Below are 453,894 nucleotides of genomic sequence, written 5' to 3' on the forward strand. Positions count from 1 at the left end.
TTTCGATGAGATTGGGGGTCTCGCAGGGGATCGTGAAATGCACGAGCGCCACCTGCGGCTTGCCGCGCAGGTTGAGCCAGGACAGTTCGAACGCCGTCCACAGGTCGGCGCCGAAGAAGGGCATCTGGCTGCCCTGAATGCCGATTTCCTCGCGCTTGGGCGCGCGGGGCAGGGGGAACAGCAGCGAGGGGGCGTACTGGTCGACGTAGGCAGAGCTTTTGCCCAGCTGGGATTGTTCGGGAGTGTTCATGGAAAAAGGGCCGGCCGTGCCGGCGCTGGTCAGGCCTGGACGGTCCGCGCGGAGCGCGTGGACCCAGGCTTTGAAGCTAACTGAATTTCCATGCCCGCAGGCATGGGCGGCCATATAAGGTCAATAAGGGTTGGTGCGCCCGGGTTCGATGGTGCTCAGTGGAATTCGCGTTCGCGCAGCCATTTGGTGGCGATCCATTTTTCGCCGGCCAGCACGGGCGCGCCGCCGTGCAGGGTGCGCGTGGAGGGGTCGGGGCGTTCGTAGCTGAAGAAGACGGCGTTGCCCCGGCGCGGCACCACTTGCAGCGGCACTTCTGGGAAGATGGTTGCGCCGCCTCGCTCGGGCTCGTTCAGGTAGATGACCAGCGTGCCCACGCGCTGGCCGCCGCGCTTGAGGATGGTGGGCGTGCCGGGTTCGCCGGGCGCGAAGTAGTCGTGGTGGGGCTTGTACTCGGCGCCCGGGCCGTAGTGCAGCACCTGCAGGCCTTCGCCGTGGTCCAGCGGCCAGCGCAGCAGGCGGGCGATGCGTTCTTCCAGCTGGCGGACGATGCCGGTTTCCCCGCGCTGGAAGAACATGCCGTTGCTGGTGCGGTCGTCATTGATCTCTTCACCGCCGCTTTGCGTGGCCACGGTGAGCGAGCGCGCCATGCGCGGACGCGCGGCGGCGATGATGGCGTCGCACTCCTCATGCGAGAGCAGGTTGCCGAAGACCACGATGCGCGGGTTGCGCATGCTGACCAGTACCTGGACCTTGCGGTCGCCGACATCGATGCTGGTGGGGTCCTGGGAGAGGTCCGGCTCGGGCAGCGAGGAGGCCGAGACGACGACGGCCGGTGGCGCCGCTTCGCCTTGGTGGGGCAGGTCCAACGCCCGCCGGGCCAGTTCTTCGCTCCAGCCCACGTCGCGCATGGAGCGCAGCAGGGCCGCAGGCCCTATGCCCGATGCGCGCTGTTCACGCACCCATTGCATGAGTTCAGGCGTGAGACCCGCCAGCAGGTCCTGCGCGGTGCTCGGGGAATCTGGTGAGGATTTGAGGCTCATGGCGTGCAGTGCGGCCCTTGCCGCAGTGAATGGACTCCAAAGGCATCGAGGCCGGGGCCGGCCGGTGGCCGGCGAGGCTCAGTCAGCGGTCTTGCGGCGGAACACCAGGCGCGCAGGCGTCGAGGAAGCTGGCGCCAGTGCGTAGCCTTCCAGATCGAAGGCTTCGAGTTCAGCCGCGCTGCGAGCGCGTTGCTGTATGGCAAATCGTGCCATCAGCCCGCGCGCGCGTTTGGCATGGAAGCTGATGATCTTGTAGGCGCCGTTCTTGTAATCCTCGAACGCGCATTCCACCACCGGGGGCTTGAGGTGCTTCAAGTCTACCGATTTGAAGTATTCCTGCGAAGCCAGGTTGACGACGACGCGCTCGCCCGCCGGCTGCCGGGCCGCGCGCTGGTTCAGGTACTCGGCAATGCGGCTGCCCCAGAACTGGTAGAGGTTGCTGCCATGCGCGGTCTCCAGCCGGGTGCCCATTTCCAGGCGGTAGGGCTGCATGCGGTCCAGCGGACGCAGCACGCCGTACAGGCCGCTGAGGATGGCGATGTGCTGCTGCGCCCAGTCCAGGTCTTCGGCGTCCAGGCTGCGCGCCTGCAGGCCTTCATAGACATCACCGTTGAAGGCCAGCAGCGCCTGGCGGGCATTGGTGGCCGTGAAGCGAGGGCTGAAGGCCTCGTAGCGCGCCACGTTGAGCGCAGCCAGCTTGTCGCTGATGCCCATGAGTTCCGACAGTTGCTGCGGCGATTGGCGGCGCAGCACTTCGATCAGCTCCAGCGGCTGTTCGGAGAAGACGGGAAGCGTGTGTGGCAGCTTCGGCGGCAGCGGTGTGTCGTAGTCCAGCGATTTGGCGGGGGAGAGCAGCAACAGCATGGCGGGACGCAAGCTCCAGGATAGAGAGGGAGGAAAGACAGATGGACGGGGGTGGCGGCAGAAACAAACAGGGGCCGCGAGGGCCCCTGTGTCGTCACTGTCTGTGGTCAGACATGGGCCACGCCCTGCGGTTGCTGCTCGAATGGCAGCTGCAGGTCGCTCAGGTCCTTGCGTGTTTCCACGAGGATCAGAGGACCGTCATCCAGCACGACCATGGGCGGGCGCTCGCGCACGACGCGCTCGGGCTGCGGTTCGGCCGCGATGGCTGCCTGCGCAGCGGCCACCTTGTCGGCATCGGAGCCCACCCATTGCAGGCCCGAGGCGGCGGCCAGCGCCTGCAGCTCGGACACGGGCAACTGGTAGGCCTGGACCTTGGGCAGGCCGCGTTCTGCGGTTGCCTCAGCGGCCTTGGCTGCAGCGGGCTCGGCTGCGGCAGAAGCAGCAGAAGCGGCAGGTGCAGCAGGTGCAGCAGGTGCTGGCACGTCTGCCGTCACGGCAGGGGCCGCCACGGGGGCCGGTGCGACCGGCGCGAAGGCCGCGCTCTGCTGCTCGGGCACCGCGACGGGTTGCTGCACTTCCACAACTGCCGCAGGCTGTGCGGCCACTGGGGCTTCGGCCACGGCTTCGGGGGCCTGGACTTCGGCAGCAGAGTTGGCGGCGTTGAAGTAGCTGCGACGGGCTGGCTGCTGATCCTGCTCGGGCACGGAGGCCTCGAAGGACTGCACGGCTTCGCCTTCGGCTTCACGCGGCGCGCGCTCTGCACGGTCACCGCGATCGCCACGCTCGCGGCGGTCACGGCCGTAGCGGTCGCGCGAACGACGCTGGCGCGGCTGCTCTTCGCCGGAGGCGGGAGCAGCGTTGTCCAGGGACTGGTCCTGCTGCTGGGCCTGGTTGTCCAGCTTTTCTTCGGACTCGGGCGCGACTTCGAACTGACGGGGCTGGCGCTCGCTGCGTTCACCGCGTTCGGCGCGATCTCCACGCTCGCCTCGTTCACCGCGCTCGCGGCGGCCTTCGCCGCGTTCCTGGCGGTCGCCACGCGGCGCGCGCTCGGGACGCTGCTCGAGGGTGCTGCCATCTGCCGCCAGGGCTGCGGAGGCGTTCACGGCCTCCAGCGGCTGGCGGTTTTCGCCGTCGCGGCTGCGCTCGCCACGGCCGCGGCGTTCGCCGCGGTCGGTGCGTTCACCGCGCTCGCCACGATCCGGGCGCTCACCACGTTCACCGCGTTCCGTGCGCTCGCCACGCTCGGCATTGCGGCGGTTGCGATCGCCACCGCCAGCCTGGCGCTCGGCGTTGGGGGCGCCGGCGCGCTCACCGCTGCGCTCGGTGCGCTCACCACCACGCTCGCCATTGCGTTCGTTGCGGCGGCCACGGCTGTCGTTGCGGCCGTCACGGCGACCTTCGCGTGCGGGGGCTTCGGCAGCCGGCACGGGCGCTGCGACCGGCGCAGGTGCCGCGCCAAAGCCGAACAGGCTCTTGAGCCAGGCAAAGAAGCCTTGTTCGCGGACCACGACGGGGGCGGCGGCCGGTGCGGGCGCTGCCGCCGTGGCTGCAGGCTTGGCGTCGCGCTGCTGGCCGTTGGCCGGGCGGTTGCGGCTGCCTTCGGGACGGGGCTCGGCAATGGGAGCCGGCATGTCCGGCAGCACACCCTTGATCATGGGTGTCTGCTTGTTGGTGGGCTCCTGCGAGCGGCGTGTCACCGTGGTTTCGGTGTCCAGCTCTTCGGCCAGCTTGTAGCTGGCTTCCATGCTTTCCAGGCGCGCATCGTCGTGCTTGAGGCGCTCGAGCTTGTAGTGCGGCGTGTCCATGGACTTGTTGGGGACCATGATCACGTTGACGCGCTGCTTGAGTTCGATCTTGGTGATCTCGCCGCGCTTTTCGTTGAGCAGGAAGCTGGCCACTTCCACGGGCACCTGGCAGTGCACGGCGGCCGTGTTGTCCTTCATGGACTCTTCCTGGATGATGCGCAGGATCTGCAGCGCAGAGCTTTCCGTATCGCGGATATGGCCGGAGCCGCCGCAGCGCGGGCAGTTGATGTGCGCGCCTTCGGACAGGGCGGGCTTGAGGCGCTGGCGGCTCATTTCCATGAGGCCAAACTTGCTGATGGTGCCGAACTGCACGCGCGCACGGTCCTGGCGCAGCGCGTCGCGCAGGCGATTCTCGACTTCGCGGCGGTTCTTGCTCTCCTCCATGTCGATGAAGTCGATGACGATCAGGCCGCCCAGGTCGCGCAGGCGCATCTGGCGCGCGACTTCGTCGGCGGCTTCCAGATTGGTGCGGGTGGCGGTTTCCTCGATGTCGCCGCCCTTGATGGCGCGGGCCGAGTTCACGTCGATGGAGACCAGAGCCTCGGTGTGATCGATGACGATGGCGCCGCCCGAGGGCAGGGTCACGGTGCGCGCGTAGGCCGATTCGATCTGGTGCTCGATCTGGAAACGGCTGAACAGGGGGGCATCGTCACGGTAGCGTTTGACGCGGGCGGCATGCTCGGGCATGACGTGCTGCATGAACTGCTGCGCCTGCTCGTAGATGTCGTCGGTGTCGATGAGGATGTCGCCGATGTCGCCGTTGAAGTAGTCGCGGATGGCGCGGATCACCAGGCTCGATTCCTGGTAGATCAGGAAGGCGCCCTTGGCCGACTTGGCTGCGCCGTCGATGGCGTTCCACAGCTTGAGCAGGTAGTTCAGGTCCCACTGCAGCTCGGGCGCGGTGCGGCCGATGCCGGCGGTGCGCGCAATGATGGACATGCCCTTGGGGTACTCGAGCTGGTCCATCGCCTCCTTGAGTTCGGCACGGTCCTCGCCCTCGATGCGGCGCGAGACGCCACCGCCGCGCGGGTTGTTGGGCATCAGCACCACATAGCGGCCGGCCAGCGAGATGAAGGTGGTCAGGGCCGCGCCCTTGTTGCCGCGCTCTTCCTTCTCGACCTGGACGATCAGTTCCTGGCCTTCACGGATGACTTCGTTGATGCGGGCCTGGCTGGGCGAGACGCCTTCGGCGAAATACTGCTTGGAGATTTCCTTGAAGGGCAGAAAGCCGTGGCGGTCTTCGCCGTAGTCGACGAAGCAGGCCTCAAGGCTGGGCTCCACGCGCGTGACCACGGCCTTGTAGATGTTGCCCTTGCGCTGCTCGCGTCCTTCGATCTCGATCTCGTAGTCGAGGAGCTTTTGTCCATCGACGATGGCAAGGCGCCGCTCTTCCGACTGCGTGGCGTTGATGAGCATCCGTTTCATGATGCGTTTCCTTTATTCGTTTTCTCTGGGGCGCGCCGGGGTGCAGCCTCTGCTGCCAGACCGTCACGCCTTTGACTTGTAATCAAAGACAGGCTCGCGAGGGAGCCGAGATGCCGGACTGACGCATTGAAACGAAAGGAATCGCCGAATGCCTTGCTTCTTGAGACCTGGCTCAAGTCAGCAATGGGGGCAAGGGCAGGGGGACGAGAGCGATGAGAGAGGCACGCCGTCCAGCTTCAAGCGAAGCTGCTGCACGTGCAGGGCAGGCGGGAGGCTTGGGGGCGGCAATGATCCTGGGCGCAGGCGTTTTCCTGCTCCACAGCGTGACCATCCATGCCCAAAAGATCCACATGCTCGCTTTTGATCCGCTGGCAGCGGCGGACGCCGGGTCCGACCCCTTCTGCCAGCTTGAGATTCCGTATCAGTGTTTCAATTCGTCAGCCACAACCGATGCAACGACGAACTTCGCAGGCCATCTTTTCCTGCTGTTTCGCGTGCATGACACCGGATGGCATCGACCTGCCTGTGCGGGGAAATGGTTGTTTGGACTAAACTCCATGAGAATCAACCACTTATAAATAGTTCGGCACAGGTGAAACACATTATAGAGGGCAAACCGGCAGACGACCGTTCCCTGAACGCAGCCACTGCCGCAGTGCGGCTGATCGAAGTCGATGACGATTCGGCCGGACAGCGGTTGGACAACTTTCTCATACGCCATCTCAAGGGCGTTCCCAAAACCCATGTCTATCGCATCATCCGCAGTGGAGAAGTGCGCATCAACAAGGGGCGCGTCAGTGCGGAAACCCGCGTCTCGACCGGCGATGTCGTTCGCGTGCCGCCCGTGCGCATTTCCGAAAAAGTCGCCGAAAAGGCCGAGCGGCCTGCGCCCGCCAGGGATTTCCCCAGTCTGCTGGAAGACGAGCATCTGATTGCCATCGACAAGCCTGCCGGTGTGGCCGTGCACGGTGGCTCGGGCGTGAGTTTTGGCGTCATCGAGCAATTGCGCCAGGCGCGGCCGCAAAGCCGCTTTCTGGAGTTGGTGCATCGGCTCGACCGCGAGACATCCGGCATCTTGCTGGTGGCCAAGAAGCGCTCGGCGCTGACGCATCTGCAGGACCAGTTCCGCGAGCGCGAAACCGGCAAGACCTATCTGGCGCTGGTCCAGGGCACCTGGCCTGCCAACCGCAAGGTGATTGATCTGCCGCTGCACAAATACCTGCAGGCCGACGGCGAGCGCCGCGTGCGGGTGACCACGGCCGATGATCCTGACGGCATGCGCTCCGTCACGCTGGTGCGCGTTCGCAGCACGCTGGCGCCCCAGCCCCTGCTGGGTCTGCCGGCCATGAGCCTGCTGGAGGTGACCATCAAGACCGGGCGCACGCACCAGATCCGCGTGCACCTGTCCAGCCAGGGGCACCCGATTGCGGGGGATGACAAGTACGGGGACTTCGACCTGAACCGCCGGTTGCAGAAACAGGGGCTCAAACGCATGTTCCTGCACGCATGGCGGCTACAGTTCACACACCCGTCCAGTGGTGAGCGGGTGGAATTGCGCGCCGAGCTTCCCGAGGAGCTGGCCCGTTTCGCCGGCTGACGCCGGATTTGACTCCTTGCAGACATGACAACTCCTGGTTCTTCCGAGATCTACCGTGCGCGCCGCTTCGACCTCATCGCCTTCGACTGGGATGGGACGCTGTCGGATTCCACCGCGGTGATCGTCAAGTGCATTCAGGCGGCCGTGGCCGATGTGGGAGGCACGCCCCCCAGCAATGAGGCGGCCTCCTATGTGATCGGCATGGCGCTGATGCCGGCATTGGCGCGTGCGGCGCCCGATGTGTCGCCCGAGAAATACCCCGAGCTGGGCAACCGCTATCGCCACCATTTCATCAAGCACCAGGACGACATCAGCCTGTTCGCCGGCGTGCTGCCCATGCTGGCGGCGCTGCGCGAGCGCGGCCACCTGCTGGCCGTGGCCACGGGCAAAAGCCGGCGCGGTCTGAACGATGCGCTGCAGGACCCGCAACTGCGCGGCATGTTCGACAGCTCGCGCACGGCGGACGAAACCGCCGGCAAGCCCAACCCGCTGATGCTGCAGGAGCTGATGGCCGAATTCGGCGTGGAGCCTGGCCGCGTGCTGATGATCGGCGACACCACGCACGATCTGGAACTGGCCCGCAATGCTGGCTGTGCCAGCGTGGGCGTGGGCTATGGCGCGCATCCCACCGACGGCTTTGGCGTGCTGCAGCCGTTGCATGTGGCGCAGAGTGTTGCGGATTTGCATCAGTGGCTGCTGGCCCATGGTTGAGTCGTCATGCCCGCGTCAGCGCGGGAATCCATGCTTGTGAGGTGCGCTGGTGACCGTTGATCGCATCGTTTTGTGTGCCAGCGAGGCCTTGCAGGAAGGTGCGAATGCCGTGCCTTTCGACGTGGTCTACGCGGGGCATGCCTGCCGCGCATTCGCCATCCGCTTCGAGGGACAGGCGCATGCCTATCTGAACCGCTGCACGCACGTGGCCATGGAGATGGACTACCAGCCAGACCGCTTTTTCGATGATTCCGGGCGTTGGTTGCTGTGCGCAACCCATGGTGCGGTCTATGCGCCGGACAGCGGCGCCTGCGCTGGCGGCCCCTGCCGTGGCGGCCTGGTGAAAATCTCCCTGAGCGAAAGCGCGGGGGTGGTGCACTGGCATACTGCCGATAACCTGAAACCCGTCGAGTTCTGACATGACTTCCCCCATACCCCCGGAAAATCCTGGCTCCGCATCGCACCCTTCCCCGGGTGCGGACCTGTGGGCCCGGGCCACGCCCGCCGCGGCGGCTGCCGATGCGCGAACGGCGGCATCGAGCGGCTGGGAGCGGGACGTGCTGGAAAAGCTGGTCTTCGCCACCATCCACGAGCAGCGCGCCTCGCGCCGCTGGCGACTCTTCGGCCGCCTGCTGTGGACGGCACTCATCCTGGTGGTCCTGTGGGTGCTGTTTGCCAAGGACACGGCGACCACGACCAGCTCCTCTCCGCATACCGCAGTGGTCGAGGTCAAGGGCGAGATCGCTGCAGGCGCCGACGCCAGCGCGGAATTCGTGGTGGCCGCCATGCGCAGCGCCTTCGAGGACTCGGGCTCGCGTGCCGTCGTGCTGCTGATCAACTCGCCAGGCGGCAGCCCGGTGCAGGCCGGCATCATCAATGACGAAATCGTGCGGCTCAAGGGCAAGTACGACAAGCCCCTGTATGCCGTGGTGGAGGAAACCTGCGCTTCGGCTGCTTATTACATTGCTGCGGCGGCCGACGAGATCTTTGTCGACAAGGCCAGCATCGTGGGCAGCATCGGCGTGCTCATGGATGGCTTCGGCTTCACGGGCGCCATGGAAAAGCTGGGCGTGGAGCGCCGCCTGCTGACGGCTGGCGAGAACAAGGGCTTCCTGGACCCGTTCAGTCCCATGTCCGAAGCACAGCGCGCCCATGCCCATCAGATGCTGGGCCAGATCCACTCGCAGTTCATCAATGTGGTCAAGGCCGGCCGTGGCGATCGCCTGCACGAGACGCCCGAGACGTTCAGCGGCCTGTTCTGGACGGGTCAGCAGGCCGTGGAGATGGGCCTGGCCGACAAGCTGGGCAGTCTTGACTACGTGGCCCGTGAAGTGGTCAAGGCGGAAGAGGTGGTGGATTACACGCGCCGCGACAACGTGGCCGAGCGCCTGGCCAAGCGTTTTGGCGCGGCCTTCGGTGGAGGTGCCGTTCAGGCGCTGCGCTCCAGCCTTCCGTCTCTGCGCTGATTTCTCTGGCGTTTGCCAAGATGCAAAAAGCCCGCCTTCTTGTGGAAGGCGGGCTTTTTTTGCTCATCGAGGAAGACAGTCTCAGCGACCGATGGAAAACACCACCGGCGTGCGGTTGTCTGGCACTTCCTTGTGCTGGCGCCATTCGCGCACCAGACGGCTTTCGATGCGGGCGCTCTCCAGTGTCAGGCCGCAGGCCAGCGCCAGGCGTGTATGGGGTTGGAGCGTCTGCAGCAAGGCCTGCCACAGCGCGGCGTTGCGGTAGGGCGTCTCTATGAACTGCTGGGTCTGGCCTTGGCGCAATGCCAGGGCTTCAAGCTCCTTGATGCGCTGAACCCGCCCGCCAGCGTCCTGCGGCAGGTACCCCACAAAAGCATAGTTCTGTCCGTTGAGTCCGCTGGCGGCCAGAGCCAGCAGCAACGACACCGGACCGATCAGGGGCACGACCCGTATGCCCAGATCATGCGCGGCGCGCACGATGGAGCTGCCGGGGTCGGCCACGGCAGGCATTCCGGCCTCGCTGACCAGTCCCATGTCGTGGCCCAGCAGCAAGGGGGCGAGCAGTGGCTTGGCATCGAAGACCGCTGCGCCCTTGTCGCCGTGGTCGCCCTTCTTGTGGGCCTCGCGCGGCAGTTCTGTGATCTGCTGGGCTTGCAAGGGCTGGGCCAGGGCGTGCAGTGCGTCAATGCGCTTCAGGTAGGCGCGCGTGCTTTTGGCGTTTTCGCAGATCCAGTGGGTCAGGCGTGCAGCGGTGCGCAGTGTTCCATCGGGCAGGACCTGCGTCAGCGGCATTTGCTCGTCGCAGCCGAAGTCCAGCGGCGCGGGCACCAGATAGAGCGTTCCTTTGGTGGGTTGGGTTGCAGCATCGTTCATGGCAGCACGGCTCCTGCGGCGCGCAGCAGCTGGCAGGTGCGGATCAGCGGCAGGCCGATCAGCGCCGTGGGGTCGTCGCTGACGATGGCATCCAGCAGCGCGATGCCCAGTCCTTCGCTCTTGGCGCTGCCTGCGCAGTCATAGGGCTGTTCGGCGCGCAGGTAGCGTTCGATCTCCGCGTCGTTGAGATCACGAAACCGGACCTGGACGGTGACCACATCGGTCTCGGCAAAGCCGCTTTCCCGGCAGACCACGCTCACGGCGGTGTGGAAATTCATCTGGCGCCCGCTCATCTGGCGCAGTTGTTCGGTGGCGCGCTCGTGGGTGCCGGGCTTGGACAGCGGCATGCCATCCAACTCGGGTACCTGGTCGGAGCCGATGACGACGGCGCCCGGGTGCAGCGCCGCCACGGCCTGTGCCTTGGCCAGGGCCAGTCGCAACGAAAGTGCATGCGGTGTTTCGCCGGTCAGCGGTGTCTCATCGACTTCCGGGGACACGGCCTGGAATGGTAGTTGCAGCCGCTCCAGAAGTTCGCGGCGGTAGCGTGAGGTGGAACCAAGGATCAGGGGGCGTGCCAGGCCGGGAGCCTGGGCTAAGGCGAGGTGGGAAGCTTGCATGCCCGGATTCTCTTACACTGCCCGCATGAGCAAGGAATTTTCTGCGGTCCGTCTCGATGTTCGCGCTTTTGCGCAATCGGCGGGCCATCTCCAGGGTCAGTCGGCGCTTTCGGCCTTTCCTCGTCTGGCCGAGGATGCGCAGCCGGATGCCGCTGATGGGCACGGCGAGGTGCACTGGCAGGCTGACGGCGAACTGGTCGAGCAAACCGGCGGTTCGGGCCAGGTCTGGCTGCATCTGCAGGCCGATGCTGTCGTTCCGATGGTGTGCCAACGCTGCCTCACTGTGGCGCCCATCTCCCTCCAGGTCGATAGGTCTTTCCGCTTTGTTGCGGACGAGACCACGGCCGAGTCCGAGGATGACGAGAGCGACGAGGACCTGCTGGTGCTCAGCCGCGAATTCAACCTGCTTGAACTCATAGAGGATGAGCTGCTCATGGAGTTGCCCGTGGTGCCACGCCACGACAGCTGCCCCGAGCCGGTGAGCATGCAGTCCAGCGACGCAGACTTCGAGCAGGCCAGCGAGGACAAGCCCAATCCATTTGCCGTGCTGCGCGGGCTGGATGTGGGCAAGTCAGCCGACTGATTGCGATGTCCGGAAAAAAGGCCGAGGCCGGGAAAAGCGATTGCGCTATAATCAAGGGCTTCGCGCGAAACCCCCTCGTGTCTTTAATGGGCTGATCGCGTTTTTTACCAACCCTTTTCAGATACACAGGAGCCATCATGGCTGTTCAGCAGAACAAGAAGTCCCCCTCCAAGCGCGGTATGCACCGTTCGCACAACGCACTGAATGTGCCTGGCATTGCCGTGGAACCCACCACCGGTGAAACCCATCTGCGTCACCACATCAGCCCCAACGGCGTGTACCGCGGCCGTCAAGTGCTGAAGAACAAGTCCGAAGCCTGATCTTCGACCGTTCCCGCAGGGCCCGCGGCTACAGTTTTCGTAGCGCGGGCTTTTGTTTTTTCTGATGGTTGCTCCTATCTTTCCAGGCCTTGCAACAGGCTTGCCAGTCGCACATGATCACTTTGGCCGTTGACTGCATGGGGGGTGATCACGGCCCCCGCGTCACGCTTGCGGCGTGCCGCCAGTTCCTCGATTCCCACCCCGATGCCCGGCTGCTGCTGGTTGGTCAGCCCGAGGCGCTGGCTGGCTTTGCGCATGAGCGCGCCAGTGTGGTGCCGGCCTCGGAAGTGGTCGGCATGGATGATCCGATCGAGATGGCGCTGCGCAGGAAGAAGGATTCCTCCATGCGCATCGCCATCCAGCAAGTCAAGGATGGCGCGGCTGCCGCTGCTGTGTCGGCTGGAAACACGGGTGCGCTGATGGCCATCTCGCGCTACCTGCTCAAGACACTCGATGGCATTGATCGCCCTGCCATCGCGCCCCAGTTGCCCAATGCCAAGGGCGAGGCCACCACGGTGCTGGACCTGGGTGCCAATGTGGACTGCTCGGCCGAGCATCTGCTGCAGTTCGCCGTCATGGGCTCGGCCCTGGTGTCTGCCCTGAACAACGAAGAGGCACCCTCGGTGGGTTTGCTCAACATTGGCGAAGAGCAGATCAAGGGCAGCGAGGTCATCAAGCGCGCTGGCGAACTGCTGCGCGCGGCCGGCAAGGCCGGTCATCTGAATTTCTACGGCAACGTCGAAGGCAACGACATCTTCAAGGGCACGACCCAGGTCGTGGTCTGTGATGGCTTTGTGGGCAACGTGGCTCTCAAGTCTTCCGAGGGCGTGGCGTCCATGATCTCCAATGCCCTCAAGCAGGAGTTCAAGCGCAACATCTTCACCAAAATGGCAGCCATCGTTGCCTATCCGGTGCTAACTGCTTTGATGAGGCGCGTGGATCATCGCCGCTACAACGGCGCGGCGCTGCTGGGCCTTCGCGGGTTGGTCTTCAAAAGCCATGGATCGGCCGATGCCTTGGCTTTCGAGCACGCGCTGAAGCGCGCGTATGATGCGGCCCGCAACAACCTGCTCGACCGTGTCCGTACCCGTATCTCCGCAGCCCTGCCTCTGTTGCTGGCTGCGCAGTCGGAATCGGGACCGTCGGCGCCCTAATACAGATGAGACGCTACGCACGCATCACCGGCACGGGCAGTTACCTGCCACCCCGCCGACTCACCAATCACGATCTGGCAGCCGAACTGGCCCAGCGCGGCATCGAGACCTCGGACGAGTGGATCGTCGAGCGCACCGGCATCCATGCCCGACACTTTGCCGCGCCAGAAGTGGCCAGCAGCGATCTGGCCTTGGAGGCATCGAAGAAGGCGCTGGAAGCCGCCGGCTGCCAGCCGCAGGATATCGATCTGATCATCGTCGCCACATCGACGCCGGACATGGTCTTCCCGTCCACGGCATGCATCCTGCAAAACAAGCTCGGCGCCAATGGCTGTGCGGCCTTTGATGTGCAAGCCGTATGCAGCGGCTTTGTCTACGCCCTCACCGTGGCCGACGCCATGATCCAGTCCGGCGCTGCGAGCCGCGCGCTGGTGGTGGGCTCCGAAGTATTCAGCCGCATCCTGGACTTCAACGACCGGACGACCTGCGTGCTGTTCGGTGACGGTGCCGGAGCCGTGGTGCTGGAGGCGTCCGAGCAGCCAGGCATCCTGGCTTCCGACCTGCATGCCGACGGCAAGCATGTCGGCATCCTGTGCGTGCCAGGCAATGTCTCCGGTGGCCAGATCCTCGGTGATCCGCTGCTGAAGATGGATGGGCAGGCCGTGTTCAAGCTGGCGGTCGGCGTGCTGGAGAAGGCTGCTCGCGCCACGCTGGACAAGGCAGGGCTCACCGATGCCGACATCGACTGGCTGATCCCCCACCAGGCCAATATCCGCATCATGCAAAGCACGGCGCGCAAGCTCAAGCTGTCCATGGACAAGGTGGTGGTGACGGTGGACCAGCATGGCAACACGTCGGCTGCCTCGATCCCCCTGGCGCTGGACCACGGCGTGCGCAGTGGCCAGGTCAAGCCCGGTCAGACCGTGCTGCTGGAAGGTGTTGGCGGCGGCTTCACCTGGGGCGCGGTACTTCTCAAGATGTGATGCGGGATGCCTGCCTGAGGGCAGGCGCCCATGGCGCGGCCTTTTTTTTTGAAAATCATGAAGAAGTTTGCATTCGTCTTTCCTGGTCAGGGTTCGCAATCGGTGGGCATGCTCGACGGATGGGGTGACCATCCCGTCGTGGCCCAGACCTTGGTCGAAGCCTCCGATGCCCTCGGCGAAAACATCGGCCAGCTGATCCAGCAGGGGCCGAAGGAAGCTCTGGCGCTCACCACCAATACCCAGCCCGTGATGCTGGTGGCCGGTGTGGCTGCTTGGCGCGTCTGGCTGGCCGAAGGCGGCGCGCTGCCCGACGTTGTGGCGGGCCACTCGCTGGGTGAGTACTCGGCCCTGGTCGCGTCAGGTGTGCTGACCCTGGCCCAGGCTGCGCCGCTGGTGCGGCTGCGCGCGGCTGCCATGCAGGAGGCCGTTCCCGTGGGAACCGGTGCCATGGCTGCCATCCTGGGGCTGGATGCCGACAAGGTGCGCGCAGGCTGCGCAGAAGTCACGGCGGCATTGGGTGGTGCGGAAGTCGTAGAGGCCGTGAATTTCAACGACCCCTCGCAGACCGTGATTGCCGGCAGCAAGGCGGCTGTCGAGAAGGCCTGCGAGGCCCTCAAGGCCGCAGGCGCCAAGCGCGCGCTGCCGCTGCCGGTGTCGGCGCCTTTCCATTCCAGCCTGATGAAGCCTGCGGCCGAAAAGCTCAAGGCGGCGCTGGCTGCCACCGTGCTGGCTGCACCGCGCATCCCAGTGCTCAACAACATCGACGTGACTGTGCAGCAGGACGCCGACGCCATTCGCGATGCGCTGTATCGCCAGGCCTTCGGCCCGGTGCGCTGGGTGGAATGCGTTCAGGCCATGAAGGCTCGCGGCGTCGTCCACCTCGTCGAGTGCGGTCCCGGCAAGGTGCTGATGGGCCTGACCAAGCGGATTGACGCGGACCTGACGGCCGCTGCCCTCTATGACCCGGCCACGCTGGCCGACGTGAAAGAATCCCTCGCATGACTGACAACCAGAACAAGCCCCAGGTTGCCCTGGTGACGGGTGCCTCGCGCGGCATCGGTGCCGCCATTGCCCAGGAGCTGGCAGCACGCGGCTACCGCGTGATCGGCACGGCCACCACCGATGGTGGTGCCGAGAAGATCAGCCAGGCCCTGTTGGCCCATGAAGGCTGCCGTGGCGTGAACCTCAATGTCACGGACGTGACCGCCGTCGATGCCCTGATCGACAGCATCGTCAAGAATGACGGTGGCCTGCATGTGCTGGTCAACAATGCCGGCATCACACGCGACACCCTGGCCATGCGCATGAAGGACGATGACTGGGATGCGGTGATCGACACCAATCTCAAGGCGGTTTTCCGAGTCAGCCGTACGGCCATTCGGCCCATGATGAAGCAGCGCTTCGGACGCATCATCAACATCACCAGCGTCGTTGGTGCCTCCGGAAACCCCGGTCAAGCCAACTATGCAGCTGCCAAGGCCGGCGTTGCCGGCATGACGCGTGCGCTGGCCCGTGAGCTGGGCAGCCGCGGCATCACGGTCAATTGCGTGGCTCCGGGCTTCATCGCCACCGACATGACGGCGGAGCTGCCTGAAGAGCAGAAAAATGCCCTGAAATCGCAGATCGCCATGGGTGATCTGGGCCAGCCCAGCGACATCGCCCATGCCGTGGCCTATCTCGCATCGGCGGGCGCAGGCTACGTCACCGGCCAGGAATTGCACGTCAACGGCGGCATGTACATGTAAGCGCTGCGGCGGCTGCGGGCAGATCCCTGCCAGAAGCCGCCGTTGCTTGCAACCGAAGAGGCCGTTTCCTCGCGACGGCCGGCTGAAGAGGGCGTAAGGTCCGAAACGGCTAGAATCGCGGGTTCATTCACAACCCCCAGAGGGAAACCATGAGCGATATCGAAGCACGTGTCAAAAAAATCATTGCCGAACAACTCGGCGTTGAAGAGTCTCAAGTCACCAACGAAAAGGCCTTCGTGGCTGATCTGGGTGCTGACTCCCTGGACACGGTGGAGCTGGTGATGGCCCTGGAAGATGAATTCGGCATCGAGATCCCCGACGAAGACGCGGAAAAGATCACGACGGTGCAAAACGCCATCGACTACGCCAACACCCACCAGAAGGCCTGACAGGGCCCTGACCCGAGCGATCAGCAGAAGGTTTTACGCATGAGCCGTCGTCGCGTTGTCGTGACCGGCCTGGGTTGCATCTCCCCCGTGGGTAACACGGTGGGCGACGCCTGGGCCAATCTTTTGGCCGGCCAGTCCGGCATTGACCTCATCACCAAGTTCGATGCCTCGAACTTTGCCTGCAAGATTGCGGGCGAGGTCAAGGGATTCGATGTGGAGTCGTACATGAGCGCCAAGGATGCGCGCTCCATGGACACCTTCATCCATTACGGCATCGCTGCTGCGGCGCAAGCCGTGCAGGACTCAGGTCTGCCCACGGGCGAGGCCTTGTCGGATGATCTGGCTACGCGCATCGGCTGTGTGATCGGTTCGGGCATCGGCGGCTTGCCGCTGATCGAGAACACCCACGCAGAACTGGCTGCGCGCGGACCGCGCCGCATCACGCCGTTCTTCGTGCCTGCCTCCATCATCAACATGGTGGCTGGCCATGTGTCCATGCGGTTTGGCTTCAAGGGGCCGAATCTCGCCGTGGTGACTGCCTGCACGACCGGGCTGCACTGCATAGGCGAAGCAGGACGCATGATCGAATACGGCGATGCCGATGTGGTGGTGGCTGGTGGCACGGAAGCCACGGTCTCCCCGCTGGGCGTCGGCGGCTTTGCCGCCATGCGCGCACTGTCCACGCGCAATGATGATCCCAAGGCCGCCTCGCGTCCCTGGGACAAGGACCGCGACGGCTTTGTGCTGGGTGAAGGTGCAGGCGTGCTGGTGCTGGAAGAGTACGAGCATGCCAAGGCCCGCGGTGCCAAGATCTATGCTGAACTGTGCGGCTACGGCATGAGTGCCGATGCCGGCCACATGACGGCGCCCAACATGGACGGCCCGCGCCGCGCCATGCTGTCAGCTTTGCGCAACGCCGGCATCAACGCCGACCAGATCGATTATCTGAATGCGCACGGCACATCCACGCCGCTGGGCGACCTCAACGAGACCAATGCCATCAAGGCGGCTCTGGGCGATCACGCCAAGAAAATCGTTGTCAGCTCGACCAAGTCCATGACCGGTCACCTGCTGGGTGGCGCTGGCGGCATCGAGAGCGTCTTCACCGTGCTGGCACTGCACGAGCAGAAGATTCCCCCGACCATCAATCTGGACAACCAGGATCCCGAGTGCGATCTCGACTACTGCGCCAACACGGCACGGGATGCGAAGATCGAAGTGGCAGTGAAAAACAACTTCGGGTTCGGCGGCACCAACGGAACGCTGGTGTTCAAGCGAATCTGAGGCCTGCACACCTCACCATGAAAAGCCCGCCCCGCAAGGGAGCGGGCTTTTTTATTTCTCCCATGGGTCAGGGCGCGTCCGGCTGGGGTGGGATGCATGTCAGACATGCTGCGGTTTTGCGACACTGCAGGCATGACCTCACGCCATGCCCCGCCCGCAGTCCGCCATCCGCTGAATCCACCGCGTGGGTCGGTCGCATGCCTGTGCGCGCTTTGGCTGCTGGCGGCCATGCTTTTGCTGGCGTGGGCGCTTGATCTACAGTCCGGATGGGGGCCTGCCGTCGTGGCTGTCACGGGTTCTCTGGTTGCAGCTGCAGGCATGTGGCATGGATGGCGCGCCCTGGGCAGAGGCTTTGTTGCATGGGATGGCGCGCAGTGGTGGCTTGGTGAGGCAGCCGCTGCCTACGATGCGCAGCCGGTGCTGCTGCAGGTGCGCGCTGACGGTGGTCAATGGCTATGGGCGCAGGCCAGACCCGTTTCGACGGGGTCTTTGCGCTGGCGAAGCTCCCGCTGGCTGCTGCTGTCTTACAGGCAGAGTCCTGAAACCTGGGGTGATTTGCGGCGTGCTGTATATTTCCCGCCCAGACCTACAGAACGCGCGCAGTGACTGCGCCAGGGCCGCCACGGCCCGTCTTCACCGATTTCATGACGCCTCCCGAATTCCCGCCTTCTTCTGCCGACAGCGACCTGGCTCTGGTCGAGCGCACCAACGCAGGAGACATGCGGGCCTTCGAGCTGCTGGTCATCAAGTACCAGCGCCGCATCGAGCGCCTCATTGGCCGCATGGTGCGCGACGTGGACCTGGTGCCTGACATTGCGCAGGAAACCTTCATCCGGGCCTATCGGGCGCTGCACCAGTTCCGGGGTGATGCCCAGTTCTACACCTGGCTGTATCGCATCGCCGTGAATACCGCCAAGAAGGCGCTGCTGGACATGAAGCGCTCGCCGCTGATCACCGAAAGCGCGTTACACAACGGGGATGACGATGATGAAACTTCCCGGCTCAGCCAGGAACTAACCACCGAAGAAACACCCGAAACGATCCTGGCGGCCCAGGAAATTGCCCAGGCAGTCAACGCCGCCATGGAGGCCTTGCCCGAAGATCTCCGTCAAGCCGTCACGTTGCGGGAAATCGAAGGCCTGAGCTACGAGGAAATCTCGAACGCCATGGGTTGTCCCATAGGCACCGTGCGTTCACGTATCTTCCGTGCACGCGAAGCGATTTCAGCGAGAGTCAAGCCTTTGCTGGAGCGCCAGTCTGGCAAGCGGTGGTAGCAACGGGTGATGGCCATCGGGTGGCGCATTTTTTGGGTACAGGGTCTCAGAGCAGACAGGCAGGTGATTGATCATGAATGACGATCTGACGAAGCGCGAACAATTGTCGGCATTGGCTGATGGCGAACTCTCTGCCGCGGAGCTGCAGGCCGCGCTGGCCTATGCGCAAAGCGATGCAGGCCAGCAGGAATGGCGCATGTACCACCTGGTGGGCGATGTGCTGCGCTCCCCTGAGCTGGCGCACCACAGCCGGCACGATCTGCTTTCCGGAATCCGCTCCCAGTTGGCCAATGAGCCGCGCCGCCCCCTGGTTCCCGTCGCCGTAGACGAGCTGGAGCAGGTCGCGCGCCCGGCGCACGGCAGGGCCGTCGTCAATGGCGCGCCGCTGCACGACGCAGCCAATGCGTCGGTATTCCGCTGGAAGATGGCTGCGGGTTTTGCTTCCGTGGCGGCCGTGGCTGCCATTGGCTGGAGCGTGATGCTCGGCGCGCCTGCAGGCCCCGGCGCGGCGCCGGGCCGGGCATTGGCCGCCCTTGAAACGGGGGCGCCTGCAGCGGCTGCTGTCGCTGGAAATGCCCAGGACTTCCCTCTCGGAGATACGGCCCAATCCTCTTCGGTGGTGGCTGTGGCAGGCCCTTACGGCCAAAGCGTCATGCTGCGTGATCCGCGCCTGGATGCGCTGCTGGCCTCCCATCCGCAATACAGTGGTCCGGCCACGTTGCAGATGCCGGCCAGCTTCCTGCGCAATGCCAACTTCGCCTCGGCACCGCGCGCGAACCAGCGCTGAATCCCGCAGGAGAGCATGACTCTCCTGCCTTCTTTTGCACCCGCGTCCAGCCGTTCGGCATTGAAATGGACGCGGGTGCAGTCATTTGTGGCCCATGCACGGCGGTTCGCGCCGCATGCATGCTGCCGATTCGGGAACTAACAGCGTCTTTCAGGCTTCTGAGCCATCGTCTGGCCGGTGCATGCCGGGACTGCGCCAGAATGTGGCGTTCGTCCGAGATGCAAGTCGGCACCGCGTATCTGAACAGGCCGCCCGGGCGCAATGGGCACGGGGGCAACACAATGATTGAGAAGGAAAGGATCACCATGACCACAGTTCGATGGAAGACGCTGCAGTCCTGCACACTGGCAGGCGTTCTGGCGCTGGCTGCTGGCAGCGCCTCAATGCTGGTGCCGGTGAGTGCCGCTCATGCGCAAAGCGGTGCCGTGGTGCGGGGTCTGCCGGACTTCACCGACCTGGTCGAGCAGGTAGGGCCTTCCGTGGTCAACATCCGCACGTTGGAGAAGGCGTCGGCCAACTCTGCCGAGGCGCTGGGCATGGATGAGGACATGCTCGAGTTCTTCCGCCGCTTCGGCCTGCCCGTGCCCAATGTGCCGCGCCAACGCCCCCAGCCGCGTTCACAGCCTGACGAGGAACAGCCGCGTGGCGTGGGGTCGGGCTTCATCCTGACGGCGGACGGCTTTGTGATGACCAATGCCCACGTGGTCGAAGGTGCTGACGAGGTCATCGTCACGCTGACCGACAAGCGTGAGTTCAAGGCCAAGATCGTGGGCAGCGACAAGCGCACCGACGTGGCTGTGGTCAAGATCGATGCCACCGGACTGCCCGCCGTGAAGATCGGCGACGTGAACCGTCTCAAGGTCGGTGAGTGGGTGATGGCCATCGGATCGCCCTTCGGCCTCGACAACTCGGTCACCGCAGGCATCGTCAGCGCCAAGCAGCGCGACACGGGAGACTATCTGCCCTTCATCCAGACCGATGTGGCCATCAATCCCGGCAACTCGGGCGGCCCGTTGCTGAACATGCGCGGCGAGGTCGTGGGCATCAACAGCCAGATCTATTCGCGTTCCGGCGGTTTCATGGGGATCAGCTTCGCGATTCCGATCGACGAGGCCGTGCGCGTCAGCGACCAGCTGCGCGCCACCGGCAAGGTCACGCGAGGGCGCATCGGCGTGCAAATCGGGCAGGTCACCAAGGACATTGCTGAATCCATCGGCCTGGGCAAGGCTCAGGGTGCGCTGGTCTCTGCCGTGGAACCCGATTCCCCAGCCGCCAAGGCCGGCGTCGAGGCGGGTGACGTGATCATCAAGTTCGATGGGAAGGCCATTGAGAAGGTCGCCGACCTGCCGCGTCTGGTGGGCAATACCAAGCCCGGAACGCGCAGCACCATCACCGTATTCCGCCGTGGAGCCGCCAAGGATCTGACCATGGTGATCGCCGAAGTCGAGCCCGATGGCGCTCCCCAGGCAAAGGCTGCAGGCAAGGGCAGCACCCTGGTCTCCCAGTCGCTGGGCCTGACGCTGGCCGAACTCACGGATGCCCAGAAAAGGGAATTGGGCATCAAGGGCGGTGTCCGCGTGACGGCCGCTGTCGAGGCAGCAGCACGCGCAGGCCTGCGCGAAGGTGATGTGATCCTGCAACTGGCCAATGTCGAGATCACGGGGCTCAAGAGCTTCGAGGCCACGCTGGCCAAGGTGGACAAGAGCAAGCCGGTGAACCTTCTGGTGCGCCGCGGCGAATGGGCTCAGTACGTGCTTATCCGTCCTGCCCGCTGAGGGGCTGGGGCAGGCCGGTTTTTCGGGGTCCTGGGGAATACCCTCGGAATCCGGACCAAGGCCTGCCCATGCCCCTTGGGGCATTGGGTAAAATGCCCCACCAAAGCGTGACGGCTCAAGGCGTCAGAAACCTGTTTTCAAAGAGGATTGTTGCGGTGCAAAAGCACCGCACTATCCGGTGATCGACGGGCTAGAAATGGCTTGTTGGGTCTGTTGATAAACTGTTGATAAATAATTGTGACAGATCAAGCCCGGAGCTTTGCAGGCCTTGTCAGGGCTTGGTTTCCAGCCCTTTTTGCCTACAATAAAGTCCCAACTATCGCAGTTGCCAGAGATTGTTGGTTCGGGGCGCGTCGTTCATGGACGCGCCCTTTTTTCTTGCGCGCCGACCCTGTCGTTTTCCACTTTCACTAGCAGTCCTTCTCGTTGATGAACCACATCAGAAATTTTTCCATCATTGCGCACATCGACCATGGCAAGTCGACGCTGGCCGACCGCCTGATCCAGCGTTGCGGAGGCCTGGCTGACCGTGACATGGAAGCCCAGGTGCTGGACTCGATGGATATCGAGAAAGAGCGCGGCATCACCATCAAGGCGCAGACGGCTGCCCTGCAGTACAAGGCCAAGGATGGTCAGGTCTACAACCTCAACCTCATCGACACGCCCGGCCACGTGGACTTCTCGTACGAAGTCTCGCGTTCCCTGTCGGCCTGCGAGGGAGCGCTGCTGGTGGTGGACGCCTCTCAGGGCGTAGAGGCACAGACCGTGGCCAACTGCTATACCGCGCTGGATCTCGGCGTGGAAGTGACGGCCGTTCTCAACAAGATGGATCTGCCGCAGGCCGACCCCAACAACGCCAAGGCCGAGATCGAGGACGTCATCGGCATCGATGCCAGCGATGCCATTCCCTGCTCGGCCAAGACCGGCATGGGCATCGACGAGATCCTGGAGGCCGTGGTTGCCAAGGTGCCGCCGCCCAAGGGCAATCCCAATGGCCAACTGCGCGCCATGATCATCGACAGCTGGTTCGACACTTACGTGGGCGTCGTGATGCTGGTGCGCGTGGTCGATGGTGAACTCAAGCGTGGCGAGCGCTTCAAGATGATGGCTTCGGGCGCTGCCTACGAAGCCAACAACCTGGGCGTGTTCACTCCGGCCGACGTGCCGCGCGACGCGCTGCGCGCCGGCGAGGTGGGTTACATCATCGCCGGCATCAAGGAACTCAAGGCAGCCAAGGTGGGCGACACCATCACGCTGGAAAAGAAGCTTCCCAACAATCTGGGCCCTGCCACCGAGGCCCTGCCCGGCTTCAAGGAAATCAAGCCCCAGGTGTTCGCGGGTCTGTACCCCACCGAAGCCAGCGAATATGACCAGCTGCGCGATGCGCTGGAAAAGCTGCAGCTCAACGATTCGTCCCTGCAGTTCGAGCCTGAAGTCTCGCAGGCGCTGGGCTTCGGCTTTCGCTGCGGCTTCCTGGGCCTGCTGCACATGGAAATCGTGCAGGAGCGCCTGGAGCGCGAATTCGACCAGGATCTGATCACCACCGCGCCCAGCGTGGTCTACGAAGTGGTCAAGGGCGATGGCGAGGTCATCCAGGTCGAGAACCCGTCCAAGATGCCCGATGCCGGCCGTATCGAGGAGGTGCGCGAGCCCATCGTGACCGTGCACCTGTACATGCCGCAGGACTATGTGGGTCCGGTGATGACGCTGGCCAACCAGAAGCGCGGCGTGCAGATCAACATGCAGTACCACGGTCGCCAGGTGATGCTCACCTATGAGATGCCGCTGGGCGAGATCGTGCTGGACTTCTTCGACAAGCTCAAGTCGGTCTCGCGCGGCTATGCCTCCATGGACTACGAGTTCAAGGAGTACCGCGCCTCCGACGTGGTCAAGGTGGACATCCTGCTCAACGGCGAGAAGGTCGATGCGCTGTCCATCATCGTGCACCGCTCCCAGGCCACGTACCGCGGCCGGGCCGTGGTGGCCAAGATGCGCGAGATCATCAGCCGCCAGATGTTCGACGTGGCCATCCAGGCCGCCATCGGCGCCAACATCATTGCTCGGGAAACCGTCAAGGCCATGCGCAAGAACGTGCTGGCCAAGTGCTATGGCGGCGACATCACCCGCAAGCGCAAGCTGCTGGAGAAGCAAAAGGCCGGCAAGAAGCGCATGAAGCAGATCGGTTCGGTGGAAGTGCCTCAGGAGGCCTTCCTGGCCATCTTGCAAGTGGAGGATTGATGCAAGCCATGCAATGGATTACGGCCGTCGTGCTGGCGGCTTTCGTGGGCTATATCGGCGCCTGGTACACGGGCTTCATCGAGGGCAACTTCGCGTTGCTGCTGTTCCTGGCCACCGTGGTCACTGGCCTGTACTGGGTGGCCGAACGGCTGTATTTCCTGCCCCGCCGCCGCCGCGCCGCCGTGGCCATCGAGGAGGCTGCTGTGGCGCGCCGCGCAGAACTCGACCGCATGGGCATCGCCAAGACCGACATCGAGGTGTCGGAAGAGGCCAAGGGCCGCATCCTCATGCAGCCCTGGTGGCTTGACTGGACCGCGGGCCTGTTCCCCGTGATCGCCATCGTCTTTGTCCTGCGCTCGTTCCTGTTCGAGCCGTTCAAGATTCCCTCGGGCTCCATGATTCCCACGCTGCTCGTGGGCGACCTGATCCTGGTGAACAAGTTCACCTACGGCGTGCGCCTGCCGGTGATCAACACCAAGATCACCCAGGGCCAGCCGCTGCAGCGCGGCGATGTGGTGGTGTTCCGCTATCCTCCGCAACCCAGCCTGGACTACATCAAGCGCGTGGTGGGCCTGCCGGGTGACGAGATCTCCTATCTGAACAAGCGGCTGACGGTCAATGGCAAGGAAGTCCCGGTCAGCGAACTGCCGGACTTCTTCGACAAGGACGCGATGCGCTACTTCAAGCAGTACGAGGAGTCGCTGGGCGACAAGCCGCACCGCATGATCGTGAACCAGGACGTGCCCGCATTCATCCAGGGTGCCAGCGGCTTCGAGTTCCGCGAGAACTGCCGCTACAGCGTCGAAGGCATCACCTGCAAGGTGCCCGAGGGCCAGTACTTCATGATGGGAGACAACCGCGACAATTCGCTGGATTCCCGATACTGGGGCTTTGTGCCCGACAAGAACATCGTTGGCCGGGCCTTCTTCGTCTGGATGAACTTCGGGGATTTCAAGCGCATCGGCGGCTTCCATTGATCACATGCATGCCTGAGGGCCGGATACCCCCAGGCATGCGCGAGGGATTCACATCGGAGGAGGAAAAAGCATGTTGACATCGAACAACCGGCGTTCGCGCCAGCGCGGTCTGTCCTTTCTGGGACTGGTGTTTGTGATTGCCCTGGGCGTGGGTGTGGTGGCCGTGGGCGCACAATCCGTGCCGGTCTTCCTGGAGTACCAGGCCATCGTCAAGGCCGCCAACAAGGCGGCCCGCGAAGGCAATTCCGTGGCTGAAGTGAGGGCCAGCTTTGAGCGTTCCGCCGCCATCGATGACTTCACTTCCGTGAAGCCGGCTGACCTCGAAGTGACCAAAATCAACGACCGTGTGGTCGTTGGGTTCGAGTACTCACGCGAGATACATCTCGTGGGGCCCGCCTACCTGACCTATCGTTTTAAGAAGTAGACCCAATAGGTGCCACCCTTACTGAATGCGCTGCAGCTGAGGCTGCAGCATCAATTTGCCGAGCCTGCATTGCTGCAGCGTGCCGTCACGCACCGCAGTTTCTCGGCAGACAACAACGAGCGCCTGGAATTCCTCGGTGACTCGGTGCTGAATCTTGCCATTTCCAGCCTGCTCTACCAGCGGCTCAGTTCCATGCCCGAGGGCGATCTGTCCCGCGTGCGCGCCAACCTGGTCAAGGAAGGCACGCTGCACCAGATCGCGCTGAGGCTGCAGTTGCCCGATCTGCTGCGCCTGGGCGAAGGCGAATCCAAGTCGGGCGGCAAGCAACGCCCCTCCATCCTGGCCGATGCGGTCGAGGCCCTGATCGGCGCAGTGTATCTGGACGCCGGCTACGCTGCGGGCGAGAAGGTGGTACACCATCTCTTCGAGGGCGTGGACATCAACCCCCACATGCGCGCAGCCGAAAAGGATGCGAAGACGGCCCTGCAGGAATGGCTGCAGGGGCGGCGCATGAAGCTGCCGCAGTACGAAGTGGTTGCCACCACGGGCGCCGCCCATCGCCAGACCTTCGAGGTGGCCTGCGCGATTGCCGAGTTGCAACTGCAGGCCAGGGGAACGGGTGCCTCGCGCAGGGCCGCCGAGCAGACGGCTGCCACAGCCATGCTGGAACTATTGAAAGCAAGACACGCATGAACCAAGACAAACCCCCGGCGCCGGCACAGACCGCCGCCGAACTCGACGCCCTGCTGGCTGCGGCCAAGCCCGGCGCTGGCGCAGCTCGCACGGCATCCGCTGCTGATGACACCCCGACACCCGAGGTGCCGACCGGCCCGCAGCGCTGCGGCCTGATCGCCATCGTCGGCAAGCCCAATGTGGGCAAGTCCACGCTGATGAATGCGCTGGTGGGCCAGAAGATCAGCATCACCTCGCGCAAGGCGCAGACCACGCGCCACCGCATCACGGGCATTCGCACGCGCGCCGCGACGCAGTTCATCTTTGTCGATACGCCGGGTTTCCAGACCAAGCACAGCACGGCACTGAACAAGTCGCTCAACAAGACCGTGATGGGCGCCATCGGCGACGTGGACCTGATCCTGTTCGTCGTGGAAGCCGGCCAGTTCACGCTGGCCGATGCCAAGGTGCTGTCGCTGTTCAAGCCTGGCATCCCCACGCTGCTGATTGCCAACAAGCTGGACACCGTGGGCCGCCGTGCCGAGATCGCCCCCTGGCTCAAGGGCATGCAGGAGCGCCATCCGTTCGCCGAGTTCGTGCCCATGTCGGCCAAGAACAAGGGAGACATCGAGCGCCTGTTCGGCATCTGCGAGAAGTACCTGCCCGAGCAGGACTGGATGTACGCCGCCGACGAGCTGACCGACCGCAGCGAGAAGTTCCTCGCCTCGGAGACCGTGCGCGAGAAGCTGTTCCGATTCACGGGCGACGAGCTGCCCTACACCTCCACGGTGGTCATCGACAAGTTCGAGGAAGAGGCCAGCAAGCAGCACAAGCGTTTCATCCGCGTGGCGGCCACCATCGTGGTCGAGCGCGACGGCCACAAGGCCATGATCATCGGAGAGAAGGGCGAGCGCCTCAAGCGCATCAGCACCGAGGCGCGCCAGGAGCTGGAAAAGCTCATGGATGCCAAGGTCTTCCTCGAAGTCTGGGTCAAGGTCCGCTCCGGCTGGGCCGACGACGAAGCCCGCGTGCGTTCGTTCGGCTACGAGTGAGCACCCTTACCGCAAGGCCCTGCGTCCATGGCTAGCGCCAAGCGTGTCTCGGACGAGCCGGCCTTCGTCCTGCACAGCTACGACTGGAGCGAGTCCAGCCTGATCCTTGAGGTCTTCACGCGTCACCGGGGTCGCGTGGCGCTGGCGGCCAAGGGCGTCAAGCGGCCGACCTCGAACTTTCGCCCCGTGCTGCTGCCGCTGCAGCCGCTGAGCCTGAGCTACAGCCTGGGCGGCGAGGGCAATGGCGAGATCCATACCCTCAAGGGCGCAGAGTGGGTGGGCGGGCATGTCATGCCCCAGGGTGACGCCCTGCTGTCGGGCCTGTACCTCAACGAGCTGCTGATGCGCCTGCTGGCGCGCGACGATCCCTACGCGGCGCTGTTCGACATCTATGCCGGCGTGGTGCGCGTGCTGGCAGGCCAGCATGGCGATGCCATCGAGCCCGTGCTGCGCACCTTCGAGCTGCTGCTGCTGCGCGAACTGGGCCATCTGCCTGCCTTGAATGAGGAAAGCGCCACGCTGGCGCCGCTGGCCGAGGGGCGTCGCTATGCGCTGGTGGCCGAAGGCGGCCTGCGCCCGGCGCTGCAGGGCGAGCGCGCCGTGCTGGGCGCTGCGCAGTGGCAGGCCATTGAAAGCGCGCTGCAGGCACGGCAGGCCTTCAACGCCACACTGCATGTGGTGGCCCAGCCCGAGGCGGCGCTGGCCCTCAAGCCCCAACTGAGGGCCTTGCTGCAATACCATTGCGGCAGTCCCATGCTGCGCACCCGCCAGCTGATGATGGATCTGCAATCGCTATGAATCTTTCCCACGCTTCGCAGCGCACGGCGCTGTCGGTCAATGTCAACAAGGTTGCGCTGCTGCGCAACACGCGCCATCTGGGCATTCCCAGCGTGACGCGCGCCGCGCGCATCTGCCTGGAGGCCGGTGCCCAGGGCATCACCATCCATCCGCGTCCCGACCAGCGCCATATCCGCAGCGAAGATGTCTATGAACTGCATGCGCTGATGAAGCATTGGCCGCAGGCGGAGTTCAACATCGAGGGCAACCCGACGCAGAACCTGATGGACTTCATCCGGGCCACGCGCCCGCACCAGGCCACCTTCGTGCCCGACAGCGAGGACCAGTTCACCAGCGACCATGGCTGGAACTTCCCGCAGGATGCCGAGCGCCTGAAGCCGCTGATCGCCGAATGCCGCCAACTCGGCGTGCGCGTCAGCCTGTTCATGGACCCGGTTCCCGCACAGATGGCCGCTGCGCGGGCCGTGGGCGCCGACCGGGTCGAGCTGTACACCGAGCCCTATGCGGCCGCCTGGGGCACGGCAGACCAGGAAGTTCAACTGCAGGCCTACGCGGCGGCGGCCCAGGCTGCGCTGGACGCCGGGCTGGGCATCAATGCCGGCCATGACCTCAGCCGCGACAACCTGGCCGCCTTCGTGGCGCGCGTGCCGGGCCTGCTCGAAGTCTCCATCGGCCATGCGCTGATCGCCGACGCGCTGGAGCTGGGCTACGCCCAAACCGTGCGCGCCTACCAGCAGTGCATAGACCAGGGCATGGCGGCGCGCGCCTGAAGCTTTCGCGGAGCGAATCCATGATCTACGGCATCGGTACCGACATCTGCGACGTGCGCCGCATCCGCGCCAGCCTGGAGCGCCATGGCGACCGTTTCGCCGAGAAGGTGCTGGCCGAAGGCGAACTGTCCACCTGGCGAGCCCGCCGCGCGCGCTGGCCCGAGCGCGGCATCCGCTTCGTCGCCACGCGCTTTTCCGCCAAGGAGGCCTTTTCCAAGGCCATAGGCATGGGCATGGTCATGCCCATGACCTGGCGCAGCTGCGAGGTCGTCAAGCTGCCCAGTGGCCAGCCAGCCATCGTGCTGCACGGCGCGCTCAAGGAATGGTTCGAGGCACGGAACCTGCAGGTGCACCTGTCCGTGACCGACGAGAGCGACTACGCGGCCAGCTTCTGCGTGGTCGAGCGCCGCGCCTGACACCCGGCCGGCGCAGCGCTGGCTTTTTTGACTCCACAGGATTCATAGCATGACCGAGCACGCACCCCTGATCATCGACATCGCCGGCAAGGCGCTCACCGACGCGGACCGCCGGCGCCTGGCGCATCCGCTGGTCGGCGGCATCATCCTCTTCGCCCGCAACTGGGAAAGCCGCGAGCAACTGGTGCAGCTGTGCGCCGATATCAAGGGCGTCAAAGCCGACCTGCTGATCTGCGTGGACCACGAGGGCGGGCGCGTGCAGCGTTTTCGTGCCGACGGATTCACGCATCTGCCGCCCATGCGCGCCTTCGGCCAGATGTGGATGGACGACGGCAAGGGCAGCAAGCAGCGCGAAGGCAGCGGCGCCCTGGCTGCCATGAACGCCGCCACGGCGGCCGGCTACGTGCTGGGCACCGAACTGCGCGCCTGCGGCGTGGATTTCAGCTTCACCCCGGTGCTGGACCTTGACTACGGTGCCAGCAGCGTCATCGGCGACCGCAGCTTCCACCGCGACCCGCGCGTGGTGGCGGCGCTGGCCCGCAGCCTCATGCACGGCCTGCTGCAGGCCGGCATGGGCAACTGCGGCAAACACTTTCCCGGCCACGGCTTCGTCAAGGCCGACTCGCATGTGGACATTCCGGTCGATGGCCGCAGCCTCACCGCCATCCTGGGCGAGGACGCCGCGCCCTATCCCTGGCTGTCCAGCGTGCTCACGGCCGTGATGCCGGCCCATGTGATCTACCCCAAGGTCGACAGGCGCCCGGCCGGTTTTTCCGCCAAGTGGCTCAAGGACATCCTGCGCAGCCGCCTGCGCTACGACGGCGCCATCTTCAGCGATGACCTGAGCATGGAGGGCGCGCGCCGCATCGACGGGCAACTCATCGGCTACACCGACGCAGCCCTGGCCGCGCTGGAGGCCGGCTGCGACATGGTGCTGCTGTGCAACCAGAGCCTGGGCCTGGGCGAGCATGTGGACGAGCTGCTGGCCGGCATGGAGGCCGCGCAGCGCAGTGGCCGCTGGCAGCCCGATGCCGACAGCGAATCGCGCCGCCTGGCCCTGCTGCCGGAGACCGTGCCCCAGCCCTGGGACGACCTCATGCGCCAGCCGGCCTACCTCCAGGCGCTGGACCTGCTGCCTTGATGGATTGACGAGCGCAGCGGCTGGCCGGCTGAGGCCTGGCGGGCTTTGCAAAGGCTGTGCGGGCCATGGAGGACGCGCACGCCAAGTGTTTTCACAGGAGAGTTTTCCCATGCGCGTTGGCGTGCTGACCGGAGGTGGCGACTGCCCCGGCCTGAATGCGGTGATCCGTGCGGTCACCAAGTCCCTGATCAACCACGGCCAGTGCGAGGTGCTGGGCATTGCCGACGGCTTCGAGGGCCTGATGCTCGACCCGCCCGGCGTCAAGCCCCTGGGCTGGGACGAGGTCTCGGGCATCCTGCATGTGGGCGGCACCATCCTGGGCACCAGCAACAGCGCCAATCCCCTGCGCGATGAGGCCACGCTGGAGCATGTGGGCCGAAATGTCCGGGCGCTGGGACTGGACGTGGTGGTGGCCATCGGCGGCGACGGCACCATGAGCCTGGCGCATGGCCTGGCCGAACAGGTGGGGCTGACCTGCGTGGGCGTGCCCAAGACCATCGACAACGACATTGCCAACTGCGAGCGCAGCTTTGGTTTCGACACCGCCGTGGCCACGGCCACCGAGGCGCTGCGCCGCATCGAGAGCACAGCCAACAGCCACCACCGCGTGATGATCGTCGAGACCATGGGGCGCCATGCCGGATGGCTGGCGCTGGAGGCCGGCATTGCCGGTGCGGCCGACGTCATCCTGCTGCCCGAGATCGACTACGACCTGCAGGCCATCGTGGATTTTTGCCGCATGCGCGAGCAGCGCCAGCGCTACACCATCATCTGCATCGGCGAGGGCGCCAAGGAAAGCGGCGCCAGCCTCACGGTGCGTGAGCGCATAGAGCAAAGCCCGGACCCCGTACGCCTGGGCGGCGTCGGCCATGTGCTGCGCGAGCGCCTGCAGCCCCATCTCAGGAGCGAGGTGCGCACCACGGTGCTGGGCCATGTGCAACGCGGCGGCGACCCCACTCCCTTTGACCGCGTGCTGGCCACCCAGTACGGCCACCATGCGGCGCAACTGGTGCTGTCGGGGCGCTTCGGCCGCATGGTCACGCTGCAGGGTGGCGAAATCGGCAGCGTGGAAATCTCCCGCGTGGCCAACACCCAGCGCACCGTGCCCCTGGACCACGGCCTGCTCACCATGGCGCGCGACATAGGCATTTGCCTGGGCGAGCTCCGCAAGCCTGCTGCGTCGCCGGCCGCCGCTGGCCGCCACTGAGCCCGCCATGCGGCAACAGGGGCGCATCACCGGCTGGAAGGACGAGCAGGGCTTCGGCTTCATCGAGCCCGATGGCGGCGGGGCGCCGGTCTTTGTGCACATCAAGTCCTTCACCGACCGCCGCCGCAGGCCCGAGGGCGGCGAGCGCGTCAGCTACGTACCCGGCCGCAACGCCCAGGGGAAATGGCGCGCCCAGGATGTCGCCTTCATTGGCGAGTCCAGTAGCAGCCATCCGCAGCCTGCGCGGCGACGCCGTGCCGGCATGTCCTCGCGGCCTCAGTCAACTGTGCGAGGCCAGGTGGCAGTGGGGCTGGCCGCTGCCTTCTTCTGCGTGCTGATGGCCGTTGCCTGGATTGGCCGCATGCCCTGGGCACTGGTCGGCCTGTATGCGGCGGCAAGCCTTGTGACCTTCATGGTCTACGGATTCGACAAGTCCGCCGCCGTGCACGACCGCTGGCGTACCAGCGAAGGCCGCCTGCACCTGCTGGCGCTGCTGGGCGGCTGGCCTGGCGCGCTGCTCGCGCAAGGGCTGCTGCGGCACAAGTCCAGCAAGGCCTCGTTCCAGTTGGTATTCTGGATCACCGTGGGGATCAACTGCGGCCTGCTGGCCTGGCTGCTGTCACCGGCGGGTGCGCCGTTGCGGGCTCTGGCACCCGGCATCTTCTGAAGACCCAAGGAGCAGGCGATGACCCAGGCTGGACCAGGGGCCGAAATGCCCAGCGCAAACGATGCATCGCTGCAGACCTGGCAGGCATCTTGGCAGCATGCCTGGTCCGCACTGGGCGCCAGCGCGCCGCAGCCTGTGCTGGCCGAGCTGCTGCAAAGCTACAGCGAGCCCCAGCGCCACTACCACACGCTGCAGCATCTGGGCGAGGCCATGGGCCTGCTGCAGCCGGCGCTGGGCCTGGCCGCGCACCCCGGCGAGGTGGCGCTGGCGCTGTGGTTCCATGATGCCGTCTACGAAACCCAGGCCAAGGACAACGAGGCGCGCAGCGCCGACTGGGCCGTGGCCGTGGTGCGCGGGCAGGGCCTGCCGGCGGAGGTGGCCGGGCGCGTGCACGGCCTGATCATGGCGACCTGTCACGCTGCACAGCCGTCCGGGATCGACGCCCAACTGCTGGTGGATGCCGACCTGGGCATTCTCGCGGCCGACCCTCTGCGGTTTGCCGAGTACGAGGTACAGGTGCGGGCCGAGTACGAATGGGTGCCCTTGCCGCTGTACCGCGCCAGGCGCCGCGAGGTGTTGCTGGGCTTCATGCAGCGCGAGGCCATCTACTGCACCGACTGGTTCCGGCAACGGCTGGAGGCACGGGCGCGGTGCAACCTCGCGCAGGCGCTGGGTTTGTAGGCGGCGCCTGTGTCGGCATCCTATGATCGGGGGCTGCTGCGGGCCGTGCAGGCCTGCCTCCCTCTCTTTCTTATCTTGCCCAGGCTCTGCCTGGCTCACCGGACGCGCAGATGACCACCCTTGGAACCCCTTACTCCCCCCATGCCACCAAAGTCATGCTGCTGGGCAGCGGCGAACTCGGCAAGGAAGTGCTGATCGCGCTGCAGCGCCTGGGCGTGGAAACCATTGCCGTGGACCGTTACGAGAACGCGCCCGGTCAGCAGGTGGCCCACCACGCACGCACCATCACCATGAGCGATCCGGCCCAGCTCAAGGCCTTGATCGAGGCCGAGAAACCCGGCCTGGTCGTGCCCGAGATCGAGGCCATTGCCACGCCCATGCTCGAAGAGCTGGAAGCGGCAGGCGTGGTCACCGTGATCCCCACGGCCCGCGCCGCGCGCCTGACCATGGACCGCGAAGGCATTCGCCGCCTGGCCGCCGAGACGCTGGGCCTGGCCACCAGCCCTTACCGCTTCTGTGATTCGCAGCAGGAACTGCAGGCTGCCATCGACGGCACGGATGGCCAGCCCGCCATCGGCTTTCCCTGCGTGGTCAAGCCCGTGATGAGCAGCTCGGGCAAGGGCCAGAGCAAGCTGGACGGCCCGGACGACGTGGCCAAGGCCTGGGACTACGCCATGGCCGGCGGCCGCGTGAGCCATGGCCGTGTGATCGTCGAAGGCTTCATCGACTTCGACTACGAAATCACCCAGCTCACGGTGCGCGCCAAGGGTGCGGACGGCCAGGTGCAGACGCATTTCTGCGATCCCATCGGCCACATCCAGCAGTCCGGCGACTATGTGGAAAGCTGGCAGCCCCATCCCATGCACCCGGCGGCGCTGCAGAAGTCGCGCGACATCGCCAAGGCGGTGACCGACGACCTGGGCGGCCTGGGCCTGTTTGGCGTGGAGCTGTTCGTCAAGGGCGAGCAGGTCTGGTTCAGCGAAGTCTCGCCACGCCCGCACGACACGGGGCTGGTCACGCTGGCCACGCAGTGGCAAAGCGAGTTCGAGCTGCATGCGCGCGCCATCCTGGGCCTGCCCGTGGATGCCTCGCTGCGCAATCCCGGCGCCAGCGCCGTGATCTATGGCGGGCAGGATGCCGAAGGCCTGGTGTTCGACGGCGTGGACGAGGCCCTGGCCGTGCCGGGCACGGACCTGCGCCTGTTTGGCAAGCCAGAGAGCTTCGTCAAGCGCCGCATGGGCGTGGCCCTGGCGCGCGCCCAGGATGTGGAGCAGGCGCGCACCAACGCCAAGCTGGCCGCCAGCAAGGTCCGGCCGCGCAAGCCCTGAGGCGCTGCCCAATGACAAAGCCGCCGTCCCTTTGCCGGGCGGCGGCTTTTTTCATGGGGTGCCGGCCTTAGTTGGTCGTGTGCATGGGAGGCTGCGAGGGCTGGGCATCATGCGGCGTGGTCAGCCGGATGGCGCGCTCCTCCTCGCCATGGCTGGCATGCTCGCCATCCGCGCCCAGGCCCCCCTTCCAGCGCCGGACCACGCGCTGGAAGATCAGCGAGTTGGGGATCTGCAGCAGATTGGGTGAGCCATCGGGCGCATGGGCATCCTGCAAGGTGGTGTAGAGCATGTTGATGTCGATCACGCGGCCCTTGGCACCGGGCTTTTCGGCCGTGTCCAGCACCTCGATGTAGTCGCCCAGGCGAAAGGGCCCGACGATGACGATGAGCAGGGCGCAGAACAGGTTGGACAGCACGCTCCAGGCCGCAAAGAAGGCCACGGCGCCCACGGTGGCAAAGCCGGTGAAGGCTGTCCACAGCACGGTGGCCGAGACGCCCAGGCGCTCCAGTACCAGCGGCACGGTGGCGGCAATCAGAATCCAGCGGAACACGCCGCGCAGCGGCACCAGCAGCTCCGGCGGCAGGCCGTAGTGCCTGCCCGCGCGTGCGATCAGCCGGCGAACCAGGCGATTGAGCAGCCAGGCCGCACCGATGATCAGCAGGATCTGGGCGCCGGGGATGATGAACTCCAGCCAATCCTGCATCCAGGCGGGCAGGTGCGCTTGAAAACGACGCATAACTTCAAACATTCAGGAAACAGCAAGACCCGGATGCGCGGCTTGCGCGCGCCCGGCATTGAGCTGCGATCGTAAGCGCAGGCGCAAGGCCCGGCAGTCAGGTGCGGCGCTGCTCCACCGTGTCCATCTGCATCTCGAAGCTGAAGAAGCGGTCGCGCCCCTGCGCCTTGGCCGCGTACAGGGCCTGGTCGGCGCGCATGAGCATGGCTTCGGCGCTGGTGTATTCGTCGGGGACGCAGGTGGTGATGCCGCCCGACAGCGTGAGGCCCGATTCATGGGGTGAGTCGGGGTGGCGTATGCGCAGCACGCGCAGCATCTGGCCCACGGCACGCGCGAACGTCATGGCCCCCGAGCGTGGCGTGCGCGGCAGGATGAGCGCGAATTCCTCGCCGCCATAGCGCGCCGCCACGTCACGCGGGCGCACGCAGACCTCGCGCAGCAGGCGGCCTATCTGTTTCAGGCATTCATCGCCATGCACATGGCCATAGGTGTCGTTGTAGCGCTTGAAATGGTCCAGGTCGCAGAGCATCAGCGTCAGCGGCTGGCCCTCGCGGCGGGCCGAGGCGATCTCGGCATGCAGGATGCGGTCGAAGCCTCGGCGGTTGACCAGGCCCGTGAGCTGGTCGAGCTCGACCATTTCGTTGAGCTTCTGGTTGGCCTCATGCAGCTCGGCCGACAGCGATACCAGGCGCCGGCGCATGTCCAGCAGGCGGCGCATGGCGCGCAGCTTGGCCACGAGCACGATGGGCTTGACGGGCTTGACCAGGTAGTCGTCGCCTCCGGCCTCGATGCCGCGCCACACGTCCAGGTCATTGTCCAGTCCGGACAGGAAGATGACGGGCGTCCACTCGCCGGGCTCGGCCTCGCGCAGCTGGCGGGCCACCCAGTAGCCGTCCTCGCCCGGCAGACGGATGTCGAGCAGCACGAGGTCGGGGCGCTGCTCGCGGAACAGTGCCAGGGCGCTGGGGCCATCGGCAGCCTCCAGCACGCGGGTCACGCCCGCATGCAGCAGCTCGCTGACCAGACTGGTGCGTACCGAGGCCTGGTCTTCCACGACCAGCACGCAAAACGGCGATGCCTCGTCCGTCGGCTTGGCGAAGCGCGCTCCGGTGGGCTCGATGGCGGGAGAGTCGGTGCTGTCGGTGGGCGAAGGTGGTGGGGCAGCGGGCATGGCCTTCAGGGTTGTGAGACCAGAAATGGGTCAGGGGGCTGCGCAGTACGCGGCATGGGGGTGGCGCCAGTGTAAGTCGGTCGTTGTATTCGTGTGCGATTGTGGATGCCCGGCTTTCTTCAGGCCAGGGGCAGGTCCGTGCGGGCCCGGCTGGCTTCGTCGTGCCATTGCACGAAGGCGTCGGCGGCCGCACACAGGCGTGGGTTGCCCAGTTGCTGCAGCAGCCTGCAAGCTGCAAAGCCCTGGGCTTTTTCGTCATAGGCAAGCGCCCACTGGCGGCGCTCTTGCCGCGTCTGCTCGGGCTGGGGCCAGCGGCGCAGCGAGGTGGACAGTCCGGTCAGGCCCATGCGCCAGGGCTTGCCCGATACGCGGGCGCGAAAGCACTGCTGGCGCTCGCACAGCAGGGCATAGAGCGGGTCCACCTGCAAGGCGTCGAACAACTGCGCGACGGCAGGGTCGTCGGGTGCGAAATCGGTATGCGTGACGATGACACGCAGGCCCTTGGGCGTTTCATAGACGCGCAGCCCCCAGTCGGCATGGCTTTGGTGGAAGGCCTGTACGCGCTCCATGGCGCGTGCGGACGGCGAGTCCGTGGCCGCGCGCCGGCGCGCCTGCCGCGCCTCCCACCAGCGCTGCACGCGCCGCATGGCCAGGAACAGCAGCAGCACGACCAGCGCCGTGGCCACCATCCTCGAATTGTTCTTGTGCGGTGCCAGCCGGGCCAGCCAGGTGGCGGCCGAAGCCAACAAAAGCAGGGTCACGACGGGAAAGCGCACAGCGCTGGGCGGCTCGGGCAGGTCGATATCGGCGATGGCCACGCGCTCGGTGTTCAGGCAGTGGGCGCCGTAGCTGTTGCGCGTCATCACCGTGCCGTCGCGGCGCTGCAGGACTTCTTCGCGTATGGGGGTGCTGAAGCCGTCGAGCGCGTACTCGTTCTTCCATTCCATGCGCGGCTCGCCCGGGGGCAGCGCCGCATTGCGGGCGTCTTGCAGGGCCTTGGCGGCACGCTCCTGGGCGTGGGCCTGGGCAGCCTCCTGGCTGGTGTCGGACCATCCCCAGCGCTGGACGGTGATGCCGTGGGTGGGGCGGCTTTCATGCCGCAGGCGCGCCTGCGCCCAGTAGGTGGGGATGTGCATGGCGAGCCAGTATAGGGAAAAGCCGCCTGGCTCCCAAGGGAACGCAGGCGGCTTCAGTTGGCCATGCGCGCAGGCGCTGGATGCCGGGGGTTTACTGTTCGCGGCGCAGGGCGGGGAACAGGATCACGTCGCGGATGCTGGCGCTGTCGGTCAGCAGCATCATCAGGCGGTCGATGCCGATGCCGCAGCCGCCCGTGGGGGGCATGCCGTACTCGAGGGCACGCACGAAGTCGTGGTCGAAGTACATGGCTTCGTCGTCGCCACCGTCCTTGGCCTGGACCTGGGCGTTGAAGCGCGCGGCCTGGTCCTCGGCGTCGTTGAGTTCGGAGAAGCCGTTGCCGAATTCACGGCCCGTGATGTACAGCTCGAAGCGCTCGGTGACTTCGGGGCGCTCGTCATTGGCGCGTGCCAGCGGCGAGATCTCGGTGGGGTGCTCCATGATGAAGGTGGGCTGCCAGAGCTTTTCCTCGACCACTTCCTCGAAGTACAGCACCTGCAGGCTGGCCAGGGTACGGGTGGACAGGCGGTCCTTTTCTTCCGTCATGCCCAGCTTGCGCAGGGCATTGGTCAGCCATTCGCGGTCGGCCACCTTGTCACCGGCTTCGGTGAACTTGACGATGGCCTCGGGAATGGTCAGGCGCTGGAAGGGCTGGGACAGGTCCACGGGCTTGCCGCCGTAGGTCAGCTGCAGCGTGCCCACGGCCTTTTGCGCGGCGTCGCGCACCAGTGCCTCGGTGTAGTCCATCAGGTCGCGGTAGTTCCAGTAGGCCGCGTAGAACTCCATCATGGTGAACTCGGGGTTGTGGCGCACCGAGATGCCTTCGTTGCGGAAGTTGCGATTGATCTCGAACACGCGCTCGAAGCCGCCGACCACCAGGCGCTTGAGGTACAGCTCGGGCGCGATGCGCAGGTACATCTCCTGGTCCAGCGCGTTGTGGTGGGTGACGAAGGGCTTGGCGTTGGCGCCGCCGGGAATGGGATGCAGCATGGGCGTCTCCACTTCCAGGAAGCCATGCTCCACCATGAATTCGCGGATGCCCGAGACGGCCTTGCTGCGCGCGATGAAGCGGCGGCGGGCCTGCTCGTCCATCATCAGGTCCACGTAGCGCTGGCGCACCTTCTGCTCCAGATCGGCCATGCCGTGGAACTTGTCGGGCATGGGGCGCAGGCTCTTGGTGAGCAGGCGCAGCGTCTGCACCTTGACCGACAGCTCGCCGGTCTTGGTCTTCATCAGCGTGCCTTCGGCGCCCAGGATGTCGCCCAGGTCCCACCGCTTGAAGGCCGCATAGACCTCCTCGCCCACGGTGTCGCGCGTGATGTACAGCTGGATGCGGCCGTGCGTGGGGCCCAGCGATCCGTCCTGGATGGTGGCGAAGCTGGCCTTGCCCATGACGCGCTTGAGCATCATGCGGCCGCCCAGGCTGACCTGCACGGATTCGGCGTCGAGCTGCTCGGCGCTCTTGTCGGCATGGGCCTGCTGCAGGGCCTCGGCGCGGTCGGCCGGCTTGAAGTCGTTGGGGAAGGCCACGCCGCCCTGTTCACGCACCTGTTCGCGCAGGGCCTTGAGTTTTTCGCGGCGCTCGGCGATGAGTTGGTTTTCGTCCTGGGGAGCGGTCTGGTCCGCTGCAGATGGTGTGTTGTGTTCGGTCATGACAATGAGCGCCAGCGCAAAACGCCGAGGGGCCGGAAAAAAGCCGGAGGGGGAAATCGGGGAAAGCCGAAAAAAAGCCAGGCGGGAAGGGCTGGAAAATGCAGCGGCAGCAGCAAATGCCACCGGCAGGCCCCGCAGCTGGCGGGCTGAATCCGCGATTTTAAGTTTTTTGTCGCGCTTTCGGTGCGTGGTGCCGTCAATGTGCCGGACCTTGCTGCGGTATGACGCCGCAGGACCGCCAATTCGTCAGTGCGCAGCGGGCGGGGAGCCGGGGGCCGTCCCCTGTGAATTGCCTATGCCGCTGCGTTCCAGCACATCCGCCACCAGCTCCAGCCGCACCAGCGGGCTGTCCAAGGCCATCAGTTGCTGCTTGATGGACACGGGCAGGGGCAGCAGCTCGGTCCAGCGGTTGGCCACCCAGCCGCAGTCGCCCATCTGTTCGGCGCTGGGCAGCCGGGCATGGTCGGCGTCGGTGGATCGTGCGTGCAGCTGCATCAGCACCTGGGCCAGGGCCTGGGCCGTGGCGAGCAGGTGATCGGGGACGGGGACGGCGGCGTCGGCAGGCAGCATCTGCACATCGGCCACCCACAGGCCGTGGGGCAGCTGCCGGTGATCCTGCATGCGAAAGCGCTGCGTGCCCTCGCACTGCAGGTGAAGCAGGCCGGGCTGGGGCTGCTGCAGCTGGACGATGCGTGCCAGCGTGCCCACGGCATGCAGCTGCTCGGCGGCAGCACCGGCCTTGCGCACTTCGCTGCCGGCCTGCAATGCCACCACGCCGAAGGGGGCTCCCGTGCGCTCGCACTTGCGGATCATGTCGAGGTAGCGGACCTCGAAGACGCGAAGGCTCAGCAGGCCTTGGGGAAAAAGGACGCTGCCCAGGGGGAAAAGCGGCAGGGAGTGCAGTGCGGTATGGGCGGTCATGTGATGGGCGGGATGCGGCAGCTATCATCCCATGCTGTGCCAAGGCCGGCTGGCCGTGGTCCGATCTTCCTCTCGCAGTCCTACAACGCCATGCTTTTTCAGATCGTTTCCTTTTTGCTCGACGTGGTCGTTGGCCTGCTGACCGGCGTCTGCCTGTTGCGCATGTACATGCAGGCCCAGCGCATTCCCTTCGGCAACCCGGTCGGCCAACTGGTGTTTGCGCTGTCCGACTGGATCGTGATGCCGCTGCGCCGCGTCATCAAGCCGGCCGGGCGCTGGGACATGTCCAGCCTGATCGCGGCCTTCCTGCTGCAGATGCTGCAGTTCGTGCTGCTGTGGCTGCTGATGGGCGGGCAGTCCAATGTGCTCGCCTTGCCGTGGCTGGCCCTGTGCGGCCTGGCGCGCGTGGCGCTGTCGGGCATGGTGGGCGTGCTGCTGATCTATGTCATCTTGTCGTGGGTGCAGCCGCAGTCGCCGATGTACGGCGTGCTGCAGCGCCTGTCCGAGCCCATGCTGCGGCCCATTCGCCGCATCGTGCCCCTGATCGGCGGTATCGATCTGTCGGCACTGGTGGCCCTGGTGCTGCTGCAGATTGCGCTGATGGTGCTGGGCTATATCCAGGGCTCGGGCCTGATGCTGCTGGCCTGATTTCCCCAGTTTCCCGGACGTGAAAAAGCCGCCGCAGGCACCCACCTGCGGCGGCTTTTTTGTGTCTGCGCGAGGCTTTACTGAACAGCGTCGGCCGGCAGGCGCTGCAGCATGGCAAGCGATGCGGCGATGCGGTCGCGCAGCTCGCGGCGGTCCACGATCATGTCCACGGCGCCCTTGTCCTGCAGGAACTCGGCGCGCTGGAAGCCTTCGGGCAGCTTCACGCGCACCGTGGTCTCGATCACGCGCGGGCCGGCGAAGCCGACCAGGGTCTTGGGCTCGGCAATGACGATGTCTCCCACGAAGGCGAAGCTGGCGGAGACGCCGCCGAAGGTGGGGTCGGTCAGCACCGAGACGTAGGGCAGGCCCTTCTTGGCCAGGCGTGTGAGCGCGGCGTTGGCCTTGGCCATCTGCATCAGGCTCAGCAGGCCTTCCTGCATGCGCGCGCCGCCGGTGGCGGTGAAGCAGATGAAGGGGACCTTCTGCTCGATGGCGGTCTCGACGCCACGCACGAAGCGCTCGCCGACCACGGAGCCCATGGAGCCGCCCATGAATTCGAACTCGAAGCAGGCTGCGACCACGTTGACGCTCTTGATGGCGCCGCCCATGACGACCAGGGCATCGGTCTCGCCGGTGTTCTCCAGCGCTTCCTTGAGGCGCTCGGGGTACTTGCGGCTGTCCTTGAACTTCAGGGCGTCGACAGGAATGACTTCCTGGCCGATCTCATAGCGGCCTTCGGCATCCAGGAAATGGTTCAGGCGGGCGCGCGCGCCGATGCGGTGATGGTGGCTGCAGCTGGGGCAGACGTTCTGGTTTTTCTCCAGATCGGCCTTGTAGAGCACGGTCTCGCAGCTCGGGCACTTGATCCACAGACCTTCGGGGATCTGCTGGAGGCGATCCGTAGGGTTGGTTTGCTGGATTTTGGCAGGCAGGAGTTTTTCAAGCCAGGACATGGTGTTTCCTTTTCAGGCGCAGGGCATGCGGCACCGGGCCGCATGCAAGGGCTGCATTATGCGACCTACGCGTCGAGTGCCTTGCGCACGCCGCGCAGGAAGTCGATGGTCAGGGGGACGATCTTTTCGTGGGGCTGGCCGTCCAGCATCTCGATGATGCGGCTGCCGATCACCACCGCATCGGCCACGCGGCCGATGGCCTGTGCCGTGGCCGCGTCGCGGATGCCGAAGCCCACGCCCACGGGAATGCTCACATGCTCGCGGATGCGCGGCAGCATGGCTTCCACGGCTGCCGTGTCGAGCGCGCCCGAGCCGGTCACGCCCTTGAGCGAGACGTAGTAGACATAGCCGCTGGCCACGCGCGCCACCTGCTGCATGCGCTCGGTGGTGGACGTGGGTGCCAGCAGGAAGATGAGGTCCATGTCGCGCGCACGCAGTTGCGCGGCGAATGCCTCGCACTCCTCGGGCGGGTAGTCCACGATGAGCAGGCCGTCGACGCCGGCTTCGGCCGCATCGTCCACGAAGCGGTCCTTGCCGTGGATCTGGTCGTAGCGCTCCACCGGGTTGGCATAGCCCATCAGCACCACGGGCGTGGTCTGGTTCTTCTGGCGGAACTCGCGCACATAGGCCAGCACCTGCACCAGGCCCACGCCGTTGGCGATGGCACGGTCGCCAGCCTTCTGGATGGTGGGGCCGTCGGCCATGGGGTCCGAGAAGGGCACGCCCAGCTCGATCACATCGGCGCCAGCCTCCACCATGCCGTGCATCAGCGACGGCGTGATGGCCGCGAACGGGAAGCCCGCGGTGATGTAGGGGATCAGGGCCTTGCGGCCATCTTCCTGAAGTTTGGTGAAAGTCGTGGTGATGCGGCTCATTGAGCTGCTCCTCCCTTGACCGTGAGCCCGCGCATGGAGGGACGGTCGTAATAGTCGGCGCCCGAGAGATCGGCCACGGTGCCGATGTCCTTGTCGCCGCGACCGGACAGGTTCACGAGGATGGACTGGTCGGCGCGCATGGTCTTGGCCAGTTGCATGGCATAGGCCACGGCATGGCTGGACTCCAGGGCGGGAATGATGCCTTCGGTGCGGCACAGGTAGTGGAAGGCGTCCAAGGCCTCCTGGTCCGTGATGCCCACGTATTGGGCGCGGCCCAGTTCCTGCAGCCAGGCGTGCTCGGGGCCGACGCCGGGATAGTCAAGGCCGGCGCTGATGCTGTGCGTCTCGGTGATCTGGCCGTTCTCGTCCTGCAGGATGAAGGTGCGGTTGCCGTGCAGCACGCCGCTGCTGCCGCGCTGCAGCGAGGCCGAGTGCTTGCCGCTGTCCAGGCCCTCGCCCGCAGCCTCGACGCCGATCAGGCGCGTGTTCTCGAACGGGATATAGGGGTGGAAGATGCCCATGGCATTGCTGCCGCCGCCTACGCAGGCGACCACGGCGTCGGGCTGGCGGTCGGCGCCCAGGAACTCGGGCATCTGCGTGAGGCATTCCTCGCCGATGACCTTCTGGAAGTCGCGCACCATCGCGGGATAGGGGTGGGGGCCGGCCACGGTGCCGATGATGTAGAAGGTGTTGTCCACGTTGGCCACCCAGTCGCGCATGGCCTCGTTGAGCGCATCCTTGAGCGTGCGGCTGCCCGATTCCACCGGCACCACGGTGGCGCCCAGCAGGCGCATGCGGTAGACGTTGGGGCTTTGGCGCTTCACGTCCTCGGAGCCCATGTAGACGATGCACTCGAGGCCGTAGCGCGCGCAGATGGTGGCCGTGGCCACGCCGTGCTGGCCGGCGCCCGTCTCGGCAATGATGCGGGGCTTGCCCATGCGCCGGGCGAGCATGGCCTGGCCGATCACGTTGTTGATCTTGTGCGCGCCCGTGTGGTTGAGGTCTTCGCGCTTGAGGTAGATCTGCGCGCCGCCCATCTCGCGCGACATGCGTGCCGCGTGGTAGACGGGCGAGGGGCGGCCGACGAAGTGGGCCAGCTCGGACTGGAATTCGGCAACGAATTCCGGGTCGTTCTGGTACTTGGCGTAGGCGTCGCGCAGCTCGGTCAGAGCGTGTGTCAGGGTTTCGCTGGCAAAGCTGCCGCCGAAGCGGCCAAAGTGGCCAGATGCGTCAGGGTACTGGTATTCGAACATGGCTTGTCTGCAAAAGTTGGTCATCGGCCGCGCGCACGGCGGCGATGAATCGGTGTATCTTGCCGGCGTCCTTGATGCCCCTGAGGGGCTTGCCGTCGGGACCATCGGCCTCGACGCCGGAACTGACATCAACGGCCAGCGAGAGTCCTCGCGGGCGCACTTGCAAGATGCCATCGGTCACGTTTGCAGGCGTGAGTCCACCAGACAAAACGAGGTGAGAGGCGACGTTTGGTGGAAGGAGTGACCAATTGAATGCTTTTCCGCCACCACCATAGCCGTCGACATGGGCGTCGAGCAGTATGGCCTGGGCTTTCGAGTAACGCTGGGCATATTCTACGAGGTCGAAGCGCGCGGCATCGGGACCAAGGGGAATGCGCGCGGCGCGCAGGAAGGCGCGGGTGCCGCCCGATGTGGCGGCAAGGCAGTCCTCGGGCGACTCGTCGCCGTGGAACTGCACGCAGGCGCCCGGGATGGCGGTGCAGGCGGCCATCACGTTGGCGGCGCTTTCATTGACGAACAGCAGCACCGGTGTCACGAAGGGCGGCAGGCGCCGCGCCAGCTCGGCGGCACGCTGCACCGTCACGGCGCGCGGGCTGGGGGCGTAGAGGACAAAGCCCACGGCGTCGGCGCCGGCGGCCACGGCTGCGTCCACATCCTGTTCGCGGGTGAGTCCGCAGATCTTGATTCGGGTGCGCTGCATGGGGGCTGAAGAATGGGGGAAGGCCTGCTCGTTCACGGGAGCCAATCATAGGCCGGGCTGCGCGAAGGAAGGCCCCATGAAGGATCGTATACGGGACCCAGGAAGTACAGGCCGTCCGGCGAGAAGGTGGGCGCGGCGGCATCGCGGGAGCGCGCCTCCAGCACCTGTTGCATCCACTGCGGCGCGTGTGTGCCCTGGCCTACGGCGAGCAGGCAGCCCATGATGTTGCGCACCATGTGGTGAAGGAACGCGCTGCCCTCGAACTCGAATCGCCAGTAGCAGCATTCCATGGCTGCATCCCCGGGACGCATGGAGCTGGCCGCGGCCATCTGGGCGCCGTCGCCTGCCATGCGGCGGGTGATGGACAGGCGGTGCAGTGTCTTGACGGGGGATTTGGCCTGGCAACCCGAAGCGCGGAACGAGCTGAAATCGTGCTCTCCCAGCAGGTGCTGGGCGGCGGCCTGCATGGCGTCACCGTTGAGTGCATGGAACACCCAGCCCACACGCCCGGCCTCCACGCTGGGCCGCACGGGCGACTGCAGCAGCACATAGGCATAGCGCCTGGCTGTGGCGCAGGCCCGTGAATGGAAGGAGTCGGGCACGGGCTGGGCCCATTGCACGGCGATGTCCGGCGGCAGGAAGGTGTTGGTGCCACGGACCCAGGAGAACGGGGCCCTGTCCAGCGGCGTGTCGAAGTGGACGACCTGCATGAGGCCGTGCACTCCGGCATCGGTGCGGCCCGCACAGAGGGTGTGGACCTCCTGAGCGGCAAAGCGGCCCAGGGCCGCTTCGAGATGGTCTTGAATGGTGTTGCCAGACAGCTGGCTTTGCCAGCCGCTGTAGCGCTGGCCGTTGTAGGCGACGCCGAGGGCTACGCGCATGGCGAGGCCTCCGGCATGGGTTGGGTGTGCATCAAGTTGTCAGTTTTCCATGGTGGCATGTACCACCCTGTCACGCGAAACCGGCACGCGGCGCCTGGGCAGGCGCCGTCGGGCTTCAGTCTATCTCGGCAAGGAGGCGCTGGGCTTTGGCCTTGAGATCGCCGTGGGCCTCGGAGATCACTTCCTCGATGAGTGTACGGGCTCCGTCGCTGTCGCCGATGGCATTGAATTCCTGGGCCAGGGCGAGCTTGGTGGCCAGCGGGTCCTCGGGCGCCGAAGGCGGCGTTGCGGCCGTGGGAGTGTCATTGCCCAGGTCCAGGGACAGGCTGCCCAGGTCGAATTCCAGCGATTCGGCCGGTTCAGGCTTGGCCTTGGCCGCCGTTTCCAGCACGCCGCCCGAATGCGCTGCTGCCGGCGCTTGGGCTGGCGCCTCGGTGCCCAGGTCTTCCAGGTTGAACTCCATGGCGTCCAGCGACAGCAGATCGGTACTGGCGTGGCTGTCGTCCGTGGTGGAACCGGTCAGGGGCGAGGGTTCGGTGGCCGGGAAGCTGTCCGTGACCTGCCGTGTGACGGGCATGTCCAGCGGCAGCATCTCGGTCGGCTGCATGTCGCTCATGGCACTGCTGTGGTTCAGGGCATCCGTCAGCGAGGCATGGGCCGTGGGCTGGAAGCCGGGCATGTCCAGCGATGCAGCAGGCGGCTCCACGCGGGGATCCATGCGAGGCGCCTCGCTTGCTGCGGGCTGCATGGGCTCCAGTGGTGCGCGCAGCGTGGGCTCCAGCGCAGCGAAGTCCTGTTCGCTGGGCATGGGGGCCGGTGCGGGCAGCGGGCTGGCGTGCTGCGCGGGCAGGCTGGCGTCGGCCAGGCCGCCGGGCAGGTCCATGTTGAGGTCCATGTCCAGGTCCATGGGCAGGGTGGCAGGGCCTTCGCGGTGCGCCTCCATGTCCAGGGGGCGGCTGGCCAGCGAGGCGGCCGCCAGTCCGGCAGCTGCCGCTGCGGCGCCGCCGGCAACGGCGGCAGCAGACAGGGGCGCGGCGCCGGCAGGCTGGTAGAGGGCGTTTTCCGGGTCCAGGATGCGGCCCTGGTCGGCCAGGCGCTGCCAGTCCACGCCCTTGCCCTGGGTCAGGCCGTGCAGGGTCTGCGCGACGGCCTCGAAGGCCTTGCGGTCATGGCGCTTGGCGTAGATGTCGGCCAGCTTCTGGTGCAGTGCGGTGCGGCTGGGATCGGTGCGCAGGGCTTCCTTGAGGATTTCCTCTGCCTGCAGGTCGCGGCCATAGGCCAGGTAGACATCGGCCTCGGCCACGGGGTCCACATCGCCGGCATCGAGCTGACTGGGCGAGTAGTGCATGGAGGTGCCCGACAGCTGGCTCGATGTGCCGGTATCCACGCGTTGGCCGCCACTGGCTCCAAAGAAGGAATCGGCCGCGAGCTGGCTGTCGCCAAAGGCGCTTTCGCTGGAGGCTGCGGCAGCGCGGCGGCGCTGCATGACGCGGTAGCCACCATAGCCCAGCAGCAGGGCCAGCAAGGCGGCGCCGGCCAGCGGGATGGTGGGATCTTCCATCAGCGTATCGATGAAGCTGGGCTCGGCGATCGGTGCGACGGGGGCGGGTGCCGGCTTGGGCTTCGGCGGCTCGGCAGGAGCGGGCGTGGCGGGCACGGCTTCTGCCGCGGGCGCTGCCGGGCCTGCAGCATTGGCTGCGGCGTCTGGAGCAGCAGCGGTGGCGGCAGCGGCCGCAGCGGCTGCGTCGGCAGTCGCCGCCGGGGCCGGGGGCGTTGTCTGGGGTGCTGCAGCTTCAGGCGCTGCAGGCACGGTCGGCGCACCCGGCACAGCCACGCCGTTTGCCGTGCCGCTGGCTGCCGAGGCAGGTGCTGCAGCAGCACCTTCGGCGGGCTTGGTGGCGGCGGCGATCTGGCTCAACTCGGACATGTTGCGCTGCAGTTCGGCCGTGCGCGATGCCTGGTCGTCGGACTGCTTTTGCTTGGCCAGGCGCTCGTCTGCCTCCACGCCCTTGACAGCACCTTTGGACAGGGTGAGCTTGTCGGGTGCGGCGGTGGAGGGCTTGCGGTCTTCGACCTGGGCCTGGACGCTGCCCGATGCTTCACGATTGGCCGATGCCACGGGCGCGGCCGGTGCGGCGCTGGCCAGCTGGCGGCGGAACTGGTTGAAATCCCGGGACTGGGCTGCAACGATCTGGCGCGCCTCGCGCGGCGAGGTGGCCTGTGCCGTGGCCTCGTCAGGCACGGTGAGCACGGCGCCGGAGCGCATGCGGTTCACATTGCCGTTGATGAAGGCCTTGGGGTTGGAGCGCAGCATGGCCACCAGCATCTGGTCCAGCGAAACGCCTGCGGGCAGGTGAGCGGCGGCAATGCGGCCAGCCGTGTCTCCGGTCTTGATGCGGACCTCGGATGCTTCGGACGGCGCCGGCGCTGCAGCAGCGCGCTCGCGGGCTGATGCGGTGCTCCGGCGCGGGGCTGCCGGAGCAGGGGCTGGACGGCTTTCCTCGGTGTTGCCTGCGGCAGCTGGCGAGGGGGCCGGTGCGGCGCGGCGCGGTGCGGCGCCCGGTTCGGGGGCGGAGGCCTGGGCCGCAGCCGTCACGGCAGGCGGCAGCTTTTGCAGGGTGGGCGGATCCAGCAGCAGGGTGTAGTTGCGCTGCAGGTTGCCCGAGGCCCAGCTGGCGTCGATCACCAGATCGACAAAGGGCTCGTTGACGGGCTGGGTGCTTGTGAGTCGCAGCACGGCCGATCCGTCCGCGCGACGCTGCACGCTGACGCGCACCTGGCTGGCCGTGGCGTTGTACTCCATGCCCTGGGTGCGGAAGACGCCGGGAGAGGCCACGCCCACGCGCAGGCCTTCGGCTTCAGCCGCCGTGATCTGGGGGATTTCGACTTCGGCACGCAGGGGCTCGCCCAGGGCCGATTGCACGTTCACCCGGCCCAGAGCCAGTGCCCAGGCCTCGGAGGCGGGCAGTGCGACCGAGACGACGGCCGCAGCGGCCAGCACAGAGAGTTTCCAACGATGCATAAAGCGTCAAACCTGTGTGGATGCAATTGGGCAGGCACTATTGTTATTGTGGGGATGCCCGCGTTTGCACATGTAATTGAAATTTACCCGGGGATAGATGGCACGCCATATACCAAGGTGCTTGGGTCGCATTGTCGGCCACGCTATAGGATCGCAAGCGTCTGGTTGCCGGTGAACGCTGCCAGTTGTTGTCGAACGGCAACGAGAAGAAACACAATGTATCTTCGGTGATTGTAGGCAACCGCCTACAGTCAGGGGACAAGAGACTTGGGCATTGTGCCCAATCGCACAGGGTTTAAAGCCGAAAAAAGCGCCATGTCCCGGGCCAGGACATGGCGCTTTTTGTGTTGGCTCAAGCCGGCGGTGCTCAGGCGGCCAGCAGGATGCGCAGCATGCGGCGCAGCGGCTCGGCGGCGCCCCACAGCAGTTGGTCGCCGATCACGAAGGCCGACAGGTATTCGGGGCCCATGTTCAGCTTGCGCACGCGGCCCACGCCGACTTCCAGGCCGCCGGTGATGGCGGCTGGCGTCAGTTCCTTGACGGTGATGGCGCGTTCATTGGGCACCCACTTCACCCAGGGGTTGCCGGACTTGATGATGGCTTCCAGCTCCTGCAGGGGCAGGTCCTTCTTGAGCTTGAGGGTCAGCGCCAGGCTGTGGCAGCGCATGGCGCCGATGCGCACGCACAGGCCGTCGACGGGAATGGTCTGCTCCGTGCCCAGGATCTTGTTGACCTCGGCCTGGCCCTTCCACTCTTCCTTGGACTGGCCGTTGTCCAGCTGTGCGTCGATCCAGGGGATCAGGCCGCCAGCCAGAGGCGCGCCGAAGAATTCGGTGGGCACATCGGTGCGGATGGTCTGGGCCACCTTGCGGTCGATATCCAGGATGGCGGAGGCGGGCGTGGCCAGCTCGTCGGCCACGGCCGCATGCACCACGCCCATGCCCTTGAGCAGTTCGCGCATGTGGTTGGCGCCGCCACCGGAGGCTGCCTGGTAGGTCATGGAGCTGACCCATTCCACGAGACCGGCCTTGAACAGGCCGCCCAGCCCCATCAGCAGGATGGAGTTGGTGCAGTTGCCGCCAATCCAGTTCTTGCCGCCCGCGGCGAGCTTGGACTGGATCAGGCCTTCATTGACGGGGTCGAGCACGATGACGGCATCGCCTTCCATGCGCAGCGACGATGCGGCATCGATCCAGTGGCCGTTCCAGCCCGAGGCGCGCAGCTGGGGGAAGACTTCCTTGGTGTAGTCACCGCCCTGGCAGGTGATGATGATGTCGCACTTGGACAGCTCGGCAATGTCGTTGGCATTGCGCAGCTCCGTGTGGGTCTTCGCCATGGCCGGGGCCTTGCCGCCGGCGTTGGAGGTGGAGAAGAAAACGGGCTCGATCAGGTCGAAATCGCCCTCTGCCTGCATGCGGTCCATCAGCACGGAGCCGACCATGCCGCGCCAGCCCACCAGGCCTACCAATTGCTTGCTCATTTTTGAAACGCCCTTTCAGTGTGAAAACAGTGCTGGTTCAAGACTGTTGTCGCCCGGCTCGTCTGGGCCAGGTGAGGGCGCACGACGAACCGGGCTGGGTCAGCCTTTGATTGTCGTAATGGTTGTGGATGTGATTGCGCGCACGGCCACACCAGCCTGGGCGGCGGGTGCAATGTTCAGCAGGAGGAACGGGCGGGCGGCAAACATAAGAGCAGTCATTCTAGCGAATACGCCAGGAAAGAGAATGTCTGTTTGATGAATATCTTCGTCGAAATGGCGAAAAGCAGACGTCTGTTTTGACGCTTTGCCAAGTTCTGGAAAATCCTGGCCAGGCCAGGCAGCCGCAAGCCCGGAGGCTCGCGGCTGTCGTGGACGTCAGGCCAGCGCGGCCACCACGGCATCGCCCATCTCGCGGGTGGAGACCTTGGTCGTGCCTTCGCTGTGGATGTCGGCCGTGCGCAGGCCCTGGGCCAGGACCTTTTGCACGGCGGCTTCGATACGCTGTGCAGCAGCCTCCTGATTCAGTGAGAAGCGCAGCATCATCGCAGCCGACAGGATGGTGGCCAGCGGATTGGCAATGCCCTTGCCCGCAATGTCGGGGGCCGAGCCATGGCTGGGCTCGTACAGACCCTGGCCCTTGGCGTTGAGCGAGGCGGAGGGCAGCATGCCGATGGAGCCGGTGAGCATGGAGGCTTCATCGGACAGGATGTCGCCAAACATATTGCCCGTGACCACCACGTCGAAGCGCTTGGGCTCCTTGACCAGTTGCATGGCGGCGTTGTCCACGTACATGTGGTCCAGTTGCACGTCGGGGTACTGCTGGCCCACCTCGGTGACCACGTCCTTCCAGAACTGGAAGGTTTCCAGCACGTTGGCCTTGTCCACGCTGGTCACGCGCTTGCTGCGCTTTTGCGCGGCCTGGAAGGCCACGTGGGCGATGCGCTCGATTTCGGGCTTGGAGTAGCGCATGGTGTCGAAGGCTTCCTCGGCGCCGGGGAAGTGGCCGTCAGTGGCCACGCGGCGGCCGCGCGGCTGGCCGAAGTAGATGTCGCCGGTCAGCTCGCGGATGATGAGGATGTCCAGGCCTGCGACCAGTTCGGGCTTGAGGCTGGAGGCATGGGTCAGCTCCGCATAGCAGATGGCCGGGCGGAAGTTGGCAAACAGACCCATGTGCTTGCGCAGGCCCAGGATGGCCTGCTCGGGGCGCAGCGGGCGGTCCAGCGTGTCGTACTTCCAGTCGCCCACGGCGCCGAACAGCACGGCGTCGGACTCCATGGCCAGCTTCAGCGTGGATTCGGGCAGCGGGTGGCCGGCAGCTTCGTAGGCAGCGCCGCCCACGGGGGCGGTCTGCATGTCGAAGTCCAGGCCCAGGGCGCCCAGCACCTTCACGGCTTCCGCAACGATTTCGGGGCCGATGCCATCACCGGGCAAGACTGCGATTTTCATGGTGTTCCTTTTGAGAGACTGTTCGGATGGTGGAAGGACGCCGGCGGCTGGTTCAGCAACGCCTGCGGCCCATTGATGCGCGCAAGTGGAGATCGATCAGCGCTGCACCAGCGTGTGCGCCAGCCAGGGCTTGGTGGCCAGGCGCTCGGCCTCGTAGGCGCGGATCTTGTCGGCATGGCGCAGGGTCAGGCCGATGTCGTCAAAACCGTTGAGCAGGCAGTACTTGCGGAAGGCAATGACGTCGAAGGGGATCTCCTCGCCCTGCGGGCGCACGATCACCTGGCGGTCCAGGTCGATGGTCAGCTCGTAGCCGGGGAAGGCGGCGATCTCGTTGAACAGCATGTCGATCGTGGCTTCGGGCAGCACGATGGGCAGCAGGCCGTTCTTGAAGCAGTTGTTGAAGAAGATGTCGGCGAAGCTGGGTGCCAGGATGGCGCGAAAGCCGTACTGGTCCAGGGCCCAGGGCGCGTGCTCGCGGCTGGAGCCGCAGCCGAAGTTCTTGCGTGCGACCAGGATGGAGGCGCCCGCATAGCGCGGCTGATTGAGCACGAAGTCGGGGTTGGGCTTGCGCGAGGCCGGGTCCTGGCCGGGTTCGCCATGGTCCAGGTAGCGCCACTCGTCGAACAGGTTCACACCGAAGCCGGTCTTCTTGATCGACTTGAGGAACTGCTTGGGAATGATGGCGTCGGTGTCGACGTTTTCGCGGTCCATGGGGGCGACAAGGCCCTTGTGCACGGTGAATTGTTGCATGGCTGTATCGGATTCAGGGTTCAGCGGGCGGCGCGTTCGATGGCGCTGCCCGCGCTTTGCACGTCCTGGCCAATGCCCTTGACGGTATTGCAGGCGGCCAGGGTGAAGGCCAGGCCGATCAGGAGGATCGAGAAGGAAGGCTTCATGGTGTGCTGGCGGGGCAGTTGCGGGTTCAGGAGAATCTGCGGATGTCCACGAAGTGGCCGTGGATGGCCGCGGCAGCGGCCATGGCGGGGCTCACCAGGTGGGTGCGTCCGCCCGCGCCCTGGCGGCCTTCGAAGTTGCGGTTGCTGGTGGAGGCGCAGCGCTCGCCGGGCTCCAGGCGGTCGGCGTTCATGGCCAGGCACATGGAGCAGCCGGGCTCGCGCCATTCAAAGCCTGCCGCCTTGAAGATCTGGTCCAGGCCTTCGCGCTCGGCCTGCTCCTTGACCAGGCCCGATCCGGGCACCACCATGGCCAGCTTGATGTTGCGTGCCACCTTCTGGCCCAGCTTCTTGACCACGGCGGCGGCTTCGCGCATGTCTTCGATGCGGCTGTTGGTGCACGAGCCGATGAAGACCTTGTCCACAAAGATGTCGTCGATGGCCTTGCCGGGTTCCAGCGCCATGTAGGTCAGCGCGCGCTCGATGGCTCCGCGCTTGCTGGCATCCTTTTCCTTGTCGGGATCGGGCACGCGGGCATCCACGCCCAGTACCATTTCGGGCGAGGTGCCCCAGGTGACCTGCGGCACGATCTCGCTGGCCTGCAGCTCGACCACGCGGTCGAACTTTGCGTCGGCATCGGAGTGCAGCGTCTTCCAGTAGGCGACGGCGGCGTCCCATTCGGCGCCCGTGGGCGCCAGCGGGCGGCCCTTGACGTAGGCGATGGTCTTGTCGTCCACGGCCACCAGGCCGGCGCGTGCGCCGCCTTCGATGGCCATGTTGCAGACCGTCATGCGGCCTTCCATGCTCAGGTCGCGGATGGCCTCGCCTGCGAACTCGATGGTGTAGCCCGTGCCGCCGGCCGTGCCGATCTTGCCGATGATGGCCAGCACGATGTCCTTGGCCGTGATGCCGGGCGCCGCCTTGCCGCTGACGTTGATCAGCATGTTCTTGGCCTTCTTGGCCAGCAGGGTCTGGGTGGCCATCACGTGCTCGACTTCGGAGGTGCCGATGCCGTGGGCCAGTGCGCCGAAGGCGCCATGCGTGGACGTGTGGCTGTCGCCGCAGACCACGGTCATGCCGGGCAGGGTGGCGCCTTGCTCGGGACCCATGACGTGGACGATGCCCTGGCCCTTGTCCATGAAGGGAAAGAAGGCCGCAGAGCCGAACTCGCCGATGTTGGTGTTCAGCGTGGTGATCTGTTCCTTGCTGATGGGGTCGGCAATGCCGTCATAGCCGCGCTCCCAGCCGTCGGTGGGTGTGTTGTGGTCGGCCGTGGCCACCACGGAGCTGATGCGCCACAGCTTGCGGCCGGCCATGCGCAGGCCTTCGAAGGCCTGGGGGCTGGTGACTTCGTGCACCAGGTGGCGGTCGATGTAGAGGACGGCGGTGCCGTCATCCTCGGTGTGGATGACATGCTCGTCGAAGATCTTGTCGTAGAGGGTGCGTCCCATGGCGTTCTCGAATGGTTGGTGTCGTGGGGAAATTCTTGGATGTGCATCCGGGGGCCAAGGGGCCTTCAGGATGCGCTGGCCGGCGGGCTCAGGTGCTCGACCAGCAGGCGGGCCGTAACGGGTAGCGCGTCGAAGTCGCGCGCCACGATGCTCAGCTCGCGCCGTGCCCAGTCGTCGCTGAGCTCCAGGGCGCGCAGATGGCCCACGCCGTGCATGAGCTCGAAGGCGCGGTCGGGGATCAGTCCCACGCCCAGGCCGTTGTCGATCATGCGGCACATGGCATCCAGGCTGGTGACCTGGATGCGCTGGTGCAGCGCATGCCCGGCCTGGGCCGCAGCCGCACGCATGGCCAGGCTGATGGAGGAGCCGGCCTGCAGGCTGACGATGTCCCATTCGAGCACATCGGCAAAGGCCACGCTGTCGCTGTGCGCCAGCGCGTGCTGCTCGGGCACCACGACGACCAGCCGGTCCTCGCGGTAGGGGCGGTGCTGCAGCGCGGGAGTGGCCTGGCCATTGCCCAGCGGCATGTATGCCATGGAGCAGATGCCGATGTCGGCCGTGCCTTCCTGCACCGCCGCCAGCACGGCGGGGCTGAGCTGCTCCTGCAGGTCGATCTTGACCTGGCCATGCTTGCGCGCGAAGACGCCCAGGTCTTCCGGCAGGAACTGCACGATGGCCGACATATTGGCGTGGATGCGTACATGGCCGCGCACGCCATCGGCGTACTCGGACAGCTCGCCCTGCATGCGCTCCAGGCCATACAGCACGTTGCGCGCGTGGTGCAGCAGGCTTTCGCCGGCAGGAGTGAGTGTCACGCCACGGCTGTGGCGATACAGCAGGGCCGTGTCCACGGTGGCCTCGAGGTCGGACAGGCGCTTGCTCACCGCCGAAGCGGCGATGAACTCGCGCTCTGCCGCTCGTCCGATGCTGCCAAGTTCGCAGACAGCCACGAACAGCTGCAAGGAGGTAAGGTCTATGCGCCGTGCAAAACTGCGCTCTGAATTCTTCATGTGGTGGGGTTCAGGCTTCTCATTAGGAGAAGTTGAATGGATTTTCTCGCACAAGTCATCGATCTGTCATCTTCAAGCGCGATGTCTTTGGTGATGTCGTGCGATTTCATGGAGATGGGGGTCATGCCTCGTGGCGATGGCTGCGGGCAACCATGCCCGCCGGAACGCCGGTTGCATACTGAAAGAATTTGTCAATCTTTGCGCCAGTCGCCTGCATGGATTGCTGCAAAAATAAGAGCATATGAACGATCGATACCCGACGGGCCTGCGAGCCCTGCCTGCAGGCCTGTCATTGCTGCTGGCCGCAGCCCTGTCCTGCATGGCCGTCCCGGCGTCTGCCAAGCCGCAGCCACCGGCGAAGAACACGGCCAAGAGCGGCGCGAAGGCCGCCGCCAAGCCTGCGGCCAAGGCAGCTGCGAGGCCGACAGGCAAGACCGCCGTCAAATCCAAGGGCAAGCCGGTACCTGCCACCACCCGCAGCGCACCTGCCAAGGCGGCCGCCGCTGCAGGCGTGGTGGGCGGCGCTGCCGCAGCGGGGGCTGCAGCTGCAGCCGCAGGTGGCGGCGCGTCCAAGGGTGAGTCCGGCCTGAGCGCTGCCGAGCTTGCAGCGCTGCAGCAGCATGCCGAGCAGGGCGAGGCCAGCGCCCAGTACGCGCTGGGCTCGCTGTACAAGCGCGGCCAGGGCGTTGCCCTGGATGCGGAGACTGCCGCCCGGTGGTATGAGAAATCGGCCCAGCAAGGCTATGCGCCGGCTCAGTCCGACCTGGGTTTGATGTACGCCAATGGCCGTGGCGTGGTGCGCGACGATGCGCAGGCCGTGCAGTGGTATCGCAAGGCGGCCGAGCAGGGTGATGCCGTGGCACAGAACAACCTGGGCCTGATGCTGGCCGAAGGGCGCGGAGCCGCCAAGGATCCCGTCCAGGCCGTGCAATGGTTCCAGCGCTCGGCCGAACAGGGGGAGGCGGCCGGCCAGTACAGCCTGGGCGTGATGTATGCCACGGGCCGGGGCGTGGCCGAGGATGTGGCGCAGGCGCTGCGCTGGTTCGTGGCGGCGGCAGGCCAGGGCCATGTCGATGCGCAATTCAACGCCGGCATGCTCTATGCCGAGGGTGGCGTGGTCGATCGCGACATGGCGCAGGCCGCACACTGGCTGGAGAAGGCGGCCGAGCAGGGCAGTGCCGCAGCCCAGTCCAACCTGGGCGTTCTGTATGCCAATGGCCAGGGCGTGCCTGCCAGCGACAAGCAGGCCGCGCGCTGGCTGGAGCGTGCCGCCCAGCAGGGCGACGCGCTGGCGCAGTCCAATCTGGCCAGCCTCTATTCCTCGGGCAAGGGCGTGGAGCGCAGCCCGTCGCAGGCCTATTTCTGGATGCTGCTGGCAGCGGGCAAGGACAGCTCTCTGGCGGCCAAGCGCGACAGCATGGCCCAGCCGCTGAGCGCGGCAGAGCGCGCACGTGCCGAGCGGCAGGCGGCGGCCTGGAAGGCCAAACCCGCTCCCTGAGCCCTGTTGAGGATGCACCAATGAAAAACGCCTCGGAAGAGGCGTTTTTGTTGGGGGCTCAGTGCTGCATCAACTGAAGAAGCTCTTGAGCCTGTCGGTCCAGCTCTCGCCGCTGGGCGAATGCTTGGCGCCGCCCTTCTTGAGCGATTCCTCCAGCTCGCGCAGCAGCTTGCGCTGGTACTCGGTCAGCTTGACGGGCGTCTCGACCACGATGTGGCAGTACAGGTCACCGGGGTAGCTGGAGCGCACGCCCTTGATGCCCTTGCCGCGCAGGCGGAACTGCTTGCCGGCCTGGGTGCCTTCGGGGATGTCGATGGCCGCCTTGCCCGAGAGGGTGGGCACCTCGATCTCGCCACCCAGCGCTGCCGTGATGAAGCTCACGGGCACGTTGCAGTGCAGATCGTCGCCATCGCGCTCGAAGATGTCGTGGTCCTTGATGCGGATCTCGATGTAGAGATCGCCTGCAGGCCCGCCATTGGTGCCGGGTTCGCCATTGCCCGAGGAGCGGATGCGCATGCCGTCGTCGATGCCTGCGGGAATCTTCACTTCCAGCGTCTTCTGGCGCTTGACCTTGCCCTGGCCGCCGCAGCTGGTGCAGGGCTCGGGAATGATCTTGCCCGTGCCTCGGCAGTGCGGGCAGGTCTGCTGCACGCTGAAGAAGCCCTGGCGCATCTGCACGCTGCCCATGCCGTTGCAGGTGGTGCAGGTCTTGGCGCTGGTGCCGGGCTTGGCGCCGCTGCCGTGGCAGGTGTCGCAGCTGTCCCAGCTGGGGATGCGTATCTGCGCATCCTTGCCGTGGGCGGCTTCCTCCAGCGTGATCTCCATGGCATAGCTGAGGTCGTTGCCACGGTAGACCTGGCGGCCGCCACCTGCGCCGCCGCGCCGCCCGCCCTGGTTGAACATGTCGCCGAAGATGTCGCCAAAGGCCTCGGCAAAGCCGCCAAAGCCTTCTGCGCCGCCGCCCATGCCGCGGTTGGGGTCCACGCCTGCGTGGCCGTACTGATCGTAGGCCGCGCGTTTGTTGCTGTCGGAGAGCATCTCGTAGGCCTCCTTGGCCTCCTTGAATTTCTCTTCCGCCTCGCGTGCGGCATCCCCCTGGTTGCGGTCAGGGTGGTACTTCATCGCCAGCTTGCGATAAGCCTTCTTGATGTCGTCGTCCGAGGCGTTCTTGGCAACGCCGAGGACCTCGTAAAAATCGCGTTTGGACATGGTGTTTGCTAGCCAGTCAGTGAGAACAGGAACGCCGCGTCAGCCCCTTGGCAGGGCCGAGCGCGGCGGCAAGCGGTCGTCAAGGGACCACGCGCTGGGTTCAGTCCTTCTTGACTTCCTTGACTTCGGCGTCGACGACGTTGTCGTCAGCGGCTGCAGCACCGGCCGAGGCGCCTGCAGCACCGGCGGCTGCTGCGGCGGCGGCTGCCTCGGGGGCGCCCGCTGCCTGTGCATCGGCGTACATCTTCTCGCCGAGCTTCTGGCTGACCGTCATCAGCGCCGTGGTCTTGGCGTCGATGGCGTCCTTGTCCTCGCCCTTGAGCGCTTCTTCCAGGTCCTTGACGGCGCTCTCGATGGCGGTCTTCTCGCCAGCGTCGAGCTTGTCGCCATGCTCGCCCAGGCTCTTCTTGACGCTGTGCACGGCAGCTTCGCCCTGGTTGCGGGCCTGGACCAGTTCCAGCTTCTTCTTGTCGTCGGCGGCGTTCAGCTCGGCGTCCTTGACCATCTTCTGGATCTCTTCCTCGGACAGGCCGGAGTTCGCCTTGATGGTGATCTTGTTTTCCTTGCCCGATGCCTTGTCCTTGGCGGACACGTTCAGGATGCCGTTGGCGTCGATGTCAAAGGCCACTTCGATCTGGGGCACGCCACGCGCGGCCGGCGGGATGCCTTCGAGGTTGAACTCGCCCAGCATCTTGTTGCCCGAAGCCATTTCGCGCTCGCCCTGGAACACCTTGATCGTCACGGCAGGCTGGTTGTCGTCGGCCGTCGAGAAGGTCTGTGCGAACTTCGTCGGGATGGTGGTGTTCTTGGTGATCATCTTGGTCATCACGCCACCCAGCGTCTCGATGCCCAGCGACAGCGGTGTCACGTCCAGCAGCAGCACGTCCTTGCGGTCACCCGACAGAACCTGGCCCTGCACGGCGGCGCCCACGGCCACGGCTTCGTCGGGGTTCACGTCCTTGCGGGGATCCTTGCCGAAGAATTCCTTGACCTTTTCCTGCACCTTGGGCATGCGGGTCATGCCGCCGACCAGGATGACGTCATCGATGTCGGACACGGACACGCCTGCGTCCTTGATGGCCGTGCGGCAGGGCGCAATGGTGCGCTCGATCAGGTCCTCGACCAGGCTTTCCAGCTTGGCGCGGGTCAGCTTGATGTTCAGGTGCTTGGGACCCGAGGCATCGGCCGTGATGTAGGGCAGGTTGATGTCGGTCTGGGCCGAGTTCGACAGCTCGATCTTGGCCTTCTCGGCGGCTTCCTTCAGGCGCTGCAGCGCCAGCACGTCCTTGGACAGATCGACGCCCTGTTCCTTCTTGAACTCGGTGATGATGTAGTCGATGATGCGCTGGTCGAAGTCTTCGCCGCCCAGGAAGGTGTCGCCGTTGGTCGACAGCACTTCGAACTGCTTTTCGCCGTCCACATCGGCGATTTCGATGATGGACACGTCGAAGGTGCCGCCGCCCAGGTCATACACGGCGATCTTGCGGTCGCCCTTGTCGGTCTTGTCCAGGCCGAAGGCCAGGGCCGCCGCCGTGGGTTCGTTGATGATGCGCTTGACTTCCAGGCCGGCGATGCGGCCGGCGTCCTTGGTGGCCTGGCGCTGGGCGTCGTTGAAGTAAGCGGGCACGGTGATCACGGCCTCGGTCACGGGCTCGCCCAGGTAGTCCTCGGCGGTCTTCTTCATCTTGCGCAGCACTTCGGCGGAAATCTGCGGCGGGGCCAGCTTCTGGCCGCGCACTTCCACCCAGGCGTCGCCGTTGTCGGCGCGCGAGATGGTGTAGGGCATCAGGTCGATGTCCTTTTGCACTTCCTTCTCGTCGAACTTGCGGCCGATCAGGCGCTTGGCGGCATAGATGGTGTTGCGGGGGTTGGTGACCGCCTGGCGCTTGGCCGAGGCGCCGACGAGGATCTCGCCGTCTTCCTGGTACGCAATGATCGACGGCGTGGTGCGCGCACCTTCGCTGTTCTCGATCACGCGCGTGGTGTTGCCGTCCATGATGGCCACGCAGCTATTGGTGGTGCCCAGGTCAATACCGATGATTTTTCCCATTTTGAGTTCTCTCCGCGTTCTGTGAAATGTTTGAATGACTGCTAACTTGTGGCCGGCTCGCGCAGCTTCAAGGGGCTTGTCCCCTTTTTTGTCAGTGCTGCCGTGAGTGCCCGCTTACTGGGGCTGGGCCACGGTCACGAGGGCCGGGCGCAGGATGCGGTCGGCGATCAGGTAGCCCTTTTGCAGCACCGATACCACGGTGTTGGCTTCCTGCTGTGCAGGCACCATGCTGATCGCCTGGTGCAGGTTGGGGTCGAATTTCTCGCCGGCAGCCGGATTGATGGTCACGACCTTGTTGCGCTCAAGGGCCGAGGTCAGCTGGCGCAGCGTGGCGTCGGCGCCTTCGCGCAGCTGTTCCGGCGTGGCCTGTTGAATGGCCAGGGCGGCATCCAGGCTGTCGCAGACAGGCAGAAGGCTTTCGGCAAAGCTCTCGATGCCGAATTTGCGCGCCTTGGAGACTTCGTCTTCTGCGCGGCGGCGCACATTCTCGGCCTCGGCCTTGGCGCGCAGGAACTGGTCTGCCAGCTCGGCGCTCTTGGCCTTGAGTTCGGCCAGCTCGGCCTGCAGGCGCTGCAGCTCGTCGGCTGCATTGGCCGCCATGGCGGCTTCGATTTCTTCCGGGGCTGCGTCTTGCAAGGGGTTGGAGTTTTGTTCAGACATGGATAGAGACTTCAGCTACAAAACAAAGCGGTCGCCAGACTGGAGGCCAGGCGATTGCACGATCTTGAATCGAGATGCGAGCGGATCGGTGTATTTTCAAGGGCTTTGTGCATGTGCATCCGCGCGGCAGAGGTACACGGTGAGGGCAAAAGCCGGGCGACGGGGCAAAAGCCCCACACAGATCCGGGGTCTCGGGCAGTGCGAAGTGTACAGATGGAAGAGGGCTGCGCTAGAATCCAATGCTTTGCCTTGCCGCACCGCTACAAGACGCAGTGGGCGGCGTTTTCCCAAAAGGAGTCGATATGCGTCATTACGAAATCGTTTTGTTGATCCACCCGGATCAGAGCGAGCAGGTTCCCGCCATGCTGGAACGCTACAAGGGCATGATCACCGCTGGCGGTGGCAAGGTCCATCGCGAAGAAGACTGGGGCCGTCGCCAACTGGCTTACATGATCAACAAGCTCGCCAAGGCCCACTACCTGTGCCTGAACATCGAAGCCGACCAGGCTGTGATGGCTGAGCTGGAGCATGCCTTCAAGTTCAACGATGCCGTGCTGCGTCACCTGACGGTTCAGAAGAAGAAGGCCGATACGGCTCCTTCCTCGATGATGAAGACCGTCGAGCGTGAAGAGGCCCGCAAGGCCAGCCAGACCGAACAGGCCTGAGCCCAGCCCTGTCAGAACCTGAAGGAGTGGAGAACCACGTTGTACTGACGGCCGCCATCGCAGAGCTTCAAGCACTGCGCTACACGCCGGCAGGGCTGCCAGCCCTTGAACTGCGACTCGAGCATGCGTCGCGGCAGAAAGAGGCGGGAAGCGAGCGCAGCGTGACGGCATCTGTCAAGGCGGTGGCCTTTGGCGCGCTGGCTGAAAAGCTGGCCCGCCAGGCGCTCGGCAGCCAGTGGAAGTTCCAAGGCTTCCTGGCAACGCCCCGCAACGGCAAATTGCTGGTTCTTCACATCCAGGACATTCAACAAAACTAATTTTCAAGAGGTCCAGAAATGGCCACGTTCAAGAAATTCAACAAGGACAAGCGCCCCAAGCGCAACACGCAGTCGCTGCTGTTCAAGCGCAAGCGCTTCTGCCGCTTCACCGTCGCCGGCGTCGAAGAAATCGACTACAAGGATGTGGACACCCTGCGTGACTTCATCGGTGAAAACGGCAAGATCGTCCCCGCTCGCCTGACCGGCACGCGCGCCATCTACCAGCGTCAGTTGAACACTGCCATCAAGCGCGCCCGCTTCCTGGCTCTGGTTCCTTACTCTGACCAGCACAAGATCTAAGGAATACAACCCATGCAAGTCATTCTGCTCGACAAGGTTGTGAACCTCGGTGGCCTCGGCGATATCGTCAAGGTCAAGGACGGCTACGCCCGCAACTTCCTGATCCCCACGGGCGCTGCCCGTCGCGCCACGGCTTCCGCCAAGGCCGAGTTCGAAGCCAAGCGCGCCGAACTGGAAAAGCAAGCGGCTGAAAAGCTGGCTGCTGCCCAGCAACTGGGCGAAAAGCTCAACGGCGTGAACGTCAAGCTGACCCAGAAGGCTGGCGTTGACGGCCGCCTGTTCGGTTCGGTGACCAATGCCGACATCGCCGAAGAACTGACCAAGGCCGGTTTCGCCGTTGCCAAGTCGCAAGTTCGCCTGGTCAACGGTCCCATCAAGACCGTGGGCGACGCCACCGTGGTCGTGGCACTGCACACCGACGTCAGCGTCGAAGTGTCGGTGTCGGTCTACGGCGACCACTCCTGATCCGGGGCTTGTTCCGTATCACCAAAAAGCCGCCTTCGGGCGGCTTTTTGCTTTGCCGCGCCCGGGTGATGACGCCGGGTGGCGCGGCCTTTTGCCAGCCGCTACGATGGCGGGCTCATCTCCAGGAATTCCATGTCGTCCGTAATGCCCCCGCTCGATCTCGATGATGCGTTCGCACCGCTGCTGCCCGCTGGCGACCAGCAGGTCGCGCAGTTGCGCGTGCCGCCGCATTCGATGGAGTCCGAGTCCAGCGTGCTGGGTGGCCTGCTTCTGGACAACAGTGCCTGGGACCGCGTGGGCGATCTGCTGGTGGATGGTGATTTCTACCGCCATGAGCACAAGCTGATTTACGAGGCCATCGGCAAGCTGATCAATGCCAGCAAGCCGGCCGACGTGATCACGGTGTACGAGCATTTGCAGGGCATGGGCAAGGCCGAGGAAATTGGCGGCCTGCTGTACCTGAACCAGCTGGCGCAGTACGTGCCCAGTGCCACCAACATCCGGCGCTACGCGGAGATCGTGCGCGAGCGCTCCATCCTGCGCAAGCTGGTGACGGCCAGTGATGACATCGCCACCAATGCCTTCAATCCGCAGGGCAAGACGGTGGACCGCATCCTTGACGAGGCCGAGCAGAAGATCCTGGCCATCGGCGAGGAGGGGGCGCGCAACAAGCAGGGCTTCCAGTCGCTCGACACGCTGGTGGTGGACCTGCTGGACCGTGTCCAGGAGATGGCCGACAACCCCATGGATGTGACCGGCGTGCCAACGGGCTTTGTCGATCTTGACCGCATGACCAGTGGCCTGCAGGCTGGCGACCTGGTGGTGCTGGCCGCACGCCCCTCGATGGGCAAGACCTCGTTTGCGGTGAATATCGCCGAGCACGTGGCGCTCAACGAAGGCCTGCCGGTCGCCATTTTCTCCATGGAAATGGGCGCGGCCCAGCTGGCGGTGCGTATCGTCGGCTCTATCGGCCGCGTCAACCAGGGCAATCTGCGCACGGGCAAGCTCAACGATGACGAGTGGCCGCGCCTGACGGAAGCCATCGAGCGGCTGCGCACGGTGTCCCTGCACATCGACGAGACGCCCGGCCTGTCGCCTACGGAGCTGCGCGCCAATGCGCGGCGCCTGGCGCGTACCTGCGGCAAGCTGGGCCTGATCGTGGTCGACTATCTGCAGCTGATGAGCGGCTCGGGTTCGGCCGCCAGTTCCGACAACCGTGCGACCGAGCTGGGCGAGATTTCGCGGGGCTTGAAGATGCTGGCCAAGGAGTTGCAGTGCCCGGTGATTGCCCTGTCCCAGCTCAACCGTTCGGTGGAGCAGCGCACCGACAAGCGCCCCATGATGTCCGACCTGCGCGAATCGGGCGCCATCGAGCAGGATGCCGACATCATCATGTTCATCTACCGCGATGACTACTACAACAAGGACAGCAAGGAGCCCAACATCGCCGAAGTCATCATCGGCAAGCAGCGTAACGGCCCGACCGGCACGGTCAAGCTGTTCTTTCAGAAAAACCAGACGCGCTTCGAGAACCTGGCCGTGGGCTACGGTGGTGGCGACGAGTACTGATTGCAGCACTTGGCTTTCAGGCTTTCCATGAAAAACGGCCCCGAGGGGCCGTTTGTTTTTTTGCAGTGGGCGGTCTATGTACGCCAGGCATGGATCAGCAGACCTGCCACGCAGGCGCCGAGGATGGCGCAGGCCCAGGCCAGCCGCTGGGCGCCCGTGCGCAGCGCACCCACGGTGGCCACGATCTGGGCATTCTGCTCGGCCAGCTTCTCGATCAGTTCCAGCGACTGGCGCTGTGACTGCTCCAGCTGCGTGATGCGGGCTTCCTGGGCCTGGATCAGCAGCAGAGCCTGTTCGCCAGCCGAGCGCGGAGCTGCCAGCGGCTCGCCGGCCGCAGCCGGCTGCGCGACGACCGCCTGCTCCGCATCCTTTTTGCGCAGCAGGCTCTTGGCTGCCTTGACGACCTGGGGGGTGGCCTCGATGACATCGCCCCAGGGCACCAGCTTCAGCGCCGTGATCCAGCTGATCGCCATGGCTTACAGCACCTCGCTGGCGAAGTCGGCCAGGCGCGAGCGCTCGCCGCGCGCCAGCGTGATGTGGCCGCTGTGGGGCCAGCCCTTGAAGCGGTCCACGGCGTAGGTCAGTCCCGACGATCCCTCGGTCAGGTAGGGCGTGTCGATCTGCGCCAGATTGCCCATGCAGATGATCTTGGTGCCGGGGCCGGCGCGCGTGATCAGGGTCTTCATCTGCTTGGGCGTCAGGTTCTGGGCCTCGTCGATGATGACGTACTTGTTCAGGAAGGTGCGGCCGCGCATGAAGTTCATGCTCTTGATCTTGATGCGGCTGCGGATCAGCTCGTTGGTGGCGGCGCGGCCCCATTCGCCGGCATTGCCGCCATCGCCCTTGGCCAGGAATTCGAGGTTGTCGTCGAGGGCGCCCATCCAGGGGCCCATCTTCTCTTCCTCGGTGCCGGGCAGGAAGCCGATGTCCTCACCCACGCTGACCGTGGCGCGCGTCATGATGATCTCGGTGTAGCGGCGGTCGTCCAGCACCTGGGACAGGCCGGCGGCCAGGGCCAGCAGGGTCTTGCCCGTGCCGGCCGTGCCGGTCAGCGTGACCAGGTCGATGTCCGGGTTCATAAGCAGATTCATCGCGAAGTTCTGTTCGCGGTTGCGCGCCGTGACGCCCCAGACGGCGTACTTGGGATTGCCGAAGTCCTTGAGCGTCTTGAGCACGGCCGTCTTGTCGCGGATCTCGGTCACGCGCATGAACAGGCTGGGCTCGCCCGGTGCCTCGTGGTAGACGAACTGGTTGATCATCAGCTGGTCGACGATGGCGCCGCTGATGCGGTAGTAGGTGATGGCGCCTTCCTGCCAGCTTTCGACGTTCTTGCCGGCCTTGGCCCAGAAGTCCTGGGGCAGGGCCAGGGCGCCTGCGTACAGCAGGTCGCCGTCGTCCAGTACCTTGTCGTTCTGGTAGTCCTCGGCCGCAAGGCCCAGGGCGCGTGCCTTGACGCGCATGTTGATGTCCTTGGACACCAGCACGACTTCACGCTCGCTGAACTTCTTGCGCAGCGCGGCGACAACACCCAGGATCTGGTTGTCCGCCTTGCCCTGGGGCAGGCTGTCGGGCAGCGAGGTCTCCAGCGGTTCTGTCTGGAAATACAGCATTCCCGTGGCGCTGCGCTGGCCCGTGGCATTCAGCGGCAGGCCCTTGTCCAGCGTTTCGGAGGGCTGGGAGGCGACCAGTGAATCCAGCGTGCGGCTGACCTGGCGGCCGTTGCGCGCCACTTCGGTCATTCCCTTCTTGTGGCCGTCGAGCTCTTCCAGCACCACCATGGGCAGGAAGATGTCGTGCTCCTCGAAGCGGAACAGGCTGGTCGGGTCGTGCAGCAGCACGTTGGTGTCGAGCACGAACAGCGTCTTCGGGCCTGTGCGCGTGCGGCGTGGGCGAACCGGCGCTGCCAGCAGTGCTGCCGGCTTGGCTTCCGTGGCCGACCTGTTGGCCGACCGGGTGCTGGACGGCGCTGCCGTTGCGTTGGAATTGTCGGTTGCACGGCGCTGCCGATGGGCCGGGGCTGCAGTCGCGGCCGCAGTAGCCGGTGCCGGTGATGCGGGCTTGGCGTTGCGGCCGCGCGCCGGTGCGGGCTTTGCGGCTGTGACGGTGGTGTTGGAGGCGGAGGCCGGGGCCGGCTTGCGCTTGCGTGGCGCGGCGGCAGCTACGGCCTTGACTGCATCGGGAAGATCGTCAGCGGGCAGGGGGTCTGCGTGCTGGGCACCGCGCACGGGAAGAAAGGCTTCGGGGGAGAGCTTGGCGGCACGGCGGCCGGGTGCGGGGGGCAGGGGCATGGTGGACGAACCGTTCCTCAACAAGGATCAAAAAGCACAAAGCCGCCTGGAAACCGAGGCGGCTTTGGAGGGGTGACAGGGAAAAGCGTCTTTGCTAAGAGGCATTGCCCCATTATGCATAGGCGGACGGCCTGAATATGTCGGCCGGCACTCTGTCACCTGTCGGATTGTTGCTATCAGGCAGCCTGCTTCAATGCCTTCAGGGTCTTGACAGCCTTGAGCACCTCGTCAACGTGGCCGGGAACCTTCAGGCCGCGCCATTCCTGCACCAGCAGGCCATCGGCTCCGACCAGGAAGGTGGAGCGCTCGATGCCTTTCACCTTCTTGCCGTACATGATCTTGTTCTTGACCACGCCGAACATGTGGCACATCTTCTCTTCCGTATCGGCGATCAGCTCGAACGGCAGTTCCAGCTTTTCCTTGAAGTCGTCGTGCGACTTCATGTTGTCGCGCGAGACGCCAAACACGGTGGCGCCAGCTTTCACGAAGTCCTTGTACTTGTCGCGGAACTGCATGGCTTCGGTGGTGCAGCCAGGCGTATTGTCCTTGGGGTAGAAATACAGGATCAGAATCTGGCCCGTGTGGGAGGTGTTGGTCACCTTGATCCCGCCGGTAGCGTTGGCTTCAAATTCGGGAAGGGGTTTGTTGACAACGATCGCCATGCGCTTATATCTCTCGGGTGTAGTCGTTGAAATGCCGAGGGCCGTGTTTGTGTTTTTGCTTTTATCGGAAATGCCCCCAACCGCAACCTGCAATTTTACCCTGAAAACGGAATTTCTCCCAATCAGGGGGGCAGGAGTCTACTCCAAGAGTAGGGCCGCGACGACGTTACGGCCTTCGCTGGCAAGGATGTTGTAGGTGCGACACGCGGCCTGCGTATCCATGCTTTCCAGGCCGATGCGTCGGGCCATGAGCGGGCGCAGCCAGGCCGCTGGCGGGAAGCGGTTGCGCTGGCCGCTGCCCAGGATGATGACCTCTGCATCCAGCTGGGACAGGGCCTCGAAATGCTCAGGCGTCAGGTCTTCGAAGCAGGCACAGTCCCAGGCCTGGCGCAGGCCTTTGGCACCGACAAGCAGGCTGTGTTCGAACTTTTCCCGGTCCACGGCGACCCAGCCGGGGCCATAGCCCGTGATGCTCTGTGCTTCGGATTTGTCGGCGTGGAATTTCATGGATGAGGGTGGCGCGGTCTGCGCGATGGGGGTGGCCGCCACATGGGTCGGGGCCAGGGCGATGCTGCATTGCGGAACTGTGGTCAAATTATAGGTTTCACCAGGGTGCATGGGGCACTTTGGCGTGCATGAAGGCCGCAAGCCCGCGCCGGCCACTTTCATATTCTCAGCATGAAAACCGTTCTCAAATCCGCAAAACTAGCCAACGTCTGTTATGACATCCGCGGGCCCATCATGGACGCGGCCAAGAAGATGGAAGAGGACGGCCAGAAGATCATCAAGCTCAATATCGGCAATCTGGCCGTGTTCGGCTTCGACGCTCCTGAGGAAGTGCAGCAGGACATGATCCGCAACCTGCCCAATTCGGCAGGCTACTCGGACAGCAAGGGCATCTTCGCGGCGCGCAAGGCCGTGATGCACGAAACCCAGCGCCAGGGCATCCTGGGCGTGACGCTGGACGATATCTACCTGGGCAATGGCGCATCCGAGTTGATCAGCCTGGCCACGAACGCGCTGCTGGACGACGGCGACGAGATGCTGCTGCCGGCGCCCGACTATCCGCTGTGGACCGCCGTGACCAGCCTGTCCGGCGGCACGCCCGTGCACTATATGTGCGACGAGTCCAACGGCTGGATGCCCGACCTGGACGACATCCGCGCCAAGATCACGCCGCGCACCAAGGGCATCGTCGTCATCAACCCCAACAATCCGACAGGTGCCCTGTACAGCAAGCAGCTGCTGCAAAGCATCGTGGCGCTGGCCCGCGAGCATGGCCTGGTGATCTTCGCCGACGAGGTCTATGACAAGGTGCTCTACGACGACGTCGTGCATACGCCGCTGGCCAGCCTGTCCACCGATGTGCTGACGCTGACCTTCAACTCGCTGTCCAAGGCCTATCGCAGCTGCGGCTACCGCGCCGGCTGGATGGTGGTCTCGGGCGACAAGAAGGCGGCCAAGGACTATATCGAGGGCCTGAACATGCTCTCCAACATGCGCCTGTGCGCCAATGTGCCTGGCCAATGGGCCGTGCAGACGGCGCTGGGCGGACACCAGAGCATCGACGAGTTGGTGCAGGAAGGCGGCCGGCTGCGCGTGCAGCGCGACCTGGCCTACCAACTGATCACCGAAATCCCCGGCGTGAGCTGCGTCAAGCCGCAGGCCGCGCTGTACATGTTCCCGCGCCTGGACCCCGAGATCTACCCGATCAAGGATGACCAGGCGTTCTTCCTGGAAGTGCTGCAGGAGACCAAGGTCATGCTGGTGCAGGGAACAGGCTTCAACTGGCCGCACCCCGACCATTTCCGCATCGTCTTCCTGCCGCACGACACCGACCTGCGCGAGGCCATCCGCCGCCTGGCCGTGTTCCTCGAGAAATACCGCAAGCGCCACGGCACGGACCGCGGCTGAACTGTGCGGGGGCCGGCGGGGGAGAGGGCCTTGCGCCGACCATCGCTTTTTACCGGCTGCCGGCGCGCACCGTCTGGGCGCCGCAGCATTTTTTGACTGGCAAGTAGTTTATGAAACCGATCCAAGTAGGCCTTCTGGGCATTGGCACCGTGGGCAGCGGCACCTTCAACGTGCTGCAGCGCAACCAGGAAGAGATCCGCCGCCGCGCGGGCCGCGGTATTGAGATTGCCATGGTGGCCGACCTGGATACGGAACGCGCACGCTCCGTCGTGGGCGACACGGCCAAGGTGGTCGGCGATGCGCGCGAGATCATCGCCAACCCCGAGATCGACGTGGTGATCGAGCTGATCGGCGGCTACGGCATTGCCAAGGCCCTGGTGCTGGAGGCCATTGCCGCTGGCAAGCATGTGGTCACGGCCAACAAGGCCCTGCTGGCCGTGCATGGCAGCGAAATCTTCAAGGCCGCCGCCGAGAAGGGCGTGATGGTGGCCTACGAAGCGGCGGTGGCCGGTGGCATCCCCATCATCAAGGCGCTGCGCGAAGGCCTGACGGCCAACCAGATCCAGTGGGTGGCCGGCATCATCAACGGCACGACCAACTTCATCCTGTCCGAGATGCGCGACAAGGGCCTGGACTTCGACGTGGTGCTCAAGGAGGCCCAGCGCCTGGGCTATGCCGAAGCCGATCCGACCTTCGACATCGAAGGCGTGGACGCCGCCCACAAGGTCACGCTGATGAGCGCCATCGCCTTCGGCATTCCCGTGCAGTTCGACAAGGCGCATGTGGAAGGCATCACCAAGCTGTCTGCGGCCGACATCAAGTACGCCGAGCAACTGGGCTACCGCATCAAGCTGCTGGGCATCACCAAGCGCACGGACAAGGGCATCGAGCTGCGCGTGCACCCCAGCCTGGTGCCGACCAAGCGCCTGATCGCCAACGTGGAAGGCGCGATGAACGCCGTCGTCGTCCATGGCGACGCCGTGGGCACGACGCTGTACTACGGCAAGGGCGCGGGCTCCGAGCCCACGGCCAGCGCCGTGATTGCCGACCTGGTGGACATTGCCCGCCTGCACACGGCCGACCCCGAGCACCGCGTGCCCCCGCTGGCCTTCCAGTCGAACACGCTGGTCGCCGCAGGTGGCGAGCTGCCCGTGCTGCCCATGAGCGAGGTGGTCACCAGCTACTACCTGCGCATCCGCGTGGCCGACGAAGCCGGCGTGCTGGCCAAGATCACCAGCATCCTCGCCGGTGCCGGCATCAGCATCGATGCCTTGCTGCAGCGCGAGGCTGGCGAGGTGAGCGGCGACAGCGAAGGCAGCCAGGGCGTGCCGCAGACCGACCTGATCATCCTGACCCACGCCACGCGCGAAGGCGACATGGATGCTGCCCTGGCGCAGATCCAGCAGTTGCCCACGGTGCTGGCCCCTATCAACCGCATCCGCAAGGAAGAGTTGAACTAAGACACCCCCTGAGCGGCTGCGCCGCTTCCCCCTCTCTCGCACGCGGGAGGGGGACGACGCCCTCGCTGCGGGGCGGCCCTTGCTCGGCATCCCTGGCATCGGCCGCGCCCCGTCTCACAGAATACTGACGAGGAAGCGACATGCTTTATCTTTCCACGCGCGGCCACGCGGACCGCAAGCGCTTTTGCGACATCCTGCTCGAGGGCCTGGCGCCCGATGGCGGGCTGTACCTGCCCGAGCACTATCCGCAGATCGATGCCGCCCGCCTGGGCGAGCTGCGCAGCATCTACAAGGAGCAGGGCTACGCGGCGCTGGCCTTCGAGATCCTGAGCCTGTACATCGACGACATCCCGGCCGAGGATCTGCGCGCCCTGTGCGCCAAGACCTATACGCAGCAGGTGTTCGGCACGGCCGAGATCACGCCGCTGCGCCCGCTGGAAGACGGCCTGTGGCTCGAAGCCCTGTCCAACGGCCCCACGCTGGCCTTCAAGGACATGGCCATGCAGCTGTTGGGCAACCTGTTCGAGTACGAACTGGGCCGCCGTGGCGAGGAGCTGAACATCCTGGGCGCCACCAGCGGCGACACCGGCAGCGCCGCCGAGTACGCCATGCGCGGCAAAAAAGGCGTGCGCGTGTTCATGACCAGCCCGCGCGGCCGCATGAGCCCCTTCCAGCAGGCCCAGATGTTCAGCCTGCAGGATGCCAACATCCACAACATCGCCATCGAAGGCGTGTTCGACGACTGCCAGGACATCGTCAAGGCCGTCTCCAACGACCACGCCTTCAAGGCGAAGTACAAGATCGGCACGGTCAACTCGATCAACTGGGCCCGCCTGCTGGCCCAGGTCGTCTACTACTTTGCCGGCTACCTGCAGGCCACGCAGAGCAATGACCAGAAGGTCAGCTTCACGGTGCCCAGCGGCAACTTCGGCAACATCTGCGCCGGCCATGTGGCGCGCCAGATGGGCCTGCCGATCGAACGCCTGGTGGTGGCGACCAACGAGAACGACGTGCTCGACGAGTTCTTCCGCACGGGCGCCTACGTGGTGCGCGGCAGCGAGCACACCTACGAGACATCGAGCCCCTCGATGGACATCTCCAAGGCCAGCAACTTCGAACGCTTCGTGTTCGACCTGCTGGGCCGTGATGGCCAAGCCACGCGCGAATTGTTCGCCGAGGGCGTGGCACGCCAGGGCCGCTTCGACCTGGGCGGCAACCCGCTGTTCCAGGAAGCTGCTGCCCGCTACGGCTTCGTCAGCGGCAAGAGCACGCATGCCGACCGCCTGGCCACCATCCGCGATACCTTCGAGCGCTTCGGCACCATGATCGACACGCACACGGCCGACGGCGTCAAGGTGGCGCGCGAGCAGCTGCAGGCCGGCGTGCCCATGATCGTGCTGGAGACGGCACTGCCCATCAAGTTCGCCGCCACCATCGAGGAGGCCCTGGGCCGCCTGCCCGATCGCCCGGCCAAGTTCGAAGGCATCGAGGACCTGCCCAAGCGCGTGACCGACTTGCCGGCCGACGCCGAGCAGGTCAAGGCCTACATCGCCCGGCATTGCGACTGATGCCACGGCCGGGCTGTCCGCAGGTCCGCAGCTGGAGTGCATGGCGATGAAGGTCATCGGCTTCGCCGGCTACTCCGGCTCGGGCAAGACCAGCCTGGTGGAGCCCCTGATCACGCTGATGCGTGCGCAGGGGCTCAGCGTTTCGGTGGTCAAGCATGCCCACCACCATTTCGATGTCGATCACGAGGGCAAGGACAGCTGGCGCCACCGCAAGGCGGGTGCCTATGAGGTGGTGCTGGCTTCTGATCGCCGTCTGGCGCTGATGCGCGAATTCCCCAGGCCCACGGAGCTGTCGGTGCACGACATGCTGGCCGAGCTGGACCCCCTCGTGGACTGGGTGCTGGTAGAGGGTTTCAAGCACGCCGATCTTCCCAAGATAGAAATCTGGCGCGAGCAGCCCGAGCGCACCAGCGCCGGCAAGACCCAGGCGCCTTTGTTCCCGCACGATCCCCATGTGCTGGCCGTGGCAACCGATGCGCCGGCCCGCCTGCCCGAGCCGCCGCGCCAGCCCGTGCTGGACCTCAACGCGCCAGCGCAGATACTGCAATGGCTGCTGGATCAGGGGGAGCGCCTGCGCTACCGTGCACCTGACAGCGGCCAAGACTAGGAGAAAAACCATGCGAGCCCCGCTCAAGCCCCTCGATGAAGCGCTGGCCGAACTGCTGGCCCAGGCACTGCCGCTGGCTGGCGATGACACCGTGGACTGCTTTGACGCCGATGGCCGCGTGCTGCGGGCCGACGCCGTCTCGCCGCTGCAGGTGCCGCCCCAGGACAACAGCGCCATGGACGGCTACGCCGTGCGCAGCGCCGAATGCACGCAGGGCAATGCCGAGCTGCCCGTCTCGCAGCGCATCCCCGCAGGCGCCGTGGGCCAGCCGCTGGCCGTGGGCACGGTGGCGCGCATCTTCACGGGGGCTCCGGTGCCCGAAGGTGCCGATGCCATCGTCATGCAGGAAGACTGCGAAGTCCTGGAAGACGGCCGCGTGCGCATCAAGGCGCGGCCCGAGGCCGGGCAATGGATACGCCGCTCGGGCGAGGACATCCGGCGCGGCGCCACCGTCATCGCGGCCGGCACGCGCCTGTCGCCGGCCGAGCTGGGCCTGGCCGCCAGCATCGGCCTGGCCTCTTTGCGCGTGGCACGCAAGCCGCGCGTGGCCCTGTTCTCCACGGGCGACGAGCTGGTCATGCCGGGCACGGTCGCGCCCGAGCAGATGCCGCCCGGCAGCATCTACAACAGCAACCGATTCTTCCTTCGCGCCCTGCTGCAGCGCATGGGCTGCGAGGTCACCGACTTCGGCATCGTCCCCGACCGGCGCGAGGCCACTGTGGATGCTTTGCGCGAGGCGGCCCGCGCGCATGACCTGATCCTGACCAGCGGCGGGGTGTCGGTCGGCGAGGAAGACCATGTCAAGCCCGCCGTGCAGGCGCTGGGCCAGCTCGACCTCTGGCAGATCGCCGTCAAGCCCGGCAAGCCCTTTGCCTATGGCCGCGTGAACCGCGAGGGCGAAGGCTTTGCCCACTTCATCGGCCTGCCCGGCAACCCGGTCTCCAGCTTCGTCACCTTCCTTTTGCTGGTGCGCCCCTTCGTGCTGCGCCTGCAGGGCGTGCAGCAGGCGCTGCCGCGCTCGGTCGAGGTGCGCGCCGACTTCCATTGGCCGCGCGGGGACAAGCGCCGCGAATTCCTGCGCGTGCGCTACAACGAGGGCGGTGGCCTGGAGCTGTTCCGCAACCAGAGTTCGGGCGTGCTGACCTCGGCAGCCTGGGGAGATGGCGTGGTGGACAACCCGCCAGGCCAGGCCATTGCGCCGGGCGACCGGGTGCGCTTCATCGCCTTTTCGGAGCTGCTGTCATGAGCCAGGCCGTCCCCATCGCCATCACCATCACCGTGCGCTATTTCGCCTCCATCCGCGAAGCCCTGGGCACGGGCAGCGAAACCCTGTCCACCGAGGCCGCCACCGTGGGCGCGCTGCGTGAGGAACTGATTGCGCGTGGCGGTGCCGCCGCCGAAGCGCTGGCCCCTGGCAAGGCCGTGCGCATGGCGCTGAACCAGGTCCTGTGCGATGCCGGCGCCGCCATTCGGCAGGGGGACGAGGTGGCTTTCTTCCCCCCCGTGACCGGAGGTTGACCCAAATGACCACCGACAAGCCCGTGGACCAGGCCATCAGCGCACGCACGCGCAAGGCCCTGTCCGAAGCCAAGGCGCGCGGCGTGCAACTGGGCCGCGCAGGCGCAGACAACCTGCGCGCCACCGTGGAAAAGCGCAAATCCACGGCCGATGCCTTCGCCCAGCAGCATGAGGCGCTGTTCGCCGAACTGCAGGCGCGCGGCCTGACGCACCGCGCCATGGCCGCCGAACTCAATGCGCGCGGCATTGCCGCGGCCCGGGGTGGCGAGTGGACGCACGGTCAGGTGCAGCGCATCCTGAACCGCTACGCGGACCTGCGTTCGGCAACACTGTCTGCGGACGGCAGCAGCGGCAGCTGAATCCCGGCCAGCCGCTGCGCCAGCGCGGCCGATGCCGGCTGCATGGGCGCCCGCAGCGTTGCCCGCATTCGGCCCTGCTGCGCCAGCAAGGCCTTGATGGGGGCGGGGTTGGGCTCGGCAAAGCAGGCGGCGATGTGCGGCTGCAGCGGCTGCCACAGCGCACGGGCAGCGGGCAGGTCGCCGCGCTCCAGGCATTGCATCAGCTCGACGAAGTGCCCTGTATGCGCGTGCGCGCTGGCAGCAATCGCTCCCGCGCCGCCCAGGGCCAGCGTGGAAAAGATCTGCGCGTCTTCGCCGGCCAGCACCTGCAGTTGCCCATCGGCGATCAGTGCCTGGGTCTTGGCGGCATCGCCCCCGCAATCCTTGATTGCCACGATGCGCTCATGGGCGGCCAGCGCACGCAGCGTGGCCAGCTCCAGCACCACGCCGGTGCGGTAGGGAATGTCGTAGACGATGACCGGATGGGCGCTGCGCTCGGCAATCGCCGTGAACCACTGCAGCAGGCCTGCCTGCGACGGGCGTATGTAATGCGGCGCGGGCACCAGAATGCCGGCCAGCGGCAGGGCGTTCAGTGCCTGAACGCGGGCCAGCGCATGCCCCAGGTGGCAGTCCGAAACGCCCATGACCACGGGCATGCCCTGGGCCGCTGAGAGGATGGTGGACAGGGCGGCATCGTGCTCCGCTTCGCTCAGCGCGGCGGCCTCGGCGGTCGAGCCGCAGGCCACGTAGCCGGCGATGCCGCTGGCGTTGTAGTGCTGCACCAGGGCGCGCAGCGCCCCGTGGTCCACCGCCGCCTCATCTCCAGGAAGAAAGGGCGTGACCAGCGGAAGCCACAGCCCCTGGAATCGGGCTTGCGGCGAGGTGGTGGAAGGCAAAGACATGGAAGATCCCTTCGGGTGATTCAAACAATGAACGACCGGACGCAGCCACCGGCCAGACCGAGGGCGGAAAGGCAGGCGCCTGAAGGGATGCGGGAAGGGGAGATGGAGGCTGCCGGGCCGGTTCCGTCGCTCATCTGGACGGAACCTCAGCTCCGGTCAGACGAGCTGGGGTTTGCAGGCTTTGCCCAGGCACAGGCACACGGCATCGCCGTGGCATGTGGGGAAGGCAAAGATTGCAGGCATGGCGCGCAGTGTAGCGCGCCTGAGCGCCTCGGTGGTGACCTTCAGGCTGCGCCTTCGGCGCCGGGAGGGGTTGATGCATCGGGCAGCAGCGGTGCCTGCCACTCCAGCAGCTCGGCCAGGCGCTGCACGATCCAGCGCGCCTCACCAGGGCTGACGATGGAGCCATCGGCCGCAAGGCCCGCGTGCATGCCCAGCAGCACGCCTTGCTCCGAGGAGTTGCCGGAGTGGTAAAGCGTCTGCGCCTGCTCGACCAGGTGGCTGGCCAGGTCCTCGCACAGTTCATAGCGCCCGACCACGTCTGCAATCGATGACTTGAGCCGGCCGTGCCGGTCGGCATACAGGGCGGCAAAGCTCGGCGGCGGCTGTATCTGGCTGGTCTCGTCCATGGCGCGCCTCAATCGGGTTCGAACAGGCGTTCGAAGCGTGCGATGTCTTCGGCCAGCTCGCAGCTCACCAGCTGGCCCATCTTGCCGTCGCCCAGCCGGTGGGCTGCAAACAGCGTGGCCTTGCCGCGAAAGCCGTAGTCGGGCAGGTGGATGATGGTGTAGGGATGGGGCACGAACAGCTGGTGCTCGTAGACCACGCGCTGCTCGTTGCGCGGCGAGGGGTAGAGCATGTATTCGGGGGTGGTGATCGTGAGTGTGGCCATGCGTGGCCCGCCGCAGCAAAAAAGCGCTGGGGGCGGGGGAGGGCAATGCTACCGCGTTCATCGCCTTCTGGCGCGCCGCCGCCCTGCGACAATGCGGGCATGCAAGCAGCCCGTGTATCCATCCAGACCGAGGATTTCGACGTATCGGCCGAACTCGCCGCCCTGCGCTCCGGCGACGCCCGCGTGGGGGCGGTCTGCAGCTTCATAGGCACCGTGCGCGACCGCAACGAGGGCGCCACCGTGGCCAGCATGGAGCTGGAGCACTACCCGGGCATGACCGAGAAATCCATCGAGGCCATCATCGACGAGGCCGTGCAGCGCTTCGGCATCCATGGCGCGCGCGTCATCCACCGCATCGGCCCGCTGCAGCCCATGGACCAGATCGTGCTCGTGGCCGTCACCGCATCGCACCGGGGCATGGCTTTCCAGGCCTGCGAATACATCATGGACTACCTCAAGTCGCTGGCGCCTTTCTGGAAAAAGGAACAGACGCCCGAGGGCGCGCGCTGGGTGGATGCGCGCGTCAGCGACGAAGAGGCGCTGGCGCGCTGGCGCCAGTGAGCTGACGCTTCAGGCCCTGCGCAGTGCGGCACCCCGCAACCATTGCGGCGGCCGGAACACCAGCAGGTTGCCGAACATCACCAGCAGCAGGCCACCCACGGCCAGCGGCGTCCACACATAGCCTTCGAAAAGGGCCGAGATACTGAGCGCAACGATGGGGAACAGCACCGTCGCATAGGCCGCCTTCTCCGGGCCCAGCCGACCCACCAGGGTCAGGTAGGCCGTGAACGCGATCACCGAGCCTGGAATGGCCAGGTACAGCCAGGAGCCCACATAGGTCCAGCTGGCATCGAAGCGCCAGGGCAGGCCCGCCACCAGCGCATAGCCGGTCAGCAGCAGCGTGCCGGCCAGCATGCCCCAGGCATTGGTCTGGGCCGGCCGCCAGCCCATGGACTGCAGCGAGGCCGACAGCATGTTCCCGCAGGAAAAGCACAGCGTGCCCAGCACGGCCCAGGCCAGGCCGGGCAGGCTGGCATGCCGGCCTGCGCGCAGCTCGGGCCAGAACAGCGCCACCAGGCCTGCAAGGCCGAAGAGGCTGCCGGCCAGCACATGGCGCGCCAGCCTGCGGCCGTGGATGATGCGCGCCAGCAGCGCGTTCCAGAGATTGGCGCTGGAGAACACCACGGCGGCCAGGCCGCTGGCCAGCGTCTCGCTGGCATGCATGAAGCACACGAAGTTGAAGCTGAACAGGCACAGGCCCTGGGCCAGCACGCGCGGCAGCGCCGGGCCGCGGGGCACGCGCAGCTGGCGCGACCAGGCCAGCCAGGCGAACATCAGCACGGCGGCCAGCGCAAAGCGGTAGGCAATGGACAGCTCCACGGGCACGGCGCCCAGCTGCAGCTTCAGGGCGATCCAGGTCGAACCCCAGATCAGCACGACCAGGGCATAGAGGGTGGCAGTCATGGCCGGTGATGATGGCGCCGCAGGCTGGGCGGGCATGGCAGATTCCTGCGGTTTGATGGCCTGGCGCCATGCGTCGGTATGGCTGCGGGACCACAATCGCTGCCATGACGCCCACGCCGCTGCCCGAGCTGCCCTCCAGCCACCTGTGCCAGGTGCTGTCACGCTCCAAGGCCCGGCTGCAGCGGCGCGTGCGCCTGAGCGAGGGGGTGGAGCTGGCCGTCTGGGCCAATGTGGACGACGAGGTGCGCTACTGCCAGCCAGGCCACCACACGCTGTCGGTCTACCTGGCCGGCGGCGAGGGCTCGCAGCTCAAGGCGCGGCCCGAGGCCATGGGGGCGCCGGGGCGCATCTGCATCTTCACGCCAGAGGACGAATCGCACTGGCTGGTGCGCTCGCCCGTGCAGTTCCTGCACCTGTATGTGTCCGACCTGGCCTGGGCGGGGCGCGTGGTCCGAATGCTGGATGCCGAGCCCCGCTCACGCACCTTGCGTGCGCAGATCTACGGGGACGATCAGGCCTTCCACGCCGGTGCCCGTGCGCTGATGCAGCTGGACTGGCAGGACCCGCAGCAGCAACTGGCGGCCGATGCCATTGGCCAGCAGCTGGTGGACCGGCTGGTGCTGCAGTCCGCCACGCCGCGCCAGCTGCAGGCGATGCAGCGGCCGCTGGGCGGGCTCTCTGCGGCCGTGCGGCGCAGGGTGCTTGCCCATATCGAGGCGCATCTGCATGACTCCAAGGCCGTGTCGCTGCCGGCACTGGCGAGACAGGCCTGCCTTTCGGAATTCCATTTCGCACGCATGTTCCGCCAGAGCATGGGCTGCACGGTGCACGAATGGGTGCTGCAGCAGCGCCTGGCCCGGGCACGGCGCGCCCTGTCTGCGCGCAACGTGCCGCCGCTGGCCGAGCTGGCGCTGGATTGCGGCTTTTCCAGCGCCAGCCACCTGGTGCGCAGCTTCCGGGCGCATTTGGGCGTTACGCCTACGCAGTTCTCGATCTTTCAGCGCAATGCTTGAGAAGGATGGCCGGCCTCGCCGGCCTTGATCTGGCGCAAGCGTCTGTCCTTGCGGGCCGGGCATGGCTTGAAATTTGCCCTGCCGGTATCAGATAAATCGCAATGACCCTGTTTCAGGAGCGAAAAGAAACACCATGCGAATCGACAAACTGACAACCAAGTTCCAGGAAGCCCTGGCCGACGCGCAAACGCTGGCCCTGGGCGGTGACCAATCCAACATCGAACCCCTGCACCTGCTCGTGGCACTGCTGCGCCAGGACGACGGTCCGCGCTCGCTCTTGCAGCGTGCCGGCGCCAACGTGGGGCAGCTGCAGGCCGCAGCCGAGAAGGCTCTGGCAGACCTGCCGCGCGTGCAGCATCAGGACCAGGTGCAGGTCGGCTCCGAGCTGGGCCGCCTGCTGCAGGTGACCGAGAAGGAAGCCCTCAAGCGGGGCGACCAGTTCATTGCCAGCGAGCTGTTCCTGCTGGCGCTGACCGATAGCAGCGGCGCCTCCACGCGTGCGGGCCAATTGCTCAAGGAAAGCGGCGTGACGCGCTCCAGCCTGGAGTCGGCCATCAACGCCGTGCGCGGCGGCCAGACCATGGACAGCGCCGAAGGCGAAGGCCAGCGCGAGGCCCTCAAGAAATACACCCTGGACCTGACCGAGCGCGCGCGCATCGGCAAGCTCGATCCGGTGATCGGCCGCGACGACGAAATCCGCCGCTCCATCCAGGTGCTGCAGCGCCGCAGCAAGAACAACCCCGTGCTCATCGGCGAGCCCGGCGTGGGCAAGACCGCCATTGTCGAGGGCCTGGCCCAGCGCATCGTGGCCGGCGAGGTGCCCGAAAGCCTCAAGAACAAGCGCGTGCTGTCGCTGGACATGGCGGGCCTGCTGGCCGGCGCCAAGTACCGCGGCGACTTCGAGGAACGCCTGAAGTCCGTGCTCAAGGAAGTGGCCCAGGAAGAGGGGCGCATCATCCTGTTCATCGACGAGATCCACACCATGGTCGGCGCCGGCAAGGCCGATGGCGCCATGGATGCGGGCAACATGCTCAAGCCCGCGCTGGCGCGCGGCGAGCTGCACTGCATCGGCGCGACCACGCTCGATGAATACCGCAAGTACATCGAAAAGGATGCGGCGCTGGAGCGGCGCTTCCAGAAGGTGCTGGTCGAGGAGCCCTCGGTCGAGGACACCATCGCCATCCTGCGCGGCCTGCAGGTGCGCTACGAGGCCCACCACGGCGTGGACATCACCGACCCGGCCATTGTGGCCGCGGCCGAGCTGAGCCACCGCTACATCACCGACCGCTTCCTGCCCGACAAGGCCATCGACCTGATCGACGAGGCTGCTGCCAAGATCAAGATCGAGATCGACTCCAAGCCCGAGGTCATGGACAAGCTCGAGCGCCGCATGATCCAGCTCAAGATCGAGCGCGAGGCCATGAAGAAGGAAAAGGACGAGGCCTCGCAAAAGCGCCTGCAACTGATCGAGGAGGAACTCGGCAGCCTGGAGCGCGAGTACGCCGACCTCGAAGACGTGTGGAAGAGCGAGAAGGCCAGCGCCCAGGGCTCCGAGCAGATCCGCAAGGAGATCGACCAGATCCGTATCCAGATCGAGGAGCTCAAGCGCAAGGGCGACTTCAACAAGGTGGCCGAGCTGCAGTACGGCAAGCTGCCCTCGCTGGAAAAGCAGCTCAATGAAGCCCAGGCCAGCGAGCAAGGGCAGGGCGGTGCGCCCGCCCACAGATTGCTGCGCACCCATGTGGGCGCCGAAGAGATTGCCGAGGTGGTCAGCCGTGCCACGGGCATTCCCGTGGCCAAGATGATGCAGGGCGAGAAGGACAAGCTGCTGCGCATGGAAGACCGGCTGCATGACCGCGTCGTCGGCCAGGACGAGGCCATCTCGGCCGTGGCCAACGCCATCCGCCGTTCGCGCTCGGGCCTGTCCGATCCCAACCGGCCCACCGGTTCCTTCCTGTTCCTGGGCCCCACGGGCGTTGGCAAGACGGAACTGTGCAAGGCGCTGGCCGGCTTCCTGTTCGACAGCGAAGACCATCTGGTGCGCATCGACATGAGCGAGTTCATGGAAAAGCATTCCGTGGCCCGCCTGATCGGCGCGCCGCCCGGCTATGTGGGCTACGAGGAAGGCGGCTACCTGACCGAGGCCGTTCGCCGCAAGCCCTACAGCGTGCTGCTGCTCGACGAGGTGGAGAAGGCCCATCCCGACGTCTTCAACGTGCTGCTGCAGGTACTGGACGACGGCCGGCTGACCGACGGCCAGGGCCGCACCGTGGACTTCAAGAATACGGTCATCGTGATGACGAGCAACATAGGCTCTTTGCTGATCCAGGCCATGGTCGGCGAGGATTACGATGATGTGAAAGACGCGGTCTGGGGGGAACTCAAGAACCATTTCCGACCCGAATTCCTCAACCGTATCGACGAGACCGTGGTGTTCCACGCGCTCGACGCGAAGAATATCGAGTCGATCGCAAGGATTCAGCTCAAGCTGCTGGAGCGGCGTTTGGAGAAAATGGACCTTGCGCTGCAGGTGTCCGACCAGGCACTGGCCGAACTGGCCAAGGTGGGCTTCGATCCCGTTTTCGGGGCCCGGCCGCTCAAGCGCGCGATACAGCAGCGGATCGAGAATCCGTTGTCGAAACTGCTGCTTGAAGGGCGCTTCCCGCCCAAGAGCACGATTGCGGTGCATGTGGACCCGGTACAGGAACCGGGCGTATTCCGGTTCGATGCGGCAGACTCCGCCTGACGCACCGGGCCAGCCAAGAAAGGCTTTGCTTTGAACGATTTCGTCGCCACCCTGACCCGCTGGGCCGTTCGCATCCTGCTGATGCTTGTGGGCCTGGTCTTCTTTGTCAGCCTGCTCACCGCAGCAGCGCTGCTGGCCCTGGTCTGGGCCGTGCGGGCGCTGTGGGCCAGGCTCACCGGCCAGCCGGTCATGCCCTGGGCCATGCGCATGAGCCCGCGGGCTGGCTGGCAGACCGTCTACCGCTCCGGCTCCGAGTGGATGGCCCAGCGCCCGCAGCGCGCCTACGGCGCGGCTGAAGGCGGTGGCCGTCGCGCAGGTGCAGGCGCAGGCGTGCTGCCGGGAGCGGGCGAGGTGACCGACGTTCAGCCCCGTGAAGTGCGCGAGCCCTGAAGCGTCTTGCTGCAGCCTTTACGCGGCCTGCGCATCTTCGCGCCCAGGCCGCGCATATCGGCCCGTATAGTCTGTAACCCTCGGGAGCCCGTGCAAGGCTCCCTTTTTTTTCTCCGAGCCGTTCTGGCTGCTTGCCGCCGTATCCAGCCAACCCGCAGGCGGCCTGTGCAGCACGAGAGCGTCTGCCGCGTCTTCTTACCATTGAGCCCTATGACCCAGATGGATCTTCATCGCGTCTTCGAACTTCAGTACCAGGCCAGCCGGGCGCAGGTGGACGTGCCGCTGCTGGTGCGCCGCGAGAGGCTGCTGCGCATGCAAAAGCTGCTGGACGAGCACGGCCCCGTGCTGGCTGCCGCAGTGCAGGCCGACTTCGGCATGCGCTCGCCACGGTTGACCGAGATGGTGGAGCTGTTCGTGCTGCGGAACCTGCTCAAGCACACGCTGCGCCATCTGGCGCGCTGGTCGGGGCGCCAGCGGGTGCGCACGCCGCTGATGCTCATGCCGGGCCGTGGGTGGATAGAGCGCCAGCCGCTGGGCGTGGTGGGGGTGATCTCTCCGTGGAACTATCCGGTGCAGCTGGCGCTGGGGCCTGCCATCACGGCCCTGGCAGCGGGCAACCGCGTCATGCTCAAGCCCAGCGAACTCACGCCGCACACGTCGGCGCAACTGGCCGCGCTGGTGGGGCAGTTCTTTGCGCCCGAGGAGTTCGCCGTGATCGAGGGCGATGTGAGCGTGGCCACGCAGTTTTCGGGCCTGCACTTCGACCATCTGCTGTTCACCGGATCGACGGCCGTGGGCCGGCGCGTGGCCCAGGCGGCCGCAGCGCACCTGACGCCGACCACGCTGGAGCTGGGCGGCAAGTCGCCCTGCATCGTCTCCACCGACTGCGACCTGAAGGAGGCGGCGCTCAAGATCGCACATGGCAAGCTCGTCAACGCAGGCCAGACCTGCATTGCCCCCGACTACGTGCTGCTGCCGCGTGGACAGGAGGCCGAATTCGCCGAGGCCTTTCGCGCCGCCGCGCAGCGGCTGTTCCCGCGCTTTGCCGGCAACCCGGACTATGCCGCCATCCTCACCAAGCGCCACCTGGCCCGCCTGCGGCAGATGCTGCGCCAGGCCCAGGGCATGGGCGCCCATGTCGAATGGATGGAGGACGGTGGCGCCAGCCAGGAGGGGGCGGACATGGCCTGGGGTGATGCCGTGGAGCGCCAGATGGCACCGGCCCTGGTCTTCAATGCCACCAGCCAGATGCAGCTCATGCAGGAGGAGATCTTCGGCCCCATCCTGCCCGTGATCAGCTACGACAGGCTGGACGACGTGGTCTCGGCCATCAATGCCGGGCCCAGGCCGCTGGCGCTGTACTGGTTCGGCCGCGATGAGAGGGTGCGTGATGCGGTGCTGTCACGCACCATCAGCGGCGGGGTGACGGTCAATGACACCCTGCTGCACTTCGCGCACGAGAACCTGCCCTTCGGTGGCGTGGGCGACAGCGGTTGGGGTGCCTATCATTCGGAGCAGGGCTTTGCGCGGCTGAGCCATCAGAAGGCGGTGTTCGTGCAGTCGCGCTGGTCAGGGGCCGCCATGCTGTATCCGCCCTATGGTGCGAAGTTCGATCGCATCATGGAACTGATGCGCCGCTGGCTGTGAGCAAGGGCTCGATCGGGCGTGCGGCCGGGCATGCCTGCATCGTGAGGAATTGTCAACTGATTCCTTGGCGAGCCTTGTGTTGCATGCACTAGCTGCTCTTTTTTGAAGAGCACATAGCACATCCGATTGCCGAGGGCAAGAAAACGAGCACAGCCGTACTTGCGTGCATGGCTAAGGGGCTCGATGCACGCAAAAAGCGCGATTCCGGTGAAAATCACGCCCTTCTATTTTCACCTGTTTTCGTTTCGGTTTTTCCATGTCTAGTATCCAGGTTCGTCCAGCCACTCTCCGCGATGCAAAAGCGATTGCCCAGATCCATACTGCTTCCGCCATGGAGGCTTACCGAGGTCTGGTTCCCGATGACCAGCTCAAGAGCATGTCGTCGGTAGAAAAACGCCAGGCCTATTGGCGCGAAGCCATTGAATTTTGCGAGCCCCAGGTTCAGGTCGCCATCGATGGCGACAAGATCGTCGGCTTCGTCGGCTTCGACCGCTCGCGCGATGAGAAGTCGCGCCAGACCACCGGTGAAATCTGGGCCATCTATGCTGCACCTACCCACTGGAATCAGGGTGTGGGCGTGGCCCTGTGGGACGCCGCACGCGACGGCCTGCTTGAAGAAGGCTGCACCAATGTCACGTCGTGGGTGCCGCTGCGCAATGAACGCGCGCTGCGCTTTCACGAGCTCGCCGGCTTCAAGCGCGAAATGTCCACCGCCAAGACGGCCCAGGTGGGCGGTCTCAAGATCGAGGAAGTGCGGCTCAAGCGCGCACTGAACTGATCGGGTCTCCGACCCGCCTTCCCCCTAAATCACTCACGGAGCAGCAGGCCTTGTCCTCTTCCCAGAACTGGTCCCTGCTGCAATGGCAGGAGAACGAGGCCACGCAGGCAGCGCTGTGGCGCGCGGACAGCACCATGACCGCACCGCGCCGCATCGTCATCGCCGACGACAGCCTGTCTGCCGACAGCGCCTACCGCCTGGCCTGCGAAGGCCAGGCGATGCTGTGGCGTGGCGATTTCCAGAATGCCAGGCAATTGCTGTCGGCGCTGGGCCGCCGCCTGGACAAGCCTGCACGTGAGACGTCCGCCAAGGCTCGCCATCGGCGGGCCGGCAAGGAAGACGCCCAGCCTGTCTTTCCCCATGCCTTCCACCTGCACCGCCAGGCGCTGGCGCAGCGGGCACGCATTCTGTCCAGCGTGATGATCGAGCTCGATGCCAGCTGGCATTGCGCCCTGCGCCGCGCCCCGGACTGGAGCGAGGCCTGCCGTGAGGCCTGGGGCGACATTCCCGCCGATCAGGGTGCGCGCAGCGTCATCGTTCCCTTGCGTGAACTGCTGGGCGCGCTGGGCGCGCATGAGTGGCGCAAGAAGGGCGTGGCCCTGGCTGTGCCGGGCATGCCGGAGTTCAGCATTCATCCGCACTACGGCGTGTTCTCCCCGGTGCGCGGCGAGTACCTGGATCTGGTGGCGCAGGCGCCCCTGCCGGCCGCAGCCCAGCAGGCCGATGCCGCGGTCTGGGATATCGGCACGGGCACGGGTGTGCTTTCCGCTCTCTTGCTGCACCGTGGCGTGCGGCAGGTGGTGGCCACCGATCTGAGCGACCGGGCCCTGGCCTGTGCGCAGGACAACCTGCAGCGACTGGGATTGGCGCAGCGCGTGAGCCTGCTCAAGGCAGACCTGTTCCCCGAAGGCCGGGCCGCCCTGGTGGTCTGCAATCCACCGTGGTTGCCGGGCAAGGCCAGCTCCCTGCTGGAGCAGGCCGTCTACGACGAAGGCAGCCGCATGCTGCGCGGCTTTGTGCAAGGCCTTGCAGCGCATCTGCTGCCGGGCGGCGAAGGCTGGCTGATCCTGTCGGATCTGGCCGAGCATCTGCAACTGCGCTCGCGCGAGCAATTGCTGGAGTGGATCGAGGCCGCTGGCCTGCAGGTCCTGGGCCGAGAGGACATCCGCCCGCGCCATGGGAAGGCTGCGGACGCTGCCGATCCGCTGCACGCCGCACGCGCTGCCGAAGTCACCTCGCTGTGGCGCCTGGCGCCTCGCTGATCGCCGGCACCCACGCTTTCATCCCGGTCAGGCGCCTTGCGCTGCCATTGACTCGTTTGCCTGCTGGGGCAGCAGATGCTGCAGCCGCTCGCGCAGCGCATCCGCGCGCTCGTTGCCGGCATGCTCCTGCACGGTCTGCAGCAGCTGCAAGGCGGCGGCCTGCAGAGCCGCCAGGTCGCGCGCTTCGCGCAGCAGATGGCGCAGCACCTGGGCCTTGTCCTCATGGCGGTTGGCGAACATGCGCTCGCACAGGTCGAACAGATACATGCGTGTGCCGGCCAGATTCAGCGTGGCGGCAGGGCCTGGTGAAGAGGGTTCCCTGGCAGCGGCTGGCGCCATCGCGGGGCCCTGCGGCTGGGGCGATGTTTCGATGGCATTGCCGGCCAGGCGCTGAAGATGGCCGCTGTCTATCAGCTGCTGTACCAGCTCCCTGGCCTGGGCACCCAGCACCTGCTGCAGCTGCTCCTCGGTGCGGCCATCGGCCATCAGCAGCACCGAGCGCTCGCGCAGCGGCAGGCTGCGCCGGCCGGGCTGCAGCTCTTCAAGGGCCTTGGCGGTTTTTTGCAGCAGCATGGTTGGGGCAGGGGAGTCCGACAAGCCCCGATTGCACGTTACATGAATGACCGTGGCGTGAAAAAGCCATGACAACTGGTCCGGTGCAACTTGCTGCGGCAAGGGCACAATCGCCTGCCGCCGCCTTGATGAGGGGCGATTCGAAGGGGCAGGCGGCCAATACGGGCCGCAGGAATATTGTTTGATCTGTAACAGGAAGACGGGGCTGCAGGCCCCGGAACACAGCTGATGAGACTGTTGCTGGCGCCCATGGAGGGCTTGCTTGATTTCGTGCTGCGCGATGTGCTCACGCGCGTGGGCGGTGCGGACCGCTGCGTCTCTGAGTTCATCCGCGTCACGGGGACGCTGCTGCCCGACAAGGTATTCCTGCGCACCATGCCGGAATTGAACAATGGCAGCCGGACGCTGGCGGGGGTGCCCGTGCGGGCCCAGTTGCTGGGATCGGACCCGGACAGCATGGCGGCCAACGCGGCCAATCTGGCGCGCCTGGGGCCGGAGGGCATCGACCTGAACTTCGGCTGCCCGGCCAAGGTGGTCAACCGCCACGGCGGCGGCGCTGCGCTGCTGCAGGACCCGGAACAGATTGCGCGCGTGGTGGGCGCCGTGCGTGCCGCCGTGCCAGCGGCCATGCCCGTGTCGGCCAAGATGCGGCTGGGCTTCAACGACACCGCCCTGATGACCGAATGCGCCCAGGCCATGCAGGCCGGCGGTGCCTGCGAAATCGTCGTTCATGCCCGCACCAAGCTCGATGGCTACCGCCCGCCCGCCTACTGGGAGATGATCCCGCGCATCCGCGAATCCGTGACCGTGCCCGTGGTGGCCAACGGCGAGATATGGACGGTGCAGGAGGCGCTGCGCTGCCGCGAGCAATCGGGTTGCAGCGACCTGATGCTGGGGCGGGGAATCGTTGCCGACCCGGGCCTGGCGCTGGCCATTCGCGCCGCCGTTGAAGGTGAGCAGACCCCGGCCGCCGAGGTGTGCTGGAGCGACCTCGTGCCCCAGGTTCAGCGCTTCTGGGACATGGTCTGCGAGGACTTGGAGCCGCGCCAGCGCGCAGGCCGTCTCAAGCAATGGCTGAACCTGCTGCGCCGCCGCTTTCCCGAGGCCGAGCAGGCCTATCAGGAGGTGCGCACCCAGACCGATCAGCGCGAGATCACCCTCTGGGTCCAGGCGCTGGCTCGGCGCCAGGAGTGGGCGGGGTTGTGGCGCTGTCGCCCGCCTACAGCAGGTGGTCCGGCGCCAGCGGGCCCAGGAGCTTGAGCATCAGGCGCAGGCCCCAGCTGGCATCGGGCTCGCTGTGCTCGTCGGCGCGGTCGCTGTCTTCCGAGGCCCGCCAGACCAGTCCTCCATCCTTGTCGATCTCCACGCGCCAGCTGCCGTCCTGCAGGCCCTCGTCAATACTTTGCGTGGCCAGCCTGCCGAACTCGCGGCTGGCGATGAGCAGGGCGATCTCGGTGTTCTGCAGTTGCGAGCGCAGGTCCAGATTCATCGAGCCGACTGCCACCAGGTGACCATCCACCACCAGCAGCTTGGAGTGCAGCATGGCGCGCGAGGCACCCGTGGCGCCTGAAGGACCGCCACCGCCACTGCTGCCCGAGCCAAACGCAGAGCGGACACTGGCCGCCGTGCTGCGCATCTCGTAGAGTTCAACGCCCATCTCCAGCAGCGCCTTGCGGTGGCGCGCATAGCCGGCATGGGCCAGGGGCGCGTCATTGGAGGCCAGTGAATTGGTCAGGATGCGCACGCGCACCCCGCGTTGCCGCGCGCCGCGAAACGCCTCCATCATGTCCGGACCGGGCACGAAATAGGGCGAGACCACCAGCAGATCGCGCCGCGTCTTGCGGACCAGGGCCAGCAGGCCGTCCACTACCGAATCGGCCTCCAGCACTGGGCGCGCCGCCTGGCGCAAGGCCGGAGTTGGCTGGCCCATGGGCAGCGTGCCAGCAGGCTTGGCCTGCGGGCTGTTCGGGGCGGGTGTGGCTGGCGCAGACGCGTCCGCACTGGTGCTCGGGCTGTCATCCCTGTCCAGCGGGATCTTGGCCGGCTGGTCCACCAGCACGGCGGCCGAGGCCCAGGTCCATGGCGCCTTGCGCAAATCCATGGGCTGCTGGTCCCAGATGATGCGGCTGTGTTCGGCGGCCTGCTCAGCCGTCTTTGCCTCTTTGGCGGCAACGGCAGGCGTAGGGTCCTCGTCCTGCGCCTGATCGCCATCATCGGCAAAGCGCTCGCGCAGCTGCTTGAGCTCCTTGAGACTGATGAGCGACTGAACCGGATAGGCGCGCGGGTTGTTCCAATAGCTGTCGAAGCTGCGTGACAGATCGCCGACCACCGGCCCCGCAGCCAGCACGTCGAGGTCCACGAAATTGCTGGCGCTGTCCGCGTCGAAATACGCATCGCCCAGATTGCGCCCCCCGATCACGCCCATGGCGTTGTCGGCAATGAAGAGCTTGTTGTGCATGCGCTGCTGCGCCCGCTGGAAATCCGTCAACAGCGTATAGGCCCGCCCCAGCACGGAACTGCGTGCGCCCGCCAGCGGGTTGAACATGCGCATCTCTATGCCCGGCACAAAGGCCAGCCGCATGACCTGCGCATTCGCACCCGTGCTGTGGAAGTCGTCCAGCAACACCCGTACCCGCACGCCACGCCGCGCCGCCTCCACCACGCCGCGCAGCAGGCGCTGCGTGCTCTCGTCGGCATGGATGGCGTAGTACTGCAGGTCCAGCGTCTGCTGCGCACCCTCGACCAGGGCCAGCCGTGCGCCGTAGGCGGCCTGGGCGCCGGACAGGAGGGTGAAGGCGGAGGTGGACTGTTTTGCGCCCGTTTCGGCACGTTGCAGCTCCAGCAAGCGGCCTAAAGGCGTTGACTGAGGGGGCGCGACCAGCGCATGGGTCACGGGTCTTTCCACGTCGTTCGGCAGCCCCGCGCATCCTGTGGATGCCAGAAGTGCAAGCAATGCCATGCCCATGAGCGACTTGCGCAACCGGTTCAAGGGTAAGGACGAGTCGCTCATGGTGATGAAGGCTGGGGAATAGTCTGTAAGGGGACGGCGCCTGTGGATTTTTGCATGTTTCATCTGTTGCAGATGTGGCCGAAAACGCGTCAAGCCTGCCAGACCAGTCTGGCGCCAAGACAGGCGGTGGCCTGTGCCCGCTGAACGGTCCGCTGCGCTGCGAAGTGGAAAGTAATAATCAAAATATGTCTTTTTGCAAGCTTCTGTTACCGCCGCCAACGCAGGCAAAAGGCTTCACCTTGATCGAGTTGATGGTGACGCTAAGCATTGCCGCTGTGCTGGCGATGCTGGCAGCACCTTCCATTGGCGACTACATCGTCAAAAGCAAGATGAACGGCGTGGGTGGAGAGTTCTCGGGGAGCATCCTTCGGGCCAGGAATGAATCTGTAAGCCGCAACACCTGCGTCACCATGTGCATGAGCAGCAAGGCGGGCGATGCGGCACCTGTCTGCACGACTACGGGCAGTGACTGGCAGGTCGGCTGGATTGCCTTTTTGAATACCAGTTGCGATGCCTCTGCTACCAAGCCTGCTGTGGATGGTGATTTGATCTTCGCGCGGGTGGCCAACGGCAGCGACGTACTTCTTTCTGCCGCAGGCACTAAGCCGCTCAGAACCATCATGTTCAACTCATCCGGCTCTCCGTCCTTGCCGAGCTCTTCCCAGTTTGGCTTGTTCTATCAGGACAAAGACAGTGCCTACACCAAGAGATACGGCTCCAATATCTGCATAGATGCCCAGGGGCGTTCCAGGAGCATCCCGGGCAACAAGTCCTGCTGAGGGCCAAGAATGAAATTTGCTCATTCAATGACGCGCCGCACCGATGAAGGCGTGACTCTGATCGAGATGATGGTCGCGCTGATCATTCTGTCTATTGGCCTGCTGGGCTTGGCGGGGCTGCAGGCTGCCACGACGAAGTACCGAATCACCACCATGTCCCGCACAGCAGGGACCGGTCTTGTGTTCGATCTGTCCGAACGCATTCGCATCAACGCCGATGCCGCAGGCCCGAGCTTCATGCAGGAGGGCAGTAGCACGACCTCTCTGTACACGATTACCGCGGACTGGGCCACGCAGCAAAAGAACAGCAACTTTACCGTGACCAAGAATTGCAATTCCGCGGCCTGCAGTTCCAGTGAACGTGCCACCTTTGATCTACTGAGTTGGCGTCAGAAAGTTCGCGAAAGCATGCCGCAGGGATCCGCCATGCTTTCGGGCAACAAGCGTGACGGTATTGCCGTGACCCTCATGTGGTTCGACAAGGAGTTCACCGACGGCAGCTCGGATGCCACATTGCAGAAGGCACCCACCTGCAATGCCGACCAGAGCGGCATGGCTCGGCAGACCTGTTGTCCGGCAGAGGCCAAGGCGGTCGAAGGGGTGCGCTGCTCCCGTTTTTCTTTCGTGCCCTGAGCTATGAAAACGCACATCCAGCCACAGCGTGGCATGACTCTTGTGGAGCTGATGGTGGCACTGGCCATCAGCATGGTCATCATTCTTGCCGCCGTTTTTGTGTACATGGCATCAGTGGATTCCCAGCGCGCCCAGGACCGCAGTACTGTCAGCACCGAGACGGGGGCATTTGCCATGCAGATGATGGGGCGCGCAATTATGAATGCCGGCTTTTATCCGGCGCCAGCGTTGCCCATCCCGGTGGATGTAAGCCAGACCGGTATGTATGACACCTATCCGCCCATCCCTGCTGCTTCGCGGGTGTCTACCGATTGGGCGGATCCGGCCAGCGGCTGGCCTCCCACCGCCTTTCAGACCGGGATCTATGGCTGCGATGGTGCAAAGCTTGACGTTGCCACCAGCCTCTGCGGGACGGAGACCGCCAATGACCCTGATACCCTCGTGATCAACTACTTCACCAGCGATTCGATGGGAGGTGCAACGGGTTCGCGTTTCGATTGCACGGGTCGGGACGTGGCTTCCGACCCCAGCAACAGCGAGCGCAACAAGGACGCCGAGGGCGTGACCATCGCTGATGGAAAGCCTCCACGCCTGCCCCTGTTCGGCTCCAACCGCTATGCGCTCAGCGCAGGCACTGTATACGTGGGACAGACCGAAGTGAACACCAAGAGCCTGGTTTGCAGCGGCAATGGCAAAAGTCCGCATGGCACCGCTGACAGCACCGCCTATCAGCCGCTGCTGGCGGGCATCGAGGACCTGCAATTCACCTATGGCGTGTATTCGTCGGAGCAGACGCTTTCCCCGGACCGCTTCTATACGGCTGCACAGGTCAATGGCCTGTCGAATGCCAGCATCAATGGTGTCACCATGACGGGCTGGCAGCGTGTTGTCTCCATCCGGGTCTGCATTCTTACCAAGACGCTCAATGGAAAAACCCGAATCGCGGACAAGTCTGGCAGTGAACGGAAGTATGTGGATTGCCAGGAAGTGGAAAAAAGCCAGCCGACAGGAGAGACCTATACCCGGCTTGTCCAGGTTTTCGGCGCCCGCAATGGCCTGAAGCAAAGTTACTAGGTCGCGTGATCATGTCGTCGCAACAAAAAATCAATCATCAACGTGGCGTGGCGCTGGTTGTCGTGATGCTGCTGCTGGTTGCCATCACGGGCATCACACTGTGGATGGTCAAGCAATCGACCCTGTCCGAGGGGTTGGCACGCAATCAGCAGGATCAGGAGGCTGCACGCCAGGCGGCCGAATCGGCATTGCGGGACGCGGAGCGGGACATCCTGAATGTCGAGACCGCGTTGCGCACCAATGCCTCCTGCTCTCGTGGAGTTCAGGAGCTCAATCCCAACGACTTTTCTTCCACCTGCAAGGGCGGGCTTTGCTACATGGCTGATGCCAGCTATACGACCACGGACTGGGCTGCCGCCGCCAAGGACAACGCCACAGTTGCCGAGCCCTGGTGGCCTACCGGAAAAGGGGGGCTGTGGAATGACGATTTTGACTCCAAGCCCAGTCGAACACCGGTCAAGGCAACCAACTGCAATTTTACGGGAGGCGTGCCGCTTGGAACATATACAGGCGTTGCAGCCATTACGGGTGTGGCCGTGCAGCCCGAGTACCTGATAGAGATTTTCCGCAGAAAGCATGTACGGATGAATCTTGATGAAACCCTGGTCACATCGCGGGGCGAGAACGCAAATCAGTGGTCGTATATGTACAGGATTACAGCCCGTGGCTTTGGCTACTCGCAACGCACGCAGGTGGTGCTCCAGACCATCTACTTTCCTTGAGGTGAGGGAAAAATGAATACAAGAAAATCATTGTTGGCCTTTGTGGGTGGCTTGGTGGCTGCGTTCGCCTGCACTGCCGTTGGCGCGAGTCCGCTGGAAGTGTCCAGGCCACGTCAAGGCGTTCCGCCGAACATCGTCACATCGGCCAACAAGCCGATGATCATGCTGACGGCTTCGAAGGACCACACCTTGTTCGGGCCGGTTTACACGGACTTTGAAGACCTCGATGGCGATGGAGTGATCGACACCACATTCAAGCCCGACTTCAAGTACTACGGCTATTTCGATGCCACGAAGTGCTATGCCTATGAAAGCGGCATCTTCGTGCCCAAGGTGCTTGCAACCAAAACAGAGGTCACCACCGGGTCCGTCAAATCCACCAAGTTCAGTTGCCCGGCAACGCAGTCGTACTGGAGCGGCAATTTCCTCAACTGGGCGACGATGACGCGCCTGGATACCGTGCGCAAGATGCTTTATGGAGGTTTTCGCAGCGAGGACAAGAACGAATCCACGGTGCTGATGGGCTCCAGGCTGGTGCAGGATGCGCACTCCTTCGTCAAATACTACCGTGGCACGGATATCCGTGACTACACGCCATTCTCGACCACTGATCTGATAAAAACGACGGGCGCCAATGCCAATGTTTATGCAGGCCTGAGCATGTGTGTCACGGGCAGCAGTGAAAATCCTGCCTTGTCGGAACCCAATATCCGGCTGGTCAAGGGCAATGTCAGATTCTGGTCCACCGTGGAGGTCAAGCTCTGCCGCTGGAGAGATGACACGGACAACTACAACCTGGGCACCTTTGGCCCCAAGCTGGCGCGCTTTTATTCCGATACAGACAAGGGCAACGGTGGGGTCAAGCATGAAGAGAAGATTCCTTCGAAGACTGCGGACGGAGCCACCTATTCCGGCGTAGGCCCTGACCTGACGGTGAAGGTGAAGGCCTGTGTTCCCAGCCTGCTGGGCGATGAGCGTTGCCAGGCCTATCCGGCGGACTCCACATCCAACTACAAGCCTTATGGCCTGTTGCAGGAGTTCGGCTATCCGAGCACCAGCAACGCTGCGGCGCGCGTGGAATTCGGCCTGATCACGGGCAGCTACGACAACAACCATACGGCGGGTGCATTGCGCAAGAACATCCGCGATCTGGACGACGAGATCAACCGCACCACCGGTGTCTTCTGCCACAGCGAATCCTCGAAATGTGCAAAGAAGCTGGACGACCTTCGAGAAACGGGCAAGGGTGCCATAAAGACCTTCGACTCCATCATCCTGTTCGGACGCAATGGCACCTCGTATGGAAACGGCAAGACGCCCAGCAATTCTCCCGACGGGGATTTGCCGGCCTGGGGCAACCCCATAGGCGAGATGGTGGTGCAGGCCCTGCAGTACTACGCCTACAACGGCAGCAGTCCTACGCCCAACAATCCGTCATCCAGCAACAACGACACGACGGCGGGCATGCCCGTGGCGACATGGGCCGACCCGCTGGCCACGACGGATGCGCGTGCAAAATATGGCAATGCCATCTGCAGGCCCCTCAATATCCTTGCGTTCTCGTCCAATGCGCTGAGTTTTGACGGCCAGGCAGGAACGGCCTTTGGCACCTTGTCGAATACCACTGGAAATCTGGATTCCTACGTCAACAAGATCGGGGATGCCGAAGGGCTGACAGGCACATCGCGCTCCGTAGGCTCGGTGGGCGGCAAGGGGCTGACAGCGGCGGACGACAAGAATGCCTGCTCAGCCAAGACCGTGGGCACGCTGTCGGACGTCAATGGCATCTGTCCCGAAGCGCCCGCTATGGGCGGAACCTACCAGGTGGCAGGCGCCGCGCTCTATGGCAACACCGCCAAGATTCGCACTATCTCCAATCCGCCCTCGGATCTGGGCACGGTGGAGAACGCACTCAAGGTCCGGACCATGGCCGCCTCGCTGACCGGTGGCTCTCCGCGAATCGACGTACTGATCCCTGGCAGCAATCCCAAGAAATATGTCTATATCACGCCTGAGAGCGTGCAGGACGGCGGAAATGTCAGTGCGCCGTTGACCTTTGCCTCCATCAGTTCCGGCGAGTTCTATGGTTCCTTCATCGTCACCTGGAATGACATTCTGATGGGCGGCGACTACGACATGGATATCACCGGCTTCCTGCGCTACGACTTGATTGCAAATGCCAGTTCGCCTTCTGGCTGGGATATCAAAATCACCACCGACATCCCGGGTGTCTGCGGGGGCAGTCCGGGAACCCATGGCTTCAGTATCATTGGGGTGCAAACGGGCGGCAAATCCGCCAATGGGCGATACCTGACCCACCAGCACTACAGCAGTGGCAAGCTCAAGGGCATGCCCGATACCTCCCAGTATCTCTGCGGTGATGACAGCTACCGCAAGCGGCTGATTGGCACCAAGACGTATGACGGCACGGTCTGCAATGTCACCGGCAATGGCACGGTCTCGTTCAGCGACGGCAGCAGCAGCAAATTCTCCGCCTACTGCACGGTCAAGAACGAGGACTATCTGGTGCCCATGACCTTCAACATGGTTGGCGAGACGGATGCACTGATCAAGGACCCGCTGTGGTACGCAGCGAAATACGGCTACTTCCGCTCCAGCGAAAAGCTGTCAAACGGCACCTACAGCACACTGACCATGCCGCCCAACCAGGCCAGTTGGGACAGCCTGAGCAGCGATGGAAACTCTGGCTCGGATGGTGTTCCGGACGGCTACTTTCTCGCACGCCGTCCTGAAATTCTCGAGGCCCAGTTGCGCCGGGTGCTGGATGCCGTGGCGAAGGACTCGAATGCGGCTCCAGCCATTTCGTCCTCTCAGTTCGTGTCAGGCAGCTACAAGTACGTGGCCAAATTCGACAACGCGACCTATTCGGGCGCGCTGGAGGCCTACAAGATCGATGCGGACGGCAATGTCGGCGCCAATTACTCGTGGGAAGCCGGGCTGATGCTCAAGACCGCTGCGGCGGGTGGCACGCGCGCCATCATCACCAACAGCGGCAATGGCAGCAATGCGGGTATCGCCTTGCGCTGGGACTCCCTGACCGACGCATATAAAGAGCAGATGACCACGGCTTCAGCCAACAAGCTCAGCGTGGACAACGCCAAGCTGGCCTTGAACTATGTGCGCGGCGACCAATCTCTGGAGGGCGCCTCCGCTCTGCGCCAGCGTGGCAATAGTCTGCTGGGCTCCATCGTGAACGGCACACCCTGGATACAGGATCGCCCTCAGGCGCTGATTCAGGGCAATGCCGACTACACCAAGTTCTATGGCGACAACCGTAGCCGCAAGAAGCTGCTGTGGGTGGCTGCCAATGACGGCATGCTGCACGCCTTCGATGCGGAAAATGGCAATGAGCTGCTGGCCTATGTGCCGGGGGTGCTGGCCAATCGCCTGCCCGAGCTGCCGCTGCAGCGCGACACCTCCAGTCGCACCAAACTCAACAACGCCAATTTCACACTGGATTCCACCGAGACCTTGCCGCAGGGCACGATCTGGCCCTATGTGGACGGCAATCCTTTTACGGCGGACGTCTTGGTGACATCGGGCTCCAAGTCGGTGTGGCGGTCTTATGTCTTCGCATCGCTGGGTCGCGGTGGACGCGCCGTGTTTGCTCTCGATGCGACCGACCCTTCGAGCTTCTCGGAGTCCAATGCGTCCAGCATCTTCAAATGGCAATTCACGTCGGACGATGATGCGGATCTCGGCTATATCACCGGCGATGTGGGTATCCATACCACCAGCAATCAGGCCACACCCGTGGCGAAGATGAACAACGGCCAGTATGCGCTGCTGCTGGGCAACGGCAACAGGTCTCCCGGTGGCAAGGCGGTGCTCTATATCCTCTACATGGATGGCCCTTCGAGCGGCAGTTGGAGCGGGCGCTATACCAAGATCGTCGCCGATGCTGGCACCGGCAATGGCATGGCCATGCCACGCTGGGAGGACTACAACGGCGACGGTACGGCCGATGTGATCTACGCAGGGGATCTCAAGGGCAATCTGTGGAAGTTCGATGTGTCCAGCACGACGGCAGACAACTGGGGCGTAGCCTACAAATCCACGTCGTCCGCCAACCTTCCCTTGTTCCGAGCCCAGTACACCACGGGCACCGGAGCCTCGGCTGTCACGACGCAACTGCCCATCACAACAGCGCCGCAGACCTTGTTCATGGGGCGTGGCGGCATGCTGGTCACCTTTGGTACTGGCAATGCATTTGAAACCGGGGACTTCCCTGCGACGGGCACCACGCAACGCGTCTATGGCATCTGGGATCGCCCTGGTATGCCCACGTCAAGGGCGTTACCGGCCTGGTCGGGCAGCACGCTGGTGTCCCGTGCATATACGCGCGATAGTGCGGGCAATGTCTACCTATCTTCCGATGGAACGGCGCTGGACTGGTCACAGCACGATGGCTGGTACATCGCCCTGCCTGGCTCGGCCGAGGCCGTGCTCGCCGATCCTTCGCTGGATGCGGGCGTGCTTTCTCTGGTGGGGGTCCGGCCCAAATCGGATTCCAACCAGTGCTCGGATACGCCCAACACGACCCTTTACACTATCGATCCTATTTCCGGACGTGCCGAGCGCAATGTGCAAGGCACGATGGTGGTGAACTCCAAGACGGTCATCATCGCCGGCAAGGACATTGGCGGTGACCAGCGCGTACGCGTGGTGAATGACCGCTCCAAGAAGCCCTTCACCAAAAACTGCAAGGCGGGCGAACCTGGATGTACTTGCACGGGCAGTACCTGCGAGAAGGCCTCACCCACCTGCGGCCCTGGCATGGGTGCCAAGCGTGTGGTGGGCCGCAATGCGGACGCCATCATGTGCTTCAGTTCTTCTCCCCGCATGCAGTGGCGTGATGTCCCCGGCCTGAGGACCAATCAATGAAAAGAGATTCTCGATTGATGGCGGGTTTCACGCTGATCGAACTGATGATTACCGTGGCCATCGTCGCCATCTTGGCCTCTGTGGCCTACCCCTCCTACAAGGAATATGTGGCCAAGAGCCGCAGGTCCGAGGCCAGAACCGTTCTTTCGTCTGCTCAGCAGTGGATGGAACGGTTCTATTCGGAGAATTTCCGCTATGACAAGAACAGCGCTGGAACCGCCGTGACCAATTCTGCGCTGTTCCCTGCATATTTCTCGGTATCTCCCCCCAAGGGGCAGGGCACAGCGGTCTATGACATTTCGGTTGTGGTGACTGAGGATGTGCGGGATGCCTACTCCATCAAGGCCGTGCGAAAGGCATCTGCCGGCATGGCCTCGGATCGCTGCGGCGATTACTACCTGGACCAATATGGCCGCAAGGACTTGAAAGAGTACAGTGACAAGTATTTCGCCAACAAGCAGGCGGCCATGGACTACTGCTGGCGATAGTTGGCAGAGGGCCTAGGCTACCGCTGACCTCCTGAAATGGTCTCCAAATTGTCCTCGCAATGGATGGCTCAGGCCATCGAGCTTGCCACGCAAGCGCTGTTCAGAACCTCCCCCAATCCTCGGGTCGGCTGCGTCATCGTCGACTCCCGGGGGGTGTTGCTGGGTCAAGGCGCCACCCAGTGCGCGGGAGGTCCGCATGCCGAAGTCATGGCCTTGCGCGATGCCCAGTCCCGAGGGCACTCCGTGCGAGGCGCCACTGCCTATGTGACCCTGGAGCCCTGCGCTCACCATGGCCGCACAGGGCCGTGCTGCGATGCGCTGGTGGAGGCCGGCATCGGCAAGGTCGTGGCGTCGTTGACGGATCCCAATCCCCGCGTGGGTGGCCAGGGCTTTGAGAGGCTGCGCGCCGCAGGGGTCGAGGTTGAGATTGGTGATGGCGCAGATCAGGCGTGGGAGCTGAATCTGGGTTTTTTCAGCCGCATGCTTCGTGCCAGGCCCTGGGTGCGCGCCAAAGTGGCGGCTTCTCTGGATGGCATCACTGCATTGAGCAATGGGCAGAGTCAGTGGATCACCTCTGCCGAAGCCCGGCATGATGGCCATGCCTGGCGCGCCCGTTCCTGTGCGATCCTGACGGGCATAGGCACGGTGCTTGCCGACAATCCTCGCCTGGATGTCAGAGAGGTAGAAACGTCCCGGCAGCCCATGCTCATCGTGGTGGATAGCCAGCTCCAGACACCTCCTGATGCACTCTTGTTTGCTGCGCAACGCAAGGTCGTCATCTACACGGCAGTCAGTGATTTGGCATCAAACCGCGCGCTTGCGCTGCTGGAGCGTGGAGCGCAGTTGCAGTATGTGCCTGATGGTCTGGGGCGTGTGGATGTGCCCGCCATGATCCATGATCTGGCCAGGCTGGAAGTGAATGAGCTGCACGTCGAGGCCGGCCATCGGCTCAATGCTGCGCTTGCCGAAGCAGGGCTGGTAGACGAATGGTTGGCCTATCTGGCGCCCAAGCTTCTATGGAACGGAGCCGGTTGGGCCGATATGCCCTCTTTGAGCAGACTGGCCGATGCTCAGGCCATGTCATTCCATTCAGTCTCAAGTGTGGGAGGCGACCTGCGGGTGCTTCTCCGCAAGGTAGGGGCGGATCGGCTTGGGTTGAGCTGCGCAACCTGAGGCGTCATGCGCAGCCGCAGCTACTGCTACCGCCCCCAGCACTCCACCGCAGTGGTATTCACACCCAGGCCGAGCGCATCACGCTCGCCCGTATGGGTCAGCGTGAAATCGCCACATCGGTCACCGAACTGGGAGCCGCGGCGTGTGGCGATCAGGGTGTAGGTGTCGTCGTCGTGGCCGCTGGTTGACAGGAAGTCGATGGTGTAGCGCTTGCTGGAGTCGTGGGCCCAGGTCAGGTCTGCAGGCAGCTCGGTGGGGTAGGTGCCGTTGGCGGTGGCGGCGCGCTCCAGCCATTGCTGGGCCTGGAGCAGGCCGGCGCGGGCGTCGGCGCGGTGGACTGCGCGGATGTACTCGTTGTAGCTGGGGACGGCGACCGTGCCGAGGATGACGATGACGGCCACGACGATCATGAGTTCGATGAGCGTGAATCCTGGGGATCGAGGGCGGCGCATGTGGTGCCTCATTTCATTTGGCGCCAGCTGGGGCGCAGGGATTGCTCCGGCATGCGGGCGAGTACATTGCGACGGCCTTCGGCGTCGTAGCCGATGGCGTGATGGCCCTTGTGGAGCAGGGCCTGGGATCCCCTGGCGACGCTTGCGCGCGAGACCTCCTCATCTGCCGTGCCGTAGACCCCATCGCCGTTGCTGTCCATCAACGGAACGCCGGGTCGCTTGCCATCCATGATGTTCATGAATGTCAGGAATTGGCGCTCCTCGCTCGCATTGCAGGCGTCGGGCGGGCTTGCGCTTTCGCCGGGGCGCCTGGGGGATCCGGCAGGTATCTGGCTGTAGATCGCGAGGATGTTGCTGCCGTCGTGGAAGCCCATTGGCTTGAGCAGGCGCTCGCCCGGCAGGGGCAGGTCCATGTACCAGCCTTTGTGCCGCGTCCAGTCGAGGTCGGTCGTGGAGTCAACGCGCCAGAAGCCTTGGCCGGCCGCCCCTGCCGGCTGATGGTTCACCGAGCGCCTGGCCAGTTCTCCGATGCCTGAAACGGGTGCCGCTCGCTGTCCGTCAGGCTGCCTGCAGTCCGAATCCTTGCCATCGAGGCAAGCTTGCACTCTGCCGTCCGCGAGCAACCTGTAGCGGGTGCTGTCGAGGATGGAATAGATGCTCTGGACCGCTGTGTTGCCAGAATCCTGCCGCGTGATGTGGCGTCCGGTACCGAATGCCACCAGCATGCCGCCTGCCGTCAAGCGCTCGCGCCCTTCTTTGGCATTTTTGCTGGCCCTGCGCCGGTCATTGGCGCGTACGGAAGGAGGGGCGGTGATGGCTTGACGCAGGTTGCGAGTGGCCGATGGAGAACTGCCACCCCAGGCTGTGTACAGCGGCCGGCCGTCGAAGGCCACGCCCCAGCGGGAGGAGGCACCGCTGGCGATGAGAAATTTCCACAGATTGCCCTGGATGTCACCTGCGTAGACCACATCGGGCCGGCCGTCTCCATTGATGTCCACAAGGCGCGGGGCGGAGAGTCCGTTGCGGGTAGTCTCGGGGGTGGTGCCGGTTGGGGTATTGCCCGTGGCAACGAGGCGCAACAGCTCCTGGTTGCCATCGAGATACTGGATCAGCAACACGGGCCGCTGGTTGGTGCTGTGGTAGCCGTTGCCCGTCACCAGTGCCCAGCGGTTGTTGTTCAACTGCGTGATCTGAGTGCTGCGTTGCGGGTTGGCATCGTCCAGCACGGGGGCCGCAAAAATATGGCCCAGGTCCTTGTTTTCCTGGCAAGTGGCGCGCTGGCGCATGTCATCCAGGCTGGCGCAGTCGCCGGGATCGCTGTTGCGTGTCTGGGTTCGGTCGAGCAGGACCAGCGAGCTGGCGCCGGACTCGCTGAAAGCCTCCGGATGGGTGATGTCCAGCACGAAGTAGCCCTTGGCTCCGGCGCCCGCCATGCCAGCCAGCACAGTGCGCCACTGCGAGGACGCAACGCTGCCCGGGGGGATGTCGCCGCTCATGGCGGAGCCGTCCACAAAGTAGCGATGCCGGGCGTCATAGTCGGGGTCGGAAAGTCTTGCCAGTCCGGAGATCACGCCTCGTGGGATGTAGGCGATCTTTTCCCTGCCGTCGGTGGCCGAAAAGCCATGCAGCATGCCGTCATTGCCGCCTGCATAGATCATGGGCTGGCGGTTCTGCTGGGCGAGGGTATAGGCGGCATAGCCCGGCAGGGGCCAGTTGTCCACGGGATGGCCGGTATGCCAGATCTGGGAGTTGACGATGTCGCCCTGGCGCGAGCTGCGCTGGCGAAAAGGACGGGTGGGGCCAACGCGCGGCGGTTGTCCCGGAGCTTCCATGCGGCGGTCGCCGCGTATGAAGTTGAGCCTGTGCTTGCCCAGGTTGTCTGCTCTTCCTTCGGCATCGATGCCCAGGGAGGCTTTCTGCCGGTGGTCGAGTTCATTCCACTTGAAGGACACGCCTCTTTGCAGTCTGTCGCTCCAGGTCAGGATCAGACGGTCATTGATTGCCTGTTCGTCGCTGAGTGCATCCAGGTGGCCGGCCGTGGTTTTGCCTTGCCAGCCGGCTGTTGCGGTGAGGCTGCCATCGGCCTGGACGGTTTCTGCGCTGATCCAGCCGTTCCAGGCCGCTTTTGCGCTGTAGCGGGCGCTGAATATGTCCACGCCGGCCCGCGTAATCACGCTGCCGCTGGAGACCATGGAGCTGCTGCGGCCCTTGGCATCTGTCTGTTGTCCGGCCGGGCAGTCTTCAATGGGCGCGGCGAATTCGGTGCCATCTGCCTGAACCCTGGCAACTGGAGTGTCTGCCTCCGAGACCTGCTGGACCTGGATGGGCGCCGGCAGGCCAGGCTTTATCGTGACCTTGACTCGGGGCCCAAGCGACGACTGGGTCATATCCATTGCCTGGCTGTTTTGCGCGGCCAGGACTGCAGCGACCATGGCTGCGGCTGTCGGCGCTGGCAGCAGGATGCGCCGGAGCCAGGGTTGGCAGAGGTGGGGCATGTCAGGTGTCCTGAGTCAGTCGCGGCGTTTCTGCCGGGCGTAGGTCTGCTGCATCACCACCTGGGTGTTGCTCTTGCGGCCATGGGCAATGGCCGTGATGCGATAGATCACCTGGGGCTGCATGTAAAGGGCCAGTCGGGGTGAGCCGTTGGCGATGACGCCCGAGTTCCCTGCGTTGACGTCATAGGGCAGGATCTCTATCCAGTACCAGCCTCCCTTTCCTGCCTCACGATTTGCCAGGATGGAGTCGCTCTTTCCGCCAGCGATGGCGCCCGTGAACTGGCCGTAGCGTGCGCCGACGTCAGCGGCCGTCATCTGGCCCAGCGTGATCCCTTGGCCTTCGTCCGCGTTGTTCCAGAAGTCCTGAGGTCCCGTGCGCTTGGTGCACAGGCCATCGCGGCATCCAGTGGGTGTGGCCTCAGCGAGGCTGGCCAGCAGCAGGCCGACTTCCCCGGTTTCCCGGGGGAACTGTGCGATGCCTGCACCGCTGCGGCAGACGGATGGCTGGCTGCTGCTGGCGGCGCAGGCGGCGCCGCTGGCCTGTTCGCCCCGAATATCCAGTTCGGCATCCTGCAGCAAGGCCTGTGCAGCCTCCAGGGCACGCTGGTAGTCGGCATCGTTGCCCACGAACATTTCGTTGAACAGTGCGCTGCGCGACGCCCACAGGGCGAGCAGCATGGACAGCATGACCAGGACCACCACGATGAACAGGGCGATGCCTTTTTGGCGCTGAGCTGCGCAGGTGTGGGCATGTCGCATGCCTGCAGCCTTGTGCGTCATCCGGCCAACCCCTGGCTGCGCAACTGGTACACGCTGCGAAAGACCATGTGCAGGCGCCGCGTCCTGGGCGCAGGCAGCGTGGCCATGTGGATGGATTCGGCCGTACCGTCGCTGTCGTCGCAGTCGGTATAGCTGCTGTTGGCGGGCATGTCGATGGCCTCGTTGCCGAATAGCACCAGGCAGACCTCGGCGCCGACGACGCGAGGCCAGTCCTGGCCTACGGCGGCTGCGTTGACATACTGGATGCGGGCGGCGCCCCCCGGCGCCTGGATCAGGTAGCGCACCTGGAAGTTGGCGACGTTCCTGGCAAGGGGCTGGGCACCCGCGGAGGGCGCTCCGGCGCAGCGCAGGGTGTTTTTACTGGCGTCCAGGACAAAGCGGCTCAGGATGAGGCTGTCGCTGTTGGTCTGCCCCAGGCAATTGCGCTGCAGTGAGGTCTCGATGGCCGATGTGTGCAGCGGCTGCGTGTAGTTGCTGTAGCCCACGGCGAGCTTGTATTGGGAGCGCCCGGGTGCATCGAGGCCCTGGATGGTGTCGTGCGTGGGGTTGAAGTCCAGTGCGCCCGCCTCGAATGCAACGGGGTCTGCCACGTCAATGGCTTCTGTTGCCCTCTTGTGTGATGCAAGAAGCAGCCGCAGGGACCCCGCCTGCCGGATCTGCCGGCCCATGACACGGAAGAGATGGGAAGCCTGCTGTTGCAACTGACTGGCATCGCTGACGGTGGCGGACACGGCGCGTGACGCCATGAGTGCGCCCATGGCCACGCCGATGATCAGCAGTCCCAGGAAAAGTCCGACCAGCAGTTCGACGAGGCTCAGGCCGCGTTGGCGCGGTCTGGCCGCAATGGCGGTGGCGATGCGATGGGGATTCATGGGCCTGCGCAGAAGAGCTGGACTGCGTTGTTTGCAAGGTAGGGAGCGCAGCGAGCGCTGAGTGCGATGTATTGCAGGTGGCAGGTTCTGCCTGCAGGACAGGCCGTGGCCTGATCGCCGTGCATGCGATCGCCATCGCCATCAAGCCCGACGGGGTCCTTGTAGTCGGCCTTGCCGGACTTTTCGTTCTCGCGCCAACTGATCATGATCCCCAGCTGGCGCCCGTTGCCGGCGCTGGCGGCTGCCTCGTTTCCTGCGAGGAAGACCTTGGCGGCCCCGCCTGGCAGCAGTTGGCGAACGGATGCCTTCCATCGTGCGAGGTGGTAGCTGGCCATTGCGTCCGGGCCGCATGCGGCGGCACTGCAGTCGGCGACGGATTCGGGGGCGTGATTCCAGTCGGAAACGTAGCGGCCGATCTGTCCGAGGGAGTTGGGGTTGGCGTGCGTGCGCTCGCTGAGGTCCTCGATCAGCCGGATGGCCTGGGCGCGGCGCACGCCGCTTTGGTTGTCGGCCAGGGTGCGCATCTGCAGTCCCAGGATTCCCAGAACACCCAGGGCCGTGATGACGGTGGCGACCAGGGTTTCGATCAGGGTAAAGCCATTGGGATGCCGATTGCGGGTACGTGTCAGGCGCATGGAATACCCTCCTGGCCGACCACCCGGATGCGTCCGCCGGACGAGACGCAAATGCCTTGGGTTGCGGCGGAAGTGATTCCGGCCGGAGATGGCGCAATGGCGAAACCCATGGCGGTGAGTCCGCCCAACTGACCCCAGCGGTCCACACTGATGATGGAGGCAGACCGGGAGCGGGTGACGAGGGTGCGGGCGGGCGTGTCGAAGCGCTGCAGCTCCTCCTTGGGATCCCAGTGCCTGTTGCCATTGCGGTCGACGAACACCACCCAGCCGCAGCCCCAGTCGGCGTGCTGCGCCGCCAGGGTGCAGCCCTTGGTGCCTTGGGGCAGTTTCTGGATGAAAACGCCGCCACCGCGACGCACGGCTTCGGAGCGCGCGTACTGCAGCGTCGATTGCAGGGCCTCGACGGTCTGGCGAACACGCCAGCGCTCGATGATGAGGTTGAAGCTGGGAGCTGCCAGCGTGGTGAGCACGGCGAGGATGGCGACGACCACCATCAACTCGATGGCAGTGAAGCCTTTGGCGCCCGGGCGAGCCTGAGGCCTGGTCGATGACATCTCTTGAATCCCTCCCCGTCGATTGGCTTGCGCAACGCTGGTTGTTGCTGCTTGTTTCGTGCGCCGCTCAATCTATTGGGGTTGTTCGTGCATGTCTTTCAGACCAATCTGTTTCTTTGGTCAAAAAATAGGAGTTGTGCCGTGAATGGGGCTGAATTCAGGCGTGCAGAGGTGCGAAAAAATCCAATGATGGCAAGGCTTTGCCGGATTTTTTGGTATTGGAGGCTGGCCTAGGACTGTTTCTGGGAGCGTGTCAGCGCTGGCGCCTGCCCGGCGGCTGCCCGGTGTATCCGGCGCATGCTCCGGCGTTGTGCCTGCCCTGGCATTCGCGGTAAAGCCGCTTGTCGCGTTGCTCGGGCGACTCGTCTGAGCTGCTGCGCTGCGTCGGCACCCGGACCCGCTGCCCGCCCTTTTTGCGCTTGGAGCCTTGCGCAGCCGATGCGTCGGCGCGGTGGGACGCAGCCTGGGCAGGCAGGGCCAGGCCCAGGGCCGCGACCAGGCAGAGCAGGGCGCATTGCCGCCGCTGCGCTTGTCGGGTCGATGGAATGAATGAAAAACGCACTGCCATGGCGTGGCCCTCCCTTGGTGTATGGAATGCCTGCGCACCACATATCCGTGCTTCGTGACGGCATGCCTGTGGCGCGGGCTTTGCGGGATTCTGGGCGGGCAGCAGGCCGAAGTGGCAAAGGGCCGCAAATCAGGTGTGGATGCCGGTCCGGGCGTGCTTGTTATAATCCCAGGGTTTTGCATGGTGCAAGACGCACGTCGGGGCCTTTCCAGTCCCGGCGCAAGTAACCAAGGCTGCCTCCTTGCTTTTGTCTTTGAGGCGCCAATTTCCAAGGAAAAAAATGATCGCATCTTCCGTGAAGGCTGAAGTCGTCAAGTCCAACGCACGCTCTGCCAACGACACTGGTAGCCCAGAAGTGCAAGTGGCCCTGCTGACCGCACGCATCAACGAGCTGACCCCTCACTTCAAGCAACACGCCAAGGACCACCACGGTCGCCGTGGCCTGCTGCGCATGGTGAGCCGCCGTCGCAAGCTGCTGGACTACCTCAAGTCCAAGGACGCTGATCGCTACACCGCACTGATCGCCAAGCTGGGCCTGCGCAAGTAAGCACGGTGGGAGATCGAAACGCCTGAGTTAGCCTGTCTAGCTCAGGCGTTTTTTACTTCGGAGAAAGCAAGACAGAGCGAAGCTGTGTCATTCCATTGCTGCGGATTTGATAGCAAGAAATCCAGCAATGGAATGGCATCGTGTTCTGAATTGCTCTCCATCATGGCCGGATGAGTGCATCTGGCCAACATTCCCTAGGAGCAACAATGTCCATCTTCAACAAAGTCACCAAGACCTTCCAGTGGGGCCAGCACACGGTCACCATGGAAACCGGCGAGATCGCCCGCCAGGCTTCCGGCGCCGTGCTGGTCAACATCGATGACACCGTGGTGCTGGCCACCGTGGTGGCGTCCAAGCAGGCCAAGTCCGGCCAGGACTTCTTCCCGCTGACCGTCGATTACATCGAGAAGACCTACGCCGCAGGCAAGATCCCCGGCAGCTTCTTCAAGCGCGAAGCCAAGCCCAGCGAACTCGAAACCCTGACCAGCCGCCTGATCGACCGCCCGATCCGCCCGCTGTTCCCCGAAGGCTTCTACAACGACGTGCATGTGGTCATCCACACCGTGTCGCTGAACCCCGAAGTCGATGCCGACATCGCCGCCCTGATCGCCACGTCGGCCGCCCTGTCCGTGTCGGGCATTCCGTTCAACGGGCCCATCGGTGCAGCCCGCGTGGGCTACATCAATGGCGAGTACGTGCTCAACCCCGGCCAGACCCAGCGCAAGGATTCGCAGATGGATCTGGTCGTGGCCGGTACTGAAGCTGCCGTGCTGATGGTGGAGTCCGAGGCGCAGCAACTGCCTGAAGACGTGATGCTGGGCGCTGTGGTCTTCGGCCACGAGCAAGGCCGCATCGCCATTGACGCCATCCATGAACTGGTGCGCGAAGCCGGCAAGCCCGTCTGGGACTGGGTCGCTCCCGCCAAGGATGAAGAGCTGATCGCCAAGGTGGCGGCACTGGGTGACGAAGCCCTGCGCGCGGCCTACCAGATCCGCAACAAGCAAAGCCGCACGCAGGCCTGCCGCGAAGCCTACGCCGCCGTGAAGGCCGGCCTGACGGCCCAGGGCGTGGAGTTCGACGGCGTCAAGGTCGAAGGCATGCTGTTCGACATCGAGGCACGCATCGTTCGCAGCCAGATCCTGGCCGGCGAGCCGCGCATCGATGGCCGTGACACGCGCACCGTGCGCCCCATCGAAATTCGCAACTCCGTGCTGCCCCGCACGCACGGCTCGGCCCTGTTCACGCGTGGCGAGACGCAGGCCCTGGTCGTGTCCACGCTGGGCACCGAGCGCGACGCGCAGCGCATCGACGCGCTGGCCGGCGAGTTCGAGGACCGCTTCCTGTTCCACTACAACATGCCTCCCTTTGCCACTGGCGAAGTGGGCCGCATGGGCTCGACCAAGCGCCGCGAAATCGGCCACGGCCGCCTGGCCAAGCGCGCCCTGGCGGCCTGCCTGCCCAGCAAGGAAGAGTTCCCCTACACCATTCGCGTGGTGTCGGAAATCACCGAGTCCAACGGCTCCTCGTCCATGGCCTCGGTTTGCGGCGGCTGCCTGTCGATGATGGATGCGGGCGTTCCGATGAAGGCCCACGTGGCCGGCATCGCCATGGGCCTGATCAAGGAAGACAACCGCTTTGCCGTGCTGACCGACATCCTGGGTGACGAAGATCATCTGGGCGACATGGACTTCAAGGTGGCCGGCACGACCAGCGGCATCACCGCGCTGCAGATGGACATCAAGATCCAGGGCATCACCAAGGAAATCATGCAGGTCGCCCTGGCCCAGGCCAAGGAAGCGCGCATGCACATCCTGGGCAAGATGCAGGAAGCCATGGGTGAAGCCAAGGCCGAGATCTCGTCCTTCGCTCCCAAGCTGTACACGATGAAGATCAACCCCGAGAAGATCCGTGACGTGATCGGCAAGGGCGGCTCCACCATCCGTGCGCTGACCGAAGAGACCGGCACGCAGATCGACATCGGCGAAGACGGCACCATCACCATCGCTTCCAGCGATGCCGCCAAGGCCGACGAAGCCAAGCGCCGCATCGAAGAGATCACGGCCGAAGTCGAAATCGGCAAGATCTACGAAGGCCCGGTCACCAAGATCCTGGACTTCGGTGCTCTCGTGAACCTGCTGCCCGGCAAGGACGGTCTGCTGCACATCAGCCAGATTGCCCACGAGCGCGTGGAGCGCGTCGCCGACTACCTGCAGGAAGGCCAGATCATCAAGGTCAAGGTCATGGAGACCGACGAAAAGGGTCGTGTCAAGCTGTCGCTGAAGGCGTTGACCGAGCGTCCTGCCGGCATGGAGCGCAGCGAGCGCCCCGCGCCTGCCGAGCGTGAGTTCCGCCAGCCGCGTGAGCCCCGCCAGCAACGCGAGTACCGCGAGCCGCGTGAACCTCGCGAGCCCCGTGAAGGCGGTCGTCCGGCTGCCGAGGGCGAGCAGCAACAGCAACAGCAGCAGTAATGCCCGGCAAGGCCGTTCCCCAAAAAGGGGGGGCCTTGCAGGTGCATGCGGTGACTGGAAAAAGCGCTGACCTGTTCAGCGCTTGTGGCATTTTTGACAGGGATTGCGAGGTCGAAAAATGGAAAAGCAAATCATGCGTGCCGTGGAACTCACGGACTTTGGTGGTCCCGAGGTCTTGCGCCTGGGCGAGCGTCCGCTGCCCGTGGCCGGCGCGCAGGAGTTGCTGATCCAGGTCTCGGCCAGCGGTGTCAATCGCCCTGATGTGTTGCAGCGCAAGGGGCACTACGCCCCGCCGCCCGGTGCCTCGGATCTGCCCGGGCTGGAAGTGGCCGGGGTGATCGTGTCGGGTGACGACGACGCCATGCGGCTGGCAGGCCTGCGCGTGGGCGACCGCGTGTGCGCGCTGCTGGCCGGTGGTGGCTATGCGGAGTACTGCGTTGCGCCAGTGGCCCAGTGCCTGCCCATCCCGGCGGGGCTCAGCGAGGTGGAGGCTTCGGCATTGCCTGAAACCTTCTTCACCGTCTGGAGCAATGTGTTCGATCGCGGCGCCTTGCAGGCGGGCGAAACCCTGCTGGTGCAGGGCGGCAGCAGCGGCATTGGCGTGACGGCCATCCAGTTGGCCAAGGCGCGTGGCGCCACGGTCATCGTGACGGCTGGCTCCGATGCCAAATGCGCCGACTGCCTGAAGCTGGGCGCCGACCATGCCATCAACTACCGTACCCAGGACTTTGCCGCGGAGGTGCAGCGCATCACCGACGGCAAGGGCGTGGACGTGATCCTGGACATGGTGGCGGGCAGCTATGTGGCGCGCGAAGTGCAGAGCCTGGCCGAGGATGGCCGTCTGGTCATCATTGCGGTGCAGGGCGGCATCAAGGCGGAGTTCGATGCGGGCCTGGTCTTGCGCCGTCGCCTGCTGGTGACGGGCTCCACGCTGCGTCCGCGTCCTGTCGCCTTCAAGGCGGCCATCGCCCAGGCGCTGCGGCGCGAGGTCTGGCCGCTCATCGAGGCAGGCGGTATCCGCCCTGTGATTCACAGCACCTTTGCTGCCGCTGATGCCGACAAGGCGCACGCGCTGATGGAGTCAAGTCAGCACACCGGCAAAATCGTTTTGACGTGGTAACCATGAAGAAGAAACTCATCGTCGGCAACTGGAAGATGAATGGCAGCCTGGCTGCCAATGCCGTGTTGCTCAAGGCCCTCAAGCAGGGGCTGCCCGAAGGTGGAAATGCGGGTGTGGCGGTGGCCGTGCCGGCCGCCTATCTGGCCCAGGCCCAGGCCGAGCTTGCAGGTTCGTCCATTGGCGTGGCTGCGCAGGATGTGTCGCAGCATGACTCGGGCGCCTACACGGGCGAGCTTTCGGCTGCCATGCTCCAGGATTTTGACGTGCGCTACACCTTGGTGGGGCACTCGGAGCGTCGCCAATACCATGGCGAAACCGATGCCGTGGTGGCCTTGAAGGCGCAGGCTGCGCTGGCCAAGGGCGTCACGCCCATCGTCTGTGTGGGCGAAACGCTGGCAGAGCGCGAGGCGGGGCAGACCGAGGAAGTCGTCAAGCGCCAGCTGGCAGCCGTGATCCATCAGGTGGGTCAGTGCATCAGTGAGCTGGTCGTGGCCTACGAGCCTGTCTGGGCCATCGGCACCGGCAGGACCGCAACACCCGAGCAGGCGCAGCAGGTGCATGCCGTGCTGCGCGCCCAGCTGGCGGCTGCCAGCCGGCAGGCTGACCGCATCCCCTTGCTCTACGGCGGCAGCATGAATGCCTCCAATGCAGCCCAGCTTCTGGCCCAGGCCGACATTGACGGTGGTCTTGTGGGTGGGGCGTCGCTCAAGGCGCCGGATTTCCTGACCATCATCGCTGCGGCCCAGTGAGCCGGAGCAGTTTCTCCATTCGCTTTTTTAGCTCTCGCGTTACTAGCAGGTACAACCAATGAATGCATTCGCAAGCGTGATCCTCGCCGTCCAGATGCTGTCGGCACTCGGCATGATCGGCCTGATCCTGATCCAGCACGGAAAGGGCGCCGACATGGGCGCCTCGTTCGGCAGCGGCAGCTCCGGCAGCCTGTTCGGTGCCTCGGGCAGCGCGAACTTTCTGTCGCGCTCCACGGCAGGCCTGGCCACGGTGTTCTTCGTGACCACGCTGGCGCTGGCCTATCTGAGCAATGCGCGCCCCGTCAGCTCGGGCAGCGTGCTGGAAGGCGCGGCCCCCATCACGGCACCGGCTCCCGCAGTCCCTGGCGCTGCTGGCGAAGTGCCTGCTCCTGCGGCAGGTCAGGCGCCTGCTGCCGGTGCTGAAGGTGCGGCCCAGATCCCCACGAAATAATTTCGAACAAAGCCCTCGGTCCTCCTGGTCCGAGGGTTTTTCAGAGTAGAATCTAGAGATTGTTCGGTAGGCGGAATCTTTGCAACGAAGATAAAGAGCCAGCCGAAATCGAGACGTAGCCGTCGTGGTGAAATTGGTAGACACGCTATCTTGAGGGGGTAGTGGCGAAAGCTGTGCGAGTTCGAGTCTCGCCGACGGCACCAAGATATAACTAAGAGCCTGCCCTGCTGATCAGGCTGATCGGTGCGGGCATGCCTTTCAAGGTAGCCGCACACGATGAACATCGACCAGTATCTTCCCGTTCTCTTGTTCATTCTCGTCGGCATGGGTGTCGGCGTAGTCCCCCTGGTACTGGGGTATGTGCTGGGTCCGAACCGGCCCGATGCCGCCAAGAACTCTCCCTACGAATGTGGCTTCGAGGCCTTCGAAGACGCGCGCATGAAATTCGATGTGCGCTACTACCTCGTCGCCATCCTGTTCATCCTATTTGATTTGGAAATCGCCTTTCTGCTGCCCTGGGCCGTTGCGCTTCGGGACGTGGGTGGGGCTGGTTTCGCCGCTGTCCTGATTTTCCTGACCGTTCTCGTCGTGGGCTTTGTCTACGAATGGAAGAAGGGTGCGTTGGACTGGGACTGATGCGGGTTCACTAAGGAAACACGATGATCGAAGGCGTGATGAAGGAAGGCTTCATCACCACGAGTTACGACTCGGTGGTGAATTGGGCCAAGACGGGCTCGCTGTGGCCCATGACATTTGGTCTGGCCTGCTGCGCGGTCGAGATGATGCACGCTGCGGCGGCGCGTTACGACATTGGCCGCTTTGGCTCGGAGGTCTTCCGTGCCAGCCCCCGCCAGTCGGACCTGATGATTGTGGCCGGCACCCTGTGCAACAAGATGGCGCCCGCCATGCGCAAGGTCTATGACCAGATGTCCGAGCCGCGCTGGGTCATCTCCATGGGCTCGTGCGCCAATGGCGGCGGCTACTACCACTACAGCTATTCCGTGGTGCGTGGCTGCGACCGCATCGTGCCGGTCGATGTCTATGTGCCTGGCTGCCCCCCCACGGCGGAAGCCCTGATCTACGGCATCATCCAGCTGCAGCAGAAGATCCGCCGCACCCATACCATCGCTCGCGTCTAAGGGCTAGATGATGACTGCTATTGCGATTCACCCCGAAGTGCTTCGGGATGTGGTGGCTGCTGCCTTGGGCGACAAGGCGCGCAGCGTGACCGTGGCCCTGGGCGAGGTGACGGTCGAAGTGTCCGCTGCCAACTATCTGGAGGCCATGCAGGTTCTGCACAGCGCCCCGGATTGCCGGTTCGAGGTTCTGGTGGACCTGTGTGGCGTGGACTATTCCACCTATGCGGAAGTCGGCCGCGAAGGGCCGCGCTTTGCCGTGGTGTCCCACCTGCTGTCGATCAGCCTGAACCAGCGCCTGCGCGTTCGCGTCTTCTGTACCGACGACGATTTTCCGGTGGTGGCTTCGGTCACTCCCATCTGGGCCGGCGCCAACTGGTTCGAGCGCGAGGCGTTCGACCTGTTCGGCATTGTCTTCGATGGCCATGACGACCTGCGCCGCATCCTGACCGACTACGGCTTCATCGGCCATCCCTTCCGCAAGGACTTCCCGCTGTCGGGCCATGTGGAGATGCGCTATGACCCCGAACAGCAGCGCGTGGTGTACCAGCCGGTCACCATCGAGCCCCGCGAGATCACGCCGCGGATCATCCGCGAAGACAACTACGGGGGCCTGCACTGAAGGCGCTGCAGGCGCCTTTTTGATGGACGACCATGGCTGAAATCAAGAACTATTCCCTGAACTTTGGTCCGCAGCACCCGGCAGCGCACGGCGTGCTGCGCCTGGTGCTGGAGCTCGACGGTGAAGTGGTGCAGCGTGCAGACCCGCACATCGGTCTGCTGCACCGCGCGACGGAAAAACTGGCAGAGAGCAAGACCTACATCCAGTCGCTGCCCTATATGGACCGGCTGGACTACGTGTCCATGATGTGCAACGAGCACGCCTACTGCCTGGCCATCGAGAAGCTGCTGGGCATCGAAGTGCCCATTCGCGCCCAGTACATCCGCGTGATGTATTCGGAGATCACCCGCATCATGAATCACCTGATGTGGCTGGGCTCCAGCGGCAACGATGCAGGCAGCTCCACGACGCTGATCTATACCTTCCGTGAGCGCGAAGACCTCATGGACATGTACGAGGCGGTCTCCGGCGCGCGCATGCACGCGGCCTATTTCCGTCCGGGCGGCGTCTACCGCGACCTGCCCGACACTATGCCGCAGTACAAGGCCAGCAAGGTGCGCAATGCGCGCTCGGTCGAGGTCATGAACCGCAACCGCCAGGGCTCGCTGCTGGACTTCATCGACGACTTCACGCAGCGCTTCCCCAAGTGCGCCGACGAGTACGAGACCCTGCTGACCGACAACCGCATCTGGAAGCAGCGCAACGTGGACATCGGCGTGGTGACGGCTGAGCGTGCCATGAACCTGGGCCTGACCGGCCCCATGCTGCGTGCCTCCGGCGTGGCCTGGGACATGCGCAAGTCGCAGCCCTACGAGGTCTATGACCGCATGGACTTCGACGTGCCCGTGGGCAAGACCGGCGACTGCTACGACCGCTATCTGGTGCGCGTGGCCGAAATGCGCCAGTCCAACCGCATCATCAAGCAGTGCGTGGACTGGCTGCGTGCCAACCCGGGCCCGGTGATCGTGGACAACCACAAGATCGCCCCGCCGCCGCGCGAAGGCATGAAGTCCAACATGGAAGAGCTGATCCACCACTTCAAGCTCTTCACCGAAGGTTTCCGCGTGCCCGAAGGCGAGGCTTACGCGGCCATCGAACACCCCAAGGGGGAGTTCGGCATCTACATCGTGAGCGACGGGGCCAACAAGCCCTACCGCCTGAAGATCCGTCCGCCGGGATTCGCCAATCTGTCCGCCATGGACGAACTGTGCCGAGGCCACATGCTGGCCGACGCCGTGATGGTGCTGAGTACCCTGGACATCGTGTTTGGAGACGTTGACCGATGATTACCGAAGCGACCAAGGAGCGCTTTGCGCGCGAGGTGGCCAAGTACCCGGCCGACCAGAAGCAGTCGGCCGTGATGGCCTGCCTGTCCATCGTGCAGCAGGAGCAGGGCTGGGTCAGTCCCGAGAGCGAGGCCGTGATCGCCGAGTTCCTGGGCATGGCCGAGATCGCGGTGCACGAAGTCACCACGTTCTACAACATGTACAACCAGCGGCCGGTGGGCAAGTTCAAGCTGAACGTCTGCACCAACCTGCCCTGCCAGCTGCGCGACGGCTACAAGGCGCTGCACCATCTGGAATCCCGCCTGGGCATCAAGATGGGCGAGACCACGCCCGACGGCATGTTCACGCTGCAGCAGTCCGAGTGCCTGGGTGCCTGCGCGGATTCGCCGGTGATGCTGGTGAACGACCGCTGCATGTGCAGCTTCATGAGCAACGAAAAGCTCGACGAACTGATCGACGGCCTGCGCGCCGCGGAGGGCAAGGCATGAACGCCGCCGCACAATCGGTCCTGGCCAGGTTTGCCGCCTCGGGCAGCGAGACCTGCTTCCACGACCGCCACATCAATCCCCAGATCTATGCCGATCTGACCGGCGCCAACTGGTCCATCAAGGACTACGAGGCACGCGGCGGCTACCAGGCGCTGCGCAAGATCCTGGGCAAGGACGGCAGCGAAGGCCTGACGCAGGATCAGGTGATCGCCACCGTCAAGGAGTCGGGGCTGCGCGGCCGCGGAGGCGCAGGTTTCCCCACGGGCCTGAAGTGGAGCTTCATGCCCCGCCAGTTCCCGGGCCAGAAGCATCTGGTGTGCAACTCGGACGAAGGCGAGCCGGGCACCTGCAAGGACCGGGACATCCTGGTGCACAACCCCCACATCGTGATCGAGGGCATGATCATCGCGGCCTACGCGATGGGCATCTCCCTGGGCTACAACTACATCCACGGCGAAATCTTCGAGGCCTATGAGCGCTTCGAGGCCGCGCTGGAGGAAGCCCGCGCTGCCGGCTACCTGGGCGACAACATCATGGGCAGCAGCTTCAGCTTCCAGCTGCACGCGCACCATGGCTTCGGCGCCTACATCTGCGGCGAAGAGACTGCGCTGCTGGAGTCGCTGGAAGGCAAGAAGGGCCAGCCGCGCTTCAAGCCGCCGTTCCCGGCCAGCTTCGGCCTGTACGGCAAGCCCACCACCATCAATAACACCGAAACCTTTGCGGCCGTTCCCTGGATCATCCGCAACGGCGGTGCTGCGTACCTGGAGTGCGGCAAGCCCAACAATGGCGGCACCAAGATCTTCTCGGTCAGCGGCGACGTCAACCTGCCCGGCAACTACGAAGTGCCGCTGGGCACGCCCTTCAGCAAGCTGCTGGAGCTGGCCGGTGGCGTGCGCACGGGCCGCAAGCTCAAGGCCGTGATCCCCGGCGGATCGTCCTCGCCCGTGCTGCCGGCCGACATCATCATGGAATGCACGATGGACTACGACTCCATCGCCAAGGCCGGCTCCATGCTGGGCTCGGGCGCCGTGATCGTGATGGACGACTCGCGCGACATGGTCGAGAGCCTGCTGCGCCTGTCCTACTTCTACCAGCACGAGTCCTGCGGCCAGTGCACTCCCTGCCGCGAAGGCACGGGCTGGCTGTGGCGCGTGGTCAACCGAATCGAGCACGGCGAAGGCCGTCCTGAAGACATCGAGCTGTTGGACTCGGTGTCCGTGAACATCATGGGGCGCACGATCTGTGCGCTGGGCGATGCGGCAGCGATGCCGGTGCGCGCCATGATCAAGCACTTCCGCCACGAGTTTGAAGCGAAGATCCAGAACGCTTCCAAGCAGACGGTCCACGCCGCCTGATCGCGAGAAAAGCATATGGTTGAAATTGAACTGGACGGAAAGAAGGTGGAGGTCGCCGAGGGCTGCATGGTCATGCATGCAGCCGAGAAGGCAGGCACCTACATCCCGCATTTCTGCTACCACAAGAAACTTTCCATCGCCGCCAACTGCCGCATGTGCCTGGTGGACGTGGAAAAGGCCCCCAAGCCCATGCCCGCCTGCGCCACGCCCGTGACGCAGGGCATGATCGTGCGCACCAAGAGCGAGAAGGCGATCAAGGCACAGCAATCGGTGATGGAGTTCCTGCTCATCAATCACCCGCTGGACTGCCCGATCTGCGATCAGGGCGGCGAATGTCAGCTGCAGGATCTGGCCGTGGGCTACGGCAGCTCCGCCTCGCGCTACGAGGAAGAAAAGCGCGTGGTCTTCCACAAGGACGTGGGCCCGCTGATCTCCATGCAGGAGATGAGCCGCTGCATCCACTGCACCCGCTGCGTGCGCTTCGGACAGGAAGTGTCCGGCGTGATGGAGCTGGGCATGATCAACCGCGGCGAGCACTCCGAGATCACCACGGTGGTGGGCGATACGGTGGACTCCGAGCTGTCGGGCAACATGATCGACATCTGCCCCGTGGGCGCGCTGACCAGCAAGCCCTTCCGCTACAGCGCCCGCACCTGGGAGCTGTCGCGCCGCAAGTCGGTCTCGCCCCATGATTCCACGGGTGCCAACCTCATCGTCCAGGTCAAGAACCACAAGGTCCTGCGCGTCGTGCCCTTCGAGAACGAAGAGGTCAACGAGTGCTGGATCGCCGACCGCGACCGCTTCTCCTACGAAGCCCTGAACAGTGACGAACGCCTGACCCGCCCCATGCTCAAGCAGGGCGGTGAGTGGAAGGAAGTCGACTGGCAGACGGCCCTCGAATACGTGGCCAACGGCCTGCGCCAGATCAATAACGACCATGGCGCCTCCGCCATCGGTGCGCTGGTCAGCCCGCACAGCACGCTGGAAGAGCTGTTCCTGGCAGGCAAGCTGGTGCGCGGCCTGGGCAGCGAGAACATCGACCATCGCCTGCGCAATGCCGAGTTCACCGCCGCCCAGGGCGTGCAGTGGCTGGGCACGCCCATCGCCTCGCTTTCCAAGCTGCAAGGCGTCCTGGTGCTCGGCTCCAACCTGCGCAAGGACCATCCGCTGTTCGCGCAGCGCATCCGCCAGGCGGCCAAGCAGGGCTGCACCGTGCTCGCCATCAATGAGCGTGTCTACGACTGGGCCATGCCGGTGACGGCGTCCATCGTGGCAGCCCCGGACTGGGCCCAGGCGCTGGCCGATGTGGCCGCCGCCGTGGCGCAGGAAAAGGGTGTTGCCGCTCCCGTGGCCGCCGCCGACGTGCATGCCGAGGCCCAGGCCATTGCCACCGCGCTGCTGCGCGGCGAGCGCAAGGCCATCTTGCTGGGCAATGCCGCTGCGCACCACGCACAGGCATCGACCCTGCTGTCGCTGGCCAACTGGATTGCCGAGCAGACCGGCGCCTCGGTCGGCTACCTGACCGAAGCCGCCAACACGGTGGGCGCGCAGTGGGTGGGCGCACAGCCTGCCGCTTCGGGCCTGAACGCAGGCCAGATGCTGGCCGGCGGCCTCAAGGCCGTGCTGCTGCTGAACAACGAACCCGTGTTCGACTCCGCTGCCGGCGCCCGCGCCGCAGAGGCATTGGGCAAGGCCGAGATGGTCGTGACCCTGAGCCCGTTCAAGGCCAACATGGAATTCAGCGACGTGCTGCTGCCCATCGCCCCGTTCACGGAAACCTCGGGCAGCTTCGTCAACGCCGAAGGCCGCCTGCAAAGCTTCCATGCCGTGGTCAAGCCGCTGGCCGAAGCCCGTCCGGGCTGGAAGGTGCTGCGCGTTCTGGCCAACCTGCTGGGCGTGCAGGGCGTGGACTACGAGACGTCGCAGGACGTGCTCGCAGCCGCCACCGCCGGCGCCACCAGCGTGCCGGCCAACCTGCTGGGCAATGGTGCGCCTGCCGTGAATTCCATCGCCAACGGCGCCGGCCATGCCGCGCCCGTGGTGGCCAGCATTTATCAGCTCGACAGCATCGTGCGCCGCGCGACGTCGCTGCAACTGACGGCAGATGCACGTCAGGCTCGTGAGGGAGGCGCCGCATGATTGACGCACTCAAGACGGCCGGTGCCGGCCTGATCGCCGCCCCCTGGTGGACCGACGTGGCCTGGCCCGTGCTCTGGATCCTGCTGGGCATCGTCGCCATCGTCGCCCCGCTGATGGGCGCCGTGGCCTACCTGACGCTGTGGGAGCGCAAGCTGCTGGGCTTCATGCAGGTTCGCATGGGTCCCAACCGCGTGGGTCCCTTCGGCCTGCTGCAGCCCCTGGCCGATGGCCTGAAGCTGCTGACCAAGGAACTGATCCAGCCCACGGCTGCCGCCAAGGGCCTGTTCTACGTGGGTCCCGTGATGGCCATCATGCCCGCCCTGGCGGCATGGGTGGCGATCCCCTTCGGTCCCGAAGTGGCGCTGGCCAACGTCAACGCCGGCCTGCTGCTGATCATGGCCATCACGTCCATCGAAGTCTATGGCGTGATCATTGCCGGCTGGGCCTCCAACTCCAAGTACGCCTTCCTGGGCGCGCTGCGCGCCTCGGCGCAGATGGTCAGCTACGAGATCGCGCTGGGCTTCTGCTTCCTGGTGGTGATCATGGTCACGGGCAGCATGAATCTGACGCAGATCGTGCTGAGCCAGGGCCAGGGCCAGTTCGCCAGCATGGGTGCCAGCGTCCTGTCGTGGAACTGGCTGCCGCTGCTGCCGATCTTCGTGGTGTACCTGATCTCGGCCGTGGCCGAGACCAACCGCCACCCCTTCGACGTGGTCGAAGGCGAAGCCGAAATCGTGGCCGGCCACATGGTCGAGTACTCGGGCATGGGCTTTGCCATCTTCTTCCTGGCCGAGTACGCCAGCATGTGGCTGGTGTCCATCCTGGCCGTGATCATGTTCCTGGGCGGCTGGCTGCCTCCGTTCGACTTCCTGTCGTTCATCCCCGGATGGATCTGGCTGGCGGCGAAGACTTTCCTGGTCGTGTCCATGTTCATCTGGATCCGTGCCACCTTCCCGCGCTTTCGCTATGACCAGATCATGCGTCTGGGCTGGAAGATCTTCATTCCCGTCACCCTGGTGTGGCTGGTCATCGTGGGTGGCTGGATGCACTCGCCTTGGAACATCTGGAACTGAGCGGAGCAAGAATGTCTGCGGTTGCTGCTACCCCATTTTCGATCAAAGATTTCTTCAAGAGCTTCATGCTCTGGGAACTGGCCAAGGGCATGGCCCTGACTGGCCGCTACACCTTCCGCCGCAAGGTCACGGTGCAGTTCCCCGAAGAAAAGACACCTCTGTCGCCGCGTTTTCGCGGACTGCACGCCCTGCGCCGTTATGACAACGGCGAAGAGCGCTGCATCGCCTGCAAGCTGTGCGAAGCGGTCTGCCCGGCCATGGCCATCACCATCGAGTCCGATGTGCGTGACGACGGCTCGCGCCGCACCACGCGCTACGACATCGACCTGACCAAGTGCATCTTCTGCGGCTTCTGCGAGGAAAGCTGCCCGGTGGATTCCATCGTCGAGACGCATATCTTCGAATACCACGGAGAAAAGCGCGGCGACCTGTACTTCACCAAGGACATGCTGCTGGCCGTTGGCGATCGCTACGAACCCGAGATTGCCGCCGCCAAGGCTGCGGACGCCAAGTACCGCTGAAGCGGCTCCTTGATCACTTGAAAAGATTCGATCCATGGACGCCAAAACTGGTTTCTTCTATCTGTTCTCGGTCGTGCTGCTGTTTGCAGCCTTCCGGGTCGTCACGGCGCGCAACCCCGTGCACGCCGTGCTCAACCTGATCCTGGCCTTCTCGCAGGCTGCCGGCATCTGGCTTTTGCTCAAGGCCGAGTTCCTGGGCGTGACCCTGGTGCTGGTCTACCTGGGCGCCGTGATGGTGCTGTTCCTGTTCGTGGTGATGATGCTGGACATCCGCATCGACGCCGTGCGCCAGGGCTTCTGGAAGCATTTCCCCTTCGCTGCCCTGATCGGCGCACTGATCGCCTTTGAAATGGGCATGGTGCTGATGGGCGGCTTCAGCGGTGTCGAGGAGCCCAAGGCCATTGCGGCCACGGTCAACGCTGCCGGCCAGACCGTGCAGTACTCCAATACCCAGGCCCTGGGCAAGCTGCTGTACACCGAATACCTGTACCCCGTCGAGATCGCTGCCGTGATCCTGCTGGTGGCCATGATCGCCGCCATCGCCCTGACCCTGCGCAAGCGCAAGGACAGCAAGGCAGTGAACCCGGCCCAGCAGATCCGCGTGCGCGCAAAGGATCGCCTCGAGCTGGTCAAGGTGCCGGTCACCCAGGCGCCGCAGGCACCGGCCGCCGAGGCAACCCCCGCCGTGGAGACAAAAGCATGACGCTGACTTTGGGCCATTACTTGACGCTGGGCGCCATGCTGTTCGCGCTCTCCGTCGTTGGCATTTTTCTGAACCGCAAGAACCTGATCGTGCTGCTGATGGCCATCGAGCTGATGCTCCTGGCCGTCAACATGAACTTCGTGGCCTTCTCCAGCTATCTGGGTGACATGCACGGACAGGTGTTCGTGTTCTTCATCCTGACAGTGGCAGCGGCCGAGTCGGCCATCGGTCTGGCGATCCTGGTGCTTCTGTTCCGCAACAAGACCAGCATCAATGCGGAAGATCTCAACTCCCTCAAGGGTTGAGTCCGCCGTAACTTGCAAGGTTCTTAAGAATGAGTCAAACACTCTCTGCATCCATGCTCCTGGCGGTGCCGCTGGCACCGCTGGCGGGTTCCGCGCTCGCGGGTATCTGGGGCACGGCCTTCGGCGGCAACAAGATCGGTCGCGGCGGCAGCCATTCCCTCACGATTTTGGGCGTGCTGATCGCCTTCATCCTGTCGGCCATCACCTTCAACAGCGTGATCTTCGACGGGGCGCGCTTCGACCAGTCCATCTACACCTGGATGGAAATCGGCGGGCTGAAGATGGAAGTCGGTTTCCTGATCGACAGCATCACGGCCATGATGATGTGCGTGGTGACCTTCGTGTCGCTGATGGTGCACATCTACACCATCGGCTACATGCAGGAAGATGACGGCTACAACCGTTTCTTCTCCTACATCTCGCTGTTCACCTTCTCCATGTTGATGCTCGTCATGAGCAACAACCTGCTGCAGCTGTTCTTCGGCTGGGAAGCCGTGGGCCTGGTGTCGTACCTGCTGATCGGCTTCTACTACAACAAGCCCTCGGCCATCTTCGCCAACATGAAGGCCTTCCTGGTCAACCGCGTGGGCGACTTCGGCTTCATCCTGGGCATCGGCCTGATCGCTGCCTACACGGGCACCATGAACTACGGCGAGATCTTCGCCAAGCTGCCCGAGATCCAGAACACCCTGCTGCCGGGCACCGGCTGGCTGCTGGTGACGGTGACGGCCATCTGCCTGTTCATCGGCGCCATGGGCAAGTCGGCCCAGTTCCCGCTGCATGCCTGGCTGCCCGATTCGATGGAAGGCCCGACCCCCATCTCGGCACTGATCCACGCCGCCACCATGGTGACGGCCGGCATCTTCATGGTCTCGCGCATGTCGCCGCTGTACGAGCTGTCGGACACGGCACTGAGCTTCATCCTGGTGATCGGCTCCATCACGGCGCTGTTCATGGGCGTGCTGGGCATCATCCAGAACGACATCAAGCGCGTGATCGCGTACTCCACGCTGTCGCAGCTGGGCTACATGACCGTGGCCCTGGGCGCCTCGGCCTACTCGGTGGCCGTGTTCCACCTGATGACCCACGCCTTCTTCAAGGCCCTGCTGTTCCTTGGCGCCGGCTCGGTGATCATGGGCATGCACCACAACCAGGACATCCGCTGGATGGGCGGCGTGCGCAAGTACATGCCCATCACCTGGATCACGTTCCTGCTGGGCAACCTGGCGCTGATCGGCACGCCGTTCTTCTCGGGCTTCTACTCGAAGGACGCCATCATCGAGGCCGTGCATGCCACCAACCTGCCGGGTGCTGGCTTCGCCAATTTCGCGGTGCTGGCCGGCGTGTTCATCACGGCCTTCTACTCCTTCCGCCTGTACTTCATCGTCTTCCACGGCAAGGAGCGCTACGACCAGAATCCCGATGCGCACCACCATGGCCACGATGACCACCACGCCCATGACGACCACCACGGCCATGGCCACGATGCCAAGCCGCATGAGTCGCCGCTGGTCGTGACCGGCCCGCTGATGCTGCTGGCCATCCCCTCCGTGGTGATCGGTGCCCTGGCACTGATGCCCATGCTGTTCGGTGATTTCTTCAAGGGCGTGATCCACGTCGATGGCAGCAAGCACGGCGCCATGGCCGAGCTGGCCGAGAAGATCCACGGCTGGGTGCCCATGGCGCTGCACGGCTTCACGGCCGCGCCGTTCTGGCTGGCACTGGCAGGCGTCGTCGTCTCCTACCTGTTCTACATGGTCAAGCCCGAAGTGCCTGCCGCCATCAAGTCGTCCATGCAGAAGATCGGTGTCTACCAGGCACTGGAGGGCAAGTACGGCGTGGACTGGGTCTACGAGAACATCTTCGCCCGCGGCGCACGCGCCTTCGGCAGCTTCTTCTGGAAGGTCGGCGACCAGGCCATCATCGATGGCGGCATCGTCAACGGCTCGTGGAAGCTCATCGGCCGCATCGGCCAGTGGGTGCGCAAGCTGCAGTCGGGCTATCTCTATCACTACGCGTTGGTCATGCTGCTGGGCGTGTTCGCTCTCATGACGTATTTCGTGTGGCTCAACAAGTAGTAGGGGAAGAACAAAAATGCATTGGTTGAGTCTTTCAATCTGGGTGCCGATCGCCTTCGGCGCCCTCCTGCTGGCCCTGGGCCGCGAGGATCAGGTCAAGGCAGTGCGCTGGCTGGCCCTGGTCGGCGCGCTGGCAGGCCTGGCCGTCACGCTGCCGCTGATACAGCAGTTCGACAACAGCACGGCTGCCATGCAGTTCGTGGAGAAGGCGCTGTGGATCGAGCGCTTCAACATCCACTACCACCTGGGCGTGGATGGCATCTCGTTCTGGTTCGTGCCGCTGACCGCCTTCATCACCGTGATCGTCGTGATCGCGTCGTGGGAGAACATCACCGAGCGCGTGAACCAGTACATGGGCGCCTTCCTGATCCTGTCCGGCCTGATGGTCGGCGTGTTCAGCGCGCTGGACGGCCTGCTGTTCTACGTGTTCTTCGAGGCCACGCTGATCCCGATGTACCTGATCATCGGCATCTGGGGCGGTCCCAACCGCATCTATGCGGCCTTCAAGTTCTTCCTGTACACGCTGATGGGTTCGCTGCTGACCCTGGTCGCCGTGATCTACCTGTACACCCAGTCGGGTGGCAGCTTCGAGATCCTCGACTGGCACAAGCTGCCGCTGTCCATGACGGCCCAGACGCTGATCTTCTTCGCCTTCTTCGCGGCCTTTGCCGTGAAGGTGCCGATGTGGCCGGTCCACACCTGGCTGCCCGACGTGCACGTGGAAGCGCCCACCGGCGGCTCCGCCGTGCTGGCCGCCATCATGCTGAAGCTGGGCGCCTACGGTTTCCTGCGCTTTTCCATGCCCATCGCACCCGATGCCTCGCACAAGTGGGCCTGGCTGGTCATCGCCCTGTCGCTGATCGCCGTGATCTACGTGGGCGTGGTCGCCCTGGTGCAAAAGGACATGAAGAAGCTGGTGGCCTACTCGTCCGTGGCCCACATGGGCTTCGTGACCCTGGGCTTCTTCATCTTCAATCCGCTGGGCATTGCTGGCGGCATCGTGCAGATGATTGCCCACGGCTTCGTGTCGGGCGCCATGTTCCTGTGCATCGGCGTGCTCTACGACCGCGTGCACTCGCGTGAAATCGCTTCCTACGGCGGCGTGGTCAACACCATGCCCAAGTTCGCGGCCTTCGCGCTGCTGTTCGCCATGGCCAACTGCGGCCTGCCCGCGACGGCCGGCTTCGTCGGCGAGTGGATGGTGATCCTGGGCGCCGTGCAATACAACTTCTGGATCGGCCTGGGCGCTGCCACGGCGCTGATCTTCGGCGCGGCCTACACGCTGTGGATGTACAAGCGCGTCTACCTGGGTCCTGTCACCAATGACAATGTGCGCGGCCTGACCGACATCGGCAACCGCGAGTTCCTGGTGCTGGGTCTGCTGGCCATCGCCGTGCTGTACATGGGCCTGTATCCCAAGCCCTTCACTGACGTGATGGATGTGTCCGTGGCCGAGCTGCTCAAGCATGTGGCCATGAGCAAGCTGCAGTGACCAGACTGAAACGAGAGAATCGAGATGATTGACAACATCAGCTGGCTGGCCATCTATCCGGAGATCCTTCTCCTGGTCATGGCCTGCGTGATCGCCCTGGTGGACCTGGGCGTCAAAAGCCCGCGCCGCACGGGCACCTATGTTCTGACACTGCTGACCCTGGGCGTGGTGGCCGTGCTGCAAGGCATGTATGCCTCCAGTGGCAACACGTTCTATGGCTGGGGCAACATGGTCGTCTCCGACGCCATGGGCAACTGGCTCAAGTGTTTCGCCACCGTGGCCATGATGGTCACCCTGGTCTACGGCCGACCCTATGCCGCTGACCGCGACATGCTGCGCGGCGGCGAGCTCTTCACGTTGGCCATGCTCGCGCTGCTGGGCATGTTCATCATGATCTCGGGCAACAACTTCCTGGTCATCTACCTGGGCCTGGAGCTGCTGACGCTGTCCAGCTACGCCCTGGTGGCGCTGCGCCGCGACCACACGGCTTCGGTCGAGGCCGCGATGAAGTACTTCGTGCTTGGCGCCATGGCCAGCGGCTTCCTGCTGTACGGCATGTCCATGCTCTACGGCGCGACCGGCTCGCTGGACATCGGCCAGGTGTTCAAGGCCATCAACTCGGGCGAAATCAAGCACCAGGTGCTGGTGTTCGGCCTGGTCTTCGTGGTCTCCGGCCTGGCCTTCAAGCTGGGCGTGGTTCCCTTCCACATGTGGGTCCCCGACGTGTACCAGGGCGCTCCCACGGCCATCACCACCATGATCGGTGGCGCGCCCAAGCTGGCGGCCTTCGCCATCGTCATCCGCCTGCTGGTGGACGGCCTGCTGCCGCTGGCCATCGACTGGCAGCAGATGCTGGCCGTGCTTGCCATTGCCTCTCTGCTGATCGGCAACCTGGCCGGCCTGCAGCAGACCAACCTCAAGCGCATGCTGGCCTACTCGACCATCTCGCAGATGGGCTTCGTGCTGCTGGGCCTGATGTCGGGTGTGGTCGACGGCAAGGTCGATCCGGCCACCGTCGAGAACGCCTACAGCTCGGCCATGTTCTACGTGGTGACCTATGTGCTGACCACGCTGGCCGCCTTCGGCGTGATCCAGCTGCTGGCCCGCGAAGGCTTCGAGAGCGAAGAGGTCGCCGACTTTGCCGGCCTGAACCAGCGCAGCCCGCTGTATGCCGGCGTGATGGCGATCTGCCTGTTCTCCATGGCCGGCATTCCGCCCCTGGTCGGCTTCTACGCCAAGCTGTCGGTGCTGCAGGCGCTGGTGGCTTCGGGCCACAGCCTGTACATCGCCCTGGCCGTGTTCGCCGTGGTCATGTCGCTGATCGGCGCCTTCTACTACCTGCGCGTCGTCAAGGTCATGTACTTCGATGAGCCCATCACCGCCACCAGCGTTTCCGCTTCGCTGGACGTGCGCGTGGTGCTGACCCTCAATGGCGCCCTGGTGCTGGGTCTGGGCATCCTGCCCGGCGGCCTGATGGCCCTGTGCGCCGACGCCGTCGTGCGCGCCCTGGCTTCCTGATCCACTTTCCCTGTGCAGGGCCTTGCGCGCAAGGCCCTGCGGTGAGGACATCGGCTTGTCGCAAACCGCTTCGATCTGGCTCGTGATATTGGCTGCCCTTGTGGCAGCCAATTTGCCTTTCTTCAACCCCCGCTGGCTGCAGCTGGGGCCGCTGCGCACCCAGCGCAAGCCGCTGGCCCTATGCCTGCTGGAGATGGTGCTGCTGTACTTCATCGTCGGCGGCGTGGCGCTGCTGCTGGAGCGCCGCGTGGGGCAGATTGCACCCCAGGGCTGGGAGTTCTATGCCATCACGGGGGCGTTGTTCCTGACACTGGCATTCCCGGGTTTCGTCTATCGTTTCCTGATTCACCGCCGCGGCTGAGGCCGCGGTGCCGGTTGCTTCATGGATGAGGGTGCGCGATGAAAGTGCTCGACCTCCATTGCCCGCAGGGCCATCTCTTCGAGGGCTGGTTCGCCTCGGAAGAGGATTTCCAGAGCCAGCTGCAGCGCCAGCTGGTGCTGTGCCCCGTCTGCGGCCACAGCGACATCACCAAGCGCCTGAGCGCCCCCCGCATCAATCTTGGCGCCAAGCCTGCAAGCTTGCCCCCGGCTGCGGCGGCAGAGCCTGCTGCAGCCGCCTCGGCCGCCAGCGCGGCAGCCGCTGCTTCAACGGCCATGCCGCCCCAGGCGCGTGAGCAATTGCAGGCCATGCAGGCCGCCTGGCTGCAGTGGTCGCGCAAGGTCGCGCAGCAGACCGAGGACGTGGGCGAACGCTTTGCCGATGAAGCCCGCCGCATGCACTATGGCGAGACCGAAGAGCGCGCCATCCGCGGCAAGGCGAGTCCCGAGCAGGCCATGCAATTGCTGGACGAAGGCATTGCCGTGGTTCCATTGGCCTTGCCGCAAGGCAGCAAGGAAACGCTGCAGTAACTTGCTCCGGGCACATGCTGTCTTGGCGGCGACAATTGCGCTCATGGCGATCGATCGCCAATTCCCATGCCAGGCAATCACCTGGTGCTATTAATTGAATAGCGCTTTGAGTCGCTTTGTCGCCATTCAATTGATGGGGCGACAAACCCAAGCATATCCGCGGCTTTTCGCATAGTGACTGAGCAGGCCACAGGGAGATTGCCCCCCTGGGTGTTTCCCGTAAGGCAGCAGACATTGGTCGCTGTCTGCCAAGCCGCAAAAAGGGTAGTTTGCTATCTCTTTGGAAGCGCTCTGGCCTTCCGCGTGGGCGTCGCCGGGCCGAGGTGATGGAGAACCCTAGGGCCCGCCTGCAGCCGCGGCGCCTTGCAGCCCCGTGACTGCTTGATTATTTCAAGTGTGAGTGGTTGCTTCTTGTTTTTGCGGCGACTCGTCTTGATGCGCCATGCTGCAGTGCGGGGCAGGGCCTGTGCTTAGGAGCACCTACGTAGGCGTTTTCCCGCTGCGGTGCACAACGTCGGCAAGCCTACGATGCGTCCGACCCTGCACAACGCCCACCAGAGCCTCTGGCGACGCGTTGGCGGCTGGCAGCATCAACGGAGCAGGCGAAGCGCACATGAGCGACGTTATTCTCGAAACCCGGAACCTGACCAAAGAGTTCAAGGGATTTACGGCGGTGAGCAAGGTGGACCTTTCGGTGCGCCGCGGCTCCATCCATGCCTTGATCGGCCCCAATGGCGCAGGCAAGACCACCTGCTTCAATCTGCTGACCAAGTTCCTGGAGCCCACCTCCGGCACCATCCGTTTCAACGGCGAGGACATCACGCAGGAGGCGCCGGCGCAGATCGCGCGCCGTGGCGTGATCCGGTCCTTCCAGATCTCGGCCGTCTTCCCGCATTGCACGCTGCTGGAGAACGTGCGCATCGGCCTGCAGCGCAAGCTGGGCACCGAGTTCCATTTCTGGCGCAGCGAAAAAAGCCTGTCCATGCTCAATGACCGCGCCATGCAGCTGCTGTCCGAAGTCGGCCTGCAGGACCTGGCCGACGAGGTCACCGTCAACCTGCCCTATGGCCGCAAGCGCGCGCTGGAGATCGCCACCACTCTGGCCATGGAGCCCGAGCTGATGCTGCTGGACGAGCCCACCCAGGGCATGGGCCACGAAGACGTGGACCGCGTGACCCAGCTGATCAAGAAGGTCTCGGCAGGCCGCACGATTCTCATGGTGGAGCACAACATGAAGGTGATCTCCACCATCGCCGACCGCATCACGGTGCTGCAGCGCGGCGCCGTGCTGGCCGAGGGGCCATACGAGGAAGTTTCGCGCAACCCGCAAGTGATGGAAGCGTATATGGGCACCACCGACGGCCAGTTGCAGGGAGCGCATTGAGATGACTGCACCGGCATTGGAAATCAAGGGCCTGCAGGCCTGGTACGGCGAATCCCATGTGCTGCACGGCATGGACCTGGTGGTCCAGCCCGGCGAGGTGGTCACGCTGCTGGGACGCAACGGCGCGGGCCGCACGTCCACGCTGCGCGCCATCATGGGGCTGACGGGCGCACGCAAGGGCTCGATCAGGATCAATGGCGTGGAGGCCATCCACCTGCCCACGCACCGCATTGCCCACCTGGGCGTGGGCTACTGCCCGGAAGAGCGCGGCATCTTCTCCAGCCTCTCGTGCGAGGAGAACCTGATGCTGCCGCCACCGCTCAAGACCGGCCAGCAGGGCATGAGCGTGGACGAGATCTACGCCATGTTCCCCAACCTGGCCGAGCGCCGCCACAGCCAGGGCACGCGCCTGTCGGGCGGCGAGCAGCAGATGCTGGCGGTGGCGCGCATTTTGCGTACCGGCGCGCGGCTGCTGCTGCTCGACGAGATCTCCGAAGGCCTGGCCCCCGTCATCGTGCAGGCGCTGGCCCGCATGATCACCATGCTGCGCACCAAGGGCTACACCGTGGTGATGGTGGAGCAGAACTTCCACTTCGCGGCGCCGCTGGCCGACCGCTTCTACGTGGTCGAGCACGGCCATGTGGTCGAGCGTTTCGGCGCGGCCGAGCTGCAGGCCAAGATGCCCGTGCTCAACGAACTGCTCGGAGTCTGACCTGGATATCCATCGTGGCTGGCGCCTGGGGCTCGCCGGCTGCATTCCTGCCATGGCCCTGTGACAAAAAACCCAAGACATCAACGCGAAGGAGACACCAATGAAAGCAAAACTGACCGCACTGTCGTGCATGCTGGCCGCCGCCGGCCTGGCCAGCCCGCTTGCCATGGCACAGGAGAAGGTGAAGATCGGCTTCGTGACCGACATGTCCAGCCTCTATGCGGACGTGGAAGGCAAGAATGCCGTCACCGCCATGCAGATGGCCATCGATGACTTCGGCGGCAAGGTGCTGGGCCAGCCCATCGAGCTGCTGAGCGCCGACCACCAGAACAAGGCCGACATCGCCGCCTCCAAGGTGCGCGAGTGGGTGGACACGCAGGGTATCTCGCTGGTGTTCAGCGGCACCAACTCCGGCACGGCCCTGGCGGTGTCGCAGGTGGCCAATGAGAAAAAGCGCGTGCACTTCAACAGCGGCGCAGGCTCGTCGGCGCTGACCAACGAGCAGTGCAATCCCTACACCGTGCACTACGCCTATGACACCGTGGCCCTAGCCAAGGGCACGGGCACGGCCGTGGTGGAGCGCGGCGGCAAGGACTGGTTCTTCCTGACGGCAGACTACGCCTTCGGCCACGCGCTGGAGAACGACACCACGGCGGTGATCAAGGCCAAGGGCGGCAAGGTGGTGGGCGGCGTCAAGCATCCGCTCAACGCCTCGGACTTCTCGTCCTTCCTGCTGCAGGCGCAGGCCTCCAAGGCCCAGATCCTGGGCCTGGCCAATGCCGGTGGCGACACCATCAACGCCATCAAGGCGGCCAAGGAATTCGGCATCAACAAGAGCATGAAGACCGTGGGCCTGCTGGTGTTCCTGACCGACATCCACAGCCTGGGCCTGAAGAACACCGAAGGCATGCAGTTCACCACCAGCTGGTACTGGGACCAGAACGACGCGGCGCGCAAGTTCGCCGAGCGCTTCTTTGCCAAGACCAAGCGCATGCCCACCTCCATCCAGGCCGCCGACTACTCGGCCGTGACCAGCTACCTCAAGGCCGTGCAGGCCGTGAAGTCCACGGATGCCGACAAGGTCATGGCCCATCTCAAGAGCACGCCCATCGACGATTTCTACGGCAAGGGCTCGATCCGTCCCGACGGCACCTTTGCCCACGACATGTACCTGGTCGAGGTCAAGAAGCCCGCCGAGTCCAAGAAGCCCTGGGACTACCTGAAGGTCGTGGCCACGCTGCCCGCCGACCAGGTCTGGACCACCAAGGCCGAGACCAAGTGCGCGCTGTGGAAGTAACGCCGCGCCGCCACTGACCCCCAACCGCCACCCGGCCAACCACGACAGCTGCATCCCATGGAAATCTTTGGTGTTTCCCTGCCAGGCCTGATGAGCCAGCTCCTTCTGGGGCTGGTCAACGGCTCGTTCTACGCCATCCTCAGCCTGGGGCTGGCGGTGATCTTCGGCCTGCTCAACGTGATCAACTTCGCCCACGGCGCGTTGTTCATGCTGGGCGCCATGGTCACCTGGATGGCCATGAGCTACTTCAACATCAACTACTGGGTGATGCTGGTGCTGTCGCCGCTGCTGGTGGGCCTGCTGGGGGTGCTGATCGAGCGCTTCCTGTTGCGCTGGATCTACAAGCTCGACCATCTCTACGGCCTGTTGCTGACGCTGGGCCTGTCGCTGCTGATCGAGGGCCTGTTCCGCTCGGTCTACGGCGTCTCGGGGCTGGGCTATGACACGCCCGAGCTGCTGGAGGGCGCGACCAACCTGGGCTTCATGATCCTGCCCAACTACCGCGCATGGGTGGTGCTCGCCTCCATCGTGGTCTGCGTGGCCACCTGGTTCATGATCGAGAAGACGCGCATTGGCGCCTACCTGCGGGCCGGCACCGAGAACCCGCGCCTGGTCGAGGCCTTCGGCGTCAACGTGCCCGTGATGATCACGCTGACCTATGCCTTCGGCGCGGCCCTGGCCGCCTTTGCCGGCGTGCTGGCGGCGCCCGTCTACCAGGTCACGCCGCTGATGGGGCAGAACCTCATCATCGTGGTCTTCGCCGTGGTGGTGATCGGAGGCATGGGCTCCATCATGGGCTCCATCCTCACCGGCCTGGGCCTGGGGGTGATCGAGGGCCTGACCAAGGTCTTCTGGCCCGAGGCATCGTCCACCGTGGTGTTCTTCATCATGGTCATCGTTTTGCTCATCCGCCCCGCCGGCCTGTTCGGCAAAGAGAAATAACAAGAACGAGGACAAGGGGCCGACCACATGAAATCCAAGACTCTCGTTCAACGCATTGCCCCCTGGGGCTATGGCCTGCTGCTGCTGGGCCTGCTGGCGGCGCCCCTGCTGGGCGCGTATCCGGTGTTCGTGATGAAGCTCATGTGCTTCGCACTGTTCGCCTCGGCCTTCAACCTGCTGCTGGGCTACACGGGCCTGCTGTCCTTCGGCCACGCGGCCTTCCTGGGCGGCGCGGCCTATGTGACGGGCTACGCCATCAAGGGCTGGGGCTTCACGCCCGAGCTGGCCATGCTGGCCGGCACGGCCGGCGGCGCGCTGCTGGGGCTGATCTTCGGCTGGCTGGCCATCCGCCGCCAGGGCATCTACTTTTCCATGATCACGCTGGCGCTGGCCCAGATGCTGTTCTTCGTGTGCCTGCAGGCGCCCTTCACGGGCGGCGAGGACGGGCTGCAGGGCGTGCCGCGCGGCAAGCTGTTCGGCCTCATCGACCTGGCCAGCGACATGACCATGTACTACGTCACGCTGGTCATCGTGGTCCTGGCCTTCCTGCTGATCGTGCGCACCATCCACTCGCCCTTCGGCCAGGTGCTCAAGGCCATCAAGGAGAACGAGCCGCGCGCGACCTCGCTGGGCTACGACGTGGCGCGCTTCAAGCTGCTGGCCTTCGTGATCTCGGCCGCGCTCACGGGCCTGGCCGGTTCGCTCAAGACCGTGGTGCTGGGCTTTGCCACGCTGTCGGATGTGCACTGGACCACCTCCGGCCACGTGATCCTGATGACGCTGATGGGCGGCCTGGGCACGCTGTCCGGCCCCATCCTGGGATCGGCCGTGGTGGTCATGCTGGAGAACAAGATCGGCGAGTTCGGCCTCTTCCTGCAGCGCCTCACGGGCGTGGAGTGGTTCTCCACGCTGGGCGAGTCGGTGACCATTGTCACGGGCCTGATCTTCGTGGTCTGCGTGCTGCTGTTCCGCAAGGGCATCATGGGCGAGCTGATCGTCCGGCTGCAGAAAAAGCGTATCCCTTGAGAGCCGGGTTGGGACGGTTTCAAGGGGGTGGGCTACGTGCCCATGCTGTTGACTGCCATAGCTACAACTGCAGCGGCCGGGCGTAGCCCGTCATCTCCAGGTATCCCTGACCGGCTCGCGCCTCCTGGCCCGGGCCGGTGGGCTTTTGCAGGCTGCACAGGCCCTCCCAGTAGATGGCGCCGGTGGAGGCGCTGCTGTCCAGCTCCTGGTCATCGACCAGGGCGTTCACGATGAAGCGGCCTGCGGGCGTGTCCACCTGCCATTGCACGGGGTAGCGCGCTCCGCTGGCAGGGCTGCTCCAGTGGCGCAGCGGCGTGAACTGCACTGCATCGTGGGCGAAGACCTGCAGCGTGCCATCCACACCGCGCAGCGAGCCGCCGGCCCACAACGCGCTGCCATCCGCCCGTCGCACGCGAAAGGCCGTGAGCGCGCCGCCGTCGAACAGGTTCATGCCTATCCAGTCCCAGCCCACGGCCTCGGGGTGCAGCAGGGCCTGGCTCCATTCATGGTCCAGCCAGGCGCGGTTGTCGCCGGGTTCGCGTGCGGCTTCTATCGCCATGCGCTGGCCTGCCAGTTCCAGCGTGCCGCTCACCTGCAGCTGCGGGCGGCTGTAGTAGTAGCTGGCCTGATCGGGTTCGGGACCCTTGCGCGACAGGCCGGCGCGGCCCTGCAGCAAGGGGGGCAGGCGGGTGTCAAAGTGCAGGTCCAGGGCGAATGTGCTGCTGCGCAGGCGCGTGGTATAGCGCTCGGCAGCGCCTTCATCGGTGCGGGCCAGCGACCAGTCCTGCAGCCGCACGTCGGCATCGGTCTCGCTGGCCTGGGCAATGCCGAAGCCCGCGCGCGCAATGCGCTGGTCGTGGTGCAGGCGAGCGCCCTGCACATCGCACAGCGCCGCATGGGCAAACAGCAACTGGCGCGCTGCAAAGGCGGAGCGCAGCTCCTGCGTGGCCTGTACGCGCGACCGGAAGAAGGTGATCTGGAAACCCCAGGCCCGGCCCGCTGCGCGTGCCTGGCCGGTGATGTACCACCACTCGGTGCGCAGCCCGGGGTGGCTGCCGTGGTCGCGCGGGAAGACCAGCGTGCGTGGCGGCAGTGCCTGGGCGGGCAGTCCTGCCGCCGCCAGGCCCAGGCCGGCAGCCAGGCCCAGAAGATGGCGGCGGGGCAGGGGCATCATGGATCAGCCTTGCAGCTGAGCGATGCGCGCCTGGGCCGGCCCGCAGTCGCCGATGCGCTGCATCACCCAGTCCGCATCATGGTAGGTGGGCAGGTAGCGCTCGCCCGCATCGCACAGCAGCGAAAGAATGGAGCCCTGCTCGCCGCGCTGGCGCATCTCGCTGGCCAGCCTGAGCATGGCCACGTAGTTGGTGCCGGTGGACGGCCCCACGCGCCGGCCCAGCAGTGCGGACAGGCTGCGCATGGCGGCCAGGGAATCGCAGTCCGCCACTTCCTCCATGCGGTCCACCAGCGTGCGCACGAAGCTGGGCTCCACGCGCGGGCGGCCTATGCCCTCGATGCGCGAGCCCGGCGCGGTGAGGGTGGCATCGCCCGTGCGGTGGTAGGCGGCGAACACCGAGCCCTCGGGGTCGGCCACGCAGATGCCCGTGGCATGGCGCTGGAAACGCACGTAGCGGCCGATGGTGGCACTGGTGCCGCCCGTGCCCGCGCCCACCACGATCCAGCGCGGCACGGCATGGCGCTCGCGCCGCATCTGGGTGAACATGCTCTCCGCAATATTGTTGTTGCCACGCCAGTCGGTGGCGCGCTCGGCATAGGTGAACTGGTCCATGTAGTGGCCGCCGGCCTGCGCGGCCACGGCGCGTGCCTCGTCATAGACCTGGGCGGCGCTGTCCACCAGATGGCAGCGGCCGCCGTAGAACTCGATCAGTGCAATCTTCTCCACCGAGGTGCTGCGCGGCATCACGGCCACGAAGGGCAGGCCCAGCAGGCGCGCGAAATAGGCCTCGCTCACGGCCGTGGAGCCGCTCGATGCCTCGACGATGGTCGATCCCTCGTGCACCCAGCCATTGCACAGCGCATAGAGAAACAGCGAGCGCGCCAGCCGGTGCTTGAGGCTGCCCGTGGGATGGGTGGATTCGTCCTTGAGGTAGAGATCGATCCCCAGGCCGGCAAAGCCGGGCAGGGGCAGCGGTATCAGGTGCGTGTCGGCACTGCGCTGGTAGTCGGCCTCGATGCGGTTGATGGCTTCATGCAGCCAGGGGGAAGTGGTGTGCGGCATGGCGGCCATTGTCGCAGGCCGCCCGGCCCAGGCGGCTACAGGCCATAGAAGGGGCGATTGGCCTCGATGCGTGCCTGCTCGCTGGCAGGGTAGCGGCGTTCGGCCAGCAACTGCTGCAGCGCGGCGCGGCCCAGGTCGCGCAGCGGGGTGTAGAAGGCGCTGACGGCCAGCTCGTCCAGTGCGCGCCAGGCATAGACCTGGGCGTCGATGAACAGGATGTCCTCGGCCGGGCGCGGCAGCGCGGCGGCCTGGTGCGCATAGAGGCAGGCCAGGGCGAACTCGGACCGCTCGCGGTGGTAGCGCGCCAGCTCGCACAGGGGCTCGGCCCGCTGCGGTCGCGCGGCATAGGCGGTGAGATAGGCCTCGCGCACGGCGGCCGGCTCGGCGCCCGAGCGCTCCAGCAGCACGCCGATCTGGAACAGCGCAAACCACTGCTCCTCGGCCCAGCCGCCCATGGCGGCGCGCTGCCGGTACCACTGCAGGCTGGACTCGATCTGGCCTGCGTCGCGGTGGCTTTGCGCCAGATAGAACACGTTGCGCGTGTTGCCGGGCTGCTCGCGCACGGCCTTTTCGAGCACGGCGATGTCGCGCAGGTAGGTCTGCGGGTCCCGCGCCCGCGCGCCGTCGTGCGAGACATCGATGTACGGCCCCGCCAGCATCTGCCAGGCCTGGTGCGCCGGGGCGGTCAGGTACTCGTGCAGCACGCCTTCCCAGCGCCAGTCCACGCGCGTGGCGATCAGCGCATTGCGCTGGTATTCGGTACCCGCCATGTGGCAGGACAGCATGCAGCCGTCCGCCTCCAGCGCCGGCCATGCAAAGCCTTCGGGCACGCGCAGCTGCTCGTCGGCATCAATGAACAGCAGGTAGTCACCGTGCGGCCGCGCCAGCTCCAGCGCCTCGTTGCGGTTGTGGGCGAAGTCCACCCAGGGCCGCTCGTGCAGGCTGCCGGGTATGCCCTCCATGCACTGGCGCACCAGGTCCTGCGTGCCATCGCTGGAGCCCGTGTCCACGATCACCCAATGGTCCACCCACGGCTTGACCGAGGCCAGGCAACGCGCGATCACCGGGGCCTCGTTCTTGACGATCATGTTCAGGCAGATATGGACGCGGCGCGCAGGTCGCATAGCGAGCTCACTGGCAGGAGGCCACCACGATCAAACCGGTAACCGCCGTATTGAAGGCCTGGGTGCCAACCAACTGCACAGTCATGGTGTCGCCTGGCGCGTACGTGGCGGGGCCGGACACATCACATGTGGGGTTGGCATTGGAAAGCGTACAGATCGGCACGCCCGACACATTGGAGAAGTTCTCGTTCACGCCTCGACGCAGCTGCAGCGTCAGGCTCAACGCCCTGTTCTCTGTCAGCATGGCGCGCAATGAAGCATTGGTGCATGAGGTGTGTACCATGCGCTGCGCATCGGTCTCGAATGTGTTACCGCCGCCGTTGGCAAACAAATAAATTGTGCCGTTGCCAGCGCTGTTGCCGCGGGCAGGAGTTGTATACGTCTGGAAAAACCCACCCGAGCCTGCAGGCCCCGGGACTCCTGCAGGGCCTGTGGGGCCTTGAAGTCCAGCTCCTGTGGCACCCGTCACGCCCTGGATGCCCTGGATTCCCTGAATGCCTTGCGCGCCCTGGGGCCCTGTGGGACCTGTGTCACCCTGGGCCCCTGTCACGCCCGTAGCCCCTGTCATGCCGGTCGGGCCCGTCGGGCCGGTTGCACCCGTGGCCCCTGTAGGTCCGGTGGGTCCGGTCGCGCCAGTGGCACCCGTCGAACCCGTGGCACCTGGGGTGCCCGCACCGGTGGCCCCAGTTGGACCTGTGACTCCCGTTGCGCCTGACGGACCAGCCACCCCTGTGGCGCCTGTCGCGCCTACAGGACCTGTTGCCCCTGTGGCGCCAGCCGCCCCTGTGGCTCCCGTAGCGCCAGTTGCCCCGCCGCCCACACCCGGCGCGCAATGCACCAATTGCCCCGTGGCGCCGTCAACGCACAGCAGCTGGTTGCCAGTGGCTGCATCGGCAGGCAGGGCTGGTACCAGCACCTCCCCTGTGTTCTGTACCCGCAAGCGTTCGGCCCCCGCAGAATTCTTGATCACGAAATTGCCACCGGCCGGCATAGTGATGCTCACGTCGGCGGCATGGGCTGCCGGGCTGAAGATTCCCGCGCTGATGCACAGCGACCAGAGAAGGCGGGGAGGGATGGGGAAGTTGCGACGGTCCATGGTTCAGATGCTGCTTGGATGAATACGCGCGGAAAGCCGGCACCCGCGTGGCGGGCGCCAGGATGGAAGAAGAATGGGCCGGCCCAGGGGCCGGATGCCGGGGCGCCCGGCCTGCTCAGAGGCGTGTTGCGCGGCGCTGGCGGTGCAGGGCCATGCCGCCGAGCAGCAGGCTCATCAGCATCAGCCCGTAGGTGCTGAGCGTGGGGATGCTGGCTGGAGCCGTCACCACAGTCGCTCCGATCTGCACGTTGCCAGGCACCACGCTGCCGCTGCTGTTGACCAGGGTCGCCGACGGCCCCATGGTCACCACGGCGGTGCCAGGGCCGGAAGAGGTCAGCACCACCGGCTTGCCGGGAGAGCCCAGCGTGAGCGTGCCCAGCACGGTGAGGTTGGTACCTGCGGGAAGAACGATGGTCGGGGGTGTCGGGCCGGTGCTGATCAGTGTCAGATCCTTCACGACGATATTGCCGCTGAGTGTCAGGGTCGTTCCGGGTGCACAGGTGTCTGAAAGCACAACGCTGCTGGTGCCGAGATTCAGTGCCGCCGCGCTCGTCAGGTCGCCGCCGATGTTGAGCTGGCCGCCCGTGCCGGTCACCGTGGAGCCCGCGTCAAAGGCAAAGGACCCCGAATCGAAGGTGCCCGTGCCCAGGGCCAGTTCCCCGCCCATCGAAACGGGGACGCAAAACGAATTGAACGAACCGCCAGCCAGATCGATGCTGGAGCCTGGAGGAAAGACAATCTGCCCCCAGGCCGAGCCGCACATTGCCGCGCCCAGGGCCAGCGACGCAGCCCAACGTTTTCCGAAACCTGCCATGAGTCCGATCTCCCGCGTACAGACGGCAATGCGCCTGTCTGATTTTTGTAGAGGCAGGCACCCCCCGTGGATAGGGCGCAGCACTGCCGAAGTCGGGCGAATGATCAGATAGAAAATGATTCTCTTGTAAGAAAAATTAACAATTGATTATGCGTTTTCATTTTTTGCAGGCTATCTGTTTGCGCGGAGGGATGGGGTTTACCAATCCTCCTTGACCGCCAGCACCGCCTCGCGCCCTGCAGCCGCACGCCCGGCCAGCCAGGCCGTCAGCGTGCCTGCTGCGATCACGCTGGCAGCCAGCGCCAAAAGGCGGGACCACGGCAGGGACAGCTCCATGGTCCAGTGAAAGCTTTGCGGATTCACCACGTGCACCAGGATCGCGGCCACGCCCAGGCCCAGCAGGCTGCCGGCGATGGCGCCCGCCGTGGTCCAGGCCATGCCTTCGCCGGCCACCACGGCCAGGATGTCGCGCCGCGTCAGGCCCAGGTGGGCGAGCAGGCCGAATTCCTTGCGCCGTGCCAGCACCTGGGCGCTGAAGCTGGCCGCGATGCCGAACAGGCCGATGCCGATGGCCACGGCCTGCAGCCAGTAGGTCACGGCAAAGCTGCGGTCGAAGATGCGCATGGAGCGCTCGCGCAGCGCGCCGCTGCTGGCGAACTCCAGTGCTTGCGCGGCGCCCGGCCCGGTCATCAGCGACTGGATACGCGCCTGCAGCTGCTGCTCCGTGGCCGTGTCGTCGCCGTCCGGCCAGATGGCGATTTCGGTGGGGCCTGCCGTGGTGGCGCTGCCGTCGGCAAGCCGTTGGTAGTCATCCCAGTCCATGGCGATGGCGCCGAACTGGCGCACATAGTCGCGCCAGATGCCGGCCACAAACACGCGGGAATCTTCCGACGGCAGGGCCTGGGCCAGCAGCGGCCACTCCTGGCCCGGCCGCACGCCATAGAGTTGGGCCACGGCTTCACTGACATAGACGGGCGTGCTGCCAGCGGGCGCTTGCACGGGGCCTTGTATCCACGGCAACTGCTGGCCCTGGGGGCCATGCAGCGGGCGCAGCAGCAGGCTGACGGCGGGGCGATCCGGGCTGAGCCACAGGCTGGTGCTGCGCATGGGCTGGGCGCGCTGTACGCCAGGCAGGGCGGCAATGCGCGCGGCCAGATCGGCGGGCAGGGGCGCGGCATCGGCACGGCCTGCGCTGCCGGCCGTGCGCAGGTACAGCGGGGCGGGCAGCACGGCATCCAGCCAGGCGATCATGCTGTCCCTGAAGCTGGCCACCATCACGGTCAGCGCCACGGCCAGGCTCAGGCTGGCCACCACGCCGCCCACGGCCACCGTGGTGCTGCGGCGCATGCGCCGTGCGCGTTCCACGGGCAGCAGGGCCAGCGGCTGGCGCAGCAGCGATTGCGGCACCAGGCGCAACAGCTGGCCCAACAGCCAGGGCAGGGCGGCCATGCCGCCCAGAAGCAGCAGGGCCACGGCGGCATAGGCGGCCAGGGGAATGCCGGCCACGGGCGGCACAAAGGCCAGGGCCACGCTGGCTGCCATCAGCAGCAGGGCCGGCAGGCCGCGCGCCGCGCGTTCGGAGCCCGCGCCCTGGCCCTTGAGCGTGGCCGCAGGCGGCAACTCCATCGCCTGGCGCGCCGGCCACCAGCCGCCAGCCACGGTGGCGGCCACGCCCAGCAGGCCAAAGGTCAGCGCGGCGCTGGCGCTCCACTGCAGCGCGGGCTGCACGCCGGCAAAGTAGCCGCCGCCCAGGTCACCGCCCAGCAGGTGCAGGGCCAGCCAGGCCAGTCCCGCGCCCAGGGCAATGCCGGCCGCGCTGCCCACCATGCCCAGCAGCAGCGATTCCAGCAGCACCAGGCCCAGGCGCTGGCGCGGTGTCAATCCCAGCACGGCCAGCAGGGCGAACTGCGGCGCGCGCTGGGCCACGCTGAGCGCCAGCACCGAGAACACCAGGAACGCCCCCGTGAACAGCGCCACCAGGGCCAGCACCGTGAGGTTGACGCGGTAGGCGCGCGACATCTCGGCTATGCGCTGCTGGTCGTCGCCGGGGCGGCTGGCCAGGGCCTGGGCGGGCCAGTCGGGCAGGCGGCGCAGTTCGGCCAGCAGGGACTCGCGCGTGGCGCCTTCGGCCAGCAGCACATCGATGCGGTCCACCTGGCCCCAGCGCTGCAGGCTGTCCTGCAGCGCACCGATGTCCATCACGGCCAGCGGCGGGCCGGATGCGGCCACCGTGCCCGCGATGCGCAGGGTCTGCGCGCGCCCGCCCAGTTGCCATGGCAGGGGCGTGTGCCGCGCCTGCTCCGGCGTCAGGCCCAGGGCTTCGAGTGCCGTTGCATTGAGGAAGACCGCATCGGGCGCGAACAGGTCCAGCCGCCCGCCGCCATCGAACAGCCGGGGCATGAGCGCAGGCGCCACGGGCGCCAGCCGCAGCGCATCGCCGCCCAGCACGCGCAACTGCACCGGCGTGGCGGTGCCGGCCAGGGCCGTGGCTTCGATCCAGGGTGCGGCCAGGCTGACCTGGGGCTGCTGCGCAACACGGCCATACAGCGATTCGGGCAAGCCGCCCTGCATGGCACGCAGCTCCAGGTCCGGCTGGCCGCTGACCGTGCGCACGGCGCGCGAGAACTCATCGAGCGCGGACTGGTTGATCACGTGCACGGCAAAGCCCAGGGCCACGCCCAGCATGATGGCCACCAGGGCGGTGGCCGTGCGCCAGGGATGCTGGCGCAGCTCCTGCCAGGAAAAGGTGCGAAGCAGGGCGAGCATGGGCGGATGGTCTCTGGCGCTAGGCGGGCTGCATGCCCTGTGCGGTCAGGCGCAGCAGGCGGTCGGCACGGCGCGCGGCCTCGATGGAGTGCGTGACCAGCACCAGGGCGGCCTGGTGCTCGCGGGTCTGCTGCAGCAGCAGCTCCATGACCTGTGCGGCCGTGCCGGGGTCCAGGTTGCCCGTGGGCTCGTCGGCCAGCAGCAGGGCCGGGCCGTGGACCAGGGCACGCGCAATCGCCACGCGCTGCAGCTGGCCGCCGCTGAGCTGCCAGGGCAGGCGCTGCTCCAGCCCCTGCAGCCCGACGGCCTGCAGCAGTTGCTGAACGCGCTGGCGGCCCGCCGCATCCAGCCGCTGCAGCAGCATCAGCGGCAGGGCCACGTTGTGCCAGACATCCAGGTGCGGCAGCACATGGAAGGCCTGGAACACGAAGCCGACATGGCTGCGCCGCCACAGCGCACGGCCGGTTTCATCCACGGCCGACAGGTCCTGGCCTTCGTGCAGCACGCGGCCCTGCTGCCACTCATCAAGCCCGGCCAGGCAGTTGAGAAAGGTGGACTTGCCCACGCCCGAGTCACCCACGATGGCCACGAACTCGCCGCGCGCCACGCTGCAGTCCACGTTCTCGAAGACGGCGGTTTCCGTGCCGCCGTCGTTGCGGTAGCGCCGCGCCAGGCCCTGGACCTGAAGCAGCGGCGGCTGAGTCAGTGGCGTGTTGTCCCGGGGCGCGTCAGTCATGAAGGCGGTTTCCTGTTCAGCCGTTGCGGGCCTGGGTTGCTGCGGCCACCACGGCCATCGCTGCCTGCAGCAGTTGCGACTGGGCATCGGGCGCATCGCAGGCAATGGCATGGCGGGCGGGCATGCTGCGCAGCCAGGTGATCTGGCGCTTGGCCAGCTGGCGCGTGGCGGCAATGCCGCGCTCGCGCAGCGAGTCCATGGGGTACAGGCCGTCCAGCGATTCCCAGGCCTGGCGGTAGCCCACGCAGCGGATGGAGGGCAGGTCCAGGTGCAGGTCGCCGCGCGCGCGCAGTTGCTGCACTTCGTCGATGAAACCGGCGTCCAGCATGGCGTCGAAGCGCTGGGCGATGCGCGCATGCAGCCAGGCGCGGTCCTGCGGCTCCAGCGAGAAGAAGCCGCCGGGGCTGACCAGTCCCTGTTCGGCATTCTTGCCACTGCGCGTATGAAAGCTGGACAGCGGCTTGCCCGACACCTGCCAGACCTCCAGCGCGCGCTGTATGCGCTGGCTGTCGGCCGGCGCCAGGCGTGCGGCCGTGGCGGGATCGACCTGGGCCAGCAGCGCATGCATGGCGGGCCAGCCGATCTCGGTGGCCTGGGCGTCCAGCCGCTCGCGCACGGCGGGGTCGGCGGCCGGCATGTCGTCAATGCCATCCTGCAGGGCCTTGAAATACAGCATGGTGCCGCCCACCAGCAGCGGCATGGCGCCGCGCGCGTGGATCTCGGCCACCAGGCGCTGCGTGTCCTGCACGAATTCGGCCGCGCTGTAGGCCTGTAGCGGGTCGCGGATATCGATCAGGTGATGGGGGCAGGCAGCCAGTTCTTCGGGCGTGGGCTTGGCCGTGCCGATGTCCATGCCGCGATAGACCAGGGCCGAGTCCACGCTGATGATTTCTGCGGCCTGGCCGCGTTCGGCCAGCAGCCTGGCCAGGGCCAGGGCGGCAGCGGTCTTGCCGGAAGCGGTGGGGCCGGCGATGGCCAGGCAGGGGAGCGTGGAAGCGGTGGACATTCAAAAAACGCAAACGCAGGAAATGAAAATCAGCGGTGGCCATCGACCCCGCCGTGGCGGCGCACCAGCCCCCAGGCGACCAGGGCCGTGCACACGCCCCAGAACCAGATGCCGAAGGCCATGGGCCGGGTGGACTGGCCGTCCAGGTGCAGGCCCAGCCAGTGTCCCATGGCAAAGGCGATGAGCATCATGGTGAAGCCGTTCAGCGCCGAGGCCGTGCCCGCCGACTGCGGAAAGGGCGCGATGGCATTGCTCTGGCCGCAGGGCATGTGCACGCCATGGGCGATCTGGAAGATATAGAAGGGCAGGGCATAGGCCCAGAGGCTGCGCGCATCGGCCAGCGCCGCAATGCCGATGGCCGTGGCCGACAGCAGGCTGGCCAGCCCGGCAATCTGCACGGCGCGCCGCACATCCATGCGCTGCAGCAGCCAGCGGCACAGGAAGGTGCCCGCGATGTAGCACAGCGCATTGCTGCCCATCAGCAGGCCGTAGCCCGTGCGGCTCACGCCCAGCACATGGATATAGGTGAAGGAAGATGCGGCCAGGTTGGTGAACAGGGCCGCATAGGTGCAGCAGGTCAGCAACTGATAGGACTGGAATCCCGGGTGGCGCACGATGGTGATCCAGTTGCGCGCCAGGGCCAGCGGCTGCAGCGCCGTGGGATTGGTGCGGGCCAGTGTCTCCGTGAAGCGCAGGGCCACCAGCAGGAGGGCCAGCGCACCCATCACCGCCTGGGCCAGCATGGTGGCGCGCCAGCCCAGCGAATCCACCAGCAGGCTGCCGCTGACGGGGCTCAGGAAGGCGATCACGCCCAGCCCGGTCAGCGCCTTGGACATGACCTGGGCACCCAGGTGCGGCGCGAACAGGTCGCGCACCATGGCGCGCGCACACATCACGCCGGCGCCCAGCGATGCCCCCTGCAGCGCGCGCCAGGCAATCAGCGATTCCATGGTCTCGGCGCTGGCGCTGCCCAGCGCGGCCAGCACATAGATGGACATGCCGGCCAGCAGGATGGGCCGGCGCCCGAAGCGGTCGGACAGCGGCCCCCAGGCCAGCTGCGAGCAGCCGAAGGCCAGCAGGAAGGCCGTCAGCGTGAGCTGCACCTGGGACACCTGGGTGGAGAAGGCCGCCTGTATCGAGGGCAGGGCGGGCAGGTACAGGTCGGTGGCCAGCGGCTGCAGTCCCAGCAGCAGGCCGAGCAGGACGACGACCAGGACGGGGGACATGGCCGGCTGCGCTTGCGCGACGGCGGGAGACAGGGGCGCTGACATAGGCGCCCGAGGGTAGCAGAGAACCCGGGGTGCCGCTGTCCATGCCTTGGCGGCGCATATCCATCTGCGGATTGCGCAGTTGGGAACCGGCCCGCCCCTGCCTACATTGCATTGCAGAGCAACCCGACCCCAACCGAGCAATCAACGCAACTGCAAACAAAGGACCGTGATGGCAACGCCGACCGCTTTCTCCACCATCCCCGCCACCCTGCGCCAGGGTGCCTGCACCGTGCTGTACGTCGCGGCCCTGATCGGCGGCACGGCCCATGCCAATGCGCCCGTTCCCGAAGGTCCGCTGGTCAGCACCGAATGGCTGGCGGCCAACCTCAATCGCGCCGACGTGCGCATCGTCGAAGTCAGCGTCAACCCCGGCCTGTACGAGCGCTCCCATGTGCCGGGCGCGGTCAATTTCTCGTGGCACAACGATCTCAACGACAAGGTGCGCCGCGACATCGTGGGCAAGGAGCAGTTCGAGAAACTGCTGTCGCAGGCCGGCGTGAAGGACGGCACCACGGTCGTGCTGTACGGCGATACCAACAACTGGTTCGCGGCCTGGGGGGCCTGGGTCTTCGACATCTATGGCGTGCAGAACGTCAAGCTGCTGGACGGCGGCCGCAAGAAGTGGGAGGCCGAAAACCGCCCCCTCAACAACCGCGCTCCGGAATATGCGGCCACCACCTACCGCGTGGGCAAGGTCAACACCGCGCTGCGCGCGCGCCTGACCGATGCGCTGGCCTCGGCCGAAGGTCGCAGCGACGCCAGGCTCGTCGACATCCGCTCGGCCGACGAATACCAGGGCAAGGTCTTCGCCCCGGCCGGCGTGCCGGAGCTGGCCATCCGCGCCGGCCACATCCCCGGCGCCGTCAACGTGCCTTGGGGCCAGGCAGTGCGCGAGGACGGCAGCTTCAAGTCCGCCGAAGAACTCAAGAAGCTCTATGCGGGCGTGGGCATCGACGGCAGCAAGCCCGTCATCACTTACTGCCGCATCGGCGAGCGCTCCAGCCACACCTGGTTTGCGCTGTCCAAGATCCTCGGCTACCAGGTGCGCAACTACGACGGTTCGTGGACCGAATACGGCAACTCCGTGGGCGTGCCCATCAACAACCCGGCCGGCACGGTCTGGGCCGCGAAATGATCCCACCGTCGATCAACCTGTCTTGAAGGCGGGGGCCGGGCGAGGGGTGTCGGTGCTCTTGGTTTGACGGATCAGGGGTGGTGACGAGTGGCTTTGGCAAAAGCTCGGCTCCTTTGGGGTCCGCAGACTGCGGGCCCCTTTTTTTATGCGTGGATGGCAACAAAGGGGGCAGGAATGACAAGCGTGACCGGTGAGCACACGCAGAACGTGAATGGCAGGCACAGGGCAAGGGACTGGACCAGATGGCTGCCCCTGGCCGCCGTGCTGGCCGCAGCCTGGCCTGTGGCGGCGCAGCTGCAGCTGCAAGGCGGCGGGCGCACCCTGGTCTTTGCGCTGGCGCTGGGCCTGCTGCTGGGGCTGGTGCTGCAGCGCTCGCGCTTTTGCTTTTACTGCCATGCGCGCGACTGGTTCGAGTTCGGCGATCCGCGCGGCGTGCTCTCCATCCTGCTGGCGCTGGCCGTGGGCTCGGCGGGCATGACCGTGGTGCTGGGCAGCTGGGTGGCCGTGCCCCAGCCCGGCCAGCTGCCGCCCGACATGCACATAGGCCCCGTGAGCTGGGTGCTGGTCCTTGCGGGCCTGGCCTTTGGCGCGGGCATGTCGGTCTCGGGCTCGTGCATCAGCGCCCACTGGTATCGGCTGGGCGAGGGCTCGCCCGTGGCGCCCTTTGCCCTGGTCGGCACGGGCCTGGGCTTCGTGCTGGGGTTTCGCAGCTGGAACCCGCTGTACAGCCTGGCCATTGCCGATGCGCCCGTCATCTGGCTGCCGGCCCATCTGGGCTATGGCGGCGCGCTGGCGCTGCAACTGGCCGTGCTGGGCCTGCTGGCGGCCTGGGTCTGGCGCATTCATGGGCGCTCGGGCCGCGCACGGCCCCGGCCTGCGGCAGAACCGGCGCAGCCACCGGGCCTGTGCCAGCTGTGGCTGTCACTGTGGCAAGACCGCTGGAACGCCGCGCTGGGCGGCCTGGCCGTGGGCCTGATCGCGGCCGCCGCCATCGTGCGCATGAGGCCGCTGGGCGTGACCACCACGCTGGGCAGCACCGTGCGTGGCTGGGCCCAGGCAGGCGGCTGGGTGCCCGAGCGCCTGCACGGCCTGGACACCCTGGGCGGATGCGCCACGGCCGTGCTCAACAGCCTGCTCACGCCCCATGCCGTGCTGCTGCTGGGCCTGGTGGCCGGCGCCTGGGGCGCCGCCGTGGCCAGCCGCCAGTGGACGCCGCGCCGCCCCACCTGGCGCGATGCGGCTCGCGGCCTGGCCGGTGGCGCCTTGCTGGGCTGGGGCGCCATGACGGGGCTGGGCTGCACCATCGGCACGCTGCTGTCGGGCAGCATGGCGGGCGCGCTGTCGGGCTGGGTCTTTGGCGCGGCCGTGTTCACGGCGCTGTGGCTGGGATTTGCGTTGCGGCGCTGGCTGCACGAGCGTGCGGGAGCGCAGGGGCTTTGACCTGCAGCAGGAGATGATGGCCGAGTGACAGGCGAGCGCGGCACCTGAAACAGGCTTTCTGGCCATTGCTTGTCCTAGGCTTTTTTCTGCCAGTTTTCAGAGGAGACCGCTGCCAATTGCGGGCAGCTCAGTCCTGGAAATCTCTGAAAAATAGGATTTACGTGCCCAATTCATTGCTCCTATTATTTTCCTTTCAGAAGGAAGGGAGCGCCTTTCACAGGCGAAGGAGCCAATGACATTCAGGATAGACATCCATGCGCCATTGAGCCGCGCAGGGCGTTTCCACGAGTTGAATGGGGCAGTGGAGCGGCCACCGGCCATCCGCTCGGATACATGAGCTGCGGGCAACTGGTTCCCGCCTTCATTGCCCTCAATCGCCTGAAGCGGTCCAGGGACCTGTGCAAGGCTGTCGTGCTTGTTGGCTTCAACAAGGTATGCGGCACCCGGGACTTCGACAACGAACTGGACCGCAGGGCGCTGTGCGAGCTGTTTTGCTGCTGCATGACCGGCGGCCTGGGCCAGCGCTGCGTGGCCGGCGTGGTCATGCAGGCCGATGGGTTTGAAGGCTACCGGGGCTACTACAAGCAGGAAGTGCCTTACCTGAACAGAGCACCTGTCATGTCGCGCAACGAGCCCGTGCGCCCCACGCGCAGCCGGCCTGCGGGCTCGCGCATTCCGGATGTGGTCGTGGTGAAGAACGCGCGCCTTCCGCCTGTGCTGGACAACGTGCAGCGGGTCTATGAGATGAAGTTTCCGGGGGATGGCTTTTCTTCAGAATTTGGGCCCGATGGCATGAATCAGTTCCAGGCATATCAAGAAATTTTTGGAGAGAAATTTCTTAAGAAGGCTTTAGACGCCGGAAGCTGTGCTTGCGACAGCGATGGAAGAAACGTGAACGAAAGTGTGTTGAACCAAGCAACGCTATGGCAGGCCAACAGGGAAAAGGCCATCTCTTTGGCGGAGCGGGTGAATGCGGATACGGCATCAGCGGTCGGGGCTGCGGCCGGTGCATCCGCACTGGGGAGGGCACTGCGAGGTGTTGGTGCGGTAGGGAGCGCACTGGCGAGAGTTCTCGGGTTGTCCTTTTGAGGCGACGGCTTCGGTACGGTGAAATATGGAGGATAGATATGGCAAAAGACTTCAACAAACCTTTGAGCACCAGAGAACTGCAAAAAGCCACCGTGGCGACGATGGATATTCTCAAGGCACTGGTATTGCGTAATCAATTTGGCAATATTTGCGCAAGAGCTGGCTGGACCATCGAGATGGTATTCCATGAAGGGGATTCATTGGCTGTGCGCGAGCGCGCTTGGAAGGTGATAGATCTATTCATTGAAGCCGTTGGTGCTGAGAAGCTTGCAATATGGTGGGGGATGGCTCCTGTGGCTATGGCCAGCGAGAAAGGGAAAGCGAGAATGGAAAAGCACAAGCCCAATACGCTCAATAATCCGAATGGCTTTGCAATGATGTTTGATCTGGCCTCGGGAAGTCCAAAACCTCCAGATGATTGGGTGGAAAATGCACAAGAATTTCGACTTTATTGCCGAATAAAAAACAATGAAGGCATCTGGCTGCATGATCGCCATACAACACCTGGCATAGGCCCTTCCATGTCTTTCATTCGCATGGCATTTCCAGCATGGTGGATTCTGGACCAACCGCCAGGGCGCAATGTGGGCAGCCTCACCACCCAGATGGTGGAGTTGATGCAGCCCTTCTGGGCCATTGCAGGCTGGGGTGTCGTGCCGGCAGTGGAAGAACGCAATATCGATCCCGATGGCAAAGGCCAGCAGGTGCTGTACCCCTATCTGCAGCGGTTCCCGGGATTGAATGCGCTGGGCAGTATTGCCTTGATGAGCCATGACTTCAATAAAGCCATGTACAGCATCAACTGGCTGAGTTTTGTCAGCGATGCATTGCTGGAGAAACTGGGTGGGCGGGAGGCCGTGCGAAAGCAGGTGCAGGCCAGTCAATACCTTTCCGCCGGGGATGTGGGCAACTGCCTGGGGATTCGGGCCGGAGACTTTCCGGGGCTGGGGGATATGGACCAGGGACTGACACTGCCCGCCTTTGGCGAGGCGGCGCGGCTGCTCAAGCCGATTCGTGCCAAATCCCGGCTCAACAACTTCATCGGACCGCCGCCTTCTGGCTCCAATGATGAGCATGCATGGCTGCTGGCATGCGATGCCTATATGAGCCGGTTTGATTTGTTCTGATTTCTGGTGTGTTGAAGTAATGGAGAAGATGGCGATGGCTGCGGAACATGATTTCAACTGGCCTTGCGGCAATGAGAAAGCGAATGTTGCCACCGCGGCGACGATGGATATTCTCAAGGCGCTGGTATTACAGAATCAATTTGGACGTATTTGTGCAAGAGCAGGCTGGACGATCGAGATGGTGTTCCATGACGGGGATTCATTGGCCGTGCGTGAGCGTGCATGGGAAGTGGTGGAACTTTTTTGTGAGGCTGTAGGGAAGGAGAAACTGGTTTATTGGTACGACGGAATGCCTGCCATGCTGACCAGCGCGATAGCACAAAGAAAGTTGGCTGCAAAGAAGCAGAAAAGCTTTGATAACCCAAAAGGTTATGCCCTGATATTTCATATGGCTTCGGGTAAGCCAAATCCTCCTGAGGTGTGGGAGAATAATGCGCAAGACTTTCGCCTTTATTGCCGTATTGAGAATGATGAAGGTATTTGGTATCGTGAGAGATATGGGTCGATAAAAAAGGGCCCGGCCATGTCTTTCATTCGCATGGCATTTCCCGCGTGGTGGATTATGGATCAACCGCCAGAGCGCAATGTGGGCCGCCTCACCACCCAGATTGTGGAGTTGATGCAGCCCTATTGGGCCATTGCAGGTTGGGGCGTCATGCCCGCAGTGGAAGAACGCAATATCGGACCCGACGGCAAAGGGCCGCAAATACTGTATCCCTACCTGCAGCGTTTCCCGGGTTTGAATGCCCTGGGCAGTCTTGCGCTGATGAGCCATGACTTCAACAACGCCATGTACAGCATCAACTGGCTGAGTTTTGTGAGTGATGCCTTGCTGGAAAAGCTGGGTGGTCGGGATGCGGTGCGCAAGCAGGTTCAGGCCAGCCAGTATCTTTCGGCTGGGGATGTAGGCAACTGTCTGGGGATACGGGCAGGAGATTTCCCAGGACTGGGGGATATGGACCAGGGGCTGACGCTGCCCGCCTTTGGCGAGGCGGCACGCCTGCTCAAGCCTTTGCGCGCCAGATCCCGGCTCAACAACTTCATCGGCCCGCCGCCTTCGGGGTCCAATGATGAACATGCGTGGCTGCTGGCATGCGATGCCTACATGAGCCGGTTTGATCTGTTCTGACCCATGCAGGCACTGCAGCTGAATCCTGCCGGGCCAGCCGGCAGGACGGGTTTTCGGGTCGGGCGGACCTAGTCCGCGTCAACCCCTAGCAGCAAATCCGTGATCTCGTCCGGATACCGCTGCCGGTTGCCGTCGATGAGCACGCAGCCGGGTACTTCGGGGTCGGGCCGGGCCATGGGCATACCGTGGTCCAGCAGGGCCTGGGCGCAGCCCAGCCAGTCGCCGCCGCCGGGTTCCGTGGATTCGGGCCGGTTCAGCGATGCCCAGCACAGGGTGCCTGCGCAGTTGTCGCCATAGGCGTGGCGTTCGGTCCACTGTGCGCCGTGCTCCAGCAGGAAGCGCGCCATGGCGGCATCGCCACGGAAAACGGCCTGGTTCAGTGCGGATGCATCCCAGTCGCCGCCGCGCGCAGCGATGGGCCAGCCCAGTTCCACCATGCAGCGCACGGCCTCCAAGCGGCCCAGGGCTGCCAGTTCGGGCAGCATGCGCAGCTGCTCGTGAGACAGTCCTTGCAGCAGACCCGGGTGGGACGCGAGAAGCCCTCCGGCCCGGGCCCGGTCGCCCATGGCGCAGGCGGCAACGAACTGTTCTTCGGGCGTGGCGGGTTCAGCGCCCGTGGCCTGTTCCAGCAGGACGGCCACGTCGGCCAGGCCAAAGCGCCGTGCCAGGCGGGCGGCGCCCAGGCCTTGCGGTGTGCGGGTGGCCGGGTCGGCTCCTGCATCCAGCAAGGCCTGCACGTGGGCGGGCGAGCGCAGCCGGCGTATGGCCCACAGCAGCGGGCGGCCCCATTCGCCCTGGCCGTTGTCCTCGTTCGGATCGGCGCCGTGGTCCAGCAGCAGGCGCAGGGCCTGCTCATCGTCCAGGTCCAGCACGCGGAACAGGGCATTGCTGCCCTCCACGCGCGCGCCCGCCTGCAGCAGCAGCCGCGTGCATTCGCGGCTGGCCGGCGTGCCTTCCAGAGAGTGGTAGAGCGATTCGCCGTCGTTGGGGTCGGCCCCGGCCTGCAGCAGCATCTGCGTCAGTTGCGCATCATGGTTCTGGCCTGCTGCGCCATAGAGTGCTGACAGCCGCTCGGTCTCGGAGGGCGCCTGCAGCGAGGCCGGCGGCCAGCGATTGCCCACGGTCTGCAGCGGGTCGGCGCCCGCGTCCAGCAGCCAGCGCGCGCAGGCGCGCAGCGGCTCGGCGAACTCGGGCAGGCGCAGCAGGCACGAGTGCGTGACGGCCACCAGCGGCGGCAGTCCCAGCGGCCCGCCTGCGCGCTGCAGCCAGCCGGGATCGCTGTGCGTGGCTTCGCGCAGCGCGGCCAGGTTGCCGATGGCGCAGGCCATCCAGGGATCATTGCCCGGCAGCTCCGGCCGCTCGTCCAGCAGGCGCCGGGCCAGCGCGGGCTGCGCGCGGTGCGTGCCGCCCGCCACATCGCCGGCATAGACCAGGGCCAGCCAGTGCAGCCGGGATGTCTCTGGGTCCGCCGCCAGGCGCTGGCATGCCTCGACGTAGCCTGACAGCTCGCTCCATGAGGCGAAACCGTGCTCGCGCGCCACGGTGGACTGGGCGTCGTGCAGCCGCAGGTCCATGGCGGCCAGTGCTTCATCCGTGCGGCCCCGGGCAGCGGGCAGGTGGGCGCGCAATTGCTCCATGGCCTGGGCCGAGCCTGCGCGATAGGCGGCCAGCAGTTGCTTGGCCTGTTTCTTGAGATGGCCCATGTCGGGCCGGGCGGGGATGCGTTTCACAGGGATACCTCCGTGCACGAAGGCCAATGACCTGCAGCTTGGCGCACAAAGGCATGTGGCAAGAGAAAAACGCCGAGAGGCGCATACAGGTGGGTTCAACCCTTCCCGCAGGTCCGGGTGCGGCCTGCACCGCAAGCGCGGATGTTAGCGCAAGGCGACAGTCATCTGGGTGACAGCCGGCAGCCCCTGCTTGCGGGTTCCTACCCGCATGGCGGGCCAGTTGTCTGGCATAGGCTGCGTCGGCACTCCCCCTTGAAACGGATTTTTTGCGCGCGTTCCCCTTCAAACCTTCATCCCAAGGAGACAGTCTTATGCGAGCCCTGCGTTGGAATCGTTGGAAGTATCTCGGTCTGCTGGCGGCCACGGGCCTTGCGGCCTGCGGCGGGGGGGACGGTGATGCGCCCGAGGAAACCCGGGCCCAGGACAGCCGCAGCTTTGCGCCGGCCAATCCTTCTGCCACCACGTTCGATGCGCTGGCGGCTGCCGCTGGCGACACGGTGGACAACGCCAGCACCAGCCGCTGGGCCGGAGTGCTGGAAGGCGCGGCCTACCGCATCGAGGTGCCGGCCAACTGGAATGGCCGCCTGGTGATGTATGCCCACGGCTATGCGGGCGAGGGCAGTGCGCTCAACGTCACCAATCCGTCCATACGCCGGTACCTGATCCAGAACGGCTATGCCTGGGCGGCGTCCAGCTACAGCAAGAACTACTACGACGTGCGCGCCGGCGTGGAGGACACGAATGCGCTGGCGCTGGCCTTCAACCGCCTGGCCGCATCCCACGGCCGGCCGCTGGCGCAGCCGCAGCGCCTGTACATCACCGGCCATTCCATGGGCGGCCATGTCACGGCGGCGGCCATCGAGGCCGAAGCCCAGTCAACGGCCCGCAACAAGGTGCGCTACCAGGGCGCCGTGCCCATGTGCGGCGTGATGGGCGATACCCAACTGTTCGACTACTTCTCGGCGGCCCAGGTCACTGCCCAGGCCCTGGCGGGCGAGGCCCGGCATGCCGTCACCGACTGGGCGGCCATCCAGGGCAAGGTGACATCGGCCCTGTTCACGACCTTCCCGTCTGCACCTACCGCGACGGGCCGCGCCTATCTGTCGGTGATCCAGAATCTCACGGGCGGTCCGCGCCCGCTGTTCGACCTGGGGGTGGCCGTGGGTGGCTCGTTCGCTCCGGTCTGGGGCGTGTTCGGCAGCGACGGCTCGGTCAACGGCATCCTGAACCGCAACGTGACCGATACCAACCGCTTCACCTACCGCATCGATGGGGATGCAGCGGCCTCGGCCGCGCTCAATGCCGCCGCGCAAAAGCGCACGGCTGCGCCTGATGCCAACCGGCTGCGCCGCGACGGCCTGCGCTGGATTCCCGTGAGCCCAGGCGACATCGGCATTCCCGTGGTGACGCTGCACACGCTGGGCGACCTGTATGTGCCGTTCAGCATGCAGCAGATCTACCAGCGACGCGTGGCTGACAAGGGCAAGGACCGTTGGCTGGTGCAGCGCGCCATCCGCGGCGCATCGCACTGCGACTTCACCGTGGCCGAGCAGGTGGAGGCCTTCGATGCCATGGTGCAGTGGGAGCAGGGCGGCGCCAAGCCGGGCGGTGACGATGTGCAGACGGCCGCCACGGTGGCCGCGCCGACCTATGGCTGCCGCTACACGCGCAACACCCTGGGCCCGGATGACAGCACCACCACGCGGCAGTTGCGTGCCGTGATCTCGCAGAACGCGGCAAGCTGCCCGTAGCGTGGAAGGCGGCGCAGGCTGCGCCGCTCAGCGCGGGCTTGCAGGCGCTGTGGACGCTTGTGCGAGCAGGCGCAGGCCGAACAGCTCGCCCAGCGCCTGCCGGTACTGGTCCATGGCGCGCGACTGGGTGTTGTGGTGGTTGCCGCCTTCGATGAGCACGAAGCGCTTGGGCTCGCTGGCCGCGTCGAACAGCTGGCGGCCCAGCGTGGCGGGGATCAGCGGATCGGCGCTGCCGTGCACGACCAGCAGCGGCGAGCCTATGCCGGCCACCTTGTCGATGGAGGCAAAGCGCTGCGTGATCAGCGGCCCCACGGGCAGCCAGCCCCAGCGGAAGCTGCGGACCACGTCGGGAATGCTGGTGAAGGTGGCCTCGACCATGACGCCGGCCTCATCCTGGACGCTGCGCGCCAGGTCGATGGCGATGGCGCCGCCCAGCGAATGGCCGAAGATGAAGCGCGGCCGGTCCGGAGCGTGCCGGCCCAGCCAGTCCCAGCCGGCGCGTGCGTCCTCGGCGGCCGATTCCTCGGACGGCAGGCCGGCGCTGCTCTTGCCAAAGCCCCGGTAGTCGATGGCCAGCACCGAAAAGCCCAGCTCGTGCAGCCGCCGGATGCGCGGCGAGGAGCCGGCAACGTTCCAGCGCGCGCCATGCAGGTACAGCAGCACGGGGGCGTTGCCGGCCGTGGCCGGCTGGGGCAGCCACAGCGCATGCAGGCGGGCGCCGTCCTGCGTTGGCATGTCGATCCAGACATCTTCCATGCCGGCCGTGTTGGCGCCGGGCCAGCTGCGGTCGCTGGGCTGGAAGATCCATTCGCGCTGCTTGGTGTCCAGCACGGAGCAGCCGCTGGCCGCCAGCAGCGCGGCCACGCCCAGCGCTGCCGTGAGCCGGTGCAGGCGCCGTCGGGGCCACAGGTGGGAAAGCAGTGAGGGCATGACGCAACAATGGATGCACGGGCCGGCCAAAAGTTCAGCGCCGCCGCCGTGCCGGCCGGCGCTGTCATGGATTGGCGCTATTCTTGCCGCTGGTCCGCAGGCTGTCCTGGCTGCACGGGCCTCTCCCCACTGTTGATGAGTGAACCTGTATGCCGATACGCCTGGGCCTGGCCGCCAACCGAATCCACCACCAAACCGAGGATGCCGCACTGTTCGGCTGGCTGCGCGCCTGCGAGTCCGGCATCCGCGAGCTGCAGCTGGGCCTGCATGCCGTGGGCCGCACCTTCGATGCCATCCAGGCGGCCGGCATGCTGGCGTCCTACCGGGGCCTGCGCCGCTATCCCTATGGCCGCGAAGGCGGGCTGATGAAACTGGTGGCCGAGGTGGTGGGCGTGGAAGGTGACGAGCGCACCATCGACGGGGCCATCTATTTCACCGACCCGGTGGATCCGTCCTCCATCTTCCCCGAGGCCGTGGCGCTCAAGCGCCAGTGCGTGATCCATGGCAAGCCCTTCCTGTCCACCGTGGCCTCGGCGCGGGACTGGATCGAGATGGAGCGCATCCAGGCAGGTCTGCCCAAGGATGCCGGTGCGCAGCGCTTTCACGACTACGCACAGCAGACGCTGGCGCTGATCGCCCACGATGCGCTCAAGCCCACCATGCTGGATTTCGCGGCACGCAACTTCGAGCTGCTGTCGCGCTTTGGCCGGCGCGTGGGCACGGGCACCACGGGCCAGCGCCTCAACGAAATGGCCTGGAGCCGTGGCTGGCCCGAGGACCGGCCCTGGGTGGACCGCTACAACAGCGGCCCGCTGGGCGGCGATGCGCAGATCGCCGACCTGGTGCTGGACCGCCGCTGCCAGCGCGTGATCTTCTTCGAGGACCCGCATGTGGCGCGCCAGCACGAGGCCGACATCCAGCTGCTGGAGCGCGCCGTGGCCACGGTGACGCACGACACGGTCTGCACCACTTCTCCGGCCGTGGCGCAGCGCTGGTGCGATGCGGCCTTGATGCGCCGCTGAATGCCCCACTAAAACCTTCGTCGCGCAGACGACAGCCTTGCGGCCTGCGGGTGGGTGAACACCCGTGACCGGCCGAGGGCTTTCTGCAAGACTGGCCGTTTCCAAAAACCAAGGAGACAACGATGGTCAGTCCGCTCTTTCGGCGTTCCCGGCATGCCATGGCCCTGCTGGTGCTACTGCCCGGCTGGGTGGCGGCCCAGGCACAGGCCCCCGCAGCGCCCGCGCTGCCGCCGCCCGACAGCGTGCGCCTGGAGCAACTGGGGCTGATGCAGGGCTTTCCGCCGGCCGCCGACAAGCGCGTGGACGTGTCCAACGGCTACCGCTATCCACAGCTGCGCTGGGTGGTGCAGCACCTGCGCGAAATCCAGCCCACGCAGAACATCCGGCGCGGCGCGGCGGCGCCCTCGGCACTGCCCGAAGCGCCCATGGCCCTGGGCGGCCTGCGCTTTGACGACGACAAGGGCCAGCCCGTCACCGTGGACCAGTGGCTGGACCGCACCTATACCGACGCCATCGTGGTGCTGCACAAGGGACGGGTGGTCTTCGAGCGCTACCAGAACCAGATGCAGGCCAGCTCGCCCCACCTGCTGTTCTCGGTCACCAAATCGTTCACCGGCCTGATGGCCGCGCAACTGGCCCACGATGGGCGCATCGATCCCCAGGCCCTGGTCACTAAGACTGGCTAACACCACCGATCCACGAAGCGTGCACAGATGATCGCCGCTGCCAGTTTTAGCAGCGCTTCGTGGATATCCAGTCGTCTTTCAAAGCGGATTCGCAACTTGCCAAAGCCTGCAAACCATCCATGGGTCCGCTCCACCACCCAGCGATGCTTGCCCAGTCGCTCGCTACTCTCAACGCCTCGCCTGGCAATGCGGCTGGCGATGCCCCGTTGTCTCAAGTGCGCACGGCAACGCTTGTAGTCATAGCCCTTGTCGGCATGCAACTTCGATGGTCTTTTGCGGGGGCGCNAGACTGGCTAACACCACCGATCCACGAAGCGTGCACAGATGATCGCCGCTGCCAGTTTTAGCAGCGCTTCGTGGATATCCAGTCGTCTTTCAAAGCGGATTCGCAACTTGCCAAAGCCTGCAAACCATCCATGGGTCCGCTCCACCACCCAGCGATGCTTGCCCAGTCGCTCGCTACTCTCAACGCCTCGCCTGGCAATGCGGCTGGCGATGCCCCGTTGTCTCAAGTGCGCACGGCAACGCTTGTAGTCATAGCCCTTGTCGGCATGCAACTTCGATGGTCTTTTGCGGGGGCGCCCTCCCAAGCCTGCAATCGCAGGAATCGCGTCCACGCACCTCTCGAACATCTTGGAGTCGTGCCGGTTCGCGCCGCTGACCAAGATCACCAGCGGGATGCCTCTGGCATCTACGACGATGTGCCGCTTGGAGCCGAGCTTGCCTCTGTCCGTGGGGTTGGGGCCCGTTTCCTGGCCCCCCGGGGGCTTGGTACCGAGGAGCCATCAATGCTAGCCCGGCTCCAATCAATCTGGTCATGTTCACGCAAGCGAGTCAACATGGCCTGGTGCAGCTGCTCCCAGACACCAGCAGCGTTCCAGTCGCGCAGGCGGCGCCAGCAAGTCATGCCGCTGCCGTACCCAAGGGATTGGGGAAGGTCTTCCCACGGAATGCCTGTTTGCAACACAAACAGGATGCCGTTGAGGGCGGCTTCATCGCTGACTGCGAGCTTGCGCGCACCGCCTTTGGAGGAAGGTACGAAGGCTGGGATGAGAGGTTGTAGCTGTCGCCACAGTTCTTTGCTTACGGGTCGTCGTGCCATGAGGGCAGCGAGCATAACGCTCTGCGGGGGGCTTCTGACCAAGTGGTGTTAGCCGCTCTNGACACCAGCAGCGTTCCAGTCGCGCAGGCGGCGCCAGCAAGTCATGCCGCTGCCGTACCCAAGGGATTGGGGAAGGTCTTCCCACGGAATGCCTGTTTGCAACACAAACAGGATGCCGTTGAGGGCGGCTTCATCGCTGACTGCGAGCTTGCGCGCACCGCCTTTGGAGGAAGGTACGAAGGCTGGGATGAGAGGTTGTAGCTGTCGCCACAGTTCTTTGCTTACGGGTCGTCGTGCCATGAGGGCAGCGAGCATAACGCTCTGCGGGGGGCTTCTGACCAAGTGGTGTTAGCCGCTCTTAGTGATTGCTTTTTTCAGTTCTTCCTGGAATTCCTCACCATTCCGAAGGCGAAGATATTCCTGATGTGCCAACCGATAGGCTTCTGATTCCATACCGTACGAAGTCGACAGTACTTCATAGCGGTCGACTCCGGCACGACGCCAGAGTGCCAGATCGGCCATGACCTCCGCGCGAGAAGTACTATTTACTTCCTTTTTATTTGCTGCGCTGCTCTCTTGAGAATTGGCTGCATAGCAAGTAGAAATAGCTATTGTGAAGAATGCGAATTTTAGAGTGCGCAATGCACTTACCCTGATCAAGGGCGAGGCTATTTTTGACATGGTTTAAATGACAGATGACTATGAGGCTACCGGCAAGTATGTTATGCGGCAGTGTTGACCGAATGTATCAAAGACGCAATATTAAATATTGAGCCACTCCTTTCCTAAAGAAAATTGATGACTACCAGATATATTCATCAATCAATATTCAGAATAAGTTTCCAATCAGCTTTTCTTTTTCAATACAAAAATAATTGAAAATTCAAAACACTTTGCTGATCTTTACCCAAAGTCTTGCTCAGGGAATATCCACACGCAGCAGACCAGTGCACGAATGCTGCAAAAACCAAATAGATGGTGAAATTCAAGTGAGGTAACGAGTAGCGGGCTTGGAGTTTGAGAAGCCCTGGGCCAAATATCCGCGCGCTTGCTCAAATGCGTCCCATGCCGCTGCCTCAGGCACTGGTGGAATGGTCACAAGCTCTCTGCGATCAAAACCCACCAGCTGCATCAACGAGGTCGTCAACCTCCATCCATGACATCGCCACCAGAGCGCTCATAGATCTCGGTGCGTGTGGCGGCCGGCAAAACCGCTGGTATGTAGACGCCCCTGGGCCCTGCCTCAGCTGCAAGGCTCTGCAAGAAGGCCAACATGTAGGACTTCGTTGCTGCGCAAATACCTTGTGAAGACTCAGGCAGCAATGCATTGAGCCGGTCGGTGGTACGGGCCACCCATACGAGATCGTGGCCACGAGCCGCAAAGCGGCGTGCGTAAACAGCACCAATGCCACTGGAGGCGCCAGCAATAAGAGAGCTAGTCATTTCAACTTCCCCAATTGATATCCACCATTTTTATGACAGCCTGGTTAATAAGACAAGTCAGCGCAGAGAGACGCTGCTGCGGAGAAAGATGCGTTCAGCTGCGGGAAGTCAAGCTGGCCATCGTGTAGTGCTCATAGTGGCCAATCCCATTCTTCACGATGGGATCTTCGGATGTAAACGAACCGATCTCTTGGTTGTCGGCGATCTGGTAAAGAGACACGCCGTAGCCATCACCATCGTCAATCACAGGCCCGTGCGCTACGATCACACCTTGCTCGAGAAGACCGTTCATATATTCGCCATGCTGCATCATCCATGTTTTTTCTTCGCCGGACATGGTGCCCAGGAAATTCGCGCGAGGCGGGACAAATTTGCACAGGTAGTATTTCATTTCGGCTCCTCTCAAAGATAAATGATGCTGAGATTCAAGCTGTTTTCACACTCTTCAATATTGCCCCCTCGAACATCTTGGGCGCATAGCTCTGCAGGAACAGGATCATTCCGGTCATCTTTCCAACGGGATTACTGAACTTTGGCTTCTTGGTATCGATCAGCTTGGTAATCGTTTTGACGACGGCGTCGGGCGCCTCCGCCTCATCGATCCCCTTCTGTGTCGCAGCATCTGCTTGCTTGCGGTAGGCGTTGTAATCAGCAATACGCCCGCTTGATTGAGACACGGAGTTATGAGCGAGGTTGGTCTTGAACCACACTGGCTCCACCATGCTGACTTGGATGTTGAACGGATCCAGCTCGAAGCGCAGAGATTTGAAATACCCCTGGACTGCGTGCTTTGAAGCCGTGTAGTACGAGAGATTCGGCGGGCCGATCAAGCCGACGATGGAGCTGATTGTGATGATCTGCCCATGCTTTTGCGCCCGCAGCCGGGGCAGCAAGGCATTCGTCACTTTGATCGTGCCCCAGAAGTTGGTTTCGAACTGCTGACGTCCCAATTCGACGGGAGTCTCTTCTGCCAGCCCCGTCACCATGTAGCCGGCATTGTTCACCAATACATCCAGCTGCCTGACGCTGCGGAACAGCTCTTCAGCGAACGCGTTGATGGAGTTGTCGTCGCTGATGTCCAGACGCAGCAGCTTGAAGGGAACCTTCCCTTCGTGCTTTTCAGGTTCACGGCTGGTACCGATGACTTCGAAGCCCTGGTTGTGCAGGCTGTTGGCGAGCAGCAGGCCGAAGCCCGAGGATGCGCCGGTGATTAGGACTGTCTTCTTCATGGGTAGCTTCTCCGTAGATGATGGAAATTCTTGAAAACTTTGCCCGGCTGAACGTGCGTGCAGAAGGGCTTTGGGCTATTTGCTATCGGGGTTGGCAGCGCGACCATGAACAAGCCTTCATCAGCCAAGGCATGGCTCACAACCGTTACCTCTCAAGATGAGGCCGGGCTCTCTGCGCGCATGACTCCTTTCGGGCGTGGGTGCTGGACTGAACGATGAGCGCATGTTAGTATCGTTTTAGTACTTAGTCAATACTGAAATGATATGGACTCGAAAAAAACTTCTGAAAGCACTTGCCCCATCGCGCGCAGCCTGGCCTTCCTGGGCGATGCGTGGACTATGTTGATCCTGCGGGATGCGAACGCTGGGCTGACGCGCTTCGATCAGTTCAGGAAAAGCCTTGGCATCGCTCCCACGATGCTGACGAAGCGTTTGGCGACGCTCACGGATGAGCAACTGCTGGAAAAGCGGCAGTATTCGGAGCGGCCACCTCGCGAGGAATACGTCCTGACCGAAGCTGGGAGGGACTACTTGCCCGTTCTCTTCATGATTGCTGCCTGGGGCCGAAAGCACCGTGGCGAAGGCAAGCTGGTTCGGTTTCTGGATGCCGAGACGGGCAACGATCTGAAGCCGATTGCGATCGACGCAGAGACCGGCGCAGAGATCGGGACTCGCGAAATCCGCATGGTGATGCCGGAATGAAGCCAAGCAGTCGGGCTCCAGTGCCGGCGGAAAATCAAGCAGGCACAGCGAACCGTGGCGTAGTTCTTCTGTTGGCTGCGCTCGCGGCGATAGGCGCTTTGTCAACCAACATCATCCTGCCGTCGTTTCCGGCGATGTCTAAAACCCTGGGTGCGTCAGATGCCCAGCTCGGCCTGACACTCAGTGTCTTCTTCGTAGTTTTCGCGGCGGGGCAACTCTTCGTGGGACCTCTGTCTGATCGCTTCGGGCGTCGCAAACTGGTCATAGGGGGCTTGCTGGTCTTCGCGGCTGGCGGGGTGGTGTGTGCCCAGGCGGCGGCTCCAGCCGAACTGATTGTCGGCCGAGCAATACAGGCTGCAGGCGTATGCGCCGCGTCCGTACTTGCACGCGCGATCGCAAGAGATATGTATGAAGGCGAAACTCTGGCACGCGTTCTTGCGATGGTGATCGTGGCTATGGCCGCGGCGCCGGGGTTCTCTCCGCTGCTGGGCGGCATGACTGAGAAAATGATTGGCTGGCGCATGACCTTCCTGACGGTCAGTGCCTTCGGGCTCGCACTTTCAATGTGGTACGCCTTCCGACTTCCAGAAACACACGTCGCGTCGCGGCGGATGCCGCTTGCCGTTGGCCCCATACTCAGGATCTATGCCAGCCTTCTGATCGATCCACGCTTCCTCCGTCCAGTCGTCGCTGTCATGTGTCTCACAGGCGGGCTTTATGGATTCTTCGCTGCTGCTCCATCAGTGCTGATGGGCGCCATCAAGTTGAGCGCGCTGGAGATGGGGCTCTTTTTTGCAGCCACGGTGCCCGTGGTTTTTGCTGCAGGCCTCGCTGTACCAAGACTTTCACATCGCTGGGGTGCAGCTCGAGTCATCCAAGCCGGAATCATCTTGGCCATGGTTGGAGGCGTGATGATCTACCTGGCCTCGGTTCGATACCCATCCAGCCTCACAGCGTTCACGTTCGCGCTCTGTGTCTTCCTCATGGGAATGGGCGTTGCCAATCCTCTCAGTACAGCACAGGCGCTTTCTCCATTTGGAGCTCAAGCAGGTGCAGCCTCCGCCATGTTGGGCTTCATACAGATGTCCGGCGCAGCACTTGGCGCCATGCTGGTCAGCACGATGGCAGGGATCTCCCACATGGCGGCGGTAGGACTGCTTATCTCAGTCTTCGCACTTCTTGCTTTCATCACTTTCTGGAACCAGCCCAGGACGGCTGGTTTTTGACGAGATTCCAGTGGATACACGAGGCACACCTTCGCCAGCATGAATTGGATGGAGCCTTTGCCCGACTGCCGCAGCGTGAGGACTCAATGGCCGCAGGCCCCTGCCCCTGTAGCACAAACACACAACTGGAAGAATTCTTGCGGAACGCCACTGAACACGCAGCGCGTCACGCAGATAACTCGTTGATTTCTCACGTCCTCGCAAGCCATGCGCCATCGATCTTTAGAGAGATGCGCCACTGGACTTTCGTCTGTACGGAAAACGCGCCACTGGACTTTAGTTTTTTAGACCAGTAAGGCTGAGGAGCGAGCTATCGGCCGAGGCGCAAGCGCTCAGGGCCGATGTGCGGCGGCGTAGCGGGTTGCCAAGGGCTCTCGTGTGGCAGCTACCGACGGTGGATTCAACCGGTCAACGCAACACACTCATCAAACATTTCAGCAGGTGTTCTGAACCCCAGCGTCTTCCTGGGACGCTGGTTCAACTGCCTTGCAATCGCATCCAAGCTCTCCTGTGAGTAGCCCGACAGATCCAGGCCTTTGGGAAGGTACTGCCTGAGTAACCCGTTCGTGTTCTCGTTGGTGCCCCGTTGCCATGGATGGTGCGGGTCGCAGAAGTAGACCTGGATGTCGGTCGCCAACGTGCCACGAAGGCGGAGCTTCCCTCCCTTCGACTCCACAGAGGTCACCAGCCGAGGCTTCGGTCTCGTTCGCGCCTGATCTAGGGCAGTCATTCTGCACGGCTGGCTGATTTTGGGTGCGCTCAGCCCCACGGCCAGGGGCGCCCTCGATGCGACGTTAGGACACAGCCCGCAAGGCTGCATGGTGATTCAGCGCCACCCTTTCGCCGGAAGTTCTGTGTGCTCCTGCAGGCCTCGCTTCGCCGCTGGGCAGCGCGGGCGCGCCCCGAAAAAACTAAAGATCAGTGGCGGAAGAACTAATGTGTAGTGGCGTTCCGCAACTCTCTCCTACCCCAGCACCTTCTGAAGACGCGGCTGGTAACGCGATCTGCTCAGACTTGCTCAGATTCATAATGTTTCTTTTTGTTCTAATTTGTAGCAAAAGTCTCACTATGAGACCAAGGCCCAAACCTCCGGTCTAAGCAAGTCTTCTTTCCAGCCTCCCCAATCCTCAAGGCGTGCATTGCAAGCTTTCAGGGGTTTTCCTCAAAGGTGTCCACACATGATTCAGCGCCGTTCTTTGCAGCACGTCCTCGCCGCCGCTTCGCTCTCACTCATTGCCTGTGCCGTAAGCGCCGCCGATTACGCCTATATTCCCAATTCAAACAGCAGAACAATTTCGGTCATCAATACCGCGACTGGAGAACTCGCCACCACATTAAGTCCAGCAAGCATGGACGCAACGTTAAATGATAACATCTACACTCTTGCATTGCGACCAGGCGCCAACAATGAGTCGTGGTTCGGGCAATACAGATCCAACAACAAACTGGGAGTTATTGACACAACAAACAACTCCCTAAAAGCAGTTATCGACAACACTGGATCATCTGTCTCCATCACCTTTTCTGCAAATGGTGCCATCGCCTACGTCAGTGATTACGTCAATAGTAAGCTGCATATTATAGACGCCAACTCCAAACAAATCACTGCCAGCTTAAATACGGGATGCTGGACAATCTCCTCTGCACTAAGCCAAGACGGTGCCTCACTTTATGTGCGGTGTGGAGACACTGGTGAGATCAAAAAACTGGATACTGCCACCAACACGTTATCCACACTGGAAAACGTCTCAAATTCGGGATTTGGCTTGGCTTATGACCCGACAGGAGCCGGAAAACTATATACGTCGAGCAATGCTGGCAACACGGTTGGCCTCATCGATTTGGCAGACAACACGGTTACTCAGATCACAATAAGCGGTATTAATGGCCCCGCCAAGGCAGTAGCAGTTCGAAAGAATGGCAGCAAACTATATGTCGGCGGAAACAACAATGTACTGCACGTCGTTGACACTGCCAACACTTCAACACAGAAAACGCTCACACTGAGCGGTGAGGTCTCAGGTATCACGGGCCTTGGTATCTCGGCAAACGATGCGGCGCTGTATGCTGTAACAGCGAATGGCACAGTCCATGTCATTGATGTCGCCACCGATACGGAAACCAAGACGATATCTGCCGCAGCCGGCGCCTCTTCTTTATGGATCTGGGGTGACTTCCTCGGCAACGTCGTCGCCAGTGCCACGCCGGGTGGACCCTCGGTGGCATCGATTGCCCCGCAGGGCACACCATCAGCCAGCGCCACAAGCATCAATTTCGCAGTGACCTTCAGCGAAGCGGTCAACGGAGTGGATGGCACCGATTTCGCGCTGACCACTACAGGCACCGCCACCGGCACGATGGGCACGCCATCCAGTGCCGACAACGGCATCACATGGACTGTACCCGTCACTGCCATCAGCGGCACGGGCAGCCTGCGCCTGGACCTCAACAGCAGCGGCACCGGCATCGAGAGCACCGCAGCAGCCAAGCCCATTGCAGGGGGCTTCGCGACAGGAACCGTGCACAACGTTGATGTACAGGTGCCAGTCGCTGGCGCTTGTGGCACGGCGGCGGGCCAAGCCACGGCATTGGCCCCTGCAGCGGGGCTGTGCAGCGCGGGCACGGCTACGGCGATCTCCAGCGCCAGTGGCAAATACACCTGGCAGTGCCAGGGCTTGAACGGCGGCAGCGCCAACAGTTGCGAAGCCCCCTGGTCCACCGCTGGAGGCAGCAAGGCAATGGTCGCACTGCAGACAGCCAACGGTTGGCAGGTGAGCAACGCCAGCTTCAGCACCACGCCACCCGCGACCGCTCCGCAAGGCGTGACTTTCCCCTCTGGACTGCTCTCGCTGAATCTCAGCAGCGGCAACCTGGGCAGCGATGCAACCGTCACCCTGAACTTCAGCACACCGGTGCCTGCAGGCGCGGTATACATGAAGTACGGCCCCAGCCCTGATGGTTTCAACTGCCAAGGCGCAGCATGTGCTCAACCACACTGGTACCAACTGCCTGCCAACCGTGCTGTGCTGGCATCGGACCGGCTGAGCGCCACGTTGACGCTGACCGACGGCGGGCTCGGCGACAACGACGGCATAGCCAACCAATCCATCCAGGATCCGGGAGGCTTTGCACTGCTGGCAGCACCCGCCAGCACTGCGGCGATTCCCACCCTGTCTGAATGGGGCATCATCGCGCTGTCGTCCCTTCTGGCCATGTTCGGCATCGCAAGAATGCGCCGCCGCCAGGGCTGAAAACAAAAGCCACCTTCGGGTGGCTTTTTTCATTTCACCGACCGCGAAGCGAGCAACCGGGCTTACCGCTCTCTGCCGTCCCTCAATGCATTTCCTTGATAGCTCCATGGCAAGAACCCAGAACCCGGCTCCAACACAAAAAATCGTCGCCGTCAGCTGACTCAATGCCTACCATGGGTCAATACTGTAAATCCTCAATTCAATCCCATTGAGATGATCACAATGTGAATGCGATCTCAATATCAATTGGAATGCCCTACCCGACACAATAAAAAAACAATTCCTTGCAAAATAAAATCCGCCTTCATACACTCCAGTCTCCAACTTTCATGGAGGAGAACGCAATGACTGGAATTCGTCGTGATGTCAATCAAGGTGGAACTGTCTGGAATGAAACGCTAATCTGGTATTCCAAAGCCGTGGGGCACCTTTACTCTCTTCCCATTACGGACAGGACCAGCTGGAGATATCTTGCCGCCATTCATGGCATCAACAAGAGCGGCTGGATCAGTGCCGGCGTGCTTTCGGCCAAGGACCCCTTGCCACCCAACTCCGAAACCGAGGAGATGTGGGACCAATGCCAGCATGGCACCTGGTACTTTCTTCCCTGGCATCGCGGCTATCTCGCCGCATTCGAAGCCATTGTGGCGAAGACCGTCAAGGAGCTTGGTGGCCCTGCCGACTGGGCGCTTCCCTATTGGAACTACCTGAATTCCAGCAATCAGGCCGCACGCAACATACCCCAGGCTTTCCTGGAAGAGAAATTGCCGGATGGTTCTCCCAATTTCCTGGCCAAGGCCAGGCGCAATGGGTCAAAGCGCCTGGGACCAACGCCTGACATTCCCCGTGATATCACGCTGGGTTGCCAGGACTACCACCGCTTCACCAGCGCTCCCGGCACCTTGGAATACGGCGGTGGCATCACCGCCTTTTCCCATGACGGCAGCGACACTGGCGCCATTGAATCCAATCCGCACAATCTGGTTCACATCATGGTCGGCGGACTGCAGGAGCCCTATGGATTCATGTCAGACCCCGACTATGCCGCCCTGGACCCGATTTTCTGGGTGCACCATTGCAATGTGGACCGGCTTTGGGCCGCCTGGCTGACCCAGCCCGGCAACATCCAGGACAACAGCGCCGCCTGGAGCAACGGACCTGCCGGCCGCGGCTTCGTCATGCCGGACACCGAAGGAAAGCTGGCCTCCTATGATCCGGGTGAAACCCTGCCTGGCGGTGCGCTGGCCCCTGACTATGACAATCTGACCAGCGGCACGGGCGCCACCACGCTCACGGCCAGCACGGCAGGCCTTACACCGCAGGAGATCGACATGCCCGCAGAATTCTCGACGGTCCCGCCGCCCGCGCCGCGTGTACTGGGCTCCAATGCGGAGCGGGTCATCGTGGGCCGCACGCCGCGGCTGACCACCGTATCGATCGCGGACCCCGGTGCCGCAAAGGTCGAGTTGCTGCAGGCAGGCGCCGCGCTGCCGCGGCCACAGCGCTACTTTCTTCACCTGGAAGGCATTCGCGGCAATGCGCCCAGCGGCGTGCTGACGGTCTCCATCGGCTCGCCCGGGGCGGCAGCGCGGCATGCAGACACCGTCGCCCTGTTCGGATTGGCCAAGGCCTCGGCCAGCGACGGACCGCATGGAGGCAACGGACTGGGCGCCACCATCGACATCACCGATGCCACGCAGGCCATCCTGGACGCAGGCGGCAGTCTGGACCAGTTGAACGTGGCCATCGAACAGCCCGAAGCCGACCCCGGGCGCGAAATCACCGTGGACCGCGTGAGCGTGGTCGCACAGGACGCCACCCGCTAAGGCCCGCGTATGGACGCGCTGCTGAGAGACCTGCGGACCGCTCCCGCGCCAGCACTGATGGCCGTGTCGGGGGCAGGCTTCATCAGCCTGGCCATCAGCCCGCCTGCCACGCCCGGCCTGTCGCTGTGCGGCTCGCTGTCCTCGGTCACGCTGGCCGACCTATCGCCGCTGGTGCTGGACGGGCACACGCTCGGCATCCTCGGTGTGGCATGGCTGGCCATGGTTCTGGCCATGATGCCGCTGCTGGCACTGCGGCAGGTGCGCCACGCCATGCGATCGAGCGTGGCCCGCCGGCGCCTGCTGGCGGCGGGCCTGCTGCTTGCGGGCTATGCGCTGGTGTGGATGGCGGCCGGCCTGGTCATGGTGCCGCTTGCCGCCCTCTTGCACGCAGCCGCGCATCCCGCGCTCATTCTTGCCTGCATTGCCGTGGCGGTCCTGTGGAGTTCATCGCCCGCAGGAACGCGCGCCCACAATGCCTGCCACAGGCTGTACCCCGTGGCCGCCAGCGGCCCCACGGCCAACCGGGACAGCCTGCAGCACGGACTGCGAACCGGCGTGGCATGCGCCACGGCATGCTGGCCGTGGATGCTGGCGCCCTTCGCCTTTCCCGCGGCCTGGCACCTGCCGGCCATGGCTGTTGCTGCCGTTTTACTCTTTGTGGAGCGCACAGGCCCATCGCTGCGGCCCGCCTGGCGCCTGCCCTATGTCCTGCGGCGCCTTCTGCACGGCAAGCCGCGCACGTCGCTGGGCCGGGCGACAAGACACTGAACCCTGTGGAGGGTGAGCCTCACCCCCGCCCGGCCAGCTCCGCCACCCCTCGCACCAGCGCGCGCCCAGCGTCCGTCGCCTTGCCGTAATGCGCCAGCAGTGCCTGTACATCGGCGTCGGGCGCATGGGAGCGCAGGGACAGCAGCACGTAGCCGATATCGACGCCGGCAAGGTGCAGTTGCTGCAGCGCCGTGGCGTCGGGGACGAGGGCGCCGGACTCGAATTGCTGCAGGACCTGTTTGGCTTGGCCGGCCTTGCGGGCGAGTTCGGCTTCGCTGAGGTTCAGGCGCTGGCGCTCCTGCTGCAGGCGGGCCGCGAGGGTGGGTTCGGGGCGCTCGTGCTGGACGGTAAATGAGTTCCTTATGCTATCTTTGCTTAATATTGAGGTGGATAACAGCAGCAATCATGCGCAATATCATTTTGCCAAACTGGATAGCTATCGGGATCCCTGAGACAGCACATAATTGCGCCACAACAGGTTCCATTAAGAGATTGGCAACGAATATCGCAGCAGCCATACGTTCCTGATGCACTCTGAGATTTCAGGACAATAGGACTTTCCAAGCTCAAATCGCAGGTTTTTCTAGGCATATTTTTCAAGTATCCCTCTTCGTCCTGGATGTCAGCTATGGTTACCTCCACCTGCATCTCGTCAGATGCTTCGTCCAGTCTGAAAAAGGCAGGAACTGATTTTTCCACAACTGCAAAAATATCGCGCTTGGACAACCAAGTTTCACCACCCTCTACACCAGAGTATAAAGACGCAGATAAGCTATATTTCTTCAAATTATTCACTTGAATATTTTTTATCACATATTCTATAGCAACAATCATTCCTTCTTGACTGGATGTGAGCTTTATTGAATCACCCAAACCCACGACGGCACTCCTTTTAACCACCTCACCCTTGAAATGAGTGGATATTTTTACCTGCACGACCTCTTCATTCGCCAGGACGGTATCAGGAAAAATCGCACTCAATATTACAAAGAAAAAAACAAGTAAACTTTTCATAATTCTCCCCCAGAAAGATTAAGAACCATAGAAATATCGCCTATTGATTTAATACAGGCGAGTTGCTCAACTTGCGCCAAGCAGCCTTCGAGAGGGAACATGGTCCAATCAATTGAATCCTAAAACTCCAGCTTGGGAAAAGCTGAGAACTGGATAATCAAAAGCACCAAAAACCCAACTCCAAAGGTGGGCGGCATTGTTCTGGCGTGACCATCCGCCAAGAGCGGACCGGCGCAGCTGGAGTCAGCGTACGGCTACTTATTTTTAGGGGCTGGCCCAATGCTATAGGGAAATTCTATAGATGCAATAAATGCGTGCAAACAGGCTATCGATAGTTTAAGAATTTTCTTAGGAATCCTCTGCAAAAATCGACTTTTTCTGTGACAGCCAACTTCAGGCATGAACTATCTATCGTTGCAATCGCAACGACTTACAGGCGACTGGCTGTCTGGACAGTGTTGTGATGAATGGTGCGTAGCAGATCGTTTTTGATCTGTGCAGAGGACCCTTAACCTTCTGACCGATGCTGCCGATCCATGTACAGTGCCCACCGGTTGGCAAAGTTCATGGCGTGGGCCAGTCGGCGAGGCTGACTTGGACAATCGGAGTCACAAGGTGAGGCAGACTGCCTACTCGGGCCATAGGCCCCGAGTGCTCAGCTACCATCAGTGCCCCAATCACCGATGCAGTCCCCCTGGAAGGCCCTCGTGCTGCTGTACGCCGATTCGCAATTCGCCTCTCCCTATGCCCTGTCCGTGTTCGTGTCGCTGAAGGTCAAGGGGATTGACTTCGAGCTGCGCACGCTGGACCTTTCGGCGGGACAGAACACCGGGGCGGACTATGTGGCCGCGTCACTGACGGCACGGGTGCCTACGCTGGTGGATGGCGATTTCAGCCTGTCGGAGTCGTCGGCGATTTCCGAGTATCTGCAAGAGCGCTTTGGCGGCGCCCGGCTCTATCCCGAGGATGCGCAGGCGCGCGCCCGTGTGCGCCAGGTCCAGGCCTGGCTGCGCAGCGATCTGATGGCCTTGCGCTCGGAGCGCAGCACCGAGGTGGTGTTCTACCGCCCCACGCCCACGCCGCTGTCGGATGCGGGCGAGGCGGCGGCGCGCAAGCTGTTTTCGGTGGCCGGAGCCTTCATCCGCTCGGAGGGCGACCACATCGCCGGCCCGTGGTCGATTGCCGATGTGGATCTGGCGCTGATGCTCAACCGCCTGGTGCTCAACGGCGACGCCGTGCCTGCGCTGCTGGCCGCCTATGCGCGCCGGCAGTGGCAGCACCCCGCCGTCCAGCAGTGGCTGGCCCTGCCCCGCCCGCCGCTGGCAGGCTGAGCCCCCCGGGATATTGGCAGGCCATGGACAGTCTTCTCTACATGGGCGTGCGGATCACGCCAGCATCACTGCCCAGCGATGTCACGCCCGGCGCCTGGCTGCCGCGCGCCACGCTGCTGGAGGTGGCCAGCGGCAAGGCCCTGGGAGCAGTCACCGAAGACCAGGGCTGCGACACGCGGCAGGAGGCCGATGTCCGCGCACTGCGGCTGGGCAAGCGCCATGTGATGAAGGTACTGCACCAGGGATAAAGCGCCGGGGCGAAGGCCGCAGGCCCGCCCCTGTCAATCCATTTTCACGGCCACCAGCTTCCATCCCATCAGGCCTTCGCGCCTGAAGACGAAGCCGCCCGGCTCGCCGCGCGGGTGCACGAAGACCTTGGACCAGCCCTGGTACTCCACGGAGTAGTCCTTGCGCGGCGGCCCGCCCTGGGTGTCCACGCCCACGCCTGCGGCGGCCACGTCCGTGGGTTTGCCGGGCTTGCCTTTTTCCAGCATGAGCATGACGCCGTCGGGCGAGACCAGCGCCTCGGTGAACTGGCTGACCAGGCCCTGGGCCAGTTGCTGGCCAAAGCCGGCCAGGGGGTTGGAGGCGCTGTCGCCCGAGCCGCCCATCTGGGATTGCAGCCTGGCCATCATCTGGCCCTTGATGCTTTCGCGCAGCGCAGGGAAGTCCACGTAGCCGGACAGGGCCTGGGCGTCGCGACGCTCCACGGCCTTGCCGATCTGGTGCAGGACGATATAGGGCGATGCATAGAGCAGGCCGGCCGCAGCCACGCAGAGGGCGGCCAGCGCACCGGCCAGTGTTTTGGGTTTCATGGATCTCTTTCGTGAAAGCGTGCCAGCGGCCACGCGCAAACGCGGATTCTAGGCGGGCCCGTCCGGCGCGCGGCGCCGGCCAGGGACGGCCTCGGGCACAGGCCGTCTCTTCCTGCCGCAGCAATGGGCAGAGAACCCCTATCAGGCCAGGGCGAATACCTGAAAAGCTGGTATTGCCTGCTCCATCCGATTCATACTATAGTTTGTAACAAATAGTTTACAAACCAATACAAGATGGATCGCCATTGGCCACGCAGGCCATCGGCAAGCCAGCATCGCCGTTTCCGGATGCCTGTGAGCCTTTGTGCAGACCGGGCATTTACCGTGAATGAAATCTCATTTTCACGACCGAGTTCTTTTTGCGAGAGATGTGAGCCATCACGGGGCGGCCTGACAACGCGAGTACCCACCAACCATCCGCAATGCATGCAAAGGACGCAGTATGAATAATTTCAAGTTATCGACTCGCCTGACCGCCTTGATTGGTTTTCTCTCACTGCTCATGATCGTGATCGGCGCTTTCGGGCTTTATGGAATCAGCGAGTCCAACCGCCGATTCAAGGTGGTCTATGAAGAGCGCCTGGTCGCACTGGGCGATCTGCTGGAAGTGCAGCGCCTGCTGCTGCGCAACCGCAATGCGGTCTCGGGCGCCATTGCCGTGCACCTGCCCGAATACACGCAGCAAAAGCAGCAGGAGATACAGACCAACATCAACGACGTGAACAAGGCCTGGGCCTCGTTCCGCCAGACCCGGATGACAGAGGAAGAGGCGCAGCTGGCCGACCGCTTCGAGGCCGTGCGCGCGCTGTTCCTGCAAGGCTTTCTGAAGCCGGCCCAGCAGGCGCTGCTGTCCGGTGACCTGGAGCTGGCCCGGCAGCTGCTGATCGACAAGGACGAGGCGCTGTACGCGCCGCTGCGTGATGTGATCGTGCAGCTGACCGCGCTGCAGACCCGCGTCGCCAAGGAGGAATACGAGGCCGCGCAATCGCTGTACCAGGTGATTTTTGCGGTGGCCGTGGGCTCCATCATCGGGGGCGTGCTGCTGGGAGTGCTGCTGGGCTGGTCCATCATCCGCAACATGGCGCGGTCGCTGCGACAGGCCATCCATACGGCCGATGCCGTGGCGGCAGGCGATTTGACACGGCACATCGATGTGCGCGGCAAGGACGAGGTGTCCATGCTGCTGCGCGCGCTGCAGACCATGCAGGAGGGGCTGCGCGGCGTGGTGCGCCAGGTGCACCAGGGATCGGTCAGCGTGGCGGCGGCCAGCGGGCAGATCGCGCAGGCCAACCAGGACCTGTCCTCGCGCACCGAAAGCCAGGCCAGCGCGCTGCAGCAGACGGCAGCCTCCATGGAGCAGCTCAGCTCCACCGTGCGCCAGAACGCCGACAACGCACAGATGGCCAACCAGCTGGCCCTGGGCGCCTCCACCGTGGCCGAGCAGGGCGGCGAAGTCGTGCGGCAGGTGGTCGATACCATGCGCGGCATCAGCGAATCGAGCCGGCAGATCGCCGACATCATCAACGTGATCGATGGCATTGCCTTCCAGACCAACATCCTGGCGCTGAACGCGGCCGTGGAAGCGGCACGCGCCGGCGAACAGGGCCGGGGCTTTGCCGTGGTGGCCACCGAGGTGCGCGGCCTGGCCAGCCGCAGTGCCGAGGCCGCCAAGCAGATCAAGCAGCTCATCACCGACAGCACCAGCCGCGTGCACAACGGCAGCGCGCTGGCCGACCAGGCCGGCACGACCATGGCCGAGGTGGTGGACGCCATACGCCGCGTGACGGATCTGATGGGCGAGATCAGCGCCGCCAGTTCCGAGCAAAGCTCGGGCGTGGCCCAGATCGGCCAGGCGGTCACGCAGATGGACCAGGCCACCCAGCAGAACTCGGCGCTGGTGGAGGAGATGGCCGCCGCGGCCTCCAGCCTGCGCGGCCAGGCCGGCGACCTGGTTCGCACGGTGGGCGCCTTCAAGCTGGAGGCGGCAAGCGGCCATCAGCATGCCGCCGTGGAGCTGCAGCGCAGGCAGCCCATGCTGGCAGCAGGCTGAGACGGAAAGAAACAAGAAAGAGCGCGCGCGAGAAGCCGCCAGACAGGCCAGAGCAAGGCAGCAACAGGCCCTGGCCGCCGGGCCAGTGCCTGCGGCTGGCTCAATGCAGCGCGGTGCCCCTGGCGCCGCGGCTGCGCGCCATCTTGACGCGGTACATGGCCGCATCGGCCTTTTGCAGCGCGTCGTCGGCGTCAATGGAGTCCGGCCGCAGGCAGACCACGCCCACGCTGGCGCCGCCGTAGTCCAGCGTCTTGCCATCGGGCAGCTCGACCTTCATGACCGAGGCCTCCGACAGGCGCTGCTGCAGGTCGCGCGATACGGCGTCGGCCTCGCTGCCGAACAGCGGGCCCACGCCGATGAAGACGAACTCGTCACCGCCGAAGCGCGCCAGCATGTCGGCGCTGCGCAGATGGGAGGACAGGCGCTCTCCCATGGCGCGCAGCAGTGCGTCGCCGGCCTCGTGGCCGTGCTCGTCGTTCACGTTCTTGAAGCGGTCCAGGTCGATGAAGCCCACCACCACGCATTCCTGGCTGCGTGCGCAGCGCGCAATCAGCCGGCCCAGCTCGTCGGTGAGGCAGCGCCGGTTGGGCAGGCCGGTCAGCGGGTCCAGCAAGGCCAGTGCCGCCAGCTCCTGGTTGGCCTTGCTCAAGCTGGTGATGAGCTGCTCGCGCTCCACGCGCTCGGCGATGAGGTTGGCGAACAGGCGCAGCAGGCCCTGGGCCTCGGTGCTCAACGCCTGGGAGGTCTTGCTGGCCGCGCACAGCGTGCCGTAGAGCTGGCCGTCGGAAAAGCGTACCGGGGCGCTGGCGTAGGTGCGAATGCCCAGTTCACGCGCGGCCTCGGAGTCGCCCCAGCAGGCACCGACATCGGGCGTGTACATGCGGCCTTCGTCCAGGGCGCGCTTGCACAGCGTGTCGCCCCAGGGGACGACCAGGCCTTCGGGAATCTGCATCTCGCTCGCGTTGCGCGCGTACAGCACGCGCTGCTGGCCCTGTTCTTCGTTGATGGTGGTGAGATAGGTGGACTCCAGATGCGTACTCTCTTCGAGCATTTGCAGCAGGGGCCGCGTCAACTCTTCCAGAGAATGCGCCTGGGTCACGGACTGGGACAGGCGCTGGACAAGGGACTCCATGAAATACCTCTCGAAATGACGACGGAAGCAGACTGCCCGCGCGCCTGATGAGGGAATGGGAAGGCAGGCGGGCCGGCACCAATTTGGGGATTGTGACCCGGCCAGACGCAGGCGGGAAGCATCCCGGCCGCGCTGCAGGCCGATAAGCCTGCGCGCCACGCGCCGCTGTCAGCAGGCCGACACAGGCGGCCATATCACCTGCACGCGCAGGCCGCCCAGCGTGGGCGAGCGGTCGAGCAGCAGGCGTGCTCCATGCCGCTGGGCAATGGTCTGCACGATGGCCAGGCCCAGTCCGCTGCCCTGCGCCTGCTGGCCCGCAGAAGCCGCTGAAGGCCCGCGCACAAAGCGCCGCAGCACCAGTTCGCGCTCGCTTTCGGCAATGCCGGGGCCCGAGTCCTCGACCACCAGCGCGCGGCCCTGGGCATCGCTGCGCCAGCCCACATCGACGCGGCCGCCTTGCGGCACGTACTTGATGGCGTTGTCCAGCAGGTTGCGCACCAGCATCTGCAATGCCTGTGCGTCGCCCGCCACGGCAAAGGACTGCCGGAGATGCGGGGACTCGCTCAGGCCCATGTCCAGGCCGTGCTGCTGGGCCGCCACGGCCTGGTCCGCCAGGGCCTGCTCCACCACCTCGCGCAGGTCCACGTCGGCAGGTGCAGCCGTGGCAGCGCCGTGCTGCCCCTGCATGCCTTGCAGGCCTGGGGCCGTGCCTTGTACCGTGCCTTGGGCTTCCTGCCGCGCCAATGTCAACAATTGTTCGACGAGCCGTGTGGCCCGGTCTATGCCGGCCGAAAGACGCTGCACGGCCTCGTCATGCGCGGCCGCATCGGGCGCGCGCTGCAAGGCCACCAGTTGCAGCTTGAGCGCGGCCAGCGGAGAGCGCAGCTCGTGCGCGGCGTCTGCCACGAAGTGCTGCTGCGCCTCGAAGGCCTGGCCCACGCGCTGCAGCAGCGCGTTGAGCTCGGCCACCAGGGGCCGCACCTCGTCGGGCAGGCCCTCGGCCGGCACGGGGGCCAGGTCCTGCGGGCGGCGCGCGGCCAGCTCGCGGCGCACGCGCTGCACGGGCGCCAGCGAACTGCGCACCACCCACCACACGGCCAGCGCCAGCACGGGCGCCAGCAAGGCGATGGGCAGCAGGCTTTGCCAGGCGGCATCGCGCGCCAGCGTGCGGCGCACGCGCATGTCCTGCGCCACCTGGATCACCTGCGAGCGCGTCTGCAGCGAGAACACGCGGTAGACGGTGCCGCGCGCGGGCACATCGGCAAAGCCCAGCACGGCCATCTGCGGCAATGCCGCACCCAGCGCGGACTCGAAAATGCGCAGGCCCTCGTTGGTCCAGACCTGGACGATGAATTCGTGGTTCTCATCCTCGGGCGGCGTGCCCTGGGGCCTGCCGCGCGCATCCACCGGCAGGCCGGCGCGCAGCGCGAAGGCGGTCTGCTGCATCTGGTAGTCGAACAGGGTGTCGGTCTGCAGCAGCGCGTTGCGGTAGGCCAGCAGGCCCTGCAGCAGCGCGGTGAGCACGATGGCCGCCCCCAGGAACAGGAGCAGCCGCGTGCCCAGTGCGCCGGGCAGGCGGCCGCGCAGCCGGGCGATGACAGAGGAAGCCGGCGCCGTCATGGCTTGGGCACCATGTAGCCCACGCCGCGCACATTGAGGATCAGCCCCGCGCCCAGCTTCTTGCGCAGGCCGTGGATGTAGACCTCGATGGCGTTGCTGCTGACCTCGTCGCCCCAGCCGTAGAGCTTGTCCTCGATCTGCTGGCGCGACAGCGTGCTGCCCGGGCGCGCCAGCAGCGTCTCCAGCACCGCCCATTCGCGGCCCGAGAGCACCACGTCGCGCCCCTCGACACTGGCCTCGCGCGTGGCGGGATTGAGCCGCACGCCTTCGCGCTCGTACAGCGGATCCATTGCGCCCGACGCCCGGCGCGCCAGCGCACGCAGCCGCGCGAGCAGCTCGTCCAGGTCATAGGGTTTGACCACGTAGTCGTCGGCCCCCGCATCCAGCCCGGCAATGCGGTCGCGCACGGCATCGCGCGCCGTGGCCACCAGCACCGGCGTGCGGTCGCGGCGCCCGCGCAGGCGGCGCAGCACCTGCAAACCGTCCTGCCCCGGCAGGCCCAGGTCCAGCAGCACCATGTCATAGCCATGGCCGCCACCCGGGCCGGGGCACAGGGCCGTATCGGCCTGCAGGCCGTCACGGACCCAGTCCACCGCATGGCCCTCGCCGCGCAGCAGGGTCTGCACGGCCTCGCCGATCATGGCGTCATCTTCGACAAGCAGTAAGCGCATGGCAGAAGAATAGCTCCCTGGACGGCTGGCTCAGTTCCGAGGCACATGCCGCCCGAAACTGGCGCGCTCAAACGTCAGGGGCAGCGAGCAAGGGCCTAAGCCGGCCGCGCCGCCCCGCCGCGAGGCTGTCGTCCCCCTCCTTCGCGAAGCGATTAGAGAGGGGGAAGGCGCGCAGCGACTCAGGGGGTGAGCGGCGGTCACACCGCCGCTTCAATCTTCGGCATGGCCATGCGGGCCTTGGTCAGCGCCATGCCCAGGTTGGCCGTGCGCCGGCAGACGAAGACGGCCACGTAGTCGGGCATGAGCTTGCCGCGCAGGAAGACGTGGATGAGGTTGTCGCTGTTGACGATGAGTTCCTGGAAGTAGTGGTGGCCGTCGTCCTTGAGGCCGCGCGATTTCTTGAACAGGCTCTCGATCATCGAGACGTTGGGGCCGTTGAACAGGTCGGCCGTGGCAGCGGCCACGAGATCGATGACTTCGCGCGGATGCGAGTCCACCGTGCGGATGGCCAGCAGCATGCCGGAGGCGGCATCCACATAGCCGATGGCCAGACATTCGGGCACCGAACCGGCCACCTCGCTCAAAACGTTATCCAGGCTCATTGCAGCTTTCCTTTTTTGTGAATGGATGTGATCGGTCAGCCCATCTTCAGCAGCAGTGCCACTTCGTACGCATACAGCAGGTCCTCCTGGGCCTGGGACTGCACGTACTGGGCATCGATGAGGCGCACGCGGCGCAGCGCCTCGTCGGCGGTGAGGCCCTCGCGCACCAGCCATGCGGCCAACACCGTGCCCGTGCGGCCCAGGCCGGCCAGGCAGTGCACGGCCAGCACCTCGCCCGCGCGCAGCATGGCCGACATGCGCGCCAGCAGCATCTGGATCTGGGCCACCGACGGTGATTCGTGGTCCCGCACCGGCAGGTGCAGGTTGCGCAGGCCATGGCGCTGCAGCGGCTCCTGCGGCAGGTCGTTTTCGGTCAGCGTGATCAGCACGGTGACGCCGCAGCCGCGCAGGGCCTTCAGGTCGAAGTCCATGGACTGCACCACGCCCGGTTGCGGCGCGCCCGCCAGCCGGCCCGGCACCAGCCAGGCAAAGCCGCTGGGGCCACGGCTGGCCAGCACGGCCTGCGGGTCGGCCACCAGCGGCTGCCAGTCCACCAGCACGGAGGGATTGACGGCGCGCGGCCGGGCTGCGGCAGCGGCAGCGGCAGCGGGTGTCGGTGCGGGTGCGGGTACCGGCGCAGGCACGGGTACGGGCTCAGGTGCAGGCATGGGCTCGGATGCAGGCTCGGCGGCCACTGCGTCCGACAGGAATTCGGAGATCGCGGCCACGGCCGCTGCAGGCAGCGGAGGAGGCAGGGGCACGCCCTCCTCCAGGTCTTCGGCCCGCGCATCGGGCGAGGCCACGGCACAGCTGCCGGTGCGCAGGAACTGCTGGCCCGCCAGCGACAGCGGCGCACGCTGGAAGGCTTCCATGGATTGCGCCTCGGCAATGCGGCCGCCGGCCAGCAGCAGCATGTCCTGCGCCACGGCCTGTGCGTGCTGCTGGTGGTGCGTGCTCATCAGCACGGCCGTGCGCTGGGCCACCTGGCGCAGCAGCTCCAGCAGCACGAAGGCCTCGTAGCCCTCAAGCTCTGCCGTGGGCTCGTCCACCATCAGCAGGGCCGGCTCGGCCAGCGCCTCGCGCAGGATGGCCACGGCACGCTGCTGCACGGGGGACAGCTGCAGCGCCGGCTGGTCGAACATCAGCGCAAGCTCGGGAAAGCCGAAGGCCTGCACCTGCGCGCGGCACCAGTCGCGCAGCGCATGCGGCACGAGCTTGAGGCGGGGCCGGGCCAGCTCGACGATGGCGTCGAAGGTGCTGGCCATCATCAGCCGGGCCTGCTGCTGCACCAGGCGCGGCGCCTGCATGGCGCCGGCCCATTCCTGGCCCGCGTAGCGCACGCTGCCCCAGCGGCGAAAGCGCGGATTGGCGGCATTGAGATCGGCCAGCGTGCGCAGCAGCGTGGACTTGCCCGAGCCGCTGGGGCCCAGCAGGGCCGTGATGCCGTGGGTGGGCAGCGTGAAGTCCACCTCAGCCAGGATGACGCGCGCGCCGAACGATGCGCCCAAACCCGCCGCCTGCAAGCTGTAGTCCTGCTTCAAAGCATGCCCTTCCTGTTTTGCCATGGGCCCTTGCGGGCGCTTCTTCCTGAAACCAGAACGGTGCACGCCCGCCTGGATGGGCCGGCAGTCTAAGCGTATTCGCTCTATCTCAAATCGTCACAATTTGAAACACCGCTAACGCAAAAGGACGCGAATTCACAGAATACAACCATCACATTGCCGCACGAATGCAGGAATCGCCAGCCACTGGCCGGTTGAACTCCCCATGCAATAAGCCCCGGCACATTCGTGCCGGGGCTGTGCGATCAATTCAGTGTGCAGGTGCTTTTCAGTCCCTTACCTCCTTTCGCTTACCCGAGACGTACGGGAACAAATATCCTGTTGCCATCGCGCCAAATCAGCACGGCCACGGTCTTGCCGGCCTTGGCCATGGCGGCGCGCACGGCCTCGATATCTCCGGCAGGCGAGCCATTGATGGACAGCAGCACATCGCCCTGCGTGATGCCGGCCTCGGCCGCCGGGCCTGCGGCGTCGGCAACGACCAGGCCGTCCTTCACGCCGATCTGCTGCTTTTCCTCGGGCTGCAGCGGGCGCAGGGCCAGGCCCAGCTTGCCCTTGCCGGCGTCGGGCTTGTCCTTGGCCACCTTGGCGGCCTTGTCGCTGGCATCGCCCAGCACGGCGCTGAGCGTGCGGGCCTCGCCGTTGCGCCATATCTCCAGCGTGACCTTCTGGCCCGGCAGCGCCTGGCCCACAAAGGCCGGCAGATCACCCGAGCCCACGATGGGCTGGCCATCGATCTTGCGCACCACGTCGCCGGGCTCCAGTCCCGCCTTGGCGGCAGGGCCGTTCTTATCCACGCTGGACACCAGGGCGCCTTCGGGACGGTCGAGCTTGAAGGAATCGGCAAAGGCCTGGTTCACCTCCTGCACGGCCACGCCCAGCCGCGCATGCTGCACCTTGCCCGTGGCCACGATCTGCTGCTGCACGCGCGTGGCCACCTCGATGGGAATGGCGAAGGACACGCCCTGGTAGCCGCCCGAGCGCGAGTAGATCTGGCTGTTGATGCCCACCACCTCGCCGCGTGCGTTGAACAGCGGGCCGCCCGAGTTGCCGGGGTTGATGGCCACGTCGGTCTGCAGGAAGGGCACGAAGGAGTCGTCAGGCAGGGTGCGGCCCTTGGCGCTGACCACACCGGCCGTCACGCTGCTCTCGAAGCCGAAGGGCGAGCCGATGGCCAGCACCCAGTCGCCCACGCGCAGATCGGCCGTCTTGCCCAGCGACACCGTGGGCAGGTTCTTCGCCTCGATGCGCAGCACGGCCACGTCGGTCTTGGGATCGGCGCCCAGCACCTTGGCGCTGAACTCGCGCCGGTCGGTCAGCTTGACGGTCACTTCCTTGGCGCCGCGCACCACGTGGGCGTTGGTCAGGATCAGGCCGTCGCTGGAGACGATGAAGCCCGAGCCTTCGCCGCGCGTGGGCACATCGCGCTGGGGCTGGCCCTGGCCCATGCCCGGCATGCCGGGCACGCCGAAGCGGCGGAAGAATTCAAAGAACGGATCGTTGGGGTCCATGCCCGGCACGCCCTGCTGCCCCTGGCGCGCTGCGGCCTCGTCGCCGTCCTCGCCCATGGCACGCGAGCTGCCGACCACGCTGATGTTGACCACGGCCGCGCCATTGCGCGCCGTGATGTCGGCAAAGTTGGGCGCCGCCACGGCGCCGGCGGGAGAAGCAGGAGAAGCGGCAGAAGCAGGCTGTGCTGCAGGCGCAAACAGCGACGTGGCGGCACGCGCATCGCCATGCACCACACCAACCAGACCGGCGCCCGTGGCGCCCAGGGCGCCGATGGCACCTGCGGCCACCAGGGCCAGCACCAGACGGCGGGGAGTCGACAGAATCTTGTTCATGGCAGACCTTTCCTCAAAAGCAGCGTTCCTTGCTGCGTTGGGGAGAAGTCTGAAGGGGCAGACTTAGGCGAGGCTTAGAAGCCTCGCCGTGCATCTCAGATCAGCGCCAGCACCTTCTCCGGCGGGCGGCACAGCGCCGCGCCCTTGGGCGTGACGACGATGGGGCGGTTGAGCAGCACCGGGTGCTCGGCCACGGCGGCGAGCAACTGCGCATCGCTGGCCAATGCATCGCCCAGGCCCAGCTCGGCGAAGACGGCTTCCTTGCTGCGCAGCAGCTCGCGCACGGGCATGCCCAGCTGCCGGACCAGGGCCTGCAGTTGCTCAGCGTCCAGGGGCTGGGCGATGTAGTCGACGATGGTCGGCTCTATGCCGTTGTCGCGCAGCAGGGCCAGCGCGCCGCGCGAGTTGCTGCAGCGGTTGTTGTGGTAGATGGTGATGTCGGTGCGGGGGGCGGTGGTGTTCATGGGCCGCAGTGTAGGCCCATGAAAATGCGTCTCAGGCCACGGCTTCCTCGGGATGGGCATCGACCTCGCGGCCGGGCAGCAGCAGGTTCAGCCCCACCGCGACCAGGGCGCCGACGGTAATGCCCGAGCCGAAGACTTCGCGCACGAAGGCAGGCATGCGGGCCAGCAGGTCCGGGCGCACCGTGACCGCCAGGCCGCAGCCCAGCGAGACCGCGATGATCAGGCTGGCACGCCGCGAGTGCTCGGCGCCGCTGAGCATGCGGATGCCGGCAGAAATGATCATGGCAAACATCATCAGCCCCGCGCCGCCGAGCACGGGCTGCGGAATCGTCACCACCAGTGCGCCCAGCACAGGAAAGAGGCCTGCCAGCAGCAGCATGACGCCCGTCAGCATGACCACGTGGCGGCTGGCCACGCCGGTCAGCGAGACCACGCCCACGTTCTGGGCGAAGGTGGACAGCGGAGGGCTGGACATCACGGCCGCGAAGGCCGAGCCCACGCCGTCGCACAGCATTCCGCTGGACAGGCGCTTGCCGTCGATGCGCGTCTGCGTGGCCGCGCCCAGGGCCATGAAGGTGCCCGTGGTCTCGACGATGGTCACCAGAAAAGCGATGGACATGGCGACGATGCCGGCCACCGGGAACGTCATGCCGAAGGTCAGCGGCTGCGGGATGGCGAAGACCGCGGCCTCGCTCACCTGGGTGAAGTCGATCAGGCCCAGCGCCAGGCACAGCACATAGCCGCAGGCGATGCCCAGCACCACGGCCGAGGCAGAGACGATGCCCCTGCCCCACTGCACGAAGCCGATCACCAGCACCAGCACGAAGCCGGCGATGGCCAGGTGGCCGATCGCGCCGTAGTCGCTGCGGCCCACGCCGCCCGCAGCCCAGTCCACGGCGACGGGGGTCAGCGACAGGCCGATCATGGTCACGACCACGCTGGTCACGGTGTGCGGGAAGAAGCGGCGGATCACGGGCATGAAGTAGCTGCCCACGATCATCACCAGCGACCCTACCAGCGAGGAGCCCAGGATGCCGGCCACGCCATGCTCCAGCCCCACGCTGATGCCCGCGCCCACGAAGGCGAAGCTGGTGCCCATGACGCAGGGCAGCCGTATGCCCACGGGCCCCACCCCCCTGCACTGGACGATGGTGACCACGCCCGAGCCCAGCAGCGCTGCATTCACCAGCGCCACGATCTGGTCGGCCGGCAGCTTGAGCGCCCCGCCGAAGACCAGGGGCACGGCGATGATGCCGCCCAGCGCCGCCAGCAGGTGCTGCAGCGACAGAAGCACCGTGGTGATGAGCATTGGCGGACGGTCTTCCACCTTGTAAAGCAGTTGTTCCATTGTCTTGTCTCCTTGTGTCCTGGCCGTTGGCCTCTTCAGAGGCGCTTGTATGTATGTCGGGGCAGTGGTGCCGGAAAAGGGTGGGGGTCCTGAAAGTGCTGTCCGGGTCTTCGAGCCTCCTGGAGATGCTTCGGGGGAATGGCGCAGCGCGGCAGGTCGGCACCCGCGATGGCCTGGGTGCCGGCCTACCGCGCTGCAGGGTGATGTCAGTGGCCCGCTGCGCGCTCGAACAGCGTGCGGGCCAGTTCGCGGTGGCGTGTCAGCACGCGCGGCAGGTCGGCCGTGAGCAGGTGGCCGTCACGCACCACGACACGGCCGTTGATGACGCTGGTGGACACGTCGGTGGGCGTGCAGAACACCAGCGCGGCCACGGGGTCATGGCCTGCGCCCGCGTAGCCCACGCCCGACATGTCGAAGGCCACGAAGTCGGCCGACATGCCCGGCGCCAGCGCGCCGATGTCGTCGCGCCCCAGCACGCGCGCGCCGCCCAGCGTGGCGATCTCCAGCGCCTCGCGCGCGCCCATGGCGGCAGGGCCGTGGCCCACGCGCTGCAGCAGCAGGGCCTGGCGCGCCTCGCCCAGCATGTGGGCGCCGTCGTTGGAGGCGCTGCCGTCCACGCCCAGGCCCACGGGCACGCCCGCATCGCGCATGGTGCGCACGGGTGCGATGCCCGAGGCCAGGCGCATGTTGGAGCACGGGCAATGCGCCACGCCCGTGCCCGTGCGCGCGAACAGCGCAATGCCCTCGGCATCGAGCTTGACGCAGTGGGCATGCCAGACATCGGGGCCGACCCAGCCCAGACTTTCGGCGTACTGCGCGGGGGTGAGGCCGAATTTCTCGCGAGAGAAGGCGACGTCGTTGTCGTTCTCGGCCAGGTGGGTGTGCAGCGACACGCCGTGCGCACGCGCCAGCACGGCGGACTCGCGCATCAGCTCGCGCGTCACCGAAAACGGCGAGCATGGCGCCAGCACCACGCGCAGCATGGAGTGGCGTGCGCTGTCGTGGTACTGCTGGATCAGGCGCAGGCTGTCGCGCAGGATGGCTTCCTCTTCCTCCACCACCGCGTCGGGCGGCAGGCCGCCCTTGCTGCGGCCCAGGCTCATGGAGCCGCGCGCCGCATGAAAGCGCATGCCCATCTGCTGCGCCGCGGCGATGGAGTCGTCCAGCCGAGCGCCATTCGGATACAGGTACAGGTGGTCGCTGGTGGTGGTGCAGCCCGACAGCATCAGCTCGGCCATGGCGGTCTGGGTGGAGACGTGGATCATCTCCGGCGTGAGGTGCGACCACAGCATGTACAGGTTGGTGAGCCACGAGAACAGCTCCGCATCCTGCGCGGCAGGCACGGCGCGCGTGAGGCTCTGGTACATGTGGTGGTGCGTGTTGACCAGGCCCGGCATCACCACGCGGCCGCGCATGTCCAGCACCTGAGCCGTGCCGTCGTCCACCATGCGGCGGTACTGCGGCGGCAGATCGGCCGTGGCGCCCACCCATTGCACGGCCGGGCCGTCGGCCACCAGGGCGCCGTCGCGGATCTCGCGGCGCTGCGCATCCATGGTGACGAGTACATCGGCGTTCAGTGCGATCAAGGTCATGGCGTTCTCTTCTTCGAAATGGAAAAGCCGCCAGTCTAGGAAGGACACGCCATTGCCGATAGCGCTGAATTCCGCCCGATGTGTCCACAAAAAGTGGACAAGTGCCTAAGACTCACCGCCCCCCGGCAAACAGCCTTGCCAGCGCCTGGCCGATGGACTGGGCCATCAGCTCGCCCGCCGCGCTCAACTGCCCCCTGGCCCGGCCGGTCAGCACCAGCGTCTGCCGCCGCAGATGCGCATCGCGCAAAGGCACGAAGACCAGGGCATTGCGGCTGCGCTCCTCCATCACGTCCAGCGGGTTGAGCAGGGCAATGCCCTCGCCCAGCATGACCAGGCGCTGGATCAGCGCCATGGAGGTGGATTCGGCCACGGGCGTGACCTCGATGGCGTTGCGCGCAAAGGCTTCGTCCAGCAGGCTGCGGATGGACAGCGGCGGCGCGGGCAGGATGAGCGGATGGCCTATGCACTCGCTGAGCAGCACCGACGATTGGCGTGCCAGCGCATGCCGGGGCGGCACGATGGCGCCGATCTGCCATTCGCTGATGGCCAGCGCGCGCAGCGCGGGGCGTTCGGACAGGTCGTAGGCCAGGCCCAGGTCGGCGTCGCCGCCTTCCACGGCAGCCGCGATGTCGCTCAGGGGCAGGTCGATGATGCGCACCACGATGCCCGGGTGGCGCTGGCGGAATTCATGCACCAGCGAGGGCAGCAGCGAGCCGGCCAGCCCCGTGGTCGCGGCCACGGTGATCTCGCCGCTGCGCGCGCCCTGCAGTTCGGCAATGCGCTCGCGCAGCGCCGCATGCTCGCGCAGCGTGGCGCGCACATGGGCCAGCACCATCTCGCCCGTCGGGGTGAGGCGCAGGCGCTTGTGGATGCGCTCGAACAGGGGCGTGCCCAGCTCGGCCTCCAGGTCGAGGATCTGGCGGTTGACGGCCGTGGGGGCCACGTGCAGATGTTCGGCCGCCTTGCGGATGGAACCGCGGCGGACTACTTCGTCGAGATAGCGCAGGACTCTGGCGTGCATGGCGCGAGCGTAGCGGGGTTTGCCGGGCCGCGCTTTGCAGCGCCCGGCAGCCCAGGCTCAGCGGGCCGTGCCCGGGCGCTCGGCGCGCAGCGTGCGGCTGAGCATGATCACGGGGATCAGGCCCACCAGCACCAGGGCCAGCGACGGCAGGGCGGCCTCGCCCAGGCGTTCGTCGCGCGCGAGCTGGTAGGCCACGACGGCCAGGGTGTCGCTGTTGAAGGGGCGCAGCACCATGGTGGCGGGCAGCTCCTTCATCACATCGACGAAGACCAGCAGCGCCGCCGCTGCCGTGGAGCGCCTGAGCAGCGGCCAGTGCACGCGCGACAGCATGCCCCAGGCGCCCGTGCCCAGCATGCGGGCCGAGTCGTCCAGGCTGGGCGCGATGCGCGCATAGCCGCTTTGCATGGACTGCAGGGCCACGGCGCAAAATCGCACCAGGTAGGCCCAGACAATGCCCACGGCGGTGGCCGTGACCAGGCCGGCAAAACCCCATTCGGGCCGCACCTGCTGCACCCAGCCCACGGGCAGCAGCAGGCCGACGACGACCACGGCGCCCGGCACCGCATAGCCCAGGCTGGCCAGTTGCACCACGCCGCGCGTGACGGCCGACTCCTTGTGGCGGCGCACGGCAAACGCCAGGGCCACGGCGATGATGACGGCCAGCACCGAGGTGATGGCGCCCAGGCGCACGCTGTTGAGCGCCCAGTCGAGGAAGCGGTCCCAGGGCAGCACCGACCAGTCGGCCGCCAGCGGGCGCAGCATGAAGAACACGGGCGCCACAAAGCCCATGAGCACAGGCAGCAGGCACACCAGCCAGGCCAGCGCGCAGCGCCAGCCGCGCAGGCGCAGCGGCTGCGCCTCGGCCGAGCCGGCACGGCCCGCGCCGCCGGTGACGAAGCGCATGCGCCGCTGCGCGCGCAGCTCCAGCTGCTGCAGCAGCACCACCAGCACCAGCAGGAAGGTGGCCAGCTGCGCGGCGGCAATGCGGTTGTCCATGGACAGCCAGGCCTTGTAGATGCCCGTGGTGAAGGTCTGTATGCCGAAGTAGCTGACCACGCCGAAGTCGGCCAGCGTCTCCATCACCACCAGGGCCACGCCAGCGGCCACGGCCGGGCGCGCCAGCGGCAGCGCCACCGACCAGATGCGCCGCGACAGCGGCGCACCCATCAGGCGCGCGGCCTCCATCAGGTGCGCGGCGCGTTCGCCCAGCGCGGTGCGCGCCAGCAGGTAGACATACGGGTAGAGCGAGAAGATGAAGACCCAGACCGCGCCGCCGAGGCTGCGCACCTCGGGCAGGAGCCGGCCTTCCAGGCCATAGGTGTCGCGCATCCAGGTCTGCAGCGGGCCGCTGAACTGCAGGAAGTCGGTATAGGCATAGGCCGTGACATAGGCCGGCATGGCCAGCGGCAGCAGCAGCAGCCATTCCAGTTGGCGCCGGCCGCGGAAGTCGAACAGCGTCACGGCCGCCGCCGTGCCCGTGCCCACGATGGCCGCGCCCAGCGCCACCAGCAGGCCCAGCCAGACCGTGGTCCACAGATAGCCGGGCAGCACGGTGGCGGCCATCTCGCGCAGGATGGAGCCGGCCAGGGCATCGCCCTGCCCCAGAGGCAGCCAGGAGCCGAGCACGGCCAGCACGGGCAGCATCAGCACCAGGGCCAGCAGGAGCAGTGGAAGGGAGCGGAGTACGGACGACAGACGGCGCAAAGCGGAGGTCTCGGCTAGAGGATGAGGGGGAGGATCTGGCTGCCGGGCTATGGAACGGGCCGGGATCCGCGGCAGCCACCGGCCTGTGGGCCGAGGTGCCGCCGAGACCGGACGTGCCTGCGGGCTGCTGGAGTCGGCGGGCTCCGGGCATGCCCCTGGCCCGCCAATGCAAATGCGAATTCTATTCATTTGCGCGGTTCTACAATCGCCGCATGTTTTTGACCGTCTCCCAACTCGAGGTGCGATACCCGGGCCGCGACAGGCCTGCCGTGCAGGGCGTCACGCTGAATCTGGCCGCTGGCGACATCGGCGTGCTCATCGGCCCCTCGGGCTGCGGCAAGACCACGCTGCTGCGTGCCGTGGCGGGCCTGGAGCCCGTGAGCGGCGGCGAGATCCGCATCGACGGCCAGCTCGTGGGCAGCGCGGATTTCTCGCTCCCTCCCGAGCAGCGGCGCATCGGCATGGTGTTCCAGGACTATGCGCTGTTCCCCCATCTGAACGTGGGACGCAACGTGGCCTTCGGCATCCACCATCTGCCCAAGGCGCGCCAGGCCGAGCGCGTGGCCGAGGTGCTGGAGCTGGTGGGCCTGGCCGGCAGTGCAGGAAGGTTTCCGCACGAGCTGTCAGGCGGCCAGCAGCAGCGCGTGGCGCTGGCGCGCGCGCTGGCGCCCAGCCCGCAGCTGATGCTGCTGGACGAGCCGTTTTCCAACCTCGACGTGGACCTGCGCGAGCGCCTGGCGCATGAGGTGCGCGGCATCCTCAAGGCAGCAGGCGCCACGGCCCTGTTCGTCACGCACGACCAGCTGGAGGCCTTTGCCATCGGCGACATGATCGGCGTGGTCCACCAGGGGCAGCTGCAGCAGTGGGACGACGCCTATTCGCTGTACCACCGGCCGGCCACGCGCTTCGTGGCGGACTTCATCGGCCACGGCGTCTTCGTGCCGGCCACGCTGGCGCCCAGCGGTGCCGGCGGCGTGGTGGCGCGCACGGCGCTGGGCGATCTGGTCGATCCGGCCACCTGCCCGCTGCCTGCGCAGTTTGCGGACGGCGAATGCGATGTGCTGCTGCGCGCCGACGATGTGGTGCACGACGATGCCTCCCCCGTGCAGGCACGCATCCTGCGCAAGGCGTTTCGCGGCTCGGAGTTCCTCTACACGCTGGAGCTGGCCAGCGGCCACAGCGTGCTGGCCCATGTGCCCAGCCACCACGACCATGCGGTGGGCGAGTGGGTGGGCATACGGCTGGACATGAATCACGTGGTCGCCTTCCCGCGCGAGAGACAGGGCACTGCGCAGACCGCAGCGGCCTGAGCAGGCGGCCGCCGCCGCGCCGTCCAGGCCTTTGTCATCCGACGGTCATGGGTGAAACACAGAATCTGTCACATCTTGTGACAATTCAAGGCCACCCATGTTTGCTCTGGACCCCTCCTCCACGCAGCACGCTGCATCTGCTCCGACACCGGTTCCGGCGCTTGCCCCTGCGCCCGCCGCGCCACGCCTGCTGGCCCGCGCAGGCCAGCTCAGCCAGCCCACGGCGCCGATTCCCCCCGACACCAGCAACGAGGACGTGCACCGGCTGTTCAGCGAGCAGCCCCTGCTCGAAACCCTGGCCGTGGTGGCCGACGACCGGCCGCTGGGCCTGATCAACCGCCAGCGCTTCATGGAGCAGTACGCGCGGCCCTTTGCGCGCGACGTGTTCGGCCGCCGCAGCTGCCTGGTATTCACCGACACCGCGCCCATGGTGGTGGCGGCCGGCCTGCCCATCGACCAGCTGGTGCAGCAGGCGCTGGCCAGCGGCAGCCGCGTGCTCAAGGACGGCTTCATCACCGTCGAGGAAGGCCGCTATGCAGGCATAGGCACGGGCCACGCGCTGATGGCCGCCATGTCCGACATCGAGGCCGACAAGACGCGCCAGCTCATGGCCAGCATCGACTACGCCAGCCTGATCCAGCGCTCGCACCTGGTCGAGTCCGACCGCGTGCTGGCCAGCCAGCTGGCCGACCACGGCCTGCTGTGGGAGCCGCGCGACGTGGTGGGCGGCGATGCGTATTTCTTCCGTGCCACACCGCAGGGCCTGCTGGGCTGCATGTTCGACTGCACGGGCCACGGCGTGCCGGGCGCCTTCATGACGCTGATTGCGCTGTCCTTCCTCGAACAGGCCGTGGCGCCTGCAGGTATCGGCACCAGTACCGGCACCGGCGCCGCCATCGACCCCGGCGCCCTGCTGGGCCAGATGAACCGCTACATCAAGCGCGTGCTGCAGCAGCGCAGCCGCGACGCCCAGCCGGCCTGGGGCGCACCAGCGGCCCCCGCCGACGGCCTGCCTGCGGAGAAGACCTCCAGCGATGGCCTGGACGCCGCGCTGTTCCTGCAGTCGCCCTGCGGCACGCAACTGCGCTTTGCATCGGCCCGGCTGGACCTGCTGGTGGCGCCGCCCGGCGTGCAGGAGGCGGCCCAGGTGCAGATCCATGCCGGCGACAAGCTGGGCATAGGCTATGCGACCACGCCCGACGACGCAGCCTGGAGCACGCAGGTGCTGGAGGTCGCGCCCGGCTCGCTGCTGATGGTGGCCACCGATGGCGTCATCGACCAGTTGGGTGGGCCGCGCCAGATCGCCCACGGCAGAAAGCGCCTGGCGCGCTTCCTGCACGAGCAGCAGGACCGCCCCGCCGCCCAGGCCTGCGCCGAGTTCCGGCAGGCCTTCGCCCAGTGGCAGGGCACGCAGCGCCGGCGCGACGATGTGTCTCTGCTGGTCTGGCGCAACCAGGCCCTGCAGCCCGCCACCTGCGTGCAAGGCCAGCCATGAGCCCGGCCGAATTCGCTCAGCTGCGCGCCCAGGCCGAGCACAACGGCCTGCTGCTGTACTACGCGGGCACCTTCAACCCCCACGTGATCCAGGCGGCGGCCGACACGCTCAAGAGCCGCCTGGCCAGCGAGGACGGATCGAGCAGCGCCAAGCGCAAGCTGTTTTCCACCTTCATCGAGATGGCGCAGAACGTGCTGCACTACGCAGCGCCCCTGCCTGCGGCCGACACCGGCCCCCGCCAGGCGCTCAGCGCGCCCGTGCCACAGGGCGCCATCGGCGTGGGCCGTATCGATGCGCAGACCTGTGCCCAAGAGGCAGGGCCCGATCAGGCGCCTGCCCGCTTCTGGATCGCCTGCAGCAATGCCGTGCGCAGCGAGCATGTGCCGCGCCTGGCCGCCAAGCTGGATGCCGTGCGCGCCATGAGCCACCCCGAGATCAAGGCCGCCTACAAGGCCCAACTGCACAACACGGACCACGGCACCAGCGACGACATCAGCCGGGGCGCGGGCCTGGGCTGGCTGACCATTGCGCGCGATGCCTCGGCACCGCTGCAGTACCACATCGCCACGGGAGAGGACGCCGCCGAGACCGCGCCCCATGCCGTATTCCACGTCAAGGCGCTGATCTGAACGCCGGGCGTCCTTCAACGAACCGACCTGCCGCCATGCAAGCATTGAAATCCGAACGCACCTCCGTCACGCCCGAAGTGGTCTTCTCGCCGGCCGAGCAGCTTCTGCGCATCGAAGGCGAGTGCTATCCCGAAAACCCCCTGCCCTTCTTCAACCCCATCCTGTCCATGCTGGGCCGGTATTTCGAGGCCAGCCAGCCTCCTCGCTTCGTGGCCGAGATGAAGCTGCAGTACATCAACAGCGCCTCCACCATGGGCCTGCGCTCGCTGTTCGCGCTGCTGGACCAGGCCGGGCAAAAGGGCACGGACATCCGCGTGGTCTGGGCCTTTGACGAGGAGGACGACGCCATCGAGGAACTGGGCGCCGACCTGGTGGAGGACTTCGCCAACCTGGTGCTGGAGCGACAGCCCTACAGCAACTGAGGGCAGGCCTGCTCCGCCCTGGCCTTCAGGCCAGCGGCTTGCCCATGAGCACCGTGGTCAGGCCGCAGTCCCATTCCTCGTCGGGATAGGTGTCCAGCGTGGCATATCCCTGCGCCGTGTAAAAGCCCAGGGCCTGGGTGTTGAAGCTGTCGGTCTCCAGCCGCACCTGGGCGTGGCCGTCGGCGCGCATGGCCTGCTCCGCGTGGGCCAGCAGCGCACGGCCCACGCCGCGCCCCTGCCAGGCCGGCAGCACATGCAGGGCGCCGATGAAGTCATCCACGCGGTCCACGAAGCCGGCCACCACGCCATCGCACTCGGCCACCCAGAACAGGTGACCGCGCGACTGCACGTACTGCGCGGTGCGGCCCGAGGCGCGGAACCGTGCATCCTTGTCCGCCGTCAGTTGCGGCTTCCAGGTGCTGTCGTAGGTGGCCCAGAGCACGGCGTTCAGGGCGGGAAGGTCATCAGGCCGCGAGGGCCGAAGCGAGAAGGTGTCTGTCATGTCGCTGGCAAGGTTCAGGCCTGGCGCAGCCGGTCCACCTCGGCATGCAGGTCCTGGGCCCAGACGCGGCGGTCGCGGCCATCGGCCGTCTGCGGCTGGCCATAGTGGACGGCGGCGACCAGGTCGTCGGCGCACAGCGTGCGCCAGATGGAGCCCAGCAGGGTTTCATCGCCCTCGTAGCTGGGCGCGTGGCTGATCTGGCCGGTGGCGCCGTCGATGAAGCGCAGGCCCACGGGCAGCACGGGCGCACCGATCTGCACGGCCGCCTGCAGCAAATTGGCATGGAAGGGCAGCAGCTTGCGGCCGTCGCCCGTCGTACCTTCGGGGAAGATGGCCAGGATCTCGCGGCGCTGCAGGGATTCCTCCATGCTCTGCACCATGCGCCGGGCATCGCGGCGCGAGGTGCGCTCGATGTACAGCGTGCCCGCCGCCGTGGCCAGCGTGCCGATCAGCGGCCAGCCCTTGACGTCGGACTTGGAGATGAAGCGGCAATGCCGCGCCGCATGCAGCACGGGAATGTCGAGCCAGGAAATATGGTTGCTGACCATGAGCATGGGGCCCTGGCTCGGCGGCTCGCCCTGGATCTCCAGGCGCACGCCCGCATGGGCCAGCAACTGCAGGGCCCAGGCCTGCACATGGGCGTGCTGGCGCTCCTCGGGCAGCTGCGGAAAGCGCAGGGCCACGATCCACAGCCCCTTGCACACATGGCCGAACAGGCGCGCTGCGCGCAGCGTGGCGCGCCCTCCCCTGCGCAGACGGCTCATGTTCAGCGGCGTTCGTAAGCGATATGGCCGTCGACCAGCGTGCAGCGCACGCGGGCCGGCAGTTCGTAGCCGCCGAAGGGCGTGCTCTTGCCCTGGCTGGCCAGCTCCTGGGGCTTGACCGTCCAGGCCGCCTGCGGATCGACGATGCACAGGTCGGCCACGCCGCCCTCGGCCAGCCGGCCCAGCTGCCCCTGCAGCTCGCCCAGAGACGAGCCCAGCACCTGCACGGGCGATGCCGTGATGGCGGCCAGGGCACGGTTCAAAGGCACGCCACCGTCCTGCGACCACTTGACGGCCAGCGACAGCAGCAGCTCCACGCCCGTGGCGCCGGGCTCGGCCTCGGCAAAGGGCAGGACCTTGGCATCCTCATCGACGGGCGTGTGGTCGGAGACCAGGGCGTCGATGGTGCCATCGGCCAGCGCGGCAGACAGCGCATCGCGGTCGCGCTGCTGGCGCAGCGGCGGCGTGACGCGGGCGCTGCTGTCGAAGTAGCCGATGTCGGTATCGGTCAGGTGCAGCGAGTTGATGGACACGTCGGCCGTGACCTGCAGGCCTTCGGCCTTGGCACGGCGCACCAGTTCCACGCCTGCGGCGCTGGACAGGCGGCACAGGTGCACGCGCGCCTGGGTGCCGCGCATCAGCTCGAAGATGGTGTGCAGGGCAATCGTCTCGGCCGCCACGGGCACGCCGGACAGGCCCATGCGCGTGGCCAGCGGGCCGCTGGCGGCCACGCCCTTGCCCAGGTACAGCTCCTGCGGGCGCAGCCACACGGTGTAGCCGTAGGTGGCCGCATACGCCAGGGCGCGCTGCAGGGTCTGGGTGCTGGTCATGGGCACCTCGGCCTGGCCGAAGCCGATGCAGCCGGACTCGGTCAGCTCGGCCATTTCGGTCAGCACCTCGCCCTTGAGGCCCAGCGTCAGCGCGCCCAGCGGGAACAGGCGCGACTGGTGCAGCTTCTCGGCGCGGAACTTGAGCATCTCCACCAGGCCCTGCTCGTCGAGCACGGGATCGGTATCAGGCGGGCAGACCAGGCTGGTCACGCCACCGGCCACCGAGGCGGCCATCTCGGACTGCAGCATGCCTTCGTGCTCGTGGCCGGGCTCGCGCAGGCGCACGGCCAGATCGACCAGGCCCGGCAGCACCCAGCAGCCGGCCGCATCGATCTCGCGTTCTGCGGCAAATCCCTCGGGCGCCTTGCCGATGGCCAGCACCTTGCCGCCGTCGATGGCCACGTCGGCCTGCTGGTCCAGGCCCCGTGCCGGGTCCATCACTCGGCCGTTGCGGATGAGTATCTTCATGGTTTGCTACCCCGTAGACCGCAGGCGGCGCATGGGCTGCGGCCTGCGGCGATCAAAAACATTTGCATTCACAAAAAGCGCCTGAACTCAGTCCAGGACACCGGGCATGGAAAAAGCATGGCCCATCTCAGGGACGCCGAGCAAAGGCCGCCCTGCAGCGAGGGCGTCGCCGGCTGCCCGTACGCCCCCCTCCCGCGTAGCGAGAGAGGGGGAAGCGACGCAGTCGCTCAGGGGGTGCTTCATTTCAAGCCTCGTTGCCGGCGACGATGGACATGACGGCCATGCGGACCGCGATGCCGAAGGACACCTGCGACAGGATCACGGCCTGCGGGCCATCGACCACTTCGGAGTCGATCTCCACGCCGCGGTTGATGGGTCCCGGGTGCATGACGATGGCGTCCGGCTTGGCCAGGCGCAGCTTCTCGGCCGTGAGGCCGAAGCTCTTGAAGTATTCCTGGCTGGACGGCAGCAGGGCGCCGCTCATGCGCTCGTTCTGCAGGCGCAGCATGATGATCACGTCGCAGTCCCGGATGCCCTCTTCCAGCGTGTGGAAGACGCGCACGCCCATCTGCGCCAGGTCCGGCGGCACCAGGGTGCGCGGGCCGACAACGCGCACTTCGGCCGCGCCCAGCGTGGTCAGCGCATGGATGTCGGAGCGCGCCACGCGCGAATGCAGCACATCGCCCACGATGGCCACGCGCAGGTTGGCGAAGTCCTTCTTGTAGTGGCGGATGGTGTACATGTCCAGCAGCCCCTGCGTGGGGTGGGCGTGGCGGCCGTCGCCGGCATTGACCACGTGGACATGGGGCGCCACATGCTGGGCGATGAGGTAGGGCGCGCCCGACTCGCTGTGGCGCACGACGAAGATGTCGGCGGCCATGGCCGAGAGGTTGGCGATGGTGTCCAGCAGCGACTCGCCCTTGCTGGCCGAGCTGCGCGCGATATCCAGGTTGAACACGTCGGCCGACAGGCGCTTGGCCGCGATCTCGAACGTGGTGCGCGTGCGCGTGCTGTTCTCGAAGAACAGGTTGAACACGCTCTTGCCGCGCAGCAGCGGCACCTTCTTGACCTCGCGGTCATTGACGCTGACGAAGTTGGCCGCCGTGTCCAGGATGTGGGTCAGGATGTCCTTGGACAGTCCTTCGGTAGACAGCAGGTGGATCAGTTCGCCGTTCTTGTTGAGCTGGGGATTGCGCTTGTACAGCACGGTCAGGCCTCTTGGATGCGGAATTGGAAGACGCCGGCGTCATCGCGCGCCAGCGACAGCAGGCGGTCAACCGGCAGCGCGATGCGCGCGGCGGCGAAGTCGGCCTGGAAGGGCAGCTCGCGCCCGCCCCGGTCCACCAGCACCGCCAGGCGCACGCAGGCCGGGCGGCCGTAGTCATAGAGTTCGTTGAGCACGGCGCGCACGGTGCGGCCGGTGTAGAGCACGTCGTCCAGCACCAGGATGTCGGCGCCGTTGACGTCAAAGTCGATCTGCGTCTGGGCGCTGGTGGCCATGCCGCGCTGCGCGAAGTCGTCGCGGTGCAGGGCCGAGGACAGCACGCTGGGGTTGCCGGGCAGGTTCAGGTCCTTGTGCAGCCGCTCCACCAGCCAGGCGCCGCCCGAGGTGATGCCGGCCAGGCGGGTTTCAGGCCCCATGAGGCTGCGCACGCCGCGCAGCAGTTCGCGGTACAGGGCCTCGGCGTCCAGCACCAGGCTGCCGGCTCCCGCAATGGTTTCACTCATGGAAGACTCCTCAAAAACTGTTCAAGAATGATGCAGGCCGAGGCCGCATCGGCATCCCTTGCGCCACCGGCCAGGGCCTCGGTGGTGCTGTAGCGCTCGTCCACCTCGTAGACAGGCAGGCCGAAGCGGCTCTTGAGCTGGCGGCCGAATTTCTTCGCCCGCGCCGTGTTCTCGTGCGCATTGCCGTCGGGGTGGTAGGGCACGCCGATGACCAGCGCATCGGGCTGCCACTCCTTGATGCGCTCGCCGGCCTGGGCCAGGCGGGCCTCGCCGGCCTCGGCGCGGATGGTGGGCAGCGGGTTGGCCGAGCGCAGCAGGCGCGTGCCCACGGCGCAGCCCGTGCGCTTGGCCCCGAAATCGAAGGCCACGAAACTCTGGAAATGGGAGGGAACGACGGGCGGCACGGCCGTGCCGGCTGCCGCTGCTGCCTGGGACTCGGGAGCGGGCAGGCTCATGCGCGCCCCGCTTCGGGCGAGATCATCCAGCGCTGCAGGCCCAGCAGGCCCAGGGCGCGGTCATAGCGGTCGTCGACCGGGGTATCGAAGATGACGTTGGCGTCGGCGCCCACCGTGAGCCAGGCGTTTTCGGCCAGCTCCGACTCCAGCTGGCCCTCGCCCCAGGAGGCATAGCCCAGGGTGACCAGCAGGCGCTTGGGGCCTGCGCCATCGGACAGGGCTTCGAGCACGTCCTTGGAGGTGGTCATCTCCAGGCCGCCGGGAATGGTCATGGTCGAGGCGTAGGCGGACTCGTCGTCGGGCGCGCCTTCGATCACCATGGGATCGTGCAGCACGAAGCCGCGATCGGTCTGTACGGGCCCGCCGTTGAAGACGCGGTTGCCGCGAAGGTCCTCGCGGCCCAGGGCCAGATCCACCTTTTCCAGCAGGCCTTCCAGCGTAAGCTGCGAGGGCTTGTTGATAATCAGACCGAGCGCACCGCGCTCGCTGTGTTCGCACAGGTAGATCACACTGCGCGAGAACGCTTCGTCTTCCAGGCCAGGCATGGCAATCAGGAAGTGGTGCGTCAGATTGATAGGCGCAGTTTCAGCAGACATAACGACGGATTTTACCGGCGATCCATGCCACCTTCTTACCCTGTGGGCTTGGTCTGGCTGCGGCGCGACCTGCGCCTGTCCGACCATGCCGCCCTCTACCATGCGCTGCGCCAGTGCCGGCAGGTGCATTGCGTGTTCATCTTCGACGACGACATCCTCGCCCCCCTGCCCCGTGCCGACCGGCGCGTGGAGTTCATCTGCCAGAGCCTGGCGGGCCTGGACGATGCGCTGCGCGAGGCCTCGGGCCGCGCCGACACCGGCCTCATCGTGCGCCGCGGCCGGCCCGCTGAGCAGATCCCGGCCCTGGCCCGGCAGCTCGGCGCCCAGGCCGTGTTCTGCAACTGGGACGACGAGCCCGACGCCCTGGCCCGCGACGCCCGCGTGCGCCAGGCCCTGGCCGCCGAGGGCGTGGCCCTGCACAGCTTCAAGGACCACATGGTCTTTGCGCGCGACGAGGTGCTGACCCAGGCCGGCGCGCCGTTCTCGGTGTTCACGCCGTACAAGAACGCCTGGCTGCGCCAGGTCACGCCCTTCTTCCTGTCCGCCTACCCCAGCGAGCGCGACCTGCCCGAGCGCCTGGCGCCACGCCCCGAAGGCGAGCGCCGCCCCGTGCCCACCGCAGCCGACCTGGGCTTCGAGGCCGGCACGCTGGACGGCCTGCGCCTGCCCACGGGCTGCGCTGGCGCCGAGGAACTGCTGGCCGACTTCCTGCCGCGCCTGCCGCGCTACAGGCAGGCGCGCGACTTTCCCGCCGTCAAGGGCCCCAGCTACCTGAGCGTGCACCTGCGCTTCGGCACGGTCTCCATCCGCCGCCTGGCAAGGCTGGCCTGGGAGCAGACGCAGCAGCAGCCGCACGACAGCGAGGGAGCCGCCACCTGGCTGTCCGAGCTGATCTGGCGCGACTTCTATTTCCAGATCCTGGCCCACCATCCGCATGTGGTGCACGCCAGCTTCAAGCCCGTCTACGACGCCATCGTGTGGGACACCGGCCCCGAGGCCGATGCGCTGTACGCCGCCTGGTGCGAGGGCCGCACCGGCTATCCGCTGGTCGATGCCGCCATGCGCCAGCTCAACACCACGGGCTACATGCACAACCGGCTGCGTATGGTGGCGGCCAGCTTCCTGGTCAAGGATCTGGGCATAGACTGGCGCCGGGGCGAAGCCTGGTTTGCGCGCCAGCTCAACGACTTCGACCTGGCGGCCAACAACGGCGGCTGGCAGTGGGCGGCCTCCACGGGCTGCGACGCCCAGCCCTGGTTCCGCATCTTCAACCCGATCACGCAAAGCCAGAAGTTCGATGCCGACGCGCGCTTCATCGAGCGCTACGTGCCCGAGCTGGCCCGCCTGCCCGCCGCGCTGCGCCACGCGCCCTGGCAGGCCCGGCCGCTGGAGCTGGCCGAGGCCGGCGTGGTGCTGGGCACGGACTATCCCCATCCCGTGGTGGACCACGCAGCCGCGCGCGAGCGCACGCTGGCCCGCTACAGCGTGGTCAAGCAGGCGGGCTGAAGGAAGCCGGTGCAAAGACACCGGAGCCAAGAAAAAAGGAGCAGCGCTGGCTGCTCCTTTTTTGCGGGGCGAGGGCTGGCCGCCGAGGCTCAGGCCTCTTCGCCCAGCACCTGCGTCTCCGTCTGCAGTGACAGCGGCGCAGGCTGGGTGCTGTTCCCTTTCAGGGAATAGTGCTGGATCAGGCCCAGCAGCTCCTCGTCCGAGTAGGGCTTGCCCAGGTAGTGGTTGGCGCCCAGCTGGCGCGCCATCTCGCGGTGCTTCTGGGCGATGCGCGAGGTGATCATGACCACGGGCAGGTCGCGCAGGGCCTCGTCGGCGCGGATGTTGCGCAGCAGGTCGAAGCCGTCCATGCGCGGCATCTCGATGTCGGACAGCACCAGGGTCGGGCGCTCCTCGGCCAGGCGTTCCATGGCCTGCAGGCCGTCGGCCGCCAGGGCCACGCGGTAGCCTTCGCGCTGCAGCAGGCGCTGGGTGACGCGGCGCACGGTGATGGAGTCGTCCACCACCAGCACCAGCGGCACCGAGACCGGTCCCGCGCTGGCCGGCACGGCTTCGCCGTCGCCCTGGCCGGCGGCACGCTCGGCCTCTTCGGTCCGGGCGCGCACCTCGTCGCCATAGACGTTGGCCAGCGCCACAGGGTTGTAGATCTGGACCACGGCGCCCGAGGCCAGCACCGACATGCCGGTCAGGCCGGGCAGGCGGGCCAGCTGGGGGCCGAGGTTCTTGATCACCACTTCCTGGTTGCCCAGCACTTCGTCCACGTGCAGCGCAATGCGCTGCGACGCGCTGCGCAGGATGACCACGGGCCGGGTGCGGCCCACGGTTTCCTCGCTGCGCAGGGAGGACTGCCACAGCGCGCCCGCCCAGTAGAAGGGCAAGGTCTCGCCGCCATCTTCAAAGCCGTGGCTGGCATAGGCCTGCTGCAGCAGATCCAAGGGCGCACGGCGCACGATTTCCACCAGGCTGGCCGGCACGCCGACCAGCAGCCGGCCCGCTCGCAGCATGACCACCTGGGTGACGGCCGTGGTCAGCGGCAGCACGAGGCGGAAGGCACTGCCCCGGCCCGCTTCGCTGTGGGTCTCGATGCGGCCGCCCAGCGCGTTGACCTCGGAGCGCACCACGTCCATGCCGATGCCCCGGCCGGCCACGCCGGTCACCTCGGTGGCGGTGGTGAAGCCGGGCTCGAAGATCAGGCGGCCGGCGTCCTGCTCGGTCAGCGTCTGGTCCTCGGGCCACAGGCCCTGGGCCACGGCCTTGTCGCGGATGCGCTGCAGGTTCAGGCCGGCGCCATCGTCCTCCACCGAAAGCGCCACGTCGTTGCGCTCCTGGCTCAGGATGATTTCGATGGTGCCCATGGCCGGCTTGCCGGCAGCGGTGCGCTGCTCGGGCGGCTCGATGCCGTGGGCCACGCAGTTGCGCAGCAGGTGCTCGAAGGCCGGCATCATGCGGTCCAGCATGCCCCGGTCCATTTCAATGGTGCCGCCGAGGATGTTCAGCCGCACCTGCTTGCCCATTTCCTTGGAGGTCTGGCGGACCACGGCATACAGGCGCTCGGCCAGGGAGTCGAACTCCACCATGCGCGTGCGCAGCAGGTCGCGCTGCAGCTCGCGCGCCTGGCGGCCCTGGGCGACCAGGTCGTCCTCGGCGCCCGCCATGTCGCGCTGCAGGTTGCGCTGCACGGTGGCCACGTCGTTGACCGACTCGGCCATCATGCGCGTGAGTTCCTGCACCCGCGTGAAGCGGTCGAACTCCAGCGGGTCGAAGCCAGCTGCCGAGTCCTTGGACAGGGCCAGGCGCGACTGCATCTGGCTCTCGGCCTGGACCTCGATGTCGCGCAGCTGCATGCGCAGGCGCTCCAGGTTGCCGGCCAGCTCGTCCAGCGAGCCACGGGCCTGGGCCAGGCGCGCATCGACACGCGAGCGCGCAATCAGCACCTCGCCGGCCTGGCTGATCAGGCGGTCCAGCAACTGGGCGCGCACGCGCACCGTCTGGTGGGCGCCCGCACGCAGCGGCGCGGTGACAGGAGCCGGCTGTGCGTCGGCTGGCGCCGGGGATGCGCCAGCGCCCGAGGCGTCGGAGGCCGTGGCGTCAGAAGACACCGCAGAGGCGGCAGGCTCGGCCTGGTCCGGCCCATCGGCCAGGCCCAGCGGCCCATCCTGCACCTGTTCGCCCGCAACGCGCAGCACGTCGAAGCCGGCCTGCAATGCGTCGAAGTTGCCCAGCAAGGGCTCGATCTGCTCGGCCGTGGGAGATTCGCTGTCGACCCGCTCGACGGCGGATTCCAGCCGGTGGGCCATTTCGCCCAGGCGCATCGCGCCAGCCAGCCGGGCACTGCCCTTGAGGGTGTGCAGGGCGCGCAGCGTTTCGTGGCGCGCCTCGTCCAGGGAAGGCCGGCCATGCCAGCGACGCAGTGCAGCGCCCAGGCGGGGCAGCAGCTCGATGGCCTCTTCCTCGAAGATGGGGAACAGGTCGGGGTCCACCTCGTCCAGGGCGTCGATGTCGTCGTCCAGGTCGTTGCCCACGGCCACCGCATGGGCGATGGCCTCATCGATGCGGCGCTGCAGCTCGGCTTCCTGGCGTGCGTCGTTGACCAGGGGGCGCATGGAATAGGCCAGCGGCGCCACGTCCTGTGCCTGGGCCTGCGCATGGGCGCCGGCGTCGAGCACGGCATCCGTGCCAGGCTGCGGCAACGGCTCCGGCAGCAGCGCATCGAGCCGGCTGTCCGGAGCGTCCGCGACTTCGATATCCAGCGCCAGCAGTGCCTGCAGTGCTTCTTCCACGCCCGGCTGGGGTGTCTTGAGGAAGCCGGCCGCGAACTGGTGCAGCAGGCGCTGCACCTCGTCGGAAGCCGCAATGCAGGCGGCGACCTGCTCAGGCGTGCCGCAGCGCTGCGGCTGCAGGTGGGCCAGCGCATGCTCCAGCAGGCGCGCCAGGTCCGACAAGGCCTTGAAGCCCACGGTGGCCGAGCTGCCGGCCAGCGAATGCGCGAAGGCGATGGCGTCATCGGGCACGGGCTCGTCGGGCTCGGTCGCCCATTGCTGCAGCGACAGGTCCAGGCGGCGCGACCATTCGTCGGCCTCGTTGAGATAGACGTTGTACAGCGGCGCGCTGATGCGCAGGCCGTCCACGACCTTGAAGCCATCGGCATCGACGCCGGACGGCTCCTGTGCGCCGGACTCCTCAGCCACCGCAGGCGCCTCATCGGCCACGGATTCGGCATGCAGCTCCTGCGGGGTTTCCGCCTCGGAAGCTTCTACGGCTTCGATGGCCTCGGCAGGTGCGGCTGCCGGAGTCAGGTCCAGATCCAGCCCCTCGAAAGGCGCCAGCGGCACGGCGGCGTGCGGAGCCTGCTCTTCGGCTTCAACTTCGGCTTCGGCTTCGGCTTCGACTTCGCCTACAGCTTCTGCGCCTGCTTCTGCTTGCAGCTCGGGCAGCGCGTCGGCATGTGCCTCGGGCACGGTCTCTGTGCCGGGCAGCGCGGGCTGGTCGCCCGAGACAACGGCCAGGGCTTCCTGCTCGCTGTCGCGCATGGCCGCCTCGAAGGCGGCGAAGTCCAGCTCCTCCACCGCGTCGGTGGCCAGCGCAGCGGGTGCCTCGGCGGTCTCCAGCTGCGTTGAACCCTGCGACTGTTCGGGCACGGCCGCCGCAGGCTGGGGGTCCAGGTCCAGCAGACCGAAGTCCAGCGCAATGTCCAGGTCACCGGCGGTCCCGGCGGTCTCGTCAGGCACGGCCGGCTCGGGGGCTTCCCGCTGCTCGGCCTGCAGCTGCTGCTCCACTGCGGCGAAGGGCTCCACCGGCGCCTCGACCGCGGCAGGCTCGGCCTGCGTGCGGCGGTCGGCGCGCGGCACCAGGGCCACGTCGGCACGCACGCCTTCCAGGCGCATGGCATCGGCTGCGGCACGGAAGGGCGTGGCCAGCCAGGCATCGGCCTGCTGGCGCTCGATGGCCGAAGCCCAGGCGCCAAAGGCGCGCAGCGCGTCGCTGGCCAGCTCCTGCATGGGCTGGGGCATGGGTTTTTGCTCGGCCAGCCAGGCATTGAGCATTTGCTCCATGGCCCAGCCGGCTTCGCCGAATTCATCCAGGCCGACCATGCGCGAGCTGCCCTTGAGCGTATGGAAGGCGCGGCGCAGCGTGGTCTGCTCGCTGAGGTTGCCGGGCTCATCGGCCAGGGTGCGCAGCGCCTGCAGGCCGTTGTCCACGACCTCGCGGGCCTCTTCCAGGAAGATGCTCAGGATTTCGTCGTCGGAATCATCTTCCGAGACGGTCAGACCGGCCAGCGGGGGAACGGGTTCAGGCAGGGGTTCGGGCTGAGCCGTGGCGGCAGCGGCAGCAGGGCCGGGCACCGGTTCGGCCGCTTCAGCCACGTCAGCTGCTTGAGCCGCTTCGGCGGGTATCTCGAGCGCCTTGGCGAATTGCGCCAGTTCGGCATCGTCGGCCAGCGCTTGCTGCCCGGCGATAGTCGCCTGCGGCAGGGGCTCGGGCACAAGGTCCACGGAGGGTGGCGGCGGCGCCGGCACCGACGGTGCTGCCGCAGCGGGTTCGGCAGGCAGGTCCTGCGCAGTCTCGGCGGGCTGGATCTGGGGCACGGGCAGCGGCTGGGCCACGGCAACGGCTTCGCGCTGCGGCGGCACGGCGGCGGTGTCCAGGGCCGGCAGTTGCTCGGGCGCCTTGCCCGCGTCGTCGGCGCGGTGACCACGGCGGCCCATCAGGATGCGCAGGCCGCCTTCGGCCTCGTCATAGACAAAGAGCTTGCGCGCCATGCTGCGCTGGTAGCTCAGCATGTCGATCAGGAAACCCATGGCGCCCAGGCTGTTGCCCAGCTTGTCGAAGACCTGGGCACGTTCTGACTCGGCGATCTCGCCCAATACCAGCCGCTCCACGGTTTCGCGCATGCGCTGCATGGCCTGGGTGGCCTGGTCCAGGCCCAGCACGGACAGCACGCCGCGCATCTGCGCCATCTGGCCAGACACCGGCGCCAGCACGGTGGCATCGGCGGGGTTGCGGAAATACTGGTCCAGGTGCCGCTCGGCCTCGGCCAGCGTGGCACGCAATTCGCCCACGACCGAGCCCATGGTCTGGTGGTCGCTGGCCTGACGGTACAGCTCCTCCATCCACGGCTCCAGCGGCCGGGCGGGCGCGCCCTGCAGGGATTCCTCCAGGCGCTGTACCAGGTTGGCGGATTGCTCGGCCAGTTCCTCGTCGCCCATGTCCATGGTGGCAAAGGCCGCCTGCAGATAGAGCACGGAGGTGGCCACTTCCATGGCCAGTTCCGCCGGCGGCGGCTCGCCGATGCGGGCCACGGTTTCGGCCACCTTGATCAGCATGCGCGCCAGGCCATGGCTGGCCGGGTGCAGCTTGACCAGGGATTCGGCCACCTGGGCGAACTGGTCCACCACGATCTTGGTGCGCGCACGGTCGCCGCCTGCCAGGGCGGACCAGGTCTCCGCCGCCGTGGTGATGCGCTTGCGCGCCTGCACCAGCACGGCCGGGTCGTAGCGGCCAAAGCGGGTCTGCTGGTAGTCCACCTGCGGCTGGGCCTGCATGCCATAGGCCTGGCGCACGGCCTGCAGGGCAGCGCCGGCCTGCTCGGCCGGGCGCGCCTGGGCGCAGAAGAACAGCAGGTCCTGCAGCAGGCGCGCAGGCGGCGTGCGGTCGCCCTTGGCCATGGCCGCGTACTGCAGCAGCACGCGCGAGGCCATGCGTTTCACATAGAGGTCGACAACGATCAGGCCGCGCGACTGCGCGTCGAAGAAGCCAGCGGCCACCTTCCAGAAGCTGCGTGCGGTGACATCCTCGGTCTGGGCCACGGCAAAGCGCAGGCACAGGTCACGCATCTGGGCGGCGGCCTCGCGGTCATCGCTCTTGACCATGCGCAGCACCACGCCGTCGAGCAGGGCACGGGCATCGGGCCCGTAGGCCAGCGGCTCGGCCTGGCGCGCCCATTCGGGCTCGCGCGCGCGGCGCTCGGCAGGCCACAGATCGGCCGGATGCACCTTGTCGTTGCCGGCCAGCGCCTGGGTGTCGCGGTATTGGGGAAACAGGGCCACGGCCGAGACGGTCTTGCCGGCCAGCACGGTTTCCAGGTATTCGATCAGGGCAAAGCTGGCGCGCTCCAGCGTGGCGGCGGCCTGGTCGGTGCACAGCTCGGGGCGCTGCACGAAGCGCTGCACGGCGCTTTCCATGCCGCGCAGCACCAGGGCCGGAGAGCCCAGGCCCACCATTTCGAGGGCGCCGCAGGCCTGGTGCAGCTGCTGGCGGGCGATGCGCAGGGCCGAGGTGTCAAGCTCCTCAAGGTCCGAGGCGCGCGCCGCATCGGCATCGCGCACGAAACGCGCCACGGCCTTGCTCGCGCCTTCCAGCGACTTGCGCAGCTCATCGAGCACCCAGGCCAGCGGGCCCAGGTCCTGTTCGGTGTGCGCGGCCTGCGCCGCGCCCGTTTGCGATTCGTCAACCACTGACATGGACAGTTCCCCAAGCCCCTAGGGCCTGTGCATAGCTATGTTGGACCGGGTCAGGCAATCTTGAAACGCGCCACCGACTGGCGCAGTTCCTCGGCCATGTGCGAGAGTTCGCGCACCTGCTGCGCCGTGGTGCGCGTGCCTTCGCCCGTCTGCTCCGTCACCGCGAAAATGTGCTGGATGTTCTCGGCCACGTCGTTGGCCAGGACGGCCTCGCGCGAGGTGGACGAGGAGATCAGCTCGATCAGCTCGGCCAGGTGGCGCGACACGGAGTCGATCTCGGTCAGCGCGGTACCTGCGGAGTCGGACAGTCGCGCCCCCTCGACCACACCCTGGGTGGAACGCTCCATGGCGGCCACGGCATCCTGGGTGTCGGTCTGAATCGCCTTCACCAGCGCCGCGATCTGGCGCGTCGCATCTGCCGAGCGCTCAGCCAGGCGCTGCACTTCTTCGGCCACCACCGAGAAGCCGCGACCGGCTTCACCGGCCGATGCGGCCTGGATGGCGGCGTTCAGCGCCAGCACGTTGGTCTGCTCGGTAATGTCGGAAATCAGCTCGGTGATTTCACCGATCTCCTGCGAGGATTCGCCCAGCCGCTTGATGCGCTTGGAGGTTTCCTGGATCTGGTCGCGGATGGAGTTCATGCCGCCGATGGCGTTCTGCACGGCCTTCAGGCCCAGGTCCGCAGCTTCCAGCGACTGGCGCGCCACCTGGGCAGATTCCTGCGCCTGGGTCGAGACCTCGTTGATGCGGCCTGCCATGTCCAGCACGGAGCGGCCGGTTTCGCGGATCTCGCGCAGCTGTTCGGTCGACGCGGCCAGCAGCTCGGTGGAGTTGGCATCCACCTCGGCCGTGGTCTGTGCCACGCGCGTTGCCGTGTTCTGCACGCTGCCCACCAGGGCGCGCAGCTCTTCCACCGTGTAGTTCACCGAGTCGGCAATGGCGCCGGTGATGTCCTCGGTCACGGTGGCTTCCTGCGTCAGATCGCCTTCGGCCACCGATTGCAGTTCGTTCATCAGACGCAAAATCGCGGCCTGGTTGGCATCGTTGATGCGCTTGGCTTCATGCTCCTGCACGCGGGACTCTTCCTGGCGGCGTTCGGCCGCTTCCTGGCGCAGACGGCTGTCGAGCAGCTGCACGCGGGACAGGCCCACGCCGCACAGCAGCACCAGCACCGTGGCCAGCGCCAGCAGGCCCATGGGCAGCGAGCCGATGCCGGCGCCGCTTTGCAGCTTGTTCTGCAGGTCTTCCAGATGGCGGCGCAGCGGTTCGCTGTCGGCGTTGATGGCGGTCTGGGCTTCGCGGGCGGACACCAGGCCCTGCAGGTTGCCCAAAATGGCGCTGGCCTCGCTGCGGGTCTCTTCGTAGAGCTTGATCAGCGCCTCGATCTGCTCGCGGGTCTGGGCGTCGCGCGTGGGAGGCAGGCGCAGCTCGCTGCTGCCGCTCAGCAGGCTTTCGGAGATTTCCTTGAACGAGTTCAAGTCCTTGCCCAGCAGGAACACGGCCTCGGGGCTCACGCCTTCGGCGGTCTGGAATTCGTTGGCCGACTTGCCGATACGCTGGGTCAGCATCACGAGCTGGCCGGCAGCGGAGATTTCCGCCGGGCTGGCGCCCTGCTGCAGCTTCAGCGAGGAGATGGTTTCGGCGATCTCCAGCAGGTCCGAGGACTGCCGGTTGATGGTGCGCAGCGCGTCGCCGACCTGGGTCAGGATCTGCTTTTGGTCCATCACCACCTTGGCGCTTTGCTCGGCGCGCTCCATCAGCGGCGTGATCTGGGCCAGTTCATCGGCATAGGCGCCGCCCAGCGGGCGCACGCCCATGGAGTCGTCGCCCGAGGCAATGGCGCGCACGTTGCGCGCCAGCACGCCGGAGCTGTCCTGCACGTCCACAAAGGAGGATGCCGCGCCCGTCAGCGCCTGCGAGACCGACTTGGCCAGACGCTGCGACTGCATCAGCGCCTGGCCGGTGGCGGCCAGCTGCTGCGCCGAGCCGTCGGCCTGGCGCAGGGCCCAGGCCGCCGCCAGCACCAGGGCCAGCACCGACACACCCAGCAAGGTGGACAGCGTGCGCTGGTGGCGCGCGGCAGGCGCGCGGCCCAGCAGCGGCAGGGCCACCATGTCGTGGTCAACGGCTGCGCCGCCGTCGCGGCCCGGCATGGCGTCGGGGGCGCCCTGCACGGTCAGTGACGCATCGAGTGCGTACATATCCTGGGAGACGGTGTCTCCGAGCATGCTGTTGTCCGCACCGGAGCCGGCGTCGGCCGGCTTGCGTTGGAGGCGATTTGCAAGACGTTGCAAGAATGACATGGGACGACCTTCAGAAACTCAGGCGCGAATGCTCAGAAACTCGGAGGTTTGGGACAGGCGCTGCAGTTGCAGCTCCTGCCAGCGGTGGCCCGCTTCATCGATATGCACGGGGCCGAAAAAGGCGGGAGAGTGCTCGGGCGCAGGCTCGGTGCGCACGAATGCGTCGGCGCTGCGCAGGCCCTGCAGGCGGTCCACGAGCAGGGCCGCATTCACTTCCAGCGCGGCATTGAACGCCAGCAGGCTGGACTCGGCCAGCGCCGGTTCGCTGCGTGTCACGCCGTGGCCCAGCAGGCTGGCCAGGTCGATCACGCCGGCCAGGGTGCCGCGCAGGTTGGCAATGCCCAGGAACCAGGGCTTTGTATAGGGCACAGGCTGCACGCCGGCCCAGGGAAAGATCTCGCCGGACTGGCCCAGCGGCATCAGGTAGTTGCGCCCGCCGGCCTGGACGGCCAGCCAGGCCGCCACCTTGACGCCTTCGCTGCGTGCGGCCTGAAGGCGGCCAGCCAGACGGGACTGCAGATCGCGCAGTGCTTCACGGTTCGCCATGGGCAGCGCACCAGATCAGTTCAGCGCCGCGATCTTGGCCTGCAGCTCGTCTGCATCCACAGGCTTGGTGATGTAGTCCCGCGCACCCTGGCGCATGCCCCAGACCCGGTCGGTCTCCTGGTTCTTGCTGGTGCACATGATGATGGGCAGGTCGGCGTACAGCGGGTCGCGCGTGATGGCACGCGTCAGTTGAAAGCCGTTCTGGCCGGGCATGACCACGTCCATCAGGATCAGGTCGGGACGGTCTTCGGCCAGGCTGCGCATGGCCTCTTCGCCATTCTCGGCCGTGCGTACCTGCAGGCCCTGCTTTTGCAGCATGTCGGACAGAAACATCAGTTCGGTCTTGGAGTCGTCCACGACCAGGACTTTGCGGATGGGCATCAAAGTGCTCCTATGGTTTGCTTGCCGAACTGCTCCACGGCCTGCAGCAGCTGGTCTTTGGTGAAGGGTTTCGTGAGGTAGTCCTGGCAGCCCACCATGCGCCCGCGCGCCTTGTCGAATACGCCGTCCTTGGACGAGAGCATGACCACAGGCGTGTCAGCAAAGCGCGCGTTGCGCTTGATGATGGCGCAGGTCTGGTAGCCGTCCAGCTTGGGCATGAGGATGTCGCAGAAGATCAGCTGGGGCTGGTAGTCGTTGACCTTGGACAGTGCGTCGAAGCCGTCGTCGGCCAGGAGCACTTCGTGCCCGCCCTGCTTGAGGAAGATTTCTGCGCTGCGGCGGATGGTATTGCTGTCATCCACCACAAGTACGCGCAAGGGTGCGCCCGATGTCGTCACTGAGAAACCTCCCGGAAATGTATGAGTCGGCGCGGGTGGTCCCGCGCTCAGATTTCGACCATCTCAAAGTCTTCTTTACGTGCTCCGCACTCGGGACAGGTCCAGTTCATGGGCACGTCTTCCCAACGCGTCTGGGGTGCGATGCCATGCTCGGGGCAGCCTTGCGCCTCGTCATAGATCCACCCGCAGATCAAGCACATCCAAGTTTTGGGGTCGGTCACAGCTTAAAGGGCCTTCACATAGAATGCAACGATTGTATCTAGTCACAACCACCCGCCACGGCCTTCGCTGGCGGGGCGCACACTGGGCTGAGCCATGGCATTGAACCCCTCCAACTCCCCCAGTCCCGACACCGAGCCGATGGACGAAACCGCGCCCGTCTGCGTGCTGGTCTTCAACGCCAGCGACCCCAGCGGGGCGGGCGGCCTGTCGGCCGATATCGCCACCATCGCCTCGGTCGGCGGCCATCCGCTGCCCGTGGTCACGGGTGCCTACGCACGCGATTCGGCCAAGATCTTCGAGCATTTTCCCTTTGACGACGAGGCCGTGGCCGAGCAGGCGCGCGCCGTGCTGGAGGACATTCCCGTGTCCGCCATCAAGGTCGGTTTCGTGGGCAGCCCGGGCAACCTGGCAGCGGTTGCCGAGATCGCCTCCGACTACCCCGACATCCCCATCGTCTGTTACATGCCCGACCTGTCGTGGTGGGAGGAAGACCCGCTCGACCAGTACATGGACGCCCTCAAGGAACTTGTTCTTCCGCAAACGTCTGTGTTGGTTGGAAGCCACAGTACGCTGTCGCGCTGGCTGCTGCCCGACTGGACCAACAGCCGCAGCCCCACGGCGCGCGACATCGCCATGGCGGCCGAGGCCCTGGAAGTGCCCTACGTGCTGGTCACCGGCATTCCCCTGCCCGACCAGTTCGTGGACAACGTGCTGGCCACGGCGCAGTCGGTGCTGGGCAACAGCAAGTACGAGATGTTCGACGCCACCTTCACCGGCTCGGGCGACACCCTGTCGGCCGCGCTGACGGCCCTGGTGGCCAGCGGCAACGACCTGGGGCTGGCCACGCAGGAGGCGCTGGAGTACCTGGACCGCAGCCTGGACAGCGGCTTTCGCCCCGGCATGGGCCACTACATCCCGGACCGCATGTTCTGGGCCCAGCCCGAGCCCGAGCCCGAGGATGAAGATGCCGAGGCCGCCGCCGAGCCCCTCGCCGAACTGGACCCCGACACCCAGGCCATCGAAGGCTTCGTGATGCCCCCTCATGACACCAAGCATTGAGGCAGGCCACCGCCTGAGCGGCTGCGCGGCTGGCACAGGCCCTTGGCTTGGCACCTCTGGCTTGTCCCCCGCACATGGCAGACTCCTGCACTATGACCACTGACCTGAATATTCCCCTGTTCGAACGCGCCAAGGCCGTGATCCCCGGCGGCGTGAATTCACCCGTGCGCGCCTTCAACGCCGTGGGCGGCACGCCGCGCTTCGTGCGCCGTGCCCAGGGCGCGCATTTCTGGGACGAGAACGCCCAGCAGTTCACCGACTACATCGGCTCCTGGGGTCCGATGATCCTGGGCCACGGCCACCCCGAGGTGATGGCCGCCGTGCAGGCCGCCGCGCTGGAAGGCTTCTCCTTCGGCGCCCCCACGGAGCGCGAGGTCGTGCTGGCCGAGAAGATCCTCTCGCTCATGCCCTCCATGGACATGGTGCGCATGGTCAGCTCGGGCACCGAGGCCGGCATGAGCGCGCTGCGCCTGGCGCGCGGCTTCACGGGCCGCAACAAGATCATCAAGTTCAACGGCTGCTACCACGGCCATGCCGACGCCCTGCTGGTCAAGGCCGGCTCGGGCCTGGCGACGTTCGGCGCCTCCTCCTCGGCCGGCGTGCCGCAGGACGTGGTCAAGGACACCGTGGTGCTGGAATACAACGACGTGGGCCAGCTCGAGGAGGCCTTCGCCCAGTTCGGCGATCAGATCGCCTGCGTGATCATGGAGCCCATTGCCGGCAACATGAACTTCGTGCGCGCCAGCGTGCCCTTCACGCGCCGCATCCGCGAACTCACGCGCGAGCATGGCGCGCTGATGGTCTACGACGAGGTGATGACCGGCTTTCGCGTGGCCCTGGGCAGCGCCCAGAGCCTGTACGCCCAGCAGATCGAAGGCTTTGCGCCCGACATCACCGTGCTGGGCAAGGTCATCGGCGGCGGCATGCCCATGGCGGCCTTCGGCGCGCGCCGCGAGATCATGGAAAAGCTCTCGCCCCTGGGCCCGGTCTACCAGGCAGGCACCCTGTCGGGCAACCCCATTGCCACGGCCTGCGGCCTCAAGACGCTGGAGCTGATCAGCGAGCCGGGATTCCACGACGCCCTGCACGCGAAGACCGGCCGCCTGATGGCCGGCTTCAAGGCCGAGGCCGACGCCGCCGGCGTGCCCTTCAGCGTGGACCACCAGGGCGGCCTGTTCGGCTTCTACCTGCTGCCCGAGCTGCCCAGCACCTGGACCGAAGTCATGAAGACCGATGGCGCACGCTTCAACCGCTTCTTCCACGGCATGCTGGAGCGCGGCCACTACTTCGCACCCGCCCTGTACGAGGCCGGCTTCGTGAGCGCCGCGCACACGGACGAGGACATCGACAAAACCATCGAAGCCGCGCGCGAAGTGTTCAAGACGCTCTGACGCTGGCCCGTACCTGCCGATCGAGCCCGCCCTTGCGGGCTCTTTTCACGTCAGGGCCGAAGAAAAGCCTGGCGCGCCTGTTCGACCTCATCGCGCACGGCACAGCCCTGCGCATGGTCGTTGACCAGGCCCATGGCCTGCATGAACGAGTAAACGGTCGTAGGCCCCACGAACTTCCAACCGAGCTTCTTCAGCTCCTTGGACAGCGCACGAGACTCGGCCGTCTCCGACACGGGCCCCGAAGCCTGCACAGGCTCCGGCGCATGGCGCCAGAAGAAGGCCGACAGCGAGCCTTGCGCCTCCACCATCTCCAGCGCCCGCTGCGCGTTGTTGATCACGGCCTCGATCTTGCCGCGATGCCGCACGATGCCCGCATCGCCCAGCAGCCGCAGCACATCGCCCTCGGTGAAGCGCGCGACATGGTGGAAGTCGAAGCCGGCAAAGGCCGCGCGGAAGTTCTCGCGCTTGTTGAGGATGGTCAGCCAGCTCAGGCCGGACTGGAAGCCTTCGAGGCTGAGCTTCTCGAACAGGCGCCGGTCGTCGGTGACGGGAAAGCCCCATTCACGGTCGTGGTAGGCCAGGTAGCTGTCCGTGGCCGCGCACCAGTGGCAGCGCGGCCGGCCGTCGGGGGCGGTGAACAGGCGGGACATGGTCAGGATTTCCCGGGTTCGGGAGAAGGGAGGGACAGCAGCCAGGCCGCCATCTGCAGGGATTGCGCCGTATCGATGTGCGGGTGGCGCGGCATGATGGCGCGGCCCCATTCGCCGGCCCCGCCCTCGCGGATCTTGCGCGCCAGGTAGTCGGCGGCATCTTCGCGGCCCCGGTAGCGGCCGGCGATCTGCTGGAAGGACGGGCCCACGTAGTGGCGCACCAGGCCGTGGCAGCGCAGGCAGTCATTGCCTTCCACCAGGGCCTTGCCGGCGGCCAGCTGCGCGTCGGCTGTCACGGCAGCTGCGGCCGCCGCCGTGGTGGCCCCGACAGCCGGCCCGCGCATGATGCGCCAGCCGATGTTGAAGACACCCAGCGCCACCAGCAGCATGAAGACCACGAGCGCCCAGCCCAGCCAGCGGGGCCGCTGGGGGGCGTCGTCGCCCTCGTCGTCTGCGCCAGGAGGCAGTTGGCCGGCCATCAGTGGCGGAAGTGGCGCACGCCGGTGAAGACCATGGCCACGCCGCGCTCGTTGGCGGCGTCAATGACTTCCTGGTCGCGCATGGAGCCGCCGGGCTGGGCCACGCAGGTGGCGCCTGCGTCAACGACCACGTCCAGGCCGTCGCGGAAGGGGAAGAAGGCATCGCTGGCCACGACCGTGCCCTGCAGGCTCAGCTTGGCGGCCTCGGCCTTGATGGAGGCGATGCGCGCCGAGTCCAGGCGGCTCATCTGGCCTGCGCCCACGCCCATGGTCATGCCGTTCTTGCAGAACACGATGGCATTGCTCTTGACGTACTTGGCGACCTTCCAGGCGAACAGCAGGTCCTGCAGTTCTTCGGGCGTAGGCTGCTTGACGGTGACGACCTTGAGGTCGGCCAGGGCCAGCTCATGGTTGTCGGCGGTCTGCAGCAGCAGGCCCGAGCCGACGCGCTTGGCGTCCACGGCGTTGCGGCCCTGGTCCCAGGCGCGCTCGCCGCCGGCCGGCAGGGCGATCTTCATGAGGCGCACATTGACCTTGGGCTTGAAGATTTCCAGCGCCTCGGCCGTGAAGTCGGGGGCCATCAGCACCTCGACGAATTGCTTGACCACGGCCTCGGCCGCCGCCTTGTCCACCGTGCGGTTGAAGGCGATGATGCCGCCGAAGGCGCTGGTGGGGTCGGTCTGGAAGGCCTTGGCATAGGCTTCGTGCGCGTCCTTGCCCACGGCCACGCCGCAGGGGTTGGCGTGCTTGACGATCACGCAGGCGGGCTGCTCGAAGCTCTTGACGCATTCCCAGGCGGCATCGGCGTCGGCGATGTTGTTGTACGACAGCTCCTTGCCCTGCAGCTGCTCGCCCGTGACCAGGGAGCCGGGGGCCGGATACAGGTCGCGGTACAGGGCGGCCTGCTGGTGGCTGTTTTCGCCGTAGCGCAGGTCCTGCACCTTGGTGAAGTGGCCGTTGCTCTGGCCGGGGAAGGCGCTGCGCTCTGGCACGTAGGCTTCGGAGAGCTTGTCGTCCTCGAACTTCACGCTGGACAGGTAGTCGCTAATGGCGCCGTCGTATTGGGCAATGCGGTTGAAGGCGGCCACGGACAGCGCAAAGCGCAGCTTGTCGGACAGCTTTCCGTTGGCCTTGAGTTCACCCAGCACGGCCTCGTACTGGCCGGCATCGGTGATCACGCCCACGTCGGCCCAGTTCTTGGCGGCAGAGCGCACCATGGCAGGGCCGCCGATGTCGATGTTCTCGATGGCGTCGGCCAGCGTGCAGCCGGCCTTGGCCACGGTGGCCTCGAAGGGGTAGAGGTTCACCACCAGCAGGTCGATGGTGTCGATGCCGTGCTCCTTGAGGGCCGCCATGTGGGCGGGCAGCTCGCGGCGCGCCAGCAGGCCGCCGTGGACCTTGGGGTGCAGGGTCTTGACGCGGCCGTCCAGCATCTCGGGGAACTGGGTGACTTCGGCGACCTCGGTCACGGGCAGGCCGGCCTCGGCCAGCAGCTTGGCGGTGCCGCCGGTGGACAGCAGCTTGATGCCCAGGGCGTGCAGGCCTTGGGCGAATTCGACAATACCGGTCTTGTCAGAGACGGAGAGCAGGGCGTTCATGGGCGTCGGTGCAGGGAGTTTGAAAAAAGGGGAATTCGTGCCGCTCAGAGCATGTCGTGCTCAAGCAGCTTCTTGCGCAGCGTGTTGCGGTTCAGGCCCAGCCAGTCGGCGGCGCGGGACTGGTTGTTGTCGGCCTGGCTCATCACCACTTCCAGCAGCGGCTTTTCGACCAGGTGGATCAGCATGTCGTACATGCCATTGGGCTTTTCGCCGTCGAGATCGCGGAAGTACCCCTCCAGGCTTTCACGCACGCATTGTTCGATGTTCTGGTTGCTCATACTGTCATTCCTGCGGGCTCTGCGAATTCGGCGCTTGTGGCGCCGGCATCGATGGCGGCTGGTATCCGGTCCATCTGCGCGCCCAGGGCGTCCAGATAGTCGGCCACGGCCTGCCATTGCACCGCGCAGTCCTCGATGGTGTTGATGTGTTGTCTGAATGCCTCGCCGCCCGGCAGGCTGCGCAGGTACCAGGCGATGTGCTTGCGCGCACTGCGCACGCCGGTGCCTTCGCCGTACAGGCTGTAGTGGTCCTGCAGATGCTCCAGCAGCAGCCGGCGCAGCTCGGCCACCAGGGGCGGGGCCATGTGCTCGCCCGTGGCCAGGAAGTGCGCGATCTCGCGGAAGATCCACGGCCGGCCCTGGGCGGCGCGGCCGATCATCACGGCATCGGCGCCCGTGTAGGCGAGCACGTCGCGCGCCTTCTCGGGGCCGGTGATGTCGCCATTGGCCACCACGGGCACGCGCACCGCCGCCTTGACGGCAGCGATGGTGTCGTACTCGGCAAAGCCCTTGTAACCCTGCTCGCGCGTGCGGCCGTGCACGGTGAGCATCTGTATGCCCACCTCCTCGAAGCGGCGGGCCAGCACCACGGCGTTCCTGTGCGCGTCGCACCAGCCGGTGCGCATCTTCAGCGTGACGGGCACGCCGTGCGGGGCGCAGGCCTCTACCACAGCCTGGGCAATCTCCACGGCCAGGGCCTCGTTCTGCATCAGGGCCGAGCCGGCCCATTTGTTGCAGACCTTCTTGGCCGGGCAGCCCATGTTGATGTCGATGATCTGGGCGCCACGGTCCAGGTTGTAGCGCGCGGCCTCGGCCATCATCTCGGCGTCCGTGCCCGCGATCTGCACCGCGATGGGTCCGGGCTCGCCTTCATGGTTGGCGCGGCGCGAGGTCTTGAGGCTGTTCCACAGGTCCTTGCGCGAAGTCACCATCTCGCTGACCGCATAGCCCGCACCCAGGGCCTTGCACAGCTGGCGGAACGGCCGATCCGTCACCCCCGCCATGGGGGCGACGAACAGGCGGTTGGCCAGGGCATGGGGGCCTATGGACAGGGGAAGGGAGGACATCGGGAAAGCCGGAGAAAACGCGCGCGCCGATCACAAAACGGGCGGCAACGAAGGACCAAGATTGTACCTGCCCAAATTTTCAGCAGGGCTAAAACCGGGCCGTCAAGGCGGCCAAGCGGCGAAAACAAGACAGCGCAGCGGTTTCATGGTGTGGGAACGAAGGTGCGCACCTGGCCCGGAACGGCCTGCAGCCCGTAGGCGTCGAGCCGGCCCTGCCACCAGCGGCGGTTGAATTGCACGTCAGGAGAGACCTGGTCGTCGGGCATGGGACGCAGGCCGACCTTCTGCAGCCCGGCTTTCTGCTGCCCAGCCTCAAGCCCCAGGTCCAGCGCCTCGCCGTCGGCCAGCGGGCCGCGCACCACGGCCATGGCCTTGCGCCCGTCGGTCACCCAGGCGTCCAGCACCAGGGCCGGGCGGAGCTCGGGACCGGCCAGGCTCACGCAGCCTTGCAGACGCGGCTCCAGGCCCAGAGGCTCCAGCTCGCGCTGCAGCTGCTCCAGCCTGTCGGCCACGGCCGGGTCCGGCAGGGTGCAGCCCTTGGCCTGCAGCGCCTTGCCCCAGGCCGAGGTCGGTGCGGCCTGCTGGGTCGGTGGCGCCTGGGCAGCGGCCTGTGCCACCACGGTGGTGTCCTTGCCTGGCGATGGCTGCAACGCGGCGCAGCCGGCCAGGCCGGCTGCTGCCATTCCCAATGCCGCCCATCCCGCCCATCCCGCCCATCCTGCAATCCGCCCTGTCTGCATGACGCCCCCTGTTCTTTGTGGTTCCGGACCAGGCCCCACGATAGCTTCAGGCCGACAAGGCGTCAGCCAGCGCAGACCTACACTTGGCAGCACCTATGGAAGTCTGGATGCATCAATTGCTGGGCTGGCTGGCGCTGCCGCAGTTCGGCCTCAGCACCGTGTTCATCGTGGCCCTGATCTCGGCCACGCTGCTGCCGCTGGGCTCGGAGCCTGCGGTGGTCGGCCTGCTCCAGCTCAATCCCGACCTGTTCTGGCAGACGGTTTTCGTGGCCACGGCCGGCAATACGCTGGGCGGGGCCATCAGCTGGTGGATGGGCCTGGGCGCGCACAAGGCCTGGCGCGCGGCACGCGAGCGGCGGCTGGCCGGGCTGCCGCCTGAACGGGCCAAGCCGCCGCGCAATCTGTCACGCCACGAGCGCCGCGCCCGCGTCTGGCTGCGCCGCCTGGGCGCCAAGGCCTGCCTGCTGAGCTGGCTGCCCGTGGTGGGCGATCCGCTGTGCGCCGTGGCCGGCTGGCTGCGCCTGCCGTTCTGGCCCTGCGTGTTCTACATGGCCATCGGCAAGTTCCTGCGCTATGTGGTGATGACGGTGGTGCTGCTGCAGCTGCTGCCGGCCTCCTGGGCCAGCTGAGGCCGAAGCCCCCCACCGAAGCCCTCCCCTTTTGCGATCTACGCCTGCGGCTCACGCGCCCAGGGCGCCAGCGCGAAATGCGCGGCCAGGAAATCAATGAGCGCCTGCACGCGCGCCGGCCGGGCGCGCCCCGGCGGCGTGACGATGTGCAGGGCGATGGAGGGCACCTGCCAGTCGTCCATGCAGGTCTGCAGCGCACCCGATTGCAAATCTTCCCAGGCCAGGAATTCGGGCTGCAGGGCCAGGCCCAGCCCGGCGCGCAGGGCCGGCGCCAGGCCCTCGGCATTGTTCACGCGCATGGCCGTGGGAACGACCTGGGCGAACTCGCCGCGGCGCGCATGCACGAAGCGCCAGGCCTCGCCCAGGCGGCTGTGCACATAGCGCAGCGCCCGGTGCTGCGCCAGCTCGCGCGGATGGGTGGGGCGGCCGTGGCGCTCGAAGTATTCGGGTGAGCCCACCAGCAGCAGGCGCACCGTGCACAGGCGCCGCGCCAGCAGGCTGGAGTCGGGCAGCGAGGAGATGCGCAGCGCGATGTCGAAACCCTGGGCCACGACGTCGATCAGCTCGTCGCTGAAGTGCAGGTCCAGCGTGACTTCCGGGTGCTCGGCCATGAAGGCGGGCACGGCCGGCGCCAGGTGCGAGATGCCGAACGACATGGGCGCCGCAATGCGGATGGGGCCGCGCAGGCTCTTGGACTGCTCGCTGATCTCGGCCTCCACGGCCTCGCCCTCGGCCAGGATGCGCGCGGCCCGCTCCAGAGAGGCCTGGCCGCCGGCCGTCAGCGACATGCGCCGCGAGGTGCGGTGCAACAGGCTGGTCTTGAGCCGCGTCTCCAGCCGCGTGATGGCCTTGGAGATGGTGGGCTGGGAGACGCCCAGCTCGGCGGCGGCCTTGGCAAAGGAGCCCGTCTCGGCCACCTTGGCGAAGACGGCCCAGGCTTCGAGGTCAGGAAGTCTTGGCATGAAAGTTTTGGAATAGATGTCTTTGCATATTTTCTATTCTCTTCTTGATCGGCAAAACATAAAGTTCATCCATCGCAACACACAACGCAGCAGGAGAACACCATGATCGAACGCCGTCCCTTCCAAGCCCTTGGCGGTGCCAACCACGGCTGGCTCGATGCCAAGCACCACTTTTCCTTCGCCGGCTACCACGATCCGGCCCGCATGGGCTGGGGCGCGCTGCGGGTGTGGAACGACGACACCATCGCCGCCGGCACGGGTTTCCCGCCCCATGCCCACGCCAACATGGAAATCATCACCTATGTCCGTGAAGGCGCCATCACCCACCAGGACAGCCTGGGCAACAAGGGCCGCACCGAAGCCGGCGATGTGCAGGTAATGAGCGCGGGCACCGGCATCCGCCACTCGGAATACAACCAGGAAAAGGGCACGACGCGGATCTTCCAGATCTGGATCATGCCCGACGAGCGCGGCCAGCAGCCCCCGTCCTGGGGTGCCAAGCCCTTCCCCAAGGGCGAGCGCTCGGGCAGCTTCGTGGCCCTGGCCAGCGGCCTGCCCGGTGACGAGGACGCCCTGCCCATCCTCACCGCCGCCCGGGTGCTGGGCGCCACGCTCAAGGCCGGCGAGAGCACGGAGTACCGCATCGGCCGCGACCGCCTGGGCTACCTGGTGCCGGCCAGCGGCTCGGTGCAGATCGACGGCGTGACGCTGCAGGAGCGCGACGGCGCCGCCATCAGCGACGTCGAGACCCTGCGCGTCACGGCCCTGACCGACGCCGAGCTGGTGCTCGTCGACACGGCGCGCTGAAGCGCCCTTGCCGCCCCGGCTCCGGCCGGGGCCCACCTGCCCCAACTGTCTTTCCGAATTTCCGCTGTCCCTTCCTTCACCCAACCCACTGCCTCACAGGAGATCACCATGACCGACCGCAAGTACCTCGAAGTCCTGACCCCCGCCAACAGCCAGATCATCTTCATCGACCAGCAGCCCCAGATGGCCTTCGGCGTGCAGTCCATCGACCGCCAGGTGCTCAAGAACAATGTGGTGGGCCTGGCCAAGGCGGCCAAGGCCTTCGACATTCCCGCCACCATCACCACGGTGGAGACGGGCAGCTTCTCCGGCCACACCTATCCCGAACTGCTGGCCGTGTTCCCCGAGCACAGGCTGCTGGAGCGCAGCTCCATGAATTCCTGGGACGACCAGAACGTGCGGGATGCGCTGGCCGCCAACGCCGCCCAGGGCCGCAAGAAGATCGTGGTCTCCGGCCTGTGGACCGAGGTGTGCAACACCACCTTCGCCCTGTCGGCCCTGCATGACACGGACTACGAGATCTACATGGTGGCCGACGCCTCGGGCGGCACGTCGCTGGACGCCCACAACTACGCCATGGACCGCATGGTGCAGGCCGGCGTGGTGCCCGTGACCTGGCAGCAGGTGCTGCTGGAATGGCAGCGCGACTGGGCCCGCCGCGAGACCTATGACGCGGTGATGGACATCGTGCGCGAGCATTCCGGCGCCTACGGCATGGGCGTGGACTATGCCTACACCATGGTGCACAAGGCCGCCGAGCGCGTGCAGCATGGCGAGACCGTGGGCCCGAACCCCGCCAAGGCCTGAGCACCAGCGCCGCCGCCGGCCCGCCAAAGGAGTCTCGCCATGAAGCTCTATGCACTTTCCCTGGGGGCCGGCCTGCTGGTCGGCGTGGTCTACAGCCTGCTGCAGGTGCGCTCGCCCGCACCGCCGCTGGTGGCCCTGGTCGGCCTGCTGGGCATCCTGGCCGGCGAGCAGATCGTGCCCGTGGGCCGGCACCTGCTGCAGGGCATGGACCTGCGCAGCGCCTGCAGCAAGACGCAGGCCACCGAGCATGTGCTGGGCGAGTTGCCCGGTCGCAAGAGCACCGATGCCGATCGGCAGCACGGCTGACCTCTCCCCAAACCTTCAAGAAAACTGCACCATGACCACGCGCAGAAAAGTCCTGGGCTCCGCAGCCACCCTTGCCATGGGTGGACTGCTGGGTTGCACCACCAACGCTCGCCAAGGAGCCTCCATGTCCGATTCCACGCCCGAAGTCGTCTTCCACAACGGCCGCTTCACCACCCTGAACAAGGCCCAGCCCACGGCCACCGCCGTGGCCGTGAAGGACGGCCGGTTCATCGCCGTGGGCTCGGACGCCGAGGTGCTGGCCCTGGCCGGCAGCGGCACGCGCCGCATCGATCTGCAGCGCCGCAGCGTGCTGCCCGGCCTGTTCGACAACCATACGCACGTGATTCGCGGCGGCCTGAATTTCAACCTGGAGCTGCGCTGGGACGGCGTGCGCTCGCTGGCCGATGCGCTGGACATGCTCAAGCGCCAGGTGGCCAACACGCCCGCGCCGCAGTGGGTGCGCGTGGTCGGCGGTTTCACCGAACACCAGTTCGTGGAAAAGCGCCTGCCCACCATCGAGGAGATCAACGCCATCGCGCCCGACACGCCGGTGTTCCTGCTGCACCTGTATGACCGCGCCCTGCTCAACGCGGCCGCCCTGCGCGCCGTGGGCTACACCCGCGACACGCCCGAGCCCGCCGGCGGCGAGATCACGCGCGATGCCAACGGCAACCCCACGGGCCTGCTGCTGGCCAAGCCCAACGCCACCATCCTCTATGCCACGCTGGCCAAGGGTCCCAAGCTGCCGCTGGACTACCAGGTCAACTCCACGCGCCACTTCATGCGCGAACTCAACCGCCTGGGCGTGACCGGCGTCATCGATGCGGGCGGCGGCTTCCAGAACTACCCCGACGACTACGAGGTGATCCAGAAGCTCAGCGAGGCCAACCAGATCACCGTGCGCCTGGCCTACAACCTGTTCACGCAAAAGCCCAAGGAGGAGAAGGCCGACTTCCTGAAGTGGACGCAGAGCGTGAAATACAAGCAGGGCAACGACTATTTCCGCCACAACGGCGCGGGCGAGATGCTGGTGTACTCGGCCGCCGACTTCGAGGACTTCCGCCAGCCGCGCCCCGACATGCCGCCCAGCATGGAGGGCGACCTGGAGGAAGTGGTGCGCGTGCTGGTGCAGAACCAATGGCCGTGGCGCCTGCACGCCACCTATGACGAGACCATCTCGCGCGCGCTCGATGTGTTCGAGAAGGTGCACCGCGACACGCCCATCGACGGCCTGAACTGGTTCTTCGACCATGCCGAGACCATTTCGGACAAGTCCATCGACCGCATTGCGGCCCTGGGCGGCGGCGTGGCCGTGCAGCACCGCATGGCCTACCAGGGCGAGTATTTCACCGAACGCTACGGCGCACGCGCCACCGAGGCCACGCCGCCCGTCAAGAAGATCCTGGAGCGCGGCGTGAAGACCTCGGCCGGCACGGACGCCACGCGCGTGGCGTCCTACAACCCCTGGGTGTCGCTGTCGTGGATGGTGACGGGCAAGACCGTGGGCGGCCTGCAGATGTACCCCCAGCGCAACCTGCTGGACCGCGAGACCGCGTTGCGCATGTGGACCGAGAACGTGGCCTGGTTCTCCAACGAGGAAGGCCTGCGCGGCCGCATCCAGGTGGGCCAGCTGGCCGACATGATCGTGCCCAGCAAGGACTATTTCGCCGTGCCCGAGGACGAGATCTCCTTCCTCACCTCCGACCTCACCGTGGTGGGCGGCCGCGTGGTCTATGGCGCAGGCCCCTTCCAGCAGCATGACGACAACCCGCTGCCGCCGGCCATGCCCGACTGGTCGCCCGTGCGGCGCTTCGGCGGCTACGGCGCCTGGGGCGAGCCCGAGGGCGCGGGCAGGAACTCGCTCAACCCCGCGCGCTACCGCAGCCTGGCGGCGGCCTGCGGCTGCGGCACCAGCTGCGGCATGCACGGCCACAGCCATGCCGACGCATGGGCCTCGAACGTGCCGACCTCGGACCCCCGAAGCTTCTTCGGCGCGCTGGGCTGCTCCTGCTGGATGGCCTGAGGAGCAAGGCCATGTCCATCGATTCCAAGCCGTCTGCCCCAGCTGTTGCCGGCAGTTCCTCCGGCAGCTTCGCGCCGCTGCGACAGCCCGTGTTCGCCGTGCTGTGGGCGGCCACGGTGCTGGGCAATATCGGCAGCTTCATGCGCGATGTGGCCAGCTCCTGGATGGTGACCGAGCTGTCGGCCAGCCCGGCCGCCGTGGCCCTGATCCAGACGGCGGCCACGCTGCCCATCTTCCTGCTGGCGATTCCGGCCGGCGTGCTGTCCGACATCCTGGACCGCCGCCGTTTCCTGATCGGCATCCAGATCCTGCTGGCCGCCGTCAGCGCCAGCCTGCTGCTGCTGGCACGCACCAACACGCTGACCGTGGAGTACCTGGTGGCGCTGACCTTCGTGGGCGGCATAGGCGCGGCGCTGATGGGGCCGACCTGGCAGTCCATCGTGCCCGAGCTGGTGCCGCGCAGCGACCTCAAGAACGCGGTGGCGCTGAACTCGCTGGGCATCAACATCGCACGCGCCCTGGGCCCTGCGGCCGGCGGCCTGCTGCTGGCCAGCTTCGGCGCGGCGGCGGCCTATGGCGCGGACGTGGCCAGCTATGTGTTCGTGATCGCCGCGCTGGTCTGGTGGAAGCGCCCCAAGGCCGAGGCCTCGGCCCTGAATGAGCAGTTCTTCGGCGCCTTCCGCGCAGGCCTGCGCTATGCCCGCTCCAGCCGCGAGCTGCATGTGGTGCTGCTGCGCGCCGCCGTGTTCTTCCTCTTCGCCAGCTCGGTCTGGGCCCTGCTGCCGCTGGTGGCGCGGCGCATGCTGGGCGGCTCGGCAGGCTTTTACGGCGTGATGCTGGGCGCCGTGGGCGCAGGCGCCATCCTGGGCGCGCTGGTGCTGCCGCGCCTGCGCAAAAGGCTGGATGCCGATGGCCTGGTGCTGCTGTCCTCCGTGCTCAGCGCCGCCGTGATGGCCGCGCTGTCCACCGCGCCGCCGCAATGGGCCGCCGTGCTGCTGATGCTGGTGCTGGGCCTGGGCTGGATCATTGCGCTGACCACGCTCAACGGCGTGGCCCAGGCGGTGCTGCCCAACTGGGTGCGCGGCCGCGGGCTGGCCATCTACCTGATGGTGTTCAACGGCGCCATGGCGGGCGGCAGCCTGGCCTGGGGGCTGTTTGCACAGGGCGTGGGCATTCCCACGGCGCTGCTGATCGGCGCGGCGGGCCTGGTGGCCATCTCGCTGGTGTTCCACCGCATCAAGCTGCCCACGGGGGAGGCGGACCTGCAGGCCTCCAACCACTGGCCCGAGCCGCTGCTGGCCGAACCGGTGGCCCATGACCGTGGCCCGGTGATGATCCAGGTGGAGTACCAGGTGCGCCGCCAGGACCTGCCGGCCTTCATCGAGGCCATGCAGCATGTGGCACGCGAACGCCGCCGCGATGGCGCCTATGCCTGGGGCATTGCCGAGCACACGGGCGAGCCGGGCCGGGTGATCGAGTGGTTCCTGGTGGAGTCCTGGGCCGAGCATCTGCGCCAGCACCAGCGCGTGTCCAGGGCCGATGCCGATCTGCAGGCCCAGGCGCTGCGCTTTCACATCGGCCCCGGGCGGCCCGTGGTCCACCACTTCCTGGCGCTGGATGCCGCCAGTGCCGCAAGCGGGCCTGCGCAGGCACCGGCGCACGGCCACGCCCACTGAAGCGTTGCGGCAGGCCGGCCCCTGGCCTGCGCCCGGCCTGCCAGGACACCTCAGCGGATATCCAGCCGCTCCAGCGCACGCACCAGGTCGGCCAGCGTGCGCACCTGCATCTTGCGCATGGCCTGGCTGCGGCGCACCTTGACCGTGATTTCGCTCACACCCAGGTCTGCCGCGATCTGCTTGTTCAGCAGGCCGCGCACCACGCCCACGACCACTTCCTGCTCGCCGGGCGACAGCGATTGCCAGCAGGCGCGCAGCGCCTGTTCGCCGGCCTCCAGCGCGCGGCGCTGGCGGTCCAGGGCAATGCCCTGCTGGATGGCGTCGAGCAGGTCCTGGTCGCGGAAGGGCTTGGTCAGGAACTCGATGGCGCCGGTCTTCATGGCCTCCACGCTCATGGGAATGTCGCCATGGCCGGTGATGAAGATGGTGGGCAGCTTCAGGCCCAGCTCCAGCATCTGGCGCCGGAAGTCCATGCCGCTTTGCCCAGGCATGCGGATGTCCAGCACCAGGCAGGCCGGCCCCTGCGGCGGCTGCCGCTGCCAGTGGTCCAGAAACTCGCGCGTGGCGCCGAAGGCGCGCACGCACAGGCCCACCGAGGCCAGCAGGTCCTCGATGGCTGCGCGCACCGAGGCGTCGTCATCGACGATGTAGACAAGTGCCTCGGCTTCGGCCGTGGAAGGTTCAGCCATGGCGCAATCCCGTGGAAGACCTGTCGCCCGTGGCCGGGGCGCAGGCGATGGTGACGTGAAAAGCCGTGCCCCCGCGCCCGTCCTCGCGGTCCGTGGCCCAGATGCGGCCGCCGTTGGCCTCGGCCATGTGGCGGCAGATGTTCAGGCCCAGGCCCATGCCGTCGGGCTTGGTGGTCCAGAAGGCGTCGAACAGGTGGGTGCGGGCCAGGGGCGACAGGCCTTCGCCCGCATCGGCCACGGTCAGCACCAGCTGCTGGCCCAGGGCCTGCGTGGCGATGGCGATGCGCCGCTGCGCGGCCGGTGTGTGCTGCATGGCGTCCACGGCATTGAGCAGCAGGTTGGCCAGCACCTGCTGGATCTGCACGCGGTCGGCCCAGGCCGGCTGCAGCGCGGTCGCCAGCTGCAGGTCCAGGGCCACGCCGCGCCGGTCCAGCTCTGCGACGGACAGGCGGGCCATTTCGCGCACGGCCTCGTTGAGGTCGAAGGACTGCCGGCTGGGTGCGTCTCCGCGTGCCATGCTGCGGATGCGGGCGATGACATCGCTGGCGCGCTGCGCATCGCCCAGGATGCGCTCCAGCGCCTGGCCGGCCTTGGCGAGGTTGGGCGGCTCCTGGGCCAGCCAGCGCTGGCAGGCGTTGCCGCTGGTGACGATGGCCGCCAGCGGCTGGTTGACCTCATGGGCGATGGAGGCCGTCAACTGCCCCAGGCTGGTGGCCTGGGTGATGCGCAGCAGCTGGGTGCGCGCCGCATGGGCCGCGTTCTGGGCCGCCACCATCTTCAGGCCCAGATAGGCCGTGATGGCAATGGCCAGGATGCTGATCACCATGTTGATCAGTCCGGTGCGATAGGCACCGGCAGGCGTGAGCGCAAAGCTGGCCAGGGTCAGCACGATGCACAGCGCCGTGAGGCCGATGACCACGCGCGGGCTGAACCAGCGCACCGCCACCAGGATGATGGCGGTGTGGAACACGGCGGCCGCCACGGCGTAGTCGGTCAGCGTGTCCAGCGCGAAGATCGCGGCCATGGCGACGCCCATGGCCGCCAGGATCAGGGCCCGGGGCCAATGGGGAAAGCGGCGCAGAGCGGTGGTCATGGCGTGCAGGGCTGCGATGAGGGCGTGTCGATTGTGTCGCAAGATGCCCTGCCCTCCCGCGCTCAAAGCGCGGGCCGGCGGCCCACGCTCAGTTGGAGCTCCACCGTGGCCTTGGCCAGCTCGGTCTCTGCCTCCAGCGATCCCAGGTAGGCCTCGTCGGCCGAGCGCTGGGCGGACAGCAGCTCCAGCAGCGAAGCCTCGCCATGCCGGTAGGACAGGCGCATGCCTTCGAGCACGCGCTGCGCATCGCGCAGCACGCCGTCGCGGTAGCGCTGCACGTTCTCGCGCGCGGCGCTCAGGCGAAAGCGGGCGGCGCGCACATCGGCCTCGGCCCGGTTCTGGGCCTGCTGCAGGGCCAGCATGGCCTGGGTGACGGCCGCCTCGGCCTGCACCAGGTCGCCCCGGTCCAGGCGCGACAGCGGCAGCGGCACGCTGACCGAGACCGACAGCGTGCGCGAGCGCCCGCCGCCATCGAAGGGATTGCCCTGGGCGTCCGTGCCACCGGCCGTGGCGGGCACGGCGGCCATGCCCACGGCCAGCGTGGGATTGACCCAGCGGTTGGCCCGGGCCAGGCCCGCGTTGTCGCGCGCATGCTCCAGCGCCGCCTGGGCGATGCGCACCTCGGCGCGCGACTGCAGGGACTGGGCGACCAGGGCATCGGCATCCTCCGGTCCCGAGTCTTCGGCCAATTCCATGAAGCCGCATTGCAGCGTGTCGCTGGCAAAGACTTCGGACAGGCGGCGCCCCAGCGGGACGGACAGCGCCAGCCGCGCGGTCTGCGCCTCGGCGCGCGCCTGCACCACCTCGGCCTGGAAGCGGTCGCGCTCCACGCGCGACTGCAGCCATTCCACGCCGCCGATGTCGCCGGCCTTGCGCCGCAGCTCGTTGGCCTGCACCACATCGTCCAGCGCCTTCAGCGTCTGCTGCTTGCGCTCCAGCGCCATCGAGTCGCGGCAGGCCTGGGTGTAGTCCTGGGCGGCATCGGAGAACAGCTGGCTGCGCACGCCTTCAAGGCCGGCCTCGGACAGGCGCACCTGGCTGCGTGCGGACTGAATGCGTGCGGCGCGCTTGCCGCCCGTCTCCAGCTCCATGCTGATCTCGTAGTTGCGCGTGGTGGGCCGGGGCTGGCCCGTGCGCACCTGCTCGCGCGAGGCGCCTAGCGTGAGGCTGGGGTCGGGGCGTATGCCGGCGATGCCGATGCCGGCACGCGCGGATTCCACGCCCTGCTCCTCCGAGCGCAGCAGCGGGCTGTGCTGCTCCACGGCGTTGAGGTAGTCGGAAAAGCGCAGGCCGGCGGACGGCGCCGTCTGCGCCTGCGCTGCGGCGCCAAGGCACAGCAGCAGGGCCAGGGCCTGCCTGGGGAAGAAAGGGGTCGTTTGCATGGCGACTCGCATCAATGGGGTTGGCTCGTTGCGGTGCGATGCCCGCCCTCGTCCTCGGCGGCATCCGGATCACCGCTCTCACCGCGTTCAGCGGCGCGGCGCTGGCGGCGCTCGGCCGCGCGGGCGGCACGGGCCTCGATCACGTAGTAGAGGTTGGGCAGCAGCAGCAGGGTCAGCAAGGTGGCGCTGAACAGGCCGCAGACCACGACGGTGGCCAGGGGCCGCTGCACGTCGCTGCCCAGGCCCGTGGCCAGCATGGCCGGCGTGAGGCCGAAGGCCGCGACGGTGGCCGTCATCAGCACGGGGCGCATGCGGCTGGAGGCGCCTTCGAGCACGGCTTCGCGCAGGCCCAGGCCGTCCTCGCGGCGCAGCCGGTTGATCTGCGAGACCATGAGCACGCCCGAGAGCACGGCCACGCCGAACAGCGCGATGAAGCCCACGGCGCTGGAGACGTTGAGCGTCATGCCGCGCAGGTGCAGGCCCGCAAAGCCGCCGATCATGGCCAGCGGCACCACGCCCAGCACCAGCAGCGGCTGGCGCAGGTTGCCGAACTCGCCGAACAGCAGCACCAGCATGATGCCCAGCGTCAGCGGCAGGATCATGAGCAGCCGCGCCTCGGCACGCTGCAGGTTCTCGAACTGGCCGCCCCACTCGATGTGCAGCTTCTGGCGGTCGTAGTCCAGGTGCTGGTCGATGGCGGTGTGCGCATCCTTGAGGAAGCCCGCCAGGTCGCGGCCACGCACATTGAGCTTGACGAGGATGTGGCGCTCCCCGCCCTCGCGCACGATGACGCTCTGGCCCACGGTGGTGGTGATGCGCGCCACGTCGGCCAGCGGCACCTGGGCGCCATTGGCGGCCGACAGGCGCAGCGCGCCGATGGCCTCGGGGCTGCTGCGCGTGTCGGGCGTGAAGCGCACGGCCATGTCGTAGCTGCGCTCGCCCACGTACAGCTGGCCGATGGAGGCCCCGCCCACGCCGGTGGAGATGAGTTGCGCCACCTCGGAGGCATTGATGCCGTAGCGCGCGGCAGCGGCGCGGTCCAGCGCAATGCGCAGGTTGGGCAGCGGCGGCTCCACGTCCACGGCCACGTCGGCCGCGCCGGGCACTTTCTCCAGCACGGCCACCAGGGCATCGGCGACGCTCCGGTCCTCGGCCAGGTCCTGGCCGAAGACCTTCACCGTGAGGTCGCTGTGCGCGCCCGACAGCTTGTCCTGCACGCCGTCGATCATGGGCTGCATGAAGCCCACGGAATAGCCGGGCAACTGGTCGAAGCGCGCGGCCATCTTCGCGATCAGCTGCTGCTTGGTCAGGCCCGACTTCCATTCGCCATAGGGATGCAGGCCCACGCTGGCCTCGATGTGCGAGGGCGTCCAGTAGTCGGTGCCGTCATCGTTGCGCCCGGTCTGGGTGACGATGTAGGAGACCTCGGGGAACTCCAGCGCGGCGCTGCGCAGCGCGTCGGCCATGTCGCGCGCCTTGTCCAGCGTGATGCCGGGCGGCATCTGCACCTGCAGCCAGATGGAGCCTTCGTCCAGGTACGGCAGGAAGTCGCGGCCCATGGTGCCGGCCAGCACGCCCAGCGCCAGCAGCGAGGCCGCCACGGCCCCCGCCAGCCAGCGCACGCGGCCCACGGCCGCGCCCAGGAAGCGGTCATAGCCCACGCCCAGCCGGTGCAGCACGGGGTTGTGGAAGATCCTGCGCGGCCTGCGGAAGGCCAGCCAGGCCAGGGCCGGCGTGAGCAGCAGGGCCACGGCCAGCGCCCCCACCAGGGCCGCGCCCACGGCGCTGGCCATGGGCGAGAACAGCTTGTACTCGATGCGCTCGAAGGCGAACAGCGGCAGGTAGGCGGCCGCGATCACGCACATGCCGAAGAAGATGGGCCGCGCCACCTGCAGCGTGGCCGTGATGGCGTCCCTGGGCGTGAGCGGCCGGTTCTGGTCGGCCTCGCGGCGCCGCAGGATGTTCTCGACCACGACCACGGCCCCGTCCACCAGGATGCCGAAGTCGATGGCGCCCAGCGACAGCAGGTTGGCCGGAATCTTCGCGTGGTGCATGAAGATGAAGGCCAGCAGCAGCGCCATGGGAATGGTCAGCGCCACGATCAGCGCCGCGCGCGGGCTGCCCAGGAAGACCAGCAGCACCAGGGTCACGACGATCAGGCCTTCGGCCAGGGTCTTGCCCACGGTGTGGGTGGTGCGCTCGATCAGCGTGGTGCGGTCCAGGTAGGGCACGACCTTCACGTCGGGCGGAAGCAGCTTGCCGTTGAGCTCCTCCACGGCGGCGTGGATGCCCTCCAGCGCCTGCGAGGGGTTGGAGCCCTTGAGCAGCAGCACGATGCCCTGCAGGGTGTCGGAGTTGCCGTCCTTGCCCAGGATGCCGCGCCGCTCCACGTTGCCGTAGGTCAGCCGCCCCAGGTCCTTGACCAGCACGGGCGTGCCGCTGTCCGTGGTCTTGACGACCACGTTGCCCATGTCGTCCAGCGAGCCCAGCAGGCCCACGCCGCGCACCACATAGGAGACATCGCCCCGGTCGATGACGCTGCCGCCGCCGCTGGCGTTGTTGGCATTGATGGCCTCGATCACCTGGGACAGCGCCAGCCCGTACTGCAGCAGCCGCGCGGGGTCCAGTTCCAGCATGAACTGCGTGGTCAGGCCGCCGAAGTTGGTCACGTCCACCACGGACTGGGCCTTCTTCAGGCGCGGGATCACCACCCACTGCTGCAGCTCGGACAGCTCGCGCAGGCTGCGCACCGGGCTTTCCAGCGTGTAGCGGTAGACCTCGCCCGTGGGCGAGCTGTAGGGGTCCAGCCCGGCGCGGGCACCATAGGGCAGCGTGACCTCGTCGATGCGCTCCTTCAGGCGCTGGCGCGCCCAGTAGCCGTCCACGCCGTCCTCGAAGACCACGGTGATCAGCGACAGCGCGAACAGGCTGCGCGAGCGCAGCACGTGCATGCCGGGCGTGGCCAGCAGGGCGCGCTCCAGCGGGATGGTGATCTGCTGCTCGATCTCCTCGGCCGCAAGGCCTGGCACCTGGGTGACGATCTGCGAGGTCACGTCGGCAATGTCGGGATAGGCCTCCAGCGGCAGCTGCTTCCAGCTGAACACGCCATACAGGGCCGCGAAGCAAAAGACCAGCCACACCACGCCGCGGCGCGAAAAGCCGATGTTGACGATGCGCTCGATCATTGCAGCAGCACTCCCCCGTTGACCACCACGCGCTCGCCGGCCGCCAGGCCCGAGAGGATCTCGGCCTGGCCGTCCTGCTGCGCGCCGACCTGCACGTCGCGCGGCTCGAAGCGCCAGCCGCCCTTGTCCACGAAGACGCGCGTGCTGACCTGGCCCTGCAGCAGGGCCGCGGCCGGCACCATCACGGCCTGGCGCGCCGGGGCGTCGAAGCCCACGCGCGCAAACATGCCGGGGCGCAGCCGCCCTTCGGGGTTGTCCACGGCCACGCGCACCTTGACGCTGCGCGTGGCGGTGTCCACCAGCTCGCCCACGTACTGCACGCGGCCCTGCAGCTGCAGGTCGGGATAGGCGGCCAGCGCGATGTGGGCCTGCTGGCCCACGTCCACATGGGCCAGGTCGCGCTCGCTGACGCTGGCGCTGAGCCAGACCTTGCGCAGGTCGGCCACGGTCATGACGGAGGCATTCACATCGTTCCAGTAGCCGCCCTGCGAGCCCGCCATCTCGACCACGCGGCCGCTGATGGGCGACTTGACCACGTAGCTGCCGCGCGAGCCTTCCTGCACGGCCGCACCCAGCTGGGACAGATGATCGGAGGCGGCGCGCGCATCGGCACCTGCTGCGGCCAGCGACTGCTGCGCGGCCTCGTAATCCTTGCGCGCGGCGATCTCGGCATCGAACAGCAGCTTCTGGCGGTCGAATTCCTGGCGCGCGTGCAGCAGCGCGGCCTGGGCCTTGGCGTGCTCGGCACGCACGCTGGAGATCTCGGAGGAGTCCATGGTGATCAGCGCATCGCCGGCCTTCACCGCATCGCCCAGCTGGTGGTGCAGGCGCACCAGGCGGCCCGCCACGGGCGGCGTGATGCGGACCAGCTTTTCAGGCTCGGCCTCGATGGTGGCGGGGGCCGACAGGCGGGTCTGCAGCGGCTGCAGCGCGATCTCGGCCACCTGCAGGCGCTCGCGCAGCGGCGAGCCTTCGGGCACCACGATGAGGTTGCCTTCGCGGCGCACGGGAGCCGGCTGCGGGGCGGCGGTGGCGGGGGTTGCTGCTGCAGCCGGGGTTTCGGCCGGGCCGTTGCAGGCGGCCATGGCCACGCTGATCAGCAGCCCGCCCATAGGCCAGGCGGCCGCCAGCAAGGGATGGCGCTGGTGCAGGCCATGGGGTCGGCCATGGGGTCGGCCTGGTCGTTCAGAAGCGAGAAAGCGGGTCATCCTGAGGTCTCCGGGCGCCACGGACCCGCGCAGACCTCTCGCCCCTTCAGGCGATCACAGGCCTCCGCCCGGGTCCGGGCAGATCAAGAAATGGAAGAAGGGAAAGGCGGAAAGAGGCGGCGCGGCAGCGCCTGGCAGGATCGGGATCGGAATCAGGATCGGGGTCCATGGGGTACTCCTTTGCGTGTGGGTGGCGCAGTCCCCGTGCAGGCCGGGAGCCCTGTTTGCTGCAGTGCAATATGTGCCCGGAATTATCAAAGGCGAAAGTGCCTGCGGCCAGCCTTTGTTGGGAAGGCTGGCCTGTTCATTGGTGGATGCGGGATATACCTTCGTATAGAAGATGGCCGGCACAAGGGCCCCTCGGCCTGGCCTGGCCCGGCCCAGCCCGGCCCGGAAAGCAAAAAGCCGCCAGCGCGGAGCGGGCGGCTTGCGGGCGATGGCCTGCGGGAAAGCTCAGTCCACTTTCAGGCCGATGGCTTTCACCAGTTCGCCGAAGCGCTCGCGCTCGGTGGCGTGGTGGTCGATGAAGGCCTTGCGGCTCAGGGGCGCGGGCGTGGCGCCCAGGGTGAGGATGACGTCGTTGACGTTCTTTTGCTCCAGCGCCTTGGCCACGGCAGTGCGAACGGCCTCGATCACCGATTCGGGCGTGCCCGTGGGCGCGTAGATGCCGAACAGCGTGTCCGCATCAAAGCCCGGCAGGCCGCTTTCGGCCAGCGTGGGCACGTTGGGGTACTGCGGCGAGCGGTGCGGGCTGCCGATGGCCAGCAGGCGCAGCTTGCCCGCCTCGACCTGCTTGAGGCCCGGACCCGGGTCGAACCAGAACTGCAGCTGCCCGCTGAGCACGTCGCTGAGCGCCGGGCCCGCGCCCTTGTAGGGGGCGTGCACGGCATCGACGCCGGCCATCCGCTTGAACATCTCGCCTGCCAAATGCGGCGAGCTGCCCTGGCCCGGCGAGCCGTAGGACAGCTTGCCGGGGTTGGCCTTCAGGTGCTTGATGAACTCGGCCACGTTGGTGGCGGGCACGGCGGGATTGGTCTCCAGGAACACATGCACGCGCGCCACGGCAGCCACGGGCGTCAAGTCCTTTTCGGGATTGAAGGCCAGCTTGCTGTAGATCATCGGGTTGATGGTGATGGCCCCGCCCGAGCTGAGCAGCAGCGTGTAGCCATCCTTGGGCGCGCGCACGGTTTCGCTGATGCCGATGTTGCCGCCCGCGCCGGGCTTGTTGTCCACCACCACCGACTGGCCCAGCACCTGGGACATGGTGGGCGTGATGGCGCGCGCCAGCACATCGGCCGCGCCGCCGGGCGCGAAGTTCACGACCAGGCGCACGGGGCGCTCGGGCCATTTGTCGCCGGCCTTCTGCGCCAGCGCAGGGACCGAGGCCGTCGCGCCCAGCAGGGCCAGCAGGCCCAGGCGGCGCCAGCGGCTGAAGGGATTTGTCTTGTGCATGAGCTATGTCTCCTTGGGTTATGAGTTCTTGAAAACGGTGAGGGCGCCTGAAGCAGCAGCGGCGCTACGGTCAATCCAGCCGTATGCCCGCCGACTCGATGACCTGGCCCCAGCGCCGGCTTTCGCTGCGCCAGTAGTCACGCATCTGGGCGGGCGTGCCGGGCAGCGGCTCCAGCGACAGCGCCTCGAAGCGCGCCAGCACGGCAGGCGAGCGCAGCGCCTGCTGCAGCGCCACGGACCAGGCCTGCACGGTGGCGTCGTCCGTGCCGGCCGGCGCCACCAGGCCCTGCCATGCATGGGCCTCGAAATCCTTCACGCCCTGCTCGGCCAGCGTGGGCACGCCCGGGTGGCTCTTGAGACGCTCGGCGCTGGCCACGCCGATGACGCGCAGCTTGCCGGCCGCAATGTGCTGGGCCGCCGCCGCGCTGTCGGCCAGCATGAAGGGGATCTGGCCGCCGATCACATCGATCAGGGCCGGCCCCGCGCCACGATAGGGCACATGGGACATCTTCACGCCCAGGCGCTGGGCCAGCAGTTCGGTGGCCAGGTGGTGGGGCGTGCCCAGGCCCGGGCTGCCATAGCTGACGGGGCCGGGCTGGGCCTTCACCCACTGCGTGAACTCCTGCAGGTTGTGCACCGGCAACGGGTTGCCGACCACGAGGAACAGCGGAAAGCGCGCCAGCAGGCCGATGGGCACGAAGTCCTTCTCGGCGTTGTAGGCCAGCTTGCGAAACAGGTGGGGGTTGGCCGCCAGCGTGGCGAAGTCGGCCGTGAAGACCAGGCTGCCCAGCTCGCGCGTGCGCGCCGCGTATTCGGCGGCGATGTTGGTGCCTGCACCGGGCTTGTTCATGACGACCACGGTGCGGCCCAGGGCCTTGCCCCAGACTTCGGCCACGCCGCGCGCCACGGCGTCCGAGCCGCCGCCTGCGGCAAAGCCCACCACCCATTCGATGGGCTTGCCGGTCTGGGCGTGTGCCGTGCCCATGCCCAGCAGGGGCGGGGCGCCTATGGCCAGTGCGGCCTTGAGTGCTTGTCTGCGCAGCATCTTGTCTCCTTCTTGTAGTGGCTCGTTTTGCCTTGAGCGCGTTCAGCGCGGCGCGACGGCGCCCGCGTTCTCGGACAGGCTGACCAGTGCATGCAGCGTGCGCGTCACGGGCACGGCAATGCCCAGGCGGTCGGCCACCTGCAGCACGGCGCCATGGATGGCGCCCGTCTCGGTGGCACGGCCGGCCAGCAGGTCCTGCAGCATCGAGGGCTGGTGGCCCCGGTGATGGTCCAGCGCATCGCGCACGGCCGCGCCCACGCGCTCGGCGCTGGCGGCGACGCCATGGGCATGGGCGACGGACAGCACCTCGTCCAGCACGCGCTGCAGCAGGGCCTCGCCCTGCGGATTGGCCAGTCCGTCCACGGTCTGGCGCGTCACGGCACACACGCCGTTGAAGGCGGCATTGAAGGCCAGCTTTTCCCAGATGGCTTCCTGCACCTGCGGGTCGATGCGGCAATGCATGCCTGCGCGGTTGAGGTCGTCCGCCAGCAGGTCGAAGACCGCGCTGCGCTGGCCATCGCAAGGCATGAAGCGGATACCGCCCTGCCCCATGGAGCTGACCTCGCCCGGCGACATCACGCGCGCAGGCCAGGTGGTCACGCCCACGGCGATGCGTTCGAGCGGCACCATTTCACGCAACGCATCGGCATGGCCTATGCCGTTTTGCAGGCTCAGGAAATGCGTGTCCGGCCCGATGAGATGGGCAATGCCCTGCAGCGCGGCCCGCGTATGGGCCGACTTGGTGAAGACCAGCCACAGCGCCGGCCCCGCCGTGAGCTGCTCGGCCCGCGCGGCCTGCACGCGGGCCTGCAGCAGCCCCTCATCGGTGTGGCAGCGCGCGCCATCGCGGTTCAGGGCCTGCAGCAGTTCGTCGTTCACATCGACCAGGGTCACGTCCAGGCCGACGTTGGCCAATCGTGCGGCGAACAAGGTGCCCATGGCGCCTGCGCCGAGGATGCCTATGCTTCTTGTGTTTTCCATTGCCGTGTCTCCTGCAGGGGGCTTCGCCTCAGGCGACTTCGACCTCGACCACGATGGGCTTGGGATGGGCCAGCGCGCGGGCCAGCACCTCGGCCAGCTCGGCCGCGTTCTCCACATGCACGCCGTCGCAGCCCTGGCCACGGGCCAGCGCCACGAAGTCGATGTCGGGCAGTTCCGTGCCCTCGACCTTCTCGCCCTCGCGGTAGCCGAAGACATGGGCGAAGTCCTGCAGCGCCGCATAGCGGCGGTTCTTGAGGATCACGAAGCTGATGGGCAGGCGCAGCTGGGCTGCACTCCAGAGGGCCTGGATGGCGTACATGGCCGAGCCGTCGCCGATGACGGCGACCACCTTCGCCTCGGGCTTTGCCAGCGCCACGCCCACGGCGGCCGGCATGCTGTGGCCCAGGCCGCCGCTGCACATGGTGTAGAAGGTGCCCGAGTGGAAGATGGGCAGGTAGGTCTGGATGGTGGAGCGCGAGCTGGGCGCCTCTTCCACCACGATGCTGTGGCGGTCTCGCACCTGGGCCAGCGTGTGCATGGCAAAGGCCACCGACATGCGCTCGCCTGCGGCGGGCGCGGCCGGCACGGGCGCTGCGGGCCGGGGTGCGGGCGCCTGGCGCGGTGCGGGCGCGGGGCGCTGCAGCAGCTCCTCCACGCCCATGCGCACATTGCCCACGGCGGCCGTGCCCACGGGGGCCCAGGCGGCAATGGCCGGGTCTTCGATCAGCTGGTAGAGCGCCGTGCCTTCGGGGATGTGCGGGCCCTCGCCTTCCACATGGTAGGTGAAGGCGGCCGCGCCCACGGCGAAGACCACGTCATGGCCGGACAGCAGTTGCACGATGCGCTCGCGCATGGCGGGCAGGAAGCCGGCGAACAGGGGATGGTCCTCGGGGAAGCTGCAGCGCCCGCTCATGGGGGCCACGAAGACGCGGGCCTGGTGGCGCTCGGCCAGCGCGACCACGGCATCCCAGCCCTGGGCCCGGTCCACGGCCGCGCCCACGACCAGGGCCGGGGCACGCGCCGCATCCAGCGCATCGCCGATAAGGTCCAGCGTGCGCGGATCGGGCCGCGTCTCGAAGCCCACATGGCGCAGCGTGACGGGCTCGGCCGGCTTGTCCCAGTCATCGGCGGGAATGGAGACCAGCACGGGGCCGCGCGGCTCCTGCATGGCGATGTAGTAGGCGCGCGCCAGCGCCTGGGGCACGTCTTCGGCGCGCGCGGGCTCGCAGCTCCACTTCACATAGGGCTTGGGCAGCTCGGCGGCCTGGCTGGAGTGCAGGAAGGGGTCGAACTGCAGCAGCGAGCGCGCCTGCTGGCCCGCCGTGATCACCAGGGGCGTGCGGTTCTTAAAGGCCGTGAAGATGTTGGCCATGGCATGGCCCACGCCCGCGGCCGAATGCAGGTTCACGAAGCTGGCATTGCGCGTGGCCTGGGCATGGCCGTCGGCCATGCCCACGACCACGGTTTCCTGCAGGCCCAGCACATAGGAGAAGTCTTCGGGATAGTCGCGGAACAGCGGCAGCTCGGTCGAGCCCGGGTTGCCGAAGATGCGCGTCATGCCCAGCTCGCGCAGCATGGCGATCACGGCATGGCGCACGGTGTAGGTCGCGGTGCAGGTCGCGGTGGAAGAGGATGCCTCGGCGGGCTGGCTGCGCGGTGTGGTGGGTGCTTGCAAGATGGGGTCTCCTGGGGAATGGGCCGGCCGCCCGGTGCGTGCCGCGCAGTGGCCATGGAAGTCGGTGCCCATGGTGCAGGCGCTTATGATTTCCAGCAATTGAATAAACTATCTAAGAGATATTCACCAAATGGATATCAAGAACCTGGACCTCAACCTGCTGCGCGTCTTCGACGCCGTGTACCGCCACTGCAGCGTCAGCCGCGCGGCCGAGGAGCTGGGCATGTCCCAGCCCGCCGCCAGCCAGGCCGTAACGCGGCTGCGCCTGCTGCTGGGCAATCCGCTGTTCGAGCGCGCGCACGCAGGCGTGCGCCCCACGCCGCGTGCCGAGCGCCTGGCGCTGGCCGTGCGCCAGGCGCTGGAGGTGCTCGAAGTCGCCATGTCCGAGGCCCAGAGCTTCGAGCCGCTGCAGGCGCGACAGCGCTTTCGCATCCACCTGAGCGACATCGGCGAGGCGCGCTTTCTGCCGCCGCTGATGCAGGCGCTGCACCAGCGCGCCCCGCATGTGCAGCTGGAGACCCTGCCCATGCCGCTGGACGGCATTGCCGATGCGCTGGACCGGGGCACGCTGGACATCGCCATCGGCTTTCTGCCGGGTGGCACGCGGACCCGGCAGACCGTGCTGCTGTCCGACCATTACGGCGTGCTGCTGCGCAGCGGCCACCCCGCGCTGGCGCACCTGCCCGAAGACGCGCCACTGGCGCTGGCCACGCTGCGCCAGCTGGATTTCGCGGCGGTGCGCTCGCATTCGGAGACGCTGCGCATACTGCAGGCGCTGCGGCTCGATGAGCGCATCCGCCTGTCGGCCGCGCATTTCATGGCCGTGCCCTCCATCGTGGGCAAGACCGACCTGGCGGTGATCATGCCGGCCGAGATCGCGGCCGGCTTTGTCGAGCGCGGCGGCTATGCGGTGCGCGATGCCGACCTGCCCGATCACCGCTTCGACGTGTCGCTGCACTGGAGCTGGCGCTTCGAGCAGGAACCGGCCAAGCGCTGGCTGCGCGAACTGGTCTGCGAGCTGTTCCAGCAGCCCCGGCACCGCGAGGCCGCCGTGCCCTGAAGGGCCGGCCGTCACGGGCATGACTTGCGGGCTGCCAACACTAGCCTGGCCTGCCGACTCAGTTTCGTCTAAGAAACCGGCGCCAGACTGGTCCCTGCGCCGACAAGGGCACGCGGCCGGCCCCGCCGAAGATGGGCACCGGCCTGTTTCATCCACTCTCCAGGAAAGACTCACCATGCAACTCAAGGACAAGGTCGCCTTCATCACCGGCTCGGCCAGCGGCATCGGCAAGGAGATCGCCACGCTGTTCGCCAGCGAGGGCGCGCGCATCGTCATTGCCGACCTCAACAAGGAGGCAGCCGACGCCACGGCGGCCGAGCTGCGCGCCACGGGAGCGCAGGCCATGGGCGTGGCCGTGGACGTGACCGACGAGGCCCAGGTCAACGCCTCGGTCGAGGAGGCCGCCCGGGCCTTCGGCGGCATCGACATCCTGGTCAGCAATGCCGGGATACAGATCGTGCATCCGGTGGAGGAATTCAGCTTTGCCGACTGGAAGAAGATGCTGGCCATCCACCTGGACGGCGCCTTCCTCACCACGCGCGCCTGCCTCAAGCACATGTATGCGCAGGGCCGGGGCGGCAGCGTGATCTACATGGGATCGGTGCACTCCAAGGAGGCCTCGCTGCTCAAGGCGCCCTATGTCACGGCCAAGCACGGCCTGATCGGGCTGGCCAAGACCGTGGCCAAGGAAGGCGCCAAGCACGGCGTGCGCGCCAATGTGATCTGCCCGGGCTTCGTGCGCACGCCGCTGGTGGACAAGCAGATTCCCGAGCAGGCCCGCACGCTGGGCATCAGCGAGGACGAGGTCATCAAGAACGTGATGCTCAAGGAAACCGTGGACGGCGAGTTCACCACCACCGAGGACGTGGCCCGCGTGGCCCTGCTGTTCGCGGGCTTCCCCAGCAATGCGCTGACCGGCCAGTCGCTGGTGGTCAGCCACGGCTGGTTCATGCAGTAAGTCGCCAATCGGCCCTTCTCTGGCTCTTCTCTGGCTCTCAATCGGCCTTCAGGCCCAGCGCCCGGGTCACGGCCGCATAGCGGTCGATGTCGGCTGCGACCAGCGCCTGGAATTGGCCCGGTGTCTGCCGCGCCAGGGTGTAGCCCTGGTCGCGCAAGCCAGCGCTGACGGCGGGATCGGCCAGCGCCTGCTCCAGCGCGTCATGCAATGCTTGCACCGTGGCCCGGGGCGTGGCGGCAGGTGCCAGCAGGCCATGCCACTGCTCCACCGCAAAGCCCGGCAGGCCGCGCTCGGCCACCGTGGGAACGCCGGCCAGTTGCGGCAGTCGCTGCGGCGCCGTGACGGCCAGGGCGCGCACGCGGCCTGCAGCGATCATGGCCGCAGCACTGCTGGCCGTGACCATGCCCGCCGCCACCTGGCCTGCCGCCACGGCCGTGATGGCCGGGCCGCAGCCCTTGTAGGGCACATGCTGGACAAATCGCTTCGCGTCGCGGGCCAGCATCTCGCCGGCCAGGTGCTGGGGCGTGCCGTTGCCGCAGGAGGCGAACAGCAGCGGCCGGTCCTGGCGCGCCTGGGCCAGCGCATCCTCCAGCGTCTGCAGCGCGCTGTCCGCAGGCACGACCAGCACCGAGGCGATGGAGCCTGCGTTGAACACCGCCGTGAAGTCCTTGCGCGGGTCGAAATCCAGGCGTTCGTAGACCCCGGGGTTGATGGCGAACGAGCTGTTGGCCATCAGCAAGGTGCTGCCGTCCGCTGCGGCCTGAGCCACGGCATGGGCGCCGATGTTGCCGCTGGCGCCGGGCCGGTTCTCCACCACCACGGTCTGGCCCAGGCGCTGCTGCAGCTGCTCGCCCAGGCGCCGCGCCAGCAGGTCCGTGCCGCCGCCCGGCGGAAACGTCACGACGATGGTGATGGGCCGCTCCAGGCGCGTGCCGGCCTTGCCCGGCGCCGCCAGCCACAGCCCCGATGCGCCCGCCAGCAGCGCGCAGGCCGCCAGCGTCCAGAGTCTCCGTCGCTTCAAGGTACACCCTTCAAAAAACATGGCAACTGCTCCACTGGGCCAGGTGCAAAAAACCGGCGCAGCCCAACTCAGGGACACCGAGCAAGGGCCTGAGCCGGCCGCGCCGCCCCGCAGCCAGGGTGTCGCCGGTTGCCCGGACGCCCCCCTCCCGCGCAGCGAGAGAGGGCGCCGTGCACACGGGGGAAGCCGCGCAGCGGCTCAGGGGGTGCCTCATTTCAGGTGTCGAGGCCGATGTCGAGAACTCGGGCGCTGTGCGTGATCCAGCCCACGGCGATCTGGTCCACGCCGGTCTCGGCCACGGCGCGCGCCGTCTCGGGCGTGATGCGGCCCGAGGCTTCAGTCACCGCGCGCCCGCGCGCCATGGAGACGGCCGTGCGCAGCGTGTCCAGGTCCATGTTGTCCAGCAGCACCACTTCCACGCCCAGCGACAGCGCCACCTCCAGCTGCTCCAGCGTGTCCACCTCCAGCTGGATCTGCACCATGTGGCCCACGCCAGCGCGCGCCCGGGCCAGGGCTTCGGCCACGCCGCCGGCCAGCGCGATGTGGTTGTCCTTGATCAGCACGGCATCGTCCAGGCCGAAGCGGTGGTTGCTGCCGCCCCCCACGCGCACCGCGTACTTCTGCAGCGCGCGCAGGCCCGGCATGGTCTTGCGCGTGCAGGTCACGCGTGCGCCCGTGTCGGCGATGGCCCGCGCGATCGATGCCGTGGCCGTGGCCACGCCGCTCAGGTGGCACAGGTAGTTGAGCGCCACGCGCTCGGCGGTGAGGATGGCGCGCGCGCTGCCGTGGATGCGCGCGATCTCCTGGCCGGGCGCCAGTTCGCTGCCATCGCGCAGCACCGGCTCGAAACGCGACTGCGCATCCAGCGCACGGAACGCCAGCCGCGCCATGTCCAGCCCGGCCAGCACGCCCTCCTGGCGCGCCACCAGGCGCAGTTCGGCCTGTGCGTCGGCAGGAACAATGGCATCCGTTGTCAGGTCGCCCGCGCGGCCCAGGTCTTCCAGCAGGGCCGAGCGCACCAGCGGCTCCAGCATCAGGTCGGGCAGCGGCGGCACAGGCAGGCGGGCACTGAGGGCATTGGCAATATTAATGCTCATTTTGAGTATATGTAGGTCAAAAAAATGTGGCGCGCGGCCTTGCGGGCTTGAGCGAGGAACTTATGCTAGATACGAGCATAAGTGCTGTCAAGCCATTGTCACAATCGGGCAAGTGCCGTGCAGCTCAGGGGGAACCGTCGATGCCCTTGGCCAGCGGCAGCTTGCTGCCGGAGATGGCCCGCTCCAGCAGCACATCGCTGCGAAAGCGGAACAGCTTGGCCGGCCGGCCCGCCGAGCCCACCGTGAGCTGGCCGGTCTCCTCGACCAGATCCTGCTGCTCGATCAGGCGGCGGAAGTTCTGCTTGTGCAGCCCGCGCCCGGCCAGGGCCTCCACCGTCTGCTGCAGCTGCAGCAGCGTGAACTCGGGCGGCATCAGCTCGAACACCACGGGCCGGTACTTGATCTTGGCGCGCAGCCGCGCCATGCCCGTGGCCAGGATGCGGCGGTGGTCGTGGTGCATGGCCTCGCCAGGCAGCATGGCGGCCGCGCCATGGACGCGGTGGGCCGCCTCCTGCACCAGTCCGGCCTCGTACAGCAGCTCGTAGCGCTGCAGCACCATGTCCTCGTTCCAGGGCCCGCCGTCCAGGCCGAAGGCGATGTCCGCGCGCTGGCGCCGCAGCGCACGCTGGGCGCCGCGCGCCTCGGCCATCCAGGCATGCAGGCGCGGAGCGATGTGGGAGCGCAGCAGGGCCGGCTCGCCGCCGCGCCAGTCTTCCCAGGGAAAGTAGCGGTACCAGTCCTGCCAGACGGCCTGCCCCGCGCTGCGGTCGGCAGACTCGCGCGTCAGCCCCAGGTAGCTGACCGAGATCACGCGCGCCCCGCTGGCATCGGTGCGATCGCCATCGGCAAAGGTGTAGAGCTGCTCCATGTAGCCCAGCGGGTGATGGGTCTGCTCCTCCACCCAGGCGCGCAGGCCGGCCTGCAGCGAACGGTGCCCCACCTCGAACGGCCCCGCCGGCAGCAACTGCCCGTCCGCCGTGGTCAGCACGCGCGGTGTGCCCTGGGTCACCGCCGCCAGCACGGCAACGAGTTCGGCATGGATGGGAGAGGCTGCGGGACTGGTGGGGTGGGGCACGAAGGTGAGGGAGGTCGGTTGGCGGGATGGGTGATTATGGTGGGTTGCAGGGGCGGCTTCGAGCCCGGCACAGCAGACCGCCACGGGCCATCGGACGGTCAAATTCAACCTGTTGAGCGCTGGCGTGTTTTTCTATCGCATGACTACCCGCGGCGTTCGAGCTGTCGCAGGTACTTTTCCAGCAACCCGGCGGTGTGCTCATTCATGCCCGCCTCCCAGCTCGCGCTCGATCTGTTCGATGCTGGGCAGGCTGCTTTGCAGGGTTTCCGGCAAGGCACGGGTGAGCTCGAAACCGGAAACGCCGATGGGTTTGTCCACGCCGCGCAGCGCATACTCGGCCAGCACGTGATTGGGTTTCTGGCACAGGATCAAACCGATGGTGGGTTGGTCGGTTGCGTGTCGCAACCTGTCGTCCACAACGTTGCAGTAGAAGTTCATCTTGCCCGCGTATTCCGGCTTGAAATCGCCCCGCTTGAGGTCGATGACCACGTAGCAACGCAGCTTGAGATGGTAGAACAGCAGGTCTATGTAGAAATCGTCTCCGGCAAGGTCCAGGTGGTATTGGCGCCCCACAAAGGCGAAGCCCTGGCCCAGCTCCAGGAGAAATTTTTCCAGATGGGTGATCAGACCGGTTTCCAACTCACGCTCATGGAAACCTGATTCCAGCGTCAGGAAGTCGAACAGGTAAGGGTCCTTGAGCGTTTGCTGTACCAGGTCGGAATCCGGCGGAGGCAGGCGCAAGGCGAAGTTGCTGGCAGCTCTGCCTTGTCGCAGGTGCGCGGCTGTCTCGATCTGCATCAGCAGGACACTGCGGCTCCATCCGTTTTCGATGGCTGCGCACATGTACCAATGGCGTGCGCCCGGCTCCTTGACCTTGGCGATCAGCTCGGCATGGTGGCCCCACGGCAGGGACAGCAGAACATCAGGAGCAAACACCTGTGCGCCATCTGCCGCCCCCCGGCGCCAGGCGGCTTTGTGCCACAGCCTGTGGCACTTTTTCGCCGGGGGCAAGTTGTGCCACGGCCTGTGGCACTTTCTCTGTGCTCCCGGCTGTGGCAGCCAGAGAGGGATACTCCCGATAAAAAGCCAGCATGCGCTTGATGTTGCGCTCGGAAAAACCTTTTTCCTCCGGCAGTTCGCTGTGCAGATCCCTGGCCAGCCGAGGGATGACTGCGGCACCCCAGCCTTCCCGTTTCTGGCGCTGGTCGATCAGTGCCCCAATATCCCAATACAGGCGGATCAATTCGGCATTGACCGCCAGCATGGCCCGCGTCTGGGCATGGCGGACACGCTGCTTGATATCGGCCAGCAGTGCCGGGTAGTCGGCGGGCAGGTGGGTGCTCATACTGCGCCCCCGCTGGTGGCCCTGAGTCCGTCCGGAGGGAATTCTTCGCACACCTCGGTCCGGGCGTCCCATCCAGCCTTTTCCATAGCCTGCGTGATGAGCTTGGTACAGATATCGCGTTCGCCAAGCGCCTGCTTATCCATAGGACGTGATTCCTTTCTTGCTGGCGTTACCTTGCTCGGGCCTGTCTTTTCACCCTGTCGGGTGACGACGGGTCATCTTACGGCGCTCGCTCCGAAACAGCCTGGGCCTCTGCCAAGCAATCCAGCACGATCGGAAGCTCAATGTCCAGCCCCCCCCCCGGAGCATCTGCCTTGCAATCCCGAAGAAGAGTTCGGCACGGATGGGAGGGGCTGCGGAACTGGAGGGTGAAGGCGGTCGGTTGGCGGGATGGATGGCTATGGTGGGTTGAAGGCGCCGGCCTGCCCCCGGTCAGGCGTGCGCGTTCACACGGTCGCCGAGGTGCTGGTCCACCATGGCCTTGGCCTGTCCCAGGCTGCAGCCATGCTCACTCTGGCAGGCCCTGATGGCCGCCATCTTCTGCAGGGGATCGGCGGCAAGGGTGCGCCAGTCGATCTTTGCGGGCTCTGGCACCAGGCCGGGCTGCGTGCTGCCCTCGTGCGATGAACACACTTCCCAGCGCGCCACGACGGGAAAGGAAAGGTCCACGGCGGGCAGCCTGTCCAGTTCGGCCGCCAGTTCATCTTGTGAAATCAATGAAGCCACCTGGCGAACACGCGCCCGGGGCCCGTCGCGCCAAGGCCTGCTCTCCAAGGGACGCCGGCAGAAATCCTGCAGATAGTCGCCCAACTCCTGCGTCATGAAGCGCGTGGTCTGTGCGACATCGGCCTGCAACAGTTGCAAAGCCTCCTGCTGCGTGAAGTCATCGAGGTGATGGCTCAGGTCCGCAAAGGCCTGCAGAAAACCGGCACAGGCAAAGTCATCGAAGCAGGCATGGGCAACGCTGCTGGCCTCGTCATCGTGCAACACCAGCGCCACGCCCACGCCATGCGTGTCCAGCGGCGTCAGGCACCAGGCATCGCCGGCGCCCGACTGGGCGAATGGCAGAAAGCTCCGGCCGTTCTGAGCGCCAGGATGAAGCCAGCCCTCGATGATTTCCCGACTGGCTTCGGCGTCTATCCATTCGAAGTCCTGCCAACTCATGAACAAGGGCGGGTCCTGCAGGCAGCGCTGGCGCCAGGTATCAGCCCAATCTGGGCCGTAGTGGGTCTTTCCCGATGCCAGAAATTCCTTCAACAGTGGCGGCAAGGCAATGCCGGTCTGGGTGGAGAGCGTTTCGTAGTCGATCATCGGGTTCATCCCACATCCATATGCAGCCTATGCTCGCCGCAACGCACGCACCGGAAAAGGCAGCCTGAAATCATGCCGTCCTTGGACATCCGCTCCAGCATCCACTGGGCATCCTTTTTGTAGATGCCTTCCATGTCGGGCAGGACTTCAGCGAGGAAAGGCTCGACGGCCTGCCTGTCGGCGTGACCCAGGAAGACACAGGGCTCGTTGCAGTGCGTGAGCCACACGGGCTGCTGCCAGGCCCTGTAGCCGGGCGTGCGCAGCGCTACTTCCAGCAGCAGCTCCCTGGCGATGGCGGGCTCCGGGTCTGCCGGATCAGGCGACACGCCTTCGATATCGGTGTATCCCACAAGTTCGCCGTCGTATGTCTCGCAAGCCTGCCCGCTGGCAATGCACCAGGGACACAGGTAGTCGGGGCTTTGCTGGCTGTAGAACGGGCCTTCGTACTTGAGGCTGCGGTTTTGTCCGCAGCAGGAACACACACCCTCTTCCTGCTCGAAGACGGCTTCGTAGGCACCGGGATGGAATCTGAAATGCGGGCGGTCCATTTCAAGGTCTCTCTTTCCCCAATGGAAAGGCGCCATTGTCCATGGACGTTCGGTGCGTGGGACCGAATCGATCCAGACATGAAAAAACCGCGCACAAGCGCGGTTTCCTGAGGTGGGCGAGAACTGCTTTTCAGCAGTTCTGCCGCGGCATCCGTTGCCTCAGACGTTGAACAGGAAGTTCATCACGTCGCCATCCTTGACGACATATTCCTTGCCTTCGGCGCGCATCTTGCCCGCGTCCTTGGCGCCCTGCTCGCCCTTGAAGGCGATGAAGTCGTCGAAGGCGATGGTCTGGGCGCGGATGAAGCCGCGCTCGAAGTCGCCGTGGATGACGCCTGCGGCCTGGGGGGCGGTGTCGCCGACCTTGATGGTCCAGGCGCGCACTTCCTTGACGCCGGCCGTGAAGTAGGTCTGCAGGCCCAGCAGGCCGAAGCCCGCGCGGATCAGGCGGTTCAGGCCCGGTTCTTCCAGGCCCAGTTCCTGCAGGAACATGTCGCGGTCCTCGTCGCTCATCTCGGCCATTTCAGCCTCGATCTTGGCGCAGATGGCCACGACGGGAGCGCCCTGCGCCTCGGCATAGGCCTTGAGGCTGTCGAGCAGCGGGTTGTTCTCGAAGCCGTCTTCGCTGACGTTGCCCACGAACATGGCGGGCTTGGCGGTGATCAGGCAGAACTGCTTGAGCAGGGGCGCGTCTTCCTTGGAGACGGGCACCGTGCGTGCGGGCTTGCCCTGGTCCAGGGCAGCCTGGATGGGGGTCAGCAGCGCCACCAGCTTGGCGGCTTCCTTGTCGTTGCCCGACTTGGCGGCCTTGCTGTAGCGGTTCAGCGCCTTCTCGACGGTGGCCAGGTCGGCCAGGCACAGCTCGGTCTGGATGACCTCGATGTCGGCGATGGGGTCCACCTTGTTGGCCACGTGGATGACGTTCGGGTCTTCGAAGCAGCGCACCACGTTGACGATGGCGTCGGTCTCGCGGATGTGGGCCAGGAACTGGTTGCCCAGGCCTTCACCCTTGGAGGCGCCAGCCACCAGGCCGGCGATGTCCACGAATTCGACGATGGCCGGGACGATGCGCTCGGGCGTGATGATGTCGGCCAGCTTCTGCAGGCGCGGATCGGGCACTTCCACCACGCCGGTGTTCGGCTCGATGGTGCAGAAGGGATAGTTCTCGGCGGCGATGCCGGCCTTCGTCAGCGCGTTGAAGAGAGTGGACTTGCCCACATTGGGCAGGCCCACGATGCCGCATTTGAGGCTCATGGCAGGGCTTTCTACAGGGATTCTGGGGACAAACCCCGTATTTTAGTCAACCGGGCATTTCCTGTCGTTTCAGGCGAACTGCCAGTCGCCGGCCACGGACTGGCCAACAGCCAGTTCAGCCCCGTCGTGCAGGCCTTCCAGCACGGCATTCATGCCGAAGGTGATGGCACCATCGACACGGTCGTCCTGGCGGTAGGCACGGATGGCATCACCCACGGCGGTGCCCTGCACGGCCGTGACGGGGTCGATGTCGGGAATGGGGCAGCGTGTGCAGGGCTTGGCCATGCGCAGCCGCAGGCCCCGGGCATCGAGCACGTCGAACCCGTCGACCCGGTCCTCGTCGTGGGCCTCGAGGCCCTCGATCACGATGTTCGGTCGGAAGCGGCGGGCATCGACGGCGGGCTGGCCGGCGGCCTGCAGGCGCTGGTTGAGCTCATCCACGGCCGCCTGGCTCAGCACCAGCAGCGGGTAGCCGTCCGCAAAGTGCACGGGCGCGGCCTCGCCGCCTGTCCAGCGCTCGCTGGTGCGGCGCGGCGCGGCCGGGTCGAAACGCACCAGGGCGCAATCCGCGCCCAGGGCCTGGGTCAGCCAGCGCGCTGCCTCCGGCCCCATGTCCCAGGCCTGGACCCCATCCGACCAGACGCGCGCCTGGCGCACCGGGCCCGTGGCCTGCAGCGGGATGCGCAGGGGCGGGAGCTGGGGGAAATGCAGGACCAGGTGGCCGGCCTCCAGCTCGGGGCGTATCCAGGCCATGCGCGGATGGTCGCGCTGGGTCAGGAATTCGCCGTTGGCATCGACCACCATCCAATGGCGGTCCCAGGCCAGGCCCGTGGCGCCGACGCCGCTGCTTTGCAGCGCGATGCCCGCGCAGGATTTGACGGGATATACCCACAACTGGGCAATGCGGCCCTGCACGTCTCTTTCTTGGTCAAACATCGGATAGCTCTTTTTGGGGAAATCTGGAGTGTGTATGCCATCCATGGCGCGAATGGCGCCATGCGATGGGCGGCAATATGCCAGATGGCGACGCAGGCTGCGGCACATCACGCCAAAGCCGGAGTTTGCGCCAGTTGGAATCCCCGGCATGGCCCGGACTCCTACAATGCCGGCCATGGCGCAAACCTTTGATGTATGTATACGCGGGGCCGGCATCGCAGGCCGGACCCTGGCTCTCCTGCTGGCCCGGGAACGGCTGCGCGTGGCCCTGGTGGTGGCCGCTCCCACCGGCAACGCGCCCGATGTGCGCGCCTACGCGCTCAATGCCAGCGCACGCGGCCTGCTGGACAGCCTGCGCTGCTGGCCGGACGACGAGCACGCCACGCCCGTGACGCAGATGGAAGTCTTTGGCGACCTGGACGGCCATGTGCTGTTCGACGCTGCCCGCCAGGACGTCGACGCCCTGACCTGGATCGTCGATGTGCCCGCGCTGGAGCAGCGCCTGGCCGAGGCCGTGCGCTACCAGCCCATGGTCGAGGTGGTGCACCAGCCCGTGGCCGCGCCGCTGACGGCCATCTGCGAAGGCCGTGCCAGCCGCACGCGCAGCGAATTCGGCGTGGACTTCGCCGTCACGCCCTATGCACAGCACGCCATCGCCACCCGGCTGCACTGCGAGCTGCCGCACGGCCAGGTGGCGCGCCAGTGGTTCACGCCCGAAGGCATCCTGGCCCTGCTTCCGCTGGAAGGTCCCCAAGGCCACAGCGTGGCCGTGGTCTGGTCCATCGCCCGCGAGCTGGCCGATGGCTGGCTGGCCGCCGACACGCAGGATTTCACGGCGCGGCTGGAAGCCATCAGCCAGGGCGCACTGGGCCGGCTGGAGCTGAGCGCACCGCGCATGGCCTGGCCGCTGCAGCAGGCCGTGGCCGACCACTGGTGCGGCTCCATGCCTGACGGCGATGCACGTTCGGCCCGCAGCTGGGTGCTGGTGGGCGACGCGGCCCACAACGTGCACCCGCTGGCAGGCCAGGGCCTGAACCTGGGCCTGGGCGATGTGCAGGCCCTGGCCCGCGTGCTGCAGGAGCGCGGCTACTGGCGCAGCACGGGCGATCTGCGCCTGTTGCGCCGCTACGAACGCGAGCGCAAGGCCGCGCTGGCGCCCATGGGCCTGGCCATGGACGGGCTGCAGCAGCTGTTCAGCCGACCGGAGGTGCCGGTGCAGATGCTACGCAACTGGGGCATGAAGGGCTTCGAGCGCTTCGGCCCGCTCAAGGACTGGATGGCGCGCCAGGCCATGGGCCTGGACCCGCGCAGCGGCGCCTGAGCCCGGCATGCAGGAATGCTTGCCGTTGAACCCTTTGCCGATTTGCGACTCGTACCCGTGCTCCGTGGCGCCCTGCGCTGCGCACTCCCCCCTCAACCACGGCGCGGCCGGCCTGAACGCGGCCCCGCCCACCTCCGCATTGCCATGAAACTCTTCGCCTGCCTGCTGACGGCTGCCAGCCTGACCTGGAGCCTCGGTGTTCACGCCCAGGACGCCAACCTGCGCAAGACGCTGACCGAGCGCATTCCCCAGCTGGAAAAGATCGACGAAATCCGCCCCACGCCCATGTCCGGCCTGTTCGAGGTGCGCATCGGCACGGATCTGTTCTACACGGACGCCAAGGGCAACTACCTGATCCAGGGCGAGCTGATCGACACCAAGGCACGCCGCAACCTCACCGAAGACCGCATGAACCAGCTGACGGCGGTGGACTTCAAGCAGTTGCCGCTCAAGGACGCCGTGACCATCGTCCACGGCAAGGGCGAACGCAAGATGGCCGTGTTCGAGGACCCCAACTGCGGCTACTGCAAGCGCTTCGAACGCGACCTGCAGAACGTGGACAACGTCACCATCTACCTGTTCCTGTACCCCATCCTGAGCCCCGATTCGGCCGAGAAATCGCGCAACATCTGGTGCGCCAAGGACCAGGCCGGTGCATGGGCCGACCACATGCTGCGCGACAAGGTGCCGGCCGCCGCCCAGTGCGACACCTCGGCCGTGCAGCGCAACCTGGCCTTCGGCCGCAAGTACAAGATCACGGGAACGCCCACCGTCATCTTCACCAACAACACCCGAGTGCCTGGCGCCATCAGCGCCCAGGAAGTCGAGAAGAACCTGGCCGCAGCCGCGCGCTGATCGCCGCCTCGCGGGCCCGATGCCGGGCCCGCCCCTCTGATTCCCCTTGGCCGGAGCTTCCCGGCTCCAGCCCGCCGCAGCGGGCCCGGGCAGCCTCCAGGCCACACCTGCAGGAGCCCGAATGACCTCTCCCCTCGCCGCCACCGCCGCTGCCACTGCCGCAGCGGACATCCACTACCGCGTGCAGGCCCTTGATGTGGACGCGCACCTGTTCAGCGTGCAGCTGCACATCGCCCGCCCGGCCGCCGGCCAGACCCTGTCGCTGCCGGTCTGGATTCCCGGCAGCTATCTGGTGCGGGAGTTCTCCAAGAACCTCCAGGACCTGTCTGCCGAGCAGGACGGCCGTCCCGTCGCGCTGGCCCAGCAGGGCAAGAACCTCTGGCAGGCCGACTGCGCAGCCGGCGTGCCGCTGGTGCTCAGCTACCAGTTCTGCGCCTACGACAGCTCGGTGCGCACGGCCTGGCTGGACCGCCGCCGCGGCTTCTTCAACGGCACCAGCCTGTGCCTGCGCGTGCACGGCCAGGAAGACACGCCGCATACGCTGCAGCTGCTTGCATCGGACGCCACGGCATCGTGGCAGGTGGCCACCGGCCTGGACGCCGTGGACGCCGATGCGCGCGGCTGGGGCCTGTACCGCGCTGCCCACTACGACGAACTGGTGGACTGCCCCGTGGAGATGGGCAGCTTCTGGCGTGGCGACTTCGTGGCCGCGGGCGTGCCCCACAGCTTCGTCGTTGCGGGCGCCGCGCCCAGCTTCGACGGCGCGCGCCTGGTTGCCGACGCACGCAGGATCTGCGAGACCGTGCTGGCCTTCTGGCACGGTACGGGCGAGCAGGCCACGCCCGCGCCCATGCAGCGCTATGTGTTCATGCTCAACGTGGTCGATGACGGCTATGGGGGCCTGGAGCACCGCAACTCCACGGCCCTGATCTGCGGCCGGCGCGACCTGCCGCGCGTGGGCGAGCGCAAGGCCGCCGAGGGCTACACCACCTTGCTCGGCCTGATCAGCCACGAGTACTTCCACACCTGGAACGTCAAGCGCCTGCGCCCCGCAGAATTCGCACGCTACGACTACGGGCAGGAGAACTACACCGAGCTGCTGTGGTTCTTCGAAGGCTTCACCAGCTACTACGACGACCTGCTGCTGCGCCGCGCCGGCCTGATCGACAACGCCCAGTACCTCAAGCTGGTCACGCGCACCATCAACCAGGTGCTGCAGACACCGGGCCGCCGCCTGCAGTCCGTGGCCCAGGCCAGCTATGACGCCTGGGTCAAGTACTACCGCCAGGACGAGAACACGCCCAACCAGACCGTCAGCTACTACACCAAGGGCTGCCTGGTCGCGCTGGCCCTGGACCTGCAACTGCGCCGTGAAGGCCGCAGCACGCTGGACGACGTGATGCGCGCGCTGTGGCAGCGCTGCCAGGGCGGCCCCATGCGCGAGGCCGATGTGCTGGCCGTGCTGCAGGAGCTGGGCGGGCGCAGCTTCGCCCCCGAGATCACGCAATGGGTGCACGGCACCGACGACCTGCCGCTGGCCGAGCTGCTGGCCGCCCAGGGCGTGCAGGCCAAGGCCGAACCGGCGCAGACTGCCCAGCGGCTGGGCCTGCGCGTACAGGAAAGCCAGGGCATCACCGTCAAGACCGTGCTGCGCGGCAGCCTGGCCGAGCGCGCAGGCTTCATGGCCGGCGACGAATGGCTGGCCATCGAGCTGCCCACCGGGGCCGAGGATGCACAGCCCGCACGCTGGCGCATCACCCGCCTGGACGATGTGGCGCTGTACGCAGGCACGGCGCTGGAGGTCGTGGCCTGGGTGGCCCGCGACCGCCAGATCCTGGCCTTCACCCTGCCCTGGGGCTCGGCCCTGCTGAGCGAGGCCGCCATGGTCGAGAAAACGGACAACGGCGATGCAAAAGCTGCCATCTCCAGCGCTACACAGCCCCCGTCTCCCAGCAACCTCGCCCTGGAAATCACCGACGAAGAGGCCGTGGGACGCTGGCTGGGCGGCCGCGCCGACAGCCCGCAGGCTCCCGGCACGCCGTGAAACGCGGTGCAGGCGCGCACATGCACACACGCGCACCCGCGCCCCTGGCCGGTTATTCTTGAGCATCACGACGACAACCCCAGCAGGAGACTCCCTTGGCCTACGAAATGATTGAAGTTCGCGTCGAAGCCGACAAGGTCGGCATCATCACGCTCAACCGCCCCAAGCAGCTCAACGCGCTCAACGACCAGCTTATGAACGAGCTGGGCCAGGCCCTGCAGGCCTTTGATGCCGACGAGGCCATCGGCTGCATGATCATCACCGGCAGCGAGAAAGCCTTTGCGGCCGGCGCCGATATCGGCGCCATGGCCAAGTACAGCTTTGCCGACGCCTACAAGGGCGACTACATCACGCGCAACTGGGAGACCATCCGCAGCATCCGCAAGCCCGTGATCGCCGCCGTCAGCGGCTTTGCCCTGGGCGGCGGCTGCGAGCTGGCGATGATGTGCGACTTCATCATCGCCGCCGACAATGCGAAGTTCGGCCAGCCGGAAATCAAGCTGGGCGTCATCCCCGGCGCCGGCGGCACGCAGCGCCTGCCACGTGCCGTGGGCAAGTCCAAGGCCATGGACATGGCCCTCACGGCCCGCATGATGGACGCCACCGAGGCCGAGCGCGCCGGTCTGGTCAGCCGCGTCGTGCCCTTCGACAAGCTCATGGACGAAGCCCTGGGCGCCGCCATCATCATCAGCGGCTTCTCGCAGATCGCCGTCATGGCGGCCAAGGAATCGGTGAACCGCGCCTTCGAGGGCTCGCTGGCCGACGGCGTCATGTTCGAGCGCCGCCTGTTCCACGCGCTGTTCGCCACACAGGACCAGAAGGAAGGCATGGACGCCTTCGTCAACAAGCGCCCCGCAAACTTCAAACATCTCTGAACCTGCTGAAAGACACGCTACAATGCGCGTCTTCCGGCAAGGCACTGCAGGCCTCTCGCAAAGAAATTTCGAGAAATTTGCACAACTTCCCGGATCGACCAAAAATTCTGCATATAATTTAGGTCTTACGGCGCTTTAGCTCAGTCGGTTAGAGCGATGGAATCATAATCCACAGGTCCGCGGTTCGAGTCCGTGAAGCGCCACCAAACAAAGAAAAGGGTCTACGTGCAAGCGTAGACCCTTTTTTATTGCCCGACGAACAGAGCGCGGGCACGCCGGGAGCGCACCCTGCTCGGCGCCCTCCCCCGGCTGCTAGCGGCGGCTCTTCAGCTCAATCCAGTGGTTGTCCAGCGCCATTCCAGGCACCGCCATCGTGCGCAACACCTGGCCGCGTTGTCGCAGCTGGGCCTGGCGCGCACCGCCCATCCACAGCGCGGGCTCGGCAGGCAGGGGCCGGCCCTTGGCATCGAGCGAGACACTTGCGTTGGCCACGCAGTACACGCCTGGCATGGCATCGCCACGCAGCCAGCGTCCGCTGGCCTGGCCGTTGCCGGGCACCTGCCACCAGGTAACGGTGTTCACGCGCGGGCAACTGACGGCGAAGAGCTGGCCGTCGCAACCGATGTCGCCGCCATAGCCGGCCAGGGGCTCGTGCCCTTCGGGCAGGGGCACGGCATGCAAACGGTGGCCATCGAACAGGGCCAGCACGGGCGCGGCGGCGCGCGCTTCGGTGTCGCGGTGCTCGGCCTGCAGCGCAATGCCCAGCCAGCGGCGCGCGGGCGCGTGGGCGACCTGCGGGCCCCAGGCCAGGTGGCGCAGGCTCAGGCGGCTGTCGTCCAGCTTCCACAGGCCGGCACGGGCGCCGCCTTCTGCCGGCAACAGCCGCGCGATGGACGAGTCCATGTGGTCCAGCTGCAGCTTGCGCCGGCCGGTCTCGGACTGCGTGGGAATGCCGCCGTTGGCGACCATGAGCGTGCCGTCGGCGTCCAGCAGCAGCTGGTGCGGGTCCATGCCGCCCGTGCGCCATTCGGCGATCTTCTCCAAGGTGATGGCATCGCGCACGCCGATCAGTCCCTGGGCATCTTCCAGGTCGGTCTCAGTGGTGTAGAGATGGCGGCCATCGGCGCTTTCGATGACATGGCCGTTGAAGAAGCGGTCGGGCTCTATCCACTGCCATTGCGCATCCTCGGCGGCCTGTCCCGGCTTCAGACGCACCAGCCAGTCGCCGGGGCGGCGGCTGGCGAAGACCACGGAGCCGTCGCGCAGCGCGGCCATGCCATGGGCGCGCGTGGGCACATCCAGGGCCTGCAGCACCTGCAGCGGCCTGTCCACCTGCGCACTGGCCTGCACGATGCCGACACGCATCTGCTCGCCCTGCATCCAGGCCGCAGCCAGCGACCGTGCCGGTCCAGACGGCCTGGCCGCATGGGAGGTTGCCAGCGGCATGGCAGCCAGCAGACCCAGGCCCTGCAGCCAGCGGCGGCGATTCAGCGCCTGCTCAATCCCCGTCGGCATCCGAGAACCCGATGTTGACTTCCAGCGCAGGCGCCACCTCGCCTTCCATGAGGCGCTTGAGGCGCGACAGCGGCTTGGTGGCGGCATCGACGGCCTTGGCGGTCGGCTCGGTCAGGGCGCGCATGCCGGCATCGGCCTCGTTGACGGCCTTGAGCCAGCGGTCGGCCAGCGGGTTGAGGCCACGGCCGCGCAGGTAGGACTCGATGGGCACGATGTCCACGCCGGGCCGGGGCACCTTGCGGTCCACGCTCACGGCCAGCGTGCGCAGGCCCTGCCAGTGCGCGCGCCAGACCTCGACGGTGCTGCCGCTGGCCAGGTGCTCCCAGGCGGGGGGCTTGCTACCTGCACTGCCCGCACTGCGCAAGGGCTTTTCCATGTCCGCCCAGCGCAGGCGCTCCAGGCCGCCCACCCACTGGTTGATGAACTCGGCCATGGCTTCGGTGGTGGCATCGCCGTCCTCGGACCAGTCCTGGGCGGCAAGCTTGGCAAAGCCATTGCGGAGGATGCCCATCTCGGCGCCGATTTCCTCGGCCACCAGGGTGGCATAGGCGCAGGCCGGCGTCTGCGGCTCCACGGGCTGGGTCCACAGCAGGTTCTCGAGCGCCGGGTATCCCTTGGCGGGTGCGCCGATGCGCTCCATGGCGGCCAGATCGGCGGGGGCCGACTGTATGGCCTTCTTGAGCAGGGCCGGGCGCATGGGGCGGAAGTCCACCAGGCGTGCCGAGCGGCGCTCCACCAGCGGCCCCAGGGCCACGGCCGAGAGGCTGCTCCACTGCCGCGACGATTGCACATAGGCCTGGCGCGCCGTCTGCAGCGTGGCAGCGGCCGATCCCGCAGGTGCCGCAGGTGCTGCGCAATGCGCGCGCAGCGCCTGGTTCAGTGCCTGGGCGGATGCCTGCGCGGCCTTGGCCTGGGGCGAGAACCATTGGCCATACAGCCCCTGCACGGCATGGGCCGTGTTGTAGAAGGGGATGGCCATGTTGGCCTCCACGTCCTGGGCCTGGGCCGGGGTGGTGGCCAGCAGCGCCAGCGCGGCGGCGCAAAGGATTTGGCGAGGGGTCATGCGCATGTCTTGCATCAGAGGGACTCCACAAATTTGACCAGGGCTTCACGGTCTTCGGCGCTGAACTGGCGCACCTGTTCGCGCGCGGCTTCGGCCTCGCCGCCGTGCCAGAGGATGGCTTCCAGCACGCCGCGCGCACGGCCGTCGTGCAGCAGGCGCTGGTGGTTGTTGACATCGGGCAGCAGGCCTATGCCCCACAGCGGCGGCGTGCGCCACTGGCGGCCTGAGGCCTTGAAGTCGGGCCGGCCGTCGGCCAGCGCATCGCCCATGTCGTGCAGCAGCAGGTCGGTGTAGGGCGCAATGGTCTGGCCCGACAACCCCTTGCTGCTGAGTGCCGGCGACAGCGCGGGGAACAGCGCCCCGCCCGTCTTGTACGAAGGCCGGTGGCACTGCGCACACTGGGCCTGGTGGAACAGTGCCTCGCCACGGCGCACGGCAGGGTCGCTGGCGTTGCGCCGTGCAGGCGGCGCCAGCGTGGCCTGGTAGAAGATCACGTCGTCCAGCACGCGGTCCTCGATCTCCACGCCTTCGGCGCCGTTGCCGTTGGGCGCGGCCAGGCAGTCCTTTTGCGCGGGCGTGCAGGTCTGGTGCGGGAAACGCTTCGATGTGATGCCGATATCGCCCAGGAAGGCCGAAGCCGTCTGGTGGGCAATGGAGGCCACGTTGGCCTTCCAGCCGAAGCGGCCCAGCATCATGCGTTCGCCGTAGGCATCCCAGACATAGTTGGGCTGGCCCTTGATGGGGCCGCCCAGGGCCGCCTGGGCGGCAGCGTTGGCCAGGATCTCGGACTCCGGGATGTGCTCCAGCAGGCCCAGGCCGATGACCTGGGGCGCAATGCGCGGGCTGGTCATCAGGTTGGCAGCCAGGGGGCCGTAGTTGAGCGCAGCCAGCTCGTAGACCGGCTTTTCCAGCGTGTAGGCCGTGCCGTCGGCAAAGCGGCCATGCACCTGTTCATAGCGGATGCGCAGCTGGCCCTCGCCCTTGACGCCCAGCACGCCCTCGGTATTGAACTGGTCGCCATAGACCGGGTCCGGCACCGGGCTGCCGTGCGGGCCTTCACCCGGAATGGACAGCCGCATGAGCAGGCCCGCGAACGGCTGGGGCTTGAGCGGGTTGTGGAAGTCGGGCGGCTGGGCGCGGCCGTCCTGCACATGGCAGCCGCCGCAGGAGCGCGCCAGGAAGTGCGGGCCCAGGCCATCGCGCGCCGTGGTGGAGGCCGGCGCCTGCACCCAGTTGCGCTTGAAGAAGGAGTTGCCGATGACGAAGCGCGTGCGCTCGGCATCGTCCAGGTTGGCGGCGGGCAGCGAGAAAGCGTTGCGGCCCGTGGCGTGGACCGTGGTCTGGCCGCCCGGGGGCAGCGGCTCGCCCGGCGCCGCGAACAGCAGTTGCGCCGCAGGCGTGGACGCGGGGGTCGGCTCTGGCGGCGCGGCAGCCTTGGACTCCTGCTGTTGCGCCGAGCAACCCAGCAGACTCAGGCAGGCTGCGGCCAGCAGCAATGGGGAAAATTTCATGGTGAGGGCGACCCTGCAAATGCCATGGCCGCCGAACCCTTTCGGGGGCGGCGGCCTTGGCGCATGGGCGTGAGAGGGGTTGGACGCTTGGGGTGAATGTTCTTTTAGTTGGCCTTGGGGTCCACCAGGTTGAGCTGGGTGATGCCGACGGCATTGGCCGCCTCCACCAGGTCCTTGCTCTGCTGGACCAGGCTGTCGATGGTGGCCTGGATCTTGGCGCGCGAGGCCGAGTCGCGCGCGCCCTGGATGGCCTGGTCGAACGGCGCGGGAATGGCCTGGGCCGCCTGCACCGACTGCGTGATCTGGCGCGTGGTCCTGTCGGCCAGCGCGCTGTCCTTGGAGGCCACCCAGTCCCTGATGCCCGGGCCTTGCAGCTCGCTGCCGTCCAGGCGCTTGTAGCTGCCCTGCCAGACGTTGAGGATGCCCTGGGCATTGGTCACGGCATCGCGGTGCGTGTTGTCCGAGAAGCAGGAGTGCTCGTCTTCCTGGTCGCGGCTGGCCAGGGCCACCTCCAGGCGCTCGCCGGCCAGCTCGCCGCGCGACAGCGAACCCAGGCCCACGAAGATGCGGCGCAGCGCATCGTCGGGCTTTTTCTCGAACTGGGCGCGGAAGTTCTTGGGCGAGCCGGGCTTCCACTGGTCGGCCACGGACTGCAGGTCCTCGATCAGCAGCGCGGTCACCACTTTCAGGTACTCGCGGCGGCGGTCGGCATTGGACTTCTTGCCATCGACGAAGTCGGTGTACGGACGCGCGCCCGGCCCCTTGTCGTTCAGGTCCTGGCCCCAGAGCATGAACTCGATGGCGTGCCAGCCGGTGGAAACGTTCTCCTCGCCGTCATGCTCGTTGAGCTCGGCCAGGCGCTTCTTGGTGATGGCTTCCTTGCGGTTGTTGATGATGCCGGCGTTGGGATTGCCTTCCACATAGTCCACATAGGACTCGTCCATGGGCCAGGCGTTGATTTGGCCTTCGGGGCCTTCATCGTTGTCGATAGGACCGGCGTAGAAGCGGAAGGCCTCGGTCTGGCCGTAGTACTCGCGTGCATCCAGCCAGGCCTTGCGCGCATTGTTCAGGCCCTGTTCGCTGGGTGATGCGAGAAAGGCCCCGATGGCTTTCTGCATGGTCTTGGCCGAGCTGATGGAATCCGAGTAATTGGCGTGCACCAGGGTGCCGTAATGCTTGACCACCTCTGCAACGGAGAGGTTCTTCTTCACGGGCTGTTGAACGGTGCCGGCGGCTGCGGCCTGGCTCATCGGGGCGGCCGCGCCCAAAGCGAGGGCGGCTGCAATCAGGATGGGATGCATGGCAGAAAGGATCGGAGGTTGGAGAACTCGGAATGCCAAACTGTAATGAGAATTGTTTTTATTGGCAAAACCTGCGAGATATCGCCGCACTGCACCGCAAGGTCATAGACGGACCCGGGCGGCCAACGGGCAGTGAACGGACGGCAATGGGAGCGCTTGCGGCGCACGGGCCGCAGCGGGCGCCAGCCTAGCACGGCGCCCTTGGCGCCAGGGCCAAAGACCCCGCGCTGGCGCAGCGCGGGCCCGGCCTCAGAACTTGTAGTTCAGGCTGACATTCACCGAGCGTGGCTCGCCCCAGGTGTAGGTGCTGTAGTAGCTGAAGATGGTGTAGTACTTCTTGTCCAGCAGGTTGCGCACGTTGACGGTGGCCGACAGCTGTTTGCTGAACTCGTAGCGCGCCATCATGTCCAGCAGCCAGTAGCCCTTGACGGTGTGAACGGCCGTGCCGCCCGATGGCGTAGAGATGTCGCCCCAGGTCTTGTCCTGCCAGCGCGCGCCGCCGCCCACCGTCAGGCCGGAAAGCGGGCCGTCCAGCCTGTAGCTGGTGTGCAGGCTGAACTGGTTGGAGGGCGTGAGCGTGGCCACGCGCTTGCCTTGGTCGCGCGAAATGGCATGCGAGAAACCTGCCTGCAGTTGCCAGGCGGGCGTGATCTGGCCGGATATCTCCGCCTCGAAGCCGCGCGTCCTGACGCCATCGACGGCCCGGTAGGCCGTGGCGCCGCCGGGCGTCAGGCCGCCGGTCTCGATACCGAAGTTGTCTTGCTGAAGCTGGAACAGCGCCGCCGATGCATTGAGGCGGCCGTCCATGAAGGCCGCCTTGACGCCGACCTCGGCGTTGTTGCCGCGCAGCGGGTCCAGCGCCTTGCCGCTCTCGTTTTGCTTGGACTGCGGGCTGAAGATGCTGGTGTAGCTGGCGTAGACCGAATAGTTGCCATTGAGGTCGTAGATCGCGCCCACATAGGGCACGAAAACGCCGGTCTCGCGCTGACCCTGCACCTGGTTGCGATAGTTGGACCAGCGCCCGCCCGTGATCAGCTTGAGGTCGGCCGCCAGGTTCCAGCGCGCCGCCGTGTACAAGCCCTGCTCCTTGGTCACTTCGCTGTTCACGTAGTCGGGTGAGGCGCCCCACACCGGCAGGCGCGAATCGCCATTCCAGTGGTAGTAGTCATTGACCGTGGACACATAGTCGGCGGGCAGCTGCCAGTAGCCATCGTTCTTCCAGTGGCGCCTTGCTACGCTGGCGCCCAGCACCAGTTCGTGCTCGCGCCCGCCCAGCGAGAAGGGCCCGCTGGCGTAGGCATCGAGCGCATTGCTGGTGGTGCGGCCTATGTACTGGCCGCGCCACAGCGACACGCCGGAGCCGTCGGCCGGGTTGGGGAAGCCCGCAGCCGCCGCGCCCAGGTTGGCGTTGTAGCCGTTGATCTGGTGGTTGAACTGCGCCTTGGCCACCCAGCCGTTGCTGAAGCTGTGCTCCAGCGTAGCAAAGGCCGTGCGCGTGTACTGGTCCCAACGGCTCCAGCGCGTGCCGTTGTTGTGCGAGCGAGGCATGTCATTGAATTGGCCATCGGCATTGAGCAGCGGAATGCCGCCCCAGGTGGAGTTGACCGGACGGTTGTTCTGCGCATCGCCGCCCAGCGTCAGCAAAGTGCGTGGCGTCAGGTCCATTTCCACAATGCCGTAGAGCGTCGCGGTCTTGCGCGAATAGCGGTCCATGAACGAGTCCTTGTCCTGGTAGGCGGCCACGCCACGCGCGCGCACGCTGCCGCTTGCATTGAGTGCGCCGCCCACATCCACCTCGGTGCGGTAGTTGCTCCAGCTGCCCGCAGAGATGGACGCATGCCCGCGGAAATCACGCGTGGGCTTCTTGCGGATCAGGTTGATGGTCGCGCCCGGAGTGCCGCTGCCCGTGAGCAGGCCGGTTGCGCCCTTGAGCACCTCGACGCGGTCATAGATCGCCATGTCGCTGAGGGTGTTGCCGGCCGAGTACGCGGAGTCGCGCATCATCGGAATGCCGTCGTACTGGAAGTTCTGGATGGCGAAGCCGCGGGCGTAGTACTCGGTGCGCTCGCTGTCATAGGTGACGATGCTGATGCCGGGCGTGTGCTCCATCACCTGGTCGATGGAGGTGAGGTTGAAGTCATCCATCTTCTGGCGTGTGACCACGCTGATGGACTGCGGCGTCTCGCGCGGCGTCAGCACCATGCGCGTGGCTGTGGCAATGGTGCCCGGCGTATAGGAGCCCGAGCCTTCGGTCACCTCGCCCAACTGGTTGGAGATCACGTTGACCGTGGGCAGCGTGGCCGGGTTCTGCGTGTCCGGCAATGCCTGAGCCTGAGCGGACAGGGCGCCGATGGCAAGGGAGATGGCCAGCGCAAGAGGCGCAGGGCGATGGCCGGGTTGAAGGCGATGCAGTGGCATGAAATGCTCCGGGAGAACAGCAATACGGCAATAAAAAAACTTCCTCGCCATGCCCTCCGATGGGTCGAAGGGCATGAAGAGAAAGCGAATGCGATTTGTTCTCATTATCGTTTCTTCAATTGTCTGGGCCATCGATAGCACAGGGGCTGCTGCATCCGCGCAACACCCGAATCCGTCCCGCGCCCGCCGGGCAGTACCAGCCGCCCATGCCGTAGAAGCTGTCTGGCAAGCCTGCCCTACTTGCCTTGTCCGGCCACTTCCCTTACCATTACGCCCGCCCGCATGGGAGCGCCCTTTTCACCGGGCCTGCCCGCAGCCTCCAAGCCCTGATCGCCCAGCCGATTTCAGGGCTTTCGCTTTTTGCAGAAGCGGTCTTTTGGCGCTGCACCTTGCGCTCTGTCTTTGCGCGCAGCCCCTGCCATGCCCCGGCATGCCGGCCGCCCAGCTTGTTTTCCCACCAGGATTTCCGTGCCCATCGCCTTCCCAGGATGCAGCACACGCGCAGCGTGCCCGCACGCCGGCTCAGCCGGCGGCGCAGGCGTTTTGCGTGGTGCCGCACCCCAGCGAGAGCGCGCGCCGTCCTGGCTTTCAAGGATCTTCACGTGACCACCACTTCCTCCGGGGCGCTCGCAGCCAATGCTGCCGGCGCCAGCACAGACACGCATGCCGGCGCCCATGCCAGCCAGGTCAATGGCTACAGCTGGAAGGCCCTGGCCGGCTCGGCCGTCGGCTATGCCATGGACGGCTTCGACCTGCTGATCCTGGGCTTCATGCTGTCGGCCATCTCGGCCGACCTGCACCTCACGCCGGGCCAGGCCGGCTCGCTGGTGACCTGGACGCTGATCGGTGCCGTGTTCGGCGGCATCTTCTTCGGCCTGCTCAGCGACCGCTACGGGCGCATCCGCGTGCTGACCTGGACCATCATGCTGTTCGCAGTCTTCACGGGCCTGTGCGCCTTCGCGCAGGGCTACTGGGACCTGCTGGCCTACCGCACGATTGCGGGCATCGGCCTGGGCGGCGAGTTCGGCATCGGCATGGCACTGGCTGCCGAGGCCTGGCCTGCCCGTCACCGCGCGCGCGTCTCGTCCTACGTGGCCCTGGGCTGGCAGATGGGCGTGCTGGGTGCGGCGCTGCTGACACCGCTGCTGCTGCCCGCCATCGGCTGGCGCGGCATGTTCCTGGTGGGCGTGATCCCGGCCGTGGTGGCCTGGGTGATCCGCAACAAGCTGCACGAGCCCGAAGTCTTCGTGAAGCGCCAGCAGTCCGCCACGCCCTCGGCCCGGGTGCCGGTGCTGCAAAGCCTGAAGCTGCTGGTGAAGGACCGCGCCACGGCCAAGGTCAGCCTGGGTGTGATCGTGCTGACCTCGGTCCAGAACTTCGGCTACTACGGCATCATGATCTGGATGCCCAGCTTCCTGTCCAAGCAACTGGGCTTCAGCCTGACCAAGTCCTCGATCTGGACTGCCGTGACCGTGGTGGGAATGATGGTCGGCATCTGGGTCTTCGGCCAGCTGGCCGACCGCATCGGCCGCAAGCCCAGCTTCCTGATCTTCCAGCTGGGCTCGGTCATCATGGTCGTGCTCTATTCACAGCTGTCCGACCCTGCGGCCATGCTCTGGGCGGGGGCCCTCATGGGCCTGTTCGTCAACGGAATGATGGGCGGCTACGGCGCCGTGATGAGCGAGGCCTATCCCACCGAGGCGCGCGCCACCGCGCAGAACGTGCTGTTCAACATCGGCCGCGCCGTGGGCGGACTGGGCCCGGTAGTGATCGGTGCGCTGGCCATGAGCTATTCGTTCCAGGTGGCGATCGCCCTGCTGGCGGCCATCTATGTGCTGGACATGCTGGCCACGGCCTTTCTGATCCCCGAACTCAAGGGTCGCGAGCTGTCCTGAGCGGTGCGGGCAACGGCCCTGCCATGCAAAGAGCTGCCGATGGCAGCTCTTTTTTTGTCCCGGGACCGGCCGGCCCGGGGCTCAGCCGCCCTCGCTGCATTCCAGGTTTTCGATGCGGTCTGCCGCCTCTCGGATGTCTTCCTGGAACATCTGGTCGCCCAGCATCACGGAAACCTGGCCCTCGAAGCCGCGCAGCTTGACCAGCGCTGCCTCGTAGCCGCCGCTGCCCATGCGCTTGAGCCCGCACAGCGCATAGAGCTTGGCCACGGGCGAGCTTCGCGGATCGTCGATCACCGACAGCAGGACGGCATTGGCCTCGGGCCGCCTGAGCATGGCCTCCAGATGCCGCTCCGCTGGCGAAATCTCGCCGGCAAGGCCGACCAGTCCCAGGTTGAACTGCGAGGCATCCAGCGGCGCCGGGTCCAGCGGACGGGCCAGGGCCGGGGCAGACAGGAACAGGCAGATCAGGGCGGCGGACAGGGTGGTCTTCATGGCAGGGACAAGGCCGTGTGAGGCCTGGGAGGCAGTCGCAAAGGCTCTTCGACGCAAAGCATTGCGGCAGGTTCCCCTTCGGCGCCATCGCGATCATCGACCGCCAAACAGCCAGCCTGCGACCAGCGTGCCGCCATAGAACAGGAGCAGGGTGACCGGCACCAGGTGCCAGCCCCAGACTCTGAACCACCAGTGATTGAACAGGGTCACCACGGCGCCGATGACGATGCAGATGGCCAGCGCACCCAGCCGCTGCTCCAGACTGTCCGCCACGTCCTGGGACGCGAAGAAGATGAACGCCGCGACGGACGAACACAGCAAGGCGGTGTAGAACGCCACTTTCTCTTGCCTGCGCAATTTCAGGATGCTCATGGGGGCCAGGGAGGTTTCGATGGATCGGTCGCCGGGAAAGCCTGCGCCACCGGAGCGCGCAGGTTGCGCTGCGGCACAATTTTTCGTATCCCACCCGGGATGCGCCATAAGACCCGTCCGAATCTGCAGCCACTGCAGCGCACGCGCAACGCGCTGCGGCCTTCTCGACGCCCAATCGGCACAGTCAGCTCAATCGACCCTGTCAGGTCAGTCGTGTCAGTCGGCCACGGCCAGCACCACGGCGGACTCCGGCACCGACAGCCAGACCTTGCGTCCTGTGCGCAGCGTCCAGGGCTCGCCTTGCGCCTGCTGCGCCGCATACCCCACGCCGCTGCCGCCCCAGGGCAGCCTGGCCACCACTTCGCGCGGCCCGTCCCCCTCGGCACGGGCCAGGCGTTGCACCTTGGCAGGCCAGGCATTGGCCAGGCCCTGCGCACCGGCCAGCGGCGCCACTGGCAGCACCTGGACGGCAGTGGCCTTGCACAGCGCCATCACGGGCAGGCCAGGGGCCAGGCCCAGCAACTGGGCGCTTTCGGCGGTGATGCGTGCGGCAATGCCTGGTGCATCGCCACCGCCATCGGGCAGCATCCAGACGCGGACCTGGGCACCCTGCGCCTGCAGGGCACCGACCCGGCAAGGCCACAGATTGCGCATGCTGGTGCGCAGGCCCAGCCCCAGTCCGGGAGCCGCCGAGGAAACGCTGGCCGGCCCGCCAAAGCGCTGCAGCACCTGTGCACGGGCCTGCTCCAGCGCATCGGCCATGGCCAGCAGGGACTGCCCGGCTGCGGTGATGCGCGCGCCGCCGCCGCCGGCGCCGCCGACCGAGCGCTCCACCAGGGCACAGCCCGCGAGATTGGTCAGCACATCCAGCGCCTGCCATGCCGCCTTGTAGCTGACGCCGGCCTCGCGCGCCGCCTGTGAAATCGAATGCCCTGCTGCGATATGGCGCAGGATGGCGAGGCGGCGGTCAGCCAGGTCATGGCCCAGCGCGGGCACCAGATCGGAAGGGGAGGCAGGAGCGTCGGCAGTCATGCGCGACATCATGCCCGCCAAGCGTTATTTCCCACGAAGCAAAACGCCTGCACCCTGCATGCGCATTTTCAGGTCGCTACACTGCGCTATTCACCAACGGAATAGCGAGAGACCCATGAACGTGAACCAGCCCCTGCGTGCCACCGCCTTTGCCGCCCTTGCCCTGTTGGGTGGTGTCGCTGCGCAGGCTGCCGAAGTGTCGGTGGCCGTTGCCGCCAACTTCACGGCGCCCATGCAGAAGATCGCCGCCGAGTTCGAGAAGGACACCGGCCACAAGGCCCTGCTGTCCTTCGGTGCCACGGGCAAGTTCTATGCGCAGATCGTCAACGGCGCGCCCTTCCAGATCCTGCTGGCCGCCGACGACACCACGCCCGGAAAGATCGCCAAGGAAGGCCGTGGCCTGCCCGACTCGCGCTTCACCTACGCCATCGGCCAGCTCGTGCTGTGGAGCCCCAAGCCCGGCTATGTGGACGACAAGGGCGAGGTCCTCAAGACCGGCGACTACAGGCACATCGCCGTGGCCAACCCCAAGCTCGCGCCCTACGGCACGGCCGCCATGGAAGTGCTGGACAAGCTGGGCATCACGGCCCAGGTGCAGCCGCGCATCGTCATGGGCGAGAACATCGCCCAGACCTACCAGTTCGCGGCCACGGGCAATGCCCAGCTGGGCTTCGTGGCCCTGTCGCAGGTGATGGAAAACGGCAAGCTGCGCGAAGGCTCGGCCTGGCAGGTGCCCGCCGCCATGCACGAATCCATCCGCCAGGACGCCATCGTGCTCCACAGCGGCAAGGACAACGAAGCCGCCACCGAGCTGATGAAGTACCTGCGTGCTGATAAAGCGCGTGCCATCATTCGCTCCTACGGCTACGGGCTCTAGGCTCCCCCTGAGGCGCTGACGCGCCTTCCCCCCTCCCGCTGCGCGGTAGGGGGACGACGCCAGCGCTGCGAACCACTGAATTCTTCCAGCATGATTCTTACCGCCGACGACTACGCCGCCATACGTCTGACGCTGAAACTTGCCAGCGTGACCACGGTGCTGCTGCTGGCGCTGTGCACGCCGCTGGCCTGGTGGCTGGCCCATACGCGCTCGCGCTGGCGCGGCCCGATTGGCGCCGTGGTGGCGCTGCCCCTGGTGCTGCCACCCACGGTGATCGGCTTCTACCTGCTGGTGACCATGGGGCCCAATGGCCCCGTGGGCCAGTTGACGCAGGCGCTGGGGCTGGGCACCCTGCCCTTCACCTTTGCAGGCCTGGTCATCGGGTCCCTGGTCTATTCCCTGCCGTTCACGGTGCAGCCGCTGCAGCGCGCCTTCGAGTCGCTGGGCACGCGCCCCATGGAGGCCGCGGCCAGCCTGGGCGCGGGGCCGCTGGACCGCTTCTTCACCGTGGCGCTGCCGTTGGCGCGCCCGGGCTTCATCACCGCAGCCGTGCTGACCTTCGCGCACACCGTGGGCGAGTTCGGCGTGGTGCTGATGCTGGGCGGCAATATCCCCGGCGTGACGCGCGTGGTCTCGGTGCAGATCTACGACCACGTGGAGGCCATGGAGTACGCCCACGCCCACTGGCTGGCCGGCGGCATGGTGGTGTTCTCCTTCCTGGTGCTGCTGGCCCTGCACCTGTTGCAGCCGCGCGAGGAGCGCCGCGCATGATGACTGACTTCTCTCCCGTTGCTTCGGCCGGCGCCCCGCCCGCCGCGAGCCCTTCGCAAATCCTTGCTGCGCTGGCGCTGGAGCGTGCCGACTTCCGCCTCGATGTGCTGCTGCAGCTGCCCGGGCGTGGCGTCACGGCCCTGTTCGGCCCTTCTGGCTGCGGCAAGACCACCTGCCTGCGCGCGCTGGCAGGGCTGGAGCGCGCACGGGGCCGTGTCGCCGTCAATGGGGAGGTCTGGCAGGACGATGCGGCCAGCCAGTGGCTGCCCACGCACCGCCGCGCACTGGGCTATGTGTTCCAGGAGGCCAGCCTGTTCCCGCACCTGAGCGTGCAGCGCAACATCGACTACGGCATGCGGCGCACGCCCGCCGAGCGGCGCAAGGTGTCCCAGGAGCAGGCCGTGTCCCTGCTGGGCATAGGCCATTTGATGGACCGCATGCCCTCCACCCTGTCGGGCGGCGAGCGCCAGCGCGTGGCCATTGCGCGCGCCCTGGCCACCAGCCCCCGCGTGCTGCTCATGGACGAACCGCTGGCCGCGCTGGACGCCCAGCGCAAGGCCGAGGTCCTGCCCTACCTGGACCAGCTGCGCCGTGAACTCGACATTCCCGTGGTCTATGTCAGCCACTCCATCGACGAGGTAGCGCGCCTGGCCCAGCACCTGGTGCTGCTCAAGGCAGGCGGCATCGTCGCGGCCGGCGCCACCAGCGAACTGCTGGCACGGCTGGACCTGCCGCTGAGCATGGGCGACACGGCAGCGGCCATGCTCAGTGCGCAGATCCGGCAGCACGATCCGGATGCCCACCTGAGCACGCTGTCCTTCGACGGCGGGCGCCTTCGCCTTGTCATGGCCCGCCCGCGCCCCATCGGCGAGAGCGTGCAGCTGCGCGTGCAGGCGCGCGATGTGAGCCTGAGCCTGCAGCACCCGCAAGACAGCAGCATCCTCAACATCCTGGCGGCCACCGTGCAGGATCTGCGCGAGGACGGCCCGGGCCAGGTCATGGTCTCGCTGCAGCTGGGCACCTCCCGCCTGCTGGCGCGCATCACCCTGCATTCCGCCCGGCAGCTGGGCATTGCGCCGGGCATGCATGTCTTCGCCCAGATCAAGGGCATGGCATTGCTGGACTGAAGCTGCGCGGCGGCACCGATATCATGCGCAGGCCGCCTGCGCGGCCCACGCCATGAACGCCACCACCGAACACGCTCCCGCACCCGCCCCGGACTCGGGCCCGGCAGATGCTGCCTGCGCCATCGCGCCCGCCATTGCCGCACTGCGCACGCATGCGGTGGTGCGCCACCGGATCGCCGATGGCGGCGCCGTCAGCCTCCAGCCCGAACCCCAGGTGCTGGCCAGCGAAGTCCCCATCGCCCTGGTGTTCAATGGCATCTCTCACGCCGTGATGATGGGTACGCCCTCGGACCTGGAAGACTTTGCGCTGGGCTTTGCGCTCACCGAGGGCATCCTGGACAGCGGCGCCGACTGCTACGGCATCGAGGTGCGGGCAGTGGCCGCCGAAGCGGCAGGCCTTCCGTCCGGCATGGACGGCATCGAGGTGCAGCTGGACGTGGCTTCGCGCTGCTTCGCCCGCCTCAAGGACCGGCGCCGCAGCATGAGCGGGCGCACGGGCTGCGGTGTCTGCGGCGTGGACAGCTTCGCGGCGCTGGACCTGTCCTTCGACCCGCTGCCCGCGCACGACTGGATCGCCCGTGTCGATGCCACCACGGTGTGCGCTGCCATCGATGCCCTGCCGCCGCTGCAGCGGCTCAACGCCGAAGCCGGCGCCGTGCATGCCGCAGGCTGGGCAGGGCTGGACGGGCAACTGACGGATGTGCTCGAGGACGTGGGCCGCCACAACGCGCTGGACAAGCTGGTCGGCCGCCTCTCGCGCACCGGCCGCCTGGGCGAGGCCGGTTTTGTCGTACTCTCCAGCCGGGGCAGCCATGAGCTGGTGCGCAAATGCGCCAGGGTCGGCATCGCCGCCCTGGCCACCATCTCCGCCCCCACGGCCATGGGCGTGCAGATGGCCGAGCTAACCGGCCTGCGCTTCTGGGGCCTGTGCCGGCCGCCCAAGGCCGTGCTGTATGCGCCGGGCCGCGCCTGACCCAATGCCCGAGTGCCGCGCCCGCGCAGCGGCAAGTTCGTAGAATCGCGGGTTCAGCCCCTGGATGTACACCATGAACCGCTGCAAGCCCCATTTCTCTGCCGTCCGCCGCCTGTGCGCCGGCGCCCTGCTCGCCGGCCTGGCCTGCGCCAGCCTGGGCGCGGCCGCGCAGGGCCTGCCCTCCAACGAGACACGCAATTTCCCGCCGCAGGCCCAGTTCGGCGAGCTGGTCGTGACCGCGCAGTTTCCCGTGGTCGAAATCGACGGCAAGACCATTCGCACCAGCCCGGGCTTTCGCCTGTTCAGCCCCGAGCGCACGCTGGTGCAGGCCATCAACTACCAGGGCAGCAAGCTCGTGGTGGGCTATGTGATCGAGCCGCAGACGCAGTGGCTGCACCAGGCCTGGATCCTGACCAAGGCCGAGGCCGACAAGCACTACAAGCCCAAGTCGATGCTGCACCGCTTCTTCAACTGAGGCCGGCGCACACCGCACGCGCACGATGGATGCGGCCCGCAGCTTGCGGGGCGCAGCGGCTCGGGCCAGGGAGCACAGCGCCCGCCCTGGCCCGGCCATCTTCTTTTTTTGCAGACCGCCGCTCGCAGTGCGGCGGCTGCCTGACGGAACCCCACCATGTCCAAGAAAGTCTTTATCAAAACCTTCGGCTGCCAGATGAACGAGTACGACTCGGACAAGATGGCCGATGTGCTGGGCGCAGCCCAGGGCTACGAGTCCACCGACGACCCGGAGCAGGCCGACCTGATCCTGTTCAACACCTGCTCGGTGCGCGAGAAGGCACAGGAGAAGGTGTTCAGCGACCTGGGCCGCTACAAGCACCTGAAGGAACGCGGCGTGCTCATCGGCGTGGGCGGCTGCGTGGCCAGCCAGGAGGGCGAGGAAATCATCAAGCGCGCGCCCTATGTGGACGTGGTCTTCGGCCCGCAGACCCTGCACCGCCTGCCCGAGCTGCTCAATGCACGCGCCGCCAGGCACAAGCCCCAGGTCGATATCAGCTTTCCCGAGATCGAGAAATTCGACCACCTGCCACCGGCGCGCGTGGAAGGCTCCTCGGCCTTTGTCTCCATCATGGAAGGCTGCTCCAAGTACTGCAGCTACTGCGTCGTGCCCTATACGCGCGGCGAGGAAGTCAGCCGCCCGTTCGAGGACGTGCTGGTCGAGGTCGCGGGCCTGGCCGACCAGGGCGTGAAGGAGGTCACGCTGCTGGGCCAGAACGTGAACGCCTACCTGGGCAAGATGGGTGACACGGCCGAGATCGCCGACTTTGCCCTGCTGCTGGAATACGTGTCCGAGATCCCCGGCATCGAGCGCATCCGCTACACCACCAGCCATCCCAACGAATTCACGCCGCGCCTGATCGAGGCCTACGCTCGGCTGCCCAAGCTGGTCAGCCACCTGCACCTGCCCGTGCAGCACGGCAGCGACAAGATACTCATGGCCATGAAGCGCGGCTACACGGCCATGGAATACAAGAGCACCATCCGCAAGCTGCGTGCCATCCGGCCCGAGATGGCCATGAGCAGCGACTTCATCGTGGGCTTCCCCGGCGAGACCGAGGAAGACTTCCAGAAGATGATGAAGCTCATCCACGACGTGCGCTTCGACAACAGCTTCAGCTTCATCTTCAGCCCCCGCCCCGGCACGCCGGCCGCCAACCTGCACGACGACACGCCCCACGAGGTCAAGCTGCGCCGCCTGCAGGAGCTGCAGGCCGTGATCAACAACAACATCAAGGACATCAGCGACGAGCGCGTGGGCACGGTGCAGCGCCTGCTGGTGGAAGGACTGTCCAAGCGCGATGGCAGCGAACTCATGGGCCGCACCGAGTGCAACCGCGTGGTCAACTTCCCGGGCAACGAACGCCTGATCGGCCAGATGATCGATGTGAAGATCACCGAGGCACGCACCTTCACGCTGCGCGGCGAGGTCGTGGTGCGCCACTGATCCCAACCCGATCCCGGCGGCCCCGGTGGCCCAGCGACCTCTTGCGTAACGAAAGCCCGGCAATGCCGGGCTTTTTGCGTGTAACAGGACGTGAAAACATCCCGGCCACACTGGCCTGGCGCGGGCCGGCCCGCTAGCATCGCGGGTTGCCGCCCTGAGGTCTGTCGGCCTGCATGGCTTTTCCAGCTTCGCTTGCTTGCTATCGATTCCATGAACACCTCCCAGCCCGCCAACGCCCAGGCCATCCTTGAGGGCGAAGCCCTGCATGCCTTCATGGACCAGGCGCACGACCTGCTGCAACAGGAAGATGAAACCAGCCCCATCGCCCCGGCCGAACGCCAGGCGGCCGTCATGGAGCTGCTCTCGCAGCAGCGCTTCGCGCCGGCCACGGTGAGCGAACTGGAGCGTCTGCACGATCTCTGGCTCGACCTGGAACGGCCCGAGACCGCCAACGCCCTGCTGCGCGAGCACCGCGATGCCACGCTGCAGCACCTGCAGGGCGACAACCACCTGCTGGCCACGGCCAGCCTGGCGCTCAGCGACATCCAGAGCCGGCTGCGCTTTGACCGCGAAGGCGGCGTGGCCCTGCTCGCGCCTGCCGCCGATCTCATGGGCCGGCTGCCGCACACCGGCGAGCCCTATCGCTACTGGAATGGCTGGCACTACCTGGCCCGCGAGGCCCAGGCCTGGGAACTGGCCGAGCAAGGCGTGGACCTGCAGCGCAACCACGAGCGCAGCGACCCCGACGGCGAGGCATCCCCCGCGCGCCGCGACGCGCGTGCCAGCCTGCGCAAGGCCGAGCTGGCCCGCCTGCGCGGCGATGTGCCGGCCACCGTGCGCCATGTGCAGGCCGCCACGGCGCAGTTGACCCTGGCAGACGCCGACCAGAACGTGGACTTCGACGACTGGCTGCACCTTGCGCGCGAAGTGCTGCCGCTGGCCCCGCAAAGCGTCCCGGCCGTGCTAATGGCGGCGCAGCAGCACCTGGCCCGCACGGAAAGCCCCGCCGCATCGCAGGCGGTGCGCGCGCACCGCAAGGTCCATGAGGCACGGCTGCAGGCCATGGCCTGCCATGCCATGGGCCAGCCAGAGGCCGCGCTGCAGCTGGCCGAGCTGGGCCGCTTCGGCCTGGTGGACGACTCCGACGACGCCTTCAGCGGCCTGGTGCTGCAATGGCTGCAAGAGGCGGGCCGCCTGGCCGATGCGGCGGACCTGGCGCTGGAGAGCGTGCTGCACAGCCGCCCCGGATCGGCCCGCCAGGGCTATGAGCTGGCACTGCGCATGGTGGACAGCGACACCGCCCACGCCCCCGCCTGGGCGCTGATCCTGGCCTGGGCCGGCCTGGACTCCGACATGCAGGAGATCCTGGAAGACAGCCCGGCTGCTGCGCGCAGCGCCGACGACTACCTGGCCCTGGCGCGTGTCCAGGCGCCCGGCCATCCGCTGCTGGACATGATCGACGGCTGGCGCCTGGCCAGGAACCACCAATGGGAACAGGCCCTGCCGCTGCTCGAGCGCGGCGTGGGCGAGCAGCCCCGGCACGCCAACTCCGAACTGCTGCCCATGCTCTGGGCCGCACGCTTTGCCGCGCTGCCGGCCGCACAGGCGCTGCAGCGGCCCTTTCCCCAGGGCTTCGGCGCCCACTGGTGCTATGCGGCGGGCGTGACGCTGGATGACGAGGACGACCTGGCCGCCATCATGGGCGAAGGCCGGCAGGTGCCGGGCGACGAGGTGCGCGAGCCGCTGGTGCAGCGTTACTACGAAGAGGGCCTGGCCCGCTTCGAAGCCTTCTGGGCCACCGGCCAGGGCCGGTACAAGGATGCGCACCTGCACGTCTACTCCATGCTCTGCAACAACCTTGCCATCAAGTACCGCTCGCAGCAGCGCTATGAAGAGGCTGCAGCCCTGCACCACAAGGGACTGTCCAGCAGCCCCTTCGCCGAGCACCATGACGGCCTGCTGTGGTGTGCCATCCGCCGTGACGACCGACCCGGCATCGTCACGGCGGCAGAGCAGCTGTGGCACTTCACCCAGGACTACGGCTACAGCCGCCACTGCCCCACCGACTACTTCCCCAGCGTGGCGCTGGCGCTCTACCAGCTCGGCCGCGCGGGCGAGATCGGCATCTGGCTGGAACGCCTGGACCAGTGGTTAGAGGAACTGGACGCAGACGAGCAGCGCGAACAGCGGCGCGACTACCTGGCGGCCCTGATGTCCCTGCTCGACTTCTTCTCCGAAAGCCATGGCGACGTGGTGCGCCCCCGCCTGGAGGCCCTGCTGCCCGAAGTGCGCGCCCTGGGCGAGTGCTACACGCTGCGCCGCCTGGCCTGCGCCATGGAAAGCTGCGGCCCCATCGATCAGGCCGTGGCCCTGCACCGCGAGGCCATCGCCAAGCTCACCCCCGATGACAGCGAGGCCGAGCACAAGATGGCCAGGGACGGCCTCCAGCGCTGCCTCAAGCTGCACTCGGACAGCAAGCCCTGGTGGAAGCTGTGGTGAACCCGGGAGCCGCCACGGCAGCCAGCGCCTACCGCCCGCGCGACGTAGTCAATGCGCCGGACATCAAGCAGCGCATCCGCGAGCGCAGCGCGGCGCGCGGCGACAGTCAGGAGATCGCGGCCTGGCTGGCCAACCACTTCTACCGCCACGTGATCGGCAACCTCGACGCCGATCCGCCGGCCGTTCAGCCCATCTCCACGCAGGCCGAGCTGCTGCGCCTGCACCGGCGCACCGAGCCTGCCGCCTGGGCGCTGGAGCGCCTGCGCGCGCATGCGGCCCGCCAGCCACCGCCACATGAAAGCCCTGCGGCCGGCGCCAGCGCACCGCTGTGGTGGGTGGAGCCTGACAGCGCCCCGCTGCTGGCGCTGGAAAGCCGGCTGCTGGAGTTCCTGTCCACCCGGCGCGGCACGGCGCTTGAGGGCAAGCTGCAGCGCATCAACTGCCCGCAGGCCCTGGCGCGCTGGACGCTGGAGCACCTGGCCTTCGCCAGAAAAAGCGAAAGCGGCTGGGCCGAGCACCGACCCGGCGCCGTGCGCCCGCTGCTGCGTGGCCAGCTGGGTGTCTTCGTCGAATTCGATGCCCAAAGCCCGGACCTGCGCGCCGAAATGGCCTATGAAAGCCAGATGATGCGGCACTGCCTGGGCCAGTTCAGCGCGCGCGGCGCGCTGCGCGGCGGCTATGGCGAGCACTACGCCGAAGCCTGCGAGCAGGGCCGGCTGCGGCTGTTCAGCTACCGCACGGGCACGGCCCAGCCGCGCATCACCGTCAGCGCCCAGGTGCTTGACGGCGGGCGGCTGCGCATCGACCAGATCAAGGGCAAGCAGAACCGCCCGCCGATTGCGCGCTACCTGGCCGACGTGCTGGCCCTGCTCAACCACCTCGATGCCGATGGCGAGGCGCCGGCGGATGCCCTTGCCATGGGCATCGTGCGCCGTCCGGCGCATCTGCTGGCCTCGGGCCACACCGGCGCCTGGTGCGCGGCCAGCGAGCTGCACACCGAAGCCGAGCAATTGTGGCTGCTCCAGGCCCACCCGGCGCTGCTGGAGCAGCTGGATATCCGGTCGCCCCTGATGCAATGGCTGGTCGCGGCACGCCGCGACACCGTGCCCGCCTTCGAGCGCATGCCGCGCAGCGCGGCCCTGCAGCAGTCGCTGGAGCTGGCGCGGCGCCGGGCAGGATCGCCGGGCAGGACAGGAAATCCGCGATGAACGCCTTCACTCTTGTTGTGCTGTCTGCATTGGTCTGGTGGGCAGTGCGCGCCGGCCTGCGCCGCAGGCGTGCGGCGCGCCAGCGCGGCGACTTCAGCAGCTACCGCAGCGGCGATGCGGCGCTGGACTGGGCCCTGGCCCTGGCCCATCCCATGGCCTTTCACGCCATCCAGGGCGGCTTTGCAGACCGGCAGCTCCATGGTGCCGACGACGCCCTGACCACCCAGCTGCGCCCCATGGTGCTGCACCACCTGGGCCTGCGCACCGACCTGGACGATGCCCAGATCGCACGCCAGTTGCCCGACGGCCTGCGCCAGCGCTGGTTCACGCTGGACCTGCAGCGCCTGCAGGCCGGCGACGATCCCCATGCCGCCATGGCCTTTGCCTGCGCGCGCGTGGCCTTCCACGTGCGATGTGCCTGGCTGCTGGGCTGGCTGGACGAGGCCCTGCACCAGCAGATCCTTCACCTGAACGCATGCCGCGCGCGGGATTGCTTTGACAGCTGGCAGGCCTTCGGCCAGGCCTATGCGCGGGGCCGCAGCCAATGGCTGGCCCGTGGCCGGGCCGACGTGCTGGGCCGCAGCGTGACGCCCGAGGAGGTGCAGCAATGGGTGGCCGATCCGCGCCATCCCTGGCATGCCATGCCCTGGCAGCCGCAGGCGGTGCGGTGACGGCTGCCCGGTAGCCCGGCCCTCAGCCTTCGCCGTGCACCTTGGCGAAGGTCAGGATCACCTCCCGCACCACCTGGCGTTGCGGCGCGGGCAGCCTCAGAAAGGCGTCGAAGGTTTCGCGTTCAAGATAGCCCACGCCCGGTTCCTGGCATTCGTGCTGAGGCGGCAGTGACCGCTGGGCAGGGTCGCCAAAGCGCAGCACTTCGGGCTCGATCCTGAGCAGCTCGGCCAGCAGCACCAGCTTGTCCTGCTCGGGCACGGCCTCGCCGTTGAGCCAGCGCGCAACCGCCTGGAACGAAATCGGCCGACCCCAGTAACTGGAATTGAACAGATTCAGCAGCACGCTGGGCCGCGGCTCCAGACCCGCAGCCTCGATGGCCTGGCGCAGGCGCTGTGCGAATTCGAGCTTGTTATCCATTCCGAAACCCTGGATTTCTATGGAGCTCTCATTGGACCATCGATTCAAGAGCCGGCGCCAAGCCCGGCGCCTTGCCTGGCAGGCGCTCAGGCGAAGATGCTGCGCGCCTCGGTGAAGCACCTGGCGAAATAGGGGTTGTCCATGCGCACGCGCTGCACCGTGCCGCCGCTGGACGGCGCATGCACGAACTGGCCGTTGCCCACAAAGATGCCCATGTGCGAATAGCGCGAGCCCAGGGTGTTGAAGAACACGAAGTCGCCGCGCTGCAAGCTGCGGCTGCCCACGGGATTGCTGAACTGCGCCCACTGGGCCGTGGTGCGCGGCAGGCGGCTTTCGGTAATGCCGCCCACGGCCCACTGGATCAGGCCGCTGCAGTCGAAACCGCCGTCGGGCGAATTGCCGCCGTAGGTATACGGCGTGTTGACCACGAGCATGGTGCGCGCCAGCAGGGCCTCGCGCAACTCGCCATCCAGGTTCAGGGCCTGCGGCGAAGGAGCAGGCCCGGGACCCGCGCCCTTGCGGGGAGCAGACGAGCAGCCGGCCAGCAGCGCAGCCGCCGCCAGCAGGCCCCAGTCACGGCGAGACAGCCGCGATGCAGTCACGCGGGAAGCCGCAAGGGAAGTCGAAACGCCAGCCTTCATGGCGCCGCATGTTCTCACAAAGCCCCGCAGCGGCCAAAGAAAAGCCGCAGGCTGTGCTGCGGCTTGACTGTCCATCGGCGGGGCCCGGCCCGCTCAGAACGGCAGCTTGGGCATGCCGCCGCCACCGCCCATCATTCCCTTCATGGCCTTCATGCCGCCCATGCGCTTCATCATCTTCATGAGGCCGCCGCCCTTCATCTTCTTCATCATCTCCTGCATCTGCTCGAACTCCTTGAGCAGGCGGTTGACTTCCTGGACCTGCACGCCCGCGCCGTCGGCAATGCGCTTCTTGCGCGTGGCCTTGATGATCTCGGGCTTCTTGCGCTCCTTGGCGGTCATGGAGCAGATGATGCCTTCCTTGCGGCGGATCTCGCGCTCGGCCTTGTCCATGTCCACCTGGCCGGCCTTGGCGGTGAGCTGTGCCGGCAGCTTGTCCATGAGGTTGGACAGGCCGCCCATCTGCTTCATCTGCTGGATCTGGGCCAGGAAGTCGTTGAGGTCGAAGCCGTCACCGCTCTTGACCTTCTCGGCCAGCTTCTGCGCGGCCTCCATGTCCACGCCCTTGGTGACCTGCTCGACCAGGGCCACGATGTCGCCCATGCCCAGCACGCGCTGCGCGTGGCGGTCGGCGTCGAAGACTTCCAGGCCGTCGATCTTCTCGGACACGCCGGCGAACTTGATGGGCGCGCCCGTGATCTGGCGCACCGACAGCGCCGCGCCGCCGCGCGAGTCACCATCGAGCTTGGTGAGCACGATGCCGGTCAGGGGCAGGGCCTCCTTGAAGGCCTTGGCGGTGTTGATCGCATCCTGGCCCTGCATGGCATCGACGACGAACAGCGTCTCCACGGGCTTGAGCGTGGCGTGCAGGTCCTTGATCTCGGCCATCAGCAGCTCGTCGATGGCCAGGCGGCCGGCCGTATCGACCAGCAGCACATCGAAGAAGTGACGCTTGGCGTAGTCCAGCGCGGCCACGGCAATGTCGTGGGGCTTCTGGTCTGGCGTGGAGGGGAACCACTCGGCGCCAGCCTGGCCGGTCACGGTCTTGAGCTGCTCGATGGCGGCCGGGCGGTACACGTCGCCCGACACGGTCAGCACCTTTTTCTTGCGCTTTTCAATCAAGTGCTTGGCCAGCTTGGCCGTGGTCGTGGTCTTGCCGGCGCCCTGCAGGCCGGCCATGAGGATGACGGCAGGCGGCTGGGCGTTGAGATTGATGTCGGCCACGCCCTCGCCCATGGTGGCGGCCAGTTCCTTGTTGACGATGGACACCAGCAGCTGGCCGGGCTGCAGGGAGCCCAGCACCTCCTGGCCCAGCGCTTTTTCCTTGACGCGCGCAACGAAGTCGCGCACCACGGGCAGGGCCACGTCGGCCTCGAGCAGGGCCATGCGCACTTCGCGCAGCATGTCCTGTACGTTGGATTCGGTGATGCGGGCCTGGCCGCGCATCTCCTTGACGAGTCGCGAAAGTTTGTCGGTCAGAGCGGAGGCCATAAGCGGGGAGGAACTGGAGTCGTCGGAAAGGAAAAGGTGTGCTGCAGCGAGCCAGCCGGGGCCAGGTTGCCGAATGGGGCCAGGCGGGGCCGGGTCGCGGCACGGACCCTGCAGATCCCGACGATTCTACCCGCTGCCCCTGCAGGGGTAAGTACCGGCCTTCCCTGCCGCGCAGCGGGCACCGGCCGGCAGTAACATCCACACTGTTTCCATAGATTATGGCTATCGCCCTGTGCAGTGCCGGCTTGCTACCGCCTAGGAGTCTTCATGCCCGATACGCCGTATGGCCAGTTCCTGGACCGTGTGCCCGACGGTTTTCTTCTGTTTGACGAGCAGGGCTGCCTGCTCGATGCCAATGCCCATGCCTGCGCCAGCCTGGGCCATCACAAGGCCGCCATGCTGGGGCTGGGCATCATGGACGTGTGGCCCGACGCGGACGGACTTCGGCGCGGTCCCTGGCAGGACATGGCCGTGGACAGCCAGGCCCATCTCTGCGGCCGACTGATCCGCCGCGACGGCACCAGCTTCCCCGCCGAGCTCCATATCTATTGCCAGTCGCTGTCGGGCAGGCGGCTTTTCTTCACCACCTGGCACGAGCTCAGCGAGCGCACCGGCCAGGACGAGCCGATAGGCCAGCCCGATGCGCAGCTGGAGCCGCTCCTGCGAAAAAGTACCGGGCCGTGGCAGGATTCGACGCGCCTGCTGGAGGCCGTGATGCACGAAACGCCCGACCTGGTCTTCGCCAAGGACCGGCAGGGCCGCTACACCTTCGTCAACCCCGCCGCCGCGCGCTTTTCCGGGCGCACGCCCGAAGACATCGTGGGCAAGACCGACCAGGAGCTTTTCCCCGACAGCAGCTTCACCCACAGCGACCGCCGGGTGCTAGACAGCGACGCCCCCGTGGTGTCGGAGGATCATTTGCTGGTCAACGGGCAGCGCCGCCTCTTCCAGTCCACCAAAATTCCTTACCGCAATGACGAGGGCCGGACCGTGGGCGTGCTGGGCATTGCGCGCGACATCACCCTCATGCGCCAGACCGAGTCCCAGCTGCAAAAAAGCTACGACGTGCTGCGCCAGGCCGAACAGCTGGCGCGCCTGGGCAGCTGGACATGGGAGCTGGACACCGAGCACTTCCAGGCCTCGGAGATGATGTATGTGATGAACGGCCTGGACCCCCAGGGTCCGCCGCTGACGCGCCATGCCCTGCGCGCCATGCTCGGACCGCAGGATCTTGCCCGGCTCACCGCTGCCGTGCAGCTGTGCATCGGCACCGGCCAGTCCTACAGCCTCGATGTCGTGCACCACTGCCCGGACGGACGGAGGTTCGCGGCCCGCCTCATGGGCCGCGCCCTGCGCGACGAGCAAGGCCGCATCGTCGCGCTCAGCGGCACGCTGCAGGACCTGTCCGAACGCGAGGACGCACGCATGCGCCTCGAAGCCCTGGCCGACAACCTGCCCAGCGGCGCCATCTACCGCCTGGAAGGCGGCCTGGCGCAACTGCGGCTCAGCTACATCAGTGCCGGCATAGAGAACCTGATCGGCGTGCCGGCCCACGCCATCATGGCCGACCGTCAGGCCTACCTGAATGCCATCCATCCCGAGGACCTGCCGCACTACCAGCAGATGCTGCAGTGCTCGGTCGATACGCTGCGGGTCTTCGACTGCCGCTTTCGCGTGATCAGGCCCGATGGAGAGATCCGCTGGCTGCGCTGCCGATCGGCCCCCCGGAGCAGCCACGAGGGCATGGTTTGGGACGGCATCATGCTGGACATCACCCGCGAGCGCGAGGCCGAGCAGGCGCTGCAGCAGGCCAAGGAGGCCGCAGAAGCGGCCGAACGGGCCAAGTCGGATTTCCTGGCCATCATGAGCCACGAAATCCGCACCCCCATGAACACCGTCATCGGCATGACGCGCCTGGTTCAGCAGACCGCGCTGACATCACGCCAGCGCGGCTACCTGGAGAAGGTGGAGCGCTCGGCCAGCGCCCTGCTGGCCGTGATCAACGACGTCCTCGACTTTTCCAAGATAGAGGCGGGCATGCTGGCGCTGGAGGAAGTGGATTTCGCCCTTGACGATGTGCTGGAGACCGTCTCGGCCTCCACGGCGCTGCGCGCAGAGGAAAAGGGGCTGGAAGTGGTCTATGCGCTGGACCCGCACCTGCCGCCCCGGTTGCGCGGCGACCCGCTGCGCCTGGGCCAGGTGCTGACCAACCTGGTCGGCAATGCCATCAAGTTCACCGAGCATGGCGAGGTAGTGATCTCCCTGCATCTGGAGCCGCCGCTGGCGTGCGCGCCGGTGGAGGCCGGCGCGCACGCCACGGCAGCGCCCCTGCACCACCTGTGCGTGAACGTGCGCGACACCGGCATAGGCCTGGATGCATCGCGGGCCGAACGGCTGTTCCAGCCTTTCACCCAGGCCGACATCCAGACCACGCGCCGCCACGGCGGCACCGGCCTGGGCCTGGCCATCTGCCACAGGCTGGTGCAGCTCATGGGCGGCGAGATCAGCGTCTGCAGCCAGCCCGGCCAGGGCAGCAACTTCCGCTTCACGGCCAAGGTCCGGCCTGCCACGGATGCGCCGCTGGACGGCCACGACAACCTGGGCAGCACCGGCGTTCTCATCGTCGATGACAACGCCAGCGCGCGCGAGGCCCTGGCCGCCATGGTGCGCAAACTGGGCATGCGCTGCGATACGGCGGCGGACGGCATGCAGGCGCTGCACATGCTGCAAGAGGCCGCACGCCAGGAATCCCCCTACGGCCTGGCCCTGCTGGACTGGCGCATGCCCGGCATGGACGGGCTGGACCTGGCACGCCGCATGCGCGAGCAGCAGGACCTGGCCAAGACCCCGGCTGCGCTCATGGTCACGGCCTTCGGGCGCGACGAAGTGCAGCTGCAGGCCGCGCAGTTGGGCCCGCGGGGCCTGCTGATCAAGCCCTTGACCGCATCGGCACTGCGCTCGTGCATCCGGGAGGCACTGCGGGACCCCGAATCGCCCCCGCCGGAAAGCCCGGCGGCCGGCCCCTCGCCACAGCAGCGCTACCCGGGCCTGCCTGGGCGCAGGGTGCTGGTGGTGGATGACAACGTACTCAACCGCGAGGTGGCCACCGAGCTGCTGGAGCAGGCCGGCATATCGGTACAGACTGCGCAGGACGGTCTGCAGGCGCTGCAGCTGCTGGACACCCAGCCTTTCGATGCCGTGCTCATGGACGTGCACATGCCCGGCATGGACGGCCTCAGTGTCACGCGCACCATCCGCACGCGCAGCGCGCTGCGGCATCTTCCGGTGATCGCGCTGACTGCGCAGGCCTATGTCGAGGAGCGCGCCCGGATCGAGGCCGCAGGCATGAATGCCCATCTGACCAAACCCGTTGACGATGTGCTGCTGTACGAGACACTGCAGCGCTGCCTGCGCGCGGGCCCTCCTCCAACGGCAGCGCTTGCGCCGGCCGCGCCCTTGCAGCCGACGCCGTCAAGCCCTGCCCAGGCCTGGGATCCGGCACGGCTGCGGCAACGCCTTGCCGGCCAATCGCCGCGCATGCTCCACGCCATCGAAGGCTTTGCCCAGGACTTTGCCGATGCGCCGCAACGGCTGCGCGATGCCGTGCGCAGCGGCCATTGGGACACCGTGGCATCGCTGGTGCACACCTTCAAGGGCAGTCTGGGCTACCTGGGCGCGGACCTGCTGGAGCAATGGTCGGCCATGGCCGAGACCGGTGCGCAAGCCTGCCTGTCAGGCGACGGCAATGGCGGCAACGCCCGGCCCGGCGGCGATCTGCAATCCCTGGTCCAGGCGCTGGCCGATGGACTGCAGGGCCTGCTGGCGGAAATCGCCCGGCGGTCCGGGCAGACGGCCGTAGTGGCCGTGGCGTCCGCGGCCGCCGTGACCGCCGTGACCACTGCCGCGCCCCTCCCGCAGCGGCAGCCGATGACCGCGGAAGAAGTCTCGTCCACCCTGGCTCGGCTGCGGCTGCAGATTGCCGACAGCGACTATGCCGCCATGGCCGAACTGGATCGGCTGCGGCCCCTGGTCGACGGGCGCCATGCGTCCGTGCTGCAGCGCATCCAGCGCTGCACCGAGTCCCTGGAAACCGAGGCGGCGCTGCAGGCGCTCGAACAGCTGGCGCGGAGCATGGCCGTGAACCGGACGGTCCTACCGGGAGCTGCAGATGTTTGAAGCCTTGACCGGGCCGGAACTGCCCACGGTCCTCATCGTTGACGACGAACGGCTGAACCGCAGCATGCTGGCCGAGCTGCTGAGCCCCCACTACCGTGTGCTGCTGGCCAAGGACGGCCCGGGTGCGCTGGTGATCGCGCAGCGCGAAGCCCACCGGCTGCAGCTGATCCTGCTGGACCTGGCCATGCCCGGCATGAACGGCTACGAGGTGCTGGGTGCGTTGCGCGCCCAGGAGCGCACCGCCCATATCGCCGTCATCTTCATTACCGGCCAGAGCAATGCCCAGGCCGAGGAATACGGCCTGCGCCTGGGCGCGGCCGACTATGTCTCCAAGCCCATACGTCCCGCCGTGGTCGAGGTGCGCGTGCGCAACCAGATACGCCTGGCCCTGCAGCGCCAGGCCCTGGAGCGCCTGGCCATGGTGGACGGACTGACAGGGCTGGCCAACCGCCGCCACTTCGACGACATGCTGGAGCGCTCCCACCGCCGCAGCCTGCGCACGGGCGAGTCCGTGGGCCTGGCTCTCATTGATATAGACCACTTCAAGCAATACAACGACTGCTATGGCCATGTGCAGGGGGACGAGGCGCTCAAGGCAGTGGCCGCCACGCTGCAGCGCCATGCGCGCCGGCCCTACGACCTGGCAGCGCGCTTTGGCGGCGAGGAATTCGCGCTCATCCTCCCCGGCGAAAGCGACGCCCAGGTCATGGCCGAGAATTTCCGCCAGGAAGTGCTGCGCCTGTCCATCGCCCACGCCGCCTCTCCCACGGCGCCGCTGCTCACCGTCAGTTGCGGCGTACTCACCGTGCGGCAGCCGTCTGCCGCGCCTTTGGAAACCTGGCTGCAGAAGGTGGACGGCCTGCTCTACCAGGCCAAGGCCCTGGGGCGCAATCGCATCGAGGCAGCCATCGAGCCCTGAAGAAAATGCGCTCCGAACCACGGCACGGCGCCCGGATTCTGAGCCTGCACAACCGGCGGCAGGAAAGCCACAGCTATCATAGAAAGATGCTCTCCGTCCCCCTGATTTCCGCCAACGCATCGCCCCTGGGCTGGATGCTGGCGCTTGCCGCAGCCGTGGCCTATGCCGTGCCGGCCGCCGGTGCCCGACGCATCAGCCATGCTGGCGCCCGCGCCGCATTGCGCCTGGCCTGGGTGCTCCACGCCCTGGCCCTGGCCTGGGGCCTGCTCGGGGAACAGCCGCACTTCGGGTTCGCGCCAGCACTGTCCATGACGGCCTGGCTGGTGCTCACCGTCTATGGGGTCGAACAGCAGTTGTTCCCCAAGATGCGCGCGCAATTGGCGCTGTCAGCGCTGGGCACGGCCGCCGTGCTCCTGGCCGCGCTGTTTCCGGGAACGCCCCTGCATGTCAACGCCTCGCCCTGGCTGCCGCTGCACCTGGCGCTGGGCATTGCCTCCTACGGACTGTTCGCCGCCGCCGTGGTCCATGCCTCGCTGATGACACGCGCCGAGCAGCACATGCGGCTGGGCGGCGGCGGGCATGACAGCGGCCTGCCCCTTCTCACGCTGGAGCGCCTGACCTTCCGCTTCGTGTCCGCAGGCTTTGTGCTGCTCACGGCCACGCTGGCCGCAGGCTGGCTGTTCGGCGAACAGCTCTACGGCAAGGCCTGGGTCTGGAACCACAAGTCGGTGTTCTCGCTGCTGTCGTGGCTGACCTTTGCCGTGCTGCTGATCGGCCGTGCGCGCTTTGGCTGGCGTGGCCGCAGCGCCGTGCGCGTGCTCTACGCAGGCGCCGCGCTGCTGCTGCTGGCCTATGCGGGATCACGCTTCGTAATGGAAGTGCTGCTGGAGCGCGCCGCATGAAGTACCTGCTGGTCCTGATCGTCATCGTCATTGCCGTCGGCGTCTGGCGCGGCCAGCGCAGAACCGAGGCCCGTGAGCGGCGCCAGGCGGCCGCGCCGCGCAACCCGGCCAACCCGGCCAACGCGCCGCTGGCGGCTCCACAGGACATGGTCGAATGCGCGCACTGCGGACTGCACCTGCCGCGCAGCGAAGCCATCGAGGCCGCAGGCCGCAGCTATTGCAGCGCCGAGCACCGGGCCCTGGCGCAACGGCGCTGAGCATGCAGGACGCCGCCCGCTCCCAGCCGCCCACCATCGACGAGGCCACGGCGCAGTCGCCGCACGACGCCAACGCCCCCTTCGTCCGGCTGTGGCAGGGATTTCTGACGGGCCGCGTTCTCATCGCCACCGCGCTGCTGCTGCTGCAGTTGGCGCTGCTCAGCGTGCAGCCCGGCGGCAATCCCCTGGTCTGGCTGGTCTGCCTGGGCTACCTGGGGCTGACGCTGCTGGTGCGGCTGACCGCACGCGAGCAGCCGCCCTCTGCCCGCGCCGGCGTGCACTGGCTGCCCGTGATCGGCGTGGACATCGCGGCCATCTGCCTGCTGCAGGTGTTGCAGACAGGCCCGCTCAACTACTCGGCCCTGCTGGCCATCCCCATCCTGATTTCGGCCGTGCTGGGCAATCTGACGCTGGCGCTGGCCACCACGGCCAGCGTCACGCTGTTGACCCTGGGCTGGGTCGCATGGCAGGACCTGGCGGGCCGCATAGAAAGTACCCAGGCCTACTACCAGGCCAGCTTTGCCTGCGCAGGCTATTTCGCCGTGGCCTATCTGACGCACGAGCTGGCGCGCCGCGTGCGGCGCGAGCGGCACCTGGCACAGCACAGCAGCCGCAAGGCCCAGGCCCAGGAGCAGGTCAATGCCCTGGTGATCCGCCACCTGGGCGAAGGCGTGCTGGTGGTTGATCCCCAATTCCGCGTGCAGCAGGCCAACCCGGCCGCGCTGCACCTGCTGGGACTGGCCGACGCGCATGCCCTGCCCTTCGCCCTCAAGGAACACGCCGGCTGGCAGCGGCTGCAGGATGCCGTGGCCCAGAGCTTTGCCCAGAACCTGCCGGTATCGGCCGCCATCCATCTGCAGTCCATCGGCCAGGAAGGCATGACGGGACTGCATCTGCGCACCTGGCTGACCGAGGTCGCCACCCCGTCCGACGCCACCGATGCCGCCGAGCCCGCGCTGCTGCAGCAGCTGTGCGTGGTCTTTCTGCACGACCTGCGCGAAATGGAGGCGCGGCTGCGCACGGAAAAGCTGGCCTCCATGGGCCGCATGTCCGCCGCCGTGGCCCATGAGATCCGCAATCCGCTGGCCGCCATCACCCAGGCCAACGCCCTGCTGGCAGAAGATCTGGCGCAGAACCCGGCCCAGCAGCAGCTGTGCCGCATCGTGGGCCAGAACGCCGAGCGGCTGGCGCGCACCGTCGAGGACGTGCTCAACATCGCGCGGGCCCAGCAGCACATTGGCGAGGCCCACGCCGGCCTGCTGGACCTGGACCAGCATGTGGCCCAGGCCTGCCAGGAGTGGCAGGCCCAGGGCCAGCCTGCGCGCAGCATCCAGCTGCTGCTGGACGCGCGCGCAAGGACCGTGGTGTTCGACGGCGAGCACCTGCGCCGCATCCTGGTGAACCTGCTGGACAACGCCCAGCGCTACCGCAGCAACGCCCAGCAGCCGCATACGCTGCAGGTGCTGACCGGCGCGCCGGCCGCAGGCCAGATCTGGCTGCAGGTCTGGAGCGACGGCGCCGCACTGGAGCCCACGGTGCAGCGCCATCTGTTCGAGCCCTTCTTCTCGTCAGAAAGCCGCTCCAGCGGCCTGGGCCTGTACATCTGCCGCGAGCTGTGCCAGCGCTACGATGCAGGCATCAGCTACCAGCGGCTGTCGCGGCCCGCGCCGCACGGCCCTGTCGAGGGCAATGCCTTCAGCATCGTGTTCCGCGCCGGCGCCGCATCGGCTCTGCCGGCCTCCCTGTTTGACCAGATTGTGGTGTGATGCCCTTGAACTCCCTGCCCGCTGCCGCATCGATTCTTGTCGTGGACGACGAGCCGGATCTGCGCACCCTCTATGAACTGACCCTGCTGCGCGAAGGCTACCGCGTGGAAACCGCCGCCAGCGTGGGCGAGGCGCGCGAACAGCTGCAGACCCAGCGCTTCGACGTGGTCATCACCGACATGCGCCTGCCCGACGGCATGGGAATGGAGCTGCTGCAGGACCTGCGCAACCAGCAGCGGCGAGAACGCTGCGTGGTCATGACCGCCTACGGCTCGGCCGAAAATGCCGTCGAAGCCCTGCGCTCGGGCGCCTTCGACTATCTGACCAAGCCCGTGGACCTCAAGCAGTTCCGCCTGGTCGTGGCCTCGGCCGCCCAGGGCGTGGGCGGCGTGCCGCCCCCCGGCGTGATGCCGGCGCGCAGCCCCTCGGCGGCGTCGGCCGCAAGCCCCGTGCTCAGCGGCGGCGGGGCGCTCGACGCCATGGTTGGGGAGTCGCCCGCCATGCAGGCCGTCAAGCAGCGCATTGCCAAGGTGGCGCGCGGCATGGCGCCGGTGCTGGTGCACGGCGAGTCGGGCACGGGCAAGGAACTGGTGGCGCGCGCCCTGCACGCCTGCAGCCAGCGCGCCCACGGCCCCATGGTGGCCGTGAACTGCGGCGCCATCCCCGAAAACCTGCTGGAGGCCGAGTTCTTCGGCGCCCGCAAGGGCTCCTATACCGGAGCCACCCAGGACCGCGACGGCTATTTCCAGGCGGCACGCGGCGGCACCCTGTTCCTCGACGAAATCGGCGACCTGCCGCTGCCCATGCAGGCCAAGCTGCTGCGCGCCATCCAGGAACGCCGCGTGCGCCCCCTGGGCTCGGCGCAGGAGGAAGCAGCCGACGTGCGCATCGTCAGCGCCACCCACCGCGACCTGGCCGCCGACGTGCAGGCAGGACGTTTTCGCCAGGACCTGTACTACCGCCTCAACGTCATCGAAGTACTTCTTCCGCCGCTGCGCGAGCGCCGTGAGGACCTGCCCGCGCTGTGCCGTGCATTGCTGGCACGGCTGTCGCAGGAGTCGGGCCTGCCCATGCCCGAGATCGACGAGCGTTCCCTGGAGCAGATCGCCCGCCTGCCCCTGCCCGGCAATGTGCGTGAACTGGAGAACCTGCTGCACCGCGCCATCACGCTGGGCGAGGAAGGGCCGCTGCGCATAGACCCCGAGATGCAGCTGCCCTGCGGCACTCCGCCGGCTCCACCCGCATCGGCGCAGACCCAGGCGCACGACGGCGCCGCACCGCCGCCGGAGCCTGCCGACATGGAGCTGCCCCGCGACCTGCAGGCCTGGCTGGACGAGCGCGAGCGCGGCATCCTGGTGCAGGCGCTGCAGGAAAACGGCTTCAACCGCACGGCCACGGCCGCACGCCTGGGGCTGAGCCTGCGCCAGATCCGCTACCGCATCGACCGGCTGAACATCGCCCTGCCCGGCGACGCCAGCGCCGAGGCGGACGGAGGCGGCCATGGCGAAGCCTGATCCGCAGGCACCAGCCACCACGACCATGGGCCCGGCCTGGACCTGGCAAGGCGGCTGGCTGCAACAGGCACGCCACCTGCCCTCGCCCAACTTCGGCGAGCGCCCGGCCCAGGCCCTGGTCGATCTGGTCGTCGTGCACTCCATCAGCCTGCCCCCCGGCGAGTACGGCACGGGGGCGGTCCAGCAACTGTTCACCAACCAGCTCGACTGGGACGCCCATCCTTACTACCAGGGCATACGCGGCCTGGAGGTGTCGGCCCATTTCTTCGTCACGCGCCTGGGCGAGGTCTGGCAATTTGTGGACTGTGACGCGCGCGCCTGGCATGCGGGCGCCTCCAGCTGGCGCGGCAAGGATCGCTGCAACGACGACTCCATCGGCATAGAGCTGGAGGGCCTGGAGGGACTGCCGTTCGAGCCGGCGCAATATGCGGCCCTGGAGAACCTGTGCGAAGCCATCGCCGCACGCTACCCCGTCGCCCATCTCGCAGGCCATGAGCACATTGCGCCCGGCCGCAAACGCGATCCCGGCCCCGGCTTCGACTGGCCCCGGCTGCGCGGGCTGCTGTCCCGTCACCAGGCCACGGCGAACTGGCAGCTGCCGCCCCGCGCCGGCCAGCCCTCCACGTAAGCACACACCCTCCTGCCGGACTCCGCCAGGCCTTGCACGCAGGCCGGCTTGTCCACAGGCCCAGGAAAAGTGCGCTGTCAATCCAGAAAGCAACCCATGTGGCGCGCAGGCGCACGCCGGGCCGGCCTGATCTTTTTTTACAAATTCACGCATGTGTCGCAGCCCCACTGTTCATGGGGCTTTCGGCGGTCCGACCGGCGCAGCGGCAAGGCTGTAGCGGCTTGCGACAGGCCATCGCCCGCCAGCCACCGCGCAGCGGTGATCTGCTGCTATGGGCTTGCATGCTGGGCACTGTTTTGGCGCAGCGCAAACAGCGGTTTTCCGGCCGTGAGTACCCCGTGTACATGAGACGGCGATACACTACAGGTAGTGCCTGAGAGCACGCCGGACACCATATCTAGTGTTCACAAGCTGTGCACACCCTGTGAAAACGGTGTGCACATCCGGCCCCGATTCCATCTCCCAGCAAGCCTGCCCCCAGTGCAGGTCCGCGTCCGTTCTATCCACAAACACCCGTTGAGGAAACTCATGCAAGAAGCACTGAATTCTTTGGCTCCCGCTGCGCACGGTGATGCTGCCAATCCTTCCTCCGCCCATCACCTGTCCGTGCAGGACGGCTACCAGATCATCCGCCGCAGCGGCGACGTGGTGCCCTTCACCCCGCAAAAGATCGCCGTCGCGCTGACCAAGGCCTTCCTGGCCGTGCGCGGCGCCCAGGGCGCTGCCTCCGCCAGCGTGCGCGAGACCGTGGACGAGCTCACCCAGGCCGTGGTGCGCGCCCTGCTGCGCTCGCGTCCGGGCGGCGGCACCTTCCATATTGAAGACGTGCAGGACCAGGTCGAGCTGGGCCTGATGCGCGGCGGCCACCACGACGTGGCGCGCGCCTACGTGCTGTACCGCGACCGCCGCAACCAGGAGCGTGCCGAGCAGAAGAAGGCCGCCGAGGCCGCTGCCGCCGCTGCGGCCGCGCCCGCCCCCGTGCTGCATGTGACCGACAACGGCCAGCGCGTTCCGCTGGACCAGGCCCGCCTGCTGGCCCTGATCGAGGCCTCCTGCCGCAACCTCAATGCCGACATCCAGGCCGCGCCCATCGTTGCCGAGACGCTGCGCAACCTGTACGACGGCGTGCCGATCGAAGAAGTCTTCAAGGCCTCCATCCTGGCCGCGCGCACGCTGATCGAAAAGGACCCCGACTACACCTACGTCACCGCCCGCCTGCTGCTGCACACCATCGTGCGCGAGGTCATGGGCCATGACGTGCAGCCTGCCGACATCCAGTCGGCCTACGCCGCCTACTTCCCCGGCTTCATCCAGAAGGGCGTGGACAACGAGCTGCTCAACCCCGAGCTGCTGAACTACGACCTGCCCCGCCTGGCTGCCGCCCTCAAGGCCGAACGCGACCAGCAGTTCGACTACCTGGGCCTGCAGACCCTGTACGACCGCTACTTCCTGCACGTGCGCAAGACGCGCATCGAGCTGCCCCAGTCCTTCTTCATGCGCGTGGCCATGGGCCTGGCGCTGCAGGAAGAGGACCGCAACGCGCGCGCCATCGAGTTCTACGAACTGCTGTCTTCCTTCGACTTCATGAGCAGCACGCCCACGCTGTTCAACAGCGGCACGCTGCGCTCGCAGCTGTCTTCGTGCTACCTGACCACGGTGCCCGACGATCTGGACGGCATCTATGAGTCGATCAAGGAAAACGCCCTGCTGTCCAAGTTCGCCGGCGGCCTGGGCAACGACTGGACGCGCGTGCGCGCCCTGGGTTCGCGCATCAAGGGCACGAACGGCGAGTCGCAGGGCGTGGTGCCCTTCCTCAAGGTGGTCAACGACACGGCCGTGGCCGTGAACCAGGGCGGCAAGCGCAAGGGCGCCGTCTGCACGTACCTGGAGACCTGGCACCTGGACATCGAGGAATTCCTCGAGCTGCGCAAGAACACGGGCGACGACCGCCGCCGCACGCACGACATGAACACGGCGAACTGGATTCCCGACCTGTTCATGAAGCGCGTCATGGAAAAGGGCCAGTGGACCCTGTTCTCGCCCTCCGATGTCGGCGACCTGCACGACCTCTTCGGCGCAGCCTTCGAGCGCGCCTACACGGCCTACGAAACCAAGGCCGACACCGGCGAGCTCAAGCTGTTCAAGCGCATCCCGGCCGTGGACCTGTGGCGCAAGATGCTGTCCATGCTGTTCGAGACCGGCCACCCCTGGGTCACCTTCAAGGACCCCTGCAACGTGCGCTCGCCCCAGCAGCACGCCGGCGTGGTGCACTCGTCCAACCTGTGCACCGAGATCACGCTGAACACCAGCGACACCGAGACCGCCGTCTGCAACCTGGGCTCGGTCAACCTGGCGCGCCACATCACCAACGGCGCCATCGACCACGGCAAGCTGCGCAAGACCATCACCACGGCCATGCGCATGCTGGACAACGTGATCGACATCAACTACTACGCCGTGCAGAAGGCCAAGGACTCCAACCTGCGCCATCGCCCCGTGGGCCTGGGCCTGATGGGCTTCCAGGATGCGCTCTATGAAATGCGCATCGCCTACGCCAGCGACGCGGCCGTCGAGTTCGCCGACCAGTCGATGGAAGCCATCTGCTACTACGCCTACTGGGCCTCCACCGAACTGGCCAGGGAACGCGGCCAGTACTCCAGCTACAAGGGCTCGCTGTGGGACCAGGGCATCCTGCCGCTGGACACGCTGAACCTGCTGGAGAAGGCCCGCGGCGGCTACGTGGAAGTGGACCGTTCCTCGCGCCTGGACTGGGATGCGCTGCGCGCCAAGATCGGCCAGCACGGCATGCGCAACTCCAACTGCGTGGCCATCGCCCCCACGGCGACCATCTCCAACATCGTCGGCGTCGATGCCTCCATCGAGCCTTCGTTCGGCAACCTGTCGGTCAAGTCCAACCTGTCCGGCGAGTTCACCGTCATCAACCAGTACCTGGTGCGCGACCTGAAGCGCCTGGGCCTGTGGGACGACGTGATGGTCATGGACCTCAAGCATTTCGACGGCTCGCTGCGCCCCATCGACCGCGTGCCCCAGGACGTCAAGAACCTGTACGCCACCGCCTTCGAGGTCGAGCCCACCTGGCTGGTCGAGGCCGCTGCACGCCGCCAGAAGTGGATCGACCAGGCCCAGAGCCTGAACATCTACATGGCCGGCGCCTCGGGCAAGAAGCTGGACGACACCTACAAGCTGGCCTGGCTGCGTGGCCTGAAGACCACCTACTACCTGCGCACCACCAGCGCCACCAACATCGAGAAGTCCACGGTGCAAAGCCGCGTGCTCAACGCAGTGCCCACGGCTGCCGCCCAGCCCGCTGCCGTGAGCACCTCCAGCGCCCTGGAAGCCGCGGCAGCCGCCGCACGCGCCCAGGCCCCGGCGACGGACATCAAGTTCTGCGCCATCGACGATCCCGGCTGCGAAGCCTGCCAGTAAGCCGCGCAGCGCGGGGCCTCGCCACGGCGCAGGCCCCGCGCCCTGCCCGCCAGCCAGCGCCATGCGCAGGATCTTCGCCATGGACCTTGGGCCTGCTCAACATGCCAGGCCACCCATGGTCCTACATTGACCGGAGCAGAAAGAGAGGCCTCTTTCGCACCGAATGAACTGAACATATGCCTCAGGGCATGCCGGAGAAAATTGCAATGCTGACCTTTGACGACGACGCCACCCTCTCGAACACGCCGACCGGCGCAGGAGCTGCCCCCGCCACCGGCACACACCAGCGCGTCAACGCCGCCGACAAGCGAATCATCAACGCCAAGACCGACGTCAACCAGCTGGTGCCCTTCAAGTACAAGTGGGCCTGGGAAAAGTACCTGGCCACCTGCGCCAACCACTGGATGCCGCAGGAAGTGAACATGAACCGCGACATCGCCCTGTGGAAGGACCCCAACGGCCTGACCGAGGACGAGCGCCGCATCGTCAAGCGCAACCTGGGCTTCTTCGTGACGGCCGACTCGCTGGCTGCCAACAACATCGTGCTGGGCACCTACCGCCACATCACCGCACCCGAGTGCCGCCAGTTCCTGCTGCGCCAGGCCTTCGAGGAAGCCATCCACACCCACGCCTACCAGTACATCGTGGAGTCGCTGGGCCTGGATGAAGGCGAGATCTTCAACGCCTATCTCGAGGTTCCCTCCATCCGCGACAAGGACGAATTCCTGATCCCCTTCATCGAGGCGATCATGGACCCCAGCTTCAAGACCGGCACCTTCGAGACCGACCAGACGCTGCTGAAGTCGCTCATCGTTTTCGCCTGCCTGATGGAGGGCCTGTTCTTCTACGTGGGCTTCACGCAGATCCTGGCCCTGGGCCGTCAGAACAAGATGACCGGCGCTGCCGAGCAGTACCAGTACATCCTGCGCGACGAGTCCATGCACTGCAACTTCGGCATCGACCTGATCAACCAGCTCAAGCTCGAAAATCCGCAGCTGTGGACACCCGAATTCAAGGAAGAAATCACGGCGCTTTTCGTCAAGGCCGTCGAGCTGGAATACCGCTACGCAGAGGACACCATGCCGCGCGGCGTGCTGGGCATGAACGCATCGATGTTCAAGGGATACCTGCGCTACATCGCCAACCGCCGCGCCACGCAGATCGGCCTGGAGGCCCTGTTCCCCAACGAGGAAAACCCGTTCCCCTGGATGAGCGAGATGATCGATTTGAAGAAGGAACGTAACTTCTTTGAGACACGCGTCATCGAGTATCAAACCGGAGGCGCACTTTCCTGGGATTAATCGCTTCTCTGCAGGCACAATGCGAACCATGACGCGCTTCACGCTTTTGCAATACCGATGGTGTTGCGGCGTGGGGCGTCTCCGTGTTCATTGCGATGCGTCACTCCACATCGCATTGAATCGCTTCGGAGCCCCGTACCCCGAAGTGTTTTGTGCAAATCAACGAAGGAGAAGATGATGGCAACTGCGAAGAAGACGGCCTCTACCAAGGCCCCCACCGACAAGAAGACCACCGCCAAAAAGGCGGCCGCCCCCAAGGCTGAAGCCGTGAAGAAAGCCACGGCCACTGCCAAGGCAGCGCCCGCCAAGAAGGCTGCGGCTCCTGCTGCAAAGAAGGCTGCCGCTCCCGCCAAGAAGGCTGCTGCTCCTGCTGCCAAGAAGGCTGCTGCGCCTGCTGCNAAGAAGGCCGCTGCTCCCGCCAAGAAGGCTGCNGCNCCTGCTGCCAAGAAGGCCGCNGCTCCNGCCAAGAAGGCTGCTGCTCCTGCTGCAAAGAAGGCTGCCGCGCCTGCCAAGAAGGCTGCTGCTCCTGCCGCCAAGAAGGCCGCAGCTCCCGCCAAGAAGGCTGCAGCTCCTGCGGCCAAGAAGCCCGCCGCTGCACCGGCTGCCAAGCCCGCAGCAGCACCCGCCAAGGCTGCAGCAGCTCCTGCCGCTCCCGCCAAGAAGGCTGCAGCGCCGAAGAAGGCCGCTGCTCCCAAGAAGGCCGCAGCAGCTCCCGCCGCTGCCGCGCCTGCAGCTCCCGCTGCCGCACCCGCGCCCATCGCGCAAACCCGCCTGGCACCCCAAGCCGCATGGCCCTTCCCCACAGGCAGCAAGCCCTGAGACTTCTCCGGTCTCAAAGCAAAAAGCCCGGCTCTTTCGAGTCGGGCTTTTTTCATTGCGACGATGGCGGCTGTACCGCCACCCGGCGATCACCGCATCAGGGCTTGGCGAAGTCCAGCACGTAGTTCTGCGGGCCGCGGCTGGCAATCTTGAGCGCACCCAGGCGGTTGCCCAGTTCTGCACAACGCACCAGATCCCAGCCACGCTCCAGGCCGAACAGCAGGGCGCCACGCCACGCGTCGCCACAGCCGGTGGGGTCGACCACGGCAGCGGGCTGCACAGGCGCCACCGGGGTCCTGGTGCCTTGCACCCAGACCTCGCAGCCTTGCGCGCCCAGCGTCACCACCAGGCCCTGCACCTGCCCTGAAATCTGCTCCAGGCTCCAGCCCGTGCGCTCGCTGAGCATGCGGGCTTCATAGTCGTTCACGGCCACCCAGTCGGCCTGCTCGATGAAGCGGCGCAGATCCTGCCCGTCGAACATGGGCAGGCCCTGGCCCGGATCGAAGACGAAGGGAATGCCTGCAGCCTTGAACTGCTGGGCATGCTCGATCATGGCCTCGCGGCCATCGGGAGCGATGATGCCCACGCGCACCTGCTCCCTGAGTTCGGGGGTGATGCGGTTGCCGTGGGCCTGCATCATGGCGCCCGGGTGGAAGGCCGTGATCTGGTTGTTGTCGCGGTCGGTCATGATCATGCACTGGGCCGTGTGCGTGTCCTGCAACTGGCCGATGTGCGCCGTGTGCACGCCCAGCTCCTGCAGGCGCTGCACATATTCGGCACCGTCACTGCCCACCATGGCCATGGGCCAGGCATCGCCCCCCAGCAGCCTCAGCGCATAGGCGATGTTGCCCGCGCACCCGCCGAAATCGCGGCGCAGCGTGGGCACCAGGAAGGACACATTGAGGATGTGCAACTGGTCAGGCAGGATCTGGTCGGCAAACCTTCCGTCGAAGGTCATGATGTTGTCGAACGCAAGCGATCCGCAGATGAGAGCGGCCATGGTGTGTCTCGGCTTTCTTGAAGAGTCAGGGGAATCAGGGATAAAAAACCAGGGCGCGGTAACCGGCAACGGCGGACTCCAGGCCCTGCACTTCGACCGGGGCGGTCACGCTCCATTCGCCATGGCCCTCGATCTGCGCCGGGGCACCGAACTGGTCGAGCCGGATCACGCGCCGCAGCAGCAGCTTGTCCTGCGCATCGGTGAGCGTGAGTTCGACAGCGGGCATGGCCACGGGGAAGCTGGAACGGTTCTCCAGGGTCAGGCTCCATTGGTACTGGCCGTTGCGCGGCAGCTGCCGAAAACCCGAACTGCCGATCACCACATCGCCGATCTGTCGGCGCGGCTGCAGCTCGCAGCCCGCCATGGCGCACAGGGTCTGCAGCGTGGGCGCCAGCGAAGGATGCTGCACGGCCAGCGCATCGCGCTGGCCCCACATCACCTGGCCTGCCAAAGCGCCCGCGCCCAGCAGGCAGCCCAGCACAAGGGCCACGCGTACGGCAGGCCGGCGCCAGAAGGCCTTGCGCCGCGCCTGACGCACAAAGCCGGGCTCGGCCTCGGGCAGCGCAGGCTGGTCGTCGCTGCCACCCTCGCCGTCGCTGTCGGGCCAGCGGGAGAACTCCGGCGAAGGCACGGATACCTGCGCCTGCCGCTCCGATTCACGGACCAGGCCCGTCGGGACGGACAGCGAAGGCGCATCGGCTTTCTGGGACGGCACGGCACCATCCACCTTGTGCGGCGATGGCGCGGAAACAGGCTTGTGTTCAGGCTCGGGCTGGGGTTCGGGCTCCAGGCCGGGCGGGGACGCCACCGCCGGCTCATGCCGCGCGTCAGGCTGGGACTGCGCCGCTGGTGCAGCCACGGACGCCGCCAGGATCTCGTCCACCAGCGACGCGCCAGGCAGCTCGCGGCCCGGATCGTCGGCGCCAAAAGCCGAAGGGGTCTGCGCAGGCGGCGCCGTGGACGTGGGCGCGGGCGCCTGCGGAGCCGCAGCTTCGGCAGGCGGCACGGCAGGCGAAGGCTCGACCCTGGCAGCAGGCGCCGTGCTTGCAGCAGTTGCCGTGGCTGCAGCCGGTGCCGGAGCACCCCGCCCCGGCAGCCCCACGGGCGCCGTCGGCAGCCACATGGACTCCCGGAATTCGCGGATGTCATCGTCCTCGAATTCCGGCCCATCGAGCGATGCCCCGCCCGCCACGGGATTGCCGGCGGCATGCGCAGGCGTGGCCGGCAGGGGCTGCAGATCCTCGGAGGCATCGAACACTTCATGGCAGACGCCGCAGCGCACCCACCCCTGCGAAATTCGCAGCTGGTCGGCCACCACTTTGAAGCGGGTTCCACAGGCAGGACAGCGGGTGACTTGGCTCATCAGCGATCGATTGTAGGCAGCTGCTCGCGGCCCGCGCCATGAAGGCGGCAGCCGCGCAGGGACTCGTGGCGCAAATCAGGCCGCGCGGCGCGCGGTCATCAGGATCCAGCCATCTTCGCTGTCGGCGACTTCGAGTGCCAGGTACGGCGCGTAGGCCTGCTTGAGTTCGTCGGCCTGGCGCTCCAGGATGCCGGCCAGCACCAGGCTTCCACCCTCCGCCACGCGGGCGCACAGCAGCGGCGCCAGCACCTTGAGCGGCGTGGCCAGGATGTTGGCCAGCACGGTGCTATATTCACCCGTCACGGCATCGGGCAGGCCGGCCTTCAACTGCACGGCGTTGGCATCGGCGTTGTAGCGCGTGGACTCCACGGCAGCCGGGTCGATGTCCACCGCGTCGATGTCGGTGGCACCGAACTTGGCCGCACCGATGGCCAGGATGCCGGAGCCGCAGCCGTAGTCCAGCGTGCGCCCCAGGCTGCCCTCGGGCTGGCGTGCGATCCAGCGCAGGCACATGCGCGTGGTCGGGTGCGTACCCGTGCCGAAGGCCAGGCCCGGGTCCAGGCGGATGCTCACGCGCGCCTGCGGCGGCAGCTCGTGCCAGGTGGGAACGATCCAGAATTCGGGGGTGATGTCCACGGGGGCGAACTGCGACTGCGTCAGGCGCACCCAGTCCTGCTCGGGCACCTGCTTGACGGCGATGATGCTGCAGCCCTCGAAGAAGTCCTGGGGCAGCAGCAGATCACGTGCCTCTTCGGCCGCTTGCTGCGTGGGGAACAGCGCCACCAGGCGGCTGCGCTGCCAGCCGTCTTTGGGTGGCGGCATGCCGGGCTCGCCGAACAGGGCCTGCTCGGCCTCGGTCTGCGCGTCGGCGTCCTCGACCGATACGCTCAGGGCGTCCAGCGCATCCAGTGCATCGCTGATGGTTTCGACCCGGTCTTCCGGGCACAGCAGGCTCAACTCGAACATGGGCCCATCCTTTTCTAAGCAATCAATGAAAAATGCCGGCCGCCGTCGCCGGGGGCCAGCATGCATGGTCGATCGGGTGACCCGCTCAACGCTTGTTGGCGTTGCGGTGCGCCAGCCACTCTTCCAGGTAGTGGATGTTGGTGCCGCCTTCCATGAACTTGGCGTCCACCATCAGGTCCTGGTGCAGCGGGATGTTGGTCTTGATGCCTTCGACCACGGTCTCCAGCAGCGCAGTGCGCATGCGTGCCAGCGCCTGCTCGCGCGTGTCGCCGTGAACGATGATCTTGCCGATCATGGAGTCGTAGTTCGGCGGCACGAAGTAGTTGTTGTAGACGTGCGAGTCCACGCGCACGCCCGGGCCACCGGGCGCATGCCACATGGTGATGCGGCCTGGCGAAGGCATGAAGTTGTAGGGGTCCTCGGCATTCACGCGGCATTCGATCGCATGGCCCTTGAGCTGGGCATTGATCTGGCGCTGGGTGAAAGGCAGCTTCTCGCCTGCGGCCACCATGATCTGGGTGCGAACGATGTCCACGCCCGTGATCAGTTCCGTCACCGGATGCTCCACCTGCACGCGCGTGTTCATCTCGATGAAGTAGAACTCGCCGTTTTCGTAGAGGAACTCAAAGGTGCCTGCGCCACGGTAGCCCAGCTTCTTGCAGGCTGCAGCGCAGCGCTCGCCGATCTTCTCGACCAGGCGACGGGGAATGCCGGGAGCCGGCGCTTCCTCGATGACCTTCTGGTGGCGGCGCTGCATGGAGCAGTCGCGCTCGCCCAGGTAGACGGCATTGCGATGGTTGTCGGCCAGGATCTGGATTTCCACATGGCGCGGGTTCTGCAGGAACTTCTCCATGTAGACGGCCGGATTGCCGAAGGCCGCACCGGCCTCGGCCTTGGTCATCTGCACGGCATTGATCAGCGCCGCCTCGGTATGCACCACGCGCATGCCACGGCCACCGCCGCCGCCTGCTGCCTTGATGATCACCGGATAGCCCACGGCCTTGGCGATGCGGCGGATCTGCACCGGATCGTCGGGCAGTTCGCCGTCCGAGCCCGGCACGCAGGGCACGCCCGCCTTGATCATGGCCTGCTTGGCCGAGACCTTGTCACCCATGGTGCGGATGTTGTCGGGCGTGGGGCCGATGAAGGTGAAGCCGCTCTTTTCCACGCGCTCGGCAAAGTCGGCGTTCTCGCTGAGAAAGCCGTAGCCAGGGTGGATCGCCTCGGCGTCGGTCACCTCGGCGGCCGAGATGATGGCCGGCATGTTGAGGTAGCTCAGCGGCGAAGGAGCGGGGCCGATGCACACGGCCTCGTCGGCCAGCTTGACGTACTTTGCGTCACGGTCGGCCTCGGAATACACCATCACCGCCTTGATGCCCAGTTCACGGCAGGCGCGCTGGATGCGCAGGGCGATCTCGCCCCGGTTGGCAACCAAAATTTTCTTAAACATGAAGGTCCTCGCGGCTTGGTGCCTGCGGCGGTACGCAGGCCGAAGCCGTCAGTTGAGCCAATTGCTCTGTCGCGCCGCGGCATGCGTTCGCGCCAGGGCGTCGTGCCGCTTGCGGCATCGCTCGCCTGCAGGTTACTCGATCACGAACAGGGGCTGGCCGTACTCGACGGCCTGGCCGTTTTCACCCAGGATGCGGGTAATGGTGCCGCTCTTGTCGGCCTCGATCTCGTTGAGAATCTTCATCGCTTCGATGATGCAGATGGTCTCGCCTTCCTTGACCTGGTTGCCCACTTCCACGAAAGGCTTGCCGCCAGGGCTGGATGCGCGGTAGAAGGTGCCGACCATGGGCGACTTCACCACATGTCCCGCGACGGCTGCCTCGGCAGGGGCTGCCACGGGCGCTGCTGCAGGAGCGGCCACAGGTGCTGCCACGGGCGCAGCCATCGGAGCCTGCATGGGCGCAGCCACGTAGTGCTGCACCACGGCGCCTTCGCTCTTGACGATCCGGACCTTGCCCTCTGCTTCGGTGATCTCCAGTTCCGACACGTTCGATTCGGACACCAGATCAATGAGGGTCTTGAGTTTTCGCAAATCCATGGGAGCTCCAGCGGCTAACAACTAAATAGGGCGCGAATTTACTCCAATTTCGCCCTTCTGCGTGCTTTGAGGCATATTTTTCATCAACGTCGCCATGGAATTCGGGGGATTTCCTGAGCCTGCACAGGCTCGGTCGCTGCGGAAATCAGCCTTTTGCGCTCCAGGAAGCCAGATCTTCGGTAGTAAGCTCACCTATTTTACGTTGCCGCACCAGGCCATCCTCGCCGAGCAGCACGGTGAAGGGCAGTCCGCCCTGCAGATTGCCGAGCGAGCGGGTCAGGCCCAGACCGCCTTCCACCGCCAGCGCCACGGGGAAACGCAGGGGTGTGCGGCCCAGAAAGCGCTGCACTGCCTCGGGCTTGTCCACGGCCAGGCCAATGACCTGAATGCCATGCTGGTCTTGGCGTGCCGAGAAGGCATCCAGCATGGGCAGTTCGCGCACGCACGGCGGGCACCAGGTGGCCCAGAAATTGACCAGCACCGGCTTGCCACGCCAGCGCGACAGCGTCATGGCCGAGCCATCCGGCGTGATGAAACGCTGCTGCCACAGCTGCTCTTCGGCGCTGGACTCCATGGCATGGGGCTGAAATCGCCACCAGGCCAATCCGGCGCCACCCAGTCCCGCAGCGGCGGCAACGCCGCCCATCAGCCAGCGGCGGCGGGAAGATGTGTTTTGACCTGCATCCACGGAATCAGCCACGGTCGGCCTCCCCTTCGTCCTGGTTCAACAGCTTGCGCAATGCCTCTGCGCTGCCACGCGGGCTGCGCCCCTGTCCATCGGGCTTGAGCGCGCCGCGCAGATCGTCAAGATCATGGACCAGCAGGTGCACACCCACATCCTCGTTCAGCGGGCGGCAGAAGGCATGGATGCTCAGCGCCTCCACGCTCTGGCCGGTGAATCCCGTCACGGTGCTGGGTTCGTAGTTCACATGCTGGTTGATCAGTGCGATCTCTGCCGATTTGGGGTCGTCGCAGAACAGTTGCAGATAAATATCGGACAGGCGCGTGGCCGTGCCGCGCCAGACGGCGCCGGCCAAGTGGGGACGGAACTCGGCCAGGCGATCCATCCATTGCAGAGCCAGCTCGCGCAGGGCCTGCAGTTCCTGGGGCTGGGTGTCGGCGCAGAACAGGGCGATGTATTCGCGCACAGCCTCTTCCACCAGGTCATTGCCCGGCAGCGCAGTGCGCGAGGGCAGTCCCAGCTGGCGCACAGCGCGGTGCTTGGCAGGCCCCCATTCCAGACCTTCCTCGACCACGAGGCGGGCCGCAGTCTGGGCAATTTCGGCAGTGGCTTGGTCCATGGCTTTACGATCCGCTGTATCCCTACATATATATAAGAGGCCTTCCCTGCGGATGGCCCCGGGCCATTGTGACCCAAGCCGCGGCAACGCCGGCCGCTGACGGGCTTTGCATGTTCCTGCCAGCGCCTTGCACCGGCGATTTCGCAACCTTGTGTTTCCGGGACCCGGTGCCTGCTGGGCCGCAAGCTCCTGTTTTTGCAGGCCAGCCATCCCGGACATGGCGGCAACCGTAGAATGCCCGGCCATGCACATACATATTCTGGGCATCTGCGGCACCTTCATGGGCGGACTGGCCGCGCTGGCGCGCGAAGCTGGGCACCGCGTCACAGGCTGCGACGCCGGCGTCTACCCGCCGATGAGCGATCAGCTGCGTGCACTGGGCATCGAGCTGATCGAGGGCTACGGCGCCGACCAGATGACCCTGCAACCCGACATGTATGTCGTAGGCAACGTGGTCAGCCGCGCGCGCCTGCCCGACGGCAGCCCCAAGTTCCCGCTGATGGAGGCAATCCTCGAAAGCGGCGCTCCCTACACCAGCGGGCCGCAATGGCTTTGCGAACATGTGCTGCACCATCCGTCCTGCCCGCGCCATGTGCTGGCCGTGGCCGGCACGCATGGCAAGACGACCACGACGTCGATGCTGGCCTGGATTCTCGAATGCGCAGGCCTGGCTCCGGGCTTTCTGGTCGGCGGCGTGCCGCTGGACTTCGGCGTCTCGGCCCGCTTGGGTGCATCCAGGCGCCCGACGCCAGGCGAGGGCCCGGCCGGCGCGGAGCCCGTCTTCGTCATCGAGGCCGATGAATACGACACGGCCTTCTTCGACAAGCGCAGCAAGTTCGTGCACTACCGCCCGCGCACGGCCGTGCTCAACAACCTGGAGTTCGATCACGCCGACATCTTCGAGGATCTCGGTGCCATCGAACGCCAGTTCCACCATCTGGTGCGCACCGTCCCCGCTTCGGGCCGGCTTGTTGTCAACGGCATCGAGGAAAGCATCACCCGCGTGCTGCACCAGGGCTGCTGGAGCGAGGTTTCCAGCTTCGGGGCGGTGGTCAGCGACTTCAGCGCAGAGGGCGATCCGAGCGCCTTCGACGTGCTGCACCGTGGCCGCAAGGTGGCCCGCCTGGAATGGGCGCTGACCGGGGAACACAACCAGCTCAACGCGCTGGCCGCCATTGCGGCAGCCGAGCACGTGGGCGTGACGCCGGCACAGGCCTGCGAGGCGCTGGCGCGCTTTCAGAACGTCAAGCGACGCATGGAGCTGCGCGGCATGGCGGGCGGCGTATCCGTCTACGACGACTTCGCCCACCACCCCACGGCCATACGCACCACGCTGGACGGCCTGCGCCGCAAACTCGGCAGCCAGGCACGCATCCTTGCGGTGTTCGAGCCGCGCAGCAACACCATGAAGCTGGGCACCATGAAGTCGCAACTGCCCTGGTCCCTGGAAAGCGCCGATCTGGTGTTCTGCCACACGGCCGGCCTGGACTGGGACGCCGCCGAGGCGCTGCATCCCCTGGGCGTGGGCCCTGGCCGCAAGGCGCAGGTGGCAGGCGACATGGACACGCTGATCGGACAGATCCTCGCAGCCGCCCGGCCGGGCGACCATGTGGTGTGCATGAGCAACGGCGGCTTCGGCGGCATACATCCCAAGCTGCTGGCTGCCCTGCAGGCCGCAGGCTGAACAAAGCGCAAGCAAGCCCCACCCCAATGAAAGAAGCCCGGGACATGCCCGGGCTTCTTTCATGTGCCTTCGCCTGTCAGCCGTCAGTAGCTGATGGACATGGCGGGCACGTCGACACGGATCAGCGGCTTGGACAGCACGGCCTGGGCTGCAACGGCATAGCTGTTGCGCCACTGCTCGTCGTCGAACAGCCCGGCACGCGAACGCGCCGCGCGCGCCACCACCACCAGCTTGTCGGCCAGCAGTACCTTGCCGCTGGCACGCAGGGGTTCGCAGTCCATGGAGATGAACTGCTGGTCCAGCCAATGCCGTCCTTCATCGGAACTCATGGGGGTGAGCCCGTTGGTGTCCGTGCGGTACTCTTTTCCGGCATCCAACACCACAATCACTTCGCTGCGCATGGAACTCCTCTCGTCATTACTGGATACAACCCCGTGCCTGCTCGCGCGGACAGGGCCGTTACTCATACCGCGAGCTTAACCGCAAGCGCCTTCTCCACACCCCGGGCAAGCTGACATGGCGCAAGCGCCGCAGCCTGGGGCTGGCACTGCCAGCAGCAGGTGTTTCATTGCGGCACGGCGCCCGCTTCAAGGTGCAAACGTACAATCGCCTGCAGATTGGACCCCGAATCTTCATCAACCGCATCGCATGACGACCGACACCACACACCAGAAACTGCTTGACCAGCTGCAGCAGCTCGAAGATGAGTTGCGCGGCCAGAGCCTCTGGTCGGCCGTGGCGCCAAGCCCCGAGGCCATGGCGTCGACCATGCCCTTCATGTACGACACGCTCAAGCTGCAGCAATGGCTGCAGTGGGTTTTCCTGCCCCGGCTGCGTGCCGTGATCGAGGCCGGCGGCCAGCTGCCCTGCCAAAGCCACGTTCATCCGCTGGCCGAACATGAGTGGAGCCAGCCCGTGGAATTCGACAAGCGCCAGTTGTTGGCCCTGCTGCAGGGCATAGACGACACGCTGAACCAGTGCGGTCTGACTCCGCCGGACGCCACATCGTCCCACTGACCACGGAGCGGCCAGGCACGAAAAACGGGGCGCAGACGCCCCGTTTTCTTTTGCGCCTCAGGCAGCCACCAAGGCTGCTGCCGCCTCGGTCTGCTTGACGCGGCGCTGCAGCACGGCGTCGGACAGCTCGGCCAGCGTGGCCAGGGAATCATCCCAGCCCAGGCAGGCGTCGGTAATGCTCTGGCCGTAGGTCAGGGCAGCCACTTCGTCCTTGCCGGGCGTGAACTTCTGGGCGCCGCCCACAAGATGGCCTTCGATCATCACGCCGAACACGCTGCGCGAGCCGCCGCTGATCTGTCCGGCGATGTCGCGGGCCACGTCCTTCTGGCGCTCATGCTGCTTGGAGCTGTTGGCGTGACTGCAGTCGACCATCAGCGTGGGCGTCAGGCCCGCCTTTTCGAGGTCCTCGCAGGCAGCGGCCACGTTGGCGGCGTCGTAGTTGGGAGTCTTGCCGCCGCGCAGGATGACGTGGCAATCCTGGTTGCCCGCCGTGTTCACGATGGCAACCTGGCCATTCTTGTGCACCGACAGGAAGTGGTGGCCACGGCTGGCCGACTGGATGGCGTCGGTGGCGATGCGGATGTTGCCGTCCGTGCCGTTCTTGAAGCCGATGGGCGCCGAGATGCCCGAGGCCAGTTCACGGTGGACCTGGCTTTCCGTGGTGCGCGCACCGATGGCGCCCCAGCTGATCAGATCGGCGATGTACTGGGGAGAGATCACGTCCAGGAACTCGCTGGCGGCCGGCACGCCCAGGCGGTTGATGTCGATCAGCAGTTGCCGCGCAATGCGCAGGCCCTCGTCGATGCGGTAGCTCTGGTCCAGGTAGGGATCGTTGATCAGCCCCTTCCAGCCCACGGTGGTGCGCGGCTTTTCGAAGTACACGCGCATCACGATCTCCAGCGTGTCCTTGTACTGCTCGCGTATGGGCGCCAGGCGGCGCGCGTACTCGATGGCGGCCGCCGGATCGTGGATGGAGCAGGGGCCGACGATGACCAGCAGGCGGTCATCCTCGCCAGCCATGATGTTGTGGATGGTGCGGCGGGTATCGCCGATCAGGGTTTCGACGGCCGTACCGCGGATGGGGAAGAAGCGAATGAGGTGCTCGGGAGGGGGCAACACGGTGATGTCCTTGATACGTGCGTCGTCGGTTTGGCCAGTCTTTTGGGAACCGCCGCGATACCAGGAATCGGCGAGGGAAGCTTGATGAGCAGTCATTGCTTGCTTTCGTGAGGAAAGATGGATCGTGGAAAACGGAGCGAAGAATCGGGAGGGGAAAAACAAAAAACCGCCGGGCTCTGCAGCTTCGGCGGTTCTGAGGGAGGTTTGTTCGGGTGCGCGCGCTTACCTCTCTTCCGCCGGGGAGGAGAACCAAAAGTAAAAGTAGAAGGAGGTACGGGCTTGCATGGGAACTGAATGTAGCACAGTCATTTTTCGCAGTGCAACATGGCCATGGCAGCACGGGGGGCGCACTTCACAGTGCCACAGAGAGAAACCTCAAAATCCACCAAGCACTTAAACTGCTTTTTTAACCGTTAAACGCAAAAATATTTCGTCATCACGGATAAAAACACGATGGCATGCAGTTTTCTTGCATTCACCTTTGAAAACGTGCAAACCCCAGAAAATGACGCTTCCGCGCATCGCGGCAGGCCCGCCTCAACGCCGCAGCAAGGAGTCGCGCAGCCTGCGCAGTGCTCGGCGCAGGGCGCTCCAGGGACGCCAGCGACGCGTCCGGTACCAAGGCTGCATTGCGGCGGCATCGAACCCGCCGGCCACAGCGGCGGATTCCGCAAACATGTCTATCAACAGGCATGCATCTCCCAGCAGGCGCCAGCCCAGACGCTCGCAGCGGCGGAAATGCTCAGGCTCCTGGGCATCGCCCACCAGCACGGACTGCTGCCAGGCGTGCACGACCTCCCTGAATCCCTTGAGCAGGCGCTGGTAGGCGGGAAATTCGTAGAGGGCGTGCCATACCGCCCCCAGCGTGGTGAGGAAGTGCTGGTGGTCCAGCACGGCCAGGTCGAGTTGCTGTATGGCCTCTTCCACGGCAGGGCGTGCACTGCCCGCATAGCGCACGCGCACGGCCTCGTCCAGCGCAACGGCCAACAAGGCCAGTTGCTGGTGCATGGGCTGCAGATCGCCCACGATCAACTCGTTCAGCCAGACGCGGTTCAGCCGCGACTCGCCGGCCCAGGTGCGCCAGTGTTCCGGCAGGCTGCGCAGGGGATGGGCAGAAGTCTGCAGGCCTGGCCGGGAAGGAAAGGAAAGCTGGGTCATGGAATCGGCGCCGGGCGGCGCCCACGGAGCGCGGCGGGCCGCGTCAGGCAGGACAGAGGACCCGCCCCCTGCCATGCAGGGCGCGGGCATGCGACGGTCAGGCCGTGCCGCCCACCGTCAGGCCGTCGATGCGCAGCGTAGGCTGACCCACGCCCACGGGCACGCTCTGGCCTTCCTTGCCGCAGGTGCCCACACCGCTGTCCAGGCGCATGTCGTTGCCGATCATGGTGATGTGCTTGAGCGATTCCGGGCCGCTGCCCACGATGGTCGCGCCCTTGACGGGGTACTGGATCTTGCCGTTCTCGACCCAATAGGCCTCGCTGGCAGAGAACACGAACTTGCCGCTGGTGATGTCGACCTGACCGCCGCCGAAGTTGGTGGCGTACAGGCCCTTCTTGATCGAGGCCACGATTTCCTGCGGATCCTTGTCGCCACCTAGCATGTAGGTGTTGGTCATGCGCGGCATGGGGATGTGGGCATAGCTTTCGCGGCGGCCGTTGCCCGTGGGCTTGACGCCCATCAGGCGGGCGTTCATTGCGTCCTGGATGTAGCCCTTGAGGATGCCGTCCTCGATCAGCACATTGCTCTGGCTGGTGCAGCCCTCGTCATCGACGTTGAGCGAACCGCGGCGATCGGCCAGCGTGCCGTCGTCCAGCACGGTGACGCCCTTGGCCGCCACGCGCTGGCCGATGCGGCCGCTGAAGGCGCTGGCGCCCTTGCGGTTGAAGTCGCCTTCCAGGCCATGGCCCACGGCTTCGTGCAGCAGCACACCGGGCCAGCCGGGGCCAAGCACCACGGTCATTTCGCCTGCCGGCGCGGGGCGCGACTGCAGGTTGGTGAGGGCCGCGCTCACGGCTTCGTCCACATATTGCGTGATCTGCTCATCGCTGAAATAGGCCAGGCCAAAACGGCCACCACCGCCGGCCGAACCCACTTCGCGCCGACCCTTTTGCTCGGCGATCACGGTGACGGAAAGACGCACCAGCGGCCGCACATCGGCAGCCAACGTGCCATCGGCGCGGGCGACCAGCACCACGTCGTACTCGCTGGCCAGGCCGGCCATGACCTGGACGACACGCGGGTCCTTGGCGCGGGCCAGGGTTTCGACCTTGCCCAGCAGCTCGACCTTGGCCGTGCTGTCCAGCGTGGCAATGGGATCCAGCCCCGGATACAGCGAGCGGCTTTGCGCGATCTTGGACGCGTTGGCGCGCACGCGCTTGCTCTGGGCCGCGCCCGAGATGGAGCGCACGGTGCGTGCCGCATCCAGCAGGGAGGCTTCGGAAATATCGTCGGAATAGGCAAAGGCCGTCTTCTCGCCGCTGACCGCCCGCACGCCCACACCCTGGTCGATGCTGAAGCTGCCGGTCTTGACGATGCCCTCTTCCAGGCTCCAGCCTTCGGCGCGGGTGTACTGGAAGTAGAGGTCGGCGTCGTCGACCTGATGGCTGCGGATCTCGGCCAGTGCGCGCGCGAGATGGGTTTCATCGAGCCCGAAGGGCTCAAGCAGCAACTGGCGCGCTGTGGCCAGGCGTTCAATGGTGGGTTCGCGGGAGATCATTCGCCCATTGTAGAGAGCCGGCCATGCCCTCGCCGTGCAACGGGGGCAGCCAACGGTTCATGGGCCTGCAAAAAAGAACGGAATGCCGCCCCACCAGGCTGAGCGGCATTCCGTAGGCATGCATCCGCGTGGATGGCGAACATGCTGGCCCATGTCCGCGCTTGCTTTGTAGCGCGCCTCGGCGTCCGTGGCAAGTGCACGGTCATCCCGCAGACATTATGGAAACAGGAGCATGCCAGTCTCATACAGGCTTGGCTTGCTCGCCAAATCATGGAAAGAAACGGAGCTTTCCGGCAGCAGGCATCCAGACTATTTGACATTTGCAGGCGCCTTGGGCGCCGCAAACTGGTGTTCAGAGCGGGCCGCCGCCCTCGCCCGGCAGTTGCCGCTGCGAACGCGCCACCGACATCAGCACCCCCAGCGCCAGCCCCAGCGTGACCATGGCCGTGCCGCCGTAGCTGATGAAGGGAAGCGGCACGCCGACCACGGGCAGGATGCCGCTGACCATGCCCATGTTCACGAAGGCATAGGTGAAGAAGATCATGGCCACGGCCGCCGCCATGAGCCGCGCGAACAGCGTGTTGGCCTGGATGGCGATGGCCAGCCCGCGCCAGACCAGCAGCAGGAAGGAGACGATGATGAACAGGTTGCCGACCAGGCCGAACTCCTCGGAATAGGCGGCGAAGATGAAGTCGGTCGTGCGCTCGGGGATGAACTCCAGGTGGGTTTGCGTGCCTGCCATGAATCCCTTGCCCCAGACGCCACCGGAGCCGATGGCGATCATGCCCTGGATGATGTGGAACCCCTTGCCCAGGGGGTCGCGCGTGGGGTCCAGCAGGGTGCAGACACGGGTCTGCTGGTATTCATGCAGCACGGGCCAGCGCACGCCGTCGGCGCACAGCTGGGGTTCGTACCAGACGATGAGGGTGATGCCGATCACACCGGCCAGCACGGGCGGAACGATGAGCTTCCAGGGCAGGCCCGCGAAGAAGATCACCGACAGGCCGGCCGCCATCACCAGCAGCGAGGTCCCCAGGTCTGGCTGCTTCATGATCAGCCCGACAGGCACCATGAGCAGCACCATGGCGATCACGAAGTCCGTGCCGCGCAGCTGGCCCTCGCGGCGCTGGAACCACCAGGCCAGCATCAGCGGCGTGGCGATCTTCAGCAGCTCGCTGGGCTGGATCACCACACCCACGTTGACCCAGCGCTGAGCCCCCTTCTTGGTGATGCCGAACAGCGCCACCGCCACCAGCAGCGCCACGCCCAGCATGTACAGCGGCACGGCCACCTTCATGAGCTGCTGCGGGGGAATCTGGGCCACGACAAAGAGGATGGCCGCCGCGATCAGCATGTTGCGCCCGTGGTCGGTGAAGCGCGTGCCGTGGTCGAAGCCCGAGGAGTACATGGCGATCAGCCCCGCCGACGCCAGCATGCCCACGAACAGCAGCAACCAGAAGTCAAAGCCCCGCAGCAGCGGGGCAACACGTTGCCAGAGGGAGGGCTTGTCGAATTCGGTCACGGGGATGGTCGGTCGCGGGCACGGGCCGCCATTATCCCGTGGCGCATGCGGCCTAGCCCGGCGCAGGGTTGCCCACGGAGGCGGTTGTCATCCTGCTGTCGGCCCGGGCCTTCCCTGCTGGGCGCCGCCCGCCGCAGCGGCCACAATGGGCCATGAGCCGTCCGGGCCGCATCCGGCGCCCGGCCCCAGCAACGCAAAGGAGAGCGCCCGCCATGACCACCACCCATTTGCTGTATCTGCACGGCTTTCGCTCCTCACCCCAATCCACCAAGGCCCGGCGCATGGCCGAACATGTGGCCACGCGCCATCCCCATGTGCGCTGGTGGAGCCCGCAATTGCCGCCATCCCCGCGCGAGGCGGCCGCCCTGATTGCCGACGGCATAGGCAGCTGGCCGCGAGAGACCATGGCCGTGATCGGCTCCTCGCTGGGCGGCTACTACGCCAGCTGGGTGGCCCAGCTGGCGCGCTGCCGCAGCGTGATGATCAACCCGGCCGTGAACCCGGCGCGCGATCTTGAAAAGTACATTGGCGAGCAGACGTCCTGGCACAACTCCGAGGAACGCTTTTTCTTTCGCCGCGAGTACATGGAAGAGCTGCGCGCGCTGGACACGCGCTCCATGACACCGGCCGCGCCCGAGATGCTGCTGGCGGCCGAGGGCGACGAAGTTCTGGACTGGCGCGAGATGAGCGCGCGCTACCCGCATGCGCTGCAGATCATCCAGGAAGGCGGCGATCACGCGCTGAGCAACTTCGAGGAGTACCTGCCCCAGCTCGACGAGTTCCTGAATCTGGCCTGATGCCGCACACGCCTGCGCGGCAGCTGCCAGCCGCAGCGTGGGAGAATATCGGGCTATGCACGCATTGTTTGAAGAAGCCGGCAAGTTCCTGGCCGGCCGCATCCTCTCCGAAGCCGACACCTCCGCCCAGGTGGAACTGGACTCGGGCAAACGGGTCAAGGTCAAGTCCGCCAACATCCTGCTCAAGTTCGACAAGCCGGCGCCTGCCGAGCTGATCGCCCAGGGCCAGGCAATGGCCGCCGAGATCGATCTGGACCTGGCCTGGGAATTCGCCCCCGAGGAGGAATTCGGCTTCGCCGACCTGGCACGCGACTATTTCTCGGACAATGCCACGCTGGCCCAGCAGGCCGGCGCGCTGTTTCGCATCTACGAGGCGCCGCACTACTTTCGCCGCGCCGGCAAGGGCCGCTTCAAGAAGGCGCCGGCCGAAATCCTGCAGCAGGCGCTGGCCGGCATAGAGAAGAAAAAGCAGATCCAGGCCCAGATCACGGCCTGGGCCGAGCAGCTGGGCGCCGGCGAATGCCCCGGCCCCATCCGCGAACAGCTCTACAAGATCCTGTTCCGCCCCGACAAGAACGCCGCCGAATACAAGGCCGTGGTCGAGGCCAGCCGCGCCACGCGCCTGGCACCGCTGGATCTGCTGCACAGGGCCGGCGCCATTGAATCGGCCTACGAATTCCACTGGAAGCGCTTCCTCTTCGACCACTTCCCCAAGGGCACGCAATTTCCGCCGCTGGAGGCGCCCCAGCCTCCGGCAGAGCTGCCGCTGGCCGAGGTCCAGGCGTTTTCCATCGATGACTCGGCCACCACCGAGATCGATGACGCGCTGTCGGTGCGCGGCCTGGGCACGGGCACGGTCACCGTGGGCATCCACATCGCGGCCCCCGGCCTGGCCATCGTACCGGGCACGCCGCTGGACCAGCTCGGCCGCTCGCGCCTGTCCACTGTCTACATGCCCGGCTACAAGATCACCATGCTGCCCAACGAGGTGGTGCAGATCTACACGCTGGACGAAGGCCGCGCCAACCCCGCCGTGTCGCTGTACGTCACCGTGGACGAGACCACGCTGGAAACCACGGCCAGCGAGACGCGCCTGGAACGCGTGCCCGTGCAGGTCAACTTCCGCCATGACAAGCTGGACCACATCGTCACCGAGCAGTGGCTGGCCGACCCGTCCATCGAGGTCGAGGGCACGCCCGAAGTGCTGCAGGGCAAGCGCGCCGAACTGACGTTCCTGCAGCGCTGGGCCAGGCACCTGAAGGCCGGGCGCGAACTGGTGCGGGGCAAGCCCGAGAACTTCAACCGTCCCGACTACAACTTCCGCCTGGTGGGCAACGGCAGCGCCGAGCCCCGCGGCAACGAGCAGGTCGAGATCACCGTGCGCAAGCGCGGCGCACCGCTGGACCTGATCGTGGCAGAGGCCGCCATCGTGGCCAACAGCACCTGGGGCGGCTGGATGGCCGATCTGGGCGTGCCCGGCATCTACCGCAGCCAGGCCAGCCTGGCCCCCGGCATCAAGGTGCGCATGTCCACCAAGGCGCTCCCCCACGCGGGCATCGGCGTCAAGAGCTATGCCTGGGCCACCTCGCCGCTGCGCCGCTATGTGGACCTGGTCAACCAGTGGCAGATCATTGCCTGCGCGCGCCACGGCAAGACCGCCGCACTGGCCGCGCCGTTCAAGCCCAAGGATGCCGAGCTGTTCGGCATCATCAGCAGCTTTGACGGCGCCTACAGCGCCTACAACGGCTACCAGGCAGGCATGGAGCGCTTCTGGACGCTCAAGTACCTGCAGCAGAACGCCATCACCGAGCTGACGGCCACCGTCATCAAGGAAGGCATGGGCGGCGGCCTGCTGGTGCGCGCCGACGACCTGCCGCTGGTCTTCCCCGTGCTGGGCGTCACCGGCCTGCCGCGCGGTGCCCATGTGCGCGTGCGCCTGGGCGAGATCGACGAGATCGCGCTCGATGTCTCGGGCACGCTGATCGAGCGCCTGGACAGCGACGCCGCCGCTGCCGACGATGGAGCGGAGGACGACGAGGAGGCCGTGGCCGGCCCCATCGCCATCGCCGTGGACATGAACGAGACCGACGGCACGCCCGCGGCCGATCCTGCCCAGCCCTGATCTGCCCGCGCCCCAGCCTCGCATCCAAGCCACTGCCTTAGATCTGACGTGAAACTGCCTACCGCCTTCCGTTCCCTGAGTACGCTGCAGTTGGCACTGGGTGTCTCCATTGCCCTGCATGCCGGGTTGCTCTCGTTCCGGTTCATCGATCCGGAACGCTTCGACCGCGTGTTCCAGGACACGCCGCTGGAAGTCATCCTGGTCAATGCCCGCGCCAACGAGCAGCCCGACAAGGCGCAGGCCATCGCGCAGACCTCGCTGGCCGGCGGCGGCGAAGCCGACAAGGGCCGGGCCTCCAGCCCCATGCCCTACTCGGCGCTCACCGCCGTGGGCGACGACTTCGAGGAACGCCAGCGCCAGATCGACTCCATGCAGGAGCAGCAGACCGTCTTGCTGACGCAGTTGCGCAAGCAGGTCGCGGCCCTGCCGCCGCTGGACCCGCGCGAGGCGGCAAAGCAGACCAAGGAGCAGCAGGCCCAGCAGGAAAAGCGCCAGCAACTGGTCAAGCTGCTGGCCGAGATCGAAAAACGCATCAACGAAGAAAACGCCCGCCCCAAGAAGCGCTACATCAGCCCGTCCACGCGCGAGGCCGTCTACGCCATCTACTACGACGGCCTGCGCCGCAAGGTCGAGGACAAGGGCACGGAGAACTTTCCCGAGCAGGCCGGCAAGAAGCTCTATGGCGAGCTGGTCATGATCCTCACCGTCAACCACGACGGCCGCGTGCTGTCCACCGAGATCGTGCAGGGCTCGGGCAACCGCCTGCTGGACACCCGCGCCGAAGCCATCGCGCGTGCGGCCGGCCCCTTCGGCCACTTCGGCCCCGCCATGCGCGCCAAGGCCGACCAGATCGCCGTGGTCTCGCGCTTCAAGTTCACGCGTGAGCAGACGCTGCAGACCACGGTCCAGTAGCCCAGTAGCGCCCCGCACTCTTCGCACTCCATTTTTTCGACATGACTTCCGTTGCCGCCACCTCCTCTGACCGCTACTGCGTCATGGGCAACCCCGTCGCGCACAGCCGTTCGCCCTGGATCCATGCCCGCTTTGCCGAACTGTGCGGGCAGGACCTGCACTACGAGCGCCAGCATGTGGAGCTGAATGGCTTTGCCGAGGCCGTGCGCGCCTTCGTCACGGCAGGCGGACGCGGCTGCAATGTCACCGTACCCTTCAAGCTGGAAGCCGCACAGCTGGCCACCACCTCCAGCGAGCGCGTGCAACTGGCCGGCGCCGCCAACACCCTGGTGCTGGCGGCGGACGGCATCCATGCCGACAACACCGACGGCCTGGGCCTGGTGGCCGACATCGTGCGCAATGCAGGCGTGCCGCTGGCCGGACGCGACCTGCTGCTGCTGGGCGCGGGTGGCGCCGCAGCCGGTGCACTGGGCTCGCTGCTTGCCGAGCGCCCGCGCCGCATCGCCGTGGTCAACCGCACCTTCGAGCGCGCCCAGGCCCTGGTGCAGCGCCATGCCGCCATTGCTGCGCAACATGGCGTGGAACTGGTGGCGCTGGAGCAGCAGGCCGTGGATGAGGTTTTCGACGTGGTCATCAACGCCACCGCCAGCAGCCTGGCCGGTGCCGAGGTGCCCGTGCCGGCCCGCGTGCTGCGCACTGGCAGCCTGGCCTACGACATGATGTACGGCCCCGCGGCCCAGGGCTTCATGCAGTGGGCCGAACAGCACGGCGCCACGGCCCGCGACGGGCTGGGCATGCTGGTGGAGCAGGCGGCCGAATCGTTTGCGCTGTGGCGCGGCGTGCGCCCGCCCTCGGCCCAGGTGCTGAACGAGCTGCGCGCCCATATTGCTCAAGGCGGCTGAGCGCTTCATGAAATCCCTGGCACGCGCCCTGCTGCTGGTGCTGTGCGCCGGCCTGCTGCTGCAGCTGTTCTTCGTGCTGCGCATTGCGCTGATGGTGGTGGTCGATCCCGAGTCCACAGCCTTCCAGCGCTCCGAAGCCTGGCAGATGCTGCGCAGCTCCGAAGGCCTGCACTGGAGCCAGCAATGGCTGCCCTATGACCGCATCGCGCCCACGCTCAAGCGCGCCGTCATTGCCTCCGAAGACGACAGCTTCACCGAACACCACGGGGTGCAATGGGAAGCCATCGAGAAAGCCTGGCAGCGCAACCAGCGCGCCGAAGCCCGGGCCATGAAGGCCGACAACGGCAAGGCGCCCAAGATCTATGGCGGCTCCACCATCACGCAGCAGCTGGCCAAGAACCTGCTGCTGTCGGGCGAACGCAGCCTGCTGCGCAAGGGGCAGGAACTGGTGCTGACCCAGCTGCTGGAACTGATGCTGAGCAAGCAGCGCATCCTGGAGATCTACCTCAACAGCGTGGAATGGGGCCAGGGCGTGTTCGGCGCCGAGGCGGCCGCTCGCCACTACTTTCGCAAGAGCGCCTCCCAGCTCAGCGCCGCCGAGGCCGCGCGCCTGGCCGTGATGCTGCCCCAGCCCAAGCGCTTCGAGAAGCTGCCCAACTCCGGCTATCTGCTGCAGCGCACGCGCACGGTCATGCAGAGAATGCCCAGCGCCGTCGTCCCCTGAACAGCTACATTCACCCCATGCGCATCCTTGGAATCGACCCCGGTCTGCAGACCACGGGATTCGGCGTGATCGACGTCGACGGCCACCGCCTGGCCTATGTGGCCAGCGGCACCATCCGCACCACGGGCATCGCGCTCGGCGACCTGCCGGGCCGGCTCAAGCTGCTGTTCGACGGCATCTCGGAAGTCGCCAGCCGCTACCAGCCCGACACCTCGGCCGTGGAAATCGTCTTCGTCAACGTCAATCCCCAGTCCACCCTGCTGCTGGGCCAGGCACGCGGCGCCGCGCTCACGGCCCTGGTCAACGCCGGCCTGCCGGTGGCCGAGTACACGGCACTGCAGATGAAGAAGGCCATGACCGGCCATGGCCGCGCGGCCAAGAGCCAGATCCAGGAAATGGTGCGCCGCCTGCTGCAACTGCCCGGCCTGCCCGGCACCGATGCCGCCGACGCCCTGGGCCTGGCCATCACCCACGCCCATGCAGGCGCCGCCATGACGAAGATGGCCGAGGTCACGCAGCTGCAGCGCCGCCAGCATGCGGTCTACAAAGGTGGGCGCGTCTACTAGGACACCAGTGCTTGGCCACCCTGCTCGGCCCTGAGCCTGATCCATTGCGCGATCCGGGGGAACACATCGGATTGCGCGTTGCCGGCCATCAGCAACCTGCTGTGGCTGTAGTCTTCGACAAAACCGGTGGCCTTGCCACACAGCACGAACTCCACATCCGTCCCGCCGAAAGCGCTTGCCAGCGCTTCGCACCCCTGCCAGGGTGCAATCAGGCGGTCTCCAGCACCCGCCAGCGCCAGAACGGGAATACGCACCTGGGAGAGTGCCTGCAGGTAGTTCATGCCGTCATGTCCCACAAATCGGCGCTGGAGATTCCACTGACACCACTGGCGCATCAGTTGGCCGCTTTCCGCCTCGGGCCCCACCATGCGGTTGGCTGCCAGCCAGTTCCGGCGGCCTATCCACGCCAGGTAACCCCGGATCCTGGCCCAGGCCAGCGGCGTGGAGGCAGCATGGGTGGCCTGGGCGGCCAGCAGCACGACACCGGCCAGATGGTCCCGGGCCACATCGGGATTGCGAGCGGCCCAGATGGCTGCCGCAATGCCGCCCCCGCTGTGGCCTATCAGGGTCAAAGGCCGGCCCTGCTCCTCGCTGCGGATGGCCTCGATGGCACTGGCGATGTCATGCCTGGCCACGGCTTCCAGATCATGGCCATGGCCGCAGGCCGGGTTACGTCCATGGCCGCGCCAGTCGAAGAGCCAAGTGCCGAATCCCTGCGCCGCCAGATACGCGCCGAGCCGGTCGCAGGATGCGGTGCCGGAGAAGGTGCCGTGCGTGATGGCCACGACAGGCCCCTGGACGCAGCCGCTGCGCACCAGCACAAGGGTGTGGCCGTCGCCGGCCCGGATCCGAATTACCTTCATGGCGGCCCGGCAGTCTCCGCAATGGCGGCAGCGCAGCCCATTCAGGACCTCAGACGATGCGTCCAAAGAACAGCACGGCGAAGAAGGTCACGCCGGCAATCACGGTCCACTTAAGGATGATGAAGCCCCAGCGCTTGTAGCGGGGCTGGCCCGTGCCCAGGTAGAACGCAAAGGACACGGCTGATGCCAGCAGCAGCAGGGTGGCCAGCCAGCGGAAGATCAGCATGGCGGCGCCCGCCTCACCAGGCCCGCGCGGGCTGGGCGAAGCCCTTGGGCGCCTGGCGCTCGCTGTCGAAGCTGACCATTTCCCAGGCGTCGGGCTGGGCCAGCAGGGCACGCAGCAGCTGGTTGTTCATGCCGTGGCCCGAGCGGAAGGCGCTGTAGGCGGCCAGCAGGGGCCTGCCGATCAGGTACAGGTCGCCGATGGCGTCCAGGATCTTGTGCTTGGCGAACTCGTCGTCGTAGCGCAGGCCGTCGCTGTTGAGCACCTTGTAGTCGTCCATGACGATGGCGTTGTCCATGCCGCCGCCCAGCGCCAGGCCGTGGCTGCGCAGCATTTCCACGTCCTTGGTGAAGCCGAAGGTGCGCGCGCGTGCAATGTCGCGCGTGTAGTTGTCCTCGCCCATGTCGAACTCCACGCACTGGCCGGTGGAGTCCACGGCAGGATGGGCGAAGTCGATCTCGAAGCGCAGCTTGAAGCCGTGATACGGGTCGAAGCGTGCCCACTTGAGGTTCTGGCCCTCGCCCTCGCGCACCTCGACGGGGCGGATGACGCGGATGAAGCGCTTGGGCGCCTTCTGCAGCTCGATGCCCGCGCTTTGCAGCAGGAATACGAAGGAGGCGGAGGAGCCGTCGAGGATGGGCACTTCCTCGGCGGTGATGTCTATGTAGATGTTGTCGAGCCCGAGGCCGGCGATGGCCGACATCAGGTGCTCCACGGTATGCACCTTGGCGCCGCCCGTGCCGATGGTCGAGGCCATGCGCGTGTCGGTGACGGCTTCGGCGGATATCGGGATGTCCACGGGCTCCGGCAGGTCCACGCGACGGAACACGATGCCGGTGTCGGGCTGCGCGGGACGCAGCGTCAATTCGACGCGCTGGCCGCTGTGCAGACCCACGCCCACGGCACGGGTGATCGTCTTGATGGTGCGTTGTTGGAGCATCCGGCTATTTTAAAGTGCGGCAGCCGTGCGCAGGGCATGGCCCTGGCACGGCATTCGCTATCACAACCATGCAGCGACCGTATCGGCCGCTGCTCAGTCAGCCTGCTTGCGCAGGAAGGCCGGGATTTCCAGATCGTCCATGCCGCCGGAGGCCAGGGCATCGACGCGGGCAGCGGCCTGCGTGCGGTTGGTACGCCAGACGCTGGGCACCGACATGTTGTTGGCATAGTCGGCGCCGCCAGCGGCACCGCCGACCAGGCCGCCGGCTGCCGTTGCGGCACCCATGGAGGCCGAGGGCAGCTGGTAGCTCATGTTGTCGGTACCGGTGCGCAGACCACCCTGCACCACCTGCATGTTCTGGCGGCGTGCGCTGGGGCGAGACAGGCCGGTGGCCACCACGGTGACGCGGATCTCGTCACCCAGGCTGTCGTCGTAGGCAGCGCCGTAGATCACATGTGCATCGGGCGAGGCGTAGGCATTGATGGTGCTCATGGCCAGGCGCGACTCGGACAGCTTGAGGCTGCCCTTGGCGGCCGTGACCAGCACCAGCACGCCCTTGGCGCCCGACAGGTCGATGCCCTCCAGCAGCGGGCAGGCCACGGCCTGCTCGGCAGCGATGCGCGCGCGGTCGGGGCCAGCGGCCTTGGCCGTGCCCATCATGGCCTTGCCGGGTTCGCCCATGACGGTGCGCACGTCTTCGAAGTCGACGTTCACATGGCCGTACTCGTTGATGATTTCGGCAATGCCGCCCACGGCGTTCTTGAGAACGTCGTTGGCATGGGCAAAGGCCTCGTCCTGCGAGATGTCGTCGCCCAGCACGTCCAGCAGCTTCTCGTTGAGCACGACGATCAGCGAATCGACGTTGGCTTCGAGTTCGCTCAGGCCGCTGTCGGCGTTGGCCATGCGTCGGCCGCCTTCCCACTCGAAGGGCTTGGTGACCACGCCCACGGTGAGGATGCCCATTTCCTTGGCCACGCGCGCGATCACGGGCGCAGCGCCCGTGCCCGTGCCGCCGCCCATGCCGGCCGTGATGAACAGCATGTGCGCGCCTTCGATGGCAGTGCGGATGTCGTCCTCGGCCAGCTCGGCGGCTTCGCGGCCCTTGTCGGGCTTGCTGCCCGCACCCAGGCCGCTGCCACCGAGCTGGATGGTGCGGTGGGCGCTGCTGCGCAGCAGCGCCTGCGCGTCGGTGTTGGCGCAGACGAACTCCACGCCCTGCACGTTGCGCGCAATCATGTGCTCGACGGCATTGCCGCCGCCGCCGCCAACGCCGATCACCTTGATCTGCGTACCCTGGTTGAATTCTTCAACTTCAATCATGTCGATGGGCATGTTGGTTCTCCTGTAGCTCTCTGTAAGTGGTCACCACCGTCTGGGGAAAATTCTGTCTTCTGTCCGGTATTCGGAAGCCGGTGGGCGGGCCGGTAATGCGCAGTCGATGAAAGCACATATCAAAAGTTCCCCACGATGAAGTCTTTGAAACGGCCAAAAGCGGTCTTCATCGACCCACTCTTTTGTGCCACCTTGAAACCGCGCAGGCGAGCCAGGCGGGCCTCTTCGAGCAATCCCATCACGGTGGCGGCGCGGGGTTGAGCCACCATGTCAGCCAATGCGCTCGAATACTTGGGGATGCCGCGGCGCACGGGCTTGAGGAAGATGTCCTCGCCCAGTTCCACCATGCCCGGCATGACGGCGCTGCCGCCGGTCAGCACGATGCCCGAGGACAGCACTTCCTCGTAGCCTGAATCGCGCACCACCTGCTGCACCAAAGAAAAGATCTCTTCCACGCGCGGCTCGATCACGCCGGCCAGCGCCTGCTTGCTGATCATGCGCGGGCTGCGGTCGCCCAGGCCCGGCACTTCGACCTGGGCGTCGGGGTCGGCCAGCAGCTGCTTGGCATAGCCGCTTTCGACCTTGATGTCCTCGGCGTCCTTGGTGGGCGTGCGCAGCGCCATGGCGATGTCGCTGGTGATCAGGTCGCCCGCGATGGGAATCACGGCCGTGTGCCGGATGGCGCCGCCCGTGAAGATGGCCACGTCGGTGGCGCCCGCGCCGATATCGACCACGGCCACGCCCAGCTCGCGCTCGTCATCGGTGAGCACGGCCTGGCTCGATGCCAGCGGGTTGAGCAGCAGCTGCTCGACCTCCAGGCCGCAGCGGCGCACGCACTTGATGATGTTCTCGGCCGCGCTCTGCGCGCCCGTGACGATGTGGATCTTGGCCTCCAGGCGGATGCCGCTCATGCCGATGGGCTCGCGCACTTCCTGGCCGTCGATCACGAATTCCTGCGGCTCGACCAGCAGCAGCCGCTGGTCCGAGGAGATGTTGATGGCCTTGGCCGTCTCCATCACCCGCGCCACGTCGGTGGCCGTGACTTCCTTGTCCTTGATGGCCACCATGCCGCTGGAGTTCAGGCCGCGGATGTGGCTGCCGGTGATGCCGGTGCACACGCGCTGGATCTTGCAGTCGGCCATCAGCTCGGCCTCCTTCAGCGCCTGCTGGATGCTCTGCACCGTGGCGTCGATGTTGACCACCACGCCCCGCTTGAGTCCGTTGCTCGGGGCCACGCCGAGGCCGGCGAGCTTGAGTTCGCCGTTGTACAGGACCTCGGCGACCACGACCATGACCTTGGCCGTGCCGATGTCCAGTCCGACGATCACATCTTTGTATTCTCTTGCCATATCAGCATCCGCCCCCGGTTGGTTCTGTCCTGTCGCTGTGTCGCTGCTTGGTGTGCATGTACATAGGTCTGTCCTCCCTCGTCTTCAGCGTCGGGGACGCACTGCAGCCGGCGCCTTGGCCGTGCCGGTGGTCACACCGCGCAGCCTCAGCGCATATCCGTCTTCGTAGCGCAGGTCGGCCGACTCGATGGCGTCGGCCTTGCGCTTGTATTGGGTCGTGATCTGGGGCAGCGTGCGCACGAAGCGCTGCACGCGCTGCAGCACGGCCTCCACACTGCCGCCACCCAGTTCGATCTGTGCGTCGTTGGCCAGCCTGAGCTGCCAGCTGCCGCGCGCATTGAGCGTCAGCCCGTCGATCTCCACATCCAGCGGCCCCAGCGCCGGCACCAGCAGCCGGTACATCTGCAGCATCTGCGGGGCGCTGTCCTCGGGGCCCTGCAGGCGCGGCAGGCCATCGCGGTCCAGCTCGCCCAGGTTGGCCTCGAAGACCTCGCCGAAGCTGTTGACCAGGCCGGTGCCCGAATCAGGCCCCCAGAAGGCCTCGGCCACATGCTCGTGCAGGATGACGCGCAGGCTGTTGGGATAGTCGCGGCGCACCTGCGCCTCGCGCACCCAGGGCACCTGCTCGAACGCCGCCTTGGCGGCCTTGAGATCCACGGTGAAAAAGTTGCCCGTGAGCACCGGCGCCACATTGGCGCGCAGCGTCACCGCGTTGTTGTGCACCAGCTCGCCCTCGACCACGATGCGGCCGATGTTGAAGGCCGGATGGCGCAGCGCCCACCAGCTCACCGCTGCCAGCCCCAGCGCAGCCACGCCCACGAACAGGACCGTGGCGGTCACGTTCATGAGCTTGACGTCGAAGGGGGCCGGCAGGGAGTAGCTCATGCGTGCTCCTGCTCCGGTTGCGCGTCCAGCGCGGCGCTGGCCAGGATGCCCAGGCACAGGTTTTCGTAGCTCACGCCGATGGCGCGGGCCGACATGGGCACCAGCGAGTGGCCCGTCATGCCCGGCGAGGTGTTGATCTCCAGCAGGAAGGGCTTGCGGTCGCTGGCGCGGATCATGATGTCGGCGCGCGACCAGCCGCGGCAGCCCAGCGTGCGGAAGGCCCGCACGACGATGCGCCGGATCTCGGCCTCTTCCTCGGCAGGCAGGCCGCTGGGGCAGTGGTACTGGGTGTCGTCGGTGAAGTACTTGTTCTGGTAGTCGTAGTTGCCTTCGGGCGCGACGATGCGGATCACGGGCAGGGCGTGGGCGCCCTCGCCGGTTCCGAGCACGGGGCAGGTGGTCTCGTCGCCTTCGATGAACTCTTCGCAGAGCACTTCGGGGTCGTACCGGGAGGCCAGCACATAGGCCTGCTCGCATTCCTCGGCTGTCCAGACCTTGGTCAGGCCGATGGTCGAGCCCTCGCGCGAGGGCTTGACGATCATGGGCGCGCCCAGCGCCTGCAGCGCGGCGCGGGTCTCGTCGGCGCTGGCGACCAGCCGCCAGTCGGGTGTGGGCAGACCCTCGAAGCGCCAGATGCGCTTGGTCATGATCTTGTCCATGGCGATGCTGGAGGCCATCACGCCGGGGCCCGTGTACGGGATGCCCAGCAGCTCCAGCGCGCCCTGCACCGTGCCGTCCTCACCGTAGCGGCCATGCAGCGCGATGAAGCAGCGGTCGAAACCGTCCTTCTTCAACTCGCCCAGGTCCCGCTCGGCGGGGTCGAAGGCATGGGCATCCACGCCCTGCGACAGCAGGGCCTTGAGCACGCCCGTGCCCGACATCAGCGAGACCTCGCGCTCGGCCGAGCGGCCGCCCAACAGCACGGCCACCTTGCCCAGGGCCTTGACATCGATCTGGGTGCCGAAGCTGCTCATTGCGCAGCTCCCTGCTGCGCCTGCAGCTCTTGTTTCTGAAGCATTTCAACCAACTTTCCGGGCACGGCGCCAATCGAGCCGGCCCCCATGCACAACAGCACGTCGCCATCGCGGGCGTGGGCGGCCAGGGCCGCCGGCAGCTCGGCAACGTCTTCCACAAAGACCGGCTCGACCCGGCCGGCCACGCGCAGGGCGCGCGCCAACGAGCGGCCATCGGCCGCCACCACCGGCGCCTCGCCGGCCGCATAGACCTCGGTCAGCAGCACGGCATCGGCCAGGCCGATGACCTTGACGAAATCCTCGAAGCAATCGCGCGTGCGGCTGTAGCGGTGCGGCTGGAAGGCCAGCACCAGGCGGCGGCCCGGGAAGGCGCCGCGCGCAGCAGCCAGCGTGGCCGCCATCTCGACAGGGTGGTGCCCGTAGTCGTCGATGACGGTGAAGATGCCACCGTCCGCTGCAGGGAGTTCGCCATAGCGCTGGAAGCGCCGGCCCACGCCCTTGAAGCTTTCGAAGGCGCGCAGCAGCGCCTCGTCGGCAATCTCCAGCTCCATGGCGACGGCCACGGCCGACAGCGCGTTGAGCACGTTGTGCTCGCCCGGCAGGCTCAGCACCACGTCCAGGTCGGGATAGCTTTGGCCGTTGCTGCGGCGCACCGTGAAATGCATGCGGCCGGCCTCGGCGCGCACGTTGAGGGCGCGCACCTGGGCGTCCTCGGCAAAGCCGTAGGTGGTCACGGGGCGGGCCACCTGGGACAGGATCTCGCGCACGGCCGGGCTGTCCACGCAGACGATGGCGCGGCCGTAGAACGGCATGCGGTGCAGGAAGTCGACGAAGGCGCCCTTGAGCCGGCCGAAGTCATGGCCGTAGGTTTCCATGTGGTCGGCGTCGATGTTGGTGACGACGGCCATCACGGGCAGCAAGTTCAGGAAGGAGGCGTCGGACTCGTCCGCCTCGACCACGATGTAGTCGCCCTGGCCCAGCTTGGCGTTGGCGCCCGCGCTGTTGAGCTTGCCGCCGATGACGAAGGTCGGGTCCAGCCCGGCCTCGGCCAGCACGCTGGTCACCAGGCTGGTGGTGGTGGTCTTGCCGTGGGCTCCTGCGATGGCGATGCCCTGCTTGAAGCGCATCAGCTCGGCCAGCATGAGCGCACGCGGCACGACGGGGATCTTGTGCGTGCGCGCCGCGACCACCTCGGGGTTGTCGGACTGCACGGCGGTGGAGGTGACGACGGCGTCAGCCCCCTTGATGTTCGCGGCCGCATGGCCGACGTGGGTGGCAATGCCCAGGCCTGCGAGCCGGCGCAGCGTGGCACTGTCGGACAGGTCCGAGCCCGAGACGGCGTAACCCAGGTTGTGCAGCACCTCGGCGATGCCGCTCATTCCGGCGCCGCCGATGCCGACGAAATGGATGTGATGAATGGCGTGCTTCATGCGGCCAGTTCCTCACAGGCGGCGACCACCTCGGCGGTGGCTTCGGTCTTTTGCATTTTCTTGGCTTTTCCAGCGCGCTCCAGCAGCGTCGCACGCTGCATATTTTGTAGCATTTCGGCCAGGCTTTGGGCAGTCAGTGCGCTTTGTTGCATCAACCATCCACCACCGGCATCGACCAGGAAACGCGCGTTCGCAGTCTGGTGGTCGTCCACGGCGGCCGGGAAAGGCACATAGATGGCGGCTGCGCCCACGGCCGCGATCTCGGTGACCGTGCTGGCACCGGCGCGGCAGACGATGACATCGGCCTCGGCAAAGGCGCGCGCCGTATCGTCGATGAAGGGCGTCAGCTCGGCCTGCACGCCTGCCGCCGCGTAGTTGGCGCGCAGGGCGTCGATCTGTGCGGCGCCGCTTTGGTGGAGCACGACGGGGCGCACATCGGCCGGTATCAGGGCCAGCGCCTGCGGCACGATCTCGTTGAGCGCCTTGGCGCCCAGGCTGCCGCCCACCACCAGCAGGCGCAGCGGTCCGCTGCGGCCCGCAAAGCGCTGCTCGGGCGCGGGCTGCTCGGTGAAGGCCTGGCGCAAGGGGTTGCCGACCCAGCGGCCCTTGGGGAACACGTTGGGGAAGGCGGTGAAGATGCGGTGGGAGACGCTGGCCAGCACCTTGTTGGCCATGCCGGCCACGGAGTTCTGCTCATGCAGCACCAGGGGCTTGCCGGCCAGCACGGCCATCATGCCGCCAGGAAAGCTGATGTAGCCGCCCAGGCCCACGACCACGTCGGGCTTGACGCGGCGCACCACGGCCAGCGCCTGCCAGAAGGCACGCAGCAGGCGCATGGGCAAAAAGGCCAGGGTCATGATGCCCTTGCCGCGCACGCCCGAGAACTCGATGGTCTCCAGCGGGAAGCCCTGGGCCGGCACGATGCGGGACTCCATGGAGCCGGGGGCGCCCAGCCAGCGCACGTTCCAGCCGCGCTCGCGCAGCGCCTGGGCCACGGCCAGGCCCGGGAAGATATGGCCGCCCGTGCCGCCGGCCATGATCAGGGCCGTGCGCTGGCGTTGCGTGCCTTGAGAGGTGGACTGCGTCATGCATGCCCTCCCTTCATCAGCAACTTGTTCTCGTAGTCCACCCTTAACACCACCGCTATCGCTATCAGATTCATGAGGATGGCCGACCCGCCGAAGCTCATCAGGGGCAGCGTCAGTCCCTTGGTCGGCAGCGCGCCCAGGTTCACGCCCATGTTGATGAAGGCCTGGAAGCCCATCCAGATCGCAATGCCCTCGGCCACCAGGCCGGAGAACACCCGGTCCAGCGCAATGGCCTGCCGCCCTATGAGCATGATGCGGCGCGTGAGCCACAGGAAGGTGACGGCGATCAGGAGCACGCCGACCAGGCCGAATTCCTCGCCGATCACGGCCAGCAGAAAGTCGGTGTGCGCCTCGGGCAGCCAGTGCAGCTTTTCGACGCTGCGGCCCAGGCCCACGCCGAAGATCTCGCCGCGCCCGATGGCGATCAACGCATGCGACAGCTGGTAGCCCTTGCCCAGGGCATGCTTTTCATCCCAGGGATTGAGGTAGGCAAAGATGCGCTCGCGCCGCCATTCGGAGGTGGCGATGATGAGCACGAAGGCCAGCACCACCAGGGCCGCGATCAGGAAGAACATGCGCGCGTTCACGCCGCCCAGGAACAGGATGCCCATGGCGATCACCACGATCACCATGAAGGCGCCCATGTCGGGCTCGGCCAGCAGCAGCACCCCGACCAGCACCACGGCCAGCCCCATGGGCAGCACGGCGCGGAAGAAGCGCTCCTTGACCTCCATCTTGCGCACCATGTAGTCGGCCGCATAGATGAGCACGGCGAACTTGGCCAGCTCGGACGGCTGGAAGTTCATGATGCCCAGGGACAGCCAGCGCCGCGCGCCGTTGACCACGGTGCCCACATGCGGGATCAGCACGGCCACCAGCAGGACCAGGGACACCAGGAAGAGCTTGCGCGCCATGCGCTCCCAGGTGGCCATGGACACCTGGAAGGCCAGCAGCGCGCCGACGAAGGCCATGCCTATGGACATGGCATGGCGCATCAGGAAATGGGTGGGCGCGATCTTGCCGAAGCGCGGATTGTCCGGCATGGCGATCGATGCCGAATACACCATGACCAGGCTCCAGGCCAGCAGGCCTATGACCACCCAGATCAGGGCCTGGTCCAGGCCGAGCACGCTGGCCGGCGTCTGCGTGGGCCGGTGGTACTGGGGACCGCCCAGGCGCACGGGCAGCACGTCGATGGCCTTTTCCTGCGCGCCTCCGAACCAGGAGCGCATGCGGCCCAGGGCCTGGTTCATGGCGTTCATCGCGCTCATGCAGCACCTCCGAGTTCATGCCCGGCATCCAGCGCCAGCGCGCGCACGGCATCGACGAACTGGTGGGCCCGGTCCTCGTAGTTGCGGAACATGTCCAGGCTGGCGCAGGCGGGCGACAGCAGCACGGCGTCGCCTTCATGGGCGCGCGAGGCGGCCAGCTCCACGGCATCGGCCATGGTGGTGGCATCGACCAGGGGCACGCCGCAGTCCTGCAGCGCAGCGCGGATGCGGCCCGCGTCGCGGCCGATCAGCACGGCGGCGCGCACGTGGCGCGACACGGGTGCGGCCAGCGGAGAGAAATCCTGGCCCTTGCCGTCACCGCCCAGGATGACCACGATGCGGTGGTCAGGCCCCAGGCCCGACAGCGCGGCCACGGTGGCGCCCACGTTCGTGCCCTTGCTGTCGTCGTAGTACTCCACGCCGTTGACGCGGCCGATGGGCTGGACGCGGTGCGGCTCGCCCCGGTACTCGCGCAGGCCGTAGAGCAGGGGCGCCAGCGTGCAGCCGCCCGCGCTGGCCAGGGCCAGGGCGGACAGGGCATTGATGGCGTTGTGCCGGCCACGGATGCGCAGCGCGTCGGCGGGCATCAGGCGCTGGATGTACAGGTCTTCGGCGTTCTTGCCCTTGGCGGTTTCGTCGGCCTCATGGGCGCGCACCAGCCACGTCATGCCGCTGACCACTTCCAGACCGAAGTCGCCGGGGCGGCGCGGCATGTCGCCGCCGAAGGTGATGTGGGCGCGCTGCTGGGGCTTTTGGCGCTTGCCCGGCGGCACCACGGGTGCCGGCAGCATGCGCATGACCTCGGGGTCCTCGCGGTTGAGCACCATGATGCCGCTGCTGCCGAAGATACAGGCCTTGGCATCGGCATAGGCGCGCAGGCTGCCGTGCCAGTCCAGGTGGTCCTGGGTGATATTGAGGACGGCAGCGGCCGTGGGCTCGAACATCTGCACGCCGTCGAGCTGGAAACTGGACAGCTCCAGCACCCAGGCCTGGGGCAGCGTTTCGGCATCGATGGCCTGGGTCAGCGTGTCCAGCAGCGTGGGGCCGATATTGCCCGCCACCGCCACGCGCAGGCCGGCATGCTCCAGCAGTTGCCCGGTCAGCGAGGTGACCGTGGTCTTGCCATTGGTTCCGGTAATGCCCAGCACGGTGGGACGGTAGCCATGGGCAGCCGAAAGCGCCTTCAGCGCCATGGCGAATAAATCCAGTTCGCCGCCCACGGGCAGGCCCTGGGCCCGGGCCGTGTCGACCACGGGCGCCACGGCGGCCGGGCTCAGGCCGGGCGAGCGGTAGACCAGGCCCAGGCTCTGGCCGTCCACCAGCTGCGCCGTGAACTCGCCGGGCACGAAGCGCACCTGGGGCAATTCGGTGGACAGCTGCTGCAGCTGGGGCGGTGCCTGGCGCGTATCGGCCACGATGACTTCGGCGCCGCAGCGCACGCACCAGCGTGCCATGGCCAGGCCCGAGGCACCCAGGCCCAGGATGAGCACGCGCTGGCCCTGCAGGTGCTGGGCCTGCTCGCCGGGCCAGCCGGCAGCCACGGGTGGCAGTACCTGTTCGGCTTCAACCGCCTCTTCGGTGGCGACCGGGGTGACCTCGGCGTCGGAGGAATCCGAGATGCTGGGGTCGGCAAAGATCTGGGCCACGAAGGCAGCGGCATCCCTGGCCGCCGTCAGCGTGGAGATGTCGGGTACAGGCTCGGTCATCGCCGCAGGGGCCGGGGCTGCCTCAAGCCCAAGCGCCTGCGAAGGCTCCGCAGCCAGCGGCTGCTCTGCGCCTTGCGGCGCCGCAGCCGGCGAATCGTCCAGGACCGGATCCGCGACCGGCTCGTCCGCCCGCTCACCGGCAGACTCCGAGGCAAAGTCGGCCCCCTTGGCCAGTTCGGCATGCAGCGCCGGGACAGCGGGCTCGCCAGCCGGCAGCGCAGGAGGTTCGGTCTTGAAGGCGAAGGCAGCGGCATCCCTGGCCGCCGTCAGCGTGGAGATGTCGGGTACAGGCTCGGTCATCGCCGCAGGGGCCGGGGCTGCCTCAAGCCCAAGCGCCTGCGAAGGCTCCGCAGCCAGCGGCTGCTCTGCGCCTTGCGGCGCCGCAGCCGGCGAATCGTCCAGGACCGGATCCGCGACCGGCTCGTCCGCCCGCTCACCGGCAGACTCCGAGGCAAAGTCGGCCCCCTTGGCCAGTTCGGCATGCAGCGCCGGGACAGCGGGCTCGCCAGCCGGCAGCGCAGGAGGTTCGGTCTTGAAGTCTTCGGTGTTCATGGACTCACCTCAGCTTCAGCGTGGACAGGCCCAGCAGGCACAGCAGCATGGTGATGATCCAGAAGCGGATCACGACCTGGGTTTCCTTCCAGCCGCTCTTCTCGAAATGGTGGTGCAGCGGCGCCATCTTGAGCAGGCGACGGCCTTCGCCATAGCGCTTCTTGGTGAACTTGAACCAGGTGACCTGCAGCATCACCGACAGCGCCTCGACCACGAAGATGCCGCCCATGATGGCCAGCACGATTTCCTGGCGAACGATCACGGCGATGGTGCCCAGCGAAGCGCCCAGCGNGTGTTCATGGACTCACCTCAGCTTCAGCGTGGACAGGCCCAGCAGGCACAGCAGCATGGTGATGATCCAGAAGCGGATCACGACCTGGGTTTCCTTCCAGCCGCTCTTCTCGAAATGGTGGTGCAGCGGCGCCATCTTGAGCAGGCGACGGCCTTCGCCATAGCGCTTCTTGGTGAACTTGAACCAGGTGACCTGCAGCATCACCGACAGCGCCTCGACCACGAAGATGCCGCCCATGATGGCCAGCACGATTTCCTGGCGAACGATCACGGCGATGGTGCCCAGCGAAGCGCCCAGCGCCAGCGCGCCCACGTCGCCCATGAAGACCTGGGCCGGATGGGCGTTGAACCACAGAAAGGCCAGACCCGCTCCGGCCATGGCCGCGCAATACACCAGCAGCTCGCCCGAGCCCGGGATGTGCGGGAACAGCAGGTACTTGGCGTAGCCGGCGTTGCCGGTCACATAGGCAAAGATGCCCAGGGCCGAGCCCACCATGATCACGGGCATGATGGCCAAGCCGTCCAGGCCATCGGTCAGGTTCACCGCATTGCTGGCGCCCACGATGACCAGGTAAGTCATGACCACGAAGCCGAGCACGCCCAGCGGGTAGCTGACTTCCTTGAAGAAGGGAACAAGCAGGCCGGCCTTGGGCGGCAGGTCCAGCGAAAAGCCCGACTGCACCCAGGTCACGAACAGCTCGAAGACCTGGGCATTGGTGTTCTCCGAAATGCAGAACACCAGGTAGAGCGCGGCCAGCAGTCCGATGACGGACTGCCAGAAATACTTCTCGCCCGAGCGCATGCCCTCGGGGTCCTTGTTGACCACCTTGCGCCAGTCATCGACCCAGCCGATGGTGCCGAAGCCCAGGGTGACCAGCAGCACGATCCAGACGAAGCGGTTGGACAGGTCGAACCACAGCAGCGTGGACACGGCGATGGACAGCAGGATCAGCGCCCCGCCCATGGTGGGCGTGCCGCTCTTGGCCAGATGGGTTTCCATGCCGTAGCCGCGCACGGGCTGGCCGATCTTGAGCGAGGTCAGCATGCGGATCAGGCGCGGCCCGGCCAGCAGGCCGATGACCAGGGCCGTGAGCGCGGCCATCACGGCGCGCATCGTGAGGTACTGGAAGACGCGCAGAAAGCCGAACTCGGGGGACAGGCCCTGCAGCCATTGGGACAGCATCAGCAGCATGCGGCCTCCTTCTTGCAACCGTCATCCTTGCCGGCCGCCTCGACCGCCTGAACCACCTGCTCCATCTTCATGAACCTCGAACCCTTGACCAGAATGCTACCCACCTCGGGCAGCGCGGCACAGGCTGCCTGTTGCAGCGAGGCCATGTCTTCGAAATGCCGGGCACCTGCACCGAATGCGGTGGCGGCGGATGTGCTTTGCGCGCCCAGCGTGAACAGCCGGGCAATGCCCAGGCTGCGCGCCAGCGCGCCCGCCTCGGCATGGAATTGCGGCCCCTGGTCGCCGACCTCGCCCATGTCGCCCAGCACCAGCAGCTGGGGAGCGGGCAGTTCGCGCAGCACCTCGATGGCCGCGGCCACCGAATCGGGATTGGCGTTGTAGCTGTCGTCGATCACGGTGACCGGGCGGCCTTGCACCGAAACGCTCAGCGCGCGCGAGCGGCCCTGCACGGGCTCGAACACGCTCAGGCCGCGTGCGATGTCGGCCAGCGGCACGCCGGCAGCCTGGGCGCAGGCCGCTGCGGCCAGCGCGTTGCGCACGTTGTGGCGGCCGGCGATGTGCAGGCGCACCGGCGCCTCGCCCTCGGGCGTGGCCAGGGTGAACTGCCAGGCATCGCCCAGCCACAGCGCGTCACGCGCGTGGATATGGGCGCCGTCGCCAGACTCGCCGAACAGCAGGCATTGGCGGGCGCCCGCCAGCTCACGCCACAGCGGCGTGTAGGTGTCGCCTGCGGGGAACACGGCCACGCCGTCGGCGGGCAGGGCCAGCAGCACGCTGCCGTTTTCGCGCGCCACGGCCTCGACCGTGTGCATGAATTCCTGGTGCTCGCGCTGGGCGTTGTTGACCAGGGCCACCGTGGGTTGGCCGATGGCGGCCAGCTCGGCAATCTCGCCGGGATGGTTCATGCCCATCTCCAGCACGGCCACGCGGTGCTGGCCGGTCATGCGCATCAGGCTCAGCGGCAGGCCGATGGAGTTGTTGAAGTTGCCGCGCGTGGCCAGCGCCGCCTCGCCCGCATGGGCACGCAGGATGGAGGCCACCATCTGCGTGACCGTGGTCTTGCCGTTGCTGCCGGTGACGGCGATCAGCGGCAGCGCGAAGCGCGCGCGCCAGGCCGTGGCCAGCGCGCCCAGGGCGGCCAGCGAATCAGGCACTTCGATGCCGGACAGGCCTGCAGCCTCCAGGCCGCCATGGGCCAGGGCTGCGGCGGCACCGGCCTCGCGGGCCTGGACCAGGAACTGGTTGGCATCGAAACGCTCGCCCTTCAAGGCGACGAACAGATCCCCGGCCTGCAGCGTGCGAGTGTCGGTGTGCACGCGCGTGAGCACGGTCTGGCCGTTGCCGACCAGCCGTGCCTGGGGGATATGCGACTGGATCAGCTCCAGCGCTTGTTGCAAGGTCATCATGACCGCTTCTTTCCTTCACGGGCCGCCAGCGCCTTGCGCGCCTCGGCCATGTCGGAGAACGGATGGCGCTGGCCTGCCGTCTCCTGGTAGTCCTCATGTCCCTTGCCGGCGATCAGCACCACGTCGCGTTCGCTGGCGTGCGCGATCGCCTGGGCGATGGCCGCCGCGCGATCGGCCTGGGACTGCAGGTTCTCGCCCGGCTGCATGCCGGCCAGGATCTGGTCGATGATGCGGTCGGGCACTTCGCTGCGCGGGTTGTCGCTGGTGACCAGCACGCAGTCGGCATTCTTCTGGGCGGCCTGCCCCATGAGCGGCCGCTTGGTGGCATCGCGGTCTCCACCGCAGCCGAACACGCACCACAGCCGGCCCTGGCGCTGCTCGGCGGCCGGGCGCAAGGCGCGCAGGGCCTTGTCCAGCGCGTCAGGCGTGTGGGCGTAGTCCACGGCCACCAGCGGCTGGCCGGGCTGGACGATCTGCTGCATGCGGCCGGGCACGGGTTCCAGGTGGGCGCAGGCAGCGACGGCCTGGTCCAGGCTCAGGCCCAGGCAGCGCAGCGCTGCCAGCACACCCAGCAGGTTGGATACGTTGTACTGGCCCACCATGCGCGTGTGCATGCGCAGGCTGTGGCCGGCCTCGATCACGGTGAAGCTCAGGCCCTCGGCGCCCAGCGCGATGTCCTTGGCCTGCAGGCGCGCCGCGCCCTCGATGGAAATGCTCCAGACATCGAGCGCGGCAGAGGATGGGCGCGACTGCAGCGTGGCCCACAGGCGCGCGCCGTGCGCGTCGTCCACATTGACGACGGCGGCCTGCAGGCCGGGCCAGTCGAACAGCGCGGCCTTGGCATCCCAGTAGGCCTGCATGCTGCCGTGGTAGTCGAGATGGTCCTGCGTGAAATTGGTGAACATCGCCACGCGGATGCGCGTGCCGTCCAGCCGGTGCTCGACGATGCCGATGGACGAGGCCTCGATGGCGCAGGCCGCCAGGCCCGCATCGGCGTACTCGCGGAATGCGCGCTGCAGCCGCACCGGGTCGGGCGTGGTCATACCCGTGGATTCCAGGGCGGGCGGGATGCCCACGCCCAGCGTGCCCACCAGGGCGCAGCCGCTGCGTTCCTGCAGCTTCACCTGGGCCAGCGCATGCGCCAGCCACCAGGCCGTGGTGGTCTTTCCGTTGGTGCCGGTGACGGCCAGCACGTCGATCCGGGCGCTGGGATGCTGGAACCACTGGTCGGCGATCAGGCCCGTGGCGGCCTTGAGGCCGGGCAAGGCCGCAATGTGCTCGCCGGAAAAACCGAAGGGCTCGACGCCCTGCGCTTCGACCAGGCAGGCCACGGCGCCGCGCTCCAGGGCCGAGGCCACATGGGCGCGGCCATCGGTGGCCGCGCCGGGCCAGGCAATGAAGGCGTCGCCGGGCCGGACCTTACGGCTGTCGGTCTGCAGCGTGCCGCTGCCTTGCAGGCGGGCGGCCAGCCATTGGACAGCCTCGGTGGCCGACGACAGCATCAGCAGGGCTTGGGAGGAACTCATAGCGAGGGCTCCTCCACGGGATTGGCGACGATCAAGGGCTTGACTTCCATATCGGGCTGCACGCCCATCAGGCGCAGCGTCTGCTGCACCACTTCGCTGAACACGGGTGCCGCCACGGTGCCGCCGTAGATGGTGCCGGCACTGGGCTCGTCCACCATCACGGCGACGATGATGCGCGGGTTCTCGATGGGCGCCATGCCCGTGAACCAGGCGCGGTACTTGCCGGCGGCATAGCCCTTGCCCTGCTGCTTGCGGGCCGTGCCCGACTTGCCGCCCACCGAGTAGCCGATGGTCTGGGCGCGCTGGCCCGTGCCGCCGGGGCCGGCCGCCAGGGCCAGCATCTTGCGCACCTCGTTGGCCGTGCGCGGAGAGAACACGGGCACGCCCACGGGCGGCTCGTCGGTCTTGACCATGGTGGCCGGGATCACGCGCCCGCCGTTGGCAAAGACGGTGTAGCTGCGCGTCATCTGCAGCAGGCTGGCGGACAGGCCGTAGCCATAGCCCATGGTGGCCTGCTCCACCGGCCTCCAGGTCTTGTAGGGACGCAGGCGACCGCTGGCGGCGCCGGGAAAGGAGATCTGCGGCTTCTGGCCGAAGCCCACGGCCGAGAAGGTTTCCCACATTTCCTTGGCCGGCATCTGCAGCGCGATCTTGGTCGTGCCCACGTTGCTGGACTTCTGGATCACGCCGGCCACGGTGAGCAGGCCGTAGTTGTGGGTGTCGGAAATCGTCGAGCCCGTGACGTTGACGCGGCCCGGCGTGGTGTCGATGGGCGTTTCCGGCTTGAAGCGGCCCGACTCCAGCGCCAGGCCGATGGTGATGGGCTTCATGGTCGAGCCGGGCTCGAAGGTGTCGGTGATGGCGCGGTTGCGCAGCTGCTCGCCCGTCAGGTTCTTGCGCTTGTCGGGCACGTAGCTGGGGTAGTTGGCCAGGGCCAGCAATTCGCCGGTGTGCGCATCCATGACCACCACGCTGCCCGCCTTGGCCTTGTGCGCGATGACCTGCTCCTTGAGCTTCTGGTAGGCGAAGTACTGGACCTTGCTGTCCACGGACAGCTGGATGTCTCGGCCGTCCTGAGGCGGCACTTCCTCGCCCACGCCCTCGACCACGCGGCCCAGGCGGTCCTTGATCACGCGGCGCGAGCCGGGCTTGCCGCCCAGCTCCTTGTCGAAGGCCAGCTCCATGCCTTCCTGGCCATGGTCTTCCACATTGGTGAAGCCCACGATGTGGGCAGCCGATTCGCCTTCCGGATACTGGCGCTTGTATTCCTTGCGCTGGTAGATGCCCTTGATGTTGAGGGCATGGATCTGCTGGCCCACGTCCCAGTCGAGCTGGCGCTTGATCCAGACGAAGGTCTTGTCCTCATCGGCCAGCTTTTCCATCAGCGCGGGCAGCGGCATCTCCATGAGCGCGGCCAGCTGCTTGAGCTTGGCCTTGACCTCGGGGTCGTCCTGCTCGACATCTTCGGGAATGGCCCAGATGCTGGCGGCCGGCACGCTGGAGGCCAGGATCAGTCCATTGCGGTCCAGCAGGCGGCCGCGGTTGGCCGGCAGCTCCAGCGTGCGCGCAAAGCGCACCTGGCCCTGGCGCTGGAAGAAGTCGTTGCCGAACACCTGCACGTAGGCCGCGCGTGCACCCAGGCCGACAAAGCCCAGGCCCAGCATGGCCACGATCATCTTGCTGCGCCACAGGGGTGTCTTGGACGCCAGCAAGGGGCTGGAGGTGTAGAGCACGCTGCGCGTCATGGAGCCACTCCCGTGCGCGCATCGTCATTGACGTACTGGGCGATGGCCGGCGTGGCCGGCTTCATCTGCAGGCGCTCGCGCGCCATGACCTCGATGCGCTGCGGCGTGGCCTGGGCGCGCTTTTCCACCTGCAGGCGCTGCTGCTCGGTGGCCAGGCGGCGCGATTCGGCCACGGCGCGGTCCAGTTCGGTGAACAGCCGGCGCGACTCGTACTGGTTGTGCACCAGGAAGATGGCGCTGGCCATCACCGCCAGCAGCAGCACGAGGTTCAGGCGCAGCATGCCACGCCCTCCTCTTGCGCCAGACGGTGCGTGCGCTTCATGCAGGCACCTCGGTGCGGCGGGCCACGCGCATCACGGCCGAGCGCGAACGCGCATTGGCGGCGACCTCGGCCTCGCTGGGCTTGATGCGGCCCAGGGCTTCAAGGCGCATGGGTGTGGGCGCGGCAAAGGGTGCGCGCCGGTCATAGACTTCCTTGGAATGCCTGGCAATGAACTGCTTGACGATGCGGTCTTCCAGCGAGTGGAAGCTGATCACCACCAGGCGCCCGCCCGGCGCGAGCACGCGCAGGCTGGCCTCTAGCGCCTGTTCGAGTTCTTCAAGCTCGGCATTGATGAAAATCCGAAGAGCCTGGAATGTGCGTGTCGCTGGGTTCTGCCCAGCCTCGCGGGTCCGGACCGCGCCAGCCACGAGCTCGGCAAGCTCCGCGGTATTGCGAAGGGGCCCCTGGCTTTCGCGCCGAGCAACAATCGCCTTTGCAATGGGGCCAGCAAACCGTTCTTCGCCGTAGTCACGTATCACCTCCGCAATCTGCTGGGCATCGGCTTCCGCCAGCCAGTCCGCCACGCTCTGACCGCGCGTGGTGTCCATGCGCATGTCCAGCGGACCCTCGAAGCGGAAGCTGAAGCCACGCTCGGGGTTGTCGATCTGGGGAGAGCTCACCCCCAGGTCCATCAGCACGCCCTGCACGCTGCCGGCCGGCAACTCGCCCAGGTGGCGAAACCCTTCGTGCCGAATCGAAAAACGCGCATCGGTGATGCGCGCTGCCTCTTCGATCGCGTCCGGGTCCTTGTCGAACGCCAGCAAGGTCCCGCCCGGCCCTAGCCGCTGGAGGATGCGCCGGGAATGCCCGCCTCGCCCGAACGTCGCGTCCACCCATTGCCCGGCAACGGGCTGCGCGGCGCCGTCCAGCAGCGCATCGACGGCCTCGTCGAGCAAAACGGTGATGTGTTGCAACGGCTGATTCAAGAGAACGCCTCTTTCCTAGAAAGCAAAATCCTGGAAGGCCGCAGGCATCTCTTCCTGCATGGCCTTCGCTTCATGTGCCTCATAAGTGGCCTTGTCCCACAGCTCGAAATGGTTGCCCATGCCCAGCAGCACGACCTCCTTGGTCAGACCCACGGCGTCGCGCAACTCGGGCGACACCAGCACACGGCCGGTGGCATCCATGTCCACGTCCATGGCGTTGCCCAGGAAGATGCGCTTCCACCACTGCGCCGACATGGGCAGCTGCGCGATCCGCTCGCGGAACTGCAGCCACTCCGTGCGCGGGAACAGCATCAGGCAACCATGGGGGTGTTTGGTGAGGGTGACCTGGCCCTGCGCCATGGCCAGGAGGGCGTCACGATGCCGGGTCGGCACAGACAGCCGCCCCTTGCCATCGAGATTCAGCGAGGACGCCCCTTGAAACACGGTCAGTCACCCCGGTCGGTTGGAGCCATCGCGTCCCGGAAATCGGGGCACAAAGGCAACTTTCACCACTTAATTGCACTTTTTTGCACTGTAGCAGCAATTTGGTGTTTCACAACCCGGGAATGGACAATTATTTGCAATGAAATCAACAACTTAGAGATCGAATGCAATGTGAGTGATGACAAAAAACCGAGACTTTACAAGCACTTAGGGGAGTGATTGCAAGTGAACTCTCAATCCCGGCAGGCAATTGCAACGATTCAATTCGCTGGCGACGGGGTGCAACTCGGGCCGGCCTCCTACAAAAAGTGACTGCCCGGCAATGCGGGCAGTCACTTCGATGGCGGCCGCTCGGCCGCCGGGGCAGGCTTCAGAGGATGAAGCGAGACAGGTCTTCGTCCTGGCTCAGGGACTGCAGGCGCTGGTCCACGTAGGCCGCGTCGATGGTGACGGTCTGCCCCGAAAGCTTGGCCGCATCGAAGCTGACCTCGTCCAGCAGCCGCTCCAGCACGGTGGACAGGCGGCGCGCGCCGATGTTTTCGGTGCGCTCGTTGACCTCGAAGGCGATGCCGGCCAGCCGGGTGATGCCTTCGGGCGTGAACTCCAGCGTGACGCCTTCGGTGGCCAGCAGCGCCTGGTACTGCTTGACCAGGGAGGCATGGGTCTGGGTGAGGATGGCCTCGAAGTCCTGGACCGACAGCGACTCCAGCTCCACGCGGATCGGGAAGCGGCCCTGCAGCTCGGGGATGAGGTCGCTGGGCTTGGACAGGTGAAAGGCGCCCGAGGCGATGAACAGGATGTGGTCGGTCTTGACCACGCCGTACTTGGTGGAGACGCTGGTGCCCTCGACCAGGGGCAGCAGGTCGCGCTGCACGCCCTGGCGCGAAATGTCGGAGCCGCTGCTTTCCTGGCGCGTGGCGACCTTGTCGATCTCGTCGATGAAGACGATGCCGTTTTGCTCCGCATTGGCAATGGCGCGCGTGCGCACATCTTCCTCGTTGACGAGCTTGGCCGCTTCCTCGTCGGTCAGCAGCTTCATGGCCTCGGCAATGCGCAGCTTGCGCGTCTTGCGCTTTTCCTGGCCCATGTGGCTGAACATGCCGCGCAGCTGCTCGGCCATCTCCTCCATGCCCTGGGGACCCATGATCTGCACCTGGGGCGGCGCGTCGGCCACGTCGATATCGATTTCCTTGTCGTCGAGCTGGCCTTCGCGCAGCTTCTTGCGAAAGACCTGGCGGGCCGTGCTGTCGGCAGCCACCTCGCCGCTGCGGGCCTGGGGCACGAGCACGTCGAGGATGCGGTCCTCTGCAGCGTCTTCGGCGCGCAGGCGCAGCTTCTTCATGTCGGCCTCGCGCGTCTGCTTGACGGCGACCTCGGCCAGATCGCGGATGATGGCGTCCACGTCCTTGCCCACGTAGCCCACTTCGGTGAACTTGGTGGCCTCGACCTTGATGAAGGGCGCATCGGCCAGCCGCGCCAGGCGTCGCGCGATCTCGGTCTTGCCCACGCCGGTGGGGCCGATCATGAGGATGTTCTTGGGCGTGATCTCCTGGCGCAGGCCGTCGGCCACGTTCTGGCGGCGCCAGCGGTTGCGCAGCGCGATGGCCACGGCGCGCTTGGCGCCAGCCTGGCCGACGATGTGGCGGTCCAGTTCGGAGACGATCTCCTGGGGGGTCATGGCAGAGGACATGGTGTGTATTCGAAGCATTGCGCCGCCAGCCCCGCTTCCGTTACCTGGCCGCTGGCGGCTATCCGTTTCAATGGCCGGGCGAGAACCGCCCGCGCCGCGAGGGTCTCAGAGCGTCTCGACCGTGTGATGCATGTTGGTGTAGATGCACAGCTCGCCGGCAATCGCCAGCGACTTGCGCACGATCTCCTCGGCCGACAGCTCGGTATTGGTCAGCAGCGCCTTGGCCGCCGAGTGCGCGTAGGCGCCACCCGATCCGATGGCCACGATGCCCTGCTCGGGCTCCAGCACATCGCCGTTGCCGGTGATGATCAGCGAGGCCGATGCATCGGCCACGGCCAGCATGGCCTCCAGCCGGCGCAGCACGCGGTCGGTGCGCCAGTCCTTGGTCAGCTCGATGGCCGCGCGCGTCAGATGGCCCTGGTGCTTTTCCAGCTTGGCCTCGAAGCGCTCGAACAGCGTGAAGGCGTCGGCCGTGGCGCCGGCAAAGCCGGCCAGCACCTTGCCGTGGTAGAGCTTGCGCACCTTGCGCGCCGTACCCTTGACGACGATGTTGCCCAATGTGACCTGGCCATCGCCACCGATGGCGACCTGCACGCCTTCGGGGGTCTGCCGGCGCACGCTGATGATGGTGGTGCCGTGATACTGTTCCATAGCGGTGCCAGATGAGGGCGGCTCCCGCCTTCTCAAGAGCCCCTCCAAAGAATGCCGCCGCTCGGCAGGTCAGTCCCGTCTCGGCGTTACCTGCGCATGCTCCTGGATGCCGATCACATTGAAGAATACGGCCACCAGCTGGTGCAGCTGGCCGAACTGCAGCACATGGCCCAGCGACTGCATGTGGGCCGCCCAGTTGAGCACGGAGCCGGCCGCCGCAAAGTCCATGCGCACCAGCTGGGTGCAGTCGATGAACACCGGCTCGCCCAGGCTGGCGCCTTCCTGCACCGGGTCCAGCCAGGTGGAGGCATCGCCTTCGATGGTGCCGGACAGCGCAAATCGCACGGTATCCACCGGGGCGGCAGCGCCCGGCTGCACAGGGGCTTGTGCACCGCCGGACTCGACGGCTTGCGTCAGGCACTGGCAGACCGGGTCCACCCATGCAGGTGGCGAGACTTCGTAGGTCACGCAGTAGTCCAGGGCCACCAGCTCGAAATCATCCTGCCGGTTCATCAGGCGCAGCACGGCCATGCGCAGGCGCCACCACAGCGTATCCACAGCGGAGTCGCCCGAGGGAGCCAGCGCGCCCAGCAGCGCCTGCAGCCGGTCCGCGTTGAGCAGCACGAATACGCCCTGGGAATCGGCCCATTGCTGAAGCAGCGCCTCCAAGGCGGTGGCTGCCGCCTCGTCGATGTGGGTCACGGCAGCCCAGTCCAGGGTCCAGGGACCGGCGGCCTTGGCCTGGGAGGCCTTCAGCGCCGTGACGGCGCTGGGCGTGACCTGGGCAGGAGCGCTCCAGCGCCAGCCGCGCCCTGCCGCTGCGCCGGGAAGGGGCGCCATCGCGGCGGTGCGCTGCTGCGGCATCGCGAACCACTGGGGAGCGGAGCGGCCGAAGCGCGCCGCGAATTCAATGCCGGCCTTGTCGAACTGCAGCGGGCGATCGGCCGCGCGGTACAGGTCCAGCAAGGCCAGCCAGACCGGCAGCTGCGCAGGCACATCGCGCCGCTCGATCAGCTCCAGCATGCCCTGCTCGGCGCCGTCCACGTCGCCATTGGCAAAGAGGATGGCCGGCTCTTCGAGGTCGGGATCGTGCTCGAACACCACGAAGGATGGCGGCACCATGTCCATGGGCTGCGGGGCAGAGACCTCGGTGGCCGCGAAGGCGGGCAGGAAATCGGTGGCCCCTTCCAATGGCCGCAAGGGGCGGGCCATGGGCATGGAATCCATGAGGGGAGCCGTGGAGACGGACGGCACCTGCGGCGCAGGTGCCAGGCTCATGGGCAAGGTGGTGGCAAAGGCCGCCACGTCGCCGGCCGAGGCGATGGCCGCAGGCACCACGTCGCTGAGCATGGGAATCTGGCCCGGCGGCGGCTGCTTGCGAAACGACGCCGGCGCGGGGTTGCCGCCAGCGGGCAGCGCCATGGGAATGGTGGTTGCATCGGCCGCCTGCTTGCCCCGCCACCATTGCTGGGACATCTGGGCCTCGATCTCGTCGATCTTCTTGAGCGTGACGGCGCGCTCGCCGGAGGATTTGGAGCTCAGCAGGCTGCTGAGGAATTGCGAGCCCTGTGCAGCCGGTCCGGGCACGCCGACACCGACAGATGCGCTGCCCGGCCGGGAGGCCTGTTGCAACTCGGCCTGGCGCAGGCGGCGCAGCTGGTCGAATTCGCGCTTGCGTACGAAGTCGTTGCGGCGCTTGCGCTCGATCATTTCCTTGAGCGCCTGCTTGCTGTACTGGCTCTCCTGGTCAGCGTCGAGGCCGTCGAGATCGGACCAATTGACCGTCGGGTGGCGCACAAAGCGCACCACCTTGGACAACAACCCTCCCGATTTGCTGCTCTCTTCTTTTGCCATGGCGAATCAGATTAGCACCACCGTTCCGAAGGCCGTTGCCGCAACTCAATCTCCGTACATCTTCTGCTTGAGCTCGCGTCGCTGCTGGGCCTCCAGCGACAGCGTGGCCGTGGGACGGGCCAGCAGGCGGCCCACACCGATGGGCTCGCCGGTTTCGTCGCAGTAGCCGTAGTCGCCTGCGTCGATGCGTGCAATGGATTGCTCGATCTTCTTGAGAAGCTTGCGCTCGCGGTCGCGGGTGCGCAGTTCCAGCGCGTGCTCTTCCTCGATGGTGGCGCGGTCGGCCGGATCGGGAACCACCACGGTGTCCTCGCGCAGGTTTTCTGCCGTCTCGCCCGCGTTGGTGTGCATGTCGTGCTTGAGAGTGAGCAGCTTCAGGCGGAAAAACGCCATCTGCTTCTCATTCATGTAGTCGTCATCGGACATGGCCAGCACTTCGGCATCCGTCAGCTCCTCCGCCGACTTGGTCTTCCAGGCATTGGCCAGCTTGGGGTCTCGTTTCGTCGATCCCGACGAAGGCGTTTGCGTAGTGGTAGGCATAGTGTTGGTTTCGCTAACTTAGTCCGAGCCGGGGGCATCGGACGGGGCCATGGATGGTACTGTCAATCGAGGCGCCCGGGTCGAATGCCATGTAGGACAGCCGATCGCCGCAGTTGCGGAACCTGCCGGCTTCCCCTTGCGGCGGGGTGCGACAATCCAGGCCGTGCGGCGGCCGTGCGTGCAAAGAGCCCATTTCCAGCCGGCGCGGGAGGCCAGGTCGACGACGCCGACCGCAGTGCGGACCGCGGCCTTCTGGCTTGCAGCCGGGGCCTGGGCGGCCACTGACGGCTTCTTGCTGGATTCGGCGCTCACTTGCTGTCTCCTCACGGTATGGGCGACCCCTGCGGGGCAGTCCATTGGGCTTGGGGGCTCTCTTCAGGGGCGCGATTGTATCGATGCTCTACAGGAGCGCAAGCCGTTGCACATACCCCACATGAAAGCAGAGGAACCGCCTGCAGATGCGGGCGGCTCCTGCGTCAATCAGATGTCAGCAAAAACCATGTGATTCCTCACAAAAGTTCACAGACGGCTCAGACCAGGCACTGCTCCAGGCCCTGCAGGAAGATGTCCTGGGGCAGGTCGATGCCGATGAAGACCATCTTGCTCTGGCGCTTTTCGTCTTCGGCCCATTGCGGTCCCAGGTCGCTGCCCATGAGCTGGTGCACCCCCTGGAAGATGACCTTGCGCTCCGTGCCCTGCATGTTCAGCACGCCCTTGTAGCGCAGCATGCGCGGGCCATAGATGTTGACGATGGCGCCCAGGAAGTCCTCCAGGCGGGCAGGGTCGAACGCCCGGTCGGCACGGTAGACGAAGCTCTTGACGTCGTCATCGTGGTGATGGTGGTGAGGATGATTGCAGTGTTCGCCGTGCTCGTGATCATGGGCGTGGCTGTGGGCGTGGTCGTGCCCGCAGTTCTCGTCATGCTCGTGGTCATGGCTGCAGTGCTCGCCATGCTCGTGCTTGTGATCATGGCCGTGGTCGTGATCGTCTTCCTTGAGGAAGTCGGGATCGATGTCCAGCTTGGCATTGAGGTTGAAGCCACGCAGGTCGAAGACTTCGTTCAGGGGCACTTCGCCGAAATGCACGGCGCGGATGGGCGCGCGCGGATTCATGTGCTTGAGGCGGTGGATGAGCGCGTTCTTCTCGTCCTCGCTGACCAGATCGGTCTTGGACAGGAAGAGCTGGTCGGCAAAGCCGACCTGGCGGCGCGCTTCCTGGCGGTCGTCCAGCTGCTGGTTGGCGTGCTTGGCGTCGACCAGGGTCAGGATGGAGTCGATGAGATAGGTCTCGGCGATCTCGTCGTCCATGAAGAAGGTCTGGGCGACGGGGCCGGGATCGGCCAGGCCCGTGGTCTCGATCACGATGCGGTCGAACTCCACCAGGCCCTTGCGGCGCTTGGAGGCCAGCAGCTGCAGGGTCTCGCGCAGGTCTTCGCGGATGGTGCAGCAGATGCAGCCGTTACTCATCTGCAGGATCTGCTCCTTGGACTCCGTCTTGAGAATGTCGGTGTCGATGTTTTCCTCGCCGAACTCGTTCTCGATCACGGCGATCTTCATGCCGTGGGACTCGCTGAGCACGCGCTTGAGCAGCGTGGTCTTGCCCGAGCCCAGGAAGCCGGTAAGGATGGTGACGGGAATCAGTGCCATGGGATTGCTTTCAGAAAATTCAGCAAAGGGAAGCGGCAAGGCCCGTCCACCATGGACGGGCCTTGTCGAAAAGACGTTCCGAATAAGTTTAGCGAGCCTGTCAAGTGCTGTTTTGCCAGAGGGCTTGGCCTTTTTTATTCGAGGTTGTCCTTTTCAGGGGTTTCGCCGATTTCGCCGACTTGCCTGCTGTCGCCGCTCTTGCGGCGCGCGCGCGGGTGGGCGCTCTCGTAGGCCTGGGCCAGATGCTGGAAATCCAGGCGCGTGTAAATCTGCGTGGTCGAGATGCTGGCGTGGCCCAGCAGCTCCTGCACGGCGCGCAAATCGCCACTGGACTGCAGCATGTGGCTGGCGAACGAATGCCGCAGCACATGGGGATGGACACCGGCCGAAAGGCCGGCCTGCTGCCCGCGCTGGCGCAGCCGCGCCCAGACCGACTGCGCGCCAAGGCGCTCGCCGCGCCGGCCGATGAAAAGGGCGGGTTCGTGTTGCGCAGCCTGCGCGGCCGCACCCGCAAGACCCGTTTCCCGAAGGGCCACCCAGCGCTGCAGCGCCTGCAGCGCGGCCGCTCCCACGGGCACGGTGCGGCGCTTGCCGCCCTTGCCCTGCACGTGGGCGTCGGCGGACTGCAGGTCTATCCAGCCACGGCCCTGGCGCTGCGTGTCCTGGCCGGGCGCCACGTCCAGGCCCACCAGCTCGCCCACGCGCAGGCCGCAGCTGTAGAGCAGTTCGGTGATGGCAGCGTCACGTGCCTCGATCCAGGGGTCGGCGTCGGCGTTGCTGAAGGCGGCCAGCTGCACGGCGTCATCCACGCCCAATGCCTTGGGCAGGGGTTTGGGGGCCTTGGGGCCGCGCACGCCCTCCACAGGATTGAAAGGCACCAGCGACTGCTGGGCCGCCCAGCGGAAGAAGCTGCGCCAGCCGGACAGGATGAGCGCAATGCCGCGCGGGCTGCGGCCCCGGGAATGCATCCGGGCCACGAAGCGGCGGATATGGGCGGGCTGCAGCGCCAGCAGTTCCAGGCCGGCGTCGCGGGCCATGGCGCACAGCCGGCCCATGTCCAGCGCATAGAGCTCGCAGGTGCGGTCGGCCAGGCGCTTTTGCACGCGCACATGCTCCAGATAGGCATGGACGGCGGAGGGGAGCAGCGCCAGGTCCTCTGCCTCCAGATCCTCTGCCGGAAGGCCGCCTTCCGGGAGCCCGTCCCTGTCCGATGCCCCCGGCATGGGCTTTCAGCCGATCAGCCGCGCGCCAGGGTCAGCGCCACGGGCCGCATGCGCGAGAGGGCCGCGCTGGCCAGGGCCGCGATGCGCGAGAGGAATTCCGTGCCCATGGTGGCCTCGAAGCGCAACGGATCGGGCGAGCCCAGGACCAGCATGCCGAAGGCATGGGCCGGGTTGCCGGGGTCGCCATCGTGCAGGGTGAGCAGGGCCAGGGACTGGGCCGCGTCGGGATCGACCAGCCAGCCGCCGGGCTCGAAGCCCATGTTGGGGCCGCAAAACGGCATGGTCAGCGAGGCAGCGAAGGACTTGGCATCGTCGCTGACGCCCATGGTGTAGATGCTGCTGGTCTGCGCGCCGGAGACGTTCCACAGGCGCAGGGCCACCTGGGGCACCTCGAAGACATGCTGCAGGCTGGCCGTCAGCGCATGGGGCAGTTCGCGCAGGTCCTGGACCTTGGCCAGGGCGCAGCTCCAGGCGTGCAGCTTGTCGGCGATGGAGGCGTTCTCGCTGCTGTGCCGCATCATGTCCATGATGCGATGCTCCAGGCCCTTGATCTTCTCGCGCAGCATCTCGGCCTGGCGTTCCTGCAGGCTGACGGTGCGCGGGCTGTGGCTGCTGACCAGCTGCACGCGCGCGAGCATCTCGGCGTGGCGCTCGAAGAATTCCGGATGGTTCAGCAGGTAGTCGGCAATCGTCTCTTCGGTGACGGCGATATCGGTAGTGCTGTTCATGGCTGGTCGGGAACCTCGATCTGTCCTTCAAAAACAAACTCTGCGGGGCCGGTCATGCGCACTGCGCCGCCGTCCCACTCGATGGTCAGCCGGCCGCCGCGGGTGTGCACATCGACGCGCGCGTCGAGCAGCCCCCAGCGGATGCCGGCCACCACGGCCGCGCAGGCGCCCGTGCCGCAGGCCAGCGTCTCGCCGGCACCGCGCTCGTACACACGCAGCCGGATCTGGCCGCGATCGACGATCTGCATGAATCCCGCATTGACGCGCTGGGGAAAGCGCGCATGGCGCTCGATCAGCGGGCCCCAGGTGGCCACGGGCGCATGGTCCACATCGTCGACCAACTGCACCGCATGCGGGTTGCCCATGGAAACGGGGGCGATCCAGACCGTGGCTTCGTCGCCCAGCTGCAGGGGCCATTGCTGCGCCGCACCCAGCGGGCGGGGAACCAGGCCTGCACCATCGAAGGGCACCAGGGCGGGCTCCAGCACGGGCTGGCCCATGTCCACGGTGACGCGGCCATCGGCATGCAGCTCGGGGGCGATGAGGCCGGCCAGCGTCTGCACGCGGATGACGGACTTGTCCGTCAGTCCCTTGTCGTGCACATAGCGGGCAAAGCAGCGCGCGCCGTTGCCGCACTGCTCGACCTCGCCGCCGTCGGCGTTGTGGATCACGTATTCGAAGTCGATGCCTTCGGCGGGCGAGGGCCGCACCGTGAGGATCTGGTCGGCGCCCACGCCGAATTGGCGGTGGGCCAGAAAGCGGTACTGGGCTGCGCTCAGGCCCAGCGGGCCGGCGGTTTCGTCAAGGACCACGAAATCGTTGCCAGCGCCCTGCATCTTGGTAAAGCGGATCTGCATCCCGCGATTATCCCCTGCACGGCAGCCTCATGGCGCAATCCGGGGCATGCCCTGGCGCAGAGCGCCATCCAGCCGCCTGCGTCTCCGGCGCAACAGCACGATGCAGGTCCATCCGCATAATGCCCCCATGACCCGCCCCAGCCAGCTCCTGCACCCCCAGCGCCAGCCCGTAGACACGCTCAAGGCCTCCACCGTTTTGCTGATGCGCGACCGCGCCGATGGCAGCGGACTGGAAGTGCTCATGACAAGGCGCTCGCCCAAGGCCAGCTTCGTGCCCAGCGCCTATGTCTTCCCCGGCGGCGGCATCGAGGCCCAGGACGCCGCCGACGCCGCCCATGCCTGCGCCAGCACCCGCCCCGCCCAGGCCGGCGACCGCCTGCGCGTCACCCAGGCCATCGCCGGCCTGCGCGAGACTTTCGAGGAGCTCGGCATTTTGCTGGCCCACGATGCCCAGGGCCGACCGGTATCGGCCGCCGAGCTGGCCACGCTGGACCGCAATGCTCCCCTGGTTCCCCAGTGCGAGGCACGCGGCCTGCGCCTGGCCGTGGATGCGCTGTGGTACCTGGCCCACTGGACGGCCGACCGCGACCTGCCCCGGCGCTTCGATGTGCCTTTCTTCGTGGCGCGCATGCCCGAAGGCCAGGAGCCTGACGCCGACGGATCGGAACAGTTCGAGCCCATCTGGGTGAGCCCCCAGCAAGCGCTGGAGCGCCACCGCGCCGGCAGCTTTCCCATGATCTTTCCCACCATCCGCACGCTGGACCGGCTCAGCCGCTTTGCCGGCACCGATGCCGTGTTCGCCGCCCTGCAAGGCGAGCAGCCGCTGTGGCAGTGCTGCCCGCGCACCGGCTTTCTCAATGGCAAGGAAGCCCGCCACATGGAGGACGAGGCCCCCTTCGGCGAGCTGGAAATGGTCTGCCCGGACGGCCAGATCCTGCACACGCTGGACTGGCAGAGCGAGCGCGCCGTGCCACTGCGCAAGAACCTGCTGCGCCTGACGGCACCCAACCCCGGCGTGATGACCGGCCCCGGCACCAACAGCTATCTGGTGGGCGATGCCGCCACGGGCTACGCCGCCATCGACCCCGGCCCGGCCGATGCCGCCCATGTGCAGCGCCTGTTCGATGCGGCGGGCGGCGACATACGCCACATCCTGTGCACGCACTCCCATGCCGACCACTCGCCGGGCGCCGCGCTGCTGCAGGCGCTGGCGGTGCAGGCCGGCAGGCCCAGGCCCGCCATTGGCGGCCTGCCCTCGGCGCCCACGGCCCGGCCGGCCAGCCGCTTCACCCCCGACTACGCACTGACCGACGGCCAGCGCATCGTGCTGCAGGATGCGCAAGGCGGCACCACCCACACCCTGCAGGCCGTGTTCACGCCCGGCCATGCGGCCAACCATGTGTGCTTTGTGCTGGAGGAAGACGCCCTGCTGTTCAGCGGCGACCACATCCTCAATGGCAGCACCACCATCATCGATCCGCCTGACGGCAACATGCGCGACTACATCGATTCGCTGGACAGGCTCGACGCGCTGTGCGCCGCGCACGATGCGCGCTTCATCCTGCCGGCCCATGGCTATGTGCTGGGCTTTGCGCGCCAGGCGATCGCCAAACTCAAGGCCCACCGGCTGGCCCGCGAGGCAAAGGTGCTGGCCGCCATGCAAAAACAGCCCGACGGCAGCGTGCAGGACTGGGTGCGGCTGGCCTATGACGACGCCCCGCCGCAGCTGTGGCCGATTGCCGAGCGCTCGCTGCTGGCCCATGTGGAGCGCATCCGTGCGCTGTGCGGGCGGCAATGACCGGCAATGACCGACGACGCGCGCGGGGCCTGGTATCTGGTTAAGCTGCGCGCATGTCTGAATCTGAAAGCGTTCGCCTGGCCAAGCGCCTGGCCGAACAGGAACAATGCTCGCGCCGCGAGGCCGAACTGCATATCACCGCCGGCAACGTCCAGGTGGACGGCAAGGTCGTGCAACTGCCCGAGACGCGCGTGCGCCCCGAGCAGCAGGTCACGCTGCGCAGCGGCGCCCAGCCCGAGGCCGTGCCGCCCGTCACCCTGCTGATGAACAAGCCTGCGGGCTATACCCAGGGCCGGCCCTATGGCCGGGTGCGCAGCGCCCACTCCCTGCTGGGTGAAGCCAGCATGGCCCAGGTGGACACGCCCATGCCGCTGCTGGTGCTGGCCCAGCACTTCAAGAACCTGGAATCCTTCCTGCCCCTGCCGCTGCCGGCCAGCGGCCTCATCGTCTACACCCAGGACAAGCGTGTGGCGCGCAAGCTGGGCGAGGAAGGCATGTGGCTGGAGCAGGAATGCATCGTCGGCGTCGAAGGCCAGATCCACGAGGACGGCCTGGAGCTGATGAAGGCCGGCCTGCCGATCGGCAAGCGCCAGCTGCCGCCCTGCCGCGTGAGCTGGCAGAACGAGAACCACCTGCGCTTTGCGCTCAAGGGCATCGCCCCCGACGAGATCGACGCCATGTGCACCGAAGTGGGCCTGCGCGTGGTCAGCCTGCGCCGCCTGCGCATTGGCCGCCTCTCTCTGGCCAAGGTGCCCGAAGGCCAGTGGCGCTACCTGATGCCCTGGGAGCGGTTCTAGGCCGGCATTGCCGGGTGCGCGGCGGGCAGCACATTCGGCAAATGAGAATCATTTCATAGAATGCGGGATTCCCGTGCTGCCTTCGGGCCTCCCGCATGCCTGCGCCCGCCTCTTCCTCCTCTTCCCTGCTGAGCACCTTCCAGGACAGCTACCACGAGCTGGTGCGCTTCGTGGCGCGCCGCGCCGGCCCGCAGGCAGCGCGTGACCTGGTGCATGACGCCTGGATACGCCTGGCCGAACGCCAGCGCGGCGAGAGCGATGCGCCCGCCGCGCCGGACAGTCCGCCAGGCGCCAGCCGCGCCTATCTCTACGCGGTGATGGAGAACATCGCCATCGACCACCTGCGCCATGGCCAGCGCACGGCCGAGCGCTTTGACACCAGCGCGAGGGAAGGCGAGCCGCCCTCCCCCCTCAGCCCCGATGTGGCCGACACCCATTCCTACCGCCAGGCCCTGGCCGGGGTCGAAGGCGCCCTGGCGCAGTTGCCGGCGCGCTGCCGCGACATCTTCCTGGCCGACCGCATCGAGGGCGCCTCGCATGCCGAGCTGGCCGAGCGCCACGGCGTCTCGGTCAAAACCGTGGAACGCGAGGTCATGCGCGCCATGGACAGCGTGGAAGCCTCGCTGCACCGCTGGCGCGGAGACACCGCCGCACCCGCACCACGCACGGGCCGCCGCCGCGCCCTGTCCACCCTGCTGGGGATGGCGGGCCTGGGTGTCGGCAGCCCGGCGATGTGGCTGGCCTGGCGCCAGTGGATGCCGCAGTACCAGGTGCGGCTGGCCACGGCCACCGGCCGCCTGCTGAACCAGCCCCTGCCCGACGGCAGCACCCTGACGCTGGACGCCGCCAGCCGCGCCGAGGTGGATTTCTACGCCACGCGCCGCCAGGTGCGGCTGCTGGCCGGCAGCGCCTTCTTCGCCGTGGCGCGCGACACGGAACGGCCCTTCGTGGTCCAGGCGGCGGACGTACAGGTCGCCGTGCTGGGCACGCGCTTCGAGGTGGCGCTGGAGGACGATGCGGTGCTGGTCGCCGTCGATGCGGGCCGCGTGCAGGTGCGCGACGGCAGCGGCGCCCGGCATGTACTGGGCGCAGGCCAGATGCTGCGCCTGGCGCCAGGCCAGACGGCCGCCGTGCAAACGGTTGCGGCAGTGGCCGCCTGGCGCGAGGGCTGGCTGGACTTCCAGAACACGCCGCTGGCCGAGGTGGTCCGGCGCCTGGAGCGCTACAGCCTGCAGCTACTGCGCGTGGAGCCCGACGCCGCCGCCCTGCCCGTGCTGGGGCGCGTGCGCATTGCGGCGGCCCAGGGCTGGCTGCGCATGCTCCCGCGCACCCTGCCGGTCAGCGTGCAGGAAGAGGAACAGGGCCCGGGAAGCGGGCGCACTCTGGTCATCCGCCGCCGCAGCTGATGCGCTGATGCGCCCATGGCCCCGGAATGCACGGCGCATGCGCACCAGGCGTGAGGGAATGTCTGCGCCCGTTCGTATAGGCATGAGGACCCGGGAACGCGACGCATTCGCAGCCCGGGAATAGCCATTGCCCAGATCCGCCACGGGACCTTCCATGCCTTCATTCCCCTCCAAGCCTTCACGCCTTGCCTGCAGCCTTGCCCGCCACCATGCCGTTGCCGCGGGCATCGCGCTGCTGGCCCTGCAGCTGTCTCCAGCCGCTCTGGCCCAGGCGGCACAGGCCACAGCCACGGCCGCCAGCACCGACTTCCACATTCCCGCCCAGCCGCTGGACCAGGCGCTGGCCCAACTGGCCCGCCAGGCCGGCCTGCAACTGCTGGCTGCGCCCGAACTCGTGCAGGGCCGCCGCGCGCCTGCCGTGGAAGGGCGCCTGAGCACCGCCGCCGCCGTGGCCCGGCTGCTGCGCGGCAGCGGGCTAGAAGGCCATGTGAGCCAGGGCACGCTGGTGGTGGAAAAGCCCGCCGGCACCGTGGCCCTGCCCGAAGTCACGGTGTCCGCCGTGGGCGAGACCACGACCACCGAGGGCTCGGGCTCCTACACCACGGGGCTGATGAGCACCTCGACCAAGCTGCCGCTGTCCATCCGCGAGACGCCCCAGTCCCTCACCGTGGTCACGCGCCAGAAGATGGACGACCAGGGCATGCTGTCCATCGACGACGTGGCCAACAGCGCCACCGGCATCACCATCAACCGCTGGAGCGACGACCGGGCGCGCTACTTCTCGCGCGGGTTCGTGATCGGTTCGTTCCTGCAGGACGGCGTGCCCGTCTCGTATGAAACCGACACCTCCACCTACGACACCATGGCCATGTACGACCACGTGGAAGTGGTGCGCGGCCCCACGGGGCTGATGACGGGCGTGGGCGACCCTTCGGGCACCATCAACTTCGTGCGCAAGCGCGCGCCGCGCACCACCCAGCGCTCGGTCACCCTGCGCGGCGGCAGCTGGAACCAGGCCGTGGGCGAGGTCGATGTGGGCGGCGCCCTCAACGAGGACGGCTCGGCGCGCGGGCGTGTGGTGGCCTCGGCCCAGTCGCGTGACCACTTCATCGATGGCTATAGCAGCCGCCGCCAGCTGCTGTACGGCACCGCCGAGTTCGACCTGGGGCGCGACACCACGCTGAGCGTGGGCGGCTCCTATGTGAACGAAGACAACCCCGGCTCGCAATGGATGGGCGTGCCCATGGGCTTCGATGGCTCCTTCCTCGACATTGCGCGATCCAGGCGTTTCTCGCCCTCCTGGAGCAAATGGGACAAGAAGGAGGTCAGCCTGTTCGCCGACCTGGAGCACCGCTTCGACAACGGCTGGAAGGCCAGGCTGGCCGCGCGCGCCCTGCAGGCCCAGTCCGCGCTGGACGGCGCCTACCTGGTCTCGGGCGGCCTGGACGACCAGGGCCGCACGCGCTACGACGTGGCCGGCGGCCTGTACGACTACGACAAGCGCCAGCTCAGCCTCGATGCCTCGGCCCAGGGCCCCGTGCGCCTGTTCGGCCGCGAGCATGACCTGGCCTTCGGCCTCAGCCGCCGCACCATCCGCTGGAGCGACCAGGGCTACAGCTACCTGTCGCCCACGGGGGAATGGCTGATCGCCAATGGCGTCGATCCCTATACCTGGAACCCCGACTCGCTGGACCGCTCCGGCCTGCTGGCCGAAGACCTGTGGACGCGCCGCCAGAAGACCACGCTGACCTCGGCCTACGCCACGGGCCGCTTCCTGCTGGCCGAGCCGCTGAACCTGATCGCCGGCGCGCGCCTGGACTGGTACGACTTCACCAACGTCCAGCGCCAGGGCAGCTGGAGCCGGGAGCGCGAATTCAGCGAGAAAGCCCATGCCACGCCCTATGCGGCGCTGACCTATGACATCAGCAAGACCTACTCGGCCTATGCCAGCTACACCAGCATCTTCCGGCCGCAGGATTTTCTGGATGTCTCGGGCAGCATGCTGGCGCCGGTGGAGGGCCGCAATTTCGAGCTGGGCCTCAAGGGCAGCTACCTGGACGAGCGCGTGAACCTGGCCGTTGCCGTGTTCAACACCACGCAGGACAACCTGCCCCAGGCCATCGCGGACATCAACTCCTGCACGGTGAAGACCAATTGCTACCGCTCCGTCGGCAAGGTCAAGAGCAAGGGGCTGGACGTGGACATCAGCGGCGAGATCCTGCCGCGCCTGAACGCCGGCCTTGGCTATACCTTCACCCAGGCCGAGATCGCCAGCGACAGCACCGAAGGCGCCAAGGGCGCGCCCTATGCCAGCTACACGCCGCGCCACCAGCTCAAGCTGTCGGCCATGTACCACCTGGGCGGCGAGCTGGGCGCATGGCGCGTGGGCGGCGGCCTGCGCTACCAGAGCCGCACCACGTCCGAGTCGCTGACCAGCGCCGAGGGCTATGCAATCCGCCAGCCCGCCCATGCCGTGGCCGACCTGGTCATCGGCTATCGGGTGAACCGGCAGCTGGACCTGCAGATGAACATCAGCAACCTGTTCGACCGCCGCTATTTCGAGACCCTGGGCACGAACAACGGCGGCAACTATTTCGGCGTGCCGCGCAGGCTGCTGCTGACGGCCAAATACCAGTTCTGAATCGCCCATGAAAATGCCCCGCCGGTGGCGGGGCATGGAAGAAAGTGTGAAGCGCGCCGATAAGCCGGATTCTGTGCACGCGGTTGCCCGCATGTGACCGCCATTAATCTGGGCCGGGCGTCGCCGCCCGGCTCGGTGCTACCTACCCGCACACTCCGGGGGCCCCGTCAACGTGTGCCTACTTGGTATTGCTGCGCGTAGAGATTGCCCGTTTCACCCGGGGACGCGTTCCGCGTCCCCGGGTGGCTATGGGGCCCAGGCTTTCGCCTGGGCGTCTGGCTTGCGCCAGCCGTCGCCAGCTTGCGCTGGCACCCCATAGAACACCAAGTTGGCGGCACATGTCCCCGACTCGTCTCTGTTGCTCTGATCCTCACCTCACGGTGGACAGCCGTTAGCTGCTACGCTGCCCTGTGCAGTCCGGACGTTCCTCCAGTGCCGTGTTTCCACGATTGCACCAGCGGCGGTCTGGCGTGCTTCACGGGCGGCATTATCTCGCGGCTTGGGCCAGGCTGCAGGCAGATGGCGCAACAGCCTCACGGCGGCATGCAGAACTCGCGGCGGAATTGTTCGGGTGAGGTGCCGGCCTCGCGCTGGAACATGGCGATGAAGGCCGAGGGCGTGCTGTAGCCCAGGTCATAGGCGATCTGCTGCACGCTCAGGCCGGCCTCCAGCGCGTCGATGGCCAGCAGGTAGCCCATGCGCTGGCGCCATTCGCCCAGGCCCATGCCCAGCTCGCGCTGGCAGTGGCGCGCCAGGGTGCGCTCGGTCATGTGCACGCTGGCGGCCCATTGGGCCAGGCTGCGGTGGTCCTCGGGCGCAGCGCGCATGCGGGTCAGCACTTCGACCAGGGCCGGGTGTTCAGCGGCCGGCAGATAGCCGGGCTCCACGGGAACGGCCCGCAACTGGTCGTAGAGCACACGGGCCAGGCGCAGGTCGGCGTCGGTGGCGGGAATGTGCACGTCGCGCACGGCAAAGTCGGCCAGGATGGCCTTGACGATGGCGCCGATGCGCATGGAGCAAGGCTGCGCCGGCAGCTCCCTGCACAGCGCAGGCGCCAGGTAGACCGAGCGGTAGACCACGGCGTGCGCCACATGGCAGCTGTGCACCACGCCGGGCGGCACCCAGACGCCGTACTGCGGCGGCGAGACCCAGCGCTGGCCTGCCGTGTCCATGCACATGCTGCCGTGGGGCGTGTAGTTCAGGTGACCCCAGCTGTGGCTGTGCGGCGGCACCTCGGTGTCGGCGCCGAATTCGTCGTAGCGGAAGTAGTACTCGCCCGGCACATCCTCGACGTTCTGGATGCGCATGGGCTTGCTGGGACGGGGCATGGCGGATGGTCCGGGTTGCGCTATCGATTGTCCGAAACCAGGGATGCACTCCAAGTCGGACAGAACGATCATAGGACCAGTCTTAGGAGTCTTCCAATGGGGTCTTACCTTTTCCCTTTGATCGCCGTGCTCATCTGGTCGGTCAATACCGTGGTCAGCAAGATGGCGGCCGACAGCATCGGCGCGGCCGAGATCGGTTTCTACCGCTGGCTGGTGGCAGCCGTGCTGTTCACGCCTTTCCTTTTGCCGTCCATCTGGCGCCAGCGCGCCGACATCCGGCCGCAGCTGCCGCGCCTCATCGTGCTGGGAATGCTGGGCATGGTGATCTACCAGAGCCTGGCCTATTACGCGGCCCATATGACATCGGCCACGCACATGGGCCTGATCGGCTCGCTCACGCCCATGATGGTGCTGGGCCTGTCCACCGCCATGCTGGGCCAGGCGTTGAGCCGGGGCGCCGTGCTGGGCTGCGTGCTGGCGATTGCGGGCGTGGCCCTGGTGGTGTCTTCGGGGCAGCCTGCCACCTTGCTCACCCAGGGCCTCAATGGCGGTGACGCGCTGATGTTCGTGGCCATGCTGGCCTATGCGGTCTACAACATCCTGCTCAAGCGCTGGCCCATGCCGCGCCTGGCCACGGTGCAACTGCTGTACCTGCAGATCCTGGTGGCCGTGATCGCGCAGCTGCCGCTGTTCCTGATGGCGCCGCGCACGGGGTTGAACGCGGCCAACCTGCCGCTGGTGGGCTTTGCGGGCATCATGGCCTCCATCGCCGCGCCGCTGCTGTGGATGATGTCGGTGGCGCGCATCGGGCCGGGCCGCTCCAGCATGTTCTTCAACCTGGTACCCATCTTCACGGCCGTGATCGCCTTCATGGCATTGGGCGAGCCCCTGGCGGCCTACCACGCCGTGGGCGGCGTGCTGACCATCGGCGGCCTGCTGCTGGCCGAGCTGTGGAAGCAGCCCTTGCGTGCGCCGCGTGCCGCCGCCACCGCCTGAAAAAATCAGGGTTTTCCCGAGCTCAAATGGTGCACGCATGCCGCATGCCGGTGCGGCGCCCGCACCATTGCTGCCCATAAGAATTTGCATTCAGGCCTGCTCATAATTTCTTGTTGGACAGCCCTGTCCTGCCTTTCGATACTGCCGCCAAAGGAACCGCTGCAAGCGCCAGACGCGTGAGGTTCCCACGACACACGGGCCCGGTCCCAGCGGCCTGGCCCGTGTGCCCGCTGCACTTTCGAAGACAGGAGACACCCCATGAGCAGCCCGGCATCCGCCGCACACCCCCTCGCACAGAGCACAGGCGCCGGCGAGGCCGCGTCCCTCGACATGGACGCCACCTATCGCAAGATCGCCTGGCGCCTGATCCCTTTTCTGGTCCTGCTCTTCATCCTGGCCTGGATAGACCGCGTCAACGTCGGTTTCGCCAAGCTGCAGATGCTGGACGACCTGCAGTTCAGCGAGGCCATCTACGGCCTGGGCGCAGGCATCTTCTTCATCGGCTACTTCCTGTTCGAAGTGCCCAGCAACCTGCTGCTGGAGAAGATCGGCGCACGCAAGACGCTGGCGCGCATCACCATCCTGTGGGGCGCGGCCTCCATGGCCATGGCCTACGTGACCACGCCCACCATGTTCTACGTGCTGCGCTTCGTACTGGGCGTGGTGGAGGCCGGCTTCTTCCCCGGCGTGGTGCTGTACCTGACCTACTGGTTCCCGGCCCGCCACCGGGCGCGCGTCAACGGCCTGTTCATGACCTCGTTCGCCATTGCGGGCGCCGTGGGCGGCCCGATTGCGGGCGCCATCATGAATGGCATGCAGGGCGTGGGCCATCTGTCCAACTGGCAGTGGCTGTTCATCCTGGAAGGCATTCCCTCGGTGATCGCCGGCTTCTTCGTGCTGCTGTACCTGCCCGAGAAGCCCGCCAACGCCAGGTGGCTGAGCGCGGCCGAGCAGCGCGCCGTGACCGCTGCCGTGGAGGCCGAGAACCAGGGCGGCCACAAGCATGTGTCCTTCCTGGATGCCTGCCGCAACTACCGCGTGTGGCTGTGCGCCGCCGTGTATTTCTGCATCGTCAGCGGCAACGCCACCATCGCGTTCTGGTCGCCGTCCATCATCAAGGAGATCGGCATCCAGAACACGCTGCAGATCGGCCTGATCTCGGCCATTCCCTTCCTGGCCGGCACGCTGGCCATGGTCTGGAACGGCATGCATTCGGACAAGACCGGCGAGCGCCGCATGCACTGCGCCCTGTCCGCGCTGATCGCAGCGGCGGGCCTGATCCTCACGGGCCTGTTCCTGCACAACGCCGTGCTCGCCCTGTGCGCGCTGACGCTGGCCTCCATCGGCATCCTCGCGGCCTTTCCCGTGTTCTGGTCGATTCCTGCCGCCTTCCTGGCCGGCACGGCGGCGGCCGGCGGCATTGCACTGATCAACTCCATCGGCAACCTGGCCGGCTTCGTGGCGCCCTACATGATCGGCGCGCTCAAGACCAGCACGGGATCGCTGTCCTCGGGCCTGTACTTCGTGGCAGCCCTCGAATTCCTGGCGGCCTTCCTGGTCGTGCTCTTCGTCAGGAAGCAGTGAGGCCTGCGCGTGCGGTGCCGCTCCACGCCCTCCGCACGCCACAGCCTGACTTCCGCGTTTTCTCACCGGGGCCCGCGGCCCCGAATTCCCCCTGGATCGCCTGCCATGCAACTGCAGTTCACCACCCCCGAAGGCCAGACCTTCGCCCCTGAATTCGACACCCTCATCGTCGCCGGCTGGGCCGGCCGCGACCGCGAGGCCATCGAGCACCACATCGAGGAGCTGGCCGCCATCGGCATCCCGCGCCCCAGCGCCGTGCCGCTGTACTACCGCATCTCCAGCAACCAGCTGAGCCAGCACAGCGCGCTGCAGGTGCTGGGCCCGGACTCCTCGGGCGAGGTCGAGGTCTTCGTGTTCACGCACGAAGGCGAGATGTTCGTGAGCCTGGCCTCCGACCACACGGACCGCAAGCTGGAAGCCTACAGCGTGGCCTTTTCCAAGCAGGCCTGCGTCAAGCCCGTGGCCACCCAGGCCTGGCGCTTTGCCGACGTGGCCGGCCACTGGGATGAGCTGGTCGTGCGCTCGTGGATCGTGGAAGACGGCCGCGAGGTGCTCTACCAGGAAGGCACGCTGGCCAGCCTGCGCACGCCCCAGGACCTGATCGCAGGCTTCACGGGCGGCAAGGATCTGCTGCCCGCAGGCTGCGGCATGACCTGCGGCACGGTGGGCGCCATCGGCGGCATCCGCCCCTCGACGCAGTTCTCCATGGAGCTGTACGATCCCCGCAGCCAGCGTTCCATCCGCCACAGCTACCGCAGCGAACCGCTGGACGTCGTGGCCTGAGCCGCGACTCCGATCCGCCCACGCCCGCCTTCACCCACAGGACTTCCCACATGACCCAAGCCCTCCCCCTGCCCAGCCTGGAACTGGCATCACAGCGCCTGCATGGCGGCGAAACCACCTCGGTGCAGCTGACCGAGCAGGCCCTGGCCCGCACCATGTCGGGGGAAGGCCCCAAGGTGTTCACGCGCGTGTTCCAGGGCGCGGCCCTGGCCGAGGCCCGCGCCAGCGACGTGCTGCGTGCGGCCGGCCTGGCGCGCTCGCCCATCGAGGGCCTGCCGGTCTCGGTCAAGGACCTGTTCGACATCGCCGGCTTTCCCACGCTGGGCGGCTCGCGCCTGCTGGCCGACGCACCGCCCGCGCAGCGCACGGCCGAAGTGGTGCAGCGCCTGCGCCAGGCCGGCGCCGTCATCGTGGGCACGACCAACATGACCGAGTTCGCCTACTCGGGCCTGGGCATCAACCCGCACTACGGCACGCCGCGCAATCCCTGGCAGCGTGACGAGGACGGCGGCCGCATCCCGGGCGGCTCGTCCTCGGGCGCGGCCATCTCGGTCACCGACGGCATGGCCATGGCGGCCATCGGCTCGGACACGGGCGGCTCGGTGCGCATTCCTTCGGCGCTGTGCGGGCTCACGGGCTTCAAGCCCACGGCGCGCCGCGTGAGCATGGAAGGCGTGCTGCCGCTGTCGGCCAACCTGGACTCCATCGGCCCGCTGGCCCCCAGCGTGCGCTGCTGCGCCACGCTGGACGCCATCCTCTCCGGCGAGCCGCTGGGCGAGCTGCATGCCGCGCCGCTGCAGGGCCTGCGCCTGCTGGCACCCACCAACGTGGTGCTGGACGGCATGGACGCCACCGTGGCCGCGGCCTGGGAGCGCACGCTGGCCCGGCTGTCGCAGGCAGGCGCCCACATCACCCATGCCGTGGTCGCGCCCTTCGGCGAGCTGGCCGACATCAATTCCAAGGGCGGCTTCACGGCCGCCGAGGCCTGGGCCTGGCACCGCCACCACATCGCCACGCGCCTGTCCGAGTACGACCCGCGCGTGGGCACGCGCATCCTGCGCGGCAAGGACATCAGCGCGGCCGACTACATCGACCTGCTGGCACGCCGCAGGCAGTGGATTGCCGCCGTGAGCACGCAGATGGCCGACCATGACCTGATCGTCATGCCCACCGTGCCCGTGGTCGCCCCGAAGATCGCCGACCTCACGCAGAGCGACGAGGCCTACTTCGGCGCCAACGGCCTGATCCTGCGCAACCCCACGCTGATCAACTTCCTCGACGGCTGCGCCATCTCCCTGCCCTGCCACCGCGCAGGCGAGGCACCCGTGGGCCTGAGCCTGGCCGGCCTCGGCGGGCAGGACCGGCGACTGCTGTCCGTGGCCCTGGCCGTGGAGCAGCTGCTGGCTTCGGCGCAGGGCTGATCGACCAGACGGCCTCGGGCCTAGCCGCCCAGGCCGCTGCCCGGCAGCCGCGCCACGGCCTGGCCGTGGTTCAGCGCAAAGGCGGCGGCGGTCTCCTCGGCCGCGCGCGCCACCACTTCGGTCAGCGGGTTCTGGTGGTCATTGCGGTAGCAGGCCACCAGCGGCAGCGAGGGGAACTCACGGTCCACGCGCAGCAGGCGCAGGCGCTGCTCGGCCAGCTCGCGCTGGATGATGGCCGGCGGCACGGCGGCCACGCCCAGGCCGTCGCAGACCACGCGGATCATGGTGGCCACCGAGGCAATGCAGTTCAGGTGCACCGAGGCGCTGCTTTCGGTGGAGAACAGTTGCTCGATCACCGCATAGGGCTCGGAGCCGCGCGCAAAGCACATGATGGGAAAGGCCGCCAGCTCGGCCAGGCTCAGGGTCTCGTCGCCAATGCCCAGCTTGGGGCTGCCCACCCACGCCATGGGAAATTCACCCAGCGACAGATGGCCCACGCCGGCCGCCGTCACGGGCTTGGCCTGCAGCGACAGGTCCAGCTGGCCCTTCACCAATTGCTCGGACATGTGCAGCGTGGTGTCGCAGGCAATCTCCACCTGCAGGCGCGGATAGCGCTGCTGCAGCAGCGCCAGGAAATCGGGAAACCAGCTGTGCACGATGGACTCGATGGCGCCGATGCGGATCACGCCCGCATAGGCCTGCTTGTCCAGCATGTCCTCGCGCATCTCGCGCATGAGGCGCAGCATGCGCTCGGCATGGACCAGGGCCTTGGCGCCGTCGGCCGTGAGCGTGACCTCGCGCACGCCACGGTCGAACAGGCGCACGCCGAACTCCTGCTCCAGCGTGGCGATACGGCTGGAGACGGCGGCCTGCGTGGTGTACAGCCGCTCGGCCGTCATGCGGAAATTGCGCAGTTCGGCCAGCAGCACAAAGGTTTCCAGGAACCGTAGATTCATGCGGCGATGTTAGCCGTCCAGGCCATATCGATATAGCCCATGCATGGAACGCCTGCGTGCACAATGCTCCGTGACCGCGCACGCTGGCTGCGCAACACCCCGACTGTCCAACCACCACCCCAAAATCGCGGAGGTCCGATGAGAGCTGACAACATCCTGCAAACGATTGGCAACACGCCCCACGTGCGCATCAACCGCCTGTTCGGCGCCGGTGCCAATGTGTGGATCAAGTCCGAGCGCGGCAACCCCGGCGGCTCCATCAAGGACCGCATCGCGCTGGCCATGGTCGAGGACGCCGAGAAGTCCGGCGCCCTGAAGCCCGGCGGCACCATCATCGAGCCCACCAGCGGCAACACCGGCGTGGGCCTGGCCCTGGTGGCCGCCGTCAAGGGCTACAAGCTGGTGCTGGTCATGCCCGAGAGCATGAGCATCGAGCGCCGCCGCCTGATGCTGGCCTACGGCGCCAGCTTCGACCTCACGCCCAAGGAAAAGGGCATGAAGGGCGCCATCGCCCGCGCCCAGGAGCTGGCCAGCCAGACGCCCGGCGCCTGGATTCCGCAGCAGTTCGAGAACCCCGCCAACATCGATGTGCATGTGCGCACCACCGCCCAGGAAATCCTGGCCGACTTCCCCGAAGGCCTGGATGTGCTGATCACCGGCGTGGGCACGGGCGGCCACCTGACCGGCGTGGCGCGGGTGCTCAAGGCCCAATTCCCCCAGCTCAAGGTCTTCGCCGTGGAGCCTGCCGCCTCGCCCGTGATCTCGGGCGGCCAGCCCTCGCCCCACCCCATCCAGGGCATTGGCGCAGGCTTCGTGCCCAAGAACCTGGACACCAGCCTGCTGGACGGCGTGATCCAGGTCGAAGCCGAACCCGCGCGCGAGTACGCACGCCGCTCGGCCCGCGAGGAAGGCATCCTGGTCGGCATCTCCTCGGGCGCCACCCTGGCCGCCATCGCGCAGAAGCTGCCCGAGCTGCCCGCAGGCGCCAAGGTGCTGGGCTTCAACTACGACACGGGCGAGCGCTACCTGTCGGTGGAAGGCTTCCTGCCGGCCTGACCGCCCTGCCCCCTGAACAAGCCAAAGGCCCTTCGCGGGCCTTTTGTCATGGCAGATCCGTTCAGATCGTCAGGCCCTGAGCCAGGTGCCGCAGCAGCGCATCCACCTTGGGCAGCAACTGGCGGCTGCGCGGCCAGACCAGGTGCAGCGGCAGGCCATCGACTTCGGCGCCGGGCAGCAGCCGCAGCAGGTGGCCATCGCGCAGCGGCGCCTCAACCATCCACGTGGCCAGTTGGGCAATGCCGCAGCCCGCCATCACGGCAGCCACCACCGCTTCGCCATCGCCCAGCACCATGCGCGGCTGCACCGCAATGGCGCCGGCACTGCTCTGCCATGCACTCATGCCTGCATCGGTCCTTCCATAGGCCACGGCATCATGGCCGGCCAGTGCCTGCAGGCTGTCAGGCGCTCCGCGCCGCTCCAGATAGGCAGGCGATGCGCAGAACACCAGCCGCTCCCGCCCCAGCAGACGCTGGCCCAGTCCCGCAGGCAGCTGCACGCTGCCGCCTATGCGCACGGCCACGTCGATGCCTTCGTCCACCACGTCCACGAAGCGGTCCGTGAACGACACCTGGGGCTGCACCGCAGCATGGCGCTGTGCAAACTCCAGCAGCAGCGGCATCACCTTGAGCCGTCCGTACAGCGCCGGCAGGTCCACACGCAGCCTGCCTGCGGGCTCCAGGTGCTCGGCGGCCAGCACCTGCTCGGCCGACTCCAGCTCACCCAGCACGCGCACACAGGTGCGGTAGAAGGCCTCGCCGGCATCGGTCAGCCGCAGCCGCCGCGTCGTACGTTCAAACAGGCGCGTCGCCAGCCGGGCTTCCAGCCGGGCCACGGCCTTGCCCACGGCCGAGCCCGTCAGGTGCAGCCGCTCGGCAGCAGCCGTGAAACTGCCCGCGTCTGCGGTACAGACAAAGGCCTCGATGCCCTTGAGACGCTCCGAAGGAAACATGGCGATGGCGGCTTTCATTCAAGAATCAATTTCCAGTATCTGCAGAAAATTCATCCGAGATAAGAATTCACATCTTAAATAAGCTCGCGGGCCTGTTGTTTCTTTTCCCCGGAGTCTTTGCGCATGTCCCCTGCCCCATCCCTGAACCGCGATGCCCGCCCCTCCATTCCTGCCACCCAAGGCAAGGCCGCCACCGCCGTGCTGGCGGTGGCGGCTTTCGTCATCGTCACAACGGAGTTCCTGATCGTCGGCCTGCTGCCGGCGCTGGCGCGCGACCTGGGCACCAGCGCTGCGGCGGCCGGCCAGCTGGTCACGCTGTTCGCCCTGGTCGTGGCGCTGGCCGGTCCGCCGCTCACGGCCTGGCTGGCACCTGTGGGGCGCAAGCGCCTGTTCGTGGCCATTGCCCTGCTGTTTGCGGGCTCCAATGCGCTGGCGGCCGTGGCGCCCAGCCTGGGCGTGCTGGCACTGGCGCGCCTGCTGCCGGCCATGGCGCTGCCGGTGTTCTGGGGCACGGCCAGCGAAACCGCTGCGCAACTGGCAGGACCGTCACGCGCAGGCCGTGCCGTGGCCAGCGTCTACCTGGGCATTTCTGCGGCGCTGCTGCTGGGCATTCCCCTGGGCACGCTGGCCGCCGATGCCGTGGGCTGGCGCGGCGCCTTCGGCCTGCTGGCCCTGCTGTCGCTGCTGGTGGCCCTGGCCCTGCAATGGAAGATGCCGGCGCTTGAAGGCGCGCCCCGCATGCCCCTGGCGCAGCAGTTGCGCGTGTTGCGCACTCCCCGGTTCCTGGCGCAGATTGCGCTGTCGGTGCTGGTCTTCACGGCCATGTTCACGGCCTATACCTATCTGGCCGAAATCCTGGAGCGCGCCGCCGGCGTGGCACCCGCACGCGTGGGCTGGTGGCTGATGGGATTTGGCGCCGTCGGCCTGGCCGGCAACTGGCTGGGCGGGCGCTGGGCCGAGCGCCACGCGCTGAAAGTCACAGCGGCCCTGTGCCTGGTACTGGCCCTGGGCATGGCGGCCACCGTGCAGCTGGCCCAGGCCCTGCCCTGGCTGGTGGTCGCGCTGGCCGTCTGGGGCGTGGCCAACACGGCCCTGTACCCGGTCTGCCAGATCCGCGTCATGCAATCCGCACCCCAGGCGCAGGCCCTGGCGGGCACGGCCAATGTCTCGGCCGCCAATGCCGGCATTGCGCTGGGTGCCCTTTTGGGCGGATGGGCACTGCAGACCGCAGGCCCTCTGTCCACGGGCCGGGTTGCCGCCGGCCTGGCCATGCTGGCGGCCGTGGCGGCGCTGTGCATGGCACGCTCGGGGCGAGCAAGGCACGCGCACTGCGCATGATCCACTCCATGAAGAGCCAGGACCGGCAATCGCAGCGGCGTGCATTGTTGCTGGCCGCTGCATGCTGCGTTGTCTGCTCGCGCACAAAGTGAACCGCCTCGGGCCTGGACAATCCGTACCGGCGCCGCGACCGCATCCCGGACCGCCGCCTGTGTGCAGCGCAGACGTGACGCCCAGCCCGGCGTAAGACAGTTGTGTGGAGATCTCTTACAAAACATGTTGCGCCCAAAGGTCATGCTGAACGCGCATCGGGCAAACCCGACTCTGGCCTACGATGGTCTGACCAAGGAGTAAAAAAATCTTGTTCGGTTTCTTTGAAAAACGCGTTCCGCCCTATCCCAGCGTCGAGCCCACGGTCCCGCCCAAGGGCTTTTTCGCCTTCATCTGGGCCTGCACGCAAGGCATGCGCGGCTGGATCGCGCTGCTGACCTGCACCTCGGCGCTGCTGGCCGTCTACGAGGCGGCGCTGTTCGCCCTGATGGGCCATGTGGTGGACTGGCTTTCCACCGTGTCGCCGGCAGGCTTCTGGGAGCAGCAGCGCGGCACGGTCTGGGGCATTGCCGCCATCCTCTTGTCCAGCGTGCTGCTGCTGGCCTTTCACACGGCAGTGATGCACCAGGTACTGGCCATCAATTTCCCCATGCGCCTGCGCTGGGTGTTCCACCGGCTGATGCTGGGCCAGAGCATGTCGTTCTATGCGGACGAGTTCGCGGGCCGCATCACCACCAAGATCATGCAGACGGCGCTGTCGGTGCGCGAAGTGGTGTTCATGGTGGTCGATGTGCTGGTGGGCGTGAGCGTCTACATGATCGGCATCCTGGTGCTGGCGGCCAGCTTCGAGTGGCGGCTGATGATTCCGTTCGCGCTGTGGCTGCTGGCCTATATCGGCGCCTGCTTCTACTTTGTTCCGCGCCTGGGCAAGATCGGCAAGGAGCAGGCCGATGCGCGCTCCATGATGACGGGCCGCGTGACCGATGCCTATACCAACATCGCCACCGTCAAGCTGTTCGCCCACACGCGCCGCGAGGCAGAGTACGCGCGCAACGCCATGGACGCCTTCAAGTCCACCGGCTATGCGCAGATGCGGCTGGTCAGCCTGTTCGAGATCACCAACCACCTGATGATCACCCTGCTGCTGGTGGGCTCCACGGGCACGGCGCTGTACCTGTGGTCTGCCGGCCAGGCCAGCGCGGGCGTGGTGGCAGCGGTGATTGCCATGGCGCTGCGGCTGATGGGCTATTCGCACTGGGTGATGTGGCAGATGACGGGCCTGTTCGAGAACGTGGGCACCATCCAGGACGGCATCCTCACGCTGACCAAGCCGCGCACCATCGTGGATGCGCCCGACGCCAGGCCGCTGCAGGTCACGCACGGCGCCATCGCCTTCGAGGACCTGAGCTTTGCCTACAAGGACGGCGGCAAGCAGGTGATCGACCACCTGAACCTGCACATCCGCGCGGGCGAGCGCATTGGCCTGATCGGCCGCTCGGGCGCGGGCAAGTCCACGCTGGTGAACCTGCTGCTGCGCTTCCATGAACCCCAGGGCGGGCGCATCACCATCGACGGGCAGGACATCCGCACCGTCACGCAGGACAGCCTGCGCGGCGCCGTGGGCATGGTGACGCAGGACACCTCGCTGCTGCACCGCTCCATGCGCGACAACATCCTCTACGGCCGCCCCGATGCGACCGAGCAGGAGATGCTGGCCGCCGCGGACAAGGCCGAGGCCTCGGACTTCATCGCCACGCTGACCGACCTCAAGGGCCGCAGCGGCTACGACGCCCAGGTGGGCGAGCGCGGCGTCAAGCTGTCGGGTGGCCAGCGCCAGCGCGTGGCGATTGCGCGCGTGATGCTCAAGGACGCGCCCATCCTGCTGCTGGACGAGGCCACCAGCGCGCTGGACAGCGAGGTCGAGGCCGCCATCCAGCAAAGCCTGGACAGCCTCATGCACGGCAAGACCGTGATCGCCATCGCCCACCGCCTGTCGACCATCGCGGCCATGGACCGGCTCATCGTCATGGACCAGGGCCAGATCGTCGAGCAGGGCACGCACCAGCAACTGCTGGAGCTGGGCGGCATCTACGCCAAGCTGTGGTCGCACCAGAGCGGCGGCTTCCTCGCAGAGCAGGGCTCGGAAGCTGCCAACGCCAACGGCTAGACGCTCGCCGGCTGGTGGACCTGCGGGCCATGGCCGGGCTGCCGCCCGCGTAGCGGCCTCAATCCTCCAGGCCTATGTTCTGCACGATCTTCTTCTCGTCCTCGAACGCCTTCCTGGCGAACGCCGTGTACTCCTGGCTGCCGCGGAACTGCGTGCGCACGCCGTAGTTGCCGACGACCTGGCGGAAGGCCGGGTCGTCCATGGCGGCCTTGATGGCGGCTTCGAGCTTGCGCACGATCTCGGGCGGCAGGCCGCGCGGCCCGGCAATGCCCAAGGGCGAGGGCACATCGAAGGCATAACCGGCCTCGCGGAACGTGGGCACGTTGGCAAAGGCCTCGGGCCGCACCTCGGAGGCCGAGGCCAGCGCGCGCAGCTTGCCCGAGCTCAGGTACGGCAGCACCGTGTTGGCGTACACGCCGGACTTGATGTGGCCGGCCATCAGCGAGTTCAGCGCCTCGGCATCGCCCTTGAAGGGCGCATGCGTGAAGCGTGCGCCCGTGGCCTGCTCCAGCAGCGCCATCACCACGTGGTTGGCCGTGAACTTGCCCGGCGTGCCGTAGTCCACGGCACCCGGATTCTTCTTGGCGAACTCGACCAGGTCCTGCACCGTCTTGAACGGCGAGTCCTGGGGCACGGCCAGCACGAAGTCATAGGTCATGTAGGTGGCGATGTAGCTGAGATCGCGCACCGGGTCGTACTGCACCTTCTGGATGTGCGGCTGGCGGAAGATGCTCACGGGCGCCAGCGTCAGGCGATAGCCGTCCGGCTTGGCCGATCGCATGTCCATCACGCCCATGGACGCGCCCGCGCCGGGCTTGTTCTCGATCACCACGGTCTGCCCCAGCTGCTTGCCCATGCCCTGGGCCAGCGCACGCGCCACCACATCGGTCACGCCGCCCGCGCCGTAGGGCACGACCAGGCTGATGGGGCGGCTGGGATAGCTGTCCTGCGCCCATGCTGCGCCCGTCATCAGGACCGATGCGCACATCCATGCGCCAAACACTCGTCTTTGCATTTCCATCTTCCTCAGAGGCTCACGACCATCGAACTTGCTGCTGTTCAATTTAGATGGATGCATGCCAACCATGGATTCGGGCAAGCCCGTAGCGTTGGGGCTTGTGGGGAAAACGCGCAGCGTGGGTGCGGGGAGTGGAACTCTATAGCGGAGGGTGACGTGGTTACTTGGTTTGCAGAGTTTGCGGGCTGCTTTTTGTGCGCGCCGCGGTGATTGGGGCATGTCTTTGACGTGACACGTATGCCTTCAGAGCGGCTGCCATTCAGGGATGTTTTTTGTCCCTGCCGGGGGCAGGCTATGGACCCCATAAAAGAAAAGCGCCACCAGCATCCCTGCCAGCAGCGCCTTCCTCAGTCAATCATCAGACCGAAATCAGCGAACGGTATCGCCCAGAACAAGCCCTTCACGGCGCGGATCAGCCCCACCTTCCAGCTGCGCCTGCCCATTGCGCTGCACCCGCAAGATGGTGCCAATCCCGCTGGACTGCGCACTGATGGACACCACATGGCCCAGGGCACGCAGGCCGCTGACCAGCGGGTCGTCGTTGCCGCCATTGGCCGTGTTGATGTTGGGGTGCTCGCCGCCCACGTTGGTGGTCGGGCTGTTGGCCGCGCCGAAGTCCACCATCGACGTGGCCTGCTGCGCATCCAGACCCCAGTCCAGCGCGCCGACCAGGGTCTTGGTCACGTACTGGATGATGGTGCTGCCGCCCGGCGAGCCCGTGGCCATCTTGAAGTCGCCGGCGGTGCCGTCGGTCTTCAGGTCGAACACCAGCGTGGGCGCCATGGAGCTGCGCGGGCGCTTGCCCGGCTGCACGCGGTTGGCGACCGGGCCGTCGGCGGTGCTGGGGATGGCCGCGAAGTCGGTCAGCTGGTTGTTGAGCACGAAGCCGCGCGTGACGTGAAAGGACCCCATGCTGGACTCCACCGTGGTCGTCATGCTCAGTGCGTTGCCCTTGGCATCGACGATGCTCATGTGCGTGGTGCCGGCCTCCTTGACGTCGACCACGCCCTGCGAAGGCGTGCCGAAGTTGCCTGCCTGGGCCGTGCCCATGCTCTTGGTCGTGGAGATGAGGGCGGCGCGCTGGCGCAGGTAGCTCTTGTCCAGCATCAGGGCCGGCGAGCCGCCGGGCAGGGACACGAAGTCGGTGTCGGCCACGTACTTGTCACGGTCGGCATAGGCCAGGCGCAGGGCTTCGCTGACCAGGTGCACGCCCATCACCGAAGGCTTGCCGCCCTCGCCATCGATGGCCGTGGGCGCATAGGCCTTGAGGTCGAAGTTCTCCAGAATGCCCATGGCCTGTGCCACGGCGATGCCGCCGGACGACGGCGGCGGCATGCTGCAGACCATGTAGCGCGCGCGGTAGGTGGTGCAGACGGCCTCGCGGCGCTTGGCCTCGTAGCTGGCCAGATCCTGCAGCGTGGTCTTGCCGGGGGTGATGGGCGCACCGTCCGAGACGGTCTGCGTCACGCCCACCTTGCTGACGATGGCCTGGGCCAGGTCGCCACGGTAGAAGGCATCGGCACCGCCCGTGGCGATGCTGCGCAGCGTGTCGGCATAGGGCTGGTTGACGAACTTGGCGCCCAGCGCCAGCGGCTTGCCCTGGGCATCGAAGTACAGCTTGGCGGCATCGGCATCGCGCGCCAGCTCCGTCTTGGAGCCCTCCAGCGCGGCGGCCATGCGGCCGCTGATGGGAAAGCCCTTGCTGGCCAGGTCGATGCCCGAATTGAACAGCTGGGGCCACGCGGTCTTGCCGTAGTCCTTGTGCGCGAGTTCCAGCATGCGCACCACGCCCGGCGTGCCGATGGAGCGGCCGCTGGAGCGCGCCGAAGGCTTTGGCGCGGTCTGGTCGGTGGCATCGTCCACGTAGCGCAGGTAGTTTTCCGTGGCGGCAGCCGGCGCGGTCTCGCGGCCGTCATAGGCCACGACCTTGCCCGTGGCCGCATCGCGGTAGAGCATGAAGGCGCCACCGCCGATGCCGCTGGACTGCGGCTCCACCAGGCCCAGCACCATCTGCACGGCCACGGCCGCATCCACGGCCGAGCCGCCGGACTTGAGCACCTCGCAACCGGCCTTGGACGCCAGCGGGTTGGCCGTGACCACCATGTACTTGGAGGTGTGCAGGGCCTTCTTGCCGAGGCGGTAGCCCGACGAGGGTTCGGGTGCGGCCGGATCACCGGGCAGGCCCGAGCCCACGACCACGCTGCCATCGCCCGAGGTGATGGCGCAGGCGGCCAGGTCGTCCTGGCCCGATCCGCCATTGCCACCACCACCGCCGCACGATGCGAGGAACAGCGGCGTGGCGGCCGCAAGGCCGATCCACTGCCATGCGGGCAGGCGTTGCCTGGAAGGGGGTTGCTTCATGAAATGTCTCCTTGTGGTGCGTGGAATGCGTTGATCTTGTTCACCTGGGGCAGCACCCGCCCGCAGGCTTGCCGCGAGCTTACATCCGTTCCACCACCACTTCGCGCAGATGCAGCCACCCCATCAGAGCGGGACTGAAGGGCCCCGTTCGCGGATGGCCGGCCCTGCATGCAAGGTCCGTGCCCGGATCGGGACGGCACCAGCACCGGAAATATCTGACGGAAAATCCGAACCCGAGCACACCCCAAGGCTGTGCGGCCCGCAGCCTGTGCGGTCGCCCACTTTGGCTTACCATCGCCGGCCCTCTGCTTGATAGGTACAAGCCATGATCCGCGTCTCTGAACTGAAACTGCCCCTGTCGGCGGTGCAATACCACCCCGACAGCCACACCGAATACCTGCCCCTGGAGCCGCTGCGCGCCCTGGCCGCGCGCCAGCTGGGCATTGCCGAGGAGGCCATTGCCTCCGTGCATGTGCACAAGCGCAGCTTCGATGCGCGCAAGTCCGAGCTGCTGGCCGTCTACATCGTCGACCTGACGCTGGCCGACGAGAGCCAGGAAGCCGCACTGCTGGAGCAGTTCTCCAGCCATGCCCATGTGAACCCCACGCCCGACATGCGCTGGCATGCCGTGGGCCAGGCGCCTGCCGACCTGCAGCGCCGGCCCGTGGTGGTGGGCTTCGGGCCCTGCGGCATTTTTGCGGCCCTGGTGCTGGCGCAGATGGGCTTCAGGCCCATCGTGATCGAGCGCGGCCGCTCGGTGCGCGAGCGCACCCAGGACACCTGGGGCCTGTGGCGCAAGCGCGAGCTGGTGCCCGAGTCCAATGTGCAGTTCGGCGAAGGCGGCGCAGGCACCTTCTCCGACGGCAAGCTCTACAGCCAGATCAAGGACCCGCGCCACCTGGGCCGCAAGGTGATGCAGGAATTCGTCACCCACGGCGCGCCGCCCGAGATCCTCTATGCCGCGCATCCGCACATCGGCACCTTCAAGCTGGTGAAGGTGGTCGAGGGAATACGCGAGGAGATCATCCGCCTGGGCGGCGAGATCCGCTTCGGCCAGCGCGTGTGTGACATGCGCATCGAGGGCGAGGGCAAGGACCGCCGTCTCACCGCCCTGGAAGTGCTGGACCAGGACAGCGGCGAGCGCCAGTGGCTGGAGACCGACCATGCCGTGATGGCCCTGGGCCACAGCTCGCGCGACACCTTCGCCATGTTCTACGAGCGCGGCGTGCACATGGAAGCCAAGCCGTTCTCGGTGGGCTTTCGCATCGAGCATCCGCAAAGCGTGATCGACCGCGCGCGCTGGGGCAGGCATGCCGGCCACCCGCTGCTGGGCGCGGCCGACTACAAGCTGGTGCACCACGCCAGCAACGGGCGCGCGGTCTACAGCTTTTGCATGTGCCCGGGCGGCACCGTGGTGGCGGCCACCAGCGAGCCCGAGCGCGTGGTCACCAACGGCATGAGCCAGTACTCGCGCGCCGAGCGCAATGCCAACGCCGGCATGGTCTGCGCCATCGACCCCTGCGACTACCCGCGCGATGCCAAGAGCTTTGCCTGGGCCTTCGACGGCAAGACCCATGGCGTGGAAAACCTCAAGGACGGCGAGCTGCATCCGCTGTCGGGCATCGTGCTGCAGCGCCAGCTGGAGACCAAGGCCTACCTGCTGGGCGGGCGCAACTACAACGCGCCGGGCCAGCTGGTGGGCGACTTCATCGCGGGCAAGGAATCGGCCGCGCTGGGCGAGGTCGAGCCCTCCTACAAGCCCGGCATCACGCTGACCAACCTGCACCACGTGCTGCCGGCCTATGCCATCGAGGCCATGCGCGAGGCGCTGCCCGCCTTCGGCAAGAAGATCCGCGGCTACGACATGCACGATGCCGTGCTCACCGGCGTGGAAACGCGCACCTCCTCGCCCGTGAAGATCGAGCGCGGCGCGGACTTCCACAGCCTGAACACGCGCGGCCTGTACCCGGCCGGCGAAGGCGCCAGCTACGCGGGCGGCATCCTGTCGGCCGGCGTGGATGGCGTGAAGGTGGGCGAGGCCGTGGCCTGCGCCATCCTCGGGCTGCCCCTGCCCTCGTCGGGTGCACGCGGCTCCGGTGGCGCAGCATGACACCGCGTCCGCCCCGTTTCGCCGCCCCCTCGCGCACCCAGCTGCTGGCCGCCATTGCGGCCATGGGCGTGGTGGTGCTGTCGTCCAACATCCTGGTGCAGTACGCCATCAACGACTGGCTGACCTGGGGCGCCATCACCTATCCGTTCGCCTTCCTGGTGAGCGAGCTGGTCAACCGCAGCTTCGGCCCGCAGCAGGCCCGGCGCGTGGCCTGGGTGGGCTTTGCCGTGGCCGTGGCCGCCTCGCTGGTGCTGGCGCCGCCGCGCATCGCGCTGGCCTCGGGTGCGGCCTTCATTGCCTCGCAGTGGCTGGACATCGGCGTGTTCCACCGCCTGCGTGCGGGCCGCTGGTGGCGTGCCCCCCTGGTGGCCACGCTGCTGGCCGCCTGCCTGGACACCTTCCTGTTCTGGAGCATCGCCTTCGCGGGCGCCGCCGAGCCCTGGGTGACCTGGGCCCTGGGCGACCTGGGCGTGAAGCTGGTGCTGGGCGTGGCACTGCTGCTGCCGTTCCGCCTTGCCATCGCCCGGTGGTGGAAAGGCCCATCGGCAATCGCCAGCGCCAAATAAAGCCGACGCGGTTCGCACGGACTCGATCTCAAGCCAGGGGCTCCGTGCAACGGGATGCGGCTTCCGCCGCTCAGGGCGAGTCGAATAACTATGGGTTGCGCTGCAGATAGTCCACGGCCAGCGCGGCCAGTGAGCGCGCACCCGTGGGCAGTTGCTTCTCGTCGATGTCGAACAGCGGCGAGTGGTTGGACGGCGCCTTCGCGAAATCCTGGCCTGCCGGCGGCGCGCCCAGGAAGTAGAAGAAGCCCGGAACCACCTTCTGGAACTCCGAGAAATCCTCGGAGCCGCTGACCTTGGGAATCACCATGGCCTTGCCGCCCATGGCCAGCTTGAGCGCGGGCAGCGAGGCCTCGGTCAGTGCGGCGGGGTTGGTGGTCACCGGATAGGCCACGGGACCGAAACGCACCTTGGCCTTGGCGCCGCTGGAGGCCGCGATCTGCTCGGCCGTGGCGGTGATGCGCTTGTGTGCCTCCTGGCGCATGTCCTCGTCGAAGGTGCGCAGCGTGCCCTGCATCTCCACGTTGTCCGGGATGATGTTGTAGCGCGTGCCGCCCTGGATGGAGCCGATCGTCAGCACGGCGGGCTCCAGGCTGATGTTGAGCTGGCGGCTGACCACGGTCTGCAGGCCCAGCACCACCTGGCTGGCCGCGACGATGGGATCGACCGCATTCCACGGCGACGAGCCATGGCCGCCCCGGCCCTCGACCTGGATGCTGAGGCTGTCCGAACCCGCCATCAGCGGCCCGCTGCGGTAGCCCACCATGCCCGACGGCAGGTTGGACGTGATGTGCAGGCCGTAGATGGCCTGCACGTCCTTGAGCACGCCGGCCTCCACCATGGCCTTGGCGCCGAAGCTGGGCACATGGCCGTGGGCATCGGCCTCCACCGGGGCGCCTTCCTCGGCGGGCTGGAAGATGAACTTCACCGTGCCGGGCAGCTTGGCGCGCATGCCGGCCAGCGCCTCGGCCGCGCCCATGAGCATGGCCACGTGGGCATCGTGCCCGCAGGCATGCATGACCGAAACCTCCTTGCCCATGTACTGGGCCTTGGCCTTGGAGGCAAAGGGCAGGCCGGTCTTCTCGGCCACGGGCAGCGCATCCATGTCGGCACGCAGCGCCACGGTCTTGCCCGGCCGGCCGCCGCGCAGCACGCCCACCACGCCCGTGCCGCCCACGCCGGTCTGCACCTCCATGCCCAGGCGGCGCAGGTGATCGGCCACCACCTTGGCCGTGCGTTCTTCCTGGCCCGACAGTTCGGGGTGCTGGTGGATGTCGCGGCGCCACTCCACCATCTTGGGCGCCAGCGGCTGGATGGCGGCATCCAGGGCCGCCAGGCCCTGTGCATCGAGCCCCTGGGCGCTGGCCGCCAGTGGCAGGCCGCAGGTCAGCAGCCCGGCCAGGGCGATGGAGCGCAGGCCTGTGCGCGGGAAGGAGGAAGGCTTTGTCTCGGCGCTGGTGTGGAGCATCTTCGTGGTCCTGGAAAGTGGCACAAGCAGCCATGCTAAAAGTGAAGCACGTATGACGGGCACGTCAAAATCGCCATTCGAGGAGCCAGAATCGCCATGCCCCGGACCTTTGTCATCGAGCTGCCCTGCCTGGAGCACAGCGCCATCGGCCATGCAGCGCACCTGATCGAAATGCTGCGCAGCGCCAACCTGGTCGCCAGCCTGCGCCTGGGCCGGCGCGCGCCACGCTTTGGCTGGCGCTGGGTCGACGGCCAGGGCCGGCCCCTGCCTGCCATGCCGCATGCGGCCGAAGGCGCGGCAGCCGAGGGGCCCGCGCAGGCCGTCTTCGTGAGCGCGCTGCACTGCCCTGACATCCCGTCCATCCGCGACATCGTCGCCGCGCATCCGGCCCTCGTGCGCCGCATCACCACGGCCTTCGACCAGGGCCTGGCCGTCTGCACGCTGGGCAGCGCCGCCTGGTTTGCGGCAGCGGGCGGCCGCTGCCAGGGCCGGCTTGTGGCCCTGCCCTGGTATTTCATGGGCGGCTTCGGCCTGGACTTCCCGGGCATCGAACTGGCCGAGGGCCAGCCCTTCGTGGACGACAGGCCCTGGCTCAGCGCCTCCCACCCCGAGGCCCTGGCACCCATGGCCGTTGCGCTCACCCGCCATGCCTTCGGCGACGACCTGGCCGCAGCGCTGGCCGCCGTGCTGCAGCCCGATGCCCAGCGCGAACGCGCCACCCGCGCCGCCCTGCAGGACCGCCGCATTCCCGCCACGCGCAACAGCGTGCTGGCCCACGCCATCGCCTGGCTGGAGGCGCGCGTGGAGCAGCCCTATGACCTGCAGGCCCTCGCGGACGCGGCATCCACCAGCCCGCGCACCCTGCTGCGCCACTTCCAGCAGGAACTGGGCCACAGCCCGCTGGACCACCTGCACCGCCTGCGCTGCGCGCGGGCTCGGGTGCTGCTGGAGATCACGCTGGAGAGCGTGCCGTCCGTGGCGCTGGCCTGCGGGTATGGGGATGCCTCGGCCTTTCGGCGGGTGTTCTTGCGGTATGTGGGGATGGCGCCTGCGGCCTATCGGGAAAGGCATGCGTTGAGGGCGCCGAGGAGGCGGTGGAGGGTGGGGGCTGCTTGATTGTTTTTGCCCCTGCCGGGTCAAAAAACAGACCCGAGAACAAGAAAGACTCAGTCCACCGTCACCTTCGCCTCCCGAATCACCCTCCCCCACTTCTCCGTCTCGGCAGCAATGAACCGATCGCACTCCTCAGGCGTGGACCCCTCCGCAAACGTCCCCATCAACTGCTCCAGCCGCTGCGACACCTCGGCACTGCGGATGATGCGCGACACCTCGGCAGACATGCGCTGCACGATCTCGCGCGGCACGCCGGCCGGCGCGATCATGGCCGCCCAGGTGCTGCCCAGCAGGCCGTCGTAGCCCTGCTCCACGAAGGTGGGCACGTCGGGCAGCGCGGCCAGGCGCTTGTCGCTGGCCACGCCGATGAGGCGGATGCGGCCGGCCTTGGCGGGCTGGATGAGGTTGGGCGGCGGGTCCAGGAACAGCGGGATCTGGCCGCCCATGAGGTCGGCCAGCGCGGGCGCGGCGCCCTTGTAGGGCACGTGGACCATGTCCGTCCTGGTGAGCAGCTTCATCAGCTCGGTGGTCAGGTGGGCGCTGGAGCCGCTGCCCGAGGAGCCGAAGCCCACCTTGCCGGGATTGGCCTTGGCATAGGCGATCAGCTCGGGCGTGGTCTTGAAGGGCGCGTTCATGGCCACGGCAGCGACCAGGGGCGAGACGCCCATGAGCGAGACGCCGACCAGGTCCTTCTTCGGGTTGTAGGGCAGCTTGGGATAGAGCGTGGTGTTGGCCGCATAGGCCGCGATGACCACGCCGAAGGTGTGCCCGTCCGGCGCGGCCTTGGCGATCTGGTCCACGCCGATGATGCTGTTGGCGCCGGGCTTGTTCTCCACGATGACGGGCTGGCCCAGGGCCTTCTGCAGGCCGACCTGCAGCAGGCGCGCCATCTGGTCGGTGAAGCCGCCTGCCGTGTACGGAACGATGATGCGGATGGGCTTGGAGGGCCAGGGGCTCTGGGCCCAGGCCGAGGGGGCCAGCACGGTGGTGGCTGCTGCAGCGGCGGCAGCGGTCGATTGCAAAAAGCCGCGGCGGGAAGTCGAAGGCATGGTGTCTCTGGATTCTTCTAAGGGAAAAACGCCGCGCAACAGCGCGGCGTTTGGTGGAAAACAAGGCTCAATACCCCCGCGCCACATCCACAAGGTTGAGCAGAGGCTCGCCCGCGCGCAGGCGGCGCAGGTTCTCCAGGCACTGGCGCGCCACGGTGTCGGCCGAGGCCTGGGCCGCGATGTGCGGCGTGACAAAGGCCTTGGGATGGCCCCAGACCTTGTTGCCGGGCTGGGGCGGCTCGTCGCGCAGCACGTCCAGCGCGGCGCCGGCCAGGTGGCCTTCGTCGAGCAGGGCCAGCAGGTCGTCTTCCACCACCTGTTCGCCGCGCCCCACGTTGATGAAGTAGGCACCGCGCGGCAGCAGGGACAGGGTGCGGCGATCCAGCAGGTCGCGCGTCTCGGGCGTGAGCGGCAGGGCGCAGACCAAGATGTCGCTGGTGGACAGCAGCTGCTTCAGACCTTCGGCACCGCTGTGCGTGGCCAGGCCTGCAATGCTCTTGGCGCTGCGGCTCCAGCCTGCGACGGGGTAGCCGATGGCCTGCAGGGCGCCGGCCACGAAGCGGCCGACCTCGCCCAGGCCCAGGATGCCCACGCGGCAGTCTGCGCTGGCGCGCACGGGGCGGCGCAGCCAGTCGCCGGCCTGCTGCTGGCGCGCGAACAGGTCCAGCTCGCGCGTGTGGCGCAGCGCGGTGCCGACCACGTACTGGGCGATCTCCACATGCTGCTGCGGATCGACGGTGCGCGCCACGGGCAGGCCGGCCGGCAGGTCGGGCACGGCCAGCAGCTTGTCCACGCCCGCGCTGGGTGCGCACAGCAGCTTCAGGCCCGGATAGGCCGGCAGCACGCCCGGCTTGAGGCTCCAGGCGAGCATGGCCTCGACCGCATCGGCCGGCGCCTCTTCGCGGTGGCCCCAGACCTGCACGCCGGGCGCCAGCGCGCGCAGCGAGTCGACGATGGGCGCGCCCATGCTCGGATGGATGTTGACCAGAATTCCCATGGTTTCCTTCAGTCCTTGTAAGAAGGGTCTATGCGGTCCAGGCGGCGCAGCAGGCCGGGCCAGGCCAGGCCTGCGCCCTTGCCCTTGGTGACCTGGCGCGACTGGTTGACCGCGTCGGCAATGATGTCCTGCGGGATGCGCGTGAGCTCGCCGCCGCCCGACTGCGCCAGGATCTGGATGCGGCAGGCCGACTCCAGCGTGTACATGGCCAGCACGGCCTCGGCCACGTTGCGGCCGCAGGTCAGCAGGCCGTGGTTGCGCAGGATGAGGAAGTTGCTGGCGCCCAGGTCATCGACCAGGCGCGGCTTCTCGTCGTCGCGCAGGGCCACGCCTTCGTAGTCGTGGTAGGCCAGGCGCGCCAGCGGGAAGATGGACTGCTGCGAGATGGGCAGCAGCCCCTCCTTCTGCGCCGAGACGGCCACGCCGTAGCGCGTGTGCGTGTGCAGCACGCACTGCACCTCGGGACGGCCGTCGTGGATGGCGCTGTGGATGACGAAGCCGGCCGGGTTGACGTCGTACTCGGTCTCCATCAGCGGCCGGCCTTCGTGATCGACCTTGACCAGGCTGGAGGCCGTGATCTCGTCGAACAGCATGCCGTAGGGGTTGATCAGGAACTGGTCGGGCTGGCCCGGCACGCGCGCCGAGATGTGGGTGAAGATCAGGTCGTCCCAGCCGAAGTGGGCGACCAGCCGGTAGGCGGCGGCCAGCTCGATGCGGGTCTGCCATTCCTCGGCCGTCACCTGGCGGCGGACCTCGGACATCGTGGTGTCGTTGCTCATGGGGTGTACCTCTTGGTGGACATCGTGGTGGACATCGTTTGGAGAAAGCATCCGCCGGTTCAGCGCCCCGTCGCGTACTGGTCGCGCAGCTCGCGCTTGAGCACCTTGCCGATGGCGCTGCGCGGCAGCTCGGCAATGAAGCGCAGGTCCGCCAGGCGCTGGGTCTTGCCGGCCCGCTGGTTGTACCAGCCCATGATGTCCTCGGGCAGGGCCGGCTGCCCCGCGCGCGACACCACGTAGGCCACGGGCGTCTCGCCCCATTGCTCGGAGGGCACGCCGACCACGGCCACGTCGTCCACGGCCGGGTGGGCGCGCAGCTGGGTCTCCAGGTCGCTGGGGTAGATGTTGAAGCCGCCGCTGATGATCATGTCCTTGCGGCGGTCGAACAGGGTGAGGAATCCATCGGCATCGAAGCGGCCCACGTCGCCCGTGCGGATGAAGCGCTTGCCCGTAGGGTCGAACCATTCGGCCTCGCGCGTCTTGGCAGGCTGGCCGTGGTAGCCGGTCATCATGCTGGCCGAATGGCCCACGACCTCGCCATCCGCGCCCGGGGCGACCTCGCGGCCGTCCTCGTCGATGAGGCGGATGTCATGGCCCTCGGCGGGCTTGCCCACGGTGTGCAGCTTGTCCGGGTGCAGATGGGCTTCGAGGATGCAGGTGCCGCCGCCTTCGGTCATGCCGTAGAACTCGGTCAGGCTGCCGGGCCAGCGCGCCACCACGTCGGCCTTGAGCTCGGCCCGGAACGGCGCGCTGGTGCAGAACTTGGCGCGGAAGCTGGACAGGTCATGCTCGCCGAACTGCGGCAGCGCCATGATGCGCTGGTACTGCACGGGCACCAGCATGGTGTGGGTGACGCGGTGCTGCTGGGCCAGCTGCAGGTAGCGGGCCGCGTCGAATTTGGGCATCAGCACCACGCAGCCGCCGCTGCCCAGCGTGGGGAAGAACACCACCAGCGTGGTGTTGGAGTACAGCGGCGTGGCCAGCAGCGTCGTGCCCTCGGGGCCGTAGCCGTAGACGCTGCCCCGGTTGATGTGGGCCCAGCGCATGCCGTGCGACTGCACGATGCCCTTGGGGGTGCCCGTGGTGCCCGAGGAATAGATGATGTTGAACGGCGCGGCTGGCTCCACGCTCACGGGCGCGGGCTGCGCGCCTTCGGGCGCCAGCCAGTCGTCAAAGGCCCGGCCGGGCGCGGCGCCGTCCAGCGAGATGCATTGCAGGGCGCCGTCGGCAGGCACCAGGTCCTGGGCCGCCTTGTCGAGGAACAGGTGGCGCGCCTGGGCATCGCGCAGCATGGAGGCCAGGCTGTCGGCCGTGGAGGACGGCGCCAGCGGCGCAACCACCACGCCCGCGCGCAAGGCGCCCAGGAACAGGGCGGCATAGCGCACCGAGTTCAACGCGCAGATGGCAATCGCCTGGCCAGGCTGCACGCCGTCGCGCTGCAGCGCGGCGGCCACGCGGTCCATGAGGGCGTCAAGCTGCGCGTAGCTCAGCGTCTGCTGGTCGTCGCGCAGCGCGGCATGGGCGGGCTGCTGGCGCGCGTGGCTGCGGATCAGCTCGGCCAGCGTGGTGAAGGGCGCATCGGGCGAAGGCAGGGAGACAGTCATGAGGGACTCCGTTTCACGAATTCACGAATCTCAAGCGGACTGCGCCCGCCAGCCCCCTGGCCCTGCGGGCGCATTGGAGGACAGGCCTACTTGGCGGCCAGGCCCAGGCGGTCGATCAGGACCTTGTCCTTGGCATACGCCTCGCGCACCCACTGCGCATAGTCGGCGCCGGAGCGGTACCAGGCGTCCTGGTTCAGCTGCTTGAGCACCTCGATGTGGCGCGGGTCATCCATGGCTTTCTTGAAGGCGTCGTGCAGCTTGCGCACCACGGCCGGGTCCATGCCCTTGGGGCCGGCCAGTCCGTAGGGCGAGGTGGAGACCACGCCATAGCCCAGCTCCTTGGCCGTGGGCACGTCGGGCCAGCGCTGGGTGCGCTTTTCGCCGAAGGTCATGAGCAGGCGCATCTGGCCGCCATCCACATAGGTGTCCCAGCCCGAGGCATCGCTTTGCGCGGCCACGTGGCCGCCCAGCAGGGCCTGCTGCAGGTCGGCGTTGCCCTTGAAGGGCACGTGGTTGAGCGTGACCTTGGCGTTCTCGGCCAGCTCCTCCATCAGCAGGTGGGGCGAGGAGCCTATGCCGGTGGAGCCGTACTCGATCTTGCCGGGGCTCTTGCGCGCGGCGGCAATGTATTCGTTGAAGCTCTTGTAGGGCGAGTCCGAGCGCACCGTGAAGCCGAAGGTGTAGCCCGAGACGCCAATGATGTAGGTGAAGTCCGTGACCGGGTTCCAGGCCGTCTTCTGCATGTGCGCCATGCGCAGCATGGACATGGGGAACTGGGTGATGGTGTAGCCATCGGGCTTGGCCGTGCGGGACATGTTGCCCGGGCCCAGCGTGCCGCCCGCGCCGGGCTTGTTCTCCACGATGATGGCCTGACCCAGCTGCTTGCCCGCGATGTCGGCCAGGGTGCGCATGTGGCGGTCGGTGGAGCCGCCTGCGGGGAAGGGCACGATCAGCGTGATCGGGCGCGTGGGAAAGTCGCTGGCCTGGGCCCATGCCGGCGCGCTGGCGCCCGTGGTGGCCACAAAGACAACAGCCGCAAGCGCAAGGCTGCGGCGGCCAATGGAAATCTGCATGTCTGTCTCCTGCATCTCTGAACCAGGTGGGGCCGGGGCACATGCCTTGTGTGCCGCTCTGGCCAGGGCCCGGATACTTCACCGGGCCCGTTGGCACCGCCTCCCGGTGCGGCGCCTTGCGTTCTTACAGCGACTGCACCAGCTCGGGCACGGCCTGGAACAGGTCGGCTTCCAGGCCGTAGTCGGCCACCGAGAAGATCGGTGCCTCGGGGTCCTTGTTGATCGCCACGATCACCTTGGAGTCCTTCATGCCGGCCAAGTGCTGGATGGCGCCGGAAATACCGGCCGCAATGTACAGCTGGGGCGCCACGATCTTGCCGGTCTGGCCGACCTGCAGGTCATTGGGCGCATAGCCTGCGTCCACCGCTGCGCGGCTGGCGCCGATGGCGGCGCCCAGCTTGTCGGCCAGCGGGGTCATGACCTCGTTGAACTTCTGCACCAGCTCGGGCACGGCCTGGAACAGGTCGGCTTCCAGGCCGTAGTCGGCCACCGAGAAGATCGGTGCCTCGGGGTCCTTGTTGATCGCCACGATCACCTTGGAGTCCTTCATGCCGGCCAAGTGCTGGATGGCGCCGGAAATACCGGCCGCAATGTACAGCTGGGGCGCCACGATCTTGCCGGTCTGGCCGACCTGCAGGTCATTGGGCGCATAGCCTGCGTCCACCGCTGCGCGGCTGGCGCCGATGGCGGCGCCCAGCTTGTCGGCCAGCGGGGTCATGACCTCGTTGAACTTCTCGCTGCTGCCCAGCGCGCGGCCGCCGGAGACGATGATCTTGGCGGCCGTCAGCTCGGGGCGGTCGCTCTTGGTCACTTCACGGCCCACGAAGCTGCTCTTGCCGCTGTCGCCAGCGGCGGCCAGCTGCTCCACCTGGGCGCTGCCGCCCGTGGTGGCCGCTGCGTCAAAGCCCGTGCCACGCACGGTGATGACCTTGATCTTGTCGCTGCTTTGCACCGTGGCAATGGCGTTGCCCGCGTAGATGGGGCGCTCGAAGGTGTCGGCGCTGTCCACCTTGGTGATGTCGCTGATCTGGGCCACGTCCAGCTTGGCGGCCACGCGCGGCGCGGCGTTCTTGCCGCTGGCGGTGGCGGGGAACAGGATGTGGCTGTAGTTCGAGGCAATCGCCAGCACTTGCGCCGCGATGTTCTCGGCCAGGCCGTCCTTCAGGCTGGCGCCGTCGGCGTGGATGACCTTGGACACGCCAGCGATCTGGGCCGCAGCCTGCGCAGCGGCGCCGGCATTCTCGCCCGCCACCAGCACATGCACGTCGCCGCCGCAGGCCAGGGCCGCAGTGACGGTGTTGAGCGTGGCGCTCTTGATGGAAGCGTTGTCGTGTTCTGCAATAACGAGGGATGTCATGTCGCTGTCTTCCTTAGATCACTTTGGCTTCGTTCTTGAGCTTGCTGACCAGGGTCGCCACATCGGGCACCTTCACGCCAGCGCCGCGCTTGGCGGGCTCGGCCACCTTGAGCGTCTTCAGGCGCGGGGCGACATCGACGCCCAGCTCTTCAGGCTTGACCGTGTCCAGCTGCTTTTTCTTGGCCTTCATGATGTTGGGCAGCGTGACGTAGCGCGGCTCGTTCAGGCGCAGGTCGGTGGTGATGACGGCCGGCAGGCTCAGGGCCAGGGTTTCCAGGCCGCCGTCCACTTCACGCGTGACATTCACCTTGTCGCCAGCGACTTCGACCTTGGAGGCGAAAGTGGCTTGCGGCAGGTCGGCCAGGGCCGCCAGCATCTGGCCGGTCTGGTTGGCATCGTCGTCGATGGCCTGCTTGCCCAGGATGATCAGGCCGGGCTGCTCCTTGTCGACCAACGCCTTGAGCAGCTTGGCGACGGCCAGGGGCTGCAGTTCCTCGGTGGTCTCCACCAGGATGCCGCGGTCGGCACCGATGGCCATGGCCGTGCGCAGGGTTTCCTGGCACTGGGCCACGCCGCAGGAGACGGCGATGACTTCGGTGGCCACGCCCTTTTCCTTGAGGCGAACGGCTTCTTCGACGGCGATTTCGTCAAAGGGGTTCATGCTCATCTTGACGTTGGCGATGTCCACGCCCGTGCCGTCCGACTTCACGCGGACCTTCACGTTGTAGTCCACNGGCTGCTCCTTGTCGACCAACGCCTTGAGCAGCTTGGCGACGGCCAGGGGCTGCAGTTCCTCGGTGGTCTCCACCAGGATGCCGCGGTCGGCACCGATGGCCATGGCCGTGCGCAGGGTTTCCTGGCACTGGGCCACGCCGCAGGAGACGGCGATGACTTCGGTGGCCACGCCCTTTTCCTTGAGGCGAACGGCTTCTTCGACGGCGATTTCGTCAAAGGGGTTCATGCTCATCTTGACGTTGGCGATGTCCACGCCCGTGCCGTCCGACTTCACGCGGACCTTCACGTTGTAGTCCACGACACGTTTGACGGGTACAAGGATTTTCATGAGAAAGCTCTTTCCTGGTTTTTGAAGTACGACCTACGCAAGAAGGAACAAGGCAAGTGGCTTGCCGTGGGGCGCAGCACGTTGTCGCATCCTGTTTGCGTAAGTCCTGTGAAGATGGGCGGTCAGCGGGCCAGGCCGGCCAACCGCTCGTTGATCAGTGCATGGGCTTGGTCCATGATGCCGGAGATCAGCTGCTGGACCGTGGGCACGTCGTTGATCAGGCCGGCCACCATGCCACAGGACCAGACGCCTGCGTCCATGTCGCCGTCATGCATGATGCGCGGATAGACGCCGGCCACCTCGGGCGCGATGTCGGCAAAGGTGATGGCCGCGCCCAGCTCGCGCTCCTTTTGCAGCAGGCGCTCGGTGGCCGGGTTGGTCAGCACGCGCTCGGTGTTGCGCAGCGGGCGCATGACCAGGCGCGTGTCCAGCTCGCTGGCCGCGACGATGGCCTGCTTGACGTTGTCGTGCACGGGCGCTTCCTGCGTGGCGATGAAGCGCGTGCCCATGTTGATGCCCTCGGCGCCCAGCGCCAGCGCAGCCACCAGCGAGCGGCCGTCGGCCATGCCGCCCGAGGCGACGAAGGGAATCTTCAGTTCTTCGGCCGCGCGCGGCAGCAGGATGAAATTGGGGATGTCGTCCTCGCCCGGATGGCCGCCGCATTCGAAGCCGTCCACGCTGATGGCGTCGCAGCCGATGGCCTCGGCCTTGAGCGCATGGCGCACCGAGGTGCACTTGTGGATGACCTTGATGCCGGCTTCCTTGAGCGCGGGCAGCCATTTCTGCGGGTTGTTGCCCGCCGTCTCCACGACCTTGACGCCGCCTTCGATGATGGCCTTGACGTAGCCCGGGTAGTCGGGCGGGTTGACCGAGGGCAGGAAGGTCAGGTTGACGCCGAAGGGCTTGTCCGTCATCTCGCGGCAGCGCGCGATCTCGCGCGCCAGCAGTTCGGGCGTGCGCTGGGTCAGGCCCGTGATCAGCCCCAGGCCACCCGCGTTGGAGACAGCGGCGGCCAGTTCGGCCAGGCCCACATGGTGCATGCCCCCCTGGATGATGGGGTGCTCTATGCCAAAGAGTTCGGTGATGCGTGTCTTCATGTCGATGTCACTCCACTGCAATGCCCTTGTCGCGGATCAGCTGGCCCCAGCGCGTGTAGTCCTGCTGGATGCGCTGGCCCAGCTGGGCGGGGTTCTGGAAGGCGGCGATGGCGCCTGCGTTGAGCAGCTTGTCCTGGATGTCCTTGTCGGCCAGGATCTGCTGCACTTCGCTGGCGATGCGGTCGACCACGGCCTTGGGGCTACCCTTGGGCGCCAGCAGGCCGCCCCAGGAGACGGCGTCGTAGCCCTTGATGCCCTGCTCGGCAATGGTCTTGGTGTCAGGCAGCATCGCCACGCGCTGGGGCGAGCCCACGGCGATGGCGCGCAGCTTGCCTGCCTGGATGTGGGGCAGCGCGGCCACGAGGTCGGCATACATGATGGGCACCTGGCCGCCGATGGTGTCGGTGATGGCGGGCACGCCGCCCTTGTAGGGCACGTGCTGCATGTCGAAGCCGGCCATCTGCTTGAGCAGCTCCATGCTCAGGTGGCCGAAGCTGCCGGCGCCCGAGCTGGTGTAGTTGAGCGCGACCTTCTGCGCCTTGGCGTGGGCGATCAGGCTCTTGAGGTCGGTGACATCGGGCAGCAGCGTGGGGTTGACCACGATGACGATGGGCAGGTCATAGACCGTGGCCACGGGCGTGAAGTCCTTGACGGTGTCGTAGCCGGCCTTCTTGTACAGGTGCGGCGCCAGCAGCGTGGGCGTGGCCAGCATCATCAGCGTGTAGCCGTCGGCCGGGCTCTTGGCAACCTGCACGGCCGCGATGGAGCCGGAGGCGCCAGGGCGGTTTTCCACCACCACGGTCTGCTTGAGGCGCTCGCCCAGCTTCTGGCCCACGATGCGCGATGCCGTGTCGGTGGGGCCGCCCGCCGGGAAGGGAACGACCAGCCGCAGCATCTTGCTGGGCCAGCCGGTCTCGGCCAGGGCGCCGCCGGCCAGGCCGGCCAGCAGCGGGGCTGCGGCCAGGGCCAGAACGCTGCGCCGCGTGGGGCGTGCCGGGGATGCGGGATTGCGCGTGTACATGAAGTCTCCTCTCAAAGCTGTCTCAGCAGTCGTCGGTGGCGGCCCGCTGCCGCGGGCCGGAAAAATCAATCAAGCTTTGCGCCAGCTTCCTCCACCAGCGCCTTCCAGATCGGCATGTCGCGCTGGTAGTTCTCGCGGAAGGCCTGCGGGCTGTTCATCAGCGGCATGAAGCCTGCGCCCACGGTGCGCTCCAGCACCTTGGGGTCCTTGGCGATTTCGCGCAGGTGGCCGTAGAGCTGGTCCACGATCTCCTTGGGCACGCCGGCCGGCGCGCCCATGGCCACCCAGCCGTAGATGGCGTAGGCGTCGTCGGTGACGCCCTGTTCATGGATGGTGGGCAGCTTGGGCAGGATTTCCATGCGCTCCTTGCCCGTGACACCGATGGCCTTGAGCTTGCCCGAGTCGATGAAGGGCTTGGTGTTGAGCGCGCTGGAAAAGCACATCTGCAGCTGGCCGCCGATCAGCTCCTGGATCATGGGCGCCTCGCCCTTGTAGGCGGCGTGGGTCATGTCGGCGTCCATGGTCTTGCTCATGTAGGCACCGGCCAGGTGGGCATACGAGCCCACGCCCCAGGAGCCGTACGAGAGCTTGCCCTTGTTGGCCTTCACGTAGGCCAGCAGTTCCTTCATGTTGTTGGCCGGCACCGAGGGATGGACCACCAGGGTGACGGGCGCCGCCGCGATCTGGGTGACCAGGGCGATGTCCTTTTGCGGGTTGTAGGGCAGCTTGGTGTAGAGGAACTGGTTGATCAGCATGGAGGTGCTGAGCGAGACCAGCAGGGTGTGGCCGTCGGCGGGCGCCTTGACCACGGCGTCCGTGCCCAGGATGCCGGCCGCGCCCGCGCGGTTGTCGATGACCACGGGCTGGCCCACGCGCCTGGCCAGGGCCTCGCCGATGGTGCGCGCAATGATGTCGGTGGCGCCGCCCGCGTTGAAGGGCACGACCACGCGGATGGGCTTGGTGGGCCACGCGGCCGGCTTGCCGGCCTGTGCGAGGGCGCTGGTGGCGCCCGTGGCCAGCAGGCTGGTGCCGCCGATGGCGGCCAGCCCTTGAAGAATGTCGCGGCGTGTGACTTGGTTGCTCATGGCTTTGTCTCCTGGGTGTTGCTGTCTATGGGTGCCGTCTTGGTGCGGCATGCAAACCTGGCGGGTCGGGAGCCGGGCATCAATGGCCCCCGTGGAATCAGTCGCGTGATCGGTCCTCTTATCCCTGTTGCGCGGGGGTCTCGGGCAGGGTCAGCACGCCCTTGGACTGCAGCTGCTGCAGCTGCTCGTCGCTCATGCTCAGCAGCCGGTGCAGCACCTCGCGCGTGCCCTCGCCCAGCGTGGGCGGTGCATGGCGTATGGGCAGGCGCTGGCCGTCCAGGCGGTAGGGCGGCGCGAACACGGGCGTGGTGCCGACCACGGGGTGGGGCATGTCACGCAGCAGGCCGCCACGGCGCGTGCGCTCGCTGGTCAGGGCCTCGTGCAGGCCGGCCACGCGGCCGCAGGGGATGCCGGCTGCCGTCAGGCGCTCCAGCAGCAGATCGCGCGGGAAGGAGCGGATCAGTTCCTTGAGCATGGGGCCCAGCTCCAGGCGGTTCTTGGCGCGGTTGACGTTGGTGGAGAAACGCTCGTCCTCGACGATGTCGGGGCGCATCACCACCTGGCGGCAGAACTTGTCGAACTGGGCGTTGTTGCCCACGGCGATGATCAGCGGGCCGTCGGCCGCCTCATACATGCCGTAGGGAACGATGGAGGGGTGGGCATTGCCGTAGCGCTCGGGGTCATGGCCCAGCTGCATGGCATCCAGGCCGTAGTAGCCGGTGATCATGATGCCGCTGTCGTACAGCGCCATCTCGATGAGGCGGCCCTTGCCCGTGCGCTCGCGGCGGAACAGCGCGGCCAGGATGGCCTGGGCCGCGTACATGCCGGTCATGAGATCGACCACGGCCACGCCGAACTTGAGCGGCGGCGTGCCGGCCTCGCCGTTGAGCGCCATGAGGCCGGCCTCGCCCTGGATGACCAGGTCGTAGCCGGGGCGCTTGGCCTCGGGCCCGCTGCTGTCATAGCCGGCCACGGCGCAGTAGATGATGCCGGGCTTGATGGCCTTGAGCTGTTCGTAGCCCAGGCCCAGCTTCTCGGCGCCGCCGGTCTTGAAGTTGTGGATGACCACGTCGAACTGGGGCAGCAGGTCGTGGACGATCTTCACGCCCTCGGGGGTCTGCAGGTCCAGCGTGATGGACCGCTTGTTGCGGTTCATGCTGTTGTAGTAGGTGGTCTCGGTCTTGCCGATGCGCAGGCCCCAGTCGCGCGTGTCGTCGCCGCGGCCCGGGTGCTCGACCTTGACCACTTCGGCGCCGAAGTCGGCCAGCACCATGCCGCACAGCGGCCCCGCGAACACGCGCGAGAGGTCGAGCACGCGCACACCCTCCAGCGGGAAGTCGATGTCGCCCGATTTTTCCTTGCTTGCCATCTTGTCTCCTTGAGATTCCTCTATTCAACAACGTCCATACGGCTCATAACCCTTGCAACTGGCGTGGCCCAAACCCGGGGCGCCTAGCAAGGGCCGCCCCGCAGCGAGGGCGCCGTCCCCCTCCCGCGTAGCGAGAGAGGGGGAAGCGGCGCAGCCGCTCAGGGGGTGCTTCATTTCAGCCGCGCAGCTTGGTGAAGTCGGCAGCGCGCTTTTCGAGGAAGGCGCCAATGCCTTCGCGCGATTCCTCGCTCTCCTGCGAGCGCACCATGTACTGCGCCTCCAGCTCCAGCTGCTCTTCCAGCGTGTTGCGCGGCGCCTGGCGGCACAGGTCCTTGATCAGGGCCATGGCCTGGTCGGGGCCGGTGGCCACCTGGGCGGCCAGCGCCACGGCGTCGGCCTGGGCCTGGCCCGGTTCGGACAGGCGGTTGACGGGGCCCAGGGCATGCAGGCGCTCGCCGCTGATGCGCTCGCCGGTCAGGCACAGCTCGGTCAGCACCTGGCGCGAGACGAACTCGGCCAGGAAGGCGGTGGCGCCGCCATCGGGCGTGAGGCCGACCTTGACGTAGGCGACCGAGAACACGGCGTTCTTCGCCGCCACCAGCATGTCGCAGGCCAGGGCCAGCGACAGGCCCGCGCCGGCCGCCGCGCCTTCGACGGCGGCGATCACGGGCTTGGGAAAGTCGCGCACGCTGCGGATCAGGTCATGCAGGCCTTCGAGCTTGGCGCGTCGCTCCTGCACCGGCAGCTCGCGGCGCTTGGCCAGCTGGCGCAGGTCGCCGCCCGCGCAGAAGTGGCCGCCCTCGCCCGTGAGCACCACGGCGCCCACGGTGGGGTCGGTCGCCGCGCTCTTGAGCGCCGCCGAGACGGCCGCGTAGAACTCGGGCGACAGCGCGTTGCGCGCGGCCACGTTGTTGTTGGACAGCACCAGCACGGCGCCTTCGCGGCGGGTCAGCAGGACTTGGTTCGCTTCGGTCATGGCGGCTTTCCTTGGCTCAGTGCTGGGCGCCCAGGGCGATGTAGCGGGAGAGGTGGTGGTCCTCGTCGCCGAACTGGTGGTCGATCATGACCAGGCGCTTGGCGTAGTGGGCCAGGGGCAGCTCCCAGGTCATGCCGATGCCGCCATGCATCTGGATGCTTTCCTCGGCCACCAGGGTGCCGATGCGGCCGATGCTGTACTTGGCGGCCGACAGGGCCTTCTCGCGCGCCACGCGGTCTTCGTCCGCAATGGCGGCGGCCGCGTTGATCACGGCCGAGCGCGCCTGCTCCACTTCCAGCAGCAGGTCGGCCATGCGGTGCTGCAGGGCCTGGAAGCTGCCGATGGGCACGCCGAACTGCTTGCGCGTGCGCAGGTACTCCAGCGTCTGGTCCTTGGCCACGTCCATGGCGCCCACGGCCTCGGCGGTCAGCGCCAGCACGGCGTAGCCGCTGATACGTTCCAGCAGGGACAGGCCCCGGCCTTCTTCGCCCAGCAGGGCGTCTGCGCCGACCTGCACCTTGTCCAGCACCAGCTCGGCCGCGCGGCCGCCCTCGATGCGGTTGTAGCCGCGCTTTTGGATGCCTGCGGCATTGCCGGGGACCAGGAACAGGCTGATGCCGGCCTCGTCGTACTGGCTGCCCGAGGTGCGGGCCGAGACCAGCAGCAGGTCGGCCTTCTCGCCGAAGGCGACCACGCCCTTGGCGCCGTTCAGCACCCAGCCGTCGCCGCTGCGCACGGCCGTGGTGGCGACGTTGTTGAGCTCGTAGTGGCTGCCGGGCTCGTCATGGGCCAGGGCCGCAATGGACGTGCCGCCGATGATGGCTGCCAGCTGTTCCTTTTGCGCATCGCTGCCAGCCGCGATCAGGGCCTGGCCCACGACCAGGGCGCCCAGCAGCGGCTCGGCCACCAGGCCGCGGCCCAGGCATTCGAAGACCACGCTGATGTCGAAGCCCTGCCCGCCGAAGCCGCCAGCGTCCTCGGGGAACAGCGCGCCGATGGCGCCGATGTCCGCGAACTGGCCATACAGCAGCGGGCTGTGGCCTTCCTCGCCATAGGCGACGTGGTTGCGCGCCTCGATGGCGTACTGCTCGGAGACGAAGCGGTTGAGGCTGTCCGCCAGCATGCGGCGGTCTTCGGTGTGTTCGAAGTTCATGTTCCGTTTTCCTTGCCGGATCAGAGGCCGAGGATCATCTTGGAGATGATGTTCTTCTGGATTTCGTTGGAGCCGCCGAAGATCGACAGCTTGCGGTAGTTGAAGTACGCGGCGGCGGCCGTGGCGGCTGCAGCGTCGCCGATGGCGGGCTGGTCGTAGCCGGCCTGCAGGGCCTCTTCGATGAAGGGCGCGGCGTAGGGGCCCATGGCGCGGCGTACCAGGGACAGGATTTCCTGGCGGATCTCGGTGCCGCGGATCTTGAGCATGGAGCTTTCGGCGCCCGGCACGCCGCCGCCGGCCACGGCGGCGATCACGCGCAGGTTGGTGGTCTTCATGTTCTCCAGGTCGATCTCGACCTTGGCCAGGCGGGCCGCAAACAGCGGGTCCTGCGTCAGCGGCTTGCCGTTGCGCAGCATGCGGCCGGCGACGGCCTTGAGCTTTTCCAGGCCGGCCACCGAGAAGCCCACGCCCGCGATGTTGGTGCGCTCGTAGGTCAGCAGGTACTTGGCGTAGGTCCAGCCCTTGTTCTCCTCGCCGACCAGGTTTTCCACGGGCACCTTGACGTCGGTGAAGAAGACTTCGTTGACCTCGTGCTCGCCGTCCAGCGTGATGATGGGGCGCACTTCCACGCCGGGCGAGTTCATGTCCACCAGCAGGAAGCTGATGCCCTGCTGCGCCTTGGCTTCGCGGTTGGTGCGCACCAGGCAGAAGATCATGTTGGCGTGCTGGCCCAGCGTGGTCCAGGTCTTCTGGCCGTTGACGATGTAGTGATCGCCATCGCGCACGGCCGACGTCTTGACCGAGGCCAGGTCCGAACCCGAACCCGGCTCCGAATAGCCCTGGCACCACCAGTCGGCGCCATTGAGGATGCGCGGCAGCCAGTGGGCCTTTTGCGCCTCGTTGCCGTACTTGATCAGGACGGGGCCCAGCATGCTCAGCCCGAAGGGCACGATGCGCGGCGTGCCCGCCAGTGCGCATTCATGCTCGAAGATGAATTTCTGCACCGCGCTCCAGCCCGGGCCGCCGTGCTGCTCGGGCCAGTGGTTGGCCAGCCAGCCGCGCTCGTTGAGGATGGCGTGCCAGCGCTCCATGTCCTGCTTGGTCAGCTGCAGGCCGTTCTTGACCTTGTGCGACAGGTCCTCGGGCAGCTTGTCCTTGAGGAAGCCGCGAACCTCGTCGCGGAAGGCCAGTTCTTCAGTCGTAAATTGCAAATCCATTGCTATTCCCCAGTAATCCGTGGCGTTGTAAGCCGTTTGCAGCCCTGAAATTGGCGTGCCCTAAGCGAGGGACGCCGAGCAAGGGCCGCCCCGCAGCAAGGGCGTCGTTCCCCTCCCGCGAAGCGAGAGAGGGGGAAGCGGCGCCAGCCGCTCAGGGGGTGCTTATTCAATAAATTTCGAACAGGCCTGCAGCGCCCATGCCACCAGCGATGCACATGGTGACCACGCCCCACTTGACTGACGCGTCCCGGGCCTTGCGGCGCCGGCCTTCCAGCAGGATGTGGCCGGCCAGGCGCGCACCCGTCATGCCGAAGGGATGGCCGATGGAGATGGCGCCGCCGTTGACGTTCAGGCGCTCGTTGGGAATGCCCAGCTTGCGCTGGCAGTACAGGGCCTGTGAGGCGAAGGCCTCGTTGAGTTCCCACAGGTCGATGTCCTCGACCTTGAGGCCGTGGCGCGCCAGCAGCTTGGGGACCGCGAAGACGGGGCCGATGCCCATTTCGTCAGGCTCGCAGCCGGCCACGGCAAAGCCGCGGAAGGCGCCCAGCGGGGACAGGCCCAGGCGCTCGGCCTGCCTGGCTTCCATCAGCACGCAGGCCGACGATCCATCGGACAGCTGCGAGGCATTGCCGGCCGTGATGAACTGGTCCGGGCCCTTGACGGGTTCCAGCTTGGCCAGGCCTTCCAACGTGGTGGAGGCGCGGTTGCAGTTGTCCTTGGTGGCGACCACGTCGCGGTAGGTGATCTCGCCCGTATCCTTGTTCTTCTCGGCCATGCGCGTGGCGCAGGCAATGATTTCGTCCTTGAACAGGTCGGCGGCCTGGGCGGCGGCCGTGCGCTGCTGGCTTTGCAGCGAGAAGGCGTCCTGGTCCTCGCGGCTGATGCCGTAGCGGCGCGCCACGATGTCGGCCGTGTCGATCATGGCCATGTACAGCGCGGGCTTGTGCTCGACCAGCCAGGGGTCCATGTCGGTGGGCAGGTTGTTGCCGGGGCGGATGCCCGAGATGGTCTCGATGCCGCCGGCCAGCATGGCGTCCACGCCCTCGGCCACGATGCGGCCCGCCGCGATGGCGATGGACTGCAGGCCCGAGGCGCAAAAGCGCGTGATGGTCGTGCCCGCGATGGACAGGGGCAGCTCGGCGCGCAGCACGGTCTGGCGGCCCAGGTTGCGGCCCTGGAAGCCGTCGGGGTTGCCGCAGCCCAGGATCAGGTCCTCGATCATGGCCGGGTCGATGCCCGAGCGCTCGACCGCGGCCTTGACCGAGAAGGCCGCCAGCTGGGCGGCGGGCGTGACGTTGAACTCGCCGCGGTGCGACTTGGTCAGGGGCGTGCGGGCAGTGGAAACGATGACGGCTTCGCGCATGGTCGGTCCTTGCTTGTCTCTTGGGAATTTCTATTACTTGTTGTCGGCGCGGCCCAGTCGGGGACACCGAGGAAGGGCCTACGCCGGCCGCGCCACCCCACACCGAGGGTGTCGTCCCCCTCCCGCGTAGCGAGAGAGGGGGAAGCCGCGCAGCGGCTCAGGGGGTGATCAGTTACGCTGCCTTGTTCAGGCTTTCGAAATCGCGGCCTTCTGCCACGAGCTTTTCGAGCAGGGGAGCGGGCTTCCAGAACAGCGCGTCTTCCTTGGCGAATTCGCGGATGTCGGCCAGCACCTTGTCCAGACCTTGCATGTCGGCCCACTTCATGGGACCGCCACGAAAGCGCGGGAAGCCGTAGCCGGACAGGAAGGTCACGTCCACGTCCAGCGGGCGCAGGGCAATGCCCTCCTCCACCACCTTGGCGCCTTCGTTGACCATGGCGGCCATGTAGCGGCGCATGATTTCCTCAGGGGTGAATTGGCGCGGCGTCACGCCCTTCTTGGCGCGCTCGGCATCGACGATGGCCAGCACTTCGGGGTCGGGCTGGCCGACGCGTGCGCCCTGCGGGTAGAGGTAGAAGCCACGGCCCGTCTTCTGGCCGAACCAGCCGCGCTCGCAGACGCGGTCGGCCACTTCGACGTATCGGGCCTTGGGATCGCGCGTGGCAGCACGCCGCTTGCGCGTGGCCCAGCCGATGTCGCCGCCGGCCAGGTCGGTGACCTGGAACGGGCCCATCGGGTAGCCGAAGCCGCGCACGGCCTCGTCGATCTCGTAGGGGCTGGCGCCGTCTTCCATGATGTAGTCGGCAGCCTGCTTGTAGACGGCCAGGATGCGGTTGCCGATGAAGCCGTCGCAGACGCCGGCACGCACGGGCACCTTCTTCATGCGCTTGGCCAGCTCGAAGGCCGTGGTCACCACGTCGGGCGCCACCTTGGCGGGCACCACGATCTCCAGCAGCTTCATGATGTTGGCGGGGCTGAAGAAGTGCAGGCCGATCACGTCCTGCGGGCGCGAGGTGGCGGCGGCAATGGCGTCGATGTCCAGGTAGGAGGTGTTGGTGGCCAGCACGGCGCCGGGCTTGCAGACGCGGTCCAGTTCCTTGAACACGGCCTTCTTGACCTCGAGGTCCTCGAACACGGCCTCGATCACCAGGTCCACATCCTTGATGTCGTCATAGGAGGTGCTGGGGGTGTAGCGCGCCATGACGGCGGCCTTGGCCTCCTCGGTCATGCGGCCCTTGGCGATCAGGCCGTTGTAGACCTTCTCCACATTGGCCTGGCCGCGCGCGATGGACTCGGCGTCGCGCTCGATCATGGTCACCGTGAGGCCCGCGTCCAGCGCGGACACCGTGATGCCGGCGCCCATGGTGCCGCCGCCGATGACGGCGATCTTGGCAAAGTGGCGCGGCGCAGCGGCCTTGGCTTCGGGAATCTTGGCGGTTTCGCGCTCGGCGAAGAAGGCGTGGATCAGGCCGGCGCGCTGCGGGCTGTTCAGGCACTCCACGAACAGGGCGCGCTCCTTGGCGATGCCTTCGTCGAAGGGCAGCTCCACGGCGGCGCGCACGCATTCCACGATCTTCAGCGGCGAGAACAGGCCGCGGCTCTTCTTGGCGGTGTCGGCGGCCAGCGCGTCGAGTTCGGCCAGCGCGGCGGCCTTGTCGGCAATCTCGATGTCACGCGTGCGGCGCGGCGCAGTATTGGTTGCCAGCAGCTCGTTGGCGTAGGCCAGGCCTGCGGCCGTGGCATCCGTGCCGTCCACCAGCTTGTCCACCAGGCCGGCGGCGAGCGCGGCCTTGGCCGACAGGTGCTTGCCGCTGAGCATGAGGTCGGCGGCCGCCTTCACGCCCATCAGGCGCGGTGCGCGCTGCGTGCCGCCAGCGCCGGGCAGCAGGCCCAGGTTGACTTCGGGCAGGCCGAGCTTGGCAGCCGGCAAAGCCAGGCGATAGTGGGCCGACATGGCCACTTCCAGGCCGCCGCCCAAGGCCGGGCCATGGATGGCGGCGACCACGATCTTGTCGGAGGCTTCGAGACGATTGAGCACCTCGGGCAGCGAGGGCGGCATGGCGGGCTTGCCGAATTCGCGGATGTCTGCTCCGGCGATGAAGGCCTTGCCCTCACCCACGATGAGCACGGCCTTGACGGCGGCATCCGATTCGGCCTGCTCCACGGCAGCCAGCAGGCCGGCGCGCACGGCCTGGCCCAGGGCATTCACGGGGGGGTTGTTGATGCTGACCACCAGCACGGCGCCGTCAAGGCGGGTCTGGACCACGGAAGCCTGGGCTTGTTCGCTCATCTGCATGTCTCCGAACTTGGGTTTTCCACTCAAAACATCCATTCTTGCCACGACAATGGTTCTTTACAATCCCATGAATGATTGACAGACTGTAAAAACGTATTTGACAACCCCCTGAGCGGCTTACGCCGCTTCCCCCTCTCTACCCGCTTCGCGGGGGAGGGGGACGACACCCTCGGTGCGGGACGGCCCTTCCTCGGTGTCCCTCGCTTTGGGTTGCGCCAGTTTTATGCCCTCTGCTCTTGCGCTCGATCTCGCTGTTTTGCTTGGTGAACTGAATGGATCTGAACTCGCTAACCCTGCTGGTGGAAATCATCGATAGCGGCAATCTGAGCCAGGCGGCGCGCAAGCTGAAGATGACGCGGGCCAATGTGAGCTATCACCTGACGCAGCTGGAAAAATCGGTGGGGGTGCAGCTGGTGCGGCGCACCACGCGGCGCGTGGAGCCGACCGAGGTGGGGATGCGGATGTACGAGCATGGCCGCGCGATCCAGAACGAGATGATGTCGGCGCGCGAGACGATCACGTCGCTGGGCCAGGGGATGGCAGGGCGCGTGGGGCTGAGCGTGCCCAGCGGCTATGGACAGATCGTGATGAGCGACTGGCTGATCGAGTTCAAGCGGCTGTATCCGGCCATCGTGCTGGATGTGCTGTTCGAGAACCGGGCCGACCATTTGCGCGACGAGGTGGACATCGCCATCCGCGTGATCCAGGAGCCGCCGCTGTCGGTGATTGCGCGCAGCCTGGGCAATGTGCACTACGTGGCCTGCGCCTCACGCGAGTATGCGCAGCAGCACGGCCTGCCCACCACGCTCTACGAGCTGCGCAACAGCCCGCTGATCACGGCCGGCGTGATGGGCCGCCAGCTGCGCCTGTCGGCCTACCAGGGAACGGACCGCCAGGAGGTGCTGCTGGCGCCGACCATGATCTCCGAGCACTTCCCCTTCCTGCGCCAGGGCATTCTGGCGGGCCTGGGCGTGGGCCTGGTGCCCGACTACGTGGTGCAGGACAAGGTGGCCAGCGGCGAGGTGGTGCTGACCCTGCAGGAGTACCGCCTGAGCATCTTCGGCACCCACATGTACCTGCTGTACCTGCCCGACCGCCACCAGACGCGGGCCGTGCGCACCTGCATCGACTTCCTGCTGGCCAAGGCCGGCCAGGGTGGCAGCGCCGACGCCGCCGCCACCTGACTCAGCGGCGATACCAGCCGCCGGGACGCTGGTACCAGCCGCGCGGCCCATGGTCCCAGCGGTGCGGGCGCCAGGCATAGCCGGGATGCGGCGGCGCCGCCCAATAACCAGGACGCCAGGCATAACGGCCGCCACCCCAGCCCCAGGAGCCGCCGATCCAGACATGGACCGGCGAGGGAGCGACCGGAATGACCTCGGTCTGCACCGGCGGCGGCGCCATGGGCGCATAGACCACCTCGCCCGAAGGACCTACGGGATAGGCAGGCGCCACCACGCAGCCGGTCAACGCCACCGCAGCGGCAGCCAGGACCAGGGTAGGAACCAGGCGACGGCCCGGCGTTTGAATGAATACAGGCTTCACGATGCACTCCTGGCCGCGCTTAGTACGGCCATGCAGATACAACGAAAAAGCCCCTGCCGGTTGTTGACAGGGGCTTGTGAAGCCTGGGTAAAGATCAAGTCTGGCTGTACGTGGGGTTGAGACGGGCCCTACATCCAAGGGTTCAAGACGCGCACTCCATGAACTTGGAACGGCTCGAAGTCCTTGATGTTGCGGGTGACCACGCACAAGCCATGCACCTTCGCCGTGGCCGCGATCAGGCTGTCGGCCAGCGGCCGCGGCGCAGGCACGTGGTAGGCCGCGTTTTCCATGGCCACCATCGCATCCACTGGCAGTACACGCCCCTGAAAGGCCGTGAACACGCGCTCCACCAGCCAGCGGCGCAGCACCTGCCCGGCAATCGGGTCTTGCCGGGCTTTCAACTGCACGCCTTTCTCCAGCTCCATCAGCGTGATCGCGCTGATGAAAAGGGACTCGGCCGCGACCGATTGCGCCCAGGCCACAACGCCATCGTTCGCGCGGCCCGACGATGCCTTGCGCAGTTCGGAAACGACGTTGGAGTCCACCAGATACATCAGGACAGGTCCACGGCGCGCGGCAAATCCTTCGCGCGCTCAATGTCGAAATCGATATCGGCGGCCTCGGGCATGGCCAGCAATTGAAGAATGTTCCGGGTCTGCCCCGACAGTTCACGGAATTTCTCAATGCTCATCAGCACGTGGGCAGGTTGCCCCCGGTCCAGGATGTAGACCACGTCATCACCACTGGCCGCTTTCTTGGCAGCGGAAACATGCTGGTTGAATTCACGGCTGCTGAAGGTCGAAATCTGCATGACGCACCTCCGTCAAAGAAAATGCTTGTACGTTACTACATTCGCAAAAATGGAGTACCGGACAAGCATTTCTGATGGGGCTTCGGGAAGCGGAGCCCAGTCAATGACCGGGCCCCACTGGACAGGCTCCAGCGTGTCGAACCTGATCCTGAATCAGAGGTTCTGCGCGTTTTGCAGCGCGGCAATGCGCTCTTCGATCGGCGGGTGGGTCGAGAACAGCTTGCCGATGCCACCGGCAATGCCCATGGCGGCCACGCTCTTGGGCAGCTCGCCGGGGTGCATGCCGCCCAGGCGGGCCAGGGCGTTCATCATGGGCTGCTTGCGGCCCATGAGCTGGGCGGCACCCGCGTCGGCGCGGAATTCGCGCTGGCGCGAGAACCAGGCCACGATGATGGCGGCCAGGAAGCCCAGCACGATGTCCAGCACGATGGTGGTCACGTAGTAGCCGATGCCGGGGCCCGAGCTGCTTTCGTCGTTCTTGCGCAGGAAGCTGTCCACGGCATAGCCGATGACGCGCGACAGGAAGACCACGAAGGTGTTCATCACGCCCTGGATCAGGGTCATGGTCACCATATCGCCATTGGCGATGTGGGCGACCTCGTGGCCGATGACGGCCTCCACCTCTTCGCGCGTCATGCCTTCCAGCAGGCCCGTGGACACGGCCACCAGGGCCGAGTTCTTGAAGGCGCCGGTGGCGAAGGCATTGGGCTCGCCCTCGTAGATGCCGACTTCGGGCATGCCGATGCCGGCACGGTCGGCGAAGCCGCGCACGGTGTTGACGATCCAGGCCTCATCGGCGTTGCGCGGCTCGTTGATCACGTGCACGCCCGAGCTCCACTTGGCCAGCGGCTTGGAGATCAGCAGCGAGATGATGGCGCCGCCAAAGCCCATGATGAAGGCGAAGCCCAGCAGGGCCCCGAGGTTCAGGCCATTGGAGGTCAGGAAGCGGTTGACGCCCAGCAGGCTGGCGACGATGCCCAGCACCACCACGACGGCGACGTTGGTCAATAGAAAAAGTGCGATGCGTTTCATCAGTGGGTTCTCCACAAAGTGGGGAAAGGGGGAAGGATCTGGGCCCTGCAGCGTTGAAAAGTGAGGGCCGGACCGGCTGTTTTCAAGCCGGGTCCTGCGCCGTTGTCATTCCTTGTTGTGATGCTTGTACGGAACGGGGCGCCCGGAACACGAGAGAGTCATCATAGAAGGAAAAGTTCTCGTTTTCGCGCCACCAGCCGGGCACGCCCAGCACCGGCAAGGGCGCAAAAGGCTTGGCCGCCAGCGTGTCCGGCTCCAGCCAGGCGCTGGCGGCCAGCCAGGCGTCGATATCCGCTGCGCCAGAAGCCGGCGTGGCGCCTGCACCATCCGTGTGCACGCACAGCACATGGGCCGTGATGGGCTTGCGCGGCTGCACCAGCTTTTCCAGCAGCGCATGGCCTATGGGCAGCAGCCTGGCCTGGCGCCATAGTGCGCGCTGCTCCACGAAGAGCTGGTGCCAGCGCCGGTGGCGCAGCGCCTCGCACAGCGCGGCCGGCGCCAGCAGCAGGGCGCCGTTCTCGTCCAGCACGGTGACGGCATCGCGCAGCGGCCCGCGCTGCGCGCCCACGCCCGCCTGGGCAATGGCGCCGGCCTGCAGGGCATTGCAGCGCTGCTTGAGCGCGGGCCAGCGCAGCCAGATCAGGCCGTTGAAGAAGTCATGCAGGTTGTCGCGCGTGGGGATGCAGCGCGTCTCGAAGATGAATTGCTCGTAGGCCATGCCTTCGGGCAGATCGTGCTGGGGCACAAAGCGCCAGGGCAGCGCCTGTGCGTCGGCCAGTGACTGCAAGGCCTGCCAGACCGGCCGGCCCTGCGCCACCTGCAGGCAGGCCGCCCTGCCCTGCGTTTGCAGCCCCTGCAGCCAGGGCGCATTCCAGTCGATGGGAAACGTCAATTGCCGGACGGCCTGGACTGCGCCTTGGCCAGGCGCTTGTCACGCACGGCCACGCGCGAGGTGCCCTCGTCGCGCATCTCGAAGGCCTGCGTGGCCGCCAGCAGCTTGGTGAGCGTGGCATAGCCGTAGTTGCGCGCATCGAACGAGGCCTTGTTGCCGATCTGCGCGCCCACGGCGCCCACATGGGCCCAGCCGCTTTCGTCCTGCGTGGCGTTGACGGCGCTGCGCAGCATGTTCAGCAGGCGCGTGTCCTGGCGCAGCTCCTGCGAAGGAACGCGCAGGCAGGGGCGCTGCGGCTCGGGAACGGACAAGGAGGCAGGTGCCTGCTCGGCCTGGGCCGGCGCGCGTTCCTTGCCGGCACCGTTGGGCGGCTGGGGCACGGCGGCGGCCGATGCAGCCACGGGCGGCACCGCCGCCTGGCTTGCCTCATGCGCGGCGTCCTGGCCATTGCCGTTGGCGGGCGCCGCCTCGCCCAGCGCTTCCAGGTACAGGAAGCGCGAGCAGGCATTGACGAAGGGTTGGGGTGTCTGCGCCATGCCGAAGCCGTAGACGGCCGCGCCCTTGGAGCGCAGGTGCATCACCAGCGGGGTGAAGTCGGCGTCGGAGGAGACGATGCCGAAGGCGTCGGGCCGCTCGGTGTAGAGCAGCTCCATGGCGTCCACGGTCATCGCCATGTCGGTGGCGTTCTTGTGCTTGGAGTAGTCGAACTGCTGCATCGGCCGCAGTGCGAAATCCAGCAGCTTGCGCTGCCAGCCGCTGAGCGAATGCTTGGTCCAGTTGCCGTAGGCGCGGCGGATGTCGATGACGCCGAAGGTCGACAGCTCGGTCAGGATCTCGTCGATCATCTCGGCCGGCGCGTTGTCGGCGTCGATCAGCAGGGCGATGCGCGGTTGCGGCTCAGGCATGGCAATCCTCTGGCGGGTGGCAGTCCCGCCAGCTTAAACCAGCTTCCAGGGCAGGGCTTCGCCGGAGCGCAGCGGCTTCAGTTGCGCCTCGCCGAAGGCGAAGCTGTCCGGCGGCGTCCAGCTCTCGCGCACCAGGGTGATCTTGCCGGTGTTGCGCGGCAGGCTGTAGAAGTCCGGGCCGTTGAAGCTGGCGAAGGCTTCGAGCTTGTCCAGCGCGCCGGCATTGTCGAAGGCCTCGGCATACATCTCGATGGCGGCGTGGGCGCTGTAGCAGCCCGCGCAGCCCGTGGCGTGTTCCTTGAGATGGGCCGCGTGCGGCGCGCTGTCCGTGCCCAGGAAGAATTTGGGCAGGCCGCTGGTGGCTGCCTCGACCAGGGCCAGGCGGTGCGTCTCGCGCTTGAGCACGGGCAGGCAGTAGTAGTGGGGACGGATGCCGCCCGTGAAGATGGCGTTGCGGTTGAACAGCAGATGCTGGGGCGTGATGGTGGCGCCCACGAAGCGGTCGGCCTCGGTCACGTACTGGGCGGCTTCGCGCGTGGTGATGTGCTCGAAGACGATCTTGAGTTCGGGGAAGTCGCGGCGCAGCGGGATCAGGTGCTGGTCGATGAAGGCGGCTTCGCGGTCGAACAGGTCGATGTCGCTGCTGGTGACTTCGCCGTGCACCAGCAGCAGCAGGCCTTCGCGCTGCATGGCTTGCAGCGTGGGGTAGATCTTGCGCAGGTCGGTGACGCCGTGGTCGCTGTTGGTGGTGGCGCCAGCCGGGTAGAGCTTGCAGGCCACGACGCCGGCCGCCTTGGCGCGCACGATTTCCTCGGGCGGCAGGTTGTCGGTGAGGTACAGCGTCATCAGCGGCTCGAAGGCCATGCCCTCGGGCACGGCCGAGAGGATGCGCTGCCTGTACTCCAGCGCCTGCTCGGCAGTGGTCACCGGCGGCTTGAGGTTGGGCATGATGATGGCGCGCGCAAACTGCGCGGCCGTATGCGGCACCACGCTGCGCATGGCTTCGCCATCGCGCACGTGCAGGTGCCAGTCATCGGGACGGGTGATCGTGAGGGTGTCGGTGGAGGCGGTCATGGTGCGCTATTGTCCCATTGCCGGGCCGGCTGCGGCCGCGCGCCCCAGGCCGGCAAGATCGACCAGCGTCAGCCGCCCATAGGCGGCCTGCAGCAGGCCGCGCTGCTCCAGCAGGCGCAGCTCCTTGTTGATGGTCTGGCGCGAGACCGACAGCATGGCGGCCAGGTCGCTCTGCGAGATGCGCAGCACCACGCCCTGCCCGTCGGGCGCGGGCTGGCCATGCGTGGGGGCCAGCCGCGCCAGCAGCTCGGCCACGCGGTTGTCGATGTTGCTGAAGGCGTGGCGCTGCTGGACGACGATCAGCTCGTGCATGCGTGCCAGCACCAGCAGGCAGATGTCCTTCCACAGCAGCGGATGGGCATCGAGCAGGGCCAGGAAAGACTCGCCGGGGATCTCCACCAGCACGGTGGGCTGGTGCGCGTGGTAGTCGTAGACGAATTGCGTGTGCTCCAGCAGCCGCGCCAGGCCCACGATGTCGCCCGCGCTGTGCATGGACAGCACGAAGCGCGAGCCCGTGGCGTCCACGCCGCCCACTTCCACGCAGCCCGAAGCCACCACCAGCACCTCGCGCCGCTTGGGGTCGGCGGCGCGCACCTGCTGGTGGCGCTCGTAGCGGCCCAGGCGGGACAGCGCCGTCAGCTCATCGAGCACCTCGGGCGGCCAGTTGCGCAGCATGCGGCACAGGCCCAGGGCGCGGCGGATCAGCGCCGAAGGGTCGGCCACGGGAGCAGGCTTGGAGCGCATGGTTCTCTCACGATGTCGAAGGCCCCGGGTTAGTCCGGTGCCCATGTACCGCCATTTGTCAATGGCTTGACAGAGTGCATCCCCTGTCGCTCGGGATAGTAGCAAGCAAGCCACCGGGCAAAGCATCCGGGGCGCTACCAAGGAGACAAGTTCGTGAAGCACAAGCATTGGCTGGCCGCCGGCGGCATGGCGGCCCTGGGCACGTCCGCGTGGGCCCAGGGCAGCGTGGAGATGTTCGGCATCGTCGACGTCCACATCAACAGCGCAAGGTCGGGCGCCACGCGCCTGAGCCGGCTGGAGGACGGGGGCAGCGCGGCATCGCGCATCGGCTTTCGCGGCAGCGAGGACCTGGGCGGCGGCCTGCGTGCCCAGTTCATGCTGGAGGCCGGCGTGGCGCCGGACACGGGCCTGGGCACCATTCCCGGCCCGGGCCTGGCCTTCACGCGCCAGGCCTGGGTGGGGCTGAACAGCGGCTGGGGCGCCGTGGAGATGGGCCGCATGTACACGCCCATGTTCGGCGCGCTGTTCCGCGCCGATCCGCTGGGCATGAACGCGCTGTTTTCCTCGCTGAACCTGGTGTCGGCCACCGATGCCCAGGCAGGCCTGCGGCCGTTTGCGGCGCGGGCCAACAACCTGGTGCGCTACCGCACGCCGGCAGGCCAGCCCTGGCTGGCGGACCTGGCCTATTCCTTCGGCGAAGCGGCTTCACCGAACAGCAGCAACGGCCGCCTCTACGGCGCCACGCTGGGCTGGAACCAGAAGCCCTGGTTCCTGGCCTACAGCTTCCAGAAGTCCGTGGAAGGCAGCGCCGCCGCACCCGTGGCCGCGCCCGCCACCAGCCAGTACCAGGCGTTGTCGGCCAGCTGGGAAGCCCTGAATGGGCTGCGCCTGACGGGCAACTACGTCATCAACCGCGTGGACCGTGCAGGCACACCCAAGGCGAGGCTGGCCCAGCTGGGCGCCGATTGGAGCGTGGATGCGCGCTCCAAGCTGCTGGTCTCGGTGGCGCGGCGCGAGGTGGGCGGCACGGACCGCGCCCAGAACACCTGGACGCTGGGCTACGACTACGCGCTGAGCAAGCGCACCGTGCTCTACGCGCGCTGGCTGCAGCTGGGCAACGCGGCCAATGCCTCGGCCGCCATTGCCAACGTGCCGGTGGCCGCCAACAGCGGCGACGGCGTGCGGTCCCTGGCGCTGGGCGTGCGCCACAACTTCTGAGGGACACCCATGACCGACAGCCATTGCTTCGACACTTCCCGGCTCGACGCGCTGTTCGCGCCGCGCTCCATCGCCGTGGTCGGCGCCTCGGACCAGGCCAGCAAGATCGGCGGCATTCCGCTGGACTACCTGCTGCGCTTCGGCTACGGCGGCGCGCTGTATGCGGTGAACCCGCGCGCCAGCCGCGTGCAGGGCCTGCCCGCGCACGAGCGGCTGGCCGCCATCGGCGCGCCGGTGGACCTGGCCATCGTCGCCGTGCCACAGTCGCAGGTGGCCGGCGTGCTGGAGGATGCGGCCGCCGCGCGCGTGCAGTCCATGGTGCTGTTTTCCTCGGGCTATGCCGAGACCGGCTCCGACGGCACGGCCGCCCAGCAGGCGCTGGCGCGGCGCGCGCAGGAGGCGGGCATACGCCTCATCGGCCCGAACTGCCTGGGCTTCATGCGCCCCGGCCACCAGGTCTACGCCACGTTCTCGCCCGCGCCGGGCGGCGGCCTGGTGCGGCCCGGGCGCATCGGCATGGTCAGCCAGTCGGGCGCCTTCGGTGCCTATGCCTACAGCCTGGCGCGCGAGCGCGGGCTGGGCCTGTCGCTGTGGGCCACCACGGGCAACGAGGCCGATGTGCAGCTGGCCGATGGCCTGGCCTGGCTGGCCCAGGACCCCGAGACCGACGTGATCATGGCCTACATGGAAGGCTGCCGCGACGGCCCCCGGCTGCGCGCGGCCCTGGCCCTGGCGCAGGAGCGCGGCAAGCCCGTGGTCATGTGCAAGGTGGGCACCAGCGCCCTGGGCGCGGCCGCCGCCGCATCGCACACGGCCTCGCTGGCGGGCAACGATGCGGTCTATGACGCGGTGTTCCGCCGCTACGGTGTGCTGCGCGCGCATTCCATCACCGACTTCTTCGCGCTGGCGGCCAGCGCCTCCATCGCGCGGGCCCCCAAGGGGAGGTCCATCGGGCTGTTCACGGTCTCGGGCGGCGTGGGCGCCATGATGGCCGACGACGCCAGCGCAGCCGGCCTGGACGTGGCACCGCTGTCCGATGCGGCCCAGCGCCAGCTGCGCGAATGGGTGCCGTTTGCCGCGCCGCGCAACCCCGTGGACATCACGGGCCAGGTCACCAACGACATGACGCTGCTGGAGCGCAGCGCCCGCCTGATGCTGGCTGACCGGCAGTTCGACAGCTGGCTGGGCTTCTTCGCGGCAGGCGGCCTGTCCGACGCCTTCTGGCCCGTGCTGCAAAGCCTGGTGCAGACGCTGCGCACCCACCATCCGGACACCCTGCTGGCCGTCAGCACGCTGTGCCCGCCCGAGCGCCGCGATGCGCTGGAGGCGCTGGGCTGCCTGGTGTTCGCCGACCCGGGCGCAGCCATACGCTGCATTGGCGCGCTGGCCCGCCTGCATGAAACACCGCAGGCGCTGCCCGCGATGGCCGATGCAGGCAGCGCACTGCACCTGCCGGCGGGCACGCTGTCGGAGCAGCGCAGCATGGCCCTGCTGGCCGAGGCCGGCGTGCCCGTGGTGCCGCACCGGCTGGTGCGCACGGCGGCCGAGGCAGCGCAGGCCGTGCAGGCCGCGCAGGAGATGGGCGGACGCATTGCCCTCAAGGTCTGCAGCGATGCCATCGCCCACAAGTCCGACGTGGGCGGCGTGGCACTGAACCTGGCGGATGCGGCCGGCGCCCAGGCCGCCTTCGACCGCATCCTGGCCAATGCGCGCCAGGCCCGGCCCGAGGCGCGCATCGACGGCGCGCTGGCCGCCCCCATGGTGCAGGGCGGCGTGGAGTGCATCGCCGGCGTGCACCGCGACCCGGTGTTCGGCCCGGTGCTGATGTTCGGGCTGGGCGGCATCCATGCCGAGATCCTGCGCGATGTCTCGCTGCGCCTGCTGCCCATCACGCGGGACGACGCGCTGGCCATGGTGCGCGAGCTGCGGGCCTTTGCCGTGCTGGACGGCGCGCGCGGCCGCCCCCGCGTGGACCTGGACAGCATTGCCGACACGCTGTGCGCCCTGGCCGGCTTTGCGCAGCGCGCAGGCGCCACGCTGGAAAGCGCCGAGATCAACCCCCTGATCGCCCGCCCGCGCGAGGACGGCGGCTGCGTGGCCGTCGATGCGCTGGTCATCGGCAGGGAGGCTGCATGAAAGCCAATGCCCATTCCATCTCCCGCCCGGAGGCCACCATGAACACACCCCTGCTGCGCACCGCCGCACTGACCTGCCTTGCCCTGGCCTGCAGCGCCGCGCCGGCCCAGGACGGCTATCCCGCCCGGCCCGTGCGCATCGTCGTGCAATACCAGGCCGGCGGCTCCACCGACACCGTGGCGCGCATCCTGGCCGAGGGCCTGACCAAGCGCCTGGGCCAGCCCGTGGTGGTGGACAACCGCAGCGGCGCGGGCGGCATCATCGGCACCGAGCATGTGGCCAAGAGCGTGCCCGACGGCCACACCCTGCTGCTGACCGTGCCCGGGCCCATCACGGCCAACCTGGTGCTCTACAAGAAGCTGCCCTACGACCCGCGCACCGAGCTGCGCATGGTCTCGGACGTGGTCTCGCCCTCCATGGTGATGGCCGTCAATCCGGCCGTGCCGGCCAAGGACTTCAAGGGCCTGGTCGAGGCCGTGCGCCAGTCGCCGGGCAAGTACGCCATGGGTTCCTGGGGGGCGGGCACGCAGCCGCACCAGGTCCAGGTCTTCATGGACAAGGCCTACGGCCTGCAGTCGCTGCACGTGGCCTATAAGGGCGAGGGGCCCATGTCCATCGACCTGATCAGCGGCGTGATCCAGATGACGCTGGGCTCGGCCGCTACGCTCAAGCCCTTCATCGACGCCGGCAAGCTGCGCGCCCTGGCCGTGGCCGGACCGCGCCGCAGCAAGGCCCTGCCCGATGTGCCCACCTTTGCCGAGCAGGGCTACCGCGAGCCCGTGTATGCCATCACGGGATCGATCTCGCTGATGGCGCCCGCGCGCACGCCCGACGCCATCGTCGAACGCCTGGGCCGCGAGGTCGCCGCCGTGATGCGCGAGCCCCAGGTGCGCCAGCGTGTCGAGGCGCTGGGCCTGGAGGCCCAGGGCAACAGCCCGGCCGAGGCCAGCGCCGCCTACGCCGCCTTTTTGCCCGTGGCGCTGGACCTGGCGCGCTCCACGGGCGTGACCCTCGACTGACCCCCCTCCTGCCCTGAAGAAAACAATGGACATGAACCCGACCCCTCCCTCCCTGCCCGAAGTCCGCCGTGCCCTGGCGCGCTCCATCGGCCTGGCCGCCTTTGTCTACGGCTATCCGCTGATAGAGACCTACCGCACCTGCCGCCTGCAGACCGATGCCGGCGCCGCACGTGCCACCGGTTTGGGCCTGGACATGCGCGGCGACTTCGACACGCTGCACCACAGCCAGCGCCCCTCCACCCATGAGGACCGCGACGTGGTCACGCCCGCCAACGACCTGCTGTACTCGCTGGCCTGGATCCACCTGGCCGACGGCCCGCGCCTGCTGACCGTGCCCTCCAGCGCTGCGCATCCGGGCCGCTATTTCGTGCTGGCCCTGTACGACGCCTATACCGAGAATTTCGAGAACCTGGGACCGCGCAACTGCGCGCCCGAAGGCGAGACCGTGGTCCTGGTCGGGCCGGGCGGCCAGGTGCCGGAGCATCTGGCCGGCCACCGTCTGGTGCACTGCCCCAGCAACCTGGTCTGGCTGATCGGCCGCACCGTGGTGGGCGATGCGCCCGACTGGCCTGCAGCCCGCGCACTGCAGGCCGACATCCGGCTGGAGCCCGCGCCGGGCACGCCGAAAGGAGGCCGCCCGGCCGCCGTCACGAACTGGGTCGGCCCGCCCGTGGACGCCATGGCGGCCGCCTTCGAGAACCAGGAGCCTGCGGCCGAGGTTGCGCCGCGCTTTTTCACCAACCTCTGCCATGCGCTGGCCGAGGCGCCCGGACGCAAGGAGGACCAGGGACTGCTGGCCTGGTTCGGCCAGGCCGGCCTGGTGGCCAGCGCCCACATGGCGTGGGAGCAGCTGGAGGAGCCCTTGCGCGAAGGCCTGACCGAGGGCTTTGCCGACGGCGTGCGCACCGTGGCCGCCATGGGGCGCAACCGCCGTCCCCGGCCCTGGACCATGACGCCGTCCACCGGCCGCTACGGCAGCGAGTACCTGGGCCGCGCACGCACCGCCTACCTGGGCCTGGGCGCGCTGGCCACCAGCGAGGCCATCTACGCCGCCGCCCACCACGACGCAGGCCTGCAGCCGCTGGACGGCAGCCAGCGCTATGTGCTGCGCTTCAATGCCGCCGACATGCCACCGGCCGACGCCTTCTGGTCCGTCACGCTGTACGACGCCGACCGCTTTCTCTACGGCAACGAGATCGGCCGCCACTCCATCGGCGACCGCACGCCGGGCTTGCTGCGCGAGGCCGACGGCAGCCTGCAGATCGACCTGGGCCATGCCCGGCCGGCACAGGGCGCCGCCAACTGGCTGCCCACGCCGCACGGGCGCTTCTACCTCATCCTGCGCATGTACCACCCGCAGGCAGGCGCGCACCAATGGCCTGTTCCGCCCCTGCAGCCCGTGGCCGCATGAGACACGCCATGGACCTGAGCACCCTGGCCGAGGAGGCCGTCATCCACACCTGCCCGCTGTACGAGATGCGCCGCATGCGCGCGGCCACCTCGCCCCGGCGCAATGCGGCCGGCGAGGCTGCGCCCGCACCGCTGCGCTGGTGCAACCAGTTCGTGCATGCGCGCCAGCTGCTGCGCGCCGGCACCAGCCGCGTGGTCACGCCCAACAACGACACGCTCTACACCAACGCCTGGCTGGACCTGGGCGCCGGGCCGCTGGTGATCGACGTGCCCGACACGGCGGGCCGCTACTACGTGCTGGGCCTGCTGGACTTCTTCACCAACCCCTTCGCCCACCTGGGCCAGCGCCTGACGGGCACGGCTGCGCGCTCCTTCCTGATCACGCCGCCGGGCTGGCAGGGGGAGCCGCCGCCACCGTTCGATGCGCCCGGCGCACACATTGCCGCGCCCACGCCCTGGCTGTGGGTGATAGGCCGCATCCTGGTCGATGGCGAGCATGACCTGCCCGCCGTGCACGCGCTGCAGGACGGCTTTGCGGTGCGCCCGCTGGCCGACTGGCAGGCGGGCACGCCCTCGCAGGCCCGTGCCTTCGACCCGGACTGCGATCCCCAGGCCCCGCCAAATGCCGAGCACTATGCAGCCCAGGTGAATGCCGCCTTGCGCGACAACCCGCCGCCGGCGGGGCATGCCGCACGGGTCGCGCGCTTTGCGGCCGTGGGCCTGGGCGCCGGGCTGGGCGCACCCGATGCGCAACAGCAAGCCGCACTGCAGCGCGCCCTGGACAGCGTGCTGCCCCGGCTGCGCGCGGCCAGCACGGGCCGGCGCCTGGACTCGGGCTGGGAACTCCCCGCCCTGGTCGAAGGCAGTTTTGGCGACGACTTCCAGGCCCGCGCCGAAATTGCACTCAAGTACATCGGCATGCTGGAAAGCCGCGAGGCCATCTACCCGCTGGCCTGGCATGACGCCCAGGGCCTGCCCCTGCACGGCAGCCGCCGCTACCGGCTTCGCTTTGCCCCAGGCGCGCTGCCACCCGTGCAGGCCTTCTGGTCCCTGACCCTCTACGGCGCCCACGACTGCATGCTGGTGGACAACCCCATCGACCGCCATGCCATCGGCGACCGCACGCCGGGCCTGCGCCCCGACGCTGATGGCGATGGCGATGGCGATGGCGGGTTGACTATCCACATCAGCCACGCGCCACCGGCCAGCGAAGACCACCGCGCCAACTGGCTGCCCGCGCCGCGCGAAGGCTTTTACCTGTGCCTGCGCGCCTACATGCCCCAACCCGAACTGCTGGACGGCCGCTACGCCCTGCCCCCCATCGAACCAGACCCGGAGACCCCATGAACGCCAGAGACGACGACAAGCCCTTCTTGCTGGTGGGCACCGGCAGCGAAACCGTGGCGCCGGGCCTGCACATACTGCGCGGCCAGGGCCAGTCCTTCGTGGCCGAGACCGACGCGGGCCTGGTGGTGATCGACGCCGGCCCCGGCGGCAAGGTCAGCCAGGACATGATCGCCAGCCTGCGCCAGCTCAGCGATGCGCCCGTGCATGCGCTGTGCTACAGCCACGGCCACATCGGCTACAACGCGGGCGTGCCCGCCTGGCTGGAGCATGCGGCCGCGCGCGGAGAGCCTGTGCCGCGCCTCATCGCGCACCGCAACCTGCCGCGCCGCCAGGCGCGCTACCGCGAGACCCGGGCGCTGCAGCACCGCATGGCCGAGATCCAGTTCAACCGCAGCGCGGGCTTTTTCGAGCACCGGCTGGACATGCACGAGCCCACCGAAACCTTCGACACGCGGCTGGAGATAGGCAGCGGAGACAGCCGCATCGAGCTGTTCTGGGCGCCGTCCGAGACCGACGACGCCATCGCGCTGTGGAGCCCCGGCCAGCGCGTGCTGTACGGCGGCGCGGCGCTGCTGGACTCCATCCCCAACATCGGCACGCCCTTTCGCACGCTGCGCGACACCGTGCGCTGGGCCGACACGCTGCAGGCCATGGCCGCGCTGCGCCCGCTCAAGGCCGTGCGCGAGTTCGGTCCCGTGATCGAGGGCGAGCAGGCCGTGCAGCAGGTGCTGCTGCACACCGCACAGGCGCTGCGCTGGCTGCGCGCCGAAGTCGTGCGCCTGATGAACGAGGGCCTGAACGAGCAGCAGGTGCTCGCGGCCATGGACTATCCGCAGGAGCTGTTCGGCGTGGAGTGGATGAAGCCCACCTATGGCGACCCCAGCTACATCGTGCGCGACATCTACCGTTCGGAAAACGGCTGGTGGGACCGCAACCCGACCACGCTGCACCCGGCCCCGCCCGAGGCCGCAGGCGCCGCCATCGCCGATGCCATCACCGACAAGCCCGGCCTGGTGGCCAGCGCCCAGGCGCTGGCCGACGCGGGCCAGTGGCAGCTGGCCCTGCATGTGATCGACGTGCTGGCCACCGCGGCCGGCGACGCGCCCGAGATCGGCCAGGCCCGCAGCCTCAAGGCCGCCTGGCTGCGCGAGCGTGCGCGCGAGGTGGACAGCTATGTCTCGCGCAACCTCTACCGCGTGGGGGCCGACATGATCGAGCAGGGCACGCAGGCGCGCCTGGGGCTGCGCTGACGGGGCCGCGCACAGGCAAGGCGACACAAGGCGACACAAGGAGACAAGTGCATGAAGACGATGAAGAAGCACGGCATGGCCCTGGCACTGCTGCTGGCCATGGCCTGCACGGGCCACGCCCAGCCGGCACAGGATGCCGGCAACTACCCCGCCCGCCCCGTCACGCTGATCGTGCCCACGGCCGCCGCCGGCGGCACGGACACCATCGCGCGGGTGTTTGCCGAAGGCCTGACCCGGCTGCTCAGGCAGCCCTTCGTGGTGGACAACCGGCCCGGCGCCAACGGCCTGGTCGGCGTGGAGCAGGCCGCGCGCAGTGCGCCGGACGGCTACCGGCTGCTGTTCACCTACACGGCGTCCATGGCCGTGAACCCCAGCCTCTACCGCAAGGTTCCGTATGACCCGATCAAGGACTTCGCACCCATTGCGCAAATAGGGCGCGCGGGCAATCTGCTGCTGGTCTCGCGCGACCTGCCCGTGCATTCGCTCAAGGAGTTCGTGGAGCATGTGCGCGCCCGGCCCGGCCAGCTCAGCTACTGCTCCTGGGGCCAGGGCTCGGGCGGGCACCTGACCATGGAATTCCTGCTCAAGCAGGCCGGCCTGCAGATGCAACATGTGCCCTACAAGGGCAGCAGCCCCTGTGTGCAGGGCCTGCTGGGCGGGCAGGTGCAAGCGGCGTTTGCGGACACCTCTTCCACCGTGGAGCTGGTGCGTGCGGGCCGCGTGCGCGCCATCGCCCACAGCGGCGACAAGCGCATTCCCAGCCAGCCGGACCTGCCCAGCCTGACCGAGGCGGGCTACCCGTTCCACAACTATTCCTGGTACGGCGTCTTCGCGCCCGCCAAAACGCCGCAGCCCATCGTGGACAAGCTCAACGCCGCCATCAACCAGTTGCTGCAGGACCCGGCCACGGCCAAAAAGCTGGGCGAGCTCAACCTGACCGACCTGCCCCGGACCACGCCCGCGCAATTCGCCGACACGCTGCGCCAGGACCTGGCGGACTGGGGGCGGCTGGTGCGCGAGGTGGGTGTGCAGTTGGACTAGCAGCTCACTCGGCGACGATGCCCGTCCTGCGCACCACCTCGCCAAAGCGCTTCAGGCGCTCGGACATCATGGCCTCGAAGGCGGCGGGGCTCATTTCCTCGGGCGGGGTCACGCCCCGGTCCTGCAGGCTGGCCACCATGGCCGGCGCCGTGGCGGCCTGGCGCACGGCCTTGAAGAGGGCCTGCACCACGGGCGCGGGCGTGCCGGCCGGCGCGGCCAGGCCGGTCCATGAGCTCATGTTCAGCTGCGGGTAGCCCACCTCGGCCAGCGTGGGAACATCGGGCAGCTGCGCCACGCGCTGCTCGGAGGCCACGGCCAGGGCGCGCACCTTGCCTGCCTGGATGTGGGGCAGCATGGAGATGAGGTTGTCCAGGAACACCTGCACCTCGCCCGCCAGCACCGAGGTGACCAGCAGCGTGCCGCCCCGGTAGGGAACATGGGTGATGTCCAGGCCCGCATCGGCTTTGAACATCTCCATGTTGAGCTGGCCCATGCTGCCCGTGCCGCCGCTGCCGTAGTTGAGCTGGCCAGGGTGCTTTTTGGCATAGGCGATGAACTCCGCAAAGCTGCGGATGGGCAGGCTGGCGGGCACGACCAGCACATTGGGCAGGCGGCCCAGGATGGCGATGTTCTCGAAATCCTTGATGGGGTCGTAGCCCACCTTGGGCTGGGTCAGAGGATTGGCCAGGTGGCTGCTCTGCGAGGACACGACCAGGGTGTAGCCGTCCGGCTTGGCGCGCGCCACGGCCAGCGCGGCCACCGAGCCGCCCGCGCCGGGCCGGTTCTCCACGACGATGGGCACGCCCAGGATGCGTGCCATGGGCTCGGCGTACTGGCGTGCCATGGCATCCACCGAACCGCCCGGAGGGAACGGCACGATGAAGCTGATCTGGCGCGAGGGGTAGCCGGCGGCCTTGCCTTCGGCGGCCAGCGCCGCAAGCGGCGCCAGCATCCCCAGGCCCAGCCCCGCGCCGAGCACGCGGCGGCGGGAAGGGTGGCTGGCAGCCTGGCGGGCGATAGGGGTCATGCTCATGTCTCCTCCTTATGGAAATACGTCGGCTGCGTCCGGCCATCCGGGGCGCCCTGGGGGCGCCCTGGGCGTGCCCTGCTTACTCGGCCACGATATGGGCCTTGCGCACCACCTCGCCGAAGAGCTTCAGGCGTTCGGCCATCATCTTCTCGAACGCGGCGGGGCTCATCTCCTCGGGCGCGACCACGCCGCGCTCCTTGAGGCTGGCCACCATGGCAGGCGCAGTGGCGGCCTGGCGCACGGCCTTGTGCAGCGTCTGCACGATGGCGTCGGGCGTGCCCGCAGGCGCCGCGATGCCGGTCCAGGAGCTCATGTTGAGCTGGGGATAGCCGACCTCGGCCATGGTGGGCACGTCGGGCAGCATGGGCAGGCGCTGCTCCGAGGCCACGACCAGGGCGCGCACCTTGCCCGACTGCACATGGGGCAGCATGAAGACCAGGTTGTCGAGGATGAACTGCACCTCGTTGCCGATGGCCGCCGTGACCAGCGGCGAGCCGCCGCGGTAGGGAATGTGGGTGGCGAAGATGCCCGTGGCGGCCTTGAGCATTTCCACGTTGAGCTGGCCCATGCTGCCGATGCCCGCGCTGCCGTAGTTGACCTGGCCGGGACGCTTTTTCACGTACTCGATGAACTCCTGGAAGTTCTTCACGGGCAGGCTGGAATGCACCATCAGCGCATTGGGCTGGCGGCCCAGGATGGCGATGTTCTCGAAGTCCTTGATGGGGTCGTAGCCGATCTTGGGCTGGGTCAGCGGATTGGCCAGGTGGCTGCTTTGCGAGGACACGACCAGGGTGTAGCCGTCCGGCTTGGCGCGCGACACGTACTGCGTGGCGACCGAGCCGCCCGCGCCGGGACGGTTCTCCACCACGATGGGCACGCCCAGGATGCGCGACAGGGGCTCGGCGTACTGGCGGCCCATGATGTCCACCGAGCCGCCGGGCGGAAACGGCACGACCAGCGTGATCGGGCGCGAGGGGTACTTGTCATCGGCGCGTGCGGCCATCGGCGCCAGCGCGGACAGGCCCGCCAGGCCAAGGCCTGCGCCCAGCAATTTGCGGCGGGTGGGGACGGAGGGGTTCACGGACAGGTTTTTCATGGGTATCAGCGCAATCAGGGGTGATCAAAGATGGCGAGGGCCACGGCCTGAGCGCGCGGCACGAAGGTGGCCAGCTCGCAGTACTCGCGCTCGGTATGGGGATGGCCGCCCACGGGGCCGGTGGCGCACAGCGTGGGCACGCCCACCGAGGCCGTGAGGCCGCTGTCGGCCGCGCCGCCCGTGAACTCGCCCTGCACGTCGAAGCCCAGCGACTGCGCGCCGCGACGGTACAGCTGCAGCAGCGCATCGGGCGTGGGCGCCATGGGCAGGGTGCGGCGCACGGCGGTGACGCGGCCCTGGGTGCGGGGCACGGATTCTTCCTCCACGATGGCGCGGATGCGCTCCATCAGCGCATCGGGATCGGTCTGGGCCGTGTAGCGCACATCGAGCTCGGCCTTGGCGTGGGGCGCCACCATGTTCGGCACGATGCCGCCCTGCAGCACGCCCACATTGGTGGTCGTGCCCGTGGCGGGATCGGTCAGCGCATGCAGGGCCAGCAGCTTGCGCGCCATGGCTTCCAGCGCGCTGGCGCCGGCCGCGTGGTTGATGCCGGCGTGGGCGGCCACGCCCTGTACCTCGAACTCCACGGCCATCGATCCCTTGCGGCTGGTCACCAGGTTGCCGCTGACGCGGCCCGGCTCGGCGTTGAAGACGGCGCGCGCACCGCGCACCGTATCCATGATGGTCTGGCGCGTGGCGGGCGAGCCGATCTCCTCGTCGCACGAGAAGAACAGCTTGAGCGGCGCGCCCAGGCCGCCGCAGCGCGCAAAGGCCTCGGCCACGAAGACGTTGAGCACCAGGCCCGACTTCATGTCGGCCACGCCGGGACCGTAGGCCCGGCCTTCTTCCGCGCGGAAGGGGCGGCGCGCCACGGTGCCGGCCGGAAAGACCGTGTCCATATGGCCCATCAGATAGATGGGCGCGCCCTCGCCGGGCCCGGGCACGTCGGCATGCAGCAGCACGCCGTAGCCGGGAACGTCCTCGAAGCGCACGGCCACGCCGGCCGCCTCCAGCCGCTCGCGCAGGGCCTGGGCCACGGCCAGGATGCCGGCTTCATCGCGGCTGCCGCTGTCGATATCGACAATCCTGTGCAACAGATCTTGCATGGCCTGCTGCTGGCCGCCCAGCCAGTCCAGCAGTCTCGCGCGCTGCTGCACGCGGCTTTGTTCGAGGGTATCGTGCATGGTGGAATCTCCAGAGTGCATGCAGTGTTGCACGCGACCCCCTATTTTGCAACACACGTTGCATATACAAGAAAAACATGAAATCACCATTGCAAAAAGCCGCGCTGCTGCTGCCGCAGCGCCTGGCGCAGCAGGGCGCGGAACTGACGGCCAGCGAGCAGACGCTGGCCCAGACCCTGGGCAGCGACTATCCGCATGCGCTGCTGGAATCGGCCACCGCCCTGGCAGCGCGCACAGGCACCAGCGCCTCGACCGTGGTGCGCCTGTTCGCCAAGCTCGGCTATGCCAGCTATGCCGAGGCCCAGCGCGAGGCGCGCGGCGAGGTGACGGCGCTGCTGCAGACGGCTGCCCAGCGCGCGCCCGTGCTGCTGGGCGCGCAGCGCAGCCTGAGCGAGTGCGTGGACGATGCACTGCTGCACGACCAGCACAACATCCAATCCACGCGCGAAGGGCTGGACATGGCGGCCTTCGAGGCCATGGCCCGGCAGCTCGCGCAGGACGAGGGCCGGGTGTTCGTGCTGGCCCAGCTCAACAGCTCGCCGGTCTCCGCCTGGCTGGCCCTGCACCTGAACATGTGCCGCCCCGGCGTGCAGCAGCTGGATGCAGGCGCCATCGCCTCGGCCGACCAGCTGCTGTGGGTAGGCCCCACCGACACGCTGCTGGCCTTCAGCGTCAGCCAGTATTCACGCGGCACCTACGAAGTGGCGCAGCGATTTTCGGAAGCCGGCGCCCGGGTGCTGGCCATCACCGACAGCCCCACGGCCCCCCTGGCCACCGTGGCCCACCACTGGCTGCAGGTGCGCACGGCCAATGCCTCGCCCTTTCACTCCTACACGGCCGCCTTCTACTTGTGCAATGCCCTGGTCTCGGCCGTGGCCCAGTTGCGCCATGCCGATGTGTCCGAGGCGCTGGCCCGGCGCGACGCGCTGTGGAGGGAGTTCAACCACCAGCTGATCAGGACGCCCGAGCCGCGCGGGCCGGCTCGCGCCGCGCGCAAGCCCACCGCGCGCAGGTCTTCTACATAGACCAGTAGTACTTGAAGCTCAGCGTGGCCTCGCGATCCACGCCGCGGAAGATGCCTGCGAAGTACTTGCGGTTGAACAGGTTGTTGATGTTCAGCGCGATGCGGTACTGCGGCGTCTCGTAGGCCAGCGCCAGGTCGGCCAGCGTGGCGGAGTCGTTGATGTTCAGCGTGCCGTCCGCCGCCACGTTGTAGGGAGAGCGACCCTTGTAGCGCAGGCCGCCGGCCACCATCAGGCCCGGCACCGTGCGCGGGCGGTAGTCCAGCCACAGGCTGGCCATGTGGCGTGTGGTCTGTATGGTCTGGCGGCCGATTTCGGCGGGCCGGTTGCTCTGCGTGGTGCGCGGGTCCAGGTAGGTGTAGCTGGCCAGCGCGTTCAGCTCGCGCGTGAGCGCGAAGCGGCCTTCCAGCTCCAGCCCCGTGGAGCGCACCTCGCCCGTCTGGATGCTGAAGCGCGGGTGGTCGGGGTCCAGCGTGGTGACGTTGGTCTGGCGCAGGTCGAAGACCGAGGCCGTGATCAGCGAGGTGCTTCCCGGAGGCTGGTACTTCACGCCCGCCTCGTACTGCTTGCCGCGCCGGGGCTCGAACGGATTGCCGTCGTACTGCAGGCCCGTGACCGGATCGAAGGAGGTCGCATAGCTCGCATAGGGCGCCCAGCCGCTGTCGAACAGGTAGAGCAGGCCCGCGCTGCCGGTGGTGGCGCTGTCGCTCATGCGCGGCTGGGTGCTGCTGTTCTGCGTGGTGCGCGCCTGGTCATGGCGCAGGCTGAGATTGGCCACCCAGCGGTCCCACTTGAACTGGTTGAGGGTGTAGATGCCGGTCTGGCGCAGGTCCGTGCGGCTGTCCTCCAGCTCTGGATAGGCGATGGACTGGCCATAGACAGGGTCGAGCATGTCCAGGTCGGGCACATCCCAGCCAAAGCCCAGGCCGCCGCGCTCCCTGTACTTCACATGGTCCATGCCGAAGGCCATCCGGTGCTGCAGCCCGCCCCAGCGCAGGTCCTTGTGCAGGCGGGTGTCCAGCGCCAGCGTGCGGCCCTTGGTGCGCTGGGCCAGGCTGGCGCGCGAGACGCTTCGGCCGTCGGCCAGCACGTCCATGGCGTAGATATGGCGGTAATCGATGTCGATGGTGGAGTAGCGCAGGTTCTGCGTGAGCTGCCAGCCGCTGTCGGTCTGGTGCGAGAACTCGTAGCCCAGCGATCGCGTGTCGCGGTCGAAGCGGTCGAAGGACGGGTCGCCGGCGGTCAGGTGCGCAGGCAGGTCCTTGATCTGCGGGTAGGTGAACAGGCTGGGCCACCAGGACTTGGGCGTGCCGCGCTCGCGCGAGTAGCTGCCCAGCACGGTCAGGTGGGTGCGGCCGGAGAGGTTCCAGCGCAGCGAGGGCGCGATGGAGATGCGGTCATCGCGCGAGCCCACGGTGCGTCCGTCGCTGTCACGCGCCTTGAGGTTGAGCCGGTACAGCAGGTCGCCCGAGGCATCCAGCGCGCCGCCCAGATCGGCCGTGGCCTGGGCGCGCTGGTAGCGGCCATAGGACAAGCCCACGCTGTTCACATGGTCGGCCTCGGGTTTCTTGGAGACCACGTTGATCACGCCGCCCGGCCGCCCCTGGCCAAAGAGCACGGAGGCCGGGCCCTTGATGACCTCGATGCTGTCCAGCTCGTCGATCTCGTCGTTCCACGAACCATAGGTGCCGGCCGAGAACTGCCGCAGCCCGTCCTTGTAGTAGGAGCTGCCATCGCTGAACCCCCGGATGATGGCGCCCGTCATGCGCAGGTCCGCGCCCGTGACTTCGGTGGACACGCCGGCCGTGTACGACAGGGCCTGCTCGATGCTCTTGGGCGCCTGGTTCTGCAGCTGTTCCTGGGTGACGATGGAGATAGAGCGCGGCGTCTCGATCAGCGGCGTGTCCAGCTTGGTGCTGGCGCTCCTGCCGCTGCCCACGTAGCTGCCCGGCGCGGCCATGCGCTGCGAGGTCACGTTGACCGTGGACAGCGTGGTGCCCGCCGACGCCTGCGGCGCAGGCGCAGGCGCCTTTCGCAGCGTGAACGTGCCCTGCTCGGTGCTGTGCGCGGTCACGCCGGTGCCGGCCAACAGCCGGTCCATGGCCTCCTGCGGCGTGAAGCTGCCCCGGAGGGCCGGCGCCTGGCGGCCGACCAGCACGGCTTCGTCGTACAGCACCTGGAACTGGGTCTGGCGGCCAAAGGCGCGCAGCGCGTTGATCAGCGGCTGGGCCGGCTGGTCAAAGGCCAGCCGCTGTCCGGATGACGGCATCGGTGAAGAGGTGGCCGGCTGCTGAAGCTGTTGCGCACGGGCGGACGGCGCGGCGCCCATGCCGGCCACGGCTCCGGCCACCAGCCACGCCAGCAGGCGCGGACTGGCCTGCGGGCCGGCGCCCTGCTCCTTCATGTTCCTGCGTCGGGCATGTGTGCCCCTGCCTGCGAATTCCCTGCCTGCTGCTTCTTGCGCTCTCATTGCCACTCCGTTGCTGTGCCGTTGCACGGGCACGCGACGGGCAGGCCGCAGGCAGCCGTCGCGGGCGATCAGGAACCGCGCCGGACAAGCCATGCCAGCCCACCCGCGCATGCGCGTCAGGTGTTGCGGCCGTTGGCTGGGGCGTGAGGGACGAGCGCCCTCGGTGGTCCTTGGCTGGCAGCCGTGCGGGCCTGGAAAATCCACGCCCCTGCCCCTATAGAAGCCAAAACCGGTGCAAAGCTGGAACCTGGGGTTGTCCACCAATTTGAAACAAATTGTTTCCTCAACCTTCGATTCATCCCCGCACGATCAGCCAACCTCCGCCGCTGCGCGGCTGCACGCGCACCGCAATCAAGGCCGGCAGCGCGCGCACAAAGCGCTCGGGCGCGGCCGTGGCCAGCAGGCCCGAGACACGCAGGCGGCCCAGCGACTCGTCGCCCAGCTCCACGGGCGCACCCAGATAGCGCGACAGCTCCTGCGCCACCTCCGCCAGCGGCGTGCCGCTGAAGCGCACCTGGCCCGTGCGCCAGTCGCCCACGCTGTCCGCATCGGCCACCACGGTGCTGTGCCGGCCGGCGCCGTCCACAGCCACGCCCGCGCCTGCCGCCAGCAGCAGGACATCGCCACCGGCCCGGTCACGCTCGGGCCGCAGCTGCACCTTGCCCTCCAGCACCTTCACCACCAGCCGCGGCGGCCCGGCGCGCACATTGAACGCGGTGCCCACCACCCGGACGCGGCTGGCGCCGGAGTCCACGGTGAAGGGCCTGTCCGGGCCGGGCGTGACCTCGAAGAAGGCCTCGCCCCGATCCAGCACCACCTCGCGGCGGCGCGGGTAGTAGCGCACCTGGAGTTCGCTGTCCACGTTGAGGGCCACGCGCGAGCCATCGGGCAGCTCGATGCTCTGCGTCTGCCCGGGCGCCGTGCGGGCCTGCAGCGTATAGCCTGGCGTGTGGTCCCAGCGGTACCAGCCACCCCAGGCCAGCAGCGAGACCACCGCCAGCACGGACAGGGCCGCCGCAGGGCGGCCGGGCCAGCGGGCAAGAACGCGCTGGCGCCGCGGCGCGGCCGCTGGTGCAGCGCAGACGGCAGGCGCGGCGGGCGGCACCGCTGCGCCGAACTCATCGGGAAACAATTCCCTGAGCTGTGGCGCGCCATGCCAGTGGCGCGACATGCCTTCGAAGATGCTGCGGTGCAGCGGGTGGGCGCCCAGCCACGCATCCAGCGCGCGCTCATCGGCGCCCGTCCAGTCCGGCTGCTGGCGGCGCACGAACCAGTCGGCCGCCCTGTCATGCAGCCCCACCAGCTCCTGCGGCGAAACGCCCGGGGGAAGTTCGTTGCTCATCGTGTGTTCTCTGCGGCGCCCGGCCGCTGCTCGTCTGCGCGCAGCAGGGCACGCATTTGCTCGGCGCTGGCGTAGCGTACGCGGATCTCGCAATAGGACAGTGCCCGGCTCAGGTGGCGCGAGACCATGCGCACGGTGATGTCCATGCGCTCGGCCGTCTGCTCCAGCGTCAGTTCCTGCACGCGGTGCAGCACGAAGGCCTGGCGCTGGCGCTCGGGCAGCTCGTTCAGGGCATCGCGCAGCCGGGCCAGGCGCTGGCGGCGCTCATCGTCCAGCGCATGGTCGGCTCCGTCGCGGGCCGGCAGGGCCTCGACCTCGTCGCGGCAATCCTCCACGGACACCAGCCGCACACCGGCCTGCTGCGGCGCCGTGCGGTGCGCGAAGGCCGCCACGCTGCGCACGACCTGATGCAGATAGGGCCGCTCTTCGTCCACAGGCAGGCGCTTGTCGGCCGACAGCATGCGCACGAAGACTTCCTGGGAGGCATCCTCGATATCGGCCGGGCTCTTGAAGTACCGCGCCAGCATGCGCTGCAGCGGCTTGCGCCAGCGGGTGTAGAGACTGCGGGAATGGCCACCGGGCTCTCCCGGGGCGTCGTCGCGCTTCATGGCAGGCATGGCACGGCGGACGTGGAAGTTGTCCGGTGGCGGGGAAATGGGGGCGGGATCTGGAGCACGGTGCAAACAGCTGAGCCGGCGATTGTATCGAGAACGATTCTCATCATCGTCTCGCCGTGGCCACAAAAAAGGGGCGCCGAAGCGCCCCCTTGATTGCCGTGCCCGCAAGGGCCGCACCGGTTCAGTGCTGCAGGATCTTGTTGAGGAATTCCTTGGTCCGGGGCTGGCGCGCTTCCGGGTTGCCGAAGAATTCGTCCTTGGAGCAGTCCTCCAGGATCTTGCCGCCCACGTCCATGAAGATCACGCGGCTGGCCACCTTGCGCGCAAAGCCCATTTCGTGGGTCACGCACATCATGGTCATGCCTTCGTTGGCCAGGCCGATCATCACGTCCAGCACTTCGCCGACCATTTCGGGGTCCAGCGCGGAGGTGGGTTCGTCGAACAGCATCACGATGGGGTCCATGGACAGCGCGCGCGCAATGGCCACGCGCTGCTGCTGGCCGCCCGACAGCTGGCCCGGGAACTTGTCCTTGTGCGCCGTCAGGCCCACGCGGTCCAGCATCTTGAGGCCGCGCTTCCTGGCGTCGTCCGCGCTGCGGCCCAGCACCTTGACCTGGGCAATGGTCAGGTTCTCGGTCACCGACAGGTGCGGGAACAGCTCGAAGTGCTGGAACACCATGCCCACGCGGCTGCGCAGCTTGGGCAGGTTGGTCTTGGGATCGTGCACGGCCACGCCGTCCACGAAGATCTCGCCCTTCTGGAAGGGCTCCAGCGCGTTGATGGTCTTGATCAGCGTGGACTTGCCCGAGCCCGACGGGCCGCAGACCACCACGACCTCACCCTTCTGGATGTTGGTGGAGCAGTCGGTCAGCACTTGAAAGCTGCCGTACCACTTGGAAACGTTCTTGAGTTCAATCATTGCAATTCCTCAATGGGGTGCTGGCTCATCGAATGATGGCAATCTTTTTGTGCAGGCGCTTCACTGCCCAGGACAGCGAATAGCACAGCACGAAGTAGGTCACGCCAGCGGCCAGATAGGATTCGATGGGACGGCCGTAGTTCTTGCCGGCCACTTCGAAGCCCTTGAGCATGTCGTAGGCACCGATGGCATAGACCAGCGAGGTGTCCTGGAACAGGATGATGGTCTGCGTCAGCAGCACGGGCAGCATGTTGCGGAAGGCCTGGGGCAGCACCACGAGGCGCATGTTCTGCCCATAGGTCATGCCCATGGCCTGGCCCGCGAAGACCTGGCCGCGCGGGATGGACTGGATGCCCGCGCGCATGATCTCGCTGAAGTAGGCCGCCTCGAAGGCGATGAAGGTGATGATGGCCGAGACCTCGGCGCCGATGGGCCGACCGATGATCAGCGGCATCAGCAGGAAGAACCACAGGATCACCATCACCAGCGGCACGGAGCGCATGCCGTTGACGTAGAGCGTGGCGGGCACATCGAGCCATTTCTTGCCGGACAGGCGCATCAGCGCCAGCAGCGTGCCGAAGAGCACACCGCCGATGGTGGCGATGACGGTCAGCGTCAGGCTGAAGTACAGGCCCTTCAGCACGAAGTTGCTGAACAGGTCCCAGGTGAAGAACGACCAGTCGATTTGCAGGTTCATGTCAGTGTCCTCCGCCGCTGGCAGCGATCAGGCCCGGGACGCGCGAGCGCTTCTCGATGAAGGCCATGATGCGGTTGATGGCAAAGGCGGAGACCACGTACAGGCCGGTGACGGCCAGGTAGATCTCGATGCCGCGCGAAGTCTCTTCCTGCGCCTGCATGGCGAACATGGTCAGTTCGGCCACGGACACGGCAAACGCCACGGACGAGTTCTTGAACACGTTCATGGTCTCGCTGGTCAGCGGCGGAATGATGATGCGAAACGCCATGGGCAGCAGCACGTAGCGGTAGTACTGGAACGTGGTGAAACCCAGCGCCATGCCCGCGTACCGCTGGCCGCGCGGCAGCGCCTGGATGCCGGAACGCACCTGCTCGGCGATACGCGCCGAGGTGAAGAAGCCCAGCGCCAGCACCACGAGCACGAAGCCCGGCAGGGACTTCAGCGCGGGGAAGATGGACGGCACCACGTGGTACCACATGAAGATGTGGACCAGCAGCGGAATATTGCGGAACAGTTCGACCCAGGCATTGCCCAGCCGCACGATCCACGGCCGGTCGGGCAGCGTGCGCAGCGTGCCGATCAGCGAGCCGACGATCAATGCGATCAACAGCGACAGCAGCGACACGGAAATGGTCCAGCCCCAGGCCGACAGCATCCAGTCGAGGTAGGTGATGTCGCCGTTCTTGCCGAAGCAGCTTTGACCGACCTCTTGGGTAATGGTGTCCTGGCAGAACACCTGCCAATCCCAACTCATAGGAGCACCTCTTTATTCAGATTCTTGAAAAATGCACTACCGGCAAAAACGGCGCCGCAACAAAAAACGCCCCTTCCAACCGCATGGCAGAAGGGGCGGCATTCAGCTGGTGCTTACTTGACTTCGTACGACTCCATGGGCTTGTCGTTGGGGTTGGCCCATGCGTCCTTGGTGGCGTCGGACAGCGGCAGGCCGACCTTCACGTTGGCCGGGGGAATCGGCTGCATGAACCACTTGTCATAGAGCTTGGCCAGGGAGCCGTCGGCGATCTGGCGCTTGATGGAGTCGTCCACGGCCTTCTTGAAGGCGGGGTCGTCCTTGCGCAGCATGCAGGCGATGGGCTCGACCGACAGGGTTTCGCCGACGATCTTGTAGTCGGCAGGTGCCTTGGACTTGGAGATGTTGGCGGCCAGGATGGAGCCGTCCATGATGAAGGCGTCGGCACGGCCGGTTTCCAGCATCAGGAAGCTGTCGGCGTGGTCCTTGCCCATGACTTCCTTGAAGGTCAGGCCGTCGGCGCGCTTGTTCTTGCGCAGGGTCTGCACCGAGGTGGTGCCCGTCGTCGTGACGATGGTCTTGCCGTTCAGGTCCTTGATGCCGGTGATGCCGGAGTTGCCCTTGACGGCGATGCGCACTTCTTCCACATAGGTGGTCACGGCGAAGGCCACATCCTTTTGACGGGCCTGGCTGTTGGTGGTGGAGCCGCACTCGATGTCCACGGTGCCATTGGTCACCAGGGGGATGCGGTTCTGCGAGGTGACGGGCTGGTACTTGATGTCCAGCTTGGCCAGGCCCAGCTGCTTCTGGATGTCGGCCAGCACGCGCTCGCCCATCTCGGTGTGGAAGCCCACGTACTTGCCATTGCCCAGCGTATAGCCCAGGCCGGAGGATTCACGCACGCCCAGCGTCACGGCGCCGGAGGACTTGATCTTGGCCAGGGTGTCGCCAGCCTGCGCAAAAGCGCTGCCTGCAGCCAGGGCGGTCACGGCGATGGCCAACAAATGCTTCTTCATACGGGTCTCCTGAGATGAGAACGAAAACGGTCTTGATGAGAACGGTCGAGTCGCCTTGTGGGCTGGCTCGAACTATCAACGATGTGACACATATTGTGCAATCACGCACGGTGCTGGAGCACCGACACGTGCTAGGGCTTTCCAGCACGTCAGCCAGATTCAGGTAAGCAACTGCCGTGCCATGGCACGCGTTTTTTGCCCGATCCAGCGCGCCTGCGGGCCTGCACACGGCGTGGCTGCTGTGCGCGCACTCTAATGCCATGCGTGGCAGCACAGCCAATGCCGTTTGCAGAAACCCTTATGCATGCCATGCATAATAGGTGTTTACCCTAGGCATAACCCATGCACCAAGTCGGTCTCTTGACGGGCTTTGCCATGCACCAGCGTGCAGCAAAAAGGGGCTCGAGAGCCCCTTTGTCTTCATGTGTGCCGCCTGGCGTGTCAGCCGATGGTCTCGCCCTGCTCCAGCAGGAAGTTCCACAGCGCGCCGGCCACGCCCTGGGGCGCATCCTTGCTGGTGGGTTTTTCGCGGTAGGCGCGCACTTCCATGTCCATGCGGAAACCGTCGTCACCGGCAGGTGCGGCGCTGACCAGGCGGCCGGCCTCCAACTCGTTGCGCACGGCGCTGAATGGCAAAAAGGCCACGCCATGGCCTTCCAGCGCCATGGCCTTGAGGCCTTCGGCCATGTCGGTCTCGTAGACGCGCTCCAGGTGCACGGCCTCGGCCGCTTCCTTGAGGATGAGTTCCGTCACGCGGCCCAGGTAGGCGCCCGGCGCATAGCCCAGGTAGGGCAGCGGCTGGCCCTGGCGGCCCGGCAGCTGGTGCAGCGGCAGGCCGTCGGCGTCGGGCCTGGCGTAGGGGGCGAGCACCTCATGGCCCAGGCTGACCATCTCGTAGCGCGCCGGGTCAAGCTGGAAGGGCTGGGACGGATGGAAGTAGGCGATCAGCAGGTCGCAGCCGCCCTCGACCAGGCGCATCACGGCGTCGTGCACGTTGAGCGCGAACAGCCGGCTGCGGAACGGCCCGAACTTGGCCTGCACGCTGGAGACCCAGTTCGGGAAGAAGGTGAAGGCCAGCGTGTGCGGCACGGCAAACCCCACCATGCCCTTGCCCGCGCTGACATGGGCCCGCAGCATGGTGCGCGTGCTCTGCAGCGACTGCAGCATCTCCAGCGCCTGGTCATACATGGTCTTGCCGGCCGGCGTGAGCCGGGTCGGGTAGGAGCTGCGGTCCACAAGGTCGGTGCCGGCCCAGGCCTCCAGTGCCTGGATGCGGCGCGAGAACGCAGGTTGCGTCACATGCCGCAGTTGGGCGGAGCGGCTGAAACTGCGTGTTTCAGCCAGGCTGACGAAATCTTCTAGCCATTTGGTTTCCATGCCCGCCATTATCCGCTGTGATGGAAGGCACCCCCTGAGCGGCTACGCCGCTTCCCCCTCTCTCTCCGGGAGGGGGACGGCACCCTCGGTGCGGGGCGGCCCTTCCTCGGTGCCTCCACGCCGGGGCATGCCCGTATCAACGTCCCGCATGGGCCGCGACACTGAGGAAACCGCCATCTGATGCGGCGCTCGTATGCGCACATAATGGCGCTGCGCCGCATTTACCCAATGTGACATTTTTTCCTCACGGCCCCCGGCACACGACGCCGAGGAAGCTCAGTGACTGCATCTGCCCCGCCATGTGTAATTTTCTGACTCCCCGCGTCCATGTCATCCCCTCCCACCGAAAACGGCGCCGCTGAGACGCCTTCCCAGCCGGACGAGCCGCGTTCGCTGCGCATCGAGGACTGGCTCACCGTGGTCATCATGGCCCTGCTGGCCCTGATCACCTTCGCCAATGTGCTGGTGCGCTACTTCACCTCCTCCTCCTTCGCCTGGACCGAGGAAATCTCGGTCTTCCTGATGATCCTGCTGGCCATGGTCGCGGGCTCGGCGGCCGTGGCGCGCAACGCCCACATCCGCATCGAATACTTCGCCGAAGGCGGCAGCGCCCTGCGCAGGAAGCGCCTGGCGCGCTTCGGCACGCTGATGGTGGCCCTGCTGTTCGCGGTGATCGCCGCACTGAGCGTGCGCGTGGTCTGGGACGACTACCGTTTCGAGGAAACCTCGCCCGGCATCGGCGTGCCGCAGTGGTGGTATTCGATGTGGCTGCCCATCTGCTCGGCGCTGATCACGCTGCGCGCGCTGCAACTGTTCCTGCGCCAGGGGCGCCCCGGCGCCTTCGTGGACGAGGAGAAGGCGCCATGATCGCGACCCTGCTCTTCATCGCCTTCCTGGGCCTGATGCTCCTGGGCGTGCCCATCGGCGCGGCCCTGGGCCTGGCGGGCGCCGCCGCCATCGCGCTGGCCAGCCCCGACACGCAGTGGTTCGGCCTGCTGGCCGTGCCGCAGAACTTCTATGCCGGCCTGGGCAAGTACCCGCTGCTGGCGATTCCGATGTTCGTGCTCGTGGGCTCGATCTTCGACCGCTCGGGCGTGGCGCTGCGCCTGGTGAACTTCGCCGTGGCCATCGTGGGCCGCGGCCCCGGCATGCTGCCCCTGGTGGCGATTGCCGTGGCCATGTTCCTGGGCGGCATCTCGGGCTCGGGCCCGGCCAATGCCGCTGCCGTGGGCGGCGTGATGATCGCGGCCATGAGCCGCGCCGGCTATCCCGGCAGCTTCTCGGCCAGCGTGGTGGGCGCGGCTGCGGCCACCGACATCCTGATCCCGCCGTCCGTGGCCTTCATCATCTACTCGGTGCTGGTGCCCGGCGCCTCGGTGCCGGCGCTGTTTGCGGCCGGCATGATCCCCGGCATCCTGGCCGGCGTGGCGCTGATCGTTCCGGCCGTGTGGATGTCGCGCAGGCACAGGATGGGTGCGCTGGAATCGTCCATGCCGCGCCCGCCGTTCTGGCGCAGCCTGCGCGAGGCCTCCTGGGGCCTGGCCGCCCCGGTGCTGATCCTGGGCGGCATGCGCGCCGGCTGGTTCACCCCTACCGAGGCCGCCGTGGTGGCCGTGTTCTACGGCCTGTTCGTGGGCATGGTGATCCACCGCACCATCACGCTGCGCGACCTGTATCCCATCCTGCGCGAGGCCGGCGAGCTGTCGGCCGTGATCCTGCTGGTGGTGTCGCTGGCCGGCATCTTCGCGTTCTCGCTGTCCACGCTGGGCGTGATCGATCCGGTGGCCAAGGCCATCGTGGAATCGGGCCTGGGCGAGTACGGCGTGATGGCGCTGCTGATCCTGCTGCTGATCACCGTGGGCATGTTCCTGGACGGCATCTCCATCTTCCTGATCTTCGTGCCGCTGCTGCTGCCGATCATGCAGCACTACCACTGGGACCCGGTGTGGTTCGGCGTCATCCTCACGCTCAAGGTGGCGCTGGGCCAGTTCACGCCGCCGCTGGCCGTGAACCTGATGGTGTCCTGCCGCATCGCGGGCGTGCGCATGGAGTCCACCGTGCGCTGGGTCGGCCCCATGCTGCTGGCCATGTTCCTGGTGATGATCGCAGTGATCGCCTTCCCGCAGCTGGCTCTCTGGCTCCCAGCACGCCTGGGCTACTGATTTCCCAAAAATTCAACAAGGAGACCTTCGCAATGAAACTTCGCACTTTCCTCGCCAGCGGCCTGGCCGCAGCGGCGGCCCTGGCCCTTTCGTCCGCTCCCGCAGTGGCGCAGACACCGGCCAAGTACAAGAGCGAGTACCGCATGTCGCTGGTGCTGGGCACGGCCTTTCCCTGGGGCAAGGGCGGCGAGATCTGGGCCAACAAGGTGCGCGAGCGCACCAACGGCCGCATCAACATCAAGCTCTACCCGGGCGTGTCCCTGATCCAGGGCGACCAGACGCGCGAATTCAGCGCGCTGCGCCAGGGCGTGATCGACATGGCCGTGGGCTCCACGCTGAACTGGTCGCCCCAGATCAAGGAGCTGAACCTGTTCGCCCTGCCCTTCCTGATGCCCGACTACGCGGCCGCCGACGCGCTCACGCATGGCGAGCCCGGCAAGCGCCTGTTCCAGCGCCTGGACAAGGCCGGCGTGGTGCCGCTGGCCTGGGGCGAGAACGGCTACCGCGAGATCAGCAACTCCAAGCACGCCATCAAGACCCCTGCCGACCTCAAGGGCCTGAAGATCCGCGTCGTGGGCTCGCCGCTGTTCCTGGACACCTTCACCGCGCTGGGCGCCAACCCCACGCAGATGAGCTGGGCCGATGCCCAGCCCGCCATGGCCAGCGGCGCCGTGGACGGCCAGGAAAACCCCGTCTCGGTCTACATGGCCGCCAAGCTGCAGTCCGTGGGCCAGAAGCATCTGACGCTGTGGGGCTACATCAACGATCCGCTGATCTTCGTGGTCAACAAGGACATCTGGGCCACCTGGACCAAGGAAGACCAGGACATCGTGCGCCAGGCCGCCGTGGACGCGGCCAAGGAGCAGGTCGTGATCGCGCGCAAGGGCATGATCGAGGCCGACAAGCCCCTGCTCAAGGACCTGGCCGCCAACGGCGTGACCGTGACCCAGCTCACGCCGGCCGAGCGCGAAGCCTTCGTCAAGGCCACGCGCCCCGTCTACGACAAGTGGAAGCAACAGGTCGGCGCCGACCTGGTGGATGTGGCGGAGAAAGCCATTGCCGCGCGAACTCGTTAGAATGCTATCGGTTGATCGCACACTCCGGTAGAAGCAAAAGGCCCCGCTCTGCGGGGCCTTTTTTTCGCCATCCTGCTTCGCAAGGACGGCCAGGACTTCAGCCCGCCCATCAAGGCATGCCTTGCTGCGAAGCCGGTCCAGCGAAATGGCACAGGCACAGCCCCTGCTGCCTATGGGGCAGGGGCACGGGCAGCGGCTCCCGCGTCCGTCGCGCCACCCAGCAACATATCTGCCCCCATCTCGCACAGCAGCTCCTCCAGTGCGCCCGAGGCGATCAGCGGCGAAGCCTCCAGCGAGGCAAAGCGCACCGTGCCCAGCACGGCCCGCGTGGCCACGTAAAGGCGCGCATAGGACAGCGAGGGGCCGCCCCAGCGCTGCAGGTGGGCGGCCATGCGCTCTGCGGTCTCGCGCATGGACAGGGCAATGCGCTCGTCACCATCCTGGCGCCAGGCAAAGCGCGCCAGCTTGCGCCGCGCAGGCGTGCGGCCCGCAAAGCCCTCGACGATGCAGGCGACCACGCCGCGCGCCACGGCCTCGCGCGGCAGGCCCTGCTCCGACGCCTGCTCCAGCCAGGTCTCGATGGCCGCGACGGCCGCAAGGCGCTGGCCATCGACCATGGCGCGCAAGACGGCCTGCTTGTCGGGGAAGTACTGGTAGAGCGTGCCGATGGAGACGCCTGCGCGCTCGGCAATGCGATTGGTGGTGAGCGCGGCTTCGCCCTCCTTGACCAGAATCTGAGCTGCTGCCTGAACAATGGCCTCCAGCGTGCGCTGCGCACGGGCCTGCACGGGCTGTCTTCTTCTCTGGGATTCAGTGGTAGCGGAGGTATGGGAGGGCATGCGGCAAAACCTGAGCACAAGGCGAGTTTTCTGCCCGGAGTTTAAGCACTACAGTGGCCGGCCATTGAAGCAAATCCCAAGGAATACACCATGAAGAACCATCAGCACACCGGCGCGTGGGAAGCCCTGCCGTGAAGGGCGTGCAACTGCTGGCCCTGGCCGCCGCCCTGTTCGACACGGCGGCCGCGCTGGCCCACTTCGCCTGCATCGTTTGGGGGGGACGTGGGCTGCGGCTCATGGGTGCCGGCGAGCGCATGGCGCGCATGGCCGAGGCCGGGCACTGGTATCCGCCGCTGGTGTCGGCGGCCATCGGCGTGGTGCTGTCGCTGCTGGCGGGGTATGCGCTGGCAGGCGCGGGCCTGCTGGGTCCCCTGCCCTTCATGCGCCCGGTGCTGGCCGGGGCCGGCCTGGTGCTGGTGGCGCGGGCCGTGGCCTATCCGTGGTTGAAACCACGCTTTCCGGACAACAGCGACCGCTTCTGGCATGTGTCCTCGGCCCTCTGCCTGGTCATGGGGCTGCTGCACCTGGCAGCAGCTGCCGGGATGGCACAGGGCTGAATCCAGCCTCAGGCCGTGACCGGCGAGACCAGCGGGCGGCCTTCCAGGTGGCAGCGCATGTTGGCGATGAAGCGGTCCACCGAGGCCTGCACGGCTTCGGGCGACCAGCCGCCCACATGGGGCGTGAGCACCACGGCGTCCAGGTCCAGCAGTTCGGCCGGGGGCGCGGGTTCGCTTTCGTAGACATCCAGGCCCGCGCCGGCAAGGCGGCCTTCGCGCACGGCGGCGGCCAGGGCGGCGGTATCGACCACGCTGCCGCGCGCGATATTGACCAGATGGCCCTGCGGGCCCAGTGCGTCCAGCACCTGGGCGTTGACGAGATGGCGCGTACCCGGGCCGCCCGGCGTGGCGACCAGCAGCACATCGGCCCATTGCGCCAGGGAAAGCAGGTCGCCGAAGTAGCGGTGGGGCAGCCCGCTGCGCTGGCTGCGGTTGTGGTAGCCGATTTCCATCTCGAAGCCCAGCGCGCGCTGGGCGATCTTGGCGCCGATGGCGCCCATGCCCAGGATGCCCAGGCGCTTGTGCGAGACATTGGGCGGCAGCGGCATGGCGGTGCGCCAGACGCCGTCGCGCGTGGCGCGGTCCAGGCGCACCAGGCCGCGCACGGAGGCGATCAGCAGGCCCATGGCATGGTCGGCCACGCAGTCGTCATTGGTGCCTGCGCCATTGCCCACGGCAATGCCGTGGGCCTGCGCATGGGCGACATCGATGTTCTCGTAGCCCGCGCCCAGCGCGCAGACCAGCCTGAGGGCGGGCATGCGCTGCATCTGCGCGGCCGACAGGCCGATGGAGCCTATGGTCAGCACGGCCTGTATGCGCGTGCCGTGCTCGGCGATGGCGGCCTCGCACTGGGCGGCGTCAGGCGCGTAGAGCAGGTCGAAGGAGGGAAAGGCCTGGGCCATCTGGCGCAGATGGGCCTCGGTATTGAAGTTGAGGACGAGCAGGGCAGGTTGCATGGCAGGAAGGCGGCGCCCGCCGCCACAGGGCGGGCCTTGGGAAAACCTCATTGTGCGCCGGCCGGGCGGATCCAGCGCTACAGGTCCAGCACCAGCCGGGCGGATTTCGCGCGCGAGCAGCAGGGCAGGAACTGGTCGCAGGCGGCCTGCTCGTCCTCGGTCAGGTACATGTCGCGGTGCTCGGGCTCGCCCGAGAGCACACGCGTGAGGCAGGTGCCGCACACGCCCTGCTCGCACGAGGTCTGCACCTCCACGCCGATGCCGGCCAGGGCCTGGACCACGGTCTGCTCCGGCGCCACGCGCACCACTTGGCCGGTGCTGGCGATCTCGATCTCGAACCCGGCATCGCCCTCGCGCTGCACGGCCTCGCCTGCAAAGAATTCGTAGTGCAGGCGGTCCTCGCTCCAGCCCGATGTGCGAGCCATACCCAGGGCCGCGTCCATGAAGCCGCGCGGGCCGCAGACATACAGGTGCAGGCCCGCCTGCGGGGCGCCCAGCAGTTGCGCCATGTCGAGCGCGCCCTCGCCATCCACATGCAGGTGCACGCGGTCGGCCCAGGGCATGGACTGCAGCAGGGCCGTGAAGGCCATGCGCTCGCGCGAACGCGCGCAGTAGTGCAGTTCGAAGTCGGCACCCTCGCGCGCCAGCTGGCGCGCCATGGCCAGCACGGGCGTGATGCCTATGCCGCCGGCCAGCAGCAGATGCCGCGCAGGGCCGCCCGCATGCAGCGCGAAGTGGTTGCGCGGCGCGCCGATGGCGATCTGCTGGCCTTCCTGCACCTGTTCGTGCACGGCGGCCGAACCGCCGCGCGAGGCGGCTTCGCGCAGCACGCCGACCACGTAGCGACCCGTGTCCTGCGGGTCGTTGCACAGCGAGTACTGGCGCACCAGGCCGCCGGGCAGGTGCAGGTCGATGTGCGAGCCGGCCGTGAAGGCGGGCAGGCTTTCGCCGTCCAGCGGCACGAGTTCAAGGCTGCAGATGTCCTGCGCCTCGGCGCATTTGCGCGCGACGCGCACCTGGAGGATGGGGTTGGCTTGCATGGGAAAAAAAGCGGAAAGGGATGGGTTCGGAAAATCAGGCCGCCGCCAGCGCACGGGCGCTGGCCTCGCGCAGCCGGCTGATCACGCGGCGCGCGCGGTTGGGGCCGGCGTCCACGTGGATGTCGATGACAGGGCGCGCGCCAAAGCGCTGCTGGTTGCGGAACTGGGCCTCGATGACGACCTTGTCCTCCTCGAAGGTGGCAGCCGTCTGGTCGATCACCAGGCGCGTGGTGTCCTGCATGTCGGGATGCGGGTTGGTGGCAATGGTCCAGAAGTAGTGGGCCGAATGCTCGGTCTCCGGCGTCACGCCGTGAAATCCCCGCATGTGAAAGCCCTCGCGCTGCGGATCGTCGAGCCGGCCGCTGCCTGCGTCCATGGCGCCGGTCCAGATGCACACGTGCGAGGGATGGAACTCCACCTCCTGCCAGCGGTCGATGCGGCCCGCGAACGGCCAGGCCGCCGCATAGGTGGGCGGCGGGTCGGAGTCGGGCATCCAGCGCAGCACGGTGACGCTGTCCCCGTCCTGGCGGACCTGCAGCTCCGCATTCATGTGGATGCCGGCATTGCCGCCAATGGTCTTGAGGTGCACATAGCCCAGGTGGCTGAGGTCCAGCAGGTTGTCGTGGATGAGCTGGTAGGGCGCGTCGTAGTGGTAGACATCGCCGCCGAAGCGGTAGCGCGCATCGCCGTGCACGGGATAGGCGGGCGGCTCCTGCGCGGGCACGGAATCGGGCGTGGCACCCATCCAGATCCAGAGGATCTGGTCACGCTCGCGCAGGTCGAAGGACTTGACGCAGGCCTTGGGCGGTATGCGCTGCTGGCCCGGAATCTCCAGGCACTGGCCGGCGCGGTCGAACAGCAGGCCGTGGTAGCCGCAGCGCAGGCCGCGCGCCTCCACCGTGCCGCAGGACAGCGGCAGTTCGCGGTGGCAGCAGCGGTCCTCCAGCGCGGCGACGCTGCCATCGAGCGTGCGAAACAGCACGACGGGCCGGCCCAGCAGGGTGCGTGCCAGTGGCGCGTCCTGCAGCTCCCAGGCAAAGCCGGCGACATACCACTGGTCCAGCGGGAAGGCAGGCGTGGAGGCAGGTGCAATGGTGGTGCATTCGGTCATGGAGTTCTCCTTCTTGTCTGCAAGCGCTCAATGCGCCGACAGCGTGCGGCCCGTGGCTGCGGGCCTGCCGGCTTCGGGCCCCTGCAGCCGGTGCAGCGACACGATGCAGGCCGCGAACACGAAGGCCAGGCCATAGCCCACATAGAGCTGGCTGGGCGACCACGCGGCGTCCAGCAGCGAGCCCGCGACCATGGGCGAGACGATGGCGCCGATGCGCCCTATGCCTATGCCCCAGCCCACGCCGGTCACGCGCACCTCGCCGCCATAGACCATGGGCGCGATGGCATAGAGCCCGGCCACGCAGCCGTTGACGAAGACGCCGATCAGAAAAGCCAGCGCATACGACAGCAGCAGCGAGCCCGGATTGCTCACGATGAAGCACAGCAGCACGGCCGTGGCCAGCATGAAGCCGGCCAGCGCGCGGTGCACGGGATAGCGCGCCGCCAGCAGGCCCAGCAAGGTGGCGCCCAGGATGCCGCCCAGGCTCAGCAGCACACCGCCGGTCACGCCCTGCTCGGGCGTGAGGCCCGAGGCGGCCAGCAGCTTGGGCGTCCAGCTCATGACGAAGTAAAAGCCGAACATCACCGCGAAGAACGACAGCCAGACCAGCAGCGTGGGCCGGCGCAGGCCCGGCGCGAACAGCTGCAGCGGGCCCCGCCTTGAGCGCTCCGCCGCCGATGGCGCGGCAGGCGGCAGCGCAGCCAATGCGGGCAGGCCCAGCCGCCCGACCAGGGCATTGAGCCGCTGCAGCGCGCCGGCCGGGCGCCGCGCCAGCAGGAAGTCCATGGATTCCGGCAGTCGCCACCAGGCCAGGACCAGCACGCCCAGCGTCACGCAGCCGCCGAACAGGAAGACCGCGCGCCAGTCATGGCGCCCCAGCAGCCACACCGCGATGGAGCCGCCAATGCTGGCGCCCAGCGCGTAGCCCGTGGACTGCAGGGTGACGGCCAGGCTGCGCCAGCGCTGCGAGGCGTATTCGCTGGCGATCACGTTGCTGCAGGCCAGGATGCCGCCCACGCCCAGGCCCGTGAGCACGCGCAGCGCCGCCAGCTGCGTGGCGCTCTGGCTGAAGGCCGAGCCCAGCATGCCCACGCCCGAGAGGGCCAGGCAGGCCAGGATCAGCGGCCGGCGGCCCAGCCGGTCGGCCCAGGGCGCGATCAACAGCGATCCGCCCGCCATGCCGAACAGGCCTGCACTGAGCAGAAAGCCCAGCTGGGCGCCGCTGAGCTGCCAGTGCGCCGACACGGCAGAGGCCGTGAACGCCATGACCAGGACGTCGAAGCCGTCGATCATGTTGAGCACCATGCACAGGGCTATGACCGACCACTGGAAGCGCGTCATGGGCCGCTGGTCGACGCTTGCACGCAGGTCGGCGCTCATGGCCGCAGCTCCCGCAACGGGCAGTTGGACGATGCGGCGGCGCAAGGCCGCTGCAGCCATGGAACAGGGGTAGAGGCAGTCATCGTGGGTCTCCTTGGGTTGAAGCTCTGTGGGAGCTTTCTTGTGTTCTCAACACATCATTACGTATGCTGAATGTGATTCAGTTTACTGAATGAAAATCGGCGCCAGATACCGGGATTTCCCCGATCAGGCGGGGCCGCGCAGTCTCGGACGCGGAGGCGGCCGGGCCGCTGTCAGTCGGATGAGGAAGCGTCGAGGGCGTCGCGTGCGTCGTGCAACTGCACGAACTTGCGCAGCAGGCGCTTGAACTCGGCCTGCTCCTCGGGCTCCAGCGCGGCCAGCATGCGGTTGTGCAGTTCGTGCACATTCGGCACGAAGCCGCCCAGCATGGCCTCGCCCTCGGCCGTGAGCGTCAGGCGCCGCTGGCGCCGGGGCAGGATCTCGCGCAGCACCCAGCCCTTGGCCTCCAGTCGCGCCGCGATGTCGGCCGTGGTGGAGTTGTCCAGCGCCACCAGCCGCGCCAGCGTTACCTGGTCGATGCCCGGTTTTTCCTGCAGCATGCGCAGGATGGCGTACTGCACGGGCGTCACGTCCGGCCCCAGCACGTCGCGGAACAGCTGCGCCGCGATCTGCTGCGCGCGCCGGATCAGGTGGCCCGGCTGGTCGTAGAGGTCGATGGAAAGCGGATCGGAGGCGGAGTGGACCATCGGTGGCGGCAGGCCTTGCGGCCCTGGGGTTGAAGCCCGCCGAGATTACCCCATCCCCGGCGCCGGTCCTGGATGCGCGCCGGGCCATGGCCGGCCTCAGGCCACCGCGGCGGCAGGCTGGGCCGCTGCTGCGGCCACCGCCGCCGCCTGCTGCTCCTGCGCAATCCATTTGTCGATGACCTTGCGCGACTGCACGCCGCCCGCATCGATGTTGAGCTTGAGCAGCTTGCGGTCGGGGTGGGCACTGAGGTTGCGCTGCTGCAGCTCCAGCATCTGCAGGTCTTCGCTGAAGATCTTGTGCTGGCCCTCGCGTATGCGGTCGGTGACTTCGGCATCGCCCGGATTGAAGCGGCGCGCCATGCCCCAGAAGTACCACATGGACTCCTCGGTCTCCGGCGTGATGAAGTCCACCACCATGCTGTAGACCTTGTGCTCGTCGGGCGCGTCGTAGCCGCCGTGGCCTGCGTGGGCCACGCCGACCTCGATCAGCACATGGCTGGGCGGGGTGAAGCGGCAGACCTGCCAGCGGTCCACGGGCACATCGTCGGCCAGGCCGTTGCTGCGCAGCGCCATCTTCCAGAACGGGGGCGCGGGAATGTCGTTCATGAAGCGGCTGGTGACCACCTCGACATCGGCGCCCTCGCCGCGCGTCTCGGTCTTGCAGGGCGTCTCGTCGATCTCGGCCTGGCCGATGGAGCTGGCGTGCACATAGGTCTCGTGCGTCAGGTCCATGAGGTTGTCGATCATCAGCCGGTAGTCGGCCTGGATGTGGAACATGCCGCCGCCGTAGGCCCATTCGGGGTTGTCGTGCCAGGGCAGCTTCGGGATGAGCGCGGCATCGGCCAGCGCCTTGTCGCCGGGCCAGACCCAGATGAAGCCATGGCGCTCCTCGACGGGATAGCTGCGGATCTCGGGGAAGCCGCGCACGCGCTGGCCCGGCATGGCAATGGTCTTGCCGTCGCAGCCCATCTCCAGCCCGTGGTAGCCGCAGACCAGCTTGCCCTCGCAGACAAAGCCCAGCGACAGGGGCGCGCCGCGGTGCGGGCAGAAATCCTCTACGGCGGCAATGCCGTGCTGCGCGCGGTAGAACGCGATGCGCTCGCCGCAGATGCGACGGCCCAGCGGCTTGTCCTGGATCTCGTCGGACGTGGCGGCCACGTACCAGGTGTTCTTGGGAAATGTGCTCATGGGGGTCTCCTTTATGGGTGGGGTCCGCAGTCCTTGGCGCTGCGGTGGCTGGGGCGCAGGCGGCCGAGGCCGCCGGCGCACATCAAGGGCAGATCAAGCGCAGATCAAGCGCGGGTCAGACTCGAATCAGGCTCGGATCAACTGCACGCCAGGAACCGCATGGCTGCCGGGCTCGCTCACGGCTTCGCGCAGGTTGCGGCGCGCAATGCGCGAGTGCTCCTTCATCAGCGCCTCGGCCCGCGCGCCCTCGCGCGCGGCAATGGCGTCCAGCACCTGGCGGTGCTGGTCCTGGGCCACCATCAGGCTGTGGCGCGCACGCGGCGACTCGGCCCGCGCCAGCACAAAGCCCGAGGGCGAGGCGAAGGGCATGCGCACCACGCGCTCCAGCTCGCGCTGCATGACGCTGCTGCCGGCCATGGAATGCAGCAGGTCGTGGAATTCGGAGTTCAGCGCCACATAGCGCGAGAAGGCCTCATCGCCCCAGTCGGCCGTCTCCAGCACACGGTCGATGGCATCCAGGCAGCGGCCGGCCTGGGCCAGCAGCGGCTCGGCCACGCCGCGCTCGGCCGCCCAGCGCGCGGCCAGGCCTTCCAGCGTGCCGCGCAGCTCGATGGCATCGGCCACGTCGGCCTCGGAGAACAGCCGCACGCGGTAGCCGCGCCCGCCGGCCATGGCTTCGAGCAGGCCTTCCTGCTCCAGCCGCATCAGCGCGGCGCGCACCGGCGTGCGCGAGATGCCCAGGCGCTGCACCACGGTCAGCTCGGCGATGCGCTCGCCTGCGGGCAACTCGCCCGCAAGAATCATCTCGCGCAGTTGCAGCTGGGCCTTGATGACCTGGGAATGGCTTTCCGCTTCGGAGGCGGCGGGGGCAAGCTGGGGGCTCATGGGGCTTTGTCTGGATGGAATGGCGTGAATGTATACATCCAAGGCGATTCATGGTGCACTTTTCCGCAAAAACACGGGAAAACACCAATCAAATGTATACAACCAATCCCATCAAAGACAGTGGCCCGCCTGTTTGTATACAGCGCCATGGCATCATGGCCGGCTCCCTTTTCCCCTGCCGCTGCAACCCAGGAGGTCACCCTTGCCGACGTTTTCCCGACACCCCGCCATGGCCGCCCACATCCTCAACCTGGCACGGGATGCCAGCGCCGATGCGCAGGCTCCGCAGGCCTATCCGATCAAGGACTTCTTCCGCAATCCGGAACGCGGCTTCTTCCGCCTGGCCGATGACGGAAGCATGCTGGGCTTCATGCAGCCCGTCAGCGTGGACGGCCATCCGGCGCGCATGAATATCCATGTGCAGGCGCTGGAGGGCAGCACCCCTGTGGGCGAGCCGCGCCGTATCACGGCCGAGACCGAGCGCGACATCAGCAACTTCTTCTGGAAGGGCCCGGATGTAGTGCTCTACCAGAAGGACTTCGGCGGCGACGAGAACTTCCACGTGCTGGCGGTCAACGCGCGCAGCGGCGAAGCCACCGACCTGACGCCCTGGGAAGGCGTGCGCGCCAGCATCGAGGACGACCTGGAAGACGACCCCGACCATGTGCTGATCAGCCACAACCGGCGCGATGCCGAGGTCTTCGACGTGTACCGCGTGAACGTGCACACGGGCGCGGCGCAACTGGTGGCGCAGAACCCCGGCAACATCGTCGGCTGGCAGACCGACCATGCGGGCCGCGTGCGGGCCGCCGTGGCCAGCGACGGCCTGAACAGCGCCCTGCTCTACCGCGACGACGAGGCCGGCGAGTTCCAGCCCCTGATCACCACCGACTACCGCACCAGCGTCAGCCCGGCCTTCTTCACCTTCGACGACCAAAAGCTCTACGCCCTGTCCAACCGGGGCCGCGACAAGCTGGCCCTGGTGGTCATCGACCCGGCCCGGCCCGACGAGGAAGAAGAAATCTTCGTGCCCGAAGAAGTCGATCTGGGCGCGGCGGCCTATTCGCGCAAGCGCCGCGTGCTGACCCTGGCCGCCTACCAAACCGACAAGCCGCAGTACCGTTTCTTCGATGCCGAGACCAAAGCCCTGTACGGCCGGCTGGCTGCGCAGCTGCCCGGCTACGACTTCGCCATCCAGGGCGCCAACCGCGCCGAGGACAAGTTCATCGTCGCCGCCTTCAACGACCGCACGCCGGGCGCGCGCTACATCTACGACGCGGCCGCCGATGCGCTGACCAAGCTGGCCGACATCAACCCTGCCATTCCCGAGTCCGCCATGTCGCGCGTGCAGCCCGTCAGCTACACCAGCCGCGACGGCCTGACCATCCACGGCTACCTGACCCTGCCGGCCGGCCGCGAGCCCAGGAACCTGGCCTGCATCATCAACCCGCACGGCGGCCCCTGGGCCCGCGACGGCTGGGGCTACAACCCCGAGGTGCAGTTCCTGGCCAACCGGGGCTTTTGCGTGCTGCAGGTGAATTTCCGGGGCTCCACGGGCTATGGCCGCGCGTTCTGGGAAGCGGGATTCGGCCAATGGGGCCTGAAGATGCAGGACGACATCACCGATGGCGTGCACTGGCTGATCGACCAGGGCATTGCCGACCCTGCGCGCATCGGCATCTACGGCGGCAGCTATGGCGGCTATGCCACGCTGGCCGGCGTAGCCTTCACGCCCGACCTGTATGCGGCGGCCGTGGACTATGTGGGCGTGTCCAACCTGTTCACCTTCATGAAGACCATTCCGCCCTACTGGAAGCCGCTGCTGGACCAGATGCACGCCATGGTGGGCGATCCCGAGCGCGACAGGGAGCGCCTGGCCGCCACCTCGCCGGCCCTGCATGTGGACCGCATCAAGGCGCCGCTGTTCATCGCCCAGGGCGCGCGCGATCCGCGCGTGAACAAGGACGAGAGCGACCAGGTGGTGAAGGCGCTGCGCGAGCGCGGCGTCGAGGTGCAGTACATGGTCAAGGACAACGAGGGCCACGGCTTTCACAACGACGAGAACAAGTTCGAGTTCTACGAGGCCATGGAGCAGTTCCTGGTCACGCACCTCAAGCCCTGAAGCCGTCCAGGCACCCGGCCACCCGGCCGCCCGGTCCCTCGGCCGCCCCGCGCTACAGCACGGCGGGCTCCCCGCTTTGCTGCAGCGCCCACATGTCCGCATAGCGACCGCCCGCCGCGACCAGCTGGGCGTGGGTGCCGCGCTCGACGATGCGGCCCGCGTCCATGACCAGGATCTCGTGCGCATCGACCACGGTGGACAGGCGGTGGGCAATCACCAGCGCCGTCTTGTTGCGCGCGGCGCTTTGCAGCTCGGCCTGGATGGCGCGTTCATTGGCCGAGTCCAGCGCCGACGTCGCCTCGTCGAAGATCAGGATGGGCGGGTCCTTGAGCAGGGTGCGCGCGATCGCCACCCGCTGCTTTTCGCCGCCCGACAGCTTCAGGCCGCGTTCGCCCACGCGCGTGGCATAGCCCTGGGGCGTGGCCTCGATGAAGTCGTGGATGCGCGCGGCGCGCGCGGCCGCCACCACCTGCTCGCGGCTGGCGCCAGGGCGGCCGTAGGCGATGTTGTATTCCACCGTGTCGTTGAACAGCACCGTGTCCTGCGGCACGATGCCCACGGCGCCGCGCACGCTGTCCTGGGTCAGCTCGCGCAGGTCGTGCCCGGCGATGCGCACATGGCCGGACTGCACGTCGTAGAAGCGGAAGATCAGCCGCGCCAGCGTGCTCTTGCCCGAGCCCGAAGGGCCGACCACGGCCACGGTCTTGCCGGCGGGAATGGTGAAGCTCACGTCCTTGAGGATGGGCCGCTCGGGGTCATAGGCGAAGTCCACATGCTCGAAGCGCAGCTCGGGCGGTGCGCCATGGGTCTGCAGCGGCTGGGCGCCGGGCGCGTCGGCCACCTCGCGTTCCTTGTCCATGAGGGTGAACATGCGCTCCAGGTCGGTCAGGCTCTGCTTGATCTCGCGGTAGATCACGCCCAGAAAGCCCAGCGGGATGTAGAGCTGGATCATGAAGGCGTTGACCATGACCAGGTCGCCCAGCGACAGGCGGCCATCCACCACGCCCTGCGTGGCCCGCCAGAGGATGGCGACCAGGGCCGTGGCGATGATCAGCTGCTGCCCGCAGTTGAGCAGGCTCAGCGTGCTCTGGCTCTTGAGGCGAACGCGGCGCAGCGCCTCCAGGTTCTCGTCGTAGCGCCGCGCCTCGAAGCCCTCGTTGCCGAAGTACTTGACGGTCTCGTAGTTCAGCAGCGAGTCGATGGCCTTGGTGTGGGCCGCCGACTCCTGGGCATTGGCCTCGCGCCGAAAGCGCGTGCGCCACTCGGTCACCGTGACGGTGAACGTGATGTAGAACACCAGCGCCGCCAGCGTGATGACCGCGAACCAGATGTCGAAGCGCAGCGCCAGGATACCCAGCACCAGCGCCATCTCGATGAAGGTGGGCAGGATGCTGTAGAGCGAATACGAGATCAGCGACTCGGTGCTGCGCACGCCGCGCTCGATGTCGCGCGTCATGCCGCCGGTCTGGCGCTCCAGGTGAAAGCGCAGGCTCAGCGCATGCAGGTGCTCGAAGGTGGACAGCGCAATCGCCCGCGAGGCGCCCTGCGTGGCCTTGGCAAAGACCAGGTCGCGCAGCTCGGTGAACAGCGAGCTGGAAAAGCGCAGCAGCCCGTAGGCCAGCAACAGGGCCACGGGCACGACGAGCACCGCGCGGGCGTCGCCGGCCTTCAGATCCAGCGCATCGACCAGGTGCTTGAGCAGCACCGGCACGCCCACGTTGGCGAGCTTGGCCCCGATCATGAAGCCCAGCGCCGCCAGCACGCGCCACTTGTATTGCCACAGGTAGGGCAGCAGGCGCCGCAGCGCGTTCCAGTCCCGCGACGGTGCCGGGGTTGGGACTAAGGGTAAATCCGTAGGGGAAGCGCTCTCGCGTCGCATGAAAGACAATTCTCGGTTGTTATATTGACCCGATTGTGCCCATGCCACCCCGCCCCGACCTCCCGCCCCATCCCTTGCCCGCAGACAAGGAGCTGGTTCTCAAGGTCATTCCCATGCCCGCCGATGTCAACGCCAATGGCGACATCTTCGGCGGCTGGGTGATGGCGCAGGTTGACCTGGCAGGTTCGGTGCTGCCCTCGCGCCTGGGCCAGAGCCGCATGGTCACCGTGGCCGTGAACGAGTTCATCTTCAAGCAGCCCGTGCGCGTGGGCGACATCCTGTCGTTCTACTCCAGCGTGCAGCGCGTGGGCCGCACCTCGGTCACGGTCGATGTCGAGGTCTATGCCGAGCGCTTTGCCGACCAGGGCCGCTTCGTCAAGGTGACCGAAGCCCTGCTGACCTACGTGGCCATCGATGGCCAGGGCAAGCCCCAGTCGCTGCCGGACAACGACCAGGTGCGTTCCTGGCGCGCAGCGGCCGAGCGCAATGCAGAACGCAAGCAGCAGCAGGCCGGCTGAACCCGCCCATCTGCAGCCATGAAAAAAGCGACCTTTGCAGGTCGCTTTTTCATTTCCGGCGCAAGGGTGGCTCAGGCCAGCGAGGGCGTGACGCGCGGCTGCAGCGAGGCGGCCGCGCTGGCCGCGGCCAGCGCAGCGGAGCTGCTGGCGGCGCTGTCGCTGGAGGCTGCCGACGAGGAAGACAGGCTGGAGGCGCTGGATGCCACAGCCGAACCCGACGAGGACGAGCGCGGCGAGGAGCCGGCCTCGATCTGGCCCGTGAGCTCGCCGCCCTCTTCGATCACCACCTTGCCGTAGCGGATCTTGCCGCTGACCTTGCCCGTGCCGTAGATGACCAGCTTCTCGCGCACGGTCAGCGTGCCGTCGAACACGCCATGGATCTCGGCGATGTCGATTTCGGCCGTGCCGTGGAAGGCACCCTGCTCGGCGATCTGGATCACGCGCGAGTCCATGGTGGCTTCCACCGTGCCTTCGACGACCAGCGTGTCGCAGTCGGTGATCTCCACGCCCTTGAGCTTGATATTGGGGCCTACGGTGAGCTTGCTGCCCTGGGAGTCCTGCGCCACGGCCGATGCCTGGCGCTGGGCGGTCGACGGACTTGTCACGCTGGAGCTGGGCGTGACGGCACCGGAGGGGCTGCCGCCCGTACCGGTGGCGCCTATGCCGCTGCCCAGGGTGTTGCGGGAGGTGAAAGCATCGTTGTCGCGCTTGCCAAAGAACGGGTTCTGAACAGCCATGGGTGGGTCTCCTTCGGAAAAATCCGATGCTACGCACACGAACTGGCAACAAATGCCGGCATCTCGCAAGAAAAGTAACCAGATGGTTCTCCCGTTTCATGTGCTTGCAAGCCTTTCTCGATCACACACCGCGCATGCGCAGGTCGCGCAGCGGACATGCGCAAATCAATAGGTGCATCTACACTTATTTCCATTCCAAGCCACCTGTCCCACGCCCCATGACCTCCTCCACCTCAAGCGCCGCCAGTCCGGTCTGCACCTGCTTCATGGTGCGGAGCCTGTCGCGCAAGATCTCCCAGCTCTATGACGACACGCTGGCGCCCAGCGGCCTGCGCGGCACGCAGTTCAGCCTGCTGGTGCAGGCGCGCAATGCGCCCGACGGCCCGCCCACGGTCTCGGCCCTGGCCGAGCAGTTGCACACCGACCGCACGACGATGACGCGCAATCTGCGCACGCTGCAGCAGGCCGGCTTCATCGACCTGGTTCCCGGCGCGGATGCGCGCAGCCGCTGCGTGGTGGTCACGCCCGAAGGCCGCGCCCGCATCCGCGAGGCTGCCGCCCTGTGGCGCCAGGCCCAGCAGCGCGTGCGCGAGCTGTGCGGCAGCGAGCAGATCGGCGCGCTGGAAAGCCTGGTGCTGGGCATGCTGCCCGTGCTGGAAACCGCCACGCAGGAGAGCGCGGAATGAACGCCGCCCTGCCCTCCGCAGCCCCTGGCGCTGCGGCCAGCGGGTCCGCGCATCCGTTGGTCAGCGGCCCCATCGCCTCTACCCTGGTGCGCCTGGCCGTGCCCAACATGGTGGCGCTGAGCATGTCGGTGCTGGTCGCCGTGGCCGAGACCTACTACGTAGGGCAGCTGGGAACCGTGTCGCTGGCGGCCATGGCCCTGGTGTTTCCGCTGGCCATGCTCACGCAGATGATGAGCAACGGCGCCATGGGCAGCGGCGTGTCCTCGGCCATCAGCCGCGCGCTGGGCGCGGGCGACGGCGCGCGTGCCTCGGCACTGGCCCTGCACTCCATCGTCATCGGCACCATCGCGGGGCTGCTGTACTCGCTCATCTTGGTGCTCTGCGGCGCCACCTTCTACGGCTGGCTGGGCGGGCGCGGCGAGGTGCTGGCAGCGGCCACGGGCTTCGGCGCCGTGCTGTTCAGCGGCGCCATCCTGGTGTGGCTGTGCAATACGCTGGCATCGGTGGTGCGGGGCACGGGCAATATGCGCATGCCGTCGGCCGTGATCTTTGCGGCCTCGCTGGTGCAGATCGCTGTCGGCGGCACGCTGGGGCTGGGCCTGGGACCCATGCCGCGCTGGGGCATGCCGGGCGTGGCCGTGGGCAACATCGTGGCCATGGCACTGGCCGTCGCAGTCTTCCTAGCCTATCTGCAATGGGGCCAGCAGCGCCTGCAACTGGACTGGCGCAGGCCCCGCCTGGCCTGGCCCATGTTCCGCGACATCCTGCGCGTGGGGGCCCTGGCCTGCCTGTCCCCCGTGCAAACGGCGCTGGCCGCGCTGCTGCTGACAGGCATGGTCGCCCGCCTGGGCCCGCTGGCACTGGCCGGCTACGGCATTGGCCAGCGGCTGGAGTTCCTGCTGATCCCCATGGCCTTCGGCGTCGGCATGGCCGCCGTGCCCATGGTGGGCATGGCCATGGGCGCCGGCCAGGTGGCCCGTGCGCGCCGCGTGGCCTGGTCGGGCGGCGCCATGGCTGCGGCCCTGCTGGGCGTGCTGGGGCTGGTGGTCATGGTCTGGCCGCAGCTGTGGTCGGGCATTTTCACCGGCGACCCGGCCGTGCGCGCCTACGCCGACCTCTACCTGCGCACCGTGGGCCCGGCCTTCGGGCTGTTCGGCCTGGGACTGGTGCTGTACTTCGCCTCCCTGGGCGCAGGCCGCGTCTGGGCACCCGTGCTGGCCGGCACGGTGCGCCTGCTGATCGTGGTGGTGGGCGGCGGCTGGCTCATGTCCAGCGGCCTGGGCAGTGCCCAGTCGCTGTTCATCCTGGTCGCCGTGGCCATGGCCGCCTATGGCGCAGGCACGGCCTGGGCCGTGTGGCGCGCGCGCTGGGGGTGAAGAGACGCAAAAAAGAAGGCCCGCAGTCAGCGGGCCATGCATCAAGAAACGATGTACGCCGCCGTCCCCGTGGACAGCAAGCTGCCATCGGCCCCCAGGAATTCCATGCGCGTGTTGGCCACGCGCGAACCCAGCCGCAGCACCTCGGCGCGCAGGATGAATTCGCTGCCTATGCCGGGGCGCAGGTAGTCTACGCGCAGGTCGATGGTGCCCAGGCGCGAGAAGCGGTGCAGGCGCTGCAGCGGCGCATCGTCCATGTGCTTGGCGCCGATGGCCGCCATGACGGCCAGGCCGCCCATGGAGTCCAGACCGGCGCTGATCACGCCGCCGTGGATGCGCTGGTAGGCGGCGTGGCCTATGAGCTCGGGCCGCATGGTGATGCGGCCTTCAACCCGCTCGGGCAGCACTTCGGTGATGCGCAGCCCCAGCACCTGGTTGAAGGCGATCTGGCGCTCGAACACTTCGCGCAGCCCGGCGATGAACTCGGGCTCGAACTGCACGGGCGCCTCGGAGGCCCCGGAGGCCTTCGTGGATTTCAGCACTGGCTGAAGTCCGGCTTGCGCTTCTCCATGAACGCGGTGAACGCCTCCTTGGCAGCGGGGCCGCCCATCAGCTTGCCGAAGCTCGTTCCCTCCTCGGCCATGCGCTCGCGCACCAGGCCGGACTGGCCGGCCTTCATGAGGCGCTTGGTCTCGATCAGGGCCGACTGCGGCTTGGCGGCCAGCTTCCTGGCCTGGGCCTGGGCCAGCGCATTGCATTCGCTGGGCGGCACGACGCGGTTGACCAGGCCCACTTCCAGGGCGGCTTCGGCCAGGAAGGGCTCGCCCAGCAGCAGGGCCTCGGCCGCGCGGTGGTAGCCGAGCATCTGGGGCAGCAGCAGGCTGGAGGCCGCTTCGGGGCACAGGCCCAGGTTCACGAAGGGCAGCGAGAAAGCCGCGTTGTCGCCCGCATAGACCAGGTCGCAGTGCAGCAGCAAGGTGGTGCCGATGCCCACGGCCGGGCCGCAGACGGCGGCGATCACGGGCTTGGGAAAGGCGGCGATGTTGTGCAGGAAGCGCCAGACGGGGCGCTGCTCGCCCTCCGGCCTGGCGGCGCCGCCGGCCGACTGCTTGAGGAAGTCGGCAATGTCGTTGCCCGCGCTGAAGATGGCCATGTCGCCCTGGAAGACCACGCAGCGCACGGCGGCGTCTTCGCCGGCCTGGGCCAGCGCATCGGCCATGCTGGCGTACATGGCCTCGGTGATGGAGTTCTTCTTGTCGGCGCGGTTGAAGGTGATGGTGCAGACACCGGCTTCGGTGTGCACGAGGATGTCCTGGGTGGTTTCGCTCATGATGGTCTTGCCTTGCTTATTCCTTGAAATACACGATCTGGTGGCTGCTCGCCAGCATCACGCCGGCCTCGCTCCACAGCTGGGCGCTCTGGTCGAAGAAACCGTTGCGAAATTCCTGGCCGCGCGCCTGGGCCAGCAGGTGGCCCGTGCCTGCGGCGGCCAGTTCCTCGCGCCCCGCATGGAAGTAGACGGTGATGGACACCGTGCCCGCCGGGGTGCGCTGTGCGCGGCGCAGCCACACGCGCGGGAAGAATACGTCAGCCAGGCCGGCCAGCGCGCAAAAATCCAGTGCGCGCGGCGGCTCGTCGCGCACCCACAGGCGCGTGAGGCTGTCGGTCTCGCGGCCATCCCAGGTCTGGGGAATGATGCCGTCGAGAAAGCGCATGTCGTAGCGGTTGAGCCATTCCACGCCGCCCAGCGGCGGCACGCGCGGCACGGCGGCGGGCGACGGCACCTCGGGCATGGCCAGGTCGGTACCGCCCCAGGTGCTGCGCCGCACGGCCGTGACGGCCGTGGCCGTGGTGACGACCTGGGCATCGCCATCCTGGTCGGGCTGGGTGATGGTCAGCAGCCAGTGCTGGGTGGAGCGGTTGGTGCGCACGGGGCGGGCCTCGATGTCGAAGCGCCCCGCGCCCAGCGCGGCCGCGTAGTTGACGGTGATGGACAGCGGATCGCCCAGGCACAGCGGATGCTGCTGGATGGCCCGCACCAGCGCGGCGGCGGTGATGCCGCCGTACGGGCCCACCATGTTCCAGTAGTCCTGCGTGGTCTGGCCCTGGTAGTGGCCCACGGCGCCGGTGGGCGTGAGCGCCACGGCCTGGTCGAGAGGATGGATGTCTGTGCTCATGGCAAACGAGTGTGATGGCAAGCGGGGCCTGCGTCCGTCAAGCCGGCGACTCTGCGGGTGAGGGAAAGCGCGGATGGGCCGCGGCGGCCGGCGCCTTGGTCCAGCCCGAGAACACGTCCACGGCCCGGCCCCAGAGCGCGTCGCGCATATCGGCGCGGAAGAAGCCGAAATGCCCTATGCGCCGCAACTGCAGGGCCTTGGGTTCGATGCGCTCGATGCGGCTGGGCGCATTGGCGTAGAGCGCGAACAGGTGCTCGGTGCCGCGCCAGGTCATGAGTTCGTCGTCGCTCATGGACAGCGCCATCACCGGAAAGCGCACGGCGGCGTAGCTGCGCGCGGCGGCCTCGCCCTCGGCACCCACGCTGTAGCGCGGGTTCAGGCACCAGCGGCGCCACTGCAGCATGACGCCGGCCGGCAGGTCGCCCACCTTGCGCAGGCGCCGGCCCGGAAAGTAGCCGCACAGGCGCGTGGCCACGGGCACCAGCACATGCCAGAAATAAGGAACCATGCGCTTGAGGCGGGGCGCATTGTCACGCCAGTAGCCGCTGCCGGCCGCAATGCTCAAAAGGCCGTCCACCAGCTGCGGGGAGCGCAGCAGGCCCGGCAGCTGGGCGCCCAGGCTGTGGCCGATCAGGAACAGCGGCTGGTCCGGCAACTGCGCCTTGGCATGGGCGATGACTGCCTCGTAGTCGCGCGCCCAGTCGCACAGGTCGGCACGCACCTGGCGCAAAGATCCCTGCAGGGAATCGCCATGGCCCCGGTAGTCAAAGCTGGTCACCCGATAGCCCTGGCCCGCAAGCCAGGTGGCAAAGGCCTCGTAGAAGGCCTGGCGCACCCCCATGGCCCCGCCGATGACCACGCTGGCGCGTGGCGGGCCAGCGGGCGTGTAGACGCGCAGCGCCAGCGTGGCGCCATCGCTGCTGAGTTGGTGTTGTTCCATGGCTGTCTCCTGGTCGGTGCCGCAACGTGCTGACACCAAGTCAAAAACCGGCGCGGCCCCACGCCAGGGACACCAAGGAAGGGCCTAGGCCGGCCGCGCCGCCCCGCACCGAGGGTGTCGTCCCCCTCCCTCGCGCAGCGAGTAGAGAGGCGCCGTGCAACGGGGGAAGCGGCAAAGCCGCTCAGGGGGTGCTACATCCTCTCGAAGATGCCGGCGGCGCCCTGGCCCATTCCGACGCACATCGTCACCATGCCGTAGCGCAATTGCTTGCGGCGCAGCGCATGCACCACGGTGGCCGAGCGGATGGCGCCTGTGGCACCCAGCGGGTGGCCCAGGGCGATGGCGCCGCCCATGGGATTGACCTTGGCGGGGTCCAGCCCCAGCGTGTTGACCACGGCCAGCGACTGGGCGGCAAAGGCTTCGTTGAGTTCGAACCAGTCGATGTCGTCCTGCTTGAGGCCCGCATAGCGCAGCGCGGCCGGGATGGCCTCGATAGGACCGATGCCCATGATGGCTGGCGGCACGCCCTTGCTGGCATAGCTCACGAAGCGCGCCAGCGGCGTGAGGCCGAAGCGCTGCACGGCGGCGCCGCTGGCCAGGATCAGCGCGCCTGCGCCATCGCTGGTCTGCGAGCTGTTGCCGGCCGTCACCGAGCCGCGCGCCGCGAACACGGTGCGCAGCTTGCCCAGGCCTTCGAGGCTGGTGTCGGGGCGTGCGCCCTCGTCCAGCTCCACGGTGCGCGTGCGCACCACGGGCTCGCCCTTGGCCAGGTCCAGGCTCCGGTCAGTGACCTCGATGGGCGTGATCTCGTCCTTGAACTCACCGGCCTGCTGCGCGGCCAGGGCACGGCGGTGCGACTCCAGCGCAAAGGCGTCCTGCGCATCGCGCGAGACCTTCCACTGCTGGGCCACCTTCTCGGCCGTCAGGCCCATGCCGTAGGCAATGCCCACGTCGCCATCACGCTCGAAGATGGACGGCGACAGCGAGGGCGCGTTGCCCATCATGGGCACCATGCTCATGCTCTCGACGCCGGCCGCGATCATCACGTCGGCCTCGCCCACGCGGATGCGGTCCGCCGCCATGGCCACGGCCGACAGGCCCGAGGCGCAGAAGCGGTTCACGGTGATGCCACCCACGCTGGTGGGCAGGCCCGCCAGCACGGCGCTGATGCGCGCCACGTTCAGGCCCTGCTGGGCCTCGGGGATGGCGCAGCCGCAGATGATGTCCTCGATGGCAGCCGGGTCCAGCCCCGGCACCTGGGCCAGCGCGGCCTTCAGCGTGGTCGCCAGCAGGTCGTCGGGACGGTAGTTGCGGAAAAAGCCCTTGTGCGACTTGCCGATGGGCGTGCGCGTGGCGGCGACGATGTAGGCGTCTTGGATTTGTTTCATGGAGATTGCTCCTAGATCTCAGTTATTCGTGGCCCGCAACGCACGCATGTCCCAAGTCAGGGACAGCAAGCAAGGGCCGCCCCGCCGCGAGGCTGTCGTCCCCCTGGGGGTAAGGCGCGAAGCGACTCAGGGGGGGCATATCAATTGCGGACGGGCTTGCCGGTGTTCAGCATTCCGAGAATGCGTTCATGGGTCTTGGGATGGCCGATCAGGTGGCAGAACGCCTTGCGTTCGAGCTTCATCAGATAGGCCTCGTCCACCAGGGTGCCCGCATCCACGTCGCCGCCGCAGACCACGTTGGCGATCAGGCTGGCCACATGCTGGTCGAACTCGCTGATGAAGCCGCCGTCACGCATGTTGACCAGCGAGCCCTTGATGGTGGCCACGCCGCTGCGTCCCGCCACGGGGAAGCTGCGCGGCAGCGGCGCGCGCCAGCCGCCTGCGGCCATGGACTTGGCCTCGTTGATGGCGACGAAGAGCAGCTCGTCCTTGTGCGGCACGATGAGGTCGCTGTCCAGCAGGTAGCCCAGCTTGCGCGACTCGATGGCGCTGGTGCCCACCTTGGCCATGGCCGCGGCCGTGAAGCCTTCGGTCAGGAAGGGCAGCAGGTCCTTGCCCGTGCTGGTGGCGGCGTTCTCTGCCGCGCGGCGCGCGATGTAGGTCAGGCCGCCCGCGCCGGGCACCAGGCCCACGCCGACTTCCACCAGGCCGATGTAGCTTTCCATGTGCGCCACGCGGCGTGCGCTGTAGACGGCCAGCTCGCAGCCGCCGCCCAGCGCCATGCCATGGATGGCCGCAACCACGGGCACCTGGGCGTAGCGGATGCGCAGCATCAGGTTTTGCAGCTCCTGCTCCACGCTTTCGATGGCGTCGGCGCCACCGATCACGAAGGCCGGCATGGTGGCTTCCAGGTCGGCGCCCACGCTGAACGGCGCATCGCCCGACCAGATGACCATGCCCTGGAAGTCGGTCTCGGCCACGTCCACGGCCTCCATCAGCGCTTCCATGACTTCGGGGCTGATGGCGTGCATCTTGTTCTTGATGCTGGCGATCAGGATCTGGCCGTCCAGCGTCCAGGTGCGCAGCGCCTTGGATTCGGCGATCGTGGTGCCGGCCGTCTTCCAGTCGGGCAGGCTGTCTTCGCCCAGCAGCTTTTCGGGGAAGATCTGGCGCTCGTAGACGGGCAGCACGCGGCGGGGCACGAACTGGCCCTTGGCAGGGCTCCACGAGCCCTGCGCCGTGTGCACGCCGCCGGCCTCGGCCACGGGGCCTTCGAAGACCCACTTGGGCAGAGGTGCCTTGCTCAATGCCTTGCCGGCATCGATGTCCTCCTGGACCATCTTCGCCACTTCCAGCCAGCCGGCTTCCTGCCACAGCTCGAACGGGCCCTGCTTCATGCCGAAGCCCCAGCGCATGGCCTGGTCCACGTCGCGGGCGGACTCCGCAATGCTCTCCAGGTGGATGGCCGCGTAGTGGAAGCTGTTGCGCAGGATGGCCCACAGGAAGCGGCCCTGCGCGCCCTCGGCATTGCGCAGCAGCTTCAGGCGCTCGGCTGCGGGCTTCTTGAGCATGCGGCCATAGACCTCGTCGGCCTTGCCGCCGGCGGGCACGTAGTCCTCGCTGTCCAGCTCGAACTGCAGGATGTCGCGGCCGACCTTCTTGTAGAAGCCCTTCTTCGCCTTCTGGCCCAGGTTGCCCAGCTCGATCAGCTTGGCCAGCACGGGCGGCGTGCCGAAGCTGGCGTAGAAGGGATCGGTCTCGGCGCTGAGGTTGTCCTGCAGCGTCTTGATCACATGGGCCATGGTGTCCAGGCCCACCACGTCGGCCGTGCGGAAGGTACCGCTGGATGCGCGGCCCAGCTTCTTGCCGGTGAGGTCATCGACCACGTCGAAGGTCAGTCCGAAGTTCTCGACCTCCTTCATGGTGGCCAGCATGCCGGCGATGCCGATGCGGTTGGCGATGAAGTTGGGCGTGTCCTTGGCGCGCACCACGCCCTTGCCCAGGCCGCTGGTGACGAAGGCTTCGAGCTGGTCCAGCACCACGGGCTGCGTGGTCGGCGTGGCGATCAGCTCCACCAGCGGCATGTAGCGCGGCGGGTTGAAGAAGTGGATGCCGCAAAAGCGCGGCTTGATCGCGTCGGGCAGCGCCTCGGACAGCTTGGTGATGGACAGGCCCGAGGTGTTGGACGCCACGATGGCGTGCTTGGCCACATGGGGCGCGATCTTGGTGTACAGATCGAGCTTCCAGTCCATGCGCTCGGCAATGGCCTCGATGATCAGGTCGCAGCCCTTGAGCAGCTTGAGGTGCTCCTCGTAGTTGGCGGGCTGGATCAGGTCCGCGTCCTCGGCCACGCCGATGGGCGAAGGCTTGAGCTTCTTGAGGTTGGCGATGGCGCGCTCGGCGATGCCGCTTTTCGGGCCTTCCTTGGCAGGCAGGTCGAACAGCACCACGGGCACCTTGACATTGACCAGATGGGCCGCGATCTGCGCACCCATCACGCCAGCGCCGAGCACGGCGACTTTCTTCACATTGAATCGGGACATGGATGTTCCACAAGTGGGAGGAAGGAGGCCGCTGCGGCCGCCTTCCGGAATGGTTTACTGCACGCGCACCCAGGTCTGGGTGCGGCCAAAGGGGCCGATGGAGCCGCGCACCTCGAGCTTGGCGCCGCCCTCGATGGGCGTCAGGCGCAGGGTGTAGGTCTTGCCGTTTTCGGGGTCGAGGATCTTGCCGCCTTCCCAGACGTCCTTGCCCTCGGCCTTCTTGGCGCCGCGGATGATCTCCAGCCCCTTGAGCGGCTGGCCCTTGCGGTCGTCAGAACACTCGGTGCAGGTGGCGGCCGGATCAGCGCCCTTGCGCAGGATCTGCTCGATGCGGCCCGTGACCACGCCGTCGTTCTCGGCCACGCGGATCTCGGACTTGGCTTCGCCGCTCTTGTCGTCCACGCTCTTCCACAGGCCCACGGGCGTCATCTGCGCCTGCGCCGCGACGGCCGTGAGGCCCAGCACCATTGCTGCCAGTGCTTGATATGCCTTCATTTCAAACCCCTTTCGCCTAGAAAGGCGCACAGACCACGCTGATGCGCACAGCCCGTGCTCCCATGTTGGAGTGAAGCCGTTCAGGCCAGCGCTGCGTCCGTGTCCATCAGGGACTTGCTGCCCGCGCGGGCCGTGCGCATCAGCGTCGCGGTCTCGGGGAACAGCTTGGCGAAGTAGAAACGCGCGGTCTGCAGCTTGGCCTGGTAGAACGGGTCGGTGTTGCCCTTGGCGATTTCACGCAGCGCCACCTGGGCCATGCGGGCGAAGAAGTAGCCGAACACCAGGTGGCCCGCCACACGCAGGTAGTCCACAGAGGCGGCGCCCACCTCGTCGGGGTTTTGCATGCCCTTGAAGCCGATCTCGGTGGTGAACTTGGTCATCTGGTCGCCCAGGTAGGCGATGGGATTGATGAACTCGGCCATCTTCTCGTTGACGCCCTCTTCCTCCACCAGTTGCGCCACCAGCTTGCCGAACTTCTTGAGCGATGCGCCCTGGTTGCCCAGCACCTTGCGGCCCAGCAGGTCCAGCGCCTGGATGCCGTTCGTGCCTTCATAGATCATGTTGATGCGCGCATCGCGCACGAACTGCTCCATGCCCCATTCGGTGATGAAGCCATGGCCGCCATAGACCTGCTGGCTCATGGTGGTGGCCGTCCAGCCGTTGTCGGTGATGAAGGCCTTGACGATGGGGGTCAGCAGCGCCACCAGCTCGGCGCTGTCCTTGCGCACCTTTTCGTCTGGGTGGTTGAACTCCTTGTCGATCAGGAAGGCGCAGTAGGTCACCAGCGCGCGGCCGCCTTCGGCATAGGCCTTGGCCGTCAGCAGCATGCGGCGCACGTCGGGGTGGACGATGATGGGGTCGGCCGGCTTGTCCTTGGCCTTGGTGCCCGACAGGCTGCGCATCTGCAGGCGGTCCTTGGCATAGGCCAGGGCATTCTGGTAGGCCACCTCGGTCAGGCCCAGCGACTGGTTGCCCACGCCCAGGCGGGCGGCATTCATCATCACGAACATGGCCTGCAGACCCTTGTTCGGCTGGCCCACCAGGGTGCCGATGGCGCCGTCGATATTGATCTGAGCCGTGGCATTGCCATGGATGCCCATCTTGTGCTCCAGCGCACCGCAGAAGATGGGGTTGCGCTCGCCCAGCGAGCCATCGGCCTTGACCACGAACTTGGGCACCACGAACAGGCTGATGCCCTTGGAGCCCGGGGGCGCATCGGGCAGGCGGGCCAGCACCAGGTGGACGATGTTGTCGGTGAAGTCGTGCTCGCCAGCGCTGATGAAGATCTTGTTGCCGGTGATTTTGTAGGTGCCCTCGGGCGCGCCGGCCACGGGCTCGGCCTTGGTGCGCAGCAGTCCCAGGTCGGTGCCGCAATGGGGCTCGGTCAGGCACATGGTGCCGGTCCACTCGCCGCTGGTCAGCTTGGGCAGGTACAGCTTCTTTTGCTCTTCCGTGCCATGCACATGCAGGGCCTCGTAGGCGCCGTGCGACAGCCCGGGGTACATGGTCCAGGCCTGGTTGGCGCTGTTGAGCATCTCGTACAGCGCCGAGTTCACCGCAAAGGGCAGGCCCTGGCCGCCATAGGCCGTGTCGCAGGACAGCGAAGGCCAGCCGCCTTCCACGTACTTCTGGTAGGCCTCCTTGAAGCCCTTGGGCGTGGTGACCTCGTGGGTTTCCTTGTTCAGCACGCAGCCCTCGGCATCGCCGCTGATGTTCAGCGGAAACGTCACATTGGCCGCGAACTTGCCCGCCTCTTCCAGCACGGCGTTGATGGTGTCGGCATCGACCTCGGCATGCGCCGTCATCTGCCGGTAGTCATCCGTGACCTTGAACACCTCGTGCATGAGGAATTGCATGTCGCGCAGGGGCGGGTTGTAGCTGGGCATTTGTCTTCTCCTGTGTTGGCGGGGTTTGCAGTGGATGCGGTGAAAACGGTGAAACTGAAAAATCAGGTCGGGCTGGCGTAGCGCGCCAGAATGCTCTCGAAGCCGTCGATGGCGCGCTGCATGGAGCCTTCGTTGCGCAGGAAGCGCGCCTCGTAATGCAGGGCCAGGATCAGGCCGTGGATCTCGAACAGCAGCTGGTTCTCGTCCAGGTCGGCACGCAGGTCGCCGCATTCGCGGCACTGCACGATGGTGCGGCGCATGGCTGCGTGCCAGGTCTGCACCGAAGCCGTCAGCGCATCGCGCACCGGCCCCGTGCGGTCGTCGAACTCCACGGCGCCGCTGATATAGATGCAGCCCGAGTCCAGCTCGATCGACGTGCGCTTCATCCAGTTGTCGAACAGCGCCCGCAGACGCGCCACGCCGCGCGGTGCCTGAAGCGCCGGGAAGAACACTTCCTGCTCGAAACGGTCGTGGTATTCATGCACCACGGAAATCTGCAGCTCCTCGCGCGAGCCAAAATGCGCGAACACGCCCGACTTGCTCATGCCCGTCAGCTCGGCCAGAGCGCCTATGGACAGGCCCTCAAGCCCGATGTGCGTGGCCAGGTTCAGGGCAGCCTCCACAATGGTGGCCTTGGTCTGCTGACCCTTGTGCAGCGCGCGGCGCGGCGCGGGCGCAGCCGCTTCGTGCACGGAAGAGCCGGCCTTGGGATCGGCATTGGAGTTGGTCGGAGAGCGAGCGGTGCGGCGTGGGGCGGAAACGCTGGACATGCGAAATTCTTGTTAAAACGAACGTTCGTGCTATTTTGCATGGAAAGCTTGTCGCGGCGAAGACATGCGGGGGAAAACACCTAGCTTGTGGGCAGGCGCAAAAAAGCCGGCAGGTGCCGGCTTGGTTGGTTGTCACGCCTCAGAGCAAGTCATGCCTCCACGGCAAATACCTTGATGCCCTTGAAGCGCATGTGGCGTTCGGGAGGCAGGTCGGCGTTGATCATGGCTTCGGTCTCCCAGGCATGTCTGCCCTCCAATGAGTTCCCCGTGAGAGACAGCGAGCGCAAGCTCAGGTGCCACACGCCAACGCCCTGAGCATTACTACTCTTACCCATAGACGCAAGCAATCACTTACTAGCTTTGCCAGCCTCGCTGAGTATCTCTGTGCGCATCTATTTGCTCCTCATGAACTCAATAATGACACCGCCCTGGCCACCAGAGCCCCCCATTGCAGAGCCCTGACCCGTTGTCCCGCCGCCACCGCCACCAAATATTCCACCTTCTCCACCCCCACTAGTGGTGGAGTCCGTGCCCGCGCCGCCAGCGAACATGCCACCATTGCCTCCGTTCGACGTAGCCCCCCAGTAGCCACCGCCCCCAGGTAGGCCGTTCCGCGGCGAGCCTTCCAGAGAAGTTCCCCCCCTGCCGATAGGTAGCAAGAACCTGCCGGCTGAGAATTCGGCTGTTTCGGAGACGACAAACCCCAAAGCAGATCCTGGCTCACGATACTGCACCCCTGGCGATCCCACGCCTGCGCCACCTGTGCTCAATCCTTCGAGCGATGAAGCGGGCGTTACACCATAAACACCCACTGCGCCACCACCCGATGCCTTAGAGTTTCCCGAAGACCCTCCTGTGACATTGACATCGCCACCCGACGCCGTGCCAGGCGTCGTGGGAGAGCCTCCTGTCGCCGTCATGCTCACCCCGGTAGTCGTTAATGTGGATGTTCCGCCCACGCCTCCGTTGTATTGCCCACCGGCACCAATCGTGTAGTTGATTGCCGTACCAGCGGCCAGTTGAACAAGCTTTTGTGAGAAACCCGCAGCTGCCCCTCCACGCCCCCCCCGCATTCCTCCACCTCCACCACCGATCAATGACAAGAGGTAGAGACCACTCCCTGGCGTAACAAAAGTCCCAGATTTGACGAAAACCCTTTGCTCATAGAGTCCTCCATTTCCATCACCCCCAAAAAGCTGAGAAAAATTCGGCATTTCTTACACCCATCCTTTCGCTGAGCCGGAATACACAAGCGAGCCGGCTGCCCGCAGAACATCGAGAGTCATCACGCCGCTCGCTCCGCGAATGAGAGCGCCGTTGGGATGGATGGCCACGGCCATCGAATCGGACAGATCCGTGATCTGGACCACATCGCTCAGTGCGGGCGCTGCCGGCAAAGTGAGCGTGAGTGCCGCTTCGATCACGTAATGCATGCGTGTCTGCGCCAGCGTATCGGAGCTGATGCGCTGGATGGGAGCCGACATGGGCGCCCCCATCACCCACCAGTTGGCGGGGTCGGAGCTGGGCTCATTGCCGCCGCTGCCGGCAAGCTTGCGGCGGTAGTTGAGGCCATTGGCCGGACTCCAGACCACGGCGCCCTCCGCGTAGGCTGTGCCCGCAGTCCATTTCACGGCACCAGCGGCTGCCGCAGCAGCTATGGCGCTTTGCGCGGCGGCGGCCTCGGACTGCGAGGCACCGCGCGCAGCGCCCTCGGCTGATCCGGCTCGCTCCTCCACATGCAAGGCGTTGGTATAGGTCGCATCGTTCGTGGCGTTGATCTGCTGGCGATGCGATTCGAGCTGCCCCAGCAGGGCATCGGCATGCGCGTCGAAATCGGGATCTCCGACATAGGGAGCGACGGGAAGTTGTGCAATCAGAGGTGGTTTGACAATAGGCATTACATGGACTCCAAATCAATCTGGCTGTACGAGTCTTTCGCGTTGTTGAGGTCGATGGGAAAGCGCCGGTAAGGGCCGAAGATCGACGCGGCTTCGGCATATCCATCGGTGGTGTCGTCATCCAGTGCAGCCCACAGTGCCGGGGCCGCATCCAGTTCCCTGCGCAGGCGCAGTGCGGTATCGACGTTGTCCTTGGGGATGCGGACCTTGACCGAGAGCGTGGGAACGCTACGCACAGGCTGCAACTTGATGCCGCCGTACTTGTCGCGATCGACCACCGAGAAATTCAGCGCGTCATTGCGCGGCGCCCATTCCGCATCGCCAATCCAGCTCTTCATGCCTAGTGCCGCATGCTCCACACGTACCGGGCGGCCACCTGCACGCACCAGCGTGACCACGATTTCCGCTCCGGTGAATGGAGGCAGGTCCGATATCAGAACCGTGGGAATCAGCGGAAATTCGCCAAAGAAATAGCCTGACCAGGTGCGCGTGGCGCGCGCGTTCAGCTTGCGCTCGCGTTGGGCGACGACGGCGCCCGCGGACTTGACCTGCATCACCACCTTGTCGGCCTGTACCCCCCGCATGAACAGGGTGTCGAAGCGCTTGCCTGGGCGCAGGGTGAAGCTCAACGTCGCAGGGGCTTCGGTGGCATCGTTCGTGAGATGGCGGAACATGGCCCAGCGATTGCTGGGACGCAGGGGCATCCAGCGCCTGGAGTCCTGTTCGGGAGGCGTCGCATCGACTCCCGCAATGCTGTTCTCATAGCGCATCTGCGTCTCCAGCCGCAGAACCTGCGCGCCACGTTCATAGTGGGTTGTTGGCGACCACAGTTTCTCGCCTGCAGAGGCGTCCACTTCCGGAACACTGCAGTCGATCAGGCCAGCCGCCGTGATAGGCATGGGGGGGACAACTATCATGGTTTCCTCAAACGATGTTCCACCAGATGTTGGTGCCGTCCTTCCAGACGCACACCAGCCGAAAGCCACCCACGGCCACGTCGCAGACGAGATGGCTGTCGTGGCCATGGATGTAGGTGCCCGACTCCTGCCGGGCAACGGTGAACTGCGCGGACGCAGGCCAGGTGAGGTGAAGATTCGTGAACTCGACGAAATCGCCGAGCGCAACCTCGCTCTTCTTGGGCAGATGCATGGTGATCGCGCCGCCACCCGTCCAGATGGCATAGCGCCCCCCGAGCTGAAGCACGCCACCATTGGCCTCGCGCAGATAGCCGGCTCTCGCCAGTTCGCGACCCCACGCCAGGGTTGGAATGGCCACCGGGCCCTGGGGTCCGGGAACGCCGGCATCCCCCTTGGCACCAGGCGTGCCCGGTAGACCCTGGGGTCCTGTTGCTCCCTGCGGCCCCTGCAGTCCCTGAGCACCCACATCCCCCTTGGGCCCGGCAGGTCCCTGAAGTCCTTGCTGCCCCTGCAGGCCTTGCACGCCGGCCTCGCCTTGAGGACCTGTCGCCCCACGCGGACCTGTTGCTCCCGCAGCGCCCGGATCACCCTTCGGTCCCTGCGGGCCGGCGATGGCCGCCGCAGCGATGGCATACGTGCGGCCCGTCCGGCGCAGCAGTGTCAGGTCGCCCGGCATCAACGATGCCGCCTGCTCGAGTTGATCGATCGTTGGCATCAGAGCTCCAATACGGCGCTGCCGCCAGCCGATTGCATGGCCACGCCGCCACGCGTTACACGCAACAGCACCTCGGCCGTATCGCGCACATGCTGTTTGATGTCCTGCAAAGCAGGATCCTGCTGTTCGATAGCGCGAATCAGGCGCTCGATGGCCAAAAGCAAGGGAGTGCCAGCAGCATCCGCACCACCGATCAGCGCCTGTCCCAGTTGGCTCTGGTTCCAAAGGCGCGCCGGTCCGGTGGCTTCGATCTCCCAACCGCTTTCACCCACCATGCGCAAGCCACCACCGTGCAGGCCACCTTTCGCGAAGGCCGGAATGCCAGCGCCTTCGAACCACCTGCGCCAATCGGATTCATAAAGACCGGAAAGCTCCGCCAGATCTGCGGCGGTCAGCTTGTTGTCCTTGATCCATTGGTTCAGTCCGCTGGCGTCCCCGGTTCCGTCGAAGGCGTGGTAACCATCGTTGTACTTGTCCAGATGCGCTACACGATCCTTGTCAGTGACTGGCTCATACCAGGTGCCACCCGAACCATCCGTGCGTGCCCGGCGGTAACGCGCATCCTGGCCCGCTCCAGGCGAAGGCGCCCCCCCAGGCCCCAGTACGGCCACATCGCCTCCCCCAGGGCCGGACTTTCCGCCGCTCTTCTCCTCCAGCAGCTTTGCCTGGAAATCACGCACCGCTTCATCGACGCTGCGCACGCTGGTGTCTATGCCACGAGCCGCGTCCAGTTGCTGCTTGGCGGAGAGGATCAGTTCATCCAACCGCGCCAAGGAAGTCTCTTCGGCCGCCAATTGCTGTTCGGCCACGGACAACTGCTCCTGCCCCTTCTCACCGAGTTGTTCCAGATCTGCGGCCAGCGCTCGCCTTGCCCGCTCCTCATCGATACGACTGGCGTAGGCGGTACGTGAAAGGCCATCGCGCGCCGCAGTGATGGCTTCGTCGAGTACTTTTTGCTCTGGCAGGTAGCCGGTATTGCGGACAGCCGAGACTGCATCCTGGATGAACCGTCCGGCCAACGATGCATCCATTGCGGCAACCGTATCGACCTCACCCCAGAGATCACGTGCGGCACCGCGCGCCAGGTCGACCACACCACGTGCAAGCTCGACCTGCTCGCGGGCGGCATCCAGACGCGCCTGAGCCAGGGTGCGCTCCGCATCGACGGAACGCTGCAGCAGGCTCCACGCCGCATCCGTATCGGCCTCGTTCTTCTTCTTCGCCTCCTGCGCCTGCTCCTCCTGCTTGCGCTTGGCTTCCTCCGCCTGTTTGGCCGAAGCCGCCGCAGCATCCTCGGACGTCTTGGTAACGGCCTTGAACGTGTCGTTGAGCTTGAGCAACTCGGCAGCGGTCTCGGCCGAAGACTTGCCGGTGCCGCCGATATTGCCGATCAGCTTGTCCATACCGGCAGTGAAGTCGGCCAGCGACGTGCTGGTGTTCGCCAGGTTCTCGAGATCGGCCGCGAGTTTTCCGATATCGCCCGAACCTTCTCCCAGGGTGGTGCTGGCCCAGTCCTTGAAGGCGCCAGTCTTGGCCATGTCCTTGAGGCCTTGCGTGCCCTGGACCTTCGAGATGGCGTCCTTCAATACCTTGGCATTCGCCTCCTCGGAGTTGGCTGCCTTGAGCTTGTCCTCCACCAGCTTGCGGAACCGGGCCTGGGCGTCGTCGGCATCCAGGTCTATGTCCACGCCCAAGTCCTTGAGCTTGCTGCCCATCTCGCGCTTGGCGATGGTCTTGCGCTCGTCCTCGCTGTAGAAGTTCTGGTAGAAGCTGCCGGCGTTGGCATTCAGCGCCTCGATGCCGCCCGAAGCCTTGATCAGGGACTCGAAGGCCAGGTCGGTCAGGTCGGCAAAGCCCGTGATCTTCTTGCCCAGTTCCTCGAAGGAGCGGCCGATCAGGTCGATGGTCTGGAAGGCTGCCTGCAACGCCTCGACATTGGGTGCTTCGCCCAGCGAGTCCAGCGTGGTGCGCATCCAGCTGGGCAGGTCCGCCTTCTTGAGTTCGGACACCAGCAGGGAACCGGTCTGGCCCAGGAAGGCCTTGTAGGCCTCGTCCGGGTTGTTGCCCAGCGAGCGGTTCTCGAAGCCGGCCAGCACTGTGCCCGTCACCTTGTCGATGATCTTGGCATAGCCGTAGGCATCCTCGTCGGTGTACTTTCCGTTGACGGCAAAGCCGCCGACCAAGTCAATGCCGCGCGCGCTACCCGTCGCGTATTTGCTGAGGGACCCATAGACCGAGGCCAGGCCATCCAGGCTGGTCTTGAGCTGCTTTTCGACGGCATCGCTGTGGCGCTGCGTCAGATCGTCATACCAGTCTCCGGCCGCACGGCCGAACAGCTGTTCGGCAGCCTTGTCGTTGCCGACGCCAGCGGTGCTGTAGGCGGCACCGGCGTGGTTGGGGCCGCGGGAGCCGAAAACATCACTGCTGAGCAGCGAATACAGTGCCAAGCCCCCAGCGATCCATGGCATCGCAGCACCCAACCCCATTGCGCTACCCGCGGTTCCGGAGCCCAGCCCAGCGCCGATGGAGCTCGCACCTGCCCCGGAGGCAGTCAAGCCCAGCCCGCCTCCAGCCGTAAGGCCTAAACCGCCTCCAGCGGTCAACCCAAGACCTGATGCAGCTGCTGTCGAACCGCCGAAGCCAAGCCATCCCCCAACGGTTCCCGCCAGACTGCCCAGCATTCCGCCGCTGCCAGCCAGAGACAAAAAGTTGCCTGCGTTGCCGGCCAACCCGAGCAAGCCGCCTGAACCCGCCCCGCCGAGCCCCAGCGCCGCGCCAAGGTTGCCGATGAATCCTTGCAGTTGCGCTATCACAGGCATGACAAGCGGCCGCGCGAACGCCTTGTACATCTCATCGGCCACCGTGGCCTTGAACGTCGCGCTCAGGTTCTTGGTGAACGTGCGCCAGCCTTCCGTACCGTTGGCCAGCATGTCTGCGAAGCCCTTGCGGAACATCTCGTCCATCTGGTCAACGGACTTCTGGGTTTCCTGCATGCGGGTGCGCTCGGCGACATTGGCCTTGGCCTGGTTCGCAGCGGCCGTGGCGTCTTCCTTGAGCTTCTGGGCGGCAGCGGCATCCGTGGGATTCTTGGCCGCGATGTCTTGCAGCTTTTTCTGGAGATCTATCTCAATCCTGTACTGCGCCAGGGCAATCTCCCGATCGCGCTGCGACATGGCGGCCAGGGACTGCTCGAACTGGGTCGCCTCGTTGGCCTCCTTCACGCTTTGCGCATACTCGGCCACCATGCGTGCCGAGTCGTTGTAGCCCTTGACCCTGGCGAGTTCGCGCGTGGCCTCGGCCTCTTTGCCCACGGCCTCGGCGACGTCCTTCGAGCATCGGACGCTCTCTTGCTTGGCTGCGTTGTCTTGCAGTTCCGCGATGGTCTTTTCGACCTGCTCCTGCCGCAGCTGTCCCAACGCATCGCCAGTCAGACCGATCGCGAGGGTCTCCTGCCGGGCGAGTTCCAGGTTCTTTTCGGCCAGTCCGGCCTTGGTCTGGTGCTCCGTGACGAGCTGCGCCACCTCCTGCTGCCTTTTCTGCAGTTCCTGATCGCGCTTGAGCTCCTCATTGTCCTGCTGCGTTCTGGCTGGCACGGCCGGTGGTGCGTAGCTGACGGTGCGGGGTACCGCAGGCGGCTCTTTCTTCTGCGCAGGCGCATCGGTTTTCTTGCTTTGCTCCTGCGGCTGTGGCTGTCCCACCAGCGGCGGATTGATGAACCCGCGGCCGCCGCCTGCATTGCGCTGACCCTGTGCCGCCATCAATTCGCGCTGCACCTGCTGCAATTTTTCGACCAGGCGCTGGGCATCGTCATGGGCCGTGCGCACCCATACATTGCGCGATGTCGCTGCCCCCTTGGCCTGCAGCATCTCCAGTTCAGCCCTGGCGCGCGGAAGCTCCTTGGCCAGATAGGCTGCCTTTTCCGCATTCGACTGGAAGGCCGTGCTGATGTATTGCAAGCCCACCGCGCGCCCGGCGATGTTGCCCAGGCCGCTGCTGATCTGGCCCAGGAAGCCCGACCCGTTGTCACGCGCCCGCGACATGGACTCCGAAAAGGCGTTCATATCGTTGGCCGCTGCATTCATGCCAAAGGAGATCATCTGGCTGATGCCGGAATCTCCCACGGCGGACTTGAGCTTGTCCCAGGCGTTGGCCATGCGTTGGGTGCCGGCATCCAGCCTGTCCGCCGCCTTGTCCGTCCCCTCTCCCAGGGAGCTTTGCAGCGCCTGCGAGAAACGGGGCAGAAAGTCCTGCGTCACGACCTCGCCGGTCTGCAGCATCTGGGAGAACCGCTCCTGTGTCACACCCAGGGCCTGAGCGCCGACCAGCGCCGCCTCCGGGATATGTCCCAGTTTCTCGCTGAAGTCCGACGCGCCTATCGTCCCCTTGCCCATCAGGTCGAGTACGGCTGCCAACGAGGCATTGCCCTGCTCCACGGAAAGGCCCATGGCCGCGTTGGCCGAGGCAATCCCCGTGAAGATGGTCTGCACCTGCGCGCCCTCCAGCGCCGTACCTCGCGCCTTGGTGGCGAAGTCGGCGTAGGCCTGGCCGGTGGCATTGAGCTGCAGGCCCAGCCGATCGGCCAGGGCCGTGACATAGGCCAGTTCCTGCGCGCCCTTGCCGCCGGTGGCAAGGTCCAGCCGTGTACGCAGATTCTCTGTCTGGGCACTGGCCGTGTAGAGCGCCTCTCCCACCTTGGCCGCCGAACCCGCAACTTCCAGCATGGCATTGGCGCGGCCTGCAATCTTGCCCATGGAAGTAGACAGGCTCTCGATATCGACGCTGGCACGCGCCGACACAAGCGCCGTGTCCGTTGAGGCACCTGCGAACTGCGACATGCCGGCATACGCCTGCTGCAGCTTGCCGTGGAGTTTGTCGAGCTCCTGGGAGAACTGGGCATTCTGCGCACGCAGCTCGCTCAGGCTGGGCGTCTGGGCGATGCCTATGCTTTTGACCGCTGTACTCATGCTGATCTCTGTTCGGTATGCTTGACCGCTTGTGTTTGTCTTGAAAGGCCGGAGCCGAGGCCCCTATGCCTCAGCCCCGGTTGAGCTGGCGCAGCGCCTGCGCCTCCAGTACCTGCAATTGCGCGAAGACCTCGCCGCGCTGCGCGGCGGGCACCGCGTAGCGGCGCATCACGATCTCGGCCCCGGCGTAGTCCAGCCCGTCCCAGTGCCACTGGCCCCAGGGCGTGGCCGTCCTACGCCATTGGGTGGAGCAGCCGAGGTACACGCTCCAGGCCATCGCATGCTCCGGCCACAGTTCGTAGTCCTCGGGGTGCTGCCGTTGCAGATCGCCGGGCACCATCCGGTCGGGGTCGATCCCCATCTGCGCGCACTGGGCGCGCAGCTCGTCGTCTACGAGATAGCGGTCTGCGCCGTCGAGGCCGAGGTGATGCCGGACAGCGCCACGGAGTTTTTTGTGGCGGCATCCCGCTGGTGCACGTTGAGTCCGTCGAACCAGGCCACGGCCATGGCCTGCTCCAGTCCCGGGTAGGCCTCCTCGGCCGCCAGGCGCTCGTCGCGGCTGTAGGGCACGGGTGTTCCTTCGTCGCCCAGCATCCCCTCCCAGCCCACAACCACTTCGTCGAGCAGTTCAGGGATGGTCATGCGCCGTACCTCCTGCGAGCCATCGGGCTGCGTGGCGGGCTTGCCGACGACGATGAGTTCATTGATCTCGTCGCGCCGCGCCTTGCCCAGGCGCTTGAACACGACGGCAAAGTGATGGGCTCCGAACCTGCCCTCATCGACGGGCAGGTACAGCGTTGCGGGAACGGAGATGGTGGGCTTGAGCCCGGAAATCTTGACGGCCATGGTGATCCTTGGATGTGTAGTTGTCAGGCAGGGAGGTGAGGCGTCAGATCTCGATGGACCATTCGTCGTTGCCCGCGTCGGAGGGAATGAACGACAGGGGGATCGTGATCATCTGCACGCCATCGCTGTCGCTGTAGGTCGGCTTGCCGATCTGGGCGCGCGCGCTCTTGAAACTGACGGTGTTGGTGGCGCCGGGGCCATGCTTGAGCGTGACGGGCACGATGGCGCTGGCGCGCGCCAGGCCGATCCAGTCCTTGGTGGCCACGCTGGTGTTCTCGAAGGTGACGCTGCCCGTGGACTTTCGGTCCGTGATTTCCACGGTGTCCACGTTCATCAGGTCGCGCTTGACCACCTGGTTGCCGCACTTGAAGCTGAAGGCGCTGCAGGCCACC

The 453,894-nt window shown here is 66.7% G+C and carries 399 protein-coding genes, 2 tRNA genes, 1 other RNA gene and 8 pseudogenes (2 of these 410 only partly in view); 179 read left to right on the forward strand and 231 right to left on the reverse strand.

The window, feature by feature from the left end; genetic code table 11:
• The 4 genes from queF to HFGMBDPB_RS04035 all read right to left on the reverse strand — a co-directional run.
• Positions 1–250, reverse strand: partial view of an NADPH-dependent 7-cyano-7-deazaguanine reductase QueF gene (queF, locus tag HFGMBDPB_RS04020; protein ID WP_203400496.1) — the beginning only. It extends 599 nt beyond the left edge of the window; the window shows 250 of its 849 coding nt (coding positions 1–250); it begins with the start codon at positions 248–250; its stop codon lies off the left edge, out of view.
• A 155-nt stretch (positions 251–405) separates the two neighbouring features.
• The gene (locus tag HFGMBDPB_RS04025; protein WP_212644966.1) at positions 406–1,290 is read right to left on the reverse strand and encodes a 2OG-Fe(II) oxygenase; all 885 of its coding nucleotides are present in this window, start codon (positions 1,288–1,290) and stop codon (positions 406–408) included.
• A gap of 78 nt (positions 1,291–1,368) precedes the next feature.
• Positions 1,369–2,154: a peroxide stress protein YaaA gene (gene yaaA, locus HFGMBDPB_RS04030; protein ID WP_016447806.1), complete on the reverse strand. Its 786-nt coding sequence runs from the start codon at positions 2,152–2,154 to the stop codon at positions 1,369–1,371.
• A 107-nt stretch (positions 2,155–2,261) separates the two neighbouring features.
• Complete coding sequence (locus HFGMBDPB_RS04035) at positions 2,262–5,384, reverse strand: Rne/Rng family ribonuclease (protein ID WP_154833685.1); 3,123 nt, start codon at positions 5,382–5,384, stop codon at positions 2,262–2,264.
• Positions 5,385–5,919: 535 nt separating this feature from the next.
• On the opposite strand from HFGMBDPB_RS04035, the gene HFGMBDPB_RS04040 reads away from it, so the two are divergent.
• The 4 genes from HFGMBDPB_RS04040 to HFGMBDPB_RS04055 are packed head-to-tail and all read left to right on the forward strand — an operon-like array spanning position 5,920 to position 9,158.
• Positions 5,920–6,981 (forward strand): RluA family pseudouridine synthase, encoded by a 1,062-nt coding sequence (locus tag HFGMBDPB_RS04040; RefSeq protein WP_016447804.1) that lies wholly within the window; start codon positions 5,920–5,922, stop codon positions 6,979–6,981.
• Between the two features lie 24 nt (positions 6,982–7,005).
• Positions 7,006–7,692 carry an HAD family hydrolase gene (locus tag HFGMBDPB_RS04045; RefSeq protein WP_016451169.1) on the forward strand — a complete coding sequence of 229 codons (687 nt, stop codon included), beginning with the start codon at positions 7,006–7,008 and terminating at the stop codon, positions 7,690–7,692.
• A 49-nt stretch (positions 7,693–7,741) separates the two neighbouring features.
• Entirely contained in the window at positions 7,742–8,110 is a 369-nt protein-coding gene (locus HFGMBDPB_RS04050; protein WP_016451170.1) for a Rieske (2Fe-2S) protein, read from the forward strand.
• A 1-nt stretch (position 8,111) separates the two neighbouring features.
• Positions 8,112–9,158 carry a S49 family peptidase gene (locus HFGMBDPB_RS04055; protein WP_061287416.1) on the forward strand — a complete coding sequence of 349 codons (1,047 nt, stop codon included), beginning with the start codon at positions 8,112–8,114 and terminating at the stop codon, positions 9,156–9,158.
• 81 nt (positions 9,159–9,239) lie between these two features.
• Here the strand turns inward: HFGMBDPB_RS04055 and HFGMBDPB_RS04060 are convergent, their stop codons facing one another.
• Both HFGMBDPB_RS04060 and HFGMBDPB_RS04065 read right to left on the reverse strand, forming a co-directional pair.
• On the reverse strand, positions 9,240–10,031 hold the full coding sequence (locus HFGMBDPB_RS04060; protein WP_047326615.1) for an SAM-dependent methyltransferase: 792 nt from the start codon (positions 10,029–10,031) through the stop codon (positions 9,240–9,242).
• Positions 10,028–10,648 carry a Maf family nucleotide pyrophosphatase gene (locus HFGMBDPB_RS04065; RefSeq protein WP_026062372.1) on the reverse strand — a complete coding sequence of 207 codons (621 nt, stop codon included), beginning with the start codon at positions 10,646–10,648 and terminating at the stop codon, positions 10,028–10,030. Before HFGMBDPB_RS04065 ends, HFGMBDPB_RS04060 begins: the two co-directional genes overlap by 4 nt.
• A gap of 25 nt (positions 10,649–10,673) precedes the next feature.
• Between HFGMBDPB_RS04065 and HFGMBDPB_RS04070 the strand changes: the two genes are divergently transcribed.
• From HFGMBDPB_RS04070 to purT, 24 genes are all read left to right on the forward strand, one after another.
• The gene (locus tag HFGMBDPB_RS04070; RefSeq protein ID WP_016447798.1) at positions 10,674–11,231 is read left to right on the forward strand and encodes a YceD family protein; all 558 of its coding nucleotides are present in this window, start codon (positions 10,674–10,676) and stop codon (positions 11,229–11,231) included.
• 137 nt (positions 11,232–11,368) lie between these two features.
• Positions 11,369–11,551: a 50S ribosomal protein L32 gene (gene rpmF / locus HFGMBDPB_RS04075; RefSeq protein ID WP_012207072.1), complete on the forward strand. Its 183-nt coding sequence runs from the start codon at positions 11,369–11,371 to the stop codon at positions 11,549–11,551.
• Positions 11,552–11,664: 113 nt separating this feature from the next.
• On the forward strand, positions 11,665–12,705 hold the full coding sequence (gene plsX / locus HFGMBDPB_RS04080) for a phosphate acyltransferase PlsX (protein ID WP_016447797.1): 1,041 nt from the start codon (positions 11,665–11,667) through the stop codon (positions 12,703–12,705).
• Between the two features lie 5 nt (positions 12,706–12,710).
• Entirely contained in the window at positions 12,711–13,688 is a 978-nt protein-coding gene (locus HFGMBDPB_RS04085) for a beta-ketoacyl-ACP synthase III (RefSeq protein WP_016447796.1), read from the forward strand.
• 57 nt (positions 13,689–13,745) lie between these two features.
• Positions 13,746–14,690 carry an ACP S-malonyltransferase gene (gene fabD / locus HFGMBDPB_RS04090; RefSeq protein ID WP_212644967.1) on the forward strand — a complete coding sequence of 315 codons (945 nt, stop codon included), beginning with the start codon at positions 13,746–13,748 and terminating at the stop codon, positions 14,688–14,690.
• Complete coding sequence (gene fabG / locus HFGMBDPB_RS04095; protein WP_212644968.1) at positions 14,687–15,433, forward strand: 3-oxoacyl-ACP reductase FabG; 747 nt, start codon at positions 14,687–14,689, stop codon at positions 15,431–15,433. Before fabD ends, fabG begins: the two co-directional genes overlap by 4 nt.
• 149 nt (positions 15,434–15,582) lie before the next feature.
• The gene (acpP, locus tag HFGMBDPB_RS04100; RefSeq protein WP_003058049.1) at positions 15,583–15,822 is read left to right on the forward strand and encodes an acyl carrier protein; all 240 of its coding nucleotides are present in this window, start codon (positions 15,583–15,585) and stop codon (positions 15,820–15,822) included.
• A gap of 39 nt (positions 15,823–15,861) precedes the next feature.
• The gene (fabF, locus tag HFGMBDPB_RS04105; protein WP_016447793.1) at positions 15,862–17,106 is read left to right on the forward strand and encodes a beta-ketoacyl-ACP synthase II; all 1,245 of its coding nucleotides are present in this window, start codon (positions 15,862–15,864) and stop codon (positions 17,104–17,106) included.
• A 644-nt stretch (positions 17,107–17,750) separates the two neighbouring features.
• Positions 17,751–18,380: an RNA polymerase sigma factor RpoE gene (rpoE, locus tag HFGMBDPB_RS04110; protein WP_016447792.1), complete on the forward strand. Its 630-nt coding sequence runs from the start codon at positions 17,751–17,753 to the stop codon at positions 18,378–18,380.
• Between the two features lie 73 nt (positions 18,381–18,453).
• Complete coding sequence (locus tag HFGMBDPB_RS04115; RefSeq protein WP_043791440.1) at positions 18,454–19,167, forward strand: sigma-E factor negative regulatory protein; 714 nt, start codon at positions 18,454–18,456, stop codon at positions 19,165–19,167.
• 305 nt (positions 19,168–19,472) lie between these two features.
• Positions 19,473–20,942 (forward strand): DegQ family serine endoprotease, encoded by a 1,470-nt coding sequence (locus HFGMBDPB_RS04120; RefSeq protein WP_026062374.1) that lies wholly within the window; start codon positions 19,473–19,475, stop codon positions 20,940–20,942.
• A 429-nt stretch (positions 20,943–21,371) separates the two neighbouring features.
• Positions 21,372–23,180, forward strand: coding sequence for a translation elongation factor 4 (lepA, locus tag HFGMBDPB_RS04125; protein WP_212644969.1), 1,809 nt, complete (start codon positions 21,372–21,374; stop codon positions 23,178–23,180).
• Entirely contained in the window at positions 23,180–24,157 is a 978-nt protein-coding gene (lepB, locus tag HFGMBDPB_RS04130; protein ID WP_016451178.1) for a signal peptidase I, read from the forward strand. The genes lepA and lepB overlap by 1 nt, the downstream gene beginning before the upstream one ends.
• Positions 24,158–24,227: 70 nt before the next feature.
• Positions 24,228–24,581 carry a DUF4845 domain-containing protein gene (locus HFGMBDPB_RS04135; RefSeq protein WP_212644970.1) on the forward strand — a complete coding sequence of 118 codons (354 nt, stop codon included), beginning with the start codon at positions 24,228–24,230 and terminating at the stop codon, positions 24,579–24,581.
• A gap of 9 nt (positions 24,582–24,590) precedes the next feature.
• Positions 24,591–25,274: a ribonuclease III gene (gene rnc / locus HFGMBDPB_RS04140; protein ID WP_012207060.1), complete on the forward strand. Its 684-nt coding sequence runs from the start codon at positions 24,591–24,593 to the stop codon at positions 25,272–25,274.
• Complete coding sequence (gene era / locus HFGMBDPB_RS04145; RefSeq protein ID WP_034363812.1) at positions 25,271–26,305, forward strand: GTPase Era; 1,035 nt, start codon at positions 25,271–25,273, stop codon at positions 26,303–26,305. The genes rnc and era overlap by 4 nt, the downstream gene beginning before the upstream one ends.
• Before the next feature lie 27 nt (positions 26,306–26,332).
• Positions 26,333–27,103: a DNA repair protein RecO gene (gene recO, locus HFGMBDPB_RS04150; RefSeq protein WP_016451180.1), complete on the forward strand. Its 771-nt coding sequence runs from the start codon at positions 26,333–26,335 to the stop codon at positions 27,101–27,103.
• The gene (locus HFGMBDPB_RS04155; RefSeq protein ID WP_047471146.1) at positions 27,100–27,873 is read left to right on the forward strand and encodes a pyridoxine 5'-phosphate synthase; all 774 of its coding nucleotides are present in this window, start codon (positions 27,100–27,102) and stop codon (positions 27,871–27,873) included. Before recO ends, HFGMBDPB_RS04155 begins: the two co-directional genes overlap by 4 nt.
• 20 nt (positions 27,874–27,893) lie before the next feature.
• Positions 27,894–28,289 carry a holo-ACP synthase gene (acpS, locus tag HFGMBDPB_RS04160; RefSeq protein ID WP_016447783.1) on the forward strand — a complete coding sequence of 132 codons (396 nt, stop codon included), beginning with the start codon at positions 27,894–27,896 and terminating at the stop codon, positions 28,287–28,289.
• Positions 28,290–28,338: 49 nt separating this feature from the next.
• Entirely contained in the window at positions 28,339–29,430 is a 1,092-nt protein-coding gene (gene nagZ / locus HFGMBDPB_RS04165) for a beta-N-acetylhexosaminidase (RefSeq protein WP_016447782.1), read from the forward strand.
• Positions 29,431–29,539: 109 nt separating this feature from the next.
• Entirely contained in the window at positions 29,540–30,637 is a 1,098-nt protein-coding gene (locus HFGMBDPB_RS04170; protein ID WP_212644971.1) for a 6-phosphofructokinase, read from the forward strand.
• Between the two features lie 7 nt (positions 30,638–30,644).
• The gene (locus tag HFGMBDPB_RS04175; protein WP_212644972.1) at positions 30,645–31,304 is read left to right on the forward strand and encodes a DUF1294 domain-containing protein; all 660 of its coding nucleotides are present in this window, start codon (positions 30,645–30,647) and stop codon (positions 31,302–31,304) included.
• 18 nt (positions 31,305–31,322) lie between these two features.
• A complete protein-coding gene (locus HFGMBDPB_RS04180; protein WP_074921055.1) occupies positions 31,323–31,985 on the forward strand; it encodes an HD domain-containing protein in 663 nt (220 codons plus the stop codon).
• Positions 31,986–32,095: 110 nt separating this feature from the next.
• Complete coding sequence (purT, locus tag HFGMBDPB_RS04185; protein WP_046239857.1) at positions 32,096–33,313, forward strand: formate-dependent phosphoribosylglycinamide formyltransferase; 1,218 nt, start codon at positions 32,096–32,098, stop codon at positions 33,311–33,313.
• Positions 33,314–33,380: 67 nt separating this feature from the next.
• Here the strand turns inward: purT and HFGMBDPB_RS04190 are convergent, their stop codons facing one another.
• From HFGMBDPB_RS04190 to HFGMBDPB_RS04210, 5 genes are all read right to left on the reverse strand, one after another.
• Positions 33,381–34,049: a mechanosensitive ion channel family protein gene (locus HFGMBDPB_RS04190; RefSeq protein WP_174538860.1), complete on the reverse strand. Its 669-nt coding sequence runs from the start codon at positions 34,047–34,049 to the stop codon at positions 33,381–33,383.
• Positions 34,050–34,146: 97 nt separating this feature from the next.
• Entirely contained in the window at positions 34,147–35,220 is a 1,074-nt protein-coding gene (locus tag HFGMBDPB_RS04195; protein ID WP_016447776.1) for a GGDEF domain-containing response regulator, read from the reverse strand.
• 119 nt (positions 35,221–35,339) lie between these two features.
• A complete protein-coding gene (locus HFGMBDPB_RS04200) occupies positions 35,340–36,356 on the reverse strand; it encodes a hypothetical protein (RefSeq protein ID WP_046239858.1) in 1,017 nt (338 codons plus the stop codon).
• Between the two features lie 91 nt (positions 36,357–36,447).
• Positions 36,448–38,007, reverse strand: a complete 1,560-nt coding sequence (gene lysS / locus HFGMBDPB_RS04205) for a lysine--tRNA ligase (protein ID WP_016447774.1) — start codon at positions 38,005–38,007, stop codon at positions 36,448–36,450.
• Positions 38,008–38,253: 246 nt separating this feature from the next.
• Positions 38,254–38,928 (reverse strand): LON peptidase substrate-binding domain-containing protein, encoded by a 675-nt coding sequence (locus tag HFGMBDPB_RS04210; RefSeq protein ID WP_016451187.1) that lies wholly within the window; start codon positions 38,926–38,928, stop codon positions 38,254–38,256.
• A gap of 90 nt (positions 38,929–39,018) precedes the next feature.
• Here HFGMBDPB_RS04210 and HFGMBDPB_RS04215 point away from each other — a divergent pair, with 90 nt between their 5' ends.
• On the forward strand, positions 39,019–39,576 hold the full coding sequence (locus HFGMBDPB_RS04215) for a YggT family protein (RefSeq protein WP_016447772.1): 558 nt from the start codon (positions 39,019–39,021) through the stop codon (positions 39,574–39,576).
• A 77-nt stretch (positions 39,577–39,653) separates the two neighbouring features.
• Here the strand turns inward: HFGMBDPB_RS04215 and accD are convergent, their stop codons facing one another.
• The 12 genes from accD to HFGMBDPB_RS04275 form a co-directional block, all read right to left on the reverse strand.
• Entirely contained in the window at positions 39,654–40,529 is an 876-nt protein-coding gene (accD, locus tag HFGMBDPB_RS04220) for an acetyl-CoA carboxylase, carboxyltransferase subunit beta (RefSeq protein ID WP_016447771.1), read from the reverse strand.
• Positions 40,530–40,594: 65 nt separating this feature from the next.
• The gene (trpA, locus tag HFGMBDPB_RS04225; protein WP_016447770.1) at positions 40,595–41,404 is read right to left on the reverse strand and encodes a tryptophan synthase subunit alpha; all 810 of its coding nucleotides are present in this window, start codon (positions 41,402–41,404) and stop codon (positions 40,595–40,597) included.
• A complete protein-coding gene (trpB, locus tag HFGMBDPB_RS04230; RefSeq protein ID WP_016447769.1) occupies positions 41,401–42,657 on the reverse strand; it encodes a tryptophan synthase subunit beta in 1,257 nt (418 codons plus the stop codon). The genes trpA and trpB overlap by 4 nt, the downstream gene beginning before the upstream one ends.
• Positions 42,635–43,357 carry a phosphoribosylanthranilate isomerase gene (locus tag HFGMBDPB_RS04235; protein WP_212645247.1) on the reverse strand — a complete coding sequence of 241 codons (723 nt, stop codon included), beginning with the start codon at positions 43,355–43,357 and terminating at the stop codon, positions 42,635–42,637. Before HFGMBDPB_RS04235 ends, trpB begins: the two co-directional genes overlap by 23 nt.
• A gap of 32 nt (positions 43,358–43,389) precedes the next feature.
• Positions 43,390–44,238 (reverse strand): tRNA pseudouridine(38-40) synthase TruA, encoded by an 849-nt coding sequence (gene truA / locus HFGMBDPB_RS04240; protein WP_016447767.1) that lies wholly within the window; start codon positions 44,236–44,238, stop codon positions 43,390–43,392.
• A 115-nt stretch (positions 44,239–44,353) separates the two neighbouring features.
• A complete protein-coding gene (locus HFGMBDPB_RS04245) occupies positions 44,354–47,260 on the reverse strand; it encodes a motility hub landmark protein FimV (protein ID WP_189354064.1) in 2,907 nt (968 codons plus the stop codon).
• 367 nt (positions 47,261–47,627) lie between these two features.
• Positions 47,628–48,740 (reverse strand): aspartate-semialdehyde dehydrogenase, encoded by a 1,113-nt coding sequence (gene asd, locus HFGMBDPB_RS04250; protein WP_016447765.1) that lies wholly within the window; start codon positions 48,738–48,740, stop codon positions 47,628–47,630.
• Positions 48,741–49,115: 375 nt separating this feature from the next.
• Positions 49,116–50,186, reverse strand: coding sequence for a 3-isopropylmalate dehydrogenase (gene leuB, locus HFGMBDPB_RS04255; protein WP_016447764.1), 1,071 nt, complete (start codon positions 50,184–50,186; stop codon positions 49,116–49,118).
• A 96-nt stretch (positions 50,187–50,282) separates the two neighbouring features.
• Entirely contained in the window at positions 50,283–50,936 is a 654-nt protein-coding gene (gene leuD, locus HFGMBDPB_RS04260; RefSeq protein WP_016447763.1) for a 3-isopropylmalate dehydratase small subunit, read from the reverse strand.
• A gap of 20 nt (positions 50,937–50,956) precedes the next feature.
• A complete protein-coding gene (locus tag HFGMBDPB_RS04265; protein ID WP_012207035.1) occupies positions 50,957–51,082 on the reverse strand; it encodes an entericidin A/B family lipoprotein in 126 nt (41 codons plus the stop codon).
• Positions 51,083–51,108: 26 nt separating this feature from the next.
• Positions 51,109–52,530: a 3-isopropylmalate dehydratase large subunit gene (leuC, locus tag HFGMBDPB_RS04270; protein WP_074921049.1), complete on the reverse strand. Its 1,422-nt coding sequence runs from the start codon at positions 52,528–52,530 to the stop codon at positions 51,109–51,111.
• A 65-nt stretch (positions 52,531–52,595) separates the two neighbouring features.
• A complete protein-coding gene (locus tag HFGMBDPB_RS04275; RefSeq protein ID WP_016447761.1) occupies positions 52,596–53,540 on the reverse strand; it encodes a LysR family transcriptional regulator in 945 nt (314 codons plus the stop codon).
• A 241-nt stretch (positions 53,541–53,781) separates the two neighbouring features.
• On the opposite strand from HFGMBDPB_RS04275, the gene HFGMBDPB_RS04280 reads away from it, so the two are divergent.
• Entirely contained in the window at positions 53,782–55,038 is a 1,257-nt protein-coding gene (locus HFGMBDPB_RS04280) for an SEL1-like repeat protein (RefSeq protein ID WP_249343342.1), read from the forward strand.
• Between the two features lie 69 nt (positions 55,039–55,107).
• Here the strand turns inward: HFGMBDPB_RS04280 and dnaJ are convergent, their stop codons facing one another.
• The 3 genes from dnaJ to grpE all read right to left on the reverse strand — a co-directional run bounded on the left by dnaJ (position 55,108) and on the right by grpE (position 58,957).
• Positions 55,108–56,247 (reverse strand): molecular chaperone DnaJ, encoded by a 1,140-nt coding sequence (gene dnaJ, locus HFGMBDPB_RS04285; protein WP_017405356.1) that lies wholly within the window; start codon positions 56,245–56,247, stop codon positions 55,108–55,110.
• 100 nt (positions 56,248–56,347) lie between these two features.
• Complete coding sequence (gene dnaK, locus HFGMBDPB_RS04290) at positions 56,348–58,297, reverse strand: molecular chaperone DnaK (protein ID WP_016447758.1); 1,950 nt, start codon at positions 58,295–58,297, stop codon at positions 56,348–56,350.
• A 114-nt stretch (positions 58,298–58,411) separates the two neighbouring features.
• Positions 58,412–58,957, reverse strand: a complete 546-nt coding sequence (gene grpE / locus HFGMBDPB_RS04295) for a nucleotide exchange factor GrpE (RefSeq protein ID WP_016447757.1) — start codon at positions 58,955–58,957, stop codon at positions 58,412–58,414.
• A gap of 302 nt (positions 58,958–59,259) precedes the next feature.
• On the opposite strand from grpE, the gene rpsF reads away from it, so the two are divergent.
• From rpsF to dnaB, 5 genes are all read left to right on the forward strand, one after another.
• Entirely contained in the window at positions 59,260–59,622 is a 363-nt protein-coding gene (gene rpsF / locus HFGMBDPB_RS04300) for a 30S ribosomal protein S6 (RefSeq protein WP_012207028.1), read from the forward strand.
• A 26-nt stretch (positions 59,623–59,648) separates the two neighbouring features.
• Complete coding sequence (gene priB / locus HFGMBDPB_RS04305; RefSeq protein ID WP_016451191.1) at positions 59,649–59,939, forward strand: primosomal replication protein N; 291 nt, start codon at positions 59,649–59,651, stop codon at positions 59,937–59,939.
• A gap of 18 nt (positions 59,940–59,957) precedes the next feature.
• A complete protein-coding gene (gene rpsR, locus HFGMBDPB_RS04310) occupies positions 59,958–60,239 on the forward strand; it encodes a 30S ribosomal protein S18 (RefSeq protein WP_012207026.1) in 282 nt (93 codons plus the stop codon).
• Between the two features lie 12 nt (positions 60,240–60,251).
• Positions 60,252–60,704, forward strand: coding sequence for a 50S ribosomal protein L9 (gene rplI / locus HFGMBDPB_RS04315; RefSeq protein ID WP_016447755.1), 453 nt, complete (start codon positions 60,252–60,254; stop codon positions 60,702–60,704).
• A gap of 132 nt (positions 60,705–60,836) precedes the next feature.
• Entirely contained in the window at positions 60,837–62,273 is a 1,437-nt protein-coding gene (gene dnaB, locus HFGMBDPB_RS04320; RefSeq protein ID WP_016447754.1) for a replicative DNA helicase, read from the forward strand.
• A gap of 74 nt (positions 62,274–62,347) precedes the next feature.
• On the opposite strand, the gene HFGMBDPB_RS04325 is transcribed toward dnaB, so the two are convergent.
• The 4 genes from HFGMBDPB_RS04325 to HFGMBDPB_RS04340 all read right to left on the reverse strand — a co-directional run bounded on the left by HFGMBDPB_RS04325 (position 62,348) and on the right by HFGMBDPB_RS04340 (position 65,730).
• Positions 62,348–62,746 carry a hypothetical protein gene (locus tag HFGMBDPB_RS04325; RefSeq protein ID WP_047326624.1) on the reverse strand — a complete coding sequence of 133 codons (399 nt, stop codon included), beginning with the start codon at positions 62,744–62,746 and terminating at the stop codon, positions 62,348–62,350.
• Between the two features lie 3 nt (positions 62,747–62,749).
• A complete protein-coding gene (locus HFGMBDPB_RS04330) occupies positions 62,750–64,561 on the reverse strand; it encodes a PhoH family protein (RefSeq protein ID WP_212644973.1) in 1,812 nt (603 codons plus the stop codon).
• 176 nt (positions 64,562–64,737) lie between these two features.
• On the reverse strand, positions 64,738–65,223 hold the full coding sequence (locus tag HFGMBDPB_RS04335; RefSeq protein WP_012207021.1) for a peroxiredoxin: 486 nt from the start codon (positions 65,221–65,223) through the stop codon (positions 64,738–64,740).
• A gap of 138 nt (positions 65,224–65,361) precedes the next feature.
• The gene (locus HFGMBDPB_RS04340) at positions 65,362–65,730 is read right to left on the reverse strand and encodes an Mth938-like domain-containing protein (RefSeq protein ID WP_212645249.1); all 369 of its coding nucleotides are present in this window, start codon (positions 65,728–65,730) and stop codon (positions 65,362–65,364) included.
• A gap of 171 nt (positions 65,731–65,901) precedes the next feature.
• On the opposite strand from HFGMBDPB_RS04340, the gene HFGMBDPB_RS04345 reads away from it, so the two are divergent.
• The 7 genes from HFGMBDPB_RS04345 to HFGMBDPB_RS04375 all read left to right on the forward strand — a co-directional run bounded on the left by HFGMBDPB_RS04345 (position 65,902) and on the right by HFGMBDPB_RS04375 (position 72,649).
• The gene (locus tag HFGMBDPB_RS04345; protein WP_016447750.1) at positions 65,902–67,137 is read left to right on the forward strand and encodes a pyridoxal phosphate-dependent aminotransferase; all 1,236 of its coding nucleotides are present in this window, start codon (positions 65,902–65,904) and stop codon (positions 67,135–67,137) included.
• 110 nt (positions 67,138–67,247) lie between these two features.
• A complete protein-coding gene (locus HFGMBDPB_RS04350; RefSeq protein WP_016447749.1) occupies positions 67,248–68,597 on the forward strand; it encodes a homoserine dehydrogenase in 1,350 nt (449 codons plus the stop codon).
• Positions 68,598–68,737: 140 nt separating this feature from the next.
• On the forward strand, positions 68,738–70,165 hold the full coding sequence (gene thrC, locus HFGMBDPB_RS04355) for a threonine synthase (protein WP_016451195.1): 1,428 nt from the start codon (positions 68,738–68,740) through the stop codon (positions 70,163–70,165).
• 46 nt (positions 70,166–70,211) lie between these two features.
• On the forward strand, positions 70,212–70,772 hold the full coding sequence (mobB, locus tag HFGMBDPB_RS04360) for a molybdopterin-guanine dinucleotide biosynthesis protein B (protein ID WP_016447747.1): 561 nt from the start codon (positions 70,212–70,214) through the stop codon (positions 70,770–70,772).
• A gap of 10 nt (positions 70,773–70,782) precedes the next feature.
• Entirely contained in the window at positions 70,783–72,018 is a 1,236-nt protein-coding gene (locus HFGMBDPB_RS04365) for a molybdopterin molybdotransferase MoeA (RefSeq protein WP_212644974.1), read from the forward strand.
• On the forward strand, positions 72,015–72,290 hold the full coding sequence (gene moaD, locus HFGMBDPB_RS04370) for a molybdopterin converting factor subunit 1 (protein ID WP_013801032.1): 276 nt from the start codon (positions 72,015–72,017) through the stop codon (positions 72,288–72,290). Before HFGMBDPB_RS04365 ends, moaD begins: the two co-directional genes overlap by 4 nt.
• A 5-nt stretch (positions 72,291–72,295) precedes the next feature.
• The gene (locus HFGMBDPB_RS04375; RefSeq protein ID WP_017404077.1) at positions 72,296–72,649 is read left to right on the forward strand and encodes a recombinase family protein; all 354 of its coding nucleotides are present in this window, start codon (positions 72,296–72,298) and stop codon (positions 72,647–72,649) included.
• Here HFGMBDPB_RS04375 and dapA read toward each other — a convergent pair.
• From dapA to HFGMBDPB_RS04390, 3 genes are all read right to left on the reverse strand, one after another.
• Positions 72,595–73,530 carry a 4-hydroxy-tetrahydrodipicolinate synthase gene (dapA, locus tag HFGMBDPB_RS04380; protein ID WP_016451198.1) on the reverse strand — a complete coding sequence of 312 codons (936 nt, stop codon included), beginning with the start codon at positions 73,528–73,530 and terminating at the stop codon, positions 72,595–72,597. The two genes, HFGMBDPB_RS04375 and dapA, sit on opposite strands and share 55 nt — an antisense overlap.
• Positions 73,531–73,814: 284 nt before the next feature.
• Positions 73,815–74,159 (reverse strand): hypothetical protein, encoded by a 345-nt coding sequence (locus HFGMBDPB_RS04385; protein WP_212644975.1) that lies wholly within the window; start codon positions 74,157–74,159, stop codon positions 73,815–73,817.
• An 8-nt stretch (positions 74,160–74,167) separates the two neighbouring features.
• A complete protein-coding gene (locus HFGMBDPB_RS04390) occupies positions 74,168–74,422 on the reverse strand; it encodes a hypothetical protein (RefSeq protein WP_212644976.1) in 255 nt (84 codons plus the stop codon).
• Between the two features lie 99 nt (positions 74,423–74,521).
• Between HFGMBDPB_RS04390 and moaE the strand changes: the two genes are divergently transcribed.
• Positions 74,522–74,983, forward strand: coding sequence for a molybdopterin synthase catalytic subunit MoaE (gene moaE / locus HFGMBDPB_RS04395; protein WP_017404080.1), 462 nt, complete (start codon positions 74,522–74,524; stop codon positions 74,981–74,983).
• Positions 74,984–74,992: 9 nt separating this feature from the next.
• On the opposite strand, the gene HFGMBDPB_RS04400 is transcribed toward moaE, so the two are convergent.
• Positions 74,993–75,886 carry a DMT family transporter gene (locus tag HFGMBDPB_RS04400; protein WP_236884552.1) on the reverse strand — a complete coding sequence of 298 codons (894 nt, stop codon included), beginning with the start codon at positions 75,884–75,886 and terminating at the stop codon, positions 74,993–74,995.
• Between the two features lie 104 nt (positions 75,887–75,990).
• On the opposite strand from HFGMBDPB_RS04400, the gene HFGMBDPB_RS04405 reads away from it, so the two are divergent.
• The 6 genes from HFGMBDPB_RS04405 to HFGMBDPB_RS04430 all read left to right on the forward strand — a co-directional run bounded on the left by HFGMBDPB_RS04405 (position 75,991) and on the right by HFGMBDPB_RS04430 (position 83,722).
• Positions 75,991–76,899, forward strand: coding sequence for a helix-turn-helix domain-containing protein (locus HFGMBDPB_RS04405; protein ID WP_212644977.1), 909 nt, complete (start codon positions 75,991–75,993; stop codon positions 76,897–76,899).
• A gap of 133 nt (positions 76,900–77,032) precedes the next feature.
• Positions 77,033–79,645 (forward strand): ATP-dependent chaperone ClpB, encoded by a 2,613-nt coding sequence (gene clpB, locus HFGMBDPB_RS04410; RefSeq protein ID WP_212644978.1) that lies wholly within the window; start codon positions 77,033–77,035, stop codon positions 79,643–79,645.
• A gap of 30 nt (positions 79,646–79,675) precedes the next feature.
• A complete protein-coding gene (locus tag HFGMBDPB_RS04415; protein ID WP_016447736.1) occupies positions 79,676–80,035 on the forward strand; it encodes a hypothetical protein in 360 nt (119 codons plus the stop codon).
• 210 nt (positions 80,036–80,245) lie between these two features.
• Positions 80,246–81,682 (forward strand): aldehyde dehydrogenase family protein, encoded by a 1,437-nt coding sequence (locus HFGMBDPB_RS04420; protein ID WP_212644979.1) that lies wholly within the window; start codon positions 80,246–80,248, stop codon positions 81,680–81,682.
• 256 nt (positions 81,683–81,938) lie between these two features.
• The gene (locus tag HFGMBDPB_RS04425) at positions 81,939–82,460 is read left to right on the forward strand and encodes a GNAT family N-acetyltransferase (RefSeq protein WP_026062042.1); all 522 of its coding nucleotides are present in this window, start codon (positions 81,939–81,941) and stop codon (positions 82,458–82,460) included.
• 50 nt (positions 82,461–82,510) lie between these two features.
• Positions 82,511–83,722, forward strand: coding sequence for a N5-glutamine methyltransferase family protein (locus tag HFGMBDPB_RS04430; RefSeq protein ID WP_212644980.1), 1,212 nt, complete (start codon positions 82,511–82,513; stop codon positions 83,720–83,722).
• 27 nt (positions 83,723–83,749) lie between these two features.
• On the opposite strand, the gene HFGMBDPB_RS04435 is transcribed toward HFGMBDPB_RS04430, so the two are convergent.
• Complete coding sequence (locus HFGMBDPB_RS04435) at positions 83,750–84,295, reverse strand: hypothetical protein (protein WP_212644981.1); 546 nt, start codon at positions 84,293–84,295, stop codon at positions 83,750–83,752.
• A 228-nt stretch (positions 84,296–84,523) separates the two neighbouring features.
• Between HFGMBDPB_RS04435 and HFGMBDPB_RS04440 the strand changes: the two genes are divergently transcribed.
• The gene (locus tag HFGMBDPB_RS04440; protein ID WP_212644982.1) at positions 84,524–85,555 is read left to right on the forward strand and encodes a tRNA dihydrouridine synthase; all 1,032 of its coding nucleotides are present in this window, start codon (positions 84,524–84,526) and stop codon (positions 85,553–85,555) included.
• On the opposite strand, the gene HFGMBDPB_RS04445 is transcribed toward HFGMBDPB_RS04440, so the two are convergent.
• Positions 85,515–87,260, reverse strand: a complete 1,746-nt coding sequence (locus HFGMBDPB_RS04445) for a phospholipase D family protein (RefSeq protein WP_074921126.1) — start codon at positions 87,258–87,260, stop codon at positions 85,515–85,517. The genes HFGMBDPB_RS04440 and HFGMBDPB_RS04445 overlap by 41 nt on opposite strands.
• Before the next feature lie 95 nt (positions 87,261–87,355).
• On the opposite strand from HFGMBDPB_RS04445, the gene HFGMBDPB_RS04450 reads away from it, so the two are divergent.
• From HFGMBDPB_RS04450 to ribD, 7 genes are read left to right on the forward strand one after another with little or no spacing between them, the layout of a single operon-like run.
• A complete protein-coding gene (locus HFGMBDPB_RS04450; protein WP_249343343.1) occupies positions 87,356–88,084 on the forward strand; it encodes a GspH/FimT family pseudopilin in 729 nt (242 codons plus the stop codon).
• A 27-nt stretch (positions 88,085–88,111) separates the two neighbouring features.
• On the forward strand, positions 88,112–88,717 hold the full coding sequence (gene pilV / locus HFGMBDPB_RS04455) for a type IV pilus modification protein PilV (RefSeq protein WP_167368397.1): 606 nt from the start codon (positions 88,112–88,114) through the stop codon (positions 88,715–88,717).
• A 3-nt stretch (positions 88,718–88,720) separates the two neighbouring features.
• Positions 88,721–89,791, forward strand: coding sequence for a PilW family protein (locus tag HFGMBDPB_RS04460; protein ID WP_212644983.1), 1,071 nt, complete (start codon positions 88,721–88,723; stop codon positions 89,789–89,791).
• Positions 89,792–89,802: 11 nt separating this feature from the next.
• Positions 89,803–90,513 carry a pilus assembly PilX family protein gene (locus HFGMBDPB_RS04465; protein ID WP_083393570.1) on the forward strand — a complete coding sequence of 237 codons (711 nt, stop codon included), beginning with the start codon at positions 89,803–89,805 and terminating at the stop codon, positions 90,511–90,513.
• 12 nt (positions 90,514–90,525) lie between these two features.
• Positions 90,526–95,418, forward strand: coding sequence for a pilus assembly protein (locus tag HFGMBDPB_RS04470; RefSeq protein WP_074921035.1), 4,893 nt, complete (start codon positions 90,526–90,528; stop codon positions 95,416–95,418).
• Positions 95,415–95,906, forward strand: coding sequence for a type IV pilin protein (locus tag HFGMBDPB_RS04475; RefSeq protein WP_074921034.1), 492 nt, complete (start codon positions 95,415–95,417; stop codon positions 95,904–95,906). Before HFGMBDPB_RS04470 ends, HFGMBDPB_RS04475 begins: the two co-directional genes overlap by 4 nt.
• Before the next feature lie 36 nt (positions 95,907–95,942).
• Positions 95,943–97,079 (forward strand): bifunctional diaminohydroxyphosphoribosylaminopyrimidine deaminase/5-amino-6-(5-phosphoribosylamino)uracil reductase RibD, encoded by a 1,137-nt coding sequence (gene ribD / locus HFGMBDPB_RS04480; RefSeq protein ID WP_212644984.1) that lies wholly within the window; start codon positions 95,943–95,945, stop codon positions 97,077–97,079.
• Positions 97,080–97,105: 26 nt separating this feature from the next.
• On the opposite strand, the gene HFGMBDPB_RS04485 is transcribed toward ribD, so the two are convergent.
• The 6 genes from HFGMBDPB_RS04485 to HFGMBDPB_RS04510 form a co-directional block, all read right to left on the reverse strand.
• Positions 97,106–97,531, reverse strand: coding sequence for a type IV pilin protein (locus HFGMBDPB_RS04485; protein WP_026062047.1), 426 nt, complete (start codon positions 97,529–97,531; stop codon positions 97,106–97,108).
• 8 nt (positions 97,532–97,539) lie between these two features.
• On the reverse strand, positions 97,540–99,963 hold the full coding sequence (locus HFGMBDPB_RS04490) for a pilus assembly protein (protein ID WP_249343344.1): 2,424 nt from the start codon (positions 99,961–99,963) through the stop codon (positions 97,540–97,542).
• A 78-nt stretch (positions 99,964–100,041) separates the two neighbouring features.
• On the reverse strand, positions 100,042–100,806 hold the full coding sequence (locus tag HFGMBDPB_RS04495) for a pilus assembly PilX family protein (protein WP_016447720.1): 765 nt from the start codon (positions 100,804–100,806) through the stop codon (positions 100,042–100,044).
• Positions 100,803–101,678 carry a PilW family protein gene (locus HFGMBDPB_RS04500; protein ID WP_212644986.1) on the reverse strand — a complete coding sequence of 292 codons (876 nt, stop codon included), beginning with the start codon at positions 101,676–101,678 and terminating at the stop codon, positions 100,803–100,805. Before HFGMBDPB_RS04500 ends, HFGMBDPB_RS04495 begins: the two co-directional genes overlap by 4 nt.
• Positions 101,675–102,313 (reverse strand): type IV pilus modification protein PilV, encoded by a 639-nt coding sequence (gene pilV / locus HFGMBDPB_RS04505; RefSeq protein ID WP_212644987.1) that lies wholly within the window; start codon positions 102,311–102,313, stop codon positions 101,675–101,677. The genes HFGMBDPB_RS04500 and pilV (HFGMBDPB_RS04505) overlap by 4 nt, the downstream gene beginning before the upstream one ends.
• Positions 102,304–102,867 carry a GspH/FimT family pseudopilin gene (locus HFGMBDPB_RS04510; RefSeq protein WP_082001476.1) on the reverse strand — a complete coding sequence of 188 codons (564 nt, stop codon included), beginning with the start codon at positions 102,865–102,867 and terminating at the stop codon, positions 102,304–102,306. The genes pilV (HFGMBDPB_RS04505) and HFGMBDPB_RS04510 overlap by 10 nt, the downstream gene beginning before the upstream one ends.
• 848 nt (positions 102,868–103,715) lie before the next feature.
• Here HFGMBDPB_RS04510 and rpsO point away from each other — a divergent pair.
• The 27 genes from rpsO (at position 103,716) to HFGMBDPB_RS04645 (ending at position 129,756) form a co-directional block, all read left to right on the forward strand.
• Positions 103,716–103,982, forward strand: a complete 267-nt coding sequence (gene rpsO / locus HFGMBDPB_RS04515; protein ID WP_012206984.1) for a 30S ribosomal protein S15 — start codon at positions 103,716–103,718, stop codon at positions 103,980–103,982.
• 206 nt (positions 103,983–104,188) lie between these two features.
• Positions 104,189–106,450, forward strand: a complete 2,262-nt coding sequence (gene pnp, locus HFGMBDPB_RS04520; protein WP_017404092.1) for a polyribonucleotide nucleotidyltransferase — start codon at positions 104,189–104,191, stop codon at positions 106,448–106,450.
• Positions 106,451–106,568: 118 nt separating this feature from the next.
• The gene (locus HFGMBDPB_RS04525) at positions 106,569–107,570 is read left to right on the forward strand and encodes an NAD(P)H-quinone oxidoreductase (RefSeq protein ID WP_016447714.1); all 1,002 of its coding nucleotides are present in this window, start codon (positions 106,569–106,571) and stop codon (positions 107,568–107,570) included.
• A gap of 2 nt (positions 107,571–107,572) precedes the next feature.
• On the forward strand, positions 107,573–108,319 hold the full coding sequence (gene tpiA / locus HFGMBDPB_RS04530; protein WP_017404094.1) for a triose-phosphate isomerase: 747 nt from the start codon (positions 107,573–107,575) through the stop codon (positions 108,317–108,319).
• 58 nt (positions 108,320–108,377) lie between these two features.
• On the forward strand, positions 108,378–108,770 hold the full coding sequence (secG, locus tag HFGMBDPB_RS04535) for a preprotein translocase subunit SecG (RefSeq protein ID WP_016447712.1): 393 nt from the start codon (positions 108,378–108,380) through the stop codon (positions 108,768–108,770).
• A 118-nt stretch (positions 108,771–108,888) separates the two neighbouring features.
• A tRNA-Leu gene (locus HFGMBDPB_RS04540) sits at positions 108,889–108,973 on the forward strand.
• Between the two features lie 73 nt (positions 108,974–109,046).
• Positions 109,047–109,406 (forward strand): NADH-quinone oxidoreductase subunit A, encoded by a 360-nt coding sequence (locus HFGMBDPB_RS04545; RefSeq protein ID WP_012206979.1) that lies wholly within the window; start codon positions 109,047–109,049, stop codon positions 109,404–109,406.
• 23 nt (positions 109,407–109,429) lie between these two features.
• On the forward strand, positions 109,430–109,909 hold the full coding sequence (locus HFGMBDPB_RS04550) for a NuoB/complex I 20 kDa subunit family protein (RefSeq protein ID WP_012206978.1): 480 nt from the start codon (positions 109,430–109,432) through the stop codon (positions 109,907–109,909).
• 10 nt (positions 109,910–109,919) lie between these two features.
• Positions 109,920–110,528, forward strand: coding sequence for an NADH-quinone oxidoreductase subunit C (locus HFGMBDPB_RS04555; RefSeq protein ID WP_026062051.1), 609 nt, complete (start codon positions 109,920–109,922; stop codon positions 110,526–110,528).
• Positions 110,529–110,560: 32 nt separating this feature from the next.
• The gene (locus tag HFGMBDPB_RS04560) at positions 110,561–111,814 is read left to right on the forward strand and encodes an NADH-quinone oxidoreductase subunit D (protein WP_016447710.1); all 1,254 of its coding nucleotides are present in this window, start codon (positions 110,561–110,563) and stop codon (positions 111,812–111,814) included.
• Positions 111,811–112,302 carry an NADH-quinone oxidoreductase subunit NuoE gene (gene nuoE / locus HFGMBDPB_RS04565; protein WP_016447709.1) on the forward strand — a complete coding sequence of 164 codons (492 nt, stop codon included), beginning with the start codon at positions 111,811–111,813 and terminating at the stop codon, positions 112,300–112,302. The genes HFGMBDPB_RS04560 and nuoE overlap by 4 nt, the downstream gene beginning before the upstream one ends.
• Positions 112,299–113,657 carry an NADH-quinone oxidoreductase subunit NuoF gene (nuoF, locus tag HFGMBDPB_RS04570; RefSeq protein WP_016447708.1) on the forward strand — a complete coding sequence of 453 codons (1,359 nt, stop codon included), beginning with the start codon at positions 112,299–112,301 and terminating at the stop codon, positions 113,655–113,657. The genes nuoE and nuoF overlap by 4 nt, the downstream gene beginning before the upstream one ends.
• A gap of 15 nt (positions 113,658–113,672) precedes the next feature.
• Complete coding sequence (gene nuoG, locus HFGMBDPB_RS04575) at positions 113,673–115,796, forward strand: NADH-quinone oxidoreductase subunit NuoG (RefSeq protein WP_212644988.1); 2,124 nt, start codon at positions 113,673–113,675, stop codon at positions 115,794–115,796.
• Positions 115,793–116,869, forward strand: coding sequence for an NADH-quinone oxidoreductase subunit NuoH (nuoH, locus tag HFGMBDPB_RS04580; RefSeq protein WP_016447706.1), 1,077 nt, complete (start codon positions 115,793–115,795; stop codon positions 116,867–116,869). Before nuoG ends, nuoH begins: the two co-directional genes overlap by 4 nt.
• 11 nt (positions 116,870–116,880) lie before the next feature.
• Entirely contained in the window at positions 116,881–117,390 is a 510-nt protein-coding gene (nuoI, locus tag HFGMBDPB_RS04585) for an NADH-quinone oxidoreductase subunit NuoI (protein WP_016447705.1), read from the forward strand.
• Positions 117,391–117,424: 34 nt separating this feature from the next.
• Positions 117,425–118,093, forward strand: coding sequence for an NADH-quinone oxidoreductase subunit J (locus HFGMBDPB_RS04590; RefSeq protein ID WP_012206970.1), 669 nt, complete (start codon positions 117,425–117,427; stop codon positions 118,091–118,093).
• Complete coding sequence (nuoK, locus tag HFGMBDPB_RS04595) at positions 118,090–118,398, forward strand: NADH-quinone oxidoreductase subunit NuoK (RefSeq protein WP_016447704.1); 309 nt, start codon at positions 118,090–118,092, stop codon at positions 118,396–118,398. Before HFGMBDPB_RS04590 ends, nuoK begins: the two co-directional genes overlap by 4 nt.
• A gap of 29 nt (positions 118,399–118,427) precedes the next feature.
• A complete protein-coding gene (gene nuoL / locus HFGMBDPB_RS04600; RefSeq protein WP_026062052.1) occupies positions 118,428–120,476 on the forward strand; it encodes an NADH-quinone oxidoreductase subunit L in 2,049 nt (682 codons plus the stop codon).
• 16 nt (positions 120,477–120,492) lie between these two features.
• Positions 120,493–121,968 (forward strand): NADH-quinone oxidoreductase subunit M, encoded by a 1,476-nt coding sequence (locus HFGMBDPB_RS04605; protein ID WP_046239124.1) that lies wholly within the window; start codon positions 120,493–120,495, stop codon positions 121,966–121,968.
• A 24-nt stretch (positions 121,969–121,992) separates the two neighbouring features.
• Positions 121,993–123,486, forward strand: coding sequence for an NADH-quinone oxidoreductase subunit NuoN (gene nuoN / locus HFGMBDPB_RS04610; protein ID WP_047469209.1), 1,494 nt, complete (start codon positions 121,993–121,995; stop codon positions 123,484–123,486).
• 55 nt (positions 123,487–123,541) lie between these two features.
• The gene (locus HFGMBDPB_RS04615; protein WP_016447700.1) at positions 123,542–123,847 is read left to right on the forward strand and encodes a DUF2818 family protein; all 306 of its coding nucleotides are present in this window, start codon (positions 123,542–123,544) and stop codon (positions 123,845–123,847) included.
• A gap of 38 nt (positions 123,848–123,885) precedes the next feature.
• Positions 123,886–124,395 carry a DUF1178 family protein gene (locus HFGMBDPB_RS04620; RefSeq protein WP_034363788.1) on the forward strand — a complete coding sequence of 170 codons (510 nt, stop codon included), beginning with the start codon at positions 123,886–123,888 and terminating at the stop codon, positions 124,393–124,395.
• 613 nt (positions 124,396–125,008) lie between these two features.
• Entirely contained in the window at positions 125,009–125,779 is a 771-nt protein-coding gene (locus HFGMBDPB_RS04625) for an ABC transporter ATP-binding protein (protein ID WP_016447698.1), read from the forward strand.
• A 1-nt stretch (position 125,780) separates the two neighbouring features.
• Positions 125,781–126,491 carry an ABC transporter ATP-binding protein gene (locus HFGMBDPB_RS04630; protein ID WP_016447697.1) on the forward strand — a complete coding sequence of 237 codons (711 nt, stop codon included), beginning with the start codon at positions 125,781–125,783 and terminating at the stop codon, positions 126,489–126,491.
• A gap of 100 nt (positions 126,492–126,591) precedes the next feature.
• Positions 126,592–127,788, forward strand: a complete 1,197-nt coding sequence (locus tag HFGMBDPB_RS04635) for an ABC transporter substrate-binding protein (RefSeq protein ID WP_016447696.1) — start codon at positions 126,592–126,594, stop codon at positions 127,786–127,788.
• Positions 127,789–127,845: 57 nt separating this feature from the next.
• The gene (locus HFGMBDPB_RS04640) at positions 127,846–128,730 is read left to right on the forward strand and encodes a branched-chain amino acid ABC transporter permease (protein WP_012206960.1); all 885 of its coding nucleotides are present in this window, start codon (positions 127,846–127,848) and stop codon (positions 128,728–128,730) included.
• 27 nt (positions 128,731–128,757) lie between these two features.
• Positions 128,758–129,756 (forward strand): branched-chain amino acid ABC transporter permease, encoded by a 999-nt coding sequence (locus tag HFGMBDPB_RS04645; RefSeq protein WP_212644989.1) that lies wholly within the window; start codon positions 128,758–128,760, stop codon positions 129,754–129,756.
• A 61-nt stretch (positions 129,757–129,817) separates the two neighbouring features.
• Here the strand turns inward: HFGMBDPB_RS04645 and HFGMBDPB_RS04650 are convergent, their stop codons facing one another.
• From HFGMBDPB_RS04650 to HFGMBDPB_RS04695, 9 genes are all read right to left on the reverse strand, one after another.
• Entirely contained in the window at positions 129,818–130,930 is a 1,113-nt protein-coding gene (locus HFGMBDPB_RS04650; RefSeq protein WP_212644990.1) for a lipocalin-like domain-containing protein, read from the reverse strand.
• Positions 130,931–130,933: 3 nt separating this feature from the next.
• Positions 130,934–132,001, reverse strand: a complete 1,068-nt coding sequence (locus HFGMBDPB_RS04655; protein ID WP_016447693.1) for a PLP-dependent cysteine synthase family protein — start codon at positions 131,999–132,001, stop codon at positions 130,934–130,936.
• A 26-nt stretch (positions 132,002–132,027) separates the two neighbouring features.
• Positions 132,028–133,116: a tetratricopeptide repeat-containing glycosyltransferase gene (locus HFGMBDPB_RS04660; RefSeq protein ID WP_212644991.1), complete on the reverse strand. Its 1,089-nt coding sequence runs from the start codon at positions 133,114–133,116 to the stop codon at positions 132,028–132,030.
• A 7-nt stretch (positions 133,117–133,123) separates the two neighbouring features.
• Entirely contained in the window at positions 133,124–133,447 is a 324-nt protein-coding gene (locus tag HFGMBDPB_RS04665; protein WP_082254695.1) for a hypothetical protein, read from the reverse strand.
• Positions 133,448–134,327: 880 nt separating this feature from the next.
• Entirely contained in the window at positions 134,328–135,026 is a 699-nt protein-coding gene (locus HFGMBDPB_RS04675) for an IPTL-CTERM sorting domain-containing protein (protein WP_047217360.1), read from the reverse strand.
• 198 nt (positions 135,027–135,224) lie between these two features.
• On the reverse strand, positions 135,225–137,792 hold the full coding sequence (locus HFGMBDPB_RS04680) for an FtsX-like permease family protein (protein ID WP_212644992.1): 2,568 nt from the start codon (positions 137,790–137,792) through the stop codon (positions 135,225–135,227).
• A gap of 19 nt (positions 137,793–137,811) precedes the next feature.
• Positions 137,812–138,528, reverse strand: coding sequence for an ABC transporter ATP-binding protein (locus HFGMBDPB_RS04685; RefSeq protein ID WP_212644993.1), 717 nt, complete (start codon positions 138,526–138,528; stop codon positions 137,812–137,814).
• Between the two features lie 16 nt (positions 138,529–138,544).
• On the reverse strand, positions 138,545–139,534 hold the full coding sequence (gene miaA, locus HFGMBDPB_RS04690) for a tRNA (adenosine(37)-N6)-dimethylallyltransferase MiaA (protein WP_212644994.1): 990 nt from the start codon (positions 139,532–139,534) through the stop codon (positions 138,545–138,547).
• 29 nt (positions 139,535–139,563) lie between these two features.
• Entirely contained in the window at positions 139,564–140,760 is a 1,197-nt protein-coding gene (locus HFGMBDPB_RS04695; RefSeq protein ID WP_212644995.1) for a multidrug effflux MFS transporter, read from the reverse strand.
• A 214-nt stretch (positions 140,761–140,974) separates the two neighbouring features.
• On the opposite strand from HFGMBDPB_RS04695, the gene HFGMBDPB_RS04700 reads away from it, so the two are divergent.
• The 5 genes from HFGMBDPB_RS04700 (at position 140,975) to HFGMBDPB_RS04720 (ending at position 146,725) form a co-directional block, all read left to right on the forward strand.
• Positions 140,975–141,940 (forward strand): sulfurtransferase, encoded by a 966-nt coding sequence (locus tag HFGMBDPB_RS04700; protein WP_017407485.1) that lies wholly within the window; start codon positions 140,975–140,977, stop codon positions 141,938–141,940.
• 174 nt (positions 141,941–142,114) lie between these two features.
• The gene (locus tag HFGMBDPB_RS04705) at positions 142,115–143,380 is read left to right on the forward strand and encodes a YeeE/YedE family protein (protein ID WP_212644996.1); all 1,266 of its coding nucleotides are present in this window, start codon (positions 142,115–142,117) and stop codon (positions 143,378–143,380) included.
• Positions 143,381–143,713: 333 nt separating this feature from the next.
• Positions 143,714–144,469, forward strand: a complete 756-nt coding sequence (locus tag HFGMBDPB_RS04710; protein WP_061287422.1) for a hypothetical protein — start codon at positions 143,714–143,716, stop codon at positions 144,467–144,469.
• Positions 144,470–144,507: 38 nt separating this feature from the next.
• On the forward strand, positions 144,508–145,596 hold the full coding sequence (locus HFGMBDPB_RS04715; RefSeq protein ID WP_061287423.1) for a type VI immunity family protein: 1,089 nt from the start codon (positions 144,508–144,510) through the stop codon (positions 145,594–145,596).
• Positions 145,597–145,615: 19 nt separating this feature from the next.
• A complete protein-coding gene (locus tag HFGMBDPB_RS04720; RefSeq protein ID WP_249343345.1) occupies positions 145,616–146,725 on the forward strand; it encodes a type VI immunity family protein in 1,110 nt (369 codons plus the stop codon).
• Between the two features lie 68 nt (positions 146,726–146,793).
• Here the strand turns inward: HFGMBDPB_RS04720 and HFGMBDPB_RS04725 are convergent, their stop codons facing one another.
• Complete coding sequence (locus tag HFGMBDPB_RS04725) at positions 146,794–148,455, reverse strand: ankyrin repeat domain-containing protein (protein WP_212644997.1); 1,662 nt, start codon at positions 148,453–148,455, stop codon at positions 146,794–146,796.
• 311 nt (positions 148,456–148,766) lie between these two features.
• Here HFGMBDPB_RS04725 and HFGMBDPB_RS04730 point away from each other — a divergent pair, with 311 nt between their 5' ends.
• Positions 148,767–150,206: an alpha/beta hydrolase family protein gene (locus HFGMBDPB_RS04730; RefSeq protein ID WP_212644998.1), complete on the forward strand. Its 1,440-nt coding sequence runs from the start codon at positions 148,767–148,769 to the stop codon at positions 150,204–150,206.
• 27 nt (positions 150,207–150,233) lie between these two features.
• Here the strand turns inward: HFGMBDPB_RS04730 and HFGMBDPB_RS04735 are convergent, their stop codons facing one another.
• A complete protein-coding gene (locus HFGMBDPB_RS04735; RefSeq protein WP_047326649.1) occupies positions 150,234–151,136 on the reverse strand; it encodes an alpha/beta hydrolase in 903 nt (300 codons plus the stop codon).
• Between the two features lie 149 nt (positions 151,137–151,285).
• Here HFGMBDPB_RS04735 and HFGMBDPB_RS04740 point away from each other — a divergent pair, with 149 nt between their 5' ends.
• Both HFGMBDPB_RS04740 and HFGMBDPB_RS04745 read left to right on the forward strand, forming a co-directional pair.
• Entirely contained in the window at positions 151,286–152,158 is an 873-nt protein-coding gene (locus tag HFGMBDPB_RS04740; protein ID WP_017406693.1) for a methylglyoxal synthase, read from the forward strand.
• 122 nt (positions 152,159–152,280) lie between these two features.
• Positions 152,281–152,835 (forward strand): annotated as a pseudogene (locus HFGMBDPB_RS04745) (serine hydrolase); the annotation flags it as partial.
• A 5-nt stretch (positions 152,836–152,840) separates the two neighbouring features.
• Here HFGMBDPB_RS04745 and HFGMBDPB_RS04750 read toward each other — a convergent pair.
• From HFGMBDPB_RS04750 to HFGMBDPB_RS04775, 7 genes and pseudogenes are all read right to left on the reverse strand, one after another.
• A pseudogene (locus HFGMBDPB_RS04750) lies at positions 152,841–153,128 on the reverse strand (transposase); the annotation flags it as partial.
• 9 nt (positions 153,129–153,137) lie between these two features.
• Positions 153,138–153,946 (reverse strand): IS5 family transposase gene (locus HFGMBDPB_RS04755; protein WP_212645252.1). Its coding sequence is split into 2 segments (ribosomal slippage): positions 153,138–153,616 and positions 153,616–153,946, totalling 810 coding nucleotides; the frame shifts between segments, so codons are not numbered across the junction.
• 60 nt (positions 153,947–154,006) lie between these two features.
• Positions 154,007–154,246, reverse strand: a pseudogene (locus tag HFGMBDPB_RS04760) (transposase); the annotation flags it as partial.
• Positions 154,247–154,294: 48 nt separating this feature from the next.
• Positions 154,295–154,627 carry a hypothetical protein gene (locus HFGMBDPB_RS04765; RefSeq protein WP_212645000.1) on the reverse strand — a complete coding sequence of 111 codons (333 nt, stop codon included), beginning with the start codon at positions 154,625–154,627 and terminating at the stop codon, positions 154,295–154,297.
• Positions 154,628–154,931: 304 nt separating this feature from the next.
• A pseudogene (locus HFGMBDPB_RS30005) lies at positions 154,932–155,389 on the reverse strand (SDR family oxidoreductase).
• A gap of 94 nt (positions 155,390–155,483) precedes the next feature.
• Complete coding sequence (locus tag HFGMBDPB_RS04770) at positions 155,484–155,780, reverse strand: YciI family protein (protein ID WP_017405392.1); 297 nt, start codon at positions 155,778–155,780, stop codon at positions 155,484–155,486.
• 34 nt (positions 155,781–155,814) lie between these two features.
• Positions 155,815–156,618: an SDR family oxidoreductase gene (locus HFGMBDPB_RS04775; protein WP_017405393.1), complete on the reverse strand. Its 804-nt coding sequence runs from the start codon at positions 156,616–156,618 to the stop codon at positions 155,815–155,817.
• Between the two features lie 264 nt (positions 156,619–156,882).
• Here HFGMBDPB_RS04775 and HFGMBDPB_RS04780 point away from each other — a divergent pair, with 264 nt between their 5' ends.
• Together HFGMBDPB_RS04780 and HFGMBDPB_RS04785 are read left to right on the forward strand one after the other, a co-directional pair.
• Positions 156,883–157,320, forward strand: a complete 438-nt coding sequence (locus HFGMBDPB_RS04780; protein ID WP_016454547.1) for a winged helix-turn-helix transcriptional regulator — start codon at positions 156,883–156,885, stop codon at positions 157,318–157,320.
• Positions 157,317–158,546, forward strand: a complete 1,230-nt coding sequence (locus HFGMBDPB_RS04785; protein WP_212645001.1) for a multidrug effflux MFS transporter — start codon at positions 157,317–157,319, stop codon at positions 158,544–158,546. Before HFGMBDPB_RS04780 ends, HFGMBDPB_RS04785 begins: the two co-directional genes overlap by 4 nt.
• Positions 158,547–158,946: 400 nt before the next feature.
• Here the strand turns inward: HFGMBDPB_RS04785 and HFGMBDPB_RS04790 are convergent.
• Positions 158,947–159,186 (reverse strand): annotated as a pseudogene (locus HFGMBDPB_RS04790) (IS30 family transposase); the annotation flags it as partial.
• Between the two features lie 538 nt (positions 159,187–159,724).
• Between HFGMBDPB_RS04790 and HFGMBDPB_RS04795 the strand changes: the two are divergent.
• From HFGMBDPB_RS04795 to HFGMBDPB_RS04805, 3 genes are all read left to right on the forward strand, one after another.
• Complete coding sequence (locus HFGMBDPB_RS04795; protein ID WP_244160496.1) at positions 159,725–161,797, forward strand: IPTL-CTERM sorting domain-containing protein; 2,073 nt, start codon at positions 159,725–159,727, stop codon at positions 161,795–161,797.
• Between the two features lie 344 nt (positions 161,798–162,141).
• Positions 162,142–163,623 carry a tyrosinase family protein gene (locus tag HFGMBDPB_RS04800; protein WP_212645002.1) on the forward strand — a complete coding sequence of 494 codons (1,482 nt, stop codon included), beginning with the start codon at positions 162,142–162,144 and terminating at the stop codon, positions 163,621–163,623.
• 9 nt (positions 163,624–163,632) lie between these two features.
• Positions 163,633–164,391: a copper chaperone gene (locus tag HFGMBDPB_RS04805; RefSeq protein ID WP_016447904.1), complete on the forward strand. Its 759-nt coding sequence runs from the start codon at positions 163,633–163,635 to the stop codon at positions 164,389–164,391.
• A 19-nt stretch (positions 164,392–164,410) separates the two neighbouring features.
• On the opposite strand, the gene HFGMBDPB_RS04810 is transcribed toward HFGMBDPB_RS04805, so the two are convergent.
• The gene (locus HFGMBDPB_RS04810) at positions 164,411–164,794 is read right to left on the reverse strand and encodes a helix-turn-helix domain-containing protein (RefSeq protein WP_016453215.1); all 384 of its coding nucleotides are present in this window, start codon (positions 164,792–164,794) and stop codon (positions 164,411–164,413) included.
• A complete protein-coding gene (locus HFGMBDPB_RS04815; RefSeq protein ID WP_158528231.1) occupies positions 164,767–165,405 on the reverse strand; it encodes a hypothetical protein in 639 nt (212 codons plus the stop codon). Before HFGMBDPB_RS04815 ends, HFGMBDPB_RS04810 begins: the two co-directional genes overlap by 28 nt.
• A gap of 683 nt (positions 165,406–166,088) precedes the next feature.
• Here HFGMBDPB_RS04815 and yfcF point away from each other — a divergent pair.
• Together yfcF and HFGMBDPB_RS04825 are read left to right on the forward strand one after the other, a co-directional pair.
• Positions 166,089–166,736, forward strand: a complete 648-nt coding sequence (yfcF, locus tag HFGMBDPB_RS04820; protein WP_212645003.1) for a glutathione transferase — start codon at positions 166,089–166,091, stop codon at positions 166,734–166,736.
• 23 nt (positions 166,737–166,759) lie between these two features.
• Complete coding sequence (locus HFGMBDPB_RS04825) at positions 166,760–166,984, forward strand: hypothetical protein (RefSeq protein ID WP_034364289.1); 225 nt, start codon at positions 166,760–166,762, stop codon at positions 166,982–166,984.
• Between the two features lie 33 nt (positions 166,985–167,017).
• On the opposite strand, the gene HFGMBDPB_RS04830 is transcribed toward HFGMBDPB_RS04825, so the two are convergent.
• Positions 167,018–167,551 (reverse strand): DUF2939 domain-containing protein, encoded by a 534-nt coding sequence (locus HFGMBDPB_RS04830; RefSeq protein ID WP_034364287.1) that lies wholly within the window; start codon positions 167,549–167,551, stop codon positions 167,018–167,020.
• A gap of 442 nt (positions 167,552–167,993) precedes the next feature.
• Here HFGMBDPB_RS04830 and HFGMBDPB_RS04835 point away from each other — a divergent pair, with 442 nt between their 5' ends.
• Positions 167,994–169,601 carry a methyl-accepting chemotaxis protein gene (locus HFGMBDPB_RS04835; protein ID WP_016447912.1) on the forward strand — a complete coding sequence of 536 codons (1,608 nt, stop codon included), beginning with the start codon at positions 167,994–167,996 and terminating at the stop codon, positions 169,599–169,601.
• Between the two features lie 100 nt (positions 169,602–169,701).
• Here HFGMBDPB_RS04835 and HFGMBDPB_RS04840 read toward each other — a convergent pair whose 3' ends face one another.
• The 11 genes from HFGMBDPB_RS04840 to HFGMBDPB_RS04890 form a co-directional block, all read right to left on the reverse strand.
• Positions 169,702–170,733: a sensor domain-containing diguanylate cyclase gene (locus tag HFGMBDPB_RS04840; RefSeq protein WP_016453209.1), complete on the reverse strand. Its 1,032-nt coding sequence runs from the start codon at positions 170,731–170,733 to the stop codon at positions 169,702–169,704.
• Between the two features lie 168 nt (positions 170,734–170,901).
• Positions 170,902–172,353 carry an ATP-binding protein gene (locus HFGMBDPB_RS04845; protein WP_212645004.1) on the reverse strand — a complete coding sequence of 484 codons (1,452 nt, stop codon included), beginning with the start codon at positions 172,351–172,353 and terminating at the stop codon, positions 170,902–170,904.
• Positions 172,350–173,024 carry a response regulator gene (locus HFGMBDPB_RS04850; protein ID WP_212645005.1) on the reverse strand — a complete coding sequence of 225 codons (675 nt, stop codon included), beginning with the start codon at positions 173,022–173,024 and terminating at the stop codon, positions 172,350–172,352. The genes HFGMBDPB_RS04845 and HFGMBDPB_RS04850 overlap by 4 nt, the downstream gene beginning before the upstream one ends.
• Before the next feature lie 197 nt (positions 173,025–173,221).
• Positions 173,222–173,626, reverse strand: a complete 405-nt coding sequence (locus HFGMBDPB_RS04855) for a hypothetical protein (RefSeq protein WP_012203525.1) — start codon at positions 173,624–173,626, stop codon at positions 173,222–173,224.
• A gap of 35 nt (positions 173,627–173,661) precedes the next feature.
• Positions 173,662–175,191 (reverse strand): phosphatase domain-containing putative toxin, encoded by a 1,530-nt coding sequence (locus HFGMBDPB_RS04860; RefSeq protein ID WP_249343347.1) that lies wholly within the window; start codon positions 175,189–175,191, stop codon positions 173,662–173,664.
• A gap of 287 nt (positions 175,192–175,478) precedes the next feature.
• On the reverse strand, positions 175,479–177,032 hold the full coding sequence (locus HFGMBDPB_RS04865) for a Do family serine endopeptidase (RefSeq protein WP_016447917.1): 1,554 nt from the start codon (positions 177,030–177,032) through the stop codon (positions 175,479–175,481).
• 95 nt (positions 177,033–177,127) lie between these two features.
• Positions 177,128–177,496, reverse strand: coding sequence for an arsenate reductase (glutaredoxin) (arsC, locus tag HFGMBDPB_RS04870; protein ID WP_016447918.1), 369 nt, complete (start codon positions 177,494–177,496; stop codon positions 177,128–177,130).
• A gap of 31 nt (positions 177,497–177,527) precedes the next feature.
• Positions 177,528–178,844: a nucleobase:cation symporter-2 family protein gene (locus tag HFGMBDPB_RS04875; RefSeq protein WP_013804016.1), complete on the reverse strand. Its 1,317-nt coding sequence runs from the start codon at positions 178,842–178,844 to the stop codon at positions 177,528–177,530.
• 206 nt (positions 178,845–179,050) lie between these two features.
• Complete coding sequence (locus HFGMBDPB_RS04880) at positions 179,051–180,436, reverse strand: 8-oxoguanine deaminase (RefSeq protein ID WP_013804017.1); 1,386 nt, start codon at positions 180,434–180,436, stop codon at positions 179,051–179,053.
• Between the two features lie 112 nt (positions 180,437–180,548).
• Entirely contained in the window at positions 180,549–181,457 is a 909-nt protein-coding gene (locus HFGMBDPB_RS04885; protein WP_016447921.1) for a LysR family transcriptional regulator, read from the reverse strand.
• 57 nt (positions 181,458–181,514) lie between these two features.
• Positions 181,515–183,161, reverse strand: a complete 1,647-nt coding sequence (locus HFGMBDPB_RS04890) for an ABC transporter permease (RefSeq protein ID WP_212645006.1) — start codon at positions 183,159–183,161, stop codon at positions 181,515–181,517.
• Between the two features lie 212 nt (positions 183,162–183,373).
• Between HFGMBDPB_RS04890 and HFGMBDPB_RS04895 the strand changes: the two genes are divergently transcribed.
• The 4 genes from HFGMBDPB_RS04895 to HFGMBDPB_RS04910 all read left to right on the forward strand — a co-directional run bounded on the left by HFGMBDPB_RS04895 (position 183,374) and on the right by HFGMBDPB_RS04910 (position 187,017).
• Complete coding sequence (locus HFGMBDPB_RS04895) at positions 183,374–184,471, forward strand: ABC transporter ATP-binding protein (protein ID WP_061288097.1); 1,098 nt, start codon at positions 183,374–183,376, stop codon at positions 184,469–184,471.
• 97 nt (positions 184,472–184,568) lie between these two features.
• Entirely contained in the window at positions 184,569–185,966 is a 1,398-nt protein-coding gene (locus HFGMBDPB_RS04900; RefSeq protein ID WP_016447924.1) for a SpoIIE family protein phosphatase, read from the forward strand.
• A complete protein-coding gene (locus HFGMBDPB_RS04905; protein ID WP_016447925.1) occupies positions 185,963–186,595 on the forward strand; it encodes a DUF6272 family protein in 633 nt (210 codons plus the stop codon). The genes HFGMBDPB_RS04900 and HFGMBDPB_RS04905 overlap by 4 nt, the downstream gene beginning before the upstream one ends.
• 35 nt (positions 186,596–186,630) lie before the next feature.
• Complete coding sequence (locus HFGMBDPB_RS04910) at positions 186,631–187,017, forward strand: DUF1987 domain-containing protein (protein WP_016447926.1); 387 nt, start codon at positions 186,631–186,633, stop codon at positions 187,015–187,017.
• Between the two features lie 25 nt (positions 187,018–187,042).
• On the opposite strand, the gene HFGMBDPB_RS04915 is transcribed toward HFGMBDPB_RS04910, so the two are convergent.
• From HFGMBDPB_RS04915 to HFGMBDPB_RS04945, 7 genes are all read right to left on the reverse strand, one after another.
• Complete coding sequence (locus tag HFGMBDPB_RS04915; protein ID WP_016447927.1) at positions 187,043–187,519, reverse strand: GNAT family N-acetyltransferase; 477 nt, start codon at positions 187,517–187,519, stop codon at positions 187,043–187,045.
• Between the two features lie 14 nt (positions 187,520–187,533).
• Positions 187,534–188,283, reverse strand: coding sequence for a lysophospholipid acyltransferase family protein (locus HFGMBDPB_RS04920; protein ID WP_016447928.1), 750 nt, complete (start codon positions 188,281–188,283; stop codon positions 187,534–187,536).
• A 2-nt stretch (positions 188,284–188,285) separates the two neighbouring features.
• Positions 188,286–189,581, reverse strand: coding sequence for a dihydroorotase (locus HFGMBDPB_RS04925; protein ID WP_016447929.1), 1,296 nt, complete (start codon positions 189,579–189,581; stop codon positions 188,286–188,288).
• A gap of 244 nt (positions 189,582–189,825) precedes the next feature.
• Positions 189,826–190,788, reverse strand: coding sequence for an aspartate carbamoyltransferase catalytic subunit (locus HFGMBDPB_RS04930; protein ID WP_012203510.1), 963 nt, complete (start codon positions 190,786–190,788; stop codon positions 189,826–189,828).
• Positions 190,789–190,790: 2 nt separating this feature from the next.
• Positions 190,791–191,309: a bifunctional pyr operon transcriptional regulator/uracil phosphoribosyltransferase PyrR gene (gene pyrR, locus HFGMBDPB_RS04935; protein ID WP_212645007.1), complete on the reverse strand. Its 519-nt coding sequence runs from the start codon at positions 191,307–191,309 to the stop codon at positions 190,791–190,793.
• Complete coding sequence (gene ruvX, locus HFGMBDPB_RS04940) at positions 191,306–191,764, reverse strand: Holliday junction resolvase RuvX (RefSeq protein WP_043790397.1); 459 nt, start codon at positions 191,762–191,764, stop codon at positions 191,306–191,308. The genes pyrR and ruvX overlap by 4 nt, the downstream gene beginning before the upstream one ends.
• A complete protein-coding gene (locus HFGMBDPB_RS04945; RefSeq protein WP_012203507.1) occupies positions 191,761–192,360 on the reverse strand; it encodes a YqgE/AlgH family protein in 600 nt (199 codons plus the stop codon). Before HFGMBDPB_RS04945 ends, ruvX begins: the two co-directional genes overlap by 4 nt.
• 24 nt (positions 192,361–192,384) lie before the next feature.
• Between HFGMBDPB_RS04945 and HFGMBDPB_RS04950 the strand changes: the two genes are divergently transcribed.
• Entirely contained in the window at positions 192,385–193,866 is a 1,482-nt protein-coding gene (locus HFGMBDPB_RS04950; RefSeq protein ID WP_212645008.1) for a cryptochrome/photolyase family protein, read from the forward strand.
• Between the two features lie 89 nt (positions 193,867–193,955).
• Here HFGMBDPB_RS04950 and HFGMBDPB_RS04955 read toward each other — a convergent pair whose 3' ends face one another.
• Genes HFGMBDPB_RS04955 through HFGMBDPB_RS04980 form a run of 6 tightly spaced genes read right to left on the reverse strand, consistent with a single transcriptional unit; the run spans position 193,956 to position 204,155 of the window.
• A complete protein-coding gene (locus tag HFGMBDPB_RS04955; RefSeq protein ID WP_212645009.1) occupies positions 193,956–200,327 on the reverse strand; it encodes an Hpt domain-containing protein in 6,372 nt (2,123 codons plus the stop codon).
• A gap of 50 nt (positions 200,328–200,377) precedes the next feature.
• A complete protein-coding gene (locus HFGMBDPB_RS04960; protein WP_212645010.1) occupies positions 200,378–202,630 on the reverse strand; it encodes a methyl-accepting chemotaxis protein in 2,253 nt (750 codons plus the stop codon).
• Positions 202,631–202,648: 18 nt separating this feature from the next.
• On the reverse strand, positions 202,649–203,176 hold the full coding sequence (locus HFGMBDPB_RS04965) for a chemotaxis protein CheW (RefSeq protein WP_016447935.1): 528 nt from the start codon (positions 203,174–203,176) through the stop codon (positions 202,649–202,651).
• A gap of 15 nt (positions 203,177–203,191) precedes the next feature.
• Complete coding sequence (locus HFGMBDPB_RS04970) at positions 203,192–203,557, reverse strand: response regulator (RefSeq protein ID WP_016447936.1); 366 nt, start codon at positions 203,555–203,557, stop codon at positions 203,192–203,194.
• On the reverse strand, positions 203,557–203,955 hold the full coding sequence (locus HFGMBDPB_RS04975) for a response regulator (RefSeq protein ID WP_016447937.1): 399 nt from the start codon (positions 203,953–203,955) through the stop codon (positions 203,557–203,559). Before HFGMBDPB_RS04975 ends, HFGMBDPB_RS04970 begins: the two co-directional genes overlap by 1 nt.
• Before the next feature lie 47 nt (positions 203,956–204,002).
• Positions 204,003–204,155, reverse strand: a complete 153-nt coding sequence (locus tag HFGMBDPB_RS04980) for a rubredoxin (RefSeq protein ID WP_017406135.1) — start codon at positions 204,153–204,155, stop codon at positions 204,003–204,005.
• Between the two features lie 115 nt (positions 204,156–204,270).
• On the opposite strand from HFGMBDPB_RS04980, the gene thiD reads away from it, so the two are divergent.
• Complete coding sequence (gene thiD, locus HFGMBDPB_RS04985; RefSeq protein ID WP_212645011.1) at positions 204,271–205,236, forward strand: bifunctional hydroxymethylpyrimidine kinase/phosphomethylpyrimidine kinase; 966 nt, start codon at positions 204,271–204,273, stop codon at positions 205,234–205,236.
• 74 nt (positions 205,237–205,310) lie between these two features.
• A complete protein-coding gene (hemL, locus tag HFGMBDPB_RS04990; protein ID WP_370690594.1) occupies positions 205,311–206,627 on the forward strand; it encodes a glutamate-1-semialdehyde 2,1-aminomutase in 1,317 nt (438 codons plus the stop codon).
• 50 nt (positions 206,628–206,677) lie between these two features.
• Here hemL and HFGMBDPB_RS04995 read toward each other — a convergent pair whose 3' ends face one another.
• The 6 genes from HFGMBDPB_RS04995 to HFGMBDPB_RS05020 form a co-directional block, all read right to left on the reverse strand.
• Positions 206,678–207,277, reverse strand: a complete 600-nt coding sequence (locus HFGMBDPB_RS04995; RefSeq protein WP_212645012.1) for a DNA-3-methyladenine glycosylase I — start codon at positions 207,275–207,277, stop codon at positions 206,678–206,680.
• A gap of 2 nt (positions 207,278–207,279) precedes the next feature.
• A complete protein-coding gene (locus HFGMBDPB_RS05000) occupies positions 207,280–207,756 on the reverse strand; it encodes a c-type cytochrome (RefSeq protein WP_017406137.1) in 477 nt (158 codons plus the stop codon).
• On the reverse strand, positions 207,756–209,354 hold the full coding sequence (purH, locus tag HFGMBDPB_RS05005; protein ID WP_017406138.1) for a bifunctional phosphoribosylaminoimidazolecarboxamide formyltransferase/IMP cyclohydrolase: 1,599 nt from the start codon (positions 209,352–209,354) through the stop codon (positions 207,756–207,758). Before purH ends, HFGMBDPB_RS05000 begins: the two co-directional genes overlap by 1 nt.
• Positions 209,355–209,398: 44 nt before the next feature.
• Positions 209,399–209,632: a Fis family transcriptional regulator gene (locus HFGMBDPB_RS05010; protein ID WP_016447943.1), complete on the reverse strand. Its 234-nt coding sequence runs from the start codon at positions 209,630–209,632 to the stop codon at positions 209,399–209,401.
• Positions 209,629–210,699: a tRNA dihydrouridine synthase DusB gene (gene dusB / locus HFGMBDPB_RS05015; RefSeq protein ID WP_017406139.1), complete on the reverse strand. Its 1,071-nt coding sequence runs from the start codon at positions 210,697–210,699 to the stop codon at positions 209,629–209,631. The genes HFGMBDPB_RS05010 and dusB overlap by 4 nt, the downstream gene beginning before the upstream one ends.
• 143 nt (positions 210,700–210,842) lie before the next feature.
• Entirely contained in the window at positions 210,843–211,439 is a 597-nt protein-coding gene (locus HFGMBDPB_RS05020) for a hypothetical protein (RefSeq protein ID WP_212645013.1), read from the reverse strand.
• A gap of 107 nt (positions 211,440–211,546) precedes the next feature.
• Here HFGMBDPB_RS05020 and HFGMBDPB_RS05025 point away from each other — a divergent pair, with 107 nt between their 5' ends.
• Positions 211,547–212,068 (forward strand): YqaA family protein, encoded by a 522-nt coding sequence (locus HFGMBDPB_RS05025; RefSeq protein ID WP_016447946.1) that lies wholly within the window; start codon positions 211,547–211,549, stop codon positions 212,066–212,068.
• Between the two features lie 38 nt (positions 212,069–212,106).
• Here the strand turns inward: HFGMBDPB_RS05025 and HFGMBDPB_RS05030 are convergent, their stop codons facing one another.
• Positions 212,107–213,030, reverse strand: coding sequence for a LysR family transcriptional regulator (locus HFGMBDPB_RS05030; protein ID WP_016447947.1), 924 nt, complete (start codon positions 213,028–213,030; stop codon positions 212,107–212,109).
• A 102-nt stretch (positions 213,031–213,132) separates the two neighbouring features.
• On the opposite strand from HFGMBDPB_RS05030, the gene HFGMBDPB_RS05035 reads away from it, so the two are divergent.
• The 5 genes from HFGMBDPB_RS05035 to HFGMBDPB_RS05055 all read left to right on the forward strand — a co-directional run bounded on the left by HFGMBDPB_RS05035 (position 213,133) and on the right by HFGMBDPB_RS05055 (position 218,649).
• Positions 213,133–213,837: a pirin family protein gene (locus HFGMBDPB_RS05035; protein ID WP_212645014.1), complete on the forward strand. Its 705-nt coding sequence runs from the start codon at positions 213,133–213,135 to the stop codon at positions 213,835–213,837.
• Positions 213,838–213,945: 108 nt separating this feature from the next.
• Positions 213,946–214,644, forward strand: a complete 699-nt coding sequence (locus HFGMBDPB_RS05040) for a hydrolase (RefSeq protein WP_016447949.1) — start codon at positions 213,946–213,948, stop codon at positions 214,642–214,644.
• Positions 214,645–214,683: 39 nt separating this feature from the next.
• A complete protein-coding gene (locus tag HFGMBDPB_RS05045; protein WP_016447950.1) occupies positions 214,684–214,950 on the forward strand; it encodes a XapX domain-containing protein in 267 nt (88 codons plus the stop codon).
• Between the two features lie 124 nt (positions 214,951–215,074).
• On the forward strand, positions 215,075–216,973 hold the full coding sequence (locus HFGMBDPB_RS05050) for an amidohydrolase (RefSeq protein ID WP_212645015.1): 1,899 nt from the start codon (positions 215,075–215,077) through the stop codon (positions 216,971–216,973).
• A gap of 11 nt (positions 216,974–216,984) precedes the next feature.
• Entirely contained in the window at positions 216,985–218,649 is a 1,665-nt protein-coding gene (locus HFGMBDPB_RS05055) for an MFS transporter (RefSeq protein WP_212645016.1), read from the forward strand.
• A gap of 50 nt (positions 218,650–218,699) precedes the next feature.
• Here HFGMBDPB_RS05055 and HFGMBDPB_RS05060 read toward each other — a convergent pair whose 3' ends face one another.
• The 9 genes from HFGMBDPB_RS05060 to mdlC all read right to left on the reverse strand — a co-directional run bounded on the left by HFGMBDPB_RS05060 (position 218,700) and on the right by mdlC (position 231,359).
• Positions 218,700–219,338 carry a response regulator transcription factor gene (locus tag HFGMBDPB_RS05060; RefSeq protein ID WP_212645017.1) on the reverse strand — a complete coding sequence of 213 codons (639 nt, stop codon included), beginning with the start codon at positions 219,336–219,338 and terminating at the stop codon, positions 218,700–218,702.
• Entirely contained in the window at positions 219,331–220,431 is a 1,101-nt protein-coding gene (locus tag HFGMBDPB_RS05065; protein ID WP_212645018.1) for a sensor histidine kinase, read from the reverse strand. The genes HFGMBDPB_RS05060 and HFGMBDPB_RS05065 overlap by 8 nt, the downstream gene beginning before the upstream one ends.
• 62 nt (positions 220,432–220,493) lie before the next feature.
• Positions 220,494–221,813 (reverse strand): TolC family protein, encoded by a 1,320-nt coding sequence (locus HFGMBDPB_RS05070; protein WP_212645019.1) that lies wholly within the window; start codon positions 221,811–221,813, stop codon positions 220,494–220,496.
• Between the two features lie 11 nt (positions 221,814–221,824).
• Entirely contained in the window at positions 221,825–224,998 is a 3,174-nt protein-coding gene (locus tag HFGMBDPB_RS05075) for an efflux RND transporter permease subunit (RefSeq protein ID WP_212645020.1), read from the reverse strand.
• Complete coding sequence (locus HFGMBDPB_RS05080) at positions 224,995–226,206, reverse strand: efflux RND transporter periplasmic adaptor subunit (RefSeq protein WP_212645021.1); 1,212 nt, start codon at positions 226,204–226,206, stop codon at positions 224,995–224,997. The genes HFGMBDPB_RS05075 and HFGMBDPB_RS05080 overlap by 4 nt, the downstream gene beginning before the upstream one ends.
• A gap of 453 nt (positions 226,207–226,659) precedes the next feature.
• Complete coding sequence (locus HFGMBDPB_RS05085) at positions 226,660–227,658, reverse strand: Bug family tripartite tricarboxylate transporter substrate binding protein (protein WP_126312465.1); 999 nt, start codon at positions 227,656–227,658, stop codon at positions 226,660–226,662.
• A gap of 70 nt (positions 227,659–227,728) precedes the next feature.
• Positions 227,729–228,703 (reverse strand): Bug family tripartite tricarboxylate transporter substrate binding protein, encoded by a 975-nt coding sequence (locus tag HFGMBDPB_RS05090; RefSeq protein ID WP_160851978.1) that lies wholly within the window; start codon positions 228,701–228,703, stop codon positions 227,729–227,731.
• Between the two features lie 42 nt (positions 228,704–228,745).
• Positions 228,746–229,684, reverse strand: a complete 939-nt coding sequence (locus tag HFGMBDPB_RS05095; protein ID WP_043790407.1) for a ketopantoate reductase family protein — start codon at positions 229,682–229,684, stop codon at positions 228,746–228,748.
• Between the two features lie 28 nt (positions 229,685–229,712).
• Positions 229,713–231,359, reverse strand: coding sequence for a benzoylformate decarboxylase (mdlC, locus tag HFGMBDPB_RS05100; protein ID WP_283248022.1), 1,647 nt, complete (start codon positions 231,357–231,359; stop codon positions 229,713–229,715).
• Positions 231,360–231,489: 130 nt separating this feature from the next.
• On the opposite strand from mdlC, the gene HFGMBDPB_RS05105 reads away from it, so the two are divergent.
• Together HFGMBDPB_RS05105 and HFGMBDPB_RS05110 are read left to right on the forward strand one after the other, a co-directional pair.
• Positions 231,490–232,419: a LysR family transcriptional regulator gene (locus HFGMBDPB_RS05105; RefSeq protein WP_212645022.1), complete on the forward strand. Its 930-nt coding sequence runs from the start codon at positions 231,490–231,492 to the stop codon at positions 232,417–232,419.
• A 175-nt stretch (positions 232,420–232,594) separates the two neighbouring features.
• Positions 232,595–233,377: a 3-hydroxybutyrate dehydrogenase gene (locus tag HFGMBDPB_RS05110; protein ID WP_012203473.1), complete on the forward strand. Its 783-nt coding sequence runs from the start codon at positions 232,595–232,597 to the stop codon at positions 233,375–233,377.
• A gap of 37 nt (positions 233,378–233,414) precedes the next feature.
• Here HFGMBDPB_RS05110 and HFGMBDPB_RS05115 read toward each other — a convergent pair whose 3' ends face one another.
• The 8 genes and pseudogenes from HFGMBDPB_RS05115 to HFGMBDPB_RS05150 all read right to left on the reverse strand — a co-directional run bounded on the left by HFGMBDPB_RS05115 (position 233,415) and on the right by HFGMBDPB_RS05150 (position 241,964).
• Complete coding sequence (locus HFGMBDPB_RS05115) at positions 233,415–234,419, reverse strand: tripartite tricarboxylate transporter substrate-binding protein (protein ID WP_212645023.1); 1,005 nt, start codon at positions 234,417–234,419, stop codon at positions 233,415–233,417.
• A gap of 194 nt (positions 234,420–234,613) precedes the next feature.
• The gene (gene nadC / locus HFGMBDPB_RS05120; protein ID WP_016447964.1) at positions 234,614–235,495 is read right to left on the reverse strand and encodes a carboxylating nicotinate-nucleotide diphosphorylase; all 882 of its coding nucleotides are present in this window, start codon (positions 235,493–235,495) and stop codon (positions 234,614–234,616) included.
• Between the two features lie 124 nt (positions 235,496–235,619).
• A complete protein-coding gene (locus HFGMBDPB_RS05125) occupies positions 235,620–236,570 on the reverse strand; it encodes an NUDIX hydrolase (RefSeq protein WP_013804059.1) in 951 nt (316 codons plus the stop codon).
• Positions 236,571–236,768: 198 nt separating this feature from the next.
• Positions 236,769–237,915: pseudogene (locus tag HFGMBDPB_RS30010) on the reverse strand (PDDEXK nuclease domain-containing protein).
• Positions 237,916–238,347: 432 nt separating this feature from the next.
• Positions 238,348–239,235, reverse strand: coding sequence for an SMI1/KNR4 family protein (locus tag HFGMBDPB_RS05135; protein WP_212645024.1), 888 nt, complete (start codon positions 239,233–239,235; stop codon positions 238,348–238,350).
• On the reverse strand, positions 239,232–239,774 hold the full coding sequence (locus tag HFGMBDPB_RS05140) for a CbrC family protein (RefSeq protein ID WP_212645025.1): 543 nt from the start codon (positions 239,772–239,774) through the stop codon (positions 239,232–239,234). The genes HFGMBDPB_RS05135 and HFGMBDPB_RS05140 overlap by 4 nt, the downstream gene beginning before the upstream one ends.
• Positions 239,775–239,933: 159 nt before the next feature.
• Positions 239,934–241,028 (reverse strand): redox-regulated ATPase YchF, encoded by a 1,095-nt coding sequence (ychF, locus tag HFGMBDPB_RS05145; RefSeq protein ID WP_016447967.1) that lies wholly within the window; start codon positions 241,026–241,028, stop codon positions 239,934–239,936.
• Positions 241,029–241,097: 69 nt separating this feature from the next.
• Positions 241,098–241,964 carry an MOSC domain-containing protein gene (locus HFGMBDPB_RS05150; RefSeq protein ID WP_034347768.1) on the reverse strand — a complete coding sequence of 289 codons (867 nt, stop codon included), beginning with the start codon at positions 241,962–241,964 and terminating at the stop codon, positions 241,098–241,100.
• A 175-nt stretch (positions 241,965–242,139) separates the two neighbouring features.
• Between HFGMBDPB_RS05150 and HFGMBDPB_RS05155 the strand changes: the two genes are divergently transcribed.
• The 5 genes from HFGMBDPB_RS05155 to HFGMBDPB_RS05175 all read left to right on the forward strand — a co-directional run bounded on the left by HFGMBDPB_RS05155 (position 242,140) and on the right by HFGMBDPB_RS05175 (position 247,265).
• A complete protein-coding gene (locus HFGMBDPB_RS05155; protein ID WP_026062153.1) occupies positions 242,140–243,285 on the forward strand; it encodes an FAD-dependent monooxygenase in 1,146 nt (381 codons plus the stop codon).
• A gap of 144 nt (positions 243,286–243,429) precedes the next feature.
• The gene (locus HFGMBDPB_RS05160; protein WP_034364245.1) at positions 243,430–244,140 is read left to right on the forward strand and encodes a DsbC family protein; all 711 of its coding nucleotides are present in this window, start codon (positions 243,430–243,432) and stop codon (positions 244,138–244,140) included.
• A 121-nt stretch (positions 244,141–244,261) separates the two neighbouring features.
• Complete coding sequence (locus HFGMBDPB_RS05165; RefSeq protein WP_133072293.1) at positions 244,262–246,184, forward strand: M61 family metallopeptidase; 1,923 nt, start codon at positions 244,262–244,264, stop codon at positions 246,182–246,184.
• 95 nt (positions 246,185–246,279) lie between these two features.
• Positions 246,280–247,059 (forward strand): enoyl-CoA hydratase, encoded by a 780-nt coding sequence (locus HFGMBDPB_RS05170; protein WP_016447972.1) that lies wholly within the window; start codon positions 246,280–246,282, stop codon positions 247,057–247,059.
• Between the two features lie 129 nt (positions 247,060–247,188).
• Positions 247,189–247,265: transfer RNA gene (locus HFGMBDPB_RS05175), tRNA-Met, on the forward strand.
• 106 nt (positions 247,266–247,371) lie between these two features.
• On the opposite strand, the gene HFGMBDPB_RS05180 is transcribed toward HFGMBDPB_RS05175, so the two are convergent.
• From HFGMBDPB_RS05180 to HFGMBDPB_RS05200, 5 genes are all read right to left on the reverse strand, one after another.
• A complete protein-coding gene (locus HFGMBDPB_RS05180) occupies positions 247,372–248,574 on the reverse strand; it encodes a DUF1513 domain-containing protein (protein WP_212645026.1) in 1,203 nt (400 codons plus the stop codon).
• Positions 248,558–249,652, reverse strand: coding sequence for an imelysin family protein (locus tag HFGMBDPB_RS05185; protein ID WP_212645027.1), 1,095 nt, complete (start codon positions 249,650–249,652; stop codon positions 248,558–248,560). Before HFGMBDPB_RS05185 ends, HFGMBDPB_RS05180 begins: the two co-directional genes overlap by 17 nt.
• On the reverse strand, positions 249,652–251,148 hold the full coding sequence (locus HFGMBDPB_RS05190; RefSeq protein ID WP_212645028.1) for a di-heme oxidoreductase family protein: 1,497 nt from the start codon (positions 251,146–251,148) through the stop codon (positions 249,652–249,654). Before HFGMBDPB_RS05190 ends, HFGMBDPB_RS05185 begins: the two co-directional genes overlap by 1 nt.
• Positions 251,149–251,252: 104 nt before the next feature.
• Positions 251,253–252,449 (reverse strand): imelysin family protein, encoded by a 1,197-nt coding sequence (locus HFGMBDPB_RS05195; RefSeq protein ID WP_126312455.1) that lies wholly within the window; start codon positions 252,447–252,449, stop codon positions 251,253–251,255.
• A gap of 249 nt (positions 252,450–252,698) precedes the next feature.
• Positions 252,699–254,867 (reverse strand): TonB-dependent siderophore receptor, encoded by a 2,169-nt coding sequence (locus tag HFGMBDPB_RS05200; protein WP_016453159.1) that lies wholly within the window; start codon positions 254,865–254,867, stop codon positions 252,699–252,701.
• A 737-nt stretch (positions 254,868–255,604) separates the two neighbouring features.
• Here HFGMBDPB_RS05200 and HFGMBDPB_RS05205 point away from each other — a divergent pair.
• Positions 255,605–256,762 (forward strand): MFS transporter, encoded by a 1,158-nt coding sequence (locus tag HFGMBDPB_RS05205; RefSeq protein WP_249343382.1) that lies wholly within the window; start codon positions 255,605–255,607, stop codon positions 256,760–256,762.
• Positions 256,763–256,843: 81 nt separating this feature from the next.
• Here the strand turns inward: HFGMBDPB_RS05205 and HFGMBDPB_RS05210 are convergent, their stop codons facing one another.
• The 3 genes from HFGMBDPB_RS05210 to HFGMBDPB_RS05220 all read right to left on the reverse strand — a co-directional run bounded on the left by HFGMBDPB_RS05210 (position 256,844) and on the right by HFGMBDPB_RS05220 (position 258,670).
• Positions 256,844–257,254 carry a hypothetical protein gene (locus HFGMBDPB_RS05210; RefSeq protein WP_017404479.1) on the reverse strand — a complete coding sequence of 137 codons (411 nt, stop codon included), beginning with the start codon at positions 257,252–257,254 and terminating at the stop codon, positions 256,844–256,846.
• Positions 257,255–257,347: 93 nt separating this feature from the next.
• Positions 257,348–257,626: a hypothetical protein gene (locus HFGMBDPB_RS05215; RefSeq protein ID WP_016447980.1), complete on the reverse strand. Its 279-nt coding sequence runs from the start codon at positions 257,624–257,626 to the stop codon at positions 257,348–257,350.
• A 216-nt stretch (positions 257,627–257,842) separates the two neighbouring features.
• A complete protein-coding gene (locus tag HFGMBDPB_RS05220) occupies positions 257,843–258,670 on the reverse strand; it encodes a TOBE domain-containing protein (RefSeq protein WP_126312454.1) in 828 nt (275 codons plus the stop codon).
• Positions 258,671–258,773: 103 nt separating this feature from the next.
• On the opposite strand from HFGMBDPB_RS05220, the gene modA reads away from it, so the two are divergent.
• From modA to HFGMBDPB_RS05265, 9 genes are all read left to right on the forward strand, one after another.
• Positions 258,774–259,535 carry a molybdate ABC transporter substrate-binding protein gene (modA, locus tag HFGMBDPB_RS05225; protein WP_016453157.1) on the forward strand — a complete coding sequence of 254 codons (762 nt, stop codon included), beginning with the start codon at positions 258,774–258,776 and terminating at the stop codon, positions 259,533–259,535.
• A 90-nt stretch (positions 259,536–259,625) separates the two neighbouring features.
• Positions 259,626–260,306 (forward strand): molybdate ABC transporter permease subunit, encoded by a 681-nt coding sequence (modB, locus tag HFGMBDPB_RS05230; protein WP_016453156.1) that lies wholly within the window; start codon positions 259,626–259,628, stop codon positions 260,304–260,306.
• Complete coding sequence (modC, locus tag HFGMBDPB_RS05235; RefSeq protein ID WP_212645030.1) at positions 260,303–261,433, forward strand: molybdenum ABC transporter ATP-binding protein; 1,131 nt, start codon at positions 260,303–260,305, stop codon at positions 261,431–261,433. Before modB ends, modC begins: the two co-directional genes overlap by 4 nt.
• A gap of 52 nt (positions 261,434–261,485) precedes the next feature.
• Entirely contained in the window at positions 261,486–262,406 is a 921-nt protein-coding gene (fdhD, locus tag HFGMBDPB_RS05240; protein ID WP_212645031.1) for a formate dehydrogenase accessory sulfurtransferase FdhD, read from the forward strand.
• Positions 262,407–262,479: 73 nt separating this feature from the next.
• Positions 262,480–262,881 (forward strand): hypothetical protein, encoded by a 402-nt coding sequence (locus tag HFGMBDPB_RS05245; RefSeq protein ID WP_016447986.1) that lies wholly within the window; start codon positions 262,480–262,482, stop codon positions 262,879–262,881.
• 156 nt (positions 262,882–263,037) lie between these two features.
• Positions 263,038–264,366, forward strand: coding sequence for a tRNA (N6-isopentenyl adenosine(37)-C2)-methylthiotransferase MiaB (gene miaB, locus HFGMBDPB_RS05250; RefSeq protein WP_016447987.1), 1,329 nt, complete (start codon positions 263,038–263,040; stop codon positions 264,364–264,366).
• 210 nt (positions 264,367–264,576) lie between these two features.
• Complete coding sequence (locus HFGMBDPB_RS05255) at positions 264,577–266,865, forward strand: hypothetical protein (RefSeq protein ID WP_212645032.1); 2,289 nt, start codon at positions 264,577–264,579, stop codon at positions 266,863–266,865.
• Complete coding sequence (locus tag HFGMBDPB_RS05260) at positions 266,862–268,073, forward strand: hypothetical protein (protein ID WP_212645033.1); 1,212 nt, start codon at positions 266,862–266,864, stop codon at positions 268,071–268,073. Before HFGMBDPB_RS05255 ends, HFGMBDPB_RS05260 begins: the two co-directional genes overlap by 4 nt.
• Positions 268,070–268,744 carry a DUF1266 domain-containing protein gene (locus HFGMBDPB_RS05265; protein ID WP_016453151.1) on the forward strand — a complete coding sequence of 225 codons (675 nt, stop codon included), beginning with the start codon at positions 268,070–268,072 and terminating at the stop codon, positions 268,742–268,744. The genes HFGMBDPB_RS05260 and HFGMBDPB_RS05265 overlap by 4 nt, the downstream gene beginning before the upstream one ends.
• A gap of 22 nt (positions 268,745–268,766) precedes the next feature.
• Here HFGMBDPB_RS05265 and HFGMBDPB_RS05270 read toward each other — a convergent pair whose 3' ends face one another.
• The 3 genes from HFGMBDPB_RS05270 to ffh all read right to left on the reverse strand — a co-directional run bounded on the left by HFGMBDPB_RS05270 (position 268,767) and on the right by ffh (position 271,291).
• Complete coding sequence (locus HFGMBDPB_RS05270) at positions 268,767–269,162, reverse strand: helix-turn-helix domain-containing protein (protein WP_016447991.1); 396 nt, start codon at positions 269,160–269,162, stop codon at positions 268,767–268,769.
• 86 nt (positions 269,163–269,248) lie between these two features.
• Positions 269,249–269,803: a C40 family peptidase gene (locus HFGMBDPB_RS05275; protein ID WP_212645034.1), complete on the reverse strand. Its 555-nt coding sequence runs from the start codon at positions 269,801–269,803 to the stop codon at positions 269,249–269,251.
• A gap of 93 nt (positions 269,804–269,896) precedes the next feature.
• Positions 269,897–271,291 (reverse strand): signal recognition particle protein, encoded by a 1,395-nt coding sequence (ffh, locus tag HFGMBDPB_RS05280; RefSeq protein WP_016447993.1) that lies wholly within the window; start codon positions 271,289–271,291, stop codon positions 269,897–269,899.
• A gap of 267 nt (positions 271,292–271,558) precedes the next feature.
• Between ffh and HFGMBDPB_RS05285 the strand changes: the two genes are divergently transcribed.
• The 10 genes from HFGMBDPB_RS05285 (at position 271,559) to HFGMBDPB_RS05330 (ending at position 287,020) form a co-directional block, all read left to right on the forward strand.
• Positions 271,559–275,467 (forward strand): response regulator, encoded by a 3,909-nt coding sequence (locus HFGMBDPB_RS05285; RefSeq protein ID WP_212645035.1) that lies wholly within the window; start codon positions 271,559–271,561, stop codon positions 275,465–275,467.
• Positions 275,460–276,386: a GGDEF domain-containing response regulator gene (locus HFGMBDPB_RS05290; RefSeq protein ID WP_016447995.1), complete on the forward strand. Its 927-nt coding sequence runs from the start codon at positions 275,460–275,462 to the stop codon at positions 276,384–276,386. Before HFGMBDPB_RS05285 ends, HFGMBDPB_RS05290 begins: the two co-directional genes overlap by 8 nt.
• Before the next feature lie 86 nt (positions 276,387–276,472).
• A complete protein-coding gene (locus HFGMBDPB_RS05295; RefSeq protein WP_017407444.1) occupies positions 276,473–277,288 on the forward strand; it encodes a cytochrome C assembly family protein in 816 nt (271 codons plus the stop codon).
• Complete coding sequence (locus HFGMBDPB_RS05300) at positions 277,285–277,545, forward strand: PP0621 family protein (protein ID WP_016453148.1); 261 nt, start codon at positions 277,285–277,287, stop codon at positions 277,543–277,545. Before HFGMBDPB_RS05295 ends, HFGMBDPB_RS05300 begins: the two co-directional genes overlap by 4 nt.
• Positions 277,546–277,547: 2 nt before the next feature.
• The gene (locus tag HFGMBDPB_RS05305; protein WP_212645036.1) at positions 277,548–279,311 is read left to right on the forward strand and encodes a sensor histidine kinase; all 1,764 of its coding nucleotides are present in this window, start codon (positions 277,548–277,550) and stop codon (positions 279,309–279,311) included.
• On the forward strand, positions 279,311–280,825 hold the full coding sequence (locus HFGMBDPB_RS05310) for a sigma-54-dependent transcriptional regulator (protein WP_016447999.1): 1,515 nt from the start codon (positions 279,311–279,313) through the stop codon (positions 280,823–280,825). The genes HFGMBDPB_RS05305 and HFGMBDPB_RS05310 overlap by 1 nt, the downstream gene beginning before the upstream one ends.
• Complete coding sequence (gene ampD, locus HFGMBDPB_RS05315; protein WP_016448000.1) at positions 280,812–281,453, forward strand: 1,6-anhydro-N-acetylmuramyl-L-alanine amidase AmpD; 642 nt, start codon at positions 280,812–280,814, stop codon at positions 281,451–281,453. Before HFGMBDPB_RS05310 ends, ampD begins: the two co-directional genes overlap by 14 nt.
• 528 nt (positions 281,454–281,981) lie before the next feature.
• Positions 281,982–284,900, forward strand: a complete 2,919-nt coding sequence (locus HFGMBDPB_RS05320) for a ribonucleoside-diphosphate reductase subunit alpha (protein WP_016448001.1) — start codon at positions 281,982–281,984, stop codon at positions 284,898–284,900.
• Positions 284,901–285,106: 206 nt separating this feature from the next.
• Positions 285,107–286,201 (forward strand): ribonucleotide-diphosphate reductase subunit beta, encoded by a 1,095-nt coding sequence (locus tag HFGMBDPB_RS05325; RefSeq protein WP_016448002.1) that lies wholly within the window; start codon positions 285,107–285,109, stop codon positions 286,199–286,201.
• 177 nt (positions 286,202–286,378) lie between these two features.
• Positions 286,379–287,020, forward strand: a complete 642-nt coding sequence (locus HFGMBDPB_RS05330) for a histone (protein ID WP_212645037.1) — start codon at positions 286,379–286,381, stop codon at positions 287,018–287,020.
• A 97-nt stretch (positions 287,021–287,117) separates the two neighbouring features.
• Here HFGMBDPB_RS05330 and HFGMBDPB_RS05335 read toward each other — a convergent pair whose 3' ends face one another.
• The 7 genes from HFGMBDPB_RS05335 to HFGMBDPB_RS05365 all read right to left on the reverse strand — a co-directional run bounded on the left by HFGMBDPB_RS05335 (position 287,118) and on the right by HFGMBDPB_RS05365 (position 293,697).
• Complete coding sequence (locus HFGMBDPB_RS05335) at positions 287,118–288,020, reverse strand: carbohydrate kinase family protein (protein ID WP_061288099.1); 903 nt, start codon at positions 288,018–288,020, stop codon at positions 287,118–287,120.
• Positions 288,021–288,054: 34 nt separating this feature from the next.
• Entirely contained in the window at positions 288,055–289,383 is a 1,329-nt protein-coding gene (locus tag HFGMBDPB_RS05340; protein ID WP_212645038.1) for a zinc-ribbon and DUF3426 domain-containing protein, read from the reverse strand.
• Between the two features lie 75 nt (positions 289,384–289,458).
• Entirely contained in the window at positions 289,459–290,349 is an 891-nt protein-coding gene (gene prmA / locus HFGMBDPB_RS05345; RefSeq protein WP_047217452.1) for a 50S ribosomal protein L11 methyltransferase, read from the reverse strand.
• An 85-nt stretch (positions 290,350–290,434) separates the two neighbouring features.
• Positions 290,435–291,799, reverse strand: coding sequence for an acetyl-CoA carboxylase biotin carboxylase subunit (accC, locus tag HFGMBDPB_RS05350; protein WP_016448007.1), 1,365 nt, complete (start codon positions 291,797–291,799; stop codon positions 290,435–290,437).
• 132 nt (positions 291,800–291,931) lie between these two features.
• A complete protein-coding gene (accB, locus tag HFGMBDPB_RS05355) occupies positions 291,932–292,396 on the reverse strand; it encodes an acetyl-CoA carboxylase biotin carboxyl carrier protein (RefSeq protein ID WP_016448008.1) in 465 nt (154 codons plus the stop codon).
• Positions 292,397–292,541: 145 nt separating this feature from the next.
• A complete protein-coding gene (locus HFGMBDPB_RS05360) occupies positions 292,542–293,042 on the reverse strand; it encodes a TlpA family protein disulfide reductase (protein WP_016448009.1) in 501 nt (166 codons plus the stop codon).
• A 46-nt stretch (positions 293,043–293,088) separates the two neighbouring features.
• On the reverse strand, positions 293,089–293,697 hold the full coding sequence (locus HFGMBDPB_RS05365; protein WP_016448010.1) for a hypothetical protein: 609 nt from the start codon (positions 293,695–293,697) through the stop codon (positions 293,089–293,091).
• A 244-nt stretch (positions 293,698–293,941) separates the two neighbouring features.
• Here HFGMBDPB_RS05365 and mpl point away from each other — a divergent pair, with 244 nt between their 5' ends.
• The gene (gene mpl / locus HFGMBDPB_RS05370; protein ID WP_061288105.1) at positions 293,942–295,381 is read left to right on the forward strand and encodes a UDP-N-acetylmuramate:L-alanyl-gamma-D-glutamyl-meso-diaminopimelate ligase; all 1,440 of its coding nucleotides are present in this window, start codon (positions 293,942–293,944) and stop codon (positions 295,379–295,381) included.
• 83 nt (positions 295,382–295,464) lie between these two features.
• Here mpl and HFGMBDPB_RS05375 read toward each other — a convergent pair whose 3' ends face one another.
• The gene (locus HFGMBDPB_RS05375) at positions 295,465–295,782 is read right to left on the reverse strand and encodes a hypothetical protein (RefSeq protein WP_016448012.1); all 318 of its coding nucleotides are present in this window, start codon (positions 295,780–295,782) and stop codon (positions 295,465–295,467) included.
• Positions 295,783–296,029: 247 nt separating this feature from the next.
• Here HFGMBDPB_RS05375 and HFGMBDPB_RS05380 point away from each other — a divergent pair, with 247 nt between their 5' ends.
• Entirely contained in the window at positions 296,030–296,398 is a 369-nt protein-coding gene (locus HFGMBDPB_RS05380; protein WP_016453140.1) for a YqcC family protein, read from the forward strand.
• Between the two features lie 57 nt (positions 296,399–296,455).
• On the opposite strand, the gene HFGMBDPB_RS05385 is transcribed toward HFGMBDPB_RS05380, so the two are convergent.
• The 4 genes from HFGMBDPB_RS05385 to rodA all read right to left on the reverse strand — a co-directional run bounded on the left by HFGMBDPB_RS05385 (position 296,456) and on the right by rodA (position 301,755).
• The gene (locus HFGMBDPB_RS05385; RefSeq protein ID WP_016453139.1) at positions 296,456–297,613 is read right to left on the reverse strand and encodes a 3-deoxy-7-phosphoheptulonate synthase; all 1,158 of its coding nucleotides are present in this window, start codon (positions 297,611–297,613) and stop codon (positions 296,456–296,458) included.
• A 441-nt stretch (positions 297,614–298,054) separates the two neighbouring features.
• Complete coding sequence (locus tag HFGMBDPB_RS05390; protein WP_016448015.1) at positions 298,055–298,675, reverse strand: hypothetical protein; 621 nt, start codon at positions 298,673–298,675, stop codon at positions 298,055–298,057.
• A gap of 97 nt (positions 298,676–298,772) precedes the next feature.
• The gene (gene tldD / locus HFGMBDPB_RS05395; protein WP_017404622.1) at positions 298,773–300,233 is read right to left on the reverse strand and encodes a metalloprotease TldD; all 1,461 of its coding nucleotides are present in this window, start codon (positions 300,231–300,233) and stop codon (positions 298,773–298,775) included.
• A 352-nt stretch (positions 300,234–300,585) separates the two neighbouring features.
• On the reverse strand, positions 300,586–301,755 hold the full coding sequence (rodA, locus tag HFGMBDPB_RS05400; protein WP_016448017.1) for a rod shape-determining protein RodA: 1,170 nt from the start codon (positions 301,753–301,755) through the stop codon (positions 300,586–300,588).
• A gap of 212 nt (positions 301,756–301,967) precedes the next feature.
• On the opposite strand from rodA, the gene HFGMBDPB_RS05405 reads away from it, so the two are divergent.
• Genes HFGMBDPB_RS05405 through ruvC form a run of 6 tightly spaced genes read left to right on the forward strand, consistent with a single transcriptional unit; the run spans position 301,968 to position 307,778 of the window.
• Positions 301,968–302,552 (forward strand): YqiA/YcfP family alpha/beta fold hydrolase, encoded by a 585-nt coding sequence (locus HFGMBDPB_RS05405; RefSeq protein ID WP_212645039.1) that lies wholly within the window; start codon positions 301,968–301,970, stop codon positions 302,550–302,552.
• A 55-nt stretch (positions 302,553–302,607) separates the two neighbouring features.
• On the forward strand, positions 302,608–304,674 hold the full coding sequence (locus tag HFGMBDPB_RS05410) for a ribonuclease catalytic domain-containing protein (RefSeq protein WP_212645040.1): 2,067 nt from the start codon (positions 302,608–302,610) through the stop codon (positions 304,672–304,674).
• Positions 304,675–304,722: 48 nt separating this feature from the next.
• Positions 304,723–305,586: an energy transducer TonB gene (locus tag HFGMBDPB_RS05415; RefSeq protein WP_016448020.1), complete on the forward strand. Its 864-nt coding sequence runs from the start codon at positions 304,723–304,725 to the stop codon at positions 305,584–305,586.
• 41 nt (positions 305,587–305,627) lie between these two features.
• On the forward strand, positions 305,628–306,488 hold the full coding sequence (gene aroE / locus HFGMBDPB_RS05420) for a shikimate dehydrogenase (RefSeq protein ID WP_034366294.1): 861 nt from the start codon (positions 305,628–305,630) through the stop codon (positions 306,486–306,488).
• 7 nt (positions 306,489–306,495) lie between these two features.
• On the forward strand, positions 306,496–307,212 hold the full coding sequence (gene mtgA, locus HFGMBDPB_RS05425) for a monofunctional biosynthetic peptidoglycan transglycosylase (RefSeq protein ID WP_016448022.1): 717 nt from the start codon (positions 306,496–306,498) through the stop codon (positions 307,210–307,212).
• Positions 307,213–307,229: 17 nt separating this feature from the next.
• A complete protein-coding gene (ruvC, locus tag HFGMBDPB_RS05430; protein WP_016448023.1) occupies positions 307,230–307,778 on the forward strand; it encodes a crossover junction endodeoxyribonuclease RuvC in 549 nt (182 codons plus the stop codon).
• Here the strand turns inward: ruvC and HFGMBDPB_RS05435 are convergent.
• The 27 genes and pseudogenes from HFGMBDPB_RS05435 to dapF form a co-directional block, all read right to left on the reverse strand.
• Positions 307,775–308,563 (reverse strand): alpha/beta fold hydrolase, encoded by a 789-nt coding sequence (locus HFGMBDPB_RS05435; protein ID WP_262984738.1) that lies wholly within the window; start codon positions 308,561–308,563, stop codon positions 307,775–307,777. The two genes, ruvC and HFGMBDPB_RS05435, sit on opposite strands and share 4 nt — an antisense overlap.
• 127 nt (positions 308,564–308,690) lie before the next feature.
• Complete coding sequence (locus HFGMBDPB_RS05440) at positions 308,691–308,867, reverse strand: hypothetical protein (RefSeq protein ID WP_016453134.1); 177 nt, start codon at positions 308,865–308,867, stop codon at positions 308,691–308,693.
• A gap of 13 nt (positions 308,868–308,880) precedes the next feature.
• On the reverse strand, positions 308,881–309,804 hold the full coding sequence (lpxC, locus tag HFGMBDPB_RS05445; protein ID WP_016448026.1) for a UDP-3-O-acyl-N-acetylglucosamine deacetylase: 924 nt from the start codon (positions 309,802–309,804) through the stop codon (positions 308,881–308,883).
• A gap of 93 nt (positions 309,805–309,897) precedes the next feature.
• Entirely contained in the window at positions 309,898–311,136 is a 1,239-nt protein-coding gene (gene ftsZ / locus HFGMBDPB_RS05450) for a cell division protein FtsZ (protein ID WP_016448027.1), read from the reverse strand.
• A gap of 119 nt (positions 311,137–311,255) precedes the next feature.
• Positions 311,256–312,485 (reverse strand): cell division protein FtsA, encoded by a 1,230-nt coding sequence (gene ftsA / locus HFGMBDPB_RS05455; RefSeq protein ID WP_012203404.1) that lies wholly within the window; start codon positions 312,483–312,485, stop codon positions 311,256–311,258.
• Between the two features lie 84 nt (positions 312,486–312,569).
• Positions 312,570–313,370 carry a cell division protein FtsQ/DivIB gene (locus tag HFGMBDPB_RS05460; RefSeq protein ID WP_016448028.1) on the reverse strand — a complete coding sequence of 267 codons (801 nt, stop codon included), beginning with the start codon at positions 313,368–313,370 and terminating at the stop codon, positions 312,570–312,572.
• A complete protein-coding gene (locus HFGMBDPB_RS05465; protein ID WP_017404614.1) occupies positions 313,367–314,344 on the reverse strand; it encodes a D-alanine--D-alanine ligase in 978 nt (325 codons plus the stop codon). Before HFGMBDPB_RS05465 ends, HFGMBDPB_RS05460 begins: the two co-directional genes overlap by 4 nt.
• Positions 314,341–315,774: a UDP-N-acetylmuramate--L-alanine ligase gene (gene murC, locus HFGMBDPB_RS05470; protein ID WP_212645041.1), complete on the reverse strand. Its 1,434-nt coding sequence runs from the start codon at positions 315,772–315,774 to the stop codon at positions 314,341–314,343. Before murC ends, HFGMBDPB_RS05465 begins: the two co-directional genes overlap by 4 nt.
• Positions 315,771–316,862 (reverse strand): undecaprenyldiphospho-muramoylpentapeptide beta-N-acetylglucosaminyltransferase, encoded by a 1,092-nt coding sequence (gene murG / locus HFGMBDPB_RS05475; protein WP_016448031.1) that lies wholly within the window; start codon positions 316,860–316,862, stop codon positions 315,771–315,773. The genes murC and murG overlap by 4 nt, the downstream gene beginning before the upstream one ends.
• The gene (gene ftsW / locus HFGMBDPB_RS05480) at positions 316,859–318,124 is read right to left on the reverse strand and encodes a putative lipid II flippase FtsW (RefSeq protein ID WP_017404612.1); all 1,266 of its coding nucleotides are present in this window, start codon (positions 318,122–318,124) and stop codon (positions 316,859–316,861) included. The genes murG and ftsW overlap by 4 nt, the downstream gene beginning before the upstream one ends.
• Before the next feature lie 5 nt (positions 318,125–318,129).
• A complete protein-coding gene (gene murD, locus HFGMBDPB_RS05485) occupies positions 318,130–319,839 on the reverse strand; it encodes a UDP-N-acetylmuramoyl-L-alanine--D-glutamate ligase (RefSeq protein WP_349305362.1) in 1,710 nt (569 codons plus the stop codon).
• 556 nt (positions 319,840–320,395) lie between these two features.
• Positions 320,396–320,680: pseudogene (locus HFGMBDPB_RS05490) on the reverse strand (phospho-N-acetylmuramoyl-pentapeptide-transferase); the annotation flags it as partial.
• A 15-nt stretch (positions 320,681–320,695) separates the two neighbouring features.
• Positions 320,696–321,874: a phospho-N-acetylmuramoyl-pentapeptide-transferase gene (gene mraY / locus HFGMBDPB_RS05495; RefSeq protein ID WP_016448034.1), complete on the reverse strand. Its 1,179-nt coding sequence runs from the start codon at positions 321,872–321,874 to the stop codon at positions 320,696–320,698.
• Entirely contained in the window at positions 321,865–323,280 is a 1,416-nt protein-coding gene (locus HFGMBDPB_RS05500; protein WP_047217442.1) for a UDP-N-acetylmuramoyl-tripeptide--D-alanyl-D-alanine ligase, read from the reverse strand. Before HFGMBDPB_RS05500 ends, mraY begins: the two co-directional genes overlap by 10 nt.
• On the reverse strand, positions 323,277–324,806 hold the full coding sequence (locus HFGMBDPB_RS05505) for a UDP-N-acetylmuramoyl-L-alanyl-D-glutamate--2,6-diaminopimelate ligase (protein ID WP_016453129.1): 1,530 nt from the start codon (positions 324,804–324,806) through the stop codon (positions 323,277–323,279). Before HFGMBDPB_RS05505 ends, HFGMBDPB_RS05500 begins: the two co-directional genes overlap by 4 nt.
• Positions 324,803–326,551, reverse strand: coding sequence for a peptidoglycan D,D-transpeptidase FtsI family protein (locus tag HFGMBDPB_RS05510; protein ID WP_013804112.1), 1,749 nt, complete (start codon positions 326,549–326,551; stop codon positions 324,803–324,805). The genes HFGMBDPB_RS05505 and HFGMBDPB_RS05510 overlap by 4 nt, the downstream gene beginning before the upstream one ends.
• Entirely contained in the window at positions 326,548–326,832 is a 285-nt protein-coding gene (gene ftsL / locus HFGMBDPB_RS05515) for a cell division protein FtsL (protein ID WP_012203393.1), read from the reverse strand. Before ftsL ends, HFGMBDPB_RS05510 begins: the two co-directional genes overlap by 4 nt.
• A gap of 37 nt (positions 326,833–326,869) precedes the next feature.
• On the reverse strand, positions 326,870–327,799 hold the full coding sequence (gene rsmH, locus HFGMBDPB_RS05520; protein WP_016448037.1) for a 16S rRNA (cytosine(1402)-N(4))-methyltransferase RsmH: 930 nt from the start codon (positions 327,797–327,799) through the stop codon (positions 326,870–326,872).
• Between the two features lie 15 nt (positions 327,800–327,814).
• The gene (gene mraZ / locus HFGMBDPB_RS05525) at positions 327,815–328,243 is read right to left on the reverse strand and encodes a division/cell wall cluster transcriptional repressor MraZ (protein ID WP_026062826.1); all 429 of its coding nucleotides are present in this window, start codon (positions 328,241–328,243) and stop codon (positions 327,815–327,817) included.
• A gap of 370 nt (positions 328,244–328,613) precedes the next feature.
• A complete protein-coding gene (hslU, locus tag HFGMBDPB_RS05530; protein WP_197065177.1) occupies positions 328,614–329,933 on the reverse strand; it encodes an ATP-dependent protease ATPase subunit HslU in 1,320 nt (439 codons plus the stop codon).
• A 105-nt stretch (positions 329,934–330,038) separates the two neighbouring features.
• Complete coding sequence (hslV, locus tag HFGMBDPB_RS05535; protein WP_016448040.1) at positions 330,039–330,584, reverse strand: ATP-dependent protease subunit HslV; 546 nt, start codon at positions 330,582–330,584, stop codon at positions 330,039–330,041.
• Positions 330,585–330,653: 69 nt separating this feature from the next.
• A complete protein-coding gene (locus HFGMBDPB_RS05540; RefSeq protein ID WP_203399959.1) occupies positions 330,654–332,438 on the reverse strand; it encodes an STAS domain-containing protein in 1,785 nt (594 codons plus the stop codon).
• 45 nt (positions 332,439–332,483) lie between these two features.
• Positions 332,484–332,978: an RNA polymerase-binding protein DksA gene (dksA, locus tag HFGMBDPB_RS30015; RefSeq protein WP_016448042.1), complete on the reverse strand. Its 495-nt coding sequence runs from the start codon at positions 332,976–332,978 to the stop codon at positions 332,484–332,486.
• 530 nt (positions 332,979–333,508) lie between these two features.
• Complete coding sequence (locus HFGMBDPB_RS05550) at positions 333,509–334,624, reverse strand: CobW family GTP-binding protein (protein WP_016448043.1); 1,116 nt, start codon at positions 334,622–334,624, stop codon at positions 333,509–333,511.
• A 134-nt stretch (positions 334,625–334,758) separates the two neighbouring features.
• A complete protein-coding gene (locus HFGMBDPB_RS05555) occupies positions 334,759–335,847 on the reverse strand; it encodes a tyrosine recombinase XerC (protein WP_212645042.1) in 1,089 nt (362 codons plus the stop codon).
• Positions 335,848–335,861: 14 nt separating this feature from the next.
• Complete coding sequence (locus HFGMBDPB_RS05560) at positions 335,862–336,575, reverse strand: DUF484 family protein (RefSeq protein WP_016448045.1); 714 nt, start codon at positions 336,573–336,575, stop codon at positions 335,862–335,864.
• Complete coding sequence (gene dapF, locus HFGMBDPB_RS05565; protein ID WP_016448046.1) at positions 336,572–337,432, reverse strand: diaminopimelate epimerase; 861 nt, start codon at positions 337,430–337,432, stop codon at positions 336,572–336,574. Before dapF ends, HFGMBDPB_RS05560 begins: the two co-directional genes overlap by 4 nt.
• Positions 337,433–337,559: 127 nt before the next feature.
• Here dapF and HFGMBDPB_RS05570 point away from each other — a divergent pair, with 127 nt between their 5' ends.
• From HFGMBDPB_RS05570 to HFGMBDPB_RS05585, 4 genes are all read left to right on the forward strand, one after another.
• Complete coding sequence (locus HFGMBDPB_RS05570) at positions 337,560–339,230, forward strand: MBL fold metallo-hydrolase (protein ID WP_212645043.1); 1,671 nt, start codon at positions 337,560–337,562, stop codon at positions 339,228–339,230.
• 53 nt (positions 339,231–339,283) lie between these two features.
• Positions 339,284–340,027 (forward strand): pseudouridine synthase, encoded by a 744-nt coding sequence (locus HFGMBDPB_RS05575; RefSeq protein WP_012203381.1) that lies wholly within the window; start codon positions 339,284–339,286, stop codon positions 340,025–340,027.
• Between the two features lie 95 nt (positions 340,028–340,122).
• Positions 340,123–341,433: a sigma-70 family RNA polymerase sigma factor gene (locus HFGMBDPB_RS05580; RefSeq protein ID WP_212645044.1), complete on the forward strand. Its 1,311-nt coding sequence runs from the start codon at positions 340,123–340,125 to the stop codon at positions 341,431–341,433.
• Between the two features lie 154 nt (positions 341,434–341,587).
• The gene (locus tag HFGMBDPB_RS05585) at positions 341,588–344,074 is read left to right on the forward strand and encodes a TonB-dependent siderophore receptor (protein WP_212645045.1); all 2,487 of its coding nucleotides are present in this window, start codon (positions 341,588–341,590) and stop codon (positions 344,072–344,074) included.
• A 44-nt stretch (positions 344,075–344,118) separates the two neighbouring features.
• On the opposite strand, the gene rnpB is transcribed toward HFGMBDPB_RS05585, so the two are convergent.
• An RNA gene (gene rnpB, locus HFGMBDPB_RS05590) (RNase P RNA component class A) lies at positions 344,119–344,551 on the reverse strand.
• Positions 344,552–344,607: 56 nt separating this feature from the next.
• Positions 344,608–345,402, reverse strand: coding sequence for an AraC family transcriptional regulator (locus HFGMBDPB_RS05595; protein ID WP_212645046.1), 795 nt, complete (start codon positions 345,400–345,402; stop codon positions 344,608–344,610).
• A gap of 96 nt (positions 345,403–345,498) precedes the next feature.
• Here HFGMBDPB_RS05595 and HFGMBDPB_RS05600 point away from each other — a divergent pair, with 96 nt between their 5' ends.
• The 4 genes from HFGMBDPB_RS05600 to HFGMBDPB_RS05615 all read left to right on the forward strand — a co-directional run bounded on the left by HFGMBDPB_RS05600 (position 345,499) and on the right by HFGMBDPB_RS05615 (position 350,186).
• A complete protein-coding gene (locus HFGMBDPB_RS05600) occupies positions 345,499–346,398 on the forward strand; it encodes a DMT family transporter (RefSeq protein ID WP_034366269.1) in 900 nt (299 codons plus the stop codon).
• 258 nt (positions 346,399–346,656) lie between these two features.
• A complete protein-coding gene (locus HFGMBDPB_RS05605) occupies positions 346,657–347,982 on the forward strand; it encodes an MFS transporter (protein ID WP_016448052.1) in 1,326 nt (441 codons plus the stop codon).
• A gap of 105 nt (positions 347,983–348,087) precedes the next feature.
• Entirely contained in the window at positions 348,088–348,765 is a 678-nt protein-coding gene (locus HFGMBDPB_RS05610) for a DUF2848 domain-containing protein (RefSeq protein WP_133072311.1), read from the forward strand.
• Positions 348,766–348,815: 50 nt separating this feature from the next.
• Positions 348,816–350,186: an amidase gene (locus tag HFGMBDPB_RS05615; RefSeq protein ID WP_212645047.1), complete on the forward strand. Its 1,371-nt coding sequence runs from the start codon at positions 348,816–348,818 to the stop codon at positions 350,184–350,186.
• 20 nt (positions 350,187–350,206) lie between these two features.
• Here the strand turns inward: HFGMBDPB_RS05615 and HFGMBDPB_RS05620 are convergent, their stop codons facing one another.
• Positions 350,207–351,142 carry a LysR family transcriptional regulator gene (locus HFGMBDPB_RS05620; RefSeq protein ID WP_047470973.1) on the reverse strand — a complete coding sequence of 312 codons (936 nt, stop codon included), beginning with the start codon at positions 351,140–351,142 and terminating at the stop codon, positions 350,207–350,209.
• A gap of 138 nt (positions 351,143–351,280) precedes the next feature.
• Here HFGMBDPB_RS05620 and cysK point away from each other — a divergent pair, with 138 nt between their 5' ends.
• Positions 351,281–352,198 (forward strand): cysteine synthase A, encoded by a 918-nt coding sequence (cysK, locus tag HFGMBDPB_RS05625; RefSeq protein ID WP_016448056.1) that lies wholly within the window; start codon positions 351,281–351,283, stop codon positions 352,196–352,198.
• Between the two features lie 61 nt (positions 352,199–352,259).
• Here the strand turns inward: cysK and HFGMBDPB_RS05630 are convergent, their stop codons facing one another.
• Positions 352,260–353,168 carry a LysR family transcriptional regulator gene (locus tag HFGMBDPB_RS05630; protein WP_017406936.1) on the reverse strand — a complete coding sequence of 303 codons (909 nt, stop codon included), beginning with the start codon at positions 353,166–353,168 and terminating at the stop codon, positions 352,260–352,262.
• A gap of 105 nt (positions 353,169–353,273) precedes the next feature.
• On the opposite strand from HFGMBDPB_RS05630, the gene HFGMBDPB_RS05635 reads away from it, so the two are divergent.
• Positions 353,274–354,488, forward strand: coding sequence for an MFS transporter (locus HFGMBDPB_RS05635; protein WP_212645048.1), 1,215 nt, complete (start codon positions 353,274–353,276; stop codon positions 354,486–354,488).
• A gap of 301 nt (positions 354,489–354,789) precedes the next feature.
• Positions 354,790–356,646, forward strand: coding sequence for an ABC transporter ATP-binding protein (locus tag HFGMBDPB_RS05640; RefSeq protein ID WP_016448059.1), 1,857 nt, complete (start codon positions 354,790–354,792; stop codon positions 356,644–356,646).
• 58 nt (positions 356,647–356,704) lie between these two features.
• Here the strand turns inward: HFGMBDPB_RS05640 and HFGMBDPB_RS05645 are convergent, their stop codons facing one another.
• On the reverse strand, positions 356,705–357,661 hold the full coding sequence (locus HFGMBDPB_RS05645) for a tripartite tricarboxylate transporter substrate binding protein (protein ID WP_016448063.1): 957 nt from the start codon (positions 357,659–357,661) through the stop codon (positions 356,705–356,707).
• Between the two features lie 372 nt (positions 357,662–358,033).
• Positions 358,034–360,025 carry a gamma-glutamyltransferase gene (gene ggt, locus HFGMBDPB_RS05650; RefSeq protein ID WP_016448064.1) on the reverse strand — a complete coding sequence of 664 codons (1,992 nt, stop codon included), beginning with the start codon at positions 360,023–360,025 and terminating at the stop codon, positions 358,034–358,036.
• A 325-nt stretch (positions 360,026–360,350) separates the two neighbouring features.
• Between ggt and HFGMBDPB_RS05655 the strand changes: the two genes are divergently transcribed.
• Both HFGMBDPB_RS05655 and HFGMBDPB_RS05660 read left to right on the forward strand, forming a co-directional pair.
• Complete coding sequence (locus HFGMBDPB_RS05655; protein WP_212645049.1) at positions 360,351–362,135, forward strand: NAD(P)/FAD-dependent oxidoreductase; 1,785 nt, start codon at positions 360,351–360,353, stop codon at positions 362,133–362,135.
• Positions 362,132–362,701, forward strand: coding sequence for a VUT family protein (locus HFGMBDPB_RS05660; protein WP_016454772.1), 570 nt, complete (start codon positions 362,132–362,134; stop codon positions 362,699–362,701). The genes HFGMBDPB_RS05655 and HFGMBDPB_RS05660 overlap by 4 nt, the downstream gene beginning before the upstream one ends.
• Before the next feature lie 88 nt (positions 362,702–362,789).
• On the opposite strand, the gene HFGMBDPB_RS05665 is transcribed toward HFGMBDPB_RS05660, so the two are convergent.
• On the reverse strand, positions 362,790–364,166 hold the full coding sequence (locus tag HFGMBDPB_RS05665; RefSeq protein ID WP_074924319.1) for an amidohydrolase: 1,377 nt from the start codon (positions 364,164–364,166) through the stop codon (positions 362,790–362,792).
• 96 nt (positions 364,167–364,262) lie between these two features.
• Between HFGMBDPB_RS05665 and HFGMBDPB_RS05670 the strand changes: the two genes are divergently transcribed.
• Positions 364,263–365,282, forward strand: coding sequence for a GlxA family transcriptional regulator (locus HFGMBDPB_RS05670; protein WP_212645050.1), 1,020 nt, complete (start codon positions 364,263–364,265; stop codon positions 365,280–365,282).
• 50 nt (positions 365,283–365,332) lie between these two features.
• Here the strand turns inward: HFGMBDPB_RS05670 and HFGMBDPB_RS05675 are convergent, their stop codons facing one another.
• The 17 genes and pseudogenes from HFGMBDPB_RS05675 to HFGMBDPB_RS05755 all read right to left on the reverse strand — a co-directional run bounded on the left by HFGMBDPB_RS05675 (position 365,333) and on the right by HFGMBDPB_RS05755 (position 384,772).
• Positions 365,333–366,328 (reverse strand): tripartite tricarboxylate transporter substrate binding protein, encoded by a 996-nt coding sequence (locus tag HFGMBDPB_RS05675; protein WP_212645051.1) that lies wholly within the window; start codon positions 366,326–366,328, stop codon positions 365,333–365,335.
• A gap of 67 nt (positions 366,329–366,395) precedes the next feature.
• Positions 366,396–367,325 (reverse strand): 2-hydroxyacid dehydrogenase, encoded by a 930-nt coding sequence (locus HFGMBDPB_RS05680; RefSeq protein ID WP_074924314.1) that lies wholly within the window; start codon positions 367,323–367,325, stop codon positions 366,396–366,398.
• Positions 367,326–367,333: 8 nt separating this feature from the next.
• A complete protein-coding gene (locus tag HFGMBDPB_RS05685; protein ID WP_012203336.1) occupies positions 367,334–368,104 on the reverse strand; it encodes a class II aldolase/adducin family protein in 771 nt (256 codons plus the stop codon).
• Between the two features lie 59 nt (positions 368,105–368,163).
• The gene (locus HFGMBDPB_RS05690; RefSeq protein ID WP_133074113.1) at positions 368,164–369,708 is read right to left on the reverse strand and encodes a class I adenylate-forming enzyme family protein; all 1,545 of its coding nucleotides are present in this window, start codon (positions 369,706–369,708) and stop codon (positions 368,164–368,166) included.
• A gap of 86 nt (positions 369,709–369,794) precedes the next feature.
• On the reverse strand, positions 369,795–370,781 hold the full coding sequence (locus HFGMBDPB_RS05695) for a tripartite tricarboxylate transporter substrate binding protein (RefSeq protein WP_016450812.1): 987 nt from the start codon (positions 370,779–370,781) through the stop codon (positions 369,795–369,797).
• 124 nt (positions 370,782–370,905) lie between these two features.
• Complete coding sequence (locus tag HFGMBDPB_RS05705) at positions 370,906–372,138, reverse strand: FAD-binding protein (protein WP_502757456.1); 1,233 nt, start codon at positions 372,136–372,138, stop codon at positions 370,906–370,908.
• A gap of 13 nt (positions 372,139–372,151) precedes the next feature.
• Positions 372,152–372,892 (reverse strand): electron transfer flavoprotein subunit beta/FixA family protein, encoded by a 741-nt coding sequence (locus HFGMBDPB_RS05710; protein ID WP_502757461.1) that lies wholly within the window; start codon positions 372,890–372,892, stop codon positions 372,152–372,154.
• Positions 372,884–373,201 (reverse strand): annotated as a pseudogene (locus tag HFGMBDPB_RS30020) (electron transfer flavoprotein subunit beta/FixA family protein); the annotation flags it as partial. The gene HFGMBDPB_RS05710 and the pseudogene HFGMBDPB_RS30020, both read right to left, overlap by 9 nt.
• Positions 373,202–373,323: 122 nt before the next feature.
• Positions 373,324–374,298, reverse strand: coding sequence for an NAD(P)H-dependent flavin oxidoreductase (locus HFGMBDPB_RS05715; RefSeq protein ID WP_012203331.1), 975 nt, complete (start codon positions 374,296–374,298; stop codon positions 373,324–373,326).
• 7 nt (positions 374,299–374,305) lie between these two features.
• Complete coding sequence (locus tag HFGMBDPB_RS05720) at positions 374,306–375,319, reverse strand: Bug family tripartite tricarboxylate transporter substrate binding protein (RefSeq protein WP_047326165.1); 1,014 nt, start codon at positions 375,317–375,319, stop codon at positions 374,306–374,308.
• Positions 375,320–375,384: 65 nt separating this feature from the next.
• Entirely contained in the window at positions 375,385–376,404 is a 1,020-nt protein-coding gene (locus HFGMBDPB_RS05725; RefSeq protein WP_016450303.1) for a Bug family tripartite tricarboxylate transporter substrate binding protein, read from the reverse strand.
• Positions 376,405–376,522: 118 nt separating this feature from the next.
• Entirely contained in the window at positions 376,523–377,773 is a 1,251-nt protein-coding gene (locus HFGMBDPB_RS05730) for a CaiB/BaiF CoA transferase family protein (protein ID WP_016450302.1), read from the reverse strand.
• Between the two features lie 175 nt (positions 377,774–377,948).
• Positions 377,949–378,749: an oxepin-CoA hydrolase, alternative type gene (locus HFGMBDPB_RS05735; protein WP_013804147.1), complete on the reverse strand. Its 801-nt coding sequence runs from the start codon at positions 378,747–378,749 to the stop codon at positions 377,949–377,951.
• A gap of 16 nt (positions 378,750–378,765) precedes the next feature.
• Positions 378,766–379,902: an acyl-CoA dehydrogenase family protein gene (locus HFGMBDPB_RS05740; RefSeq protein WP_046986936.1), complete on the reverse strand. Its 1,137-nt coding sequence runs from the start codon at positions 379,900–379,902 to the stop codon at positions 378,766–378,768.
• Between the two features lie 20 nt (positions 379,903–379,922).
• Positions 379,923–381,119, reverse strand: a complete 1,197-nt coding sequence (locus HFGMBDPB_RS05745) for an acyl-CoA dehydrogenase family protein (RefSeq protein ID WP_016451776.1) — start codon at positions 381,117–381,119, stop codon at positions 379,923–379,925.
• A 166-nt stretch (positions 381,120–381,285) separates the two neighbouring features.
• On the reverse strand, positions 381,286–382,482 hold the full coding sequence (locus HFGMBDPB_RS05750) for an acetyl-CoA C-acyltransferase (RefSeq protein ID WP_012203324.1): 1,197 nt from the start codon (positions 382,480–382,482) through the stop codon (positions 381,286–381,288).
• Between the two features lie 172 nt (positions 382,483–382,654).
• Positions 382,655–384,772, reverse strand: a complete 2,118-nt coding sequence (locus tag HFGMBDPB_RS05755) for a 3-hydroxyacyl-CoA dehydrogenase NAD-binding domain-containing protein (protein ID WP_133073955.1) — start codon at positions 384,770–384,772, stop codon at positions 382,655–382,657.
• A gap of 278 nt (positions 384,773–385,050) precedes the next feature.
• Between HFGMBDPB_RS05755 and HFGMBDPB_RS05760 the strand changes: the two genes are divergently transcribed.
• Complete coding sequence (locus tag HFGMBDPB_RS05760; RefSeq protein WP_016450297.1) at positions 385,051–385,962, forward strand: LysR family transcriptional regulator; 912 nt, start codon at positions 385,051–385,053, stop codon at positions 385,960–385,962.
• Position 385,963: 1 nt separating this feature from the next.
• Here HFGMBDPB_RS05760 and HFGMBDPB_RS05765 read toward each other — a convergent pair whose 3' ends face one another.
• The 8 genes from HFGMBDPB_RS05765 to HFGMBDPB_RS05800 all read right to left on the reverse strand — a co-directional run bounded on the left by HFGMBDPB_RS05765 (position 385,964) and on the right by HFGMBDPB_RS05800 (position 391,781).
• Entirely contained in the window at positions 385,964–386,323 is a 360-nt protein-coding gene (locus tag HFGMBDPB_RS05765; RefSeq protein ID WP_126311328.1) for a YXWGXW repeat-containing protein, read from the reverse strand.
• Between the two features lie 128 nt (positions 386,324–386,451).
• The gene (locus HFGMBDPB_RS05770; RefSeq protein WP_016450295.1) at positions 386,452–386,877 is read right to left on the reverse strand and encodes a type II toxin-antitoxin system VapC family toxin; all 426 of its coding nucleotides are present in this window, start codon (positions 386,875–386,877) and stop codon (positions 386,452–386,454) included.
• A complete protein-coding gene (locus HFGMBDPB_RS05775; protein WP_016450294.1) occupies positions 386,877–387,134 on the reverse strand; it encodes a type II toxin-antitoxin system Phd/YefM family antitoxin in 258 nt (85 codons plus the stop codon). Before HFGMBDPB_RS05775 ends, HFGMBDPB_RS05770 begins: the two co-directional genes overlap by 1 nt.
• 153 nt (positions 387,135–387,287) lie before the next feature.
• Positions 387,288–388,166: a protease HtpX gene (gene htpX, locus HFGMBDPB_RS05780; RefSeq protein WP_013804154.1), complete on the reverse strand. Its 879-nt coding sequence runs from the start codon at positions 388,164–388,166 to the stop codon at positions 387,288–387,290.
• An 82-nt stretch (positions 388,167–388,248) separates the two neighbouring features.
• Complete coding sequence (locus HFGMBDPB_RS05785; RefSeq protein ID WP_126311326.1) at positions 388,249–389,058, reverse strand: DUF3025 domain-containing protein; 810 nt, start codon at positions 389,056–389,058, stop codon at positions 388,249–388,251.
• Positions 389,055–389,963, reverse strand: coding sequence for an NYN domain-containing protein (locus tag HFGMBDPB_RS05790; RefSeq protein ID WP_043789946.1), 909 nt, complete (start codon positions 389,961–389,963; stop codon positions 389,055–389,057). The genes HFGMBDPB_RS05785 and HFGMBDPB_RS05790 overlap by 4 nt, the downstream gene beginning before the upstream one ends.
• Positions 389,964–389,996: 33 nt before the next feature.
• The gene (pyrC, locus tag HFGMBDPB_RS05795) at positions 389,997–391,037 is read right to left on the reverse strand and encodes a dihydroorotase (RefSeq protein ID WP_047469741.1); all 1,041 of its coding nucleotides are present in this window, start codon (positions 391,035–391,037) and stop codon (positions 389,997–389,999) included.
• Positions 391,038–391,043: 6 nt separating this feature from the next.
• The gene (locus tag HFGMBDPB_RS05800; protein WP_016451782.1) at positions 391,044–391,781 is read right to left on the reverse strand and encodes a Crp/Fnr family transcriptional regulator; all 738 of its coding nucleotides are present in this window, start codon (positions 391,779–391,781) and stop codon (positions 391,044–391,046) included.
• A 153-nt stretch (positions 391,782–391,934) separates the two neighbouring features.
• On the opposite strand from HFGMBDPB_RS05800, the gene HFGMBDPB_RS05805 reads away from it, so the two are divergent.
• The 7 genes from HFGMBDPB_RS05805 to HFGMBDPB_RS05835 are packed head-to-tail and all read left to right on the forward strand — an operon-like array spanning position 391,935 to position 401,202.
• On the forward strand, positions 391,935–392,999 hold the full coding sequence (locus HFGMBDPB_RS05805; RefSeq protein WP_212645053.1) for a porin: 1,065 nt from the start codon (positions 391,935–391,937) through the stop codon (positions 392,997–392,999).
• A gap of 9 nt (positions 393,000–393,008) precedes the next feature.
• Positions 393,009–395,135 (forward strand): acetate--CoA ligase family protein, encoded by a 2,127-nt coding sequence (locus HFGMBDPB_RS05810; RefSeq protein WP_133073957.1) that lies wholly within the window; start codon positions 393,009–393,011, stop codon positions 395,133–395,135.
• Positions 395,132–396,154 (forward strand): Bug family tripartite tricarboxylate transporter substrate binding protein, encoded by a 1,023-nt coding sequence (locus HFGMBDPB_RS05815; protein WP_212645054.1) that lies wholly within the window; start codon positions 395,132–395,134, stop codon positions 396,152–396,154. Before HFGMBDPB_RS05810 ends, HFGMBDPB_RS05815 begins: the two co-directional genes overlap by 4 nt.
• 25 nt (positions 396,155–396,179) lie before the next feature.
• Positions 396,180–397,565: a DUF1254 domain-containing protein gene (locus HFGMBDPB_RS05820; protein ID WP_212645055.1), complete on the forward strand. Its 1,386-nt coding sequence runs from the start codon at positions 396,180–396,182 to the stop codon at positions 397,563–397,565.
• An 8-nt stretch (positions 397,566–397,573) separates the two neighbouring features.
• Complete coding sequence (locus HFGMBDPB_RS05825; RefSeq protein ID WP_212645056.1) at positions 397,574–398,911, forward strand: DUF1254 domain-containing protein; 1,338 nt, start codon at positions 397,574–397,576, stop codon at positions 398,909–398,911.
• Positions 398,908–400,161 (forward strand): alkyl sulfatase dimerization domain-containing protein, encoded by a 1,254-nt coding sequence (locus tag HFGMBDPB_RS05830; protein WP_047217697.1) that lies wholly within the window; start codon positions 398,908–398,910, stop codon positions 400,159–400,161. The genes HFGMBDPB_RS05825 and HFGMBDPB_RS05830 overlap by 4 nt, the downstream gene beginning before the upstream one ends.
• Before the next feature lie 51 nt (positions 400,162–400,212).
• The gene (locus HFGMBDPB_RS05835) at positions 400,213–401,202 is read left to right on the forward strand and encodes a Bug family tripartite tricarboxylate transporter substrate binding protein (RefSeq protein ID WP_047326178.1); all 990 of its coding nucleotides are present in this window, start codon (positions 400,213–400,215) and stop codon (positions 401,200–401,202) included.
• Between the two features lie 4 nt (positions 401,203–401,206).
• On the opposite strand, the gene HFGMBDPB_RS05840 is transcribed toward HFGMBDPB_RS05835, so the two are convergent.
• From HFGMBDPB_RS05840 to HFGMBDPB_RS05850, 3 genes are all read right to left on the reverse strand, one after another.
• On the reverse strand, positions 401,207–402,235 hold the full coding sequence (locus tag HFGMBDPB_RS05840) for a Bug family tripartite tricarboxylate transporter substrate binding protein (RefSeq protein WP_016450282.1): 1,029 nt from the start codon (positions 402,233–402,235) through the stop codon (positions 401,207–401,209).
• A 76-nt stretch (positions 402,236–402,311) separates the two neighbouring features.
• Positions 402,312–403,328: a Bug family tripartite tricarboxylate transporter substrate binding protein gene (locus HFGMBDPB_RS05845; protein ID WP_212645057.1), complete on the reverse strand. Its 1,017-nt coding sequence runs from the start codon at positions 403,326–403,328 to the stop codon at positions 402,312–402,314.
• Between the two features lie 14 nt (positions 403,329–403,342).
• Entirely contained in the window at positions 403,343–404,512 is a 1,170-nt protein-coding gene (locus HFGMBDPB_RS05850) for a M20 family metallopeptidase (RefSeq protein WP_212645058.1), read from the reverse strand.
• Between the two features lie 77 nt (positions 404,513–404,589).
• Between HFGMBDPB_RS05850 and HFGMBDPB_RS05855 the strand changes: the two genes are divergently transcribed.
• A complete protein-coding gene (locus HFGMBDPB_RS05855) occupies positions 404,590–405,537 on the forward strand; it encodes a MurR/RpiR family transcriptional regulator (RefSeq protein WP_212645059.1) in 948 nt (315 codons plus the stop codon).
• Here HFGMBDPB_RS05855 and HFGMBDPB_RS05860 read toward each other — a convergent pair.
• From HFGMBDPB_RS05860 to HFGMBDPB_RS05895, 8 genes are all read right to left on the reverse strand, one after another.
• Entirely contained in the window at positions 405,530–407,938 is a 2,409-nt protein-coding gene (locus tag HFGMBDPB_RS05860) for a TonB-dependent siderophore receptor (protein WP_212645060.1), read from the reverse strand. The two genes, HFGMBDPB_RS05855 and HFGMBDPB_RS05860, sit on opposite strands and share 8 nt — an antisense overlap.
• 361 nt (positions 407,939–408,299) lie before the next feature.
• Positions 408,300–409,346 (reverse strand): FecR family protein, encoded by a 1,047-nt coding sequence (locus tag HFGMBDPB_RS05865; protein ID WP_070080674.1) that lies wholly within the window; start codon positions 409,344–409,346, stop codon positions 408,300–408,302.
• Positions 409,343–409,954, reverse strand: a complete 612-nt coding sequence (locus tag HFGMBDPB_RS05870) for an RNA polymerase sigma factor (protein WP_224986090.1) — start codon at positions 409,952–409,954, stop codon at positions 409,343–409,345. The genes HFGMBDPB_RS05865 and HFGMBDPB_RS05870 overlap by 4 nt, the downstream gene beginning before the upstream one ends.
• A gap of 190 nt (positions 409,955–410,144) precedes the next feature.
• Complete coding sequence (locus HFGMBDPB_RS05875) at positions 410,145–410,882, reverse strand: amino acid ABC transporter ATP-binding protein (protein ID WP_016450275.1); 738 nt, start codon at positions 410,880–410,882, stop codon at positions 410,145–410,147.
• 25 nt (positions 410,883–410,907) lie between these two features.
• Positions 410,908–411,579, reverse strand: coding sequence for an amino acid ABC transporter permease (locus HFGMBDPB_RS05880; RefSeq protein WP_016450274.1), 672 nt, complete (start codon positions 411,577–411,579; stop codon positions 410,908–410,910).
• Position 411,580: 1 nt separating this feature from the next.
• Complete coding sequence (locus HFGMBDPB_RS05885; protein WP_016450273.1) at positions 411,581–412,333, reverse strand: amino acid ABC transporter permease; 753 nt, start codon at positions 412,331–412,333, stop codon at positions 411,581–411,583.
• A gap of 113 nt (positions 412,334–412,446) precedes the next feature.
• A complete protein-coding gene (locus HFGMBDPB_RS05890; protein WP_016450272.1) occupies positions 412,447–413,346 on the reverse strand; it encodes a transporter substrate-binding domain-containing protein in 900 nt (299 codons plus the stop codon).
• A gap of 441 nt (positions 413,347–413,787) precedes the next feature.
• Positions 413,788–414,723, reverse strand: coding sequence for a LysR substrate-binding domain-containing protein (locus HFGMBDPB_RS05895; RefSeq protein ID WP_016450271.1), 936 nt, complete (start codon positions 414,721–414,723; stop codon positions 413,788–413,790).
• 327 nt (positions 414,724–415,050) lie between these two features.
• Between HFGMBDPB_RS05895 and HFGMBDPB_RS05900 the strand changes: the two genes are divergently transcribed.
• The 3 genes from HFGMBDPB_RS05900 to HFGMBDPB_RS05910 are packed head-to-tail and all read left to right on the forward strand — an operon-like array spanning position 415,051 to position 417,961.
• A complete protein-coding gene (locus tag HFGMBDPB_RS05900) occupies positions 415,051–415,590 on the forward strand; it encodes a TRAP transporter small permease (protein ID WP_016450270.1) in 540 nt (179 codons plus the stop codon).
• A complete protein-coding gene (locus HFGMBDPB_RS05905; RefSeq protein WP_016451794.1) occupies positions 415,587–416,885 on the forward strand; it encodes a TRAP transporter large permease in 1,299 nt (432 codons plus the stop codon). The genes HFGMBDPB_RS05900 and HFGMBDPB_RS05905 overlap by 4 nt, the downstream gene beginning before the upstream one ends.
• 32 nt (positions 416,886–416,917) lie before the next feature.
• Positions 416,918–417,961, forward strand: a complete 1,044-nt coding sequence (locus HFGMBDPB_RS05910) for a DctP family TRAP transporter solute-binding subunit (protein WP_016451795.1) — start codon at positions 416,918–416,920, stop codon at positions 417,959–417,961.
• Between the two features lie 170 nt (positions 417,962–418,131).
• Here the strand turns inward: HFGMBDPB_RS05910 and HFGMBDPB_RS05915 are convergent, their stop codons facing one another.
• Complete coding sequence (locus HFGMBDPB_RS05915; protein ID WP_212645061.1) at positions 418,132–418,800, reverse strand: TetR/AcrR family transcriptional regulator; 669 nt, start codon at positions 418,798–418,800, stop codon at positions 418,132–418,134.
• Positions 418,801–418,916: 116 nt separating this feature from the next.
• Here HFGMBDPB_RS05915 and HFGMBDPB_RS05920 point away from each other — a divergent pair, with 116 nt between their 5' ends.
• Positions 418,917–419,357 carry a hypothetical protein gene (locus tag HFGMBDPB_RS05920; RefSeq protein WP_241150331.1) on the forward strand — a complete coding sequence of 147 codons (441 nt, stop codon included), beginning with the start codon at positions 418,917–418,919 and terminating at the stop codon, positions 419,355–419,357.
• 8 nt (positions 419,358–419,365) lie between these two features.
• Here the strand turns inward: HFGMBDPB_RS05920 and HFGMBDPB_RS05925 are convergent, their stop codons facing one another.
• From HFGMBDPB_RS05925 to HFGMBDPB_RS05955, 7 genes are all read right to left on the reverse strand, one after another.
• Positions 419,366–420,313: a 2-hydroxyacid dehydrogenase gene (locus HFGMBDPB_RS05925; RefSeq protein ID WP_046240112.1), complete on the reverse strand. Its 948-nt coding sequence runs from the start codon at positions 420,311–420,313 to the stop codon at positions 419,366–419,368.
• 77 nt (positions 420,314–420,390) lie between these two features.
• Positions 420,391–421,353 (reverse strand): PDR/VanB family oxidoreductase, encoded by a 963-nt coding sequence (locus HFGMBDPB_RS05930; protein WP_046240111.1) that lies wholly within the window; start codon positions 421,351–421,353, stop codon positions 420,391–420,393.
• Between the two features lie 34 nt (positions 421,354–421,387).
• Entirely contained in the window at positions 421,388–422,464 is a 1,077-nt protein-coding gene (locus HFGMBDPB_RS05935; protein WP_212645062.1) for a Rieske 2Fe-2S domain-containing protein, read from the reverse strand.
• A gap of 27 nt (positions 422,465–422,491) precedes the next feature.
• Positions 422,492–423,844, reverse strand: a complete 1,353-nt coding sequence (locus HFGMBDPB_RS05940) for an MFS transporter (protein WP_154835761.1) — start codon at positions 423,842–423,844, stop codon at positions 422,492–422,494.
• A 254-nt stretch (positions 423,845–424,098) separates the two neighbouring features.
• Entirely contained in the window at positions 424,099–424,572 is a 474-nt protein-coding gene (locus tag HFGMBDPB_RS05945) for a MarR family winged helix-turn-helix transcriptional regulator (protein ID WP_016446419.1), read from the reverse strand.
• A gap of 96 nt (positions 424,573–424,668) precedes the next feature.
• Complete coding sequence (locus HFGMBDPB_RS05950; RefSeq protein ID WP_012203282.1) at positions 424,669–425,760, reverse strand: Rieske 2Fe-2S domain-containing protein; 1,092 nt, start codon at positions 425,758–425,760, stop codon at positions 424,669–424,671.
• Between the two features lie 126 nt (positions 425,761–425,886).
• Positions 425,887–426,645: a GntR family transcriptional regulator gene (locus tag HFGMBDPB_RS05955; RefSeq protein ID WP_012203281.1), complete on the reverse strand. Its 759-nt coding sequence runs from the start codon at positions 426,643–426,645 to the stop codon at positions 425,887–425,889.
• Positions 426,646–426,874: 229 nt separating this feature from the next.
• Between HFGMBDPB_RS05955 and HFGMBDPB_RS05960 the strand changes: the two genes are divergently transcribed.
• On the forward strand, positions 426,875–428,767 hold the full coding sequence (locus HFGMBDPB_RS05960) for a S9 family peptidase (RefSeq protein WP_212645257.1): 1,893 nt from the start codon (positions 426,875–426,877) through the stop codon (positions 428,765–428,767).
• 52 nt (positions 428,768–428,819) lie between these two features.
• Here the strand turns inward: HFGMBDPB_RS05960 and HFGMBDPB_RS05965 are convergent, their stop codons facing one another.
• On the reverse strand, positions 428,820–430,646 hold the full coding sequence (locus HFGMBDPB_RS05965; protein ID WP_209798991.1) for an ABCB family ABC transporter ATP-binding protein/permease: 1,827 nt from the start codon (positions 430,644–430,646) through the stop codon (positions 428,820–428,822).
• Between the two features lie 41 nt (positions 430,647–430,687).
• Between HFGMBDPB_RS05965 and HFGMBDPB_RS05970 the strand changes: the two genes are divergently transcribed.
• A complete protein-coding gene (locus tag HFGMBDPB_RS05970; protein ID WP_012203278.1) occupies positions 430,688–431,164 on the forward strand; it encodes an acyl-CoA thioesterase in 477 nt (158 codons plus the stop codon).
• Between the two features lie 71 nt (positions 431,165–431,235).
• Here HFGMBDPB_RS05970 and HFGMBDPB_RS05975 read toward each other — a convergent pair whose 3' ends face one another.
• Positions 431,236–431,901 (reverse strand): bactofilin family protein, encoded by a 666-nt coding sequence (locus HFGMBDPB_RS05975; RefSeq protein WP_016446423.1) that lies wholly within the window; start codon positions 431,899–431,901, stop codon positions 431,236–431,238.
• Positions 431,902–432,119: 218 nt separating this feature from the next.
• Between HFGMBDPB_RS05975 and HFGMBDPB_RS05980 the strand changes: the two genes are divergently transcribed.
• Together HFGMBDPB_RS05980 and HFGMBDPB_RS05985 are read left to right on the forward strand one after the other, a co-directional pair.
• The gene (locus tag HFGMBDPB_RS05980) at positions 432,120–432,587 is read left to right on the forward strand and encodes a MarR family winged helix-turn-helix transcriptional regulator (RefSeq protein ID WP_013804191.1); all 468 of its coding nucleotides are present in this window, start codon (positions 432,120–432,122) and stop codon (positions 432,585–432,587) included.
• Positions 432,584–433,963 carry an MATE family efflux transporter gene (locus HFGMBDPB_RS05985; protein WP_212645063.1) on the forward strand — a complete coding sequence of 460 codons (1,380 nt, stop codon included), beginning with the start codon at positions 432,584–432,586 and terminating at the stop codon, positions 433,961–433,963. The genes HFGMBDPB_RS05980 and HFGMBDPB_RS05985 overlap by 4 nt, the downstream gene beginning before the upstream one ends.
• Before the next feature lie 41 nt (positions 433,964–434,004).
• Here the strand turns inward: HFGMBDPB_RS05985 and HFGMBDPB_RS05990 are convergent, their stop codons facing one another.
• From HFGMBDPB_RS05990 to HFGMBDPB_RS06065, 16 genes are all read right to left on the reverse strand, one after another.
• Entirely contained in the window at positions 434,005–434,505 is a 501-nt protein-coding gene (locus HFGMBDPB_RS05990) for a thioesterase family protein (protein WP_016446425.1), read from the reverse strand.
• Positions 434,499–435,293, reverse strand: a complete 795-nt coding sequence (locus HFGMBDPB_RS05995; protein WP_212645064.1) for an enoyl-CoA hydratase — start codon at positions 435,291–435,293, stop codon at positions 434,499–434,501. Before HFGMBDPB_RS05995 ends, HFGMBDPB_RS05990 begins: the two co-directional genes overlap by 7 nt.
• A 16-nt stretch (positions 435,294–435,309) precedes the next feature.
• On the reverse strand, positions 435,310–436,140 hold the full coding sequence (locus HFGMBDPB_RS06000) for an acyl-CoA thioesterase (RefSeq protein WP_016446427.1): 831 nt from the start codon (positions 436,138–436,140) through the stop codon (positions 435,310–435,312).
• Positions 436,141–436,177: 37 nt separating this feature from the next.
• Complete coding sequence (locus HFGMBDPB_RS06005) at positions 436,178–437,080, reverse strand: alpha/beta hydrolase family protein (RefSeq protein ID WP_016451807.1); 903 nt, start codon at positions 437,078–437,080, stop codon at positions 436,178–436,180.
• Positions 437,081–437,271: 191 nt separating this feature from the next.
• Positions 437,272–438,468: an acetyl-CoA C-acyltransferase gene (locus HFGMBDPB_RS06010; RefSeq protein WP_061287125.1), complete on the reverse strand. Its 1,197-nt coding sequence runs from the start codon at positions 438,466–438,468 to the stop codon at positions 437,272–437,274.
• Positions 438,469–438,608: 140 nt separating this feature from the next.
• The gene (locus tag HFGMBDPB_RS06015) at positions 438,609–441,011 is read right to left on the reverse strand and encodes a 3-hydroxyacyl-CoA dehydrogenase/enoyl-CoA hydratase family protein (RefSeq protein ID WP_017405914.1); all 2,403 of its coding nucleotides are present in this window, start codon (positions 441,009–441,011) and stop codon (positions 438,609–438,611) included.
• Between the two features lie 54 nt (positions 441,012–441,065).
• Positions 441,066–441,506, reverse strand: coding sequence for a DUF2147 domain-containing protein (locus tag HFGMBDPB_RS06020; RefSeq protein ID WP_016446431.1), 441 nt, complete (start codon positions 441,504–441,506; stop codon positions 441,066–441,068).
• A gap of 80 nt (positions 441,507–441,586) precedes the next feature.
• Positions 441,587–443,392 (reverse strand): acyl-CoA dehydrogenase C-terminal domain-containing protein, encoded by a 1,806-nt coding sequence (locus HFGMBDPB_RS06025; protein ID WP_016446432.1) that lies wholly within the window; start codon positions 443,390–443,392, stop codon positions 441,587–441,589.
• A 62-nt stretch (positions 443,393–443,454) separates the two neighbouring features.
• Positions 443,455–444,162 carry a TetR/AcrR family transcriptional regulator gene (locus HFGMBDPB_RS06030; protein WP_016446433.1) on the reverse strand — a complete coding sequence of 236 codons (708 nt, stop codon included), beginning with the start codon at positions 444,160–444,162 and terminating at the stop codon, positions 443,455–443,457.
• Between the two features lie 1,217 nt (positions 444,163–445,379).
• Complete coding sequence (locus tag HFGMBDPB_RS06035; RefSeq protein ID WP_212645065.1) at positions 445,380–446,060, reverse strand: hypothetical protein; 681 nt, start codon at positions 446,058–446,060, stop codon at positions 445,380–445,382.
• Entirely contained in the window at positions 446,060–446,959 is a 900-nt protein-coding gene (locus HFGMBDPB_RS06040) for a hypothetical protein (protein WP_123694089.1), read from the reverse strand. The genes HFGMBDPB_RS06035 and HFGMBDPB_RS06040 overlap by 1 nt, the downstream gene beginning before the upstream one ends.
• Before the next feature lie 25 nt (positions 446,960–446,984).
• Positions 446,985–447,692 carry a collagen-like protein gene (locus HFGMBDPB_RS29880; RefSeq protein WP_047217718.1) on the reverse strand — a complete coding sequence of 236 codons (708 nt, stop codon included), beginning with the start codon at positions 447,690–447,692 and terminating at the stop codon, positions 446,985–446,987.
• On the reverse strand, positions 447,692–452,656 hold the full coding sequence (locus HFGMBDPB_RS06050) for a tape measure protein (RefSeq protein WP_212645066.1): 4,965 nt from the start codon (positions 452,654–452,656) through the stop codon (positions 447,692–447,694). Before HFGMBDPB_RS06050 ends, HFGMBDPB_RS29880 begins: the two co-directional genes overlap by 1 nt.
• 70 nt (positions 452,657–452,726) lie before the next feature.
• Positions 452,727–452,996: a DUF1799 domain-containing protein gene (locus tag HFGMBDPB_RS06055; protein ID WP_237426668.1), complete on the reverse strand. Its 270-nt coding sequence runs from the start codon at positions 452,994–452,996 to the stop codon at positions 452,727–452,729.
• A gap of 50 nt (positions 452,997–453,046) precedes the next feature.
• Complete coding sequence (locus tag HFGMBDPB_RS06060; RefSeq protein WP_012203259.1) at positions 453,047–453,502, reverse strand: hypothetical protein; 456 nt, start codon at positions 453,500–453,502, stop codon at positions 453,047–453,049.
• 43 nt (positions 453,503–453,545) lie between these two features.
• Positions 453,546–453,894, reverse strand: the end of a protein-coding gene (locus tag HFGMBDPB_RS06065; protein WP_012203258.1) for a phage tail tube protein. The gene runs 578 nt beyond the window's last position; 349 of the gene's 927 nt are visible here — the last part of the coding sequence; its start codon lies off the right edge, out of view; the stop codon is at positions 453,546–453,548.

Origin of the sequence: Delftia sp. PE138 (assembly GCF_018320755.1) — a bacterium.
Lineage (GTDB): Bacteria > Pseudomonadota > Gammaproteobacteria > Burkholderiales > Burkholderiaceae_C > Comamonas > Comamonas tsuruhatensis.

Coding starts and splice junctions, on each gene's coding strand:
- HFGMBDPB_RS04025 (WP_212644966.1), bottom strand. CDS start 1,290: ATGAGCCTCAAATCCTCACCAGATTCCCCGAGCACCGCGCAGGACCTG.
- HFGMBDPB_RS05320 (WP_016448001.1), top strand. CDS start 281,982: ATGCAAGAAGCACTGAATTCTTTGGCTCCCGCTGCGCACGGTGATGCT.
- mtgA (WP_016448022.1), top strand. CDS start 306,496: ATGAAATCCCTGGCACGCGCCCTGCTGCTGGTGCTGTGCGCCGGCCTG.
- HFGMBDPB_RS04490 (WP_249343344.1), bottom strand. CDS start 99,963: ATGGTCGCTGCAGTCCTGGCCGCGCAAAACAGCCAGGCAATGGATATG.
- HFGMBDPB_RS04895 (WP_061288097.1), top strand. CDS start 183,374: ATGTTTTTGACCGTCTCCCAACTCGAGGTGCGATACCCGGGCCGCGAC.
- dusB (WP_017406139.1), bottom strand. CDS start 210,699: ATGTCCTCCCTTCCCCTGTCCATAGGCCCCCATGCCCTGGCCAACCGC.
- HFGMBDPB_RS04400 (WP_236884552.1), bottom strand. CDS start 75,886: ATGACTGCCACCCTCTATGCCCTGGTCGTGCTGATCTGGGGTTCGACC.
- HFGMBDPB_RS06015 (WP_017405914.1), bottom strand. CDS start 441,011: ATGTCCCGATTCAATGTGAAGAAAGTCGCCGTGCTCGGCGCTGGCGTG.
- dnaJ (WP_017405356.1), bottom strand. CDS start 56,247: ATGTCCAAACGCGATTTTTACGAGGTCCTCGGCGTTGCCAAGAACGCC.
- HFGMBDPB_RS05930 (WP_046240111.1), bottom strand. CDS start 421,353: ATGCAAGCCAACCCCATCCTCCAGGTGCGCGTCGCGCGCAAATGCGCC.
- HFGMBDPB_RS05045 (WP_016447950.1), top strand. CDS start 214,684: ATGAAGCTCTATGCACTTTCCCTGGGGGCCGGCCTGCTGGTCGGCGTG.
- HFGMBDPB_RS05790 (WP_043789946.1), bottom strand. CDS start 389,963: ATGCCTGAGCCGCAACCGCGCATCGCCCTGCTGATCGACGCCGACAAC.
- asd (WP_016447765.1), bottom strand. CDS start 48,740: ATGAGCAAGCAATTGGTAGGCCTGGTGGGCTGGCGCGGCATGGTCGGC.
- HFGMBDPB_RS05035 (WP_212645014.1), top strand. CDS start 213,133: ATGATCGAACGCCGTCCCTTCCAAGCCCTTGGCGGTGCCAACCACGGC.
- HFGMBDPB_RS04700 (WP_017407485.1), top strand. CDS start 140,975: ATGGCAACGCCGACCGCTTTCTCCACCATCCCCGCCACCCTGCGCCAG.
- murD (WP_349305362.1), bottom strand. CDS start 319,839: ATGACCGAGCCTGTACCCGACATCTCCACGCTGACGGCGGCCAGGGAT.
- HFGMBDPB_RS05860 (WP_212645060.1), bottom strand. CDS start 407,938: ATGAAGGAGCAGGGCGCCGGCCCGCAGGCCAGTCCGCGCCTGCTGGCG.
- HFGMBDPB_RS05325 (WP_016448002.1), top strand. CDS start 285,107: ATGCTGACCTTTGACGACGACGCCACCCTCTCGAACACGCCGACCGGC.
- HFGMBDPB_RS05180 (WP_212645026.1), bottom strand. CDS start 248,574: ATGCCGACGGGGATTGAGCAGGCGCTGAATCGCCGCCGCTGGCTGCAG.
- HFGMBDPB_RS04115 (WP_043791440.1), top strand. CDS start 18,454: ATGAATGACGATCTGACGAAGCGCGAACAATTGTCGGCATTGGCTGAT.
- HFGMBDPB_RS05050 (WP_212645015.1), top strand. CDS start 215,075: ATGTCCGATTCCACGCCCGAAGTCGTCTTCCACAACGGCCGCTTCACC.
- rpmF (WP_012207072.1), top strand. CDS start 11,369: ATGGCTGTTCAGCAGAACAAGAAGTCCCCCTCCAAGCGCGGTATGCAC.
- HFGMBDPB_RS04650 (WP_212644990.1), bottom strand. CDS start 130,930: ATGATGCCCCTGCCCCGCCGCCATCTTCTGGGCCTGGCTGCCGGCCTG.
- nuoL (WP_026062052.1), top strand. CDS start 118,428: ATGAGTCAAACACTCTCTGCATCCATGCTCCTGGCGGTGCCGCTGGCA.
- HFGMBDPB_RS05825 (WP_212645056.1), top strand. CDS start 397,574: ATGGACCTGAGCACCCTGGCCGAGGAGGCCGTCATCCACACCTGCCCG.
- HFGMBDPB_RS04660 (WP_212644991.1), bottom strand. CDS start 133,116: ATGCGACCTGCGCGCCGCGTCCATATCTGCCTGAACATGATCGTCAAG.
- HFGMBDPB_RS04775 (WP_017405393.1), bottom strand. CDS start 156,618: ATGAAGAAGACAGTCCTAATCACCGGCGCATCCTCGGGCTTCGGCCTG.
- accC (WP_016448007.1), bottom strand. CDS start 291,799: ATGTTTAAGAAAATTTTGGTTGCCAACCGGGGCGAGATCGCCCTGCGC.
- HFGMBDPB_RS04925 (WP_016447929.1), bottom strand. CDS start 189,581: ATGAAGATACTCATCCGCAACGGCCGAGTGATGGACCCGGCACGGGGC.
- HFGMBDPB_RS05190 (WP_212645028.1), bottom strand. CDS start 251,148: ATGAAATTTTCCCCATTGCTGCTGGCCGCAGCCTGCCTGAGTCTGCTG.
- HFGMBDPB_RS05670 (WP_212645050.1), top strand. CDS start 364,263: ATGCCCCGGACCTTTGTCATCGAGCTGCCCTGCCTGGAGCACAGCGCC.
- modB (WP_016453156.1), top strand. CDS start 259,626: ATGATTCTTACCGCCGACGACTACGCCGCCATACGTCTGACGCTGAAA.
- HFGMBDPB_RS05905 (WP_016451794.1), top strand. CDS start 415,587: ATGATCGCGACCCTGCTCTTCATCGCCTTCCTGGGCCTGATGCTCCTG.
- htpX (WP_013804154.1), bottom strand. CDS start 388,166: ATGAAACGCATCGCACTTTTTCTATTGACCAACGTCGCCGTCGTGGTG.
- HFGMBDPB_RS05800 (WP_016451782.1), bottom strand. CDS start 391,781: ATGCGCTCCAAGCCTGCTCCCGTGGCCGACCCTTCGGCGCTGATCCGC.
- HFGMBDPB_RS04175 (WP_212644972.1), top strand. CDS start 30,645: ATGCGGCAACAGGGGCGCATCACCGGCTGGAAGGACGAGCAGGGCTTC.
- HFGMBDPB_RS04875 (WP_013804016.1), bottom strand. CDS start 178,844: ATGGAACAACTGCTTTACAAGGTGGAAGACCGTCCGCCAATGCTCATC.
- HFGMBDPB_RS04525 (WP_016447714.1), top strand. CDS start 106,569: ATGGAAAAGCAAATCATGCGTGCCGTGGAACTCACGGACTTTGGTGGT.
- HFGMBDPB_RS05390 (WP_016448015.1), bottom strand. CDS start 298,675: ATGACCCAGCTTTCCTTTCCTTCCCGGCCAGGCCTGCAGACTTCTGCC.
- HFGMBDPB_RS04215 (WP_016447772.1), top strand. CDS start 39,019: ATGCTTTTTCAGATCGTTTCCTTTTTGCTCGACGTGGTCGTTGGCCTG.
- HFGMBDPB_RS04980 (WP_017406135.1), bottom strand. CDS start 204,155: ATGTGCTTGATCTGCGGGTGGATCTATGACGAGGCGCAAGGCTGCCCC.
- HFGMBDPB_RS04335 (WP_012207021.1), bottom strand. CDS start 65,223: ATGGCGATCGTTGTCAACAAACCCCTTCCCGAATTTGAAGCCAACGCT.
- HFGMBDPB_RS04555 (WP_026062051.1), top strand. CDS start 109,920: ATGACTGCTATTGCGATTCACCCCGAAGTGCTTCGGGATGTGGTGGCT.
- HFGMBDPB_RS05150 (WP_034347768.1), bottom strand. CDS start 241,964: ATGTTTGACCAAGAAAGAGACGTGCAGGGCCGCATTGCCCAGTTGTGG.
- nuoF (WP_016447708.1), top strand. CDS start 112,299: ATGAACGCCGCCGCACAATCGGTCCTGGCCAGGTTTGCCGCCTCGGGC.
- nuoH (WP_016447706.1), top strand. CDS start 115,793: ATGATTGACGCACTCAAGACGGCCGGTGCCGGCCTGATCGCCGCCCCC.
- HFGMBDPB_RS04970 (WP_016447936.1), bottom strand. CDS start 203,557: ATGCCCATCCGCAAAGTCCTGGTCGTGGACGACTCCAAGACCGAACTG.
- HFGMBDPB_RS04070 (WP_016447798.1), top strand. CDS start 10,674: ATGAGCAAGGAATTTTCTGCGGTCCGTCTCGATGTTCGCGCTTTTGCG.
- HFGMBDPB_RS05870 (WP_224986090.1), bottom strand. CDS start 409,954: ATGAAGCGCGACGACGCCCCGGGAGAGCCCGGTGGCCATTCCCGCAGT.
- HFGMBDPB_RS05875 (WP_016450275.1), bottom strand. CDS start 410,882: ATGATTGAACTCAAGAACGTTTCCAAGTGGTACGGCAGCTTTCAAGTG.
- HFGMBDPB_RS04385 (WP_212644975.1), bottom strand. CDS start 74,159: ATGGACGAGACCAGCCAGATACAGCCGCCGCCGAGCTTTGCCGCCCTG.
- fdhD (WP_212645031.1), top strand. CDS start 261,486: ATGAACGCCACCACCGAACACGCTCCCGCACCCGCCCCGGACTCGGGC.
- HFGMBDPB_RS05910 (WP_016451795.1), top strand. CDS start 416,918: ATGAAACTTCGCACTTTCCTCGCCAGCGGCCTGGCCGCAGCGGCGGCC.
- nuoE (WP_016447709.1), top strand. CDS start 111,811: ATGATTACCGAAGCGACCAAGGAGCGCTTTGCGCGCGAGGTGGCCAAG.
- HFGMBDPB_RS04475 (WP_074921034.1), top strand. CDS start 95,415: ATGAAAAGAGATTCTCGATTGATGGCGGGTTTCACGCTGATCGAACTG.
- HFGMBDPB_RS05305 (WP_212645036.1), top strand. CDS start 277,548: ATGCAGGACGCCGCCCGCTCCCAGCCGCCCACCATCGACGAGGCCACG.
- HFGMBDPB_RS05295 (WP_017407444.1), top strand. CDS start 276,473: ATGCTCTCCGTCCCCCTGATTTCCGCCAACGCATCGCCCCTGGGCTGG.
- HFGMBDPB_RS04550 (WP_012206978.1), top strand. CDS start 109,430: ATGATCGAAGGCGTGATGAAGGAAGGCTTCATCACCACGAGTTACGAC.
- HFGMBDPB_RS05160 (WP_034364245.1), top strand. CDS start 243,430: ATGAAACTCTTCGCCTGCCTGCTGACGGCTGCCAGCCTGACCTGGAGC.
- HFGMBDPB_RS05850 (WP_212645058.1), bottom strand. CDS start 404,512: ATGCACGATACCCTCGAACAAAGCCGCGTGCAGCAGCGCGCGAGACTG.
- HFGMBDPB_RS05680 (WP_074924314.1), bottom strand. CDS start 367,325: ATGGGAATTCTGGTCAACATCCATCCGAGCATGGGCGCGCCCATCGTC.
- HFGMBDPB_RS04275 (WP_016447761.1), bottom strand. CDS start 53,540: ATGAAGAATTCAGAGCGCAGTTTTGCACGGCGCATAGACCTTACCTCC.
- HFGMBDPB_RS04435 (WP_212644981.1), bottom strand. CDS start 84,295: ATGCTGCTGCAAAAAACCGCCAAGGCCCTTGAAGAGCTGCAGCCCGGC.
- HFGMBDPB_RS04835 (WP_016447912.1), top strand. CDS start 167,994: ATGAATAATTTCAAGTTATCGACTCGCCTGACCGCCTTGATTGGTTTT.
- acpP (WP_003058049.1), top strand. CDS start 15,583: ATGAGCGATATCGAAGCACGTGTCAAAAAAATCATTGCCGAACAACTC.
- HFGMBDPB_RS04765 (WP_212645000.1), bottom strand. CDS start 154,627: ATGTCAAAAATAGCCTCGCCCTTGATCAGGGTAAGTGCATTGCGCACT.
- HFGMBDPB_RS05085 (WP_126312465.1), bottom strand. CDS start 227,658: ATGCACAAGACAAATCCCTTCAGCCGCTGGCGCCGCCTGGGCCTGCTG.
- HFGMBDPB_RS04510 (WP_082001476.1), bottom strand. CDS start 102,867: ATGTCATCGACCAGGCCTCAGGCTCGCCCGGGCGCCAAAGGCTTCACT.
- HFGMBDPB_RS05645 (WP_016448063.1), bottom strand. CDS start 357,661: ATGCAAAGACGAGTGTTTGGCGCATGGATGTGCGCATCGGTCCTGATG.
- HFGMBDPB_RS04770 (WP_017405392.1), bottom strand. CDS start 155,780: ATGAAATACTACCTGTGCAAATTTGTCCCGCCTCGCGCGAATTTCCTG.
- HFGMBDPB_RS04195 (WP_016447776.1), bottom strand. CDS start 35,220: ATGCCCGCTGCCCCACCACCTTCGCCCACCGACAGCACCGACTCTCCC.
- HFGMBDPB_RS05385 (WP_016453139.1), bottom strand. CDS start 297,613: ATGACTGCTCATCAAGCTTCCCTCGCCGATTCCTGGTATCGCGGCGGT.
- HFGMBDPB_RS05380 (WP_016453140.1), top strand. CDS start 296,030: ATGACGACCGACACCACACACCAGAAACTGCTTGACCAGCTGCAGCAG.
- HFGMBDPB_RS05940 (WP_154835761.1), bottom strand. CDS start 423,844: ATGAGCGCCGACCTGCGTGCAAGCGTCGACCAGCGGCCCATGACGCGC.
- HFGMBDPB_RS05855 (WP_212645059.1), top strand. CDS start 404,590: ATGAAATCACCATTGCAAAAAGCCGCGCTGCTGCTGCCGCAGCGCCTG.
- HFGMBDPB_RS05995 (WP_212645064.1), bottom strand. CDS start 435,293: ATGAGCGAAACCACCCAGGACATCCTCGTGCACACCGAAGCCGGTGTC.
- ftsZ (WP_016448027.1), bottom strand. CDS start 311,136: ATGCCCATCGACATGATTGAAGTTGAAGAATTCAACCAGGGTACGCAG.
- HFGMBDPB_RS04425 (WP_026062042.1), top strand. CDS start 81,939: ATGTCTAGTATCCAGGTTCGTCCAGCCACTCTCCGCGATGCAAAAGCG.
- aroE (WP_034366294.1), top strand. CDS start 305,628: ATGACTTCCGTTGCCGCCACCTCCTCTGACCGCTACTGCGTCATGGGC.
- murC (WP_212645041.1), bottom strand. CDS start 315,774: ATGAAGCACGCCATTCATCACATCCATTTCGTCGGCATCGGCGGCGCC.
- HFGMBDPB_RS04560 (WP_016447710.1), top strand. CDS start 110,561: ATGGCTGAAATCAAGAACTATTCCCTGAACTTTGGTCCGCAGCACCCG.
- HFGMBDPB_RS05975 (WP_016446423.1), bottom strand. CDS start 431,901: ATGGCTGTTCAGAACCCGTTCTTTGGCAAGCGCGACAACGATGCTTTC.
- nuoK (WP_016447704.1), top strand. CDS start 118,090: ATGACGCTGACTTTGGGCCATTACTTGACGCTGGGCGCCATGCTGTTC.
- HFGMBDPB_RS05340 (WP_212645038.1), bottom strand. CDS start 289,383: ATGAGCCAAGTCACCCGCTGTCCTGCCTGTGGAACCCGCTTCAAAGTG.
- nadC (WP_016447964.1), bottom strand. CDS start 235,495: ATGAGCATTAATATTGCCAATGCCCTCAGTGCCCGCCTGCCTGTGCCG.
- HFGMBDPB_RS05540 (WP_203399959.1), bottom strand. CDS start 332,438: ATGGCAAAAGAAGAGAGCAGCAAATCGGGAGGGTTGTTGTCCAAGGTG.
- HFGMBDPB_RS05140 (WP_212645025.1), bottom strand. CDS start 239,774: ATGGACCGCCCGCATTTCAGATTCCATCCCGGTGCCTACGAAGCCGTC.
- HFGMBDPB_RS04620 (WP_034363788.1), top strand. CDS start 123,886: ATGAAAGTGCTCGACCTCCATTGCCCGCAGGGCCATCTCTTCGAGGGC.
- ftsA (WP_012203404.1), bottom strand. CDS start 312,485: ATGGCAAGAGAATACAAAGATGTGATCGTCGGACTGGACATCGGCACG.
- HFGMBDPB_RS05695 (WP_016450812.1), bottom strand. CDS start 370,781: ATGCAGATTTCCATTGGCCGCCGCAGCCTTGCGCTTGCGGCTGTTGTC.
- HFGMBDPB_RS04655 (WP_016447693.1), bottom strand. CDS start 132,001: ATGGCCGCCATGCCGCACACCACTTCCCCCTGGCTGCATGAAGCCATC.
- HFGMBDPB_RS04365 (WP_212644974.1), top strand. CDS start 70,783: ATGCGAGCCCCGCTCAAGCCCCTCGATGAAGCGCTGGCCGAACTGCTG.
- HFGMBDPB_RS04340 (WP_212645249.1), bottom strand. CDS start 65,730: ATGAAATTCCACGCCGACAAATCCGAAGCACAGAGCATCACGGGCTAT.
- HFGMBDPB_RS06000 (WP_016446427.1), bottom strand. CDS start 436,140: ATGAGCACAGACATCCATCCTCTCGACCAGGCCGTGGCGCTCACGCCC.
- HFGMBDPB_RS05185 (WP_212645027.1), bottom strand. CDS start 249,652: ATGCAAGACATGCGCATGACCCCTCGCCAAATCCTTTGCGCCGCCGCG.
- HFGMBDPB_RS04715 (WP_061287423.1), top strand. CDS start 144,508: ATGGCAAAAGACTTCAACAAACCTTTGAGCACCAGAGAACTGCAAAAA.
- HFGMBDPB_RS04350 (WP_016447749.1), top strand. CDS start 67,248: ATGAAACCGATCCAAGTAGGCCTTCTGGGCATTGGCACCGTGGGCAGC.
- HFGMBDPB_RS04500 (WP_212644986.1), bottom strand. CDS start 101,678: ATGAATCCCCATCGCATCGCCACCGCCATTGCGGCCAGACCGCGCCAA.
- HFGMBDPB_RS04630 (WP_016447697.1), top strand. CDS start 125,781: ATGACTGCACCGGCATTGGAAATCAAGGGCCTGCAGGCCTGGTACGGC.
- HFGMBDPB_RS04405 (WP_212644977.1), top strand. CDS start 75,991: ATGACGCCCACGCCGCTGCCCGAGCTGCCCTCCAGCCACCTGTGCCAG.
- lepB (WP_016451178.1), top strand. CDS start 23,180: ATGCAAGCCATGCAATGGATTACGGCCGTCGTGCTGGCGGCTTTCGTG.
- rpsR (WP_012207026.1), top strand. CDS start 59,958: ATGGCCACGTTCAAGAAATTCAACAAGGACAAGCGCCCCAAGCGCAAC.
- HFGMBDPB_RS05245 (WP_016447986.1), top strand. CDS start 262,480: ATGAACCGCTGCAAGCCCCATTTCTCTGCCGTCCGCCGCCTGTGCGCC.
- HFGMBDPB_RS04460 (WP_212644983.1), top strand. CDS start 88,721: ATGAAAACGCACATCCAGCCACAGCGTGGCATGACTCTTGTGGAGCTG.
- rpsO (WP_012206984.1), top strand. CDS start 103,716: ATGATCGCATCTTCCGTGAAGGCTGAAGTCGTCAAGTCCAACGCACGC.
- HFGMBDPB_RS04190 (WP_174538860.1), bottom strand. CDS start 34,049: ATGCGTCGTTTTCAAGCGCACCTGCCCGCCTGGATGCAGGATTGGCTG.
- HFGMBDPB_RS04720 (WP_249343345.1), top strand. CDS start 145,616: ATGGAGAAGATGGCGATGGCTGCGGAACATGATTTCAACTGGCCTTGC.
- HFGMBDPB_RS05060 (WP_212645017.1), bottom strand. CDS start 219,338: ATGGCTGAACCTTCCACGGCCGAAGCCGAGGCACTTGTCTACATCGTC.
- HFGMBDPB_RS05600 (WP_034366269.1), top strand. CDS start 345,499: ATGGGGTCTTACCTTTTCCCTTTGATCGCCGTGCTCATCTGGTCGGTC.
- moaE (WP_017404080.1), top strand. CDS start 74,522: ATGCAAGCAGCCCGTGTATCCATCCAGACCGAGGATTTCGACGTATCG.
- HFGMBDPB_RS04445 (WP_074921126.1), bottom strand. CDS start 87,260: ATGGGCATGGCATTGCTTGCACTTCTGGCATCCACAGGATGCGCGGGG.
- murG (WP_016448031.1), bottom strand. CDS start 316,862: ATGACGCAGTCCACCTCTCAAGGCACGCAACGCCAGCGCACGGCCCTG.
- mobB (WP_016447747.1), top strand. CDS start 70,212: ATGAAGGTCATCGGCTTCGCCGGCTACTCCGGCTCGGGCAAGACCAGC.
- hemL (WP_370690594.1), top strand. CDS start 205,311: ATGGCAGACTCCTGCACTATGACCACTGACCTGAATATTCCCCTGTTC.
- fabD (WP_212644967.1), top strand. CDS start 13,746: ATGAAGAAGTTTGCATTCGTCTTTCCTGGTCAGGGTTCGCAATCGGTG.
- HFGMBDPB_RS05890 (WP_016450272.1), bottom strand. CDS start 413,346: ATGAAGAAGCATTTGTTGGCCATCGCCGTGACCGCCCTGGCTGCAGGC.
- HFGMBDPB_RS05895 (WP_016450271.1), bottom strand. CDS start 414,723: ATGGAAACCAAATGGCTAGAAGATTTCGTCAGCCTGGCTGAAACACGC.
- HFGMBDPB_RS04345 (WP_016447750.1), top strand. CDS start 65,902: ATGAAAACCGTTCTCAAATCCGCAAAACTAGCCAACGTCTGTTATGAC.
- HFGMBDPB_RS05135 (WP_212645024.1), bottom strand. CDS start 239,235: ATGAACCCGATGATCGACTACGAAACGCTCTCCACCCAGACCGGCATT.
- HFGMBDPB_RS04740 (WP_017406693.1), top strand. CDS start 151,286: ATGCCGATACGCCTGGGCCTGGCCGCCAACCGAATCCACCACCAAACC.
- trpA (WP_016447770.1), bottom strand. CDS start 41,404: ATGAGCCGCATCACCACGACTTTCACCAAACTTCAGGAAGATGGCCGC.
- HFGMBDPB_RS05560 (WP_016448045.1), bottom strand. CDS start 336,575: ATGAACAGCACTACCGATATCGCCGTCACCGAAGAGACGATTGCCGAC.
- HFGMBDPB_RS05310 (WP_016447999.1), top strand. CDS start 279,311: ATGCCCTTGAACTCCCTGCCCGCTGCCGCATCGATTCTTGTCGTGGAC.
- HFGMBDPB_RS05820 (WP_212645055.1), top strand. CDS start 396,180: ATGGACATGAACCCGACCCCTCCCTCCCTGCCCGAAGTCCGCCGTGCC.
- HFGMBDPB_RS04485 (WP_026062047.1), bottom strand. CDS start 97,531: ATGCGCCGCCCTCGATCCCCAGGATTCACGCTCATCGAACTCATGATC.
- HFGMBDPB_RS04470 (WP_074921035.1), top strand. CDS start 90,526: ATGAATACAAGAAAATCATTGTTGGCCTTTGTGGGTGGCTTGGTGGCT.
- HFGMBDPB_RS04045 (WP_016451169.1), top strand. CDS start 7,006: ATGACAACTCCTGGTTCTTCCGAGATCTACCGTGCGCGCCGCTTCGAC.
- HFGMBDPB_RS04995 (WP_212645012.1), bottom strand. CDS start 207,277: ATGTCCCGCCTGTTCACCGCCCCCGACGGCCGGCCGCGCTGCCACTGG.
- dapF (WP_016448046.1), bottom strand. CDS start 337,432: ATGCAGATCCGCTTTACCAAGATGCAGGGCGCTGGCAACGATTTCGTG.
- HFGMBDPB_RS05460 (WP_016448028.1), bottom strand. CDS start 313,370: ATGAGCTACTCCCTGCCGGCCCCCTTCGACGTCAAGCTCATGAACGTG.
- HFGMBDPB_RS04035 (WP_154833685.1), bottom strand. CDS start 5,384: ATGAAACGGATGCTCATCAACGCCACGCAGTCGGAAGAGCGGCGCCTT.
- HFGMBDPB_RS05610 (WP_133072311.1), top strand. CDS start 348,088: ATGCAACTGCAGTTCACCACCCCCGAAGGCCAGACCTTCGCCCCTGAA.
- HFGMBDPB_RS05195 (WP_126312455.1), bottom strand. CDS start 252,449: ATGCATCCCATCCTGATTGCAGCCGCCCTCGCTTTGGGCGCGGCCGCC.
- HFGMBDPB_RS04085 (WP_016447796.1), top strand. CDS start 12,711: ATGAGACGCTACGCACGCATCACCGGCACGGGCAGTTACCTGCCACCC.
- HFGMBDPB_RS04855 (WP_012203525.1), bottom strand. CDS start 173,626: ATGAGCCTGGATAACGTTTTGAGCGAGGTGGCCGGTTCGGTGCCCGAA.
- HFGMBDPB_RS05290 (WP_016447995.1), top strand. CDS start 275,460: ATGTTTGAAGCCTTGACCGGGCCGGAACTGCCCACGGTCCTCATCGTT.
- HFGMBDPB_RS05505 (WP_016453129.1), bottom strand. CDS start 324,806: ATGAGTTCCTCCCAAGCCCTGCTGATGCTGTCGTCGGCCACCGAGGCT.
- HFGMBDPB_RS06060 (WP_012203259.1), bottom strand. CDS start 453,502: ATGGCCGTCAAGATTTCCGGGCTCAAGCCCACCATCTCCGTTCCCGCA.
- HFGMBDPB_RS06050 (WP_212645066.1), bottom strand. CDS start 452,656: ATGAGTACAGCGGTCAAAAGCATAGGCATCGCCCAGACGCCCAGCCTG.
- HFGMBDPB_RS04685 (WP_212644993.1), bottom strand. CDS start 138,528: ATGACTGACGCGCCCCGGGACAACACGCCACTGACTCAGCCGCCGCTG.
- HFGMBDPB_RS05615 (WP_212645047.1), top strand. CDS start 348,816: ATGACCCAAGCCCTCCCCCTGCCCAGCCTGGAACTGGCATCACAGCGC.
- HFGMBDPB_RS04705 (WP_212644996.1), top strand. CDS start 142,115: ATGACAAGCGTGACCGGTGAGCACACGCAGAACGTGAATGGCAGGCAC.
- HFGMBDPB_RS05500 (WP_047217442.1), bottom strand. CDS start 323,280: ATGATGACCTTGCAACAAGCGCTGGAGCTGATCCAGTCGCATATCCCC.
- HFGMBDPB_RS04120 (WP_026062374.1), top strand. CDS start 19,473: ATGACCACAGTTCGATGGAAGACGCTGCAGTCCTGCACACTGGCAGGC.
- HFGMBDPB_RS05025 (WP_016447946.1), top strand. CDS start 211,547: ATGCATCAATTGCTGGGCTGGCTGGCGCTGCCGCAGTTCGGCCTCAGC.
- HFGMBDPB_RS05265 (WP_016453151.1), top strand. CDS start 268,070: ATGAACGCCTTCACTCTTGTTGTGCTGTCTGCATTGGTCTGGTGGGCA.
- HFGMBDPB_RS04495 (WP_016447720.1), bottom strand. CDS start 100,806: ATGACGCACAAGGCTGCAGGCATGCGACATGCCCACACCTGCGCAGCT.
- accB (WP_016448008.1), bottom strand. CDS start 292,396: ATGGATTTGCGAAAACTCAAGACCCTCATTGATCTGGTGTCCGAATCG.
- HFGMBDPB_RS05885 (WP_016450273.1), bottom strand. CDS start 412,333: ATGAGTTGGGATTGGCAGGTGTTCTGCCAGGACACCATTACCCAAGAG.
- HFGMBDPB_RS04645 (WP_212644989.1), top strand. CDS start 128,758: ATGAAATCCAAGACTCTCGTTCAACGCATTGCCCCCTGGGGCTATGGC.
- HFGMBDPB_RS04860 (WP_249343347.1), bottom strand. CDS start 175,191: ATGGCAAAACAGGAAGGGCATGCTTTGAAGCAGGACTACAGCTTGCAG.
- HFGMBDPB_RS05835 (WP_047326178.1), top strand. CDS start 400,213: ATGAAGACGATGAAGAAGCACGGCATGGCCCTGGCACTGCTGCTGGCC.
- HFGMBDPB_RS05900 (WP_016450270.1), top strand. CDS start 415,051: ATGTCATCCCCTCCCACCGAAAACGGCGCCGCTGAGACGCCTTCCCAG.
- HFGMBDPB_RS05075 (WP_212645020.1), bottom strand. CDS start 224,998: ATGATCGAGCGCATCGTCAACATCGGCTTTTCGCGCCGCGGCGTGGTG.
- miaA (WP_212644994.1), bottom strand. CDS start 139,534: ATGTCCACCGCTTCCACGCTCCCCTGCCTGGCCATCGCCGGCCCCACC.
- HFGMBDPB_RS04200 (WP_046239858.1), bottom strand. CDS start 36,356: ATGCACATCCCCACCTACTGGGCGCAGGCGCGCCTGCGGCATGAAAGC.
- HFGMBDPB_RS05665 (WP_074924319.1), bottom strand. CDS start 364,166: ATGCTCCACACCAGCGCCGAGACAAAGCCTTCCTCCTTCCCGCGCACA.
- ruvC (WP_016448023.1), top strand. CDS start 307,230: ATGCGCATCCTTGGAATCGACCCCGGTCTGCAGACCACGGGATTCGGC.
- HFGMBDPB_RS05580 (WP_212645044.1), top strand. CDS start 340,123: ATGCCTGCGCCCGCCTCTTCCTCCTCTTCCCTGCTGAGCACCTTCCAG.
- HFGMBDPB_RS05215 (WP_016447980.1), bottom strand. CDS start 257,626: ATGAGCATCCTGAAATTGCGCAGGCAAGAGAAAGTGGCGTTCTACACC.
- modC (WP_212645030.1), top strand. CDS start 260,303: ATGATGACTGACTTCTCTCCCGTTGCTTCGGCCGGCGCCCCGCCCGCC.
- HFGMBDPB_RS05935 (WP_212645062.1), bottom strand. CDS start 422,464: ATGACCGAATGCACCACCATTGCACCTGCCTCCACGCCTGCCTTCCCG.
- grpE (WP_016447757.1), bottom strand. CDS start 58,957: ATGTCTGAACAAAACTCCAACCCCTTGCAAGACGCAGCCCCGGAAGAA.
- HFGMBDPB_RS05845 (WP_212645057.1), bottom strand. CDS start 403,328: ATGAAAAACCTGTCCGTGAACCCCTCCGTCCCCACCCGCCGCAAATTG.
- pyrC (WP_047469741.1), bottom strand. CDS start 391,037: ATGACCGCCTCCACCGACACCCTCACGATCACCCGTCCCGATGACTGG.
- HFGMBDPB_RS06030 (WP_016446433.1), bottom strand. CDS start 444,162: ATGTCCAGCGTTTCCGCCCCACGCCGCACCGCTCGCTCTCCGACCAAC.
- HFGMBDPB_RS05725 (WP_016450303.1), bottom strand. CDS start 376,404: ATGAGCAACCAAGTCACACGCCGCGACATTCTTCAAGGGCTGGCCGCC.
- HFGMBDPB_RS04420 (WP_212644979.1), top strand. CDS start 80,246: ATGACCCAGATGGATCTTCATCGCGTCTTCGAACTTCAGTACCAGGCC.
- pilV (WP_212644987.1), bottom strand. CDS start 102,313: ATGCGCCTGACACGTACCCGCAATCGGCATCCCAATGGCTTTACCCTG.
- leuD (WP_016447763.1), bottom strand. CDS start 50,936: ATGCAACAATTCACCGTGCACAAGGGCCTTGTCGCCCCCATGGACCGC.
- HFGMBDPB_RS05440 (WP_016453134.1), bottom strand. CDS start 308,867: ATGCTGATCTTCCGCTGGCTGGCCACCCTGCTGCTGCTGGCATCAGCC.
- HFGMBDPB_RS04825 (WP_034364289.1), top strand. CDS start 166,760: ATGGACAGTCTTCTCTACATGGGCGTGCGGATCACGCCAGCATCACTG.
- HFGMBDPB_RS04730 (WP_212644998.1), top strand. CDS start 148,767: ATGCGAGCCCTGCGTTGGAATCGTTGGAAGTATCTCGGTCTGCTGGCG.
- pyrR (WP_212645007.1), bottom strand. CDS start 191,309: ATGAGTGAAACCATTGCGGGAGCCGGCAGCCTGGTGCTGGACGCCGAG.
- HFGMBDPB_RS05705 (WP_502757456.1), bottom strand. CDS start 372,138: ATGACATCCCTCGTTATTGCAGAACACGACAACGCTTCCATCAAGAGC.
- nuoG (WP_212644988.1), top strand. CDS start 113,673: ATGGTTGAAATTGAACTGGACGGAAAGAAGGTGGAGGTCGCCGAGGGC.
- HFGMBDPB_RS04950 (WP_212645008.1), top strand. CDS start 192,385: ATGCCACCTTCTTACCCTGTGGGCTTGGTCTGGCTGCGGCGCGACCTG.
- lpxC (WP_016448026.1), bottom strand. CDS start 309,804: ATGCTCCAACAACGCACCATCAAGACGATCACCCGTGCCGTGGGCGTG.
- pnp (WP_017404092.1), top strand. CDS start 104,189: ATGTCCATCTTCAACAAAGTCACCAAGACCTTCCAGTGGGGCCAGCAC.
- HFGMBDPB_RS05090 (WP_160851978.1), bottom strand. CDS start 228,703: ATGCTGCGCAGACAAGCACTCAAGGCCGCACTGGCCATAGGCGCCCCG.
- dnaB (WP_016447754.1), top strand. CDS start 60,837: ATGTCGTCCGTAATGCCCCCGCTCGATCTCGATGATGCGTTCGCACCG.
- HFGMBDPB_RS05810 (WP_133073957.1), top strand. CDS start 393,009: ATGACCGACAGCCATTGCTTCGACACTTCCCGGCTCGACGCGCTGTTC.
- mpl (WP_061288105.1), top strand. CDS start 293,942: ATGCACATACATATTCTGGGCATCTGCGGCACCTTCATGGGCGGACTG.
- fabG (WP_212644968.1), top strand. CDS start 14,687: ATGACTGACAACCAGAACAAGCCCCAGGTTGCCCTGGTGACGGGTGCC.
- accD (WP_016447771.1), bottom strand. CDS start 40,529: ATGTCCTGGCTTGAAAAACTCCTGCCTGCCAAAATCCAGCAAACCAAC.
- HFGMBDPB_RS04440 (WP_212644982.1), top strand. CDS start 84,524: ATGAGACTGTTGCTGGCGCCCATGGAGGGCTTGCTTGATTTCGTGCTG.
- HFGMBDPB_RS29880 (WP_047217718.1), bottom strand. CDS start 447,692: ATGCCAACGATCGATCAACTCGAGCAGGCGGCATCGTTGATGCCGGGC.
- HFGMBDPB_RS05830 (WP_047217697.1), top strand. CDS start 398,908: ATGAACGCCAGAGACGACGACAAGCCCTTCTTGCTGGTGGGCACCGGC.
- HFGMBDPB_RS05000 (WP_017406137.1), bottom strand. CDS start 207,756: ATGGCCGGCCAACTGCCTCCTGGCGCAGACGACGAGGGCGACGACGCC.
- HFGMBDPB_RS05815 (WP_212645054.1), top strand. CDS start 395,132: ATGAAAGCCAATGCCCATTCCATCTCCCGCCCGGAGGCCACCATGAAC.
- ribD (WP_212644984.1), top strand. CDS start 95,943: ATGGTCTCCAAATTGTCCTCGCAATGGATGGCTCAGGCCATCGAGCTT.
- nagZ (WP_016447782.1), top strand. CDS start 28,339: ATGACCGAGCACGCACCCCTGATCATCGACATCGCCGGCAAGGCGCTC.
- HFGMBDPB_RS06005 (WP_016451807.1), bottom strand. CDS start 437,080: ATGGAACAACACCAACTCAGCAGCGATGGCGCCACGCTGGCGCTGCGC.
- ffh (WP_016447993.1), bottom strand. CDS start 271,291: ATGGCCTCCGCTCTGACCGACAAACTTTCGCGACTCGTCAAGGAGATG.
- HFGMBDPB_RS05675 (WP_212645051.1), bottom strand. CDS start 366,328: ATGCCTTCGACTTCCCGCCGCGGCTTTTTGCAATCGACCGCTGCCGCC.
- truA (WP_016447767.1), bottom strand. CDS start 44,238: ATGCGCGTAGCCCTCGGCGTCGCCTACAACGGCCAGCGCTACAGCGGC.
- HFGMBDPB_RS04885 (WP_016447921.1), bottom strand. CDS start 181,457: ATGCACGCCAGAGTCCTGCGCTATCTCGACGAAGTAGTCCGCCGCGGT.
- HFGMBDPB_RS04845 (WP_212645004.1), bottom strand. CDS start 172,353: ATGACGGCGCCGGCTTCCTCTGTCATCGCCCGGCTGCGCGGCCGCCTG.
- rpsF (WP_012207028.1), top strand. CDS start 59,260: ATGCGTCATTACGAAATCGTTTTGTTGATCCACCCGGATCAGAGCGAG.
- HFGMBDPB_RS05950 (WP_012203282.1), bottom strand. CDS start 425,760: ATGAGCACATTTCCCAAGAACACCTGGTACGTGGCCGCCACGTCCGAC.
- HFGMBDPB_RS04155 (WP_047471146.1), top strand. CDS start 27,100: ATGAATCTTTCCCACGCTTCGCAGCGCACGGCGCTGTCGGTCAATGTC.
- HFGMBDPB_RS04235 (WP_212645247.1), bottom strand. CDS start 43,357: ATGCAGCGCACCCGAATCAAGATCTGCGGACTCACCCGCGAACAGGAT.
- HFGMBDPB_RS05980 (WP_013804191.1), top strand. CDS start 432,120: ATGACCTCCTCCACCTCAAGCGCCGCCAGTCCGGTCTGCACCTGCTTC.
- HFGMBDPB_RS05070 (WP_212645019.1), bottom strand. CDS start 221,813: ATGCAAACGACCCCTTTCTTCCCCAGGCAGGCCCTGGCCCTGCTGCTG.
- acpS (WP_016447783.1), top strand. CDS start 27,894: ATGATCTACGGCATCGGTACCGACATCTGCGACGTGCGCCGCATCCGC.
- pilV (WP_167368397.1), top strand. CDS start 88,112: ATGACGCGCCGCACCGATGAAGGCGTGACTCTGATCGAGATGATGGTC.
- HFGMBDPB_RS05730 (WP_016450302.1), bottom strand. CDS start 377,773: ATGGCAAGCAAGGAAAAATCGGGCGACATCGACTTCCCGCTGGAGGGT.
- HFGMBDPB_RS05010 (WP_016447943.1), bottom strand. CDS start 209,632: ATGAGCAACCAGAACATCGAACAATGCGTGCGTGAAAGCCTGGAGGGG.
- HFGMBDPB_RS05620 (WP_047470973.1), bottom strand. CDS start 351,142: ATGAATCTACGGTTCCTGGAAACCTTTGTGCTGCTGGCCGAACTGCGC.
- clpB (WP_212644978.1), top strand. CDS start 77,033: ATGCGAATCGACAAACTGACAACCAAGTTCCAGGAAGCCCTGGCCGAC.
- HFGMBDPB_RS05755 (WP_133073955.1), bottom strand. CDS start 384,772: ATGAGCGAACAAGCCCAGGCTTCCGTGGTCCAGACCCGCCTTGACGGC.
- yfcF (WP_212645003.1), top strand. CDS start 166,089: ATGCAGTCCCCCTGGAAGGCCCTCGTGCTGCTGTACGCCGATTCGCAA.
- HFGMBDPB_RS05635 (WP_212645048.1), top strand. CDS start 353,274: ATGTCCCCTGCCCCATCCCTGAACCGCGATGCCCGCCCCTCCATTCCT.
- HFGMBDPB_RS05080 (WP_212645021.1), bottom strand. CDS start 226,206: ATGACCCGCTTTCTCGCTTCTGAACGACCAGGCCGACCCCATGGCCGA.
- HFGMBDPB_RS05255 (WP_212645032.1), top strand. CDS start 264,577: ATGAACACCTCCCAGCCCGCCAACGCCCAGGCCATCCTTGAGGGCGAA.
- HFGMBDPB_RS04545 (WP_012206979.1), top strand. CDS start 109,047: ATGAACATCGACCAGTATCTTCCCGTTCTCTTGTTCATTCTCGTCGGC.
- HFGMBDPB_RS04060 (WP_047326615.1), bottom strand. CDS start 10,031: ATGAACGATGCTGCAACCCAACCCACCAAAGGAACGCTCTATCTGGTG.
- fabF (WP_016447793.1), top strand. CDS start 15,862: ATGAGCCGTCGTCGCGTTGTCGTGACCGGCCTGGGTTGCATCTCCCCC.
- HFGMBDPB_RS04465 (WP_083393570.1), top strand. CDS start 89,803: ATGTCGTCGCAACAAAAAATCAATCATCAACGTGGCGTGGCGCTGGTT.
- HFGMBDPB_RS05960 (WP_212645257.1), top strand. CDS start 426,875: ATGGCCGCCCACATCCTCAACCTGGCACGGGATGCCAGCGCCGATGCG.
- HFGMBDPB_RS04785 (WP_212645001.1), top strand. CDS start 157,317: ATGAAGCCAAGCAGTCGGGCTCCAGTGCCGGCGGAAAATCAAGCAGGC.
- HFGMBDPB_RS04800 (WP_212645002.1), top strand. CDS start 162,142: ATGACTGGAATTCGTCGTGATGTCAATCAAGGTGGAACTGTCTGGAAT.
- HFGMBDPB_RS05300 (WP_016453148.1), top strand. CDS start 277,285: ATGAAGTACCTGCTGGTCCTGATCGTCATCGTCATTGCCGTCGGCGTC.
- HFGMBDPB_RS04605 (WP_046239124.1), top strand. CDS start 120,493: ATGCATTGGTTGAGTCTTTCAATCTGGGTGCCGATCGCCTTCGGCGCC.
- HFGMBDPB_RS05055 (WP_212645016.1), top strand. CDS start 216,985: ATGTCCATCGATTCCAAGCCGTCTGCCCCAGCTGTTGCCGGCAGTTCC.
- nuoI (WP_016447705.1), top strand. CDS start 116,881: ATGTCTGCGGTTGCTGCTACCCCATTTTCGATCAAAGATTTCTTCAAG.
- HFGMBDPB_RS05715 (WP_012203331.1), bottom strand. CDS start 374,298: ATGAAGACACGCATCACCGAACTCTTTGGCATAGAGCACCCCATCATC.
- HFGMBDPB_RS04675 (WP_047217360.1), bottom strand. CDS start 135,026: ATGGCAGGTTTCGGAAAACGTTGGGCTGCGTCGCTGGCCCTGGGCGCG.
- HFGMBDPB_RS04865 (WP_016447917.1), bottom strand. CDS start 177,032: ATGAACAAGATTCTGTCGACTCCCCGCCGTCTGGTGCTGGCCCTGGTG.
- dnaK (WP_016447758.1), bottom strand. CDS start 58,297: ATGGGAAAAATCATCGGTATTGACCTGGGCACCACCAATAGCTGCGTG.
- HFGMBDPB_RS05740 (WP_046986936.1), bottom strand. CDS start 379,902: ATGAACTTCGAACACACCGAAGACCGCCGCATGCTGGCGGACAGCCTC.
- HFGMBDPB_RS05220 (WP_126312454.1), bottom strand. CDS start 258,670: ATGATGTCGCGCATGACTGCCGACGCTCCTGCCTCCCCTTCCGATCTG.
- HFGMBDPB_RS04915 (WP_016447927.1), bottom strand. CDS start 187,519: ATGACAGACACCTTCTCGCTTCGGCCCTCGCGGCCTGATGACCTTCCC.
- HFGMBDPB_RS05165 (WP_133072293.1), top strand. CDS start 244,262: ATGACCTCTCCCCTCGCCGCCACCGCCGCTGCCACTGCCGCAGCGGAC.
- thrC (WP_016451195.1), top strand. CDS start 68,738: ATGCTTTATCTTTCCACGCGCGGCCACGCGGACCGCAAGCGCTTTTGC.
- HFGMBDPB_RS04680 (WP_212644992.1), bottom strand. CDS start 137,792: ATGCTCGCCCTGCTTCGCACCTTTTCCTGGCAGGAGCTGCGCCAGCAT.
- HFGMBDPB_RS04170 (WP_212644971.1), top strand. CDS start 29,540: ATGCGCGTTGGCGTGCTGACCGGAGGTGGCGACTGCCCCGGCCTGAAT.
- HFGMBDPB_RS04840 (WP_016453209.1), bottom strand. CDS start 170,733: ATGGAGTCCCTTGTCCAGCGCCTGTCCCAGTCCGTGACCCAGGCGCAT.
- HFGMBDPB_RS05955 (WP_012203281.1), bottom strand. CDS start 426,645: ATGAGCCCCCAGCTTGCCCCCGCCGCCTCCGAAGCGGAAAGCCATTCC.
- secG (WP_016447712.1), top strand. CDS start 108,378: ATGAATGCATTCGCAAGCGTGATCCTCGCCGTCCAGATGCTGTCGGCA.
- HFGMBDPB_RS04900 (WP_016447924.1), top strand. CDS start 184,569: ATGTTTGCTCTGGACCCCTCCTCCACGCAGCACGCTGCATCTGCTCCG.
- HFGMBDPB_RS05985 (WP_212645063.1), top strand. CDS start 432,584: ATGAACGCCGCCCTGCCCTCCGCAGCCCCTGGCGCTGCGGCCAGCGGG.
- HFGMBDPB_RS05095 (WP_043790407.1), bottom strand. CDS start 229,684: ATGGAAAACACAAGAAGCATAGGCATCCTCGGCGCAGGCGCCATGGGC.
- ruvX (WP_043790397.1), bottom strand. CDS start 191,764: ATGAGCCTGCCCGCTCCCGAGTCCCAGGCAGCAGCGGCAGCCGGCACG.
- HFGMBDPB_RS04265 (WP_012207035.1), bottom strand. CDS start 51,082: ATGAAGCCTTCCTTCTCGATCCTCCTGATCGGCCTGGCCTTCACCCTG.
- HFGMBDPB_RS04325 (WP_047326624.1), bottom strand. CDS start 62,746: ATGGCGATCAGCTGGATCACGGCGCTGAAGCTGGTGCCCTGGGGCGAT.
- HFGMBDPB_RS05020 (WP_212645013.1), bottom strand. CDS start 211,439: ATGCAGACAGGGCGGATTGCAGGATGGGCGGGATGGGCGGGATGGGCG.
- HFGMBDPB_RS05750 (WP_012203324.1), bottom strand. CDS start 382,482: ATGCGCGAAGCCGTCATCGTTTCCACTGCCCGCACGCCCCTGACCAAG.
- HFGMBDPB_RS04635 (WP_016447696.1), top strand. CDS start 126,592: ATGAAAGCAAAACTGACCGCACTGTCGTGCATGCTGGCCGCCGCCGGC.
- HFGMBDPB_RS05155 (WP_026062153.1), top strand. CDS start 242,140: ATGGCGCAAACCTTTGATGTATGTATACGCGGGGCCGGCATCGCAGGC.
- rplI (WP_016447755.1), top strand. CDS start 60,252: ATGCAAGTCATTCTGCTCGACAAGGTTGTGAACCTCGGTGGCCTCGGC.
- HFGMBDPB_RS05105 (WP_212645022.1), top strand. CDS start 231,490: ATGGATATCAAGAACCTGGACCTCAACCTGCTGCGCGTCTTCGACGCC.
- HFGMBDPB_RS05925 (WP_046240112.1), bottom strand. CDS start 420,313: ATGCAACCTGCCCTGCTCGTCCTCAACTTCAATACCGAGGCCCATCTG.
- HFGMBDPB_RS06040 (WP_123694089.1), bottom strand. CDS start 446,959: ATGCCTATCACGGCGGCTGGCCTGATCGACTGCAGTGTTCCGGAAGTG.
- HFGMBDPB_RS04955 (WP_212645009.1), bottom strand. CDS start 200,327: ATGTCAGTGGTTGACGAATCGCAAACGGGCGCGGCGCAGGCCGCGCAC.
- dksA (WP_016448042.1), bottom strand. CDS start 332,978: ATGCCTACCACTACGCAAACGCCTTCGTCGGGATCGACGAAACGAGAC.
- ychF (WP_016447967.1), bottom strand. CDS start 241,028: ATGAGCCTCAAATGCGGCATCGTGGGCCTGCCCAATGTGGGCAAGTCC.
- HFGMBDPB_RS05595 (WP_212645046.1), bottom strand. CDS start 345,402: ATGCCCCGTCCCAGCAAGCCCATGCGCATCCAGAACGTCGAGGATGTG.
- HFGMBDPB_RS04805 (WP_016447904.1), top strand. CDS start 163,633: ATGGACGCGCTGCTGAGAGACCTGCGGACCGCTCCCGCGCCAGCACTG.
- HFGMBDPB_RS04390 (WP_212644976.1), bottom strand. CDS start 74,422: ATGGCCACACTCACGATCACCACCCCCGAATACATGCTCTACCCCTCG.
- prmA (WP_047217452.1), bottom strand. CDS start 290,349: ATGTTCGAGTTGAGCCTGCTGTGCCCGGAAGACCGGGTCGAAACCATC.
- HFGMBDPB_RS05285 (WP_212645035.1), top strand. CDS start 271,559: ATGCCCGATACGCCGTATGGCCAGTTCCTGGACCGTGTGCCCGACGGT.
- HFGMBDPB_RS05375 (WP_016448012.1), bottom strand. CDS start 295,782: ATGCGCAGCGAAGTGATTGTGGTGTTGGATGCCGGAAAAGAGTACCGC.
- dapA (WP_016451198.1), bottom strand. CDS start 73,530: ATGTCTTTGCCTTCCACCACCTCGCCGCAAGCCCGATTCCAGGGGCTG.
- HFGMBDPB_RS04910 (WP_016447926.1), top strand. CDS start 186,631: ATGCAAGCATTGAAATCCGAACGCACCTCCGTCACGCCCGAAGTGGTC.
- HFGMBDPB_RS05110 (WP_012203473.1), top strand. CDS start 232,595: ATGCAACTCAAGGACAAGGTCGCCTTCATCACCGGCTCGGCCAGCGGC.
- HFGMBDPB_RS05945 (WP_016446419.1), bottom strand. CDS start 424,572: ATGGTCCACTCCGCCTCCGATCCGCTTTCCATCGACCTCTACGACCAG.
- HFGMBDPB_RS05270 (WP_016447991.1), bottom strand. CDS start 269,162: ATGGATAACAAGCTCGAATTCGCACAGCGCCTGCGCCAGGCCATCGAG.
- HFGMBDPB_RS06055 (WP_237426668.1), bottom strand. CDS start 452,996: ATGGTGCCCGGCGATCTGCAACGGCAGCACCCCGAGGACTACGAACTG.
- HFGMBDPB_RS05840 (WP_016450282.1), bottom strand. CDS start 402,235: ATGAGCATGACCCCTATCGCCCGCCAGGCTGCCAGCCACCCTTCCCGC.
- HFGMBDPB_RS05360 (WP_016448009.1), bottom strand. CDS start 293,042: ATGGGCGGCGTTGCCGCCGCTGCGGGACTGGGTGGCGCCGGATTGGCC.
- HFGMBDPB_RS04695 (WP_212644995.1), bottom strand. CDS start 140,760: ATGTCCCCCGTCCTGGTCGTCGTCCTGCTCGGCCTGCTGCTGGGACTG.
- HFGMBDPB_RS05660 (WP_016454772.1), top strand. CDS start 362,132: ATGACACCGCGTCCGCCCCGTTTCGCCGCCCCCTCGCGCACCCAGCTG.
- trpB (WP_016447769.1), bottom strand. CDS start 42,657: ATGTTCGAATACCAGTACCCTGACGCATCTGGCCACTTTGGCCGCTTC.
- HFGMBDPB_RS05405 (WP_212645039.1), top strand. CDS start 301,968: ATGACCACCACCCATTTGCTGTATCTGCACGGCTTTCGCTCCTCACCC.
- rpoE (WP_016447792.1), top strand. CDS start 17,751: ATGACGCCTCCCGAATTCCCGCCTTCTTCTGCCGACAGCGACCTGGCT.
- HFGMBDPB_RS04830 (WP_034364287.1), bottom strand. CDS start 167,551: ATGAAACCCAAAACACTGGCCGGTGCGCTGGCCGCCCTCTGCGTGGCT.
- HFGMBDPB_RS06020 (WP_016446431.1), bottom strand. CDS start 441,506: ATGAAGGCATATCAAGCACTGGCAGCAATGGTGCTGGGCCTCACGGCC.
- HFGMBDPB_RS04245 (WP_189354064.1), bottom strand. CDS start 47,260: ATGCATCGTTGGAAACTCTCTGTGCTGGCCGCTGCGGCCGTCGTCTCG.
- HFGMBDPB_RS04965 (WP_016447935.1), bottom strand. CDS start 203,176: ATGGCGAACCGTGAAGCACTGCGCGATCTGCAGTCCCGTCTGGCTGGC.
- HFGMBDPB_RS04710 (WP_061287422.1), top strand. CDS start 143,714: ATGAGCTGCGGGCAACTGGTTCCCGCCTTCATTGCCCTCAATCGCCTG.
- HFGMBDPB_RS05040 (WP_016447949.1), top strand. CDS start 213,946: ATGACCGACCGCAAGTACCTCGAAGTCCTGACCCCCGCCAACAGCCAG.
- purH (WP_017406138.1), bottom strand. CDS start 209,354: ATGAACGCCCTGCTCTCCGTCTCTGACAAGACCGGTATTGTCGAATTC.
- HFGMBDPB_RS05605 (WP_016448052.1), top strand. CDS start 346,657: ATGAGCAGCCCGGCATCCGCCGCACACCCCCTCGCACAGAGCACAGGC.
- HFGMBDPB_RS05690 (WP_133074113.1), bottom strand. CDS start 369,708: ATGACTGTCTCCCTGCCTTCGCCCGATGCGCCCTTCACCACGCTGGCC.
- HFGMBDPB_RS04795 (WP_244160496.1), top strand. CDS start 159,725: ATGATTCAGCGCCGTTCTTTGCAGCACGTCCTCGCCGCCGCTTCGCTC.
- HFGMBDPB_RS05555 (WP_212645042.1), bottom strand. CDS start 335,847: ATGCCGGGGGCATCGGACAGGGACGGGCTCCCGGAAGGCGGCCTTCCG.
- HFGMBDPB_RS04815 (WP_158528231.1), bottom strand. CDS start 165,405: ATGAAAAGTTTACTTGTTTTTTTCTTTGTAATATTGAGTGCGATTTTT.
- lepA (WP_212644969.1), top strand. CDS start 21,372: ATGAACCACATCAGAAATTTTTCCATCATTGCGCACATCGACCATGGC.
- HFGMBDPB_RS05115 (WP_212645023.1), bottom strand. CDS start 234,419: ATGTTTTTTGAAGGGTGTACCTTGAAGCGACGGAGACTCTGGACGCTG.
- tldD (WP_017404622.1), bottom strand. CDS start 300,233: ATGATCTCCCGCGAACCCACCATTGAACGCCTGGCCACAGCGCGCCAG.
- HFGMBDPB_RS04920 (WP_016447928.1), bottom strand. CDS start 188,283: ATGAGCCGTCTGCGCAGGGGAGGGCGCGCCACGCTGCGCGCAGCGCGC.
- hslU (WP_197065177.1), bottom strand. CDS start 329,933: ATGTCCTCTGCCATGACCCCCCAGGAGATCGTCTCCGAACTGGACCGC.
- HFGMBDPB_RS05685 (WP_012203336.1), bottom strand. CDS start 368,104: ATGAGCAACGACACCACGATGTCCGAGGTCCGCCGCCAGGTGACGGCC.
- thiD (WP_212645011.1), top strand. CDS start 204,271: ATGGCATTGAACCCCTCCAACTCCCCCAGTCCCGACACCGAGCCGATG.
- lysS (WP_016447774.1), bottom strand. CDS start 38,007: ATGACCGAACACAACACACCATCTGCAGCGGACCAGACCGCTCCCCAG.
- HFGMBDPB_RS04055 (WP_061287416.1), top strand. CDS start 8,112: ATGACTTCCCCCATACCCCCGGAAAATCCTGGCTCCGCATCGCACCCT.
- HFGMBDPB_RS05965 (WP_209798991.1), bottom strand. CDS start 430,646: ATGCGACGCGAGAGCGCTTCCCCTACGGATTTACCCTTAGTCCCAACC.
- HFGMBDPB_RS04640 (WP_012206960.1), top strand. CDS start 127,846: ATGGAAATCTTTGGTGTTTCCCTGCCAGGCCTGATGAGCCAGCTCCTT.
- HFGMBDPB_RS04280 (WP_249343342.1), top strand. CDS start 53,782: ATGAACGATCGATACCCGACGGGCCTGCGAGCCCTGCCTGCAGGCCTG.
- HFGMBDPB_RS05655 (WP_212645049.1), top strand. CDS start 360,351: ATGATCCGCGTCTCTGAACTGAAACTGCCCCTGTCGGCGGTGCAATAC.
- HFGMBDPB_RS05365 (WP_016448010.1), bottom strand. CDS start 293,697: ATGGACCAAGCCACTGCCGAAATTGCCCAGACTGCGGCCCGCCTCGTG.
- HFGMBDPB_RS05575 (WP_012203381.1), top strand. CDS start 339,284: ATGTCTGAATCTGAAAGCGTTCGCCTGGCCAAGCGCCTGGCCGAACAG.
- HFGMBDPB_RS05720 (WP_047326165.1), bottom strand. CDS start 375,319: ATGTACACGCGCAATCCCGCATCCCCGGCACGCCCCACGCGGCGCAGC.
- HFGMBDPB_RS05550 (WP_016448043.1), bottom strand. CDS start 334,624: ATGGCACTGATTCCCGTCACCATCCTTACCGGCTTCCTGGGCTCGGGC.
- HFGMBDPB_RS05915 (WP_212645061.1), bottom strand. CDS start 418,800: ATGCCCTCCCATACCTCCGCTACCACTGAATCCCAGAGAAGAAGACAG.
- ampD (WP_016448000.1), top strand. CDS start 280,812: ATGGCGAAGCCTGATCCGCAGGCACCAGCCACCACGACCATGGGCCCG.
- HFGMBDPB_RS05030 (WP_016447947.1), bottom strand. CDS start 213,030: ATGCCAAGACTTCCTGACCTCGAAGCCTGGGCCGTCTTCGCCAAGGTG.
- leuC (WP_074921049.1), bottom strand. CDS start 52,530: ATGGGACGCACCCTCTACGACAAGATCTTCGACGAGCATGTCATCCAC.
- HFGMBDPB_RS04375 (WP_017404077.1), top strand. CDS start 72,296: ATGACCACCGACAAGCCCGTGGACCAGGCCATCAGCGCACGCACGCGC.
- HFGMBDPB_RS04040 (WP_016447804.1), top strand. CDS start 5,920: ATGGTTGTTTGGACTAAACTCCATGAGAATCAACCACTTATAAATAGT.
- HFGMBDPB_RS05410 (WP_212645040.1), top strand. CDS start 302,608: ATGCACGCATTGTTTGAAGAAGCCGGCAAGTTCCTGGCCGGCCGCATC.
- miaB (WP_016447987.1), top strand. CDS start 263,038: ATGTCCAAGAAAGTCTTTATCAAAACCTTCGGCTGCCAGATGAACGAG.
- HFGMBDPB_RS05210 (WP_017404479.1), bottom strand. CDS start 257,254: ATGAAGACCACCCTGTCCGCCGCCCTGATCTGCCTGTTCCTGTCTGCC.
- tpiA (WP_017404094.1), top strand. CDS start 107,573: ATGAAGAAGAAACTCATCGTCGGCAACTGGAAGATGAATGGCAGCCTG.
- HFGMBDPB_RS05205 (WP_249343382.1), top strand. CDS start 255,605: ATGGACGGCTTCGACCTGCTGATCCTGGGCTTCATGCTGTCGGCCATC.
- leuB (WP_016447764.1), bottom strand. CDS start 50,186: ATGAAAATCGCAGTCTTGCCCGGTGATGGCATCGGCCCCGAAATCGTT.
- HFGMBDPB_RS05065 (WP_212645018.1), bottom strand. CDS start 220,431: ATGACCACCGCTCTGCGCCGCTTTCCCCATTGGCCCCGGGCCCTGATC.
- HFGMBDPB_RS04780 (WP_016454547.1), top strand. CDS start 156,883: ATGGACTCGAAAAAAACTTCTGAAAGCACTTGCCCCATCGCGCGCAGC.
- HFGMBDPB_RS05200 (WP_016453159.1), bottom strand. CDS start 254,867: ATGCCACTGCATCGCCTTCAACCCGGCCATCGCCCTGCGCCTCTTGCG.
- HFGMBDPB_RS04905 (WP_016447925.1), top strand. CDS start 185,963: ATGAGCCCGGCCGAATTCGCTCAGCTGCGCGCCCAGGCCGAGCACAAC.
- ftsL (WP_012203393.1), bottom strand. CDS start 326,832: ATGCTGCGCCTGAACCTCGTGCTGCTGCTGGCGGTGATGGCCAGCGCC.
- purT (WP_046239857.1), top strand. CDS start 32,096: ATGACCACCCTTGGAACCCCTTACTCCCCCCATGCCACCAAAGTCATG.
- era (WP_034363812.1), top strand. CDS start 25,271: ATGAACCAAGACAAACCCCCGGCGCCGGCACAGACCGCCGCCGAACTC.
- ftsW (WP_017404612.1), bottom strand. CDS start 318,124: ATGAACGCCATGAACCAGGCCCTGGGCCGCATGCGCTCCTGGTTCGGA.
- HFGMBDPB_RS05585 (WP_212645045.1), top strand. CDS start 341,588: ATGCCTTCATTCCCCTCCAAGCCTTCACGCCTTGCCTGCAGCCTTGCC.
- HFGMBDPB_RS04880 (WP_013804017.1), bottom strand. CDS start 180,436: ATGACCTTGATCGCACTGAACGCCGATGTACTCGTCACCATGGATGCG.
- HFGMBDPB_RS05570 (WP_212645043.1), top strand. CDS start 337,560: ATGACCCGCCCCAGCCAGCTCCTGCACCCCCAGCGCCAGCCCGTAGAC.
- HFGMBDPB_RS05275 (WP_212645034.1), bottom strand. CDS start 269,803: ATGAAGGCTGGCGTTTCGACTTCCCTTGCGGCTTCCCGCGTGACTGCA.
- moaD (WP_013801032.1), top strand. CDS start 72,015: ATGAGCCAGGCCGTCCCCATCGCCATCACCATCACCGTGCGCTATTTC.
- HFGMBDPB_RS05970 (WP_012203278.1), top strand. CDS start 430,688: ATGCCACCCCGCCCCGACCTCCCGCCCCATCCCTTGCCCGCAGACAAG.
- HFGMBDPB_RS04960 (WP_212645010.1), bottom strand. CDS start 202,630: ATGTCATTCTTGCAACGTCTTGCAAATCGCCTCCAACGCAAGCCGGCC.
- HFGMBDPB_RS04590 (WP_012206970.1), top strand. CDS start 117,425: ATGGACGCCAAAACTGGTTTCTTCTATCTGTTCTCGGTCGTGCTGCTG.
- plsX (WP_016447797.1), top strand. CDS start 11,665: ATGATCACTTTGGCCGTTGACTGCATGGGGGGTGATCACGGCCCCCGC.
- HFGMBDPB_RS05510 (WP_013804112.1), bottom strand. CDS start 326,551: ATGACGCGCAGCGTGCTCTACACCTCCAGCCCCTTGCTGGCGTCCAAG.
- cysK (WP_016448056.1), top strand. CDS start 351,281: ATGAGAGCTGACAACATCCTGCAAACGATTGGCAACACGCCCCACGTG.
- HFGMBDPB_RS04735 (WP_047326649.1), bottom strand. CDS start 151,136: ATGCCCTCACTGCTTTCCCACCTGTGGCCCCGACGGCGCCTGCACCGG.
- HFGMBDPB_RS05735 (WP_013804147.1), bottom strand. CDS start 378,749: ATGACCGAAGCGAACCAAGTCCTGCTGACCCGCCGCGAAGGCGCCGTG.
- HFGMBDPB_RS06010 (WP_061287125.1), bottom strand. CDS start 438,468: ATGAAACAAATCCAAGACGCCTACATCGTCGCCGCCACGCGCACGCCC.
- yaaA (WP_016447806.1), bottom strand. CDS start 2,154: ATGCTGTTGCTGCTCTCCCCCGCCAAATCGCTGGACTACGACACACCG.
- HFGMBDPB_RS05760 (WP_016450297.1), top strand. CDS start 385,051: ATGGATCTGAACTCGCTAACCCTGCTGGTGGAAATCATCGATAGCGGC.
- HFGMBDPB_RS05630 (WP_017406936.1), bottom strand. CDS start 353,168: ATGAAAGCCGCCATCGCCATGTTTCCTTCGGAGCGTCTCAAGGGCATC.
- HFGMBDPB_RS06025 (WP_016446432.1), bottom strand. CDS start 443,392: ATGCCCAGCTACAACCCGCCCCTGCGCGACATGCAATTCCTCATGCAC.
- nuoN (WP_047469209.1), top strand. CDS start 121,993: ATGATTGACAACATCAGCTGGCTGGCCATCTATCCGGAGATCCTTCTC.
- recO (WP_016451180.1), top strand. CDS start 26,333: ATGGCTAGCGCCAAGCGTGTCTCGGACGAGCCGGCCTTCGTCCTGCAC.
- HFGMBDPB_RS04180 (WP_074921055.1), top strand. CDS start 31,323: ATGACCCAGGCTGGACCAGGGGCCGAAATGCCCAGCGCAAACGATGCA.
- HFGMBDPB_RS04625 (WP_016447698.1), top strand. CDS start 125,009: ATGAGCGACGTTATTCTCGAAACCCGGAACCTGACCAAAGAGTTCAAG.
- HFGMBDPB_RS05880 (WP_016450274.1), bottom strand. CDS start 411,579: ATGAACCTGCAAATCGACTGGTCGTTCTTCACCTGGGACCTGTTCAGC.
- HFGMBDPB_RS04135 (WP_212644970.1), top strand. CDS start 24,228: ATGTTGACATCGAACAACCGGCGTTCGCGCCAGCGCGGTCTGTCCTTT.
- hslV (WP_016448040.1), bottom strand. CDS start 330,584: ATGGAACAGTATCACGGCACCACCATCATCAGCGTGCGCCGGCAGACC.
- HFGMBDPB_RS04210 (WP_016451187.1), bottom strand. CDS start 38,928: ATGACCGCCCATACCGCACTGCACTCCCTGCCGCTTTTCCCCCTGGGC.
- HFGMBDPB_RS05335 (WP_061288099.1), bottom strand. CDS start 288,020: ATGGCCGCTCTCATCTGCGGATCGCTTGCGTTCGACAACATCATGACC.
- HFGMBDPB_RS04330 (WP_212644973.1), bottom strand. CDS start 64,561: ATGCCCCTGCCCCCCGCACCCGGCCGCCGTGCCGCCAAGCTCTCCCCC.
- mraY (WP_016448034.1), bottom strand. CDS start 321,874: ATGCTGCTGATGCTGTCCCAATGGCTGCAGGGCCTGTCCCCCGAGTTC.
- HFGMBDPB_RS05865 (WP_070080674.1), bottom strand. CDS start 409,346: ATGAGCAACGAACTTCCCCCGGGCGTTTCGCCGCAGGAGCTGGTGGGG.
- ggt (WP_016448064.1), bottom strand. CDS start 360,025: ATGAAGCAACCCCCTTCCAGGCAACGCCTGCCCGCATGGCAGTGGATC.
- HFGMBDPB_RS06035 (WP_212645065.1), bottom strand. CDS start 446,060: ATGCCTATTGTCAAACCACCTCTGATTGCACAACTTCCCGTCGCTCCC.
- HFGMBDPB_RS04945 (WP_012203507.1), bottom strand. CDS start 192,360: ATGTCTGCTGAAACTGCGCCTATCAATCTGACGCACCACTTCCTGATT.
- HFGMBDPB_RS05465 (WP_017404614.1), bottom strand. CDS start 314,344: ATGAGCAGCTTCGGCACCCAGATCGATGTCAAGGCCCTGGGCAAGGTG.
- HFGMBDPB_RS05770 (WP_016450295.1), bottom strand. CDS start 386,877: ATGTATCTGGTGGACTCCAACGTCGTTTCCGAACTGCGCAAGGCATCG.
- modA (WP_016453157.1), top strand. CDS start 258,774: ATGAACGTGAACCAGCCCCTGCGTGCCACCGCCTTTGCCGCCCTTGCC.
- HFGMBDPB_RS04850 (WP_212645005.1), bottom strand. CDS start 173,024: ATGCGCTTACTGCTTGTCGAAGATGACGCCATGATCGGCGAGGCCGTG.
- HFGMBDPB_RS05775 (WP_016450294.1), bottom strand. CDS start 387,134: ATGCAGATTTCGACCTTCAGCAGCCGTGAATTCAACCAGCATGTTTCC.
- HFGMBDPB_RS05745 (WP_016451776.1), bottom strand. CDS start 381,119: ATGGATTTGCAATTTACGACTGAAGAACTGGCCTTCCGCGACGAGGTT.
- HFGMBDPB_RS04065 (WP_026062372.1), bottom strand. CDS start 10,648: ATGCAAGCTTCCCACCTCGCCTTAGCCCAGGCTCCCGGCCTGGCACGC.
- arsC (WP_016447918.1), bottom strand. CDS start 177,496: ATGAACACCACCGCCCCCCGCACCGACATCACCATCTACCACAACAAC.